Raw genomic sequence first — 461373 nt, forward strand, 5'->3', positions numbered from 1 at the left:
TCGACGTTGACGTACATCGGCGACAGCGTGCGCACGACCACCTCGGTGCCCAGCCCGCCGCGGAATTTGCCCGCGCCGCCCGAATCGGCACGCAGCGCATGCCGTTCGATCAGGATCGGATATTTGCTTTCAAGCTGTTCGCACGGGCTGTTGTGAGTGTCGCCGTCGTTCGAACAGACGACGCCGTTCATTCCGTCCTCATTATGTTTCGCGCCCCAACCGCCGCCCGTCGGTCCCACGAAGCCGATGAACAGTTCGCCGTCGCGCGGCGAGATGCCGTGCAGCAGCGACATGACCAAATCGGCGTGATGCGCCGCGATCGTCCGCTCGGGGATCGCATCGGACATCGCCTTGAAAATCGTATCGACCACTGTCATCGGAAAGGTCATCCACCAGCGCATGGCAGCGGGACGTACGGCGCTCACCACCGTCCCTTCGGGAACCTTTACCGACAGACCGCGGAAACTGCCCTCATTGATCGGATAATCGGTGGGCGAGGTCAGGCATTTGAAGGCCACCTGCCCGCATGAATAGCCGGTGCTCGGCCCCGAATTGAAATAGCCGCGAACCTGCGGGCTGACTTCGCTGAGGTCGATGGTCATCTCATCGCCTTCCTTGATGACGCGTACCTTGATGGGAATGCGCTTGCCCACCTCGATGCCGTCGTCATCCATATAGGATTCCGCTTCGTAGATGCCGTCGGGGATCGTCCGGGTACGAGCCCGCGCCGCGGCTTCGGACTGATCCATGATGTTGCGGATCGCGTCGAGCACCGGCTGGCGCCCATAGCGCTTGAGCAGTTCGCCGAAACGTTTGGCGCCGCTCTTGACCGCGACGATCTGCGCCCTGAGGTCGCCCAGCGCGCGTTCGGGCATCCGCACGTTCATCTTGATGATCTCGACCAGATCCTCGTTCACTTTGCCTTCCGACTGATATTTAAGGATCGGAATCTGGATGCCTTCGGCAAAGATGTCGGTCGTCACGCCGCCCAGCGACCCGCCTACATCGGCCCAGTGCGCCATGCAGCATGCCCAGCCGCTCAATTCGCCTTCGTGAAAGATCGGCAGGCTGAAGGTGAAATGATTGAGATGGCTGCCGGTGATAAAGGCGTCGTTGGTGACCAGAATGTCACCCGGCTTGATACCGTCCGGGCCGAAATGGTCGAGCTTCGCGCGTACCGTATTGGCCATGCCGCGAATGAAGCTCGGCAAGCCGAGCCCGATCGACACCGTGTCCCCCTCCGCAGTGAATAGTCCGACCGTGAAGTCGAGCGCTTCATAGATAATCATGTTGTACGCGGTCCGCATGAGATTGGTCTTCATCTCTTCGGTCACCGCGAGGACGCCGTTGCGGACGATTTCGGTCAGAATCGCGTCCGCCTGACGCCCTTGCGGCAGGACGAAGGGCGGTACGGCGTCGGCGAGGCATTGCTCGGTCATTTTCGGCCTCCAATGGCGATATCGAGATTGCCGAGGCGATCGACGCGCAGGACGTCGCCGGGCAGCAGGACGGTTGTCGAGGCATGTTCCTCGATCAGCGCGGGACCGGCGATGCGATTGCCCGCGAGCAATGCGTCGCGGGCATAGGTCGGCGTGTCGAGCCAGCCTTGCGGCGCGCCGAAATAGACGGGACGCAGCCCCGTGGACGCCGCGGCGGGCGGGGTATCGCCGCCCTTTCCGATTTCTTCGATAGCGGGCTTTTCCATGATTCCCGATACGCTGGCGCGCAGCGATACGATCTCGGCCGCCTCGTCGGGAGCGCAGGTGCCATAGCGTTGCTGATGGATCTCGTCGAAGCGCGCCTTGATGCCGGCAAGGTCGCGCGCGGCGATCAGGTCGCCAGGCAGGTCCACTGTCACCGGATGCTCCTGACCGACGTAGCGCATATCGACCGCAAACTGCACATCGACGGCGGCGACCGCGACGCGGCTTTCCGCAAGCGCCTTTTGCCCCGTTTCGGCGAGTTCCTGAAAGATGATTTCAAGGTCCGAAAAGGACACCCAGGCGAGTTCGCACGGCCAGGTGCGGACATTGTCGTAACGCAAATCCGAATGAAGCATCCCGAACGCACAGAAATGCCCCGGCGCTCGCGGCACGATCACGCGCGATATGCCGATTTCGCGCGCGATGCCCGATGCGTGGAGTGGGCCTGCACCGCCATAGGCTATCAGGGCGAATGCCGCTGCGTCGAGGCCGCGCTCGGTCGAGACGCCCTTCACCGCATAGGACATTTTGGTCGTCGCGATCTGAAGAATGCCGTGCGCCGCATCCTCGACCGACAGTCCGAGCGGCGCGGCGATGCTTTCGCCGATCGCCCGTCGCGCGGCGCCGACGTCGAGGTGCATCTCGCCCCCCAGAAAGCGGTCGGAGGCAAGCCGGCCCGTGGCCAGATTGGCGTCGGTTACCGTCGGGTCGGTACCGCCGCGACCATAGCAAGCGGGTCCGGGCATCGCGCCGGCGCTTTGCGGTCCAACTTTCAACGCCCCGCCGACGTCGAGCCCGGCGATACTTCCGCCCCCCGTTCCGACTTCGAAAATATCGACGAGCGGTATCTGGATCGGCAGCCCCTCATTATAGCCGCCGACCTGCGCGACACTTGTCGTGAGGACGTCATGTTCGAAGATCACGCCCGCCTTCGCGGTCGTTCCCCCCATGTCGAACGCGATCGCATCGGGAAGGCCGAGTTCGCGGCACAGCGCCTGCGCGCCGATCAGCCCTGCCGCGGGTCCCGATTCGAGCATCCGCACGCACTCGCGCTGCGCCTGATCGGATTCATACAGTCCGCCCGTCGACTGAACGACAAGGAAAGCTCCGTCGAAACCCGCACCCTGCAAATGCCCGTCGATGCCGCGCAGATAATGGCTCACCACCGGCCCGACATAGGCGTTGGCGACCGCGGTGGAGGAGCGTTCATATTCGCGATATTCCTGCGACAGTTCGTGCGAGGCGGTAACGAACGCGTGGGGAAGCCGCTGCTGGACGATCTGCTTGACGCGCAGTTCATGCGTCCGGTTGGCGTAACAGTGCAGAAGCACGATCGCGACGGCATCGATATCCAGCGCGGCCAGCCGGTCGCAAATCGCCTCGACACCCGGTTCGTCGAGCGGGACGTGCACGCTTCCGTCGGCGAGCAGCCGCTCGCGCACTTCGAAGCGAAGCGACCGCGGCACCAGCGGCACATGTTTGCGGAAAAAAAGATTATACGCATCGGGACGATTGATTCGCCCGATCTCATAGGCGTCGCGAAAGCCCTCGGTCGTCAGAAGCGCCGTTCGCGCGCCCTTGCGTTCAAGCAGCGTGTTGATCGCGACGGTCGAGCCGTGGAGGAAAAGATTGGCGTCGGCGAAGCGCGTCTCCGCCTTTTCGACTCCCGTCGCGATCCCTTCCACCATCTCGCTGGGCGTGCTCAACGTCTTGCCGAACAGAAGCCGCCCGCTTCCTTCCTCAAAGGCGACGACGTCGGTAAAAGTGCCTCCGATGTCGGCGGCAAGCCGGTTCCGGTTTGCTTGTTTCACGGTCATTTCGGGATTCCAGTCGAATGCGAATAGGGCCGGCAAACCTGCCGGGAGAGCGAGGCCAGGGTGCGGCGAAGGTCGCCGATCGCGCGGGGTGCCAGATCGCGGGCATCGGGCTGGCGCAGGGCGGCGATAACGTCAACGAGCGCCGCGTCGGCCCCTGCGCCGCCGAATAGAAGCGCGCCCCCTCCTTCCTCGCCGCGATAGCGTTCGAACAGAAATGCGACGATAGCCTGTTCGCAGTTCGCTACCGGAATCTGAACCATCGGCGATCCGCAACCGCAGCCGCCGGCGTGGCCGATTTGCCGGCCGCGCAAGGCATCCCACTTGCGGGCCAGCGCGTCGATCTGACCAAGCATATCGGCGGCGGCGTTGTCGGGGCGCGCCAAGAGCGAGACCGCGGTCACGCGCCGAGCGCCATGTTGATGACCCGGGCCTGGGTGAACTCGGCGAGGCCCTCCTGGCCCAGCGTCATCCCGACCCCCGACGCCTTTGCGCCGGACACCGCGATGTCGGGCGGCAGGTCCATGAATTTGTTTACCCACATCGTGCCGACATCGATCCGGCGCGCAAGGTCGAAGGCGGCAGGCGGATCGCTTGTCCAGATCGAGCCTCCGAGGCCATAGGGCCCGGCGTTGACGCGCGCTACCAGATCGTCGGCATTCGAATATGGCAGTACCGGGACGATCGGGCAGAACTGCTCCTCCTGGACGAGCGCGCTGTCGTCGCCGATGTCCGACACGATGGTTGGACGGATGAAATAGCCTGGCCGATCCACCGGCTTGCCGCCCGACCGAAGACGGCCGTCCGTGGCGGCGATTGCCCGATAATGCTGCGCCTTTTCCCATTGCGTGGCGTTCTGAACCGGCCCGATGTGCGTCGCGGGGTCGAGGCCGTCGCCAATGACCAGCGCGTCGGCGACGGCCGCGGCGGCATTGCAAAAATCTCCGTACAGCGACGAATGAACATAGATGCGCTTGACGCCGAGGCAGACCTGCCCGGCGTTCATCATCGCTGCGTGAACCAATGTGGGCGCTACGCGGTCGATCTGCGCATCGCCCAGCACGATCGCAGCGTCGTTTCCGCCAAGCTCGAGCCCCAGGCGCGTCAGGTTCGCTGCCGCGCTTGCCATGACCTTGCGGCCCGTTGCGGTCGAACCGGTAAAGGAAATGCGCGCGATGTCGGGGTGCCCGGTCAGGGCCGCGCCCAGATCGTTGCCGCCAACGAGAATGTTGAGCAAGCCGGCGGGAACGAGCGACGCGCAGAGCTCGCCGAAACGCAGCGTCGTCAGCGGCGTGGTGGGAGCGGGCTTTACTACCACGCTGTTGCCCACCAGGAGCGCCGGCGCGACCTTCAGCGCCATCAGCATCAGCGGGAAATTCCACGGCACAATCGCTGCGACGACGCCAAGCGGCGAACGTTCGCGCACGATCCGTTCCTGCGGCGTGTCGCGCAGCACTTCCAGCGGCAGATCGAGCATTGCCGTTGCGCGGAAGACTCCGGCCGTTCCGGCGACCTCATATTGCGCCTCGGCAATTGGCTTTCCCTGTTCCTGCGTCAGCAGGCGCGCCAGCGTATCGGCGTCCGCCTCGACGGCGTCGGCGATCGCGGCGAGCAGCGCGCGGCGGCGATCGATGTCGGCGCGAGCCCACTCCCCGAACGCCCGGCGGGCGCCGGCGATCGCGCGATCGATATCCGCCAGCGCGGCCAGCGGCGCCTCGCCCAGCGGTTCGAGCGTCGCCGGATTGATAACCGGGAGCGTCCGGTCGCAGTCCCGGAGGGCACCGTCGATCAGCGTCTGAAATGCCTGCGGCATAAGCTTCCTTCCATTCTGTTTTTTGCCGCCCGCGGCGTCCGGCTGGTTCGGACGCCGCGTTCGGTTGCGGCGAAAGCGACCGATTTCGCCGCGAAAATCGAATAGCTTCGGGGGCTTGGCTGCGACAAATATCGATTGGATATTGCAGCCATCTCGTTTCCGGCGAACGCGACGCGAACGTTCATCGCTCGTCGCCGACGAACATCTCCGCCGCCTTCGCACCGATCATTATCGCGGGGGCATTGGTGTTACCCGACGTGATGACGGGCATGATCGACGCATCCGCGACGCGCAGGCCTTCGACACCATGGACGCGGAGCCGATGATCGACGACGGCCATCGCGTCACCGCCCATCCGGCAGCTGCCCACGGGGTGAAAAAGCGAACCGCCGACCGCGCGCGCATAGCCAAGCAGATCATCCTCGGATCCCGCGAGCGATTCAGGAGCGACGAGGCGGGCACCGACGGCCTTCAGCGCCGGGTGGGCGGCAAGTCGACCAATCCAGCGCAGCCCGTCGACGATCGCCCGCCGGTCCTCCGCGGCGGCGAGGTACGCCGCGGTCATGCGCGGCGGGTCGCGGGGATCGGCGGAGGCTAGCCGCAAGGCGCCGCGCGACCAGGGTTGCAGGTGTGCCAGCGAGATCGTCATCCCGGGCTGGCGATCGACCGCAACGTCACCGCCAGCACCGACGGAATAGCTGAGCGGCATGAAATTGACCTGCAGATCGGGCAGTTCTTCGGCATCTGAGGACCGGATGAAGGCGCTCGCCTGCGACGCGCCGAGCGCCAGGATGCCGCCCCGCCGCGCGAAATACAGCGCCGCTTCGCGAAGCAGGCGAAGGCCGCGCAGCCGCGCGTTCATCGATCCATGGTCCGCCGTCCGGAAGGTCGTGCCGACGTAGAAATGATCGTGCAGATTGCGTCCCACCCCCGGAAGATCGTGCAGAACGGGAATGCCGAGCGAGCGGAGATGTGCGGCGGGGCCGATCCCCGAAAGCATCAGCAATTGCGGCGAATTGACAGCGCCCGCGGCGACGATGACCTGCGGTGCGCTTATCGTTTCGCCGGACCGGCACACGACCCCCGCGATCCGGCGTCCTTCGAACAGCAGCTTCGCAACGGCACAGTTCGGGCGAATATCGAGGTTGCGGCGCGTGCGCGCATCCGCAAGAAACGCATCGGCGGAGGAGACACGAGCGCCACGGCGGATCGTGAATTTCAGGAAGCCCGCCCCCTCCATGCGCTCGCCGAGCGGGTCGAAAGCGGCATAGGCACCGTTTTCACGGGCCGCGCGGATGAAGGCGTCCGACGACGGATGACGCAGCGCGGGATCGGTGATGGCAAGTCCAGCTTCATGCGGGCCGTTTTCGGGTCGCTCGAAGCGATGGAACAGCGGCTGGAGGTCGTCCCATCCCCAGCCGCTGTTCCCGAGCTCGAGCCAGCGATCATAGTCGCGTGCATGCCCTCTTGCATACACCATCGCGTTGATCGCGCTCGAGCCCCCGACGACGCGCCCGCGCGGCCAATAGACCCGCCGATTGTCCAGGCCGGGCTCGGGCTCCGTCATATATCCCCAGTTGAACCGGCCGGGCCCGAAAAGCTTGGCAAAGCCGCCCGGAATTCGGAGCCAGGGATGGCGGGTGTCCGGCCCTGCTTCCAGCAGCAATATCCTGCGGGCGCCATCCTGGCTCAGCCGGTCCGCCAGAATGCATCCGGCGGACCCGGCTCCCACGATGATGACGTCGTACATGATATGCTTCGCCAAGTGGGATGCGCACCGCCCTCGTCGCTAGAATTTATACCGAACCGACGCGCCATAGGTTCGCGGGTCGCCCGGCGTGCATGTCCCGGTGCCGGGGGCCGGGGTCGCCCACACAATGATGTTCGCACAATAATTCTTGCCCGCGAGGTTGCGGCCCCAAAGTCCAAAGGCCCAACGCCCGTTCGCCGTCTCATAATCGAGGCGGGCGTTGAAAATGCCGTAATCGTCCTGATAGGTCGACGGCTGGACCTTGTAGTTCGCGTCGTTGAAATAGATGCGCGTCTGGAAGAAATAATCGCCGTGCAGCGTCAGCTCGCCGCGTGCCATCGGCACGCGATAGTCAAGGCCGACCGATGAAGAGAAATCAGGCGATCGCAACTGACGATTGCCGGTGTTGTCGATCGGCCCTTCGAGCGGCGACACATAGCGATAGTCCCCGAAACGCGCCTTTTGCACCGTCGCCGCCCAATTGAGCGTCAGCCGGTCGGTGATCCGCCCGCGCAGTTCGATATCGAGGCCCTTCGCCGTGCTACGCGCCGCATTTTGCACCGACAGCGCCCCGGCTTCAAAGATCGAGACCTGCTGATCCTTGGTCTTCACATAAAATGCCGACAGGTTCAGCCGTAGCCGGCGGTCGAACAGTTCGCTGCGCACGCCAACCTCATAGGACAGGACTTTTTCCGGATCATAAGGCCGCTCGGCGAGCGCCCGTGTCGACGGCAGCAGTGTCTGGAAACCCCCGCTCTTGTATCCACTGCGCACCGATCCATAGAGCATGACGTCGGGATCGATTTCATATTGCAGCGACACGACCGGATTGAACGATTCCCAATTTTCCTTGGCGCTCGCCACATAGGAGCCCGTAGGAAAGAGGAAAAACGGACTGATGGCATCGACGTCGATGTCACGCTCCGACTGCTTCTTGTCATAGCTGTATCGCGCGCCGGCGGTCAGGCTCAACCGGTCGGTGATATCGTAACTCAGCTGTCCGAACACCGCATAGCTATCGGTAGTGAGCCAATGCTGGTCGGACACCGGCTGGCCGTTGCTTGGCGGATACAGCGCCATGTCGGGATAGATGAAATAGGACTGATTATTATACCCCTTGTCGTGGTAATAATAAACGCCGCCGATCCATTGCAGTGCACCGGCGTCGCCTGCGATCCGCAGCTCCTGAGTGAAGGTTTCGTGCTTCTCGATGAAGCGCGACACCATGGCGTCGGCAAAGGTTCCGTCGCGGTCGTCGGTGCCGTCATATTTGCTGTCGCGATAGGCCGTGATCGAGGTCAGCGTGCCGAGGCCGGTTTCGAACTCCAGGCGCAAATTGGCATCGAATACATCCTGCTTTTCGTAACCGTCCGGCCGATTGCGCCAGACGCGGAAAAATTTGTTCGGATGATCCGCCAGCGGCGCGGGATTGTCGATCAGTGCGCCCACGAAACCGTCGGTAAAGGTAAAGACGTCGGCGGGGCCGTTATCCTGGTTGAAATAGCCGACGGTGAGCAGCGCATCAAATGTGTCGCCCTTATACTGGACCTGTCCGCGCGTGCCGAACGTATCGACCCGCCCGGGATCCTTGCCGGCGAGATTATCGGTGACCGGGTTGCGGTGCCGGTACATTTGCGACAGGCGGAACCGAAGCTTGCCGTCGTCGGTCAGCGGGCCGGTGATCGACCCGCGTCCCTTGACCGCGCCGTAATTGCCAACCTCCAGATCGAAGCTGCCGGCGAACTGGTCCGACGGGCGCCGCGTCACGATGCTGATCGCGCCCGCCGCGGCGTTGCGGCCGAAAAGCGTGCCCTGCGGCCCCTTCAGCACTTCGATGCGCTCGATGTCCAGCAGGCCGAACTGCATACCGCTCGTGCCCGGCACATAGACCTCGTCGATGAACGTCGCGACGCTCGGATCCGCGGAGATGTCGATAAGATTGGTCCCGCCGCCGCGGATATAGGCAAAGGTCGCCGAATTGCCGCCCGTGGTCCCGATGGTCAGGCCCGGCGCCATCTGTGTCAGGTCCTGACTGCTCGACACGCCGCGCGCTTCGAGCTGCGCGCCGCTGACTGCCGTGATCGAAATCGGGACGTCCTGAAGATTCTGCTCGCGCTTTTGTGCGGTGACGATGATCTCTGCGTCGCGCGGGTCACCGGCCTGATCGCCCGCCTCCTGCGCCGCCGCCAATGGCGTTACGCTCAGCCCGATCGCCGAGCAGGCACCGAAAAGCGCGGTCCTGAAAATTCGATTCATGGTTTTTCCCCTCCCATATATATGATTGCGCCAGCCTCGTTCCGGACTCTCGCGGCCCGGAATGCGGGCCTTACGTCGCGACCGGATCTGCCCGTCGCGGCGCCACCACCGGAATTCTGAATTCACTCCAACGCATTGTGGATTCGAGCTGTGCTGCGAGCCGAAAAAGCGTCGCTTCGTCGCCAAAACGTCCGTTAATCACCACTCCGATCGGCAAGCCTTCACCGTTCCAATGCAGCGGCAGCGACATCGACGGCTGTCCGGTCGCGTTCGCAACGATGACGTGCGAGATGAAATCGCGGACGATCGCCTGCTGATCGGCATCTTGGCCGCCTAATGCTTCGAGGATGCCGAGCCGCAGCGGCGGGCGGTTCACCGTCGGAGTCATCCAGATGTCGTAGCGTTCCATAAACCGGCCCATCTGCCGCACCATCACCTGCACCGCCTCGATCGCTTCGATATAGTCGCCCGCCGAAACTTTCCTTCCGGCTTCATAGAGCGCCCAGACGCCGGGACCGATCAGGTCGGGTGTCGGTCGCTTGCCGGTCAAACGGCCATGCTCGTCGAGTTCATGCGCGACGAAAGCGGCGCCGATGACCATCGCCTTTTCGATCAGGCGCATATCGAGCGGCAGCGATGCCGGCTCGACCACATGCCCCAGCCGATCGAGTTCGCGCGCCGCGGCGTCGACCGCGTCCTGGCAATCGGCGTGTGCCGGTTCACCCGCCAGATTCGCGCTGGTTACTGCGATACGCAACCGGCCTGGGTCGCGCCCGACCTGATCGAGGAAGCTTCCATCGACTGCCGGAGCGACATGGCCGTCCCCGATTTCGGGTCCGTGCGTCACGTCGAGCACCGCGGCGCAGTCGCGGACGCTTCGCGTCAGGACATGTTCTTCGAGAAACCCGGCCATGCGCTGGTTCAGGTCGGGTCCGCAAGGGTTTCGGCCGCGCGTCGGCTTCAGCCCGATAACGCCGCAGCACGAAGCCGGCATGCGGATTGATCCTCCGGCATCGCCGCCATGCGCGACGGGAACCATACCGAGCGCGACCGCCGCCGCGCTGCCCCCGCTCGACCCGCCGGTCGAATAATCGGGGTTCCAGGGATTGCGCGCCGCGCCGTAATAGCTGCCTTCGGTGCTTGGCAGCATCCCCAGTTCGGGCACATTGGTCTTGCCCAGGAAGAGGAAACCCGCGTCGCGATAGCGCTGGACCAGCGTATGGTCGCGGCGCGCCGGAAACCCCGCCTTGAAGCGCGAACCGCTGCGCGTTTCCACGCCCTCGATGTCACCGAGCAGATCCTTGAGCAGCATCGGAACACCCCAAAAGGGCCCGCCGCCCGTCCGGATGGCCGCGCGGCGGGCAGGCTCCCGGAGGTGCGTGACGACGGCATTGTAAAGGGGATTGAGCCGATCGATCCGCTCGATCGCGGCATCGACGACTTCCAGCGCGCTGACGTCGCCCCGCCGGACAAGCTCGGCCAGACCGAGCGCGTCATATCGTTCATAATCCAGCATGCCTCTCAGCAAACCTCTCTCGTCGCGACGGTCGTGCGCCGTCTGTCCTGGCTTTCTGCCGCGCGTGCGAGCGGCGGAATTCCTTATTTTTTCCTGTCGGGACTATCGGCCAAACGGCTACGCGATAACAAATGCTATCTGCATATGGCGCCCATGCCAAAGCGGCATCCGGCGAAAAAATACCGCCCCCTTGGGCGCACGAACGGCTCTCCCCCGGCAGGTGGCCGGGCGATAATGTCGGGGCGAGGGGTGCGGGAAAGGGTCGCGGTTACGCTGCGATGCGCGACAGGAGGATTCCGACCAGCTTATCGGGCGCATCTTCCTGCACGAAATGGCCGGCGCCGGCGATTTCGTCGAAGGTCGCTTGCGGGACCAAAGATGCCCAGCGCCGCCCCCACGCGGGCGTGAAAGCGCCATCGTCCGCGCCGAAAATGAAATGCGCGGGCTTATTCCACTGTTTCAACGCTTCGAAACAGCGTGCTTGGTCCCGGGCATTGCCTTCGTCGGGCTGCGCGAACGGCAGGAGCCAAGGAAAGCGTCGCGGACCCGCCCGGCTTATGCCGCCGTCGGTGAACGGCGCTTCATAGGCGCGCTCGATCGGTGAAACCGCATCGCTGAAGCGCGCGCCGGCCGCGCCCGACGCCAGCGCCGCAAAGTCCATCGGCTTGCCAACCGCCATGTCCATCATCGGACCCGCCGGAAACTGGCCCTTCACCCAAAGGAGCCAGAGCGGATTGGTTGAAATCTCGCGCCACGCCTGCGTCGCGGGGGAATAGGCATAGTCATCATGGTGAAGCCATGTGTTGAGGATCACGAGGCGTGCGAACCGATCGGGCTGATCGACCGCCTGCCGCAGGCCGATGGGGCCGCCCCAGTCCTGAACTATCAGCATGATGTCGCTGAGATCGAGCGCGTCGATCAGATGGCGCATACTCTCGCAATGGCGCTCGATGACGTACCAGCTATCGTCGATCACCTTGTCGCTGCGCCCGAAGCCGACATAGTCGGGGGCGATGCAGCGAAACCCTGCGGCGGTCAGCCGGGGGATGATCTTGCGGTACAAATAGCTCCAGGTCGGCTCGCCATGCATCAGCAGAGCGACGGGGCCGTCGGCCGGCCCCTCGTCGAGATAGTGGATGCGCAGCCCCTTCCAATCGAGATAATGCGGAAGGAAGGGAAAGCCGGGGAGATCGGCAAAATTCGCATCGGGGGTCCGCACGAAGTCGGGAGTCATGGCCGTGATCCTCTTGTGATGGAGCTGTATCGGTGCGCGGCGGTCAGGCGTCGGCGCGAAGGTGCGACGCATCGCGTTCGGCATAGTCGGCGGCGAAATCGAGATACCAGTCGATCGCTGACGGATCCTGCATCGCATCGCGGCTGAACGAACGCTCGGGCGCCCACCCCATGAGAAGCTTGCGCACCGGCACTTCCATCTTCTTCCCCGACATCGTGTAGGGAATGGCTGGAACGAACAAAATCTCGTCGGGCACATGCCGGGGGCTTCGCTCGGTCCGAAGACGCGATCCGATCGTCGCGGCAACGGCGGCGTGATCGGCCCGCTCGTCGCGCAGGCGGACAAACAGCGGCATATAATAGCCGCCATCGGGGCGTTCGATGCAGACGACAAGACTGTCGAGGACTGCGTCGATACCTTCCATCGTGCGATATATTTCGGAGGAGCCGATGCGCACGCCGAACCGGTTGAGCGTCGAGTCGGATCGGCCGTAGACGTAACAACCGCCGCGCCCGTTCACTTTCATGAAATCGCCATGGCGCCATTTGCCGGGGTAAAGATCGAAATAGGATTCGCGATAGCGGGCATGGCCGCGGTCTCCCCACAGGAACAATGGCATCGACGGCATCGGCTGAACGATCACCATCTCGCCCACCTGATCGACGATCTCGCGCCCTTCATCATCATACACGCGCACATCGACCCCCAGCGCGCGCGCCTGAATCTCACCGGCGTACACCGGGACATTGGGCGCGGCGACGACGACGCCGCTGCAAAACTCCGTGCCTCCCGACTGCGACGTCACCCACAGATCGTCCTTCACATGATCGTAGAACCAGCGGAAGGTTTCGGGGGTCGACGGCGCGCCCGACAATAGGACTGCCTCGAGCGCGTCGAGGTCGAACGCCCCGCGCGGAGCGATGCCGTCCTTGCGCATCAATTCGATGAAGGCCGGGCTTGCCCCGAAAAGCGTTGTGCGCGTGTCGGCGGCGAGCTTCCAGAGCAGGTCAGCTCCGGGGTGAACCGGGCTGCCGTCGTAAAGCACCGCCGCGCCGCCCATCAACAGGCTCAGCATCAGCGAATTCCACATCATCCAGCCCGTGGTGGAATAGAAGAACATGACCGAGCCGGGTTTGAGGTTCAGGTGGAATGCCGCCATTTTATAATGTTCAACGACGATGCCGACGTGGCTGTGGACGATCGGCTTGGGCAGGCCGGTGGTCCCCGAGGAAAAGAGAATCCACAAGGGATGGTCGTGCGGAACGCGCTCGAAGCGAAACGCCGCGTCGGCGACCGATGTGTTGGTCATCGCGCCCCATGCCACAACCTCGGCGGGCGCCAGGTCGGGCAAGGGTCCGTAGGCCATATAGTCAAGCCAGACGACGGTTTTGATCGACGGAACCCCGCGAACGATCTCGTCCACCTGCGCCCGTCGATCGAATTTTTTGCCGGCGAAGCGATAGCCGTCGGCGGCGAAGAGCAGCTTGGGCTCGATCTGGGTGAAGCGGTCGAGTACCGTCCCGACGCCGAATTCGGGTGCGGCCGACGACCAGATCGCCCCGATGGCGGTCGTCGCGAGCATAGCGATAACCGTTTCGGGGATATTGGGCATATAGGATACGACGCGGTCGCCGCGCCCGATCCCGCGTTCGCGCAGCTTCGTCGCGAGGGCGCGAACCTTGGCTCCTAATTCGCGCCAACTGACCGTTTCGTTCGCGCGCACTTCCGACGCGGCATGGAGCACGACCGCGTCGGGATCCACTGCCTCGTGGCGAAGAACATGCTCGGCATAGTTGACCAAGCTGCCTTCGAACCAGCGCGTTCCCGGCATTTCGCTGCCCGAAATTGCCCGAACATAAGGCGTATCGCTTAGTATATCGAAATAGGACCAGACCGCGGACCAGAACCGCTCCGGCTCGGCGACCGACCACGCGCGCAACGCTTCATAATCGCCGAACGCCAGCCCCTCCTCGCGCTCCAGCCAGCGCATGAAGGCAACGACATTCGACTCGTCGATGAAGGCGTCGCTGCCGCGCCAGAGAAACTCACCCTCTTTGGTCATTTCCGAGTCCTTAAAGAAAATTTTGGCCTTGCCCGCCCGGCGGGCGCCCCCGACCGGTCAGGAAGAAATCGACAACCGCGGCGGAACGGCGAACAGTTCGTCGTCGCCCTGCGACGCTTCCAGCATCGTCGCGGTCAGCACGACATGGTCGTGATGCAGTTGCAGCGCGCGCTCCTCGTCGCGCGCCAGTACGGCATCGCGCAGCGCCCGGTGTTCACCGATCGGATCGCGTTCGCCGTGATCGTCGAACTTCAACGACAACACCTGATAGCGCCGCGCGGCCTCGAAACTATTGTCCCAATAGCGGAGGAACCAGTCGGACCCGCACGCCGAAAGCATTGCGGCGTGAAACGCCTTGTGCAGCGCGTGCAACTCGCCGTTATGCATATAAGCGGGCGACTGCGCCTCGCGCACCCCGCGCTCCCAGCGATGATAGGTCAGCAGGACGCGCTCTTCCCATGCCGCGTCACCATTGCGCAGCGATTCGCTAAGCGCGCGCTCGCCGAGCCAAGCGCGGGCGCGCGTCAGATCCGAAAGTTCCGACCGGGTCACGGGCGCTACACGAAAGCCGCGCTGGTCGATCTGCACCACCAACCCCTCGGCGACGAGCCGGTTGAGAGCCTCGCGGATCGGGCTCCCCCCTGCGCCATAAGCCGTGCGCAATTGATCGAGGCGGAGCCGCTGTCCGGGCGACCACACGCAGCAGAGAATGTCGCTGCGAAGCCGGTGAAACACCGTGCTTGCTTGCGTCGTCGCGAGCGATGCCGCGCGCTCTCTGTCCTGATCGGTCATGGCTGCTCCTATTTCGATATTGATTGCCATATCAGATAAAAATCGAATGTTAATTGACATAATAAAAAAAATCGAAATTTTAGGCATCAGACATTTGTGGAGGAGGAGAGGCAAAATGCGGCTGGTGAGCTATCGAATCGACGGACGGTCCCGATCGGGTGTGCGGATCGGCGAGCGCGTGTACGATCTTGACGATCTTGGCGCCGGAGATCGCTCGCTGATCGCGCTGCTGGCCGACGGCGGCGAGGCGCTGGGCGCGCTTGCGAGAAAGGCCGATGATGCGGACGTCACGTCTGCGCGCGCCCTTGCCGAGCTCGACCTGCTGCCCGCGGTCGCCGAACCCGGCAAGATCATCTGCCTCGGCCTCAACTATGTCGATCATGCCAGGGAGGGTAATCTGCCCATCCCCGAACATCCGGTGGTCTTTCTTCGAACCACCCGGTCGCTCGCTGCCGCCGGCCAGAAGGTGACGGTCCCGCGCCTTTCCGAACAACTCGACTATGAAGCCGAGCTGGCCGTCGTGATCGGCCGCGGCGGCAAAGACATCGCCGAAAGCGACGCGCTTTCGCACGTCGCCGGCTATGCGCTGTTCAACGACATTACCGTTCGTGACTATCAGTGGCGCGGTCCGCAGTGGACCATTGGCAAGAATTTCGACGGCACGGGAATTCTCGGCCCCGAAATCGTCACTCCCGACGAACTTCCCGCGGGCGGCGCGGGCTTGCGGATCCAGACGCGGATCAATGGCGAGACGCTGCAGGACGGCAATACGCGCGACATGATTTTCGATGTCGCCGCGACCATCGCCAGCCTCTCCGAAACGATGACGCTCGACCCCGGCGACGTCATCGCCACGGGGACGCCTGCGGGAGTCGGCGCCGCACGCAAACCGCCGCGCTGGCTGAGAGCCGGAGATATTTGCGAAGTAGAAATCGAGGGCCTGGGAATCCAGCGAACGGTCATAGCCGCGGCGTGACCCCCCGCCCTGCCAAGGCGAGTTGCGCATTGCCGCTGCCGTCCATTGTGCGGTATCGGGGCTGTTCAAGGGCAAGTCGGAACGGCGGCGCATGGATCTTCGGCAGCTAAGATATTTTGTTCAGATCGCGGAGTGCGGTGGATTTACGCGAGCGTCGGAGATGCTGCACGTTGCTCAGTCCGCGCTCAGCCGGCAAATGGGACATCTCGAAGCCGAACTGGGCGTCGCGCTTTTCGAACGAACGGCGCGGGGCGTCCGCCTGACGCCCGCGGGCGAACTGATGGTCGATCGCGCAACGGGGCTGCTGCGCCAGTTTCAGGAAATCAAAAGCGAGCTGCTTGCCCTCGCCGAGACGCCGCACGGCAAGGTATCGTTCGGCATCCCGGCGATCATGCGCGAAACGCTGGCGATCCCGCTGGTCCAGAAATTCAACGAGCTTTATCCGGACGTCGAAATCACCTTCGTGACCGGTCTTAGCCAGGAATTGCGCGAATGGCTGCTTGCGGGAAAGATCGATCTTGCCGTTTATGGCCTGCTCGAGCCCGAAACGGTGCTGGTCACCCAGACGCTCATGTTCGACGACATCGTCCTGGTGGGCCGCCCTCCCCTGCCGCTGCCTGCGGGCACGTCCGTCGCGATCGACGATATTGCCGAGCTTCCGCTTGCAGTTTCGACGCGCGAGCAGTTGCGACAACTTCTGCGCCGCACGGGTTCGCGCACCGCGTTCAATTTCGCGCGCATTCCCGAAATCAGCGATAGCGCGCTGCTGCTCGAAATCTTGCTGACGGGCCGTTATTACTCGATTCTTCCGCGCGGAATGGTGTCGAAGCATGTCGAGGCCGGCGATCTCGACGTCCGGCCGATCCCGGGCATTCGCTACGAATGGGTCGTCGCGCATTCGCGCGATCATGCGCCTTCGGCCGCCGAGCGGACGATCGGGCAAATGCTGCACGAAATCGTGTCCGCTGCCGACGATGGCGCATAGTCGGCGAGCTATGCTGTTTCGCGATTGCTCCCATATGGCTTCGATATTCCCCTGACGGACCGAAACGCGTCATAGGGTCGGGTCGATGGACCCGCTGCACCGGTGGGACGACGGAACGGAGAACGGCGCGGCGATGACGATGACCAAGGCCGAAGCGATGGGAAGCGGCGGAACGCGGCACGCATGGGGCGTCGTTGCGATCCTCAGTTTCCTCTATTTCATGTCGTTCGTCGACCGTGCGATCCTTGCGCTGGTGGTATCGCCGCTGATGGCCGAATTTGCCGTTTCCGAAGTCGAAATCGGGCTGCTCTTCGGCCCGGCCTTCGCGATTTTCTACGCCGCGCTCGGCCTGCCGTGCGCGCTCATCGCCGACCGGGGCAACCGCCGTCGACTTGTCGTCGTCGGAGTGCTTCTGTGGGCCCTGTGCACGATCGCGTCGGGTCTCGCCCATGCATTCTGGCTTCTGGTCGTGCTGCGGATCGGTCTCGCGATCGGCGAGGCCGCGCTGACGCCCGCCGCTTATTCGCTGATCGGCGACATGTTCTCTCCGGTGCGCCGCGTTCGCGCGGCGAGCTTTTACAGCGCCGTCGGCATCGCAGGCGCAGCGGGGGCATATCTGGTTGGCGCACTCGCGATCGACCTCGTCGAACGCGGCGCACTCGCGGCGTTCGGCGAGTTGGAGACCTGGCGCGCGGTCTTCTTCGTCGTCGGCGTGCCCGCGGTTCTCGGCGGGCTGCTGTTCGCGGCAATCGCCCGTGAACCGGACCGCACGGCGGTGCCAGCGAACCCCCATGCGCGAGCAAATGTCATCGACCACCTCGCCCAGCATCGCCTGATGTATGCGACGCTGTTTTGCGGCGCCGGGATATTGCAAGCGGTCACCTATGGCTATGCGGCTTGGGGACCAGAGATTGCGCGGCGCAGCTATGGGCTGCCCATTCAGCAGGCGGGGGCGATTTTCGGGATGGCGGGCCTCGTCGGCGCGGTGCTCGGCACGCTGATCGCCCCTGCGCTTGCTGCGATGTGGCAGGCGCGCGGCCGCCGGGACGCGATCGCGATCGTCGCCATCGCCGCTGCGACCGTCGGCGGCGCCGCCGCGGCGCTCGGCCCGCTGATGCCGACGGCGGGGCTCTACACGCTTTGTTATGCGCTCGCTTCGTTCGGATTGTTCGGGGCCTCGACAGGATTGCTCGTGGCGCTGCAGGTCATCGCGCCGCAAGCGCACAAAGGCACGTTGGTCGCGATCCTCCTGATGGCGATGACGTTGCTGGGGGGCGTTTTAGGACCGCCGTCGGTGGCGTTGTTCGCGCCCCGGCTCGGCGGCCTCGCCCCGTCATTATCGGCGCTTTCGATCGCCGCGACCATCGCCGGAATCAGCCTGTTGCTCGGCGCGCGGCGGCCGCTTGCCCACTACCTCGCATCGAAGGAAGATCAGACTTTTTAGACGTGCGAGCGCGCGGCGCGCGAATGGCCGGCACGACACGGAGCCCAGAACGGCGGTTGGCGTCGCGTCGATGGCTCGCCGGCGCGTCGCAACGATTATGCAATAAGGAGAAACGATATGCAGCCACTTGGCGCCGTGCGCCCCGACATGTCCGCCCCCTCCCCCGTCCGGACGAGGCCGCACGGTTTCTACAAATCCGAATTGCGCGCGCGGCTGCGGGATCTCGCGCCACGCTCGCTCGTTGATGTCGGATGCGGCGAAGGCACGCTTCTGGCGCATATGACGGAGGCGGGGTGTGAGCGCTGCATCGGACTCGATGTAGACGATGCTTTCCACGCGCGCCTCGCCGAACACGGGATCGAAGCGGTTACAGGGCGGGCCGAGGCGTTGCCCTTTCCCGATCGTTCGATCGATGTCGTCGTGATGGAATATAGCGCGCATCATGTCGCCGATCTCGGCACGGCGCTTGCCGAAGCGGCGCGCGTGGCGGCCAAGGCGGTCGTCATCCTCGATCCGTGGTACGACCTCTCGATCGCGTCGCAGGTCGTCGCGCGCGATTTCGACCTGTGGTGCAAGAAGATCGACGTCCGGCTCGGCCTGGTTCACAATCCCTGCCCCTCGCTCGGCGACCTTTGCGGGCCCTTTCTGGAAAACGGTGGCTTTTCGATCGAAGCGACCCACCGATTGATCCTCCACCACATGCCCTGCGCCGATGTCGAAGCCGACGCGGCGGCGCACCTTGCCCGACTGGCCGACGATCGCGCCGATTTCGAACCGGAGATCGCGGACATTCTGGAAGCAGCCTGGGCAAAGGGGATCAGCGACGACGGCGCCATTCAGTTCGTGGCGCTGCGGACCTGAGCAGGCCGCGTGTGCCGGCAACGGTCCGCCTCAAAACGTCGCCGTCAGCGCGCCGACGCGCCGCTGGCGTATCGCAGCGAAGACGTCGTCTGGACGGACAAGCTGATGGCTATGCCGGACGCCGGGCGCCGGGCTCGCCTGCAGAAAGGTGGCGATCTGGATCGCCGCCAGCTGCGCAGTCAACTCGCTCTCGACCTCGCCCGCAAAATGCGCGCTGGCGACGGCAGGTTGCCCCGCCCGCTGCCCCGCTGCATGGACACTGAGATTGCAGGTCTTGCGGCCGAAGCGCAGCGCGCCCACTGCATACAGCAAGGCCGAGCGTGCGCGCGCGGAGCCTGCAAACAGGCTTGCAAAACCGAACAGCAGCCGGGTCGCCAATCTGGATTCAAAGGCCAGGCGGGTCGTGACTTGATCGATGCCCAATGTGCGCCGCAGGCTGTGCTGGTCGGAAAAATTGACCTCAAAGGCGTTTCGACGCCCTTGCCCGAAACCGAACGCCAGCGGCACCCCCCGCCGGTTGCGCGCCGGGTCAAAAATACGGTCCGCGATCCATTCGAGTCCGGCGCGCCCGTGATGGTCGCCAAGGCCGGCGAGCAATCCGATATCGATCCGGTCGACGCGGTCGAGCTGCGCAGCGCACGCCGCGGCAAGGATATTCGTCAGCCCGGGCGCAAGCCCGACCGACAGCAGCGCGGCCGATCGGTTGGGCGCAAGCGCCTCGATCTCCCGGAAAAATTCATCGCTCGCGGTGATGTCGATATAGGTTATCCCGTGATCGAAGATATAACGAACAAAGGCCGTATCCTCCTGATCCATGCAGACGATGACACAATCGACGCCTTCGCACGCCATGTCCCAACTTGCCGCGACGCCAAGGTCGATCGCGCGCGCGGCCGTCCCGCACCGCGCCGCCACAGCCATGGCGGCGGCCGGACGCCGCCCCGCGGGAATCACCGTGAATCCGACGTCGGCCAGACAGGCGCAAAGGCGCGACCCCACCGCACCATATCCGCCGATCACGAGCAAGGTGACGCCCGCTTCATTCCGATCACCGGGTGGTTGCTTTGCAACCTCGCCTTCCGCCATGCCAAGGATCCTCCGCTGTTGAAGATCGCAGTGGCCTATCAGATAGTGGACGAATGTCCCGAAACTTTGGCGTACTAACTCCGGTTTCCGTCCGGAATTGCACAAGACAAGGGTAGAGTTCGAAAAGCCGCAAAGGCAGGAGCATGCCCCCCAACCAGTCGCGGTGGCCGCCACCGCTGATAAGGGGCGCCGGACAACCGGCGCGCATGAAACATGGATATTAAGTGCAACCCCGTTGTTGCCGCTGGATTTTCCCGGCAGATTGCTATGAGCGCCGAAGGCGATCAATCACGAGGGGAAAGAAGCTTGACGATACTCATCACCGGCGCGGCCGGCTTCATCGGAATGAGCGTTGCCAACGCCTTGCTCGCGCGCGGCGAGCGGGTGGTCGGGATCGACAATTTCACACCCTATTATTCGATCGAGCTCAAGCGCGCGCGCATCGCACGCCTCGCCGAAAGCCACGGCGAACTGTTCACATTCATGGATGTCGATTTCGGCGACGCCGACGCTCTGACGCGCGCGCTTGCCGACCAGAGTATCGACCGGATCGTTCATCTCGGGGCCCAAGCGGGCGTGCGCTATTCACTCGAAAATCCGGCGGCCTATATCCACTCGAACATTTCGGGGCATGTGAACATCCTCGAATTCGCGCGCCACCGATCGATCGCGCACCTTGTCTACGCGTCATCCTCATCGGTTTACGGGATGCGCGCCGACACCCCCTTTCGCGTCGCCGACCGGGCCGACGCGCCGATCTCGCTCTATGCGGCAACGAAGCGGGCCGACGAGCTTTTGAGCGAAACCTACGCCCATCTGTTCCGCATACCGCAGACCGGCCTGCGCTTCTTCACCGTTTACGGCCCGTGGGGGCGGCCGGACATGGCGGTGTGGAAGTTCACCGATGCGGTGCTGCAGGGGCGGCCAATCGACGTGTACAACCACGGCGACATGCTTCGCGATTTCACTTTTATCGACGACATTGTGAATGGCGTCGTCCTGACGCTGGACAGCCCGCCGGCCGACGATGGCCGCGAAAAGCCGGGCGGGTTTTCGACGCCCCACCGCCTGTACAATATCGGCAACAACCGCCCGGAACAGCTGACCGACCTGATCGCCGCGATCGAAACGGCGTGCGGTCGCAAGGCCGAGATCAACCTGCTGCCGATGCAGGATGGCGACGTCTATCAAACATATGCGGACATCGACGACATCAGCCGCGATCTCGGCTTCGCACCGACAACCCCGATGACGGTCGGAATACCGGCTTTCGTGGCCTGGTATCGCGACGTCTGGATGACGCGATAGGCATTCGCTGATAGCCCGATAATCCTTTCGGCTATGACATAACCAGCAGGCGCATACCCTTTATAGCTGTTTGATCTTTGGCGACCTTGGTCCATCATTCCGATGCTGCGGCGCGCCGTTGGTGACCCCCATCGGGCTGCTTCTTCAGCACCTACCGCGACGTATTCGGACGTAAGGCTTGGGGCCCCCCAGCATCAAGCATCGCGGACTAGGGCGCGCCGAAATAAGGCTTGCTATGCGGTCGATCTTGCCTTGGCGATTTGGAATAATCAGAACATCGGGCGGCCACAATTGTAAGCCGGCACGCGGCCCGTTCCAGATCCGATAAAACCCGCGTAACGTTCATAATCGCGGGCCACAAAATTCAGATATTCTTCGATGTTGGGATAACCGTCGCCATCGGCGTCATTGTTGGCGTCCCACACATTCGGATTGGTGTTGGTGAACTGGCTTTCCCAGCTGTCGGGCATTCCGTCATTGTCGCCGTCGGCTAACGCGCCGCCCGTCGCAACAATATTGGCATAACCTCCGGCATCAGACACGACCGAGGGAAAGCCGTTTTCGAACAGATAGGGCGCGCTGTCGCAGGAACGTATATCGTCGATATACATCTGATCGACATTGTCGCGGCACAGCCCGTCGCGGCACAGATCGGCCCCCGCAAACGCCAGTGCGTCGCGCATCGCCTGCTCCGGACCGGTGATGTGCCAAGCTTCATACTGCCGCGACGTAATGCCGACCACCATCGCATAGACAAGCGACTGGATGACGCCAAAACCCGTCACCGAACAATCGGCGACGCCCAGCGCGTTTACGCCGCAGGTATTGGTCTCGTCGGCTGCCGTGGGAAAGCCCGCTGCGGCTCGTTGCGGATCGCTGACCGTCTGGCCAAAGAAACCCTGCACGCGCGTGCGCTGGGTCACATTGTCCAACATGAAGATATTATAGCCATAGGGGTCGACCGTATCGCGCGAGAAAAAGGCCGCGAAAAAATTGTTCGTCGGTTTGTCGTTGGGTCCGCGGAAAGCCACGTTCGCGATATAGTTTACATAGGCACTGCCGTTCTGGTTCGAAATCACCCCCGTCTCGTCGGTGAAGTGATAGACGACATTGTTGAACAAGTCCGCCTGACCATATGTGCCGGCAACCCGCGGCTTGATCCCCAGCCCCAGGTTGATGCCGCGAAACTGACCGTGCTGCGAAATATTATGCGCGATCGTTATGTTGTTGCCGGGGTTAATGAAAAAGGTCTTGCAATGGAGCGACGAGGTATGGCCCGCGCCGATGCACATATTGGGACCGATAATCGACCACTGGATCGTACAGTCGCGGCAATTCGGGTTCAGGCTCTCGTCGGTTCCGAACATCGCCGACACATGATCGACGATCTGGTGGCTCGTGTCGTTCAGCCGGATCGAATCGCCGTTGTTCGACGTCCGGGTGGGATGTTCGCCAAGCCTCGCCCGCACATAGCGCAGGATCATGTGATCGCCGCCGCCTCTGGTATCGATCAGGGAATCGACGGGGTTATAGTTTGCCCCCAGCCTGAACTCGATACCGCCCGGCGATGTCTGCCCGGCGATATAGATTTTGGGTATCGTGATCGGCGCCGGTGACTGCATGACGATCGCGCCGGCGACGTCGAACAGGCAGTATCGTGGCCGACCTGCGGGAATATTATAAGGCGACGTGACCGACAGGGCCAAGGCACATTCGCGATAGGTGATCTTGCCGTCGCCAGCCACCGCCGTGTCGTCCAGCGAATTGATCTTGTACACGACGGCGTTTGCGCTTCGCACGCTGGCATTCCGGCCAAAGCCGATAGCGGTCGGGAAAGCGATCGGATGCTTCGCGCGATCGGGAATATTTCCATTATCCGGATTTGCGAACGCCGCCGCCGCGCCAGTGGGTGTAGGTGTTGGTGTCGGAGTAGGCGTCGGAGTGGGTGTTGGCGTCGGCGTGGGTGTTGGCGTCGGCGTGGGCGTGGGCGTCGGACTTGGGGTCGGTGTCACCACCACCGGCGGAGTGCCGCCAGAACCCGAATCGCCGCCGCAGGCAGCGAGCAAGGAACACGCCAAAGCTATAAAGGACGCCCGCACCATCATCGACTATGCCCCCCCGGTCGCTGCACCCCGGTCGGCTGCAAGGAACGCGGTCACCGTAGTTTAAAGAGGTAAGCAAACAACTAAGTCGTCAATCACTTTGACACAGGAACCATGCAGTTCGTCGAAAATTCGCCATTTCGCGCAAAACATCATCGTTGCGACCGACGGGGTCGGTGAGCGAAGCGGCCCCTCACCAGGCGTCCGGATCGGGGCACCAAGTTAAGCGGCAGACAATTTGTCGCGAAACTTGGACAGCCACCGCCTCACACGATTGGGGCGCAGATCGTCATTATCGTTGTAATAGGACGAATATTTGGAATAATGTTGCACCGCATCGCCATAACCGAACCGCGCGTGTTTCGTATAATTGACCCGCGTGATGATTACGCCGATCAGGACGTCGCCCAATATTTTGGTGACCGAACGAACCGTGTCGGGGGTGCTTGAACCCCACCGCGCCGTCATCACCGACGCATCCGAAAATTTGGCGAGCACCTTCGCATCGCGCAATGCCATGATCGGCGGTGTATCGATCACGATAAAGTCGAACCGCGATCGCAACGCCTCGAACAGCGTTGCCAGCTTTTCGGGCTCGAACAGGCTGGCCGGGTCGTCGGGAACCCCGGTAACCGGCATACTGGCAATTCCGCCGCCCTTGCCGGGATAACAGATTGAGTCCTCGAGCGAGGTCGCGCCCATAAGATAGGTGTCCAGCCCAGCCGGACTGTCCTGCAGGCCCAGCGTCTTGGTCATTCCCCTGCGCCGGAAATCGAAATCGAGGGCAATGGCGCTCATCCCCTGCGACAGCGCCGAAAATGCGATGCCCAGGGAAACGGTCGTCTTTCCTTCACCCGGCAAGGCAGAGGCAATCATGATGATGCGGGAATTTTCACCGCTCGTGCGCGACAGAATTTCCAGAAAGCCGCCTCGGAACGCTTCGGCAAAAATCGACTTGGGCGCCGCCATCGACCCATCGGGACCATCCAGCTGCTGAGGAATCGTGCCTCGCTGCGGAATCATCGTGAATGTCGGAAGCGAGGTCAGCCGTTCGATCTGATCGCCGCTACGCACCCGATTGTCGAAAGAATCGACGATCAGGGCCAGGAATATGCCAAGGATGACCGAAGCGACGAAAGCGACCGACAGTGATTGAAAAGGCTTGGGGTAGCTGGGGCTGACCGGAACGATCGCTTCCGACACGGGCAGTGCTTCGGGCGTCGGATTCGCGCCGCGGATCTGCAACTCTTTCACCCGCTCGAGCATCCCCAGATACAGGCTTTTCGACGTCTCCACTTCGCGTTCGAGGCTCGCGAGTTCCGGGCTGGCCAAGTCCTGACTCCGCGCCTTCGCACGCAGTCCGCCAAGTTCGGACGAAATATACCCCGCGCGCGCGCTTGCACCGTCGCTCGTCGACTGGACATTAGCGGCGGCCCTCGCTGCCTCGGCGGCCACGGCGTTCTGAACGATTCGAAGCTCGGCAGTCACGCTCATCACTTCGGGGTGACGCGCACCATATTGCGTCGAAAGATTGGCCAGCTTGGCTTTCAGTTCGGATTCCTGGCTGCGCAGACTGGTGAGCAGGCCCGATGTCGCGGAGCCCGCCATCCTTTGCCGCGCGGCAACGGCGGCTGCTTCGGCGCTCGCGCCGCGTGCGGAGGCGACTTCGGCTGCAGCGCCCTGAATCTGCGCCGCGCCTGCGCCGATAGCGAAACTGGAATCGATGCCCTTGTCCCGTTTGAAGCTCGCAACCTTATATTCGGCCGTCTTCAAACGCTCGCTCAATTCTTCCGTCCGCGCGCCAAGATCCTCGATCTGACGGCGGTTGTTATCGGCCAGGTCTTCGGTCCGCGTCGCGACATAGGCCTGGACGACCGCATTGGCGATCTTCGTTGCCATGTCCGGGTCGTTCGATTCGGCGGTTACGCGGATGAAACTCGTCGCTCCGGCTTGCTCGGCGCTGACCTTTTTCTGCAACGCATCGATCGTGTCTTCGATGACTGCGGGCGGAACCGCCGCGATCGGGTCGGGCGCCGGCACGGCGGTGACGTTTTCAACGGGGCCACCGCGTTCATCGCTTCCATCACCCATATCCGCTGGTGCGTTAGTGGCGACCGCCTTGGGAGCCAGCGGCTTATATCCTTCCGGATTGAACTCGGGCACATTATAAAGTTGCAAGTCCGCGACGACCCGCTCGGCTACCGAGCGCGATTTGAGCGCTTCGATCTGAACCCGAACCTCATAATCCAGCTGCTGTTCGATTTCGCGGATGGACGTCGGCGCGGCCTCGCTCTGCTCGGTGTTCACGGTCGTCTGGTCGATTTGCATCACCGCGGTGGCGCGATAAACGGGCGTGGTCAGCATCAACACGAGGGCCGTCGCCCCGATGACGATCGCCATTGTCAGCATGATCAGCGTGAGCCGGCGACGCAGGATCCACAGAAGGCCGGCAGGCGAGCTGTGCTCGGCATAGTCAGCGCGCGGCGATACCGGCACCGGCAGCGACCCGTCGGAAAAACCCTTTACGACTGCACTCATGACGTCCCCTATAGGTGCCGGAAATCTAAATCGGCCCTTTCAGTCCCAATCCTCCTGCAACGGCTGCAAGGGCACGGGAACGCGACCCGGTGTCGATCCTACATCAGTTCGGGGGACGCCGCGCTGATCAATCTGCTGTATCGCGTGGATGCATGGTATTACCACTTTAGAGGTATAACGCATCGAACATAGTAGCAGAGGCGGTCTGGCCGCGTTTCGAATAGCTTATGGTCGCCATTTTGGGCGTCGCTCCGACGCGGCCAAAGCCAATTTCAGGGGTGCTTTCCATCGTTATTTCACGATCCAGGGGTATGATCGATCGCCAACTGAAGCGGATCGCCGGCGACCAGTTTCTCCCCAAAGTTCTTAAAAATGTCAGCCAGCTGGTCTCTGGGAACGCCGCCGCGTTGCTGATCGGCGTGGTCACGATGGGGATTCTCGCGCGCGCCCTGGGTCCGACGGGTCTCGGGCTCATCGTGCTCATCGAATCCTACGGCAAACTCATCAACCAGCTCATAAAGCTCGAAAGCTGGCAATCGTTCATCCGCTACGGTGCAATTGCGCTGGAGGGCGGCGACACGCCGCGCTTCCTGCGGCTCGTCAAGTTCGGAACCGTGCTCGACTTCGGCGGATCGCTCGTCGCAGCCGTCATCTGCATCGGCTTTGCCGGCCTCGCTGGCCAGCTTTTCGGCTGGACAGACGAAGCGGTGATGATGGCGCGCCTCTATTCCATCGCGCTGGTCTTCGGCGTCGGTTCGACCCCGCTCGGTATCCTGCGGATCTTCGACAAGTTCGCGACCATCGCCTGGCTCGATCCGGTCGCCGCCGTTTTCCGCCTGATCTTTATCGCCGCCGCCGCGGCGATGGACGCGCCGCTCATGACATATCTGCTGATCCTTATCGTCGTTCAGGTCGGCCAACGCCTTGTGCTGGCGATGATTTCCTACCGCACGCTGCGCGCTAACGATTTCACCGGCTTCCTTCGCCAGCCCTTGCGATCGGTGGCACGGGAGAACCCCGGCATATGGCCCATGATCCTCTCCTCGAACGCCACAATCCTGTTGCGTAAAAGCACGCAGGAGGTCGACGTTCTGGCGGTTGGCGCGTTTATGGGGCCCGCTCCGGCCGGGATTTACCAGATTGCGCGAAAGCTGGGTTACGCGCTCACCAAAGCCGGTGGTACCTTGCAACAGGTGTCCTTTCCGCACCTCGCCCGTTTATGGGCCAGGGGCGAGGTCGAAAAGTTCAAGAAACTTGTCATGCAGATCGAAGTCATGACGCTGGCCGGGGCGGTGGCCTGCTCGCTCGGGCTCGTCGTTTTTGCCAAGCCGCTCATCTTGCTGATAGCGGGACCGCAATATCTGGGCGCGACCCTTCCGCTGATCGTCCACTCGATCGCAACTCTGATCCTGCTATGCGGGAGCGCGCTGAGACCCGCACTGGCGAATATGGGCCTGCAGATGAAGGTTCTCGGGATCGTTGCAGCGTCTGCGGCCGCATTTTATGCGACGTTGGCCATCACTATCCCGAACCTAGGGATAGTCGGTGCGAGCATCGCTCATCTTGTCGCGAACGCTATAACGCTGCCGGCAATTGCGGTCTTGTACTCACGTGGGCTGCGCGCCGATAATCGAACTCGGATTGCGCCGGCGCCCGACGGTCCCGTTGACCAAGGCCCCGGGTGATTGCCCAGATCGCGGCCTGGGTCCGGTTCGTAACGCGCATCTTTCGAAGCACTGCCTTCACATGAACTTTCACGGTCGCCTCTGAAATTTCCAGACGGCGGGCGATCACCTTGTTGCAATCGCCGTTCATCAAGCAACGCAGAATCTCGATCTCTCGGGCCGAGAGGTTGATATCGTTGTTGAATTTCCAATTGCTGGCGAGAAGTTTCCAGACCGACGCAGTCAGCATCGGTGCCATTTGCGACGGAAAAACTTTTTCACCCACCGCAGTCAATTGCAACACGCCGATCAAAGATTCGCATCCGATGCCGCTCACGATATAACCGTCGACACCTTCTCCGAAGGCGGCCGCGACATTGTCGAGCGTGAAATGATCGACCATCACCACGATGCGAGCGTTAGGCAGCGATTGCCGGAGATCCCGGATCGTCGATATCGTTTCGTCCTCGCCCGCGATCAGACACAATATGATGTGGGATTTGTCATCGTTTCGCGATTCCGTTTCGAACGGCAGACCGCCCTTAAATTCGGATACGCAACAAACTTCGACGCCGTCGTCGGACAGTATTCGACGAAGACCTTCTCGGGCGATTTCGTTACGCCCAAGGATCGAAACTCTGAAATCTACACGCATTATGGCCCACCCAATCAACAACTTCTGAAGCGCGCCAAGCGGTTGTTGAAAAAGCGAATTTTTCAACTTGAGCCTGCTCAGGCTATGGCTTCTTTAATTGACCCGTGCGACCACACGTAATTCGCTTTAAGCAGCGCCTTCCCCCCTCCAAGGACGGCACGGCATAAAAGCTGTATATAAACTAATCACTATTTTCCCTTGGTGTAAATCTCTTTTTTGACAAAAGCTTCCCATTTAGAGACAATTTCGCCCACCCCGTAATGCGCCACACTCGAAGGCCCCGCCGAGCTGAATTTATCCCTAAGACCCTTATTCTCCATCATTTTTCTTAAAGCCTGCGATAGGCTTTCGATGTTTTCAGCTTCCACGAGCAAGCCATTGGCTCCGTCATTAATGATTTCCTCAGGCCCGAATTGGCACCGGAAGGATACAGCCGGAATGGCGGCGGCCATCGCTTCGAGTAGCACGTTCGGGAAACCCTCGTAGCGCGATGAAAGGACGAACAGATCTGCCTTTTTTATCCAGTCAGCTGGACCGTGGCTTTTGCCTGCAAGTTCAATTTGATTGGCACATCCTGTCCGATCTGCCAGCGATTGAAGCTCGGCCTTTTCTTTGCCCTCCCCCCAAATGACCAGCTTCCATTCGGGGAAGCCCTTGGCCAGTATGGCAAAGGCCTTGATCAGCATGTCAAAACCCTTTTGCCAATCCAACCTGCCAACCGCGGTCAGAACCAGGCCGTCGTGCGGCTCAGGCTTCACCACGACGGGAACCACGGGGTTGGGAATGACCACGGCGCGCGACCGGATAGCAGCAGGGTAAAGTTCTTTGATCGCTTGCGTTTGCAATACGATACCCGCGGCGCGGCGGGCGGCAAGCTTCCACGCCATTGCCCACAATGGGTGGGCGCGCTGAGCGACCGGATTATTGCGTTCGGAAATTACCACTGGAATGCCCAGGCGGGTCGATGCGACGATCGAGAGCACATTGATCTTAGTCAGGAACGATATGACAACATCGGGTTGGCGCCGTTTGAAAAGGCCGCGCAACGCAGCCGTTCGGCGGCAAATGGCCGCGGCGCCGCGCAAAGGCGATCCTCCGCCCGCGGGAATTGCCAGTCGGACAATATCGACCTGCGGATCAAGCGAATGAAAGACCGGGTCGCCCGGCGCGTCGAAGCTGACCACCGATATGTCATGCCCGCGATGGATCATTTCTCCTGAAAGGAGCGACAGCACCCGTTCCGCACCCCCTGCCCCCAGCCCGGCAAGCACGAACATTATTTTCATGGGGTCAGCTTTCGCGCATGTGACCTTGCGCGATGCCCAGTGCATCGGACAATTGGTCGAAACTGGCGATCCGCATGGCCGGAGCGTGATCAGGGGTTGGCGGCCCGCTGTTATGCAGCCCGCCCTTTCTTGAGATCTGAACGGTAGTCCAGCCCAGTTGGTTGGGTGCCAGAAAATCCTTGGCGGCATTGTCAGCAATATAGACGAAGCGGCGGGGTTTGCCCTCGAAGGCGTCGGCGATCAAGCGGAAGGCGCGCGGGTGCGGCTTCCAATAATCGCGCCCCCACACGTCGGTCACGACGATCGGGTAAAATCCCAATTCGCCAAGCCGCAAGGCTGCGATCTTATTTTCCTGCGCTTCGCGAAAACCGTCGGTTACGAGCGCCAATCCGCCTAGCCCATGGGCACCATGCAGGAACTCCTGCACATCGTCGCGGATTGCAATCGCCGGTTTGTGGCCGCGGTAGACCGAGACCATTTGTTGGATCAGGTCGCTGTCCCCGGTCACGCCCAATTGCTGTAGCGCAACGTCAAAAATCCGTTCCCTGTGGCCCGTCTGAAACAATTGCCATGCGACACGTCCGAAGTCTGGCAGCGACAATTGTTTTTCGGCCCAGCCACCCACGGCTTCGAACCCGCTCGCGACATAGTCGCGCTCCAGATAGAGCGTATCGTCGAGGTCACAGACTAGGACGAAGGGGTGGCCCGCATTATCCATGGTTCATGTTTGGCTGAAAACGGCCGCATCATAGCGAAGCATCCGAATATCTTCGCGCCAATCGTCACTTGTAGTCGACTCGAGTCCAGCTGTTTCCTCGAGCAGCCAGCGCGCGAAAGGGGCACCGGCAGCGTGCGCAAGAGGATAGCCACCGCCAAATCGGGCGTTAATCTCAAAAACGAAGGGCCCGTCATCGGTAACGATCGCCTGAAAACAGATGACGCCTCTTACCCCTTCCAGCGAGCTGCCCAATTCCCAGCCGATACGGCAAAGCTCGCGATGTCGTTCGGTAACGCCTTTTTCCACCTCGCCCGCCCGCGTTCTCACCCGGCGATGCGGTATCACGGTCCGGACCTTGCCGTTCCGGTCGAAGAACATGTTGATCGTATATTCGGGGCCCGACAGCAATTGCTGAACGATCAAGGGCTCGGACTCGGCGGCCGGGAGGTCGTCTGCCGAAGTCGCAATCGAGATCAATCGGCTCGCGCTGCCATGGTTTGGTTTTACGATCATCGGCCATGAATGACGGGCGGGATCGTTCCGGACGACCGCGAGCGGAAATGTTGCAGGTGTCGCGATGTTAATGGCGCCGAGTGCTTGTGCCGTTGCCATCTTGTCGCGCGCCATCCGCACGAATGAAGGCTCCCCCACGCTGACCCAAATGCCCTCCGCGCGAAAACGATCGAGGCTCTCGCTCAGCGCCAGCAGTTCGGTGTCGATCGTGGGAACCAACAGATCGACGCCGTGGGCCGAGCATAGCGACAGCAGCGCGGGGACATAGTCTGCGCTGTCGGCGCGCGGAACAGCAAAGGAACGATTGGCCAACTGGCACGCCGCGCTCCACTCGGGCTCAAGGTCGCACGCAAGAATGGTCAGCGAAATACCGAGTTCGGCGGCGGATGCCCGAAAGCACTGCAACAACTCGCCGCGCCGCCCGGCGGAGCTGATCATCATCGTCAGCTTGCCGCGGCGCTCGACTTCTCCTCCGTTTGCCATCAGCCGTCGATCTCGCGCACCAGCACAAAGGCTTCGGCCGCCGGCACATGGACGCAGGCTCCCCGCAGTTCGGCGAGCGCCGTCAGCGCACGCACCGACCGCTCATTCGGAAATTCCTTGACCTGCGAGGCCACCCTTTCGAAAGCTGCGATCTTTTTTTCCAGATACCCGTCGATGGAAATGAAGATATTCGGGACGAAGGAGGGGCTGAGGTATGGCGCGTCCCAATTGGTTTCTGAAACGGTCTCATACGCCAGGATGCGGCACGGGCGAAACCCGCCCGTCGGCCGCGAAGCGACCATCGCGGCCGCGAATACGAGCTGATGGTCGACATGGATATCGCCGACAAATGGCACAAATATCGTGTCCGGTTGAACGTCGAGCATGACCTTGCGAACCGCCGCATTGAGTTCCGCCTGCGGTACCCGATCGAGCGCAGCGGCGGGCAGATCGAGGAAATGACTGTTCCGGACACCCAACAGGGCATGCGATGCCTTGGCTTCCGCCACGACCTGCTCCACCTGTTCGGGTGGGTAGGCGGGCGGCATTCCCCGCGTCACGATCGCCACATCGACCGGTTTGCCGCTGGCCGTCAGACGCGCAATCACCCCGCCGCACCCGAGCACCTCGTCATCGGGGTGCGGCGCCAGCACCAATGTCGTTTTGATACGATCGATCAAGCTCATGCCGGCCTTCCCAGAACCGCGTGCAACGGCGGCAGATTGCCGTCGGGCACAGATTCAAAGTCGTCGATGTCGATGATCATACCGTCGCCGCACATCACGGAAAATTTTCCATCCTCGCGCGCGACGATCTGTCCCGGCAACGCGTGCAAACCCGCACCATGTCTGATCTCCGATCTATGGATGATGATGCGACGATCTTTAAAACCGGTGAACGCGCCGGGATAAGGACGTCCCACCGCCCGGATCAAGCGATCGATCTCGCTTGCCGATCCCCGCCAGTCGATCCTGCCATCCTCCGGAACGCGTTTGGTCGCATAGGTAGCGCAGTCCGAATCCTGCTTCTGGCGAATCTCATCGCCGACGTGCAGCGCCGGCAGGGCGAGATCAAGAATGCCGCGCAACGCCCCCATATGCTTCTCGTACAACGTCGCCGCGGTCTCCCGCGGCGCAACATGGAAGAATTTTTGCGCCAGGATATCACCGGAATCGACACCGTCGTCGATCCAGAACAGGGTCGATGCGGTAATCTTCTCATCCAGCAGGATCGTCCACGGCAAGGCCGCCCGGCCACGCAGCCGGGGCAAGGCCGCCGGATGATAGCCGATGACGTTACCCCTTGCGGCGGCCCGGAACTCCGGGCCGCATATCTGCGACCAGCCGATGACGAAGGTATAGTCGGGGGCAAGTTCCTCGACCGCCCTGCATGTGTCTTCGCTATTGCTGTTACTGGCGTAGATGATCCGCGCCCCGACCTTCTCGGCGTCGGGACCGAGATCGACGAAATCGGAATGCCGTTCCGATTTGTCGCGGGGAAGCGTCACCAGCCCGCAAACGCTCCAGCCTGCGGCTGCCGCGATTGTCCGAATGGCGACCTGCGTACCTTCAACCGCGCCGACGATCAAAGCCCGCATGTCCCCTCCCCGCTTCCCGATTGTCCACCCGGTCATCGCGCACGATGACCATGAAAGTCCGCATCAGGATCGCCATATCGGTTTTCCAGCTGCGATTCATCACATACCAGTTGTCCAGCGCCAGCTTTTCCTTCTGGCCAAGCAGCGGGCCGCCACGAATTTGGGCCCATCCTGTCAGTCCGGGACGAATGGCGCAACGCGTCAATCCGTCGGCGCCGAAATCGCGAATGGTTTCGGGAAGCAGGGGCCGGGGGCCAAAAAGGCTCATCTCGCCGCGCAGCACGTTCCACAACTCAGGAAATTCATCGATCCGGAAGCGACGCAGGAACCTGCCGAAATCGGTGGTGCGTTCGCTATCCGACAGCAATTTTCCTTCGGCATCGCGCGCATCGGTCATGGTGCGGAATTTGACGAGGGTAAAAACCCGCCCCGTCAAGCCGACCCGTTGCTGGCGAAACAGAACCGGCCGCCCCAGCGCCACCGCGACCATCAGGCCAACGATCAACAGGAAAGGCGACAGCACCGCCAGTCCGAGCGCGGCAACGACTATATCGACGAACCGGCGCATCCTGGACCCATGGGACGATCCGGCGGAACCGGCATCGCCGTGCGAGAGGCCATGGCCGTCAGGCAGGGCCGCAGAATTTGGCGCGGAGCGATCAAGGCCCATGTTGCCAAGCAGGATCGCATTGACGCGGTGGACGTCGAAATACTCTTCGGCAATCTTCCGTGACGCAGCGCCGTAACGTTCACACAGTCCGGGATCCTCGGCCATTTTTTCCATCGCCGCCGCCAGAGCCGCGACGTCACGCGGCGGCACCAATATCCCATTGGTATCCTTGGTCACAGTTTCGCGGCATCCGGGCGTATCGGTGGTGATGATTGCCCTTCCCGTCGCCATCGCTTCGAGGATGGTACGCGGCAGGCCCTCACGATAATATGTGGGCAGCACGAAAACCGTGCAATCGGCGAGGAAAGGCTGCACATCGGATGTCGAGCCGAGATATTCGATCAACCCTTGCGACTGCCAGCTATCCAGCTCTTTTTGGGAAATATTGCTGGGGTTTGCGTCGAAGGGCCCGAGCAACAGAAACCGGGCTTCAGGAAATCTACGTCGCACGATCGCCGCAGCCGCGGCAAACTCGCCGGGCCCCTTGTCGCGAAGCAGCCGCGCAATCATCAGAAATCTGGGCGGCCCAGGCGGCAGCGGTTGATGCCGGAAACGCGACAGGTCGATGCCCGAACCCGGCACCTGGATCGCCCTCTGCTCCGGTGCCAGAATCCCGTTGTCGCGCATTTCGTCATTGTCGTCGCGATTAAAAACGAACACGCCCGACGCCTTAGCAACCGCGGCGCGATACAAAAGGCTGACAATCTTTTTAAGGACGCGCGACCGCACGCCGCCGTCGCCGGAAAATGCATGCCCCAGCCCGCTGCACATGGCGAAATAGCGGATGCCGCCCACGAGCCGGGCCGCGAGCCCGCCATAGATGATCGGCTTTTGCGTATAGGCGAGGACGACGTCGGGCCGTTCCTTGCGCATCAGTGAAACCATATCCCACAGCGTCACCGTATCGGCAAACGGGTTCATGCCTGCCCGCGCCATTCGCATCGTACGAAAGCCAATGCCCCGGTCCGCGAGCCAATCGCGCACCTGTGCGTTCTCATCCGGGGCGCTGGCGATGACCTGATGCCCGGCGTCGACCATCGCGGTCAGCAACGTGCCGCGAAAGTTCGTCAGGGAATACGCCAGGCTGGATAATACGAGTATCTTCATTGTCGCTGCGCACTCTTCCTGTCGTCTTTGGATAGCGGCATCATACCGGAATTGCCCTTCCTGCAGGCGAGATCGTGGTGCATCTCGTCATAGCGGCTGGCGATCTCCTTAAGGCTGTAATTCGCCTTGCCGCGATATCTTCCCGCCGATCCCAGCGACTTGCGCCCACCGGGGCCCAGCGAGGCGATTTCCGCCAATGCCATTGCAAACGCCTCGGCATCTCCCGGCGGCACGACAATGCCGCAGTCCGCAACGATCGAGGCGCTGTCCCCGACGTCGGTTGCGACAACGGGTACCTCGCAGGCCAGCGCCTCACCGATGACATTCGGGAACCCTTCTCCCCAGGCGGACGCGACGGCAAGTATATCGAGTCCCGGGAGCAGATCGGCAACATCCGCCCTTGCCCCGCAAACGCTGATCCGATCGGCGGGTAAAAGTCGGGCCATTTTGTCCCGCAGATCTTGGGGAGGCGTTGCCAGGCCCTCACCGATCATCAGCAGATGCAAATCATGACCCTGCGCCCGCGCCCGCGCGACCGCTTCGACCAGCATGGCATGGTCTTTCATCGGATGAAGACGGGCGATTTTTCCGACCAGCACCGCGTCCGGGTCGATCCCGAATTCGAGGTTGAGACGCTTTCGCGCCTCGCCGTTCGGCCTGAAGAGGTCAAAATCGAATCCGTTGGGCAACACCAAAGCATTGTCGGCCGAGTAGCCGACATTCTGGTGCTGGGTCGCCGCCACCGCGGAATTATAGACGATCGCCGAGGGGCGCCCGGAGATGGCGGCGCTCAGTTTCAAGAGCGCCCGCGTGCGCCAGTTCTCCCGCTTGGTATCGGCCAACGAATGCCGGACATTCCAGACAAGCGGCAGGTTGGACGCCAGCACGGCATGGGCAAAGCTGGCGGCGAGATTGCCGTGATACATCCATCCGTGGAGAAGGTCGGGGCGAATGAGGTTGACCAGCCGGACGAGACGGAGGGCGTCCAATGGCCCGGGAAGCCAGTGTTTCATGCCGAGCGTGTAGACCTGGACACCCAGCGCCTTGATCTGCGCCGCCTTGGGTCCCGGCCGCATCAGCGAGAGAACGACATGCTTCGTGCCGTCGGCACGGTGATTTTCGAGATATTTGCACAACATCGTCTCGGCGCCGCCGACGTTGAGGGCGGTTATGACGTGAAGCACGATCATCGCGCCATCCTCGCCACGTTGATCCGATCATAAATCGCTTCCACGCCGCGGACGTGCGTTTCAATCCCAAAACTCGCCAGGGCATGCTCCTTCGCATTCGAGCGAATCGACTGTGCGAGAGCCGGATCGTGCAGAAGGGAAAGCAAGGCGCGCGCCAGCGCCTCGGGATCGTCGGGGGTTGCCAGCAAACCTGTACGCCCGTCGTCGATCGCTTCGACATTTCCGCCCGATGCTGCCGCCACGATCGGAGTATCGACCAGCATCGCTTCGATCAGGGTTCGCCCGAAAGGTTCGTCGATCGCGGGGACCAGCAGAACATCGCAGCCAGCCAGCCAGGTTGCGCCCCGCTTGCGAAAGCCCATTAGGTGCACGCGTCCCTGCAAGCCAAGGCGCTCGATCGCTTCTTCCATCTGATGTTGCAGCCCGCGATCATGCTCCTCGCCGAACATTAGCCCATGGATCGGAATTTCGGGGTCGGCCTGTCTGACTGCGGCAATCGTCTCGATGAACTTCAGGGGCCGCTTGCGATCGCTGAAATGGCCGAAAAAACCGACGAGCATGGCCTCGTCCGCCAATGCCAGCTCCGCGAGTGCCCGCCGCCGTCCGTCGGTTCTGTTCGTGTCGGCGATCGCGAGGTCGAACGGACTATGAATAACCGTACAGCGGCGCGCGGCAGAATAGCCCGAACGAGATGGCGCGGCGAAGCGGGAGACCGATATGACTTGATTGGCCGTCAACGGGGCCAGAAAGCGCAGTCCGCGCGCATCGGGGTTGGCGCGATGGTGCCACACGTGCGCAACCCCGCAGAGTCTTGCAGCGGAGCCCCACAAGGCGTGCATATGCCCCTCGTTCGTATGAACGATATCATAGTTGCCGCTGGACAGCAGTCGGACCGCTTCGCGGAAGATGCGGACCGAACCCAAAAAGCTCGGATTTCCCGAAAGATCGGGCAGTATCCGCTCGGGCGACTGGCCTGCATTTCGGGCCAGCCAATCGACGCGTCCGGTCTCGCCGATCAATATGACCTTCGGGTCGAACCGGCGCCGGTCGAGATTCTGGATCAGCGTCATCGCGGAAATATGGCTACCACCGACTTCCCTGGCGCGATCTGCGATGGGAAAGCAAATTCGCAATGGTCGGCTTGCATTGCACGTCATCGGACCGTTTTTGACTCCACGATATCGGGTTGGACGGGGGCCCCGCGCCCATGGTGTTCCGGCTGCCGCTTTTTGACGATTGAGTCGAAGCCCCGCAATTTTCACAAATTAGCCATCGCCGGGAATTCGTGAAATGGAAACAAAGGGTCATGGAAGACGTGGGGACGTATTAGAATTCCGTGCCAATTGAACTACGCCACCCCGTCGCAGGGATGACTCTAATACCAAATGGGTAGGCAATAGCCATTTGGTACAGGCCGATTTCAACCAATTTTTGCAGACGGCGAATCTAGTTAAATGAGTGTAAACACCTTCAAGTGTGGGCGGGGAAGAACGGTTCTAAAGCGTTCTAAAAACTCGGTTCACGGGTGAAACAGTCGGTCGCGCGCTTATTTTAACAGGGGGCTTCATGAGCGGCGCCAATCGATCTTTTAATTTCCGAGTCCGTGACGTTGTTGTGCTGGCTCTGGACGTGGCCGTCGTAGCCGTATCGCTTCATCTGGCCGTCTGGTTGCGCGCGAGCGGAAGCCTGCCGCCCACCGCGATGTACAACTCGATCTGGGCCGTGACACCCTATATTGCGCTCGTCGGAGCTGTGGTGCACCGGCTCCTTGGCTTGCAGCGCCTGTCGTGGCGATACACATCGATCTATGAATTCAAAGCGATGATCGTCTTTGCGGCGATGATGACCGCTGCCATGGTGCTGTTGCTCAGCTTTCGTGAGCTAGGCAATTGGCGTCCGCGTACCTTGCCCTTCATCTTCTTCATGCTGACCTTGTACGGCTTCATGGGAACGCGCTTGGCGCGCCGCTTGCTTGGCGAATATATCAGGGGCAACATTTTCCCCCCCAAACCGGCCGACGGCCCGCAAGAGCCTGCGGAATATACCCTTTTCGCGGGCAAGGGCGATCATATCGAACTGATGCTTCGCGCGAACGAACGCCGTCAGATCGCGGGCGGAAAGCCGCTGGGAATCCTGCTCAGCGACCGCGTCACCATGTCGATGAGGATCCGCGGCGTGCCCGTGCTGGGGATTGTGACCGATCTGGCGAAAATCGTCGAACAACAGGCGCAGACGGGGAAGCATCCGACCCGCATCATTTTCGCCGAGACCCCCGAACGGCTGCGCGAGGCCCCCTTTCTCCAGATGGTCGCGAAAGCGGAAAGTCTGGGGCTGAGCATTTCCTGCCTGCCCGAACTGACCTCGCCTTTGCCGCAACGCCGCAACGATGGCAGTGACACGGCGCCGGCGGCTGTTCCCGCGCAAGCGCTCCGCCCTATCCAGTTGAGCGATCTGCTGGGCCGGTCGCAGAACATTCTGGACTATAAAGTGGTCGAGAACGCAATCACGGGTCGCTGCGTTCTGGTAACCGGCGCGGGGGGGACGATCGGCCGGGAGCTGGTGCGCCAGATCGCTTCTTTCGCACCGTCGCGAATCATCCTGCTCGAATCGTCTGAAATCGCGCTTTACGAAGTCGATAATGAGATGAAGGCGTCCTATCCCGACATCGAGCGGTCGGCCGTGCTTTGCTGCATTCGTCAGCGCAAGCAGGTGATGAATGCCTTCAAGCAGTTCCAACCCGAACTCGTGTTTCATGCAGCAGCGCTGAAACATGTGCCAATCGTCGAACTGCACCCGAGTGCCGGTGTCCAGACCAATGTGCTCGGCACGCGAAATGTTGCCGACGCAGCGAATCGATACGGAACGCGGATCATGGTCCAGGTATCGACCGACAAGGCGGTCAATCCGATCGGCATGATGGGCGCGACCAAACGGCTCGGCGAACTTTATTGCCAGGCCCTCGATCTGGCTGGGATCGGCAAGGCGCAGTCGCCGCGGTTTCTTACCGTCAGGTTCGGCAATGTTCTGGGCTCCAGCGGGTCGCTGATACCCCTGTTCGAAAAGCAGTTGCTGGCTGGTGGACCGCTCACGGTTACCCACCCCGAAATCGAACGCTTTTTCATGACGGTATCCGAAGCGGTGCAACTCGTGCTTCAAGCGTCGGCCCGATCCAAAAATGTCGAACGCGGCCGGATTTTCGTGCTCGATATGGGAGAGCCGATCAAAGTGCTCGACATCGCCCGCCGGATGATCCGGCTTTCTGGCGGTGTTCCGGACAAGGATGTGATGATCAAGTTCGTGGGCCTGCGGCCGGGCGAGAAGCTCTATGAAGAGCTTTTCAACGAGAGCGAACAGAAGCTCCCGTCGGTTCTCGACGGAATTTTCGAAGCCGAGCCGGCACCGCTCCCGCTCGACCTCCTTAACGACATATTCAATCGCCTGTCGGTGTTGACGGAACGCGCCGACGACGGAGCAACGAGGAAACTGGTTTTCCAACTGCTGTCTGAGGGCGAAGGCATTATGAGCGCGGACTCGCAGGTGAATTCCGGCGCCGATGTGGCCTCGCTGGACAGCGCGCCCGACAAGGTTGCGGCGGTTGTCGGCCGCCGGATTTCGATAGTTGGCGAACAGCGGCGTTATTCGGGGCAGGCATTGTGATGAATCGAATGGCGGCGGCCGTGCAGCATTCCGCGTCCGATGCGGTTGCGCTGAAACCGAACAGGTCGCGCTGGCCGGTTTTTGAGGCGGATGAAATCGAAGCCGCGACCGCCGTGCTCCGATCGGGCGCGGTCAACTCGCTCCATCACGGTACGCAATGCGCCGCTTTCGAACATGCAATGGCGCGCCTGTGCGACGTTCCCCATGCGATCGCGGTTGCGAACGGTACGCTCGCGCTCGAACTGGCCTTGCGCGCGCTGAATATCGGGCCGGGGGATGAAGTGATTGTTCCGGCGCGAAGTTTCATGGCGTCGGCCAGCTGCGTGGTCGCCTGCGGCGCGATGCCGGTATTTGCCGACGTCGATGCCGAAAGCCAGAATATCACCGCCAGCTCAATCGAAGCTGTCATGACGGCCAGGACCAAGGCCGCAATCGTCGTTCATCTTGCCGGCTGGCCTTGCGAGATGAACGACATCTTGGGTTTGGCCGAACGGCGCGGCTTGGCAATTATCGAAGATTGCGCGCAGGCGCATGGCGCGCGCGTCGATGGCCGACCGGTGGGTTCGTTCGGCGACGCCGCGGCCTTTTCCTTCTGTACCGACAAGATCATATCGACGGGCGGCGAAGGCGGGATGCTCGTGATGAAGGACCGCGAGGTCTGGCGGCGCGCGTGGGCCTACAAGGATCATGGCAAGGATCCGGACCATTATTCGACGATCGTGCCCGGTCCCGATTTTCTGTGGCTTCATTCTTCGCTGGGCAGCAATTTTCGCCTCACCGAATTCCAGGCCGCGATCGGCAACTGCCAGCTGGCAAAACTGGATGGCTGGCGCTTGCGCAGGCAACAGAACGCCTATGCGTTCGAAGAACAACTTGCGGGGCTCGATGCCGTCAGACTGGCACGCCCCCGCCACGGGATTACCCATGCGCGCTACAAGGCCTATGTGTTCATCAAGCCCGAGCAATTGAAAGAGGGATGGATCAGGCGCCGGATAATCGAAGAAGCGGGCAGCGCCGGGGTAGCCTGCTCAACAGGGTCATGCCCCGAAATCTATCGGGAAAAAGCATTTCGCGACTATGCGCAGCGCCCGGAACAGCCGCTGCCGGTCGCCCGCCAGCTTGGCGAAACCAGCCTGATGGTGCCGATCGACCATACGTTGTCGCCCGACGATCTGGATCTTGCCGGTGCGCTTCTTCGTCGCATCATCGAGAAAGCTTCACGATGACGCGATCGTCGAGGCTTCCGGATTTCGTGATCATCGGCGCGGCCAAGGCGGCGACGACTTGGGTCACCAATCAACTGCGCGTGCGCCCGGACGTGTTCATGCCCAGCCCCGAACCACATTATTTCAGCCGCGAATATGAACGAGGCGAAGAATGGTATGCGTCGTGGTTCAAGGATAGCCATGCCGACCAGCTCGTGGGCGAAAAGTCTGCCGATTATCTGGCCGATCCGCGCGCCGCGGAGCGCATGTCGCGGTTGCTGCCCGACGCGCAGATCGTCGTGCAGCTGCGCAACCCGGTCGATCGGGCTTATTCGGACTATTGTATGCTGTTCCGCCGGGGGACGGTGAATGGCGAGATCGGCAAATTTTTGGGGTCACAGGACAATCCGCAGCCGCGGTTTCTGAATGACGGGCTGTACAATCAGCATTTGAAACGTTTTCTCGATCATTTCCCGGCCGCCAACATCAAGACCATCCTGTACGAAGACATTCGCAAGACCCCCGAAGAGGTGGTCAGGAATGTGAACATGTTCCTCGGCCTGCCCGATCTGGGGCATGAAATTCAGTTGGTCGAACGCGCCAATGTGAAGGACGCCCCGCTGCTTCCGCTGGCGATGCGGCGCACGCTTGCCCCCGCCAAGCGTCTTGTCGCGCCATTGCGGTCCAAGCCCTGGTTCAAAGCCATCCATGGCACGCTGGCGCGCGAAGTGCCCTACCCGCAATTGTCGCACGACTTGAAACAATCGATGCGCGATTTTTATGCCAAGGATGTCGAAGGTCTCGGAACCCTGCTCCAGCGCGACCTTTCGCACTGGCTCAGTGATTGAGCGGACTGATGTCCAACGCCGTCACCCGATATGACCCGGCAGAGGAAAGCCCGGTACGCCACCGTCATTCGGTGTCCGAAACGATCATTCGGTACGCCCTGATAATCGGCGTCATGCTGACGCCCTTCATGATGTGGCGCTTTCATCCCGACGTTCAGTTTACGTTGAGCGACGGCTGTTTCCTGATGGCCGCAATTCTGGCCGCGGCGTCGGGGCGCCTCAATCTGAAACCCTTTGGTGATATGTCGCCGTGGTGGCTCATTTCCTTTTGCCTGATGCTGTTCGCACTGGGTGCCAGCAGTTTGATCAACGGCGACCCGATCCGGTTCACGATCACGGGATCGCAATATGTCTTTGCCTATCTCGCCCTGCCCTTTCTCCTCTTCGCCGGCACCTGGAAAGATGAAATCCTGCTCGCAAAGTTTTTCGTGGCCGCAGTGGTTGCGGCCGAAGCCTTCAGCGTCGCCCTCTTTTATTATTATGGCGAAAACCACGCGTCGGCCGCATGGATCAACCAAGATTTCATCACCGGCGCCGGGAGGCTCGGATCATTTACGGCCAGCGCCAACCGCAACGCGGCGCTTATTTCACTAACGCTGCCTTTCGTTCTTTATTTTGCAAAGATGCGCTTGCTGCCACTGTGGCTGTGCCTTGTTTACGCAGCAATTCTCATGCTGGCGCTGTTGCTTACCGCTTCGGTGACCGGATTTGTTTCGAGCATCGCGGCGATCCTGATCTTTGCCCTTGCCAGCTACGGCTGGCGTGCGTGGAAACCGATTGCGGCTGTCCTTGGCATTTTGACACTTGCCTTTTCCGCTGGTGTGCCAATTCCTGCCACGTTTGAAAAACGGGTATTAAGCGCTTTCGAAACCGGCGATATCTCGGAAGCGGGGACGTACGGGGGCAGAATGCAGCTGATCGAAGAGGCTTGGCAGCTTTCCGACAATACGCATTTGCTCGGGATCGGCGCCGACCAGTTTCGCTCGATAAGCGTCCAGGGGGCGCCGGTTCACAATATCATCCTGCTGATCTGGACCGAAGGCGGGATGTTCGCCCTGCTTGGCTGGACGCTGGCAATGGGCATATTGGCTTTGATCGCCGTTCGCACAATCAAATATGACAAGGCCGCCGCCGCGCTGGCGCTGTCGGTCGCCCTCAGCTTTTTCATCATCTCGAACGCGTCGACCCATGTCTATGCGCGCCTGTGGGTCGTACCGATCCTCATCGCCACCCGTTTCGCGGTCACAGCGACGCTCAGCGTGCAGGGGCGGACCCATGCTCTGCGGGCAGTTGCGCTACGATCCGAGGCCGCCGGCCGGATGCCACCGCTGCCTCCCCATAGCGATCTTCATTCCCTTTCCAACGCGAGGTTAAGACCATGATGCTGAGATCAATATTCGCGCTGCTGCTTTGCTTCGCATTGGCAGCCTGCGCCAACCCCACTGACAAGCTCACGTCCCTGCCCGCCAGTCCCGCCAGCAGCGAAGCTGGCTATAAGCTCGGCGCCGGCGACAAGGTGCGGCTTCTGGTGGGAGGATTCACCAATTTGAGCACCGATTATCGGGTCAATGATGTCGGCACGATTTCGCTGCCGATGCTGGGCGCGATAAAGGTTGCGGGCAAGACGACGACCGAGGTCGAGCAAGAGCTGGCGGCGCTCATGCGGCGTGAAGAGCTGGCCGTAAACGCTTCGGTCAACGTGCAGATCGAGGAATATCGGCCCTTCTTCATCATGGGCGAAGTCAAGCGCCCGGGTGCCTATCCCTATGTTCCCGGCATGACCGTTCTCACCGCGATCACGGTTGCCGGCGGACACACATTCCGCGCGAACACCAAGTCCTATGGCATCAACCGCACCGAAAATGGCGCGGTCATCAAGGGCAAGGGCACGGACGACACGCAAATTCTTCCCGGCGATACGGTGATCGTCCATGAAACCTGGTTCTGACGAGGAAATCAAATTGTTGAATCGCAAAGCTCGCGTCCGGACGCGCCGACTTAAGCTGGCCGCCTATGCCGCGGTGATGGCGGCCGGTTTCAGCTCGGCTGCAGCCGCGCAGGATTCGATCACCTCGCCTGCCAAGCTGCCCAGGCCCGGTTATGAATATGACGGCTTCGAAATCGGCGGGCTGGAAGTCGATGCCAAGGTCGATGCCAGCATCGATTACAGCAGCAATGTGTTTCGCACATCGGTCGACGAGGCCGATGACTTCCGGGTGCACATCAATCCCTCGCTAAGCCTGTCGAAACAGATCGGATCGGGCAGGATCACGGCCGAAGGCCATGCGGGCCTGCGTCGCCATTTCGATCTCGTGCGCGAAAACTCCACCACATACGGCGGCTCGTTGAATTACGTGCTGTCGGGGGAAAAAGCAGAGAATTTAAGTGCGACCGTCGGGTTCAACCGCAATATCGAGCGGCGCGCCGATCCCGAAACCCGCGCAGGGCCAACCGATCGCCCCCGCAAAATCAACGCCTTTCTGGCCGAGGCATCCTATTCGCGCGCCAGCGGAAATATCCGCACAACCTTTGCTGTCGGCACCGAAAAATATAATCAGCTCGATCCGGCCGAGGCTGATCGCGATATGGAAATCTATCGCGCGTCGGTGACCGTCGGCTACCGGTTCGCTTCGTCGCTCGACGTGTTCGCGCTCGCTTATGTAAATCGCCGCGACTTCCGGTTGGCGCGGGACTTCAGCGGGGTAAACCGCGATCAGAATACCTATGGTGTGATCGTCGGCGTGCAACGGGAAATCGGCAACCGGCTGCACGGTAATATAGGCGTCGGAATTTTCCGCACCGATCCGAAGGAGAGCGCAATTCTTCCCGCATACACCGGTTTGCGATTGGAGGGCGAGGTCACTTGGGCGCCGCGCGATCGCACCTCGCTGAACTTCGGCTTTTCCCGCGGCGACGTCGCGACGGTCCGGTCGGGCGCGTCGACGCGCGTCGATACGATCGCCCGGTTCAGGATCGATCAGGAAATCCGCCACAATCTCCTGGCCAGCCTCTCGGTCGGCTATGTCGATCTTCGCTATCGGGGCGAATCGCGCGACAATCTGAAAACCATTGGCGGCACCGCACGCGTCGAATATCTTTTCGATCGCCGCACGTCCTTCTTTGCCGCGGCGGAATATGACCGGCGCACCGCCCGCGATCCGATCGACAAATTTAAGGAGAAAATCCTGACGTTCGGCATAACGCGGCGGTTCTGATGCAGCGGCTTCGTGTCTTTCTGTCGAGCATAGTCGTCGGCGCGGCGACCGTCAGCTGTATGCCGCCAGCGACCGCGACCGACAACGGCCGCGCGGCGTTTATCGGCGCCGACGGCTACGGTCGCCAGGCGCTCGGCGGATTCAACGGCAAGATTATCAAGGTCACGACGCTCGCCGACAGCGGCCCCGGCTCGCTGCGCGAATGCATCGACGCGCATGGGCCGCGCGTCTGCGTGTTCACCGTCGCCGGAGTGATACGTTTTACGACCGAACGACCGCTTATTCGCAATGCCTATCTGACGATCGCTGGCGAAACGGCGCCCGGCGGGGGCATTACCCTGTCGCATATCGGCGGGCCGGGCGCCTACACGCCGCTGGCGATCAAGAATACGCACGACATCATCATCCGGCACCTGCGCGTGCGAACGGATTTGCCCGGCGAGGATCGGGGGGGAAATGACGCGATCAACATCGCGAGCAGCCATGACATAATCGTCGATCATGTCAGCGCATCATGGAGCCTTGACGAAAATATCGGCGCCTGGGGTCAGAACGACAATCTCACCATCTCGGGATCCATTTTCGCCGAAGGTGTGCCCAAACACGACAAATGCGCGCTTTTGGCCAGCGACCCGAAAGGGCCGCAGAATATCAGCTTCGTTCGAAACCTCTGCGCGCACAACGGCGACCGCAACCCCGACGTCAATGTCCCGCCGGGATCGTGCGTAGATGTCATCAACAACGTGTTTTACAACGCGCAATCACAGTTCACCGAAATTTGGGAGAGCTATGGCGGGTCGCCGGTCAACGTCGTCGGCAATGTCTATCGGCGCGGCCCGAATACCAACCTCCGGATGGCGGCGGCGATCGACCGGCCGCTCAGGGGTTCGCGCGGACAGGCACGGATCTACTTATCGGACAATGTTTCCGAGGGGGTACCGCCGCTCTCCGCCACCGTCGGCGACGCGGTCGTCGATTCCCCCGTCTGCCAGATGCAGAGCCGGCCGATGGCGGCGAACAAGGCTTATGAACGGGTTCTGATGGAGGCCGGCGCTTTCCCGCGCGACGAGGTCGACCGGCGCGTGGTTGGCGAAGTCCGCAAATCGGGCGGCAAAATCGGCAGGCCCGTTGGCCCCGTTCCAGCCATTGCTGTGGGGCGTCCCTATCGCGACGACGACAACGATGGGATGTCCGATGCATGGGAACGTGCCAATGGCGCCGACCCCCGAATATTCGATAGCTGGATGGGCAAGGACGGGGATGGCTGGACCCATTTTGACCGCTTCCTCAATTTCGCCCATTTGCAGCGCCTGGCGGGAAAAGAAGTTGATTAGGGTGCCGAAATCATTCGCGCCGTCCGGTCGCGACGCCGTTGAACACAGCTTCCGGTGGGTCATGCGAATTGGGATTAGTCCCGATGGCGCGGCCTATGCCACTCCCCGAATCTTGTCGTGCACGCCGGACGCCGACATGCTGGTTGCAGGGGGAATTTCGCGTGGAACGACCAATCAATCTCGTGCAGGATCAACTTGTCGACACGAACATCGTGATCGGTTTTGTTAGATGACGGCAGCCGTCGATAGCGCGAGCACTCACGCGGCCGGCGATCGGGATCGGACGTCGGTGGTCGGCCATTCCGAATTCAATACAGCAACGCACGGGCTGCGAGGTATTGCCTCGTTGATGGTGTTTTGGGCTCATCTGCTCGGCGGCGCGGCCGAGCATATCTATCCGCACAATGCACGCTATCTGGACCTGATTTTCGAACCCTGGAATGTCGGCATCTGGGGCGTCGAGCTGTTCTTCACCATCAGCGGCTTTGTCATTTTGCCGAGCATCATGCGCTATTCGCTTAAGGATTTCGGGGAGCGTCGATTTTTCCGGCTCTACCCGTTGTTCTTCACGCTGAGCGTCGTCTACGTCCTGCTCAACCTGTTCCTCAACGCCTACCCTAATTCGAACAATCTGCTTTCAGTGGTGTCGGGGTTCCTGTTCCTGAACCTGTTGACCCAGACCGAACAGCTGACTCCGAACGCATGGAGCCTGACCTATGAAGTGATGTTCTATGCGCTAGCCGCGTTTGGCTATCATTTTCTGTTTCGCAAACGCGCGCTTTTGCCGGCGATCTTGGTCCTTCTGCTCTCCGCGCTGTTCGTCATTCGCTACCCGGTCGCGCTTTTCTTCGTCGGCGGGATGCTGATCCGCATTGCCTACGATGCGAAAATCAGCCCGCCGGTCTATCTTATCCGGACCTGCGAAATTCTCCTCGCCGCGACGTGGATCTACCTCGCTGCCAATTTTCGGACGCATTTCGACCGGGAATTCATCACCACGCCGCAGGCTTGGGGGCTGCTGCTGAGCACGGTGCTCTACTTCTATTTTGCGGTACATCCGCACAGCATCTCGTCCGCGATTTCACGCTTCCGGGCGATCGCCTATCTGGGCACCGTGAGCTATTCGCTCTATCTCGTTCACCCCTATACCTATCTCGCCTTTCGCAAGATTTTTGTGCAGTTCGGCCTGTTCACCGACAATTGGCCGGTCTCGATGCTGCTCTTCTTCGCCGTAACCACGCCCGTCACCCTGGTGGTGACGCATTTCGTCCATCGCTATCTGGAAGTCGGCCCCTATCAGTGGTTCTTCAGGGAACGGATCTACCGCGCGAGCAGGGATGCTTCGCCGTCCAATTCCGATCCTCGCCCCGGCGGCGCAACCGGGGCCGATTAAACCGTGCGAACGGCCATCCCGGGTTTGAAACGCTATGAAAGACCTGCCCTTGTCGGCGCAGGCTTGCTGCTCATGCTCGCGCTGTTTGCGCGGATCATGTCCTATCCGCTGCGCCACGACGAACAATTCTATCTGCCCGCGGGGCAATATCTGAACCAGTGGTCCTTGTATCAGGACATCAACTTCACCCATTTGCCCAATCTGCCGTTACTGCTCAACGCGATTTTCGCGTTGACGGGAATCGAAAGCGAGCTTCTGGTCGGCCGACTGCTGGTTTTCGGGGTCTGGATGCTGGCCTGTTACGCGCTTTACGCGACGGCGCGTTTCGCGGGTTGCGCCAATGCAACGGCGGGACTGCTGGCCTCGATGCTGGCTCTCAATCCCTTGTTGCTCGGTCCAGCGGGCATGTTGGTGACCAACAATTTCATTCCTGTCCCCTTCGCTTTGCTCGGCTTGCTCCTGTTCCTGAAGGGCTGCGGCGCGTCGCCCCCGTCGATCCGGCTCAATTTCCTCTCGGGAATCTGCCTGTCGCTGGCGATCGGATTCAAGGCCAATTATGTCTTTTTGGTCCCACCGATCGCGATCGCTTCGTTGCTTGTGCCGCCCGGCATCGGTTTCAGGATGCGGATGATGCGGGTGACGTTGCCGGTTTTCCTCGGCGCCATGCTGGCCGGCCTGCCCGCCCTTCATTATTTCGCATCCGATCCGATGCATTTCCTCGCGCATGTCGTGTCGTTTCACCAGTCGGCGCATGTCGAATATTGGATGGCCAATAGCGCCGACGAAGGACCGGTCGCGCTGTCATGGGTCGGCAAGATGCTGCTCGCGCAAAATGTCTGGCTGGCGGGCGGCACGCTGCTGATCTTTCTGCTCGCGCTGACGCTGGCTATCACGGCTGTGACCGCTTCGCGCGAAGATGATGACGATACAAAATCCTGGTGGCCTGTCATTCTGGCCGCCGGTCTTGTTGTGGGCGCAGGCCTTGTCTCATTCCTGCCGACGCCGGCCTTTCCGCAATATTATGCTCCGCCGATCGCTTTTGGTCTCGTTCTTTGCGCGCTCCTCTACGGCCGCCTGATCGCTGCCGCGCGAAGCCGGGTTACGCCGGTGATGGCAGCGGTCTTCCTGCTCACCGCTGCAGGAGCGCTACCCATTCTGGCTCCCGACCTTCCCGCGCTCGCGCGTCCGTCGAAGTGGACGGGCAATTCGGTCGACCGGGCGGCCGATAATATCGGGTGGCTGATGGCGCGGCAGCCCGGAAACGGCCGCCTGCTCACACTCGCGCCCATCTATCCGGCCGAAGCCGGGCTGCCGCTGTACAAAGAATTGGCGCTGGGCCCCTTCATCTATCGTGCCGCCGACCATATCCCCGCCGAGAACCGTCCCTTTTTCCGGGACCTCGTATCTCCGCGGACGCTGGAACAGATGCTGGCGCGAACGCCGCCGAAGGCCATCCTTGTGGGATTGGAAGAGCGGTTGGACCAGCCGCTCGAAGTTTGGGCCATTCGCAACGCCTATCGTCCGGTGCCGGTCGCGCTGGGCGACAAGCGCAAGAAGTTCGGCAAGCTCTATCTAGCCCCGATCTCCGCTACCGGGCCTGCTCGTTAAGCTCGCAATAGGTTCGATACGCCGCCAGCATCAATTCCGCGTCATCGCCCACGGGTTCCCAGCCGAGTTCCTTTTTTGTCCGCGATATATCGAGGACATAATTTTCGTCGGCAATCTCGAACTGTTCGGGCACCAGCGGGCTGAGCGCCACCCGGTCAAGCATCCGCAGCAACGGCTTGAGGATGGGACTAGGCACGGGAACGACAATCGATTTGGACTCCACCTCGCGAATCAGCTTGCGCAGCATGATCTTGCTGGGATCTCCAGGCCTCGATCCGAGATTGAATACGCCACTGGCGGTCTCGGTCTGGATGCCGCGCACAATGGCGTCCGCGCAATCGAATACCGAGACCATCTGGTAGGTGTTTCGGCCCGAACCAACCATGGGAACCGGCATGTTGCTGCGGATCGCGGCGAACAGCTTTGCCATCAATCCGAAACGCCCGGGCCCCAGGATCAATCGCGGGCGGAAGATGACGGTACGAAATGGCAGGTCTTGCGATGTGAGCATGTCCTCTGCCGCAACTTTCGACGCGCCATAGGGGCCGAACGGAGCGCGCGGGTGATCGATGGCGACCGGCGATGCCTGCGGGCGACCATAGACCATGTCCGTGCTCACGAACAGGAAGGAGGTCGCGCCGAATGTCTTCGCCAGTTCGATGACGTTGCGCGTGCCTGTGACATTACCTTCGGCAAAGAAGCTCTCGCGGATCGACCGGCGGACGGCCGTGCCATATTGCCGCCCCGCGAGATGCACGAAGTCGGCACCGGCGGGCAAGGAAAGCCGTGATATGGCATTCCGGTCCGTAATATCGACGATGCTCGTCGTTAGCCGTTCATGTTCGGTCCTGGCAGGCATCAAGTCGAGGTTGTGCACCGAATGGCCTTCGCCGAGCAGTCGCTCGACGAGAACCGAGCCGAGGAAGCCGCTTCCCCCGGTTACGACAATATTCCGGCCCAAAGGTTCAGCTCCGCGCCAGAATGACGATGCCGGTTGCGACCGTCAGAATTCCGATGAGCTTTTGCGCGTTCAGCGGTTCCGACATGAATAGGTAGGAAATGATCGCCACAAAAACGAAGCCAAGGCCAAGGAAAGGGTATGCAAGCGAAACGTCGGCTTTCGACAGGACATACATCCAAAGCAGGACGCTCAGGCCATAGATGAAGAGCGCCAGAATGATGCCCGGATTAAACGCCAGCGTCATGGCAGACTTTAATGGCGCCGATGTATCGAACATCGTCGTTCCCTTGAGGGCGACGCTGAGCGCCAGTTGCGCAGCCGCGTTCATCAGAACGCTGAGAATTATGACGCCGAGCGTCAGCGGATTGAGGGCCATATTGGTCAGAAACTCACAATCGAAAGGACGAAGCCTGCCAACAATATCCCGGCGAGACCAAGGCTTACCGAATCCTTCAAGGCGAATATCACCGGATCATCGTCCAACTCGCCCCGATTGCTCAAGAGCCAAATCCGCATGAACCAGAAAAGGAGGACAACCGGCGTGACGAAAAGCGCTTCGGGCGCCGCATATACGCCTCGCGCGCTGGCCTCCAGCGTGATGAACAGCAGCATCACGACGATCGACGACATCGCTGCACCCAGCCCCAAGGCCAGCGTCAACGGCGAATCGGATCGCCGATAACCGCGCCCGGGGATGAAATCGCCGTTCGCCGGATCGGCCATGACCAGTTCCGCGTGACGCTTGGCCAGGGCGAGCGACAAGAAGAGCAGCATCGCAAAAGATGTCAGCCAAGGCGAATGCGGCAGGGCAAGCAGCAGCGAACCCGCCACAATCCTGCTCGTAAACAGCATGGCGATGATTCCCACGTCGAGAAGCGGGACGGTTTTGAGTTTGAACGAATAGGACAGCGTAACGACGAGATACCAAAGCAAGGCCATCCCAAAGCTGACCGATAGCCACATGGCCCCCGCCACACCCACACAAATCATGGCGGCCGCGATCACAAACGCGTTCGATACTCCGATCTTGCCGCTGGCAATCGGCCGATTGCATTTCGAGCGATGCTTTCGGTCGGCCTCCACGTCGAAAATATCGTTGACGATGTAGCTGCCTGAACCCGCGATGCTCCAAAAGAGAAACGCCATGATCGCCGCCGAAACCGCCTCCGGCTGCCCGTAGAGCTGACCGAGAAGCAGGGGCACAAAAATGAGGATATTTTTGGCCCATTGATGCAGGCGGAAGAGGCGCAGCCAATCCTTCACAGCGCCATTTCCGCCGCCAAAAATATCGACGATCGGGACGCCATTCTGTTGCAGCTTGCCGGCGTGGCGCTTTGCGCCACCGACGAGGATGGCTCCGGACGATGCCATCCAGACCGGAAGATCGGCGGCGCTGTCCCCCGCGTAGATGAAACCTTCGGGAAAACGTTCTTTCAGATAGGACGCCTTTTCAGGCCCTTTCAGATTGCGCGCGCCATCGCTTCCGGTGACGGAGTCGAAGATATTGACGGCCTTCCCCATGGCGTCGGCATGATATTGGTCCGATGCCGTGACGAGGTGAAGCGACTTGCCGGATTGCTTCATCAAGCTGAGGTGGCTGACGAGTTCAGCATGGAGCGGCGCACGACCGGTATCGCGCCCCGCCAGCTTCGCCAGGCTGCGTTTCATCGCGGCCTTGCTGCCCGAACCGAAAACGGCGCCCGCGGTTTCGCGCAGCGGATTTTTCCTCAGGCAGACGAAAAAATCCTCGTGGAGGGCATCGACGTGAGACAGCGTGCCATCCAGATCCACGACAATATCGCGATGATTGATGTTAATCGATCCCGGCATCAAAACAATCCGAACCCCATCGGCACGCCATTATGCCAATGTGCGGTTCTATCCGATTGCCCCGCCCGATGGGCCGACAATGCCGGGCTATTTTGCTATCCGAAAGGGGTAGTTAGAACGCATAGGCCACCACCCGAGAATCATGGAAACCCGGCAAATGGCTATTCAAAGCACGGGACAATTGGCAGCGCGCCGCCGATCGCTTAGGAGCGCAGGGCGGGTCGCAAAGCGGCCAGCAGAAGAAAAGGCAGGGAATGAACATCCTTCTTACCGGCGGCGCCGGATATATCGGCAGCCATGTCGCGGCGACGCTGGCGGCGGCGGGGCACCGCGTGGTCTGTTTCGACAATTTGTCGAACAGCGATGTGGCAGTGATGGACCGGCTGGAAGCGATCACCGGCGCGGCAATACCGCTGGTGGTCGGAGACATTCGCGATGGTGAAGCGTTGCGCCGTGCGATGCGCGACCACGCGATCGAGGCGGTGATCCATTTCGCGGGGCTGAAGGCGGTCGGCGAATCGGTGACCGAGCCGATCAAATATTATGACAATAACGTCCGCGGTACGCTGTCGCTGATCGAAGCGATGATCGATTGCGGCGCCAAGCGTCTGGTCTTTTCATCGAGCGCGACCGTCTATGGCCAGCCGCAATATCTGCCGCTGGACGAAGATCATCCGACATCGGCGACCAACCCCTATGGCCGCACCAAGCTGATGATCGAAGAGATGCTGGGCGACATAGCGACCGCCGATCCCGATTGGCGGATCGCGATCCTGCGCTATTTCAATCCCGTCGGCGCGCACGACAGCGGGCTGATCGGCGAAGACCCCAACGGCATTCCGAACAATCTGATGCCGTTCATCAGCCGCGTCGCGGCGGACAAGCTTCAAGAACTGTCGGTGTTTGGCGACGATTATGACACGCCCGACGGCACCGGGGTGCGCGATTATATCCATGTCGTCGATCTGGCGGCCGGGCACGCGGCGGCGTTGGACGCGATTGCCGGGACCGACCGGCCGCTGTCGATCTGGAACCTTGGAACCGGCCAGGGCTATTCGGTGCTCGACATGGTAAAGGCGTTCGAGCGCGTGAATGGCGTCGCCATCCCCTATCGCATCGCGCCGCGCCGCGCGGGCGATGTCGCGAGTTGTTTCGCCAGCCCCGACCGCGCCGCGCGCGAGCTGGGCTGGACCGCGGAGCGCGACCTTGACGCCATGTGCGCGTCGAGCTGGCGGTTCGAGCGGATGCTCGCGACACGTAACGCGGAGTAATTTTCTATCGTCATTGCGAGCGCAGCGAAGCAATCTCCAGCCATCGAACTGGAGATTGCTTCGCTGTGTTCGCAATGACGAGGAGGGATGCTTGCCTCTATCCTAGCCACCCGGCCGTCTGCGCGAGCACCCAAAGGCCGATTGCGAGGAAAAGCGCCGCAGCGACAAGCCGCACCTTGGCGAGATCGACGCGCTTCAGCAGTTCATTGCCAAGAAAGATCGCCAGCACGTTGGCGATCATCATGCCGAGCGTCGTGCCTGCAGTGACCGTCGCGACGGCCTTATATTGGGCGCCGAGTGCAATCGTCGCGACCTGCGTCTTGTCGCCCATTTCGACGAGGAAAAAGGCGACAAGCGTCGTCAGAAAGGCACCGAAGCGCGGCTTTGGCGCATCCTCATCCTCGAACTTGTCTGGCACCAGCGTCCACGCCGCCATGCCTATAAATGAAACGCCGATCGCGTAACGAAACACCGGGCTGTCGAGAAAGGCCGCCGCCTGAGCGCCCAGCAGCGCGGCGAGCGCGTGGTTCGCGAGCGTTGCGACCAGTATGCCGAGGATGATCGGCAGCGGACGGCCAAACCGCGCCGCGAGCAGTATCGCGAGCAGCTGCGTCTTGTCGCCGATTTCGGCGAGCGCGACGACGGCGGTTGAGGTGAAGAGGGCTTCCATGACAACTCCGGGGCCGGGCGGCGCGCGATTCCAACAGACATCGAACCCGCCGCCCGGCCCGGACGGAAGTTCGACGCCATTGGTCTCGCCCAAGCGGTATTCCGCTTCCACCGCACCACGACCTCTCGGCCGAGTATGTTGACGCGGCGGCCCGTCGCAAGCGACGGCTGGCTACTCCCCAGATGACGCGGCGGCGTTAGACGGCGGCGGCGCGTCTGGCAAGTGTGAAGCCGCGGCGGCCGCCTTTTCGGCTTCGGCGATGTCGGCGTCCATCGCCTTTGCGCGCGCCTCAATCTCCTTCGCCGCCTTGTCATAGCGGGCATCGAAATCGGGCTCGTCCTTGCAGGCGGCGAGGAGGAGCAGCGGTACAATGAAAGCGGCAGCGCGCATCAATAATCCTTGCGGTACCGGATCGAAAGGTTCGACTGGCCTGATCCGCCGGCCTGGCTGAGCAGCGAAAGCGCGCGCGTCAGGCTGATTTCCAGCTGCGTCGCGGTATATCCGCGCGCGTCGGTGATGACCTCCAGATAGATGTCCTTGGTGATATATTGCCCCGCGGCGAGCGCGGCGCCGCGGCCGATCGTGTCGTCGGGGCCGAGAACGCGGAGGCGGTCGATGCCTGCCGCCGACTGGAGCGCACCGAGCGGACTTAATCCCCCGCCACCGCTGCTGAGCGTATTGAGCGAGGAGGCGAGTTGCACCGCCTGCAGCGGCGACAGCGTCGTGATCGAATCGCCGAACAGGATCCGCGAGACGATCTCGTCCTGCGGCAGTCCGGGAACGCTCGAGAAGCTCACCTGCGGATTGCTGGCGCGCCCGCTGACGCTGACGGTCACCGTCACCGTTTCGATCGTGTCGCTGGCGATCAGGCGGATTGCGGGATCAAAAGCATCGCCGGTGGGGAAAGTCACGCGCCCCTCGTCAAGCGCGAACGATCGGCCGGCGAAGCCCAGCGTGCCGCGCACCAGTTCGATTTCACCCGTCACGCGCGGCGCCAGGGTCGTTCCGCGCAACGTGACGTCGGCCTGCCATTCGGATTCGAGCCCCATACCGCGGACGTAGATTTCGTCGGGTGCGCGAAGCCGGATGTCGAGACGGATGAGATCGAACAGGCTGCCGCCGACTGCAGCGAGCCCGTCGCCGCTGATCCGTGTGCGCCCCGATGCCTTGCGCCGCACGCCCGTCAACACCGGCACCTGCGCCGCGCCCTCGCGCACAATGCGATAGCGTGTTTCGGGGAGGCGCAGATCGCCCGACAGCAGCGCAGTTTCCCCCGCAGACTTTTGCAAGCGCAGATCGCCTGTCGCGCGCGCCGCGATATTCTCGCTGCGTGCGAGCCGCGCATTATCGAGCGTCGCGGCAAGGTCCATCGGATAACCATCGGCTTGCGACAGGCTGACATAACCTTTGGCGGCGACGGTACCGTCGCCCGCCTTGGCAGTGAGTTCGGCGATCTCCAACCGGTTGCCCGTGAAGCGGCCGTTTACCGTCATGCCGGTAAGGCGCGTACCATAGGTCTGATTCTCATAGACCATGTCACGCCCGCGCACGACGCCATTCAGGCACGGATCGGCGACGCGACACCCAAAATCGGCGGCGACGGCAACCGGCCCCGACACATTCTGGCTGGCAGGGCCAACGAAGGAATAGAGCGTGTCGGCGGGCCCGTTATAGCGGATACCGCCGCTGAGCGGCGCAGCACGCAGGCGCTCGGTCCACGTGCCTGCGGCGGGACCGAGCGGGCGTAGCGACGCCTGGATGCGTCCGACCACAGTGCCGCGCTTGCGCAGCACCGCGCGCGCTTCGCCACCATCGGCGAGCAGTTTGCCCGCGAAATTGACACCAACCGGCTGGCTGACCGACGCGGCGGTCGTGCGCGTGAAATCGGTGATCGTCAGCCGCGCATCGGCGCGCGGGAAGGCGTCGGCGTTGGCTTGTTCGAAATCGAGGCTGCCGCTCGCGCGGCCGCCGAGCCCCATGTCGGGATAAACGGCGTTGAGGATTGCCATGTTGACGCGATCGAGACGCGACTGGATCATGATCCCCTCGCCGAAGCGCCCGGCGACGCGCGCACTGCTGCGGCGGCCGAGGTCGATGTTGGCCGGCAGCAGTTCATAGCCGTCGGGGCCGGGAACGATCCGCGCGGGCGATGTGGTGCGAAAATTGATGCCCGCGGCGCGTCCCTGCACCGACGCGCGCCAAAGTTTGGGCGCAAGGTCGGCATTGGCGGCGACGCGAAACGGTACCCCGCTAACGCCCTCGACGAGCGCCTGCGCCTTTCCGCTGCCGCCGCGATAGTCGATCTTCACGCGCGCGACGGCGATGTCATAATCGCGGATCTGGGTGTCGGCGACCTGGATGTCGGCGACGACGTGCGGCGTATCGTACAGGATCACATCGGCATCAACGATGGCCGAGCCCAGCGCGAGCTGTGCCGGCCCGGGGAGCACAACATTGTTCGCGCGAATATTGATGGCGGCGGCCTGATGCCCGCCCGAGTCCGAAAGCCGCACGAGACCGCCAAGCCCCTGCCCCGACGCGTTGAGTTGGCCGGTAAACGGCCCCGCATCGCTTCGGACAAGGCGCCCGCTGAAGCCGATGCCAGAGAGATCGCCGCGCTCGACATCGATCGTAAGCGGGCCCGTAGCGGTGAGCAGCACTACATCGGCGGCAAGCGGGCCATAATCGGTGTCGCTCGTCGCGGCGAGGCGATAGCCGTTCGGCGCACCGGTCACGCGCGCGACAAGATTGGCCAAGCCGATGCCAAGCCCCGGCCGGTCGGCAGTCACCAGCGCGCGCGGATCGGTGATCGTGCCGGCCAGTTCGACGCCGAGAGGACCGTAATCGGCCGAGGTTGCGCGCGCGTTGAGGCGAATCTGACCGTTTGGCGCATAGCTCCCCTGCCCGCCGGTCACGCGCAGACGCGGCGCCGTGAGCCGGAGGCCCGCAAAGCGCACGATGCCGTCGGTGCCATAGCGAACCTCGCCCGAGGCCGTCGCATTGCCGCCGAGGAAGTCGCGCACGCCCGAATTGAATAGCCGCGTCGAGCGCGCGCGGACGCGGCCCACAATCTCAAACCCGCCGCGCGGCGCAGTCTTGAGGTCGGCGTCGGTGTCGATATCGAAAATGCCGACGCTTTCGATCCGGTAATCATTTACCCGCCCGTCGATCGCGCCCGTGTAGAAGCCCCGGTTGAGGTCGGCGATGACGATCGCCTTGGCATCGATGCGCGGCGAACGCAGGCGCAGATTGTCGCTGAGAATGCGTCCGTCGGCATAGGCGAGGTCACCATCGAGGCGGACGTCGGCCAATGTCCCGCCCGCGACGGTATCGAGCCCGCGGATACGCGCCGCCTGCCCTGCGACGGGAATGATGATCTGGTCGGCATCGACCCGCGCCTTGCCCGCAAGGCTCAGCCGATCGACGATGATGTCGTTAACAATCAGGCTGGCGGCATTAGCCCGATAATCGACCGTTGGCCGCGCAAAGTCGCCGTCCAATGTCGCCGCCGCGCGCAGGCCGGTTGCGCGCAACGCGGGGGCGATTGCGCCGGGGCGGAGGATATTGACTGCAAGCGCCAGCCCTTCGTAGCGATTGGCGCCGAGATCGACGCCGCCGCTGATACCGAGGTCGGCCGCGCTTGATGTCAACCGCCCGTCGAGCATCGCCTTGCGCTCGGCAAGACGCACCTTGAAATCGATGGCGGTTTCGGGCGCCAGCAGCTCCGCCACGGGGCCGCCGAGCAATCGCGACGGCTGCGCATTGCCTTTTGCGGCAAGGCTGCCGTCGCGCGCCGTCAGCGCGATGCGCGCGAGCGGCGCCGCGCCGAGGTTCGCGGTTAGATCGCCGTTCCACGCCTTCCAGTCGCCGCGTCCGTCGAGTTTTGCCGTCAGCGTCTCTTCGAATCCGCCCATCGCGGCGAGTACGCCGCCCGAAGGCGCCGTCAGGTCGAGCGTCATCGCCAGCCGGTTCGCCTCCGGCACCGCGTCGAGAACGAGCTTCAGCCTGTCTCCCTTGCCGCCCCCGCCGATGGTTTCGGCATTGGCGCTGATCTGGGCGCGGCGATCGGCGATCGCAACGCGGCCGTCCAACGTCGCGACCTGCCGCTCGCCTGCGACTGCCGGTTCGAAAACAAACCGATCGACACGTAATTGCCCGACGTCGATGTCAAGGTCGGGAAGCAGCGGTTCACCCGTGTCGGGCACGGGCTTGAACGCCGGCAGTTTTTCCATCACCAGAGTTTCGGCCGTCGCCGAGCGGATGTCGACATGGCCCACGAGATAACGCAGGGGGCGCCAGTCGATCCGCAGCTCGGGCGACCGCAGGAACACGCCCTTCGGATCGGACAGGGTGAAATCGCGGACGATCATGCGGCTGTAGAGCGAGCCGTCGAGCCGGCCGATGCCGATTTTCATCCCGTTTTCGAATTCATATTTTTCGATCTGGGTGACGACAAAGCGCCGGCCGGCATCGCTGTTCAGTCCGACGAGAAACAGCGCGAAGAGGAGAACAAGACCGAGCAGCGCGAGTCCGGTCCCACGCAGGATCGCGCGTGCCCAGCCCCGTCCCGGAGCGGCCGCGGCCTCGGTGGCGGGCAGATCGTCGGCCATCAGAAAGCCTGCCCGATCGAGACATAGACGCTGACGCGTGCCTCACCCGGCTTGCGCGCAATCGGCGTAGCGACGTCGACACGCATCGGCCCGAAATTGGTGTAATAGCGCGCGCCGATGCCGACGCCGAAGCGCAGATCCTGAAAGGTCGGTGCCGTGCTGCGATAGACCTGCCCCGCGTCGACGAAGCCGACGACGCCGAAATTGCCGAAACGATAGCGCGCCTCGACCGCGGCTTCGTTGACGCTGCGGCCTCCGATGGGATCGTTGTTCGGGTCTTTCGGGCCAAGTTCCTGATAGCCGAAACCGCGGACGGACCCGCCACCACCGGCATAGAAGCGCCGCGACGGCGCGAGCTTTTCCCGCGCCGCGCCGAGGATCGAGCCAAGACGCACGCGCCCCGCGAGTACGATATTATCGGTTACGGGATAATAGCCGCTGATGTCGGTGCGAAGCCGCGCATAGGGCGAAAAACTTCCGGCCAGCGATCCTTCGGGCTGAATCAGTGTCGTGATGCGAAAGCCCTTGGTTGGGTCGAGCAGGCTGTCGGTGCGGTCCATCCCGACCTGCCCAGTCAATCCGAAGATGGTATAAAAATCAAAGGCTCGGTCGCCGGTCGCGAAGTCATAATCATCCTCGCGCGTCGCGATGAGCTCCACGCCATAGGCATAGGTGAATTTCTTTTGCCAGATCGGCGTAGAATCGTAGCTGACGCGCGCGCCGACGCGGCCGGTCAGCGCTTCGAATGCGTCATAATTGCTGCGCGTCGCTTCGGCGACGAGTTCGAAGGTCCGGTCGCGGCGCCCCGCGTTCGATCGGCGCAGCGTCGCGCCGATACCCTGCTCCTGCGTGCCGAGCACGCCGCGGAAGGTCAGCGCGCCTTCGGGCGGGAACAGGTTGCGGTGGGTCCAGCTGCCTTCGACCCGTAGCCCCTCCCCCGTGCCATAACCCGCGCTCGCGGCGATCGTGCGCGGCGGCCCCGCCTGTTGCATGACCAGCATCGTCACATATTCGGTATCGTCGCCTGCGCTTTCGCCCGTCGGCTGCGGCTCGGCCGCAATGGTCGAGAACAGCCCGGTGGCGACGAGGGCCTGCCTGAGATCGTCGACCTTGCGGCTGTCGTAAAGGTCACCGCGCTTGAAGCGCGCGAGCACCGCGACATGCTCGGCATCGAACGCGAGGTCGCCTGTCGTCTCGATCCCGCCGAAACGCGATCGTTTGCCGGTATCGATCGGCAGCGTGTAGACGCCGTCGCCGGTTGCGGGGTCGAGCAATATGTCGCGCTGTCCGACCGCCGCGAAAGGATAGCCTTCTTGGGGCAGCTTGAGGGCGATTGCCGCCTCGGCGCCCTGAATCCGCTGCGCGACGATCGGTTCGCCGACGCTCAGCGGGAAATTGTCGGCGATGAGATTGGTGGGGACCGTCGGCGCCGCATCGACGATGATATCCGCCAGCGTGTAGCGCTGCCCCGGAGTAACATCGATGATCGCCGTGATCGGACGGCTGCGTTGATCCTGCCCCTCTTCGCGGGCCCCACGCTCGATGCGCGTCCGGACCACCGCATCATAATAGCCCTCCGACGCCAGCACGCGCTCCATCAGTTCGCCGTCGGCGGACAGACGCGCACGGATCATTGCTGCATTGTCGGCCTTGCCATCGCCGTCGTAGAGCGCCGACAAATCGCCAAAAAGGTCGGCAAGATCGACATCGGTACTCTCGTCCGCGGCATCTAGCCCATTGACCTGTACCTTATAGGCGAGCTCGCGGTTGCCTTCCTCGGCAGCGGCCTCGGCGAATTCGACCGGTTCGACGTCGAAACTTTCGAGCGGAGGCAGCGGCGCAGCCAGTTCGCTGTCGCCGATCGGCGCATCGCCAATCACCTCGACGGCATCACCGTCGGCGAGTGCCGGAACGGGAACACCATCGACCGCAGGGGTCGCCGCTTCCACGGTCTCGGCTGCCCCTTCGCCCGCGGCCCGGCGCGCCGCCGCTTCGGCGGCTTGTCGTTGTTCGAATTCGGCGATCGTTTCGAGCGGCCGATCGAGTTGGGGATCGTCCTCGGCGCTGATCGGCGGGATCGCCTTTTCAAATTCGTCGTCGCTGATGATCGGCTCGACCGGGGGAAACACGGCTTCGGGCGGTGGCGGCGATGGAACGGCGATGCGATCGGAGACCGTTTCAGCAGGCGCGGCCTCCGGCGGCGGCTGGTCTTGTTGAGCGGCTGCGGGATGTGCAGCGATCAGAACTGGAATTGCCGCCGCTCCGATCAGCAGCGATCGCATCCGCACGGGAGGGCGGAAGAAACATTCGCCTGAATTTTCAGAATTTTGCATCTTCTGGCCACCGACGAGCGCTTGTGGCTTCAGAGCTTCGGCTATGCAACCTGTTTCTCCCCTCGCCCGATGCCAACGCTCCGGCCCCGGGACAGTTCCCGGCGACGAGACAGCCGGCGCCGACAAGGAGGGATCAGCTATCGGCGCCGAACAGGTCGCGGCTGTACACCTTGTCCGCGACATCGGCGAGATCGTCGGTTACGCGGTTCGCGATGATGACGTCGGCTTCCGCCTTGAAGGCGGCGAGGTCGCGTATCACGCGCGAGTTGAAGAGCCGGTCTTCCTCGACCAGCGGTTCATAGACGATCACCTCGATCCCCTTGGCCTTGACCCGCTTCATGACGCCGAGAATGCTGCTGGCGCGGAAATTGTCCGACCCCGCCTTCATCGCAAGGCGATGGATACCGACGACGCGCGGGTTGTTTTTGATGACCTCCGAGGCCACGAAATCCTTGCGCGTCGTGTTCGACGAAACGATCGCCTGGATCAGGTTTTGCGGCACATCCTTGTAATTGGCGAGCATCTGTTTCGTATCTTTGGGCAGGCAATAGCCGCCATAGCCGAAGGATGGATTGTTATAGAAACTGCCGATCCGCGGGTCGAGGCACACGCCCTCGATCACCTGCCGCGAATCGACGCCGTGCGCGGCGGCATAGGTGTCGAGTTCGTTAAAAAAGGCGACGCGCATCGCGAGATAGGTGTTCGCGAACAGCTTGATCGCCTCGGCCTCCGTATTGCCGGTCTGTAAAATCGCCGCATCGGGTTTCAGCGATCCCTGAAGCAGCAGCCGCGCAAAATCGGCGGCGCGCGGGTGCGTATCGCCGACGATAATCCGCGAGGGGTAAAGATTGTCGTAGAGTGCGCGTCCTTCGCGCAGGAATTCAGGGGAAAAAACGATTGTGTCGCTTCCGTGCTCGGCGCGCATACGGTCGGTGAAGCCCACCGGGACGGTCGATTTGATGACGATCAGCGCGCCGGGTGCCAACTTGAGCGCGTCGGCGATCACACCTTCGACGCTGCGCGTATTGAAATAATTGGTCTCAGGATCATAGTCGGTCGGCGTTGCGACGATCACAAAGTCCGCTCCGTCATAGGCCGCCTCCTTGTCGGTCGTCGCGATGAGGTTCAGCGGCTTGTTCGCCAGATAATCCTCTATTTCGGGATCAACGATCGGCGATTGCCGCGCATTGATGAGCTCGACCTTGCGCGGATCGATGTCGAGCGCGACGACCTCATTATGCTGCGCCAGCAGGATGGCGTTCGAAATGCCGACATAGCCCGTGCCGACGACGGCGATCTTGGCGGACGGCACGGGGATTGTTGTCAATGCTTTATCCTTTGGAAGATGCAGCCCTGTCCGTAGCAAGAGCCCATGAATGGCTCAATGCTTCATGTGCCGCAGAAGGTCGTATAGGGTGGCGCATCGGCCGGCGCGGGCGCAGCAAAGCGCTCCAGCTCCGGCCGCGCGTCAAACGGAGCGCGCACAACCTCGAGCAGTTCGAGCCATGGCGCAAGATCCTCGTCTTCGGCCGCGTCGAGCGCCGCTTCGACCAGATGATTGCGCGGGATGTAGATCGGGTTCACCGCATCCATCGCGTCGGCAAGTTCCAGCGGATTGGCAGCCCCCTCTTCGATGCGCTGCCACCAGCCGGCAATCCACGGCGCCATCGCGTCGGGCACGGGCAGCAACGCCCGCATCGCCGCCCCCTCGCCGCGCAGCAGCATCGCGAGCGCGCGAAAAAAGGAGGTAAAATCGACGCTGTGTTTCTCGAGCTCGTCGAACAGGCCGTCGATCAGCTCGGCATCGTTGCCTCTCCCATCTGTAAGGCCGAGCTTGAGACGAACCTGCGCCTGCCACTGGGCGCGAAACCGGGCGGGGATCGCATCGACAAGCGCTTTCGCCGCCTCGACATCATCGGGCGCAACGCGGTGGATTGCGGGCAGCAGCGCCTCGGCAAAGCGCGCCATGTTCCAGTGCATGATCTGCGGCTGGCGGCCATAGGCATAGCGGCCGCCGGTATCGATCGAACTGAACACCGTGTTCACGGCGAAACGGTCCATGAAGGCACAGGGACCATAATCGATCGTCTCGCCACTGATCGCGACATTGTCGGTATTCATCACGCCATGAATGAATCCGACGCCCAGCCAGCGTGCGATGAGTGTGCATTGCAGGCCGATTACCCGGTCGAGCAGCGCAAGGTGGGGATTCGCGGCATCGGCAAGGTCGGGGAAATGGCGCCCGATGCTATAATCCGACAGCCGGATCACATGGTCTGCGCCGAAATGCGCGGCGAAGAATTGAAAGGTGCCCACGCGGATATGGCTGCTCGCGACGCGCGTGAGCACCGCGCCCGGATGCGCGCGCTCGCGCTGCACCTTGTCACCCGTCGCGACGGCCGCCAGCGCACGCGTCGTCGGAACGCGCATCGCCGCCATCGCTTCGGACACCAGGAATTCGCGCAACACGGGACCGATCGCCGCCTTGCCGTCGCCGTTGCGCGAAAAAGCAGTCGGCCCTGACCCCTTGAGCTGAATGTCGAAGCGTGCACCGTCGGGGGTGACGATTTCGCCGAGCAACAGCGCACGCCCGTCGCCGAGTTGGGGCGAGAAATGACCGAACTGGTGCCCGGCGTAGGCGAGCGCGATGGGGGCGGCGCCGTTGGGCATATCCCGACCCGAAAAGAGGTTTGCCAGTTCGTCTTTCCCAACCTCCGCGATTGCCAGCGCGATGCCATCGGCCAGTTTATGGTTGAAAGCCAGTAGCTTCGGCGCCGGAGGCTGCGCCGCTTCGGCGGGTGCGTAGAACCCCTGCATGTCGGCATGGAAGCTATTATCGAATGCGAATTGCATGTTTCATATGCCGATCCCGGTGCGGCGATTGAAGGTTCGGAAAGCGGCGGCGCTTCCGTAGGATCGTGCTTAAGTGAAACTTGATTTATGGCAAACAGGATTTCCGCTCTACGCGCGCCATAGGGGTCTGGAGAATGTCGTTGCTCGTCTTCCCATCCATGGCCCGAGGAGGTGAACCGCAAGGTCGCTGGTGCGGTCGCTGATCTGCATTTCGCGCCGACCGAGACTGCGGCCGCGGCGCTGCGGGCAGAAAATGTACCCGCCGACCGCATCCATGTCACCGGCAACACGGTGATCGACGCGCTGCTCGCGACCCGGGCGCGGATCGATGAGGAGCCGTCGCTGGCCGCCGGGCTCGATCCGCTAGTGGCGCGCTTCGCCGGCAAGCGGATCATCGCCGTCACCTCGCACCGCCGCGAAAATTTTGGCGACGGCATGAAGGCCATTGCCGAAGCCATCGCCGGCATCGCGGCGCGCCCCGACGTTGCCGTGATTTTCCCCGTCCATCCCAATCCGCATGTGCGCAGCGCGATGGAGCCGATCCTTGGCGGCCTTGCCAATGTCGCGCTGATCGACCCGCTCGACTATCCGCATTTCGTTCGGCTGCTCGCGCTGAGCACGCTGGTGCTCACCGACAGCGGCGGGGTGCAGGAAGAGGCGCCTTCGCTCGGCAAGCCGGTGCTCGTCATGCGCGAGACGACCGAGCGGCCCGAAGGCATCGCGGCGGGCACCGCGCGACTGGTCGGCACCGACAAAGATCGCATCGTTTCTGAAATATTCAGCCTTTTGGACGATGACGGCGCCTATAACGCCATGGCGCGCGCGCATAATCCCTTCGGAGACGGCAGCGCCGCGACACGAATTGCGGAGATTATTGCGCGTGCCCATTGACACCGACCAGAATGTTACCGTCCTCGGCTTGGGCTATATCGGCCTGCCGACAGCCGCGCTGATCGCGCGTTCGGGCAGCAAGGTGACCGGCGTCGACGTTAGCAAGCATGTCGTCGAAACGGTTAACAGCGGCAAGGTGCATATCGAGGAGGTCGACCTCGACGGTCTGGTTCAAGGTGTTGTTTCGCGCGGTACATTAATCGCCTCGACCGAGGTTGCCCCCGCCGATGTTTTCGTGATTGCGGTCCCGACCCCGCACGACGACGAGCATCGTCCCGACATCAGCCATGTCCTTTCAGCCGCTCGCGCAATCGCGCCGAAGCTCGCGGTGGGCAACCTCGTCATTCTCGAATCGACGTCTCCGGTCGGCACGACCGAAAAGGTCGCCGCGTTGCTCGCCGAACTTCGCCCCGACCTCAAGGTTCCCGGCGCCTGCACCGGCGCCGCCGACATCTTCGTCGCCTATTGCCCCGAGCGCGTGCTGCCAGGCCGCATCCTGGTCGAGCTGGTCGACAACGACCGTTGCATCGGGGGAATCACCCCGCGGTGCGCCCGCCGCGCGATGACCTTTTACCGCCAGTTCGTTCGCGGGGCGTGCGTTACCACATCGGCGCGCGCGGCTGAAATGGTGAAGCTGGTCGAGAACAGCTACCGCGACGTGAACATCGCCTTCGCCAACGAGCTGTCGATGATGGCCGAGCATATGGGCGTCGACGTGTGGGAGGTCATCCGCCTCGCCAATCGCCACCCGCGCGTCAACATCCTTCAGCCCGGGCCCGGGGTCGGCGGCCATTGCATCGCGGTGGATCCCTGGTTCCTCGTCCATGGCGCGCCCGAGCAGAGCCGGCTGATCCGCACCGCGCGCGAGGTCAATCTCGCCAAAACCGCGCATGTTATCGGCGCAGCCGAAATGTTGGTGTCGCAGCATCTCAAGGCGCGCGTCGCCTGCCTCGGCCTCGCCTTCAAACCTAATATCGACGATTTTCGGGAAAGCCCGGCGGTCGAGGTTGCCGCCGCGCTCGCGCGCCGCTTCGGCCAGCAGATCCGGATCGTCGAGCCTTATGCGCGGGGCCTGCCGATGGAATTTGCGGGCACCGGCGCCGAGCTGATCGATCTCGACAGCGCCTTGGCAAGCTGCGACCTGCTCATCGTCCTTGTCGACCATGACCTGTTCAAGTCGATCCCGCTCGAGGAGCGCGGCGACAAGATTGTGTATGACACCCGCGGGCTGTGGCTCGATCAACCAAGTATCGGAAACGGCACCCGTTTCAACCGCGCTGCGTGACCGATCGCCCTTGACGCATTATGGCTGGCCCAACATGGTGGCGCCATGCTGACTCGTCTTGAAACCATCGTCGTCGAGAAACCGTGGGGACGTACGGACATTCCCTCGGACTTCGGCGATTTGGGAGATCGCCGTGTCGGCGAGATCTGGTTTTCACACGCCGACGGCCGCGATTCGCCGATCATGGTCAAATTCCTGTTCACGTCCGAACGGCTGTCGATCCAGGTTCATCCCGACGATGAGGCCGCCGCCGCGGCGGGTTATCCGCGTGGGAAAGAGGAATGCTGGCTCGTGCTGGACGCAGATCCGGGCGCTGAACTGGGTGTAGGTCTCACCGAAACGACGACACGCGAGGCATTACGTGAGGCGGCACTCGACGGCTCGATCGTCGATATGATCGACTGGCGCACTGCCACGCCCGGCGATTTCGTCTATAACCGGGCGGGGACGATCCATGCGATCGGCGCGGGGTTGACTGTGGTCGAGGTACAGCAGAATGTGGACTGCACCTACCGCCTCTATGACTATGATCGGCCGCGCGAACTTCATCTCGACGCCGGCCTTGCCGTGTCCGCGACGGTGCCGCGCCCAGACAAACGCGATGGCCCGGTCACGGCATCGGACAATCGCCTGCTGGTCGACGGACCGCATTTCCGCCTTTTGCATCTGGCTGGTCCCGATGCAGTCGCGCATCTGCCGCCCGGCAACGCCGACTATATTTTCACACCGCTGTCCCCGGGCTGCACGATTGAGGGCGAGGTAATACAGCTGGGCGAATGCGTGGCGACCGACCGTGCCGACGGCATCGCTCTCGCCGCCGGCGCCCGCGCGCTGCTGAGTTGGCCCGCCTGATTTCACTCCTTAAAGGTCTTGTATGAGCATCATCGTTCCCGTCATCCTGTCCGGCGGTTCCGGCACGCGCCTCTGGCCTGTGTCGACGGGCGCCGCTCCGAAGCAGTTCCAGCCGCTCACGGGCAGCGACAGCATGTTCTTGCAGACCATTGGCCGCGCAAGCGATCGCGGCCGCTTCGCGGCGCCGCTGGTCGTATGCGGACCGGCGCATGTTGCGCATGTTGAGGCCGAGCTGGCTGCGGCCGGAATTGACGATGCGCGAATCATTGTCGAGCCCGCGGCGCGCAACACGGCCCCGGCGATCGCGCTGGCCGCCTTGGCGGCCCGTGCCGAGAATGTGAATGCGACAATCCTTGTCATGCCGGCAGATCATGTGATGACCGACGTGCGTGCCTTCCTTACGGCGATCGAGGCCGCGCGGCCAATGGTTGAAACGGGCGCGCTCGCCACCTTCGGCATTGCACCGTCGCATCCCGAAACCGGCTATGGCTATATTGCGGCGGGCGACCCGATGACGGACGCGCCCGGCGTCCACGCGGTGCGGCGCTTCGTCGAAAAGCCGCCGCGCGACAAAGCGGAGACGATGCTGTCCGAAGGTGGTCACTATTGGAATGCGGGCATCTTCCTGATGCGTGCCGACCGCTTTCTCGCCGAGTTGATGCGGCAACAGCCCGCCATGGCGTCCGCCTGCACCGCGGCGATGAACGGCGCGCGGGCGGACGGCTCAAAGCTCCATCCGGGCTCTGAGGCCTTCCTTTCCAGCCCGTCGGACTCCATCGATTATGCGGTGATGGAGGGCGCCGACCGGGTCGTCGTCGTCCCCGTCGATCCGGGCTGGTCCGACGTCGGCGGCTGGGCAGCGCTCCACGAGCTTGGCGAAAAGGACGCGGCGGGCAATGTCCGCATCGGTGAGGTTATCGCACTTGACGCGCACCACAATTACCTGCGCGCGAGCGGCAATAAGCGGATCGCGGTCGTCGGCGTTTCCGACCTCGTTGTCGTTGCGCACGGCGACGACATTCTCGTCATCCCCCGCGAACGCGCGCAGGAGGTCAAGGCGATCGTCGAGGCGATCGCCAAGCGCTAAGCGCACGCCCCCTCCCCTTGCAGCCCCGGCACCCATCGCCCATATCGCGCGGCATGACCAATCCCCACGCGCAAGGTGCCGCGCCCTGGCACGGCACCACCATTCTTTCGGCCCGCAACAAAGACAAGGTTGTCGTCATCGGTGACGGACAGGTCTCGATGGGTCAGACAGTGATGAAGCCCAACGCCCGCAAGGTGCGCCGCCTGCATGACGGCAGCGTGATCGGCGGCTTTGCAGGCGCGACCGCCGACGCTTTCACGCTGTTCGAGCGGCTTGAGGCCAAGCTCGAGCGCCACAACGGCCAATTGCTGCGCGCCGCCGTCGAACTGGCGAAGGATTGGCGCACCGACAAATATCTGCGCAATCTGGAAGCGATGATGATCGTCGCCGACAAGGAAGTCACGCTCGTCATCACCGGCAACGGCGATGTGCTCGAACCCACCGGAGGCATCGCCGCGATCGGTTCGGGGGGCAACTATGCGCTTTCGGCGGCGCGCGCGCTCGCCGACTACGAACAAGACCCCGAGCTACTGGCGAAAAAGGCGATGACCGTCGCCGCCGAAATCTGCGTCTACACCAACGACCAGTTCACGCTCGAAACCATCGAAATCCAGGCATAATCCATGAACAAAGATTTGACCCCGAAGGCGATCGTCGCCGCACTGGACACGCACATCATCGGCCAGAATGCGGCGAAGCGCGCGGTCGCGGTGGCGCTGCGCAATCGCTGGCGCCGCCAACAGCTTCCCGCCGAGCTGCGCGACGAGGTGACGCCGAAAAATATCCTGATGATCGGCCCCACCGGCTGCGGCAAGACCGAGATTTCCCGCCGTCTGGCCAAGCTCGCCGACGCGCCGTTCATCAAGGTCGAGGCGACAAAATTTACCGAGGTCGGCTACGTCGGGCGTGACGTCGAGCAGATTGCCCGCGACCTTGTCGAAGAGGCTGTTCGGCTGGAAAAGGAGCGCCGCCGCGATGCCGTGCGCGCCGCCGCCGAAGAAGCGGCGATGGAACGCCTGCTCGACGCGCTCACCGGCAAGGGAGCGAGCGAGGCGACGCGCCAGAGCTTTCGTCAGCGCATCCGCGAGGGCCATCTCGACGACAGCGAGGTCGAGGTCGAAGTCGCCGACGCGCCGGGGATGAATTTCGAACTGCCCGGCCAGCCGGGACAGATGAACATGATCAACCTGTCCGACATGCTCGGCAAGGCAATGGGGGGCCTCCCCAAGAAGCGCCGCAAGCTCAAGGTGATCGACGCCGCGACGCGGCTGATCGAGGAAGAGCAGGACAAGCGCCTCGACCAGGATGATGTCGCGCGCGTCGCACTCGCCGACGCTGAAGCCAATGGCATCGTGTTCCTCGACGAGATCGACAAGATCGCGGTCAGCGACGTGCGCGGCGGGTCGGTAAGCCGCGAAGGCGTGCAGCGCGACCTGTTGCCCCTGATCGAGGGCACGACCGTCGCGACCAAATATGGGCCGATGAAGACCGACCATATCCTGTTCATCGCCAGCGGCGCCTTTCATGTCGCTAAGCCCAGCGATCTGCTCCCCGAACTTCAGGGCCGCCTTCCGATCCGCGTTGAACTGGGCGCGCTGACCGAAGCGGATTTCGTCCGCATCCTGAGCGAGACCAAGGCGGGGCTGCCCGAACAATATGTCGCGCTGCTCGGCACCGAGGGCGTGACGGTGAACTTCACCCCCGACGCGATCGCGCGCGTCGCGAAACTTGCGGCCGATGTGAATGAGAAGGTCGAGAATATCGGCGCGCGCCGCCTTCAGACGATCATGGAGCGGCTCGTCGAGGAAATCAGCTTCACCGCCGAGGACGCGGGCGGCACGACGATCGACATCGACGCCGCCTATGTCGACCGGCAACTTGCCGACATTGTGGGCGACACCGACCTCAGCAAATATGTGTTGTAGGGTGTAAGGGCCGTTTCCGCCGATTTATCGCAAAGTCATCCCGACGTGAGGCTATTCCAACCCCCTCTCCCCTACGCAAACAACCCAACCCTCCGCCAACAAAGCCAAATCGGCAGCTGTTGACCCGTCCGTTTACCGAACTTCATTTGACTTTCGCGCGCTCGTAATGCGATGAACGGGTGACACGGCCGATCTGGGTCAAACGGCCGGCACGGAGACAGCAATGACGGATGACGACGTCGCCCCGGAACAGGGCGAGCTGGCGATCACGCGCACCGGCGATCGGCTTCGGCTGGCGCGCGAGGCAGCGGGATTGTCGCTGGCCGACGTCGCGACCCGCACGCGCATCACCCAGCGCCATCTTGCCGCGATCGAAAAGTCCGATTTTTCGGAGCTCCCCGGCCGCACCTATGTCACCGGCTTCGCGCGCGCCTATGCCCGCGCGGTCGACCTGCCGGAGGCCGAGGTCGGAGCCACGATCCGGCAGGAACTCGAAGAGGATGAATATGGTTCGCGGCCGCTTTACGAGGCCTATGAGCCGACCGACCCCGCGCGCCTGCCAACCGCGCGGCTGACCTGGACGCTCGTTATCGTGACGCTCGTGCTCGCGTCGGCCTATGGCGTGTGGCGCTTTCTGTCGGTCGAGCCCGACGAGGCGCTGATCGCCGCGCAAAACCGCGATGCCGAGGCATCGGAAGCGCCCGAGAGCGCGGCCGGCGCCGCGCCCGCTGCAAAGGTCGGCGCGGCATCGGCAGCGGTGACGGCGAATGCCCCTGTGGTGCTGACCGGCCTGTCCGAAGTGTGGATCGGTTTCGACGATGCCGAGGGCAAGACCGAAAACTGGCGCACGCTCGATGCCGGCGAAACATATCAGGTGCCGCCCGCCTATATCGAGCAGTTCACGTTGCGCACCAGCATCCCGCAAGCGCTGAAAGTAACCGTCGGCGGCCGCGACGTCGGCCCCGTCGGCCCCGCCGATACGCTGGTGAAGAATATCTCGCTGAAACCCGCGGACCTGATCGCGCGCACCGACGGCGCGGGCGCCGCAGGCGCCCAGCCGCGTCCACAGGGCTGATTCGCCGATCGTTCGGCCGATCGCCGCGGCAGCGCACCGAAATGGGTTTGCGCTACCGCGCATTCGGGCGTTATGGACGCCAAAACTGGTTAACGAGTGAGAACCGAAGAGTAGATGAAGATGCGTCAGATCTTTTTCCTTGGAACCGCAATGATCGGGCTTGCCGCGTCAATGCCCGCGGCCGCGCAGGACAATACGCTCGGCAAGCGTGTCGAGCGGCTCGAAAAGGAAATGCGCGCCGTCCAGCGGTCGGTCTTTCCCGGCGGAAGCCCGACCTTTTTCGAAGGCGAGATTGCACCCGACAATGTCCCTGGCGAACGCGCCCGCACCAGTGCCCCGGTGATCGACCTGACCGCGCGCGTCGACGCGCTTGAAACCCAGCTGCAAGCGCTGACCGGTCAGACCGAACAAAATGCCTTCCAGCTTCGCGAACTCGAAAAACAATTCGCAGCCTACAAGGCGGAAATGGACAAGCGCTTGGCCGATCCCGCATCGGCGCAAGACGCCCTCACACCCGCGGCCTTGGCGCGGACGGTCAAGGCGCCCGCCGCGACCACGACGGCCGCGACCCCTGCAACCAAGCCGGCAAGCAAGCCCGCGGCCAAGCCCGCGGGTCCCGATGCTGCCCGGCTCGCGCTCGTCAAGGCGGTCGAGGTGCCGGTAACGGGTGATGAGAGCAAGGACGCCTATGATTATGGCTATCGCTTGTGGGATGCCAAACTCTATCCGGAGGCACAGGCGCAATTGAAGAGCGTCGTCACCAAATGGCCCAAAAGCAACTACGCCAGCTTTGCGCAGAACCTGCTCGGGCGCGCCTATCTTGACGAGGGAAAACCAAGCCTCGCGGCGGTCGCTTTCTACAATAATTACAAGGATCGCCCCAGCGGCGCCCGCGCTCCGCACAGCCTGATGTACATGGGCGTCGCACTCGACAAGCTGGGTCGTAAGGCCGATGCCTGCAAGGCGTTCCGCGAACTCGATGAAGTTTATGGCGACAAGGCGCCGCAGGATGTCCGTACCGATGCTGCCGCCGCAAAAGCAAAAGCAGGCTGCTGAGCGCGATGTCGCCGGGCGGCTCGCCGGCGACCTCGCCGCGCTGCTCGGCCCTGACTGGCATCGGCTGCGCTATGGCATCGCCGTGTCGGGCGGACCTGACAGCATGGCACTGCTCTGGATGATGGCGTCGTTGCTGCCCGGCCAGGCCCGGGCGGCGACGGTTGACCATGGCCTTCGCAAGGGATCGGATGACGAAGCGCGCATGGTCGCGGCCTTCTGCGCGCGCGAACATATTCCCCATTCCACACTCACGCCGCCGACGCCGATCCGCGGGTCGTTGCAGGCCGCGGCGCGCGGCGAACGCTATCGCTTGCTCGAGCAATGGCGCGCGGCTCATGCGCTCGACCATATCGTCACCGCGCATCACGCCGACGACCAGCTCGAGACGATCGTCATGCGGCTCAACCGCGCGAGCGGGGTTGGCGGCCTCGCCGCGATCCGCGCCGCCAACGGCGCCATCCTTCGCCCGCTGCTCGGCTGGCGCCGCAACGAACTGGTCAATATCGCGCTCGACAACGATCTGCCCTTCATCGACGATCCCTCGAACAGCGACGACCGTTTCGACCGTGCGCGGCTCCGCCACGCGCTGAAATCGCAGACCGCGCTTGACCCGGTGGCGGCAGCGAAATCGGCCGCTTGGCTCGCCGAAGCCGACGAAGCACTCGACTGGGCGGTCGATCGGCTGATCGCGGGCTGGCCCGACGCGTCCGACATCGCGGTGATCCGTGACGAAGCCTATCCGCCCGAGCTGTTTCGGCGCGTCGTCGCGCAGCGGCTGCGCGCCAATGCACCCCAACTGGCACTGCGCGGCGCGGCGCTTGATGGGGTGATTGCGGCGATGCGCGCGGGGCGGCGCGCGATGGTCGGCGCGTTGCTGATCGATGCCGTGCCTGGGTTTGAAGGCGCGATCTGGCGCATTTCGGCGGCACCGCGACGGAAGTCGCCCAAAAAGACCTGATTGCCTCATTGTCATTTAACCCGATTATCCTATCTTGAGCGGATAGGAGCGCAGCGCTTGCGCCGTTGAGGAAGATTCCGAATGCAGGACGATAAGGAACCGCAGGGCAACCCCTGGATGAAGAGCGTGATGATCTGGAGCGGTATCTTGCTCGCCATGCTCCTCGTCGCCTCGATGTTCGGCGGCGCCACACAGCCTGCGGGCAATCCCCTCGCCTATTCGGAATTCCGTCAGAAGGTCGAGGAGGGCAGCGTCAAGGAGGTGATCCTGTCCGAGGACAAGGTGACCGGCACGCTTTCCAACGGCGACCGCTTCACCGCAAACGTCGTGCGCGATCCCGAACTTCTGAAAATGCTCAACGACAATGGCGTCAAATATGACGGCCAGCCGGTCGAAACACCGAATTTCTGGATGTATATGCTCATCCAGTCGCTGCCCTTTCTGCTGATTCTGGGCATTGCGTTCTTCGTCTTCCGCCAGGTGCAGAAAAACAACGGCTCGGGCGCGATGGGCTTTGGCAAGTCGCGCGCAAAGATGCTCACCGAAAAGCAGGGCCGCGTCACTTTCGACGATGTCGCGGGCATCGACGAAGCGCGCGAGGAGCTCGAGGAAATCGTCGAGTTCCTGAAAGATCCCACCAAATTTTCCAAGCTCGGCGGGCAGATTCCGAAGGGGGCGCTGCTCGTCGGTTCGCCCGGCACCGGCAAAACGCTGCTCGCGCGAGCGATTGCCGGCGAAGCGGGCGTCCCCTTCTTCACCATTTCGGGCTCGGACTTCGTTGAAATGTTTGTCGGCGTCGGCGCCTCGCGCGTTCGCGACATGTTCGAACAGGCGAAGCGCAATGCGCCGTGTATCGTGTTCATCGACGAAATTGACGCGGTCGGCCGCCACCGCGGCGCCGGGCTCGGCAATGGCAATGACGAACGCGAACAGACGTTAAACCAACTGCTTGTCGAGATGGATGGATTCGAGGCGAACGAGGGCATCATCATCGTCGCGGCGACGAACCGCCCTGACGTGCTCGACCCCGCGCTGCTGCGCCCGGGCCGCTTCGACCGACAGGTCGTCGTGCCGCGTCCCGACATCGAGGGACGCCAGAAGATTCTCGAAGTTCATACGCGCAAAAAGCCGCTCGCACCCGACGTCGATCTTCGCCGCATCGCGCGCGGGACGCCGGGCTTTTCGGGCGCCGACCTCGCCAATCTGGCGAACGAAGCCGCCCTGCTCGCGGCGCGCCGGGGCAAGCGCCTGATCGCGTCGAACGAGTTTGAGGAAGCCAAGGACAAGGTCATGATGGGCGCCGAGCGCCGCTCGATGGTGATGACCGAGGACGAGAAGAAGTCGACAGCCTATCATGAAGCGGGCCACGCGCTCGTGTCGCTGCACGTCGAGGGCTGCGACCCATTGCACAAGGTGACAATCATTCCGCGAGGTCGCGCGCTCGGGGTGACATGGAACCTGCCCGAACGTGACCGTTTTTCGATGAGCATGAAGCAGATGAAGGCGCGCCTCGCGCTCTGTTTCGGCGGCCGCATCGCCGAACAGCTTATCTATGGTGCAGACGAACTCAATACGGGTGCGTCGAACGACATCCAGCAGGCGACCGACATGGCACGTTCGATGGTCATGGAATATGGCATGTCCGAAAAGCTCGGCTGGCTGCGCTATCGCGACAATCAGGACGAGGTGTTCCTCGGCCACAGTGTTTCCCGCGCGCAGAACATGTCGGAGGAAACGGCAAAGCTGATCGATGCGGAAGTCCGGCGTCTTGTAGAAGAGGGCGAAGCCGTCGCGCGCAAGGTGCTGACCGAGCATATCGACGAGCTCCATCTGCTCGCGGGGGCACTGCTCGAATATGAAACGCTCTCGGGCGAGGAAGCGAAGCGCGCGATCAAGGGCGAGGACATCGGCCGCGAGGACGACGCCGACAAGCGCGGCACACCCGTCAAGGGCCATGCCGGCGGCATCCCGCGGATCAAGCGCAAGCCGCGGCCGTTCGGCGACGCAAATCCGCAGGGTGCCTAGCATCAGGGGTCATTCATTGGCGGGGGACAGATTGCGGCGCATGATCGGCGTAACTCATGCGCGACCCCTGTCCCTTATTCTCGCAGCTCCCCTGCTATGCGGCATGGCACCAAGCGATATGAGCATCGCCGCCTTCCTCGCCCGCGCGGGATCGCTCGAACGATTGGGGCCGCTCGCGCTCGCGACACCGCAGGGTCTCCAGCTTAGGAACGAAGTGATTGCCGCGGGCAAGCGATATAAGGCGCGCATCGACGCCGAGCGGCGCGCGGGGCGAAAGACGACGAGCTGCCCACCCGAATCGGGGAGCCTTACCCCCGAACAGTGGCTCGCGCACCTTCGCGGCTATCCGGCGCGCGTTCGCGATCGGGTCAGCCTCTATGCCGCCTTCGACGCGCTGATGAGGAAGCGCTATCCCTGCCCCGCCTGATTCGCCGGGCGTGCATTACCGGACAAAGGAGCGATGATGCGACCTCGTAAAGCATTGAGCGTGCCGTGGCTTGGGGTCCCGGTCTCAGGCGGCACTGCATGACGATATATTGCGACGAATCGGGCGGGCTCAACGCCGGCGCGATGACCTTCGCCGCTGTAATGCTGACGCCCGAAGTTGCGGATGGCATCCACGCGCGTTTTCGCAGCGTCACCGGGATGCGCGGCGAGCTTAAGGGCAGCCGGCTCAGCCTTGTCGAACGCGCCTATCTGCTCGAACTCTTTGATCGCGCGGGCGGCCGCGCATGGGTCGCGGTGGCCGAACGCGAGCGGCTCGCGCCGAGCCCCGCCGGCACGTTGCCGAGCGACCTTAATCTCTATGCTGCGTTGCTCGATCTTGCGATCGGCCGCTGGCTGCCCGAGACGGGCGGCGTGTGCACCGACGTCGTGATCGACGACGGGCGCTACGACCCCATTATCCTCGGTTGTGTCCGCGCGGAGATTCAGGCCGGCCTCGGCCAGTGGGGCCGCGCTTCGCTTGCCGACAGCCACCGCAGCAACGGTGTGCAGATCGCCGACGTCATCGCCAACAGCCTGTTCAACATCGCGGTGAAATCGCCTCGCGCGCGCCGTATCCGGACGATCGTCGAACCGATGTTGGCATCAAGGGCGATCCGCATCGCCGATCTCACGATAATGCCATGACAAAAGGGCCGCAGTTTCCTGCGGCCCCCTTGGTAATCGATTATCGGCAGCGCTTATTCGAAGTCGCCGCCACCGCCGGCGGGGCTGCGCGGCGGTGCCGCCGCAGTCAGGCGCAGCGCTTCGGCCGAGCGGCTGATCGAGCTGATTTCATCCGGCGTATCGTCATCGTCGACGACAACCTTCTGCATCGAACCGACGAGCGTTTCCTGCAGATCCTTGGGACGGATCGTCTGCTCGGCGATTTCGCGCAGCGCGACGACCGGATTCTTGTCGCGGTCGCGATCAACGGTCAGCTCCGAACCGCCGGAGATTTCGCGGGCGCGGTGCGCGGAGAGCAGGACCAGGTCGAAACGGTTGGGAACTTTGTCGACGCAATCCTCGACGGTAACGCGGGCCATGATATTTCCTTAAACGGGAGAGGCCAGCCCTTTCGTGGGCATGGCGGCAAGCGCTGCGCGCTAGCAGGCTCGCCCGCGCCTGTCAATGAAAGCGCCGCCCTTGCGGCGCGCTCTCCTGCCGTCCTATGAGCAGGCATGAGCGATGCCTGCCCCTCCGCCGACCTGCCGGGACGACTGGCGGCAGATGTAGCAGGCCACCGGATCGAGCTGGTCTTCGACGGCGGCGAACGGCTGGCGCGGCTGATCGCCCTGATCGATGGCGCCGAACGCAGCGTCGAGGTGATCATGTATATTTTCGACAGCGACGCGGCGGGCCTCAGCGTTCTGCGCGCGCTGGTCGCGGCCGCGCGCCGCGGCGTTCGCGTTCGCGCGCTGATCGACAGCTTTGGGTCGGGCGACACCCCCGATGCACTCTTCGTGCCCTTGCGCGAAGCAGGCGGCAGCGCGACGTTTTTCTCGCGCCGCTGGCGATCGACCTATCTGATCCGCAATCACCAGAAGCTGATCCTGATTGACGAAACGGTTGCCGTCACCGGCGGCTTCAATATCGCCGACGATTATCTGAGCCCGCCGCGCAGCGATTGCTGGCTCGACATCGGCATGGTGATCGAGGGACCCAGCGTGGCTCATGCGGCCGAATGGTTCGCCGGACTCTACGACTATACGGTCAACCACGATGGCAAGCTGCTTTTGCTGCGGCGGCTGATCCGCGAATGGCCCATGGACGGCGCCGCCGTCTCGTGGCTCGTCGGCGGTCCGACGCAGCGGCTGTCCCCGTGGGCGCGCGCGGTCCGCGCCGATTTGGAAGGTGCACGCCAGCTCGACATGGCGATGGCCTATTTTTCGCCTGGTCAGGGCCTGCTCCGCCGCCTCGGCCGCGTCGCCCAGTGCGGGCGCGCGCGCTTCGTCATGGCGGGCAAGTCGGACAATGCGGCGACCATCGGCGCCTCGCGCCTGCTGTACGGCTATCTGCTCCGCAAGCGCGCCGACGTCTGGGAATATCGGCCATGCAAACTGCACATGAAGCTGATCGTCGTCGATGATGTCGTCTATATCGGCTCGGCAAATTTTGACGTGCGCAGTCTGTTCGTGAATGTCGAACTGATGGTACGGATCGCCGACGCCGGCTTTGCGGCGCAGATGCGGCGCTTCGTCGCCGAACTGGAGCCCGATTGCGAAGTCATCACAGCCGAGGCGCACAGAGCGCGAGCGAGCTGGTGGACACGGCTCCGCTGGACGCTTGCCTGGTTCGTGGTGGGCGTCGCCGACTATACGGTGTCGCGCAAACTCAACTTCGGCCTGGGCGACCCCGACCCGGAGGTCTAACTCTTAATCCTTCCACGCCCAGAAGAGGAAACAGGGCGGAACATTCACCCATTCGAACGCATTGTCGATGCGGCTGAAATGCGCGGCGAGGAAATCGCGGGCGCGGGCGCGGAACTGATAGACGAGGAAGGCGCCGCCGGGGCGCAAAACGCGATGCGTCGACGCCGCGATCGCCGGGCCGACGCCGGCTGGGAGAGTTGAGAACGGCAGCCCGGAAAGCACATAATCGGCGTGATCGAACCCGTGCGCGCGAACGATGTCTTCGACGTCGGCCGCCGATCCATGGACGGCGATGAAGCGGCTGTCGCGGATGTCTTTCCGCAGATAGTCGATAAAATCCTCGTTCGTATCGATCGCGATCAACGTCGCGTCGCCCGCCATCCGCTCGAGCACCGGGCGGCAGAAAGTGCCGACCCCGGGTCCATATTCGACGAACAGCTTGGTATTTTTCCAATCCACGGGTTTCAGCATGTGGCGGATCAGCGTCGGCGATGACGGCACGATCGATCCGACCATCACCGGATGCTTGATGAACCCGCGCACGAACATGCCCCACGGTCCGAAAAAGCTCTTGAGGCCCTGCCGCAGCCGTCGGGCCAGCGGGGCTTTGGTTTGTTGGGCCTGCGCCCGCGGATTGGTCATATTGGCTTTCGCATTGTTGGGTCGATGAATTGCGTGGCAAAATCGGGAGCGTCGCGCAAGGAAAGAGTCTGCCTTGTCACTGGACAGCCGGGCTTCCGCGTGTAGGGAGAAGCGGCGTTATCGGTCGGAAAACAAAGGGGCGGACATGGCGAATATATCGCATTCCATTCCGCCCGACCGTATGGCGGTGCTGTTCGCGGTGATGCTCGTCGCGGCTGCCGGCAATACCGCGATGCAGTCGATTCTGCCTGCCATCGGGACCAAGCTCGCCATTCCCGACGTGTGGGTCAGCTTGGCATTCAGCTGGTCGGCGCTCCTCTGGGTGCTCACGGCACCGCACTGGGCGCGCCAGTCGGACAAGCGTGGGCGCAAGGCACTGATGGCGCTGGGCGTCATCGGTTTCCTCTCGTCCATGGCGCTGTGCGGCGTCGTCCTGTGGTCGGGGCTTCAAGGCTGGTTGGCGGCGGGTATGACTTTCATTCTCTTCGCGCTGTTCCGCAGCCTTTACGGCGGGTTGGGATCGGCCGCACCACCCGCGGTGCAGGCCTATGTTGCCGCGCGCACCGACCCCGAACAGCGCACGCAGGCATTGTCGCTCGTCTCCTCCTCTTTCGGCCTCGGCACCGTCATCGGTCCCGCGATCGCGCCCTTCTTCATTCTTCCCATCGTCGGCCTCGCCGGGCCACTGCTTGTCTTTGCCTTCATCGGGCTCGCGGTTCTCATAGCGCTGCGCTGGCGCCTTCCGAACGATGTGCCGCGCTTTGCCGCGCGCGGCTCGATCATATCCTATCCCACCACCGGCGCGTCGTCGCAGGCCGCTGCGGACGAGGAGGAGGAGGAGCAAATTCCGAACGGTCTTGGCGCAACTGCGCCGCTGCCGCTCCGCTGGGCCGACGCGCGCGTAAGGCCTTGGCTGCTGGCGGGCTTTCTCGGCGGGCAGGCACAGGCGATGATGCTGGGCGTGATCGGCTTCTTGATCCTCGACCGGCTGAACCTGCGTCCCCGCCCCGACGAAGGCGCCGCAATGACTGGCATCGTGCTGATGGCGGGCGCGTTCGCAACCCTGCTCGCGCAATGGGGGTTGATCCCGCTGCTCAAAATGTCGCCGCGAACCGCAGTCCTCGGCGGCGCGGCGCTTGGCGGTGTGGGCATCTTGCTGACGGGGCTGTCACAGGATTTTCACGGGATCATCATCGGCTTTGCCCTCGCCTCGCTCGGCTTCGGGCTGTTCCGGCCCGGGTTCACCGCCGGCGCATCGCTTGCAGTGCCACGCCGCGACCAGGGGAGCGTCGCGGGGATGACCGCGTCGATTAACGGATCGGCCTATATCGTCTCCCCGGCAGTCGGCGTGCTCGTCTACAACTGGCACCCTATTATGGCCTACGCACTGATGGCCAGCTTCTGCGCATGGCTGGTGCTTTGGGGCTGGGCGGCGCTGCGACTGGATCAGCCTGTCACATAACCGCCACCGCCTATATTTTCGTCATCCCAGCGAAGGCCGGGATCTCACCGTGGCGTCACAAAGCCATGGCGAGATCCCGGCCTTCGCCGGGATGACGTTAGGCTTCAATCGCGCGGCTCCTCATGCTTCTGGTCGCGGACGGGTTTCAGCATCCCTGGCGCAAAGAAGCCAATAGGATCGACGCTCATCGCCTTCTGCTTGATCTCGCCCTGGATCTTTTCATAATCCTTTTCCATCGCCTCGGTGACCGACGCGCGCGTGTCTTTCAACGCCGCCTCGAAATCGGCCATCGTTACCGTGTCGGCGCCGATCGATCGCTTGAGCGCCGCCAGCCCGGCGCGGCGCGACAGGTCTTCCAGATCCGCGCCGGTGAAGCGCGCCGTGCGCTCCGCCAGCACAGCCAGATCGACATCGTCCGCCAGCGGCATCTTGCCCGTCTGGATTTCCAGAATGCGACGCCGCCCCTCGCGATCGGGCACCGACACGTAGATCAGCTCGTCAAGCCGTCCCGGGCGCAGCAGCGCGGGATCGATCAGGTTCGGCCGGTTGGTCGCCCCGATGACGACGACCGACTGCATTTCCTCGATCCCATCCATTTCGGCCAGGATCGTGTTAACGACGCGCTCGGTCACCTGCGGCTCGCCCGACGTGCCGCTGCCGCGCGCGGGCACCAGGCTGTCGAGTTCGTCGATGAAGACGATCGTCGGCGCAACTGCGCGCGCCCGCGCAAACAGGCGCGCAATCTGCTGCTCGCTCTCGCCATACCATTTGGACAAAAGGTCCGACGATTTGATCGCGATGAAATTGGCGTCCGATTCGCGCGCTGCCGCCTTTGCGAGCAGGGTCTTGCCGGTGCCCGGCGGGCCGTAGAGCAGAAAACCCTTCGCCGGCCGGATGCCCAGTCGCCGAAACGCCTCGGGATGCTTCAGCGGCAGTTCGATGCCCTCGATCATCTTGTCGCGCGCGGCATCCAGCCCGCCGATGTCGCTCCAGCGCGTGTTCGGTGCCTGCACCATCACCTCGCGCATCGCCGACGGCTGAACGCGCTTCAGCGCGTTGTTGAAGTCGGCGCGCAGTACGCGCAGTTCATCGAGCACCTCGGGCGGGATTGTTCCCTCCTCCAGGTTCAGCTTGGGCATGATCCGTCGCACAGCCTCAATCGCCGCCTCGCGCGTCAGCGCCGCCATGTCGGCGCCGACGAAACCGAAGGTCGTGCGTGCCAGCTCATCCAGATCGACATCCTCGCCCAGCGGCATCCCGCGCGTGTGGATGCCCAATATCTCGCGTCGACCCTTCTCGTCGGGAACGCCGATCACGATCTCGCGGTCGAAGCGGCCCGGCCGCCGCAGCGCTTCGTCGATCGCGTCGGGGCGGTTGGTCGCCGCGATCACGACCAGGTTTGTGCGCGGTTCCAGCCCGTCCATCAGCGTCAGCAGCTGCGCAACGAGGCGCTTTTCCGCCTCGCCCTGCACCTGTCCGCGCTTCGGCGCGATCGAATCGATCTCGTCGATGAACAGGATCGACGGCGCGGCCTTTGCCGCCGCCTCGAAAATGTCGCGCAGCCGCTTTTCGGACTCGCCATAGGCACTGCCCATGATCTCGGGGCCGTTGATCAGGAAGAACTGCGCCTCGCTTTCGTTCGCGACCGCGCGCGCGAGCCGCGTCTTGCCCGTTCCCGGCGGCCCATGCAGCAACACGCCGCGCGGCGGATCGACGCCCAGGCGGCGGAACAATTCGGGATAACGCAGCGGCAGCTCGACCATCTCGCGCAGCTGGTCGATCGTTTCGCCCAGTCCGCCGAGATCGTCATAGGTGACGTCGGTGCGACGCGCGTCGTGCGGTTCCTGATATTCGGGGAGCAGCTCGACCTCGGTATTCTCGTCGATCGTGACAACTCCCTTGGGGCTCGCCGATACGACGATAAGCCGCACTTCGGCCAGCGCATAGGCCGGCGCGTTGAGCATCTGGCGCAGTTGCGGCGGCATGTCGCCCGCCGACACGCGCTGCTGTCCCGCGGTCGCGACCGTATCGCCCGCGACGAGCGGCCGACCGAAAAAGCTGCGTTTGAGCGCATTTGCCGAGCCTTGCAAACGCAGATTTTCCTGCGCGGGAGCAAAGACGACGCGCGTCGCGGCGCGTGTTTCGACGCGGCTCAGTACCACCATATCGCCCGCGCCCGCGCCCGCATTGGCGCGCTGCAGGCCGTCGAGACGGATAACATCCAGCCCCTCGTCCTCGGCATAGGGCGCGACGACGCGCGAGGCCGTGTCGCGCTTGCCGCTGATCTGGACAATATCGCCTTCGCTGAGGCCCAGTTCGGCCATCGCCGAGCGCGGGATGCGTGCGATCCCACCGCCGCTTTCCTCGGCGCGCGCATTCGCGACCTGCAATTTGACCTGTCGTTCTTTTACCGCTGCTTCGGCCAAGGCGTGTCTCCCGCAAAATGGTCAGAATGCCGAAGATAGGGGGCCGGTTCCCGATTTGCGACCCCCCGGCGCCTGCCATTCCATGCCGCAGCGCACAAAATTCTGGCATGTCCGCGATGCTCATGTCATCACCCTCGGCCATCATGCCCCGCCTCCCCCCCCTCAGCAGCATGGAAGCCTTTCTGGAGGTCGCGCGCCGCGGTACGGTGAAGGCTGCGGCGATCGAGCTTGGCCTGTCGATGCCTGCGCTGTCGCGCCGGATCCAGACGCTCGAACATGCCGTCGGGCGCCCGCTTTTCAACCGCCATCACCACGGGCTCAGCCTGACCGAGGCGGGACGCGCGTTGCAGGCACAACTGTCGCCGATCCTCGACGAACTGCGCACGGTCATCGCCCAGGCGGGGGCGCCCGACGCCTCGCTGCGTCTCCATCTCAATGTCCTGCCGCTTTTCGCGCAGCAGCGCCTCTTCCCGCGCCTGCCCGAACTTCGCCGCCAGCATCCCGAACTGCACATCGACATCGACACCATGTCGCATGCCGAGGCGCGGCTGGGCGACGGGATCGACGCGGCGATCGCGCTCGCGCGCTCGATCGATCCCGCGCTCTATGCGGCGCGGCTCGACCAGGACAAGGTGTTCCCCATCGCCTCCCGCACGCTGGCCGATGGCGACCGGCCCGTGACGGTGCCCGAACAATTGCAGCGGATGACCGTGCTTTTGCACCGCGAAATGCCCGAAACCTTTGCCGAATGGAAAAAGGCGATCGGCATGCCCTATCTCGAGCCTGCAGGGATTGACTATTTCGATTCGGGCCCGCTGATGCTCGAGGCCGCGGCGCAGGGTATCGGCATCGCCTTCATGCATGGCCATCATTTCGACGACGCGCACGACCCGCGGCTCGTTCGCCTGTTCGACTATGACGTGGACAGTCCCTACAGCTACTGGTTCGTCTGCCGCCCGCGCGCGCTGCGCCAGCCGGCGGTCAAGCTGTTCCACGACTGGCTGCTTGCGGCCCGAATCTGACGTCTATCAGGGAAAATGGTGCTGCTGGACAGGATTGAACTGTCGACCTCGTCATTACCAATGACGCGCTCTACCACTGAGCTACAGCAGCAACCGGGCCGCCGTGCAAACCGATGCGCACGGGGCAGGCGCGGCCTATGGCGGGGCGCCCTTCGCCTGTCAAGGTGCGAGGCTTGACGTTCGGGCGATTTCGCGGGCATGGCCGCACCCGTGAGCAAGACGCCCTCCCCTGCCGACCTCGAACGCGAACGTCGCCTCGCGGACGCGCTGCGCGAAAACCTGCGTAAGCGGAAGGCACAATCCCGCGAAGCAAAGGGCGAGACGCCACCTAAAGGCTGACAGTCACCGTCACATCGTCGCCTTCGGCCAGGCCCTCAGCCTTGCGCACCGCCGCCTTAACCGGCAGCAACCATCCGCCACTCTCCGTATGCGGAAAGACTGACGTCATCCAGCTGGTCTCGCCGATCACCGCGCGCACCTTGGCCGATCCGAACCCGCGCCGTCCGTCGAGCCATCGTCCGCTGATCGCCGCCAGCCGAATACCATCGCCCGCCTCGCCCGCGATCGTCACGAAGAACCATGCGGCGGGCGCCGTCGCCGATTGCCAGCGCCAAAGCGGGGTGGTGACGGTGAACGATTCCAAGCCGTTTTACTTCGCTCCGATCGGGCGCACCGGCACCGGAATATTGCAGATGTCGGCGCCGCCCGCGGGGCGGATAAAAAAGGGATCGCGGCGGTTAGCGCGTGCATCGGCATATTTCGCAAAGCTGCCGCTCTGCGCCGACAGATATTCGAACCGCGGCTGTTCGGCGGCGGGCAGATCGGTCGCGATGCGAATCGACACGATCGGCACCCGCTGCGAATCCTCCTCATAGAAGCCGAGCGCGTCCGTCCCGCGCGGCAGGCTCGACAGATGCTCGATCCCTTCAACGACGCGGCCGACAAGCGCGATGTTACGATCGAGATGCCGCGGCGCATGGCCGATCACCGTGTAAAGCTCAGCCCCGCTTCCCGTGTCGGGGGAAAGGTTGCGGCCGACGCCAACCATGCCGTAGCAATGGACAGGCCACACCGCGTCGGCGTTCCAAGCGACCGGCCAACCTGCCAGAACGCCATGATGTGGAGCATATGTGCCATTGGCGGACGCCAACCAGGTCGTTGTTTCGCGCTGACGCTCCGAAAGATACGCGCTCTCGGGCACCGTCACCAAACCGTCCGGCAAAGCCTTCTTTTCGGTCGCATCGCCCCATTGGACGACATAATTGTCCTGCACGCGGTTGATGCTGGTGCCGTCCCACCAGCGCGCCGCGGCGAGCTTGCGGATATTAGCGATCCATCCCTGACTGAAGGGTGCGGGCATCAGCTGGATGATGACGCGGCGCGCCTTGCCGGCTGCATACGGCGCCAAGTCCATCACGAGCAGATCCGACGGCGCGATCGCTACCCAGTCCGCCGCGGGCGCCGCATCTACGATTTCGCTAGGCGATGGTTGCGCAGGCGGGGCTTCCTGGGCAGCGATGGGATGGACGAAGGCGAAGGCCGCTGCGGCGGCGAGCAGGCGATGGATCATGCGTCTGTCTGCCACGCCCAACCGGCTTGCGAAAGCCCCGACAACCGACTAGGGCGCGCCTTCCAGTGCAAATGCGGAGCGGTGGCCGAGTGGTCGAAGGCGCTCGCCTGGAAAGTGAGTATACGTCAAAAGCGTATCGAGGGTTCGAATCCCTCCCGCTCCGCCACCCCTTTTTCCCTTACACACGCAACGACACAGCCGCGCGCCGTTAAGCGCAGAAAACGGGGAGTATATCGAGAAAACCCCCGACCGGCCCGGCGTCGTTACGGCTTGGGAGGGAAATGGCGCACCCGGAGCGATTCGAACGCCCGACCCTCAGATTCGTAGTCTGATGCTCTATCCAGCTGAGCTACGGGTGCGTGGAGCGGTGCCTTTAGGGGCCTGTGCGGAGTCGCGCAAGCCCCTTTGGCCGATTATTTGCGCAGCGCCGCCTGCGCCGCCGCGAGCCGCGCGATTGGCACGCGATAGGGCGAGGCGCTGACATAATCGAGGCCGGTTTTTTCGCAAAAATGGATGCTCGGCGCGTCGCCGCCATGCTCGCCGCAGATGCCAAGTTTTACCTCGGGACGCGTCGCCCGGCCGCGGTCGGCAGCAATCTCGATCAGCTGGCCCACGCCCTCGACATCCAGGCTGACGAACGGGTCGGTCAGGAAGATGCCCTTGTCGACATATTGCGTGAGGAAACGACCCGCATCGTCGCGGCTGATGCCGATCGTCGTTTGCGTCAAATCGTTGGTACCGAAGCTGAAAAATTCGGCCGTCTCGGCGATCTGCCCCGCCATCAGCGCGGCGCGCGGCAATTCGATCATCGTGCCGACGAGGTACGCGATCTCGCGGCCCTTTTTGGAAAACACCGCCTTCGCCTGGGCATCGACGACCGCCTTCATCAGGTCGAACTCGCGGCGCGTCGCCACCAAGGGGATCATCACCTCGGGGATCGGCGCGGCGCCGGTTTCGGCGGCGACGTCACATGCGGCCTCAAAGATCGCGCGTGCCTGCATTTCGTAGATTTCAGGATAGGTTACACCGAGACGGCACCCGCGATGGCCGAGCATCGGGTTGAATTCGTGGAGTTCGTTCGCCCGCGCTTTCAGCGCCTCGATTCCCACACCCGCCGCTGCGGCGACATCGGCGAAATCCTCCTCGCGCGTCGGCAAAAATTCGTGGAGCGGCGGGTCGAGCAGACGAATAGTTACCGGCAAACCCGCCATCACCTGAAAAATCCCGGCGAAATCCGCACGCTGCTCAGGAAGCAATTTGGCAAGCGCGGCGCGGCGGCCATCCTCGCTATCGGCGAGGATCATCTCGCGCACCGCAGTGATGCGCGCCGCGTCGAAGAACATATGTTCGGTACGGCAGAGCCCGATGCCCTCGGCGCCAAAGTCGCGCGCGACCTGGGCATCCTGCGGGGTTTCGGCGTTGGCGCGCACCCTCATGCGGCGCACCTTGTCGGCCCACACCATCAGCGTGCCGAAATCCCCGACCAGTTCGGGGAGCAGGGTTGGAACCTCGCCCGTCATCACTTCGCCGGTCGATCCGTCGAGGGTGATGATGTCGCCCTCGCGCAGTTCGCGGCCTGCGACGCGCAGCACGCGCGCGGCGCCGTCAATGCTCAGTCCGCCCGCACCCGACACGCACGGGCGCCCCATGCCGCGCGCAACGACCGCCGCGTGGCTGGTCATCCCGCCGCGCGCGGTCAGGATCCCCTTCGCGGCGTGCATGCCGTGGATGTCCTCGGGCGACGTCTCGACGCGAACGAGGATCACCGCTTCACCCATGCCCGCGGCCTTTTCGGCGCTGTCGGCATCGAACATGATCTTGCCCGACGCAGCGCCGGGACTCGCCGGAAGCCCCTTGGTCAGCACGTCGCGCGGCGCCTTCGGGTCGAGTGTGGGGTGGAGAAGCTGATCGAGCGCGCCCGGATCGACGCGACCGACGGCTTCCTCTTCCGAAATCAGCCCTTCCGCCGCCATTTCGACCGCGATGCGGAGCGCCGCCTTGGCGGTGCGCTTGCCCGAACGGGTCTGCAGCATCCACAGAGTGCCACGTTCGACGGTGAACTCGATGTCCTGCATATCGCGATAGTGCGTTTCGAGCGTGTCGAAGACGCGGCCCAGCTCCGCGAAAGTTTCGGGCATCGCCTCTTCCATCGACAGCGGCTTGGCGCCGGCAGCCTCGCGAGCGATCCTGGTCAGATATTGCGGGGTACGGATGCCCGCGACGACGTCTTCGCCCTGGGCATTGATGAGCCATTCGCCATACCAGGCACGCTCGCCGGTCGCCGGGTCGCGTGTGAACGCCACCCCCGTTGCCGAGGTGTCGCCCATATTGCCGAACACCATTGCCTGGACGTTGACCGCGGTGCCCCATTCGCCGGGGATCGAGTTCAGGCGGCGATAGACCTTTGCGCGGTCGCTTTCCCAGCTTGCGAAGACGGCGCCGATCGCGCCCCACAGCTGATCCTTCGGATCCTGCGGAAAAGGCGCGCCGGTTTCGCGCTCGACGATCGTCTGATAGGTCCTGACCAGCGCCTGCCAATCCTCGGCCGACATTTCAGTATCGAGATAAAAGCCCTTGTCTTCCTTCGCGATTTCCAGCGCTTCCTCGAACTCGGCATGGTCGAGGCCCATGACGACGTCGGCATACATCTGGACGAAGCGGCGGTAGCTGTCCCATGCGAAGCGCGGATCGCCCGACGCTTCGGAAAGTCCGACCACGGTCGCATCGTTGAGCCCGAGGTTGAGGACCGTGTCCATCATCCCCGGCATTGAAACGCGCGCGCCAGAGCGAACCGAAACAAGAAGCGGGTCGGCGGCGTCGCCGAACTTTTTTCCGGTGATGCCTTCAATATGGGCAATGCCTGCGGCAACCTCTTCGACGAGGCCCGCGGGGAATTGCTCACCATTGGCATAATATTGGGTGCAGACGTCGGTGGTGATTGTAAAGCCCGGCGGCACCGGCAGGCCGATCGAGGCCATTTCGGCAAGGTTCGACCCCTTGCCGCCCAGCAACTCTTTCGAACGCTCGGCGGTCGTGGCCGCGCCGCCGAACAAATGCACCATCTTCGTCATGTCTTACTCCTGCTGCCCCGGGGAGGAGGTTGCGGCTGGATAGGTATGCAATCGCAGTTGGTCGATTCAGTTTTGCTTCGGTCTTTCCAGACTTCCCTACTCCGTTCGCATCGAGCGAAATCGAGATGCCCATCATTCTTGTTCGCTTTCCCGGATGTCTCGACTTCGCTCGACATGAACGGGAATGGAAGGTCGATTTACCCCTCGATCTTCGAGAAATCGGCGACGCCGTGCACCGCGCCGGTAAATCGGGCGAGCAAGCCGAGGCGATAGGCGCGAACCGCTTCGTCGGGATCGTTGACCATCACGCCGTCGAAAAAGGCATCGATCGGCGCGCGAAGCGAGGCAAGCGCGGCCATGGCGTCGGTGAAGCGTTCTTCGGCAACGGCGGCGGAGGCCGCGGGTTCAGCGGCATCGAGCGCCGTGACGAGGGCGGCATCCACATCCGTCGCCCTCGCGAAGGCGGGAGCCGCTGTGTTCGGCGCACTACCCCCAGCGGCCCCCGCCTTCGCGGGGGCGACGTTTACATCCGCCTGCTTCAGGATATTCGCCGCGCGCTTGTAGCCCGCGAGCAGATTGGCGCCTTCCTCGGTCGCCATGAACGCCTGCAAAGCTTTGACGCGAGCGAGCAGGCGAACAAGATCATCCTCGCCGCCGAGCGCGAACACCGCGTCGATCAGGTCGTGGCGAACGCCGGCTTCGCGCTGCTGGACCTTGAGGCGGTCTGCGAGGAAAGAAAGTACGTCCCGCTTGACTTCAGCGAGAGACAATAGCTCCACTTTTCGAACAATGTCGTTTTCCAGAGCATCCTTCTTCGCGGGACGCACGATCGATAGACGACGATCTTCCACGAGAGATAGCTGCCCGGATCGCACTCGAGTGAATTCCGGCACTATTCCGCCGTCGGGAGTGCTATCCCAGCCTAAATAACGGTAATCATTGGGCCAGCTTGTGAGACCATCAAAGGCGGCATGTACAGCGGCCAAAATTCCAAAACGCAAATCGTTTTGGATCATTAGCCGAATGATACCCAAGGCCGCTCGCCTCAAAGCGAATGGGTCGCGTGATCCGGAGGGCTTCTCATCAATGGCGAAGAAGCCCGCTGCGATTGTATCCAATTTATCCGCCAGCGCCACGGCCACCGTCGCCGGAGCGGACGGGACATCATCGCCCTGCCCTACCGGCTTGTAATGGTCGCGGATCGCGTCGGCGACGGCATCGGGGAGGCCTTCGGCGCGGGCGTAATAGCCGCCCATCAGGCCTTGCAGTTCGGGGAATTCGCCGACCATTTCGGTGACGAGGTCGGCCTTCGCCAAGCGTGCCGCGAGTTCGGCCTGATCGGCCAATTCCTCGCGAGACACATCCGTGATCCCCCGCGAAGGCGGGGGTCCAGAGCGTTTATCCGCTGATGTGGGCGCATCTCCGCTCTGGGTTCCCGCCTGCGCGGGAACACTCGAAGGCATAATGATGCCTTCTTCGATTAGCCAGCGCGCGAGCTTCGCGACGCGTTCGACCTTGTCGGCGACGGTGCCCAGCTTTTCGTGGAAGGTGATGTTCGCGAGCTTTTCGGCGTGCTGCGCGAGCGTCTTCTTCTGGTCCTGCTCCCAAAAGAAACGCGCATCCGACAACCTCGCGGCCAGCACCTTGCGGTTGCCCGCGACGATCTCGGCGCCGCCATCCCTCGCGTCAATGTTTGCGGTGCAGACGAAGCCGTTGGCGAGCTTGCCGTCAGCGCCGTTCACTACGAAATATTTCTGGTTCACGCGTGTCGTGAGCTGGATGACCTCGGGCGGCACCTCCAGAAACGCTTCGTCGAAGCGGCCGAGCAACGGCACCGGCCATTCGGTGAGGCCCGCATTCTCGATCACCAGCCCCTCGTCCTCGACCAGGGTCATCCCGGCATCGGCCGCGGCCTTGGCAGCGCCGTCGCGGATGATCGCCTGGCGTTCTTCATGGTCGACGATGACGTGGCACGCGCGGAGCTTCTCGGCGTAGTCCGCCGCCGAGCCGATCGTGATCTCGCCCGGGCAGTGGAAGCGATGGCCGCGCGTCGCGAAACCGCTCGCGATGCCGCCGATCTCGCACGGCACCAGTTCCTCGCCGAAAATCGCGACGATACCCGACAGTGGGCGCACCCAGCGCAGGCTTTCGCTGCTCGCGCTTTCCTTGCCCCAGCGCATCGATTTCGGCCAGGCGAAGGCGCGGACGATCGCGGGGATCGCCTCGGCGAGCACCTCGGCGGTCGCGCGGCCGGGTTTGTCGATGACGGCGAAGTAGACGCCGTCGCGGTCTTCGAGTTGATCCTGCGTCAGGCCGGTCTTGCGGAGGAAGCCTTCGAGCGCCTGCGGCGGCGCGCTGGTGCGCGGGCCTTTAAGCTCTTCGCTGACCGCGGCGGTCGCTTGCGGAAGGCCCCTGGCGATCAGCGCGAGACGGCGCGGCGTCGACCAGATGGTGAGGTCGCCGACCTCTATCCCTGCGGCCGCCATCTGCGTGCGGAACAGCTTGTCGAGTTCGGCGCGCGCACCCGCCTGCATCCGCGCCGGGATTTCCTCGCTGCGCAGCTCGAGAAGGAAATCGGTCACAGCGTCCACCCCGGATATTTCGCGGTCCAGTTCTCCGACTGGCTGTCGATCCAAGCCTTGCAGCTGCCCTTCGCGAGGTCGCGGACGCGCGCCATGTAATTGGCGCGTTCCTGCACGCTGATCACCCCGCGCGCCTGGAGCAGGTTGAACAAATGGCTCGCCTCGATCGCCTGATCATAGGCTGCGAGCGGCACGTTCGCTTCAATCGCGCGGTTGCATTCAGCCTCGGCGGCCTTGAAGCCCGCGAACAGGCTGTCGGTGTCGGCAACCTCGAAATTCCATTTCGAGAACTGGCGTTCGTTTTCCAGAAAGACGTCGCCATAGCTCACCCCCGGCACGTCGCCGACGGGGTCGGAGAAGCGGAGGTCGTACACATTGTCGACATTCTGGATATACATGGCGAGGCGTTCGAGCCCGTAGGTGAGCTCGCCCGCGACGGGCTTGCAGTCGAAGCCGCCCATTTGCTGAAAGTAGGTGAACTGGGTAACTTCCATACCGTCGCACCAGACCTCCCAGCCCAGTCCCCACGCGCCGAGTGTCGGCGATTCCCAATCGTCCTCGACGAAGCGGATGTCGTGGAGCAGCGGGTCGATGCCGATCGCGGCGAGGCTGCCCAGATATTGTTCCTGCAGGTCGGCGGGCGAGGGCTTCAGGATCACCTGATACTGGTAATAATGCTGGAGGCGGTTCGGGTTCTCGCCATAGCGGCCGTCGGTCGGACGGCGGCTCGGCTGGACATAGGCGACGTTCCACGGCTCGGGACCGAGGCTGCGCAAGGTCGTCGCGGGGTGAAAGGTCCCTGCCCCGACGCGCATGTCATAGGGCTGCAAGATCGCACAGCCTCGCGCGCTCCAATAGGCGTGGAGCGTCAGGATCATGTCCTGAAAGCTTAAGGATTTCGTCTCCGCCGCGTCGGCCACAATTCCGCTCTTTCGCAGGTGCAACAAGTGTCGCCGCCCTTGGCGCAGCGGGGCGCGGGGGTCAAGGGTGGCGGGAGATTGGAAGTTGTCGAAAGTGCCGCGGAACGCGGTTTCGGCGACCATGTCAGGTTTTGTTGACATAGTCAGCGAATCATGTCATTTAGTCAACAAAACCTGACATTCGGTCAGGGTCGCATGACGGAATGGCGATGAACAACCAGCTGAAGGTGCTGCGCGCGATGCGAAACTGGAGCCAGGCGGAACTTGCCGACCGGCTGGATGTGTCGCGCCAGGCGGTGAATGCGATCGAAACGGGCAAATATGACCCCTCGCTCCCGCTCGCTTTCAAGCTGGCGCGGCTGTTCGACATGCCGATCGAGGAGATTTTCGACGATAGCCACAAAGGACATGACGATGGCGAATGATCCCGGAAAGGCGCGTGCGCCGTCGATAATGATCGTCGTCGCGATCGCCACAGGCACCGCGCTGCTCGCCGGCGGTTTCGCCGGTTTCAATCAGGCGCGGATCGACGCCGGCGACGCCGCGATTGCCCCTTGGGCGGCGCCGCTGATCGCCGTCGCGCTCGGCGTGGCCGCACTCAGCCTTTACGTCTGGCGCCACGCCGACGGGTTTCGCGCCTGGTCGCAGCGCAAGCGGCGCTATTGGGCGAGCCTGCTCATCTCGGGTGCGATCGGCATGGCCGCCGCGATGCTGTTGCAGGACGGACCCGGCAGCGCGCTGATGGGTAACGGCGCGCTGACGCCCAATGTCGCCGTCGGCCTGTCGCTGCTGTGGGTGGTCGGACTGGTGATCGCGCTCACCCTCTATCACCGCTCGGTCGACGACCATGAACGCCACGCCTATCATCAGGCATCGCTCGCGGGCTTTTACGCCTTTGTCTTTCCCTGCCCCGTCTGGTGGGTGCTGTGGCGCGCGGGCATGGCCCCGCCCGTCGATGCGATGGCGCTGTTCGGCCTGTCGCTGCTCGTCAACGCCGCCGTCTACTTCTGGTTCAAGTTCCGCTGACAGCTTTCCGCTTTCCCCTTCCCCTCGCTTCGGGCCATAAGCGCCCACAATGAAAGGCTATCCCATGAAAAACTGGTTCAAGACGCTCGCCACGACCTGCGCGATCATTCCGCTGGCGCAGTGCGCGCTGATCCCCGGCGGCAATATCGCCTCGGCCGCCGAGCCTGCCCCCACGGCCGCCGCCCCGGCCGCTGCGGCGCCCGCGACGACCGACGCCGACCCCGCGCTGTGGGTCGTCAAGGACGAGGACACGACCATCTATCTGTTCGGCACCGTCCATGTGCTGAAACCCGGCCTCAGCTGGTTCGACGAGGCGGTGAAGGAAGCGTTCGACAAGTCCGATCAGCTGATGCTCGAACTCGTCCTGCCCGACGACCAGGCCGAAGTCGCCCAGACGATGATGCCCCTCGCCATCGACCAAAGCGGCACGACATTGTCGTCGCGGCTCGATGCCGAGGAGCTGAAAGCCTATCAGGCGGCGATGGCCAGCGTCGGCCTGCCCCCCGCGCAGTTCGACATGTTCGAACCCTGGTTTCCCGCGATCACCCTGTCGGTCCTGCCGCTCACCAAATTGGGCTATGACCCCGAACAGGGCGCCGAAAAGCAGCTGACGCGCTTGGCCAAAGCGAGCGGCAAGCCCGTCGCGGGGTTTGAGACGCTGGGCGAACAGCTGGGATTCTTTGACGTGCTGCCCGAAACGCAGCAGATCGCCTTCCTCAATTCGGTGGTGAAGGATCTCGACAAGCTGGGGCCGATGCTCGACAAGATGGTTGTGCTGTGGGCGAAGGGCGATCCCGACGGGCTGGCGGTCGCGATGAACGAAAGCCTCGCCGCGACGCCCGAACTCGCGCAAACGCTGCTTTATGATCGCAACGCGCGCTGGGCGGACAAGCTGAAGGCGCGGATGGAACAGCCGGGCACGGTGTTCGTCGCGGTCGGCGCGGGGCATCTGGCGGGCGAAAAGAGCGTGCAGGATTATCTGAAAGACCGCGGCCTGACCGCCGAGCGGGTCGACTATTGAGGCAGGCATCGCTCTTACTCGGAAAAAAGGGTCGCCGCATCGCGGCGGCCCTTTTGCCGTTGGTGCTCGCGGCGTGCAGCCCCGCCCAACCGGAAACCAAGGCGCGCCCGGCGATGTGGCTGGCCGAGGATGCCGACACGCGCATCTATATATTGGGATCGATGCATGCGCTGCCGCGCGGCACCGACTGGGATGACGGCGCGGTCGGGGCTGCAATCGCAGCCGCCGACGCGCTGGTGATGGAATTGTCGCCCGCCGAGCTGGACGCGGCGGCCGAGGCGTTCCGTGACCTGGCGCCGCGCGAGACGCCGCTGGCGATCAACGCGCGGCTGACGGGCAAGGCGCTGATGGGATACCGCGCGCTGGAGGCGAGCGGACGGGGGCTGAACGGCGACGGGTTCGACGACTGGGCGGTGATGGTGCTGATCGGCCAGCGCGTCGCGCAAAATGCGGACCTGTCGCCCGACGCCGGCGTCGAGGCGCGGCTGACCGAGCGGTTCGCGGCGGCGGGCAAGCCGATCAGCGGGCTGGAACGCGCGCGCGAACAGCTGATGCTGTTCGAGAGGCTCGACCCGGCGACGCAGCGCATGTTGCTGGTCCGCGCGGCCGAGGAGGCCGATAAGGCGACGCGCGACGTGCTGGCGCTGACCGCGGCGTGGAGCCGCGGCGACGTCGCGGCGCTGGAAAAGGTGATCAACGAGGACATCGATACGGTCCCCGCCGCGCGCAAGGCGATCATCACCGACCGCAACCGCCGCTGGGCCGCCTGGGCGGCTCAGCGGATGGAGCGGCCGGGCACCGTGCTGATGGCGGTCGGCGCGGGGCATCTGGTCGGCGCCGAGGGGGTTCCGGCGCTGCTGGAAGCGCGAGGCGTGCGGATGCGGCGGGTGCAGTAGCAGGGTTGGCTGCTTTGGGGTGCGGAGCGGACTGACAGCTTCTAGATCAATCCGTGAAATCTGTTTTCATTCAGCTTCGGCAAAGCCATAATCGATCCAAATCGGCGAAGAGAGGCCGAAATTTAGCGGGAAGAGGACGCGCAAATTATAGATGCGAAGTTATTGTATATACCGATTCTCAGCGACACCCGGTTCAAATCCAACATACAAGGATCTAACTCCCCGGAGTGGTGAGCCTTGAGCATCCATAATTGGCAATGAAATCTTTGGGTCTTTTCCGGCTGAACAAGCTAATGCGTCAAGAGCTCCATTTTGAACGCTATCGATCACGAAACAATTGTTAATGTCGCCGGTTTTATCTACGACGACTAAGATCTCCGCTATCTTCCTAAATTGATTAGAAATCGCTGGCGTCGAGATTACGATGTCCGGACTCTTAAACCAGCTATTACTACCATATGCCTTGGGCCGCCACACGACACGGTCCCGGTAGACGAATGCCATTGCCGTACCATCAATATCTTTCGCCGGTTTGAAGCGTGCCCTTTTTATCAACGCAGCGCAAACTGCCGTGTCCAGCTGATCGTAGCCGCTCGCGATAATTACGGCGCAATGGACGGCGTGCCCTGCCTGATCAATTGTTAAATCAAAGGTCGTCGTCGCGGCCCGCCCATCAATTTTAGGAAGGTCTGCGGCCCGAACCCAATTTGCAGGACTGCCTTTAGGCTCGGCCTTAATCGGGTGCGACACTTCAACTACGGCTGCGGCTGCGAAGAAAAACCAAGAGAGCATTTTGTGACCTTCAAAAATGGATACGACCCTGTAAATCCCAAGCCTTTAGCCGATCGCATCTTAATCGAAATTGCAACGTCCGCAATCGATCGTTCGCTGCCATAGTAATCAAATCGGCAACTTATGACTGTAAGTGGGATAGAGAGGGGCTGCTCCAATAAAGAGCGCCCTATGCGGCCATCATCCGTTCGAACTCCGCACGCCCCTTCGACGAAAACAGGATTGCGCGCGAATTCGCGTCGCGTTCGGCCCAGCCGTGGTCGATGATCTGCGTCAGGATCGCGCGTCCCAGGCTGCCCGCCAGATGCGATCGGCGTTCGCTCCAGTCGAGGCATTCGCGGCAGAAACGTCCGCGCTTGCCCGACAATTCGCCAATGTCGATCCCGAGCGACCGGGCGAAGGATTCGCCAGCCGTCGTCAGCGCGAGCCCGCCCACCGAAAGCTTGAGATAGCCGCGCCCGATCATATGATCATAGAGGCGCGTCGCCATTTGCCCCGCCAGATGATTGTAGCAAACGCGCGCTTCGCGCAGCCGCGCGTCCCTGGGGCCGGTCCGGGTGCGGATATGACCGGTGCTTTGCGCAAGGTCCATCAGCGCTTCGAGCGATCGGGCAATGCGTTCGTCCGCCAGCGCGAAATAGCGGTGCCGCCCCTGCTTGCGCGGCGATATGAGCCGGCCTTCCTCCAGCTTGCGCAGGTGCGAGCTGGCGGTTTGCTGCGTCACCCCGGCTTCGTTGGCGAGTTCGCTCGCCGTCAGCGCTTTGCCCGCCATCAGCGCGGTCAGCATGTTGGCGCGTGCGGGGTCGCCGATCAGATTGGCGATACGCGCGATGTCGGGGCCGTCTTTCATACTTCGACCTATATCGAAGCATGACGGTGCTGCGAAGCGCTAAAGCGCGGCTCCGCTACCAAGGAGATCCCATGCTTACGTGCATCATCCGTTATCACATCGACCCGACCAAAAAAGATCAGTTCGTCCGCTATGCCGAAAATTGGGGGCAGGCGATCCCGCGCTGCGGCGCCGACCTGATCGGCTATTTCGCGCCGCACGAGGGGTCGAGCACGCTCGCCTATGGCATCTATAATATTCCGAGCCTTGCCGAATATGAGGCGTATCGCGCGCGGTTGGCCGACGATCCGCTGGGGCGCGAAAATTATGAATTCGCCCAGCGCGAGAAATTCCTGCTCCGCGAGGATCGAACCTTTTTGAAACTGGCGTCCGCGCCGCATGGGGTCCGGTCGTGATCGCGGTGATCTTTGAGGTCGAGCCAGCGCCCGGCCAGCAGGACCGCTATCTCGACACGGCGGCGGCGCTGCGCCCGTTGCTCGACGAGATCGACGGATTCGTCTCGGTCGAACGGTTCCAGAGTCTGTCGCACCCCGGCAAGCTGGTATCGCTGTCCTTCTTTGAGGACGAAGATGCCGTCCGGCGCTGGCGTGAAAACACCAGCCATCGCGCCGCACAAGCCGCGGCGCAGCAGGGCGTGTTTGCGCATTATCGCTTGCGGATCGCACATGTCCTGCGCGACTATTCGATGACCGATCGCGAGCAGGCGCCGATCGACAGCTTTCAGCGCGACCATTAAGGGCATTTCCGGCGTCACGTCCGCCATGCTTGCTTTTCCGGCCGTTCCCCGCTAAGCGCCCCGGCTTCCGTCATGGTCATCCCTGGAGGCGTGGCGGACTGTGTAACTGTTTCTCGGAGAAATATTATGAGCGATCAGCTGACGCTGACGGCCGAGACGCGCGAACGCGGAGGCAAGGGAGCCTCGCGTGAACTGCGTCGTGAAGGCCGCGTCCCCGCCGTCGTCTATGGCGGCAAAGAAGAACCCCTGATGATCCATGTCGAAGAAAAGCTGCTGATGAAGCAGCTGATGACGGGTCACTTCATGAACTCGGTCGTGATGATCGAGGTTGGCGGCAAGCAGATCCGCACGCTGCCCAAGGACGTCGCGTTCCACCCGGTCAAGGATCGTCCGATCCACGCCGACTTCCTGCGCATCGCCAAGGACGCCACCGTCCAGGTCGCCGTGCCGGTCGTGTTCCAGAACGAAGAAGCATCGCCCGGCCTGAAGCGCGGCGGCGTGCTGAACATCGTTCGTCACGAGCTGGAACTCGTCTGCGACGCGGACAAGATTCCCGACGAGATCGCGATCGACGTGACCGGTTTCGATGTCGGCGATTCGATCCACATCAGCAACGTCACCCTGCCGAAGGGCGTTGCGAGCGCGATCACCGACCGCGACTTCACGATCGCCACCATCGTCGCCCCGTCGGCGCTCAAGTCGAGCGACGGCGACACGACGAAGGATGACGGCGAGGACGCTGCCGAGGGCGGCGACGAAGCCTAAGCTTTCCGGAGCGCCCCTCCCCCATCGGGAGGGGCGTTTCCACCAGACCCCGGGAAAGGCAACGCCATGCAGCTCTGGGTCGGCCTTGGCAATCCGGGCCCCAAATATGCGATGCACCGCCACAATGTCGGCTTCATGGCCGCCGACGTCATCGCCGAAATCCATAATTTTCCGCCGCCTGTGAAGAAATTCCAGGGCTGGATTCAGGACGGGCGCATCGGCGCGGAACGCATCCTGCTGCTCAAACCCGGCACCTTCATGAACGAAAGCGGCCGCAGCGTGCGCGCGGCGCTCGATTTCTACAAATTGACCGCCGCCGACGTCACCGTCTTTTACGACGAGCTCGACCTTGCGCCGATGAAGGTGAAGGTGAAGCGCGGCGGCGGCGCGGCGGGGCATAATGGCATCCGGTCGATGATCCAGCATATCGGCGACGATTTCCGCCGCATCCGCATCGGCATCGGCCATCCGGGGCACAAGGACCGCGTGACCGGCCATGTGCTCGGCAATTATCACAAGAGCGAGATGGAGCCGCTGATCGACCTGCTCGGCGCGATCGCCGCGGAGGCGGAATGGCTGGCCAAGGGCGATGATGTGCGGTTCCAGAGCGATCTGGCGCTGCGCTTGCAGGGGTGATTGGGGGCGGCAAAAAATGTCCGGCTTCGACCGAGTCCGCTCCCGACCGCCCCACCACCGATTTGGCACGCGCCCCCAACTGAGGCATGATGATCCTCGAGAGGAGCCACCCATGACCAACCGCCACACCCCCAATCGCCGCGAGATGCTTGCCGGTGCCGCCGCGCTGTCCGCCGCCCCTGCCCTGCTGCACGCCGCGACGCCCGCCGCTGATCCGTCGCTGAAAGGCCGCACCGTGCTGATCACCGGCTGTTCGAGCGGGTTCGGACGCGTCGGCGCGCTGCATTATGCGCGGCTCGGCGCGAAGGTGATCGCAACGATGCGCGGATTGCCGCGGCCCGAAGCCGAAAGCCTGGCCGCCGAGGCGGCAAAGGAAAAGCTCGACCTGCATATCGTCGAGATCGACGTGACGAACGACGCGTCGGTCGCGAGCGGGACCGCCAAGGCGCTCGACATCGCGGGCGGGCGGATCGACACGCTGGTGAATAACGCCGGGGTCGGCATCACCGGGCCGGTCGAGGTGCAGGATATGGAGGCCACCGCGCTGATCTTCGACACCAATGTCTTTGGCATCCAGCGGATGCTGCGCGCGCTCCTGCCGCAGATGCGCGCCGCGAAGGGCGGGCAGATCTTCAACATCTCCTCGCAGCTCGGCCGCGTCATCGTGCCGGGCGGCGGCCATTATTCGGCGACGAAATTCGCGGTCGAGGCCTTGTCCGAGCAGATGGCCTATGAACTCGTCCCGCACGGCATCGACGTGACGGTGATCCAGCCGGGCGGCTATCCGACGAAAGTGTGGGTCAACCGCAACGCCTACACCGGCGCGCTGAAAGCGCGGAGCGACGCGGCGCTGCTCGATGCCTATGCGCCGTTCACGCGCGGCATGGGGACCGAAGACGGCAGCGGGCGCAGCGCCGACCCCGCCGACGTGCCGCGCGCGATTGCCGAGATCATGGCGATGCCCGCGGGCAAGCGCCCGCTGCGCCGCGCGGTGCATCCGGGGGCGAAGCCGCAGGAAGCGATCAACCGCGTGTCGGCCGAGGTGCAGGTCGCGTGGCTCGGCGGATCGCCGGCACTCGGCCCGCTGGTCAAGGCGGTGCACGACTGATCCTCGGGCGGCGCTGCGGCCGCAGCGGGCCGCTGTCATTTAGATGTCATTGAATTCATGCGCGTCTGACATGCAGATGCCATGCCGCTGCCATGCGCTTCTGCAATCGGTGAGATCCCGGCGGGGTCCGACGACTCCGGCCATCTCGACCGAAAACAGGGGTACTGCATGTCACATCTTACCGACGAAGCCCGCGCGCCCTATCGCCGCGACACCGCCGCCGTGGGCGGAGCCGACAGCCTGGAGGCGATCGTCGCCAAAAATCCGTCGCGCCGCTCGATCCTGCAGCGCGGCCTGATGGGCCTGTCGGTGATCCCGGTCGCCGCGCTCGCAGCGTGCGGCGATGACGACGGCACGCCGCCGGTCACGGTCACCCCGACGCCGTCGCCGACGCCAACCCCCACCCCGACCCCGCCGCCGAGCTTCGCGGTCACCTTTGCCGCCATCGCCGCAAATCAAAACGACACGGTGACCGTGCCGAGCGGCTACGGCGTCGATGTGCTGCTGAAAGCCGGCGACTCGATCGAAAGCGGCGCCGCTTATGCCGGCAGTTTCCCGACCCCGGCGGTCGCCGAAAAATGGGCCGGCGGCAACCATGACGGCATGGAATATTTCGCAATCCCGGGCGTCGACGCCAACCGCGGGGGGCTGCTCGCGATCAATTTCGAATATCCCGATTTCGGCATCCTGATGGCGGGCAGCTATGATGCCGCGACGGCCACGGCAGACCAGAAAGCGCTGGCGCTGTCGGCGGTCGGTATCGGCGTTGTCGAGGTTGCCAAGGGCAGCGACGGCAAATGGGCGGTGAAGGCCGGGTCGACCTATAACCGGCGTTATACCGGCAACAGCAGCTATCGCGCGGGCGGCCCCGCAGCGGGCCTTCTGTCGGGATCGATCAAGGGGATGCTCAATAATTGCGCGAGCGGCCGCACGCCCTGGAACACCTATCTGACGTGCGAGGAAACGACCGACAATTATCTCGACCCGACGCAGCCCGAGGCCGATTATGGCTGGGTGGTCGAAATCGACCCGCTGCGCGAGCTGGCGGCGCCGACCAAGCGCACTGCAATGGGCCGGTTCAGCCACGAAAATGTCGCGTTCATGGCGAGCACCGACAATCGCGTTGCCTTTTACATGGGCGACGATACGACCCCGGGCTGCATCTATAAATTCGTGCCCGACCGGGCGTTCAGCCCGTCGAACCGCGCCGCGAACACCGACCTGCTCGACTATGGCACGCTGTATGTCGCGCGTTTCAATCCCGACGGCATCGGCGAGTGGCGCGCGCTGGTCGTCGGGCAGAATGGCCTGACCGCGGGCGCGTCGGACCCCGGCAACGTCACCCAGAGCACAACGCCGCCAGCGCCGACGATCGTCAACTTCAACAACCAGGCCGATGTGCTGATCAACTGCCAGTCGGCGGCGCGCGTCGCCGGCGGCACGGTGATGGACCGCCCCGAATGGCTGACGGTCGCGCCCGACAACAGCGCAGTTTATTGCACGCTGACCAATAACAGCCGCCGCGCGGTCACCGACCCGTCCAACCCGCGCACCACCAACCTGCACGGCCATATCATCAAGTTCCGCGAAACCGGCGATTCGCCGCTCGCGACCAGCTTTACCTGGGAAATTTTCCTGCTGGCGGGCAGCCCCGCGCTGCCTGATCCCAATTTGCAGGGCAATATCAACGGCGATCCCTTTTCGAGCCCCGACGGCTTGCGGATCGATCCGAAAGGCCGGATGTGGGTGCAGACCGACGCCAGCACGAGCGCATCGGCCACCACGGTGTTCGGCAATAATGCGATGTATTATGTCGATCAGGCGAGCAAGGAATCGAAAAGGTTTCTGGTCGGGCCGCTGGGATGCGAAATAACCGGCCTGGCCTATACGCCTGACCTCACGACCTTCTTCGTCAATATCCAGCATCCGACAGGCAACTGGCCGGTTGCGGGCGAAGTGCCGCGATCCTCGACGATCGTGGTGCGGCGGACCGACAGCCAGCCGGTCGGCAACTGACCGCGCGCCGCCCGCCTGCGCCAACCGGCGACGGCGGGCGGCCGCACCCTTTAGACCCTGTTTCAGTAAGATTGACGCAACGAGATCGTCCAGCGAGCTGTGCTGGGGAGGAGCGTTGCGCAGTGCGGGCCGGTGGCCCGTGCAAGCGACGCGACGCGCCCAGCGCGGCTCGCTGGACGACCGCCTGCGGCGGCGGGCCGATTTTGCCGCGAGGACGTCGTTGCTCGTCGGTCACGATGGAAAACCATCGCTCCCTCCTCGCGCCTCGCCTCGCGGCAAAATCGGCTCCGTCTCGCGCTTCAATCTTACTGAAACAGGGTCTAAGGTCGGCGGGGCGGCGGCGGCGGCGAGCCGTCGGCGGTCTGCGACATCAGGGTGACGCACATTGTGCGGTGGACGGGGTGGCGGCCGCAGGCGACGCCGGCAAAGCGATGCGTCGGGCGCAGCAGGCTGAAGCGGTGGCCACGGTCGGGGACGCCGTCGTCGATCAGTAACTGGTCGACGACGCCCTCGGGCGTATGGTGGCCATAGGTGATGACTTCGTTGACATAAGGTCCGCCGCCGCGCGCGCGCATCCGCTCGCCCGGCCCCTGCCCGCGCGTATAATGGCCGACCGCGCCCGATCGCGACTGGACCGCGACATGATCGGCAGCGGCGCGCGCGAGGAGGTCGCTCCATTCCAGTTCGGGCAGCGGCTTTTCGCGTCGCAGCTCGCGGATCGCCTCGTCGACCGCGGCGACGCCCTCGCGCGTCAATATGTCGATCTCGCCATCCTCGGCGGCGCGGAGCCGCCGCCCCTCGAACCGCGGACGATAGTCGCTGAGGAAATCGGCATAGCCGGCGGGGTCGCTGCGAAAGCGGTTGAGTTCGGCGAACACGCCTTCCTCGAACCGGTCGGGCGCGGCGAGCGCAGCGGCGCTGCCGAAGGCAAGCAGGAGGGCGGCGGCGATGGGGCGCGACGGCTTCATAGCGCGGCGATAAAGCGCCAAGTCTTAACGCTGCGCAACGGCAAAGGCTGGCGCGGGGCGCCACTTGGCGCTAGGGGCGCTGCGACGCCGGCGCCGCGCCGGCCTGATGGAGTTTTTATGGGTTTCAAATGCGGGATCGTCGGTCTGCCCAATGTGGGCAAGTCCACCCTGTTCAACGCGCTGACCGAGACCGCGGCGGCGCAGGCGGCAAACTATCCTTTCTGCACGATCGAGCCGAATATCGGCAATGTCGCGGTGCCCGACGACCGGCTCGACAAGCTGGCGGCGATCGCCGGCAGCAAGAAGATCATCGCGACGCAGCTCGCCTTCGTCGACATCGCCGGCCTCGTGCGCGGCGCGTCGAAGGGCGAAGGGCTGGGTAACCAGTTCCTCGGCAATATCCGCGAAGTCGATGCGATCGTCCATGTGCTGCGCTGTTTCGAGGATGACGACATCCAGCATGTCGAGAACAGGGTCGACCCGGTTGCCGATGCCGAGACGGTCGAGACCGAGCTGCTGCTCGCCGACCTTGAAAGCCTGGAAAAGCGCGTCCCCGCCTTTGCCAAAAAGGCGGCGCAGGGCGACAAGGAAGCGAAGATCGCCGCGTCGGTGCTGGGCAGGGCGCTCGACCTGCTACGCGACGGCAAGCCCGCGCGGCTGGTCGAAACCGGCGACGACGAGGAAGCGCGCGTGCTGCGCACCGCGCAGCTGCTGACTTCGAAGCCGGTCCTCTACGTCTGCAACGTCGATGAAGGCAGCGCGGCGAACGGTAATGCCTTTTCGGAAAAGGTCTTCGCCAAGGCCGCGGCCGAGGGTGCGCAGGCGGTGGTCGTGTCGGCGGCGATCGAGAGCGAGCTGGTGACGATGGACATGGCCGACCGGATGGAGTTCCTGTCGGAGATGGGCCTGACCGAAACCGGCCTCTCGCGCGTTATCCGCGCAGGCTACGAGCTGCTTCACCTCATCACCTTCTTCACCGTCGGCCCGCAGGAAGCGCGCGCGTGGACCGTGCATCAGGGCGCGACCGCGCCCGAAGCCGCGGGCGAAATCCACAGCGATTTCCAGAAGGGCTTCATCCGCGCCGAAACGATCGCCTATGACGATTATGTCGCGCTGGGCGGCGAAGCCCGCGCGCGCGAAGCGGGCAAGCTGCGCGCCGAGGGCAAGGCGTATGTTCTGCATGATGGCGACGTGATGCATTTTTTGCATAGTTGATCGCGTGGCTGACCAAACTTCGTCATTGCGAGGAGCGTAGCGACGAAGCAATCTCCAGCGATGCGCCATGACACTCAACCCGCAGTTTACATCATGACCAACGGGAAGGACGGCGTGCTATACACCGGCGTCACGTCGAATCTTATCGGTCGTGTGTGGCAGCACCGGGAAAAGCGGAGCGGGTTTTCGGCGCGTTATCGATGTGACAAGCTGGTTTGGTTTGAAATGCACGGCGACATGCATTCCGCCATCAGCCGCGAGAAGCAGATCAAGGCGGGATCACGGGCAAGGAAAATTACTCTTATTGAAGCCGGAAATCCGGAGTGGCGAGACCTGTTTCCTGAACTAACCGGACAATAGGCCGATAGCTGGAGATTGCTTCGTCGCTCCGCTCCTCGCAATGACGAATGCCTCAGGGCTCGAACGCCGCCAATATCGGGCATGGCCCCGTCTCGCTCGCCGCGCATTGATCGGCGAGGCGCGCGAGGGCGGCGCGGGTTTGGGTCATTTGGGCGATCTTCGCGTCGAGCGCGTCGATGCGCTGGTGCGCGAGGGTGCGGACGCGGGCGCGGTCGTCGCTCTGGTCGAGCGCGAGCAATTCGCCGATCTCCTCGAGCGTGAAGCCCGCCGCCTGTGCCGCGCGGATGAATTTCAGTCGCCCGAGGTCATCCTCGTCGTAGCGGCGTATCCCGCCGCCCCAGCCGTCGCCGCCGCTGCGCGCGGGCGTGCCCATCAGGCCGCGGCGCTGATAATAGCGTATCGTTTCGACGCCGACGTCGCCCGCGGCGGCCAGTTTGCCGATCGTCATCTGCATCGCTTGACTCCGTACCATGGTACGGATGCTATATGGGAGGCATGACAAAACAGGCAATCCTTCATCGCATGGTCATGCCGGGGCACATCTGCCCCTATGGCCTGAAAGCCAAATATCTGCTCGAGCGCCGCGGCTTCACCGTCGATGACCGCTGGTTGACCACGCGTGAGGAAACCGATGCGTTCAAGGCGGCGCACGGCGTCCAGACGACGCCGCAGACCTTTATCGGCGGCGAGCGGATCGGCGGCTATGACGATTTGCGCCGCCATTTCGGGCTGAAGGTCGCCGACCCCGACGCGACGAGCTACACGCCCGTCATCGCGCTGTTCGCGATGACTGGGCTGATGGCGCTGGCGGCAAGTTTTGCCGCTTATGGCGATGCCTTCACCCTTCGCGCCGCCGAATGGTTCATTTCGTTCAGCATGATCGTGCTGGCGCTGCTGAAATTACAGGACGTCGATAAATTCGCGACGATGTTCCTGAATTACGACCTGCTCGCGCGGCGCTGGGTTCCCTATGCGAGCATCTATCCGTTCGCCGAAGGGCTGGCGGGCGTGCTGATGACCGCGCACGCGCTGCCCTGGCTGTCGATCCCGCTGGCGCTGTTCATCGGCGGCATCGGCGCGGTGTCGGTGTTCAAGGCGGTCTATATCGACAAGCGCGACATCAAATGCGCGTGCGTCGGCGGCAGCAGCAAGGTGCCGCTGGGGTTCGTGTCGCTGACCGAAAATCTGATGATGGTCGCGATGGCGCTGTGGATGGCGCGCATGTGGGTGTAAGGACGTCGCCGAACTGTCATTGATGAAACGCAGGGCTGGGCTATCGAGGGGCATTCGATTCGCCCCGACGGAGCCCAAGCCATGTATAACCGCCGCCATTTCCTTGCCGGAGCGACGATCGCCGGGCTTGCCGCGCCAGCGATCGTCCGCGCCCAGGGTATTTTGCGCGACTTTCCCTTTCAGCTGGGCGTCGCGGCGGGCGATCCGGCGAGCGACGGCTTCGTCATCTGGACGCGCCTTGCCCCCGAGCCGATGGAGCGCCACGGCGGGATGCCGCTGACCAACGTGCCCGTCGAATGGGAGGTCGCGAGCGACGGCGGTTTTCGCGACGTGGTGGCGAAGGGCACCGTGCTCGCGCGCCCCGAACTGGCGCACAGCGTCCATGTCGAGGTTGCGGGATTGCAGCCCGACCGGCCCTATTATTACCGCTTTACCGCCGCGGGCGAACGCAGCCTGCGCGGGCGCGCGCGCACGCTGCCTGCGCCGGGAGCAAAGGTCGATGCGCTGAAATTCGGCGTCGCGGGGTGCCAGCATTTCGAGGCGGGTTTTTATGGCGCCTATCGCCATCTGGCGCGCGAGGAACTGGCCTTCGTCTATCATTATGGCGACTTCATTTATGAATATCGCCACGACTATCTGTTCGACGACGGCCTGCCGTTCCGCCCGGTGCGCCAATATGCGCAGCGCGCGCTGTTCGACCTCACCGATTTCCGCAATGCCTATGCCCAGACGCTGCTCGACATCGACCAGCAAGCGGTGCGATCGGTCCACGCGCATCTGTCGAGCTTTGACGATCACGAGATTCGCAACGACTGGGTGTCGGACATCGACAACTGGAAATTGGGGCTCGACGGCAACGATCCCGATGCCGCGCCGCCCGAGATCTTTATGCTGAAGAAACAGGCGGCGATGCAGGCGTGGTACGAGCATATGCCCGTTCGCCGGTCGCTGCTGCCGCGCGGCGGCATGGTCGCGGCGCACCGCGAGTTTCGTTACGGCGACCTGATGGCGATGCAGCTGCTCGACACGCGGCAATATCGCGACGACCAGCCGTGCGGCGACGGTTTCAAGCCCGCCTGCCCCGACGTTTTCGCGAAGGACCGGCAGGTGCTGGGCAAGGTGCAGGACGAGTGGCTGGCGCGCAACCTGTCGCGCGGCGGCGCGACGTGGAATGCGCTGGCGCAGCAGGTGACGATGATGTCGCTCGACCGGCGACGGCGCCCGGAGGAAACCGAGAAGATCATGAACCTCGACAGCTGGGCGGGGTATGAAGCGCCGCGGACGCGGATACTGTCGCGCTTTGCGGGGCTGGACAATAATGTCGTGCTGACGGGCGACGAGCATCAGAATTTCTGCGGCGACCTGGCGCTGAAGGACAAGATTGTCGCAGCCGAATTCGTCGCCACCTCGATCTCAAGCGGCGGCGACGGCAGCGAAAAGCGGGTCGGCACCGACGAATGGCTGGCGCGCAATCCCGAACTCAAATTTGCGAACGACCAGCGCGGCTATCTGGTCTGCGAAGTCAATCGCGAGGCGTGGCAGACGCATTTCATGGTCGTCGACAAGGTGACGACGCCGGTGAACACATTGTCGAAACGCGCGACGGGCGTCGTCGAACGCGGCGTGGCGGGCGTGAAGATGGCTTAGAGCATCGAGCGTTAAATAACCATCATCCCCAAATCCGTTTGTGCTGAGCTTGTCGAAGCACCGTCCTTCTTCTTGCGGCGTTAAAAAAAAGAACGGCCCTTCGACAAGCTCAGGGCAAACGGTTCATATTTAAGGCTCCCCGCTCCAGCCCCTAGCGCGCGGCCGCCTTGAGCCGCGCGACGACATCTTCGTCGCGGATGCGGCGCCACTTCGCCTCGACAAAGCTGTGGACGCCGAACAGGAACAGCCCGGCGGCAACGAGCAGATAGAGTTCGGCATGTTCGGTGAGCGCCGACAGGGCATCGCCCAGCCCCTTGACCTCGCCGGCCGACCCGAACCAGCCCGCGCGGACCAGCGAGACGCCGATGACGGCGAAGACCACCGCGCGCGCCGCCAGCCCGGCGCGGCCGACGGGTACGGCCCACGCCGGCGCTTCGGCAGAAAGGCCCTGCATGAATTCGGTCGTCCAGGCTTTCATCGCCTGATGCGCAGCGGCCGCAAGAAAGCCGAGGCCGATGGCGCCCAGCAGCGTGCCGCCGAGCGGCATGTCAAGCAGCATCCCGGCGGCCGCCTGTTCCTGTTCGCCATTGCTTCCGGCGCTACTGCCCGTTGCGAGCCGCACCGCTGCCCACGCCAGGACGAAATGCGCGATGCCGCTGGCCGCATAGCCGATGCGGGTCGCGATACCCTTGGCATCGTCGCCCTTGCCGTCGCTGTCGAGCGCGGCGCCATAAAGGCGATAGGCGCCGTAGAGCGCCAGTCCAAGAGCGAGAAGCGCGAGCAGATAGGGTCCGCCCGCCATCTCTTTCACCGCGCGAAACACGCCCTGCGGACTCGCGTCGGACGCATTGCCGCTGGTCAGCGCAAAAAAGGCCAGCAGGCAATAAACGACGCCCCGCGCGCACCAGCCGGCGCGGGCGAAGGTTTCGAGGTGGCGAAGTCGGTTCATCGGGCTGCTCCCATCGGTGATGCGAGCCGAACGCTTCGCCGTCGCGGCGGTTCCGGCAGGCTAAGCCGCCGTCACCGCCGTAACCGTTTCAATCAGAAGGACGCGGATCAGGCACCGCAGACCCATTTGCCGTCAAAGCTCTGTTCGCCGCCGAACGTGCGGCGGGCGACCAGCGTTGCCGGATAGGCGGTCTGCTCATTGCCGGTCGGCGATGACGCCTCCGCCGTTCGCGTGATCGTCAGCTTCACGCCGGGGCCCGACAATTGCATACCCTTTTCCAGCGCCGCGAAACCGCCCGAGCCGGCGACGCGCTGGACGCGCCCGCCGATCTTGACCGCGCCCTGCGCCGTCGCCTCCGGCCCGACGTCGGCTTTGGCGACCAGCGCGGCGCCATCATGTCCCTCGACCGTGAAGCTGCAACCCAGTTCGCCGTCGAGCGCGAGCAATTCGCCCTTGCCGATAGCCGACAGTTCGATCGGGGCGTCGCCGCCGGTGTCGGGCAGCGTGCTTTCAGCGGCGGCGGTCTTGGTCTCGGGCGCTTTCGATTCGGCGGCGGGCTCGCCCGAACAACCGGCAAGCAAAAGCAGGGCGCCGAGCGGCGCCAGCAGAGGGGAGTGCATCGTTTTTTTCTCCTTTGGGTCGCGGGCGTAACGGGCGGCGTGCCCGCTTGTTCCCGGCGATCCTGAGCATTCTAACGATCGCCTGTCGGTCGTGCAACGGGCATCCCGGAAATGGGCGGCGGGTTATTTGCGGCCGAACAGCCGCTCGACGTCGCCCATCGCGAGCTTCACCCAGGTCGGGCGCCCGTGGTTGCACTGGCCCGAATGCGGCGTGACCTCCATCGTGCGGAGCAGCGCGTTCATTTCGGCGACGCTGAGGGTTCGCCCAGCACGCACCGAGCCGTGACACGCCATCGTCGCGGCGACGAGTTCGAGCCGTTCGCTAAGCCCGAGCGCGGCGTCGTAACCCGCCAGATCGTCGGCGATGTCGGTGACGAGCCTGTGGCAATCAATCGTCCCCAGCATCGCCGGGGTTGCGCGCACCATCACCGCGGCGGGACCGAAGCGTTCGAGTTCGACGCCGAGCGCGGCGAGCGTCGACGCCGCGGCCTCCAGCCGGTCGCACGCGGGTTCGTCGAGCTCGACGACTTCGGGGATCAGCAGGCCCTGCGCCAGGACCGCCTGCCCCGTCATGCCGCGTTTCAGCGTTTCGAGCACGAGGCGTTCGTGCGCGGCATGCTGATCGACGATGACCAGCCCGTCCTCCGCCTCGGCAACGATATAGGTTTTGGCGATCTGGCCGCGCGCGATGCCGAGCGGGTGCGCGTCGGCGGTCGGCGGCGGCGCCGCTGCGACCTCGGCGCGCCCGGCGGGCGGTGCGGGCGCGGCAAAGGGCATCAGCCGGTCGTAGACGCGCGCGACGTCGGCGTTGGGCAACGACACCTCGGCAGCGAAAGGATGCTCCGTGGTTTCGGCGCGCCGGTCGAAGAGGAAACCCGTCGCCGGCGGCGGCGCCACAGACTCCTGCTGCCACGCCGCGAGCGCCGCCTCGGCGGGGCGCTGAACGCTGCGAAAGCCATGTTCGTCGAGCGCGCGGCGAAGGCCCCCGACAATCATCCCGCGAATGAGCTGCGGATCGCGAAAGCGCACCTCGGTCTTGGCAGGGTGGACGTTCACATCGACCTCGCTGGTCGGCACGTCGAGGAACAGTGCGACAACCGGATGCCGGTCGCGCGCGAGCAGGTCGGCATAGGCACCGCGCAGCGCGCCGACCAGCAGCCGGTCCTTCACCGGGCGGCCGTTGACGAACAGATATTGATGGTCGGCTATACCGCGATTGTAGGTCGGCAGGCTGATGACGCCGCCCAGATGCACGTCGCCCCTATCGAGATCGACGCCGATGCTGTTTGCGGCCAGGTCGCGGCTGGTGAGCGCGGCGACGCGCGCGATGCGGTCCTGCCCCGCCTGCACGTCGAGCACACGGCGCCCGTCGTGCTCAACCGTGAAGCCCATGTCGGGGCGCGCCATCGCCAGCCGTCGCACGACGTCGAGGCAGGCGGCATATTCGCTGCGCGCGCTGCGCAGGAACTTGCGGCGGGCCGGGACGCGCGCGAACAGGTCGGCGACGATGACGCGGGTGCCGTTGGCGAGCGCTGCGGGCCCCTCCCCCGCGAGCGCGCCATTGTCGACGACACGCCGCCAGCCCTCGCCCCCCGGCGTCCGGCTTTCGAGCGTCAGCTGCGCGACGCTGGCGATCGAGGGCAGCGCCTCGCCCCGGAAACCCAGCGTCGTAACCGCCTCGATCGCATCATCCGGAAGCTTTGAGGTCGCATGGCGTTCGAGCGCGAGCGCCATGTCGGCGGCGGTCATGCCGCACCCGTCATCCTCGACCTCAAGCCGCGAAATGCCGCCCTCGGCGATTCGCACCGATATGCGAGTCGCCCCCGCGTCGATGGCATTTTCGACCAGTTCCTTGAGGGCAGCGGCTGGTCTTTCGACCACTTCACCGGCGGCGATCCGATTTACAAGCTTTTCCGGCAGGCGGCGTATTGACATGGGGCCTGTCCTAGCGCAGTCGGACGCAAATCGCGACCCACCCGCGCAGCCCTGATCATTTTGTCCAGCCACCCATATGGATGAGCCGGAATCTTCCCCTGATTGCAGCTGTGGCCGACCGGGGGCGCGGGTAAATCACGACAGGGGCGTGTCCGTCTGCGGCGCGGCTTCGATGACAGGAAGCAGTATCGATGTCCTTCTTTTCACGCTGGCTTAAATTCAACTCCCAAGACATGGCAATCGACCTCGGCACCGCGAACACAGTCGTTTATGTGCGCGGCAAGGGCATCGTGCTCAACGAACCGTCGGTCGTCGCGGTCGAGACGCTGAACGGGATCAAGCGGGTCAAGGCGGTCGGCGACGACGCCAAGCTGATGATGGGCAAGACCCCCGACAGCATCGAGGCGATCCGGCCGCTGCGCGACGGCGTCATCGCCGACATCGACGTCGCCGAACAGATGATCAAGCACTTCATCACCAAGGTGCACGGCGGCAAGCCCAATGCGTTCCGCAGCCCCGAAATCGTGATCTGCGTGCCCAGCGGCTCGACCAGCGTCGAGCGCCGCGCGATCCGCGATGCCGCGTCGAACGCCGGCGCGAGCGAAGTGTGGCTGATCGAGGAGCCGATGGCGGCCGCGATCGGCGCCGACATGCCCGTCACCGAACCGATCGGGTCGATGGTCGTCGACATCGGCGGCGGCACGACCGAAGTCGCGGTGCTCTCGCTCCGCGGCCTCGCCTATACCACCTCGGTCCGCGCGGGCGGCGACAAGATGGACGAGGCGATCGTGTCTTACGTCCGCCGCCATCATAATCTGCTGATCGGCGAATCGACCGCCGAGCGGATCAAAAAGGACTTCGGCATCGCACGCATCCCTGCCGACGGCGTAGGCCTGACGATCCACATCAAGGGCCGCGATCTGGTGAACGGCGTGCCCAAGGAAATTTCGATCAACCAGGCGCAGATCGCCGAAGCCCTGTCCGAGCCGATCGGAACGATCGTCGAGGGCGTGCGCATCGCGCTGGAAAACACCGCCCCCGAACTCGCGGCCGACATTGTCGATCAGGGCATTGTTCTCACCGGCGGCGGCGCGCTGATCGCCGAACTCGACGAGTTGCTGCGCGATGCGACCGGCCTGCCGGTCACGGTCGCCGAAGACCCGCTGACCTGCGTCGCGATCGGCACCGGCCGCGCGATGGAAGACCCCGCCTTCCGCGGCGTGCTCCAGCAAGCCTGATCGGGTAGCATCGCGTCATGGTCCGCCCGGCACATCGGCGTCCGGGGCAATCCCGAAAGGCCCAGTACAGCCTGTTCGTCGCCTACGTCATTGCGGTGACGGGGGCGGTGGCCGGGCTGCTGCTGGCGATATTGTCGGTTGCCGATCCGGTCGGTTTTGCCCAGTTGCGCATCGCGAGCCAGGAAGTCACCGCACCGATCGCGCGCGGAACGCGATCGGTGATCGGGTCGATTTCGGGCATCGACGACAGCGTCGGCGCCTATGTCGCCGCGGGAACGCAGAACCGGCGGCTGCGCAAGGAACTGGCGGACACGCGCCGCGAATTGGTTGCGACCAGTTCGCTGCAGGAAGAAAACCGGCAATTGAAGGCGCTGCTGAGGCTCCAGGAAACCGACAAGACGGCGCTGGCCAACGGCTATCTCCTCACCTCAACCTCGACCAGCAGCAAGCGCATCGCGCTGCTCAGCATCGGGCGTAACCTGGGCGTCGCGGCGGGCCAGCCGGTGCGCGGCGCCGACGGACTGATCGGCCGCGTGCTGACCGCGGGCCCATCGGTGTCGCAGGTGCTGCTGCTCACCGACGTCGACAACATCGTCCCCGTGCGCCGCGCGCGCGACGGGCTTCCCGCGCTCGCCAGCGGCCGCGGCAACGGCGACCTCGACATCCGCACGCTCAATATTGCGAACAATCCGTTCAAGCCCGGCGACATCCTCGTCACATCGGGCACCGGGGGGCTCTATCCGCCGAATATCCCCGTCGCGATCGTCGTACGGCGGCAGGACGACGGCGCGCTCGCGCGCCCGCTCGCCGACCCGGGCAAAGTCGATGCGGTATCGGTGCTGCGTCCCTACACCCCCGACAATATCGAAGCGGCGGGCCGACCGGGGCCCGCCGCGGCCCCCGCCCCCGCCGCCGCGCCGTGAATCGCAAGGGCCCACGCCTTGGCGAACCCGCCTCGCTGTGGCGGATGCGGATCGTGCCGATTGCGAGCGTGATGCTCGCCTCCGCGCTGCCGCTGATGCTGCCGCTGATCGCCAATTCGCCGGTGCTGCCACCGCTCGGCCTGCTCTTTTTTCTCTGCTGGCAATTGTTGCGCGCCGAAATGTGGCCGGTGTGGATCGGCCTGCCGCTCGGCCTGTGGGACGATCTGTTCAGCGGCGCGCCGATCGGCACCGCAGTCGGGCTGTGGACGCTGGCCAGCATCGCGATCGCCTATTCGTCGCAGCGCATCTATTGGCGGGGTTTTCTTCACGACTGGGCGATCGCCGCGCTGCTGGTCGCGGTTATTCAGCCGCTTGCCGCGCTCATCACCCATCCGGGGGCCGATGCCGCGCGCGTGCTGGGGCTGGTGGTGCCGCAGGTCGTCATTTCGGTGCTGCTGGTGCCGCTGTTCATGCGCCTGACCGGCATGTTTGACAATTTCCGCCTGAAACGCCGATAGTTCGCTGCCGATGTTCAACAAAAAGCACCCGCCGATCACCGAAGCGTGGAGGGGTCTTACCTTCACCCGCCGCGCGCTCGTCGTCGGCGGCGCGCAGGCGGCGGTGGGCGTCGCGCTGGCGGCGCGCATGACCTATATTTCGGTGGTCGACAACGACCGTTATGTGCTGGAATCCGAAAGCAACCGCGTCAACCTGACGCTGATTCCGCCGCGCCGCGGCTGGATCGTCGACCGCAACGGCAAAGCGCTGGCAAACAATCGCGTCAGCCTGCGCCTCGACATCATTCCGGACCGGCTGCACAAAAAAGATATTGTGCTCGGCCAGCTCCAGACGCTGCTGCAGCTCGACGGCGACACGATGGAGCGCATCAACCGCGACCTCAAGGCCGCGTCGGGGTTCCAGCCGGTCGCGATCAAGGAAGATATGACCGAGGCCGAATATAGCTCGATCCTCGTCCGCCTGCCCGAACTGCCCGGCATCGCGCCGCAGCGCGGCTTTGCGCGCAACTATCCGACCGGCGCCGCCGTCGGCCATCTGATCGGCTATGTCGGCGCGCCCAATGCCGAAGAATATGAAAAGGCCAAGGACCCGCTCTACATCACGCCGGGGTACAAGATCGGCAAGGACGGGCTGGAGAAATATTTCCAGGAGATGCTGAAGGGCAAGCCGGGGGCGCGGCGCGTCGAGGTGACCGCGCGCGGCAAGGTCGTGCGCGACCTCGACACCCAGCCCGATGTGCAAGGCAAGACCGTTCACCTGACGATCGACGCCGATCTGCAGGAATATGTCGCGCGGCGCATGGGGCGCGAATCGGGCGCGGCCGTGGTGATCGACTGCCGCAACGGCGACATATTGGCGTTCGTGTCGATGCCGAGTTTCGATCCCAACAGCTTTTCCGACGGGATCAGCAATTCGGAATATGCCTGGCTGCGCGCCGACGATCATCAGCCGCTGATCAACAAGGCGACGCGCGGGCTGTATCCGCCCGGTTCGACGCTGAAACCGATGGCAGCGATCGCGGCGATCGAACATGGCGTCGATCCGGGCGAGCGCCATACCTGTATAGGCGGCTACCGGCTCGGCAGCCGCTTTTTCCGGTGCCTCGGCACCCACGGCAGCGTCGATATGCCCACCGCGATCGAAAAAAGCTGCAACAGCTATTTCTACTGGCTCGCGCACCGGCTTGGCTATGACGCGATGGCGCCCACCGCGCGGCTGCTCGGTCTGGGCGAGGAGTTTCGACTCGCTGGAAGCAACCAGCGATACGGCACCATACCCGACAGCGCGTGGAAACTGCGCAAATATGACCAGCAATGGACGGCCTCGGACTCGCTGAACGCGGTGATCGGCCAGGGCTATGTCAGCGTCAATCCGCTCCAGCTTGCCGTGATGACCGCGCGCATCGCGTCGGGCCGCCGCCTTTACCCGCGCCTCGTCAACCGGCAGTTCGCGAACGAACCCCTGCCCTTTTCGGCCGAGGCTTTGGCGGTCGCGCGCGCGGGCATGGACCGCGTCGTCAACGCCGCCGGTACCGCGGTGCGCAGCCGCCTGTCGCTCGACGGCATCACCATGGCGGGCAAGACGGGCACGGCGCAAGTGCGCGGGCTCGGCACGGGCAATGGCAAGAGCGGTACGTGGAAATTCCGCGATCACGGCCTGTTTATCGGTTTCGCGCCGGTCGACAACCCCCGCTATGCCACCGGCATCGTCATCGAACATGGGATGGGCGGCAGCCGCGCCGCGGCGCCCGTCGCGCGCGATTTCATGACCTTTCTTTTCGACCGCGAAAAGGGGATGGAGGCGCTCGATACGCTCGAGGCTGGCTGGGGCGGGACGATCAAGGAGCGGATGGACCGCGATTATGCGGCGTGGAAGTCGGGCGCGTCGAGCGACCCCGACCCGGGGGTGCCGCAATGATCCCGGTCCCGCCCGCGATTCAGCGTATCCCGTGGAAGCTCATCGCCATCCTGGCCGGAATTGCGGGGTTCGGCGTGCTCGTGCTGTATTCGGCCGCCGGCGGCAACTGGTCGCCGTGGGCGTGGCAGCACGCCCTGCGCTTCCTCGTTTTCCTGGGCACCGCGCTCGTTCTCGGCCGCTTTCCGCTGAGGATCTTCGAGGATTTTGCCTATATCGCCTATATCGCCGTCCTCGTCCTGCTGTTCGCCGTGGAGCTTTTGGGATTTGTCGGTGGCGGCAGCCAGCGATGGCTCAACCTCGGCTTCATGAACCTTCAGCCGTCCGAGCTCATGAAGGTCGCGATCGTCGTCGCGCTGGCGCGCTTCTATTCGCAGTTGCCGCCGGGCAATACGCGCAGCTGGACCGCCCTTTGGCCGGCGCTGGTGATGATCGGCCTGCCCGCGGCGCTGGTAATGCTGCAACCCGATCTTGGCACCGCGCTGTCGATCTGCATCGGCGGGGTGATTGTGATGTTTGTCGCGGGCCTGCCCTTCTGGTGGTTCGGCGGCACGGCGCTCGCGGGGATTGCGGCGTTACCGATCCTCTTTTCCTTCCTTCACGACTATCAGCAAAAACGCGTGCTGATCTTCCTCGACCCCGAAAGCGACCCGCTCGGCGCGGGCTATCATATCAGCCAGTCCAAGATCGCGATCGGGTCGGGCGGCATCGGCGGCAAGGGGTTCCTGAACGGGTCGCAAAGCCACCTCGACTATCTGCCGGAGGGGCACACCGACTTCATCTTCGCGACAATGGCGGAGGAATGGGGGCTGATCGGCGGCCTCGCCCTGCTCCTCGGTTTTTTCCTGCTGCTGCGCTGGTCGACGCGCGTTGCGCTCAAGGCCCGGACCCGCTTCGGGCAGCTGGCCGCCGCGGGGCTAACCATGACGATCTTCTTCTATATCGCGGTCAACCTGATGATGGTGATGGGCCTTGCCCCCGTCGTCGGCATCCCGCTGCCGCTCTTTTCCTATGGCGGGTCGTCGATGCTGACGATCATGACGTGCGTCGGCATCATCCTGGCGATCGAAAACGACAGCAAGACAGGCACCCGCCGCCTCCACTGACAAAAAAGTTCCGCAAGGCCATTGCCAAGGGTGCACCGCCATGATAGCGGGCCGCTCTCTTCACGACGCAGGCGGATTTCCCCGGCGCCGCGAAAGCCGGAAACCGGCAGATGGACGCATAGCTCAGTTGGTAGAGCAGCTGACTCTTAATCAGCGGGTCCTAGGTTCGAGCCCTAGTGCGTCCACCATTTCTTCCATTCAGATCAAAGACTTACTGTCTTGTGACGCTAAAATCAGCCTGTTCCCTGTCGGGATGTAGGGGATTTTGTGCCATGAGCTTTCGCAGTTCCCTGCGCCTCTCCGGGGTTTCCCGTTTGTGACGAAAAATCAGCTGGTCTGCGTACGGCTAGAGATGCTTCGTCGACATGTGCGCGTAGTGGCGCACCATCGCTTTCGACTTCCAGCGCCCAAATCGGGGACGGCGGTCGCGTGGGGCGGCATCGTCGATGATCCAAATAGTAAATCGGATGCCCACCTTTTCCTCTGTTGGCCGTCGGCCCCATGAGCGCGAGGTCTGGCGTCGTCCCTAGAACGCGCAGACGCGAGGTCGCCAACCAGCGCCCTCCTCTCATTGCATAAGCGACTTAGCCGTTCTCCGGTGCCGTCATAGCAGCAGCCGCCGTCAGCAGGCCGCTGCTGAAACGTTGTGACAGCGGGGCATCGACAATCGCGTTGAATGCATGGATGGCGCCAGCGTAGCTATGGAGGTCGACCGGCACTCCGGCGGCGACCAGGCGGCGCGCATAGTCAAGATTCTCGTCGAAGAATAGGTCGAGACTGCCCGTCGCAATATAGGCCGGGGGAAGGCACGAAAGGTCGTCGGCGCGGCTTGGCGAGAACCAGCCGCGGCGTTCGTCATCGAGTCCGTAGTCACCCTGAAGTGCTGCCCAACCAAAGCGGTTAGCGGCCCGTGTCCAGATGAATTCGCCAGTTACAGGATTGGCATAGGGGCAATTGTCTCCGCCGGTGCGATGGTCGAGCATCGGATAGGTGAGCAATTGCCCCGCGATCGCCGGTCCGCCAAGATCGCGCGCCATGATTGCGAGTGCCGCTGCCAGGCCGCCGCCGGCGCTTTCACCCGCAACGATGATCCGGCTCGCATTGAATTCCATGGTTCGTGCCTGGTCAGCGAGCCAAATCAACGCCGAATGGCAGTCCTCTTGTGGCGCTGGAAATGGGTACTCGGGTGCAAGGCGATATTCGACGGAGGCGACGGGGACGCCCACGACCGCGGCGAGCGTTGCCGGACCCGCCGGCGTCAGTTTTGCAGATCCCATCACCATACCGCCGCCATGGATGTGCAGGACCGCACCGGCATCGCGCCTGACCGCATCGGGGCGGAAGAGATAGACGGCGATGCTTGGCCCGCCATGTACCGATGGGATGATGATTTCTTCCGGCACGATCACCGGTGGCGGCCTCATCGCGTAAGTCTCCGCCGCCGCAGCGCGGATGTCGGCGATCGGCGCCGAACCGAACTCGGCGCGTTGGACCAGTTCGATCAGCGGCGCGATATCGCGGTCGACGAGGTGGCGGCTGTTCATGGTGAAATCCCCCCGGAAGCATTACCAAGCCACGGCTATTGACTACATCGAAAATTGGCCATAGTGCGGACTATAGTCCATAATATGGAATAAACAAGCAAGCGGTTCAGGGTGGCTTCTTGCAAAGATGGAGAGGGCCATATGAAGATTTCGACTGTCCTGAAGCTAAGTGGTTCGACGCTGGCAGCAGCGCTCCTTGCCGGGCCGGTGTTTGCACAAGAAACAGGGCCGGGTGCCGATAACGAAATCATCGTCACCGGCACGCGGGCCAGTCTGCAAGATGCGCTCGACTACAAGCGCAGGTCCGATTCGATCGTCGACGTTATCACGGCCGAGGACATCGGCGAACTTCCGGACAACAATGTCGCAGAATCCCTCCAGCGCATAACCGGCGTTCAGATCGAGCGCGAGCAGGGCGCCGGCGCCCGCATCCGCGTTCGCGGCCTGTCCGCAAACACGCTGGTGAATGGGCGCGTTCTGGTCGGCGCGACCGACCGGCAGTTCAATTTTCGAAATCTGGCGTCCGACTTTTTTCAGACGCTCGAAGTCAGCAAGTCCATTCGCGCCGACCAGATCGAAGGCGCATTGGGGGGTGTCGTCAATCTCGTGACGCGCAAACCCACCGATCTGAAAGAGCGGCTTCTTTCGACCTCACTCCTTGGCAGCTACGGGGAGCGGGCCGAGGGTGCGGGCCTGACCGGCAGTTTGACCTATGCCGATAAATTCGCCGACGGGCGTATCGGTTTCATCGTCGCTCTTTCCTACGACAGGAGCAAGACGCGCGAAGATAACTTCATGGCGCGCGGCGGATTTACGCCGTTCGATGTCGGCACCGACACGGGCTTCAACTTCGATGCCGATCCCGCGACCAACGAGGCGTTGAAGCCGGTCGACCTCCGCTTCCTCACCGAGGAACAGTCGCTGGAACGCACCGGCATCAATGCCGCACTCAATTGGGAGGCCGCCGATAACCTTGATATCCGCGTTGACGGCCTTTTTCTGCGCCTTGACAATGACTGGCGGCGCTTCTTCTTCCGCACGCTTTTTGACCGAACATTTGTTCCCGGAAGCCTAGAAATCAGCGATGTCGGGGTCATTACGGCCGGTACATTTACCAATCAACGCGTGCAGCCCGATGGACGCAATTACCCTGAGCGGACACAGACATATCAGGGTGGCGTCAATTTCGATTGGCGTCCCGGAAACTTCACGGTCAACGCGGATATCAATTATTCGCGATCGGAGCGGCGGCGCATCGAGCAATTTCTCCGCTACCAGGGTTTCCAGAACGCCACCGTCCGATATGATCTGAACTCGGGGAACACGCTGCCCGATGTCATCCTTACGACCGCGAGCGGCCAGCCTTATGATCTTCATGATCCGTCGGGCTTCTTCACCGAGCTCCATTTCGACCGTCTCTTCGATGGCTACCAAAAGAAATGGGAAGCGAAGCTCGATGTTGCTTTGGCGGTCGAAAAAGGCCCCCTTCAGAATCTGAAAGCCGGCGTTCGCATTTCGCTCACGGACGCGAAGGACGCTCTGTATCAGTCGCTTCCCCAAAGCCCCGCTGCCGGCAATCCTGCTTTCTTCGAAAATGGCCAGCGACGTCCGATTACCAGCGCGCCGATTTCACAGTTTCTGGGGTCGCCTCACTCGCATCTCTTTGCGGGGTTCGGGGGTAATATTCCGCGCGGCTGGGTCGCAGGAAATATAACCGACGTCGGAATCAACGATTTTTCGGAGCGCTTTTCGAACGATCTCAATCTCAACCCGCGAGAGCTGCTTGCGGACTCCTTCCAGAATATTTCGGAAAACACCTATGCGGCGTACGGCATGGCGGATTTTGGAGGCGATGTTTTCGGCATCTCTTTTGCGGCCAATATCGGAGCACGCTGGGTGCGAACCAAGCTCCGCTCAACAGGCATCGTCGCCACGCCCACATATGCGTTTCTCACGATCGAGAACGAATATGACGACGTCCTGCCGGCGGCGAACATCAAGTTCGACTTGGCCGACAATCTCATTTTCAGGCTTGCCGGCGCAAAGTCTGTCGAGCGCGCGCCGCTGAACAAGCTGATCGCCGGATTCAACCTCGATCGCTCGTCGGGTTCGGCGTCTGGCGGCAATCCCCTGCTCGATCCATTCAGAGCCAATCAGTTCGACGCATCGCTTGAATTCTATCGGAGCAGGGACGGCGCCTACTCGGCCACTTTCTTCTACAAGGACGTGAAAAATTTCATCACCACGGCAACAGAGACGGGCGAAATACCCGGCTTCACGCTGCTCGACGGCAGCACGGAATTTCTCATCACACGTCCCGTCAACGGCGGTCCGGCACGGATCAAGGGCTTTGAATTGAGCGCTCAGGAGGCCCTCACCTTCCTCCCGGGATTCCTCGGCGGACTTGGGGTCGTGGCGAATTACACCTACACCGACATTAAGACGGCGACCGCAGAACCTTTCCCCGATCTTTCCAAGCATGCCTATAACCTCATCGGCTATTATAACCGGGGTCCGCTCGATATTCGGGCAGCGTACAGCTGGCGGAGCCGCTTCGCTAGTTCTGCCGAAGGGGGCAACGCTGCGCAGGGCTTGGGGCTCTACGAATATACCGCCGCGCAGGGATTCCTCGATGCTTCGGTAAGCTACGACATTAGTGAAGCAGTTCGCATCAGGTTCGAAATGTTCAACATCACCAACACCATGCAACGCCGCTATCTCGAGAAACCGGAGAATCTGCGAAATCTTCTGGTCCACGAAAGGCGTTTCGTCGTGGGTGCGCGTTTCGCCTTCTAGCCCAGACCGGCGCGATGGCCCGTCTCCAGGGGGAGCGACGGCGAACGGTGAGCGTTGGCCGAGTCATCAGAGCCGGTGCAGGCACCGCAGGTCGGGGCGCGATGGTCGGCGGAGGCGCGGTGCTGTCGCCGACCGCCCAGCGCCATGGGATCGACGGGACCGCGCTCTGCGATCCGCGGTGCCCGGCCGGCGCCCCCGGGGCGGGCGCCTTGTGCCAGCCGCCGGATGCCTGTTTCGCGCCGATCCTTTATGGTCCGCCGAACGTGGCGCCGCAGCGGCCTATAGTCCCAGCGCGCCAAGTCCAACTGCGACCGCGCCCAGAGGTCCCGTCTGTGCGCCTAGTCCCGGAGGCCCAATTCTCTCGCAATCATCGGCCATATAGGCTGGGTATGTGCCATAGCCGTTGAGGCTGGCGGAGAGCTTTTCCCGAAGGCGGGCGAAAAGAAAAGGTCGATCCGCGATCACGCCCCCGCCTATCGAAATCCGTTCAGGCGAAGCGACGGCAACGAGATTATGAAGAAAGGCCGCAAGATCTGCGACGAAAAGGTCCCACTCGGCGGCGCCGTCGGGCAATGCCTCGCCGGGCCGGCCGAAACGGCGCTTCAGGGCCGGACCCGAAAGAAGCCCTTCGATACAGTCACCATGAAAAGGGCACGCACCTTCGAAAGTGTCACCTTTAGCGCGGGCGACGCGCATATGTCCCGCCTCGCCATGAGCATAACCCTGCACCGGTTGCCCCCCGGAAATCAGGCCAACACCCACTCCGGTGCCGACGGTGATATAGCAGTGGCTCGAAAGCCCCTGTGCCTTCCCCCACCTGCTCTCCGCGAGGGCGGCGCCGACCACGTCGGTTTGGATCGCCAGGGGCTTCGCATATCGCTGGCTGAAACGATTGACGAGATCGGCGCCGGACCAGCCTGGCTTGGGCGTGCGGCACACCGAGCCGAAGTCCGCGCTCGATCGATCGAGGTCGAGCGGCCCGAAGCTCGCGATCCCGATCGCGTCAAAGGCCCAACCGTCCAGTATCGCTTCGAGACGGGCGAGGGTCTCCGCCGAATCCGTTGTCGGGATCGTCCGGCCGTCGCGGACCCCCTCCGGCCCGCTGGCGAGGATCGCCACGCATTTGGTGCCGCCGAGTTCCAGGCCGGCGATGCTGGGAGCGGTCATTCGATGCCTTTCGGTTCTTTTCAATGGGCCAGGAGCAAGGGTGCCTTGTAGCGCTTCGGCCCGCTGCTATCGTGCGTTATAATGCCTAATGGCGCCGTGCGCTCCTTCGCTCCAGATCAAGTCCAACGTGTCGCCGAACGCGCTGCGAAACATATTGTTGTCCGACAGATCGCCGTAGATGTGGCGCATCGCGATCCACCTGTCAGGGTTGCGCCTTGCGACCTTGGCGGTGCGTTGAAGTGCTGCCCAATCGGGGTCATTTGGGGCAATTTCGCAGCCGTTGTCGTCGGTGCCATAGCAATATCGACACCATAAGGCCGTCGCGAGGATGAGACCGTGCGGAACGCGGCCGGCCTCCAGATTGTCCCGCACGGAGGGAAGAATGAACTTCGGTTGCCGATTGCTTCCGTCGAAACAAAGACGCCTGGACGTGTCGGCAATGCGGTGGTTTCGAAAACGGTCGATCACCTGCGCTTTGTAACGGGCCAGATCATGTCCGGGAGGAGGCGGCACAATGGGCAGGATTTCTGTGGTCTGCACCCTCTCGACGAAGTGGGCGATTGTCGGGCTGGCCATGGCGTCGTGGATATGATCGATCCCGCAGAGAGCCGCGGCGTAGCCGATGATCGCATGGCCCCCATTAAGAATACGGATCTTCATCGTTTCGAACGCCTCGACCCTGTCGGTAAAAACGGCGCCGACAGTTTCAATGGACGGGCGACCGGACGGGAAACGGTCTTCGAGCACCCATTGCCGATAGGGCTCGCAGATTACCGGCACGCTGTCGCCGGCGATCCCGGCATCGATCGCCATCTGCCGCTCCCTGTCACCCGTCGCCGGAGCAATCCGATCGACCATGCTGTTGGGAAAGGCCACATTGGTCTCTATCCAATCGGCAAGGCCCGGTTGCGACAGGCGTGCGAGGCCAAGGGTAGCATCGCGCGCAGCATGGCCATTTCCAGGCAGATTGTCGCAAGAGAGAAGCGTGAAGGCTGGAATACCCGCGGCGCGGCGATTGCGCAACGCGGCAACTATTGCACCGAAAGCGGTGACGGGACGACCGGGAAAGCGGCTGCCCACCGCTATTCCCGGAGCGCATGGATCGAACCGACCTGTCGCCGGGTCGATGAAGTAGCCGCCTTCGGTCACAGTCAGCGACACGATGCGGATTTCCGGCCGGCTCATCGCCTCGATCAGCGGCGCATTAAAAGGATCGACGGCCACAAAATCGACCATGGCGCCGACGCGGCGAACCAAATTTTTGCCGGGTGAAAGCTCGATCACCGTCGAGAGATAATCCTGCTTTTCAAGCGCCTCGCGCATAGCTGCGTCGGCGGGGCGCACGCCAGCGCCGACGATGCCCCAATCGTGATCCACCTGCCGGGAAAAAAGCTCGTCGAGATAGACGGCCATATGAGCGCGATGGAAATTTCCCACGCCGATATGAACGATCCCTGGGGTCAAATCTTTGCGATTATAGGCCGGCCCGACTATTTCCACGTCGCGCCCCCACTTGCGACCATCCATCATCAGGCCGTGACTGCCGGATATTCGGTGAGCTCGATCGGCGCTGCGGGATTCACCACATTATCGAAGTCAACAACGGCACCCTGCGCGATCAGGACATCGCGCAGCTGCCGAAAATTCATGTCTGACATGCTGTAGCCGTGCCTGCTGGCAAGCGCCGCAGCCGTCCCCGCCCCTTGGCCCATCGCCATGCAGGTCGCCATCACACGCACTGAGCCGAAACCGGGTCCGTCCGCGCTGAGGCACCGACCGGCCGTGACAAGGTTGATGCTCCGTCGCGGCACCAGGCAGCGGAAAGGAACATTATATTCCTGCCGTGGTATGACGAGTCCATTCTGCTCATTGCTGTCTGAGGCGTGGATGTCGATGACGTGCGCGCCCTTGGCAATCGTATCCGGGAAGGCTTTGGGAACCAAAATGTCGTCTCGCGTTAACTTGTAGAGGCCGACAATATGATAGGATTCTCGCACGCCGGTCTGAATGCCCGATTTCGCCAGCCAGCAATCGCGAAATTCTGGAAATTCGCGCCGCAGAACCTCGATAATGAGCTGCAGATTTTCGCGCAGACTGCATTCGGTCTTGGTGAACCATTCGGGATCGCTGGCGTCCGTCGCTTCGCGCAGCACGTTTATGCTGACCATGCCATCACGGAAGAATTTATTGATCCAAGGACCGCCAAAAATCGGGATTTCACCCGCCTCGTTCAGAGCAAGGAGACGGCCCCGAATGACGTCCGACACTGGCAGCATTCCATCGACGGCATCGCGGAACAAATAAGAGAGACCGACGGTGTCGACGCCTCCGAGCTGAAACCATAAGGTCGCAGGCTGGAGAACATCGCCTTTGGTGGTGGCAAAGCCAGCTGCCCTGACAAGGTCGGCGTCTCCCGTGCAATCGACGAATGTCCTGGATGCGTAAGCGACCCGTCCTGCCTTGTTCTGCACGATCACATGCGTGACCCGGTCGCCGTCCATCACACAGTCCGAGAACCAGCTATGATAAAGAAGCGCGACTCCGCTCTCCAGCAGCAAGCGTTGCGCGGCAAGCTTCAGGATTTCGTCGTTGACCGGATAATTGCCGCTTTCGAGTGAAACATCCGCGCCGCCAAGCGCCGCCGCTTTCTGCAACAGTTCGAATGGAATGCCCCCGATATGCTGCTTGCCGAAATGCCGGAACTCGCTGATTGGCGTCACGAGGGCGCTGGTCGACATGCCGCCGACAAACCCGTAGCGTTCAATCAGCAGCGTCTTCGCGCCATTTCGTGCCGCCGCCACCGCAGCGATGAGGCCCGCGGGACCGCCGCCGCAAACGATGACATCATAGTGACCCTCAACCGGGACGTCCCTGCTGGGTTCTGTCACCGATAAAACTTCCGAATGCATCCCTGTCACAGTCAACCTTTCAGCTATAATCTAGCAGCCAGTTTCGCGTGAGCCGCAGGTTTGTCCGGCAGCCGATCGCTTGCGCCGCTCATTCCCTTCGTCTGGCAGAGCCATTGATCAGCGGCGTGGCGGTCGCCGCGCGGGCGGCGCCCAGCGCCTCAGCTCCCACGCCCCGAATAGCCTAGTTCATGAAAATATCAATAGCGCTAATGACAAACATCTAACCGGAGATCATCCCTGTTTATCCACTGTCAGATCATGATTTTTTCCGATTTTTTGCGCTTGGGAGGATAGCGATGACTGAGCGAGTCTCCAAAGGTAGAATAACGATAATGATACTGCATGCCGTCGAGCGGCTAGCTTGGCACATGCTGCGGTTTTCGCTAGAGGTCAGCTCTGGCTCGGAGATACGGAATGGCGGAAACAGGAACGGGGCGTCGTCCGCCGACGCTTCAGGATCTGGCGAAAATCGTTGGCCTGACAGCAAATACGGTGTCACGCGCATTGAACAACCGTTCGGGCGTCAGCGCCGCGACACGCGCGCTGATCAAGGCCGAGGCCGAGAAGCTTGGCTATGTCCCCAATATCCACGCGCGGTCGCTGGTACTCGGATCGCGCAGGACAATCGGGGTGATCGTGTCGAACATCTCCAATCCCTTCTTTGCGGATCTTGTTAGCGAGGTTGAGTTTCAAGCTCAGAAGGAGGGATATACGGTCCTTCTTCTGCTCTCGTCCGAATCCGCGGAACGCGAACGCGATGCGATCGAACGCGCCCTGCAGGCCGGGTTGGATGGGCTTATCTCGGCTCCCGTGCAGGAAAATCCGGCGGCCTGGGCCCCGATCATCAAGGCCGGCATACCATTGGTCCTGGTGAGCCGCGAACTTCCAGAACTCGGCGTTGATTTCTTCTCGGTCGACAATGAGGCAGGAATTTCGCTGACAACCGATTTTGTCGTTTCGCAAGGAGCAAAGGACATTGTCCTCCTCGACGAGGATATGCCCTTTTCCACCATCCGGATCAGGGCCGAGGGTTTTCGCCGATCGCTCGAACGCCATGGCTTGCCGTTCGATACGCGTCAAAATCTCGCGCTTGTCCCGCCTGCACGATCTTTCCGCGTTTCACAGTCGTGGCAGGCCGACGATGCGTACCGCGTTGCCAGCGATCTGCTCGATAGGGGCCGACGGCCGGATGCCTTCGTCGTTGGAGACGATTATTATGCACTCGGTCTCTATCGCGCCTTGGGGGAACGGGGCATTCGTGTCCCCGAAGAGGCGCTCGTGATGGGATGGGGCAATCATCCCTTCACCCGCTTTATGAGCCCGCCGCTCTCGACACTTCTTCTGCCTTTCCAAGATGTCGCAAGCCGCGCGACGCGACGTCTGCTGGACCGGATCAAGGGCGGCGCGGGCAACGACATAGTCGTCGATCGTATTGCGCCCGAGCTGGTGCTCCGGGGATCAACGCGCTGACCCGTTCGCCTTGGCCCCGGATTGCCCGGCCGATCGTGGCCGAGCAAGACGAGGCGCGATTATTTGCCGACGGTTTAGAGCTCGCAGAGAAAGACGCTGCCCGACAGCGGAGCCTTGAGTAGCTGCGCAGGGCTCAGGCGAACCGAGGCAGACGTGACGATCAGATCGCGGCCATTCTGCGCAAATCGCAGGCCCGAAGGGCGTGGCACCGGGAGGGCGATCCTGTCGAGCACCGCTCCCGAATTATCGAGTTCGACAAGTTCCCATCCGTCCCAGATCGCCGTCCACAGATGGCCTTCCGGCGACATGGCGAGTCCTGCCGGCCGGGGGTTGCCAGCAGGAAACTGATGAAGAACCACAAAATCACCGAACTGACCGCGCGCTTCGTCATAATCGTAAGCACGCAACTGGCGCATTGCGGAATCTATAAGGTAGACGCGGCTGCCGCAGTCCGACCACACAATTCCGTTGGGAAGGCCAAGGCCCGATAGTTCTGCCGCTATTTGTCCATCCTGGCCGATCTGAAGGAGCCTGCCGTGCGCGCCCGGTCTGGACGGATCGGCACAGCCGAGCCACAGCCGCCCGCGCCGGTCTGTCGCCCCGTCGTTAAAGCGATATCCGAAATTCACGCCTTCAACAGTCACGCGATTGCCAAGCTCGTTGGTTTCGGGGTCGAAGGTGGCAATGGAGTTGGAAAAGGCCGCAATCAGCTTTCCATCTGCTCTCGGAATCAGAGCTCCGATCACATCGGGCATTGCGAATTTGCGAACGCTTCCCTTGGCATCGAGGCGCAGGATCTCAGGCGCGAGAATGTCGATCCAGTATAAAACCGCAGGCTTGCCAAGCCAGATCGGAGAATCGCCAATCAGATTAGCATGGCGACTGATTGGACGAACGGTCGCGCTTCTACCATCCGAGCGTCGTTCGTCCGGGGAAATCGCGAAAGGATAACCGCCCGCGGCGCGCGACGTTTTGCGCGCTGCCTCGAGCACATGAGGCGCAAGCGCATGCAGCCTCTCATCGGCCAGCAGATGCGATGGGCCCGTCACGGCGATCGCGCCGCAAGGTTCGCCGCGTTCGTCGAAAACGGGGGCCGCGACCGACCGCCACCGGTTACCGGCGCCGCTGTCGATCGCGTAGTAGCGAGCCTTGGCAAGCGTTTCTTCTGGATTCGGATCGTGGACTTCGTTGTAGGAGAAGGCAGCCACGACAAGACCTGCCGCGGATCCGCGCATCGGCTCCATCGAACCGACATCCAGTTCGCGCACACGCTCCGCGGCATGGGCCGCCTCGACGCAAATCAACCGGTCTCCCGCACTGGTCAGCAGGCGCGCGGTGAACCCCGTCTGCTGCGCCAGACGAGCGAGCTCCGGCGCCGCCGCGCCGCGTATGTCGAACCTGCTCCAAACCGAATGGGCGAGTTCAAGGAATAGTGGCCCCAGACGCAAGCGCTGCGGCGATGATTCCGACTGGAGGAACTCTTCTTCCACAAGCGCGGCAACCAGACGGTGCACCGTCGGCTTCTTCAAATCCAGCCGCGCGGCCAGGTCGGCTACGGTAACCTCCGACCCGGCTTCCGCGACTGCGCGCAACACCGCGAGGCTACGACGAACCGCATTGGCTCCGCCCGTCAGCTTCTCATCTGTTTCTTCTGCCAACTCGATCAACCCAGACAGGACTTGAATATTTACCCGCTCCCTAGTTCAGGTGGAATGGCACAGGGTCAACATATTTTCTGCCGAAGATGAGCCATTGGTCGCACCTCCGCGACCAGCGCGCGCATCGTCAACCGCTAGCCGCGCCGCCCTCCGCCTGCTTGATCGCATCGGCCATGCGCTCTGCGATCATTATTACGGGAATATTGAGATTGGCGCGCGGGATGGTCGGCATGATCGAAGCGTCGATGACGCGGAGACCTTCCACACCGTGAACGCGTCCGTCGGTCGGTGAAACGACGGCGTATCGGTCCCTGGCGGCGCCCATCTGGCAGGTGCCGGCAGGGTGCCACTGTCCAAAGACTCCGGCGCGGGCGAAAGCCTCGATTTCATTCCGGTCAGCGATGAAATGCTCCAACGACCGGCCGCCGCCGATAAAGGTTTTCACGAAGCGGGGTTGCAGGCCGGGTATCGCATCGAGGAGCAGCGCGACGGGGGCCGTCATCAAATAATTTGGTAAACCTCGGCGTCCGAGCCGCTTCGCCCAGCCGCTATAGCTCGATGGCGAGGGTGCCACGATATGGGGTCGCATTTCGGGAGAAGCGGCGACCCCGGCCATCATGATGGTGGAATGCACCAAGCGGTCGAGATCGCGTTTGTCGGAGAACCAATTGAAGTTGGCGATCACGGCGCTTGAGTGATGCCTATCCTCCAGGTCGACAAATCCTCGCGAATAGGGCTTGTTAATCCAGTAGAGAAGCGTGCCGATTTGGTCGCCCAGGGGATGCCAGGCGGACTTTGCGGCGACCATCGCGAACATGTCGCCGTCATCGCATCCCTCCACCCGCGAGGAGTATCGGAAGCCGATATGGCTGTGGCGGCGCGTCTTGCCGCGAAGCCGAGCATGGGGCCGAATGAAAGCCGAAAGCGAAAGACCGGGATGCTCCTGAAGATTTTGTCCGACGCCGGGGCGATCCGCCACGAGGTTTATTCCCAGCATCTGCAGGCGCGGGGCTGCGCCTATCCCTGCCCGCATGAGGATCGCGGGCGATTGGAGAGCCCCGGCGGCCAAAATGACCTCGCGAGCGGCTATATCCCGTCGGTCGCTGCCTCCTCCGATCGAAACGCCCACTACTTTGCGATCGACAAGTGCGAGACCAGTTATCTCGGTGTCGGCCATAATAAGGAGGTTAGGCCGCCGGCGCACCGCCTCGGTCAGATAGCCACGCGCTGCGGAAACACGATGCGTGCCGTCGTTCGACAAGCTCAGCGGAAACACCCCGTCGTCGGCAGACCCATTCTGGTCTTCGAGCGCCGAATATCCGAGGTCGAGCAGCGCGCGTTCCGCGGCCAGGGTGAAGCCGGGCCACTGCTCCCTCGGAATGCGGTGAATAGCGATCGGGCCGTCGGACCCGTGGAGGGGACCCGAGAAATCGAGATCGCGCTCGAGCTTTCTGAAATAGGGCAGGACGGACTCCCAACGCCACCCCCTGGCCCCGCCGGCGTCCCATTCGTCATAATCCGCCGGCGTTCCGCGATTGGCAGCCTGGCCGTTGATGCTCGACCCGCCGCCGACGATCTTTGGTTGATCATAAGCCTTCGGCTCGGGGTGGGCAGAGGGGTCATTGCCGGTGAGCGGCAGGTTACGCGCGCGAGTCGTCGACCAATGGTTGGCCCGATCGAAGGCGACGACTCCCGGATACATGTCGAGGAATTCCGGCGGTTCCTGTCCTGGCGCCAGATCCCGGCCTGCTTCGATCAGCACGATATTCAGGCGGGGATCTTCGGAAAGCCGACTGGCGAGCACGCATCCCGCACTGCCGCCCCCGACGATGATATAGTCGATCCTCTCCATCAGCCGATCCAGAAACCGCCGTTTACGTTGAGGGTTGCGCCGGTGATGTAGGCCGCTTCGTCAGATGCGAGAAAAGCGACCGCGTGACCGATTTCTTCCGGCTCCGCAAGGCGGCCGAGCGGGATATCCTCGACGACGCGGTCTCGAACCTCGGCAGGCATATGGGTTCGGATCAGATCCGTGTCCACGACCCCGGGGGCAATTGCGTTGACCGTGATCCCGGTCCGCGCCATCTGACGCGCAAGCGTGCGGGCAAAACCAAGCATTCCTCCTTTCGTCGTACCATAATGGATGCCGCCGTTCATGGCGCCGCGATGTGCAACCACCGACGAGGTGCAGATTATGCGACCGTAGCGCCTCTCGATCATGGCTGGCAGAACGGCCTTCGAGAACAAGAAGGCGCTTTTCAGATTGACCGCAATGAGCCGGTCCCAATCTTCCTCACCCAGATCAAGAATGGAGACCGCCTGGTCCATCCCCGCGTTGTTGACGAGAATATCGATTGTCCCGAAACTCTCGAGGGTGCGAGCGACAATTGCGGCGACATCCGATGACGAAGACGCGTCCCCGGGGGCCGCCATGCCACGCTCTCCAATTTTTTCGGCCTGGCGATGAGCCCGCGCCGGGTCGATGTCGTTTACGACGACGTGGGCGCCGCGCCCCGCGAGTTCGCTGGCGATCGCGGCGCCGATGCCATTGCCCGCGCCCGACACAATCGCGACCCGGCCCGCGAGAGATGTGCGTGTCTCAACTTTCATAATCAGTGATTTCCTTAATTTTGTGAGGCTCTCGTTCGGCCCTCTTCAGCGCGCTTGCGCCGGGGCGCTGCGAGCCCGATTGCGTCCGATCACGACGATCAGAATGACCGCCGACAGCGGATGAAGGACCGCAAGGCCGGCAAAGAGGCCCGAATAATCGAACTGGGCCAAGATAAAACCTGCCGCCAAGTTGAGGATAAGCGACGTGGTCGCGCCAACGGCACCCAGCATTCCCACGGCCGAGGCATTGACCTTGACCGGGAAGAGCCCGGCCAAAAGGACGTTGAACCCGACGAACCAGGTTTGACAAACGGTGATCACGACCGTGATGATCAGGAGCGCGACGGCTGGGCTGGACGTCATGGTGATGAGGGCGCCGAGCGGCATGAGCGCCGCGGTAAAGCCGAAAAGGGCGAGCTGGACCCGGATCGGGTCCCTGCCCCGCACCACGAGACGGTCGACGGCTCGACCGAGAATGAGGCATGTCAGAATCGCGACGATATAGGGAAGTCCGCCGACAAGTCCCAGCTCGGAAAGCGACAGCCCGACCCTTTCCTGAAGATAGCCGGGAATCCAGAACAGGTAGAAATACCAGACGGGATCGCTGAGCATGCGAACTGCGATAATGGCCCAGTAGCGCTTATCGCGCAGCAGACCCTTTATCGGGGAGGATTCAGCATCGTCCGGCGATAGGGAATCTCTACGTATGCCGGCCTCCATTTCCTCCCGCGGCGCCTCGTGCCCGGTATCCGCGAACCACCATGCGATTGCGATCGCGATACCGATGACGCCAGGGATGATGAACGCGGCGCGCCAGCCGATGCCGGTGGTCATCAGGGCAACGAGCATCGGTGCAAGGACCGCTCCGACATTGCCGGCAGGGGTGACAATACTGAGCGCGAGCGTCCGTCGCTCGACGGGGACCCAATTGAGAATTGCGCGCTGCAGGATTGGGAAAACGCCCGGCTCCGCTGTACCAAGGGCGGCGCGCGAGGCGGCCAGTTGCGCAAAACTGTGGGACAGTCCGGATGCGATATTGGCCAGGGACCAGCCGATGGCGAAAATCGTCATGCAAATCCGCGTGCCATATCGTTCGACCAGCCGTCCACTCACGACATACATGACAATGTACGGCAGCATAAAAGCGAACGTCAGAAGCGAATATGCCGTGTCGTCGAAATCGAGTTCGGCCTTCACGATCGGTTTCAGAATGGAGAGCGTCTGGCGATCGAAATAGTTGAGGACGACGAGGCTCATGAGAAGCCCGAGGATCACCCATATCTTCAGCGGCAGTTTCTTGACCGTCGGCGCGCCTGCATTCTCTTCGCTGTTCATCAATCGGATCCATCCACGATATGAGCCCCAAAACGTGCAACGGCGCCGCGGGCAACGTCGGTATCCTCGTGGACACTTCCCGAACTGATGCCAATCGCCCCGACGACTTGACCGGCCACGCTGACCGGTTCGCCTCCGCCGAGTATCGCCACTTTGCTGCCAGCGATGCTGTCCAAGCCGAAGCCGCGCTGACCAGGCAGCGCGATCTCGGCAAGCTTTGTTGTAGCCACCCGCAATCCCGCGGCCGTCGCAGCCTTGGCGATCGCAAAATCGCCTGTGAACGGCTTCGCTCCGTCCATCCGGTGAAAGGCAAGGAGCGCGCCAGCTGCATCAACGACCGCGATATTCTGCGGAACGCCGATCGAGTTGGATATGGCCACCGCCGCCTCCACCAGAATTTTGGCGTCAGCCGCGTCGAGCGTCGGAACTTGCATCATAGCCGGGCCGATCAATGGCTGCGAACAGCGGGATTGACGGTTACGGCTCCTGCCGCGACGGCACGCGGTCCCGCTGCAACAATCGTCACTGCGCCGTCTCAAGCGCGGTGCGTGACGGGTCGGCCAAGGCTTCCTGAACGTCAGGCTCGTGGATTTCGCGGGCCCTTTCTGGGAGCGGCGCCCCCCCATGTCCGCTGCCGGAAGGAGGAAGAATACAGCCGCCGCTGTCGACGGTCAGAGCAATGCCAACATCGTCGCGCATCGGATTGATAAGATGATTGCGCTCGAAGAGCGTGAGCCGTTCGAGTCCGGCGCAGCAGTGGAGCGCAGTAGCGACACCGATGCTCGTTCCCACGCCATGCAATGCAACCTTGGCACCCGTGCGGTGCGCGAGCGCGTCGAGCCGCTGCATTCCGGTTACGCCGAGCGCTCGCGTGACATTGGGCTGAAGATATGTAATCCCAAGGTTACAAAGCCGTTCGAATGCGGTGAGCGTGAAGTCATTCTCGCCGCTGCCGATCGGACAGGGCGCTCGCTCACACAGCAACTGCAACGTGCCGAAATCCTCCGGTTCGACCGGTTCTTCCAACCAGGCGATATCATAAGGCGCAATTGCGTCGATAAGCGCAAGCGCGCCGTCCCGGTCGTAGCTGCAATTGGCATCGAGCATAAGGGGGGTGCCGGGAGGCATGGCTTCGCGAAGCGCGCGAATATGTTCGACGTCGGTATCGGCACCGCGCCCGATCTTCAATTTAACTGCCGTGTAGCCTTGAGCAAGGAAATCGAGCGCCTTGGCGGCACTGTCGGCCGGATCGGCAAGAAACTGGACCGGACTTGCGTAAACAGGGACCGGAGCGACCGTTTCACCAAGCATTGCTGCGAGCGGCTTTCCGGCGCGCTTCGAGAGCAAATCCCAAAGCGCGATATCGAGGCCGGCGAGTGCTTCCATGGCCGGGCCGCGACTGTTTCCCATGGCAAGAAAAAACTGGTGAAATTCCGCCATCGCCTCGTCGGGCGAGGCGAGACTGGCTCGCGTCAGCGCGGGCGCGATGATTTCCTCGATAATCGCCCTGCTCGGCCGGGGGCTGGGAAGTCCGAAACATTCTCCGAACCCTTTGACGCCGTCTTCGTCGGTCACAACGACGAGTGTGGCGGCCTGTCCGGTTCGTTTGATGCGCTGAAAATGTGCCGCGGGCGCGAGCAATTCCTTCGGAACCTGACCTTCTCCGTAAATTTTGGAGAAGGGATATCGCATCTCAACGGCAACGACGGAGGCGATCTTCAGCATGACGCGAGGTCTCCCAGTCGAGCCATCGTTACTCGGCTCCGCTCACGGAAGGCAAATCGGTCCGCGACGTCAAGCGCGGCACGTGCGTCGCCGAGGGAGATTCTGTTTGACATCGCGATCCTTTCGATAATATGTGGAATACAGTCCATATTATGGATTCTGTCAAGGATCGATTGAAATGTCAACGTGGAAATGGAGCTGAATTCGAGAGGCCTTAACCTAGCAAATTCATCGACAACGCCGCCCATTGCCTTAACATTAGCGTTATCGTAGAATGGCAATTCAGAATCGTCAATCGCAAGCGGACTGGGACAGAGAATATTTGGAAAATGCTTGAAATCCGACATTATAGCGTCATATTTGAAGAACAAAATGGCGCGGCCGAGTGATCATTATCGATATTGATTCGCTGTTTGGGAGGGTGAAATGAAATTCAAGGCGAAGCTGCTGGTGGCTGCATCCGCAATCCCCGTTCTGGTCGCGATTGCGGCTCCGGCCTTTGCTCAGGAACCAGCACCGGGGATGGTACGCGACGCGGGAGAGGCCAAAGGAGCTTTGTCCGGCCAGGTCCTCGACACTGCGTCGGGCACCTATTTGCGCGATGCGATTGTCGACATTGTGTCGGCCGATGGAAAGACGCGCACCGTTACGACCGGCGAGGCAGGTGCCTATCGCGCCCAGGACCTGCCCGCCGGTGTCGCAAGAGTGACCGTGAGCTTTGCAGGTTATGTCAGCCAAACGCTTGAAATCGAGATCCGCGGCCAAGAAACGGCGGGTCTTGATGTCGATCTGGTCCGCAGTGGACGCCACGGTCAGGCTGCCGCCGGCAACGATATCGTCGTCAGCGCCATCCGCAATGCCAACGCCGTCGAGCTTATGGCGCAGCGTCAGGAAGTGCAAATCGCCGATATGCTCAACACGGAAGCCTATGGGGACATCGCCGGGGGAAACCCGGCCGAGTTCATGAAATATATGCCGGGCGTCGATGTCGATGGCTCGAACGGCACGTCGGTCTACGCCTATCTTCGCGGCCTGCCAGCCGAGTTCACCCGGACGCAGTTGAACGGCATGGACATCGTCTCGGCCAACGCAGCCACGGCGACGGGCTATTCCAGTGCCGCCGCCGCTGCACGCATATTCAATTACGAGACGATCTCCATGTCCGCGATCGACTCGGTGACGACCTACAAAACGACTGCGGCAGATCAGAATGCGGATGCGCCTGCGGGGATCATAGACCTTCGAACCAAGAGGGCCTATGATCGCAAAAAGCCGCTCTTCATTGTGTCGGTCGAAGGCTTCACCCACGAGAATATGTGGGACAAATACAAGAATATCGGTCCCGATACCGGCGGCTGGGGCAACAAGCGCTTCCTTCCTAACGCCTCGCTCTTCTATTCGAACAGCTTCTTCGATCGTCGGCTCGGCGTGATGTTTTCGCTTGGCTATAACGATCAATATATCGAGCGCGAGCAGATCACGCTCGATCGGCAATATACCCAGTCGGCCAACGCGCCCTACCCACTCGAATTTTATCGCATGCAGGGGCAAACAGGCGCGCGGCGAACCATCCGTCGCACCGCCTCATTGGTGCTCGACTTTAAGGCGACCGATAATTTCAACCTGTCGCTCCTTGCCACAGGCTATCGCGGCAACATCCAGCTGCATAATCAGGTTACGACGGTGACAGCCGACACCGCCACCGGGACCTACGGGCTGCGGAACCTCAATGGCCAGCCAGCGACCGCCCAAGACGCCCTGTCGGCCTTTCGCAGCAACCTTCCCGGAACCGTGCAATCGATCAGTTCCGCTGCAAGCGACCAGTATAAATATAACAATGGCAACGTGCTTGCCGCCAATTTTGAGTGGACGCCCGGCAAGTTCACGATTGATGGCTATTTTGCTTATTCGGACAGCGAATCCTATTATGACTCTCCCAGTGCCGGACAGGTGACTTCCGGCCCGACGATCACGTCAACGGGCAACGCGTCGTTTGTGAAGAACAGCTCGGACCTGAACCTCGCTGACTGGACGATTACGCAGATTAGCGGGCCCGACTGGTCGAACCCTGCTTCCTATACATTCACAGGCCGCCCCGCGATCACGTTGACGACCGGCAGCTACGCCGAACTGTCAGCGCGATCGGGTGCGTTGAATGTGCGGTACGACACTGAGCTCGGTTCAGTTCCTGTTAGCTTCAAAGCGGGCGCGAAGATCACGGACATAAGCTACCTGTTCGGCAATAACGCGCTAACGAGCTATGCTTACAACGGGCCGCTGACCAACGCGCAGTTCCTTGCGCAGGCAGTCAACCTCTATACCAGCGGAATTACGAACAAGAGCAACTTCGTTATCCAGTCGCTCTCCGGATCGACTTATATCCCGTCGATCGACCTCGCCAAGCTCCTCCAGATGTATCAGGCGAATCCCGCTGAATGGACAAGCACGACAACCGCAGCGCAATATGCGACCGCAAACTACCGCAAAACCGATGTCGACGAGAATATAAAGTCGCTTTACGGAATGATTACCGCGTCGGTGACCCCGGAGCTTCAACTCAGGGCCGGATTGCGCGCCGAATGGACCGAAAATGTCGCTGACGTTTTTCAGTCGCGGCCGCTGGCCGAGGTGCGGGCATTCAGGCCTGTGGGCGCGAGCGCGAATTGCGCCGTGTCCGCAACTACAGGTGTCGCCACGACGATCCCGTGCGTCGACTATCAGTACGCAAATGGGGCATCGAAGGTAAAAGGCAGTTACTTCAACCTCTTCCCGAGCGCTTCGTTAAAATTTACCATCGGCGAGCGCAACGAGCTCCAGGCGGGGTATAGTCGGACGATCCTGCGCGCGGGTGTGGACGCTACAGGAAGCTCGCCGACAGAAAATCTGACCGGAAGCTCGACGGGCGGGCCGCTACTCGTCGTCCCCAATCCCGGTCTTACCCCCGCAATCTCAGACAATTATTCGGTCCGGCTTTCACGCTATCTGAAGGGGGTCGGCATGTTGAACGTCGGCCTTTATTACAACCGGATCGAAGGCCTTGCGGTCGTCAAGGAATATTCCGCCGCCGAAGCCGCCGCCATCCCGGCCCTCGCGGGCTACGCCGCCGATCCTGCCTACAATGGCTATTCGTTTTCCACTTTCACGCAGCAGGACGTGACCACGATCAAGGGCATCGAGGCTGCGTTGCAGCACAGCTTCACCTGGCTCCCGGCCCCGTTCGACGGTCTATCGCTTCGCGGCGCCTTCATGCACAATGAGCCGAACAGGAAAATTCCGCGGGTCGGCAACAATATCGGCTCGCTTGGGATCATATACGAGAATGGGCCGGTCCGCCTCTTTGCCAATCTGTTATGGAATGACGAGAAATTCCGTTCCGACACGCCGACCTCGTTCCAGCCGCGCACAGACCTTACCATTTCCGGCCGCATCAAGGTGACGAAGCATCTCGAAACCTATTTCACCGTCAACAATCTGCTCGGCCAGCCCTACAATGTAGTGACGCCGGGAAGCGCTTATCCCTCCACTGCCGCAGCCGGCATCGGCACGCATAGCGCGATCTATGTCCAGAATGGGCGTACCGGGACGATCGGCATACGCGCTCGCTTCTGAACCGCTTCCCCCGACATGAGGCAGGTCCGAAAAGCAGGTGATATAGAGATGGCAGGAATTGTCCCGGACAAGAGTGCGTTCGATCGTCTCCTTGACCGCCGTTCGGTGCTTATCGCGGCGGGACAAGGCGCCCTGCTCGCCGCGCTGACGAGTTCGACGGTGCTCGGCGCACCCCGTTTCTTAGAAGACCCATTTTCGCTCGGCGTGGCTTCGGGAGACCCGGCGCCGGATGGCTTTGTCATCTGGACTCGCCTCGCACCGAAACCACTCGACCCGCATGGCGGGATGCCAGCCGAAGCCATCGCGCTCGGCTGGGAAGTGGCGGAAGACAACATGTTTCGAAAAATTGTCAGGGCAGGAAGCTATATCGCCCGTCCGGAGCTGGCGCACTCGGTGCATGTCGAGGTGGACGGACTCGCAAGTCGGCGCCGCTACTGGTACCGCTTTATAGTTGATGGAATTCGGAGCGACATCGGCACCGCGCGAACCGCCCCGGAACCGGGAACCAACATTGAAAGTCTTCGTATCGCGGTCGCGGGCTGCCAGCATTATGAGCGCGGGCTCTTCACGGCTTGGCGCCATATCAGCCAGGAAAAGGACCTCGACCTCGTCTACCATTATGGTGATTATATTTACGAAGGAAAGGCGACGGCGTCGGCCGTCTCGTTAAAGGTGCCGCTCGTACGTCGTCACACGAGCGACGAGATTTACAGTCTCGACGATTACCGCCAGCGCTATGCACTTTACAAATCTGACCCCGACCTGAGGGCAGCCCACGCGGCCGCCCCTTTCCTCTCTTCGTTCGACGACCATGAGGTCGAGAACGACTGGGGAGGCGATTTGGACTCGAGCAGCACGCCGCCTGAAGTCTTCCTCCTGCGCCGCGCCGTCGCAATGCAGGCCTGGTACGAGCATATGCCCGTCCGAGCCGCGCAATTTCCCCACTTAGGTCTGGTTCACGCGTTTCGACGTCTCGACTTCGGTTCCCTGCTTCGGTTTCACATCCTTGACAAACGGAGCTACCGAAGCATCCGGCTTTGTGAAGAGCAGGGCGACGGAAATTGCGTCGACAGGCGCGATAAGCCCGACATGTTGCTCGGGGAAAACCAGGAGAACTGGCTCGAGAATGGGCTCAAGGGTGCGTCGACATGGAACATGCTCGGCCTAGGCGGGCTGGTAATGCCGTTCGACCGGTCGATGCAGAAAGTGCCGTCGAACGGATACGACAATTGGACGGGTTATCCGGATTCGCGCGAACGACTCGTGTCGATGATAGAGCGCCAAGGTCTCAAGAATGTAGTGATCGCCGGCGGTGACAGCCATATGTTCTTCATCGGACATCTGCCGTCACGGAGCGGTGACCTTGAAAGTGCCCCCGTAGCCGCAGAATTCCACGCGACCTCGATCAGCTCGAACAGTGGCAACGGCCTGCCGATCGGACCCGATCCGCGCGCTGCCACCAATCCGCACATGTCGATGGTGCATGATCAGCGCGGTTATCTTCTCTGCGATATTGATAACCGGCAATGGGTAACCAACGTCCGCGTGATCGATCAGGCCTTTACGCCGGGCGGCACAGTCAGCACGCTGGCCCGCTTTCTGACCGAGCCCGGCCGCCCTGGCGTGGCTCGGCTTTGAAGAAGAGAAGCATCCGGTCGGCGGTCGGCATCCCCTGTCTGCACACAAGGTAAATTAAATGGGTCATTTCGTGAGCTTTGGCGAGGCGCTGCTCCGCCTGTCTTCGCCGCGCCGAGAGCTCCTGCTACAGACGCCGCGCCTCGATATATGGGTTGGAGGCGCTGAAGCGAATGTCGCTGTCCAGCTCGCCCACCTCGGCCAACCAGCCCGTTTCGTGAGCGCGGTTCCGCAGAATGAGCTTGGTGCTGCAGTCGTCACATTTCTTCGGGGCTCCGGCGTCTGTACCGAACATGTCCAGCGCCGCGAAGGGCGCATGGGTCTCTATTTTTCTGCTGCCGGGGCGGGTTTCCGCGCACCAAATATTGTCTACGATCGCGAGCATTCGAGCTTTGCTCGCGCACCCGCCACGGCTTGGGATTGGGCCGCCATCCTTTCGGATGCCGACCGGTTCCATCTGTCCGGAATTACGCCGGCGCTTGGTCCCGATCCTGCGGAGAGTGCGATATGCGCCGCGCGCGCAGCGATCCGCCTCGGGGTTCCGCTTTCGTTTGACTGCAATTTCAGGAGTTCTCTCTGGGAAGCCTGGGACAGCGAGCCACGCCCCATTCTCAGTGAACTGATTGCTCATGCGGATATCCTTTTCGGCAATCACCGGGATGTCTCGCTGCTGCTTGGGACACGTTTTTCCAGCGACGGACCGACGCGGCGCCGCGAGGCGGCAGAGGCTGCATTTGACGCCTTCCCCCGCTTAAAAACGGTCGCTTCCACCGCGCGGCACGTCAGCAATGCTGATACTCACTTCCTCACTGCGCGCATCGATACGCGCGATGGCGGGTTCGAGACCGAGCCTTTCGCAATTGCGGGGATCGTCGATCGCATCGGAACCGGCGATGCCTTTGCGGCCGGCGTCCTCCACGCGCTGAAAGCGGGCGAAGCTCGGGATGATGCGGCGCGTACCGGATTGGCGCTGGCAGCGCTTAAACACTCGATTCCTGGGGATGCTTCGTTATTCTCAAACGAAGATGTCGCGCAGTTCTGGGATGGGGCCTCCGATATTCGCCGTTAGGCAATTTTAAGGCGTTTTGACGGCGCGGCCTCAGATCACCGTAGGTGGAGCAGACCGCAGTTCGGCGAGATTTCGCCCATCAGAAGACAAGAAAATATGCTTCGCGATCCACGGCGCGGCAGTCCTGACCGAACGCTTTGGTTGGACGGCGACGGCTGGTTCGATGCGCTCGCGCTGATGATCTTTCGGGGATCGGAGCGTGCAAAAGCTATTTGCGCTAACATGAGATAAGCCAAGCCGCGCAGAGCGCGATTTTTACAGACATCGATGCAACTTCCGGATCGCAGCAGCGTCGGTCTCCCGAGCAACGGCGAAGGATGGCAAATATGACAGGCGCAACGGCAAAACGTTCGGGGTTCGGGAAGCTCGTTGGAATCGCGACGCTGGGCGCGCTTTTCTGGATTACGCGCAAGACAGCACCTCAGGATGCAAAGAGCGACGATCACAGTGCGGCCTTCGCCGATGGCGAAACCCACGCCGAAAATTTCGACCAGACACGCTCCGCCGGCCCCGATGCGATGCGGGACGATTTGAAAAGGCCGTGGGAGAGCGTCGATCAGGCCTCTGACGAGTCCTTTCCGGCAAGCGATCCCCCGGCGACATATTGAGGGCTCGCCAATGACTGGGCCCTTACTACGCAGCTGTTACAGCCTGCGGTTCGAGGAAGATGGCGTCGGCCTGCCGAAACGCGTCGAATTCGACGCGGCAAGCGCGAGCATTGCTCTCGAGATCGCCGAACAAGAATGCAACGGCCGCTCGGCTATTCTTCTCTGCGAGGGAAAGGTGATTTGCCAGATTGGTCTTCATGCCGGAGCTTGGCAGTCCACACCCGCGCCGTCAGTTCCAACTTAAGTTAAACACGTCGGAAAATTCGCAACCTAGCGCCCGCCGCGCTGCAACCAGTGCAACCGCGCGGCGTTTGGCCAATCGATAACCATGACATCCGGGAGAGCGGCCGAAGCTTCGCGCAAGAGTGCGCGAGGCAGACTGCTTCTGCGTCACCGAACGAAATGAGGACATGCAATGAAATTCGATCGCGAGGAGCATTTCTTCACCGGCCATTTCGATGATGCGATTGGATCATTTGCCGAAGATGAAAAAGACCATCAGTCAAAGGGCGCCCTTCCTCGACGTATTGCGCTGATCGGATGCTTCCGGCCGCGCCAGTGCGGGATTGCTACCTTTACTGCCGACGTCTTTGACCATCTCTCCGCTCATGCACCCCACCTGCAGATCGACGTCTACGCGATGCATAACCAGCCCGGTCAGCGGCTCGACAAGGACGCGAAGCAAGCGATCGAAGAGTGTGATATCGCGAGCTATCGGGACGCGGCGGAGGCGATCAATGTCAGCGGTGCAGATGCCGTATGGCTGCAGCACGAGTTCGGTATTTTCGGCGGCGCGGCCGGCGATATGATCCTCGAGTTGGTCGATCGGGTTGCCGCCCCGCTTATTGTTACGTTGCACACCGTCCTCGCCGAGCCCAGCCCCGCCCAACGGGAGGTAATGGATCGCTTGGTCGCACGCGCCAGCAAGCTTGTGGTCATGAGCGACTTTGGACGCACCACCTTGATCGACGTTTACAAAGCCGCGCCCGATCAAATCGCCCTGATCGAGCACGGCACCCCCGACCGACCTTTCAAGGAAATCAGTTCCCTTCGTCAGGAAATGGAGCTTGCGCACCGGCCCATTCTTTCGACCTTCGGGCTCATCGGGCCTGGCAAAGGGCTTGAAACAGCCATTCGGGCGTTGCCCGCGATTATCGATCAATATCCCGACATCCTGTACCGAATCGTCGGCGCCACCCACCCCAACCTCGTCGCCGCCGAAGGCGAAGCCTATCGTAACAGCCTCGAAAGTCTTGCCGAAAGCCTCGGCGTCGCGGACAATATAGCCTGGGAAAATCGCTTTCTCGACAATGAGGAGCTGCTCGACCAGATCGAGCTTTGCGACATCTATCTCGCGCCCTATCCCAATCTTCAGCAGATCACATCGGGCACCCTGGCTTATGCTGTCGCGCTCGGCCGGGCCGTCGTATCCACGCCGTTCGTTCATGCGCGCGAGCTGCTTGCCGACGACGTTGGCATCTTATTGCCCGGTGCGCAAAGCGAGGCGATTAGTGAGGCCGTCCTCCTCTTGCTGGGTGTTCCCGAAGAACGTCGCAGCGTCCAGAAGCGTGCCTATGCACGCGGTCGACGGACGGCGTGGAATGTCATTGCCCGCCAGTTCGCATCGATGATCGACGAGGTCGCGGCAGCGTCCGCGATTGTTCCATCCCGCGCTTATCGCGGGCCCGCCCTCGCGGGTGTCTGGGCGATGTGCGACGATGTTGGCATGCTGCAGCACGCCGTTCACATGGTCCCCGACCGGTCGCACGGCTATTGCATCGACGACAATGCCCGCGCGCTCATGCTCGTGCACAGCCTGCCGCCGCGAGCGCAGGAGGAAGCTGCAGCTCGCGCCCGCGCTTTCGCCAGCTTCGTACAGCATGGCTGGAATGCGGACGCCAAAACATTTCGCAATTTCATGGGATATGACCGACGCTGGCTGGAAGATGCGGGCTCCGAGGACAGCAATGGGCGCACCCTGTGGGCGCTTGGTCACGCATCGACCCACGCAGCCGCCGCCGAAATGCGGCAATGGGCCGCCATGATGTTCGACCGCACCGCGGAAATAGCGGCTGGATTCAAGAGTCCGCGCGCGATTGCCTTTGCCATCCTCGGAGCCGACGAGCGGCTGGAGAGCGAGCCATCCCATCCCGGCGCCCGTAAATTAATCGAGCGCGGCGGCGCCTTCCTGTGCGCGCTATGGAAAGCGGCTCGCCGCCCCGGGTGGGACTGGTTCGAGCCCGGTCTGGCCTATGATAACGCCCGCTTGGCGGAGGCGCTCGTCCGCGCCGGACGACGGCTTCCTTCGCTTCCGCACGAAGAGGCCGGCCTCGCCGCGCTCGACTGGCTCGCGACCTTCCAGACATCGGCGATGGGATATTTCCGTTCCGTAGGATCGCAAAGCTTCACCCGCGAGGGCGAAGCGCTGCCCTTCGATCAGCAGCCCCTCGAAGCGTGGGCCACCGTTGCGGCCTGCGGGACGGCTTTCACGCTTACCGGCCAAGCCATTTGGCGCAAGCATGCGGAGACGGCCTTCGCCTGGTTCCTCGGACAAAATGATCGCGGCCTGCCTTTAGGCGACATAAAGTCCGGGCGCTGCTTCGACGGTCTTACGCCGCGAGGCGTCAACCTCAACAGCGGCGCAGAATCGATCCTTGCCTTCCATCTCGCTTATCGCACGATGGCCGATATTTTTTGGCATGAATCGGCGCCGGACCATGCCACCCTCACAAAATTGGTCCAGCTTCCCGTCTATGCTGATTGAGGCGGCTCGCCGTCATTGCATTTTACCGACCCGATCAGAGACCGAAATGCGCCTTTGGAATATGGGTGATGCGGCAAGCCAGGTCGGCTTCGCCCGACTCCTCCATACCCATCGTGAACACGACATCGCGCAAATAGATCTCGTTTCGAGCGGCCGGGTGAGGTCGGTCTCAGCGCTGGTCCGCCATGACGTGCCCGTCGATGTCGCGAAGCCAGTTGTGAAGCCGCGTGGCGGCCATTGCGCCCTGTCCGATGGCGACGCTGATCTGGTCGAGCCCGGCGACGACGTCGCCGGCGGCATAGAGGCCGGGGAGCAGGCCGTCCGAGAAGGCGCCGAACGGCAGGCAGCCGTGCTCGTCGGCCGCGGCGCCCAGCGCCGCCGCGAGCTCGCTGCGCGGGACCGAGCCGAAGGCCGGATATAATATGTCGAAATGGCGTGGATGCGGCTCGCCGCGCAAGTGAACGAAAATCTCCCTGGCGCCGGCGGCGAGACGATCGATCCGACCTTCGACAACGACAATGTCACTGTCGGCGAGCTCCGCGCGCTGTTTGTCGGTGAGCGACACCTGCCACTTCGGGATCAACGTGACGTGCCGGGAAAATTGTCGCAGGAACATTGCTTCGGCGGCGCCGTGCAAGTCCGACCCGAGAACGGCGATCCGTTCATCGCGATGCTCGAAGCCGTCACAGATCGGGCAATAGCGCAGCACACCGTCGCGCACCGCCGCCATATGATCGCCTTCGTCGAGTTCGGCCAGCCGTGTCTCGACCCCCGTTGCCAATATGACGCCGCGCGCATCGACGGTTGCGCCATCTTCAAGCGTCGCGCGGTAGAAGTCCCCCTCCCCGCAAAGCGACACCACGCGGCCGATGTCGATGGCCGCGCCATAACGCTGCGCGTGATCGGTCATTCGCGCGACCAGATCCTTCCCGACAATGCCATCTGGAAATCCCGGGACATTGCGCGTCCGCGGAACCCATAAAGCGCGTGATCGGCCGTCATGGACGACGCGGACGCGACGCTTGAATCGCGCCAGATACATGGCGGCGGTGAGCCCTGCCGGACCGGCGCCCACCACCAATATATCGACTGGCCGCGGCGCCATCAGTCGCCCGGCTGCCTCTTCAGCGCAGCTACAGGATCGGCCGAAAAGGCAACATATCCGCGCTCCACATGCGAGCCCAGATCCGTATGTCCAGCGCTGTCGGCGCTTCGCCTGCCCAGTGCGACCAGCCGCCGGTTGGTCCCGTCGGCGGTCATTGCATCGTAACAAGCTCCGCGGGCGGTAGTCCGCTGGTCTCGGCCTGCTGCTTCAGTTCCTTCTTGCGCGCGAGCATCCGTTCACCGAGCGCATCCAGATCAATATCGGCGGCGCGCGCCTGCTGGAACATATTGTCGTGCTGCTTTTCCTCTTCCTTCACATGATGCTTTATCTCTTCGGACAGGACCGTGACCTTGGCCTCGAAATATTCGTCATCGGGTCCGGAGGCGAGGATATCGTTGATCAGCACCTTGGCACCGTCATGCTCGACATAGGCTTCCTTCAGAAGGTCGTCGTCGATCTTGCCCTTGAGCGCCGGATAGAAGACTTCCTCCTCGATCTGTGCGTGGATCTTGAGCTCGGTGCAGATCGTCTCGGCGATCTTCGCCTTGCGGTCGACACCGCGGGCCTTTTCGAACTCTTCGAACAGTGCTTCGACCGCGCGGTGGTCGGCAGCGAGGATATGAGTGGCGTCGGTATCGTTCTGCATGATGCTCTCCGTCGAAAGGGATAATGTCCTCCTAAACGTGCCGCGACGTGCCTTAGTTGCGCAAAACCCCCGCCAGAGCCTGCGGTATGGCGCCCCTTCTTAACCTAGAGCAGTATGGCCAATGGACGCTCCCGCAGAGCGATGCCTACACCATCGACTGGAGCAGATCGGGCACGGTCGTTGTCGCAAAGCCGATGGCGCTGTCGGATATGCCGTAGGGAATGAAAAGCTCGTTCCCGATCGCGAGCGCGCCGCAGGTATAGACCACATTCGGGACATAGCCCTCCCGATCGCTCTCGGCAGCCGAGAGGATTGGACAGGCGGTCCGGCCCAGAATTTTCGACGGATCGTCCTTGTCGAGCAGAGCCGCGCCGAGACTATATTTGCGCATCGCCCCCACGCCGTGCGTAAGCAATATCCAGCCCTCGTCGCATTCGATCGGGCTGCCGCAATTGCCCATCTGAACAAATTCCCATGGGAAGGCGGGACTGAGCAGGGGCTGACCTTCGTCATCCCAGTTGGTCAGGCTTTCCGAGGCGAGCAGGGTGATATTCTTGCCATCCTGCCGCCCGACCATCAGGAAGCGGCCGTCGATCTTGCGGGGAAAAAGCGCCATCCCCTTGTTGCGCGCGGCGCGGCCCGAGAGGGGTTCGAGGCAAAAGGCAGAAAAATCGTTCGTGCGAAGCAGTTCGGAGCGGATCGCCCGACCCGAATAGGCTGTGTAGGTTCCCAGATATTCGACGCTGCCGTCGTCATGCGCGAACCGCACCAACCGCAAATCCTCAAGGCCGTTGCGCTGTGCTTCGGTGACCGGGAACAGCACGCTGTTGGAGATGGGACTGTCGGGCTGGCGATGGACGGTCACCGCGCCGTCGGGTTCGATGTGGTGCCGATCGTCGATCACCGCCGCCATTGCAGGCCCCGACTGCGGCCATAGTCGGAACTCGCCGTCCGAACCGACGATCCCCTCGCGAAAGGCGATCGAGCTGATATGCCCCTCGCCGACCGCGCGCATCGACATGACGAAACGGAACTGCTCGCGGTCAAGGCCGCTCTGGTCCGGGTGCAGGACAATGCTCGGATTCATGAGAGCCGCCGCGGCGTAGCTATATTCATGACAGAAATAGGCACCGATCAGCCGACGCTTGACCGGCGAAACGCTGTTCTCGTCCAGCTTCAAATCCTCGGCGATCTCGGCGAAGCGTTCATCGAAGATTCGTCCGATTTGCCAGTGCCGCTCCGAGAAGTCCTTCCAGACGAGGTCGAGCTCGAGTTCGGCCTGATCGTCATCGAGCCGCAAGATATCATGGACGAGTTGCCCCGATCGCGAAGGTTCGGAAACATTCGATTGCCATGCGAGGTGGAACGGCCGCAGCACAACACGCGACGGATCCGCCGTCAGCTTTTCATGAAGGATGCGGAGCGGCGTTTGATCGGGTCGGCAAATGAGCATGGGCGACTGTTATATCCTGTCTGATCCCCCTGCCCAGAATGTTTTGCAGCGAGCGGATAAGCAAGTCGAAACCGAACGGGGAGACAGAAGAATGCGGCAGGGCCCGCTATTTCACGCAGATGCAGCGGACGTATGACGGTGTGCAATGTCGCCGTCGCCAGCGCGGACCGTAGGCAGAAGTTTCCAGATATTTGCTCCGGACTTCGTCATTCGAGCGAGTAACGTCTCGTCCTGCCAGAGCTCTATATGGATGCCCTCTTCCTCGTTCCGCGCGATCTGAAATGCGTGATCGGGACTTTCGGCATGAAAATCTATGCGGCGCGGATCGCCCGAGTCATTCTGCGTGATGATGTAAAAACGGCGCATGACGCCACTCCTCCTGTCGGGAGCAGCGCTACCTGGCTCTCGGCATGTTGATGATCGGCTGGCCGTAACAACGGAGGGGCTGCGGATAATGCCGGAACCACGAAAAGCCAATCAGGGGGACCACAGCCTCATGGGCCAATATAGAGGCTTTTTCGCGAAAAGCACTAACCTAAGTGAGAGAGTCCGCAGAAATGCGAGAAATTCGCCGCGATGCGCTGAATTAATGCGCATCATTCTGAGCAAGCTCCGCGATTATCCGTTATCGGCCATTTACCGGAAGGCATGAGGTAACACGTACCGGCTCGCGGCCGATTTGTTCGGCCAGCGCCGCCGGGTTGAACAGCCTCACGCGCCCGGCGTTGAGTTCCAGAATGTCGGCGCGCCGCGCGTCCTGCAGCATCCGATTGACATGGACGGCGGTGAGGCCAAGCGCGTCGCCGATCATTTCCTGGGTGAGTGGCATTTCGAACCCCGTCTCGGTCGCCAGTCCGTTGCGCGAAAGGCGTTCGTGAAATTCGAGAAAGAGGCTGTAGATGCGTTCGAGCGCGCTCATCCGTCCAAGGCGGGTGATATGTTCCAGAAGATAAGCCTCATCGAGCGCGGCGCTGGTCGCATAGATGGTTTCGAGCGCGGCGCTTTGGGGAGCGGGGCAGATTTCGATCTCGGTCAGCGTGGTCACGGTCGATACGGCGAGCGGTTCCGGTTGGCGACAAAGACCGATCAGGTCGCCGGGCAGCAGAAAGCTCAGAAACTGACGGCGACCATCGGCGAAGATGCGCACGCGCGCAGCCCATCCGCTCACGATGAGCCGGGCGCCTGCCACCGGCTTGCCCTCAGCGAGGATATCCCTCCGTCGGCGAACCCTCTGGCGCTTCGCGAGCGCCGCCTCGATCGCGTCGAACGACCAGGTGTCGAGCGGACCGAGCGACGCAAGACGCCGCAACGCAGGCTCCGCGCCCGCCGGGGGGAGACGCTTGATCATGCCAGCGGTTCTTGCGCGATGGTATCGACAACGACGGCCGCCAATTGACGATAGGCTTCCGCGGCCCGCTCATCTTCACCCAGCCGACAGGGCAGCGCTTCCTTGACGAGTTTCATTCCGAAGCCTTCTCGCACCGGGTAAAGCGCGACAGCCGGCACCCCCTGTTCCAGCCATCTAAGATGAAGCCGCGGCTGGCCTCCATAATCCATGTTAATCGTGCAGCGGATGTCGAGCGTCGCATCGGTTGACCGGTCCGAAAGCCGTCCGATTGCTTCTCCGACGCAACCCGTTGCCCGATTATTGCGTTGGCGGACTATGACCCCGCGCTGGCCCTCGACGCTGTGGATCGTCCGCCACGGACAAAGCGCCGGCAATGTCGCGCGCGACGCTGCTGATGCGGCCGGCGATCATCGCATCGCGCTCGACCACCGCGACGTCGACGTCCCGCTTTCCGACCTTGGCAAGGAACAGGCGCATGCGCTTGGCGAATGGTTTGCCGAAGGACAGGAAGACGGCCGCCCCGAAGTTCTGCTCGCCTCACCCTATATTCGCGCGGTGCAGACCGCCGAACTCTTCCGCGCGGCCGGCGGCTGCGATCCGGCGGAGCGGATCTGCATCGACGAGCGCCTGCGCGAGAAGGAATTCGGCATCCTCGATGGCCTGACCCGCTTTGGCATCGAGGCTTCGCATCCCGAGCAGGCCGAGTTCCGCAAGCTGCTCGGCAAATTCTATCACCGCCCGCCGGGGGGCGAGAGCTGGTGCGACGTGATCCTCCGCCTCCGCTCGCTCCTCGACACGGTGTCGCTCCATTATGGGGGCCGCCGCGTCATGATCATCGCCCATCAGGTCGTCGTGCTGTGCCTGCGCACGATCATCGAGAATCTCGGCGAAGCGGAGATATTGGCGATCGATCGAGAAGGCGATGTCGCCAATTGCGCGATCACCGAATATCGATTCGATCCCGACGCGGGCCGCGACGGCAGCCTCGTCCTTGCGCGTTACAATGTCACTGCGCCGATGAAAGATGACGTCCCGGTTACCCGCGAGCCCGATGCGATGGTGGCCGCGCGTGGCTGAGCCGGTCTCGCTCGACACCGCCTGGCTCAAGGCGAACCCGCTTCCCGATCATCATGACAAAGTCGACAAGAATGGCCGCGGCCGCGTGCTGGTGATCGGCGGCTGCCGGCGCGTTCCCGGCGGGATGCTGCTGACCGCCGAAGCCGCGTTCCGCGCCGGCGCCGGCAAGGTGACGATCGCGACGATTGCGTCGGCCGCGATCCCGGTCGGGATCGCCTTCCCGGCGTGCGCCGTGCTTGCGCTCCCCGAAACGCCCGGCGGTGAGATTTCACCCGAAAGCGCCGACCTCATTCTGGACGAGATGGCCAACCATGATGCCATCGTGTTCGGTCCGGCGATGATCGACGAGGCGATCGTCCGGAAAATCCTCGACGTCCTGCTTTCCAAAATGCCCGAGGACATGTTCCTGCTGCTCGACGCTTTTGCGCTTCGCGCGGCGGCCGACCATGTCGGCGCCATCCGGGCGCGGCGCGACCATGTCGTGCTCACACCGCATGAAGGTGAGCTGGCCGCACTGCTGGGTATCGAGCGCGACGAGGTGTCCGGCGACCCCCTATCTGCACTCGCGACCGCGACCGAACGCTTCGACTGCACCGTCATGGTCAAGGGCGCGACGAGTCACCTGATGGCGGACGGCATCTGCCTGAGCTACGCGGGCGGCGGGCTCGGTCTCGCAGTAAGCGGTTCGGGCGACATCCTCGCGGGGCTGATCGCCTCGCTCGGCGCCCAGGGTTTGCCGCCGCTCCAGGCCGCCGCCTGGGGCATCTGGCTGCACGGCGAAGCAGGTCGCCGGCTGGGCGAGGCGATGGGACCGATCGGCTATCTCGCGCGCGAGCTGTCGCCGCTCGTGCCGGGCCTCATGCGCGGCGTTTAGGTCCGAAGCGGCGCTGGTCGGGATCGCGCTCAAAGCGAAAACGACCTTTGATATGCGCATTGAAAAACTGTCCGGCGGAGTCCGCCGCGCACAGCCCCTCGAACAGGCTTAGCGGCACGTCGAAATAGAAATAACAGCCGCTATCGACGAAGCGAAGGCAAAGAAGCCTGGCCTCTTCGTCGAAGCCGGCGCGGTCGATCGTCGACGAATTTTCGAAACGGCAAATGCGCATGTCCGGCAAGCGCAGCTCGCAGCGCGAAGTTCCCGCTATCGTTTCGCTAGCCGATCTTCGAGGTCGAGCGCATTGCCGAGCGCCGCAGACGACGCCGTATTGTCGAAGATGCACCAGCTCGCGTCGGCCGGGCCACTTGCGAGATGCGCGGCATATCGATCGAGCGCTTCGGCGCTGTAGCGCGAGCGATATATCTGCGGCGAGCCGTGCAGGCGCCAGTATTCCAGCCCCTGCCATCCCCCGGGAAGGCCGGCCGCGGAAACAGGGGATGGATCGGCCGCAACGCGGGCAATCTTCTTGCGAGCGAGCAGTTTGTCGGCCGCCGGTTCGAACCAGCTCCGATGTCTGGGCTCGCAGGCGATGCTCGCGGGCGTCGCAGCGCCAAGCGCATCGAAAAAGGACTCCGCCGTATCGGCGTCGTAGACAAGCGTCGGCGGCAGCTGAACGAGAAACACGGCCAGTTTTTCGCCAAGGCCAGCGGTTTCGTCGATGAGCCTGGCGATCGGTTCGCGGCAGTCCCGAAGCCTGCGTTCATGCGTGATCGAACGGGGAATCTTGACAGAAAAACGGAAATCGGCCGGCACGAGTTCGGCCCAGCGAGCCCATGTCGATGGCCGGTGCGAACGATAAAAGGAAGAATTGACCTCGGCACAGGAAAGGCGCGCCGCATAGCGTTCGATCCCCATGCCATCGTGCGGGAAATCACCCGCGTAGCGGGAGGCAATGCTCCATCCCGCCGTTCCGATCCTGATCCGCATGGGCCATAAACGCTTGAGGCATGGCGTCGGTGCCATGCGCCCCCTCATTACCTTTAGCGGCAGTAAAAAGCTGATCCATGTTGGTTAAAGGCTGACGAACGACAGGGCATAGTGCTGTCTTGCGGAACCCGATTACGCCAGTGACGTTTTGATTCGGTTCGAACCGAGGGGGCTGGATGCTGCGCGTAATACGAAAGACTGCGAGCGATACCGCATTCCTCGAGAACGGCGGCGAGATGGGCCGCCTGATTGCCGACCATAACTGGTCCGCGACGCCGATCGGCGCGATTGTCGATTGGCCACAAAGCCTGCGCGCTATCGTCGCTTTCATGATTCATTCCCCTGTCCCTCTCGTCCTTTTGTGGGGCGAGGAAGGGACGATGCTCTACAATGACGGCTATTCCGCCTTCGCCGCGCACAACCACCCTCGCCTGCTCGGATCGCCGGTGCGCCTTGGCTGGCCGGAGGTCGCCGATTTCAACGACAATGTGATGAAGGTCGGCCTCGCCGGCGGGACGCTGGCGTACAAGAATCATGTCCTTCGGCTCAATCGAACCGGCCGCTTCGAGGATGTGTGGCTCGACCTCGATTATTCGCCCGTCTATGACGATCATGGCGTCCCCGCGGGCGTGCTCGCGATCGTCATCGAGACGACGGAGGCGGTCAAGGCAACCAACGCGCTGCGCGCGAGCGAGGCGCGCCTGCGGTTCCTTGACGAGCTCGGCCGCGCGACAGCCGCCAGTCCCGACGCCGACGAAATTCTTCGCGTCACCACGCGCATGGTCGGCGAAGAATTGGGCGTTTCAATCTGTGCCTATGCCGGAATGGACGCCGATCAGGACGGCTTCACCATTCGGGGCGACTGGTTCGTGCCGGGCTCGCAATCGATCGTCGGCCATTATCGGCTCTCGGACTTCGGCGAGCTTGCCGTGACCAATTTGCGCGCCGGGCGGCCGCTCGTGATCAACGACAACCGCACCGAAATCCCGGCGGGGGCCGCGGCGACCTTCCGGGCGATGGGGATTGCGGCGACCATTTGCATGCCGCTTGTCAAGGACGGCCGCCTCACCGCGCTGATGGCGATCCACCATCGCGAGCCGCACCGCTGGACAAGCGAGGAACTGGCGACGATCCGTGAAGTCACCGACCGGAGTTGGGCGCACATCGAACGCGTCGGCATCGACGCCGAACTTCGCGCGACGGCCGAGCGGCTACGCGAGCTCAATGAAACGCTCGAGCATCGCGTCGAAGAACGCTCGGCAGCGCTCGAACGCAGCCAGACCCAGTTCCGCCTGCTCGTCCAGGGTGTGACCGATTATGCGATCTACATGCTCGACGACGTCGGCCGCGTCACCAGCTGGAACGCCGGCGCCGAGCGTATCAAGGGTTATACCCCCGACGAGATTATCGGCCATCATTTCTCCTCCTTTTACGAGGAACAGGATCGCGCGGCGGGCGAGCCGCAGCGGGCGCTTGAAACGGCGCGGCGGGAGGGACGCTTCGCCGCCGAGGGCTGGCGCGTTCGCAAGGATGGCACGCGCTTTCGTGCAAGCGTGGTGATCGACGCCATCCATGACGACGCCGGCAACCCCATCGGCTTTGCGAAGATTACGCGCGACGTTACCGAACGCGACGAAGCGCTGCAGGAACTTGAAATCGCGCGCGAAGCGCTGTTTCAGTCGCAAAAGATGGAAGCGATCGGCCAGCTGACCGGCGGCGTTGCGCACGACTTCAACAACCTGCTCGCGGCAATTCACGGCAGCCTCGAACTGCTGCGCAAGCGCACCGGCGCCGATCCGCAGGCGCAGCGGCTGCTCGACAACAGCCTGAAGGCCGCGGAAAGGGGTGCAGCGCTCACGCAGCGCATGCTGGCCTTCGCGCGCCGGCAGGAACTGACGACCGAACATGTCGCAATCGAACCGCTGGTTTCCGGCGTCATGGATCTGATCCAGCGCTCGCTTGGGCCAAGCTTCAATATCGCGACACGCTTTCCACCCGACCTTCCTGCGGTCGCAGCCGATATCCACCAACTCGAAATGGCGCTGCTCAATCTCGCGGTCAACGCCCGCGATGCGATGCCCGGCGGCGGGACGATCATGATCGAGGCCGAAGCCCATAACATCGCGCCGGGCGAGGGTCCCGAACTGCAGCCCGGTTCCTATGTACGGTTGTCGGTCACCGATCGGGGCAGCGGAATGGACGCGGAAACGCTCGGCCGTGCGGCCGATCCCTTTTTCACGACGAAAGGCGTGGGTAAGGGAACCGGCCTTGGCCTGTCGATGGTTCATGGCTTCACGCGCCAACTCGGCGGAGCGCTTCAGCTCGAAAGCGCGCCTGGCGAGGGAACGCGGGCGCATATATGGTTGCCGGTCAGCGCCGCCGCCTCCACCGTTGCTGCGGCCGAGGCAGATGCCGCGCCGGCCGATCTGGCGCGGCGACGCCGCATCCTGATCGTCGATGACGATGCAATCATCCTGATGAACACCGCGGCGCTGCTCGAAGACCTGGGCCATGACGTCATCGAAGCCGGATCGGGCGAGGAGGCCCTGAAACGTCTTGCCGACAATCCGGATGTCGACCTGGTCATCACCGACCAGGCGATGCCGGGCATGACCGGCAGCCAATTGATCGCCGCGATGCGCGCCGAACGCCCCGCACTGCCCATCATCCTCGCAACCGGCTATGGCGAGACGCCGGGCGAGGCCGGCCCTGCGGTGCAGCGGCTTGGCAAGCCGTTCGGACAGCAGGACCTTCAGCGCGCGGTCGCGGCGGCGGGGGGCTGATGCGCCGACCGAAGGCGCAAAATGGAGCTACTACGCGCCATCATCCTCGTTGCGATGCAGATATATGTCCGAATAGTGCGAGATATCCCGCAGCCGGGCAAGGTCGCTAATCCAAAGCTTGCGGCCGCTGCGTCCGATCGCCCCCTTCGTCTCGAGGAGCTTCAGCATCCGGTTGATATGGACCGGCGTCAGCCCGAGAAGATCGGCAAGCTGCTCCTGCGTCAGCGGCACGGTGAACTGGGCGACGGGCGGCCCGATCTCCCCCAGACGGTAAAAAAGCTCGCACAACAGGTGTGCGAGCCGGGCCTCGGCATTACGCCGACCGATGTTGAGCAACCATTCGCGCGCGATCGACCCTTCGAGTATGGTGTCGACCAGGATCGCGCGCGCGACGGCAGGACGCGCGATGGCCAAAGACTCAATTTGGCGGAGGGGAATGAGTGCCAGCGTGGCAGGGGTCAGCGCCCGGATATCGTGATCGGCGCGGTGGAGATAGACCGACTGGAAATCAAGTGCATCGCCGGGCACTTTGAGCGCGACGATCTGGCGGCCTCCATTGGCCGCGACCTTGTAGCGATAAACGAAACCGTCGAGGAGCACCGGACACACATCGGCCCGGTCGCCCTCGTGCAAAATTCGGGTATCCGCCTCGACGCGGCGAATCTTGTGCGCAAGTTCGGCAAGCGCCGTCTGATCGTGCGTCGACAGCCGGGTGCGAATGAGCAGCTTGCGCACGAAGATGCTGAGCGGACCCAGGTTCATCTTGCGGGCGTGATAGTCCATCCATCCGGTGTCAGAGGCACTGCTCATACGATTCTCCAAGGCCAACGCGTTGGAATAACAGCGTCGGCCGCCTATTGTTCCGTTTCGATGCGACCGGGCCATCAAGCTGAGCAACGGTGACGCATCCTGCGCGTTTGGTCTGCGGGGGAGGCATTAGTCAGGATTGCCGATGCCCCGAATTCTCTTGCTGCTGACGTCCCTCCTCGCGATAGCAACCGCGACGTTGATCCTCCAATCGTGCACGAAGGAGCCGCAGGCGCTTGCCGCGCCCGTGGGCGACAGCCGCGATATCGTCGTCCTCTCCGACGGTGGGACGATGGTTGCGCGTCCGGGCACGCAAGATCGCGCGATGGCGGAATGGATTGCAGACGCGAAGAACGGGGAAGCGGGATTTGCGGTCGGCGACAAAATGTTTGTTCGGGGCAGTAACCGAATGACGGCGGAAGGGCTTGGAGATGCCGCGACGCTCGCGACAATCTTGCGGGCGACGCCCGACGCGCGGATCGCCATCATCGGACTAAATGAAGATGCGAACCGAGAGGCGGGGACGAGCGGCCTCGCGGATAAGCGTGCGCGCGCGCTCGCCACCTTCCTGAACGAACGCGGGCTCCCTGACGATCGCTGGCATATCGCGCCGCAGGCCGGCGAGCCGGCGCAGCACGGACAGCTTCGGCTTTTCGCCAGGCGCGGCAGCGCGCTCGAGCCATTCGAAACCGCATCGCGATAAGCGCAGGAGCGAGCGCGCCGCACCTCCGATCATCGGCCGCCGCGTTAGACCGACATGTGTCCGGTCGAATAGCAGTGGTTGTGCGGCGCGATCATAATCGTCCTAACGCAGGTTAGGATTGCGGAAAATTCCGCAACTTCACGACTTTTCGCCGGTTGACCTTATGCCCCCTCGCCGCGGCGCTCGCCTCTCGCGCGCGCCGCGGCATCCTCTTGCCGGTGAGATAAAATGGCTCGAACTGCTCCTTCGAAAACTGCAAAATCGACCGCCAAGCGCGCCAAGCCGCTTAACCCCGCAGAAATGGCCGGCGCAGATATGTCCGGCGAAAGCCCGGCCAAGGCGCCCTCCATCCCGGGCGATGCACCTGTCAGCATGTCCTTCGGCGAGCCCCAGGGCGATGGCGGCGAAACACACCAGGCCGTTCAAGCCGGCGCCGAGACGCTCACGACTCAGCAGGGCATTCCCGTATCGGATGACCAGAACAGCCTAAAACAAGGCGCGCGTGGTCCGACCTTGCTCGAGGATTTCCACTTTCGCGAAAAAATCTTCCATTTCGATCACGAGCGCATTCCCGAGCGGGTGGTCCATGCGCGCGGTTATGGCGCGCACGGCTATTTCGAGCTGACCGACAGTCTCGCCGAATATAGCCGTGCCGACATCTTCCAGCGGGTCGGCGAGCGGACGCCGGCATTTGTTCGCTTCTCGACCGTCGCCGGATCAAAGGGCAGTTTCGACCTTGCGCGCGATGTGCGCGGCTTCGCGGTCAAACTTTATACGAAAGAAGGGAACTGGGATCTCGTCGGAAACAATATCCCGGTCTTCTTCATCCAGGATGCGATGAAATTTCCCGATCTCGTCCACTCGGTGAAGCCCGAGCCCGATCGTGCCTTCCCGCAGGCGGCCTCGGCGCACGACAATTTCTGGGATTTTATCAGCCTGATGCCCGAAAGTTTCCACATGATCATGTGGGCGATGTCCGACCGGGCCATTCCGCGCTCCTACCGGACGATGGAGGGCTTTGGCGTTCACACATTTCGTCTCGTCAATTCCGAGGGCAAATCGGTCTTCGTCAAATTCCACTGGAAGCCAAAGCAAGGGTTGCAGTCGGTGGTGTGGAACGAAGCGGTCAAGATCAATGGCGCCGATCCCGATTTCCACCGCCGCGACCTGTGGGACGCGATCAACGGCGGCGATTTTCCGGAGTGGGAGCTCGGCGTCCAGATTTTCGATGATGAATTCGCCGATGGGTTCGATTTCGACGTGCTCGATGCGACGAAGCTCATACCCGAAGAGCTCGTCCCGGTGCGCATCATCGGGAGGCTGGTACTCGACCGTGTCGTCGACAACTTCTTCGCGGAAACCGAACAGGTTGCCTTTTGCACCCAAAATGTTCCGCCGGGGATCGATTTTTCGAATGACCCGCTGCTGCAGGGGCGGAATTTCTCCTATCTCGACACCCAGATCAAAAGGCTTGGCGGTCCTAACTTCACCCATATTCCGATCAATGCGCCGAAATGCCCGATGGCGCATTTCCAGCAGGACGGACATATGGCGATGCGCAACCCCGTCGGCCGCGCAAATTACGAGCCGAACAGCTGGGGCCCGAGCGAAGGCGGACCGCGCGAGGATCCCGCCCGCGGTTTTACGAGCTTCGCCGAGACCGCCGAGGGCCCCAAAAGGCGCGTGCGATCCGAGAGTTTTGCCGATCATTACAGCCAGGCGCGCCAGTTTTTCGTCAGCCAGACGCCGATCGAGCAAAAGCATATCGCCGACGCGCTCGTCTTCGAACTATCGAAGGTCGAGCGCCCCGATATTCGGTCCCGAACCGTATCGCATCTTCGGAACATCGACGAGACCCTCGCGGCGACGGTTGCCGATGGTCTCGGTCTCGCCCTGCCCGAAGCCGCGCCCGCCGCGCGCGATCCGATCGCCGATCTGCCGCCCTCGGAAGCGCTTAGCATCGTCAAGAATGGCCCCGGGAATTTCAAAGGCCGCAAACTTGGCATATTGATGAGCGACGGCGCCGACGCAGCGCTGTTCAACGCGCTCGTCAAAGCCGTGCACAAGGAGGGGGCCGTTTATGAGGTGGTTTCACCGAAGATTGGCGGGGTGACGCTCACCGACGGGACCAAGGTTGCGGGTCGCCACAAGATCGACGGCGGTCCTTCCGTTCTGTTCGACGCGGTCGCGATCCTTGTTTCTGAAGAAGGAGCTGCCGAGCTGGCGGCCGACCCCGCGGCGAATGATTTCGCGACCGATGCTTTCGCACATTGCAAATTCATCGCCTATAATTCCGCGGCCGAGGCGATCTTCGAGGCGGCGGGGATAGCCGGGGATCTCGACGATGCCTGCATCCCCATTGCAAAGGCAGGCGATGCCGGATCGTTCATCGAAGCGTGCCGTGCATTGCGGCACTGGCCGCGCGAGCTGGCCCTTGACCTCGACGCAAAGCCGCGGACAGGGCGGAGGCCAAAATAACCTTCTTTCAAGCATTTATTAGAGACGGAGGAACCAAAGTTTAACCGTCTCAATATTTTCGGTCAGTCACCAGCCGGAACATTGCGCGGAGCGGTGGATTATCAGTTGATGGATATGCGCACAGGTCCGATGGCCGAAGCGGCCGTTTCCCCGCGACGGGTTTTTCTACCCGGTCGCTGGGGGCGCGCAGCATGGACACCGGAATGGCTTCGGAAACGGCCGCGTCCCGTCCGGATCGTGGTTCGCACGATCGCCATCATCCTGCTGACGCTGTTCACGATATGGCTGATTCTCTTCATCACCAAGGGCCGCTTCCTCAAAGGGCCATTCGAGAGGATCACGACCTCACAGCTTGAACGCCAGATCGATGTCGGCGGCGACTTCCAACTTTATTTTGCACCCTTCAACATAAAATTCCTTGCCGAGGATCTTCGCATTGCGAATCCGCGATGGGCGAAGGAGAGACAGTTTTTCGTCGCGAAGAAGATCGATACGCGGATCGCTACCTTCCCGCTGATTTTCGGCAAGCGCATTGTCCGGTTCGCCCATCTCGACGGCGCAAAGGTCGCGCTTGAATGGGATACGAACAACAAACGCAACAGCTGGACCTTCGGCGATCCCGACCGCCCGCCGCAGCCGCTCGAGCTTCCCGTTATCCGCCGCGCCGCGATCATGAACAGTGGCCTGTCCTACCGCGACCCTCGCCTCAAGCTGTTCGCCGATATCGACTTCGACACGGTGAAATCACGCAACACTACGATCGAAGATGCGATCCGTTTCGCAGGCGGCGGGACGATGCGCGGCCAGCGGTTCACGCTGTCGGGCGGCCTCACCTCGCCCAACGAGACGATTGCCGGCGGCAAGAATGCGCTGACGCTGCACGCCGTCGGCCTTGGCAACACGCTCGACATTTCGGGGACGCTGCCCGGCCCCACCGACATCGAAGGCGCCGACCTTCAGCTAAAGGCGCGCGGCGCCAATCTGTCGCGCCTCTTCGACTTCCTCGGTGTCGCCATCCCCGACACCCGTGCCTATCGCCTCTCCTCAGGGCTGACCTACGAAGACCAGGTCTGGAAGCTCACCGGACTCAAGGGGCTGTTCGGCGACAGCGACCTTGCCGGCTCGCTCGCGGTGAGCCAGCAGGGCGGGCGCCTTTACCTTGAAGCCGATCTCAAAACGAATTCGCTCAACATCATCGATGCGGGGCCGTTCGTCGGATACGATCCCCAACGCCTCGACAAGATGGGAACGTCGGGCACGGTCACGAGCGAAAGCGGACGGCCGCGGATCCTTCCCGACGCGCCGCTCCGCGTCGAGGCAATCAAGCGCTTCGATGCCGATGTGCGTTACCGCGTCGCCAGGGTGCGCGCCGAGAGTTTCCCGATCAGCAACGTCGATCTGACGCTCGCACTCGAGAAGGGGCTGATGGAGCTCAAGCCCTTCAACTTTGCTGTCGCCGGCGGCACCGTCAAAAGCGATATCTCGATTGACAGCCGCCCCGCCATCGTTCGCACCGAATATGACATTCGCTTGTCGCCGACCAAGCTCGGCACGTTGCTGGCACGCTTCGGGACCGAGAAGTCGGGGACGACCGGTACGGTCAGCGGCCGTATCCAAATGGTGGGATTCGGCGAGAGCGTGCGCGAAAGCCTTGCGACCTCGAACGGCCGGATCGCCTTCGTCCTGCCGCAGGGCACCTTCTGGACACGCAACATCCAACTGGCCGAACTCGATATCGGCACCTTCGTGCAGAAGATGTTTCAGGACAAATTGAAGAAGCCGGTCGAGATCAATTGCGGACTCATCGCTTTCACCGTCCGCGGCGGTATTGCGGCAGCCGACCCGATCCTCATCGATACCAAGAAGAATGTCATGCTCGGGCGCGGCGGCTTCTCGTTCCGCAGCGAGGCGATCGACATGGCGGTCCGCGCCGACGGCAAGACATTCAGCCTCTTCTCTGGCCAGTCGCCGGTGGGCGTCGGCGGCTATTTCGCATCGCCGAAGATTGATCCGATCAGCGACGAGCTTGTCGGACGCGCGGGCGCGGGCCTTGGCCTTGGCGTATTTGCGAGTCCGGTTGCCGCGATTATCCCGTTCATCGATCCCGGCGACGCGAAAGCCGCGCAATGCGGACCGGTACTCGCCGGGGCGACTGCCGCGGCACAGCGCACGACCAAGGGCAAACCGCGCGACGACGTCGGCAACGGTACGACCGCCAAGTCGGAGGACGGCAAGCAAAGCACCGAGGGCCAGAAAAAGCAGCGGAAGAAATTCCTCGGGATCTTCTGAACCGCCGCCTCGTGCTAGGTGGAGGCAACTTGTCCGATCGTCTGGCGTTGATGAACCTCATCCTCCTGAAAGGACAGACTATGCGCACGATCTTTCTGCTCACGTCGGCAGCCCTGTTGGTTTCCGCCTGTTCCGACGCAAGCGAGAAGGCTGAAGACAAGATGGAACGCGCCGCCGAAACCAGTGCGACGGTCGCAGGCCCCGTTCCCGCAGCGCTCGGCCTCACCGAAGCGCAGCTGCTCGATGCCGACATCGTCGATGCGCAGGGCAAAGAGCTCGGCGATGTGGCGCAGGTTCTGCGCGATGCGGACGACAAGGTTGATCGCCTGCTCGTCGAACTCGACGGAATCGGACCGGACCGCTATGTCCATGTTCCGATAACCGGCCTCAAAAAAGTGGTGCGCGGCGACGACACCGATCTTCAGACGAGCATGACCAAGTCGGACCTCGAGGCGCTTCCCGAGGTCAAACTGGCGGCGCCATGAAGGCGACAAAATTTTTCCAACGATGGGCTGCAATCAATGGAACAAAATCCGATCCCGCGTGTTTCATGAATCTGTCCAATCGAAAGAATGGCAGAATTTGATCGGCATCTTCGGATGCGATCTAGGGAAGCCCCGCTGCAGAGATGCAGCGGGGCTTACTTATTTGGGCGCAGCGGCCCTAGACCTCTTCATAAGTGGTAACCGATGGCAGCGAGGAAATCCGCCGCCTTGCCGCTATGCTTTAGCGCAGCGCGTCCGCGATCTCGCCAAGGCTATGGAAAGCTGCGTCATGCTGACCGGCGAGCCAACTTAGCAATCGCTCCAGCGCACCGATCCGATACGGCAGGCCCATCACATAGGGCGCCAGGTTCAACGGCAACATGCGACCGGAGCTAAACGCCGACGCTTCGCCTTGGAGCAGCGTGAATGCGTCCATCATCTGCTCGATATAAGAATCGGCGGACTGCTGCTGCACGGTTATGATCTGTCTGTCCGAAAGCTCGTGGTTGACCGGTACGTTGACGATGACGCCTGCGTCGGTTTGGAAGCGATAAGGCAATTCGTCGTTCACCCAATCGGCCATATAGGCCAACCCCGCCTCGGCGAGCAGGCGCGGGGTGTTGAACGATTGCGAGCGTGCAATCGACATCCACCCGCGCGGCCGCGTCCCCGAGACCTGTTCCAACGCGTCGAGCGCGGCGGCGATCAGCGCGCGTTCCTCGTCCTCGGGCAGCCCGGAAGCGATCGTGCCGTTCATGTCGGTCGAATGGGCGACGATCTCGTGACCCCCAGAGAGAATATCGGCGATGATCTGCGGATAGCGTTCGGCGATCGCGCCATTGGTCGCGACCGATACCCGCGCACCCACCTTCGCGAACGCATCGAGCATCCGGTAGAAGCCGACCCGCGTGCCATATTCGCGCGCGGTATAGTGGCGATAATCGGGATAGGGTGTGACCATATGGCCCGGCGCGCGAAACGGCTTGTCTGCGGGCAGGATTGGAAACCATTCGAGATTGACGACGATCGCCACCGCGACCGCCTTGCTCGACGGCCAGGCAATCGGCGGTCGTTCGAACAGGTTGGAATAGGGATAGTGGCCGTGATCCATGCCGCGCCTGCGCAGCGGATATTCAAGATAGGCGGGGTCGAGGCTCATGCCGTCACCTGCTGCATATAATGATCGGCGATGTCGCCGCTCCGCGTAATCCAGGCGCGACCGTCGGCGGCGATGTGCTTCAAAACTTCCTCGAACGGGCCGATGCGATGCGGTTGCCCGATCAGGTAGGCGTGGAGCGGGATGCACATCACCGTGCCGCCTTCGTCGGCAAGCCGCTGATATTGGCGGATCAGCGTGTCGGCATAGTCGCGCGGCGACATGTTGTAGACGAAGAAGCCGTAGTGATCGTTGACCTCCAGGCTGTAGGGCATCGAGATCAAGCGCCCCGATTTCACATGCACCTCGCCCGGCTGGTCATCGTGATAGAGGTCGCAGGTATAGGAGAGGCCATATTCGGCGATCAGGTCCAGCGTGCGCGGCGTGTGGGTCAGCGCGGGGGCGAGCCAGCCCTTGATCGTCTGGCCGGTCGCCTCGCGCACGGTGCGGATCGAATCCTCGATCAGCGCGCGTTCTTGCGCCTCGTCCATCCCGTAGCTGTAGCGGGTGTTGTAGATGCCGTGGCTGAAAAATTCCCAGCCGCGCGCAGCGGCGTCGGCCACCACCTCCGGCAGGTGCTGGCACATCGCCACCGACAGGCTGACCGACCCCGGAAAGCCGTGCCGCGACATTGCCTCCGCCAGCCGCCAATGGCCGACGCGGTTTCCGTAATCGCGGTGGCTGTAGCCGACGACGTCCGGGTGCGGCCTGGGCCAGCTCTTGCGGTGCGGATTGGCGGGCGGGTCGAGCTCGTAGAATTCGATATTGGGCGAGACCCAGACCGCAACCTGCTTGCCATCGGGCCAGGCCAGCTTCGGGCGCCCGCGATAAGGGCGGAAATCATAGAGGCCCGGATCCTTCTCGCCCTCACGCATCGGGCTGCGCCTCGAGCCAGTCGATCACGGTCTGCACCGGTTCGACATCGGCATATTTCAGCTGGAGGTCGGTCAGGTTGGCGAAATGATAGCTTTCATGCTTATCGGCGCAGGTCTCGATCGGCACGATCGTGCGATAACCACGGCTAAGGCTGTCCACCGCGGCGGCGCGGACGCAGCCAGAGGTGGAGCCGCCGGTGATGACGAGCGTGTCAACCTTATGCCACACCAAGAGACTCTGGAGGGGGGTCTCAAAGAATGGCGAAGGCATCCGCTTGGTGTAAATCGCGTCGCCGGGGGCGATGTCGCAGCGTTCGTCGAAGGCGTGGCGGTCGCTGTCATATTTGATGTTCTGCAGGCTGTCGGGCGTGTTGGTGCGCGTGCCCCATACGCCGGCGTCGCTGGCGTCCTCGGCATAGGCAACATGGGTCCAGATTACCGGCATTCCCTTGGCGCGCGCCAGAGCCGAAATCATATTGATATGTTCGATCTGGCGCGGATCGGTTTCGTAAGCGGTCTTGTAGCGATCGATCCGCGTATAGGCATTCTGGAGATCGACGTTGACGATAGCGAGCTTGCTGCCGAAGCCGAACTTGGCGCGGGCGGGATTGGCCATCACCTCTTCGAAGATTTGTCGCGCGGTCTTGCCGTCGCTGACCATCCGCGTTCCGACGATCTCGCTCATCCGACAGTCTCCAGGCTATGGGCCGGTTTGAAGCCCAGCGGCAGTTTCGCATCCGGAAGGAAGCCGTATATTTCCTCGTCCGGCAGCGCCGCGGTGACAATCTCGCGCACCGAGAGCAGCCGGTCGATGTCGATGCCGGTGCGCAGACCCATCGCCTCGAGCATGAATACCAGATCCTCGGTCACAATGTTGCCGCTCGCGCCGGGCGCGAACGGGCATCCGCCGAGGCCGCCCAGCGACGCATCGAGCGTGGTCAGTCCGCATTCGAGCGCCGCGAGCGCATTGGCGAGCCCCAGGCCGCGCGTGTTGTGCAGATGGATGCCGGTCAGCGCATCGTCGCCGACGACGCTGCGTACTAGCCGGATGAGATGCTTCACCGCGCGCGGATCGGCATAGCCCGTTGTGTCCGACAGCCCGACCTCGTCGCAGCCTGCATCCATCAGCGTCGCGGCGAGCCGGGCAATCTGGGCGTCGGGAATCGGCCCCTCCAGCGTGCAGCCGAACGCCGTCGACAGGCTTCCTTCAAAATGTGGTCGATCGGCGGCCGGCAGCGCGCGGATCAACTTGGCGATGGCGATCGCTTCGTCGATAACCTGCTCGTGCGAGCGGCGGAGGTTGGCGAAACTGTGCGTTTCGGAGACGGAAAGCGGGAGGGTGATCTTGTGCGCACCGGCCCGGATCGCCGCTTCGGCGCCCTTGGCGTTGGGCACCAATACGGCGACCGTCAGGCCGGGAATGGTGCGGGCATGGGCAACCAGTTCGGCGGTATCGGCAAGCTGCGGGAGCAGCTTGGCGGGGACGAAGCTGCCAACCTCGATCTCGCGGACGCCAGCGGCAGCCTCTGCGTCGATCCACGCCTTTTTCGCGTCCAGCGGCATTATGGTGGCAATGCTCTGGAGTCCGTCGCGCGGACCGACCTCGCTCACCAATATGTCGATATCGCCCATCGGATCGGCCACTGATGACGCTCCATATTTGTACTATCTATATAACAAATAACTGAAGCAGATGAAATGGCAAGAGTTCCCCGCCGATTTTTTGCGGTTCAGACTTCGGCGTGGAGCGTGCTCGATTGCAGGTCGAAGCGCATCTGGTACCGATCCGCGCGATAAAAGGCCTGGGTCAGCAGCATCGGCTCGCCATCCTTGTCGCGAAACGCGCGCGTGATCCGCAGCAACGGCGCCATTGAGTCGATCTTGAGCGCGGCCGCCATCGCCGGGTCGGCGGAAACTGCCGCGATCGTCTGCGCCGCATCCCCAAATTCGCGCCCCGATTGCTGAACGAGATTGAGTATCGGAGTTTGCTTCAGGCTCTTTTCGGTAATCGTGAGGCCGAGCGGTTCGGGCACATGGGCAATCGTCAACCCCAGCGGCTCGCCATCGAGCCAGCGCAGGCGCACCGCACGCAGGACACGCGTTCCCGGTGCGACGCCGAGCAGCGAAGCGACGGGATCCTGCACCTCCTCCCGCGTCAGTTCGAGCACGGTCACCCGGGTCTTACGACCAAAGGTGACGAGCGAATCAACGGCCTTGCCGATGTCCGCCTCGATCGGCCGCACCGGGAGGTCGTAAATGACGCGCGTGCCGACGCGGCGCTTGCGTTCGACGAAATGCTGCAGTGCCAGTTCGTCCAGCGCGCGGCGCGCGGTGATCCGCGATACGCCGAAGCTGTCCGATAATTCCTGTTCGGTTGGAACAAGCGAGCCGTGCGGGCGGCTGCCCGAAACTATTTCGTCGCGGAGCTGCACGAAAATCTGATGATAAAGGGGAACCGCGGTCTTGCGATCGACGCTGGATAATTCCCTGTTGCCGCTGATCATCCAATCCCTTTCGCGCGATTAAGGCACATATATCGCCGGGCGCCCGCCGGGCATTACCGCCGTCCCTATAACTTAGCAGTTCGGCACGTGGAAAGCCGTTTGCCAAGGCAAACACGAAATATGCTATAAAGTTATAAATCTATAACAAATAACTTGCCGCCCCGCCATCGCTGCGTAATATCCCATGCGGCAGCAGCAGGGGACATGGGAATGGCGGCAACCGGCACGACAGGCGACCTTCAAGCAGCACCGGTCGGCGCTGCCGGTTGGGCTCCCATCCAGATCATGGTGGTCGCAATCTGCACCGTGATCAACATGCTTGACGGCATGGACGTGCTCATAATCTCCTACATCGCGCCCGCCATGGCGGAGGACTGGGGGGTCAGTTTCGAGGTGCTGGGGGTGATCTTCAGCGCCGGACTGGTCGGCATGATGTTGGGCTCGATCCTGATCGCCCCACTCGCCGACGGAATCGGGCGGCGCCCCGTCGTGCTCGGCGCGCTGATTGTCATCACGGTCGGCGCGTTCGGCACGGGTCTGGTGCAGACGGTCCCTGCCTTTATCGGGTTCCGCTTTCTGACCGGGCTCGGGATCGGCACTTTGCTCGCCAGCGTTGCTGCTTTGGCGAGTGAATATGCGCCGCCGGGCAAGCGCAGCGTTGCGATCGGCTTTTTCCAGGCAGGCTATCCGATCGGCGCGGTGCTGACCGGCCTCGTATCGATCTGGTCTATCCCCCAATTCGGTTGGCAAGCGACGTTACTGGGCACCGCGGTGGTCAGCGCGGTGGTGCTGCCCTTCGCTTTCATCTTTCTGCCTGAATCGCTGGACTTTCTTCAGAACCGACAGCCCGCCGGCGCGCTGGCGAAGATCAATGCCCTGCGCCTCCGCCTCCGCTTGCCGCAGCTCGACAGCCTGCCGCCGCCGCGCAGCCGCAGCGCGGTTCCCAAGCTGGGGCATCTGTTCGCGGGCGAACGGTGGAAATCGACGCTCACCCTGTGGCTGTCGATCTTTCTGGGCTATCTGGTGCTCTATTTCGTAACGAGCTGGATCCCGCGCCTGGCGTCGGAGGCCGGGCTCAGCGCAGCCAATTCGCTGTGGGCTGGATCGATCTTCAATGTCGGCGGGATTATCGGGACGACCAGCATCGGCTGGCTGGCAACCAAACGCGACATCGGCTGGCTGATCCGAAGCTATATGATGGTCGGTGCGGTGTTGCTGGTGGTGTTCAGCCAGCCGATGCCGCTGGTCGCGGTGCTGGGTGTCGCGGTCGGCATGGGCCTCGCGGTGCAGGGCGGTTTCAGCGGTTTCTATTCGCTGGCGGCGCAGATCTATCCCACCGAAATTCGCAGTTCGGGGATCGGCTGGGCGATCGGTATCGGTCGCGGCGGATCGGTTATCGGGCCGCTGCTCGGCGGTTTCCTGCTTGGACAGCAGCTGCCGCTATGGATCGTCTTCCTGTGCTTCGCCATCCCGCTCGCGCTGTCGGGCGTGCTCGCCGCGCTTGTCAATCGGCGTGCTGATCTGGCCTGAACCCGCCCTTCGCCGCATTCGAATCTTGCCGCTCAAGTCCCGGAAATGACAGGTTCAATCACTCAATCATCATAAATCTATAACAAATTACTTGCCGAGCGGGCCGACTCGTGATTTGATATGAATGCATAACAAATGAGGCCGGGCATCTCCCACGAGTCGGAACCGGACCTTGAACCAGGAACGATGCTCCGCGCGCAGAGCCAGGAACAATTGGCCGATTGGGTCACATGGATAATCAGGGGGTTTAATCATGACGCATCCGTCCCAGCCTACAACGCGAGCATTCCTGCTCGCCGCGCTTCTGGCTTCCGCTGCAATGGCCGGTCCCGCCTGGGCTCAGGAGGCCCCGGACAGCGAGGCCACCGAACCGACGACCGCGGACGATACGCAGAATGCCGACGAGGGGGAAATCGTCGTCACCGCCGAGCGTTATGGCGGTACCGTGCGGACCACGCCCATCTCGGTGACGGCGCTGGGCGAGGGCGTGCTCGAAGAGCGGCAGGTTCGCGACGTTCGCGATATCGCCAATCAGGTTCCGGGCATCACGCTGTCGCAGGCAACGGCGGGGTCGTCGCAGATGAAGATCGTCGTGCGCGGCGCCGGGACCGAAACGGGTGGTATTCGCGCGAACGGCACGGTCGGCGTGTATATCGACAACGTCATTCAGCCCCGGCCCAACGGCTCCTTCTTCGATTTCTTCGATGTCGAGCGAGTTGAATTCTTGCGCGGTCCGCAAGGAACGCTCTATGGGCGCAACACGTCGGGCGGCGCGATCAAGCTGGTGACCAAGCGGCCATCCTATGACTGGACCGGCGCCGCGCAGATTGCGGTTGGCAACTACAAGGCGATCGAAGCCAAGGGCTATATCAGCGGGCCGATCATCGAAGACGTACTGTCATTCTCCGCCAGCGGACTTTTGCGCAAGCGCGACGGATTCGTCTATGGCATCGAATATGATGATCGGATCGGCGATCTCGACCGTTCGGCTCAGCGTTTGAAGTTGCTGTTCGAACCGACCCCCGAGCTGACGTTCGAACTTTCCGGCTATGCGATGCAGGATCGGTCGGATGCAAACATTCCGATTCCGCTGATCGCGCCGATCGGCGTGACCGACCCCTATGCCACTCCCGACCGCGATCTGACGGTCAACGAAGTATTCGCCAACCTCTATCAGCGCATCTATCAGCGCGGTGCCAGTCTCAACGCGACCTATGCCATCACCGACGATCTCGAGATCGGCTCGATCACCGGCTACGGCCGACTGAATCAGGAAAGCCTGGGGAACGACACCTTCCTGTCCCCTGCCCGCATCGCTGCCAACGGCGGACGACTGGTCGTCGCCAACCCGAGCCGCGTGCAGTTCGACAGCGAATGGTTCACGCAGGAGGTCAACCTTATCTACACGGGCGACAGGCTGAAGGCTGTTGCCGGCGTCTACTATTTTACCGAGAAGGGCACGCAACAGGGTGCGGCGGGCACCGCGCAGACTGACGATGCGGCGAACAAGGTCGAGGCGCCTGCGGTCTTCGCTCAGGCGACCTATACGATCGGCGGCGGCGTCAGCGTGTTGGGCGGCCTGCGCTACACGCGCGAGACGACCAACTATTATGCGCTGACGATCGGGTCGGCGGCAGGCGAGCAGAAGGGGCGCTCCACCTTTTCCTCGGTCACGCCCAAGCTGGGCGTGAACTGGGAGATCAACGACAATCTCTTCACCTACGCCTCCTGGACGAAGGGTACGCGCAGCGGGGGCTTCAACTCGCGCGATCCGATCACTGCCCAGCTGGTCCCGACCCCCTATGGTGCCGAGTTTGTCGACAGTTACGAACTGGGTGCCAAGATGAACTTCCCCAGCATCGGGTTCAGGCTGAATGCAACGGGCTATGTGGCGGATTACAGCGATCTGCAGTTGAGCACGATCATTCCCGGCGCCGCTTTCATCGTGACGCTCAACGCCGGTGCAGCACGCGTCTGGGGCCTTGAGCTCGAACCCAACTTGCGGGTGACCGACGATCTTGAACTCTATGGCAACATGGCGTTCAACGACGGCAAATATACCAAGAGCTTCAGCTGTGCGAACCAGTTCGGCGTCTGGGTGGATTGTACGGGGAACGAAATCAAGGGTTTGCCGAAGGCGAAGATCAGCCTTGGTTTCCGATACTCGCCGACGCTGGCCGATGGTTGGGGCTCGCTGTCGATCGGCGCCAACTGGGATCACACGTCCAAAGTATATAACACGATCTCCAACCAGACCGACTTGGTTCAAACCGCGCCGCTGGACCTTTTCAACGCCTCGGTCGGATGGCGCAGCGACGATGATCACTGGAGCTTGTCGGTCGAGGGACGCAACCTTGCCAACAAGCGCTATCTGGTCGCCGGACTGCTGAGCGCCAACCCGGTGCAGCCGGCGGTGACCGGTTATCCCGGCGAACCGCGGCAAGTCATGTTCCGCGTCGGATATTCCTTCTGATGCGGGCGGCGGGCCGAGCGGGAGCGACCGGCGGCGCGGCATCGCGTGGTGCCGCATTGTGGACGATCCTGCCGGCCTGCTGCGCCGCGATGGCGTTGGTGCCCGCAGCGGCGCAGACCGAGGGACCGCCGTCCACCGATCAGAGGCCGCCCTTTCCAGTGCCCGACGACGGCTATGCGGTTGAGGGTCGCCCCGGCCCGCCCGGCTCGGGATTCGTCCTCCATTACGATACCACCAAGCTGGCATGGCAGCCCTTTGCCGCGCCGGGCTTTCCGAAAGGGTTGCTGCGCCGCCACCTGAGCGAGTCGCCCAGCATGGGCGCCGTCGCGCAGATCACCTATGTCCCCGCGGGGTGGACCCAGCCGAGGGGATATGACGAGGTCGACAACGAAATCCTCGTGCTCGACGGCGATCTGGCGATCGGCGACGAGAAGCTGGGCAAATATTCCTACAGCTATGTTCCCGCGGGCGTGGTGCGCGGACCGGTGCGGTCGCGGCAGGGCGCGGTGCTGCTGCAATGGTTCAAGGGAGCGCCCAAATTCGTTGCCGCGACCAAGAGCAAGAAGGGCGCCCGCGAACACGCCCGCGTTCGCGACTGGCGGCACTTCGCGGCCCCCTGGTATATCGACGAGCCGTTCCCGGCCTATCGCACCGGCGGCAACTTTCCCGGCGCGCTCCACAAGCTGATGCGTCAGGACCCGGATTCGGGCGAGATGACCTGGATGAGCTTTGGCGCGAGCGTCCCCGCGGCCGCGAGCGGCAGGCCGGGCAATTTCGGCGGCGGCTATGAAGTGCATCCGAGCTTTGAGGAATATTATTTCCTCGAAAAAACCCATGACACCGTGATCGGCGAGTGCCTCGAACAGGGCGAGACGCCGGTCACCTATGGCAACGGAACCTATTGGTGGCGCCCCGGCGGCGTCGCGCATGGAGGCTCGCACGGTACGTCGCCAGTCACGCCTGGCTATTCGGTATCGCTCGTACGGACGGGAACGTCGCTGTGGGCCACCTATGTCACCGACTGCAGCTACAAAACGGGGCTCGAATACACCCGAAAGGGCTGGGAAAAATATGATTACAACGTGCCGCGATACCGGGTGAAGCCGTAGCGCAGGGCCAAGATACTGATCATCCGATGACATCGAAACAAGGGGAGCTGACAATGCCGACAAGCAAAAGACTGCGAAGAGGGCTGTTACTGTGCGGCGCGTTGCTGCTGGGGACCGGCGCACTGGCTCAGGACATCCGCATCCCCCAGTCGCGCGATCGCTCGAGTGAATTTGTCGGCTTCGTCGCGCCGCGCAACCTGCACCTGCGCCCGCTGATCTTCACGGGCCTGCCGCCGGTCGAATTCAAGCAGCTGAGCTTCGACGATAAGACCGGCGCGCGGACGCTCCTCGTCACCCTGCCCGCCGGTTGGACGCAACCCTCCGGCTATCATAGCGCCGATCTGGAGATGTTCGTGGTCGACGGCGGGATCAGCATCGGCGACAAGCCGATGGGCCGTTATGCCTATGCCTATTACCCCGCCGGCACCGCGCACAGCTTTGGCACCAAAGAAGGCGCGACCGTCCTGTTCTTCTGGAGCGGAGCGCCCGATTATACCGCGAGCGCGACGTCGCGCCCCGGTACCAAGTCCGGCGCGATCGACGGGATTGGCTATCACGACGTCCCCACCACGACGCCGAGCGTGCTGCCCAAGTTCCGCGACGAACCGATCATGACGAACTCGCCGGTGCATGTAAAAATGCTCCGGTCCGATCCGGCGACCGGCGAGGTGACCTGGATCGCGACCGCACCCGGTGGTTACCCGGTGATGAGCGGCGAAGGCGACCTGCCGCTGTGGGCCACCAGCAAGGGCTGGGAAGAAGGCTATATGCTGGCCGGCGACATGACGATCGCCGAATGCCTCCCTCAGGGACAGGTGGCCGGAACCTACGCCCCGGACGGCTATTTCTTTCGCCCCGCGGGCATCGCCCACGGCGGGCTCAGCCAATATTCCGACAGCTATTCGGTGTGGCTTTACCGCAGGGGGCCTGGATCGTGGAAAAGCTATAGCGATTCCTGCGCCGAGCCTTCGGCGCAGGCCAAGTGAGAGGGAGGATGAACATGTCACGCCAATCCTGCCTGATCCTGGCCGTGTCGGCCGGCCTCACCGCCCTCGCCGCCCCTGTGCTCGCCCAATCCTACGGCCCGCCCACAGTCAGTCAGGCGCCGCCCTTTCCGGTGCCCGACAAAGGTTATGAGGTCGAAGGCCGTCCAGGCCTGATGCACAACATCCCCAATATCGAGTTTGTGGGCTGGGAACCTTTTGTCGCGCCGGGTTTCGCGCCGGGCCTGTATCGCCGATTGCTGAGCCAATCGCCCAGCATGGATGCGGTGGCGCAGATCACCTATGTCCCCGCGGGCTGGCGCCTTCCCCCCGGATATGACGAGGTCGATAACGAGATCGTCGTGCTCGATGGCGATATGACCATCGGCGACGAAAAGCTGAGCAAATATTCCTACAGCTATATCCCCGCAGGCATGTTTCGCGGTCAGGTGACGTCGCGGCAGGGTGCGGTGCTGCTGCAATGGTTCAAGGGACCGCCGAAATTCGTTGCTGCGTCGAAAGGCAAGCGCGGCGCGCGCACCCACGCGCGGGTCCGCGACTGGAACCGATACAAAGAGGCCTGGTATATCGACGAGCCGTTCCCGGCCTATCGCACCGGCGGCAACTTCCCCGGCTATCTGCACAATCTGATGCGCAAGGATCCGGACACCGGCGAGATGACCTGGATGACCTTTGTGTCCAGCATTCCGGCTCCGCCGAGTTCGAAGCCCGGCAATTTCGGCGGCGGCGCCGAGGTCCATCCGAGCTTTGAGGAATATTATATTCCCGAAGGTACCCGCGTCGCCACGAGCGACGAACGCGGCCCCACTCGCGCCGTCTATGGCGGAGAATGCGTCGAGCAAGGCGTTTCCAGCTACAAGCGCGGGACGCGCGGCTATTTCTGGCGCGCGGCCGGGGTTGGGCACGGTACCGTCGCGCAGGCGCCTCCGGGCGAGCGCGATGGCGATGGCAACCTGAAAAACGGCAATGGCACGGCCAATTGGGGCTGGACGCTGGTGCGTACCGGAACGCGGCTGTGGGCGACCTATGTCACCGATTGCAGCTACAAGACGGGCATCGAATATATCAACGGCGAGTGGCGCAAATATGATTATGACGTGCCACGATACGAGCCGCACGAATAGGCTCGCAAGAGCCCATCACTCCTGGCGCGACACTGCGGGCCGCTTCGGCGGCCCGCCTTCTTCTAAAGATAGGCCCAGGGACGCCGGGCGCGGTCGGCGTCACGAAAGCGCGCAATCTCGGCAGCACGCGCGAGGGTCATGTCGATCGCATCCAACCCGCCGATCAGCATCGCCTTGGCCTCCGCGTCGATCGCAAAGGCGATATGCTGTCCCGAGGCGCTCGTCAGCGTCTGGTGCGGCAGGTCGATCGTGATCGGCCCGTCGGCGTCGATCTGCGTCGCGTCGATTTCGACCGGGACGATGCCGTTGCGCACGCAGTTGCCGCGAAAGATCGGATTGAAGGACGCCGCGACGATCGCCCGGAAACCATATTCGGCGAGTGCCCAGGCGGCATGTTCGCGGCTGGAGCCGCAACCGAAATTGGCTCCGGCGAGCAATATCTGCGCCCCGGCATAGCGGGGATCGTTGAGAACGAACGACGGGTCGGGTTCGCGCGAGCTGATCCCGATATAGCGCCATCCGGCAAACAGCCCGTCGGCAAGCCCGGTCTTGCCCACCGATTTCATCTCGCGTGAGGGGATAATCGCGTCAGTATCGATATTGTCGCGGATCAGCGGCGCGGCAATTGCGGTAAGGGTGGTGAACGGAGTCATGCGCCGATCCTGCGCGGATCGGCGATACGGCCTGCAACTGCCGACGCCGCGACGGTTTCGGGCGAGGCAAGATGGGTGCGCGTACCGGGGCCCTGGCGGCTTTCGAAATTGCGGTTGGTCGAACTGATGACGCGTTCCTGCGCGCCAAAGCTTTCGCCGCCCGCGAAGAAACACATCGAACAGCCGGACTCGCGCCATTCGAACCCCGCATCGCGGAATATGCGGTCGAGCCCCTCGGCCTCCGCGGCGGTCTTGACCATCGTCGATCCCGGAACGCAGATCGCCTTCACGCCATCGGCGACACGGCGGCCCTTCAAGATCGCCGCGGCACGGCGCAGGTCGGACAGGCGGCTGTTGGTGCACGATCCGATAAACGCTGCGTCGATCGCCAGCCCCTCGATCGGCTGGCCAGCCGACAGCCCCATATAGTCCAGTGCGCGGTCATAAGCCTCGCGCGTGTCGCGGGCCGCGACCGCGTCGTGATGCGGCACCGGGCGGCCCAGCGGTACCGCTTGTTGCGGGCTCGTGCCCCAGCTCACCATCGGCGCAACATCGGCGGCCTCGACCGTCAGTTCCGCGTCGAACACCGCGCCCGGGTCGGTAACGAGGTCGCGCCAGTTCTCGACGGCGCGATCCCATTCCGCGCCGTCCGGCGCGTAGGCGCGGCCCTTCAGATAGTCGAACGCCACCTCGTCGGGGGCGATGAAGGCGCTGAATGCCGAGAATTCGGTTGCCATGTTGCACAGGGTCAGCCGCGCCTCGACATCGAGCGCGCGGACCGCTTCGCCGGCATATTCGACGATGTGGCCTTTCGCGCCCGACGAACCGAACCGATCCAGCAGGTGCAGCGCCAGATCCTTGGCCGTGACCCCCCTGCCCAGCCGGCCGGTGACAGTGACCCGCATCGTCCGGGGCTTGCCGACGCGCAGCGTATTGGTCGCCAGCGCATGTTCGGCTTCGGTCGAGCCGATCCCCCACGCAAGCGCGCCGAGCGCGCCCTGACTGCAGGTGTGGCTGTCGGGACAGACCAAGGTGAGGCCGGGCAGAACGATTGCCAGTTCGGGCGAGATGACATGGACGATCCCCTGACGCGGGTCGTCCAGATCGAACAGCGTCAGCCCGGCGGCGCGGGCGGCGGCGCGGGTTGCCGCAATGAACCGGGTTCCCGTGGGCATCAGCGTGGCGTCGTTGCGGCCGGGCCGCGTGTCGACGACATGATCCATCGTCGCGAAGACCTGCCCCGGCGCCGTCACGGTGCGGCCTGCGTCGGCGAGGCCGTTCAAGGCGACGCCGCCGGTGCGTTCGTGCAGCAGAATGCGGTCGATCAGCAGCAGCCCGGTGCCGTCGCCGAGATCCGCCACGAGATGATCGGCCCAGATTTTTTCGAAAGCGGTTCGCGGTGTCATCCGGCAACCGCGGCGCTTGTCAGTTCGGCGATGTCGGCTTCATCAAAGCCGATTTCGCGCAAAATGTCGGCCCCATCCTGATCGACCGACGGGATGTCGTGACGGAGCGCCGGGCGCTGGTCGTCGAATGCGATCGGTAGCGCCGGAAGGCGCGTCGCTTCGCCTCCCGGAATGGTGACATCGACCAGGCCGTTGCCGGCGACCAGATGCGGATCGTTGAACAGGTCTTCGGGCCGCACGATCGCGGCGAACGGCAAGCCGATTGTTTCAAGCTTTGCCACCAGATCCGACCGCGACATCGATTTGAACCGCGCGCGGACCAGCGGCAGCAGCGTGTCGCGTGCCATTACGCGCTGGTTGTTGGTCGCATAGGCGGGGTCGGCCGCGAGCGCATCGAACCCGAATGCGCGGCAAAAGGCCTGCCACTGGCTGTCGCTGACCACGCCGACGAAAAGCTGTTCGTCGGGGTTGGCGGTTTCGAACACGTCGTAAATCGCCCACGCCGAAATCCGCACCGGCATCGGTGCCGCCGCCTTTCCGGTCACCGCCTTTTGCGCCATATGCTGGCCGACGAGGAAAGCCGTGGTTTCGTAGAGCGAGCATTTGACCTCGCCCCCCTGCCCCGTGCGGTGGCGGCGCTCGAGCGCGGCGAGGATGCCGATCACCCCGAACATTCCGCCAGTGATGTCGATGACCGACGATCCGGCGCGCAGCGGCCGGCCCGGCGGCCCGGTCATGTAAGCGAGGCCACCCATCATCTGCGTAACCTCGTCGAGCGCGGTGCGATGTTCATAGGGGCCGGGAAGAAAGCCCTTCGCCGAACAGTAGATCAGCCGTTCGTTGACCGCGCGCAGCGCCTGATAACCCAGACCGAGCCGGTCGAGTGTGCCGGGGCGGAAATTTTCGATCACAATGTCCGCATTCCCGGCCAGGCGGCGCGCGGCGTCGAGCCCCTTGGCGCTTTTCAGGTCCAGGCAGATGCTGCGCTTGTTGCGGTTGAACATCGGGAAATAGCCCGCGCCCGATCCCAGCAGGCGCCGCGTCTGATCGCCGCCGATCGGTTCGACCTTGATAACGTCTGCGCCCAGATCGGCCAGTACAACACCGACCGCCGGCCCCATCACCATGTGCGAGAATTCAACGATCCTGATGCCGGCAAGTGGCAGTGCCTGTTCATCCATATATCCCCGAATCCCGCATCTTCCTGAAATATGGTTATTTGATATAGATATATAACAAAAATGCCAAGAAGTTTTGCGCGGACGGGAAAGCCGGAGCGTGATCGCGTCGTCAAAATGTCACATCAGGTTTCAATAAAATCCATGTGGCAGCGTGCACAAGGCACTGTTTATTATTGAATTTATGGCGGCTGGCATTATGCGTGCGGATGAGATTCGGAACGCTCAATCGCGTCCATCTTCCCGCTGAGGCAGACGGCCGGTTTCCACTCGCCCGGCGCCGCTGCCACCCGATGACATACGCCTTTTTGGAGATTTCCGATGCAATCCCGCCCCGAACCTGCGCTCAGCGCCGATGACATCGCGCTTTTCATACGCGACGGCTTTGTCCGTATCGACGAGGCATTTAGCACTGAGACCGCGGAGCAAGCGCGTGCAATCCTGTGGAAGGCCACTGGATGCGACCCGGATGATCGTTCGACATGGACCCGGCCAGTGGTGCGTCTGGACCAGTTTAGCCAGACCCCGTTTCGGGAGGCAGCCAACACACCGAAACTGCGGGAGGCTTTCGATCAGCTCGTCGGCCCTGGCCGCTGGGTCCCTCGCGACGGCCTGGGCACTTTTCCCGTCCGCTTCCCGTCCCCCGATGCCCCCGGTGACGATGGATGGCACATCGATGTAAGCTTCGGATATGAGCATCCGGACTTCATGGAGTGGCGTGCCAATGTGCGCAGCAAGGGACGAGCGCTGTTGATGCTCTTTCTGTTCTCCGATGTTGGCGCTGATGACGCGCCCACCCGCATTCGTGTCGGTTCGCACATGGATGTGGCGCGGCTACTCGCTCCCGCAGGAGAGGAGGGCCTGACGTTGCGTGAGCTGGTCGCCGAAGACTTCGGGGGAACAGCGCACAGGACGGAAGCATTGGCAGTGGGAAGGGCTGGCACAGTGTATCTCTGCCATCCGTTTCTGGTGCACGCCGCCCAACGGCATGAGGGAACGGCGCCACGCTTCATGGCTCAGCCTCCCCTGATGCCGCGTGAACCCATCTCACTCGAGCGGCCGGACGGAGACTATTCACCCGTTGAGCAGGCAATCCTGAACGCGATCTCGCCTGACGAAAAGCAATAGCCAACGAAGCACGAAAGGCCGATTGCGGCCTCCGCCTTCGCGGGGGCGACGGTCTGAGGCAATGCCCGCTGCTGGCACAAGGCGGCGGGAGCGTCAGGACGGATCTACGACGCCAGCAGCCGCCGCTTCATGTCCATAGCCAGCCCGGCCAAGCACTGCCATCGATGTGATGAACCACCCGACAGCGACGACGGCAAACAGCATCAGCATTTGCGACGCGAAGCCGGCCACGACACAGATGGCCGCAGCCGCAGCGTAGAAATCGCGCATGGTCAGCCATGTGAGCCACTGCTTCAACCTTGAGGGATTGGCGCCGAAGCGCTCCTTGACCGCGTCGAACGTAAACGCGCGCCCCGAAACATGCGCTCGTCGGCCGATCAGGAACAGGCCGACGGCCAGAAGCACCAAGCCTGCGGCTCCGGCCGCTGCTCCGTACACTTGTCCCTGCTGCCAGAGATTGAAGCAGAGGCCGGCGAAGAACGACAGGTTCGTTGCCGCGTCGGTCATGCTGTCGAGCATCGCGCCGCGAGGCGAAGAGCGATAGGTGGCGCGTGCGATCTCGCCGTCGACACCGTCCACGATCGATGCGAGCTGGAACAGCACCGCTCCGATCACCAGTCCGATCTCGCCACCCGCAAACAAGCATAAAGCCATTACCAGGCCGAGCATCGCGGCCACGATGGTCGCATGGATAGGCTTCACCCCCGATGCCCGGAGCCATGCGCGACTGATCAGGCGCGAAACCGGGCGGTTGATATAGCGCGAGACGATCCCGTCGCCGGGCTTGGCGGTGGCGGCGATGATCGCGTCGCCCTTGTCCCGCAGTTCGCGCAGCATATCATCGAGCATCATTTTCTGAGCAGGGAAAACCGTCCGCGCGCCCGTGGTCGCGCGAGACAGATCCAGGATCGTGCGCGCGGGAAGTAAATCTTCTCCGCGAAAATGCCGCACGTCGGCGGCGGCACTCAAGGCATCGCTGTCGGTCCATTCGACTCTCAACGACGGTGCGAGCCGCGCGAGTTCCGCCCGGCACCACGGGCTCGGCACCCATCCCCCGGCGACCGCAACGACACAGCAATCGATCGCCGCCCCTTCCTGTGCCGCCAGTGCAACCTGATGGACGGCGCGCGCCGCCGCAGGAATGCCTGCGACCAGGCAATTTGCCGTGGCCTCGTGCGCGAAATGAAGTGCGATCAATGTCATACTGGTTTGATCTCGTCATTGGTGCGAGCCTCCCGCCGCTGTACGGCGGAAGGCGAAGAGGGGCTGCAATGCAGCGAGCAGGCCGAAGGATGATATTGGATACCCGATCGAACCGTCGCCCGCCGACCGCGTCGGCTTTGAACGTGAAAGCCGGACGTCCGCGCGAATTGCAGGATGCCCTGAATTTCCATGTCTTTCATCCGCTGGCGCGGCGTCTGGCACTGCTGCTCGCGCGCACGCCAGTCACGCCGAATATGGTGTCGGTTGCGGGCGGGATGATCGTCGTCGCCGCGGGGCTCGCCTATGCGCAGCCCGGCTTGGCTCTGGCAGGCCTGGCTCTTCATCTGGCCTGGCATGTGATCGACGGCGCCGATGGCGATCTCGCGCGGCTGACCGATCGCGCCAGCCCCCGAGGCGAGTTGGTCGACGGAATCTGCGATTATGCCAGCCACATCATTCTTTACCTGATCCTCGGCTGGCTTCTTCAGGACGACATCGGACCGATCGCCTGGCTGCCCGTGGTCGGTGCCGGGATGAGCCGGATCGTGCAGGCCAACCATTACGAAGTTCAGCGTCGGCAATATCAATGGTGGCGCTATGGAACGCCCTGGCTCCGATCCATCCAGGGCGAAGGCGTCGGCACGGCGGCGGGCATGAGGTTTGGCGCCGCTTATCTGCTGCTGGCGCAGAAAATTGCACCCCATGCCGCCACCGCCGACAAGGCGGTCGCCGAAGCGAGCGGAAATCCCCAGCAACTGGTGCGAACCCAAGAAATTGTCGGGCGAATTTCGAAACCCATGCTGGCCGCGCTCGCGCCGCTCGGTGCCAACTACCGCACCATCGCGCTCGGCCTTTCGATGCTGGCAGGATCGCCGCTCTATTTCTTTCTGTATGAAGCGACGGTCCTGAACCTCGCGCTTCTGCGCTCGATCCGCGTCGCCAACCGATCGACTTCGCGCCTGATCGCCGAATTGCATCATGCGGCAGCCAGCACACGGCGATAGATCGCAAGCGTATCGGCCGCGAACGTGCGCCAGCTCAGCTGGGCCGCGCGCGCCAGCCCCGCCCCGCGCATCGTTTCTGCCTGCTTCGGGTCCGTGACGGCCTTGCGCAAGGAAGCAGCGATTGCATGCGGATCGTCGGGGGGCGCCAACAGCGCAGCGCCGCCGGTCACTTCGGGCATCGCAGAAAGGTTGCTGGTGACGACGGGGCACCCGCAAGCCATCGCCTCTGCCAGCGGATTGCCAAACCCTTCGCAGAAAGAAGGGTGCAGCAAGGCAGCTGCCGCCGAATAGAGTTGCACGAGATCTTGCCGGCTCACCGAACGCAACAAGCGCACGCGGCGTCCGATCCCGAGCGCTTCGGCGAGCCGCAGCAAACGATGCGCGCGCCTGCCCATCCGCTGGACGAGGATCAGGTCGATGTCGGGTCGATCGGCAAAGGCGATGGCGAAAGCGCGCACAGCGCCTTCGTGGTTCTTATAGGGGGCATATTGTCCGACCGTCAGCACGAATGGCCTGCCGGTCCGGACGCCAAGTTGACCGAGCTGCGCCGCATCGCGCCGCGCCGGGCGAAAGTCGGAGGAAACCCCTGACAGCGTGACGAAGGTACGGCCCGCAGCCGCCGGGAAACGAGATACAATCTCGGCCCGGCTCGCTTCGCTGACCGTGGCGATCGCCGCGGCACTGCGCAGCGCCCGCTTGATGCCATGGGCGTGAAACAACGCCTGCGGCCGGCCGTGGGGACGCGCATTGCACCAGTGCGGATGGGTAAGCCACATGAGATCGTGCACCGTCGTGACACAGGGCATACCGAGCCCCGCTGGCATGATATTGAAGGTGGCGTGAAACAGGTTCACGCCCGATAAATCGACCACGCGCGGCAGCCACCACATCGTCGCGGGGCCGTTGGCCGCCGCAGGCACCGCAATTTCCCGCACGTTGGCGGCGTCGCTCAGTCGGCGGTCGTGGGCGGGGGATCGCAGGAAAAGAAAATCAAGGTCGGGCGCGAGATCCGGGACAAAGTCCACGAGCGCGCGGACGGTTTCCGCGATGCCGCTGGGACGCGGGCCGAGATAGCGGCAATCGATGCAGATGGTGGCCCGGTCGTGATCGTTTCGCTGGCTCACTTCAACTCCGCTCCAACTGCGAAAAAACCACCGTCCGGGCGGCGACGCTGCCCTGAAAAGTCGCGACTCTTTGTAAGACGGAGCGGCAAGCTACTGCCCGTAAAAATTTTCACGCGGCGGTGCCAAGGCTGTTGGCGGGCGACTCCGTTAAGTCGGAGAGATCAGTAACCGCGAACGGAGGCAGGGATATCATCTTTGGCCGATGAAAGCAGTGAGCTGGCCAAGATGTCTGTCGAAAAAGAGAGAATATTGATGGAAGCAATCAAAGTTGCGGTGGTAGGAATCGGCAACTGCGCCAGCTCGCTGGTGCAAGGCGCATCATTCTATGCAAGCACCAGCTCGACGCGCGGACTGATTCAGCCGAAAATCGGCGGCTACGGGGCCGGCGATGTCGATTTTGTGCTCGGCATCGACGTGGACGCGCGCAAGGTCGGCCTCGATCTTGCCGACGCGATCTTTGCTGCTCCCAATAATACCACCGTCTTCCACGCGGACGTCAAGCGAACGGGGGCGAAGGTCATCCGCGGCTGTGTCCTCGACGGCGTGGCTGCGCACATGACGGGCGCCGGACCGCGCGGTTTTATTGTTGCCGATGGCCCAGAGGCAACGCACGAGGATATTGTGGCGGCGTTGCGGGAATCGGGCGCGCATATATTGCTGAACTTTCTGCCCGTGGGTTCGCAGGAGGCGACCGAATTCTATATGGAGTGCGCTCTCGAAGCGGGCGTCGGCGTGGTGAACTGCATGCCGGTGTTCATCGCGAGCAATCCGCAGTGGGAAGCCCGCTTTCGTGATCGCGGACTTGCGATCATTGGCGACGACATCAAGGCGCAGGTTGGCGCCACCGTCGTACATCGCACCCTGTCGAGCCTGTTCACCGCCCGCGGCGTGACGGTCGAACGCACGTATCAGCTCAACACCGGCGGCAATACCGATTTCATGAACATGCTCGACCGCGAACGGCTGACAAGCAAAAAAACCTCCAAGACCGAAGCGGTGCAGGCGGCGCTCGCCGAACGGCTGGAGGACGAGAATATCCTGATCGGCCCGTCCGAATATGTTCCTTGGCAAAAGGATAACAAGCTTTGCTTCCTCCGGCTTGAAGGCGCGCAATGGGGCGGCGTGCCGCTCAATCTGGAACTGCGGCTGTCGGTCGAGGACAGCCCGAATGCGGCGGCCTGCGTGATGGATGCGATCCGTTTCTGCAAGACGGCCATAGATCGCGGCGAAAGCGGCGTTCTGACCGTTCCGTCGGCCTATTATTGCAAGCACCCACCGCAGCAAATGAACGAGGAAGCCGCCAGCCGGATGCTGGACGCCTATCTGATCGAAGACGCGATCGCGGCCGAGTAAGCGGCGTGATCGCCATTTTTCGCCATTCAGCATCGGGAGCGCCGTCGGCATGGACGCGCTGATCATCGCCGCCGGCGCCGGCAGCAGGCTTCGCTCGGTTGCCGATGCGAAGCCGCTCGCGCCGATCCATGGCATGACGCTCATCGAGATCGGTGTCCTTCAGGCTGCGCGCGCGGGTGTGCGGCGCGCCGTCGTGACGACCGGATACCACGCCGACGCCGTCGAAGCGGCCTTGCCGGCGATTTCGGCCAGGGCGGGCATTCCGGTCGTGCCGCAGCGGGTCGACGACTGGCGGCTGCCCAACGGTTATTCGGTGATGGCCGGGGCGTCGCAGATCGGCGGAAATTATCTGTTGTTGATGGCCGATCACATTTTTGCCGACCCCATTTTGCTTGACCTGCTTGCAAACGGCGCGCCGAGCGACGGGGTCACGCTGGCGATCGACCGGCGGACCGACGGAAGCCTGATCGATCCAGGCGACGCCACCTGGGTCGATCTGGACGATCGCGGCGGCATCGTGGCTATCGGCAAGGAGATCACGTCCTATTGCGCCGTCGACTGCGGCGCCTTCGTTGCCACGCCCGCGCTTGCTCGCGCGATTGCGGAGGCGATAGCCGACGGCCGCCCCGGCTCGCTGTCCGACGGAATGCAGCGGCTGGCCGATCAGGGGCGCGCGGCGACGATGGATATTGGCGCAAGCTGGTGGATCGATGTCGATGATCCGCGGGCCTATGCGCTGGCACAAACCGAAGTCCCGACCCGGCTGCCCCAGCTGTTCGACGCCGATGTCGTCCCCGCCGCCGCGTGCGAACAAAGGCTGGTCGGATGATCGAGAGGCCGTTTCTATTCGAAACGACACGCATGATCGCGACGCGCTGGGCCGGCAAATCCCCGACCGGGATCGACCGCGTGTGCGACGCATATCTCCGCCATTTCGGCCCACGCGCGCAGGCCGTGGTCCAGCACCGCGGCGTGTTTCGTATCCTAAGCGTCCGGCACTCGGACGAGCTGTTTGCGATGCTCGCCGATACGGGCGGAGCATCGCGTCAAAAGATCGCCGCCTTTGCGGTGCGGGCATGGCTCGCGGGGCAGGCGCAGAAGAACGGCAGCGGCGCGATTTACCTCAATGTCAGCCACACCGATTTCGATTTGCCCGGCCACAGCCGGTGGGTGCGCGAATGCCGCCTGCGGGCGGTCTATTTCATTCACGACCTGATCCCCATCACCCATGCGCAATATTGTCGTCCCCGCGCGGTCGCGCGGCATCGCGGCCGGGTGGTGAACGCCCTGAAAACGGCCAGCGGGATCGTGGTGAACTCGAAATCGACGGCCCATGACCTTCGGGCCTTTGCGCACACCGAAGCCTTGCCGCTTCCGCCGCTGACCATCGCTCCGCTTGCAATCAGCGCGTTCGGCAAGCGCGACAACCCCCAAGCCCGCAGCCAACCCTATTTTCTTTGCCTCGGCACCATCGAAGAACGCAAGAATCACCGTCTTCTGCTCGACGTGTGGCTTCGTCTGATCGCCGATTTGGGTGCCACCGCGCCGAGGCTCGTCATTATCGGGCAGTGGGGGGCCGGATCGTCCGCCGTGCGCACGATGTTGAAGCGGAATCCCGCCTTGCGTCGATATGTCACGTTGCTCACGCGTTGCGACGATGACCAAGTCGGCGACTGGATCGCCGGTGCGCAGGCTTTACTGATGCCGACGCTCGCCGAAGGATTTGGTCTGCCCATGGTCGAAGGGTTGACGATGGGAACGCCGGTCATTGCCAGCGACCTGTTCTGCTTTCACGAAATCGGGCAAGGAATCCCCTGTCTGCTCGACCCCGCCGATCCCGCCGCGTGGGTCCGCGCGATCGCCGGCTTCGCCGACCCCGGGGGCGAGCGGCAGCGGCAGCGGCGTTTGCTGGATCATTATCGCGCGCCGGTCTGGGACGATCATTTCGCTGCGGTCGAAACCTGGCTCGCCGCCTTACGCGAAAGGCGCGATCCGGCCGGCGGAGGGGCGAAGCTGGCGCTTGCGCATCGACCGTCAAACGGTGCGTCGACAGCCATGATGGAGAAACAGTCTCTGGGCGCCGGTTCCGGCCAACCTCAACAGCCCTTTGAAGCGATGGAAAATTACCCGTGATCGAGCGTCTCAAATCCGTGAACCGACTGTTCGTGGGGGTCGTCATTGTGCCGACGATCATCGCTTTCTTCTACTTCGGATTCCTTGCGAACGACGTCTATACGTCCGAAGCGCGCTTCGTGGTGCGCGGCGCCAACAAGGGCGAGGCTTCGCCGCTCAGCCTTGTCCTGACCGGAGGTAGCCTCGGCACGGGCGGCAGCGACGAGAGCAATGCGGTTGTCGAATATCTTCAATCGCGCCGCGCGCTTGCCGAAGTTGACCGCGACGGACTGGTCACGCGCGCATACGGCAGCCCTGCCATCTTCTGGCTCGACCGCTTCGGCGGCGTTTTTGGCGATACCCGCGAACAGCTCTACCGCTATTTCCAGGGTAAGCTGGGGGTTGCGGAGGGCACGAACAGCAAGGTCATCCAGCTCACCGTCACCGCTTTCACCCCGCGCGAGGCGCGGCAGATCAACGCGCGGCTGCTCGACCGCGCCGAAGATCTGGTCAACAGCCTGTCGAAGCGCGCCCAGGCCGACGCGATCGCCATCGCAAGGGAGGAAGTCGCGCAAGCCGAAACGTCGGCCCGCAGCGCGGCATTGGTCCTGTCCCGGTTCCGCAATGAACAGGGCATCATCGACCCCGAACTTCAGGCTGAAACCGACCTTCAGATGATCGCCAAGGTTCAGGACGAACTGATCGCGGCGCGCACGCAGCTGCTTCAGTTCGAAACCTATACCCCCAAGGCATCCCAGCTTCCGTTCCTGCGCGCACAGGTCCGTTCGCTGGAGCGCGAAATAGACCGGCAGAAACGCGACATCGCGGGCGGCAGCCGCTCGCTCTCGACCGTGGCGGCGCGCTATCAGGAGCTGCAATTCGATGCGGAGGCCGCAAACAAGCTGCTCACGACCGCCCTGGCCTCGCTTCAGGAAGCGCAGGCGGAAAGCAGGCGCAAGCGCGCCTATATCGAACGGATCGCCGACCCCAGCCTGCCCGACTACGCCACCCGGCCACGCAGGGTGTGGAATATCATCGCCACCTTCGTCCTCGGTTTGCTCGCCTGGGGTGTGCTGTCGATGCTGATCGTTGGCATTCGCGAGCATCGCGACTGATGGCGACGATCCTGAACCCCTCCTCGCTCCGCCAAAGCGGGAGCGTTCAGCTGCGTGTGCTTGGCGCGCTGCTGATCCGGGAAATGCTCACACGCTACGGCCGCCACAATATCGGCTTCCTGTGGCTGTTTGTGGAGCCGATGCTTTTTACGCTTGGGGTCGCGGCGCTGTGGACGGCGACCAAATCCGTGCATGGCAGCGATCTGCCGATCGTCGCCTTCGCGCTCACCGGCTATTCCAGCGTCCTTCTATGGCGCAACATGCCCGGCCGCTGCATCGGCGCGCTCTGGGCCAATCTGGCGCTGATGTATCACCGCAACATCAAGGTGCTCGACATCTACATCGCACGCCTGTTGCTGGAGTTCGGCGGGGCGACGATTTCCTTCACCGTATTGAGCATCGCATTTATCAGCATCGGCTGGCTGGCTCCGCCCGAAGATTTTTTGAAAGTGGCGGGCGGATGGTTGCTCATCGCCTGGTTTGGCGCGGCATTGGCAATCGCTCTTGGGGCGTTGTCACACGAGAGCGAGCTGGTCGACAAGTTGTGGCACCCGGCTTCCTATCTCATCTTTCCGCTGTCCGGCTCGGCATTCATGGTCGACGCCCTGCCGCCTTTTGCACAGCAAATCGTCCTTTATATTCCGATGGTCCACGGCGTCGAACTGGTCCGTGATGGGTATTTCGGCTCTGCGGCGCGGGCGCATTACGACCTTGGCTATCTGATACCGGTAACGCTCGTCCTCAGCTTCATCGCGCTGCTGCTGGTGCGCCGCGTGGCGCAACGGGTGGTCCCCGAATGATCGAGGTTCGCGATCTTCGCAAATTTTACCGGACACGCTTTGGCGAGAAGCTGGTGCTCGACAAGGTGAATTTCGATCTGCGCAAGGGCGAACGGCTCGGCGTGCTCGGTCGGAACGGTGCGGGGAAATCGACGATGATCCGGCTGGTAAGCGGCGCCGAGCGCCCGACGTCCGGGACCATCGAACGGCGGATGTCGGTATCGTGGCCGCTTGCCTTCGGCGGCGCCTTTCAGCCCATGCTCACCGGCGTCGACAATATCCGATTCATCAGCCGGATTTACGAGCAGGACTTTGAAAGCAACCTCGCCTTCGTCGAGGAGTTTGCGGAGCTTGGCCCTTATTTACGCGAGCCTGTTCGCACCTATTCTTCGGGGATGCGGGCCCGGTTGGCGTTCGCGATTTCGATGATCATCGAATTCGACTGCTTCCTGATCGACGAGATCGGTGCTGTGGGCGACGCCCGCTTCCACGACCGATGCAATTATGAACTGTTCGAGAAGCGCGGCGACCGGGCGATGATCATCATCTCGCACGACGCCGGTTACATCCGCGATCATTGCAACCGGTGGGCAGTGCTGCACGACGGCAGGCTGGGACTGCATGACGCGTTCGACGCTGCCTATACCTCCTATAAGGAAGTGATCGGCGCCACGTTGGGCGCCGCGAAACCCGTGGTAAGCCATGTCAATCGCGCCCTGATGATCGAATCCTCGCAGCGCGCGGCGTTGGCGGACGAACGGTTCCGCATCCATGTGCAGCAGGGGGACTGGGCGCGTGACAGCAAGGACTGGGCCCGTGCCGAGCAGGAATATGGCGCCGCCTTGTCGCTCTATCCCTATCAGCGCAGCTACTGGGTTCAGCACGGCCATGTCACAAAGGAACAGGGCGCGTTCGCGCGCGCCGAAATCTCCTATCGTACCGCCGCGGCGTTCGGGGTGCCCGAAGACGAAGTGGCGGAATTTATCCATTTCGTCGCAGCACGCCAGAATGACGACGAACCCGCGCGCGACATCCACGGCCTTCGGCCGGCCCCGGCGGGCAGCCAGCCGCCCGGCGCGCCCGACGTCGACACTTTCGCACAGCTTTTGTGGCCGACCGGCGACGTCGACGAACGAGACGTTCTCGATTTATTGCGAACATGCGCGACGTGCGACGCGTTGGTCGTGGCGATGATCGCGGACGAACGCTTTGTTGCCGCCTACGCCGCGGTGCGGCATCGCGGCGAAACCCCCAGCGCCCCGGTGCGGCCCAATGATCGTGCGGCGCTCGACCGGGACGTGATACGGCGCATCTGCTGCTTGTTCACCGCCGAACTCGGCGCATATGCCGACGAGATCAAGCGTCCGGAGCAAATCCTGTGCCGGCTGATCGCAAGCGAAACGCTCGCCGAGTGGCCCCTCACAACACAGGCGCTGCGTGCGCGACTAGCGCCCGACAAAGGGGCTTGCGTTTCCGCATGACCGCGAACAGGACAATATTGATCGACGGCTACAACCTCGCGCTTGAAAAGGGGACGGGGGTTGCAACCTATGCCCGGAACCTCAGCTATGAGGTGCATAATCTCGGCCACTCGGTTTCGGTGCTCTACGGCAATCCTGCGGCAATGTCCCGAGATCCGCTGCTGCGCGAGATTTCCTTCTTCGACGGCGCGTCGCCCTGTCGGGGCGGGATGCTCGATATCGCAGGACAGGCCTTCCACGGGCTTCGCGCTCCGTTGGGTTACAGTGCCGTCGAAGTGCCGATCACGGGCCAGGTCATTTCGCGAACGTTCGACGCGCGCCTCCCGCGCTACAATATGATCGTCAATGCGGCTGACGTGTTCAGACGGTCGCAGGCGGGCTTCAAGATATGGGGGCGGCTCAGCCATGTCGATCTGCCTCAAAAGCCCGATCTGGCGCACTGGACCTACCCGCTGCCGATCCGGGTGAAGGGGGTGCCGAACATTTACACCTTTCATGACATCGTGCCTTTGCGGCTGCCCTATACGACGCTCGACCACAAGCGGCATTATCTCGCACTGCTACGCAAGCTGGAACGCACCGCCGATCACATCGTCACCGTATCCGAAAGTTCGAAACGCGATTTGATCGAGATTCTCGGCATCGTTCCCGACCGGATCACCAACACCTATCAGTCGGTCGAAATCCCCGCCGCCTTGCGAGACAAGTCCGACGAACAAGTGGCGCGCGAAGTCGAGGGTCTGGTCCCGGTCGATTACAAAAACTATTATCTGTTCTGGGGCTCCATCGAACCCAAGAAAAATATCGGCCGGATGATTGAAGCCTATCTGGTCAGCAAGGTCGACGGTCCGCTGGTCATCGTCGGTGCACAGGCGTGGAAATCCGAAGGCGAACTGCGACTGCTGAACGGAATCACCGAAGCGCGCGGCCGTAATCGCGGGGCGAATTCGGGCAAGCGGGTGATCCAATTGCCCTACGCCCCGTTCCCCCTGCTCGTCAGCCTGATCCGCGGTGCGCGGGCGGCCCTGTTTCCATCGCTTTACGAGGGGTTCGGGCTTCCCGTGCTGGAAGCGATGATGCTCGGCACGCCGGTCATCTGCTCGAACACCGCCTCACTGCCCGAGATTGCCGGCGATGCGGCGCTGATGATCGACCCGTATGACACGGCCGCGCTGACCAATGCCATCCGCCGCATCGATGCCGACGCCGACCTGCGCGCCGAGCTGACCCGGCAGGGGTTGGCGCAGGCCGCCCGCTTCTCGACTGCGGCGTACCGCGATCGGCTGCGCGCGCTGTATCAGCGCTTTTGATCGAACATCTCGATGGATATTTTGACATGACGAATGAAAAATCCCCGCTGACGACGCTCCGGTGTCTGGTCGGCGCGGTGCTCCTTGCGGCGCCGTTGGCTGCCTGTTCCTCGCTCGGTAACGTCGGCCCGTCCACATCTGCCGTTCGCAACGCGGGAGGCAACGACTATGCCGGCAGCGGGATCGTCGTCGTCGATCTGGACGATCAGGCGGTCAAGCGCGCGAGCAGTTTCGCGCGGTCGCAAAGTCTGGCGGGCGTTTTTGGCGACCGCCCGCCTGTCGGCACGGTGATCGGCCGCGGCGACGTCCTCGACGTCACAATATGGGAAGCGCCGCCCGCCGTCCTGTTCGGCAATAGCGCTCCGCCGGGCACACTTGCCACGACGCCTGCGCAAGGCGTGACCATTCCGCAGCAGATGGTCGGCGACGCGGGCACGATCAACATTCCATTCGCCGGCACGATCGAGGTTGCCGGCCGGACGACGGCAGACGTGGAGCGCGCGATCGTCGCCCGGCTGGCCGGACGCGCGCATCAGCCGCAGGCCGTCGCCCGGTTGGTCCAAAACGAAGCGCGCAACGCAACGATCGTCGGCGAAGTCGGGGCGAGCCGACGCGTTCCCATCACCGCAAAGGGCGAACGGCTGCTCGACATTCTGGCGTCGGCAGGCGGCCCGCGCCAGCCGGTCAGCAAGACGACGATCCAGCTTTCGCGTGGCGGCGTGGTCACATCGATGGCGCTCGACGCGATCATTCGCGATCCCGCGCAGAATATCCGCGTTCAGCCGGATGACATCGTCACCGTCACGTTCCAGCCGTACAGTTTCGTTGCGCTGGGAGCGGTTTCGCAGAACGCCGAAGTTCCCTTCGAGGGGGCCGGATTGACTTTGGCGCAGGCGCTGGGCCGCATCGGCGGGCTGCGCGTGGACATGGCGGATATCGGCGGCGTATTCGTCTTTCGTCTGGAAGATCCGGCCGCCCTCGACCCCGCGCTCGCGCAGGATGCCCGACGCCTGGAGGACGGACGGATTCCGGTGATCTACCGGCTGAATTTGCGCGATCCCGCCAGCTTTTTTGCGGCCCAGGACTTCGCGATCCGCGACGACGATCTCCTCTATGTATCGACCGCGCTGGGAGCCGATTTGCAGCGCCTCCTTTCTACGCTCTCGAGTGTCGCCTTCTCTACGATCGCGATCGGCGATGCGGTCAAATGAGAATGCTCGGCGGGATGCATGCGAGTTGACCTGGATTGTTTCAGCCTACCGTTAGCCGATCGTACGCGAATGCAGCCCCGCAACGTTACACTCTGTTTCGTTCTGGCATGTCGCCGTCGAAGACGGGTTACAATTATGCGCAAGGTGCAGCGGGTCGATAACAGAAAGGCTCCCGCCAATGCCGAAGTGCCCTGCGTTCGCTCGCTATCCGCTGGCGCGACGGACAAGCCCCGACAGTCCTGGAAACGCGCGGGCGAAGGCTGGATCCGGTGCGTGTCTGTACAGCGCCCGGTTTGTCGCGGCCGCGCTTGCCGCCGTGTGGCTTTCTTCGTCGATGGCCGCCGTGGCGCAAGGCCCGGTTCCCGAACCGGCGTCAGAAGTCGGCACGTGTGCATGGAACTCGCAAATGTCAGTAACGGGCGGCGGTCTCAACCTGCTTTTCATCGATTCCGCCGCCGCCTATTGGTCGAGCGATATTATGGTTCCGGCGGGAGCCGGCCTTCGTTTGCGCGGCACATTCCCCCATGCGCGTTACATGTCGATCGTCACCTATGACGCGCGGCGCCGGACCATCGACCATCTGACCGATGTCGATATTCAGCCCGATGCCGGATCCACGAACCCGTTTATCGCGGGGGCGCGCAGGGACGCGGCGCAGCGCGGCTTCACGGTGTCAGTGATCCACGACGTCAAGCCGCAAAGAAAGCCGACAGCCAACACTCTTTACGCCCGCCCCACCGGCGCGGGTGCGTCCGACGAACCCGTGCGCATCACGCTCCGCGTCTATCAGCCGGACGAAGGCGTCGCATGGTCGGATATCGCGCTGCCGGCGATCGAACTCGTCGAGCGCGACGGACGCAGCCGGATCATCCAGCCTTGCAGCCAGCGCACGGCGACGCCCGCAGCCGACCGCCTGGAACGCCTTTTCAGCCTGTTCCTTGCGCGAAGGTTCGCGGACATGCCGCCGCTCACCTGGTCCATTTTCACCCCCGATGGATTGGGCGAGAATATCGACAACGCCTATATCTACACCGCATTTGATCCGAAGCAGGGAGCGGTTCTGGCATTCGATGGGCGGGCCCCTTCGGCGCCGCGAAGCTTTTCCGGGCAATCGGTGATGGCAAGCGGAGAGCTGCGTTACTGGTCCTTTTGCTCGAGCCGGATGACCACGGCGGTGATTGACTGCGCTGTCGATGAGTTTGTGCCGCTCGACAACCGCGGCCATTTCCGGATCGTCATGACGCGGCCCGACGACCGGCCCGCGAATGCGGTCGCTTCCTGCGGCATTACATGGCTTCCCGCGCCCTCGTCCGGACCCGGCGCGCTGATTTATCGCCACATGCTGCCGGCGCCAGGTTTCACCCTATCGATCCAGTCGCTCGGCGCCTCGGGCGATCCGCTGCAACTGGGCGATTATTTGCCGCAGGGTCGCTATTACACAAAACAGGCGTTCGAAGCTTTGGGTTGCCCTGTGGCGCCCGCCTCGCCGCCATTGCCGAGCAAAGGTTGATTTCAGCCCGAAACTACCTCGTAAATAACCTCCCCTTGCTCAGATCCGGCGATCGGATCGGCATATTCGGCATATTCGGTTCTTATGTAGCGCATACCGATCTTTTCCATGGCGCGGCGCGAAGCCTGGTTCACGGCCATCGTCTGCGCAGTAATCCGCCCATATCCGGCGCGTTCCAACCCCCAGGCGACGAGCGCGCCAGCGCTTTCAGTCGCCAGCCCCTGCCCCCACGCGCTTTTGCAAAGCCGATAACCGAGCTCCGCCTGCCCGTTGTCGACAGGCCGAAGTGACAGCCATCCCACGAAGGCGCCACTATGGCGGAGACGGATCGACCAGACGTCCGGCTCGCCACCCCTGAGCATAAGAAACGGAGCCTCTAAGGGGTCGGTGACGGAATGATCCACGGCGCCGCCGTTGAGGTAGCGCATCACGTCGGCGTCGCGTTCCAGCGCGATGAAATCGTCACGGTCCTCCGGAACAGAAGGCGCAACCACGAGCCGGCGCGTGTAAAGGACGGGCCGGTCACCGCTCATCGCGCCGGTCTGCCCACGGATATTTTCTTCATTGCGTTACCATCCACCTGCTTCATCCCCATTCCCGCTGTCATTTGCGGGCCGGGAAAAATGTCCTTCCCGGGCAACCAGGCCGTGCTGGGGCAACATGCTACGCCGCAATGCCTCCGAACCAAAAGCCCATTGCATCGCGCAGCCGCTCGTCATCGAGGCTCCCCGCCCACGCAACGTAGCCGTCCGGACGTAGCAGGACCGCGTCGGGCGTCGGCACGCGGCCGATCACCGGCAGATCCCACGGTGCATCGCAGAGCGCCGAGACCCGCTGAACGCGGTCGCTGCCCGGCACCAGGACGGGGTCCGCCCCGCCAGCAAAGGAGAAAAGGACCGGTCGCGCGCGGTGGAGATAATCGTAGATCCGTCGCTTCTCGCCCCCGACCACAATATCAAGATCGGGAATACGGCGTCCGACCAGCGGATGATCATTTTCAAGGTCATATTTTATCGCGAGGCCAGACCGATCCGCGACAAGAAATTTGCGTGGCGCCTCCATTACTGCCAGTTCCGCCATTCTTTCCCCAAGCGCCACGCTGCGCGGATCGCGCCGCTGCAGCGCGACATCGGCCATCGCATTGCGCAGCACGCGATCGGCGACCGGATGACGTTCGGCCTGATAGGTGTCGAGCAGCGTGTCGGGCGATACGCCCTGCAGGACTTGCGCCAGCTTCCATCCCAGATTGATCGCATCCTGCACACCCATATTGAGGCCCTGACCGCCCATCGGCGGGTGGATGTGCGCCGCGTCGCCAGCGAGGAGGACGCGGCCTTGCCGATAGGCGACGGCCTGTCGGCACCGGTCGTTAAAGCGTGAAATCCAGGTCGCGTCGTGGATTCCGAAGTCGGTGCCGTAGACTTCGACGAGACGCGTTTTCACTTCATCCAGCGCAGGTTCGTCGCCGCGATTGAGCGCGCGCTCGACGAGCACGATACGGACCTTGCCGGCTTCGTCCATCTGGCCGAGCGCGTGCGTGCCGTGAGCGTCGTGCGCGAGACCCCATTTGGGTTCCTCGCGCCATTGGGCCTCGGCAATCAGCCAGCTCTTCGTGGGCTCCCACCCCGCAAACTCGATGCCGGCCAGCTTGCGCACGGCACTCCGCGCGCCGTCGCATCCGACGAGATATGTCGATCGCAACTGCCTGCCGTCGGCAAGTCTTGTCTCGACCGCCTCCTCGCTCTGCGAAAAATCGCTCAGCTCGCAGCCGCGATAAAACGGCACCCCCAGCTCGGCAACGCGATCGGCCAGCATCGCCTCGAACCGCTTCTGCGGTAAAGCCAGGAAATAATTTCGCCGCGTCGGCGTGTCACTCACATCAAGCATTACGTCATGAAAGGGCGCCATCTGGAAACGCTCTCCCTCAGCAACGAAGCGGTCCCCTAGGCCGCGCTGGTCGAGCACCTCAAGCGTCCGCATGTGGAGGCCGCCCGCGCGCATGCCGATGAGCTCCTGTGTTTCGCGCCGCTCGACGATCGCGGCATCAACACCAGCCAGAGCCAGTTCATATGCCAGCATAAGCCCGGTCGGGCCGCCGCCGACGATAGCGACTTGGTATAGCCGGGCGTCCTCATCGGACGAACGGATTGGCGCGCCGGTCGAAGTCTTCTGGATCAAAATTTTTCTCCATGGCAAATAAGCCATTGAAAAATATCACGAAGTTTTTTCTCGCCAATCCTTGAATTCAACTCTTTCGCGGCCATTTAGGTACCGAGAGAGACGTGCATCTTTCCGCACGCTCGGTGAGCTTCGCGCATCGCCTCTCAACCTTCTGTCTTCCCATGCAAAATCGTTGCGCGGATGCCTTCAGCTTTTGGCGGAAGCGCGGCCCCGTTTGCGTCGCCGAGCGACGTATTTCGCGATGGCCGAACGACGCCAGGAAATTTTCCTGCTGCTGGCGGGTAACCAGACCCGACCGATTCGCCGTCGTATATCATCGTCCGGTGGATCGCCCCGATCTCATCGGATTGGGATAGCAAGGCAACGCACAAACCGACGCGACCTATATCACTTTGGCCGGACTGCAGTATATTGAACGACAGCAATGCGCCATGTGCCCGCCGCGCGGCGCAGCGTATATGTTACTCTGAGCCGCCGCTCTCCAGTGGCCCCCTTCAACACCAGCGATGCGATAATTGTGCAGCCGGCATCCAAAGCGCGTTGCGTGTCGACCTCGAGCGCTATGTCTTGGCGCGATGCGTTTGGATCGCTGTAAAATCCCAGTACAGCCGAACGGTCGTCCAGCGCGCCGAGCGGCGAAATCTCCACATAGTCAGGATCCATCAAACGCGCCATTCGACTCGTGTCGAGACGGTTTTGCGCTTCGACATAGTCCTCGACGACGCGAGCCGCTTCAGCGGCGCATTCAGTTGTTGGCGGCAAATGCTCCGGAGCGGTCGGGGACGTGCCCGCGGCGGCGACGGGCAGCGCCAGAGCTCCCAATGCCAGAAACAGGCCTTGGCCCCAGCCCCGCGAGTATCGAATCCTGTCGGCACACAAATGTGTCTTTGGAGCATTCAAGGGCGCAGTCACGATGAAATGTCTCCTAAAAAAGACGCTGGCTACGCACCTATTGTACTTCTGCTGAAGTACTATAGTCGCCGAACGATCAATTGATCCTGCCCAACGGCCCGGCAAAACCTCTCCTGTTCGGGCGCGGCCTCAATGGAGCGCATATCGGCGCGAGGCAGCGGCCTGCGAAGGTCGCACCTCCAAACGACTTGGGCGATAAGGCAAATCCGCAAAGCGCCATTTGGTGCTGGACATTCAAACAGGCTGCAAATACCAATAAGATACCAATTATTGCAAGACGACGACGGCGATTCCATCCAAAGGGTCGCCCGGCTATGCCCAAGCAAAGGACGGCCCTATGACATTCTACCTTGGCGTGGACGCCGGCGGAACGGCGAGCAAGTCGAGGCTGGTCGACCAAGATGGCCGCGTTTTGGGGTCCGGCAAGGCCGGACCGGCGAATGCACGCGTCGGGCTCGACAAGCTGCACGACACGCTGCTCGACGTCTGTTTTCAAGCGCTTCGCGAAGGCGGCGTCGATGAAAGCCTTTACGGCACGGTGCGCGTCGGCATGGGCATTGCGGGCATCAACCGTATGGGGATGAAGCAGCAGCTCCAGCTGCTCGAATTTCCCTTCGCCCATGTCCAGCTCACAAGCGATTCGATGATCGCCAATCTGGGGGCCCATCGCGGCGCCGACGGCGCCATCCTGATCATCGGCACCGGCAGCGTCGGCCTCGTCAAGCGCGGCGAGGACAGTTTCAGCATCGGCGGCTATGGATTTCCCATTTCGGACGAGGGGAGCGGCGCGGCCTTGGGGCTCAGCGCGATCCGCCATGCGCTTCGCGCACTCGACGGGCGGACGCGCCCGACGCCGCTCAGCCAGGCGGTAACCCAGCAATTCGACCATGCCATCCCCAAGGTCATCGCGTGGATGGACGATGCAGCCCCGGGCGATTACGCCAGCTTCGCCCCGCTCGTGATGGATTATGCCGAAACCGGAGACGAAATTGCGCTGTCGATCGTTCGCGATGCGGCGCAGCATGTCGAACGCTTCATCGAGACGATCCTTGCCAAGGGCGCAACGCGCTGCGTGCTGATGGGGGGACTTGCCGAACGCATCAAGCCGTGGCTGCGCGCGCGCATCGTCGAAAAGCTCGATGAGCCGCTGGGCGATGCGCTCGACGGGGCGCTCCTCTTTGCAGGCTTGCCGATCGCGACCTCCGCGCGCGGCTGATACCAAAACAGAGAGGACTAATCCGCCGCGCCGCCGATCCAGCAGCGCAGCGGCGCAAGGTCGCGGTCGAGCAGCACCAGGTCGGCGCGCAGCCCCGGAGAGATACGCCCGCGCTGCGCCTCCAGCCCGAGGAATTCGGCCGGGGTCGCGCTCGCCATTCGTGAGGCGTCGGCAAGGTCGAGCTGCATCAGCGCGACCGCGCCGCGCACCGCCGCCGCCATGTCGAGCGCCGACCCTGCCAACGTTCCGTTGGCTGCGCGCAGAGCGCCGTCCTGCTCGCGGATCAGCGTCGATCCGAGCATGAAATTGTCGCGGCGAGTACCCACGGTTGCCATCGCATCGGTCACAAGCATCAGTTCGCCCGCGCCCTTCGCGCGAAAAGCGGCGCGGAGCGACGCCGGATGGACGTGGTGCCCGTCGACGATCAGCCCGCAGACAAGATCGCTCGCGAGCGCCGCGCCGACGACGCCGGGGGCGCGGCTGTCGAGTCCCGTCATCGCGTTGAACAAATGGGTCACGCCGCGCATCCCCTCGTCGCGCGCGCGCATCATTTCGTCATAGCTCGCGAGCGTATGCCCCGCCGCGACGATGACGCCCGCATCGACGAGGCGGCGGATCAGCCCCGCGGGTGCCAGCTCGGGCGCCAGCGTGACGAGCGTGCGTCCGCCGCGGAGCGACGACAGCAAAATTACCGCCGCTTCGTCGAGCCGACGGAACTTGGTCGCGTCGTGGATGCCGCGCTTGCCCTCGTTGAGAAACGGTCCCTCGACATGAATTCCCGCAACGCCCGGAACTCCCACGGCGATTGCCACCTCGACCGCCGCGATCCCGCGCTCGATGATGGCTATGTCGTCGCTGATCAGCGTGGGGAGCAACGTGGTCGTCCCGAACCGGCGGTGGGCGGCCGCGATCGTCGCTATCGCCTCGACCGTTGGCGCATCGTTGAACAACACCCCGCCGCCGCCATTGACCTGGGTGTCGATAAAGCCGGGGAGCAGCTCACCCTCAGAATAGCGTTCGACGTCCATGTCGCCGGGGAGCGCCTCGACCGGCAGCACCGCCTCGATTGCCGCGTCGCGCACGACAACGGCATGATCGCGCCGCCACCCGTCGGCGGCGAGGATCCGCGGCGCGGCGATGGCGAAGCGCGCGCTCATCGCGTCTTCGTCACCTTCGCAAGGCTCGGCGGGCGGTCGGGATCGAGCCCGCGCAACAGCGACAGGCGGTTAGCGAAACGATAGAAAGACTGAATCATCGCAATCGGTGCGGTGACGGGATGTAGCCCGGCGACGACGGGTAGCGCATGAGTCGATGCAAAGCCTTCGCCGGCGACGGCAATGTCGGCCCCGCGCGCAGCAAAATCGGCAAGCAACGCGTCGGCGCCCGCACGCGCTTCGTCGAGCGGCGGAAAAACGAGCAGCGGAAAACCCGGCCCGACGAGCGCCATCGGCCCGTGCGCGACTTCGGCGAGGCTGAACGCTTCGCCATGGATCGCACAGCATTCCTTGAACTTGAGCGCCGCCTCGGCCGCAACGCCGAGCGTGAGCCCGCGCCCGAGCACGAAGAGGTTTCGCGCCGACACAAAAGCCTGCGGTATCTCCCACTCGGCCTGCCACGCCGCTTCGAGGTCGTGGGGAAGCCGTTCGAGCGCGGCGAGCAGGTCGCGCTGATTCGCCCAGGCAGCGACGAGATCGACGAGCGCGGCCAGCGTCGCGATGTAGCTTTTCGTTGCGGCCACGCTGGTTTCGGGGCCGGCGTGGAGCGGGACGACCGCATCGACCGCGGCCGCAAGCGGAGAGGCGGCGTCGTTGACGAGTGCGACGGTAAGGGCGCCCGCGCGCCGGGCGGCCTCGGCGGAGAGAAGAAGGTCGGGACTGCGGCCCGACTGCGAGATGAGCAACAGCACCTGTCCCGCCAACCCCCGCATCGGCGTCTGGTAAAGCGAGGCGAGCGACGGCGCATAAGAGGCAACGGGGATGCCGAGCCGCGTTTCGATCAAATATTTGGCAAAGGTCGCTGCATGATCCGAACTTCCGCGCGCGCAGGTGAGCAACAGCGAGGGCTTGCGCGCCGCAAGCGTGCGGGCAAGCCCCGCCATCGCCTCGCGGTTTTCCGCGCGCTGGCGGCGCACCGCCGCTCCCGCTTCGGCGGCTTCGCGGAACATCAATGTGTTCTGCACGTCGGCAATGTCGGCTTGGCGCGATTCATAATACCTTTATAATACCAATTTACCGCGTCCTGCAAGGCTGCTATACAGGGTCATGATCGACGCCAGCCCTATTGCCGAGCGTTTCGGACCGCGGCTTCTGACCCGCCCGGCGGCGCTCGCCGCCTATGCGCAGAGCGAGGGGCATCATCGATATCCGCCGCCCGCGCTCGCCGCACAGCCCGAAAGCATCGAAGAGGTGCAGGAACTCGTCCGCTTTGCCGGAACCCATGGCCTTTCGGTCATCGGCTATGGCGCGGGAACCTCGCTCGAAGGCAATGCAGCGCCGGTGGGGGCGAATTGCCTGATCGTCGATTTCGCGCGCATGAACCGGATTGTCGCGGTGCATCCCGAAGACCTGCTGTGCGTCGTCGAACCCGGCGTGACGCGCGAGCAGCTCAACACCGACCTTCGCGCGACGGGGCTGTTCTTCCCGGTCGATCCCGGCGCGAACGCGTCGATCGGCGGGATGATCTCGACCCGCGCCTCGGGGACGACGACCGTCCGCTATGGCAGCGTGCGCGACAATGTCCTGGCGCTGAAGGTCGTCGGCGCCGACGGCGAGCTGATTACTACCGGGAGTCATGCGCGCAAATCGGCCGCAGGCTACGACCTTACGCACCTGTTCACGGGGGCCGAGGGCACGCTTGGCCTCGTTGTCGAAGCAAGCCTCCGGCTCCACGGTCAGCCCGAGCATATTGTCGCCGCCACCTGGGATTTCGAGAGCGTCCGCGGCGCGGTCGATACGGTGATCGCAACGATCCAGTCGGGCATCCCGATCGCGCGGATGGAATTGCTCGACGAGGTCGCGATCCGCGCGTGCAACGCGCAAAGCGCGCTCGGCCTCGTCGAACGGCCGACCCTGTTCCTCGAATTTCACGGGTCCGAAACCGGGGTGCGCGACCAGCTCGACCTCGTGCGCGCCATCGGATCTTCGTGCGGCGGCGGAACGCTCGATTTCGCATCGGACTCCGACAGCCGCAACCGGCTGTGGCGCGCGCGCCACCAGATGTTGTGGGCGACACGCGCGATGGTCGCAGGCGGCATGACCTGGACAACCGACGTTTGCGTCCCGATTTCGCGTCTCGCCGATGCAATCGGGCGCACAAAGACCGCTATTAAGGACGCGCGTTTGTTTGCGCCTGTCCTCGGCCATGTCGGCGACGGCAATTTCCACGTCATCTTTGCCCTGCATCCCGACGATACCGAAAGCTGGGACAAGGCGCGGCGCGTCAATGCGGCGATGGTCGCCCACGCGCTTTCGGTCGGGGGCACCTGCACCGGCGAACATGGCATCGGGCTTGGCAAGCGTGAGGCGCTGCTCCGCGAACATGGCGAGCCGGCAATTGCGGCGATGCGGCGTATCAAACAGGCGCTCGACCCGCATGGCCTGTTCAATCCCGGGAAAATCTTCCTCGACGACGCGGCGATCGCCGGCACGCCCAGTCTAAGGTAGCCGCAGCTCGCTGACGAAATCAAAGCGGTCGCCGCGATAGGCCGAACGGGTCAGCTCGACCGGGCGCCCGTCTGCGCGGCGCGTGATCCGTTCGATGCGCAATATCTCGCTATCCTCGGCAATCGTCAAAAGCCCGGCTTCGGTCGGACCGGCCAGCGCGGCGCGGATGCGCTGGCGCCCGCCGACGGGCCGGTTTCCATTACTTTCAAGAGCGCGGTACAGCGAGCTACCCACCGCATCGAGCGCAGGGAGCATGTCGGCGGGTACGATGGCATTTTCGACCGCAAGCGGTTCGCCGCCCGCCAGGCGGACGCGGCTAAGGCGAATGACCGGTGCGCCCGTGGCAATTTCGAGCAGTTGCGCCTCTTCCGCCGACGCCTGCCCGCGCGACTTCATGATCCAGATCGTATCGCTCTCGGCACCGCGCGCTTCGGCATCCGCGCTGAAGCTGCTGAGCTGTGACCCCGGCGCTTCGATGCGCTCGGTGACGAAGGTGCCCGACCCCTGGCGCCGCGTGAGCAGGCCTTCGTCGGTGAGCATCTCGATCGCCTTGCGCACCGTAACGCGCGATGCGCCAAGAATGTCGCACAGATCGCGTTCCGACGGCAGCGCCTCGCCCGGCCCGATCTCGCGTTCGACAATCTTGCGGCGCAGCGTCGCGGCGAGCTGGAGATAGAGCGGCGTGCTCGCAAAGCGGGTGTCGGATTCCGCCGCTTCGCTCATTCGGCCTCGCCCCCCGAAGCCGCGATCGCGCGCGCAAGGATGCCGTCATGTTCGGCGAGCAGGGCCGCGGCCTCCCCCGGCGACAACCCGCGGGCAACCAGCACGGCGCGCTTGATGTCGCGCCCCGCGCGATCGAGTGCATCGGCCGCCCTGTCGGCATCGCACGCCGCTAGCGTCGCAACGATCCCGCGCGCGCGCTGGAGCAGCTTGTCGTTCGAAATGACCATATCGACCATCAACCCGCGATAGACGCGCCCCAGGCGGAGCATGATCGCGGTCGACAAGAGGTTCGCGATTGTCTTCTGTGCCGTCCCCGCCTTCATGCGCGTCGACCCGGCGACAAGCTCGGCGCCTGTCGCGGCGAGGATTGGAAATTCCGCCGCGTCGAGCAAGAGGGTGTCCGGGTTGTTGGCGACGCCGATGGTCAGCGCGCCCGCGGCGCGCGCGGCTTCGACGACCGCGACGGTGAAGGGGGTGCGCCCGCTGGCGGCAATCGCGATGACTACATCGTCGCGCCCGATCGCGGCATCGTGCACGCGGGCCCGCGCATCCTCCGCATCGTCCTCGGCGCCCTCGGCGCTGTCGGCGAGCGCGTTCATTCCGCCTGCCATCAGATAGACGAGCCGGTCGGGTGGCCAGTTGAAGGTCGGGCCCAGTTCGACGCCGTCCTGCACCGCGATCCGCCCCGAGGTGCCTGCGCCAGCATAGACGAGGCGTCCCGAGTGCCCAAGCCGCGCCGCCGCCGCGTCGGCCGCTGCGGCAATCGCCGCCGTTTGCCCCCGGATCGCCTCGACCGCGGCAATCTGTCCGTCGAGCATCGCTTCGACCGCATGCTCGGTGGGCCAGCGGTCGATATCGATAAACTCGGGATTGCGTGTTTCGGTGTCGGTCATTCGAATCCCCGCCTCGACCAGTGGCGCATAACGCACTCCCGTTTGTGGGTCGCCGGCGGTCGTCCACCGCCCAACTATACGGCGCAGCGCCGGCGCCAGCTCTTTCTGGGTCTACCCCGCGCCATAACCAATTACAATACCAACCTAATACCATTCAGTCAAAAGAAAGGGCGGAGCGCATGGGAACGCTCCGCCCGGTAATTTCAGCAATCGAAAATACTTACCGCATCTTGAACCGGACGCCGATACGGAAGCTGCGGCCGAGAAGGTCCGAATAGGTGCTGTTCGCGGCAAGCCCTGTTTCGGGAAGCAGCAGCGGATCGGCGTCGAACAAGTTGGTGACGTTGAAGAACAGTTCCGCCTCTGAGCCGCTGTTGACACTGACCTTTTGCGTCAGGTTGAGATCGACGTAGAAGGTCCCATCGACATGATTATCGTCATAGGTCGGATTCTGGCTGGTCGAGGTCGGACAGCCGGTGGTGCATTCGATCGCATTCGCGAGATATTTGCCCGAGCTGACTCCGCGCCCGGTGAGGGTGCCGGAGAAGGTCGGCGTCGTATAATTGAGGTTGGCGCGGAAAATCCATTTCGGCGTGCTGGATTGGCCGCCGTTGGCGCCGACGGTGTTCACCGGGGTAGTTCCGGCGATGCCGGTATCCGCCAGATTTTCAATATAGCGCGTGGCGGTACCCTTTATGGTGATCGAGCTTGCCTCTCCCACCGGCAGGCGATACGCGGCGTCGAAGTCGATACCGCGCACCAGACGGCTTACATAGTTGAATGGCTGGGTGCGGATCAGCAGATAGGGAACGGTTGGCGTCGAGCGCGTGGGATCGGTGGTGATCGCGTCGCAGAACTGCTGAATGCCTTCGTCGCAACGATTGACCACTTCCTGCGCGCTGATCGTGTCGATCGCATCTTTCAAATCGATGCGGAAATAATCGACCGACGCGCTGAAGCCCGGAAGGAAACGCGGCGTGATCACGCCCCCGATGTTCCACGAATCCGCCTTTTCCGGCTGGAGCGCCAGGTTGCCCGTCGTCAGGCCGGAATAGGGGAAAAATTGCGGGCCGTTCGCCGGGTTGTTGGCGTCGAAATTGGGATTTCGCACCGAATCGCTATTTGCGGTGCCGGCCTGGAACAGCTCGTTCAGGTTGGGGGCCCGAATATCGCGCGATCGCGTCACGCGAAACCGAATATCCTCGATCGGCGCCCATGTCGCGCCCAGTTTCCAGGTGGTGACATAACCCGAGGTCGAATAGTCGGTCGCGCGTACCGCCCCGTTGAACTCGAGCCCAAAGCCGAGCGGTACCAAAGTCTCGAGATAGGCTTCCTTCACATTGTAGCTGCCCTTGAACGGCAGGTAATTGCCGACCGACCAGGCGTTGCGGAATCCGGGCCGGCCATTGGCATCCACCGTTGCAATCGGCTGGAATTCGGTCGGCACGCTGCCGCGGATTTTTTCTTCGCGATACTCGGCGCCGATCGCGACGCTGACGTCGCCGGCCCAGGTGGCGAAGGGGGTCAACGACAGGTTCGCGCCCGCGACATATTGTTCGAGCACCTGTTTGCGGAAAGGATCGCCGAGCACATAATCGATCGCCGCCGGATCGGCCACACCGAGGCCTAGACGGTTGAGCGGTACGCAGCTCGGATCATTGTTGGTCGCATCGGTATCGACGTTGATAAGACACTGAATCGAACCGTCGGGCGCAAAGGCCGCGTTGGTTGCGTTGGTCATGCGCGTGACATGCATGATGTTGCGCAGCTGTTCGCGGACATCCGACCGGCTATATTGACCAAAGATGTCCCAGCGCGCCGATTTGCCGAAGGCGTCGAACTGCCCCTCGGCACCCACGACATAGCGTTGAACCTGACGCTTGTTGTTGATCCCGCGGAACGGCAGGTCGGCCGCGGTGGTCGTAATGCTGACGCTGGTGACCCCCGCAAGCCGCGCTGCGCCCAACGTCTGCAGGGCAAACGCATTACAGGTGGTGGGGACCGGGATGGTCGTGCAGCCCGTCGTGTTGAGCGTGGCCGAACCCAGGTTGGGACCTGCGTTGAAGAAGACTTCCTGCTTGTTGAACGACCCTTCGGCGAACAGCGTCACGCCGTCCGACACGTCGAAGCTGAGACGGCCATAAAAGCCGTAGCGGTCGTCCTTCGGGGCGAGACCGATACGACGCCCCGAATCGTTGACCCGCCAGTCGCCGCCCACCGTTCGGGTAACCGCGGCGGAGCCGCCCAGCGCCGGCGAGTTGAAAGACCCATATTGGAACGGGATGACCTCGCCGTTCTGGCCGAAATACAAACCCCGTAGCGCGTTCGGGGTGGTTCCCGTGGAACCGGTGATGAAGCCGCCCGGCGCCTGGTTGGTCTGGCCCGCATTTTCGTAAAAGGTGATGAAGGCCGGCTGGCCGTTGGTCGCCGTATAGGTGGGGTTGGCAATAGCCAGATAGCCCTTGTGGTTCCACGGCCGGTCGTTCGGGTCGATTTCGAATATACCGTCCTGATGCGCGATTTCGGCATTGAACACGGCATGACCGCGGCCATCGGCGAACGACGTGCCGCCCGCGACGCTGCCCGAATAGTTGAATCCGTCGCCCTTGTCGGTGATACCGATGTCGCCGGTGATCCGCAGCCCTTCCATCTTCTTGTTGAGGATGAAGTTGACGACGCCGGAAACGGCATCAGAGCCATAGGCGGAGGAGGCGCCGCCCGTCACGACTTCGACACGGTCGATCAGCGCTTGCGGGATCGTGTTGATGTCGACCCAGCCGTAGATCGTCGAGCCGACCGAACGGCGACCATCGACAAGGATCAGTACCCGGTTCTCTCCCAGGTTACGCAGGTTGAGCGCGTTGACGCCCGCAGAGCCGTTCGAGATGTTGAGGCGAGAGTTGGCGGGTTTGGTCGATCCGGCGAGCTGCGGCAACTGGTTCACGAAGTCGGCGATATTGTTCGACGGCGACGTATTCTGAATATCTTCCTGAGTCAGTACGACAACCGGGGTCGGTGCCTGAAAACCGTCGCGCGCGATGCGCGAGCCGGTGACGATGATCTGGTCGGATGCCGCGGATTCCACCGTTTCGGCGGGCTCCGCCGTCGCCTGCGCCAGCGCCGGAGCGTTGTGAACGAGAGCGAGCGCCGTCATCGCCGCGCCAAGGTTGCGTTTGCCGACCAGCGGCAGGCGAATTCGTTCAAGATCACGCATGTTAACCGTCCCCTTTTTTTTTGCCCGAGGGCCAAGCTGTTCATCGTTCGATGCTGTCCCGGCGCCGATGCCCCGGGCTGGCTTGGCCTCCTGTGTCCCGCCTGACGCCTGGCGGGCTCGCGGCGCCGCCATGTTATTTCTCGAATACTCCTCGCGCTGGCCCGACGGTCGCGGCGCTAAATGCGTCCGGACGGCCGGTTGCGTGACAGGGAGGTTACAGGGTGGCGGAGGCGGGTCAACCGATATGGTATTAACTTGGTTATATGGAGGTATAGCCAACCGGCATGGGATGCGGCCCGTTATGGCAGGAGTCTGTGCGCCTGATAACTTGGGGCTATAGGAGGCGGGCGCTTTAATATTGGGGACGCCTATGCCGCACCGATAGGCTTTAAGCATTCCTCACCATCACAAGGGGACCCCCGTGATCCAACGCCGCACCTTCCTTCTCGCCTCCGTTGCCACGCTCTTCTTTCCCGCGCAATCCTGGAGCCGGTCGCCGGGCGCAAAGGCACGGACGCGCCGCGTGGTCGAGGGTGCGCGCGCGCCAATCGAAATCGTCGAGGATGAACTCGGTATTCCCCATGTCCGCGCGGCGTCGCTCCACGACGCCTATTTCGGCCAGGGCTATCTCGTCGCGCGCGATCGGCTGTTCCAGATCGACATGGATTATCGGCGCGAAGCAGGCCGGATGGCCGAGGTGTTTGGCTCGCGCTTCGTCGCCGCCGACCGCGCGGCGCGGCTGTTCCACTATCGCGGCGACATCGACGCCGAGCTTGCCGCGCTGCCGCCCGAGGTACTCGAATGCGCGCGCGGATATGTCGCCGGCGTCAACGCCCGCATCGCGGAGCTTGAGGCGGATCCCGATCAGCTCCCGCTCGAATATGGCATCCTTGGCGTTGCACCACTGCGCTGGGACGTGCGAAACCTCGTGCGTCACCGCGGCATCGGAATGGGCGACGCCGACGACGAGGTGCGCCGCGCGCAGCTTCAGGCGCGCGGGCTGATCGAGGCCGAGCGGCTGATGGCGCCGCTGCGCCTCGATTGGGAGTTTACCGTGCCCGAAGGGCTCGACGCGGCGGCGGTGTCCGAAGCCGACCTCGGTGTCCTCTTGCCATCGGCGCGGCCCCTGCCCTTCGATACGTTACAGGAAGCACAGGCGGATCCCGCGCTGCGCAATGAAGACCGTTTTTCGCAAGGGAGCAACGCCTGGACGATCGCGCCGTCACGCAGCGCGACGGGTCGCCCGATCCTTTCGAACGACCCGCACCTCGGCATCGGCGGCGCAAGTCCGCGGCACATGGTCCATATGACGGCGCCCGGGCTCGACGTGATCGGCGCGGGCGCGCCCGGATTGCCCGGAATCATGCAGGGGCATACCGACCGTTTCGCCTTTGGCCGCACGAATTTCCACATTGATCAGACCGACCTGTTCGTTCTCAAGACGCACGAAAGCGACCCCGACCGATATTGGCACCGGGGCGAGTGGAAGGCGTTCGAGCGCCATGAGGAAGAGATACGGGTGAAGGACGCGCCCGCCGAGCGCGTCATTCTGCGCTATGCCGAGGGGCGTCCGATCATTTCGGAAGATCCGGCGCGCCGCCGCGCGGTCGCCTTTGCGACCGTGACGATGCTGCCGGGCGCGAACATGCGGTTCGCGATCATCGCGATCAACCTGTCGAAGGATTGGGAATCGCTCCAGCGCGCGTTCAAGCTGCACGTGTCGCCGACCAACCTCCATTATGCCGACGTCGACGGCAACACCGGCTGGCAGACGATTGGCTTCACCCCGCGCCGTCGGAAACACGACGGACTCTTTCCGGCGCCCGGTGATGGCGACTATGACTGGACCGGGATATTGCCCGTGTCGCAGATGCCGCATGTCTTTAACCCGAGCGAAGGCTGGTTTGCATCGGCGAACCAGCTCAACCTGCCCAAAGACTATCCCTACCGCGACCGCATCATCAGTTTCACCTGGAGCGACCCCTATCGTTATAACCGCATCGCCGAAGTGTTGGGTGCGCAGCCGAAGCACCGGATCGAGGATAGCGTCGCGTTGCTCCACGACGTCCAGTCGCTGCCAGCGCGCGCGCTGCAGGCGATGCTCCCTGCCGCGCCGCCGCCCGGGACGGTCGCCGACGCCGCCGCGATGCTGCGGTCCTGGGACCGCGAGGTGGGCGTCGACAGCGGCGCCGCGTTGCTCTTTGAAATGGTGATGCAGGCGCTTTCGAACGATTTCCGCGAGCGCGTCGTGCCCGCCGGCGCGCGCGACCTCATCCCCACGGTCAACCTGTCGGAGATGCTGCGCATCCTGTCCGACCTCGACGCGCAGCTCGGCCCTGACCCGCGCGCTGCGCGCGATGCGATGATCGCACGCGCGCTCGAGGCCGGATGGAACAAGGCGGTCGAACTCGCCGGGTCCGATCCCAAGGCGTGGAAATGGGGCGACCTCCACCGCGTTACCATCGCACACCCGCTCGCATCCTCGATCCCCGCGATCGCCGCGGCCTTTCCGCCGATCGAGGGTGGACGGTCGGGCGGCGACGGGACGACGCCGATGGCGCGCGGGTATAATTCGCGGCGCGGCTTCAACGTCTCGCACGGCGCGAGTTACCTTTTCGTCGCCGATGTCGGCGCGTGGGACAACAGCCGCTTCCTGCTGCTCCCCGGCCAGTCGGCCGACCCGCGCTCAGCGCGCTATCGCGATTTCTACCCCTACTGGCTCGCCGGCGCGATGCAGCCCCTGTGGTTCAGCCGCGCAGCGGTCGATCGCCACGCCGCCGCACGGTTGACTTTGGCGCCGGCAAAGGGCTGAAGCGCCCGATTACAGCGCGTCGGCGAGCGCGACGAGTGCGCGGTCGACCGCCGCGCTCGCCGCCGCGTCGGTGTCCTCGGGCATGTCGTTGGCGAGGGTCGAGAAAATAAGCGTACGACCGCTTTTGGTGAGCAGATAGCCCGACAGCGCGCGCGATGCGTTGAGCGTTCCAGTCTTGGCGAACAGCCGGCCTTCGAGGCTCGTTCCCTTGAAACGGTTGCGCAGCGTGCCATCGACCCCGGCGATGGGCAGCGTGGCGCGCCACGCATCGCCCCACGGCTGGCGCGCGACCCATGACAGCAAGGTCACCGTCGCCCGCGGGGTGATCCGGTTATAGCTCGACATCCCCGACCCGTCGGCGAGCCCATAGCCTTCGGGCGCCACGCCCGCGGCCGTCATCGTCGCGCGGAGTGCCGCCTGACCGTCGGCAATCGATCCGCTCCCGCCGAGCCGTGCCAGCCGGCGGAGCATCAGGTCGGCGTAGAGGTTCTGGCTGTCCTTGTTGATCAGCCGCACATCGTCCGCGAGCGGCGGCGGCTGCAGCTCCGCCAGCATCGGCACCTCGGGCGCGCGCATGGGCGGCGCATCGCCACGACGCTTGGGGTCGTCGGACGGTAGCAGCGGGCGATGCCGCGCGGTCGCGTCGCCGTCGACCTGCATGCCGCGCTCAATCAGCATGTCGCGCATCCGCCACGCGGTGTAATGCGCGGGATCGTCGATGCCGAACCGCAGCCGGACGGGGGCTGCGTCTGCGCCGACGGTGCCGGTGATCAGGATGGTTCGGCTGCCCGGTGCGCGCTCGGCAACGATGGCCTCTTCCTTGCCCTCGACCGTGGCGACGCGATTGTCGACGGTGAAATAGGGTGAAGCAGCGATGGCGGGAGATGCGCCGACCTTGCCGGGGGTCAGCATCAGCGACCATTCATTGTCGTCGACCGTGAGCGCAGAAATCCCGGTGCCATAGCGCGACTGGATATTGTTCCAGCTCATCCCCGGTCCCCAGCGTTCGTCGGGAAGCCAGCTGTCGTCGCCGACGACATGGCGCACGCGGCGCGTCTTCGTCGTGACCGCGTCGGCGAGCGTGCGAAGACAGTCGACGGTGCAATCCGCTGCGCTGGACATGCGGGCGTCGCCGCGGCCGTAAAGCACCACATCGACCGTGCCATCGGCCACCGGCTCGATCCGCACTCCGGTTCCTTTCGCGGTCCGTTGGAGCTCGGGCAGCACCGCATAGGCCGCCGCAGACGTATAGATTTTGGTGTTCGACGCCGGGATAAAACGCTGATCGGGAGCGATCGCCACCAGCGTCTCGCCCTCCATCGTCGTGACAAGAAAACCGATGCGCGTGCCCTGCGGCGCGTCGGCGAGCGCGCCTTCGACCGCCGCCTGGACGGGAGACCGTTCGGCCGTTGCGCACGGCTGTTCCGCAAGCGCCTGCGCAGGGACCGGGGCAAGGAGGAGCGCCGCCGCCAGTCTATATCGAGCCTGTACCATCGTCATTCCTTTCGTGCGTCCCATGCCGCAATCACCGCATCGCCGGTTGCCGGGCGAAGCTCAAAAATACCGCTGTCGGCGTGCCGCGTCGGATGGACGCGGTTGGTCAGCAGGGTCCAGGCGATGCCACGGTCGAAATCGATCCACAGCCCCGTTCCGGTAAAGCCCGTATGACCGATCGTTTCGGCCGAGCAGGCGCCGCCGCCGGACCAGCCCGGAAACGCGCGTTCCCAGCCGCAGGTGCGATGGCCTTCCTGCGCGCGGCGCGCCTCGTCGAGCATCGCCGCCGACAGGATCGAGCCGTCGAGCATCGCGCGCGCGAAACCGAGCACCCCGTCGACCGTGCCGAACAAGCCCGCATGGCCGGGGGCACCGCCGAGTGCGAAGGCGTTTTCGTCATGTACCTCCCCCTTGAGTACGCGTCCGCGCCAGCTGCACATCTCGGTTGCGACGGCAGGTCCGGGGGGCGGACCGAAACACAAGCCCTCGCCGAGCGGCCAGTCGGCGAGCGATGCGCCCGTCAGCCGCTCGATGGCGATGCCGAGCAGGATGAAGTTAATATCGGAATAGACGGGCGGCCCATGACGCCACTCGCGCTGGAGGACAAAGGCGCGGAGCCGCGCGGGGTCGTCGCCATATGTGTAAATCGGCTCGACCGCAGGGAAAAAGGTTCGATGGACCAGACAGTCGCGGAAGGTCAGCCGTCGCTCGGCGGCGCCCGCCACATCATATTGGCGCAAATCGGGTATTGCGTCGGTGAGCGGGCGGTCAAGGTCGATGCGCCCCGCTTCCGCGAGCTTGAGGATCATCGTCGTCGTCGCGACGACCTTGCTGACCGAGGCGAGATCGAACCAGTGCGCGGGCGTTAGCTGCTCGGGCTCGGGGAGGAGCGCCGCCATGCCGGCAAGCTCGACGGCGACGGCCCCGTCGCGGGTCACGATACCCAGGGCCGCACCCGGAATGCGTCCGCTTTCAACGGCGGCGCGCGCGGGCGCGAACGCATCGCGGCAGACCGACACGATACTCATTCTGCAATGCGTCCCTTGGCGCGTGCGACGAGCGGCAACAGGAAGATCGCCGCAAAGCTAAGCGCGCCCGAGAGCAGGAAAAAGCCGTCATATCCGATCTGCGTCTGCATCGAGCCCGATGCCCCCGCGAGCAGGCGCGGCAAGAGGAAGGCGAAGCCCGACAGAAACGCATATTGCGCTCCCGCGAAACGCGGGCTGACGAGCATGGAGAGATAAACGACGAACACCGCCCCTGCAAAGCCGTTGCCGAACTGGTCGACCGCCACCGAGGTATAGAGGATGAAGGACGAGGGTTCAGTGTGCGCGAGCCAGACATAGATCCAGTTGCCGAGCGCCGCGGCGATGGCGCCGAGCGCCAAAGTCCAAGGCAGCGGCAGCCGCATCGTCAGCCACCCGCCGAGCGCGACCCCGACCATGCTCGACGACAGGGCGACGACGCCGTCGGCAACGCCGATCTGTTCGAGGCTGTATCCCATGTCGTTCCACAGCGGATGCGACAGCGTTAGCGCCAAAACGTCCCCCATGCGATAGAGCGACACGAAGGCCAGAACCGCGAGCACCGCGTAGCCATAGCGCCAGAAAATCTCGACATAAGGCGCGACAAAGGCGTGCATTCTCTCGGGTGCATCGGGCGGCAACCGCCGGATGCGTGGCAGCGCGGCGGCGAGGAGGACAAAGGGCAACAGCGCGACAGCGAGTACGAAAGACGTGACGTTGGTCTTCGCCGAAACCCCCGCGCCCTGCACCGCCGACAACAGCACCCAGCTGACCGCCGTCGTCGCGATTGCGGTCACGATCAGGATGGCAAGGCTGGCCATGATCCCCACCAACAGCGCGCTCCAGCGCCCCTTCGCCCCCTCGGTTTCGGGACGCATCGCCGCGAGAACGGGGAAAGGCGCAAAGGCCGCAACCGCAATCACCAGATAGGCCCAGGTCCAGTCGGCCCACGCCGCGACGAGCACGGCGCCGCTCCCCGCCGCGACCATCGCGCTGCGATAACCCCAAAGGTTCGCCGCGACGATCGGCCCTTGTTCGGCTTGTGTCGGCGCGAGTTCGATGCGCCAGCCGTCGGCGGCGACTTCGAGCGTCGTGGTCCAGAAAGCAAGAAGGATCGCAAAGAGCGCTGTAAGCGGCAAGCTTTCGTCGTTCGACGTCGCCGCCATCGCGACCATCGACAGGAAAATGCCAAGCTGCGACAGCATGATCCAGCTCCGCCGCCGCCCCCAAAATCGCCCGAACCCCGGGATGCTGAAGCGTTCGACAAGCGGCGCCCAGGCAAATTTGAAGGTCGGAAGCAGCGCGATCCAGGCGAAGAAGCCGATGATGACGATATCGACGCCGTGCCGCGAAAGGCGCAGCGTCAACACCGCGTTGAACATGTAAAAGGGTAGCCCGGCTGCAAAGCCGAGCAGCAGATAGAGACCGAGCAGCCGCCACCGCTTCACCTGCGGCGGGTCGGCCAACGCAGCGGTCCCCCCGGCTGCCAACACACTCATGCCCGCGTCTCCCTCGTCGCGACGAAAAGGATCGGGTCGATACGCATCCCGATGAGACGCCCGAACAGTCCGCCCACCATCCTTTGCCGTAATGGAACCGCGAACCAGCGGCGAAGGAGTGCGGTCATCGGCGGTCAGGCTCCGTTCATCCTAAAAATCGCCCCAGAATCCGGGTTGAGGAGGGGTGAGGAGCCCGTTGCTGCCCTGCACGCCCCCCTCGCGATCCTTGGCGAGCCACAAGGGCCCGTCAAGATCGACGAAGTCGGACCCTTCGGCAATTGTCCACGCTGGCGCGATAGACAGCGACGAACTTATCATGCATCCCGTCATTACTCCCAGCCCGCGCGCCCGCGCCGCTTCGGCGAGCGCCAGCGCCGCGGTGCGGCCCCCGGTCTTGTCGAGCTTGATATTGACCACCGAATAGCCGTCAGGAAGCGTCTCAATATCCTCGGCGACATGGATCGACTCATCGGCAGCAATCGGGATCGCTGAGCGATAGCCCGCCAGATCACCGTCGGCGTCGGCAGGCAGCGGCTGTTCGAGCAAATCGACGCGCAGATCGGTCATCAGGCCCTGTAGCGCATCCACTTCGGCGATGGTCCAGCTTTCGTTGGGATCGACGATCAGGCGCGGATTGGGCGCGGCGTTGCGCACGGCACGCAGCGCATCCGCCGGATTTTCGCGGTCGACCTTAACCTTGACCAGCGGCGCATCGGCCAGCAGGGTCGCAGCTTCCGCCATGCGCTCGGGCGTGTCGAGGCTGACCGTCATGGCTGTTGCCACGGGGCGCGCCTGCACAGCCGTGCGGCCCTTCCGAAGTTCAAGATCCCACAGGGCGCAATCGACGGCATTGCGTGCCGCTCCCGCCGGCAGCAGGGACAACAACTCTTGTCGCGTTGCCCCGCGCTGGATTTCATCGCGTACCGCTTCGATCGCAGCGGTGGTGCTCGAAAGGCTCTCGCCATAGCGGGCGTATGGCACACATTCGCCGCGACCGGCGACACCATCGCGAACCATGACGACGCGCAGCACCTCCGCGATCGTCTTCACCCCGCGCGAGATACGAAATGGGGCATTGAGCGGAAAAAGGTCGGTCACGACGACCAGCTCGGCAAGCGTTGCAGCCATTACGCGGGTTGCACAATCGTCGAAGAGGCCCCGGCCGTGGCGAGCAGGCGATCGAGGATCGGCTCCACACCCATGCGATAGGGATCGGTGCAGGGAAGACCGAGGGCTTCTTCGGTACGGGTGCAAAGCTCGAGCGCTTCCGCTTCGGGGAGCGCCGACGTGTTGAGGGCAATCCCGACCGCCTGCACAGCAGGATTGGTCAGCCGCGCGGCTTGCAGATTGGCTTTGAGGCATTCGTCGAGCGCGGGCAGCTGATAATGCGGAAGGCCGCGCATGTGCGGGCGGGTGGGATCGTGGCAGAGCACAAGCGCATCGGGCTGTGCGCCGTGCAGCAGCCCCATCGATACGCCAGCGAACGAGGGGTGAAACAGCGAGCCTTGTCCTTCGATCAGATCCCAGCCGCCGTCGGTGCGCGGCGGCGAGATTTGTTCGATTGCGCCCGAGATGAAATCGGCGACCACCGCGTCGAGCGGCACGCCCGACCCGGCGATGAGAATGCCGGTTTGGCCGGTCGCGCGGAAATCGGCCGCGACTCCACGCTTTTCCAGCGCGCGCGCGAGGCACAACGTCGTGTACATCTTTCCGACCGAACAGTCGGTTCCGACGGTAAGCAGCCGCTTTCCTTCGCGCGGCAGACCGGTGCCGATCGGAATGTCCGGGCGCGGCTTGCGCACGTCGTGGAGCTGGCGGCCCAGCCGCGCCGCCGCTTCGACCAGCCGCGGCTCGTCGTTGAGCCGGTGGTGAAGCCCCGAGGCGATGTCGAAGCCCGCCTCAAGCGCCGCGAGGGCGTCCTCGATCAGGTCTGCGCCCAGCTTGCCTCCCGCGTTCGCAATTCCGAGCACCAGCGTTTTCGCGCCCGCTGCACGCGCCGTCGCGAAATCCATTCGCGGCAGGTTCAGCGTCAAACCGCAATCGTCGTGGCGAAACTCGCCGACGCAAATCTCGGGACGGAATACCGCCAGTCCGCGGGCGGTCTTGATCCCGACATCATCGTTCGAATGGCCGAGGTAGAGAAGATAGGGGGTGGCGATCATATTGTTCAAACCTGCGTGGCGTGGAATGCGAATGTTTATCGCTGCCGCTCGCCCGCCCCAAATATCTTGCGCCGCGCTTCCTATAGCCTCGTTCTATAGTTCCTCGATCACCTGCGAGATCGTCTCGAGAAATTCGGCAGCGGTCTTCGAGGGTGGCCAGTCCTGCAGATAGACGGCGTTGATGTCGAATGCGATGGCAGGCTGTAGCGGACGGGACGCGAGTCCCGGAGGGAGCGCCGCATGCGCGGTGAAATTGTCGACGATCGCCATGCCGACCCCGGCATGGACGAGCGCCGCTGCGACATAATAGGTCCGCGCGGACACGACTTCGTCGAGCGTAACATCGAGCCGGTCGAGTTCGGTCGACAGCATCCTGCCGATCGGCCCGCTTTGCACCGGGCTGATGAACTTGTGCCCGCGCAGTTCGTCGAGCCGGATGCGCGGCGGTGGGTCGGGCAGATCCTGTTCGCGAAAGATCACGACCAGCTCGCCCTCGCCGATTACCTGGTGCGCAACGGGCGCGGCGAGCGGCACTTCATAACTGATCGCTATATCGGTTTCGCGCTCGTACAGTTTGCGCACCATTTCATCATGATGGACGGTTTGCAGATCGAACATCACATCGGAATGACTCGTCATGAAGCGCGCGACCGCTTCCGGTATCGCACCGAGGCCCAGCGACGGCAGCGCCGATATGCGCAGCAGGCCGCCGCGGCCGTGGCGCAGATTCTGGCACGCCTGCCGCAGCGAGCGGACGCGATCCTGAATGTCGGAAACCTCGGCGAACAGGATGCGCGCGTCCTGCGTCGGGATGAGCCGTCCTTTCGAGCGTTCGAACAACGGGAGGCCGATCGAACGTTCGGCGTGGCGGAGCACCTTCGTGACCGAAGGCTGCGATACGTTGAGCGCGCGCGCCGCGGCGCTGACCGTGCCATGCAGGAACACCGCGTGAAAAACCTCAATCTGGCGCAGATTCATGATCTTGTCCCTCGACGGACAGCACGGGATGTCCGCTCGCTGACGCGGGGACTTTGCGGCGACTTTGACCCACTATGCCAGCGGGTTATAGGTGACGCAACAACCCTCTCTGGACGGAGCGCGGCTCTTTGCCGACAACTTCGCCCCTAACGGACCGCCGCGTGCCTCTGCGGTGCAGGTCCGCAGCTAAGGATGCCGCCGATGTCCCTGCTTTCCGCCTCCACTGGCTTTCGTCGCGCCACCGCGTTCACCGTTATCGCGCTCATGCTCTCCGCCTGCGCAACCACCGCCCCGGCCGAGGCTGAGGTGGACGTGCTGATCCGCGGCGGGACGATCTATGATGGCGGTGATGGAAAGCCTTTCGTCGGCGATGTCGCCATCCGCGGCGACACCATTGTTCAGGTCGGCGATTTGCGCCGCCTTTCCGCAGCGCGCGTGGTCGATGCGCAAGGAATGATCGTCGCGCCCGGATTTATTGACCCGCACACGCACGCCGACGGATTCCTTCGATCGTCCGACCCGGCGCAGCGCGTCAATCCGGCATGGCTCAATCAGGCGGTGACAACGGTCGTCATCGGCGTCGACGGGTCGGGCACCCCCGATGTCGCGAGCGACGCGCGCCGGATCGAAACCTCGGGCGTCGGCACGAATTTCGTCTCGCTCATCGGCTTTGGCGCGGTGCGCCAGCGCGTGCTCGGACAAGCCGCGCGCGCGCCTGAACCTGCCGAACTCGCCGCCATGCAAAAGCTTGTCGCGCGCGGCATGTGCGAAGGCGCCGCTGGCTTTTCGACAGGCCTTTTCTACGCGCCCCAAAGCTTCGCGACAACCGACGAGGTTGTTGCGGTCGCGCGCGAAGCCGCTGTGCGCGGGGGGCTTTACGACACGCACCAGCGCGATGAATCGAGCTATACGATCGGCCTTCTCGGATCGGTGCGCGAAGCGATCGCCATCGGCCGCGCGGCCGGTATGCCCGTCCATTTTGCGCATCTGAAGGCGCTGGGGGTTGACGTTCATGGACAGGCGGGTGCCGTGATCGCCGAAATCGACGCCGCGCGCCGTGCCGGAATGCAGGTCACCGCCGATCAATATCCGTGGCTCGCCTCGGGGTCGGGCCTCGACGCGGCGCTGCTGCCGCGCTGGGCGCTTGACGGCGGTGCGCCCGCACTCCTCGCCCGCCTCGACGATGCTGCCACCCGCGCACAGATTCGCGACGAAATGGCAGAAAATCTGCGGCGGCGCGGCGGCGCGGCGTCGCTGCTACTCATTGCGCAGGGCTTTCCGTGGACCGGACAGACGCTCGCGGCGGTGGCCGAAGGATGGGGGGTCGATCCCCGCGATGCTGCGCTGCGCATCATCCGCCACGGCCTCGACGCCACCAATGGAAAGCAAAGGGGGCGCGGAGCCGCGGTCGCATCGTTCAATATGGCGCAAGCCGACGTCGATCTTCTGATGCAGCAGCCGTGGATGGTCACCTCGTCGGACGGATCGGACGGCCACCCGCGCATGTACGCAAGCTTTCCCGAAAAATATCAGCGCTATGTGCGCGAACGCAAGGTTGTGAGTCTCGCCACCTTCATTCGCCAGTCCACCGGCCGCACGGCCGACATCTACCGCCTCGACCGGCGCGGCTATCTGCGGCCCGGCTATTTCGCCGACGTCGCGGTGCTCGATCCCGACGGCTTCGCGCCGCGCGCCGACTATATAAACCCGCGCGAACTCAGCGTCGGGGTGCGCAAATTATATGTCAACGGCGCCCTTGCGGTCGACGACAGCCGGGCCACCGGCGCCACTGCCGGCCGCGCGCTGCTGCGTCCCACCCCCGCCGCGGGCTGCCCGGCAGGAGACTGATCGCTTCAGCGCAGCCCGCGGCCTGCTTGACCTGCGGAGCAGGGGCTTGGGCATCGCCCGCTCCTTGCGCCGCGGAATCGCGGCAGTACAATCCCGCGTCCCCCTTCACACGAAAGATCATCCATGACCGAGATTATCGCGCCGCGAAGCGGCACGGCCTTCCCCCTGCTCCGCGGCGAAACGCTGCGCGTGATCGATCCCGAGGGTGGACAGGTCAGCGACATGCTTGCCTTTATGCGCGGCGACGTTCGCGAGGTCGTCTCGAACGGGCGGACGTTCGATTATGAAGAGACCATCCGCCTTACCGCCGGCAACCGATTGTGGTCGAATCGATCCAATCCGATGCTGAAAATTGTCGAGGACTGCGTGGGCACACACGATTTCCTGCTGACTCCGTGCAGCGAAGCGACCTTTCGTCATTTCTACAAGGACAAGCCCGTGCATCGTGGTTGTTTCGGCAATCTGGCCGAAGCGCTGGCGCCCTATGGTATTGCGTCAGACGATATTCCTGTGGCGTTCAATATTTTCATGAACGTCCCGGTGGATGAAGTTGGCAAGGTCAAGGTCCTGCCGCCGCCGACCGCACCGGGGGATTTCATCCGATTCCGTGCGCTTGACGATCTCATTATAGGGCTCACCGCCTGTTCGGCCTATGATAGTTGCGGCGGGACATTCAAACCGATCCACTATGCAATCGAACGCTAGCCGCAGTTCGCGCAGCCGACGGCCGTAGCTTTCGCATCCTTTCGCCGGCGCAAACGTTGGACAGGCTCTCCAACCGAGAGGACCGCACTTGAAAATTCCAACCTGTCTGGCCGGGGCACTCCTGCTCGCCGGATGTAACGCTTCACCCGATAAGGATACAGACGAGACGCGCGTCGAAACGCAGGCGGCCGATGATAGTCTGATATTCGCCAACGCCGGGCCGGAACAGCGTCCTTTCGCCGAAACCCCCATTTTGCGCGCACAGGTTCTGCTCGATCACCTCGGCTTTTCGCCGGGCGTCATCGACGGCAAGGAAGGCGCGTCCTACGCCTCGGCGCTGCGCGGCTTTCAGCAGGCCAATGAGCTTCCCGACACGGGCAAGCTCGATGCCGCGACCGAACGGGCGTTACAGCGATGGCGAAAGGTACCTGCAACGCGGGTCGTCGTCATTCCGGCCGGGTTCGCCAAAGGTCCCTTCGTCCCCGCCTTTCCCAAGGACGCGGCTGCGCAGGCCAAGTTACCTGCGCTCGGCTATCGTAACCTGACCGAGGCGCTGGCCGAGCGGTTCCACACGACGCCCGAAACGCTCGTCGCGCTGAACGGCGCGTCGGCGCTGGTCGGCGCAGGGCGGCCGTTCCGTGTGCCCAATATCGCCAATATCGACCGATCGACGCTGGGTGAGGATGCACGCGGCTGGAACGCGACACTCGAACGCCTTGGCGTTGCGCCCGATCAACCAGCCGCTGCGAAGGTCGTGGTCGATAAATCCGAAGGCGTGCTGAAAGTGTTTGGTGCCGGCGAAAAGCTCATCGCCCAATTCCCTGCGACAATGGGAAGCAGTCACGACCCCCTGCCCATTGGCACATGGAAAATTCAAGGGGTCAGCCGCAACCCCGAATTTCACTATAATCCCAAGCTTTTCTGGGATGTCGGCGACAACAAGGAAGCGGTCCTGCTCCAGCCGGGGCCGAACAGTCCCGTCGGCGTCGCGTGGATCGACATCAACAAGCCGCATTACGGGATTCACGGCACCAGCGAACCGCACACGATCGGACGCGCCGAAAGCCACGGATGTGTCCGATTGACCAATTGGGACGCGGCTCGGCTGGCGCAGATGGTAAAACCCGGCACTCCTGCCATTTTCCAGAACTGACCGCGCGCGGCATTCGGCCGTGCGGTACAGGTGCCAGGCGATGATCCGGACCTTGCACTGGCGGCGGTTTAGTTCGCCTTGGCACCCAACAATTCGGCAAGCATCTTGTCTCCCCTTCCGTCGGGTGCGAACGCGCCGGTGCGGCCCACAAACGGACAGATCCACTCGGCCCCTACCGCACGGCCCGAATATTGCCGCGCTTCGGAAATGCTGCCGTGCCGCGCAAGCATCGGGTTGGCGTCGCCCGCCAGCGCCACGTCACGCGCTATGATCTTGCTGCGCATCTTGTCATAGACGCCGCTTTCCCGCAGTCGTTCGAACTGGTCGTGCAGGTTGAAGATCAGCGCCGGTCGTTCGAAGCGCCGCGCCGGTCGACTGGCCTGCGGGTGAAGGCCGACAACAAAAAACGCCTCACCACCAAAGCTCAGAGAGAAATGCGGATCGTCGGGCTCCGCGCTGACACGCGGATCGGCAGGCTGACCGTGAAAATCATCTTTGTCGGTCAGCGACTGCAGACGCGCCCACATCCATTGCTCAAACGCCTCTTCGTCAAGATCATTGTCGGTTTCGAACAATACCGCGAGCGAGTGGAACAGCGTGGGTTTGCGGGCATAGCTGGAGGCGAGGTCAAGTAGATTGGGATATATGCGCAGATCGTCCCATGCCGAACACATGTCGCGACCGACTACAATCCGCATCTGACCTTTCGCCAAGGCGGACTTGGCGCCGACGCACGGAAAGTCGGGATTGGCGACGAAGGCACGGAAGCGCTGGGCCAAGGGGTGACGGGAGTCATCGACGGGATAAAACATGGCTCACCAACCGTCGGCAGCGCCGCTGGTTGCGCCCGATTAACCTGGGTTACATCGATTTGTCCGTGTTGCCGAATATCTTCATATTCGGTCGGCGGCCGCCCCCCCAGCAACCGGAACGGACATAGTGCGTTACGATTGGGTGACATCCCCCATTCTCTTCCGCCGCGTTGCTCGCGGCGTCCATTCCAAGCGCTCGACCAACAGGACCTTGTAGTTGGAACTGCTCGATCCCGACCTGCTATGGCCGATTGTCGGCGCGATTGTGGCCAGCGCCATTATCGGCGCGGAACGCGAATACCGCGCGAGTCCGGCCGGGTTGCGCACTCATATTCTCGTAAGCCTGTCCTGCTGCCTGCTGATGCTGTCGGCGGTGCACCAGATGGAATGGCTCAACGACGCCCCCGTCGAGGTGGTGCGCATCGATCCCGTACGCATGGCCCATGGTATCCTGACCGGGATCGGCTTTCTGTGCGGCGGGGTCATCTTTCGGGAAGGCTTCAACGTTCGCGGGCTCACCACGGCCGCTTCGCTTTGGACGACGGCGACCTTGGGCATATTGTTCGGTATTGGATTTTACGAGCTGGCGATCTTTGCCGCGACGGCGACGGTGCTCGTCCTGGCCGCCGTCACGATCACCGACAGGCGCGCGCCGCAGCAGCGTATCGTGCATCTGAAGGCCCGCTATCGCCGGTCGAAGGCCATCGGGCTTAGCGACTTCGGCACACTTCTGTCCGACCACAAGCTCCCATCGATCACCATCGACCAGTCGATGCACGACGATGTCCTGGAATATGGCGCCATCGCCCAAGGCTACAGCGAAGACCGTGCCGAAAAGCTCGCTGCCAGCCTCGCGGCCGATCCCAACATCACCGGTTTCGAAATTCGTCCCCAACAGGCTTGACCTTGGACGAACAATGCCCTGCGTTGAGCCAGCGATGTGCAATGCCGATCCCTGCATCGCCTATGCGCTTATAGCTGGCTTTCCCCGGATCCGGTCGAATTGCGATGCGACGTGACGCGCATAGGGGCGAGCGCAATCAGGAATGACAAGATGCTCGTCTTCCCAGCGGATTAGGCCCCGGTCTTCAAACTTGGCGGTCGCACTCTGCGCCGCCGCCTTCATCGCTGCGCCGATCCGCGCCCGCCCGCTGCAAAGCAAGTCACGAATAATCGCGCCGCGTTCGCATTCGTTCGCATCGATTATTGCCCCGCGCGCCGCAGCCAGGCGTCCGCCGCCGATGAGATCGCGATAAGGACCCGCGCGTTTCTCGTTCTGAACGATCAGGTCGGGGAATTTGCTGATCGCGCTGGCTCCGAAGCCGAGCAGGATGGGCGCGTTATCGTCGGTGAAGCCCTGGAAGTTCCGGTTCACCTGCCCCTGCTTCGCCGCGATCGCCAGCGGATCGTCGGGCAGCGCAAAATGATCGAAGCCGACGGGAATATAGCCCGCCCGCGTCAGGCGTTCGAAGCCCAGCGCTGCCTGTTCGAAGCGCAGCTTGTGATCGGGCAGATCGCGGGCGTCGATCCGCCGCTGGCGCGGAATCATCGCGGGCAGATGCGCATAGCCGAACAGCGCGACGCGGCTGGGCGCGAGGCGCATCGTTTCGTCGAGCGTTGTTTCGAGATCGGCGAGGCTCTGACCGGGCAGGCCGTACATCAGGTCGAAATTGATCGCGTCGATGCCTCGCAGGCGCAAACTGGCCACCGCATTTTCAATGTCGGTGAGCGGCTGGATGCGCCCGATCGCCTTCTGGATTTGCGGCGAAAAGGTCTGCACCCCGAGGCTGACGCGCTTGACCGACGAAGCCGCGAGGACGCGCGCCCAATCGGCGGAAAAACCGCGCGGGTCGATCTCGATCGAAATTTCGGGATCACTGACGTCAAAGACGGTAAGGATGCGGTCGAGCAGGCGCACGAAGTCGATCGGCGCGATCGCGTTGGGGCTGCCGCCGCCGAAAGCGATGCGCTGAACCCGCGCACGGCCGCCAACGCGCCGCGCGACCATGGCAATTTCGGACCGCAGCGCCGTCAGATAGTCGGCCAAGCGCTGCGTGCGATTGGCTGCGCCGGTATTGCATCCGCAATACCAGCAAATCTGCTCGCAGAACGGAATATGGACATAAAGCGAGACCGGGGTCGCCGACGCGATCCGGTCGAGTGCCGCCGCATAATCCTCGGCGCCGACATGGTCGCCGAATTCGACCGCGGTGGGGTAGCTGGTGTAGCGCGGCACGGGCGTCGCCAGCAGGTCGGGGTGATAGCTCCACATGGGTCGGGATTAAGCGGCGGCTGGCGCCTCCGCATTGACGCAGATCAAGGCCGCGATCAGCAGCAGGCTTTCCGGGTGCCCGGCGTTTTGCCGCGGCGTTCGGTCATGGCATGGCACGCCTTCGCGCACGCGCCGCCGCCGCGATCGTCGGGTCCGCCCGGCACGATCAGCATGTGGCGGCCGCCGCCGCAATCGGGAACGATCATGACGCGGGCATCGACCGCCAGCGGAGCCAGCGCGAGGGCCGCAACCGCGGCAAGCGACGCAGAGATCCGGCTGGTCACGGCGCCCTCTCCTCTTCATCCTCGACAAAGATGCGCAGCGCGGCGCCGTCGAGATCGTCGAACTGCCCGCGGCGAAGCGACCAGAAAAAAGCCGCAAGGCCGAGCAGGCCCAGCCCCAGCGCAATCGGGATCAGAAACACCAGCCCGTTCACCGCGCCGCCCTTTTCAGCCGCATCGCGTTGCCGACGACGATCAGCGACGAACCCGACATCGCGAGCGCCGCGACGAGCGGCGTTACATAGCCCATGAAGGCGAGCGGAACGGCGATGATATTATAGCCTATCGCCAGCGCGAAATTCTGTCGGACGATCGCCTGCGTCCGTCGCGCCATGCGAAGCGCCTGCACCACGGGCATCAGGCGGTCGCCCAGAAAAATGCAGTCGGCGGCGTTCTTGCCGGCGTCGCTCGCCGAGCCCGGCGCCATCGACGCATGGCCCGCCGCAAGCGCCGGGCCGTCGTTCAGCCCGTCGCCGATCATCAGCACCTTGCGCCCCAGCGCCGCCTGCCGCGCAATCGCCGCGAGCTTGTCCTGCGGGCTCATCCCGGTCTGCGCGGTCAGGCCCAGCGTTCGCGCGACCGGCGCAGCGGCCTCGGCGCGGTCGCCCGACAGGATCATCGTATCGAGCCCTTCAGCCCGCAGCGCGTCGATCGCGCTGCGGGCATCGGGACGAAGCTGGTCGGCGAAGTGGACCGTCGCTACCTTTTCTCCGTCGATGGAAAGCTGAGTGGCGAGCGCGCTGTCCCCAAGGTCCCGGTCGGGGCGGCCGAGCGCCACGGCGCGACCCCTCCAGCTCGCCTCGACGCCAAAGCCCAGAATTTCACGCACATTCGCCACCGGTTCGGGCTTAATGTCGCGCGCAGCCAGGTCGCGGCGCAATGCTTCGCTCAAAGGGTGGCGGCTGACCTGCGCCAGCGCCAACATCAGGGCCTTCGTCTGATGATCGAGCTCGTCGATGTCGAGCGCGACGGGACGGCCGAGCGTGAGCGTGCCGGTCTTGTCGACCAAGGCCGTATCGACTTCGGCCAGCCGTTCGAGCGCCGATCCGTCCTTGATGAGCACCCCGGTGCGCATCAACTCGCCCGCCGCCACGATCTGCGCCGCGGGAACCGCGAGGCCGAGTGCGCACGGACAGGTGATGATGAGCACCGCGACCGCGATCAGCAGGCTGTGATGCCACCCCGCGCCCGCGATCATCCACCCGGCAAAGGCGATGAGCGCGAGCGCATGGACCGCGGGCGCATAGAGGCGCGCCGCGCGGTCGGCGATGCGCACATAGCGCGACTTGCCCTGCGCCGCTTCGCCCATCAACCGGGCGATGTCGGCGATGGCGGTATCGGCGCCCGCGGCCGTCACCCGGACCCGGATCGGCGCATCGAGGTTGAGCGTTCCGGCATGGACGCGGTCTTCGACATGCGCCGCGACCGGCGCGCTTTCCCCGGTCAGCAGCGACAGGTCGCACCGGCTTTCGCCCGCCACGACCACCCCGTCGGCGGCGAGACGCTCGCCCGCGGCGACGAGCATGACCATGCCCGGATCGAGCGCCGTCGCATCGACCCACCGGCTGCCCCCGTCCGCGCCCACCACCATCGCCCCCGTGCCCATGTTGCGCAGCAACGCGGTCACGCCGCCGCGCGCCCGGTCGCGCATCACGCTGTCGAGCCAGCGCCCGCAGAGCAGGAAAAAGAGCAGCATGACCGCGCCGTCGAAATAGGCGTGCGGGCCGTGCGTCGCGGTCTCAAAGAGACTGAGCGCGCTCGCGAGCAGCACGCCGATGCTGATCGGCACGTCCATATTCGTCTGGCGATGCCGAAGCGCGCGCCACGCCGAGCGAAAGAAGGGCCGGCCTGCATAAGCGATCGTCGGCAGCGCGATCATCGCCGACAACCAGTGGAACAGGTCGCGCGTCGCCCCCGCCGCACCCGACCATACCGACACCGACAGCAGCATGATATTCATCATCGCAAAGCCCGCGACGGCCACGGCGCGCAGCAGCTCGCGGGTGTCGGCCGCGCCGGGATCGGCCTCGCCCGGTGCGTTGCCCACCGGATGCGCCTCGAACCCCAGCGATGCGAAGGCGCCGACGAGGTCGGGCATATCGGCTTCGGGCAGGCACGACAGGTGGACGCGCTTTTCGGTGAAATTGACGCGCGCCGCAGCGATGCGGCGGTCGCGGACCAGACCCTGCTCAAGCTTGGCAATGCATCCGGCGCAGCGAATGTCGGGGACCGCGAAGTCGCGTTCGATGAGGGCGGCAGCGGTCATTGGAGGTCGATCCGGTAACGCGCCTCGTCGGTCCCCTTGGCAATGATGATGTCGAGCCGCTGGCGCCCCTCCGCCAGCGGCTCGACCGAGCGCCACGCACCTTCCTCTGTCGCCACGAAACGAAGCGCGAGAGGGGCGGAGCGCCCGAGCGGATGGCTGGCCGTTGCGCCGACGCTGAGGCCTGCGAGCGGCGCGCCATCCTTGCGAATGTCGATGCGAACGCGCCGGTCGCGGTCGAGCGTGACCGCTGGCGTCCAGCCCAGCCGGTCTTGCGCCGCTGCGCGCGCGAGCAACTTGTTATACTGCTGGCTCGCGACATAGCTGTTTTCGACGACCTTGCCGCCAAAGGTCGCCATGGCGAGCCGCGCCATCGTGAAATTGACCGCGACGACAGTGGCAAAAAAGGCCACAAGAATGGCCGTCATGTGCCAGCCGGTGAAAGCCTTGCGCGCCCGTTTTTCGGTCATTGTCCTGCCTCCGGCCGGTCGAACTGGATGATGTCGCTGTCGCCGCGCGGATCGCCGTCGAGGCCGCGCGTCGCGATGGTGAAGTCCTGCCGCGCCGGGCCGTCGCCGGGCGCTGCGACGAACAATTTGACGCGGGTCACACTATCCGGCGCGAGCGCGATCTCGACACGCCGGCCGGCGGTTTCGCGCGATCCGCTTTCGGTCCATACCGCCGCGCCTGCCAATCCATCGACCGTGACGGAGACGCGGCGCGGGCGCGTTTCCATATTGCGCAGCTTCAGCGTGTAATTGTTGCGCACATGCCCGTCGGACAGCTGGACATAGAGCGGGCTGCGCTCGTGCTGGACCGCAAGGTCGAGCCGCGTCCGCTGGCCCAGCGAAAACAGCATCGCGGCCCCGATCGCGCTCCATATGCCGAAATAAATCAGCGTGCGTGGGCGCAGCAGCGTTTTCATCACCGGCTTGCCGACCCCGCCCGCCTTTTCGGTCGCGGCATCGTCGAGCGTGCAATAATCGATCAGCCCGCGCGGGCGCCCGACCTGTTTCATCACGCCGTCGCAGGCGTCGATGCACAAGGCGCAGGTGATGCAGCCGATCTGCGGACCTTCGCGAATATCGATGCCCGTTGGACAGACGGCGACGCATTGATTGCAGTCGATGCAGTCGCCGAACGCACCCGGATGCGCCTCGGCCTTCTTGACGCTGCCCCGCGGTTCGCCGCGCCAGTCCTTGTACGTCACGAGCAGCGATTTTTCGTCCATCATTGCGGTCTGGATGCGCGGCCAGGGACACATATAGATGCACACCTGTTCGCGCATGAAACCGCCGAGGACGAAGGTCGTCGCCGTCAGCACCGCGACGGTGGCATAGGCGATCGGCGCCGCCTGCCCCGTCCAGAAATCGGCGGTCAGCGTCGGCGCGTCGGCGAAATACATGATCCACGCGCCGCCGGTCCAGAAAGCGATCGTCAGATAGATCAGATATTTGATCGCCCGCTTTGAAATTTTTTCGAAAGTCCACGGACCATTGGCTAGGCGGACCTGCGCATTCCTGTCGCCATCGACCAGCCGGTCGACATGCTGGAACAGATCGGTCCACACCGTCTGCGGACAGGCATAGCCGCACCAGGCACGGCCGACCGCGCTGGTAACGAGGAACAGGCCGATGCCCGCCATGATGAGCAGGCCCGCGACATAATAAAATTCATGCGGCCAGATCTCGATCTGGAACATGTAGAAGCGCCGGTTCGCGAGGTCGACGAGCACCGCCTGATCGGGTGCATAGGGTCCGCGGTCCCAACGGATCCACGGCGTGCCGTAATAGATCGCCAGCGTGATCCCCATGATCGCCCATTTGAAGCGGCGAAACGGACCATCGACCTTTTTGGGGTAAACGCCCTTTCGCTTTTCATACAGCGGTGCGGCGGGACCGGTCAGGTCGTCAGGGCTGGCCATCGGCTCCCTGCCCTTCGGATATTGGCGCGGGCGCCGGTGCTTTCTCGCCGCCGCCCAGCGAATAGACATAGGTCGCGAGCATCTTGACCGTCACCGGGTCGAGCCGGTGGCCCCAGCGCGGCATCACGCCGTTGCGCGGCTGCACGATCGTCGCGGTCAGGCTGCCGCGATCGCCGCCATAGAGCCAGACGGCGTCGGTCAGTTTCGGCGCGCCGACGGTGCGGTTCCCTGCGCCCGTGGCACCGTGGCAGACCGCGCAATTGGCCTGAAACAGCGCCTCGCCGCGAGCCGCAGCCGCGCTCGGTTTTTCCTGCCCGCTGATCACGCGAACATGGCTGACGACGTCGGCGATCTGCGCGGCGTCAAGGATGCCGTCGCGTCCGAAGGCGGGCATCTGGCTGACGCGCGTGGCCTTATGGTCGGGGTTCCGGATGCCGTGCGCGATCGTATATTCGATGCTCGCAAGATCGCCGCCCCACAGCCAGTCGTCATCGGTCAGGCTGGGATAGAGCTTCTTCACCCCCGCGCCGCCCGCGCCGTGGCACTGGACGCAATGGACCCGAAACGCCGCGGCGCCGCCCTGCACCGCCGCCTGCATCAGTTCGGGCTTGGCAGGAAGATCGGTCAGTGGCGTCGCCGCAATGGCGTTGGTGATAGGCGCGCGGCGTTCCGCGTGCGCCTGCATTGCCTGCTCCAGCTCGCCGCGGCTGCTCCACCCCAGCACGCCTTGCGTGGCGCTGTTGAGCATCGGCCAGGCAGGGTAGAGGACGACATAGCCGGCCGCCCAGACGATGCTGGCGTAGAAGGTCCACAGCCACCAGCGCGGCATCGGCGTGTCGAGTTCCTCGATCCCGTCCCATTCATGCCCAACCGTGCTCGTGCCCGTGGCTTCGTCGATGCGTTTCCCATCGGCGGAAGCCGGGCTATTCTTCGCTTCAGCCATGCTCGTCGTCCTTGAAGATCATCGTTGCAGCCTCTTCGTTGCGGTGGCGCGCCCCCTTGCCGAACGGCCAGGCGACGAGGCCCAGAAACAGGATCGTCATTGCGAGCAACCCCCAGCTGTCGGCGAAATGGCGCAGATCGTTGTAGGTCACCGCTTTGGCTCCTGCGGCGCGGCGCCCTGTTCCTGCGGCGCGGCTTTTTCGACGTCGACGAGTGTGCCGAGCATCTGGAGATAGGCGATCAGCGCATCCATTTCGGACAGGCGATCGGGATTGCCGTCGAAATCGCGCACCTGCGCCTTGGGATAGCGTTTTTGCAGATCGATGCCCGCCGCCGGATCGACCTGAGCCTTCACATCCTCATTCGCCGCGGCGATCGCTTCCTTGCTGTACGGCACGCCGACGCGCGACAGCGCGGTCAGATCGTTGCGCATATCGCCGACATAAAGGTCGCGTTCGGCGAGGAACGCGTAAGGCGGCATGATCGACTCCGGCACGACGCTGCGCGGGTCGATCAGATGCGCCTTGTGCCATTCATCCGAATAGCGACCCCCGACGCGCGCCAGGTCGGGGCCGGTGCGCTTTGATCCCCATTGGAACGGATGATCGTACATGCTCTCGGCCGCAAGGCTGTAATGGCCATAGCGTTCGACCTCGTCGCGAAACGGGCGGATCATCTGGCTGTGGCAGGTATAGCAGCCCTCGCGCATATAGATGTTGCGGCCCGCGAGCTCGAGCGGGGTATAGGGGCGCATCCCGTCGACCTTTTCGATCGTGTTGTCGATCCAGAACAGCGGCGCGATTTCGACGATGCCGCCGATGGTGACGGCGATCAGCGAGAAGACGCCGAGCAGCGTCACATTGCGCTCCAGCTTCTTGTGGCTCAGGCGCTTTTCGGTGGGGTGGGTGGCCATTGTCCGGGCTCCTTATTCGGCGGGCACGGGCGCGAGCGGACGATCCGCCGCAGCGCTGTAGGGGGTTTCGGTCATCGGCTTTTCGGTGCGGACCTTGCCCGCCAGCGTTGCCCAGACGTTGACGATCATGATCAGGAAGCCGGCAAGATACATCGCCCCGCCCGCGGCGCGGATCAGGTACATCGGGTGCATCGCCGCGACGCTTTCGGCAAAGCTGTAGACGAGGTAGCCGTCGGCGCCATATTCGCGCCACATCAGGCCCTGCATGATCCCCGCGACCCACATCGACGCGGCGTAAAAAACGATGCCGACGGTCGCGAGCCAGAAGTGCCAGTTGACCATGCGCAGGCTGTAGAGGCGCGGACGACCCCACAGGCGCGGCACCAGATAATAGACGCAGGCAAAGGTGATCATGCCGTTCCAGCCCAGCGCACCGCTATGCACATGGCCAATCGTCCAGTCGGTGTAGTGCGACATGGAGTTGACCCATTTGATCGACATCATCGGGCCTTCGAAGGTGCTCATCCCGTAAAAGGCGAGCGCCATCACCATCATGCGGATGATCGGGTCGGTGCGGATCTTGTCCCACGCGCCGTTCAGCGTCATCAGCCCGTTGATCATTCCGCCCCAGCTCGGCATCCACAGCATGATCGAAAACACCATGCCGAGCGTCTGCGCCCAGTCGGGCAGCGCGGTGTAGTGAAGATGATGCGGACCCGCCCAGATGTAGAGGAAGATCAACGACCAGAAGTGGATGATCGACAGGCGATAGGAATAAACCGGCCGCTCGGCCTGCTTTGGCACGAAATAATACATCATCGCGAGGAAGCCCGCGGTCAGAAAGAAACCGACCGCATTATGCCCGTACCACCACTGCGTCAGCGCATCCTGTACCCCGGCGAAGGCGGCGTAGCTCTTGGATCCGAAGAGACTGGCCGGCATCGACAGATTGTTGACGATGTGAAGCATCGCGATGGTGATGATGAAGCTGAGGTAAAACCAGTTCGCGACATAGATATGCGGCTCGCGGCGCCGGACGATCGTGCCGACAAACACCGCGAGATAGGCGACCCAGACGATCGTCAGCCACAGGTCGACATACCATTCGGGCTCGGCATATTCTTTCGCTTCGGTGACGCCCATCAGATAGCCGGTCGCCGCGAGCACGATAAACAGCTGGTATCCCCAGAAGACGAAGCGCGCGAGGTTCGGAAAGGCGAGCCGCGCGCGGCAGGTGCGCTGGACGACGTAAAAGCTCGTCGCGATCAGCGCATTGCCGCCGAACGCAAAGATCACTGCCGAGGTGTGGAGCGGGCGCAGCCGCCCGAAGGTCGTATATTCGAGGTTGAGGTTGAGCACCGGGAAGGCGAGCTGGAGCGCGATGAACAGCCCCACCGCCATCCCCGCGATGCCCCAGAACAGCGTCGCGATGACGCCCCAGCGCACCGGATCGTCGTCATAGACGCCCTGATCGGCGGGGATCTTCAATATGCCCCGCGCGATAGCGCCATAATCCGCCCGCGAAATCGTCGCCCACAGAACGGTGAGGCAGGCGACCGCAACGATCATCATATGCACCGCAAACGGCGCATCGACCGCCAGCGCCGCCATGACGAGCGCAAGGAGGGTCAGCGCCAGCCAGCCGCCCGCTTTCATCACCAGACCGTCCATATATTTGTCCCCGCTTCCAGCGGCTTCGCGCCGCGCTTCGGATCGCTCTTGGACGCGCGCGGGCGGCGAAACATTGACCGGGATCAACGAATTGCTTGCGCTCCATCAATGCGGCGCGTGGCCGGGCGGCGCAGGGACGGCCTGGTCAACAACAGGAGCCAAATCCCATGAAGTGCCGATATTTCTCCCTCGCCGCCCTCGCCGCCGCGCTGGCGGTGCCGGGGCAGGCCGCCGCGAAGAGCGGCGACATCCAGTTCAAGCTGCTCGCAACCTATGTCGCGCCCGACGGCAAAATTGACGATGTGCAGCTCGACCTGATCGGCCTGCCCGCGGACACGCAGACCAGGGCCGACGACAATGTCGTCCCGACCGTGGCGATCGAATATTTCGTCGCCGACAATATCTCGGTCGAAACGATCGCGGGCGTGACCCAGCATGACGTCGTCGGGCGCGGCGGGCTCGCCGGGGCGGGGCTGGTATCCGATGCGAACATCGTCCCCGCGACGCTCACGCTCAAATATCATTTCGGCAAGGACGGCGGCGTCCGGCCCTATCTGGGCGCGGGGCCGAGCTATTTCATCTTCATCGACGAAAAGCCCGGCGCGACCGCGGTCGCCCTCGGCGCAACGCGGCAGAAGATGGACGATACGCTGGGCGTCGCGCTGCAGGCAGGCGTCGATGTCCCGGTGAATGCCAAGGGAATGGCCGTCACCTTCGATGCAAAGCGTTATTTCCTGCGCCCGGCCGCGCATTGGTTCGCCGGATCGACCGAAGTTCTGCGCACCGAGCACAAGCTCGATCCCTGGGTGATCAGCGCAGGCGTCGCCTTCCGCTTCTGACGTCCCCCACTGGCGCCGACGGTCAGCCCGCCATGTCCTCCATCGCCGCGCGATCGTTGATAACGATCTCGCGGCGCGAGGGAAGGTCGAGCACCCCGTCGGCGCGCATTTTTGTGAGCTGGCGGCTCGTCGTCTCGATCGTCAGCCCCAATATGTCAGCGATCTGCTGGCGCCCAAAGGGCAGTTCAAACACGCCGCGGTTCGCGCCGGCGTCGCATCCCTGCCCCTCCAGCCGCTCGGACATTTCGAGCAGGAAGGACGCGACCTTCTCCGATGCCGACTTGCGCCCGAGCAACATCATCCAGTGGCGCGCACGATCGAGCTCGTCGAGCGTGCGGCGAAGCAATTTCTGCTGAAGATCGGGATGCGAGCCGGCGAACTCATCAAAATTGTTGCGGTTGAAGATGCAGACTTCGGCGTCGGTCATCGCGGTGACGCTGTACGGGCTTTCCTTGCCGAACGGGCGGCCGATGAAATCTGACGGGAAGACGATGCCGACAATCTGCTCGCGGCCATCGGCGGTCGACACCACCAGCTTCAGCACGCCGGCAAGAACATTGGCAACGACGGGGGCGCCGTCGCCCTCCCACAGCAGCGTCTGCCCCTGTCGAACCTTCTGCTTGCGCCCCATCTTGCCAAGCGCTTCAAGCTCGGCCGTGTTCAGGCTCGCGCAAATTGCGCGGTTGCGGACGACACAGGCGGCACAATCGGTCACGGCGCCGCGGTACAGCAGACGTCGGCAATTGCAAAGCGCGACGGCGGATCAGTGCATCACCAGCAAGGGGACCGGTGCCGATTCCAGCATGTAGCGCGTTACGCCGCCGAAAATCGTCTCGCGCAGGCGGGTATGCCCGAACGCGCCCATCACGATCATGCCCACGCCAAGATCGCGCGCACTGCGTTCCAGCGTTTCCTCGACCGTCCCCGCGCCGCACGCAACCTCGCGCAGTTCGGCATGAATGTCGTGGCGCGACAGGTAGCGCAGCGCGTCGTCGGCGGCGACCTGCCCATCCGCCTCACCAACGGACACGAGCAAGACGTTGCGCGCATCGGCCATCAACGGCACCGCAGCGCGTATCGCGTGCGCCGCCTGCGGGCTGCCGTTCCACGCGACCATAACCGGCGCGTCGAGATCGAGCGGGCCGCATGGTTCGGGAATGGCGAGAACCGGGACGGGGACGGCCATGGCAATATCGCCCGCCATCATCGGCGGCGTAAAACTGCGACGCCGATCCGCGGTCCCCAGCGAAACGATGGCGAGATCGGCCAGCGCCGCGGCCAGTGCCAGCGTCGAGACGACGTCGCCGTCGGACACGCTGACGTCCCACGGCACATCCTCGCGCTCCAGCTCGGCGCGCAGGCGGACTGCGAGTGCGTCGTCGGCTTGCTGCGCCTTGCTCAACTGTTCGGCCGCGAGATACATGCCGCCAAACGGATCCGTCGCAATGAATTGCTGAAAGGGCGAACTGATCACCAAATTCACGTGCGACCGCTGCCGCCTGCCGATCGCCAGCGCGCTCTCCAAACGGACCGTCATTCCGGGGCCGTCGTCGGCATGAACCAAGATATTGCGCATATTGCTTCTCCTGCGGTTGCAGGCATTTGGACTCAATGGGCGGGGAGGGTCATTGATCGGCGTCAATGTCGACGACTTGGGGCATCTGCGATGTTCCCGATTACGAGAGGCCGAAAATCTCTGACTTTCGCCGCTCCGTCTCTATACTGGATTGTCCGACATTTGAGAGATTGCTCGATATGACCGACCTTCACCGCGACGCGGCCGCTGCCATGATCGAAACCGCGCACCGCACGGGAAAGGCGCCCGTCGTAAGGACCTTCTTCGACGAGGCGACCTTCACCGCAACGCATGTCGTCCACGATCCCGCGACGCTGCGGGCGGCGATCATCGACAGCGTGCTCGATTTCGATCAGCCGTCGGGTCGCACCAGCCATGCATCGGCCGACGCGATCATCGACTATGTTCGCGCTGAACATCTTACTGTCGAATGGCAGATCGAAACGCACGCGCATGCCGACCATCTCTCGGCGGCGCCCTATCTGCAGGAAAAGCTCGGCGGCCCGATCGTGATCGGTCGACATATCCAGACGGTGCAGACCGTGTTTGGTGAGATATTCAACGAAGACGACCGTTTTGCCCGCGACGGATCGCAGTTCGATCGTCTGATGGAGGATGGCGAGACCTTCCAGCTCGGCGAAATCGAGGGGATGGTGCTGCACACGCCGGGGCATACGCCCGCGTGCATGGTGTGGATCATCGGCGACGCGCTGTTCACCGGCGACACCTTGTTCATGCCCGATTATGGCACCGCGCGCGCCGATTTTCCGGGCGGCGACGCGCGCACGCTCTATCGCTCGATCCACAGGCTGCTCGCGCTCCCCGATGTAACGCGGGTCTTCCTGTGCCACGATTATAAGGCACCGGGGCGCGACACTTATGTGTGGGAAACGACGATCGCCGCCGAACGCACCGCGAATGTCCATGTGCACGAAGGCGTAAGCGAGGAGGCCTTCGTTGCGATGCGCGAGGCGCGCGACAAGACGCTGTCGATGCCGCGGCTGATCCTGCCCTCAATCCAGGTCAATATGCGCGCGGGGCACTTGCCTGACCCCGAGAGCAACGGGACACGCTATCTAAAACTGCCGATAAATTTATTCTGACGGCCTTCGACGGAAGGCGACGTCAGGCTTTGGCGACGGTCAACCGGCGGACCGTATCCACCAGCGCATGTTCGCGAAGCGGTTTGTCGAAAACCGCCGCGAATCCGGCCGCGCGGGCGCGGCCCGCCAGCTCATTCGATCCGAAAGCGGAAATCAGCACCGCAGGGCCACTCCAGCCCCCCGCCCGCATCGCCGAATGCAACGCAATCCCATCCTGACCATCGAGCCGAAAATCGGTGACGAGGCAGGCGGGAGGCGATGCCGCCGCGTCGGCAAGCGCCTGCGCCGCGGCCGGATAGGCGACGGCATCGAAGCCGCGGCCTTTCAGCAACAATAACAACGAGCGACGGACCGCCGGGTCATCCTCGACGATCAGAATTCGCGGATGATCCGGCCCCCGATTGCCACCTTGGTCCGGCATTATCATCCGGCCATCATTTCCACCGCGCGGCGATCGTGGATCACTACTTCGCGGCGGGACGGAAGGTCGACGAGTCCGTCTGCGCGCATTCGCGTCAACTGCCGGCACGTCGTTTCGATCGTCAGCCCCAATATGTCGGCGATCTGCTGGCGGCCGAAGGGCAGCTCGAAACCGTCGTCCTGTTGCGCCGATCCGGCATCACCCGACAGACGATCCGACATTTCGAGAAGGAAGGACGCCACTTTTTCGGCAGCGGATTTTCGGCCCAGCAGCATCATCCAATAGCGGGCCCGATCGAGTTCATCGAGCGTCCGGCGGAGCAATTTCTGCTGCAGATGGGGATGCTTGTCGGCAAAGGCGTCAAAGTCGTTGCGGTTATATATGCACACCTCGGCGTCGGTCATCGCAGTCACCCGATAGGGGCTTTCCTTGCCGAACGGACGGCCGATAAAGTCGGAAGCGAAGACGATCCCGACGATCTGTTCGCGCCCATCGGAGGCTGCGACGACCAGCTTGAGCACGCCTTTCAGGACATTGGCAACCAGCGGCGCGTCATCGCCTTCCCATATCAGCGTATGACCCGATTTGACGCTTTGGCGGCGCCCCATCCGGCCGAGCTCGGCAAGTTCGCCAACGTCGAGGCTCGCGCAGATCGCGCGGCCCCGCACGGCGCAGGACGCACAGTCGCTCACCGGTTGAGTTCCGGCATCAAGGGGTGGATGGGCGACCTATGCGTCATGCCCCGCCTTCTATGCGCGGCGCTCCACGAAAGAAGTAAGGGAGTGTACGTATTTGGTCCGACGACGCTTCGGTACAGATGGGCGGCATAGATGTGCCAAAGAAGGGACAAATGATGTTGGACGCCGCAACCGTTCGCGCGCAGCTCGAAGCGCGCCTCTTGGCATTGGGCGCGCGCGTCGACGACATAGAGACGACGCAGCGCGAACCGCTCGGCGACGATTTCGCCGACCAGGCCGTCGCACGTCAGGACGACGAGTCGCTGGATGCGATCGAAAGCGCTGCGCTCGAAGAAGCTGCACTGACCCGTCAGGCGCTCGCGCGGCTGGACGCCGGAACTTATGGAATCTGCGTTGGCTGCGGCAAACCAATTTCTGCGGAGCGACTGCGGGCGCTTCCGATCGCTTCGCACTGTATTGCCTGCGCACGCGGCACTGAACGCTGAGCGGTATCGCCGGCACACCGATGACGGAGATTTTGCAAAGGGGTGGAATGTTCGCGCTCGCCACCGTTGAAGATCTGGGGCGATGGCCGCTGTTGTATGGCATCGCGCTATCGCTGAGCTTGGGCTTTTTGATCGGCATACAACGCGGGTGGACGCTGCGAAACGAGGCGGAAGGCAGCCGTTTCGCCGGGATTCGCACCTTTGGGCTGATCGGCCTGGCGGGCGGCATTGCCGGGGCGCTTGAACCCATTGATCGTGCAGCCGCAATCCTGTTGCTGATGGCTAGTTCGCTGCTGGTTCTGCTCGGCTATGCATACACGGCCCGGCGCCGCGTGAGCGGGACCGCTAGCCTTGCTTCGCTGATCGCACTCGCCTGCGGCTTTCTCGCGACATCGGGCCAGCCCCAGCTCGCGTCGATCGTGGCCGTCGCCACGACGCTGCTGCTGACGCTACGGCCGCAGCTGCACCGCTGGATCGCGACGATGACCGAGACCGAAGTCAGCGCGATCGCCCGCTTTGCACTGATCGGGGTCGTCATCCTGCCGCTGCTGCCCGACAAGGCAATGGGCCCCTATAACGCCTGGAATCCGCGGCAACTCTGGCTCGTCGTCGTCCTCGTCTCCGGTTTTTCCTTCGTCGGCTATGCCGCAGCCAAGCGTTTCGGCGCGACGCGCGGGACGCTGGTAGTCGCTGCAGCGGGCGCGATGGTCTCTTCCACCGCCGTTACGGCCGCCTTGGCAACGCGGCTGCGCGAAAAGGCCGAAAACGCGCCCGCACTGATAGGCGGGATCGCCGCGGCCTCGGCCGTCATGCTCGCCCGCGTCGTCATTCTGGTCGCCATTCTTGCACCTGTTGCGCTGGGCACGGCGGCGATGCTCATCGGTCCCGCCGCCCTCGTCAGCCTCGCGGCGACCATGTGGTGCCTGCTCCTCGCCCGCCGCGCTCCGCCGACGCCGACCGAAGCGGTAAAGCTTCGCAACCCGCTCAACTTTGCGCCGGCGCTCGGCTTGACGGCGCTGGTAATGGCAATGGCGCTCGTCGCGCGATGGCTGATGGAACAGGTCGGCGAAGACCGAACGGCGGCCATTCTGGCGCTGTCGGGTATCGCCGATGTCGATGCGGCGATCATCACGATCGGCGGGCTGCCCCCAGGAGTTCTGGATGGCGGAACCGCGGGACTGGTCCTCGGAGCGGCGGTTATGGCCAATACGCTGTTCAAGGCGGCGATCCCTCCGGTTGTGGTTCGTTCGCGCCGCGGCTGGATCGCCGCGCTGCCGCTCGTTGCAAGCGTGGTGGCCGGACTGGCAATGCTGCCCTGGCTGCTTTAGCGATCCGCCGCGCGGCCTTTAGAGAAACCGAATAGCTACGTCTCGTTTCCGACATTGCCCATGCCGGCCGCAAAGGCGAGGCGCAGCGCGTCGGACAGGCTTCGCACGTCGAGCTTTGCCATCAGATTGGCCCGGTGGACTTCGACGGTCCGCGGCGAGATGCCGAGGTCATAGGCAATCGTTTTATTGGGCAGGCCCTGGGCCAGACCGTCGAGCACTTCGCGTTCGCGCGGGGTCAGGGCCGCCAGCACGACATTGGCTTCGGCGGCGCGCGCGGCCGAGCTGTCCGCCGCGGTGATCCGGTCGAATGCCGCGTCTATTGCCGCGATCAGCACCGCTTTTTCGAATGGCTTTTCAAGGAAATCGACGGCGCCCGCTTTCATCGCCCGGACCGCGATTGACACATCGGCATGGCCGGTCAGCACGATCACCGGCATCGTGACGCCGCGGTCGAGCAGCGCCTGCTGTACTTCGAGCCCGTCCATCTCGGGCATTCGAACATCGAGCAGGACACAGCCCACGGGCGCATGGCGCACCTCTTTCAGAAACGCAATGCCGCTCACCCAGGTCTGGACGGCATAACCCGACGTTTTGAGCATGAAGCTCGCCGACCGTCTGATCGCATCCTCATCATCAACGATATGAACCAGCTTCCTATCCGTCATCCCGTTCCTCCGCTTTCGCGCTGACCAGCGTGAAATGAAATTCGGTGCCGCCGCCTGCCCGCGGTTCCATCCAGATCCGCCCGCCGTGCGCCTCGACGATGGTACGACAGATCGAAAGGCCCAGCCCCATTCCTTCGGACTTCGTGCTCGTAAAGGCCGTGAACAATTGTTCAGCGATACGGGTATCGACCCCCGGCCCGGTATCGGCAACGATCACGCGCACGAAACCGCGCGCGTCGGGACGGCTGGTAACGCTGAGTTCGCGCACCGGACTCGCCGCCATGGCCTCACAAGCATTGCGGATCAGGTTGATGAGCACCTGCTGGATCTGGATCTTGTCGACGAGCACCGGCGAAGCATAGGGGTCGAGATCGAAGCGCGGCTCAATCCCCTTTTCGCGCGCGCCCATCAGGCCGAGTACCGCCGCTTCGTTGATCAGCAGGGGAAGCTTTTCGATCGTCTTCTCAACCTCCCCGCGCGCTACGAAATCGCGCAGGCGCCGGACGATATGCCCTGCCCGCAGCGCCTCTTTCGCGGTGTCGTCCAGCGCCTCGCGGATCATTGGGAGATCGTCGGGATCGGGCCGGGCGAGCATGTCGCGGATCGCCTCGACATAATTGGCGACTGCGGTCAGCGGCTGGTTGAGTTCATGCGCAAGGGTCGATGCCATCGTTCCCATCGCGCTCACGCGCGCAACATGGACGAGTTCGGATTGGAGTGATTCGAGCTGCGCCTCGGTCTTCTGACGCTCGGTAAGATCCCGAATGAAGCCAGTGAACAGCGGATGCGCTTCGCCGGTCGCCTCGCCGATCGAAAGCTCCATCGGAAAGGTTGATCCATCCTTGCGCTGCGCAAAGACCACACGGCCGATACCGATGATCCGCTTTTCCCCCGTTTCCAGATAGCGGCGAATATAGCCGTCGTGGCGTTCGCGATCGGGTGAGGGCATCAGGCGGCTGACATTGACGCCGAGCAGCTCGGCCTCGCTATAGCCGAATAATTGCTCGGCGGCGGCGCTGAACGACAGGATCAGGCCCTGGTCGTCGATGACGACCATCGCATCGGGTACGGTCGATAGGATCGAGCGAAGATGGCTTTCCTGCGACCGCAGTGCCTCTTCCGATGCGCGGCGTCCGGTGATGTCCGAAACGACCGTGGCAAACCCTCGCACGCCGCCATCGGGATGGCGAAGGGCGGTGATCGACACGTCGGCCAGGAATTCGGAGCCGTCCTTGCGAACCAGCCAATCCTCGGTGTCGAAACGGCCATCGCTCGCCGCGCGCACGAGATCGTCGGCGGATTTTCGCCCCGCAATCGCGTCGGGCGGATAGAAGGCGGACGCGTCGATTCCGATTACATCTTCCTCGCGCCAGCCCATCAGGCGCTCGGCCCCGCTGTTCCAGATCGTCACCCGTCCCTCGGGGTCGAGAAGATAGATGGCATGGCCCTTGGCACCGTCGATAAGCAAGCCGAGTTCCTCGGCCAGCACATCGGCTTCCGCTTTACGGCGGGCCGCGTTTTCCTCGCACGCGCGAAGGCGTCCCTGCACGCGGTGGACCGAGCGCGCGAGTAGGACGATCCCGGCGGCGGTCAGCAAGAAAAGCCCGGCTTCGGCAAAAGCGACGGCGCCCCCCTCTCGAAACCCTGCGAAGTAAATGCCGAGCAGCAGCGAGGGGAAAACAGCGATCGCCCCGGCGAACGGCCCGGCAAAAAATGACGCAGCCATTATGGCGAGCGTGAACAGGAGAAAAACTGCATGTCCGTCGATCCGGGAATCGCGCGTATCGAGCATATAATGCGCAAGCACCGCAGCCGCGACGAACGCCAGAGCGGCCAGCGCACGGGTCGTTAAAGATCGTTCGGCCAATGGCATCGGCGCAGTCACTCCCTTCGCGCAGGGTGCCGACGTACCGCGAATGCCCTGCCCATTGCGGGCGAGCATATCGGCAATTGAGTGCGCACGAAACCCGGACGCGCCTTGAGGACGCGCAGCATCCGTAGAATCCCCAACTGCGGCGAACGCATTCCCCGCCTATTGTCCTTCCCACAGTCAGCGAGGGACGGAGATGGCCGGTTTCATGGCGAGAGCAGCGAGTCGGCAAAGCGACTACGCCAATCTGTTCTGGGCTGCCGGGCTGGGCATCGGCGCGAGCGCCGTTTTCCTGTTCCTGCAATTTTCGCCGCGCCCCTTCCTTACAACGATCGCGGCGATCCTTTGGCTCGTCGCGCTCATGGGCGTCGCGGCGCTCGTTCAGCTTCGCCAGGCACGGGTGTCGCTGCGCCGCAGCGAACGGATTGCTTGGCGGATGGCGTCAGTGCCTTATCTGCTCGCGGTGGCGATCCTCATCGCCGATCCGCTCCTCGGGAGAGCCGGGCTCGCCTATGCGCTGGCTGGCGGCCTCGGCGTGGCCGGGGGCGCGCGCGTAATCGCCGCGTTCGAAACCAGGCGCCGGGGCGGCGGATGGCTTTATATCTCGGGCGCCATGACCATGGCCGTGGCAATAGTGATTGGCTTCGGCTGGCCCTTCGCGGTCGTTGCGCCCGTCATCGCGGCCCTCGCACTCGATCTTCTTGTGCTCGGCATCATATTCATTCTCTCGCTGGCAGGAGGCAGGTCATGATGCAATGGATCGACAGCGCGGACGATGTCATCGCACTCAAGCTGGGTGACAAGATCAGCGGCGCCGACCTCGACGCCATCATGGACCGCCTCGACACGGCGATGGCCCGACATGACAAGGTGCATGTGTTCGTCGAAACCTGTTCGATTGACGCAATCGAACTTTCCGGACTCGGTTCCTATGTCGTCAGGGCGTTGCCGCTGTTCGGCAAGCTCGGCCGTTTCGGCCGCGTGGCCGTCGTCGCCGATCAAGCGTGGATCCGGGCGGGCACGCGGCTCGAAAGCGCGCTGCTGCCCGGCATCAGCTATCGCACCTTCACACCCGAGAAACGCAATGAAGTCTTCGACTGGGTTGTCGGCACAACCATTGATGCCTGAAGATCGATTTCTCAAGCAAGGATAACGGAAATGACCGAACAGTCGCTGGATTTGACGCTCTGCGAGGCCGAGGACACGAGCATCGTAACGCGCGATGGCACCGAGCTTCGCCTGCGGCCGGTCACTGCCGATGATGCGCCACTGCTCGATCGCTTTTTCGATGGTTTGGCGCCCGACGACATGCGGTTTCGCTTTCTGAGCGCCCAGCCGCACCTGTCGAGCGCGCAGCTTGCCGCGATGATCGATGTCGACCATCGCCACCGCGAGCATCTGCTGGCCTTCGAACGCAACAGCGAGGAACTTGTCGCGAGCCTCCTGATCGCCGCCGACGACAAATTTGAGGTCGCCGAAGTCGCGATCGCCATCATCCCGGCATATAAGGGCCGCGGAGTGGGATGGAGCCTGCTGAAACACGCCGTCGACCTTGCAAAGAAGCGCGGTGTCAAACGGCTACGCTCGATCGAAAGCCGCGGCAATCGCGAAGCCATCGGCGTCGAACGGACGCTTGGCTTTACATCGACCGTTTATGAAGGCGACGCGACGCTCGCGCTTCTCGAGATCGATCTTCACTGATCTCCTGCGCGATCGGGGGCGCGCGGTCATATAAGATATGGTGCCTGGGGACGGAATCTAATACGCTCACAAGCTGTTGTAATAAAATATATTTTCATATCTCCTCGACGAAGATACCTCAATGAGGAGCAAAATAACGGCGGTTTGATCCCACTTTGCGACGAGTTGGTAGATGCCTGCGACGGACTGAAGCTTTGGACGTTGGCGGATACAGCTTAACCAGTGTTCACGCGGGTTCCGACATAAACACTTGATCGCGCACATCTTTTTCAGAACCGAGAATCCACGAAATACTCAAATTAGCGCTTTTTGCCGGGCGGCCATCTGAGGGCAGTCGAAGATAGCCGAAATTGGGCAGCCTCCCCAAAAAGCGACCTAAAGCGACAACCAGTGGCACTTGCACTGGGAACATGAACTTATACGATGGAGCGGCATGCGCGCGTCTTCGTTCTTGGCTGCTCCGCTCGTTGCGCTCGCCTGCTGCAGCGCGCCGCTGCCGCCGCCCTTACCAACAGGTGCAAAAGCTGATCGGATTGTTGTGGTAAAACACCAGGGCTGGCTTACTGCGTATTCGGGCGGAGAGGAACTGGTCACCTATTTCAATATTGATCTTGGCGGTGCAGCTGTCGGGCGCAAACGGTTCAAAGGCGACGGCCTAGTTCCTGAAGGTGAGTATATCATTATTCGAGAGAAGCCGGATTCACGCGACGGCCCCTCACTCAAGATTTCTTATCCCAATGCCGCCGACCGTGCATATGCTGCGGAGCGAGGGCGGTCCGCTGGTGGCGACATCAAGATTTACGGCGTACCGGTTCCGATGCCGCGCTACGTCTGGGACAAACGCACGACCGATGGCGATATTGGCCTGCGCCATGCGGAAATGAGACAGTTGCACGACATCACCCCTGACGGCACACCAGTTCTGATCTTGCGTTAATCTTGTATGGGCAACTCAGCGGCCGCCTAATCGCATTCGGTAGCCTTTCATCAACGGAGACATTTTCGTCCAACTCTCCCTCGACGGAAAGTAAAAGTCCGATCTTTGGCCGCTTGCGGAACGTCCTCTTTCATCCTTGGAGTTTTGAAAGTCGACGTTCCGGACACCGAGAAAAAGCCTATGCGAAGAAAGTCACCACTTGAAACGAAGTGACCCCACAACCGTGAGTGACGCACCTACATAGCATTTGTTGGGAACGGACGGCCGAAGCGCCAAGGGACAATCAGCGCCGAAGGATGAGAGATCCCGCCGTGTTATAACCACGCACCCAGTTCCGATCGGTCCAGTATGTCCCTTCGAGACGAAGCTCGTCCGCTTCGTCGATTATCGTCAACCGGGCCGCTCCGTAGAAGCGATCGACGTCGCTGCTGTCGGGGTCGCCGACGAACGCATCATAAACGTAATGGACGATGTCGCGGTCTGTGTGCGAGCAGCGCATGATGCTGAACGCCGTAGAGTCCGATCGCATATAATCAGGCTTCGGCAAAAGACTGACAGCATGGATGCGCACCTTGAACAGGCGCGCCTTAATAACGAACTTCGCAACGATTTCCTGCCCCCCCGCCGGCTCTTCGAGACCGAACGCCTTTGCGATAACGGGATAATTAGAACGGAAGGTGCCCCGCCATTCACCATCGATCGGCGGAAAAATGGTTCTGACTATCCAAAGTTTGCAAATTTTGGGAAAGACGGCGGTTTGGCCGACGACCACGACAAAGGCTGTTGCTATAGTAACCGAACTCGAAGCGAGACGCCAGAGCTGGGTCCATTCATCGATGGGCCACAAGAAAAACTGGGCAAGAGCGATAAGCGCGGCAAGCGTTGCAACCACTCCGGCGACCTTCAGCGGGCCGACTAGCTGATACATTTCGTTCGCCCCTTGTTCCTCTTGTCCGTCGTTCCTACATTACGCTCACGCGGAAAAAAAGGGACAGGATCATGGGTGTAAACGCACACAGGGCATTCGAGAATAGCGGCTCGGAAAGTTATCGCAAAAATCTCAACCCCTATCCCGAGCATATCGAGGAATTGCGCGATGCCCGCAATAAGATCAGGGCCACTTTGACATCGGCTTTCGCAAATTGGGAGAAACGGATCGACGCCGGCATCCTGTTTGAGGATGTGGCGGTAGCATCCTTTGCCGAGGGCTTCGCCAAGCCGAGACTTTCCCCGAAATTCCGCGGACAGGGCAGCTATGTCTATCACACGCTGAACCGGCCGACGCATAATCCGCCGCAGGAAATGGATTTCGACGACGGCATGTTCCTGCCGTCGTCCTTCATCACCCTCAACGGCCATGCGCATCCGATCGTTGCGAGCGAAGGCTATTTTCAGCTCGTCGAGGAAGCGCTCGTCCCGCTCTGTCGCAGCGAAGGATGGACGCTGAACCCTGACCGCCCTCGTCCCTCCTGCGTACGGGTATCGCTGAACAACAAGCGTTCGCACATCGATATCGCCCTCTATGCAATCCCGGACGATGAGTTCGAGGTTCTCGTGGAGAAAGCCGCCCGATCGGCGCACAGCTCGTTCGGCGATTCCGCCCAGGCCAGCGCAATCCTGTTTGACGAGATCTACAAAACGATAACGCTCGACCGGATCATGCTCGCGCACCGTGACGAAGGCTGGAAAATTTCCGATCCGCGCAAACTTGAAGACTGGTTCCTCGCGGCCGTCAAAAGGCACGGTGAGCAGGTCCGCCGCCTGTCGCGCTATCTTAAGGGGTGGCGCGATCATCGGTGGGAGAAATGTCGCCTGAGCTCGATCGCGCTCATGGCCTGCGTCGTTCGCTACTTCGAGGAGGCGGGAGCCTCCGTGCCATCCCGCGACGACGCCAGCCTTGCCGAACTCACGCGCAAATTGCCGCAGTATCTGCGTGGCGAAATCCGCAATCCCGTCGTGGAAGGTCGTCTCGACGAAGGGTGGGACGATGACAACGCGCCGCTGCGCAGCGGGTTCGTGCAGTGCGCCGAACAGCTTCGTGACGATGTCGCCGCTGCGCTCGCTGCGACCGACAGAACCAGTGCGAAGGACCGGCTCTGCCGCATTTTCGGCATGCATTTCCCTGACGATCTGGCATTGATCGAGATCGAGGGCGGAAGTTCGGCCGCAATCCTTTCGTCGGGGGTCCTGGGTTCGCTCGGAGCTGCAAGCGACGCCCAGTCTGCGGTCAAGATCGGCGGCGATGAGCGCTTCGGATAGGTCTGCAAGGCTCACTTCACCACGATTTGAGGGCGCTAGCAGCGCAGTGGAGCAATTCCTTGCGGAGTCGCTCGGCGTAGATGCCATATCGGCGGTCGCCGACGACGTTATCGAAACCTATCGTGACGTTGGTCATCCCTTCGTCAAAGGGTGGGAATTTTCCTGTGATTTCGACGGCGCTATAGTTGGCCTGCGCGTCCTCCTCGGCGAAGATTTCCCCTTCGGCGCACCGCGCATCGGTATTGCCGAACCCCATGAAGTCAGGGGCGCGCATATCGAGCGCGCATCCTTGCTTTGCCTGCCGCCCGGGCAAATCGTAGCATGGGATCGACCGGCCGATGCGCTCGGCGAACTTCTGGCACAGGCCGAAGCCGTGGTTGCGAGCGCGCTCGCGGGCGATGGCGGTGCTGACGAAACGCGCCGCGAGATCATCGCCTACTGGGCGCGCGATCGGACGCAGGGCATCGCCCGGGGCTTCCTCGATCCCGCGGGCGGGTCGCGGCGGATTTTCCGGTTCGACGATGGCAAGCGGATTCGGCTTTTCGACAATCGCGGCAGCGCCAAAGACTATATCGAAAACAACGGCGGCAGACTCAAGCCGACCCAATTCGGAAAGTCCGCCTATCTGGTGCGGCTCGCGCGCCCTCCGCGCGTTACCGAACTTCCCAATGACGTCGGCGACCTGGCGCGATTGCTGCTCGATCAAGGGGGTGCCGACCTCGACGAACTTGCCCGGCTCCTAGCCAAAGAGAAGGCGACCGTCGTTCTCGCCTTCGCCGACGATAACGGTCACGGTTTCATCGGGGTCGAGGTTCCCAAGCTCGGCTATCAGCGGGATGCGCCTCTTCAACTCGCTTTCATAACCGCACGCGACAAGGCGCAGCCTGTCGGGCGCCTCCGCATCCTCCGCGGAGATCCAGACTGGATATTCGGACGCGATGGCAATCCCGATGTCGCGGCCCTCCAGACCAAAAGCGTGGTCATGATCGGGGCGGGTTCTCTCGGCTCCTATATCGCGCAGCAACTTGCCTCGTCGGGGGTCGGCACCATCCGGATTCTCGATCCGGAAATCCTCATGTTCGAGAATATATCGCGCCATATCCTCGGCACCGAGGCGGTCGGCACCTTCAAGGCGGAAGCGCTGGCGCTTCGCCTGCAGTGCCAGTTTCGCACTTCGGACATCAAGGGCCAAGCGATCAGATGGCAAGAATGGATCGAGCGGGACAAGGATGCGTTGAAAGACGCCGATCTTGTCATCACGACGATCGGCGACTGGGCACAGGAAGTGCATCTTGCAGACTATCTCCAGAATAATCCCGGCGATGCCGCCGCGATGTTCGCGTGGCTCGAGCCCCATGCGATCGCCGCGCACGCCATCATGCTGCGCGGACCGCAGCCTTGCTTTTGCTGCGGGTTCGATACCCAAGCCGAGCTGGACCGACGGATGTCCGACTGGCCACGGCCTACGCGTCGCGAAATCCCGCTCTGCGGGGGTCATTTCCAGCCTTATGGCGCGACAGCACTCGGCGGCCACGCCGCCGCGATCGCGGAAACCGCGATCAAATTTCTGCTGGAACGGGTCGAGGCGCCGGCGCATCTCCTGCGCAGCGCAGGCGATCCAGCCGCGTTCGATGGAAGCTGGCGCGACTGGTGGACGGACGCCTGTGGCGGACAGGACGCGGATCACCGCCAGATGCTCCTTCCATGGCCGCAGAAGGACGGGTGCCCGATGTGTGCAGCGCCGCCATGCTGACCTATGAGATCGGGACATCGGGTCAGAGCCTGCGCTTTACCGAGGCGGTGCTCGACCATTTCGACGCCTATCGCCAGCTGTTACCAGGTAGCCGCGAGGCCGGGGGCCATCTTTTCGCGCGCGTCGAAGGCAACCTCATCGAGATTGTTCATGCCTCGGGTCCCGAGCCCAAGGATCTGCGTAGCAGGCTTCTATTCGCGTTCCGCAAAAAGGCGGCCCAGCGGATCATCGACGCGCGTTTTGAGAAGGGCGAACATTATGTCGGTGACTGGCATACCCATCCAGAAGATATCCCCAGCCCCTCCGGCATCGATCAGACTACGATGGCTAGCCGCTTCAAACGCTCAGACCACGGGCTGCGAAGCATGATCTTCTGCATCGTTGGCCGCAGACCCTTCCCCGAGGGCCTTGCTGTTCTCGTTCATAATGGTGTTTTGGGGGTGCGCTTGGCGTCCGCTTCTGGCTGATGCCGTCCTTCCTTCAAACGTCGGTGTCCGGGCGCGAAGCCGACACTTCACATCCCTATTCCGATCCCCCGGGTGCGCCCGGAGCCGACTATGTCGGCAAGGCTCTGCCCGACGCTCTTCTTGAGAACGTCCGGCAGATTTAGTGCGGCCTTGCGGTTTCTGAGGATGCTCTCGACCTGGGGATCGCGCTCGAGACCTTTCGCCATGCCGATCATGCGATCGGCGACCTTGTTTGCCCTGTTGTCTTCATAGTTCCGGATGAGCTGGCGCCGCTGCCGATCAAGCACCTGCCAGCGTTCGACGAACCGGTCGGCGCGCATGGCCGGGCTCTTTGCCATCTCAGATTCCAGCTGCATCGCGCGGATGGCGTTCTGCGTTTTCCCGTTCGCGGACTGTTCGATCAGCTGCCGATCGGCCGCGAACGCCGATTCCAGATGGAGCGCGCCGTTCGGGATGCGCTCATTGAGAGCAGCACGGCTGCCAGTCAGTTCTGAGGCGTGCTCGGCTGCACGTGGCTCGCCGACCGACCGAAGAAACAGCAGGGTCCGCACGATCCTGCCGTGACGCGCGACCGCGGCGCCGAGCTTGGCGTCGAGCGGGTCGAGTTCAGGAGTCGGCGCCGCAATTTGCTTCACCGGCTTGGCCGCGGATTCGATCGCGGGCGCCGGCCGCATCGGCGCATTGCCGGCCCCATCCAGATCAATCGGCCGCGTCAATTTCACGCCGTGGAAAATGCTGCGCTTAGGCGTCGCGGTTGGCGCCGTTGGCGCTACCCGATAATCGCTCGCCATATCCTTGCCGCGTTCGCGTGACGCGACACGAACAAGCTTGTTCTGGCTCGCAAAATCGTCGCGGCCATAATATAGATCCATGCGCTCGCGGTGCCTGGACAGCGCGACGTAAGTCGAGTGGCTGTCTACCTCCGGCGTCGCGAGCACCTGCACCCGATCGACGGTCATCCCCTGCGCCTTGTGGATCGTCGCGGCATAGCCATGATCGACATGGGCATAGTCCTTCAGATCGAATGCAACGGCCCGCCCGTCGTCGAGCATCACCGCCATGCGGAACTGGTTGACGTTCTGTACCGTGCCCAGCGAGCCGTTCTTCACACCAAGCTCGCGCTCATTCTTCAGGAACATGACCCGGTCGCCGATCGCGAAGCGGCGCCCGCCCCGTTCGACGCGAAGCGCAATCTCATTCGCTAGCGCCCCGCTCGTCCGCAACCGCTCGCGCACCGCCTCGTTGAGCAGGCCGACTTCGTCGTTGGTGTGGGTAAGAATGATCCGGTTTGCCGCCGGATGCACCTGCCGATCACGCTCCCAAGCATCGACGAGCTCGGTGCGCGCCGCTTCGCGGGTGTCGGCGGCGTGGAGATGCCCCGCCTCGGCGTAACGCCCGATCGCCTCGCCGGTTTTCCCGGTGGCGAGCTCGCGCGTCGCCTCGCGCTGCCACTCCTCCTGCTGGCGGCGGATGTCCATGATCTCGACAGCGCCGTGGCGCTCGGCAGTCGCGCGGAACGCCGCGCCCGCTTCTATCGCCTGCAACTGCTGCGTATCGCCGACGAGGACGACCTTTGCACCCTGCCGTTCCGCCTCCGATATGACGCGTTCGAGCTGGCGCGTGCCGACCATTCCTGCCTCGTCGATAATGAGGACATGCTTGTCCGTCAGTCGATCGCGATCCTTAGCCCATTGAAGTTCGAGGCTGGCGAGCGTGCGCGACGCAATGCCTGAACCCTGTTCGAGACCCTCGGCGGCTATGCCTGATAGGGCGGCACCCTGCACCTGATAGCCCGCTACCCCCCACGCTTCTCGCGCGACGCCGAGCATCGCACTTTTGCCCGTCCCGGCGTAGCCAATGACATTGCTGATACCGCGCGCACTGGTGACATGCTCAAGTGCACCACGCTGCTCGGCCGATAGGTCGAGCCCACGCGCCGAAGCGTTCGCAACCGCTCGTTCGCGATGGCGCTCGGCAACACCATGGTTGCGGCGTGCGTCGAGCGTCGCGGTCGCGCGTTCGAGCCGCCGCTCGGTCTCGATCATCGACCGCGACGTGAACCGGTTTTCCCCCCGCCCATCCTTGCCGAGCGCGACAAGCTCGGGCGACGACTTCACCGCCGCCATCACCGCATCGAACTGCGCCTTGCCGTCGCTGTGCCGATGCGCGAACATGGCGAGGTCGCGCGTCGTGAACGTCGCCTGCCGGTGAATGATCGCGTCGAGCGCGATCGATGGGTCAGCGATGATTTTGTCGCCGTTCGAGCGGGCGATCTCGATATGCTCGCCGTATCGATCGGCCTCCAGCCCTTCGGCCACCATGCGCGAGGCAGCAGGGCCGATCTTGTGCTGCGGTTCAAGGTCAATGCCCTGCGTTTCCAGGGTGCGATGATCGACGCGTGCGTCGATATCATGCGTCGCCAGGCGTTCATTCACATGATTGGCCCAGGCCTCGCGCCAATGGGTCAAAAGCTCGGTGCGGTTCCAGTCGCGCACCTTCGCCCCAAAGCTTGCTTCGCCGTCATCGCCGATCCTGATCTCGCGCATCGTCAGCATGACGTGCGCGTGGGGTTTGGCGAGCCCGTCGGCGCCAATGTCCCAATGGACATTGAGGTCGGCGATCATGCCGCGCGCAATGAACTCACGGGCCACGAAGTCGCGGGCAAGCTCGATCCCCTGCCCCTCCGTCATCTCCCTGGGAATCGCGAACTCGATCTCGCGGGCAAGCTGCGCGTCCTTGCGAACTTCCGCGGCCTCCACATCGTTCCAGAGCTTTTCGCGATCCTGCCAGCGTTCGGGTGCTCCGTCGGGCAGCAGAACTTCGCTGTGGACGACGCCGGCCTTATTGGAGAAATCATGGCTGCGACCGAGGCGTTCGTCGTGCAGCCGATCGGCCGAACGATAGGCAGCCGCGGCGACCGCGCTGCTGCCAACCGCGCGCGAAATGACTTTTGCGGAGAAATGATAGATCGCCATAGCGGCAATCCATTTACAGCAAAACGAGCACGTCGGCACGACGTATAAGCGCGCCCTCGCACGATTTCATCGCGCTCGGGATCACAAAGTCGCAAGAGATTTCAGCGCCTTGCCGGGCTTTGAGACTCGGCATAGCTGGATCGTCCGATCCTCACAAACGGAAGGACAGACGATGCGCAAACCGAGAGATTTCGATGCCGAACTCCAGGCGCTCACCGACAAGGCCAAGGCGCTCAAAACCAGAAAGCAAAGCCAGCTTGGCGAGCTGGTAATCGCAACAGGCGCCGATGCGCTGTCGATCGAGCAACTCGCGGGCGCGCTGATCGAAGCCGCTGGATCGGACGCCGCGCGAAAGGAGGTGTGGCGCAAAAGCGGTGCGGCCTTCTTTCGCGGAGATGGCGCCCGCGCTCGCAAAGGCGCTGGCCGGAGCGCGGGCTGCGCTTCGGCGAGCGGTGCAGGCGCGCAACCGCCTTCAAGCGAAGCGGGCGCGGCATGACACGCGGGCGTGGCAGGTGAAGCGCCGCGAGCGCACGCGCCAGCTGATCGAGCTGGGTGGGCTCGTTGCCAAGGCCGATCTGATCGAGCTCACCGGCGACGATCGCGCGGTCATTCTCGGGCTGCTGGTCGAAGCCGCCGGCACGCTGCGCGGCGAACGACGCGAGGACCAATTGTTGCTCTGGCGGCGGCGGGGGCGGCGCGCCTTCGGTGTTGCCGATCCCGCCTAGGGCTCACACCGGATATTTACCTCGCCTCGCTACCGGGTTTCCATGGCGAGGCGCTGGAACAATCGCGGACGAAAGCACCGCCGCGTGTCGGGTGCGCATATCCTGCTCGGCGCCGGTTTGGCGGGCGCGCTTGTCGGCGTCGGCTCGATCGGCGCGACGTCCGTGGGGCGCGATCAACTTCTCGCGGTTGCAAGCGATGTCAGCGTGGCCGCGGGTCTTGCGCGCGAGCGCGCCCCGCAATCAGGCGACCATTGGCGCCGATGCGATGATGCCCGCGCTGCCGGAACGGCGCCGATCTACCGCGGCGAACCTGGCTACCGCGAAGGCCTCGATGCCGACAACGACGGCATCGCTTGCGAACCTTATCGCGGGCGATAGCCGACGGGCTATTTGGCCTTCGCTTTAGTCCGCGGCGCAGGCTTGCGGCCGCCACCACGGCCCTTGCTGCCGAGGCCGATTTCCTTGGCGAGTACGCGCCGGCGTTCCGAATAGTTCGGCGCGACCATCGGATAGTCCTTCGGCAGGTTCCATTTCGCGCGATAGTCTTCCGGCGTCATGCCATAGTGCGTCATCAAATGACGGCGCAGCATCTTGAGCTTTTTGCCGTCTTCGAGGCAGACGATATGGTCGGGTTTCACCGACGAGCGCACCGACACGGCGGGCTGCTGCGGTTCGGGTTCGGGCTCGGCCTTGGACCACAGACTGGCGAGCGCTTCGTGCACCGAGCGGATGACCAGCGGGATATCCGATATGGCAACGCTGTTGTTGCTGACGTGGGCCGCGACAATATCGGCGGTCAGCGTGACCAGCATTTCACTATCTTCCATGGGTGTCCTTTCCCTATCCCGCCGCGCGGGCGGTTTTTTCCAGTTCGGCGATGCGTTCGTTACAGATGGTTTCGACGATGACGGCGAGCTGCTCGACGCGCTCGCCAAGCCATGCGAGTTCCTCTTCGGTGATCTTGTAATGCTTCGAGTAGCGCGCCTTCACATAGGCATCCTTGAGCTTCTCGAAGCGCGCGCGATCTTTGCGATCTTCGCGGGGCCAAGCATCAATTAATCGCGGATCAATTCGTTCGGCCTGCGTACGCAAGAAGCCGAGATTGTGAACGTGGGGGGTGTAGAATCTGCATACCAACAAAACGCAGTGATAATATCTCTCCGCCGCCTGATGAAGCTGAAAGGCCGCATTGTTTAGCCAGCCTTCCGCCGAAGCGCTGCGATAATGATGGAGAAACTGCGCGCCGCTCGGAAACCACTCGTCAAAATACTCCCGCGCCATATCGAGCGCGGCGTGCGGCGTCATCGGCTTCGGCTCGGCAAGCTCGCTGTCATGGTCCTGATAAAGCGCGATGCCGTCGCGCGCGACGTCCATGAAGAAATAGCGCCCGTGACTGAGGCCCGCGTTCACCTCGTCGAGACTGTGGACGATGAAGTTGACCGGCGTGCGCAGCGTCTTGGTGACCCCAAATTCGCGGATCAGCCGGTCGTCGAGCTTCGCCCAATATTCGACGCGATCGGTAAGCCGCTTGTCGCTAACGATGATGAGCAGATCATAGTCCGACTGATAGCCCTTGGCGGTGTGCGGCTCGTCGACCCAGCCGCCGCGCGCATAGCTGCCGTAGAGGATGATCTTGGATATGCGGCCCTTCTTCTTCCATCCCTGGGTGGCGAACGCCAGCGCATCCTCGAACTCCTCGAAGATGATCTGCACGATGCGCTCAAGCTCGCGCTGCTTGTGCGGGGGAAGGTGATCGATGTCGCTGCGCATATCCGGTTCAACCTTAGAAAGCCGTTCGACCGAATGGCAAGCGCCATCCGGTCGAACCCAAATTAAAGCCACGGCCAGACAAGATGCGGGAACCGCGCATTGAGGCAGCGCGACCACATACGCAGCGCGCGGGCAAAGTCGGCGGTGACCTCATCGACGGTGATACCGTGCCGGGCTGCAAGTTTCTCATATGGCGCTTCGTCGAAGCGGACGCCCATGAAGATGTCGGCCTGCCGCGCACTCGTCTTGCCAAGCGCGATCCGGAGCCGCCGCTCGATGTCCGCACTGGTGAACCCGGCGCAGAGGTCCTGCCGTTCGACTTTCTCCTGTGTCATATCCTTTCTCCTTCCAACCGCGGCCCGGCCCGGAAGGGGCGCAGGGGGGCGGCAGGAAGGAGCCGACAGACCCGTGTCATCGGGCGGGCTGCATCCGCAGGATCGCAACGGAGTGGAGAACCCGCAACGCGGGTTGCGGCCCGACCGGGCGGGGCTAAGGCGCGTGACGCCCGCCTCCGCCCCCGCCGTGCCGAGGCAACAAGCGCCGCCGCGTAGCGGCGACCCCGTGCGCGCCAGCGGCGCCCCCGCCTTACCGAATCGGATGACGCCCCCGCCGGTCACGGCGCGGCAATTGGGGAGCGACCGTCTCAGACGGTCTCAACCACCAGGTGTGAGACTGAAAAGCGCATTACCAGCAAGTTTATTTAGCCTGCCCCGGAGGACGTTTAATCACGTTTGGCAACAACGAACAACAACAAGCAACAATAGCGCAGTCTGCGTCAGAAAGTGAGGAATCCCAACGGGTTGACGACAGACCAGGATAGACCATTCTTTCCATCGAGCCCTCATTTGACACCAGCCGATGAAGGGTAAGACCATGATCGACGACATCCGTTCCGACCGCTTTCTTCGCCTCCCCGCCGTCCTCAGCCGCACCGGCCTCAGCCGCGCTACACTCTACCGTAAGATCGCAGCCGGAACCTTCCCGCCGCAGCACAAGCTCGCAGAGCGCTGCTGCGGCTGGCGCGAGTCCGAAGTCGATGTCTGGCTCCGCAACCCGATGACCTTCACCGTCGCCGATCTCGAGCGCGAACTCGCCTGATCGAGTAACCCGCCTGATCGAAACAGACGAAGACCCCGCGCCCCAGATGCGGCGCGGGGTGGAAGCCCCGGCTCAGTTGTCGGGGTTCCAGATGATCGCATAGGCGTCGTCGCTGTCCTGGCCGGCAGCGCGTCCGAGGTTGGCGTAAATGCGCCGCGGCCCGAACTCGGGGGCTGCCAGGGTCAGCGACACAAAGGGCTTGCCCGATGCCTCGCCGATGCGGACCCAGCCGGCACCGATCTCGACGCCTTCGGAATAGACCCGGTAGTCGGGCTGAACGTCGCCGTTCTTCGAGGGATTGGTGCGGATCTCGATCGCCGCGCGGATCGAGAGGGTTTTCAGCTGGCCCACGAAGCCTTTGTCGATGGTGCCGTTCACAAAGCCGATAGCTGCCATTGGTCGTCTCCTTCACTGTGCCGCGGGACCATCCCTGCGGCATGGGCGGACCCAAGGCCCGGCGCATAAGGCGCCGCGCGAACCCACAAGGGCCGAAGCGCAAGCGGAGGAGTGCGGCGGCGCGATTATTTGAAGCGAAGCGGCCGCGAGGAGCGTGTGGCACACGCGAGGGGAAATAATCGCGCCGCCACACTTTCGGGGGGCGCCGCGCCGGGACAGGTCATCTCGCCCGTCGACGGGGATGGTCCTGCCGCACAGCGAGACGGTCCGTCTGCCACCGAGCTGAACGGCCAACCAAAAGATGGCAGAGATTGAAGCGAACAAGGACTGCCGCCGCGCAGCGACCAGTTGGACTAGCCGCTAACTGGACAAGCAAACCGCACCTGGCCCCGGACGGCGGGGCGGGCGGCCAGGAAAGGCGACGGGAGCGCGCCAAATGACCGGGCGCAGCCGAGAGGGCCGCAACGCAATGGAGGAGCCGGCCCCGAGCGCAGCGAAGACCGGCTTGCGCACCGGCCGAGCGGTCCCACAGCCATGCGCCGACTGCCACGCTGTCTCTGGCCGGCCCCAAAACAACGCCGCCGGGCGATCAGCGCGGTGTCATCATCGGAGAATAGACGCGCCCTTGTCGCAGCGGCCGGCGCCGCGGCGTGTACGGACCCGCGGCGGGCCGAGTGCGGCAACGCCACGCCCGGAGCAGCGCCGCGCGCTGCGTCCTGCCGCAAGGGCCGCACGCCCGCGGGGCCAAGAAGCGAGACAAGAGCGCTGCGCGGCCAACCGTGCAGGCGCGCGACCTCTGGCGGCGCTCGCCGCCGCCAGTGTGCGGTCATTTGAGGCCGCGCTCGATCTGGATTCCTCGGTGAATATGCCCGTTGTCGAAAAGTTCGAACTGCGCACAGTGATCGCGAACGGTTAATAGCGCGACACCGACCGCGAACCATGTTCAAATTGTTGGCGATACGAGCAGAATTATCGAAAGAGGATTGCTCGCGAGATGAATATGTACCGTTAGTACGCAAAGCAGATCGATACTGCCAATTTGGATCAAATAATTCTGACCGATTTCCGGGTTTTTCTATGATCGTCAGATTGACGTTCGTTTTCAAACCGATAGCTTCGACCAATATCTGCGAGCGGAGATAGTCCCGCTTGCCCGTGCAGGATGACGTATCGATGCGTTGTGCTTTGCTTTGCGTAGCGTTGGTGGGCGCAGCTTCCACGCTGAATGCCACAGAAACTATCACCTATACTTACGATGCTAAGGGTCGACTGGTGAAAGTGGTTCGGACCGGCACGGTGAACAACAATGTCACCGTCGATTACGAGCATGACAAGGCCGATAACCGCACCCGGCTGAAGACAACGAATTCGCCAAATCCGCCCCCTTGATCGCGTCCCTCGATCGCTTGTTTCGGGAAAAGGGGATTGGCAGTGGCGAAGATTAAAACGAGACGTCAAGGCGCATTAGAAGGCCGCGAACCTGATCAAGCGACATCCCCTTTTCGCAGAAGGCTCCTCTTCTACGCGTTGGTGAAGCTGGCGACTTTGGTGGCCCTTTTAACCGCGCCTGTGTTCGCGCAAGATTTTAGGCCCGCCAATCAGCCGGTGCTTAAGGCGGAAACCGACTTGAATGGCGTGGATATGATAGGAGGCGGTTACGTCACGGTGTCTCCATTCAGCTTTAACGCACCAGGTGCAGGACATCTCAACCTGCGAACGACCTTCAATGGTCGGCGGCTTACGACCTCCCTCAACATCTATATCGATGACCAAACCTATACCCGTTGGGATATCGGGGATCCGAATGAACGACACCTGCGGGTTCATTTAGGCGGGCTGGACCGACTGTTTACCTGCTACACTAGCGGCCCCTGCACGCCGGTGGCCGAGACCGACGGATCTTCGCTCACGCGAACTGGCACTTACACCTATGTGTTCCGCGACCGCGAGGGCGCAACCTTCACCTTCTTTAGCATGATCCAACAGCCGCTTCCGCCTTGCTACGATGTCGAGTCCGGTTGTAACAATGCGGGCTATGCCGGATATGCCTATGTCTCGACAATCGTCTATGCTTCGGGCGAGAAGCTGACCTACCAGCCGTTTGCGACAATCACGGGAAGCAGCGGCAATTATACCGTCACCGATACGATCACGAGCAATCTTGGCTACAAGGTGACGTTCGCGCGTACGCAAGCGACGTCGCCCATAACGAGCATAGCCGGATTGAATTGGCTTACCTATCGGCCCGGCGGGCAGGTCAATGCTGCGATCACATTGTTCAACGGAACGACGAGCATCGGCTCGTTAAATTCAAGTCTCGTTTACACAAACCCCTATTCGGATGCGGTTGTCACGCAGCAGGATGCCCTTTCCCGCATCTATCGGCTTAATCTTCATGCTGATCCTGCACTTATGTGCGGTCCGACGCTCGACTCGACGCAACTCTTGCCAAAAACCGTCACTACACCTGGTGGAGTCGTCACGAATATAAGCTATCACAATCTCGCGACGTCTAATCCAGGCTTTAACAATATCCCGGTCCAGTCCGTCATTCGTGGCGGCCAAACTTGGCAATATGATAAGCGCGTGTCGGGCAGAACGGCCACGAAACCGACAGGTAGCACCTATGCGGTCAATACTTATTGGATCGATTCGGGGTATGATTATGGAGAATCTCTCAATTGCGGCCAGTCCGGAGTGTCGCAGAAGATAACCCAGGCGACCGACGGATTGAGCCGACAAACCGCTTACGAGTACGATCCGTACAATTATAATCAGCCGAAAAAGGTTACGCCCCCGGAGTCCAACAATCTGTCGTACGAGCATGATTCTCGTGGCAACTTGACTAAGGTGACCCAGGTCGCCAAGCCCGGCTCAGGCCTCGCCAATCTTGTCATCTATCAGGCGGGTTATGATACAACCTGCGCGAACCCAGTGAAATGCAACAAGCCGAACTGGACCAGGGACGCGAACGGACATCAGTCTGACTTCACCTATGACGCAACGCATGGCGAAATCCTGACCGCGACGCTCCCCGCCCAACCGAGCGGCGTGAGGCCTCAGATGCGCTACACCTACGCCTCGCACAATACGGGCGATGGCCTGATCTACAGGCTTTCCCAAACTTCGATGTGCATTACATTGAGCAGTTGCGCAGGAACCTCTGACGAATTGCTGACGAGCACGAGTTATTGGAACAACACCTTCCTTCCCGCGGCAATTTTGCAGGGTCTTGGAAGCGGTGGGACGACAGTTTCTACGCAATACAGCTATGACCTCGCCGGGAGGCAGACCCAGGTCACTGATCCGCGCGGAAATGTCAGCGTCGTCATTTATGACGCCGCTGGCCGAAAGATCGGAGAAATTTCATCCGATCCCGATGGCAGCGGACCTCTGCCTCGGTTGGCAAAACGCATTACTTTGAATGGTGACGATCAACCAACGCGTGTTGAAGAGGGATCGGTCGCTGGAACGTCCGCCGGCGACCTCGCGGCCATTGCTGTCGACCGGCACGTAGATACGGTTTACGATACGTCAGGTCGTAAGGTAAGCGAAAAACGCGTCGCCGGCGGGATCACCTACACCGTGACACAGTTCAGCTACAAAGCGGATGACAAGCTCGAATGCACGGCGCAGCGGATGAACCCGGCGGTTTACGGCAGCCTGCCGGCGAGCGCCTGCACGCTGGGGACGGAAGGGAGCTTCGGTCCCGACCGGATCACGAAGAATGTCTATGATGCGGCGGGGCAGCTACTCAAGGTCCAGAGGGCCTATGGCACGCCGCTGCAGGAAGATTACGCGACCTACACCTATAGTCCAAACGGCAAGCGGACGAGCCTGACCGACGCGCGCGGTTACAAGGCGTCGATGACCTATGACGGCCATGACCGGCAGGTGATGTGGAACTTCCCGTCGCCGACCACCCCTGGCGTGGTGTCGACGACTGATTATGAAGAATATGGCTATGATGCGAACGGCAATCGCACGAGCCTGAGGAAGCGTGACGGCAGCGTCATCACCTATCAATATGATGCGCTGAACCGCAACACCGTGAAGATCGTTCCCGAGCGCAGCGGCCTCGCGGCGACGCACACGCGCGACGTCCATTATGGCTACGACCTTCGCGGGCTTCAGCTCTATGCGCGGTTCGACAGCAGTGCATCGGCATCGGACGGGGTGACGACATCCTACGACGGCTTTGGGCGCATGACCTCGTCGGCGCTCAAGATGGACGGGATCACGCGAACGCTGGGCTATGCGCACGACAAAAACGGGAACCGCACCAGGGTAACATATCCTGACCTGGTGTTCTTTGACACCTCCTACGACGGACTTGATCGCGAGAAGGACCTCGTCGAATATGATCTTACGGTCCTGCGGACGACCAGCTACGGCAATCGTGGGCGTATTAGCTCGGACACTTTGTACTCCACGCCGCTGACGCAATATGGTTATGATCCTGTGGGGCGCCTCAATGCGCTGTCGCATGATGCGACGGGCGCCGCGCAGGACGTGGCGTTCACCTATGGCTATAACCCCGCGTCGCAGATCGCGCAGCAGACCCGCGACAACGACACCTACGCCTGGACCGGCCACTTCAACGTCGATCGCAACTACGCGGCGAACGGGCTCAACCAATATACCGCGGCGGGCCCGGCGGCGTTCGCCTATGACGCAAACGGCAACCTGACGTCGGACGGATCGACGACTTACGTCTATGACATCGAAAACCGGCTGGTGAGCGCGAGCGGTGCGACGAATGCGACGATGCGCTATGATCCGCTGGGGCGGCTTTACGAGACGGTCGGCGGCGGAAACACCACGCGGTTCCTGTATGATGGCGACGAAGTGGTCGCTGAATATGATAGCGCGGGCAACCTGCTGCGCCGCTATGTGCACGGCCGGGGGGTAGACGATCCGGTCGTATGGTATGAAAGCGGTCAAGGGTGGCCGAACGCAGTTCGCCGCCTGCTGCGCGATCACCAGGGAAGCGTCATCGGCGTCCTTGATGGCCATGGCAATGCAATCGCGATCAACGCCTATGACGAATATGGCATCCCCAAAGCGGGTAACCTCGGGCGGTTCCAGTACACCGGCCAGGCCTGGATCCCCGAGCTCGGCATGTTCCACTACAAGGCCCGCATCTACTCGCCGACGCTCGGACGGTTCCTTCAGACCGACCCCATCGGGTATGACGATCAGGTCAACCTCTATGCCTACGTCGGGAACGATCCCGTGAATAAGGTGGATCCGACCGGTGAACAGAAAGACGAAATCGTCGTAACCGGTCAACGGACAGTGATCGTTCCGCTCATTTTCCCCAACATTCCACCGCCACCAACGATGAGACCGCCAACATTACCTGACATTCGATTTAGTCCCTCCACGCCGTTAAGAAACCTGAGGCGCAACGCGTGTGCTGCTCTAGGAGTACTCTGTAGTGAGGCAGATGAGGCGGATGCGGCCTGGGACGAAATAACAGACGGCGCAGAAAAAGACGAAGATGGGCAGCTTGTGAAACCAGGGGGAGAGAGCGCGCGCGATGAGGATTTTAATAAGGCGCGACGCAATGCTCCTGTCAAAACCTCTCAGGACGGAGAGGTGAAGGTTGCCATTATGCCCGATGGTCGGCGGTTGGTGGCGCGACCATCGACGGTAGATGGACGTCCAACATTACAGCGCCAGACTCCTAAAGGAAACACTGGAACGAAAATACGATATGATTAGAGGCTTATATGGTTTTTATCGAAATATATGAAAATGAAGAAGAATCTCTTATCGAGATGGAGTTTCCTTCTATGATTAGAGTTGGAGAGCAAATTTCTATCCTCGAAGAAGACTACTACAAATACTATATCGTAAAGAAAATTTGGTATAGAATAGAGAAGGATATAGGAAAATGCGTGGCTTGTGCCGAGGTTGTTATTGTTGATTGATGAGGCATCGATATACTTTAGGCTGTGCACCCAAAAAGCTGGCGGCTTGAGCTTCGCTCTGCGAAGCTCTGGTTATGAACGACAAGGTGAAGCAAGGTCTGGCGGGTATGCCGGTCAACGAGCGGCTATCGCTAGTTTGGATCATTGATCGGTGGGACGAAGCGGTCCGCCAGCGAGATCGTAAGATGATGATGGCCCTGTTGGAGCAGGTCGAGGTTTCCGATCCGCATCTTATAGTTGATGCCGTGCTTACCGTCCCTAAAAATTATGGCTTTTGACGCGGCAAGACTTCCCCTTCCGGCGATTGCCTGATTCAGGGGCCGCGTGAGACAATATGATACCGACTTCGAATGGCGCGTGATTGAACCGCTGCTATTCAACAAGCCGAGAGGTGTTCCGCGCGTCCATGACCGCCGAGTGCTGAACGGTATCTTCTGAGTGCTGCGCTCCGGCGCGCACCACCTGCTACAACCGCTATGTGCGATGGCGCAAGGCGGACGTCTGGGACGCCATTGCCGCCGCTCACAACGGTGAGCGTCTTAAACCAGATATTCATGGGACAGCCTTTACTAGGGGCGCTATTGCCCGAAGCGAGGGGAAGAGAAAGCGGAATACTGTCATCCAGATGATCGACAGCACTTCGGCTCGCGCGCGCCAGGAGGCCGCGACTGCAATAAGGGGGATCTAGATCATAACATGATCGAGCGCTTCTTTTCCAAGCTCAAACACTTCCGCAGGGTGGCTACCCGCTAAGACAAGCTCGCCTAGAACTCCCTCACCATGGTCCAGCTCGCCTCAATGCATCTGTGGCTCAGCGTTTACGGGTCTCCGCCACCCTCAGCGGCGAACGCGGCGGAGCACGCGAGAAAGCCCGACGGAGACCGCACCAAGACCCACGAGCTCCGGCAGGACCGCAACGAAGTGAAAAAGCTGGGGCAGATCCCAGCGAAGACCGACTTGCGCACGGACGGTGCGCAATTGTCAGCTGCATTGGCGGCAATGGTGTATGCCCCGAGCATGCTTGTCATCGGATCTGTCTGATAAAAATCGAACTCCACACTGGCGATCGATAACGAACAGTGTCGACGGTCTGCACATCACCCGCGCCCAGTTCTTGCGAACCTTCGCCGAATGACAGCGCCGCCGGCCTCCAACTCACCAAGCCGTCCGGACCAATAGTTCATCATTCGGACGCGCTCGTCCCAATGTTCGCCGCGGACATAGGCGCGGCGGACATCATTGCCCTCAACATGACCGAGTTGTCGCTCGATGGCATCGGGATGCCACTGACCGCACTCATTGAGAAGGGTCGCGGCCATGGCGCGGAAGCCGTGCGCGGTCATTTCATCCTGCCCATATCCAAGTCTACTGAGCGCAGCGTTAAGCGTGTTGTCGGACATGGCGCGGTCGGCGGAGCGTACGCTTGGGAACAAGAGACGGCCGTCGCCTGTAATGGCCTCGAGCTCCTCGAACAGCGAAATGGCCTGATCACTCAAAGGCACCTTGTGGGGCCTCCGCATCTTGGTTCGTTCGCCGGGAATGCTCCAGACCCCGATCTCGAAATCGAATTCAGACCACTCAGCCAGGCGCAACTCGCCGGGACGCGTGAACAGGTGAGCGGAGAGCTGGAGCGCGATACGAACGATGGCGCTCCCCTCATATCCGGCTATGGCGCGGAGCAGCCCCCCCACCGCCTTGGGTTCGGTGATTGCAGCTCGATGCTTGACCCTTGGAACGATGAGCGCGCCCCGAAGATCTGCGGCGGGATCGCGGTCGGCCCGCCCGCTCGCGATAGCGTAGCGAAACAGCGAGCTCAGTGTGCCGCGCAATCGGTTGGCCGTTTCATAGCGACCGCTAGCTTCAACTTTTTGCAGTACTTTCAGCAGGTCGGGCGCACTGATCTCTGACATTAGCCGCCGCCCAAGATCGGGCCTGACATGATCAAGCAGCCACTCGTTCTTACCGACCGTCGACGTGCTCCGCCCCTTGATGCGCAGACGCTCTATATATTCGTCGGCCACGCGGTCGAGGCTGCCCTGCTGCCGGACCTGCAGCGCGACGGCGCTGCGACGCCTAGCTGCACAGGGATCTTCACCTTGCGCGACGAGCTTTCGAGCCTCCTCGCGCTTGTCGCGGGCAACGGCGAGACCGACATCGGGAAATACGCCAAGGGAGATGGTCTTCGCCTTGCCGGCGAACCGATAGTTGAGACGCCAGTAGCGCCGGCCGTTCGGCATGACGAGGAGGTAGAGACCGCGCTCGTCCCATAGCTTATATTGTTGGGCTTTAGGGCGGGCCTGAGCGACTGCGGCGGCGCTGAGCATATTGGGGTATCTCCATTCGCTCTATTGGATAGTTACCCCAAAAGTGTGCGAAAAGAGGCTGGGATGCAAAGCGACGCCGCGAGACGAAGCTGGCCATCAAGTGTTTGAAATTATTGAATATCAGTGATTTTCAGAGACATTTTGAAACGCCCTGAAAAGGCCAATGGTGCCTGGGGACGGGATCGAACCGCCGACACTGCGATTTTCAGTCGCATGCTCTACCAACTGAGCTACCCAGGCGAAGCGCTTGCGGCCGGGCGGCCGCGCTGGCGAGCGGCGGCTATAGGCAGGGCTTTGCGTCCTGTCCAGCACCTTTATTGGTGAATTATCCTTCGTCGAAACGGTCGTCGTCGGCGGTGCCGGCGGGCACTTGAACGGCGGGCACGCGGTAATCCTCGCCGAACCAATTGAGCAGGTCGCGGTCGCGGCAACCGCGGCTGCAAAAGGGCTTGAACGCGGCGTCGCGCGGCTTGCCGCACAGCGGACATCGCGGGCTTTTACTGAGCATGGCCTGCTCCCTGGGCAGCGGCGTCGGCGATCAGCCGGACCGGGCGGCCGCTGCGTTCCTGCAACATTTGGGTCCAGTGCGGACGCGCCATAATATGGTCGATCACGGCCTGCCGCGCGGTCAGCGTCAAAACGCCTGCCCCGACCGCGCGTTCCGCCTGCCGCAGCAGCAGCAGCGCGTCGGTCTGCACCGGAGCGAACCGCACTTGTTCGATCAGCGAGGGCCGCTCGCGGCGCCGGACGATCTGCATGAAGCCGAATCCGTTGACCGCCGTGCGCTCGAACGGCAGCGGCAGCGCGGCATCGATCTCAGCATCGATCGCCAGCCGCTCGGCGCGGCCGGGCAGCGAGGGAAAGTCGATCCCGATCGACCCGCCAATGTCGCAGCGGCGGACGACCGCTGCGGCTTCGACAGCGCCCGCCTGCGCCAGCGCCAGCGGATCGCCCTCGCCGTCGATGTCGATCAGCACCATCGCAGGGGTAGCATCGACCCACAGCGCCCCGCCCGCAAAGGCCCAGTGCCCCCGGCGCACGCAATCGACAACCTCGCTCCATCCCGCCTCTTCGAGCCGGTCGGTACCGGTAGGATGCAGCGTCGTGACGGGCACGCCGCTCGCCGCAATGCGCGCGCGAAGGTCGGGGCCGTCGGCAATCACCGCGCCGGGATCGGCCATGCGCGCACGTGCGGGCTTGTCGCGCCCGCGTTCGCTGAGCGCCATGCGCGCGATCTGGACAACGACTCGCGCACCGGTCGATGTCGCGGGCGGCAGGCCGGTCAGCGTCGCAAGCGGTTCACCGGGCCAGTCGAGCGCGACCAGCGCGCCCTTGCCGCCGCGTCCGGCTTCGATCAGCTTCGCGCCGACGATCGCGCCGACGCGCGGCCCTTCGCCCTCGCGCTCGATCCGCGCCTCGACGATCCGGCCGTCTTCGACCAGTGCGGCGCGCGCTTCGCCGATCCCCGCTTCATAAAGCCACTCAGCCAAGCGGGATTCCCGCGCTGGTCAGCAGGCTGCGCGTTTCGAAGAGCGGCAGGCCGACGACGTTCGAATGGCTGCCCGACAGGAAGCGCACAAAAGCTTCGGCGCGGCCCTGGATCGCATAGCCGCCCGCCTTGCCCATCCCTTCTCCGCTTGCAACATAGGCGTCGATCTCGGCGGCGGAGAGCGCCTTGAAGGCGACGATCGTATCGACGACGCGCACGCGCGGACGATCGTCGGCGCCAATGACGCACACACCGGACCAGACATGGTGCCGCCGCCCCGACAGCAACCCCAGCATTCGCCTGAGATCGCCCTCGTCGGCCGGTTTTTCCAGGATGCGGCGCCCGACGGCTACCGTCGTGTCGCCCGCCAGCACCACTTCGTCCAGCGCCCGCGCGACCGCAAGCGCCTTGCCGCGCGCGAGCCGGGCGACATAGTCGCGCGGCAGCTCGCCCTTCAGAGGCGTTTCGTCGATTTCGGGGGCCGCGACGCGCGTCGGCGTAACGCCAATGCGCGCCAGAAGCTCAAGACGCCGCGGCGAGGTGGAAGCGAGAACCAGCATCACGCGGGTCGCGCCCGCGTCGGTCAGGACGGCCCTGGGCCGCCGCGACCCGGCATGAAGCGATAGGTGATCCGGCCCTTGGTCAGGTCATAAGGCGTGAGTTCGACGAGCACTTCGTCGCCAACGAGAACGCGGATGCGGTTCTTGCGCATCTTGCCGGCCGTGTGACCCAGAATCTCGTGGTCATTTTCCAGTCGGACGCGAAACATCGCGTTGGGCAGCAGTTCGACCACTTGGCCGCGCATTTCCAGAAGTTCTTCTTTCGCCATCGATCCTCTATGGGCTCAAAATATCAGGATGGGCGCCCATAACCGCAATCGCCGCCAATTGAAAGCAATCTGTCACACGCCCGTTCGGGCGGCATCAAAGACCGCGGACGCGGTTTTTGTTCACGCGGAGACGCGGAGGCGCGAAGACGTTGGTCGGGAACGACAGGTCCCTTTCTCTATCTACGGTACGCCCCGTCGCAACGTGGAAGAGAGGAATCGCTTTCGCGGTCGTCGCAATCGCTCCGCGCCTCCGCGTCTCCGCGTGAACTAGACTATCAGGAAAAAAGTTTGAGCTTGCGCGCGATCCGCCAGCCAAGGCTCCGCACCCGCGCATGATCGGGCCAGCGCGGCGGCATGGCGGCATCGACGCCGAACCGGCGCAGCGCGGCGTTGGCGGCGTGCGCCTCGGCCTCGCGATAACTCCACTCGCTGCGCCAGGTGATCGACAGCGAGATCGACGGCGCATCGCCATTGGCGACGAAATGCGGGGCCATCACCGGCATCAGCACGGCGTCGCCGGGACCGAGCGGCACCTGCTGTTCGCCGCCGCGATAGCGCTCGTCCCACGGCAGGTTGCGGTGGCCGCCGGTATGATAGCGTTCATGTTCGATGCGGTGCGCAAAGCGCTCGTCGCCCGCGGGCCAGACATTCATCACCTTCGTGCCGCGCAGCTGGAGCAGGATATTATGCTCGGGGTCGAAGTGGAACGGCGTAATCGACCCCGGCGACGAGATGAAGATAAAGCCCTGCGGCGTCAGCATCGCCCCCGTGCGCGGCACGACGACCGATTCCAGCTCGCCGAGCAGATCCATCAGCAGCGCGCGATAGTCGGGCATCGTCTCGATATTCTTGAGCACCGCCCAGCTGCCATTGGTATCGATCGTGCGGATCGTCTCGCCGATCGACAGGCCGTTCGCCGGAATATCCTCCGGCCGGATGCCGACGGGCAGGTCGCCGGGATTATATTCGACCGCGCTCGCGGGCAGCGTCTCGCCAAGCTGCGCCAGCGCCTCGATCGACAGCAGCGGATGGTCGGGCAGATGATGATGAAGCAGCCCAGCCTGCGTGGGATACATCTCGGCCACGCGCGCCAGCGTTTCCGCAGGAAAGACGGGGCGAGAGATGGTCTGATGCACGGTCATGTCGGGCTTTCTTCGTCGATTTGCGGGTTCGGGTCACGCTTCCAGCGCCGCCACGCCCGCTCCGCGCGCGTCAGCCACGCGAAGCGCCACCGGTCGGCTGCGCCCGACAGCGGAACATTGACCCAGACGAGCGCGCGGCGTTCGCGCCAGACGCTGTCGATCATCGGGTGGCCGGGCGCCGCGCAGCTGTCGACCCACATAATGCGCGGGTCGTCCAGCAGATCGAGATTCGCCTGTTGCAGCAACACGCCCGGCGAAAAGCGCGCATAATCCTCGTCAAACGCGGTTTTGAACGAAAAGCCGCCCGGCGGGCACAGGAAGTTGACGAGCATCGCGAGCGGCCGTCCGTTCAAATCGAGCGCGCGCATGTCGAGGCGCCCCGCCGCAGCAGCGGCGGGCACGATGGCGCGGAACCAGGCCTCGGTATCGCTGTGGCTCGCGAGCGCCGACGCTGCGCGCCCTTTCCAGCCGCGCGCCTCCAGATCGAGAAAAGCATCAATCCACGGCCCCGGTGCTTCGTCCGCCTGCCAGCGGCGAAATTGCACCGCCCCCTCTTCGGCGAGCCGATTCGCCTGTCGCCGAAGTTCCTTGCGTTTCTTCGCGCGCACCGCGGCGTCCCAATAGGCGGCGGGCGACAGGTCGCTTTCGAGCAGCGCGCGCTCCTCGCGATGGACGACTTCCGCCGCGCCGCCGCGCTGGCGCGCGACTTCGGCGAGCGCGCGGTGAAGCGGTCCTTCCTCGGTCAATCGCGGGACATGCAACAGCGTCCGTGCCCACGGCGCGGCATCGCACCAGCCGAGCAGAATCGACCAGAAAAGGGTTTCGAACCCGGCGCGCACCAAAGGGGCGCCGTGGAAATGATTGGGGTGCGTCCATCCCGTCGCATGACGCAGCGGCAGGCGGCCGTACCGCGCCGCGGGTGCGAGCGGCATAACGCCGATCAGCGGTCCGTCGGCGGCATCCTGCACAACGATCAGCCGCGCGTGCCGTTCGGGATCGAGCAAATGGAGCGCCGATTGCAGGCACCAGCGTTCGGCAAAGGGATTGGGCTCACTCGCCTCGCCCGCCAGCCCGTCCCACGCCGCCGCCAGCCCCGCCGACAGTGCGAGCGGATCGACGACGCGCACCGTTAGCGGCGCGGCGTGGATGCTGCTGACCGGAAAGGCAGGATGGACCGTCATCGGCAAGAGTTTGGCAGCAAAGCGTTAAAATGGGGTGGCGATTCGATGGAGGGGATCGTCGGTTTTCGACCGGAAGCGGACATAAAATCCTCCCTGTGGCCGAAGGCCATGGGGAGGGGGACCGCGCCCGAAGGGCGTGGTGGAGGGGCCGCGACGGTAGCGCCAAAGCCCCTCCGTCAGCGCTTCGCGCTGCCACCTCCCCATCGCTGCGCGACAGGGAGGATTATCATCATCGTCATCCCGGACTTGATCCGGGATCCATAGCAGCGCCGAAGTCATGGATCCCGGATCGAGTCCGGGATGACGAAACTGGACAATGATTGTCCGCTCCCCACTCAAACCGCACATCCGCCGCGCAAAAAAAACGCTGTCCTACATGACCCGGCTGTGCCAGCCTTCATCCCGGCTCTTTCAATATGTGAACGAAAGCGATCGCCGATCCGTCAGCGGGCGTGTGCAGAATAGGGACGCGCATATCCGACAAGCCCGGCAAAGCGGCCAGCGCACAAGGCTGACCTTTACTGACCTTTGAAAGAACGCTCATATAGCGCCCAGTGGGTGATGAAGGACCCGGCTATGGTAAGCATTTCGCACGAAAGCATCGAAGAAACCGAACGGCGCCTGAAACAAGTGATTCAGAGCGCGAAGCTGGTGGTATATGATCAGGAATATGCTTTCGCCGAATTTGCACTTTCTGAATTTCCCAACGCCATAAATGCTGAGGCTCTTGCATTGGTGCGCGACGACAATGTGTGGAGCCAGCTCCTGCCCTGCACAGATCCCGACGAGGAACGCTTCGCGCTTTTTCGATTTCACTTCCCGGCGGGTGCGGACAACAGCGGTTTTGTCGGATGGCTTGCCGGCCACCTGAAGCGCCGGTTCGGGACCGGCGTTTTCGTCATCTGCGGGCAGAACAGAAACGACGGCGGCATATTCGACTATTGGGGCGTTCCCTCAACGGTCGCGCACGAGGCAATATCCGAAGTCAGAAATCTCGTTCGGGGCTAAGGCTTGGACCCGATAAGCGGGCTTTTTCAGACGAGGACTTTTCTGATTCAGGCGCGGAATGAGACCAAGCGACGCGACCGCTGCCGAACTGTAAGCAGGCGCAGCCGGGCGAGCGCGGCGGATTAAATTCCGAACAACTTTGCCAGCGATTTTTCCAGCATGAAAAATTGCCAGATCAACCGCCCGTGATCGCGGCGACCCGACTGGTGCGCAGCGACGATGCGTTCGATCTCGGCCATGTCGAACCACCCTGCGCGCGCGAGCGTCGAAGAGGTCGCGAGCGCCTTCGCTTGCGGTGCCAGCGCGCCGCGGAACCACGCCGATACCGGCGTCACAAACCCCATCTTGGGTCGATAGAGGATGTCGTTCGGCAGATAGCGTTCCATCGCCTGCTTCAAAATCGCCTTGCCGGTCCCGCCCTTGACGCGCATCGCCGCGGGCAGGCTCGCGGCGAATTCGACGAGCCGGTAATCGAGCAAAGGCTCGCGCGCCTCAAGGCTGACGGCCATGCTCATCCGATCGGTCTTGGTCAGAATGTCGCCAGGCAGCCAAATCCGTAGGTCGGCATATTGCGCACGGTCGAGCGGTTCGCGCGCGGGCGCCTCGGCCATCGCTTTCCAGTATCGCGCCTCGGCGACATGATCGCCCAGCCCGTGAAGCGCGGAGTCGTTGAACAGCCGCGCGCGCTGCGTCGGCCCCGTCACGCCGACCGCCTCGGCATAACCTTCTGCGCCGCTCTTCGACAGGCTGGCGAGCGTCGCACGCGCGCGCAGCGGCCGCGGCGCCCAGTCCATCTGCGGCCAGACCTTCGCCAACGGCCCAAGCACGCCCCGGCGCAGAAAAGCGGGGATCAGCCCGCGCAGCCGCTCCTCCTGATGCTGAAAGACCAGGCGGCGATACCCCGCGAACGCCTCGTCGGCGCCGTCGCCCGACAGCGCGACCGTCACCGCTTCGCGCGCCAGTTCGCACACGCGGTACGTCGGCAGCGCGCTCGCGTCGGCAAAAGGTTCGTCGAACATGTCGGCGATCGTGTCGATCAACGCGAAATCGCCCGCCGCGACGGTGCGCGTGCGGTGATCGGTGGCAAAGCGCTCGGCGATTTGCTGCGCATAGGCCGTTTCGTCGAGCGCGGCCTGGTCGAAGCCGATGGTGCAGGTCTTGACCGCCTTCGCGCTCGCTTCGGCCATCAGCGCGACGACCGCGCTCGAATCGACCCCGCCCGACAGAAAGGCGCCGAGCGGAACGTCGGCGACCATCCGGTCGCGCACCGCAGCGCGCATCAGGTGGATCAGATGTTCGGCCGCCTCGCCTTCGCTCGCCTTGATCCGCCGCGAAAAATCGGGCGACCACCAGCAGGTCGGCGCGGGCACGGCCTTGCCGCGTTCGAGCATCAGATAATGGCCGGCGGGTAGCTTCTCGACCCCCGCGACGATGCAATTGTCGTCGGGGACATAACCGAGCGCGAAGAAATCCTCGACCGCGGTAAAATTGGCTTCCTGCCGCAGCAGCGGGTGGCGCAGCAGCCCTTTCAGTTCCGACGCGAACGCCACCGACCCGTCGGACAGCCGCGCATAGTGCAGCGGCTTAACCCCCAGCCGGTCGCGCGCGAGGAACAGGCAGCCGCGCACATGGTCGTGAATCGCAAAGGCGAACATGCCGTTCAGCCGCGACAGGCACTCGGGCCCCCATTGCCGCCAGGCCGAGATGATGACCTCGGTATCGCCGCTGGTGCGAAAGCGGTGCCCGCGATCCTCAAGCTCGGCGCGCAATTCGCGGAAATTATAGATTTCGCCATTATAGGTGAGCGTCACCGCCTCATCGTCGCTCGCCATCGGTTGCGGGCTGCCCGCAATGTCGATAATCGAAAGGCGGAGATGCCCCAGCCCAACGCCCGGCGCGGTCCATTCACCCGACCCATCGGGGCCGCGATGCTGCATCGGCTGGAGCATCGCGCGCAGCCGCGCAGGATCGACCGGCTTCGCGGTCTCAAGATGATAGATGCCCGCGATGCCGCACATAAGCGGTCCCTAGCGGCTTTTGAGCGCGCGGTCAGCCATCGCTTTGGCTCCGCCCGACGCGGAAACGAAGGCGCTGATCGCATCGCGCCCGCCCTGTCCCTCCTCGCTCGTCACGATCAGCGCCATCGCGCGGGGGTCGCCGCCGGTCAGCCGCGCCTTCAGTTCGGCGAGTTTCGCCGTCCGCGAACTGCCCGTCACCGCGCCGCCGACGACATACCAGGTCGCGGCGTCGCGCAGCACCGGGCCGGGGTGCAGCAACCGTTCGGTCTTGCCGCCATCGACGGCGGGCAGCGCCGCACTCCACGCCCATTTGCTGTCGGGGTCGACCGCCCCCTGCCCGAAGGCGACGACTTCGCGCCCCTCTGCCTGACGTTCATATCCGCCGACTGCAACGGTCACGACCTGTCCGCCCGCGTTCGCAAAGTGGCGCAGCAGCCGCTGATCGGCACCGTCGAAGCGTGGCACCCAGGGCCTGCCCGCCACGCGGGCGTCGCGCCAGCCCGGCGGCGCCTCGACCGTCAAGGTCGGCGGCAACGGCGCGCTGCGCCCGGCAACGAGCAGGCCCCATGCAGCGAACAGCAGCGGCAGCGCAAATGCGAGCGGAAGCACTGCGCGCCCAGCCCCGGCAAAACGGTTCGGCCCGTCCAGCCCGAGCATATCGACCGCAACGTCGTTCGCGGGCCGGTCGAACCAGCGCCGCGCGACGAGCATCACGATCAGGATGACGACGCCGAAAAAGATCCAGCCATAGAATATATGGTCGATCCCGCCCGCCGCCTCGATCCCCCAGATCTCGGCCGCGAGCATCGTCCCATAGGCGCGCAGCGCATTGGCAAGGATCGTGCTGGCAAGCGCCGCGGCGACGAACAGGATCCGCCGCGTCCAGCTTTTGAAACACAGATGTGCCGCAAACACCGCATAGGCGAGCATCGCGATCAGGAAATTGACCCCCGAACATTCCTCGGCCACCTCGAAGAACCCCGCACGCGTGGTGATGAACACGCCCTGCATCTCGGCGGCGAGGCCCGACAGGCGAAGCAGCGCGACGCTGATGTGCGCGGTAAAGGTCTGGAGCAGCGGCACGAGTTCCTCGCCGAACGGCACGAGCAACAGCGCATAGGCGAGCGGAAAGAGCAGCCCGCGCACGAGCTTTTCGCCGAGCGCGCCCCCCACCGCGCCTTGCAGCATCAGCACCAGGCCCAGCTGGCGGAACAGCGCGACCCCCGCGGCCTCGCCGACGATCCAGACGAACCCCGCCCCCGCCATCCAGACAAGCGGGGGCCACCAAAATGCGGGAGTCAGCGGGCGCAGCAGCGCGATGCGCTGCGAGACCAGCCAGCCGATCATCGGCACCATCAGCAGGCAATGGGTAAAGGTCGAGCTGTTCCACCAGATGCCGGCCATGTCGGCGGCGTCGCGCCAGAACAAAGCCAGGATCGCCGCCGACAGCAGCGCCAGCGCGGCCAGATGGCGCTGCCACAAGGTCATGCGGAGAGCCCCAGCAGTTCGCCGAGCGGCGCCATGCGCGCATCCCAGCCATAGCGCGCGATCATCCGCGCGCGCGCCGCCTGTCCCATGCGCTCCCCTGCAGCGCGATCGTCGAAAAGCGCCCCTGCTGCCTCCGCCATCGCTTCGGTTCCCTCGGCGACGAGCAAATGTTCGTCCGGCACCGCGTCGATCCCCGTCGCGGCCGCGGCGCTTGCGACTATGGGCCGCGCCATCGCCATCGCCTCGAGCAGCTTGTTCTGCACCCCGCGCGCGAGCAGCAGCGGCGCTACCACCGCGTCGGCGGCGGCGAGCCATGGCCGGACGTCGGGCACTTCGCCGGTCACGGTGACGCCCGGCAGCTTGGCCAGCGCGCGCACCTCGTCGGTCGGCGCCCGCCCGACGATCGCGAAACGCGCCGCCGCGTTCCGCCGCCGGATCAGCGGCAGGATGTCGGCAGCAAACCAGCGCACCGCGTCGATATTGGGGCGATAGTCCATCTGCCCGGTGAACACCGCAAGCGGCCCCTCGCCATCATCAACCGGGTCGAAGGTCAGCGCCGGGTCGAAGCGATCGGCATCAATCCCGTTCTCAACCGCCAGCACCTTGTCGCGTCCCAGCCCGCTCCGCTGCCGGAACAGCGCTGCCTCGGCCTCGCTGACGAACAGGCTGGCGGTGGCGCGCCGCGCGACCTCTGCCTCGTAGGCACCGAGCATTCGCGCCTCGCGCTTGTGCACCCAATGCAGCGGCTGGCGTTTGTCCTGTTCGGCATAGGTCGCGAATTTGGCCGAATCGACGTCGACGAAATCCATCAGCACCGGCCCGTCGAACCGGGCGGGCAGATATTGCGCCATCTGCCCCGAAAAGGCGACAATATGGCTGATGCGGCCCTGCCCGATCAGCGCGTCGACATGGCCCGCCAGCGCCTTGCTCCGAAACAGATGGTTCGAGACCGGCTCGCCGCGCAGCACTGCCTCTGCCAGCGCGCGCGGCCGCGACACCTTGCGCACTTCGATCATCAGGCTTTTGCAAAACGGGGCCATTTTAGCGCGGGCGCTTTCGACATCGGCATCATTGTCCGCCAGCGCCGCGACATGCACCGGCGCCAGCTTCGCCAGCGCCTCGAACATATGCCAGCTGCGGATACGGTCGCCGCGGTCGGGCGGCCACGGCGCGCGGTGAACGAGGAACAGGATTTCGGGCATTACCCGCGTCTACCCCAATCCGCGCGCGATCAGCGGCCCGATGCGGTTCGCCGCCCACAGCGGCAGCCGTTTCCACAGGTCGACCTGCATTCGGTATTTGGCGCTGTTCGGATTGGTGTCGCGCGGAGCCTCGCCCGGCGCGAGCCAGCGCGCATAGACGAGCGGCTGCGGTGCGAAACCCCAGTTTTTCTTGTAGGCGAACGGCCCCGTACCGAGCTTCGACCGCCCGAAGTCGAAGCGCGTGCAACCGCGCGCGCGCGCATGGCGCATCAGCGCGAAATACATGAGCTCGTTCGCGCGCAGCCGCCGCGCCTCGGCAAGTCCGCCGCCCCAGTAAGGCATCACCGTGCCGCGCCAGTAAAGGCTGAGCACGCTCGCCACCGGACGGCCGCCCTCGCGCACTGTCAAAATGTCGGCATCCTCGCCAAAGGCATCGAGCACCGCGTCGAACAGGCTTTTCGGAAAGACCGGCGTGCCGAGATTGCGGACGCTCGTCGCATAAATGCGGTAATGATCGCGCCGTTCGGCGGTATCGCGCCCCGTGGTTACCGTCAGCGCGCTGTCGAGTACCTTGCGCACCTCGGCGCGCTGCTTGCGCGGGATCGCGAGCAGTTCGGCGTCGTCGTCGTGGGCAAGATCGCGCGCGAACCCAGCGTAAACGCCCTCCTCGCGCGCCCAGCTCTCGCCGTCGGGGAGCGGGCCGCCACGAAGCTCAACCGACGATACGCCCAGCGCCTGCGCCATCTCCGCCGCGCCCTGCGCCAGCGTTGCGGCAACCCCCGGATCGTCCGCCAAAATGCCGCCGCCGACGGCAAAGCCGCTGCCGACCAGCGCCTGCCCAAACAGCGGCGAGCGAATGTGATGAAGCGGCACCAGGCCGGTCAGCGCGCCGCTTGCGTCGCGCGCGGTGACGAGGTGGCAGCGATGCCCCGTCGCCCGCGTAACCGCCTCGCACCAGGCGCGGCTGTGAAAGGGCGTCGCATCATCGTGCGCCGCGACATAGGCGTCCCATTCGGCCGCGTCGGACAGCGGCGCGCCAGAAAACGCGCGCATCTTCGGATCGGCGGGCGCGTTCACGCCGCGGCTTGCCATGGCGCCGCGCGCCGCTGCTGCGCGGGAAGCAGCGCGTCGGCGCGCGTCCATTCGAAATCGGCGAGAAGCTTTTGAAGTTTGCCAGCCATCGCTGACAAGCCGCTGTAATGGCGGATTTTCGATTTGATGGGTGCATGGGCAACGCGCGGCTGGCCGGGATCGATTTCCCATGGATGAAAATAAAGGATCGCCGGATGCCCTTCGGCATTCATTCCCGCGATTGCCCAGCGCGTGAAGCCATAGGGCAATAGGCGCATGAAACCGCCGCCGCCCGCCGCCAAGGTCCGCCCGGCAAAGCGCGCGGTCGTCACCGGCCATTCGACCAGTTCGCTGTCGGGGAGCGGTCGCCACGCATGGCGCGGACTTTGCGGCCAGCCATAATGATCGTGCACCACCGGCGCGACGCTCGACGAATAGGCGTAGCCCTGTTCGGCGAGCACCATATGCGCCCACGGGGTGCGTGCATCGACCGAAAAGCTCGGCGCGCGATAGCCGCGGACCGCGACGCCGCCGGTGTCTTCAAGGATCGCGCGCGTTTTCAGGAGGTCGGCGACAAATTCGTCGGCGGTCATGTTGAACACGCGCTGGTGGTCATAACCGTGGCTGGCAAGCTCGTGTCCCGCCGCGACGATGCGCCGTATCAAGGCAGGATAGCGTTCAGCAACCCAGCCGAGTGTGAAGAAGGTGCCCTTCGCACCTGCCTCATCGAAAATCTGCAGCACCGCGTCGCAATTCGCCTCGACGCGGCATTCGAGCGTCGGCCAGTCGGCGCGGTCGATCGTGCGCTCAAAGGCGCCGACCTGGAACCAATCCTCGACATCGACCGACAGGCCGTTCTGCATCTTCCCTCACCTTCGTGGGATCCGAATAGCCGGTTTTGGCCTGGCTGTCAGGCGGCCCAGGTCTGCGACTTCGCCGGATTGGGCGCATTTTCGGGATCGCGCTCGACCCATTCGATGAGCAGGTCGAGCACACGGCGCAGCGCCTCATCCTGTTCGACGAGCCGCGCTTCGAGCGAGGCGATCTGCTGTTCCAACGCCGCGAGATGTTCGGGATCGACCGCCGGAGCCGCGGGCGCGGCAACGGGCGCAACCGCTTCGGCCGCGCGGCGCGGCCATTCAGGGGCAGCTTCGTTCGCGGCGGGCTGAGCAAAGGGCGCCGGCGTCGGTGCAGCGACCGTAGCGGCGGCCGCGACGACTTCCTCGACCGGCAGCGGCGCCAGCGTCGCGGCGTCGATGCCGCGATCGGCCTCGATCTCGGCGACGACCGAGCGGACATTCTGCGCGGTGATGCGGGTCATCTGTTCGACCGCGCCGTAGAGCAGCAGGCGGCTGACGAGAACGTTGAGCTTGCGCGGAACGCCCTCGCTGTAATCAAAGATTTCCTCGAAGGCGTCGGGGCTAAAGCTGGGGTTGCCGGTCCAGCCAACCTTGCCGAGGCGGTGGAGGATATAGGGCTCGACCTCCTCGGGCTCCATCGGATCAAGGTGGTGCGTCGCAATCACACGCTGGCGCAATTGCTCCAGCGTCGGCGAGTGAAACAGGGTCTGACGGAACTCGGGCTGGCCGAGCAGGAAGATTTGCAGCAGCGAATGGCCCCCGAGCTGGAAGTTCGACAGCATCCGCAGCTCTTCGAGCGCCGAGATTGCAAGGTTCTGCCCCTCGTCGACAATCAGGAGGGTGCGTTTGCCCGCGCGCGCCTGTTCGCGCAGATATTGCTCCATCGACCGCAACAGCTCGGCCTTGCTTTCGCCTTCCCACTCGATGCCGAATTGTTCGGCGACGAGGCGCAGCAGATCGTCACCCTCGACCTGCGTCGACACCAGCTTGACCGCGGTCAGCCGGCTGGGGTCGATCGTGTTCATCAGATGGCCAACCAGCGTCGTCTTGCCTGCGCCGACGTCGCCCGTAATGACGATGAAGCCCTCGCCCTGCGCCAGCCCATAGCCCAGATAGGACATCGCCTTGCGGTGCGTCCCGCTCTCGAAATAGAAATGCGGGTCGGGTGTCAGCTGAAACGGACGTCCGGTGAAACCGTAAAATTGATCGTACATCGCAAAAATCCCATTGCCCAAAAGGGTCCACACGTCAGAAGTTGTAACGCAGTCCCACCAAAGCTGAACCTATGAGCTGGCTGTTGAAACCGTCCTGATCGAAGGCGTTGAGGCTGGCCGCCGCCGTTCCCGTCAGCCCGCGCCAGAAGCGCCGCGAATAGGCCGCCGACAACCCCGCCGACTGAACATCGCTGGCACCCGGCGCGCCATTGTCGAAATAATTGACATAGCCCGACAGGCTGAGGTCGGAATCGGCATCGAGCTGGCGCCCCGCCGAAACGAAGAGATACCAGCTTTCGTCCTTGATCCCGTCGAGGTCGGCGATCGGCGACAGCTGCGGCGCGAGCAGCCTGCGCTGGTCATATCCGATGCCGACGCCATAGGCCCAGCGGCCATAGCGCGACGACATCGTCGCCTGCACCCCGCGGCTGCGATATTGCGCCGCGGTGGCGTTGCCGAGCTGGTTGTTCAAACAGCCGCCGCCCTGCCCGCCGAACACGCAGGGATTGATGTCGCCGTCGATCGGATTGCGCGTCGGGTCGAACTGCGTCGGCAGCGCCGCCAGCCCGCCCGACAGCCCGCGGCCCAGGCTCGACAGCCCGTCATAGACGCCGACCTGCACCGTCGTCGCATGATCGGCGCGATAGGCAAAGCTGCCCGTATAGATGGCGTCGCCATAGCGGCGCCCAACGCGGGCGGTGAGCGAGGTGCGGCGGCTCGGCCGCCACATCACCCCGGCGTCCCAGATCAGCCCGTCGGTATCGAACGACAGGCGGCGCGGAGACGATTTGTCGGTGACGAAACGGCCGTTCGCATCGCGCACGGGAACGCCATTGGCGTCGAGTACGGGGTCGCGCTGGCCGATTTCGATGTCCTCATAACCGACACCGCCCAGCAGTGCGACCGTCGGCCCGATCGGCACGGTCACGTCGGCGCGCGCATATTTGCCCTCGAACCTTTGGTCGAGCTGGCTTGCATCCTCGCGCTCATAACCGCCCGACACCTGCCAGCCGAACGGCAGGTCGCCCGGCCGCGCGCCCACGCTCGCCCAGGCGATGTGGTTGGTCGAGCTCTCGAAAATATCCTGCGGCTGGCTGCCAGGCGACAGGATCGCGGGCGTATCAACATCGACCTTGGTGTAGCCGAAGCGATAGCCGGCACCGACGTCGAGCCCGGCGATCCGCCGCGCAAACGTCGGCCCGGCGTAAATCGAATAAAGGTTCGCGACATTGCTGGCATCGCCGATGAACAGCCCGCTGTCGGCGCCCTGTCCGTCGGCGCGCGTGCGCGTCGCAAGCGCGCCGGCTTCGAGGTTCAGGCCACGCGCGGCCTCGATCCGGCCGCGGGCAAGGCCGCTGATCGTGTCCGAATCGCCCAGGTCGCCGTTCCAGCCGAAGCGGTGTTCATAGCGCAGCGTCGCCGCGACTTCGGCGCGGCGCGAGACGATCGCGGCATCGATTCCCGCGGCGACGGTCGTATAAGTGAGCACGTCGCCGCCGTTTTTCAGGTCGGCGGTGAGCACCTGCCCGATTTCGAGATAGGGGCTGACGTCGACGGTTTTCTGTGTCCGGCGGCCCTCGGCGCGCGATGCGGCGCGGCCGGATTCGGCCTGGGGTGCGCTCGTCGGCGCATCGCTGGCGCCGGGATCGCCCGAAAACTGCGCGTGCGCGCCGGTCGCGGTTCCCGCGAGCAGCAGCGCCGCCAGCGTCCCCGCGCCACGCAAGGCAAGACGCGATTCCATCACGCGCCTCCCTGCCCATAATAGGTGCCGAAGCGGCGTCCGCCGGGCGAGAATTTGGTCCCGTTGAGCAAGAGCTGGATCTGCGGGCAGGCGCCCATCAGCCCGATCGCGTCGCGTAGCGCGCTTTCCAGCGTCTGGTCGGCGCGCACGACCATGATCGTCTGCCCGACATGCCCGGCGAGCACCGCGGCGGGCGACGCCGCCAGCACCGGCGGCGAATCGAGGATCAGGATGCGTCCCGGCGCCCCCGCTTCGAGCTGCGCCAGCAGCGCCTCGGTCCGCGCCGAAGCGAGCAGTTCGGTGTCGTGCATATGGTGCGCGCCCGCGGGCATGACTTTCAGCCCCGGAATGTCGGTCTGGATCAGGCAGTCGCCAACCGCCAGATGCGGGTCGGCTAGCGCGTCCATCAGCCCCGGACCATTTTCCAGCCCCAGCGTGTCCAGCACGCTCGGCTTGGCGATGTCGGCATCAATCAGCAGCACGTCGTGATCGGCCTCGACCGCCAGGCTCAGCGCCAGATTCACAGCCGAAAAGGTCTTGCCCTCGCCCGGATTGGCCGATGCGATCAGCACGCGATGGCCGCGCGGCAGCACCGGGCGATTGCCCGCGCCGCCGAAGTTGCGGATCAGTTCGCGCTTCACGATGCGATATTCTTCAGAAATGCCCGTGACTGGCGTGCCCGGTACGATCATGCCGCGCGCCGCAAGGCGGTCGCGGTCGATGGTCCCTTGCCGCGTCGGCACGATTGCGGGCGCAGCCTTGGCGATCTCCTTGCGCGGCGCAGGCCGCGGCGACGGTGCAGTTTCGACGACGGGTTCGGCGCTTTCGGCGACCGGCGCCTCGGCGACAGGCTCCGCCTTGGCCTTCTTCGCCTTTTTTGCAGGCTCGGGCGGCAGGCTCGATACATCGATCGTCGGCGCGTTTCCGGCCGGATCGAGCCCGAACATGTCGGCGGCGCGTTCGAGCAGCGAGGGCGGACGCTTGACTTTGCGTTGGTCGTTCATGTCATCGCCCTCCGTCACGCAACCATGCCGCGCTGGATGAATTCGGCGACCAGCAGCAATGCATAGAGGCCGACGAGCGCGCCCCCTCCTCCCGCCAGCCAGACGAGCTTCTTGCGCCGGTCGAGCTGGCGCTCGGGCGTCACGACTTCGGTGATCGACCCGATGACCGGCAGCCCGCTCGCGCGCTCGAGCCGCGCTGCGGTTGCATAGCTGGTGCGCACCTGCGACAGGCCAAACGCCGCCCCGACGCCGCCACCAATGCCCGCGAGCAGGACCAGTGTCAGAAACAGCGGCCGGTTGGGCGCCGCAGGGCTCGTCGGCTTCGAGGGCGGGTCGAGCAGTTCGATGCGGATGGCGTCGGTCTCGGTCTGCACCTCGCCGCGCATCCGCACCTGTTCGCGCTGCGCGAGCAGCTTGTCATATTGCGCCTTGAACGCCGTATATTCGCCGTTGATCCGGTCATATTCGGCGGCAATGCCGGGGTTCTGGATCTGCTGCGCGGTGATCCGCGCGATGTCGCCCATCAGCTGGCTCTTGCGCGCCGTTAGCGCGCTCACCGTCGCCTGCCGCTCGGCGCGCATCGCCGCGAGCGAGGCATAGGCGGGGTTCTGCATCCCGCCGCCGCCGCCCGACCCTTCACGATCGGCTTGGGCTTTCAAGGAGGCGATCTGGCTCTTCAGGGCAATCACATCGGGATGTGCGTCGGTCAACCCGCGCGATCGCATCGCCGACAGTTCGTTCTGCGCGCCCGCCAGCTGCTGCCGCGCAACGCCGCCGCCGACACCGCCGACGCCGGGGATGGTCGCCGGAGTCGAGGCAAGCTGGCCGTTCGCCGCCGCCAGCTGCGCCTGTGCGGCGACAAGCTGCGAATCGATCTGGCCAAGCTCGGCGCGTGCCGCCTCGACGCGCTGCGCGGGCGACCCCGCGCCACCGGGGACCAGCCCGATATTCTGTGCCTCGAACGCCGCGCGCCGCGCTTCGACCTCGCGCAGCGCCTTTTCGCGGTCGGCGATCTGCGCGTCGAGGAATTTCAGCCCCTCGCGCGCATTCATCCGCCCGCCGCGCAGCTGATCGTCGCGAAATACGGTGATCAGACTGTCGAGGACGCCCGAAGCCAGCTTCGCATTGTCGGCGTCCGACAGGCTGCCGACGGCGATGCTGGAAGTGATTTCAAAGATATTGTCCTGCTGCGGCACGACCTTGATATTTTTCTGCAGCATCGCGACGACGTTCGCCTTGTCGCGCTCGCTGGCGCCCGCGGGCAGCAGGCCCGTCGTCGCGGCGACCTTTTCCATGTTGCGCGCGCTGGTCAGCGTCTCGCGAATCTGGTCGATCTGCGCCCGGCTGCCGCCCATCTGCGCCTCGTCGGGCAGGATTTCGTTGACGTCGACGAGCAGGCGCGCGCGGCTGTCATAGCGGTTGGGGATCGACGCGATTGCCAGCCAGCCGAGGATGCAGATTCCCCACGCGACCGCAAGGACAAGCCACCGGCGCGTCCAGACGCTGTGCAGCGCCACCCGGAATTCGTCGTAAAGGCTGTTCATCGCGGTAAGTCGATCCTTGGATGAGGTTGGTGCGTCGCGCCCGCGTCAGAACATGCTTTCGGGGATGATGATGACGTCACCCGGCTGCAACCGCACATTCGCCTTGATGTCGCCGCGCTTGATCAAATCGTTCAAACGCAGCGCAAATTCCTGCTGCTTGCCCGTTCCCTTGTCGAAGCGGACGAGGCGCGCCTTGTTGCCGGCCGCATATTCGCCGAGCCCGCCCACCGCAATCATCGCGTCGAGCACGGTCATGTTCGCGCGGAACGGGATCGACGCTGGCTTTTCGGTCGCACCGACGACGCGCACCTGCTGCGAAAAGGTGCTGTTGAAGGTGGTGACGATGACGCTGACGATCGGATCGGTGATATATTGGCTGAGCTGAAGCTTGATGTCCTGTTGCAGCATCGTCGGCGTCTTGCCGACCGCGGGCATGTCGGTGATCAGCGGGGTCGTGATCCGGCCGTCGGGGCGCACCTGCACCTTGCCGCCGAGTTCGGGGTTGCGCCACACGAAGATCTGCAATTCGTCGAGCGGGCCGATGATATATTCCTCGCCCGGCCCTTCCTGGTTCTGGACGAAGTTCGCGCTGGGAAGCTGCGGCGCGCTGCCGCCTGCACCCATGCACCCCGTCAAAGCCGTCGCGGCGATGCCCGATACGAGCGCGGCGCGCATGACATGGAGCGAGGGGAACGCAGTCATAATCATCAACCTTTCACGCCGTCGGGGGGAGCCGCGGTCCGAAAGGCGCGGCGACAGCCATTGAGTCAGCCTCCGCCATTGCGCGAAAAGGGTGAACATAATGTTAGTATTGGCATAAGTTTGGCCCGCGGGCTTTCGGATTTGTCCCGATAGGGGACAGATTGGGGGCCTACACAAGCATCTCGCGCGCTGGCCCCTGCCCCAGAAACGCCGCCGGGCTCGCGCTCGCGCCATAGGCCCCGGCCTGAAAGATCGCGATGAGGTCGCCGACGTCCGCACGCGGCAAAGCGACCTGGTCGCCCAGCCGGTCGAGCGGGGTACAGAGGCAGCCGACCACCGAGACGGTCTCGACGGCTTCGCGGCCGAACGCGCTGGCCACCGCGATCGGATAATTGCGGCGGATAACGGTGCCGAAATTGCCGCTCGCGGCCAGCTGGTGATGCAGCCCACCATCGGTGACAAGGAAGGTTTCGCCATGACTGACCTTCCGGTCGACGATGCGCGTCAGATAGACGCCCGCCTCGGCGACGAGCCAACGGCCAAGCTCCATCGCGAACCGGCTGTCCGCCAACGCGGCGCCGCGCGCGGCGAGCGTTTCGCCCAGCGCGTCGCCTACCGCCGCCGCATCGACCGCCGTGTCGCCGGGGAAATAGGGCACCCCCATCCCTCCGCCCAGATTGACGAGCGGCGGCATCGCGCCGATCGCGTCCGCCAGCCGCGCCGCGAGCGCGACCGTCTGCGCCTGCGTATCGGCGATGGCGGGGGCATCAAGTGCCTGCGATCCCGCGAAAATATGAAAGCCCCGCCAGTCGGCACCCGCGTCGATCAGCCGGCGGACAAGCGCCGGAACCGCGGCGGCATCGACCCCGAAAGGCTTGGCACCGCCGCCCATCTTCATTCCCGATCCCTTGAGGTCGAAATCGGGATTGACGCGCACCGCCAGCCGCGGGGTCACGCCGAGATGGTCGGCGATCGCCAGCGCGCGCTCGGTCTCGCCCGCCGATTCAAGGTTCAGCGTCGCGCCCGCGGCGATCGCGGCTTCCAGCTCGCGGTCGCGCTTGCCCGGCCCGGCAAAGCTGATGTGCGCCGCCGCCATCCCGCTCGCCAGCGCCGCCTTGAGCTCGCCGCCCGATGCCACGTCGAACCCGTCGACCAGCCCCGCCATGAAGGCGAGGAGTGGCGGATAGGGATTGGCTTTCATCGCGTAATGAAGCTGGACCTCAGCGGGCATCGCCGCGCGCCATTCGGCGGCGCGCGCGGACAGCATCGCGCTGTCATAGACGAAAAGCGGCGTGTCACCCGCCGCGTCGGCAAGCGATTCGACGCGGTCGCCGCCGATCAGCAGCATCCCGTCGGGATCGGCCCGGAAACCGGGCGGGATCGGGCCGTGCGGCTTCATGCCGCCACCTTCGATGTTGGTAGCAAAATTCGCTCCCCCAATCCGTTCGTGTCGAGCGAAGTCGAGACACCCATCGGGGCAGTGCCCGGTCGATGGGCATCTCGACTTCGCTCGATGCGAACGGAGAGTTTAAACATCGCGCCGCTCATGCGCCCCATCGGCGGCAATCGCCACGCGGTCGAGCTTGCCGTTGGGATTGCGCGGCAGTTCCGAACGCCATTCAATCGCCTGTGGCTGCATGAAATTGGGCAGGGTCTGGCGAAGATGGGCGGCGAGCGCATCCCTGTCGACGTGGTCATTCTTGCCGCGCACGATCAGCACAATCGCCGCGCCCAGCCGCGCATCGGGAATACCGAACGCCACCGCTTCGTAAATCAGCCCCGATGCGACCGCGGAATCCTCGATCTCGGTCGGACTGACCCGATTGCCCGCGGTCTTGATCATCGCATCGTCGCGGCCGACGAAATAGAGAAGGCCGTTCGCGTCGCGCCGCACCGTATCGCCCGACCAGACCGCGGTGCCGCCATAATGCGACGCCGGGGGTGCCGGGCGGAACCGCTCGGCCGTGCGCGCTGCATCGCGCCAATAGCCCCTGGCGACGAGCGGCCCGCAATGCACCAGCTCGCCCGGTTCCTCGTCGGCGGTGATCGTGCCGTCGCCGCGGCAGACGAGGATTTCGGCGTGCGGGATTGCGCGCCCCATCGAGGTCGGATGGTCGGCAACGAATTTGGGGTCGAGCCAGGTCGAGCGGAACGCTTCGGTCAGCCCGTACATCGGATAGATGTCGGCGGCGGGAAAGACATTCCGCATCGCGTCGATCAGCGACGGGGTCAGCGCGCCACCGCTGTTGGTGAGGCGTTTCAGCGAAGCGGCGGTTTCGAGGGGCCAGTCGGCTTCGACGAGTTGCACCCACAAGGGCGGCACCCCGGCGAGGGTCGTGATCGCGTGCCGCGCGACCGCTTTCACGACGTCACGCGCAGTGAGGTAGTCGAGCGGCGCGACCGCAGCGCCCGCATACCAGCTCGACAGCAGCTGGTTCTGTCCATAGTCGAAACTCAAGGGCAGCACGCCGAGTATGCGGTCTGTAGACGCCAGTTTCAGATAGGTGGCGACGCTTTCGGCGCCAAGCCACAGATTGGCATGACTCAGCATCACGCCCTTGGGCCGTCCGGTCGATCCGCTGGTGTAGAGAATAGCGGCAAGATCTTCGGAATCAGCCTTAGAGGGCGGCAACGCCTCGCTTTCCGAATCAATGGCTTCCTCGGCGATCTTCAGATCGTGCAGCGCGCAGTTGGCGGGCAGCCCTTCTCCCAGCGCCGCCGCGCGTGCGGCGTTGGTGACGAGCAGCTTCGCCCCGCTGTCGGACAGGATATGCTCGGCCTGCGGCCCTTTGAGCAGCGGATTGATCGGCACATGGATCAGCCCCGCGCGCGCCGCCGCGAGCGGCATCAGGCATGCGAGCCGCGTCTTGGCGCTCCAGCTCGCGACGCGCTCGCCGGGACCACCCGCCACTTCAAGCAGCCACGCCGCGAGCCGCCCGACCCCGGCGTCGAACTCGCCATAGGTGATGACCCGCTCACCGATCAGCAGCGCAGGCGCATCCGCGGCGCCGCGGCGGGCGAGATGATCGATCGGGTGCGACACAGGATTTTCGGCTTTGGTCATCGGCTGTTAGGAGTGAGATGATAGAGGGCGACACCATGCAAGGGAACGGTGAAGATCAGGCTAACGATAACGCGGCGCGCACCGCCGCCTTTGCCTCGCCCTTTGACCGCACCGAATGGTTCGACCTTCTCGAAGCGCATGGTTTTGCAGGACTGGGCCGCGTCGATGCGCAGGGATCAAGCGCCACCGCCGCGGCCCTGCTGCCGCTGCGACGCGAATCGGGCGGACATCTCGCTGCCCTTACCAACTGGTACAGCTTTGCAATCCGGCCGATTTTCAGCGGGGCGCAGGGCCGTTCGGCGGCGCTCCGCGATCTATTCAAGCGCCTGCGCGGACAGGCCGCCAGCCTGTCGCTCTATCCGGTGCTCGATGAGGAGCAGGGCGCAATAGCGTCCGCGTTGCGCGCCGCGGGCTGGTGGATACGCGCCATCCCCGCCGGCGATCGCCACTGGCTCGACCTTGGCGACATGGACCACGAACGCTGGTGGGCGAGCCGCCCCGGCGCGCTGCGCTCCACCGTTCAGCGCAAGGCCAGGAAGGGCATCGTTGATATTCAGCTGCTGACCGAATTCGATCCGGGAAGCTGGGCAGCCTACGAACAAATCTATGCCGCCAGCTGGAAACCCGAAGAGGGGCATCCCGCCCTGCTTCGCGCCTTTGCCGAAATGGAGGGCGCGCGCGGCACATTCCGCATGGGGATTGCGCGCATCGACCATAATCCCGTTGCCGCGCAGTTCTGGACGGTCGAGGGCGGCACCGCCTTCATCCACAAGCTCGCACATGTCGAGGACAGTTTGAAAGCATCGCCCGGCACCTTGCTGTCGGCCGCCTTGTTCCGCCATGTCATCGAAGTCGATGGCGTCCGGCGCGTCGATTTCGGCACCGGTAACGACGCCTACAAGCGCGATTGGATGAACCGCCACGATCCCTTGTGGCGCATCGAGGCTTTCAATCCGACGCGCGCCGCGGCATGGGGACCGGCGTTGCAGGCTTTTGCCCGTTCGCTGCTGAGGAAAAACAAGTGACCAATTCCGCCTCCGAAACATCGGGCGTCGACGCCGCCCTCCGCGCCCTGCTCGCCGACGTGCTCGGTCTCGGCGCCGACCGCGCGGCCGCGCTGACCGAAGATAGCGGACTGTTCGGCGCGCTGCCCGAATTTGATTCGATGGCGGTCGCGACGGTGCTGACTGAGATGGAAGACCGGCTTGGCATCCTCATCGATGATGACGAGATCGATGGCGAAATTTTTGAAACCTATGGAAATTTGCTCGCCTTCGCGACGCGCAAGGTGACGGGTTGATAGAGTCAGGTCCGTCCCTCCACCGTCATCCCGGCGAAGGCCGGGATCTCGCCGTAGCTGAGAAAGCAACGGCGCGATCCCGGCCTTCGCCGGGATGATGATCGGAGTGAGGACGATGGCACGGCACGCCCCCGAACATCAGTTCCGCATCGACCCCGTCGGTCCGCCGCGCGCCACCATCGTCGTTGTCCCGCCACTATTCGAGGAATCCAATCGCACCCGCCGCACGCTGGTGCTGGCGATGCGCGCGCTTGCGGCGGACGGTTTCGTGGCGCTGCTCCCCGACCTGCCCGGACAGAATGAAAGCCTTGTCCCGCTCGCCAACGTAGATCTCGACCAGTGGCAGGCAGCGCTCGCCGCGGTTACCGCGGCGATCGATGGCCCCGCCATGGTGGCGTCGGTTCGCGGCGGCGCGCTCATCGACCATCGCGCAAAAGCCGCCGCCTGGTGGCGTCTTGCCCCCGTCGGCGGCGCCTCCCTGCTCCGCACCCTGATGCGCGCACGGGTCAGTGCCGACCGCGAGGCCGGTATCGCCTCTTCGCTCGAAAGCCTCCAAGCGGAGGCACAATCGGCACCACTTCTGCTGGCAGGCAACGCCCTCTCGCCCGCGATGATCGCCGGGCTCGGCGCGGCCGAGGTGCAACCCGTCGAACCGGTGCGCAGCAATCCGCTCGGCGGAGGCGGGATCGTCGGAACCCCGCTCTGGCTGCGCGCCGAGCCGGGCGAAGACGCCGCAATGGCCCGCGCGATCGCCGCCGACATCGTCGCATGGAGCAAGACATGCGGCATCAGCTGAACTTTATCTGTGAAGGCGCCGCGCTCGCCGCCACGCTCGACGAGGCGCCCGGAGCCACCGGCCTGCTGATCGTCTCGGGCGGCAACGAAATCCGCTGCGGCGCGCATCGCGGCATGGCCAATCTCGCCGCGCGCATCGCCGCTGCGGGGCACCCGGTGTTCCGCTTCGACCGCCGCGGCATCGGCGACAGCGAGGGTGAAAATTCGGGCTTTACCGGCAGCGCGCCCGACATCGCCGCCGCGATCGACGCCTTCCGCGCCGCCGCCCCGCACGTTGAGCGCATCGCCGCTTTCGGCAATTGTGACGCAGCAAGCGCGCTTTTGCTCCACCAGCCGCTGCCGATCGACACGCTCATCCTCGCCAATCCCTGGACCTATGAGGCCGAGGCGGAGACCGACAACGAACCCGCGCTGCCCCCCGCCGCGGCAATCCGCGCGCGTTACCTGTCGCGTCTCACCGATCCTAAAAGCCTGCTGCGCCTCGTGCGCGGCGAGGTTGACCTTGCGAAGCTGCGCCGTGGCCTGTCGGCGCTTCGCCATCGAACCGCCGCCGCGTCGCCAGGCAGCCTCGCCGCGCGCATCGAGGACGCAATTGCCCGGCTGACCACGCCAGCAACCATCCTGCTCGCCACCGGCGACCGCACCGCGCAGGCCTTTGCCGCTAATTGCCCCGCCGCGCTGGATCGCCTGCACGTCCTGCGCCTCGCCAGCGGGTCGCATAGCTTCGCCGGTGCCGATGCGGATTGGCTGGTGGAACGGATATTGGTGATTCTGGAACGCTGATGCGCGTCTCGGCCACCCTCGAAGCGGATCGCGCCTCTGGCATCAGCCCGACCTACTCCTAACCCCGGCGCGCAAACCAGATGACGTGCTGCGCGCCCTTCCCGCCTGCGCGCGCGCGAACCCGCACCTCGTCCACCGCGAACCCCGCCGCCGCCAGTCGCCGTGCAAAGCGCGCGTCGGGCGCCGCCGACCAGATCGCCAGAATGCCGCCGGGTCGCAGCGCCACCTTCGCAGCGGCAAGACCCGCGGCCGAATAAAGGCCGTCGTTCGCCGCGCGCGTAAGCCCGTCGGGTCCGTTGTCGACGTCGAGCAGGATCGCGTCATAGCGGCCGCGTCCATCGGCAATCGCGGCGCCCACGTCCCCTATGACCAGCGAAACGCGCGGATCGTCGAGACATTCTGCCGTCAGTGCCGCCATCGGCCCGCGCGCCCAGTCGATGATCGCGGGAACCAGTTCGGCCACCGTAACCTTGGCATTCGGTCCCAGCTCGGCCAGCGCGGCGCGCAGCGTAAAGCCCATGCCATAACCGCCGACCAGCAGATGCGCCTGCTCGGCGCCACGCAGACGTTCGCAGCTCATCACCGCCAGCGCTTCTTCGGACCCGCTCATCCGGCTGCTCATCAGCTCATTGCCACCGATTGCGATGATAAATTCGTCGCCGCGCCGGAACAGGCGAAGCTCCTCGCCGCCCGGCACCTCTGCCGTGTCGATCAGCTCACGTATCTGCAAGCGACGTCAGCCAAGCTCGCCAAGGTCGAGCGCGTCGAGTAACGCCGCGCGCGCCTTGCGCACATCGGCAACCAGCGTGGGTGACGCGAGATCGGCGGGCGCAATTACCTCTGGCCAATGCGCCGCGACCACCGCGGTGACCCGGTCGAGCTTCGCCTCGTCGGCCAAGAAGCGCGGATCGACCGTCGCGGGATCGGCGACAACGCGCAGTCGCAGGCACGCCGGACCGCCGCCGTTGGCCATCGATTGCCGCACGTCGACCGGCAGGAGGCGGCGGATCGGGCCGTTGCCGGCAACCATATCCTCCAGCCAGCTCCACACTGCCGGCGTTTCGCGCGCCTCGGTCGGTAACACCAGCCCCATGCCCCCTTCGGGCAGGCTGACGAGCTGCGCGTTGAACAGATAGGATTTGATGGCATCGGGCAGGCTTACCGCGCCCGCGGGCACCTCGACGATCTCGACCATCGGGAACGCCCCGCGAATTTCGGCGTGCGCGCCTTCGCGATCCTCGAACGCGGTTTCATGGGTGAACAGCACATGCTCGTTCGCGACCGCTACGACATCGTTGTGAAAGGCGCCGCCCTGGATCGCCGTGTCCGACTGGCGGATGAAGAGCGTGCGCGCCGGATCGAGCCGGTGATGCCGCGCAATGGCTTTCGACGCGTCGAGATGCTGACGTGCGGGAAAGCGACCGCCGCCTAACCCATAGACGAATATTTCGACCCCCGCGTCCGAATGGCCGCTGCACAGCCGCATATGGTTCGCCGCGCCTTCGTCGCCGAAGGGTGCGGGCACCGGCACGTGCACGGCAAAGGCGGGGTGCGCAAAGGCGAGGCGGAGCTGCGCGAGCGTCCCCGGCCATTCGTGGCTGCGATGCGGCATGGTAACAAGGTTGGCGACCGTCAGATGGCATTTGCCGTCGGCGCTGTCGGGTGCGGGCGAAACGGTTGCGGCGTTCGCAGCCCACATCGACGAAGCGGACCAGGCCTGCGCGCACAAATGCCCCTCGGCAGTTTCGACCGTCGTGCCAAGCGCCGCAAGCCACGGCGCATCCGGCCGGTCGAGCGGCACAAAAAAGCCCTGCGGCAGGCCGAGCGCGAGATTGTGGCGCATCTTCTCGACGCCCTGCAACGCCGCGGCGCGCGGCTGCGACACGTCGCCCGCGTGGCTTGCCGAGGCGATATTGCCGCGGCTGAGTCCCGCATAATTATGCGTCGGGCCGATGATCCCGTCGAAATTGATCTCGGTAAGCATCCTATCGCCCGATCCAGCTGATCGCATCGCCCTTGCCGACATTCAATATCCGAGCAGCGTCGGCGTCGATCCGTCCCTCGGCATCGACCTTTCCGAAACAGCAGCGGAAATCCGCCAGCCGTCCCGTTGCAATCAAAGCGTCCTCGCCACCTTCGGCGATTCCGGACACCTCGACATGCTTTGCGTCGCGAACGCTCGCCACCTGATCGGTGCGCGCGGTCATCGTCGGGCCGCCATCGAAAATGTCGATGTAATTTTCAAAGGCAAAACCCTCATTCTCCAGCATCCGCATCGCGGCGCGCCCCGTGGGGTGCGGAACGCCAATCACTGCGCGCGCGGTTTCGGGCAGCATCGCGATATAGACGGGATGTTTGGGCATCAGGTCGGCGATGAACTGGTTGCCGTGGACCGCGTTGAACTGGTCGGCTTCCTGAAAACTCATCCCGAAAAACTTTCCCGCGACGCCGTCCCAGAAGGGTGAGCCGCCGGCCTCGTCGATCACCCCTCGCAATTCGGCCAGGATACGGTCGGCGAAGCGCGCCCGGTGGCGGGCGATGAACAGATAGCGCGAGCGTGCGAGCAGCAGCCCCAGCCCGCCCGCGCGGGCCGCGGGGTGGAGGAAAAGCCCGCCAACCTCGCTCGCGCCGTTGAGGTCGTTGCTCAGCATCAGCACCTGCGCATGAAAGGTGCGGCCCAGCTGTTCGCTGTGCTTGCTGTCGGTGCCGATGCGGTAGCTATAAAAGGGCCAGCGCTGGCCGACCTGCCCGAAAATCTGGCAGGTGCCGCGCACCTCGCCGCTATCGAGATCCTCGAGCACCATCAGATACAGCTCGTCGGCGGGATATTCCTTTTCCGATGCAAAGCCCGCTTCGGCGCGATCCAGCTTGGCGCGCAGCGCCTTTTTGTCGGGAGGCAGGTTGGTAAAGCCGCCGCCCGTCAATTTTGCCATTTCGTAAATGCTTTGCAGATCGCCCGGTTTGGCCGCCCGGATCACATAATTCACACCGTCCCCCGTTCCGCTATTCTCATCATGATCAGTGCCGACAGTTGTGCACGTTCGGCAAGGCTGTCGGTAATCAGAAATTCGTCCGCCGAATGGATCGCGCCGCCGCGCGGCCCCATGGTGTCGACCACGGGGATGCCGCACGCAGCGATATTGTTGCCGTCGCACACGCCGCCCGTGGCGTTCCAGGCGATCGGCGGCAGTCCCAGCGCGGCGCCGCAGTCACGGACCAGCTCGAACAGCCGCGTCGCGGCGGAGTCGAGCGGTTTGGGCGGGCGGTTGAAACCGCCATGAATGTGGCAATGCACATCATGCTCGCGCGATACCGCGGCAACCGCCGCGCGAAGCGCGGTTTCGGCTTCAACCATCGCCTCCGGGGTCGATGGCCGCATGTTGACGCGCAGGATCGCGCTGTCGGGGACGACATTATTGGGACCACCGCCGTCAATCTTCGCGGGGTTGACCTTGAGCGACGGCGATTTGAGCTTCGCGAGCCGCAGCGCGAGATCGGCCGCCGCCAGCAGCGCATTGCGGCCGTCGTCGGGATTGCGACCGGCGTGCGCCGCAAGGCCGTGGACGATCACCGAAAAATTGCCGCTGCCGGGCCGCGCGCCGGCAAGCGTGCCATCGGGAAGCGCGGGTTCGTAGGTGAGCGCGGCGGTCTTCCCGCGGGCAAGTTCGGCGATCAGCGCCGCCGAAGCGTGGCTGCCCGTTTCCTCGTCGCTGTTGATCATCACGTCGTACCCGACGCGAGCGGCGAGCGGCGAGCTTTCGAGCGCCGTCAGCGCCGCGAGAATCACCGCGATCCCGCCCTTCATGTCGGCGGTGCCGGGCCCGTTCAGCACCCCATCCTCCAGCCAGGTCAGCGTCTGGAACGGATGATCGGCGGCGAACACGGTGTCCATATGGCCGGTCAGCAGCAATTGCACCGGCGCATCGGGCCGTACGCGAAGGTGGAGGTGATCGCCGCGCTGGATGATGTTGACCCGCCCCGCGGCATCGACGCTCTCGACCGGATCGGGCGCAACCAGCCGCACCTCGCCGGGCAAGGCGGCAAAGGCATCCGCTAGCTGGCCGGCGATCTCCTTCAAGCCCGCGAGATTACCGGTGCCACTGTTGGTCGCTGCCCATTGTTCGACCTGCGCGAGCATCGGCGCATCGGCCGCGCGATCAAGCGTCGCCTGTTCGGTTGCGGTTACACTGGTCATTATGCGGCTATAGCGAGCGACACTCTGCTTTGGCACCCCCACGCACCATTTTGTCGTCATGATACGGTAAGTCACTGATTTCCGATGAGCACGGCCTTACAGCGGCGCGCGTAAACTATGCAGATTCGCCGCACGTTAACCGAACCTTGGGAGGCGACAGTTAGCTTGGCCTGAAACCTTCTGAGTGAGTCCATGTCCACCGTTTTCGTCCTTGGCATCAACATGTCCGTTGCGGGCATTTTTGCGCTTGCCTTCGCTATCATCGCGGCGACGAACCGTATGGCGCGGGGCGCTTGGTGGCTGGCGCTGGGTTATGGCATGGGTATTATCTATGTTGGGCTTGAGTTCCTGCTGACGAAGCAGGTCGATCCAACTCCGGTCGGGATCGGTATTTTTCTGGTCTTCCTGATGGCGTTGAGCTTCGCGCTGGTCGGCGGTGTGTTGCATTACCGCGTTGCGCCACCGTGGATCGCGATGGCGGCAATCTGGGTGCTGACGATCCTGGCCGTGCCGGTGATCTTCAGCCTGCCCTATGGATCGCCATTACGGCTGACGCTGTATCAGATGCCTTATTTCGCGATGCAGGCGCTCTTTGCCCTTGTCATCGTGCGATCCGGGCGGCGGCAGGCCCTCGACCTGCTGCTGATTGCGCTGCAAATCGTCGCGGCGCTGATCTACCTCGCGAAACCACTCATCGCGGCGGCGGTCGGCACCGCCAGCGCACCGCAAGGCTATATGGCGACAACCTATGCCGCCATTTCACAAAGCGGCAGCGTTGTCGCGCTGATGGCGATCGCGCTCGTCCTGCTGCTGGTGATGATGCGCGACACGACCGCCGAAATCGTCGCGCGGTCCGAAACCGATCCGCTGTCTAGCGTGCTCAACCGGCGCGGCTTCGAGCAGCACGCCGGGATGGCGCTGCTGCGCGGCGACCAGACGGCCGTGCTGGTCGCCGCCGATCTCGATAATTTCAAGGCGATCAACGACAGTTTCGGCCATGCCGCGGGCGACGGTGTCATCGCGCATTTCGCGGCGATGATGGTCGAAGCCGCGCCCGCCGACGCCATCGTTGGCCGAATCGGCGGTGAGGAATTTGCGGTGCTGCTGCCCGACGCGATGCTGTCCGACGGTCGCATCTATGCCGAAGCGGTGCGCACTGCCTTTGCTGCGGCGCGTTTGCCAGTGCTGGGAATCGACCGCGGCTTTACCGCCTCGTTCGGCGTCGCGCAGCGCGGACCGAAGGATTCGCTGTTCGATCTGCTGCGCCGCGCCGATGCCGCGCTCTATCGGGCGAAGGCGGGGGGGCGGAACCAGGTTCGCGTCGCGCTGGGCGAAATGCCGGCGTCGGCTTCGGCAGCTGGCGCAGCGTAGCGGCAAATCCGGCAGGGGCGCTGGCCGCCGCTAAACCCCCAGTAGCGGCGTGTCGGCCTCGTGCGGCGGCGCGGCGTCGAAGCCGGGCAGCGGATCGAAGCCGTCCTCGCTCAGCGCGATTTCCGCCAGCCCGCCAAGCTTGAAATGGCCGAGCCGCGGTTCTTCGTCGGACCGCCAGCTCTTGTTCAGATTGAGCGCACTGATGAACAGGTCGCCGCGCCGCTCGAACAACAGGTGCGGTGCCAGCGTCAGCGTCTGGCCATTATATTGGGCCGTCACCAGTTTTTTGCGGGCGATGGCTTCCATCAATTTCAGTCGTGTGTCGTCCATGATTCCGGTCGTTTGGGGAGATGTCTTTTTCGTTGTGCAGTGCAACCTAACCTACGCCGTCGGGCTTGAAAAGCGCCCATTGCCAATCGAAACCAATCGCGGCATAGGGCGCTGGCCCTTTCCTCCCCGGGTCCACGGGCGCAGCCGCGCCGACCAAAGGGTGTTTGCATGACCGAATTTCTCGACCGCTCCGGCCTGTCAGTCGATTCGCGGCTGGTCGATTTTATCGAGCAGCGCGCGCTGCCGGGAACCGGGCTGGACGCTGCGCGCTTCTGGGCCGATTTCGCCGCTCTGCTCGCCAAATTCGCGCCCGAGAATGCGGCCTTGCTGGCAAAGCGCGAGGATTTGCAGGCGCAGATCGACGCTTGGCACCGGACCCGAGAGGGCCAGTCGCACAATGCCGCGGACTATCAGGCGTTCCTGACCGAGATCGGCTATCTCGTCCCCGAACCCGCGCCCTTTCAGGTCGGCACGGTGAATGTCGATCCCGAAATCGCAACGATGGCGGGGCCGCAGCTGGTCGTCCCCGCACTCAACGCGCGCTTCGCGCTGAATGCCGCCAATGCGCGCTGGGGCAGCCTGTATGACGCGCTTTACGGCACCGACGCGCTCGATGCGCCGTCGGCACGGCCCGGTGGCTACGATCCCGAACGCGGCGCCGCGGTGATCGCGCGCGCCAAGGCGTTCCTCGACGAAGCGGTGCCGCTGGCGTCGGGCAGCTGGGCCGACTGGCAGGGCGGGCCGCTGACGCTCGCCGATCCGGCCCAATGGGTCGGCAGCAAGCCCAGCGGCATATTGCTCCGTCAAAACGGCCTGCACATCGAACTCGTGATCGATCCCGACAGCGCGATAGGTGGCGACGATCCGGCGGGGATCGCCGATGTCGTCCTCGAAGCCGCGCTGACGACGATCATCGACCTCGAGGACAGCGTCGCAGCGGTCGATGGCGAGGACAAGACGCTCGGCTACACCAATTGGCTGGGACTGATGCGCGGCGACCTGACCGAAAGCTTCGACAAGGGCGGCAAGACCGTCACCCGCGCGATGGCCGCCGATCGCGACTGGACGTCGCCGTCGGGCGAGGCCTTCACGCTCCACGGCCGCAGCGTGATGTTCGTGCGCAATGTCGGCCATCTGATGACGACGCCGATGATCCGGCTGCCCGGTGGCGCCGAAGCGCCCGAGGGGCTGTGCGACGCGGTCATCACCAGCCTGTGCTCGCTCCACGATCTCAAAGGTCTCGGCACCCTCAGGAACAGCCGCGCGGGCAGCATCTATATCGTCAAGCCCAAGCAGCACGGGCCCGAGGAATGCGCCTTCACCGACCGGCTGTTGGACGCGGTCGAGGATATGCTGGGTCTCGCGAGCCACACGATCAAGGTCGGCGTGATGGACGAGGAGCGGCGGACGTCGGCCAATCTCGCCGCGTGCATTCACGCGGTGAAGGACCGTATCGTCTTCATCAACACCGGATTTCTCGACCGCACCGGCGACGAGATCCACACGTCGATGCGCGCGGGGCCGATGATCCCGAAAGGCGAGATGAAGGCGTCGGACTGGATCGCCGCCTATGAGGACCGCAACGTCCGCATCGGCCTTGCGTGCGGGCTGTCGGGCAAGGCGCAGATCGGCAAGGGCATGTGGGCAATGCCCGACCTGATGCGCGCGATGCTTGACGCCAAGATCGGCCATCCCAAATCGGGCGCGAACACCGCATGGGTGCCATCGCCCACCGCCGCGACGCTGCACGCGCTACATTATCATATGGTCGATGTGTTCGCGCGGCAACGCGAGATCGCGGGCGAAGCGGTGCCGTCGCTGGACCGCTTGCTGAACATTCCCGTCGCGTCGGGACGCAACTGGAGCGAGGCCGAAATCGCGCGCGAGCTCGACAATAATTGCCAGGGCATATTGGGCTATGTCGTGCGCTGGATCGATCAGGGCGTCGGCTGTTCCAAGGTTCCCGACATCGACGACGTCGGCTTGATGGAAGACCGCGCGACCCTGCGCATTTCCAGCCAGGCGCTCGCCAACTGGCTGCTCCACGGCGTGTGCACGCCCGAACAGGTCGACGCCGCGCTGGCGCGGATGGCGGCAAAGGTCGATGCGCAGAACGCGGGCGATCCGCTATATGAAAAGCTGACCCCCGACGGCATCGCCTGGGCGGCGGCGCGCGCGCTGATCTTCGAAGGCGTGACGCAGCCCTCGGGCTATACCGAACCCCTGCTGCACAAATATCGCCAGATGAAGAAGGCGGGCTGAACAAGGGGCGGGTTTCGGCCGAAAGCAGTCGCTGCCTAGACCATCCCGTTCGCATCGAGCGAAGTCGAGATGCCCCTCAGGTTCGACTTGACGCCGATGGGTGTCTCGACTTCGCTCGACACAAACGGAAAGAAGGGGTCGGCTCCCGCTCTCCGAAACCACTCTCCCCTTGCCCCGACTGTCGGGTTAATTTACAATTTACCATATGCCCGACACCGAAAATCCCGCATTCGCGCCACTGGCACGGCGTTTGCTTTGACATTGATGATGTTGAAGAAAATCGGTCGCCTGTTCATCATCAAGACCCGGCTCGAGGCGTGTCTCATCATTTATGCGCTCGCCGTCGGGGCAATGGCGCGGGGTTCCGCCTACATCCACGAATATCCCGGGGTTGGCGGCAAGCTGCTGTTGCTCGCCTGCACCGGCTCGGTTTTCCTCGCGGGCGCCAAGATTTTCGATTGCCTGCGCTACGAACAGGCGGCGGCTGCCGTAGCGGAGGACCGCGCCTGACTTTCCTGCGTCGCCGACTTATGCCAAGACACATTGCATGAGCAGGATCAGCGGCCGCCCGGTCATCAGCACCCAGCATGTCTATGGCCTGACGCTGCGCATCGCGCGCTGGCGCGAGGGGGCGCCGGCGACGCCGCTGGTATTTCTGAACGGCATCGGTGCCGACATCGCCGCTGCCGCGCCGCTGCTCGCGCAGATTCACGGGCGCGAAGTGTGGACGCTCGACATGCCGGGTGTCGGCGGATCGCCTGACGCGATGCTGCCCTATGCCGCGCCGACGATGGCGGCAGTGGTGATGGAGATTGCCAAGCGACTGGGCCACAACACGCTCGACGTCGCCGGATTCAGCTGGGGCGGCGCGCTGGCGCAGCAGGTCGCGATCCAGTTTCCGGGGCGCGTCCGCCGGCTGGTGTTGATGGCGACGACGCCCAGCGTCGGCGCGCCGGGGATCGGCTGGGCCGCGTTGCTCGACGACGACATGCTGGCCAGCGGGCTCAAGCTGCCCACGGCGACCCCGCTCGGCCTCGCCTATCAGTCGATGGCGATGGCGGGATGGACGAGCGCGCCAATGCTGCCGCGGCTGAAGGATGTGCCGGTGCTGGTGCTGATGGGCGAGCGCGACGGCGTCGTGCCCGCCTGCCACGGCCAGGTGATCGCCGACCTGATCGACGGCGCGGTGCTGGAAGTGGTGCCGGGCTCGCACCTGTTCCCCTTCACCCACGCCGCGGCGATTGCGTCGCGGATCACCGCGTTTCTGGATCAGCCGCCCGCACTGCAAGCCGTCGCTTGAGGAAATCGGTGATCGCCGCGGCGACCTGATCGGGCGCCTCCTCCATCGGCAAATGACCGATGCCGGGAAACAATACGACCTCTGACCCCGAAATGCGTTCGTTGAAGGTCTTGGCCGCGCTCGGGTTGATGATCCGGTCCCGGTCGCCGAACAGGATCAGCGTCGGCGCCCTAATCTCCCCCAGCCGCGCCGCCGTTTCGGGTTCGCGGCTGGTCCGCGTGCGCAACACCGTCGCCTCGCGATTGCCGGGGAAACGCAGCAATTCCCAATAGCGGTCGATCATCGCCTCATCGACGACCTCCTGCTTCTCCACCGAACCGCGCAGCGACTGTTCGACAAGCATTCGCGGCGTGATGCGCATCATGAGCCAGCGTCCGAACGGATATTGGAGCAGGCGAAAGCCAACGTTTGATTCGGGCGATTTCTCGCCCCTGCGGATCGGCATCCCGGCGGCGTCGATCAACAGCAACCCATCGACGCGCGCCGGACGTTCGAGCGCATAGCGCCACGCGACCCAGCCGCCCATCGAGTTGCCGCCAAGGACAAAATGGTCAAGCCCCAGCTTTGCCGCGACGACATCGACCGCCTCGATCATCGCCGACGCGCTATAGTCGCGGCTGGGGATCGCGCCGGTCAGCCCGTGCCCCGGCAGGTCGAGTGTGACGATCCGGTAATCGGCGCCGAGCCTTTCAACCAGCGGCTCCCACGTATGCAGGCTGGCGTTCGATCCGTGGAGCAGCACGATCGCGGGACCGTCGCGGCGCCCCTGATCGCGATAGTGAATACGCTGCCCCGCCGGTCCAGCGGCGAAGGCGGCGTCCGGCCCGCCATATTTGGCGATCATCGCCGCGCGATTGGTGTCGGGCGTCAGAAGCAGCAAGAAGCCGACAACGAGCGCCGCCAGCACGGCAAGCGTAATCAGGACGCGCTTGCGCCGGAAAAAGGGTCGCCGCGGCGGTGGCGGCGGATCGAAATCCAGATCGTCGTCGGCTATCATCGCGCCCCCCTCAAGGCCAAGCCAACCTAGCGCGCAGGCGCCCGGCGTCAATGCGCGCTATGGATGGATCGATCGGCGAAAGGTTTCAGGCATGAAGCCGCCGAACCAGCCGTTGCCGATAAGACGAGACAGCGGCGAGCGCGATCGACCGACCCAATCAGGACAGCATGGCCATCCCACCGTTTACATGCAATGTCTGTCCGGTGACATAGCCCGCTTCCTTCGAGGCAAGATAGACGACCGCGGCGGCGATGTCGCTGCCCTCACCCATCCGGCCCGCAGGGATACGCTGGTTCAGCGCTTCTTTTTGGGCATCGGGCAGGTCGTCGGTCATCGCCGTGGCGATAAAGCCCGGCGCGACGCAATTGGCGGTCACGCCGCGGCTCGCCAGTTCTTGCGCCAGCGCCTTGGTCATGCCGGTCACGCCCGCCTTCGACGCGGCGTAATTCGCCTGCCCCGGGTTGCCGGTGGCACCGACGACGCTGGTTATCGAGATGATCCGCCCGAAGCGCGCCTTCATCATCGGCTTTGCAGCGGCGCGGCACAGGCGGAAATTCGCCTCCAGATTGATGCGGATGACATCCATCCACTCCTCATCCTTCATCCGCATGATCAAATTGTCGCGCGTCACGCCGGCATTGTTGACAAGAATGTCGAGCTTGCCTCCCAACGCTTCAACCGCCGCCGGAACGAGCGCATCGACCGCCGCCGCATCGCCGAGATTGCACGGCAAGGCGACATGATCGCCGCCCAGCGTATCGCAGAAGGCATTGAGCTTGTCGGCATTGGAGCCCGACACCGCCAGCCGCGCCCCCTGCGCGCTAAGCGCCTGCGCAATCGCCGAACCGATGCCGCCCGAAGCGCCCGTAACAAGCGCCGTCATGCCGGTGAGATCGAACATTCTTATGCTCCTGAAATTACCGGTTCACGCGGAGACGCGGAGACGCGGAGGGTTTATGATCGTTAACAATGCGACGGACGCCCTCCTTGAGCGTCGCTCCGCCGAAATTGATGAGCAGTCCGACGGATTGGCCGGTCAAGCGAAGATAGGTCAACAGCTGTTTGCCATGTGCCGGGTTCAGCTGTTCGACCGATTTGATCTCCACCAGCAAACGGTTATCGACGAGCAAATCGATACGAAAGGCCGCGTCGAAGCGAGACCCTTCGAAACATATATCGATCGGCATTTGCCGATCGACCCGATATCCGAGCGCAACCAGTTTTCCGGCAAGCACGGTCTCGTATACGCTTTCCAGCAGGCCCGGTCCCAAATCGCGGTGCAAGCGGAGGGACAAATCAAGCACATCGCCGCTTATGACATCTATGTCCCGCACAATCCCTCCGCGTCTCCGCGTGAACTTCTTCGTCGCTGCCCCTGCGCCCCGCGTCTATTCTTCAGAAGGTTTTCAGCAGTGCTTCGATGTCGTCCATCGAAATGACGCTCGCCGTTTCGACCTCGCCCAACGCGCTACGTTTTACCATCGGCGACAACACTTTGCCGCCGAATTCGACGAACTGCGTCACCCCGATGCCTTCCATCGCCCCGACGCTCTCGCGCCAGCGAACGCGGCCTGTGACTTGCTGGACCAGCACATCGCGGATCGTGTCGGCGTCGCTGACCGGGCTGGCGGTGACATTGGCCACAACAGGCACTAGCGGCGCCGCGGGTGCATTCACGCCCAGCGCCTCGGCCATCGCGTCGGCGGCGGGCTGCATCAGCGGGCAATGGAAGGGCGCCGAGACGGGCAGCAGCACGCCGCGCTTGATCCCATAATCCTTGACCAGCGCCACCGCGCGTTCCACCGCGCCCTTGTGGCCCGAAATCACAACCTGCGACGGATCATTGTCGTTCGCGACGGTGCAGACCTCGCCCTCGGCCGCCGCATCGGCCAGCTTCTGCGCGGTATCGATGTCTGCACCGAGCAGCGCCGCCATCGCGCCGACCCCGACGGGCACCGCCGCCTGCATCGCCTGTCCGCGTGTCTTCAAAAGCCGCGCCGTCGTTGCGAGGTCGAACGCCCCCGCGGCACAGAGCGCGCTATATTCGCCAAGGCTGTGCCCCGCGACATAAGCGGCCTTGGCCGACAGCGTCACCCCGCCTTCCTTTTCGAGCACGCGCAAGGTCGCGATCGCATTCGCCATGATCGCGGGCTGCGCGTTTTCGGTGAGGGTCAGCTGATCCTCGGGGCCTTCGGTCATCAACTGGAACAGCTTCTGCCCCAGCGCGTCGTCGACCTCCTGAAACACTTCACGCGCCGCAGGTGACGCGTCTGCAAGCGCCTTGCCCATGCCAACCGACTGGCTGCCCTGACCCGGAAAAATGAATGCGCGCATGAAAATTCCTACTCGTCATCCCAGCGAAAGCTGGGATCGGTTGCATTTTTACTCCAGCGATCCCAGCTTTCGCTGGGATGACGGAAAGGCCTCGCGCCTATTCCTTCACCCCGCGCGATGCAAGCCGAAGGGGACGACCCTGTTCGCCGCATCATGGCCAATGTCGGCGCGGCCCAGCCAAGGGATGCCGGCGCGCGCGCACCAGCCTTGCGCAATTTCCTCGGCCTCCATGCCGAACGGCCGGTCGTTGTCGGGAATGTCGCTGACCCGCCCCAGCCGCAGCCCGGCAAGCCCCCGCGGAGCCAGATAGCTCGTCACATGAAACAGCGCGCGGTCGAAGGCATAGAGATATTCGCTCACCTCCTCGACCAGCAGGACATGTCCCGTCAGATCGGGCTCGAGCGGGGTGCCAAGCAGCATCGAAAGCGTCATCAGGTTGAATGCCGCGTGGCGCGCCCCATGCTCCAGCCCAGGCTCGCACGCCGCGGGATCGCGCGCCACGAGCCAGTCGAGCGCGCGCAGCACCGCCGCTTCGCCATCCTCGCGGCGAATGTCGGCGACCATCGGCCCATGCGCGACATGGTCGAACCCGTCGCGATAGAGCGCCGCCAGCAGATTGCCTTGGTCCGAGTAACCGAGGAACGCCTTGCCCCGCGCCGCGTCGGTCATCGCCGCAACCGCCTCCTCGGCGATGCGGCATGCGCCATAGCCACCCCGCGCGAACCATACCGCATCGATGTCGGCACGGTTCGCCATCTCCACCAGCGCGGCAAAGCGGTGCCCGTCCTCGCCCGCAAAATGGCCGTGAGTGGCGAAACATTGCGGATCGAACACCAGTTCGACCTCCGGATAACCGAGGCTGGCAATCGCGCGCACCGCCTCGGCATCGTCGGGCAAAATGGGGGTCGAGGGGGCGACGATGCCAATGCGCATGAACCGGCCTTTATTTCCGTTCGTGTCGAGCGAAGTCGAGACACCCCGAAGGCAAACGCCAAGCCGAGGGGCATCTCGACTTCGCTCGATGCGAACGGGAAAGGGCACGCCGCTCTGGTTGCAAACCCTCCACCAAAGCCATAACGCCGCGCCATGGCCGAAAACAAATCCTATTTCTTCTGCGGCATCGGCGGGTCGGGCATGTTGCCGCTGGCGATGATCGTCGCGGCGCGCGGCGCCAAGGTTTCGGGGTCGGACCGCAGCCGCGATCAGGGCCGGTCGCCGGACAAGTTCGGCTGGATCGAAAGCCGCGACATCGCTCTCTTCCCGCAGGACGGCAGCGGCGTCGCCGCGGGTCAGACGCTCGTCGCCTCGGCGGCGGTGGAGGACAGTGTGCCCGACGTCGCCGCCGCCAATGCGCTCGGCCTTCCCCGGATGACGCGCGCCGACCTCAACGCCGCGCTGTTCAACGCCGCGGACAAGGGCGTCGGCGTCGGCGGCACCAGCGGCAAGTCGACCGTCACCGGGATGATCGGCTGGATACTCGACCGCGCGGGCCGCAAGCCCACCGTGATGAACGGCGCGGTGATGCGCAATTTTGCGTCGCGTGACACGCCCTTCGCCAGCGCGCTGGTCGGCGGCGACGCCATCTATGTCAGCGAAGTCGATGAAAGCGACGGGTCGATCGCGCTCTACGACCCCGATGTCGCGGTGGTTACCAACATCAGCCTCGACCACAAAAGCCTCGACGAACTGCACCGTCTGTTCGGCGATTTCGCCGCAAAGGCGCGCATCGCGGTCGTCAATGCCGACGACCCCGAATCTACGCCGCTGCTTGCGGGCGCGAATGGCCTGCGCTTCGGTTTTGGTGACGATGCCGCGATCCGCGGCAGCAATTTTCAGCCGCTGCCCGACGGCTGCCGCTTCACGGTCCATGCCGCCGCCGACAGCCATGATGTGCGCTTGAAGATGCCCGGCCGCCATAATGCCGCCAACGCCCTCGCCGCCATCGCCGCAGCGCACGCGCTCGACATTCCCGTCGCCGCCTCGGTCGCGGCACTCGCCGATTTTGCCGGCCTCGCGCGGCGCTACGAGGTGCTTGGGCAGGTCGGCGGAGTCACCGCCATCGACGACTTCGCGCACAACCCCGATAAAGTCGCCGCGACGCTGGCCGCCGTCGCCGAACTGCCCGGCCGCGCGCTGCTGTTCTTCCAGCCGCACGGCTATGGCCCCCTGCGCCAGATGGGCCAGGAACTGGCGGCAAGCTTCGCGGCGGGAATGCGCCACGGCGATAAGCTTTATGTCTGCGATCCCGTTTATTTCGGCGGCACCGTCGACCGCAGCATCGGCAGCGAGGCGCTGGTTGCGGGTATCGTTGCAGGCGGCGCCGACGCCGTCCATCTGACGACACGCGCGAAATGCGGCGCGGCGATCCTCGACGAAGCGAAGCCGGGTGACCGCATCCTGATCCTCGGCGCGCGCGACGACACCCTCACCGAATTCGGGCGAGAACTCTTGGAAAAGCTCGACCGCCACGCTTGATTCTTTCGGGCGAATCTGTATAGGCGCGCTCATTCGGGGCGAGGCCACGTTGCCATCGCCCCGTTTGCTTTGCACGAATACGCAAGGCCGGACGACAGCCGGAGGGGTTTTGCGATTGGCGCGAAACCAGCGATCGGCCAAATCGAAGGAAGCGCATCATGCCGTTTTACGAGCATGTTTTTATCGCGCGTCAGGATCTGAGCCAGGCTCAGGTCGACGCGCTGGCGGAAACCGTCACCAACGTCATCGGCGAATATAAGGGCACGGTCCACAAGACCGAGACCTGGGGCCTGAAGCAGCTCGCCTACAAGATCCAGAAGAACCGCAAGGGTCATTATGTGATGCTGTCGGCCGAAGTGTCGGGCGAAGCCATCGCCGAGATCGAGCGTCAGGCTGCGATCAACGAAGACATCATTCGCTGGATGACCATCAAAGTCGATGAACTCGAAAAGGGTCCGTCGGTGATGATGCGCAAGCAGGAACGCGGCGGCCGTGGCCGCGGCCGTGACCGCGACGGCGAAGAATAAGGAACAGCAATATGGCACGACCCTTTTTCCGCCGCCGCAAGACCTGCCCCTTCAGCGCGAAGGACGCACCGGTCATCGATTACAAGGACGTCCGCCTGCTCCAGGGTTACCTGTCGGAGCGCGGCAAGATCGTCCCGTCGCGGATCACCGCGGTGTCCACCAAGAAGCAGCGCGAGCTGGCCAAGGCGATCAAGCGCGCCCGCCACATCGGCCTGCTCCCCTACATTGTGAAGTAAGGAGGGCAGCGTCATGGAAATCATCCTGCTCGAACGTATCGAGAAACTGGGCGGCATCGGCGACGTCGTTACCGTCAAGAATGGCTTTGCGCGCAACTATCTGCTCCCGAACAACAAGGCGCTTCGTGCGAACGACGCCAACCGCAAGCTGTTCGAAGCCAACCGCTCGAAGATCGAGGCCGACAACGCCGAACGTCGCACCGACGCCGAAGGCCGCGCCAAGGACATCGACGGCAAGCAGATCGTCCTGATCCGCCAGGCGTCCAACACCGGACAGCTTTATGGTTCGGTCGCGGTCCGCGACATCGTCGACGCGCTTGCCGAAGACGGCGTCCAGGGCGTGACCAAGTCGATGGTCGAGCTTGAACGCCCGATCAAGTCGCTCGGTCTCGTCGACGTCAAGGTCAAGCTGCACCCCGAAGTCATCGTGACCGTCGCCGTCAACGTCGCGCGTTCGCCCGACGAAGCCGAAATGCAGAAGCAGGGCATCGACGTCATCGCCGCGATGTTCGAAGAAGAACAGGCCGAAGCCGCCGCTGCGGCGCTCGAGCCCGACAGCGAAGACGAGTTCGAAGACGCCACACCGCCTTCGGAACGCGCTGCCGACGAAGACACGGCTACGGACGAAGCCGAAGAAGCCTGAGCTTCTTCTGCCTGAGCCTTTTGAAAAGGGCCGCGTTTCCGATGGAAGCGCGGCCCTTTTTCTGTGCGGAGCGCTCGTCGGGAAGGTCTGGAAGCGACTGATTTTGGCCATAAAATCCCCCCTGCCGCGAAGCGGTGGGGAGGGGGACCGCGCCCGCAGGGCGTGGTGGAGGGGCCGCGACGGTAGCGCCAAAGCCCCTCCGTCAGCGCTTGGCGCTGCCACCTCCCCATGGCTTCGCCACAGGGAGGATCGTAACTGGCAAAGCTTGGAGACGACCGAAACTGCCGTCGCCCCCCGCGAAGGCGGGGGCCGCTGTCGGTTTACGCAGCGACGCGGGGAAAGGCCGACGGCGGCCCCCGCCTTCGCGGGGGCGACGGTCAATTGAAACGCCCGCTCACCACCCCATACCGGACACCAAAAAACCGCTGTCCTACATGCGTCGGCTGTGTCAGCGTCACCCCCAGCTCTTTCACATGTAAACAACACAGCCGCTTCCCGACCCACCGGAACGGGGCGCTACAAATGGAACGCGCGCAAGGCTGACCTTTCTTGACCTTTGGAAGAATCAGGCGGTAATCGCCACACTCCATCCTATTCTCACGAAGTCACGCGTCGCGCGCGCCTTCGGCGAGCAGCCACGCGCGAAAGCTCTGCATCGCATCGTTTTCGGGCCGCGACATCAGGCGGGTGAGCCAGTAACGGCCGGCATCGATCGCCATCTCGAACGGCTGGACGAGCAGCTCGGCCGCGAGTTCGCGCGCGAACATCGATGGCGGCGCGAGCGCGACCCCCTGCCCTGCCGCCGCCGCGCTGGCCATCAGCGCCGAGCTGTCGAACATCGGGCCGCGAAGGACCGGGACGGGCACACCCGCGGCACCGAACCAGGCCGCCCACTCGTCGGCACGATACGACCGCAGCAGGCGCTCGGACACCAGATCGGCCGGTTCGCGGAGGCGCGCGGCGATCACGGGGGCACAGATCGGTGCCAATGGTGCGGCGAGCAATGGCTCGGCATGGGTGCCGTGCCAGGCGCCATCACCAAAACGGATCGCATAATCGATCGCCTCGCCTGCCAGATCGACGCGATTGTTGTTCGTCGCGATGCGCAGGTCGATCGACGGATGCGCGCGGGCGAAACGGTCGAGCCGCGGCAACAGCCAACCGGTCGCAAAGGTGCCGACCACCCCGACCTTCAACGCTTCGCGAAACCGTCCGTCGGCATATTGGTCAAGCGTCGCCGCAACGCGGTCGAACGCCTCCGACACCACGGGTACGAGCGCATGACCTTCGTCGGTCAAGGCCAGCCCGCGCGGCAGCCGATGGAACAGGCGCGTGCCGAGACGCTTTTCGAGTTCGGCGACCTGATGGCTCACCGCCCCTTGGCTCACGCACAGTTCAAGCCCCGCGCGCGTGAAGTTCAGGTGGCGTGCTGCGGCCTCGAAGGCGCGGAGGGCGTTGAGGGGAAGCTGGGCGCGGTCCATGCCGTACCATCAAATATTCTCATGTCTTTGTCGAGAAATCATGCTTTGCCGCCCGCACGCACGCTTGGCATTTTCGGTTGCGAAGGGAGAATAGAATGATCGAAACAATCGGAATATTGGCCTGGCTCGCGAGCGCAGTCGGCGCCCCCGCCCCGGCGATCGATCCGCTGACGCAACCGATCGTCACGTCCCGAACGGCGGCATGGCTCGCCCCCGCGGAACCGACGAAAATCGCCGACAACACCTATCTCGTCGGCTTTGCGGGGCTTAGCGTCGCGCTGATCGATACCGGCGAAGGACTGGTGCTGGTCGACGGCGCGCTGCCGCAAGCCGCACCCGCGATCCTCGCCAATGTCCGCAAGCTCGGTTTCGACCCCAAAGACATCAAATTTATTCTGAGCACCGAACCGCATTTCGATCATGCCGGCGGCATCGCCGCACTTGCGCGCGACACCGGCGCGACGGTGGTCGCAAGCGAGCGCGGTGCCGAGGGGCTGCGCACCGGCCGCCACGCCGCCGACGACCCGCAGCTCGCCTATGGCGGCAGCTGGCCTGCGGTGGCGAACGTCCGCACGATGCAGGACGGCGAAGTGCTGTGGCTGGGCAAGACCGCGATCACCGCGGTCGCGACGCCGGGGCACACGATGGGCAGCATGAGCTGGACCTGGCAGGCGTGCGAGGGCGGCAACTGCAAGGCGGTCGTCTTTGCATCGAGCCTCAATCCCGTGTCGGCCGACGATTATCGCTACACGGCGAGCGCAAGCGCGCCGATCGTCAAGGGATTCGAGCAAAGCTATCGCAGGATGGACGCACTCGCGTGCGACATATTAATCTCGGCGCATCCCGACAATGCGGGCGACGGGCGCTATAGCGCCAAACCCCGCGCCTGCCGTGCCTATGCGGATCGTTCGCGTCAAACGCTGGCAAGGCGGCTGGCCCGGGAGCGCGCCGAATCGCCGAAATAGCGGGCCAGGTTTTCCTTTCAGGAGCAGCGCCGCAAAGACGGCCTATTTGTCGACCACCAAGCAGGCCTGACCATCCTTGCGGAGCGACGTGCAGAAGCTCTCGGCCTCGCTCTTGTTAGCAAAACCACCGGCCTGCAGGCGGGTAAGCTTGCCGCTCTTGACCAGATGCCGCTGGCGCCCCGCGACAGCAGGGTTCTTCTTGGCGAGCGCGGCCCACAGGCCGCGAGCATTGGCTTCGACCCCGAAAGCACCGAGCTGCGCGCGCCAAGGGCTTGCGATTGCATTTTGGACGGCGGCCGGTGCGGGAACGGCCTTGCCCGGAACGGGCGTGGCGGACGTCGGCACTTTGTTTTCGGGCGGCGGCGTATAGGTCGTGCCCGGCTGCCGCGTCGCGGCTACTGCCGCAGCGGTCGCTTCGGCGGCAGCGGCTGCGGCCGCTGTAGCTACAGGCCAGGACGTCGTGGCAGGCTTGTCGGCTGCGAGGGCGGGCGTTGGTTTCGGCGCAGGAATGACCGGCGGCGCCGAATAGCTGGTACCTGGCGCCGAAGCGGGCAGGCTCGCGGCCTTGATCGGCGAGGATCGCGCAGGTTCCGGTGCGGACGGTGCCCCCGCGCTGACCGCGGCCAGCCGCTCACGTTGTTCGCTGCGCTCCATGTCGGGGATCATTGCAAGACCACGCTGCCGCTGGTCGAGCGGGATCAGACTGTCGAGCTGGACAAGCCGCGCCGAGGCGACCGAAAGCCCGGCGTCACTCGCGCGCTTGGTCAGCGCATAGGCGCGCGACCAGTCGCGCTCTGCCAAGTCGCCGTTGAAATGCGCGGTGCCGAGGACATATTGCGCGCGCGGCTCGCCCCGCGCCGCCGACTTGACGATATGGGGCATCGCTTCTTCGCGCCGGTTCGCGGTGAACAGCACGAGGCCGAGATTATCCTCCGCCTGCAAATGCCCCTGCTTCGCGGCACGGCGATACCAAGCCTCGGCCTGCGCCAGATCGGCGGGGACGCCGCGGCCGAGCTTGTACGCCTGCCCCAAGTTGAACTGCGCATCGGCGTCGCCCGCAATCGCCAGCGGGCGCCATTCGGCCACGGCCGCCGGATAATTGCCCGCCTGCCACGCATCGACCCCCGCCTTGACGTCGGCGCGCGCGGGAACCGCAAATGTCGACAGCGCGAGCAGCGGCAAGGCAAGCAAGGCGGCGGAGCGGAATAAACGCATCTTATTCTCCAATGACTTGCGTCGCATTCGGGCGACCTAAGTCCACGAGCATCGTCATAGCGCAAAATGGCTAACACGGCGTTAGCGGTAAATGGCAGCGCGACGAAGTCGGACCATATTGGGATAAGTCCAGCTTAGAGCCTTCTTTACCACGATTGCGAACCCCTCGTTCACCCTCTTTTTGTCATCGTTAACTCAATTTTAGCGCCCCGCATGGCATCCCTTCGCCGATTATTGGATTTCCGAGGGGGTAACGCAGTGCGCGTATTGGCATTGGCTTCACAGAAGGGCGGGTCGGGCAAGACGACGCTTTCGGGACACCTCGCGGTGCAGGCGCAGCTTGCCGGCGCCGGTCCCGTCGTGCTCATCGACATCGATCCGCAGGGTTCGCTCGCCGACTGGTGGAACGAACGCGAAACCGACCTTCCCGCCTTTGCGCAGACCACCGTCGCGCGGCTCGCTTCCGATCTTGAAATCCTGCGCCAGCAGGGTTTCAAGCTCGCGGTCATCGACACCCCGCCCGCGATCACCATGGCAATCCAGAGCGTCATCTCGGTAGCAGAACTGATCGTCGTGCCGACGCGCCCCAGCCCGCACGACCTGCGCGCCGTCGGCGCCACCGTCGATCTTTGCGAACGCGCGGGCAAACCGCTGGTGTTCGTCGTCAACGCCGCGACGCCTAAGGCCAAGATCACCAGCGAAGCCGCGGTTGCACTGTCGCAGCACGGCACCGTCGCCCCCGTCACGCTGCACCACCGCACCGACTATGCCGCGTCGATGATCGACGGCCGCACGGTGATGGAGGTCGATCCCAACGGCCGCTCGGCCGACGAGATCCGCCAGTTGTGGACCTATATGAACGATCGCCTCGAAAAGAATTTCCGCCGGACTGTCTTCGCAGCGCCATTGCCGACGCAGGGCAATTATGGCGCGGTCCGCCCGATGGGTGGTGGCTTCGGCCGCCGCGTCGCTGGTCAGTGACGGAAGGAACGGGAACCATGGGCGAACCGAAACCCCTCGCATCGCTGAGCGCCGGCCTCCTGGCTCGCAAGGGCGGCGCGCGTCCCGCGATGCGCCGCCAGCCGCTCGGCAGCGGCCCCGCGCCGATGAACAGCATGGGTTATGATGACCTTGGCTGGAACGACATGGGCTATGACGTCGATCCCGACCAGTCGGGCGAACCCGCGCGGATGCTCGACCTGAAGCCGCTGCTGACCGGTTCGGTGCTTGCGCACAATGTCGAAGCCGAACATGCGGTCGACGCGAGCGAAGGCCACGAACTCATCGCCGGATCGCTCGATGTCGATCATGGCGCAGAGCCCCTTGCGGACCACCAACCGGAGGTGCCCGAAGTCGTGCGTCAGCAGGAATCGCTAATCGAACGCGTCGCCGCGGTGGCGCGCAAGGTCGAGGCGCGTCCCGAACCGGCGCCGAAGAAGGAAAAGGCCCCGCGTGCGCTGCGTGCTCGCGAGAAGGCGGCCTTTACCCTGCGCCTCGATGCCGAGCGCCACCTTCGCCTGCGCCTCGCCAGTGCCGTCACGAACCGGTCGTCGCAGGTTATCCTGACCGACCTGCTCGACGAATATCTCGCCTCGCTGCCCGAAATCGACGCGATGGCGAGCCGCCTGCCCGCGGCACGCCCGGTGCGCGGCCAGCGCTGACGATCTGAAGGGGATCCCGACCATGAACCGCAAGATGCTGATGAACCTCGCTGTTTCGGGCTTCGTGCTCGGCGTGGCGACAGGGTGCAGCGGCATGGGCGCGATGGCCGATGCGCCGTCGCGTGCCGCCGGTACGCCCGCGGTTGCCGCCAAATCGGCCGACAAGGCGCGCGTCGCACTCGAATCCGGCAAGGCCGGCAAGGCTGTCGGCCTTGCCGAAGCAGCGGTCGCGGGAAGCCCGCGCGACGCAGGCTATCGCACCCTGCTGGGTCAGGCCTATCTGGGCGACGGCCGCTTCGCTTCAGCTGCTACTGCGCTGACCGAAGCGATGGAACTCGGCGCGCGGGACAGCAACACGATCCTCTCGCTCGCGCTCGCCGAAATTGCACAGGACCGCAACGGCGAAGCCGTCGCGCTGCTCACCCGCCACCGCGACGCTGTGCCGGCGTCCGACCTCGGCCTCGCCCTTGCGCTCGCCGGTGATAGCGAAGGCTCGCTCTATGTGCTCGGCGAAGCCGCGCGCGCCGAAGGCGCTGACGCGCGGACGCGCCAGAACCTGGCTCTTGCGCTAGCCCTTTCGGGCCGCTGGGCCCAGGCGCGCATCGTCGCGTCGCAGGATCTCTCGCTCGCCAAGCTCGAAGGGCGGATGGCTGAATGGTCGAAGCTTGCCGAGCAGCCAAACGCGCAAGTGCGCGTCGCCAGCCTGATCGGCACCAGCGCGCAGCCCGACGCCGGGATGCCCGTGCGCCTTGCACTCAGCAATTTCGCCGATACCCAAATGGCCGTTGCCGAACCCGCGAGCGAAACGCCGGTCCAGCTCGCCAGTGCAGATCCGGCGCCGGTCGCTGATTATGCACCGCCGCCGCCCGCACTTGCCGGCGCCGGAAGCACGATTCGCAGCGTCGAACTGCCGATGCCCGAACGCACCGCCGATGGCGTCGTGCCGGTCACCGAACTGCCGCAGCCTGCGGCCGCCGCCGAAATCATCCTCGCTGATGCCAATTCGTATCGCCGCGCGCCGCGCACCGCGGGTGAAGGCCATATCCGCCCCGCACAGCAACAGGCGCTCGAACTCGCGACCGTCATGGTGCCCAAAGCGATGGGTTTCGACGCCAAAAAGCCCAACGGCTGGGCCGTGCAACTCGGCGCCTATGACAGCCTGGCCATTGCCAAGGAAAAATGGGGCACGCTCAAGAAGCGTAATGGCGTTCTCGGTCGTTTCCCTGCGTCCAGCCATGCCGCCGCCGTCAACGGCCGCACCTTCTACCGCCTGACAGTCAACGGCCTCGCCTCGCGCGCCGATGCCTCCAGCCTTTGCAATCAGCTCAAGGCACAGGGCCAGACCTGTTTCATCCGCGCAATGGGCGGCAGCGAAAACATCCAGTGGGCCGCCAATGCCAGCCCGATGCGGCTCGCCTCGCGCTAAAATCGGTTTCCCGGCTAAGGGGGGAGGGGCGTGGCCGCGAGGCCGCGCCTCTCTGTTGTTCGGGCCAGCGAAGGATCAATAGCCCATCAGGCCCAGCACTTCCTTGCGGCTGCGCTGATCCTCGAGGAAACAGCCGAGCAGGCGGCTCGTCACCATGCCGACGCCAGGGGTACGGACGCCGCGGCCGGTCATGCAGCCATGCTGCGCATCGATCACGACCGCGACGCCGTGCGGCTGCAAATTGTCCCAAATGCACTGCGCGACCTCGGCGGTCAGCCGCTCCTGCACCTGCAGCCGCCGCGCATAGCCGTTGAGTACGCGCGCGAGCTTGGAAATGCCGACGACGCGATCCTTGGGCAGATAGGCGATCGACGCCTTCCCCGTGATCGGTGCCATATGATGTTCACAATGCGACTGGAACGGAATGTCGCGCAGCAGCACGACCTCGTCATAGCCGCCGACCTCTTCGAAGGTGCGCGACAGGTGGACCGAGGGATCCTCGCCATAGCCCGAGCAATATTCCCTCCACGCGCGCGCAACGCGGCGCGGCGTGTCGCGCAGCCCTTCGCGCGCAGGATCGTCGCCGGCCCATTCGATCAGCGTGCGAACCGCGTCCGCAACATGCTGCGGAACGACCACCTTGCCGTCTGGCCCCAACTCCTGTCCCAAATTGCTCATTGCCCCGCTTTCACTGTTGCCATCATGTCGCACATTTCGGCGCGACCGGGCCGATAAGCAAGGCCTGCGCGCCAAGATTTTATGGCCCGCGGGCAAGTTGACGTTGCGGAATCTTAGCTTTTTATGGATTTCAACAGGCGCAGTTTCGCGTCCTTTTTTGGGCCAAACAAGCCACTTGACGCTTTCGTCAAGTGAGCGCACCCTTAGGCAATACAGAACTCGCTCAAGCGGGTCGTATTCCGGAGAGGCCGTGCGTTTTCCCCGACGCCGGCGGGAGAGGACGATGACCAGCACAGCTGGCAGGTGGGAATTTCAAGGGCACATGGCCACATTGGCCGGGTGCCCTTTGCCATGTCTGGTCGTTTCCCCTCCCCTTACCACAATTTGATGTTGGGCGGCCCCGCACCTCGCGGGGTTGAAAAAGGGAGGCTGTAAATGAAGTTCAAGGCACTGATCGGAACGTCGATCCTTGCGATGGCGGTGGCGACACCGGCCTATGCGCAGGATGCGGAGGAAGAAGTCGCGCGCGATGCCTTCGGCGGCGAAATCGTCGTCACGGCGCAGCGACAGTCGGAACGACTGCAGGACGTGCCGATCGCAGTCAGCGCCTTTTCGACCGAGGCGCTGGAGGCACAGCAGATCAAGACACCGTCGGATCTGCAGCTGACGCTGCCCAACGTGACGTTCACTAAGACCAATTTCACGGGCGCCAGTTTTACGATCCGCGGCATCGGCGACCTTTGCGTCGGTACCACCTGCGACAGCGCGACCGCGATCCACCTGAACGGCGATCCGCTGTTTTCGACGCGCCTGTTCGAAACCGAATTTTTCGACCTTGAGCGCATCGAGGTGCTGCGCGGCCCGCAGGGCACGCTTTTCGGGCGTAACGCCACCTCCGGCGTGGTTAACGTGATCACGGCCAAGCCCAAGCTCGGCGCCTTCGAGGCCGCTGCCGAAGCCGAATATGGCAATTATAATTCGATCAAGGGCAAGGCGATGGTCAACATCCCCCTTGGCGACACCATGGGACTGCGCGTCGCAGGTATCTACCTCAACCGCGACGGCTACACGAAAAACGAGTTCCTCGACACGCGCATTGACGACCGCGACCTTTATTCGGTCCGCGGTTCTTTCCGCTGGGAGCCGACGCCCGACACGACGATCGATCTGCTCGCCTCCTATTTCCGCGAAAAGGACAAGCGCACCCGCATCCAGAAACAGCTTTGCCAGCGCGACCCGACCGGCATCCTCGGCTGCTTGAACAGCCGCCTCGACAATTCGCCCTTCAACGGCAACGCGACCTTCACCGCGGCGCTGACCTCGCGCGAATTCCTGGCAATCCGCGGTATTCCGCAGGCCTTCGCACTCGGCAGCCTCTATGGCCCCGACGTGTACGCCAATACCACGATCCCGTCGGATCCGCGGACCGTGAACACTGCCTATACGCCGAGCTATTTTACCAGCGAACTGACGCTACAGGGCCAGATCGAACATAATTTCGGTCCGGTGTCGTTGCAGGTGTCGGGCCAGTATCAGAAGGTCAAGCTCGACGCATCGCAGGATTATAACAGCAACGTCGGCAACCGTGCACTCTACGCGACCGGCCTGGCCACGCTCCAGGCGGCAGCGAACGGCGCGTTTGGCCCAGCGCTTACACCTTATTTCGCGCCCGTCGCTGCAGCGATTATTCCGAACGGCCCGAACGGCCAGCTTTGCACGTCACTGGCCGAAGAAAGCGGTTACGGCGCCTATGGTGGCAACAAAATCTGCAGCGACCAGTCACTCCAGTTCGACCGGTCGAACCAGTATAACAGCAGCTGGTCGGTCGAGGGTATCTTGTCGAGCGACCTCGACGGACCGTTCAACTTCCTCATCGGCGGCATTTACGCAGATTATCACCTGACCGAGAACAGCTACTATGTGAATGCCTTCCCGATCGACTATCTGACCGGCGTGCTAGGCGCCTTCACGGCGGCGACCAACCCGCCGGCCGCGGGCGGTCCGCTCCCACCCTCGTTCCTCGCGACGCCGTTCTTCCGGAACAACACCGACGATCTGAAGATCACATCCTACGGACTGTTTGGCGAAGCATATTTCGAATTCAACGATCGGGTGAAACTGACGGTCGGTCTGCGGTACAACAATGACAAGAAGGAGGTCAGGGCGCGCTCGACGCTCGCAAGCTTCCTTGCCCCGCATGGCGGCACCGGCAACGCATTCGATTCGCCCTTCGTCGGATCGTTCGATGCCGATCCGGGCACGCCGGGCAACCAGATCATTCAGGAGCGCGACGTCAAGTTCAACAAGCTCACTGGCCGTGCGGTGATCGATTTTAAGATCACCGACGACAATCTGCTCTATGCCTCCTATTCCCGTGGCTACAAGTCGGGTGGTATCAACCCGCCATTACAGCCCATTTTCGCAGTGCCCGAAAGCTTCCGCCCAGAGCAGGTTGATGCCTTTGAGATCGGGTCGAAAAATACCTTCGACAATGGCGCGCTGCAATTGAACCTCACCGCATTCTATTATAAATATAAGGATCTTCAACTCAGCAAGATCGTCGCCCGCACCGCGGTCAACGACAATGTCAGCGCCGATATCTACGGGTTCGAGGCCGAGGGCATCGTGCGTCCTGACCCCGACTGGGTTATCAATCTGGGCTTCAGCTACCTGCACACCAAGGTAACCGACGACAAGTTCACCAGCAATCCGCGGGATTTTGGCGGCGGCCGCGCAGATGCGGTGATTATCAAGGACATCACCAACGCCGCCAACTGCGCCGTCGCATCGACGTCGGGCAACGTGGCGGGGGTTAACGCCTTCGTTAACGGTGTGCAGCAAGTCATCAACGGCGGATTTGTTCCTGGAGTACAAGCCGGCGCGGGTCTGCAACCGACCACATCGTTCCCCGCGGATGGCGGAATCGCATCGACCGGGGCTTTCAGCATTTGCGGTGTGATGGAAGCTGCGGCGGCTGGCGCTTTCGCGGCCGCAGGCCTGAATCCAGCAACCTTTGGCGGGATCGAGTATTTCTCAGCGGGCGTCCCGGTTAACATCAAGGGCAACCAGCTGCCGCAGGCGCCGAACTACAAGTTCAGTGCGGGCGTCCAATACACGGCGCGGTTGGGCGACGGCGGCATGACGCTCGTTCCACGCTTTGATCTTGCCTATACGGGTGAAAGCTATGGCAGCATTTTCAACGGCAACGTCAACAAGATCAAAGGCTATGCCCAGGTCAACGCCCAGCTGCAGCTGAACGGCCCTGACGACAAATGGTATGTGAAGGGCTTCATCCAGAACCTCTTCGATTCCAACAGCGTCACCGGCCTGTACATCACCGACCAATCGTCGGGTAACTACACCAACATCTTCACGCTCGAACCGCGCCGCTACGGCATCGCAGCGGGCGTCAAATTCTAACGTCATCTGCAGTCAAGCAGGAAACCCCGGCCTCTCAATCGAGCGGCCGGGGTTATTTTTCAGTGCCGGTAAAAGAAAAGGGCCGGGCCATCACACGATGGCCCGGCCCGTTCTTTGATCCCGAAGGATCAGCACGTCACATCAGAACTTCGCGCGCAGCTTCACTCCATAGAGACGCGGCGGGGCCGGATAGACGGCGAAGCTCGCGCTCTGTTCGGGGATCGGGAAGGACGTGATGTTGTAATATTTATTGAATAGGTTCTCGACATAGAATTCGACCGCATAATTCTGGTCGGGTCCGAAATTCAGCCCCGCCCGCGCGTTGACGATCGAATAGCCGTCGTTGGTCGTGAACGGCACCGCGATCGGATCGTTGATCGTGTTCGCGTCGCTGTTCATGCGCCAGTCGACATGCACCAGCCCGCCGACATTGCTGCTGATCTGCGGCGTCCAGGTGACGGCCCCCGTGACGACATGCTTGGGCGAGTTGGTGAGCGGCAGGCCATTGTCGGTGCCGGCCGCGACGTCCTTCACCTCGGTATCGACATAGGAATAGCCGAGCATAATGTTGAGGTTCGGCGCCGGACGGATGACCGATTCCAGCTCGACACCCTGCGCCACGACCTTGTCGAAATTCTGGACGACGAAGTTGTTCCCCTCGAACGCCAGGTTCTGATAGCCCTTCAGCTCGGTGTAAAAGACGTTGGCGTTGAACTGAAACGCGTTGCTGAAATCGGTTTTCACGCCGAATTCAAACGAATCGACATCCTCGTTCCCGAATTCGAGATCCGATGCCTGCGCGCCGTTGCCGCCGAGGAACGCGGTGTCGAAGGAACCGCGATCGAGGTTGTAGCCGCCCGACTTGTAGCCGCGGTCATAGCCGCCATAGATCATTACGCGCTCGTCGAGCTTGATCGAAAGCTTCGCGGTACCCGTCAGCTTGCTCTCGCTGCGCTTATCGCGATAGATGCCGTTGAATTCCGGGTTGACCACCGGGTTGCAGACGAGGTTGAAGATCGCGCTGCCAAGACCCGACGGCAGCCCCTGCAGCGCCTGGCGATAGAGCGCGTAACGGGGGCCCTGCAACGTCGCGCAGCCCGGCAAGTTCGACTGCAGGTCAGCATTCAGCTTCTTCGATTCATGATTGTAGCGCAGACCAAGGGTCAGCGAGATATTGTCGTTGAAGTCGATGATATTATGCGTGAACAAAGCAAAGGCTTCGGTATCGACGCGATAGCTGTCGGCGATCTGGCCCTGGCCCGCCTGCGGCGCGGGAAGCGGCGTCAGGAAGGTGTCGAGCACGCCCGCCTGCGCGGCCGCGGCTGCCAGCTGCGGGTTCGATGCCAGCAGCACCTGACCGACCAGCGGCGCGTTCGGGATCGACTGGAAAATCTGGAAACCGGTCGGTCCGGGCACCGATGCGTCGGTCAGCGCATTGATAAACGCGTCGACATATTGCGCGCCCTGCGTCCCGAAGCGGGTACGCTCGGTGTATTTCAGCTTTTCGTTGAGATAGAAGCCGCCGATCAGCCAGTCGACATGATCGTCGAACGCCGTGCCCTTCAGGCGAATTTCCTGCGTGAAATCGCGCATCCCGATCGGCATGTTTTCGCGATAGGCGCGGTCGATGCCGGAGAAGTCGACATCCATGCCGCGGGTCGCTTTCCAGTCGCGCCACGCAGTGATCGACGTCAGCTCGACGCCGCCCAGATCCCAGTCGAGCTGACCCGAAACGCCCCATTCGCGCATCTTTTCGGTGAGGTCACGGTCGGGCGAATAGGCGACTTCGCGATCCTTGGGATTAAAGGGCGTCACGATGCCCGTCAGGCCGTTGGCGGCGGCCAGCTGCTGAATGACTGCGCTCGCGGCAAAGGCCGGCGTGCCCGGCTGCGCAAAGCCCGAGTTGGTGTTGAGCGCACCGCAGCATTGCTCGTCGGTCTTCGCGTAATCGGCGATCAGGCGGAACGACACATCGTCCTTTTCGAACAGGGCCTGCCCGCGTACCGACCAGCGATCGAGATTGTTGAAACGGCGGTCGCTGTTGACGTCTTTGATATAGCCGTCGCGCTTGTGATAGCCGCCATCGAGCCGCACCGCGAGCGTTTCGGACACCGGCCCCGTCACCCCGGCCTTCAGTTCGATCTCGTCCAGATTGCCATAGCTCGCCTCGGCATAGCCGCCGAGGTTGAAGCTGGGCTTTTGCGTGACGATGTTTAGCGCGCCGGCGGAGGTGTTGCGGCCGAACAGCGTGCCCTGCGGCCCGCGCAGCACTTCGACGCGATCGATCGGCGGCAGGTCGGCCAGCGCAAGGCCGGCACGCGCGCGGAAAACGCCGTCGACAAAAACGCCGACCGACGGTTCGAAGCCGGGGTTGTCACCCGCGGTACCAATGCCGCGGATACGCAGGACGACGCCCGTCGCCGTCGACTGGCCGGTCGTCGCCTGGAAGCTGGGCGCGATCTGGCGGAGCCCGCGAATATCGCTGATGCCGGCGTTTTCGAGCTGCTCGCCGCCGACCACATTGACCGCGATCGGAATATCTTGCGAACGCTGCGCGCGGCCGGTGGCGGTGACGATGATGTCGTTGCCATAATCGGTATCGTCGAACGTCTCCGCGCTTTCATCGGTGGCCGCCGGCGCAGCAGGTGCCGCGTCCTGGGCAAAAGCGATGGCGGGGCTGGTCGCGGCGCACAACATGGTGGCGCCCAACAAAATGTTGCGCAAAGTCATGATTAGGTCTCTCTCTCCAAACCACCGTGGCGCAGCCAAAGGCTTATCGGGAGATGCCCGGCGGTAATCTGCTGATCTAGCACCCCTTCCGCGGGCGTCAACGCGCTGCGCGCGAGCGACGTCGGCTTTTCTGTCGATTAGTGACACAATGGCAACAGTTTACGCTACGGAAGCGAAAACTTACATATGTTCGGTGCGAAACGCTTTTGATCTTTGGGTTTGCCAAATCGAACAAGCAACGAATGCGCGGGTCGGTAACGCTGCCTCCGTCCCATCCGACCGGGTTCTCACTCGCTACGCAATGCTTCGATCGGCGAAAGCCGCGAGGCGCGGATGGCAGGCCAGCCTCCAAAAGCGAGGCCGATGACGGCAGAAAACAGGATCGCCCCCACCGCGACCCCGACGCCGATCGGCGCGGGAAAGTCGGCGTAGGCAACGAACGCCAGCGCCGCAACCTTTGCCAGCACCAGCCCGATGCCGCCGCCAATAACGCACAGAACTGCCGCTTCGACCAGAAATTGATTGCGGATGTCGGCGCGCCTGGCGCCGAGCGCCATGCGGAGGCCGATCTCCCGGGTGCGTTCGGTCACGCTGACCAGCATGATATTCATGATGCCGATGCCGCCGACAAGCAATGAGATGGAAGCAATTGCAACCAGCAGTGCCTGAAATATCTCTGTTGCCTGCCCGGTCACCTCCGCAATTTCGGTGGTCGTCCGCACCGTGAACGGATTGATCTTGCCCTCCGCCACACGGTATCGCTCGCGCAGCATCTTCTTGATCGCCCGTTGACCGGCCTCGAGCGACTGTTCATCCTCAAACCCGACGAACGCGATATGAATGTCGTCCGGTCCTTGCGCCCGCGTATCGAGCAGGCGCTGGCGCAGCGTTCCCAGCGGGACGATAACCAGATCGTCATTGTCGTTGCCGAAGCTGCTACCCTTGCTTTCAAGCAGGCCAACCACTTTGAACGGGACACGGTTGATACGCACCATCTCGCCTATCGGGCTATAAATACCGAACAATTTGGTCGCGACAGTCTGACCGATGACCGCCACGCGCGAGGAGGCATTGAGGTCGCTCTGCTCGATAAAACGGCCCTCGTCGGTATTGACGTTGCTGACCACCGCATAGTCCGGCGTCACGCCGATAACCTCGGTCGTGGCATTTCGACCGGCCGCCACCAGCTGCACCCTGGTGCGAAGTTGCGGTGCGGTGGCGACGACACCCGGGACCTGCTTGGCAATCGCCTTAATATCGCGCTCGGTGAGGCGGCCGCGATCGGTCGTCTGGCGGGGGCCGTCGCTGTCGGGCTGCGGCACCACGATGGCCATGTTTGCGCCGAGCGCGCCGATCGATTCGGTTACCGACTCTTGCGCGCCTGCACCAATGGCGACTGCCAATATGACCGAAAACACGCCGATCATGACGCCGAGCGTCGTCAGGATCGAGCGCATGAGATTGACGCGCAGCGCGGTCAGCGCGATCGCGACATTGATGCCCCAGCCCGCGAGATTTCGCCAGACGCGCTCAATCACGGCGCGGCGCTCCGTCGCTTTGCCACCGGTGCATCTTCGATCACTTTTCCGTCACGAAACAGAATCCGGCGTTTGGCATATTCGGCAATATCGGGTTCGTGCGTCACCAAAATGATCGTGATTCCCTGGCCGTTGAGCGCCTGAAAAATTCCCATGATATCGTTCGACGTCTGGGTATCCAGTGCACCGGTGGGCTCGTCGGCCAGCAGCATCAGCGGCTCCGTGACGAGCGCGCGCGCGATCGCAACGCGCTGTTGCTGCCCGCCCGACAACTTGGCAGGACTGTTTGTCAGCCGATCGCCAAGCCCCATCGCATCGAGCTTCGCCTTCGCCCGCCGTCCGCGTTCGGCCCGGTCGAGACCGGCATAGATCAGCGGCACGGCGACATTGTCTAGCGCGCTGGTGCGCGGTAGCAGATTGAACTGCTGAAAAACGAACCCAATTTTACGGTTGCGGATCTCGGCCAGCTCGTCGCTCGACAGGCTCTTGGTGTCGATACCGTCGAGCAGCAGGGTTCCCGATGTCGGCGTGTCGAGGCAGCCGATCATGTTCATGAAGGTCGATTTGCCACTGCCGCTCGCCCCCATGATCGCGACAAATTCACCGCGCTGGATCGTAAGCGACACTCCGTTGACGGCGTGGAGCACCTCGCCGCCGATGACGTAATCCTTGATCAGCGCATGCGTCTCAATAAGCGGAGTCATCAGCGCCGTCCTCATCCCCGGACTCTTCCTGATCCTCTTTTGGCTTCAGCGACTTGCTGCGAACGAGTATCTTCTCACCGGGTCTGAGGCCGCTGAGAATCTCAGTATAGTCGTCCCCTTCGACGCCGATGGCGACCTTGCGTAACGCTGGACGATAGGGATTATCCGTGGCGATAAAGATCGTGTGCCCGCGCTCGGCCTTCTTGTCGGATGCCCTTTTCTCGCTGTCGCGCGCCTCATTCGGCAAGTCAGCAGTTCGCGGACGGAAGCGGAGCGCGCTTGACGGAACCCGAATAACCCTCGGCCGTGAACCGGTAATGATATCCACGTTGGCGGTCATGCCGGGGAGCAGCTTGCCGTGGGGATTGGGAACGTCGGCGATAACGAGATAGCTTACGACATTCTGGTTCTCGACCGCCGCCTGCCGCACCTGCCGCACCGCGGCCCGGAAGATCGTGTCGGGATAGCTGTCGACCGAGAAATTCACGGGCTGGCCCACCTTGACCTGGCCGATGTCAGCTTCATCGACCGAAGCCTCGATCTGCATCTGGGTGATGTCGGTCGCAATCTCGAACAGATTGGGCGTCTGGAAACCCGCGGTGACGGTCGATCCGGGCTCGACCAGCTTGTTGATGATCACGCCGCTCGAGGGGGCGATGATGCGCGTGCGCGACAGATCGAGCTGCGCCGACGACAATTCTGCGCTCGCCTGGCTGATCTGCGCGCGCGCACTCGACACCTGAGCCCGGTTAACGCTCGCCGCCGCCAGCGCGGCGCTAAGCTGCGCGTCGGCAGCCTCAAGATCAGCCTTCGATACAAAGCCTTTGCCAGCAAGAGACTTGCGCCGCGCATAATTGCGCTGCTGGATCAGCAAGTCATTATCCGCCTTGGCTACATTGGCTTGGGCCTGCAGCAGTCCAGCGCGCGCAAGCGCCAGCTGCGCCTGACTTTGCTGCACGCGCGCTTCAACACGCGTCGGGTCGATCAGCGCGAGCAGTTGCCCCTTTTTCACCAGCGAGTTGAAATCGACAAAGACCTGCGTGACCTGGCCCGACACTTCGGCGCCCACGTTGATCGTGTTGAGCGCGCGAACCTTACCGCTCGCTGACACCACACGGTTCACATCACCGCGTTCGACCGTCTCGAGGATATATTCATAGTCATGGGAGGCGGGGGACAGAATTTTATAGAGCAGGAAACTTGCCGCCAGGGCAATCGCGATCGACCAGAACCGATGCCGGCCAATCCAACTCCGCGCTCGTTGCAGCATATGCTCTACTCTCTCAGTTCGTTCGAATCGCCGTTCCTCAACGAAAACAACGTCCTTGGCTGCGCACCAATGGCATGCCCGTCCGATTTTGCGAACGGGCAATAACTGGCGTTTTGGCACTTATCGCCGCGTGCCGAAATCTACGGAAGCCGAACGCAGAACGCCTTCCGGCCCGGCAGTTCCGCCGTGCGCGGTGGCGAAGCATATTCTGAGCTAGCCTCGGTTTGCCTTGGCCGTGCGGAATTATTGGAAAGTGCGATCCATCATCCGGCATACCAATATTCGCCTGGATGGCGCCCGGTACCGCGGAATCAGATTCTGCGCGACGATGCTTGTCTTCACCCAGACACGCTGATAGAGGCGCCCATCGTTGCCGCTTTAGCTCAGTTGGTAGAGCACATCATTCGTAATGATGGGGTCACAGGTTCGAGTCCTGTAAGCGGCACCATCGACCCCATAATTCAATGACTTAGGCCGGATACATCTTTCCGGGAGCCGTAGTTTGCGGTCGTTTGGCGCCGTCTGACTCAGGACGATGCCCTCCTCGTCTCCACATAGGAGAGTAGCTCGCTCAAGCCGCGTTCTGTCCGGATAAGATCGATCGGCCGTCCTCCCAGATCCATATTCTCTGTTTGAAGCCAGGCCATGACGGACCGGTCATCGCCAATCAGTACAGCCAGTTTCTGAAACAGCCGCACGAGATATTGACCGGCCCGGAAGGCTGGGTCTGGTCGAGCAAGTCGGAATGTCCCGTTACGCAGATCCGCTGCGCGATTGCCCGCGATGCCGAGTATCTCTCCAAGCATGTCGTCACCGATGCTCCAGAGCGCAGCAACGCGCGCCACAGCCTCGGACAGCACGCGGCTCTGCGCTTCAGACGATGTCTCCATCATCTCGTCTTTCCCTACCACGGTCAGTCCTCCAGCAAGGCAGAGATCGCAGCTTCGTCATCGCTGCGCAGCGCATCCAGATAGTCACTCCACCATTGGTGCATCCGTACCCGCTCATCCCAATAGGGCGTCCGGTTATAGATGCGGCGGATCTGATTGTTGTCGGCGTGCGCGAGCGACCGTTCGATCGCATCGGGGTTCCACTTGCCGCACTGGTTGAGAAGCGATGAGGCGGTCGCGCGAAATCCGTGGGACGTCAAATCCCGCGGCCCATAGCCCATGCGGCGGTAGGCGGCGTTCATCGTATTCTCGCTGAGCGGTCGCTTCCACGTGTGGAACGCGGGAAAGACATAATCCTCGCCGCCAACATAAGGCCGAAGCTCTTCCAACAGAGCGATCACCTGCCGCGACAACGGGACATAATGGGGCCGCCGCATCTTCATGCGCTCCGGGGGGACCGTCCAGACGGCCTTCTCGAAATCGAACTCGGCCCAGCGCGCAAGCCGCAACTCGCCCGGTCTCGCCATGACGTGCGGCAATATCTTGCAGGCGAGCAAGGTGATCGGATAGCCCGAGTATCCGTCCAGCGCGCGCAGGAACCCACCGACCTCTTCCGGCTCGACGAGCGCAGCGTGGTGCTTCGGCCTCGGCGCAATCAGCGCGCCGCGCAGAAGCGTTGTCGGATCGGCGTCCGCGCGCCCCGACGCCGCAGCATAGCGAAACACACGGCTCGCAAAGGAACGGCAGCGACGCGCCGTCTCGAAATGCCCTTGCGCCTCGATCTTCTTGAGCACAGCGAAGAGATCGACGGCCTGCAGGTCCGCAATGGGCGTGCCGGCGATAGGCCGAAGCTTTTCGAGAAGCCACTTCGTCTTCTCAATCGTCGCTTCGCTCCGGCCTTCCTTGGTGACCATCTCGATATATTCCTCGGCGAGATCGCCGAAACAATTCGAGGCCTTGAACTTGCTGACGAGCTTATGACGCTTCCGCTCCGCGAGCGGATCGGTGCCCTCATGGATTTTCAGCTTGGCCTCGTCGCGCTTGCGCCGGGCTTCGGCGAGGCCGACATCTGGATAGGCGCCAAGCGCAATGCGCTTCTGCTTTCCATGCATGGTGTATTTGAACCGCCACAGGCGCGCACCGGTCGGATGCACCTCGATGTAGAGGCTGTGGGCATCGGAGACTTTGTAGACGCGATCCCGAGGCTTGAGGGACCTGATTTGAACATCGCTAAGAGGCACGGCTCAACTCCTTTAAAAGGGTTAGGACCGGCACCAATCACATCGCTCGAGGCGGACGGGCCATCGAGCAAAACTCACTCAAAAAAAGACGGGCCATTATGGCTTTTCTGATGGCCCGTTTCGAGGTGAGATTTTGTGAGACACCCTCGGACAATTCGGAACAAAACCCACGGAAAAGTAACAGATTTCCGGGATTTTGTCGATTGCCCTGAGAAGGGTAAATGGTGCCCAGAAGAGGACTCGAACCTCCACGACCTTGCGATCGCCAGCACCTGAAGCTGGTGCGTCTACCAATTCCGCCATCTGGGCACGGGGTAGGAGCGGGCGCTTAGCGGGGCGGCCATCGGCTTGTCAACCGCGCTCCCGCCGCGGCCGCGCTTTTTATTGCAAAGCGGGCCGATTTGCGTTGCAAAGCGGCCTTCTCCCTTGCCCGCTTCGCCGCTTCGCGGCATGGGGATAGCCATTCGGCGCGCCCCGCGTCCTTTGAGAGAATCGATACAGGCGGACCCCATGCAGACTTTCGACGGGCAATTGATCACGGTGCTGGGCGGTGGCGGCTTCCTCGGCCGCTATGTCGTGCAGCGGCTCCTGGCGCGCGGCGCGCGCGTTCGCGTTGCGCAGCGCGACCCGCGCGCCGCAACCTTCCTGAAGCCGCTCGGCGGGCTTGGCCAGACGCAGTTTGTCGCCGCCGACGTTCGCGATGCGGCGAGCGTCGCGCGCGCGGCGCACGGCAGCGATGCGGTGATCAACCTGGTCGGCGCGTTCGACGACATGCACGCCGTGCAAGCCGATGGCGCGGGCCATGTCGCGGCGGCAGCGAAGGCGGCGGGCGCCGGCGTGCTGGTGCATGTCTCGGCGATCGGCGCCGACCGCGAAAGCGCGTCGGCCTATGGCCGCAGCAAGGGCGACGGCGAAGCCGCGGTGCGCGCGGCCTTTGCCGAGGCCGTCATCCTGCGCCCCTCGATCATCTTTGGCCGCGAAGATCAGTTCATCAATCGTTTTGCGGGAATGATGCGCGCCCTGCCCGTCATCCCAGTGATCGCGCCGCAAGCGAAGTTTCAGCCCGTCTATGTCGGCGATGTCGCCGATGCGGTCGTCGCCGCGCTGGATCGCAAGGCCGCGGGCCAGCTGTTCGAGCTTGGCGGGCCGCAGGTGCTGACGATGCGCGAACTGCTGCGCTGGATCGCCGATGCGACCGGACGCTCGCCGCTGTTCGTCGAGGTGCCCGATTTTGTCGCCGCGGCGCTCGCGTCCGGCTTGGGCTGGGCGCCCGGCGCACCGATCACCAAGGACCAGTGGCTGATGCTGCAAAGTGACAATGTCGTGGCGGGCGGCGCCGCGGGCCTCGCCGATCTTGGCATCACGCCCACGTCGCTGGCATCGGTTGCCGACGGCTGGCTGGTGCAATATCGCCGCCATGGCCGCTTCGCAGTCGAAACCCCCGCCTGACGGCGCTCCGCCCCGGCGGTCGCGCGATGATTGCCGGGGTGTTTCCCAGGACATTTCATGCACGATCTTGCCACCATCATCCTGCTCGGCATCATCGAGGGGCTGACCGAGTTCCTTCCGGTCTCTTCGACGGGGCATCTGATCTTGGCGAGCGAGTTGCTGGGCTTTACCGGCGAAGGATCGGCGGCGTTCAAGATCGCGATCCAGCTCGGCGCGATCCTCGCGGTGCTCGTCGCCTATCGCGCGCGCTTCTGGGCGGTCGGCATGGGCCTGTTGCGCGCCGAGCCTTCCGCGGTTGCCTTCACGCGCAACATATTGATCGGCTTTCTGCCCGCCATGCTCGTCGGCGCCGTCGCTTATGAAGGGATTCGCGCGCTGCTCGAATCGCCTGCGACGGTCGCGGCCGCGCTGCTCGTCGGCGGCGTCGCGATTCTCGCGATCGAGCGGATGGTCAAGGAAGTGAAGGTCGAAAGCGTCGAGGCGATGCCGGTGCGCACCGCGATCGCGATCGGCGTGATGCAGTGCATCGCGATGATCCCCGGCGTCAGCCGGTCGGGCGCGACGATCATGGGCGCGCTGCTGATGGGCGTCGAGCGCAAGACGGCGGCCGAGTTCAGCTTTTTCCTCGCGGTGCCTACAATGATGGGCGCGACGGCCTATTCATTGTGGAAGGATCGCGCGATCCTGACCTTCGACGATATGAACGCAATTGCGATCGGCCTCTTCGTCGCCTTTCTGGTCGCGCTGGTCGTAGTGAAGGCGTTTGTCGCGATCGTCGGCCGCTTTGGTTTTGCACCCTTCGCCTGGTACCGGATCGTCGTCGGTGCAGGGGCGCTGATTTGGCTCGCATTGAGATAGGCCCAAAGTGGTACTAATTTGCGAAACATTATTGCGTGGCCTTCAAACTGAAAAAATCTTTGCCGATTTTGGGGTAGTAATGCTGTCTTAAATAGCATTTCCGCCGTGACAGTGCACGTCGGCTTATGCAACTCCCCCACAACGAAGGGGATATTGCATGGCTTCCGATCACATGCTCCAGTTTGTGGAGCGTGAACAATCCTATCCGGACAAGCGCTCACCCGCGGAGCGCGCGCGCGACTTTCGCGAGATCGCCGAACGTTACGCGGCGCCCGACGCCGACGCACAGGCCGCGCGCTGCTCGCAATGCGGCGTCCCGTATTGTTCGGTCCATTGTCCGCTGCACAATCATATCCCCGACTGGCTGCGCCTGACCGCCGAGGGGCGGCTGCGCGAGGCCTATGAGTTGAGCAACGCGACCTCGACGATGCCAGAGATATGCGGGCGCATCTGCCCGCAGGATCGCCTGTGCGAAGGCAATTGCGTGATCGAATTTTCGGGCCACGGCGCGGTGACGATCGGCAGCGTCGAAAAGTACATCACCGATACCGCCTGGGCCGAGGGCTGGGTCGAGCCGCTGCACGTTGGCGCCGCGACCGGCCAGTCGGTCGGGGTGATCGGTGCGGGGCCCGCGGGGCTGACCGCAGCCGAATATCTGCGCGCCGCGGGGCATGAGGTCCATGTCTATGACCGCCACGACCGCGCGGGCGGACTGCTCACCTATGGCATCCCCGGCTTCAAGCTGGAGAAGGATGTGGTGATGCGCCGCATCGACAGGCTCGAACAAGGCGGCATCCACTTCCACCTCGGCTTTGCGGTCGGCGAAGACGCGACGTTGGACCAGCTCCGCCAGAAGCATGACGCGATCCTGATCGCCACTGGCGTTTACAAGGCGCGCGAGATCAACGTCCCTGGCAATGCGGCCGACGGCGTGATCGCCGCGCTCGACTATCTGATTGCGTCGAACCGCAAGAGCTTTGGCGACCCGGTGCCCGCGTTCGACGACGGCCGCCTCGACGCCAGGGGCAAGCATGTCGTCGTCATCGGCGGCGGCGACACCGCGATGGATTGCGTTCGCACCGCGGTACGGCAGGGCGCCAAGTCGGTAAAATGCCTCTATCGCCGCGACCGCGAAAATATGCCGGGGTCGCAGCGCGAGGTCGCCAATGCCGAGGAGGAAGGCGTCGAGTTCGTCTGGCTGTCGGCCCCGGAAAGCTTCACTGCCGACAAGCATGTGAAAGAAGTCGCGGTCGCGGGAATGCGCCTCGGTGCCCCCGATGCGAGCGGCCGCCGCAGCCCCGAAGTCGATCCGGGCCGCAAGTTCGACGTCCCCGCCGACATGGTCATCAAGGCGCTGGGCTTCGATCCCGAGGAATTGCCGCACCTGTTCGGCGCCCCGGACCTCAGCGTCACGCGCTGGGGCACGCTGCGCGTCGATCACCAGACGATGATGACCAGCCTGCCCGGCGTGTTCGCGGCCGGAGACATCGTGCGCGGCGCCAGCCTGGTCGTATGGGGTATCCGCGACGGCCGCGACGTCAGCGACCAGATGGCAAAATGGTTGAAGGCGAAGGCGAAAAGCGAAAAGAAGGCGGCATGACCAACAGGGGGAGGAAGTTCACGATGTCGACCTGGAAATATATGCTGCTCGCGGGTGCTGCGGCGCTGGCGCCGCCCGCCGCCCTGGCCGCGCCGACCGAAGCGCCGTTGGCGGAACTCGTCGCCGTGCCGGCAGAAGATGAGGAGGCGGCTCCGTTTGACAGCGAAGCCGCGGCCGAAGAGGCCAAGGCGAAGATGCAAAAGGAAATGGACGAGGCGATCGCCCTCGTCGAAAAAATGTTCGACACGAAAAGCCTGCCGCCGATCGACCCCGCGCGGCTGGCGAGTGCCGAACAGACGACGGCCGCGCTGATCCCCGCCGGAAGCATCGAAAAGATGCTCGACAATATGTACGGCCGGATGTTCCGCACGTTGATGGGCGAGTTCAGCGGCCAGTCGGACCTGATGCTGTCGATCAAGACCGGCGTCGAAAGCGATCAGATCGCCGCGCTCGACGACGCCACCAAGGCGCAGATTGCCGACCTGTTCGACCCCCATCGCAAGGAGCGCGGCGATCAGATCGAGCGCATCGCAATGCCGCTGATCCGCGAGGCGCTCGCCGATATGGAACCGCCGATGCGCGCGGGGCTGGCGAAGGCCTATGCGCGCAAGTTCAGCGGCGCGCAGCTGGCCGACGTCAACGCCTTCCTCGCGACGCCGACCGGCCAGCTCTACGCCAGCGAATGGATGGCGTTGCAGGCCGACCCCGAGGTCATGGTCGCGGTGGTCAGGGCCGTGCCCCCGCTGCTGACCAAATTCATGGACCGCGCGCCAGAAATCGAAAAGGATTTCAAGGAACTGCCGAAGGAAAGGCAGCTCGCCGATTTCGACGACAAGGAGCTGGCGAAGCTCGCCAAGCTGATGAAAGTCGATGTGAGCGTGCTCAAGGAGCAGCGCGACATGTGGAATGCCGATAGCATGGAGGCGACCGAAGCCGCGGCCTCTGATGATTATGCCGCCGATGCAGCCGCCGACGCTGCGGATGCCGCCGCGATGGCGGTGGAAAACAGCGAATATGACCGCAGCAACTGGTCCGATGCCGACCGCCAGCGCGTCGCGGAACTCGAGGCCGCCTATATGGAAGCCGAAGCCGCGGCGGTCGAAAAGGCGCGCGAACGGCTCGGCCGAACCCCTTCAGACTAGGCGCTCGCCTATCCCGTCAGGACGACAATGATGACCCACTACCCCACCCCCGACCATGCGCGCCTCGCGGCCGAAGGCATGTATCGCCCCGACCTCGAATCCGATGCCTGCGGCGTCGGCATGGTCGCGGCGACCGATGGCAAGCCGTCGCGCCGCGTCGTCGAGGCGGCGATCGAGGCGCTGCGCGCCGTCTGGCACCGCGGCGCCGTCGATGCCGACGGCATGACCGGGGATGGGGCGGGCATTCACGTCGACCTGCCCGAACGCTTTTTCGACGATGCGATTGCGGCGTCGGGGCACAAGGTGCGCCCGAACCGCCTCGCCGTCGGCATGGTTTTCCTGCCGCGCACCGACCTCGGCGCGCAGGAGGAATGCCGCACGATCGTCGAGGCCGAGATCATCGACGCGGGATTCACCATCTACGGCTGGCGACAGGTGCCCGTCGATGTGTCGGTGATCGGCGACAAGGCGCAGCGCACGCGCCCCGAGATCGAACAGATCATGATCGCGGGCCCGCTGCCCGAAGAGCAATCGATCGACGAGTTCGAAAAGCAGCTCTACCTCGTCCGCCGCCGCATCGAGAAAAAGGTGATCGCAGCGCAGATTGCCGATTTCTACATCTGCAGCCTGTCGGCGCGCTCGATCATCTACAAGGGATTGTTCCTCGCCGAGAGCCTGGCCGATTTCTATCCCGACCTCACCAGCAAGCTGTTCGAAAGCCGCGTCGCGATCTTTCACCAGCGCTATTCGACCAACACTTTCCCTCAATGGTGGCTGGCTCAGCCGTTCCGTACGCTCGCGCATAATGGCGAGATCAACACGATCCGCGGCAACAAGAACTGGATGAAGAGCCACGAGATCAAGATGGCGAGTCTCGCATTCGGCGAGCATTCGGAGGACATCAAGCCGGTGATCCCGGCGGGCGCGAGCGATACCGCCGCGCTCGACGCGGTGTTCGAGACTTTGTGCCGCGCCGGCCGCGACGCGCCGACCGCCAAGCTGATCCTGGTGCCCGAGGCGTGGGTCAACGAGCCTGAAATGCCCGACGCCCACCGCGCGATGTATAATTATCTCGCCAGCGTGATGGAGCCGTGGGACGGTCCTGCCGCGCTGGCGATGACCGACGGCCGCTGGGCGGTCGCGGGGATGGACCGCAACGCGCTGCGCCCGCTGCGCTATACGCTCACCGCCGACAATCTGCTCGTCGTCGGCTCCGAAAGCGGCATGGTGCTGCTGCCCGAGGCGAGCGTGCGCAAGAAGGGTCGGCTCGGCCCGGGCCAGATGATCGCCGTCGATCTCGACAAGGGCACGCTTTACGAAGACCGCGCGATCAAGGACAAGATCGCGGGCGGCGCCGACTATGCCGCGCGCGTCAAGGGTTTCCGCACGATGGCCGACCTGCCCAGAGGCGGCCGGGCGAGCCTTGCGGCATGGGACCGCAGCGAACTGCTCCGCCGTCAGGTCGCCGCGGGACTCACGATGGAGGATATGGAGCTGATCCTCGCGCCGATGGTCGAGGATGCGAAGGAAGCCGTGGGGTCGATGGGCGACGACACGCCGCTCGCGGTGATTTCGGACAAGCCGCGCCACGTCGCGCAGTTTTTCCGCCAGAATTTCAGCCAGGTCACGAACCCGCCGATCGACAGTCTGCGCGAACGCCATGTGATGAGCCTGAAAACCCGCTTTGCCAACCTCGCCAACATCCTCGACGAGAAAGGCCAGAGCGACCATGTCCTTGTCATCGACTCGCCCGTGCTCGTCGGCGACGACTGGGATCGGTTGCGCGCCTATTTCGGCGATGCGGTCGCCGACATCGACTGCACCTTCCCCGTCGGCGGCGACGCCTCGACGCTGCGCGATGCGATCGCGCGGGTGCGGCGCGAGGCCGAGGATGCGGTGCGCGCCGGGCGCAGCGAGCTGTTCCTGACCGACCAGAGCATCGGCGAAAATCGCGTCGGCATGGCGATGGTGCTCGCCGCCGCGGCGGTCCACACGCATCTCGTGCGCAAAGGTCTGCGCAGCTATGCCTCGATCAACGTCCGCTCGGCCGAAGTGCTCGACACCCACGCCTTTGCCGTGCTGATCGGCGTCGGCGCGACGACGGTCCACGCCTATCTGGCCGAAGCGACGATCGCCGACCGCCACGCGCGCGGGCTGTTCGGCAGCGAACTGACGCTCGACGACTGCCGCCTTCGGTTCCGCAAGGCGATTGACGACGGGCTATTGAAAATCCTCGCCAAGATGGGGATCGCAGTGATCTCCTCCTATCGCGGCGGCTATAATTTCGAAGCGGTGGGATTGAGCCGCGCGCTCGTCAAGGACCTGTTCCCCGGGATGCCCGCGAAGATTTCGGGCGAAGGCTATCAGTCGCTGTTCATCAACGCGACTGAGAAGCACACGGCGGCTTTCGATCGGCGCGTCACCACGCTGCCCATCGGCGGCTTCTATCGGCAGCGCGCAGGGGGCGAGGCGCACGCCTATTCGGCGCAGTTGATGCACCTGCTCCAGACCGCGGTCGCAACCGACAGCTATTCGACCTATCTGCAATTTTCGCGCGGGGTCGCCGACCTGCCGCCGATTTACCTCCGCGATCTGATGGAGTTCAACTATCCCGCGCAGGGTGTCGCGCTCGACAGCGTCGAGGCGATCACCGAAATCCGCAAGCGCTTCGTCACCCCCGGCATGTCGCTCGGCGCGCTGTCGCCCGAAGCGCACGAGACGCTGGCGATCGCCATGAACCGCATCGGTGCCAAGGCGGTGTCGGGCGAAGGCGGCGAGGCGAGCGAACGCTACAGACCCTATGCCAACGGCGACAACGCGAACAGCAACATCAAACAGATCGCGAGCGGACGTTTCGGCGTTACCGCCGAATATCTGGGCGCGTGCGACGAAATAGAGATCAAGGTGGCGCAGGGCGCCAAGCCTGGCGAGGGCGGCCAGCTTCCGGGCTTCAAGGTCACCGAATTCATCGCGCGCCTGCGCCATGCGACGCCGGGGGTGACGCTGATTTCGCCGCCACCGCACCATGACATTTATTCGATCGAGGATCTGGCGCAGCTCATCTACGACCTGAAGCAGATCAATCCGAAAGCGCGCGTCTGCGTGAAGCTCGTCAGTTCGGCGGGCATCGGCACCGTCGCTGCGGGGGTCGCGAAAGCCCATGCGGATGTCATCCTCGTCGCAGGCAACACTGGCGGCACCGGCGCCAGCCCGCAGACCAGCGTCAAATATGCCGGCACGCCCTGGGAAATGGGCCTGTCCGAAGTCAATCAGGTGCTCACGCTCAACGGCCTGCGCCACCGCATCCGCCTGCGCACCGACGGCGGGCTCAAGACCGGCCGCGACATTGTGATCGCCGCGATCCTCGGCGCCGAGGAGTTCGGCATCGGCACGCTCAGCCTCGTCGCGATGGGTTGCATCATGGTGCGTCAGTGCCATTCGAACACCTGCCCGGTCGGCGTCTGCACACAGGACGAGAAGCTCCGTCAGAAGTTCACGGGGTCGCCCGAGAAAGTCATCAATTTGATGACCTTCATCGCCGAGGAAGTGCGCGAAATCCTCGCCAAACTGGGCTGCCGCAGCCTCGACGAGGTGATCGGCCGCACCGAGCTGTTGCGTCAGGTCAGCCGCGGCGCCGAACATCTCGACGACCTCGACCTCAACCCTATTCTGGCCAAAGTCGACGCCCCCGACGAGCAGCGCCGCTCACAGGGGCCACACTTCCGCAATCCGGTGCCCGACAGCCTCGACGCGCAGATCTTGAACGATGCGAAGCCGCTGTTCGATCGCGGCGAGCGGATGCAGCTGACCTATAATGTCCGCAACACGCACCGCGCTGTCGGCACGCGCCTGTCGGCCGAGGTCACGGCACGCTTCGGCATGAAGGGGCTCGCCGACAATCATGTGCAGGTACGGCTGCGCGGCACCGCGGGGCAATCGCTCGGCGCTTTTCTGTGCCAGGGCATCACGCTCGAAGTGTTCGGCGACGCCAATGACTATGTCGGCAAGGGACTGTCGGGCGGCCGCATCATCGTGCGTCCGACCGTTTCGAGCCCGCTCGTCAGCCAGCACAACAGCATCGTCGGCAACACCGTGCTTTACGGCGCAACCGCGGGCACCCTGCTCGCCGCGGGTCAGGCGGGCGAGCGCTTCGCGGTGCGTAACTCGGGCGCGAACGTCGTGATCGAGGGCTGCGGCGCGAATGGCTGTGAATATATGACCGGCGGCACCGCCGTCATCCTCGGCCCCGTCGGGTCGAATTTCGGCGCGGGGATGACCGGCGGCATGGCGTTTGTGCTCGACACCGACGACCGGTTCGAACGCCGCGCCAACGGCGAATCGATCGTCTGGCAGCGGCTTGCGAGCAGCCACTGGGAAGGCGTGCTCAAGGAACTGGTCGAGGATCACGCCAAGGCCACGGGCAGCAAATGGTCGGCCGAAATCCTCGCCGACTGGGACCGCTGGCGCCAGCGTTTCTGGCAGGTGTGCCCGAAGGAGATGCTGAGCCGCCTGACGCATTCGCTGAACGAGGAAGCGGTCGAGGTTGTGGCGGCGGAGTAAGTGAATCCTCCCTGTGGCGAAGCCATGGGGAGAGGACGCGCGCGAAGGGCGTGGTGGAGGGGCGGCGACGCTGGCGCCATGGCCCCTCCGTCAGCGCTTCGCGCTGCCACCTCCCCATCGCTGCGCGACAGGGAGGATTGGTGATCGCAGCGGTGGTGCAATCCGTCGCATCGTCCCCGGCGTTCACCTGAGCGAAAGCGTCTTTCCTTTATGGACGCCCAACGCTGACTCCCTCGTCCCCCGAAAGGATCGAGCCATGACCCGCCTCGCCGTACTTGCCGTCCCCCTCGCCGCGCTCATGGCGCCGCTCCCTGCGGCTGCCGGCGAAACGAACGACACCGTTGCCGTTCTCAACGATCCCGCGATGCAGGATCGGATGGCTGATACGATCAGCGCGATCGTCGGCGCGCTGATGCAGATGCCCGTCGGCCCGCTCGCCGAAGCGGTCGCGCGCGTCGATCCCGAATCCGACGCCGCCTATCTTCCCCCCGACGCAACGCTCGGCGAGCTGGCGGGGCGCGATCCCGATTATGCCGACCGCATGGGCGACGACGTCCGCGCCAGCGCCCGGATGGCCGGACACGCCGCGTCGGCAATGGCGGCTTATGCCCCCGTCCTCAAGGACATGGCACGCGACCTCGCTGCGCAATGGGAACGCGAGCGCGGCGCTTCGCGTCGGTAAGCAGCCCTTTCCCCTCACCGTTCGCCCTGAGCTTGTCGAAGCGCCGTTCTTCCTCTTCGCACCGTCGAAAAAAGAACGGTGCTTCGACAAGCTCAGCACGAGCGCTTTAGAAATCGCCCACGGCATAGTCTCGGCGCGCCATAGCCGTTGCACCCCCTGCCCCGCTGCCGCTATGCCGGGATCATGTGGCAACTCTATCAATTCCCGCTCTGTCCCTTTTCGCGCAAGGTCCGGCTGCTGCTCGGCGAAAAGGGCGTTGGTTACGAGCTGGTGCGCGAGTCGCCGTGGGAGCGCCGCGACGAATTCATCGACCTCAATCCCGCCGGCCGCACCCCGGTGATGGTCGATCAGGCGCGCGGACAGGTGCTGATCGACAGCATGGCGATCACCGAATATTTCGAGGAAACGGTCGAGGGCAAGGCGATGATCAACGGCACCGCCGCCAACCGCGCCGAAATCCGCCGCCTGACCGCATGGTTCGACCAGGATTTCTATTATGAAGTCACCGGACCTTTGCTGTTCGAACGGATGCAGAAGCGTATCGTCCACCGCCAGCCGCCCGACAGCGGTGCGCTGCGCGAGGCGATGAAGGCCGCGAACAACCATCTCGATTATGTCGATTATCTGATCGATCACCGCACCTGGCTCGCCGGCGCGACGATGAGCCTCGCGGACCTGGCCGCTGCGGCGCATATTTCGGTCGCCGACTATCTGGGCGGCATCGATTGGACCGGGCACGAACAGACGAAGGGCTGGTATTCGGGACTGAAGTCGCGGCCGAGCTTCCGGCCGCTGCTGGCCGAGCGGATGGAGATTGTGACGCCGCCAAAATATTATGAGGATGTCGATTTCTAGAGCGATGAGCCATAAATAGACCGCTTGCCCTGAGCTTGTCGAAGGGCCGTTCTTTCTTTCGGGCGCCGTAAGAAGAAGGTCGGTGCTTCGACAAGCTCAGCACGAACGGATTTTGGGGTGATGCTGACTAAACGCGCGCCGCTCTAACCGGGGGCGACGGTGGCTTTATCTATCCGCCCAGCTCGCGGTCATCAGATAGTTAAGCGCCTCGCTCCCGCCGAGCTTGAAACCCCGCGCCGCCGACGGTGCCAGCCCGGTGCGATCGACAACCTCCAGCCCGGTGCCCTCTAGCAGTCCGGCCAGTTCATCGGGTTTCAGAAACTGATCCCAATCGTGCGTCCCGCGCGGCACCGCGCCGACGCGTTCGGCAGCCTCGACGAGCAGCAGCTTCGAGGCGATCGTGCGGTTCGGGGTCGAGAGGATCATCAGGCCGCCGGGCGCAAGACGCGCCGCGAGTTCGGCAACGAACGCCGCGGGATCGGCGACATGTTCGATGACCTCCATCGACGTCACCAGATCGAAGGTCGCCGGCGGCAGCGCGGCCAGTTCACCGGCATGATAGGTAATCGCCAGCCCCTGCCCCGTCGCGTGATCCTTCGCCACGGCAATATTCTCCGCCGCCGCATCGACGCCGGTGACGGCGGCGCCCATCCGCGCGAGAGGTTCGCACAGCAATCCCGCACCGCAGCCGACGTCGAGCGCGCGCTTACCCGCGAGTGGATGGCGTTCGCGCGCATCGACGTGCCAATGCCCATCGATCTGTTCGCGAATATATGCGAGCCGCACCGGGTTCAGTCGATGCAGCATCGCCGACGATCCGCGCGGATCCCACCAGTCGGCGGCCAGCGCCCCGAAATGCGCGGCTTCGTGCGGATTGATCGTTGCGGCGTTCATGTATCGCGATGTGGCATCACTGCCCTGCGCACGCAAGAAAATTACCGCTCTGGATCAAAGATCGACCCAAAACCTTGTTTAGGTTGCCTGTCACCAAGAAAATATATCCTGACCGGATAATCGCTGCCTTGCCATCGCCCTTTGCCTTCCGTAACGACGCGAGCGCCGCAGAAATGCTTGGAAAGTTGCGGCCGAAACCATATCAGAAAGCGGGGCGAGATGGCGCGGATCGTGATGAAATTCGGGGGCACGTCGATGGCGGGCACCGAGCGGATTCGCACCGTGGCGAAGCTCGTCGCGCGCGAAGTCGCCAATGGCAACGAGGTCGCCGTCATCGTCTCCGCAATGGCGGGCGAAACCGACCGGCTCGTCAATTTCTGCCGCGAGGCCAACCCGCGCTTCGATCCCGCCGAATATGACGTCGTCGTCGCCAGCGGCGAACAGGTAACATCGGGCCTGCTCGCTCTCACGCTTCAGGCGATGGGCGTCCCCGCGCGCAGCTGGCTCGGCTGGCAACTGCCGATCCGTACCGAGGAAGCGCACGCCCGCGCGCGGATCATCGACATTGACACGGGCGCGCTGACCGCCGCGATGGCAAGGGGCGAGGTCGCGGTAATTCCCGGATTCCAGGGCATGATGGACGACGGCCGCATCGCCACGCTGGGCCGCGGCGGATCGGACACCAGCGCCGTCGCCGTCGCCGCGGCGGTCAAGGCCGACCGCTGCGACATCTATACCGACGTCGACGGCGTCTACACCACCGATCCGCGCATCGTCGCGCGCGCGCGCAAGCTCGACTATGTCACCTATGAGGAAATGCTCGAACTCGCGAGCGTCGGCGCCAAGGTACTCCAGACGCGCTCGGTCGGGCTCGCGATGAAGATGGGCGTGCGCGTGCAGGTCCTGTCCAGCTTTGTCGAGGGCGACGAAGCTCCCAAAAAAGGCACGATGATCGTCAGCGACGAGGAAATAGAGGAACATCAGATGGAACGGCAGCTGATCACCGGCATCGCCCACGACAAGAATGAAGCGAAGATCATCGTCACGCGCGTGCCCGACAAGCCCGGCGGCGTCGCCAACATTTTTGGCCCGCTCGCCGCCGCGGGGATCAACGTCGACATGATCATCCAGAATGTCGGCCGCGAAAAGGGCGAGACCGACGTGACCTTCACCGTGCCGGGCACCGACCTCCTCCGCTCGATCGACCTGCTCGACGACGCGAAGGACAAGATCGGTTTCAACCGCATCATCAGCGACGACAAGGTTGCCAAGATCAGCGTCGTCGGCGTCGGCATGAAAAGCCATGCGGGCGTCGCAAGCACGATGTTCCGCGCACTGGCCGACCGCGGCATCAACATCCAGGCGATCTCGACCAGCGAGATCAAGGTCAGCGTGCTGATCGACGAGGATGAGACCGAACTCGCGGTGCGCGTGCTGCACACCGCTTACGGGCTCGACGCCGAGTAGACACCGTCATTGCGAGCGCAGCGAAGCAATCTCCAGTTCGATGGCTGGCGATGCTTCGCTGCGCTCGCAATGACGAAAGCGTTACTCGGCAATCACCACACCGCGCCGCAGCCGCGCCTGCATCACGAAATGCACCACCGCGATGTGGACCGCAAACAGGCCGAATTTCGACGCGAGCGGAAAGATGCCGATGAACAGCGGCCACCAGGCGGTGAAGAAAAGCGCGACGATCAGATTGAGCGCGGCGCTCGCGAACATCATCGCCGACCAGATCATGCCGAACCGGTCCATCACGTCGCCCACAATCGCCATCTGCTCAGGCGGGATATAGCGGCTGAGCCAGCCTTTGCGCAGCATCACCGTCCCGACGATCAGATAGACGATCGTCGGTTTCGCCATCACGAAACGCGGATCGCCGGTAAACAGTGTCGCCGCGGCCGTGAGCAGGACCGACGCCAGGCTGATCCATTGCAGCGCCGCGACCTTGTTGCCGCGTGCCAGCTCATATCCCACCACCGCAATCGCAACCACGGTGCCCGCCACCGTCGCTGGCACGATCTCCGCCCCCGCCGCCAACAGGATCGCAAAGACGATAATACCGAGCGAATCGAACAGCATCGGTCCGACGGCATAAAGCAGCGCACGCATAGAGTGTCCTCTCGCAGCTAAATGTTTTCGCTGTCAACATTGCAATTTGTCCGAGTGAGGTCAAGTCAAAAATTTACGTTGTTAACATTGGCGGCTGCGAGTGGGGCGCGATTGAAGTCATGGATCCCGGATCAAGTCCGCGATGACGAAGGTCTGGAAGCGACCGATTGCCGCCATAAGTCGAATATGGCATTCGGCGTCCGTGGATGCACATGACCAATGGCTAGATTCCGAACGTCAACAGAAGCGTCGCAGCGCAAACTTTTCGCTAGCGATGCTTCTATCGCCGCCATTGCTAGCCCTCATTGTCCTTAGCCCCGCAGTTTTGGTGCGGCTGGATGGGACATCAAATACAACGCGAACTTTTTACGCAGTTTATCTGACATTGGCCCTTATCGGCGCGTTTCGGTTCGCCCGCAAGCGGTTCGCGGTCGGATCGATCGGCCGGTATACTGTCAATTTCATTGCGATTGCTCTTGGGATTTTTGCGCCGCTGATGGTGATCGCCGCGCTGCGTAGCGTGATTTAAACCAAATCGAATGTCCGCTTCCCACCCCAAAGCGATCATTAAAAGGCCTTTCCTACTTCACCCCGCCATGCTTCAAACTGGCCGATGGAACACACCGCCCCACCCGCTCCGCTTCTCGCGGACACCTGCCTCGCCTTCACCGCCGTCCCGCTGGAACGCCGCCGCGCCGACGGCTGGACAGCCGAAACGCAGGGCAATTTCATTCGCGCGCTCGAAGCGATGGGGTCGGTTGGGAAAGCGGCGCGCGCGGTCGGCATGGGCCGCGCCTCGGCCTACCGCCTGCGCGATCGGCCGGACGCCGCCAGCTTCGCTGCCGCATGGGACCGGGCGATCGCGACGGGGCGCACGCATCAGTTCAGCATCGCGATGGACCGGGCGCTCAACGGCGTCACGATCGTCCGCGTATTGAAGGGCGGCGCGATTGACGTCAGCGGCGGTCCCGACATGACCGTGGTGAATGCCGTGCTGCGCGACGACGGCTTCGCTAAAGCGACAAAGGAGACAATATGAACGCGTTCATGCGAATCTTTTGTCGCTTTAAGGCCCTGAACCCAAGCCCCAAAAAGAAGACCCGCCCCCGGGCCCATGTCCCCGGGGGCGGGTCGCGACGCGTCGTCCTGACCCCGCTTTCGGTCCCGCGGCATGATGCGGGACCGGGTGCGGCGATCAGGCGAGGTCGAAACGGTCGGCGTTCATCACCTTGGTCCAGGCCTTGACGAAATCCTTGACGAACTTTTCTTCATGACCGCTTTCGGCATAGACTTCGGCAACCGCGCGCAGTTCCGAGTTCGAACCGAAGACCAGGTCGGCGCGGGTCGCGCGCCAGGTTTCGTGGCCGCCCTTGCGGTCGGTCGCGATAAACTCCTGATCCTCCGATCCATCGACCGCCTTCCAGACATTCGTCATGCCCAGCAGGTTGACGAAGAAGTCGTTGGTGAGTTGCCCCGACCGTTTGGTGAAATGACCATGACCGCGCTCGCCATGATTGGCGCCGAGCACGCGCAGGCCACCGATCAGCACCGTCATTTCGGGCACCGACAGGCCAAGCAGCGACGCGCGGTCGAGCATCATTTCCTCGACCTTCAACGCCAGCTTCTTCTTCCCGACATAGTTGCGGAAGGCATCAGCCTCCGGCTCCATCACCTCGAAACTTTCGACATCGGTCTGATCCTGCGTCGCGTCGCCGCGGCCACCGGTAAACGGCACCACCACGTTGAAGCCCGCATCCTTGATCGCCTTCTCCAGCCCGACCACGCCGCCGAGCACGATCGCGTCGGCCATCGACAGGTTGCCGCGCAGCCCGTCGAGCGTGTCCAGCACTTTCGCGAGCATCGCCGGTTCGTTGACCTCCCAGTCCTTTTGCGGCGCAAGGCGCACGCGTGCGCCATTGGCGCCGCCGCGGAAATCGGACTTGCGGAAGGTGCTCGCCGACGCCCAGGCGGTCTTGATCAGCTGGCTGACGGTCAGGCCGCTCGCGGCGATCTTGTCCTTCACCGCCTGCACCTCGGCATCCGACGGCATGGTGCCGGCGGGAATCGGATCCTGCCAGATCAGGTCTTCGGCCGGGACTTCGGGGCCGAGGTAGCGGATCTTGGGTCCCATGTCGCGGTGCGTCAGTTTGAACCAGGCGCGCGCAAAGGCATCCTTGAATGCCTCATGGTCTTTGCGGAACCGTTCGCTGATTGCGCGGTAGGCGGGATCGCGTTTCAACGCCATGTCGGCGGTGGTCATCATCGTTGGAACCTTGATGTTCGGATCCCACGCCGCCGGGGCCATATCCTCCTCTTTCTGATTGATCGGCTGCCACTGGTTCGCGCCCGCGGGCGACTTCACCAGTTCATAGTCATAGTCGAACAGCAGGCGGAAATAATTCTCCGTCCATTCGCGCGGGGTGTTGGTCCATGCGCCTTCGATGCCGCTGGTGACGGTATGTTCACCGATGCCGCCGCTCTCATGGCTGCTGACCCAGCCGAAGCCCAGCGCAGCCAGGTCGCCGCCCGCGGGCGCGGCGCCCAGCAGCGAAGGATCGCCATTGCCATGCGCCTTGCCGAAGGTATGCCCGCCGGCGGTGAGTGCGACGGTTTCCTCGTCGTTCATCGCCATCCGCTTGAAGGTTTCCTTCATGTCGCGCGCCATGCCTTCGTCGTCGTGCGGATTACCGCCGGGGCCTTCGGGATTGACGTAGATCAGGCCCATCTGGATCGCGGCGAGCGGTCCTTCGATCGTTTCCATTCCCTTGGCGGGGTCGATGCGCGTCTGGACGCCCTGATTGACCCACTTGTCTTCGCTGCCCCAATAGATGTCGCGTTCGGGTTCATAGACGTCGACGCGGCCGCCGCCGAAGCCGAACACCGGCCCGCCCATGCTTTCAATGGCGACATTGCCGGCGAGGATGAACAGGTCGGCCCAGCTGATCTTATTGCCATATTTCTGCTTGATCGGCCAAAGCAGGCGACGCGCCTTGTCGAGGTTGCCATTGTCGGGCCAGCTGTCGAGCGGCGCGAAACGCTGCTGCCCGCTGTTGGCACCGCCGCGGCCGTCGACGGTGCGATAGGTGCCCGCCGCGTGCCACGCCATGCGGATGAAGAAGGGGCCGTAATGTCCATAGTCGGCGGGCCACCACGGCTGGCTGTCGGTCATCAGCGCGGTGAGGTCGTCCTTGAGCGCCTGATAGTCGAGCGATTTGAACGCCTCGGCATAATCGAAATCCTCGCCCATCGGGTTCGACGGACCATTGGGATTGAGGATCTCGGTCGCCAGCATGTCGGGCCACCAATCCTTGTTGGTGCGGCCGAGAAGCGCGCGAACGCCGCCGGGCTGATGGACCGGGCAACCGCTTCCGATGGGGGTCTGGTCGTTCATACAGTCTCTCCTCTCAAGGTTTTTATGATGATGGTCGGCCCCCATGACGCGGGCATGACGCGGACAGCCGCTTGGCGGCGAGGCACAGAAAAGCGTGGATGGGCGTCGAGTTGATAGCGGCATCCTTTCGATCTGGAGCGCACGATAGGCGCCGCCCTTAAATCGACCTAACCGAATAAGCTGAATTCAGTCATCGATTGAACCGATCAATAAATTTGCGGTTGCTGCGACAACGGGCATCCGTCGTGCCGCGGCCACGCCCCGGCGCCTCGGGGGAACATCCTGCATCGACCGATGGTTCATCCACTGCCCGCCATGACGGCATGGCGCGGCAAAGAGGAGAAGGAAAATGGCTAACAACCCCAACGAGCAGAACCAGAAAAATCCGCAGGCGGACCGCGACGAAGAACAGCGCCGCCAGCAGCAGCAGCAGCAGGACGGCCAGAACCGCCAGCAGGGCGGGCAGCGCTCCGACCAGGATCAGAATAAGAACCCTCAGCAGCGCTGATTATCGGCTGGAGGAGAAAGGGACCGCCCCGCCGGGCGGTCCCTTTTCCATGAACGGGGTCCGTCAGAAGCCAGCCTTGATCGTCGCACCCCATGTACGCGGGTCGCCCGGCAGCCCGACGATCAGCCCGGTGTTGCCCGGCCCGACGCTCAGCTGATCGATATAATCTCGGTCGAATGCGTTGCGGACCCATGCGAAAATGTCGAGACCGTCATTGGCGCGAAAACCCGCCCGGAAATTCGACAAGGCATAGCCCTTGACCCATGTATAGGCCGAAGGCGACGGATTCGACGACCAGTTAGACCGATAATTGCCGTCATAACCGAGGTAGAATTGTCCTTCCTTGCCGACGAGGCGGGATTCGGCGTTGGCCTCCGCGCCGAAGGAAAAGGCCCATTTCGAAACGCCCGGCAGGCGCTGCCCCGAAATGTCGCAATTCGGCGGGCTGCTGGCTCCTCCCGACAATTCGGGCGGGCAAGGAGCATCGACAAACCGCTTATATTTGGCATCGGTGTAGGCACCGTTGGCATAAGCGCGAAACCGCTCGCTCGGCCGAACCGATACGTCGAATTCGGCGCCCTGCGTGCGCACCTTATCGGCATTGGCCAGATAGCCGCGCAGCACCCCGAACTGCCCGTTGTTCACATTGGCCTGGAAATTCCCGATGTCAGTGCGAAAGGCCGTGAGGTTCAGGGTGATGCGCCGATCCCAGAATTCGGCCTTCACCCCGGCTTCATAATGATCGACCGATTCAGGTTTCACCGTCGCGGCAGCGAGGATCGGGTTACCGTCGGCGCCGTTGGGCACACCATTCTGATTGATTCCGCCCGATTTGAACGTCTTGGCATAGGTCGCATAGAAAAGCAGGTCGGTCGCCGCCTTCCACGTCGCGGTGAGGTCATAGCTGAAGTTCCAGTCGCTGAACGAGGGCGCATATTCCTGCGGTGTGAACACGCCGAGCCGCGCGACGGATACCGGATCGGTCAGGCCCGCCGTCACCGCCGAGCCGTCGCCGGCAAAGACGAGGCGGCGATAATAGCCGTCCTTCTTGTCGTAGTTCAACCGGACGCCGGGCTGGATCGTGACCTGGTCGGTGACCTTCCAGCTCAGCTGACCGAACAGGGCGGCGCTGGTGTTTTTGAGATACTGGGTGTTGATGGCGGTCAGGCCGTCGAGCACCGAGGGATCGTTCGACAAGGCGCTCGCCGGATTGAGCGTCCAGCGGCTTGACGCCGGGCCGTGGGCTTCGGTGCCCTGCGTGTCGATACGCTGGTAATAATAAAAGCCGCCGACGACAAAATCGAAACGGTTACCGGTGTAGTTGTATCGAAGCTCCTGCGTGTACTGATCCTGCTGCGACGGGTTCTGCGACTTGGTGACGATCGGCAGGCCGGTAAAGTCGCGATCGTTTTCGGGCTGCCAGTCCCAATAGCGCCACGCCGTAACCGACGTCAGCGTGCCCGGCCCGACGTCCCATTTGATGCGCAGCGACGCCCCGCCGATCTCGTTGCCCGCATTCAGGGTGGCGTCGAGATCGGTGAGCCGGTCATAGGGATTGTCGCTGGGAAAAGCATAGCCCTGTGCCGCAGCTAGCGCGGCGAACTGGCGATTGAGCGGCCGCTGCGTTGCCCCGGTGCGAACGAATACCGAGCCGCAGCACACCGCCTCCTGCCGGTTCCAGTCGCCGGCGAGCGTGATGTCGAGAGCGTCGGTAGGGCGCCAGAGCAATTGCCCGCGAATGCCGATATTGTCCTGACTCTGGATATGACGGTCGGTCGTGACATTGTAGATCGTGCCGCGGCGGCTGGTCGACGAGACGGCAACGCGCGCCGCGAGCGTGTCCGACAACGGCCCGGAAATCGCGGCTTTCGCCTGCTTGAAATTCAGGTTGCCGATGCTGACCTCGGCCTTGCCTTCGAAATCGAAACCGGGCTGATTGGTGGTGATGTTGATCGCGCCGGCCGTCGTATTCTTGCCATAGAGCGTTCCTTGCGGACCGCGCAGCACTTCGATCTGCGCAACATCGAGGAAGTCGAAGGTCGAAGAGGCGACACGCGAATAATAGACATCGTCGACATAAATCCCCACGCCCTGCTCGATGCCGTCGTTGGTGAGGCCGAAGGGCGCGCCGATGCCGCGGATATTGACCGCGGTGTTGCGCGGGTTCGACGAATAGAATTGCAATGTCGGCGTAAGCTGCGTGAGCCGCCCGACGTTGAAGCTGCCGGTATTGTCGATCTGTTCGCCCGCGACGACCGAAATGGCGATCGGTACGTCTTGTGCAGTTTCGCTGCGGCGGCGTGCGGTTACGACGATATCGCCGCCGTAGCTGCCGCCCTCGACCTGTGCGGCGGCGTCATCGGCAGTGAGTTCGCCGGTGATTTCCTCGGCGGCGGCGGGAGTCGCCAACAGCAAGGAGAGCGTGAGGAGGCTGGCCGGTACGCGCCGGTGGGCGGACGGATATTTTGCGGTCATGACAATTTCCTGTTGCAAGAAAATTGCCACATCCGGCGGTCCGGTCTGCGGCATCAGGTCGGGGATTATCCCCGGCGGGAGCAGTTTGAGTTGGGTGTATCAGTTCGGGTAGCGGTGGCGTTCGGTCACATCGACCTGCACCAACTTTCCTTCATGAACCGTGAGCTGGATCGCGCCGAACTTGAGCTTGTCGAGCGCGTCGAGCACGGTCTGGATGGCCCGGCGCGCCGGCTCCGGACGATCTTTCACGATATGGTCCGCGGAGGTCATCGATATTCCTTTCCCATTGTGGATTCGAGGGATCATCATATGCCAAGTGATTTAGTTGACAATGATCGATTTGCTTTTTGCGCCGAAAGGTTGGGTTGCTGCGCTCAACGGATTCCGGTCTGCGGCGGGTTGATCTGCTCCGCGACGCCAGGGATTGCGCGCGAGTCCGAGTGCTGGCAAAGGCGGCTTTAATGAGCAAAATTCATGAACTGATGGCCCGCGGAACCGAGCTTCTCGGCAGCGACTATGCCATCCTCTGCGGCGCGATGAGCTGGGTTTCCGAGCGCCATCTGGTCAGCGCGATCAGCAATGCCGGCGGTTTCGGCGTGATCGCATGCGGCGCGATGACGCCCGACCTTCTGGACGCAGAAATTGCCGCAACCAAAGCACTTGCGACGCGCAATTTCGGCGTCAACCTGATCACCATGCATCCCCAGCTTTTCGAGCTGATCGACGTGTGCGCCAGGCACGACGTTGGCCATGTCGTGCTCGCCGGCGGCCTGCCGCCCAAGGGCAGCCTGGAGGCGATCAAGGCATCGGGCGCGAAAGTGATCTGCTTTGCGCCCACCCTCGCGCTTGCCAAGAAGCTCGTCCGCTCCGGCGTCGATGCGCTGGTGATCGAGGGGATGGAGGCCGGCGGTCATATCGGTCCCGTCTCGACCAGCGTGCTGGCGCAGGAAATCCTGCCCTCGCTCGCCGACGAGCTTCCGGTCTTCGTCGCCGGCGGCATCGGCCGCGGCGAAGCGATCGCTGCCTATCTGGAAATGGGCGCGTCGGGGGTTCAGCTCGGCACGCGTTTCGTCTGCGCGACCGAGAGCATTGCACATCCCAATTTCAAAAAGGCCTTCCTCCGCGCTTCGGCGCGCGAAGCGGTCGCGAGCGTCCAGATCGACCCGCGCTTGCCGGTCATCCCGGTCCGCGCGCTCAAAAATGCGGGCACCGAAGCCTTTACCGCCAAGCAGCGCGAAGTCGCGAACAAGCTCGACAAGGGCGAGGTCGACATGATGGAAGCGCAGCTGGAGATCGAACATTATTGGGCGGGCGCGCTGCGCCGCGCGGTCATCGACGGCGATGCCGAGAACGGGTCGTTAATGGCAGGGCAATCTGTCGGTATGGTATCTGAAGAAGAAAGTGCGGCCGAAATCGTCGCATCGCTGGTGCAACAGGCCGAAGCGGCCTTGCACGCTCGGGGTTGATACCGCACGTTATTATGCGGTTGGGGAGTGGATCATGAATTTGTCGCGTAAGATCGTTCTGGCTGGTCTGCTGGCGAGTGTTGCCGCCTGTGCGCCCAAGCCTCCCCCGCCACCTCCGCCGCCTCCCCCGGCGCCGCCGGTCGTCATCATCCCGCCACGGCCGCTGCCGCCGGGCAATGCGTCGCTGACGCAAATCCTGCCCGGCCGCGGAATCGACGGCAAGTTCGTGACGGCGAACAGCGGCGTGACCGGCGATCGCGCCTTCTGGCAGCTCAAGATCGGGCTCAACGTCGCTGCGATCGGGTGCCGCGGCTTAGAAGAAGCGACGCTGGTCGCCGCCTACAACAATATCATCAAGGCGCATGGCAAGACGATCCGCTCGACCGAAAAAACGGTGATCCGCGACCTTGGCAAGGAAACGAAAACCAACGGCACTGCCGCACGCGACCGCCTGTCGACGCAGCTGTTCAACTATTTTGCCCAGCCCCCGGCACAGCGCGCCTTCTGCACCCGCGCGAACGAGATCGCCCAGCTCGTGTCCTCGGCACCAAGCGCGCAGGTCGTCGAACAGGCGCCTGCGCATCTGCTTCGCCTCGACGAACCCTTCACCGAGTTCTACGAGGCCTATGCGAAATATCAGGCGGACGTCGCGGCATGGGACGCCAAATATGCGCCGCGGCCAGCGATTATGGCCGCGCCTGCACCCGTAGCGTCGACAGCCCCGCTTGGCCCGGTCGGCCCGGCTTCGGCATCGATCAGCGGGCCCGTGGAGCCGCCGTCGAACAAGTGACGCTGGCGGCGACCGCGCAGGATTAGATTGGGCAATCGCGCGCGGGGTATTGGCGCGCGCCGTATCCTTCTGATAGCAGGATGGCGATGACCAACGCCCCGCCCCCACCCTCGTCGGCCGCCCAGTCGGCGCGCACCATCCTGACCCGGCTGCACGAGGTGATGGCATCGCGCGTCAACGCGCAGGGCAAGTTAAACCAGGTCGTCGGCATTATCGGCGAATGTCTCGATAGCGAGGTCTGCTCGATCTATCTGCTCCGCGACGGCGCGCTCGAGCTTTATGCGACGCGCGGGCTGAAGCAGGAGGCGGTGCACGTCACGCGCCTGGGCCTTGGCGAAGGGTTGGTCGGGATGATCGCCGACCAGATCGAGACGCTGAACCTCGACGAAGCCGCGGCGCACCCCGATTTTTCCTATCGCCCCGAAACCGGCGAGGAGTTGTTCCACAGTTTTGCCGGAGTACCGATCATCCGTCGCGAGCGCGCGGTCGGCGTGCTCTGCGTCCAGCACGCCGAACCGCGCCGCTATGACGACATCGAGATCGAGACGCTGCAGACGGTCGCCATGGTGCTTTCCGAGCTGATCGCCAACGCCGACCTTGTCGATACCGCCGCGCGCACCGACGCCGCGACCGCCGACCAGTCGGCGCAGCGCCTGTCGGGGCAAAAGCTGGTCGACGGCATGGGCGCAGGGGTCGCGGTGTTCCACCAGCCGCGCATCACCATCGAGCATACGGTCGCCGACGACACCGAAGCCGAGCGTCATCGCGTCTATGCCGCGTTCGACAAGATGCGCGAACAGATCGACCGCATGGCGAGCCAGGCCGAATTCGGCGTCGGCGGCGAGCATGAGGAGGTGCTCGAAACCTACAAGATGTTCGCCTATGACGAGGGTTGGTCGCGGCGGATCAACGAGGCGATCGACAGCGGTCTGACCGCCGAGGCGGCGATCGAGCGCGTCCAGCAGCGCACCCGGATGCGGATGCGCCAGATCGACGACCCGTTGCTGCGCGACCGGATGCACGACCTCGAGGATTTGTCGAACCGGCTGATCCGCATCGTATCGGGACAGATAGGAACCGCGGCGCAGATGGGCCTGCGCCATGACTCGATCCTTATCGCGCGCAACCTCGGCCCGGCCGAATTGCTCGAATATGACCGCCGCCGACTGAAGGGCGTCGTGCTCGAAGAGGGCTCGCTCACCGCCCACGTCATCATCGTCGCACGCGCGATGGGCGTACCCGTCATCGGCCGCGTCCGCGATGTGCGCAGCTCGATCCGCGAGGGCGACCTGCTGCTGCTCGACGCCAGCACCGGGTCGGTGCATGTCCGCCCGACGCCCGCGGTGCAGGAAGCGTTCGACGCCAAGCTCGAAATCTCGCAAAAACGCCGCGCCACGCTGGCGGCGCTGCGCGACCTGCCCGCGGTCACCAAGGACGGCGTTGCGATCGAGCTGATGATCAACGCGGGTCTGCGCGAGGATGTCGCCGCGCTCGACCTGACCGGTGCAAGCGGCATCGGGTTGTTCCGCACCGAGTTCCAGTTTCTCGTCTCGGCAACGCTGCCCGCCCGCGAGCGGCAGCAGCGGCTTTACCGCGACGTGCTCGACGCCGCGGGCAACCGGCCGGTGATTTTCCGCACCGTTGACATCGGCGGCGACAAGGCGCTGCCCTATATGAATATGGACGACAGCGCGCAGGAAGAAAATCCCGCAATGGGCTGGCGCGCGCTGCGCCTCGCGCTCGAACGCGAGGGGCTATTGAAGGTACAGGCGCGCGCATTGATGGAGGCCGCCGCCGGACGCACGCTCAATGTCATGTTCCCGATGGTGTCTGAACCTTGGGAATATGAAGCCGCGCGCGCACTTTTTGTCGCGCAGCGCGCCTGGCTTGCGAGCCGCAACAAAAAGCTTCCGGTAGCGATCCGCTATGGCGCGATGCTCGAAGTGCCGGGGCTCGTCGAAACGCTCGACCTGATGCTGCCGCACCTCGATTTCCTGTCGATCGGCACCAATGACCTTACGCAGTTCCTGTTCGCCGCCGACCGCGCACACCCGCGGCTCGCAGAGCGTTACGACTGGCTGTCGCCGACGGTGATGCGCTACCTCGCGCGCGTGGTAAAGATCGTGTCGGGGTCAAAGGTCCAGCTCGGCGTCTGCGGCGAAATGGGCGGGCGCCCCCTCGAAGCCATGGCGCTGCTCGGCGTCGGGATCGAGCGCCTGTCGATCACGCCAGCTGGCGTCGGCCCGGTAAAAGCGATGATCCGCTCGCTCGACCTTGGCGCGCTGCGCGCCGACATGCCGGCAATCCTGGCGCAGCCGGCGGCGAGTCCGCGCGAACAATATCGAAGCTGGGCCGAACGGCATCAGGTCGATCTCGGCGACTGATCGCGACCGGTCAGGAATTAACCTTTCCACAGGAATATTTTGGTTAATACACTCTTGCACCCACCCGCGGGAGGCTGGAGAATATGATGCAGTTGGTCAAACGGTCCTACGCCGGTGTCATGCACGCGATTGCCGGACTTGGCCCGATGAAAAAGCTGACCCTCGAAGCGCGGCAGAGCGACGAATATGGCTGGCTGCGCTGGGCGGCATCATTGCTCGCCATCCATGACATCGAACGCATGATAGCGTTGGGCTTGCCTTGGTGGAATGTTGCCGCAACGCGCGAGGTCGCCGAATTTCTGCGCGCGCGGCCGAATGCGCGCGTGTTCGAATATGGCGCGGGCGCCAGCACCGTCTGGCTCGCCCGCCACGCCGCCAGCGTCGCATCGGTCGAACATCATGCCGAATGGCATCAACGGCTGATCAGAGAGGTCGCCCGCTTTCCCCATATCCAGCTTAATCATCGCGAAATTGACGGCGACGCTTATATCGGTGCGATTGATGAGGTGGGCGGCGTGTTCGACCTGATCGTCATCGACGGCCGCCGCCGCACCGAATGCCTCGCGCGCGCAATCCCGCATCTAGCGGCGGGCGGCATCATCCTGCTCGATGACAGCGGCCGCGGCCGCTATCGCAGCGCGATCCGGAATTGCGGACTGAAGGAGCGCCGCTATTTCGGCCGCTCCTATTGCGTCCCCTACCCCGATTTCACCAGCATTCTTTATGGCTGACACCGGCGCGGCGCCACGCCGACGGCCCTTCGACCGGTACGGCCGATGGCTCGGCGGCGCGGCGCTGGCGGTCAGTATCGCCTTCATCGGCGAGCGGCTGTGGCGGCTCGACTGGTCGACGCTTGCGCCGCACGCTTCGTGGGCGCTCGCCGGTTCGATGGCTGCGGCCGCGCTGCTCTTTGCCGCCGCCGATCGAGCGCTGGCACGCGCATGGAGCATCGTCGTCGATCCAGACGGTCGCCAGTCGCGGCGCGACATGGCGCGCATCTATGCCCGCGGCGTGTTGATGAAATATCTCCCGGGGTCGGTGTTCCAATATGTCAGTCGGCAACTTGAAGGCGCGCGAAGCGGGATTGAGCATAAGCTGCTCGCCAAATCGATCGGCGTCGAAGTTGGGCTGCACCTCGTCAGCAGCATGTCGGTTGCGGCCGCCTGTCTTGCCTTTGATCGCCAGCCGATAGCGGCCCTCCTCGCCGCAGGTCTGGTCGTCGGCGTATCGCTGGCGGCGCGCCGCTCGTTGCTGACCGCACTGGCGTTTCAGATCGTTGCGTTCGGCGCTTTTGCGCTGGCCGCGGCACTCGTCGGCGCATCCGTGCTGCCAGCCGGCACCAGCCTTGCCCATTTCGCCGCGCTGTTCCTCTTCGCCTGGCTCGCAGGCTTCGTAGTGCCGGTGTCGCCGGGCGGGATCGGCGTGCGTGAAGCCGCCCTGCTCGCGCTCGCGGGCGCCGGCATGCCCGCGGCCGGGCTGATGGCGGCAACGCTGGCGCTGCGCGGGTCTTCGATTGCGGGCGACTTGGGGTATGGGCTTGCGACGATGAAACAGGAGCTATGGAAATCGAAAACCAAAACCTAGCAGCGGAGGCGCCAGAACGGCGATGTCTTTAGGTCGCCGCCCGATGCCGAGTTCAATATGCGGACAAAATAGGGCCGTTCGGCCAAGCAAAATTCGGGCGGCGCAATTTATCGCCCCAGCGTAGCGTAACGTCCGTCGATCGGGTTCCGGATGCCTTGTGCAATCCCCTGTGCAATTCGATCAAGCTGCCAACGGGATAATGCGTGCCATCGACAATAATAGCGCCGCCTTCAACGGTGTAAACGCCCGGGATCGCTACCTCGAAACCGGTAGTTTGATCACCCGCCGGAATAATCTTTCCAGCAACGAAAACCGCGCCCCAATGGCGCACATAATTTTCACGCAGAATTTTTTCATCGTCAGGCAAAAACCCTGCGTCATTGTCGGCGTCACCGAATAGCTGCTGCAGCACCACATTGTTGGCCAAAAGGAACGGAACCGACTCCATCTCGATGGCCTTCTTGTAAATTGGCTCACCCGACCGGAAATAAATGTCCAGCCCCCAACCGCTGGCGAAATGATTTACGGCCCTTGGAAAATCGCCGACCATGCCGCTGTTGTCGATATATGTGACCGGGACGGGAAATATCATATGGATACCCGTTTGGATCGCGCGCTGCCGCGAAAGAATATTCCGATCTTCGACGACGAACAACACAAGCGCACCAGCGAGCGGGAGAAGGGCCACCGTGATCGTGCCATAGCGTCGACGAAACCAGTCGACCACAGGCCACGACGCAACGACTGCGGGCGGCAGGATGAAGGCAAAATGATATGGAAAGGCGTTGCGATAGATCGCCACGGTCGCCAGCGGTGCAAGGAACGACAGCGAGAGGATACGCTCCATGCTGTCGCGGCCGGGCCAGCAGGCATAGAGCGCCGCGCCCAGAATCGCGATCGACAACAGCGGTGCAAAGGCGATTTGCCGGACAAGCCACGCGCCTTGCGGAAAGATGCCGCCGGAAAACATGCGGTAGATCGACGCGCGGCCCAGATCACCTATGTCGCGCACAATTCCTAAAAAGCCGTCCGTCGGCAAATAGGGCGCCGACCAGAGCAGCGTTGCGCCCGCCAGCACGGACAGCATCACCGCGCCCGCCACGGCCCAGCGGTGACCGGGCCCTTCCAGCCGGTATAGTGCGACGCCGAGAAATGCAGGTAGGTAGAGGACAGTTTTTATCGTCGAAACAAAGGCGAGGCCGATCAAAAGAATTATCGCTGCTATTTCGATGCTCCGTAGCGGGCGGCACGTGCCTATCCACAACGCCACCATCAGCAGGGCTGCCGCGATCATGTCGGCGCGCAGTGCAAATGCATGCAGGAACACGTAGCCGCCGGTCGCATAGAGCAGCCCGCAGAGTACCGCTGTTTCGCGGTTCGAGAAGCGATGCACTATTGCGGCAATGGAAGCAACGGCGGCCACCTCGAACGACAGCGTAAGCAACCGGATCAGCTGAATATGATCGATATTGTCCCCCGGAAGCGAGGGAACCCACCAAAATAGCGCTACAAAGGGCGCCTGCAGCCACGGTGCCGGGCGGCCAAGCAGATGCTGGTGAATCTGGCTGAAGTGAAAAAATTCGTCCCAGTTGACGCTTTTGGAAAAGACGAGCTCGATCTGAAGCAAAACGACGAACGCCAGCATTCCGTACAAAAGCTGGACCGCGGTCGGGCGGCGCAGCCGAGCCGCATAACCCTTCCATCGTAAAGCAGAAACCGACGTCAACGCGCGGTCCTTTGCTTGCGCCCGATGCCATCGTTCACCGGATCGGTTGCCCGGCGGTCCCTGGCATCGAGACGCTCCTCGATCCGACGCAGGCGAACGAGGCTTGCCTCGATCAATTTGCGGTTTGCCGCGATCAGGTCGGCGAGCACTCCCATCACCGCCACCATCGCGCCAAGAACAAGCAGCGCGCCGCCGATGACGAGCGACTGGACATGCCCATCACCGCTCCCCTGAAAATAGAAGATCAGGAAACGAACGATCGGTATCACGCCAATAAACGCAATCGCCAGCCCAAGCCCGACAAAGGCGCGCAGCGGGTTATAGGTCGTATAGGCGCGCGCCATTGTGATGCCGGTGTTGACGATGAAGCGCGGGATCGATTTGAACAGACGCGACGGGCGCAACGTTGCGTTGGTCCGGATCGGCACGCTGACGATCGACAGGCGCTTGCGCCCGGCCTGGATCAACATGTCAGTCGTATAGCTGAATTCGGTCGTGATGTTGATCCGCAGCGCCGCTTCGCGGCTGATCGCGCGAAAGCCGCTGACCGCATCCGACACCTGCACCTTGGCGAGGCGCTGGACGATCGCGCTGCCCAGTCCCTGCAACCGGCGCTTGACGGGGCCGAAATGTTCATTGTCGCCAACGCCGCGGTCGCCAATTACGATGTCTGCGCGCCCGTCGAGGATCGGTGCGACGATCCGTGCTATATCCTCGCCGACATACTGCCCATCGGCATCGGTATTAACGATGATGTCGGCTCCGGCCGCAAGTGCCGCGTCGATACCTGAACGGAAGGCTGCAGCTAGTCCGCGGTTGGTGCGGTGACGCACGATATGGTGGACGCCCCACATCCGGGCGACCTGTGCGGTATTGTCGGTGCTTCCGTCATCGATGACCAGAATTTCGATCGTGTCGACGCCCTCGATCTGGCGCGGCAGCGCCGTGAGCGTCGCCGGAAGATCCTCGGCCTCGTTCAGGCAGGGGATTTGGATGACAAGCTTCATCGACGCCCGCTCCCGCTCCACGGCCGCTTGTGCCACCTGCGATGATCCATGGAAACTCCGAAAAATCCGTGTTCCCACGAACTACGCGCTCGTGGTTAACATCATGCTAATGTTCAACTGTCGTTGGATTGCCACGACACATTTGTTTATGATATGTTCTCACAAGATTCGTGAGGAGATTGAAATGACGGAACACCCCCCTCGCGCCAGTGGCCAGTGTCACTGCGGCGCGATCCGCTATTCGATGAGTACTGCCGTGCAGCACCATGCGCTTTGCCACTGCGTCGACTGCCGCCGTCATGCGGGCGCGCCGATGGTGGGTTGGGGGATGGTTAGTACAGATGAGATCGAGATCAGCGGCACGCCGAAAATCTACGCGTCGTCCGAACATGGCCGCCGCCATTTCTGCGGAGATTGCGGCACCGGCCTCTTTTACACCAACGATCAGATTTTCCCCGGTCTGATCGACGTGCAGACTGCGACGCTCGACGACCCCGACCTCATCCCGGCGCAAGCGCAAATTCAGACCGCCGAACGTATCGGCTGGATGGAAAATCTGGGCGACCTGCCCTCGTTCGAGCGTTATCCACCCTTCGAATAAGGCGGATCGCCGTTGGCAGGGCCGCCGCGACTTCACGATGCCAAGGTTCGCTCTGCCGGCATAATCCGACGGAGGATCACGCGGGCGCGCGGCGGAGCCTTTGCGACGCGCTAACCACCGCTTCGCTCGCCCCGCCGCTCGTCCCACCAGGCCATGCGCTCGGCGATCCGCTTTTCAAAGCCGCGGTCGACGGGACGGTAATAATCGCCCGGCGCCATACCGTCGGGCCAGTAATTGTCGCCCGAAAAGCCGTCGGGGGCATCATGGTCATAGCTGTAGCCCGCGCCATAACCCAGATCCTTCATCAGCTTCGTCGAGGCATTGAGGATGTTCGCGGGCGGCGCGAGGCTGCCGGTGTCGCGCGCCGCCGTCCATGCCGCCTTTTGCGCAGCATAGGCAGCGTTCGATTTGGGCGCCGTGGCGAGGTAGAGGCACGCTTGCACGATCGCGAGCTCGCCCTCGGGCGAGCCGAGAAACTGGTAGGCGTCCTTGGCGGCGAGGCACTGCACCAGCGCCTGCGGGTCGGCGAGGCCGATGTCCTCGCTGGCGAAACGCACCAGCCGCCGTAGCACGTAGAGCGGCTCCTCGCCCGCGACGAGCATCCGCGCGAGCCAGTAAAGCGCCGCCTGCGGGTCGGACCCGCGCAATGCTTTATGCAGCGCCGAGATGAGATTGTAATGACCGTCGCCGCCCTTGTCGTAGACCGGCATCCGGCGATGAAGGAAGGCGGCGAGTTCGGCCGGATCGAGCGGCGCGTCGATCGCCACGGAAAATAGTGTTTCGACCTGATTGAGCAGAAAGCGCCCGTCGCCGTCGGCGCTCGCGACCAGCGCAGCGCGCGCCTCCGCCGTCACCGGCAGCGGGCGGCCGACCTCGGTCTCGGCGCGATCGATCAGCGCATCGAGCGCCGCGTCGTCGAGCCGGTTCAGCACCAGCACCTGCGCGCGGCTGAGCAGCGCGGCGTTCAACGCGAAGCTGGGGTTTTCGGTCGTCGCGCCGACGAGAACGACGGTGCCGCGCTCGACATAGGGCAGGAAACCGTCCTGCTGGGCGCGATTGAAACGATGGATTTCGTCGACGAAGAGCAAGGTCCGCTTGCCCGCCGCAGCCATTTTTTCAGCATCGGCAAAGGCCTGGCGCAGATCGGCGACGCCCGAAAACACCGCCGAGAGCGGCGCGAAGCGCATCGCCACTGCCTCGGCAAGCAGGCGCGCGATCGTCGTCTTGCCCGTGCCCGGCGGACCCCACAGGATGATCGACGATAATTGGCCCGCCGCGACCATGCGCCCGATCGCGCCGTCGGCGCCGGTCAGATGCTCCTGCCCGACAACGTCGGCGAGGCTGCGCGGGCGCAACCGTTCGGCGAGCGGCGCGGGGCCGGCCCCGGCGTCACGCTTCGCCGCTGGCATTTCCTCGCCGAAGAGATCGCCCGCCATCGCGAACTCAACCGCCGCGCCGCTGTTTCTGGCGGATGAGGCGCAAATAGGTATCCGCAACCGCCTGGTTGATCGCATCCCACTGGTAAGCACCGCTTTCGCGCACCGCCGCAGCGCCATGGTCGGCGCGCAGCGCGGTATCGCTGCAATAGCGCTGGAGATGGTCGGCGAAGCCCGAGATCGATCCCGGCGCGACGAGATAGCCCGTGTGGCCATGCTTGACGATGCTCGCGCTGCCCGTCGCTCGCGCCGCGACCACGGGCAGGCCGCAGGCCATGGCCTCGAGTGTCACATTGCCAAAGGTTTCGGTGACCGACGGGTTGAAGAAGATGTCGCACGATGCAAGCGCATGAGCGAGGTCGGCACCGCCCTGGAATCCCACAAAATGTGCAGTCGGCAGGCGCGATTCAAACCAGTCACCCGCGGGCCCCTCACCGATCACAACCACCCGATGCGGAACGCCGCGGCGCGTCAACACGTCGATGGCATCGGCAAAGACGTCGAGCCCCTTTTCCATCACCAACCGGCCGAGGAAGGCGATGGCGGGCGTGTCGTCGGCAATGCCGAGCGTCTGGCGCCAGCCCATGTCGCGGCGCGCGGGGTTGAAAATCCCCTGCTCGACGCCGCGCGTCCAGATGCCGATGTCATAGTTCATCCGCTGGTCGCGGAGCACCTGCGCAAAGCTTTCGGAAGGTGCGATCAGCGCGTCGCAGCGGCGATAGAGTTTGCGAAGCCAGGCGACGACGAGCGGTTCAAGAAACGAAAGGTTGTAATAGCGGAAATAGGTTTCGAAGCGCGTGTGGACCGAACAGGCAACAGGAATTCTGCGCCGCCGCGCCCACGCCGCCGCCTGCCGCGACACGCGGTCGGGGCTGGAGATATGGAGGATATTGGGGGCAAAGGCGGCGACATCTTCGCGCACCCTCGACGAAAAGCTCAACGGCATACGATATTCGCTGCGTCCGGGGATCGCCATCGACGGTACACTGACGAGGTCGCCCGTCGGCTCGAAATCGGGATGGGCGACGGTCGGCGAATAGACGCGCACCGCCGCGCCCTTAGACAATAAATAGCCGACCAGGCGATTGAGCGCCTTGTTCGCGCCATCGGTCGTCATGTTGTAATTGCCGCTGAACAGGGCGATGCGAAGATCGGAAACTTCCATCTCGCCTCGCCTAGTCGCTCGGAAAGGCAAAGGCAATTGCGTCAAAACCCCTCGCGGCGCTCCGACGGTGCTTCCAGATCGACCTCGATGGGTGGGTGCAACCGCAGGTGATGGACGCGGCGTTCGTCGGCGTCGGTCACCTCGATCCGCCAGCCGCTCGGGTGGACGAGCACTTCGCCAACCTGGGGCACATGGCCCGCGAGCACAGCGGCGAGCCCGCCGAGCGTGTCGACATCCTCCTCGATTTCGCCCAGCCGCGCATCGACCGCTTCGCCCAGGTCGTCGAGTTCGGCACGCGCGTCGACTTCCCAGCAGCCACCCTCGCCCGCGACGATCAGCGGTTCGGGTTCGTCGTCATGCTCATCCTCGATCTCGCCGACGATCTCCTCGACCAGATCCTCGATCGTCAGCAGCCCTTCGGTGCCCGAATATTCGTCGATCACGATCGCCAGATGCGTGCGCTTGGCGCGCATTTCGGCGAGCAGGTCGAGCACGCCCATCGATTGCGGCACATAAAGCGGCTGGCGGAGCAGGTCGAGCATAGGCGGCGGCGGCCGCTTTTCGGCGAGCACGGCAAACACGTCCTTGACGTGGATCATGCCGATCACCTCGTCCAGGTTTTCGCGATACACCGGCAGGCGGCTGTGGCCCGCGTCGGCAAAGATCGCCAGCACGTCCTCGAACGTCGCGGTTTCGGGAATCGCGATGATCTCGCCGCGCGGCACCGCGACATCGTCGACCGTCTGTTCGCCGAAATGGAGGAGGTTGCGCAGCATCTTGCGCTCGATGGGCGAAAGGTCGCCGACGATGTTGCTGCCGCGGCGATCGTCGCCCTCTTCCTCGGCTTCGTCGATAACCTCTTCGATCTGTTCGCGCAGCGACGGTTCCTTGTCGCCGCCGAACAGCAGATTTCTGAGCCCGGACAGCAGTCCGGGTCTGCTACTGTCCTCTTCCGATCGGTTCGAAGACCCCTGGTCGTCGGGCATGTTGGCGGCGTTTCCCTTGTTAATCCTGATCCGCATATGGATTGGCGATGCCCAAGGATGCAAGGGCTTTCACTTCCAAAGCCTCCATCGCCCCCGCCGACGCATCGTCCATATGGTCATAGCCGACGAGGTGCAGCGCGCCGTGAACGATCAAGTGCGTCGCATGATCGGCGAGCGAAACCTCTTTCTCAGCCGCTTCGCGCGCGCAGGTTTCGCGCGCGAGGACGATGTCGCCGAGCAGGATTTCGCCGTCGTCGCTGTTCGCGAGGCTTTCGAGCAGATCGGCCTGAACCTGCGGAAAGGAGAGCACGTTAGTTGGCTTGTCCTTCCCCCGAAAATCGCGGTTGAGCGCATGAACCTCGGCATCGTCGGTCAGGCGCACCGCGACCTCGACGAGCGGCGCCGCATCGGCGAGCGAGGCAAAGGGAGTGATCGCAAGCGCTGCCGTCACCGCTTCGGCGGCGCGCGCCTCCCAATCGAGCGTGTCGGGCCACGGCGTTGCGGCGTAGGTTTCGACGCTCAGCACGAAAAAAACTGCGCAGACATAATGGCGGAAAACTGCGCAACTTCACTCGCAAATCGCGTTTTTGGCGTTGAGCTTGCACATGCGGAGGCGTCGTTCGGCATCATGCCCATCCGCTACCGCGCCGCGGCGCAGTAGGACAGTTTTTTTTGGCGGATCGCCTGTGATGACTGAGGGGTGGCGACCGGATATTCCCCTATCTGTCATCCCGGCGAAGGCCGGGATCTCGCCGGTGCGGTAAACCGATAGGGTGAGATCCCGGCCTTCGCCGGGATGACGATGAAATAAAGGCCGGCTTCAATCGAAACCGCCCTCCCCTCAATGCATATGCCGCAGCTTGTCCGGGTTGCGCATCACATAGATGCCGGTGACCTTGCCATCCTCAATCTCCAGCGCCGTCGTCTGAAGCTCGCCATCGGACTCACGCGTGACGAAACCCGGCAGACCGTTGATCAGGCCCATTTGGATGAGCGTCGAGCCATATTTGCGCAGCAACACGGCGACGCTGCGATGCACCTTCATCACCAGCGCCTTGCCGAGGATCGGAATCGCGGCCGCCGGACGTTTGCCGCCGCCGTCGGCCCACATGCCGACGTCGGCGGCGAGGAGCGCGCCGAGCGCCGCCATATCGCCGCTGCGCGACGCCTCGAAAAAGGCGTGCGCAATTTCCAGTCCGCGCTCCTTTTCAAGCTTGTAGCGCGGGCGCGCGCCGCGAACATGCGCGCGGGCACGCGCGGCGAGCTGGCGCGCCGCGGCGGCGTCGCGGTCGATCGTTTTGGCGACCTCGTCGAACCCGACGCCGAACACATCGTGGAGGAGGAAGGCCGCGCGCTCGAGAGGAGAGAGCCGCTCGAGCGCGAGCATCAGCGGCAGAGTGACGTCGTCGTCGGCTGCTTCCTCCCCGACAAGTGGGTCGGGAAGCCAGGGGCCGATGTAGGTTTCGCGCTGCACCCGCGCCGATTTGAGCTGGTCAAGGCAGAGCCGCGTCACCGTGCGGCGCAGGAAGGCGGCGGGCTCGCGCACCGCGCCGCGGTCGGTGCCGAGCCAGCGGATGAAGGCATCCTGCACGACATCCTCGGCATCGGCGACCGAGCCCAGCATCCGGTATGCGACGCGCGTAAGCATCGGACGCAGCGGATCAAAAAGACCCGCTGCATCCGTCGCATCGTCCGGGCGCGTCGCTGTCATCAGGCCGCCCTGGCCGCCGGGGTCTCAAGCCACAGGTCGAAACCGACGGCAATCCGGTTCCAGCCGTTGATGATGTTGATCATCAGGGTCAGCTTCACCTGTTCCTCCGGCGTGAAATGCGCTTCGAGCGCCTCTTTCGGAGCATTCTGTGTGTGCCCTTGCGACAGCGTGGTCAAGGCATCGGTCCAGGCAAGCGCGGCGCGTTCGCGCGGCGTATAAACGGGGGCTTCGCGCCAAGCAGCGAGCAGGTAGATGCGCTGTTCGGTTTCGCCCTTGGCGCGCGCCTCGGCGGTGTGCATGTTGATGCAATTGGCACAGCCGTTGAGGATCGACGCCCGGATTTTCACCAGCTCGATCAGGCTCGGCTCAAGGCTGTCCTGCACCGCAAGGCTGACGCCCATCCACTGTTTCATCAGCTGCGGCGCGGCGGCGAAGGGGTCGGTTACGCGGGTCATATCGTGTCTCCTTGAGGGGTTGCACAGACATGACGAGGCAGAAATGGCAGGTGTGACATGGCGCGCCGAAAAAATTTCGCGTGCGCCCGAAAATCAATTATCTTCGGCGCTTCATCAACATGGGAGGGGCATGTCATGAAGTTTCTCGATGGATATGGCGAACAGGCTTATGCGCTGCTGCGGATCGTTGCGGGGCTGTTGTTCCTGGCGCATGGTGTGCAGAAATTCTTCAATTTCCCAGCGGCCTTTCCCTATCCGCTCAATCCGATGCTCTATGCGGCCGGAACGATCGAGCTCGTCGCCGGCGCGCTGATCGCCATCGGCCTGTTCACCCGCCCCGCGGCCTTTGTCGCCAGCGGGATGTCGGCAGTCGGCTATTGGGTCGCGCACGGAACGCAAGGACCCTTCCCGATTGCCAATGGCGGCGAGACGATCGCGCTTTACTGCTTCATCTTCCTGTTCATCGCGACGCGCGGCGCGGGGGTGTGGAGCGTCGAAGGCGGGAGGAAGTAGGAGCCGGTCCGGGGCCGATGTCGGTTTGCGACCGAACCTAGCCGTCGCCCCCGCGAAGGCGGGGGCCGCTGTCGGTTTACACAGCGACGCAGGAAAAGGCCGATGGCGGCCCCCGCCTTCGCGGGGGCGACGGTAAATCGAAACGTCCGCTTTCCACCCCAAAGCTGCCATCGCATCCCATCAGCACAAAACGGGGCATCCGTTCCGCCCCCCGGTGCGCGCTTCACATGATGACGGCCGTCAAATCTTGCGCGTATTCGCCTCGATCAGCTTCGTCGCCTCGGCAATCGCGTTCGCGGTGGTCAGCTTGCCGTCCTGAACCTCGTCGGCGATTTCGAGGAGGCGGCCGCTGATGACGGTGCCGGTGTCGGCCTTTTCGTCGATCGCGATTCCGCCCTTGGCCGCGGCGACGCGGTCCCATGCCGCGCGCACCGCGGCCCAATAATCCGTCGTCGCCGCCCAATATTCGTCGGCGGCCTTCACATCATATTGGTCGTATTTAATATAGGTGTTGAGGACATATTCCTGGACGATCGGCACCAGCTTGCCGTCCTTCGTTCCCATTTTGGTGTTGTCCTGCCAGTGGATCCAGCCGTCGGGGGTCGGCTGATGGCGGTTGATCGCATAATAGCGGTCGTAGACGGGATTACGGACGGCGTCGCGGCGCGCGAGCGGGCGCCACGTCCAGTTCGAGCGCCAGCGGCGGATGCCGCCCTGCGTCTCGAACTGGCCCCAGCCACCGTAGCGGGGGCTGTCGTCGACCTGATAGACCGTCTGCGACCAGCGGCCGGTGCGCATTCGTTCGGGGACATCTTCCCACACCCACTCATTGCGGTCCGAATAGACGAGCACGCGCGCGGGTTCATATTCCCAGTCCTGGCGCCAATGCTTGATGATGTGCGTCTTGCCCTCATGCTCGATGACGAGCAGGTGCTGGAGCATGATCTTGCGCCCGCTATCCTCGATGACGCGGACAACCTCGTGCCCGCCCGACGTCTTCGCGGCAAGCGGGGTGTAGCCCGCGTCCCAGCGCGTCGATTCCTGCATGTCGAACCGCACCTTGTAATTGCCCGCCATCGCGAGGATGTCGGCGCGGTCCTGTTCGAAATTCGCTGCGGCGGCATCGGCCGCGATCGGCGGGTGCGCCGCCGCGGCGACCGGCAGCATGGCCGAGAGCGACAGCGCGGCCGCGAGCGTTCGAATATGGTTCATGATAATCCCTTTCCTGTCGTTATTTTCATCCGTCATCCCGGCGAAGGCCGGGATCGCACCCTCTCGTCCTGACGCACCGACGAGATCCCGGCCTTCGCCGGGATGACGGACGTGATGGAGGTGGCCGATTCAGAAACGATAGCTCAGCGAGGCCGAGGCGTTGCGGCCGGGCTGGGTATAGGCGTCGGTGATGGTCGAGGTGGACGCGACCCCGCGGACGTCGCTCCACCAGCTGTATTTCGTGTCGAGGATATTGAAGACCCCGGCGCGCAGGCTCAGCCCCTGCGCAATCCGCACAAAGGTGGTCGCATCAAGGATCGTGAACGCATCGGGGCGGAAACAGGCGGGGGTACAAAGCCCCTCGGTCCGCGACGCTTCCTTGCGCGCGCTGTGCGTCATGACGATCTGGCCGCCGAAACGGCCGCTTTGCGGCTCGCGCCAGCCGACGCCGACGACGAGCTTGAGCGGGTCGATCGTCGATAGCGGCACGCGCGTGCCATCGGGATCGATCGAATTGCCGGTCGCATAGGAAAGGGCGAGCGTCGCATAGAGGCCGGACGACGCCCGCCCCTCGAACCGCGCTTCGGCACCCTTGACGCGGGCACGGTCGAGATTGACGAACTGATAGACGGCGGGATCGGCCGGCGTAAAACTGCCGCTCACGACTTCCTGACTGATGAAATCCTTGTAGCGCGCCGAAAAGGCCGTGACGTCGAGGCTGACATGATCGCTGGAAAAGCGCACCCCGCCCTCGAAGCTTTCGCTGCGCTCCGGCCCCAGATCGGGATTGGGGGCGGAGGTATAGCCGAACGCCAGATTTTCGAAGAACTGGTTGACCTGCCCCGGTTCGGGCGCCTTGAAGCCCGTCGCATAATTGGCGAAAATCCGAACCGTATCGGTCAGCTTGAACAGCGCGCCGAACTTGGGCGAGACGCGCGAACCATCCTGCCCCGCACCCGAAAAAGCGGGAAGCAGCGGGTCGTCCTGCGGCGACAGATCGTACCAGTCGAAGCGCAGCGCCGGATAGAGGATCAGCCGGCCGTCGGCGACGCTGATCTCGTCGCCCACGAACAGCCCGCCGCGCGTGAAGTCGGTTTCGGGAAAGGCGCGCGTCGGAAATACTTCGCCAACCGGCGGCACGGTCCCGTCGCGCAGCCCGCGCTGGCGCGTCTTGCTGACGTCGCCGCCGAACACGAGCCGGTGGGCGATCGCCCCCGTCGCAAAGTCGGCGCGCGCGTCGGCCGAAGCGCCGATGACGCGGTTTTCGAAGGTGTTGAGGCGGATGCGGTCGGGAAGCGTGGTGCGGTCTTCCTCGGTATATTGGCTGTCCTCGCCGTCTTGCCAGTAAAGCGCGACGCGTGCGAAATCGACGATGCCCTCGCCCTCCCAGCTCCAGTCGAGCGAGACGCGCTTGCGCTCCCCCGTATCCCAGCCTTCGAGGCGGTCGACCGAAGCACTGAGCCCCGTCAGGCCGTTGGTGTAGAGCCGCGTGTCGAGATATTCGCCGGTCAGGCGCAGCTTGTGGCCGCTGGCGGGGTCATAGACGATGCGCGCGAGCGCGGCGTCGGAACGGCCGTCCTGCGGATTGGGCTCGGTCCGCGCCCCGCCCACGCCGCCGACATCGCCCTTGTTGTCGAGTTCCTGATAATCGCGGCGGGTATAGGCAGCCATTGCGGACCGGTCGCCGCTCTGCCCCGCGAGGATCGCGGTTTCGCTGAACTCCTCATCGGCGCTGCTATAGGCGGCGCGGACGAGGCCGCCGACGCTTTTGCCGCCCGTCAGGAAGTCGGCCGGATCGGCGGTAATGAAGCTGACCGCGCCCGCGAGCCCGTCGCTGCCGTACAGCGCCGACGAGGGGCCGCGCAAAATCTCGACCGACTTGATGAGGCCCAGATCGACATAATCGCCCCGCCCCGACGCCTGCGCGCCAAAGCTGAAGCCGTCGGGGACGCGCACGCCGTCGACCTGAATCAGCACGCGGTTGCCGCCAATGCCGCGGATATTGAAACTGTCGTTGCCCGCGCGGCCCGTCGCGCCGAGCGCAGCACCGAAGCGCGCGGGCTGGCGCTGGACGCTGACCCCGGGTTCGAAGCGGACGAGGTCGCGGATGTCGGTGACGAGCTCGTCGGCAATCTGCTCGGCGCTCTTGACCGTGACGGTCACGGGCAGGTCTTCGGCGCGCACCTCGGAGCGCGTCGCGGTAACGACGATCTGGTTCTTGCGCGCGAGCCAGTAAGCGCCGTCGTCATCCTGCGCCATCGCGGGCTGCGCGGTGGCGGCGAGCGCGAGCCCCAGCGCGGTGCCGATAGAAAAGCGGGTCAGGCGCGGCGAACGATAACTTGTCAATTTAATTCCCCCTGTGATTGCGAGTGATTCGCAATAGCGTTTCTCTAGGAGCGCCAAATCTCAGGGTCAAGACGCTATTGCGACTCGTTTGCGAAAAAACATTCGGACACAAATAGCATTGCAGATCATCATGTCGGATCGGTCGCGGGTGTATGGGGCATCGGAGTTCGGCGCGACCGAGATTGGCTATCGTGGGACGAATGTCTACTACCGATCAATAGCTGCCGTTGCCGCGCTCCCCAACCCGTTCGCATCGAGCGAAGTCGAGATGCCCCTCGGGCTAGGCTTGGCGTCGATGGGTGTCTCGACTTCGCTCGACACGAACGGAATGAGGAGACGGTCCGCTTCCCACCCCAAATCATCGGACGCAATAAACCGCTGTCCTACATGATCCGGCTGTGCCAGCCTTCACCCAGGCTATTTCGATATGTGGACAAAAGCGACTGCTTCCCCGGCTGTAAACGGAGGCAGGAGCTCGGCGCGTGTGCCCGGCCGAAGCGGCAGATCAAGGGCCGCACAAGGCTGACCTTTACTGACCTTTGGAATGATTCCCCGATCCCAGCCCGAATCGGACCGCGGGCTCCGCCCGGCATGACCGAAACGACCGGCGGTTCCCAACCCCAAGGCGTAGTTCGTCGGGCCTTAGCTACCCGGCCCCTCATAGGCTTCGACGATACGCCCGACGATCGGGTGGCGGACGACGTCGGCGCTGGTGAAGCGGCTGACGTTGATGCCCTCGAGCCCCTCGAGCCGCGCGACCGCGTCGGCAAGGCCGGAGGTTGCGGGCACCGGCAAGTCGACCTGTTTGGGGTCGCCGCAGATCACCATGCGGCTGTTCATGCCGAAGCGTGTCAGGAACATCTTCATCTGCGGAATCGTCGTATTCTGTGCTTCGTCGAGGATGATGAAGGCGTCGGCAAGTGTGCGGCCGCGCATGAAGGCGAGCGGCGCAATCTCGATCTCGCCCGACGCAATCCGGCGCTCGACCTGCTCGGCGGGCAGGCAGTCGTGGAGCGCGTCGTAGAGCGGGCGCAGATAGGGATCGACCTTTTCCTTCATATCGCCGGGCAGGAAGCCCAGCTTCTCGCCCGCTTCGACCGCGGGGCGCGACAGGATCAGGCGCTGGACGCTGCCGGTGATCAGCTGCGCGACCGCCTGCGCGACGGCGAGATAGGTCTTGCCCGTGCCCGCGGGGCCGAGCGCGAAAATCACATCGTCGCGCGCGAGCGCTTGCATATAGGGAACCTGCGACGGCGCGCGCGGGACGATCGTTTTCTTGCGCGTGCGGATCATCACCGTGGGGGCTTCGTTGACGTCGTGGCGGATGATGCCGTCGAGCGTCGGCTGCGCCGACATCGCGATCACCCCGTCGACCATGCCGGCATCAACCTCCTGCCCCTTTTCGATGCGGTCATAGAGGTTGGTGAGCACGTCGCGCGCGCGCGCGGCGGCTTCGGCCTCTCCCTCGATCTGCACACGGTTGCCGCGCGCGGAGATATAGACGCCGAGGCGGTTTTCGATCGCGACAAGATTGCGGTCGAACTCGCCGAAGAGGATGCCCAGCAATTGTGTCCGTTCAAATTCGGCCGTCAGTCGAACGCGATCGCCGGGTTCGGCGGGGGATGCGGCGGTCATCGGGCGTTTGGACACGTGGGCAAGGCTCCTTAAATCAACACTGGCGACATAAAGCCGCTCGTCCCGAGCTTGTCGAAGGACCGTTCTTTCTTGCAGCGGCGCAAAAAAGGACGGTGCTTCGACAAGCTCAGCACGAACGGACGAAAGGTGCAAGATCGCACTAAGCTACCGCTTCCATAAGCGGTTCGGCGCCAAGGCTGTTGGGGCCCGCCGAGGTGATGCGCACGTCGATCATATCGCCGATCTTCAATCCCGGCGCGATGACGTGCACCGACTGGAGCCACGGCGACTTGCCGATCAGTTGGCCGTCGCGCTTGCCGTTACGTTCAAGGAGCAGGCGGGTGGTGCGCCCGACTGTCGCTTCGTTGAACACCTGTTGCTGCTCGTTGAGCAGAGCTTGCAGCCGCTGGAGCCGGTCGTTCATCACTGCTTCGTCGACCTGATCGGCCATCGTCGCCGCGGGCGTGCCTGGGCGGCGCGAATATTTGAAGCTGTACGCCATCGCATAGTTGGTGGCGCGGACGATCGCGAGCGTCGCCGCAAAATCCTCCTCGCTTTCGCCGGGGAAGCCGACGATGAAGTCGCCCGAAATCGCGACGTCAGGGCGCGCTTCGCGAACGCGCTCGATGACCTTCAGATAGGATTCGACGCTGTGGCTGCGGTTCATCGCCGCGAGGATGCGATCGCTGCCCGCCTGCACGGGAAGGTGGAGGAAGGGCATCAGCTTGTCGACCTCGCCATGCGCAGCGATCAGCCCGTCGGTCATGTCGTTGGGGTGGCTGGTGGTGTAGCGGATGCGTTCCAGCCCATCCTCTTTCGCCAGTTCGCGGATCAGCCCGTCGAGCCCGATCGCCCGGCCCCGGTCGTCCTCGCCGTCCCAGGCATTGACGTTCTGCCCCAGCAGCGTGATTTCGCGCACGCCGCCCGCGACGAGCGCCCGCGCCTCGGCGATCAAATCGGCGAAGGGCCGGCTGATCTCGGCGCCGCGTGTATAGGGGACGACGCAATAGGTGCAGAATTTGTCGCAACCTTCTTGCACCGTCAGGAAGGCCGTCGGGCGCTGATTTCCGCCGCGTTTCGGCAGCGCGCCGAACTTGCTTTCGAGCGGCATGTCGAGGTCGACCGCCTTCTCTCCGCGTTCGGCGCGCGCGATCAGCTCGGGCAGGCGGTGATAGGCTTGCGGGCCGACGACGACATCAACCGACGGCGCGCGGCGGGCGATTTCGGCGCCCTCGGCCTGCGCGACGCAGCCGGCGACTGCGATCGTCGGCGTGCTACCGTCCGCGCGCTTCAGGCGCCCGATGTCCGAATAGACTTTCTCGGCCGCTTTTTCGCGGATGTGGCAGGTATTGAGCACGACCAGGTCGGCGTCGGCGCCATCGGCGGCGGGAACATAGCCCTCGGCGCCGAGCATCTCGGCCATGCGCTCGCCGTCATAGACGTTCATCTGGCAACCGAAGGATTTGACGTGAAAGGTTTTGGGGGAGTCGGATTTCATCGGCGCGCTATAGGCGATGCGGCGCCGCGGCGGAAGGGCGCGCGATTTCCGCCGCGATCGCGGCGCGCGCAGCCTCGGCGAGCAGCTTGCGGTCGGCCTCAACCGCATCGGGCAGCGGCTCGAGATAATTGATCGTCAGATGCACCGGCCGCTTGCGCGCGAGCAGCCGCTTGAAATTGTCGAGCCCCGATTCGGGATCGAGCCAGGCGATGTCGCTCGCCTCCGCTCCATAATCGAGGAACACCGGCTGGACGCGCAGCCGCGGCGGCGTCGGGATCACCGCCTGAAACAAGGATGCGCGGAACGGCAGCAGGCCGTCGCCGGGGCCAGTCGTGCCTTCGGGAAACAGCGTCACCGGGCGCCCGCGCGCCAGTGCGTTCCGCAGGTCGTTGGCCTGGTTGTGGATCTCGCGCCGCGCCTCGCGCTGGACATAGACGGTGTGGTTCTGGTCGGCGAGCCAGCCGACGAGCGGCGTCGTCCCGACCTCCGCCTTCGACACAAAGGCCGAACGCGCGGCGCCGCCGAGCGCCAATATATCGAGCCAGCTGACATGGTTCGACACGAACAATACGTCGCGCCGCAGCCGCGTTCCCGTGGTGCGGATGCGCAATCCGGCGATCCAGCCGACGGCGTTGAGGAAGGCCATGACCATCGGCGAGGGACGCCCGACGGCGCGATAGAAAAGGTGCGGGACGATCAGAAAAAGGAGCGTCAGCACCATCAGGACGAGGCGAACGACCGTCCGCCAGGTGATCGAGGAGCGATCAGTCGCGCTTGCGATCGATGGCGACACCGTAAAGCTCCATGCGGTGATCGACGAGGCGGAACCCCAGCCGTTCGGCGATCACCTTTTGCAACGCTTCCAGCTCGGGATCGACGAATTCGATCACCTTGCCCGTTTCGACATCGATCAGATGATCGTGATGCGCCTCCGGCGCTGCTTCGTAGCGCGAGCGGCCATCACCAAAATCGTGACGGTCTAGGATGCCCGCTTCTTCGAACAGCCGCACGGTGCGGTAAACGGTAGCGATCGAAATGCCGCTGTCGATCTTTGACGCGCGATCATAGAGCGTCTCGACATCGGGGTGATCCTCCGAATCCGAGATAACACGCGCGATGATGCGGCGCTGTTCGGTGATGCGCAGGCCCTTTTCGTGGCACAGAGCCTCAAGATCGATATTGCCGGGCATGCTCGCCTTTCCTGCCGTTGCAGCGGTGTTTGTCGTTATAGCGTGTATAGGCACGCGCCGCGGATAGAACAAGGGCGGCACCCCTACGATGCCGCCCTTCCCTGCCCCGCGGGGCGATAATGTGTCAGGCCTTATCCCTTCGTCTTGCGGCGACGCCCGCCGCCACGCCCCTTGGTCCCAAGGCCGATTTCCTTCGCCAGCGCGCGGCGCTTTTCGGCGTAGTTGGGGGCGACCATCGGATAGTCGGCGGGGAGGCCCCATTTCGTGCGATAGTCGTCGGGGGTCATGCCATAATGCGTCATCAGGTGACGGCGGAGCATCTTCAGCTTTTTCCCGTCTTCGAGGCAGACGATATAGTCGGGCTTCACCGACGCGCGGATCGAAACCGCCGGTACCGGCTTTTCTTCGATCACGGGTGCGCCGCCGAGGCCCGAGAGCGCCGCGTGGACATTGTTGATGAGCAGCGAAAGATCGGAAATGGCGACGCTGTTGTTGCTGACATGCGCAGCAACAATATCGGCAGTCAGTGTGACGAGCATTTCATTGGTGTCGGTTGGGTCGGACATGAGACTTTCCTTGTTTTTGGCTTTCCCGAAGAACGGGAGGGCGAATATCGTTTATTCTTTCGCCTGTCGATTTAGTGCCACTTTGGATGCAACCGCGCAATGTGCGATCAACGCGCATTGCCATTACCTCGACGCATGGTAATCGCATCGCGCATCACGCCGTCCTGCCCGCGATAATAAGCTGCACGGCGTCCGCATTCCGAAAAACCTGCGCGCTCATACAGATGAACCGCGTCATTATCGGCCCGCATTTCAAGGAAATAGTCTTGGGCGCCCTGTTCGCTTGCCCACGTCTGCCAATCGTCCATCAATTGCTTGCCGATTCCGCGCCCGCGGTCCGCGGGGTCGACCGCGAGGAGCAGCAGCTCGCTTTCGGGGCCGGCCATCCGCGCGGCGGAAAAGCCGCAGGCGCGTTCGCCATCCCAGGCAATCGCAACCCGCGCGGACGGCAGCGCGAACAAGGTCAGAAGCTGCGCGGTGCTCCACGCCTCGCCATAAACGGGGTCAAAGGCCGCCTCCATTACACGCATTGCGGCGGCGACGTCACCGATCCGTGCGGTGGCAATGCGGATCGATCCCGTCACGCGCGGCTCATTGGCTTGGCATCGGGCGCACGGCCATAAATCGGGCTCGGCCGGTCGATCAGCGCGGCGCGCGGCAGGCGCAGGAACGCGCGTGCATCGGGCAGGACCGCCACCGCCCGGCCCGTCCCGCGGCGCGCGACAAACGCCTCCGCCCGGTTGCCGACCACCAGCGCAACGTCCAGCATCGCCGCAGCGTCGGGCAGGAGCGAGCGAACTTCGGCGCGCGGCGACAGATCGGCAGCAAAGGGCTGAACGAACCATTGCCCATGGCCGCCCTCCATCACGACAAGCGCGCCGCCCGATTGGGCAATCGCATCGGCAGCCGCGGCGGCGACAAGTGAAAGGGTCGAAAAGCCGTTTGCGGGCACCTGCCAGCCGAGCGCGAGCGCGAGCGCCGCCGCGACGCCGATCCGCACCCCGGCAAAGCTGCCGGGGCCGCAGCCGACCGCGATCATATCGGCGCGGCCGCCGCCCACCAACTCCGCGATCAGCGGCACAAGGCGCTCGGCGTGGCCGCGGCCGATCAGTTCATGGCGAAAATCGATGAGGCGCCCGCTCGCCACCAGCGCAACCGAGCAGGCCTCGCTGGCGCAATCGATGACGAGCGTTCGCTCGTCAGACAAGGCGGTTGAAGCGTTCGAAGCCCGGACGCGGGCTGCGGTCGAAGATCGTCGCGGGGTCGCCATAGCCGAGCGTCGAGATGAAATTGCTCTTCACCCTGGGCTGATCGGCAAAGAAAGCCTTATCGACCGCATCATTGTCGAAACCCGACATCGGCCCCGTGTCGAGTCCGATCGCGCGCGCGGCGAGCAGGAAATAGGCGCCCTGCAGGCTCGAATTGCGAAAAGCCGTCGTCTCGGCGAGCGCCTCATTGCCGACAAACCAGCTACGCGCATCGGTGTGCGGGAAAAATTCGGGCAGATATTCGTAAAATTCAAGGTCCATGCCGATGATCGCGGTGACCGGCGCGGCGAGAATCTTGTCCTTGTTGCCAGGAATGGCGAGCGCCGCCAGCTTGGCCTTCGCCGCGTCCGACACGCACCAGATAATCCGCGCCGGCAGGCTGTTCGCGCTCGTCGGCCCGAACTTTATCAAGTCCCAGACCGCGTGCAATTGCGCCTCCGACACCGGCTTGTCGAGATAGCCATTATAGGTGCGCGCGGTACGAAACAGCTGGTCAAGAGCGCTGTCGGAAAGCGGCTCGCTCATGCGTCGGTCTCCTGAAACTGGGCGGTCAGACGGCGTAAACCGCCGTTACCTCGGGCACATAATGTTTCAAGAGCGATTCGATGCCATTTTTCAGCGTCGCGGTCGAGGACGGGCATCCGGCGCACGCGCCCTGCATCTTCAGATACACATTACCCTTGTCGAAGCCGCGATAGACGATGTCGCCGCCGTCGTTGGCGACCGCGGGGCGCACGCGCGTTTCGATGAGTTCCTTGATCTGTTCGATGATGTCGGCGTCGGCCGGATCGTCGGCAAAGCCCGCATCCTCCGCGGGCACCGAAAAACCGGCGCTCGCCGCGTTGAACAGCGGTACCTCGGCCAGAAAATGATCCATGACGATGCTGAGGATGTCGGGCTTCACGTCGGCCCATTCGGCGCCGGGGCCGATCGTGACGGACACGAAATCGCGGCCGAAGAACACGCCCGTAACATCGCCCAGCGAAAAGAGCGCGCTCGCGAGCGGCGACGCCTCGGCCTCTTCAGGGCTGGCAAAATCGCGGGTTCCCGCTTCCATCACCGCCCGACCGGGCAGGAATTTGAGCGTCGCGGGATTGGGCGTCGATTCGGTTTCGATCAGCATGAGGGGCATGTGGGATGCCATCGCCCTTTGTGCAAGCGCCATCGGGGCGCTAGATCGCGGCGATGCGCCGCTTTACTCATTTTGCCGCCCTCGACTGGTCGGGCGCGCGCGGCGAACGCCAGCGCGGCATCGCACTCGCCGTCGCCAGCGGCCGCGATGCCCCGGCGCTGGTGCGCCCCGGTCATATCTGGTCGCGTGCCGAGATATTGGCGTGGCTGGAAGACATCGCAGAAAGCGGTGCCGACATGTTGATCGGCTTCGATTTTTCGGCGGCCTTCGCCTTTGCCGACCGCGACGGCTATTTTCCCGAATGGGCAGAAAGTCCGCCGAACATGCCCGCGCTCTGGTCGCTCGTCGAACGGCTTGCAGCCGCCGATCTCCATTATGAAGCGGGCGCTTTCCTGCGCCACACCGAGGCGCGGCGCCATTTCCGCCACGGCCGCGGCGATGTCGGCGACCTCTTCGTGCCCGGCGCGGGGCGGCTGCGCGTCGTCGAGCAGCATCAGCGCGCGACGCGGCAGGCGGCCAGCGTCAGCAATTTCAACCTTGTCGGCGCGGCACAGGTCGGCAAGGCGAGCCTTTCGGGAATGCGGCTGCTGCACCGGCTGCGCGGCCGCATCCCGCTGTGGCCGCTCGATCCCGTCCCGGCGACCGGCCCACTGCTCGCCGAAATCTATAGCAGCCTTGCTGCGCGCGCGGCGGGGCTTGCGCCGGGACGCAGCAAGATTCGCGACGGAGCCGCGCTCGACACCGCCCTCGCTGTGCTGGAATCGCCGCCCGTCGGCATCGCCGGACCCGTCAGCGACCACGCCGCCGACGCGTTGCTCACCGCCGCGTGGCTGCGCCGCATTGCCGACGAGCCTAACCGCTGGTCCCCCGCCCCGCTCTCGGACGCGCTCGCCCGAACCGAAGGCTGGACCTTTGGCATCATTTGAGATGTTTCCATTGGACCGAAAAATGCTTAGGGGGAGCGCAACGCCGGCTTAGCTCAGTTGGTAGAGCACCTGATTTGTAATCAGGGGGCCACGGGTTCGAATCCTGTAGCCGGCACCACCGCCATATTTGATCGCAAGAAGCGGATATTGCGTTCCAGCTTCACCTGCCAAGCGGCGCCCTCCAAACGGAGGGTAATCAAATGCGCCAAGTTTTCGCCGCCATGATCCTGTGTGTCGCACCCGGCACCGCGTGGGCACAGGCCGATGCCAACCCGGTAAAATCGGCGGGCGATGCCTTCGGACACAAACGCGGCGACGAGGCGATCGGTCTCTATGACGAACGCTCCGTCCGGGGTTTCAGCCTGGAAGCCGCCGGGAATTACCGGTTGAACGGCACGTATTTCGTGAAGAACTCCGGCGTCAGCAATTTCTTCATCGACAGCAGCACCGTTCGTATCGGGTACAACACGATCGGCACGCTGTTGCCCGGCCCGTCGGGGGTGGTCGATTACCGCCTGCGCGATCCACTCCCGGGTGAGAAAAGTCACGTCACTCTGACCTATGACGTCTATGGCCAGCCGATCGCCGAACTCAACCTGCGTTACGGGGCCCCTTCCGGCCAGTCGAGCTACTCAATCGGCGTGTCGCGCAATTTTGACGTCCGCAACGCGCAGGGCGGCAAAGGGGGCGAGGATATGCTTGTCGGAGGCATCGCGCGCATTTCGAGCGGCGGAACGCGAGCACAGTTATTTGCCGGCGAATATCAGTATCGGCGGCGCGGAGAATTTCGCGTCATTCCCACCGACGACATGCTTCCTCCGCGTATCGAGCGGGGCAAGTATCTGGGTCAGCGGTGGGCGTTCGACGAGGGGCAACGGCGAACCGGCGGCCTTCTTCTTGACCATGAACTGACGCCGCGTAGCGGAATCGGCGCGACGCTATCGTTCGGCCAGGAAGATCCGACCCGATCGTTTGCCCAGTTTTTTCAAAGCGACCATGATGGGAACGCGACGGGGTATCTTGTCGCAGTGCCGCAGCAACGATCGACAGCCTTGTCCTCCGAACTTCGCTCCTATCTCGAAGTGCCGCGCGCCGACGCGACGCATCGGTTCGACGCCACGGTCCGTTACCGTCGCTCGACGGCACGATTCGGCGGCGCGCAATCGCTGCTTCTCGATCCATCGTCCCTGGGCGAACGCCCCGCGGACATTGCCGAACCCGATATGGGCCTGCTTGCTGCCGATCAGCGTGTCGGCGTGACCCAGATTGGCTTGGGGATCGGCTATCGCGGATCGATCGGAAAGCGCCTGCGAATTAACGCCGGCCTCTTGAAGTCATTTTACTCGAAGCGCTTCAGCGGGTCCGCCAGCACCGACAAGGTTTCCGAAGCCCCGTTTCTGTACAATCTCGGCGGCAGTTTTGCGATCGCGCCCGATTTCGAGGTTTTCGGCAGCTATTCGCGCGGGCTCGAAGAGGCGGGCGTCGCGCCGAATTCGGCGACGAACCGCAACGAGATTTTGAGCGCCATCATGGTGGAGCAGGCCGAAATCGGCTTGCGCTGGTCCATCCGGAAAGATCTCAGCCTGTTTCTCGCGGCCTTCGACAGCCGCAAGCCGTATGCCGGCGTCGATGCGCGGGACAATGTCTATCGCTTCATCGGCGACGTTCGGCATCGCGGCATGGAATTCTCGCTCGCCGGGCGTGTCGTGCCCGGCTTGCAGATCGTGGCGGGCGCCGTACTCCTCGATCCTGAGCTTACGAGCGCCGACGACGAGGCGACAGGCCCGCTCCGGCCGGTCGCCGTCCCGCGTGTCCGCGGGATATTGAATGCCGACTTCGCCATCCCGGGGGTTAAGGGCCTCAGCGTCGATGCCGGGCTCCTGCATGTCGGCGCCCGCGCGGCGCGAAGTCGCGCTTCGCTCGATGGAACGCAGCTTAAGGTAAAGCAACAGACGACGGTAAACGCCGGCTTTCGGTTCGGTTTCAAACTCGGACAAAATGATGCGGTCGTTCGCGCGCAGATATTGAACGTCTTTAATCGCTTTGCGTGGGACGTGAACGGCTCCGAAGCGCTCGCTTATAACGAACCCCGGCGCGCGCGCCTGCTCGTCACACTCCGTTATTGAGCAGCAGCGGCAGGACCAGCGATCCGGTGGCAATAGATTTCGGCGCCTAATATCCCGCCTCGACCGCCAGCCGGATCGCGTCTGCGGTCGTTTCGAGCCCGAGCGAGCGGAGCAGCGCCGAACGGTGCATCTTGATCGTGCGTTCCGACAAGCCGAGCGTCCACGCGATCTGTTTGTTGAGAAGCCCTTCGGCCATCAACAGCAGCACCTCGCGCTGGCGCGGCGACAGTGCAGCGATACGCGCCCGCGCCGCCTCGCGGCGAGCGTCGGTGCGGCCATCGTCGTTCTCGACCTCCATCTGCGAACCCAGAAAATATTCGAGCTCGCCATCGGGTCCGAACAGCGGTGCGACCAGCACCGCGTTGCGAAACGGCGTGCCGTCCTTTTTGTAATTCAATATCTCGACCAGCGCGGCACGGCGGTCGCGGATGGCACTGCGCAGCGTATCGCTCAATTCGGCTTCGGTGCCGGGGCCGGTCAGAAAGCGGCAGTTGCGGCCGATGATCTCGTCCGGACGGTATCCGGTGAGCGCGGCAAAGGCGTCGTTGCATTCGACGATGGGATTGTCGGGCAGGTGGGGATTGCTGATTACTGCCGCGATCGGACTCGTCGCGATCATCGCCTTTAACGTCATTCCGCTTCGACCCCGATCCTGCCAGTGTCATGGACCTGCCCCATGGGACATCTTGTTGCAAGGCGCCAGCGCCGGGCAGAGCGTGCCGATGCCCCTATCCAAGACGTCGCGCGCGACAGAGCGTTCCCCGGTCACCCTCTTCTCTCCCCCCTCCTCCATCGCTCGGCAGTCGAGCCGGGACGTCGCCTGATGCGCGCCGCTATCATCGGAGCGGGTATCGCAGGGCTCGCTTGCGCCGACGCGCTGCGGTCGGCGGGAGTCCGGGTGACGCTGTTCGACAAGGCGCGCGGTATCGGCGGACGCATGTCGACGCGCCGCGCCGTCACCCCGCGCGGCGAGATTGCGTTCGACCATGGCGCGACGCATTTCACCGTGCGATCGGCGGCGTTCCGCGAGCGCGTCGCGCAGTGGCAGGCGGATGGGTGCGCACTCCCCTGGCCCGACGCGGGGCAGGATGCGTGGATCGGCGCCCCGACGATGAACGCACCCTTGAAAAATATGGCGGACAGCCATGAGGTCCAGCTGAGCGCCGCGATCACCGCGCTGTCGCGCGCCGATGGACAATGGTTTCTCCACCGCGAGAAAGAGCGCTGCGGCCCGTTCGACATCGCCGTGGTGGCCATTCCGGGCGAGCAGGCGGCGCCGCTGCTCTCGCTCCATGATTTCGGCATGGCACGCGCGGCGATGGCGGCGCATTCGCGTCCTATCTGGAGCGCCATGTTCGCGTTCCCGCAGTCGCTGGGCACCGGCTCCGATTTCATCCGCGGCCCGGCCCCCATCGTCTATGCCGTCCGCGGCAACGCGCGTCCGGGACGCGCCGAGCCCGAACATTGGGTCGTCCAGGCCGACTGGAGCTGGAGCGAGGCCCATCTTGCCGACGATCAGGCGACGGTCTGCGACCTGCTTCTGTCCGAACTGGGCGCGCTGATCGGGCACGCCGTTCCCAAACCCTGTTTTGCCGCGGCGCAGCGCTGGATGTTCGGTCAGCCTTCGGGCAGCGATTTGGGGCATCTGTGGAACGACGAGATCGCGCTCGGCGCGTGCGGCGACTGGCTGTCGCACGGTTTCGTCGAACATGCGTGGAGCGGCGGCACCGCACTGGGTACGGCAATCGCCGCCGCCCGCGCCTTGAAGGCAGATTATAGATGACCCCGTCGCTGCTTTGGCTGCGCCAGGACCTGCGGGTCCACCATCACCCTGCCCTGCTGGCGGCGATCGCTGATGGCGCGGTGATACCGGTCTTCATCCTCGACGATGAAACGCCGGGATTATGGAAAATGGGCGCGGCGCAGCGCTGGTGGCTGTATCACAGCCTGAGCGCGCTCGGCGCCAGCCTCGCCAAACGCGGCAGCAAGCTGATCCTGCGGCGCGGTGCCGCCGACGAGGAACTGGCCCGGCTCGCCCGCGAAACCGGCAGCCGGCGCATCCACGCAACCTACGCTTACGAACCGTGGTGGAAGGAGAGCGAGGAGCGCCTGCCCGCGGGTATCGAACTGATCCTGCATGATGGCAATTACCTTGCCGCACCCGACAGCATCACGAACGCGCAGGGCGCCCGCTATCGCGTCTTCACGCCTTGGTATCGCCGTTTGCTCGAACGGATGCCGCCTGCGTTACCCGGCGGCGCGCCCGACGCAATCCCCGCGCCCGCAGAATGGCCGCGATCCGAGGTGCTGTCCGAATGGGGCTTGCTGCCGACGCAGCCGAACTGGGCGACGGGTTTCGGCGAATGGCAGCCGGGCGAAAAGGGCGCGTGGAGCACCGTGCGCGATTGGCTGGACGACATCGACGATTACAAGGACCGGCGCGACCACCCAACGCAACGCGGCACGTCGCGCCTGTCGCCGCACCTGCATTTCGGCGAAATCTCGCCGCGCGCCCTGTGGCATGCGATCGGCGAGCGCGACGATGCGGGGGCGGAAAGCTATCGCTCCGAGCTCGGCTGGCGCGAGCATGGGATTAACCTGGTCGACCAGATGCCCGATTATGCCGACCGCAACGGCCGAGACCTGTTCGACCGTTTCGCCTGGCGGACAGGCGCCGACGCCGATCGCGACTTTGCCGCGTGGACGCGCGGCCGCACGGGCTATCCCGTCGTCGATGCCGGGATGCGCGAGCTGTGGCAGACGGGATGGATGCACAACCGGGTGCGGATGGTCACCGCCTCTTTCCTCGTCAAGCATCTGCTGATCGACTGGCGCCACGGCGAACGCTGGTTCTGGGACACGTTGCTCGACGCCGACCTGGGCTCCAATGCGATGAACTGGCAATATGTCGCGGGCACGGGCGTCGATGCCCCGGTCTTTTCGCGGATCATGTCGCCGACGCTGCAATGCGAGCGCTTCGCCATGGCCGATTATGTCCGCGCCTACGTGCCCGAGATTGCGCATCTGTCCGATGCCGAGATTGCGGCGAGCCATGGGCGGGATAGCGGGGTGCAGGGTTATCCCGCGCCGCTGATCGGTCATGACGCCGCGCGCGCCCGCGCGCTTGCCGCGTGGCAAGCCGCGCGCGGCTGACATACCGTCCAAAGGACAGGTCGTCGTCCCCTCCCGCACGCCCTAGCTTTCATCCTGCCCCATCCCCCGGGGTACGACATTTGGAAGGATGTAAAATGGCTATTTCCCGTATCGCGCTCGCGATCGCCGCGGCCACCATGGCGGCCGGCGGCGGCGCAGCTCTCGCCAAGAACCCGATGGTCGGCGGCGCGGCGATGTATGAAACCAAAAATATCGTCGAAAATGCCTCCAATTCAAAGGACCACACGACGCTGGTCGCCGCGGTGAAGGCCGCAGGGTTGGTCGACACGCTCGCCTCGCCCGGCCCGTTCACCGTGTTCGCGCCGACCAACGACGCCTTCGCCAAGCTGCCCGCCGGCACGGTCGACACGCTGCTGAAACCCGAAAGCAAGGCCGCGCTGACCGGCGTGCTCACCTATCATGTCGTGCCTGGCCGACTGACCGCGGCCGACATCGCCGCGCAGGCAAAAGCAAACGGCGGCAAGGCCGTGCTGACCACCGTTCAGGGCGCGACGCTCACCGTCTGGGAAAAGGACGGCGCCTGGTATGTCACCGACGCCAAGGGCGGCAAGGCCAAGATCGGCACCGCCGATGTCATCCAGTCGAACGGCGTAATCCATGTGATCGACGGCGTTCTGCTGCCCGCCTGATGGGTCACATCGTCAGGGTGGGGTTTTGTCCACAGCCTCGTCCCAGGCGATAAAGGCGATGTCGCCGAGGATCGCTTCCGTTGCACCGCAAATGCGCAGCATCGTGCGGAGCGGCAGAAACGGTTCTCGGCGGCGTCAAGCGTCAACGCCGCTTCGAATACACGCGTGCTTTCGACAACGAGCTAATTGGGCGCAGCTTCAGTAACAGCGGCAGTAAAGCGGCCGCTGGCAGCCGCTCGATCCACCTTACCGCTCAAGGTACGCTCTTGCTCGCCATCGTCTGCGAAGCGGGAGCAGCCGCGAACGGCGCGGCGCTCGCCGCAACGACCGTGCATTGGCCCGCCCCAAAAAGCAGGGCGAGCGCCGCCACGCCCTCCCTAAAGAACTTTCCCCTCGTCATGCCCCACCCCTCTATGTCGCGAACAGCTGGTCGATGTCGCGGAAGGCCTTGAACTCAAGCGCGTTGCCCGACGGATCGTAAAAGAACATCGTCGATTGCTCACCGGGCTCGCCCGCAAAGCGTGTATAGGGTTCGATTACAAACTCAACCCCTGCCGCGCGGAGCCGCTCGGCGAGCGCGCGCCATTCGGCGGGCGGCAGGACGACGCCGAAATGTGGAACGGGCACCGAATGACCGTCGACCGGATTATGCCCCGCGACCGCATCACGCCTTGCGCCGACACAATGCGCGACGATCTGGTGACCATAAAGGTTGAAGTCGATCCAGTCGGTGTCGCTCCGCCCTTCGGCGCAGCCCATCACCTGTCCATAAAAATGGCGCGCGGCGTCGAGATCGTGGACAGGAAAAGCGATGTGAAAGGGCGGAAGTCCGGTCATGGCGTCACTCCTGGAATTGCGTCGTCGAGCGGATGATCGCTGGCCATAAGCTCATTCGTCGTTGGGCGCACGATAGACGCCGACATCCATCTCCCCCTCCCACCGCGCGACCGCAGTGGCGATCGACAGGTCGGAGGTGACGTTGGGAACGGTGCGGATCATGTCGAGAATGCGGTCGAACGGCAGGATGAAGCCGACGACGATGGCGGTCTGTTCGGGCGTAATGCCGATCGCGTGGAGCACCGCGGCGAGCACGAAGAGCGACCCCGACGGCACCGGCGCGACACCCATTGCGACGATCGTCGTCGTCCCGGCAATCACCAGATAGTCGGCCAGCGTCAGCTGCACGCCAAACGCCTGCGCCGCAAACAGGGTCAGCATCGCGACATACATGGCCGCGCCGTCCATGCCGATCGTCGCGCCCAGCGGCAGCACGGTCGATGCAACGGGCGGCGAAACGCCGAGGTTGCGCTCGGCAACGCGGATCGCGACAGGCAGGGTTGCGCTCGACGAGGAGGTCGAAAAACCGACCATGATCGCGTCGGCGATCCCCCGGAAAAAGGGCAAGGGCGGCAACCAGGCAAGCAGGCGTACGACGATTCCGCCATGGATGACGAGCGTGACGATGATCGACCCGGTGAGCACGCAGACCGCGAGCTTGAGTACCGCCAGGAAGCTCGACGGGCCGCTGGTTCCCATCACCACCGCGATCAACGCAAAGACGCCGAGCGGCGCGGTTTCCATCACGAAACCCACGATGCGCAGCATCACCTCGGAGCCGCTGGCGAGCAGGCGCTGGACAGGTTCGCCGTCCTTCCCCGCCGCGATCACCCCGGCGCCGACAAGGATCGCGAAAAAGATGACCGACAGCGTTGCGCCGCTCGCCATCGCGCCGATCGGGTTGTCGGGGATGATTTCGATAAACATGCGCGCGGGATCCTGAGGCTCAGCGACCGCCTTGGGTATTGCTCCCGCAAAACTCGCGCCTTCGCCCGGCGCGATCAGCGTCGCGACGATCAGACCGGTTGTCACCGCAAGCGCGGTGGTGAAGACATACATCGCCAGAGTCTTGACCCCGATGCTGCCGAGCCGCTTCGGATCGGCGAGCGCCGCCACCCCCGATGCAATGGTCAGGAAAACGAGCGGGATGACGAGCATCCGGATCAGCCGCACGAACAGCTCGCCAATCCAGCCGATCGTCGTTGCCCCTTCGCCCCACGCCATGCCGACCGCCGCCCCGACGACGAGCGCGCCGAGGATGCGTTTCCACAGGGCAATGCCAAACCAAAACCGCAGCGCACGGCGCAGCGGGCCGGGACGCGGTTCGGGGACAGTGGTCGGCAGGCTCGTATCGGTCATTCAGGACAACTCCAGTTCGCTTGACGCTGATAACGCAGCAGCCGCCCGGCAAGCACGCCGGTCCGCGCGCCTTTTCGACGGCAGGACGCCCGTTGGCCAGCCCATCGTGAGAGCGGCCGCGACGGCCCCCGCGCTCACTGCAACCACCTGCTACGGACACGCCACTCTCTTTGCCAGGGCGAACCTCTGCTCATCTGCGCCCATCGATTTCCCGCGCGGCGCCGATTGTTACGCCCACGGTCGGGACATATGATTATCGCATGGGAGCCTCACGCAAAGCGGCAACATTTACGCGCCGCATAGACCAGGGTTATGGCCCGGTCGTCGCGTCAGGTCGTCGATACGGCAAGCTCGCCGCGTGCCTGGCGGAACACCTCGATGCTGCCCCAGATTGCAAGCGCGGCCATGATCGCGGCGACGGCAAGGTCAGGCCAGCTTTGCCCGGTGCCGAACACGCCGAGCGCCGCCGCCATCACCGCCAGATTGCCGATCGCATCGTTGCGCGAGCAGATCCAGACCGATCGCATGTTCGCGTCGCCCGTGCGATAGCGATAGAGCATCAGCGCCACGACGACATTGGCCACCAGCGCCAGCGCGCCGATGATCCCCATCGTCTCGGCGTGCGGCGCGGTGCCCGTAACAAACCCCCAGAGCGCCGAGCCGAACACCCACAGGCCGAACGCCAGCATCGTCACTGCCTTGAATAAGGCGGCCCGCGCGCGCCACGCGAGCGCCATGCCGGCCACGCCCAGGCTGATCGCGTAATTGGCGCTGTCGCCCAGAAAATCGAGCGCATCGGCCTGAAGCGCACGGGAATCCGCAGCGACGCCCGCAACGATCTCGACCCCGAACATCGCGGCGTTGATGACCAGCGCGATCCACAAGATGCGGCGCCAGCGCGGATCGCTCAGCGCCGTCGTCCCGCTTTTGCTGCCGCAGCAATGATCAGCCATCGTCCGGGCTCCTTGGTGTTTCCGAGTCGGTATCCTATATGCACCCTGTATCAACTACAGGGTCAAGCCATGAAAATCGGCGAGCTGTCGCGTGCCACCGGCACCAACATCGAAACCATCCGCTATTACGAGCGCATCGGCCTGCTGCCCGCGCCCGCGCGCACCGCGGCCAATTACCGCAGCTATGGCGAGCCGCACCGCACGCGGCTGACCTTCGTGCGCCATTCGCGCGAACTCGGCTTCACGATCGAGGAGATCCGCTCGCTGCTCGACCTGTCGGACGATCCGGCGCGCGACTGCGGCGAGGCCGACCGGATTGCGACGGCGCATCTGGAACAGGTCGAGGCGAAGATTGCGCAGCTTACTCTCTTGCGCGACGAACTGACGCGCATCGTCGGCCGCTGCCGCGGTGGCCTGTCGGGCGATTGCCGGGTGATCGAGGCGCTCGGCGATCATCGCCACTGCGAAAGCGCGCATGTCTGAAGGATAAACGGCACCGGCCCGCTCCCCCACCCGACCTCCCTGACGATAGTAGCCTATGGGAGGTCGGGTGGGGAGCGGGCCGTGGTCAGCCGGACAGATAAGGTGGGACGATTCTGTTGCCCGGCTCGTCCCCAGCCGCTGGTATCCGATTCTGTTGCCCGGTTCGGTCCGAACCGCGTTCTATTTGTCTAACCTTAGGCCGTGAGGCTTATCGGTTAGGCAGCAAGAGCGAGTGCTTCGTTATCGTTAGCACTTATTGGTTTTGAGCCTTGAACGGGTTACTCAGCCCGGAAGAAAATATCGTCTTTGAACACACGTCGATCCTGGTTCGGCCCCGTCAGAAACCCGCGCGCCCATCGAAGAAACGCGGGTTTGTGGTGGAGCCGCCGGGTACTGCCCCCGGGTCCGCTGTGTCTATTCCACGACACCATTTATCCTCATAGTCGGCCGAAACCGACACGACCTATATAGGAAACCCGCCCGCGCTTGGAAAGAGCGCAGGCGGGCCATTCGTCCCGCAAACGGCTCAACTCCCTTATTTCCTTCGCAATTCGTCGCGGATTTCGGTGAGCAGATCGACCTCGCTCGGTCCCGCAGGCGCATCGGGAGCCTTGCGCACGACCCGGTTCACCGCGCGCACCAAAAGGAAGATGATCCACGCAAGGATCAGGAAATTGATCGTCGCTGTGATGAAGGCGCCATAGCCGATCATCGCAACCCCCGCCTCCTTCAGCGCGGCATAATCGGTTGCCGAAACGCCCTGCGGAACCGGGCCAAGGCGGATGAACATGTTGGAAAAATCGACCCCACCAAAGATCGCGCCTACGACGGGCATGATAATGTCCTCGGTCAGCGATTTGGTGATCGTGGCGAACGCGCCGCCGATGATGACGCCGACGGCAAGGTCGATAACATTGCCGCGCGCGATAAATTGCCTGAATTCATTCAGCATCTTGTCAAACCCCGATGATGGCGTGTTGGCGCAAAGGGTGCCGCGGCGATTGCACAAAGGCAAGCGGCTTCCTATTATGTGTATTGTTGCGGCAAAACGCCGCCGGAGGGAGCCTGATGACCATGACCTATCGCAACGCCCGCTGGTTGATCCTGCCTGTCGCCGCGATGAGCCTGTCCGCATGCGGCATCAACAGCGTGCCGACCAAGGAAGAGGCCGCCAAGGCCAAATGGGCGAATGTCGAGGCCGCCTATCAGCGGCGCGCCGACCTGATCCCCAACCTCGTCGAAACCGCCAAGGGCGCAGCGAACATTGAGCAATCGACGCTTGAAGGCGTGATCCAGGCGCGCGCGTCGGCGACGCAGGTCAAGCTTGGCACCGACGACCTTGACGATCCCGCAAAGGTGCAGGCGTTCCAGCAGGCGCAGGGCAATGTATCGAGCGCGCTGGGCCGCCTGCTCGTGACCGTCGAAGCCTATCCCGACCTCAAGAGCCAGGCGCGCTTTGCTGACCTGATGACGCAGCTTGAAGGCACCGAAAACCGTATCAACGTGTCGGTGCAGGATTATAACGCGGCGGTGCAGGATTATAATACGACGATCCGCACCTTCCCCGATATCATCGGCGCCAAGATCGTCCATGGCGCACAGCCGATGACGCCGTACCGCGCGGTGACTCCCAACGCCAACCAGGCGCCGAAGGTCGATTTCGGACAGTAAGGTGGGCGCCATCGCCCCGCTCCGTTCGCTGGCAGCAGCGGCCCTTTCAGGGCTGCTGCTGCTTGCCGCCCCTGTAGCCGCGCAAACCTTCCCCAAGCTCGCGGGCAATCCCGTCGTCGATCAGGCGGACATCATCCCCGCGGCCCAAGAAGCCGCGCTCAACACGCAGCTGCTCGACCTTGAAAAACGCACCGGGCACCAGCTTGTCGTCGCGACGGTCAGCGACCTCGAGGGCCGCGATGTTGCCGATTATGGCTACCGCCTTGGCCGCGAATGGGGGATCGGCGATGCCGAGCGCGACGATGGCGTCGTGTTCCTGGTCGCGCCGAACGAGCGGCGGATGCACATTGCGGTCGGGCTGGGGCTCGAACCCGTGCTGACCGACGCGATGTCGGGGCGGATCATCCGCGATACGATCACCCCGCGTTTCAAGGACGGCGACTATCCCGGCGGCATCCAGGCCGGGGTGAACGCCATTGCCGAACAGATCGAACTGCCGCCCGAGGAAGCTGCCGCGCGCGCGCAGGCCGCCGCTGCCGCCGAACGCGACCGCGCCGACGACGGCAATTTCGGCGGGCTGTTTTTCCTTGGCTTCATCGTCCTCATCTTCTTCATCATCCCGTGGTTCGCGAGCCGCGGACGCGGCAACAAACGCCGCGGGCGGCGCGGCAGCCCATGGGGCGCCGCGCCGATCATCATCTGGGGCGATAATGACGATTGGGGCGGCGGCGGTGGATCGTCGTGGGGCGGTGGCGGCGGCTTTGGCGGTGGCGGCTTCGGCGGCTTTTCGGGCGGCGGCGGCAGCTTCGGCGGCGGCGGCGCGTCGGGCGGCTGGTAGGAAACGGGAAACATGCCACGCAAAGTCAATCATGTGAGTGAAGCCGATCACCGCATCGTCACCGATGCGGTCGCGGCCGCCGAGCTCCACACCGACGGCGAGATCGTCACGATCATCGCCGCGCAGTCGAGCGATTATGACGATGTCGCGCTCGTCTGGGCGAGCGTCGGCGCCTTCCTCGCCATGTCGCTCGTCGCGCTGTTCCCCGATTTCTATCGCAGCCTTTACGATGCCTTGCGCGGCGGCTGGGGGCACGAACCGACCGCAAACGAGTGGCTCGGCACGGTCATCGCCGTGGGCGTCGTCAAATGGATCGGTATATGGCTGATCTTGCTCTGGCGCCCGCTGCGGCTCGCGCTGACGCCGCGGTCGATCAAGGCCGGACGCGCCCGCGCGCGCGCAATCGACCTGTTCAAGGTCGGCACGGAGGCAAAGACGGTCGGCCGCACCGGCGTCGTCCTCTACGTCAGCCTGGCCGAGCATCGCGCCGACATCGTCGCCGACGCGGCGATCGCGTCGAAGGTGTCGCCCGATATCTGGGGCGACGCGATGGCCGCGCTGATCGAACGCATCCGCGCAGGCCAGCCCGGCGAGGGCATGGCGGAAGCGGTGCGGCAGGTCGGGGCGGTGCTTGCCACGCATTTCCCGAAAAGCGACGGCAATCCGAACGAGCTGTGCGACCGGCTGATCGAAATCTGACATGACCCGCCCTGCCCCCGACACGCCCATCGAGACGCGCTGGGAAGGCCGCTTCGTCACCGTCAAGCAACAGGGCAATTGGGAATATGTCGCGCGCTCGCGCGGTATCCATGCCGCGGTGATCCTCGCGATCGACGAGGACGCGGCAGGGCGCCACGTCATCCTGGTCGAGCAATATCGCGTGCCCTTGAAACGAAGCTGCCTCGAACTGCCCGCGGGGCTTGTCGGCGATGACAGCGCGGGCGAAGCCGCCGAGGTCGCCGCGGCGCGCGAGCTGGAAGAGGAAACGGGCTATCGCGCCGCGACTTGGCGCACCGTCGGCGAATTCTGCAGCTCGCCGGGCATGGTCAGCGAAAGCTTCACGCTGCTAGTGGCGTCGGGGTTGACCAAGGTCGGCGACGGCGGCGGCGTCGATGGCGAGGACATCATCGTCCACCGCGTCGCACTGGACGGGATCGAGGATTTCGTTGCGGCGAAACGCGCCGAAGGCTGCGGTATTGACGTGCGCGTTGCGATGCTGCTCGCGGGCGGGTTGCTGGCCGGCACCTAAATCCGTTCGTGTCGAGCGAAGTCGAGACACCTTCGAGGTGGAGCATGGTCGAAAGGCATCTCGACTTCGCTCGATGCGAACGGGACGTGAGCCCTACCGCGCCCCGAAACGCCAGCGCAGCAGCGGCCGAGCCAGGAGCAGGCCCGCAAGAAATCCCCCGACATGCGCCCAGATCGCAATCGCGCCGAACCCGGCGCCGCCCGCGAAGCCCAGCAGGATCTGCACGCCGATCCACGCCGCCGCGAGCCAGATGGCGCGCACCCAGTGGCTGGGGATCGGCCCGATCGCGGGCGCTTCCGAGCGGCTGAAGATCAGCGCGAACACCGCGATCAGTGCCGAAATCGCTCCACTCGCGCCGATCATCGGCACGGCTGAGGAGGGATCGGCAAGATATTGGGCGAGCGCACCGCCATAGGCGCCCGCGAGCAGCAACACCGCCATCGCCTTCGCGCCTAAGGGTGCTTCCAACTGGCGGCCGATGAACAACAACACGACCATGTTGAAGGCGATGTGCAGCACCCCGCCGTGCAGGAAGGCCGACGTCAGCGGCGTCAGCACAAAGGGCACGATCGTTCCCGGCGGCAGGATTAATTCATGGCCGAAACGCGCCGGAATGAAACCCGCGCGCACGATCGCATTGATCTGGAACCCGGTGATCCAGAGCAGGACGAACAGGATGACGCAGGCCAGCGCATAGCCCGTGACCAGCGGCGCGTCCTGCGGCTTCATCGCCCGCGACCCATCAGATGAATTCGATCTTGGTCACCAGATAATATTTGTCGCCCGACGGCACCGTGACCTCGACCTCGTCATCGACGCGGCGGCCGATCAGCGCGCGACCGAGCGGCGAATTATAACTGATCTTACCGTCCTTCGCGTCGGCCTCGGCCTGGCCGACGATCTGATATTTCACCGGCTTGTTGTCTTCGTCGGCGAGCGTGACCGTCGCGCCGAACACGATGCGGTCGCCCGACAGCGTCGTCGGGTCGATCACCTGCGCGCGCGACAATTTGTCCTCCAGGTCGCCGATCGTCGCTTCGACCTGGCCCTGGCGTTCCTTGGCGGCGTGATATTCGGCATTTTCCGAAAGGTCGCCGTGCGCGCGCGCTTCCTCGATCGCATCGACGATCAGCGGTCGCTCGGCCTTGAGCGCCGCGAGTTGCGCGGTCAGCTTCTCATAGCCTTCCTGCAGCATCGGTACCTTTTCAACGCTTGCCATTATCCTGTTGTCCTTCGTCAATAATCCACCGCCAGCGAAACTTCGCCGGGGCGGCTGTGCCGCTTTTCCGTGATGTCGGGGAGGTGGAGCGGTCCTTCAATAATAGTCTTGAAGCGGCTTTACTTCAAGACTGTGCGCGCGCAGCGCGCCGATCGCCTGCGCCGCGGCATCGCTGGCCGCGGCGGTGGTGTAGTAGGCGATGTCGGCGCCAAGCGCCGAGGCGCGGATCGACTGCGAATCCTGCAAGCTTTGCCAGCCCTCGGTGGTGTTGAAGATCAGCTGCACATCGCCGTCCTTGATCCGATCGACGATATGCGGGCGGCCTTCGGCGACCTTGTTCACGCGCTCAACGTCAATCCCCTGCTCGGCAAGATAGTCGGCGGTGCCGCCGGTCGCGATCACCTTCCACCCCCAGGCGCGCAGCTGTTTGACCGGGCCGACGATGCGCGACTTGTCGCTGTCCTTCACCGACACGAACAGGCGGCCCTCGGTCGGCAGGCGGTCGCCCGCGCCGAGCTGTGCCTTCGCAAAGGCCAGGTTGAAATCGCGATCGATTCCCATGACTTCGCCGGTGGACTTCATCTCGGGCGACAGCACGGGGTCGGTGCCGGGGAAACGCGCGAAGGGGAACACCGCTTCCTTCACCGCGACATGTTTGATGTCGCGGTTGATCTTCGGCAGGTCGGCGAGCTTTTCGCCCGCCATCACGCGCGCGGCGATCTTGGCGATCGGCGAACCCACCGCTTTGGCTACGAACGGCACGGTGCGGCTGGCGCGCGGGTTGACCTCGATCAGATAGACCTCGTCATCCTTGACCGCGAACTGGATGTTCATCAGGCCGCGGACTTCCAATGCCCGCGCAAGCGCGTCGGCCTGCCGCTCGATCTCGGCGACGATCTTGGCGGACAGACTGTAGGGCGGGATCGAGCAGGCGCTGTCGCCCGAATGGACCCCGGCTTCCTCGATATGCTGGAGCACGCCCGCAACGACGACATCGGTGCCGTCGCACAAGGCATCGACATCGACTTCGATCGCGTCGCGCAGATAGCGGTCGATCAGCACCGGCGAGTCGCCCGACACCTGCACCGCGGTCTCGATATAATTTTCGAGCTGCGCCTGATCGTCGACGATCTCCATCGCGCGGCCGCCAAGCACATAGGACGGGCGCGTCAACACCGGATAGCCGATGCGCGTCGCGACCGCGATCGCCTCTTCGCGGCTGCGCGCGATACCGTTTTCGGGTTGCTTCAGCTTCAGCTTGTTGACCAGCGCCGCAAAGCGTTCGCGGTCTTCGGCGAGGTCGATCGCGTCGGGCGAGGTGCCGAGGATCGGGATGCCGGCCTCCGCCAGCGCCTGCGCCAGCTTGAGCGGGGTCTGGCCGCCGAACTGGACGATGACACCGACCAGCTCGCCCTTCGACTGCTCGACGTGCAGGATTTCGAGCACGTCCTCGGCCGTCAGCGGCTCGAAATAGAGGCGGTCCGACGTGTCATAATCGGTGCTCACCGTCTCCGGGTTGCAGTTGATCATGATCGTCTCATACCCCGCTTCCTCCAGGGCGAAGCAGGCGTGGCAGCAGCAATAGTCGAACTCGATCCCCTGCCCGATCCGGTTCGGACCGCCGCCAAGGATGACGATCTTCTGGCGCTCGCTCGGGTTCGCCTCATTCTCGGGCTCGCCAAAGGTCGGCGCCTCATAGGTCGAATAGAGATAGGGCGTCTTCGCCTGAAACTCCGCGGCGCAGGTGTCGATCGTCTTGAACACCGGCCGCACGCCGAGCTTGTGGCGCAGCGCGCGCACCTCGCCCTCGGTGACGCCGCCCGTCATCGCCTTCACCGCCTCGTGGATCAGCCCGCTGCCGCGCGCGGTGGCGCGGCGGGTACCGGGTTGCAGGTTTGCCGACTGGAGCGCGAGGTACGCGAGGCGCTTGTCTGAAAAGCCCATTGCTTTGAGCTTGCGCAGTCCTTCGGCATCGCGCGGCAGTCCGTCGCGGCACACCCGCTGCTCGGCCTCGACAATCTCGGCGATGCGTTCGAGGAACCACATGTCGTAACCCGCGATGCGGTTGATTTCCGACAGCGGCAGTCCTTCGCGGATCGCCTGCGCCGCATTGAGCAGCCGGTCGGGAGTCGCCTTGGCCAGCTCGCTGCGCAGCTGGTCGTGGGTCGCGCCCTTCAACCGATCGACGAAATTGAAGCCCGAGAGCCCCGTCTCCAGCCCGCGCAGCGCTTTTTGCATCGATTCATGGATGGTGCGGCCGATCGCCATCACCTCGCCGACCGACTTCATCGCAGTCGACAGCACCGCCTCGGCGCCCTTGAATTTTTCAAAGGCAAAGCGCGGGATCTTGGTGACGACATAGTCGATCGTCGGCTCGAACGACGCCGGGGTGACGCCGGTGATGTCGTTCATGATCTCGTCGAGCGTGTATCCGACCGCCAGCTTTGCCGCGACCTTGGCGATCGGGAAACCCGTCGCCTTCGACGCGAGCGCCGATGAGCGCGACACGCGCGGGTTCATCTCGATCACGATCAGGCGGCCGTCCTTCGGATTGACCGCGAACTGGACGTTCGACCCGCCGGTTTCGACGCCGATCTCGCGCAGCACCGCGATGCTCGCGTTGCGCATGATCTGATATTCCTTGTCGGTCAGCGTCAGCGCGGGGGCGACGGTGATGCTGTCGCCGGTATGCACGCCCATCGGATCGACATTTTCGATCGAACAGATGATGATGCAATTGTCCTTGCGGTCGCGCACCACCTCCATCTCATATTCTTTCCAGCCGAGGAGCGATTCCTCGATCAGGACTTCGGTGGTCGGCGATGCGGTCAGGCCGCCGCGGACGATCTGCTCGAACTCCTCGCGGTTATACGCAATGCCGCCGCCGGTGCCGCCCAGCGTGAACGACGGGCGGATGATCGACGGCAGCCCGGTGCGTTCGAGCACCGCGAAGGCCTCGTCGAGCGTGTGCGCGACGCCGCTTCGCGCGCTTTCCAGCCCGATCTTGTCCATCGCGTCGCGGAATTTCTGCCGATCCTCGGCCTTGTCGATTGCCTCGGCATCGGCGCCGATCATCTCGACGCCATATTTCGCCAGCGTCCCGTCGTTGAACAGCGCCAGCGCGGTGTTGAGCGCGGTCTGCCCACCCATGGTCGGCAGCACCGCGTCGGGGCGCTCCTTGGCGATGATCTTTGCGACGATCTCGGGCGTGATCGGCTCCACATAAGTGGCGTCGGCGAGGTCGGGATCGGTCATGATCGTCGCCGGATTGGAGTTGACGAGGACGATGCGATAGCCCTCCTCCTTGAGCGCCTTGATCGCCTGCGTCCCCGAATAATCGAACTCGCACGCCTGACCGATAACGATCGGGCCGGCGCCGATGACGAGGATGGATTGGATGTCGGTTCTTTTGGGCATTATTGGACCTTATCGGCAGGCATTTAGAGGCGAGAACTAGAACTCCCGGAAGGGGAGATTATTTTCGCGGAGAGTCCTTTGGCGTTGTGAACACGGAAAAATGGGACGGTACGGAGCGCGTCACGCATGAAACGATTTCAGGGTCGCGTGCCGTGCTCGAAGCCAGAATTAGCCGACGATGCGAAATCTCCACATCCGAGTATCTAGCATCGGTTGCGCCACATTTTCGGATTTGTTCCAGCAGAAAGTGGGGACCCGCAAAGTCAGGCCGCGACCCCGTTCCTTGGATATTCCCATATCCTCCCCGAACGCCGTCAGGGAACTCGAAAACGAGCGTCGATGGAGGAGAGGCCGGATCGATTGGGGCAGCCTGCCCCACCACCGCCAACGCAAGATATATATAACCAGCGGCTGTGATCACTTCAGCCCACCCACAAACTTCTCGAACAGATAGAAGCTGTCCTGCGGCCCCGGGCTCGCCTCGGGGTGATATTGCACGCTGAACGCCTTCTTGCCGGTGATCGCGATACCGCAGTTCGATCCGTCGAACAGGCTCTTGTGCGTCTCGACCACGCCGCCAGGCAGCGTCAATGCGTCGACCGCAAAGCCATGGTTCATGCTGGTGATCTCGACCACGCCGTCGGCGAAATCCCCGCCGACGCGCTGGACCGGATGGTTCGCGCCGCGGTGACCCTGATGCATCTTCACCGTCCGTGCCCCTGCGGCGAGCGCGAGCAGCTGGTGGCCGAGGCAGATGCCAAAGATCGGGACATTGCGGTCGAGCAGCCCCTTGATCACCGGCACGGCATATTCGCCCGTCGCCGCCGGATCGCCGGGGCCGTTCGACAGGAACACGCCCGCGGGCTCCAGCGCCAGCACCTCGTCGAGGGTCGCCGTCGCGGGCACCACGGTGACGCGCGCGCCGGCCTTTACCAGATTGCGGAAGATATTGTCCTTCGCGCCATAGTCGATCGCGACGACATGGGGTCTGCTGTCCCCCTCCCGCTTGCGGGAGGGGTTAGGGGTGGGCGAAGTCTCGGATGTCGGTGCAGAAGTCGGCCCACCCCCGACCCCTCCCGCAGGCGGGAGGGGAGAGACATAGCCCTTGCCCAGCACCCACGTTCCCGCATCCCACGCCCCCGTATCCGTCCGGCTGACCGTCTTCGCCAGGTCCATGCCCTCCAGCCCCGACCAGCTCCGCGCCATCGCCAGCAGCTCGTCCACGTCGAACTTGCCGTCTGCACGATGCGCAATCACCCCGTTCGGCGCGCCCGCATCGCGGATGCGGCGCGTCAGCGCGCGCGTGTCGATACCCGCAAGGCCGATGACGCCCTGTTCCGCCATCCATTCGGGCAGCGTCTGGACGCTGCGGAAATTGCTGGGCTGCGTGGGCAGCTCGCGCGTGATGCATCCAAGCGCACCATGCACGCCGCGCTCCATATCTTCCGGGTTCGCGCCGACATTACCGATGTGGGGAAAGGTGAAGGTGATGACCTGGCCCGCGTAGCTCGGGTCGGTCAGTATCTCCTGATAACCGGTCATCGACGTATTGAAACAAATCTCGCCTACTGCCGCACCCTCAGCGCCATAACCCACGCCCCACAGGATCGTGCCGTCGGCAAGGACGAGGACGCCGGTCGCGCCAGATGGCTGGCTTTGCGAGGCGGCTTTGGGCGCGACTGGGGGGTTGGCTGATGCCATTTAACATGCTCCGGACGGGGGGCTAAACGGCCGACCAATTAGGCGCCAAAAAAGTGATTCACAAGCTATCGGATTTGGAATCTTCCCGCTAGAGAGGGCCTTTCCGAAATTTGAGAGCCATGGGGACACGCATGATTCGCGATGACATCAAGGCTGCGCAGGTTGCCGCGATGAAGAGCGGCGACAAGGCGCGCCTGGGCACGATCCGGCTGATGCTGGCCAAGATCAAGGACAAGGACATCGAACTGCGCACCGGCACCGCGCCGGCCGACGACGATGTGCTGGTGACTGACGTTTTGCAGAAAATGGTCAAGCAGCGCCGCGAATCGATCACCATGTACGAACAGGGCGGGCGGCAGGAACTGGCCGACATCGAGGCGGCCGAAGTCGCGGTGATCGAGGATTTCCTGCCCGCGCAGCTGAGCGATGATGAGGCGGTTGCGGCGATCAAGGCGATCGTCGTGGAGCTGGGCGCGGAAAGCCTGAAGGATATGGGCAAGGTGATGGCCGCGGTGAAGGACCGGCTGGGCTCGCAGCTCGATATGAGCAAGGCGAGCGGGTGGGTGAAGGCGGCGTTGTCCTAAGGGGCGGCCACTCACCCCGTCTCCGTTCGTCCCGAGCGAAGTCGAGGGACGTGAGGCCGGGCGCCAACGTGTCTCGACTTCGCTCGACACGAACGGGTAGAGAGTTAGGATGGCGTTCTGGACCTACATCCTGCTCTGTTCCGACGGTCGCTATTACACGGGACACACGGACCATCTGGAACGCCGCATCGCCCAGCATCAGCACGGCGGATTTTGCGATTTCACCTCGCGGCGGAGGCCGGTGACTTTGGTCTGGTCGCAGTATTTCGCAACCCGGATCGAAGCGCTGGAAGCGGAGCGCCGGATCAAGCCTTGGTCGCGCGCGAAAAAGGAGGCGCTGATCCGTGGTGACTGGGAAATGGTGAGCCATTTCGCGAAACCCCCTCACGAACGCCCCGATCTCTCCTGCGCTCCAAAAGAACGCCCTCCCTCCCCGTTCGTCCCGAGCGAAGTCGAGGGACGTGAGGCCGGGAGCCAACGTGTCTCGACTGCGCTCGACACGAACGGGGGTGGGGGTCAGGCCGACCCGGAGGGCAACCCATGACCCTCACCCCCCAATGGCTCGACGAACTGCGCTCGCGCATCACATTGTCGACCCTCATCGGCCGCACGGTAAAGGTCACCCGCGCCGGCCGCGAGTATAAAGCCTGCTGCCCATTCCATAACGAAAAGACGCCCAGCTTCACGATCAACGACGAAAAGGGATTCTATCACTGCTTTGGTTGCTCGGCCCACGGCGATGCGATCCGCTGGATGACCGACCAGCGCGGCCTGTCGTTCATGGATGCGGTCAAGGAACTCGCGGCCGAAGCCGGGATGGACGTCCCCGCCCCCGACCCGCGCGCCGCGAAAAAGGCCGAGGAGCAGGCGAGCCTGCGCGATGTGACGCAGGCCGCGGCCGACTGGTTCACCCAGCAGCTCGGCAGCAGCAACGGCGCCCCGGCGCGCGACTATCTCGCCAAGCGCGGCATTTCGGAGGCGACTCGCAAGGCCTTCGGCTTCGGCCTCGCCCCCGATAGCCGCAGCGCACTGAAAGAAGCGCTCAAGAAATTCCCGACCGCGATGCTCGTCGAATCGGGCATGCTCATCGCGGTCGAGGACAAGGAGCCCTACGACCGCTTCCGCGGCCGCCTGATGATCCCGATCCGCGATGCGCGCGGGCGGGTGATCGCCTTCGGCGGGCGTATATTGGGCGACGGCGAGCCCAAATATCTGAACTCGCCCGACACGCCTTTGTTCGACAAGGGGCGCACGCTCTACAATCTCGACAAGGCCTCGCCCGCCTCGCGCCAGACGAACCGGATCATCGTCGTCGAGGGCTATATGGACGTCATCGCGCTCGCCGAGGCGGGGATCGCCGACGCCGTCGCGCCGCTGGGGACTGCACTCACCGAGAACCAGCTCGCGATGCTGTGGCGCATGGTGCCGGTGCCCATCCTCTGCCTCGACGGCGACAGCGCGGGGCAGAAGGCGGCGATGCGCGCCGCGACGCGCGCGCTGCCGCTGCTTCGCCCCGGTTTCAGCCTCGCCTTTGCGACGCTGCCCCCCGGGCAGGACCCCGACGATCTGGTGCGCTCCAAGGGCGCCGACGGCTTCGCGGCGGTCCTGGCCGACGCGCAGCCGCTCGTCGAACGCTTGTGGGCGCACGAGGTCGCCGCAGGCCCGCTTGCGACGCCGGAGGAGCGCGCGGCGCTCAAGACCCGGCTGCTCGCGCACGCCGACGCGATCGAGGATGCCGATGTGCGCCATCATTATCGCGAGGCGTTCCGCGAAAAAATCGACGCCCTGTTCGCGAGGGCGCGCCCCGAGCGCGGCCCGCGCGTTCCGTGGGCGCCGGGGCCGGGACGCGGCGGCCGCCGTTTTCAACCCGACCCGCGACTCCAGCCGCCCGGCGAGGAAACGCGCGCGCTCGGCCAGACGGGCATCGCGGGGCCGCTCGCCGCGGCTTTGCTCGCCGGATTGCTCCGCTATCCGGAGGCAATCCGGCGCAACGAAGAGGCGCTGATCCGCCTCGCGATCCCCGATTCCGGCGACGCCGAACTGCTCGGGCTGATGCTTGACATCGCAAATGCCCGCGAAGGGCTTGATTGCGAGGGGTTGCTTGCCATATTGGAGCCGATGAAAGTGTATAATAGGGCGATGACATTGCTCAGAGCCGATGGAATGCACTTCTCGTTCAATCGACGGCTCGAAGGCGAAGAGGTTGATGCAGCACGCGAAAACGCGCTGCGCGACCTTGACGAATATATCGGCGTGCTCGTGACGCAGCCCGAAATCCGTGCCCGGCTAGCCGAGGCGACTGCGGATTATATGCGCACGATGGACGACGAAGGCCATGCGCGGCAGCAAAAGCTGCGCGCGATGGACGAGGATCTGACCCGCCGCCTGGCCGCGCTGTCCGACAGCCGCAGCCAGTAACGACCCGTAAATGCCCCTTCAGGCAGGATGAATAAATGGCCACCAAAAACACCGAAGCCGACACCGACGCCCCGCTGATCGACCTTAACGAGGCCGACGTCAAAAAGCTGATCGCGCGCGGCAAGAAGCGCGGTTATCTGACCTATGACGAGCTCAATGCGGCGCTGCCGCAGGACGAAATGTCGTCCGAGCAGATCGAGGACATCATGTCGGCGATTTCCGACATGGGCATCAACATCGTCGAAAGCGACGAGGATGTGCAGGAAGAGGCCGAGCAGGAAACCGACGACGAAGTCGATGTTTCGGCCGGCACGGGGTCGGTGTCGAACCCCGCGATCGAAAAGAAGAAGGAAACGGTCGATCGCACGGACGACCCCGTTCGCATGTATCTTCGCGAAATGGGCGCGGTCGAGCTTCTCAGCCGCGAGGGCGAAATCGCGATCGCAAAGCGCATCGAGGCGGGCCGCGATACGATGATCCTCGGGCTCTGCGAAAGCCCGCTGACCTTCAACGCGATCATCGAATGGTCGAACGCGCTCAACAACGGCGACATGCAGCTGCGCGAGATCGTCGACCTCGAAGCGATGCTGTCGAAAGATCCCGCGCCCGAAAACCTCGATGACGAAGGCGCCGAGGATGACGGCGAGATCAGCGAAAAGACCGCCGGCGTCTCGTTCAAGGACGAGGATGAGGTCGAGGAAGAGCCTTCGGCCGATTCGGACGACGAGGATGGCGAGGGCACATCGGGCAAGCGCGAAAGCTTCGAGGAAGACGAGGAAGACAACACCCTCAGCCTCGCGGCGATGGAAGAGCTGTTGAAACCCGACGCGCTCGAGAAATTCGCCAACATCACCAAGAGCTTCAAGGCGTTCCAGAAGCTTCAGGAATCGCGGCTCGAGGCCTTGTCGTCGGGCGAGGAATTCCCCGCGGCGTCGGAGAAGAAATATCACAAGCTGCGCGAGGAACTGACCGCGCAGGTCGAAAGCGTGCAGTTCCACGGCACGAAGATCGAATATCTCGTCGACCAGCTCTACAGCTACAACCGCCGTCTGACCGCGCTGGGCGGGCAGATGCTGCGTCTTGCCGAGCGCCACAAGGTGCCGCGCAAGTCGTTCCTCGACAATTATGTCGGGCGCGAGCTGGAAGAAAACTGGCTCGATCAGGTGTCGGGTCTCGACAAGAAATGGGCCGCCTTCGCTGAAAACGAGGCCGGTGCAGTCGACCGCATCCGCATCGAGATTTCGGAAATCGCGCAGGCCGCGGGCATGAGCCTCACCGAATTCCGCCGCGTCGTGAACATGGTCCAGAAAGGCGAGCGTGAAGCGCGCATCGCCAAGAAGGAAATGGTCGAGGCGAACCTGCGCCTCGTCATCTCGATCGCCAAGAAATATACGAACCGCGGCCTCCAGTTCCTCGACCTGATTCAGGAAGGGAATATTGGTTTGATGAAGGCGGTCGATAAATTCGAGTACCGCCGCGGCTATAAATTCTCGACCTATGCGACCTGGTGGATCCGCCAGGCGATCACCCGCTCGATCGCCGACCAGGCGCGCACGATCCGCATCCCGGTCCATATGATTGAGACGATCAACAAGCTGGTCCGGTGCAGCCGCCAGTTCCTCCACGAAAGCGGCCGCGAGCCGACGCCCGAGGAAATGGCCGAGCGTCTGTCGATGCCGCTCGAAAAGGTTCGCAAGGTGATGAAGATCGCCAAGGAGCCGATCAGCCTCGAAACGCCGATCGGCGACGAGGAAGACAGCCACCTCGGCGATTTCATCGAGGACAAGAATGCGGTGATCCCGGTCGATGCCGCGGTGCAGTCGAACCTGAAAGAGACCGTCACTCGCGTCCTGGCGTCGCTAACCCCGCGCGAGGAACGCGTGCTGCGGATGCGTTTTGGCATCGGCATGAACACCGACCATACGCTGGAGGAAGTCGGCCAGCAGTTCAGCGTGACCCGCGAACGTATCCGCCAGATTGAGGCCAAGGCGCTCCGCAAGCTGAAGCACCCATCGCGCAGCCGCAAGATGCGGAGCTTCCTCGATCAGTAGGCACCGTCTGTAACTCTCTGACGACGTTCATCGAATTTTCACGGCGGCCGGTCTAACCGGTCGCCGTTTTTTCATGCACCTCTTGTAGGAAGCGTGCTGCCGCCCATATCGGCGGCGCTCTCCCCCGAGTTCATGCCATGAAAAAAGATACAGACTGATGGCGGCATTTCCCGACTGATGGGACATTTTCCCGGACCACGTGCCGCCTCTTGGACGGCGCGGCGGTCAAATTGGCCGGAAATCCACACATCCGCATAATTGGCACGCTGCTTGCGAAGATTGCGGCATGAGCGCGGGGCTGAGCCCGCAGCCAGACGAAAGACGAGAAAATGCAGAACGAAACCACCAATCTCTTCCGCCGCCGCGACACCTTCTTCGGTATCTGCGAGGCCGTGGGCCAGGATTTCGGCTTCAACCCGCTGTATCTGCGCCTGGCATTCATCGCTCCGCTCTTCTTCTTCCCGGTGCAAAGCTTCGCCGCCTATTTCGGGCTGGGCCTTCTCGTGCTTGCCTCGCGCTTGCTCTTCCCCGCCAAAGCCTCCGCGTCCATCGCACCGGCATCGAGCGTGACCGAGAGCGGCGCCCCGCAGGCGCAGAAGGCCGAGGAACTCGCACTCGCAGCTTGAGTGGAAGCGGCCGGGTTCTCCCTCTCCCCGAGTCCGCCGCTTCGCTCCGATGGCGCCGCCCGGCGTCATGAAAGGGACCGACGAGCTTCCACTGGGCTCGCCGGTCCCTTTGCCTTTCGGTCCGCGTCTGCGTTGGCCGCTGTCCCTGACTGAAACACTCGATCTACAATTCCCTTCTTCTCGTTTAAACGCGTCGTTTACGACGTTCACCTATGACTGTTCGCCAGCCATTCCACCGGCTTGGGTTCCGGCCCATGCTCCTGAGAGGATTCTGCGTTGAGCCAGTCGCCCCAACCCCGGACAACGACGCGCGGCGCCGCCGAACTGCTCGACGCGATCGTTGCGAGCGACGGGACCGGCGCGCATCCGCACGTCCGTTCGGGCGCGCTGTCGAGCGGCGCCGATGCGATGCGCAACCTCGCCGACGCGGTCCATTTCCTGTGCCTGCTGCACGGCCGCTACCCCGGCGTCATCGACAATGCTGCGCGCAAGGCGATCGATCCGGCGTCGCGCGCATGGATGGATCAGGCCGCGGCAGCCTTTGCCGACGAGCGCGCTTTTCTGTCGAAGATCGCCTCGGCGGTCGGCCCGGTGCCGAGCACGCAGGGCCAGGCACAATGCGAAGCCGCGGTTGCGGCGCAGCGCAAGGCGCTCGACATGCTCGCCGAATCGGACCGTCAAGGCTGCGCGCTCGGCGCCGCGATCGCACTAACGCTCGACTGGCGGACGATCCGCGTGCTGCTCGACATCAGCGCGCAGCGGCTTGACCTTGCGCCACCCGCCTGTTCGCTTCCCGATCTGCCGGGGACCGCACGGCTCGCTGCCAGCATCGGCGATACGCCTCCAGTCGAACGCGCGATGCTGTTTGGCGCGCAGCAACTGATCGCGCAGCACAGCGGGCTGTGGGATCTGATGTCGGCGCGCGCCGCCAGCCGCGCGCATCCTTGAAAACGTCGCCCCCGCAAAGGCGGGGGCCGCTGGCAGTTTACGCCGCGCCGCCGAGCAGAGCCGCTGACGGGCCCCGCCTTCGCGGGGGCGACGATTCTTCTGCATCGCTTGCACCCTCCCCCCGCCCCCGCTATGCCTTCTTGACGTTCACGTTAAGGGAAAGGCAGCCTGCCCATGCGCTTTGAAGGAACCAGCGCCTATATCGCCACCGACGACCTCAAGGTCGCCGTCAATGCCGCGACGCTGCTCCGCCGTCCCTTGCTCGTGAAGGGCGAACCCGGCACCGGCAAGACCGTGCTGGCCGAGGAAATTGCCAAGGCCTTCGACGCGCCGCTGATCACCTGGAACATCAAATCGACGACCAAGGCGCAGCAGGGCCTTTACGAATATGACGCGGTGGCGCGCCTGCGCGATGGCCAGCTCGGCGAAGAGCGCGTCCACGACATCCGCAATTACATCAAGCGCGGCAAATTGTGGGAGGCCTTCACCTCGCCCAAACTGCCCGTCCTGCTGATCGACGAGATCGACAAGGCCGACATCGAATTCCCGAACGACCTACTTCAGGAACTCGATCGCATGGCGTTCCACGTTTATGAAACCGATGAGACGATCACCGCCAGGGAACGCCCGATCGTCGTCATTACGTCGAACAATGAAAAGGAACTGCCCGACGCCTTCCTGCGCCGCTGTTTCTTCCACTACATCAAATTTCCCGACCGCGACACGATGGCCGAAATCGTCGAGGTCCATTTTCCCGGCATCCAGAAGACGCTGGTCAGCCGCGCGATGGACATTTTCTACGACGTGCGCGAGGTGCCGGGGCTCAAGAAAAAACCCTCGACGAGCGAATTGATCGACTGGCTGAAACTGCTGCTGGCCGAGGACATGCCCCTCGAGGTGCTCCAGAACCGCGACGTGGGCAAGGCGATCCCGCCGCTCCACGGAGCATTGCTCAAGAATGAGCAGGACGTGATGCTGTTTGAAAAGCTTGCCTTCATGGCGCGGCGCCAAGGGGGCTGACGCGATGGCCTATGGCGGTCGCTGCGCCTGCAACGCGGTTTCCATTCGTATCGACGGCGAACCGATGGTTGTGCGGCAATGCTGGTGCGCCAATTGCCAAAAGCTCGCCGGGGGCGGGCCGTCGCACAATGGTATTTTCCTGACTGCCGATATTGCGGTGACCGGCGAGGTCGCATCGAACCGCCGAATGGCGGCGAGCGGCCGCGAGATCATCTGGTCCTTTTGCCCGGCGTGCGGCACGCAGCTTTATGCTGCGTCTTCTGCAGGTCCGCACATCCGCGCCGTCCGGCTTGGCTTGCTCGACGATCACGGGCTTAAACCGACCGTCGCGATCTGGACCGACGAAGCCCCCCCGGGTGCGATTATCGATCCAGCGATGGAGCAATATCCGCGGCAGCCTCCGCCGCCGGGGACGCAGCGTTAAAGCTGGTATGCCACTTCAACATCGCCCCAGCGGCGACCGTTGATCGTCACCGGCATATAGACGTTGCGCACGGTGACATAGTTGGTGCCGTCGCCTTCCTGCCGATATACCGCCATGAAAAAGGGCGCCGTACTGCTCTTTGCCGCCGCGTCGGTCGCGTCGAGAAGGATGCGGCCGTTGCGGCAATGCGCCGTGTCATGCTCGATATCGCCGGTCGGCGCGCGCGAACAATCGGTGATGTGCGTGGGGAGAAAGCCGTTCATGTCTCCGGCGGACGACATTTTTACCTCGGGATGCTGGGCGACGACGCGATCGAACAGCGGGCGCCAGTTGGCGTCGGCCCAATCGCACAGGCTGGTGCGAAAGCGTTCGGGGTTCGACCCCGGCACGCGCACATAATCTGTATCGAACAGCTGCTCCATCGTCAGCGTGCCATTTGCGATCGCACGCTCTGCGATTGCCGTAAATTCGTCGCGCACCTTTGCCGCAAGCGCGACGACCGCCGAATCCTGCGGGCTGACGCCGGCGGAGATCACCGCGTTGAACATGCGGTTGGACACCTGCTCCATCGACAGGATCGAATCGCGCGTGCCCGCCAGCGTCGAACTATTGTCGCGCACCGACGTGACGACGCGGTCAAGCGCTTCGCGCACCTTGGCGCCGTTGGCATGAACCATCGCGCTCGACTGCGCGATTCGGTCGCTCTGGTCGTCGAGCAGCGCCACGAGGTGCGTCGCATCGTGAAGCGCATCGGTGATCGTTTCGAACTGCGCCTCGGCGCGGCTCGACTGTTCGACCCCCGACTGAATCTCGGTGACGAGCCCGCTCGCCTCGGCGGCAAGGCTGCCGATCGAGCGGCGGATTTCGTCGGTGGCGCCGCGCGTGTTCTGCGCCAGTTTCTTCACCTCGGCCGCGACGACGGCAAAGGTGCGCCCGGCGTCGCCGGCGCGCTCGGCCTCGATCGCGGCATTGAGCGCGAGCATGTTGGTGGTCTTGGCGATCGATTCGATCGACTGGCTGACCTGCTGCACCTGCTCCATCACCGCGGCGAAATTGGTGACGTGCGTGCCCAGCCGTGCAACCAGATCGATCACCGACCGGAATTCGCTGACTGCCGTATTGACGCGCTCGGCACCGGCATCGAGCTGTTCGCACGCCCGCGCCGACAGCAGCTTGGCTTCGTCGGTTGAATCGGCGATCTGGCGCTGATCGGCCTCCAGGCTGACGACATAATCCTCCAGCCGACCGAGTTCGGCGACCTGACGGTCCATCTGGTCGGTCGCGCGCTTGATCCGTCCGGCCGCATCGCTGCACCCGACCGCCAGCGCGCCGCAGTCGCTTGCGACCGACTCGTCGAGGATCGGCGCCGCCGAATTGATCGGATCGAATTTCATTGCGTACCCACGTCCCTGAATGATCGCGAAGCTATGGCGGATATTGGTTAATGAGGGGTCAATGGGCGGCTGGCAGGAACGGCGCTGGAGGGTGAAAAATAAGCCGTCGCCCACCCCTCAGGGATAGCTGACCGTCTTCGGCACTTCGGGAATGGGTATGAATTCTTCGCTATCACCCGGAACGAGCGGAAATTTGCCTTCTTTCCAGTCGTGCTTCGCCTCGTTGATCCGGTCACGCGACGAGCTCACGAAATTCCACCACACATGCCGCGGCGTCGCAAAAGCCTCCCCGCCCAGCAGCATCACCCGCGTGTCGCTGGTCGCGCGCAGCACCATCGCCTCGCCCGGCTTCAATATATAGAGGCTATGGCGTTCGAGCGGCTCGTCATCGAGCGTCGCATCACCCAGCGCCACAAGCACCGCGCGCTCGTCGGCGTCGGCATCGATCGGGATCGTCGCGCCGGGGTTCATCAATATATCGGCATAGATGGTGGCGCTGTGCTGCGTGATCGGCGACGTCGCACCCCACAGGCTGCCCATGATGATGCGCGCCGACACCCCATTATCCTCGACCAGCGGCAGGTCGTTCTTCGCAACATGCTCGAACGCCGGATCGATTTCTTCCTTGCCGTCGGGCAGCGCAAGCCAGGTTTGCATCCCCGAAATCGCCGACCCGGTCGCGCGCTCGGCCTCGGGCGTACGCTCCGAATGCACGATGCCGCGCCCGGCGGTCATCAGGTTGCACGCGCCCGGGCGGATCGTCGCATAGGTGCCGAGGCTGTCGCGATGATCGATTGCGCCTTCGAACAAATAAGTGACGGTGGCGAGGTTGATGTGCGGGTGCGGCCGCACATCCATCCCCTTGCCGATGTCGAAATGTGCCGGGCCGAACTGGTCGACAAAGATGAAGGGCCCCACCATCGTGCGCGCCTTGTTCGGCAGCGATCGCCGCACCTCGAACGCGCCGATGTCGTGGGTCGAAGGGGTGATGACGGTAACCATGCCTTATCCTTTCGCAGGGCTCAGCGTTCGGCGGGCCCGGGGGCACGCAAGATTTTTTCCATCGCCTTGCCTTTCGCCAGCTCGTCGATCAGCTTGTCGAGATAGCGGATCTCGCGCATCAGCGGTTCTTCGATATTTTCGACGCGGATACCGCAGACGACGCCCTTGATCTGATCGCGCGCCTGATTCATCGCGGGCGCCTCACCAAAAAAGCCCTTAATGTCGGTCTGGGCTGCAATCTGCCCCTCCAACGCCTTTTGGCTATAGCCGGTCAGCCAGCGAATGACCTCGTCGACCTCCTCCCTCGTGCGCCCCTTGCGCTCGGCCTTGGCCACATAATGCAGATAGACGCTGGCAAAGCTCATGCCATAGATGCGATGTTCTGCCATTCGCGCCGCTATTCGCCCGGCGCCGTTGCGCGGATCGCGAGCGCGTGGACCCGCTGCCCCGGCAGGTCGCCGAGCGCCCGGTTAACGGCGCGCTGCCGCATAACGCGGTTCATGCCGGCAAAGCCTGCCCATTCAATGGCCAGGCTGAAATGCGATTCGCCGCTGCCATCGTCGCCGGCGTGGCCATGATGCTTGGCGCTGTCGTTGCTGACGGTGAAATTGGCGTCGGGAAAGGCTGCGGCGAGCAGGCTTTCCATCTCTTGCTGTACGGGACCTTTGCTGCTCATAGGGTTGACCATAAGCGCTTCGTCGCCAAATTATAAGACCTCCCTATCCCCGAAAGCCTCTCTTGCCGTCCTCCACCCGCCCCTCCCGCTTTCATGGCCGCGTCCCGCGCGCGGAACCCTGCGCCGTGCCCGGTTGCCGCGAGCCCGGCGAATTTCGCGCGCCCGCATCGGCGCATCGCTCGCCCGACGGTCCGCCCCCCTATCGCTGGCTGTGCCTCGACCATGTCCGCGAATTCAACGCGGGTTATAATTTCTTCGAAGGGATGAGCGCCGATCAGATCATGGCGGCACAGTCCCCCACCGCCGGCTGGGAAACCGAAAGCCGTGCCTTTCGCGCGGCGGGCAGCGCCGACCTGCCACCGCGCTGGGCGGATTTCAGGGATCCGATGGACGCGCTCGGCGCGCGGTTCCGGCAGCGGATGGACGAAGCGCATCGTGAGGCGGCCAACCCCGCCCTCTCGCGCGAAGAACATGCCGCGATGCAGTTGATGGGCCTTGCCGCCGATGCCGACCGCGCCGCGCTGCGCCGCCGCTACAGCGAGCTCGTGCGCAAATATCATCCGGACCGGAATGGTGGAAATCGCAGTTTCGAAACCCGGCTGAGTCAGGTAGTAGAAGCCTATCAATTGCTGAGAAAGAGTAGGGTGTTTGCATAGGGGAGAGGGGCGATGACCGATCTTAACGAAGCACGGATTGAGGCGGTGCGCCTTCATATGGCGCTGGAGATCACGCACGATTGGGACGGTGTCATCGCGACCTTTGATCATCCGCGCTACGAATTGATGGGCCCCGGCACCGTTTTTGACGGCGAGGCCGCGGTGCGGTCCTATTTTGCTTCGTCGCGCGAACCCTTTCCCGATCAGGCCAACGACGTCATCGCGATCGCCGCCGACGCTGAAAGCGATACGGTGCTTGTCGAATTCTGGCTGACCGGCACGCATCTCGGGCCGCTGAAGCTGGGCCCGCGCACGATCGAACCGACAGGCAAGGCGTTTCGTATCCGCATGGCCGCAAGCTTCGAATTTGCCCCCGGCAGCGACAAGATCATCTGCGAGCGTCCCTATTACGATCAGTCGGCAGTGATGAAGGCGCTCGGCCTCCTCTGAAAAGGCGTTGCAAGCTGAAACGGACAGCGATACCGCGGCAGCCCGACCCTCCCTCTCCCCTTGAGGGAGAGGGTTGCGAAGACTTGCCAGCTTGCTGGCTAGTCGTAGCTGGGTGAGGGGTATGCGAGCCGCAGGCTCGCGCGGCGCGGCGCGCCGCTCACCCTCATCCAACTGCGCCTAGCCGCTCCGCGGCAAGGCTCCGTATCCTTCTCCCCTCAAGGGAGAAGGGGCATGATTTTAAGGCGACAGACAACATGACCGATATTCCGAACAGCCTCCCCGACCATCACGGATCGACGCTGCTGGCCGCGCCCGATACGGAGGTCGACGCGCGCGAGATGTTCGGCGTCGACATCGACATGAAGGTGCCGGCATTCAGCGAGGCCGACGCGCGCGTGCCCGACCTCGACCCCGCCTATGTCTTCGACGGCGACACGACGCTCGCGATCCTGGCCGGATTCAAATATAACCGCCGCGTGATGGTGCAGGGCTATCACGGCACCGGCAAATCGACGCATATCGAACAGGTTGCCGCGCGACTCAAATGGCCGTGCATCCGCGTCAACCTCGACGCGCATATCAGCCGCATAGATCTTGTCGGTCGCGACGCGATCGTCCTGCGCGACGGCCAGCAGGTCACCGAGTTCCGCGAAGGCCTGCTTCCTTGGGCGCTGCAAACCCCGACCGCGCTGGTTTTCGACGAATATGACGCGGGCCGCCCCGACGTGATGTTCGTGATCCAGCGCGTGCTCGAGACCGAGGGCAAGCTGACCCTGCTCGACCAGAATCGCGTGATCCGCCCCAATCCGTATTTCCGCCTTTTCTCGACCGCGAACACCGTTGGCCTCGGCGACACGAGCGGCCTCTATCACGGCACGCAGCAGATCAACCAGGGCCAGATGGACCGCTGGAACATCGTCGTCACGCTCAACTATCTGCCCGCCGCCACCGAAAGCGCGATCGTCCTCGCCAAGGTGCCCGACACAGACGACACGACCGTCGCCAATATGGTCAAGGTCGCCGATCTGACGCGGCAGGGTTTCATCAATGGCGACATCTCGACCGTCATGTCGCCGCGCACGGTGATCAGCTGGGCGCAGAATACTGCGATCTTCCACAATATCGGTTTCGCCTTCCGCCTGTCTTTCCTCAACAAATGCGACGAAGCCGAACGGATGATCGTCGCCGAATATTATCAGCGCGTATTCGGCGAGGATTTGCCTGAAAGCGTCGTCGGAAAATAGAGAGGCCGTTCAAAGCCCTGCCGACTATTTCAGCATGGCTTCGGCGTCGACCAGGTTGATGTCGTGCATCATGTGCAGATAGGCTTCGTAATAGCCCTTGTGCGATGCGCCCACGATCGCGAGCATCCGCGTGCCGGGCTGGCGTGCCATGGCGCGGCGGATATTGGCGACCATCCGCAGGTTGCGTGTTTCCCACCATCCCGAATAGCGCCGTGTATGATTTTTGGGTGACACGCCAGCGACGGCGGCACCGAAATCGCTTTCAAAAATGAGCCGCATCGAGTGCTCGCTATTATAGTCACGGTAGATGGCAAGCACGCCTTCGCCATCGAGCCGCTTCATCAATTCATCATCGATCGCCCTGCGCTTTGCGGTGGCAGGATTGTCCCATGCGCGCTGCACCGCGGTACCATAAGCGGCTTCATCCTCCGACGATTCAGACGAAAAGTCGGCGCTGTGGTCGTCGACCGAATGGACACGCTGGAGCCCGAGCCGTGCGGCAAGCGCCGCGCCGATCAGATAATTTTCGTTCCGCCGACTCACGAGTTCGTTCAGTCGTTCGACAAGCAAGTCATTGAGTCCCTCGCCCGGCTGGCGCTCGGCAATTGGCAGTTGCAACCATTGCACAACCGCAGACGCCTGTTCGCCGCCGGCCAGAAATACCGCAGCCAGGCGCCGCCGCTGGGCGGCGGTGGGATTTTCGGGCCAAGTTGCAAGCAATTTTTCGGCCTCGGCGGTAGCAGCCGGAACATCGAGCCCCGTCGCCTCGCGCGCGGGTTCGGGATTCCAGCAATAACTTTTGTAAGCATCGGGATAAACCGACGCATAGCGCAGCAGCATTTCGCATTGCGCTCCCGATACGGCCTCAATGGCGATCATCTGCGGCCGCCAGGCGGCGAGGCGATCGAGCAGCGGACCCAGGTTTTCCGCCTGAAAATTCTTTGGAAAGCTAGAAAGATGCGGCGTTCCGAGGACCAGCACCTCGCCCGGCGGGCCGCCGACATTATCCTTTAGCCCGCTCGGATCAAAGCTCGGTACATAGGTCGACGACGCTGCAGGAGTGCCGGTCGGCGCGGTGGCGGCGAGCATCAGCGCGGCAATCAGGGTCAAGGGCGCCTCCCGTTTTATGGCACTCAAACATAAGCCGTGATCTGCATAACAACGTGTGTTATTCAGTCAATACAGATAGAGCATTCCTTTTTCCGGCTTCCAATGCCGGAAATCGTCTGCCAGCATCGCCGCCATGCTCTGCCTCCATCAGCGCGTTTTTGCTGTATCCCTAACCCGTCGCCTCCTTGCCGCGGTTGCCTTCGTCCCGCTTGCCGGGTGCAGCATTGCGGCGGTCGATTACGGCAAGATCCGCCACGCCGACTATGTTGCCGACCCGCGCTGCAATGCCCAGCCCGGCGCAGTCGTCGATGGCGGGGCGCTCCCCCATTTTTTTGCGACGAGCCGCCTGCCCGACTGCCGCACGAGCGAGATCGAGCTGCTGCATCACCGCAGCGACAGCGTGCGTTACGGCCGCTTCAACGCGCCGCGCGAGGTCGTGGTGGGCAAGAAAAAGCGCTTCCTGCCCCCGCTCGCGTTTCAGGCGGCGCCCGACTGGTGGCGCGCGCTGCAGGCCGAGACCGACCGGCGGCAGGGCCGCGTGCTGCTCTATGTCCACGGTTATCGCGAGAATTTCTCGACCACGTCGAAGGACGCGGCGCAGATCGCGCGAATGACGGGGTTCGACGGGCCGATCATCGAATATAGCTGGCCGTCGCAGGGCAAGCTGCTGAGCTATGTCGTCGATGAAACGAACATGTATCACGACGTCCGCAACTTCCGCGACTTCCTGAAAGCACTCGCTGAACAGCGCTGGGTGAAGGAGATCGTGATCGTCTCGCACTCCCTCGGCGCACGGCTCGTCATCCCCGCGGTCGCCTACGTCGATCGTGCATCGAGCGATGCCGACAGCAGCAATATCTCGAACATCATCCTCGCTTCGCCCGACATCGACCGCGAAACGTTCGAACGCGACATCGAGGAAGAGGTGCTGTCGGCGCGGCGCGTCGCGAAAGACCGGCGGATCACCATCTACACGTCGCGCGCCGACAAGGCGCTCGCGGCTTCGCGCGCGATCCACGGCTATCCGCGACTGGGCTCGCCTTATTGTTTCAATCCGTTCGAGGCTGCCGACCTCAAGGCGAAGGGCTTCCCCGAACGCTGCTATCCGGCACCGCGTGCCGGACTGACGGTGATCGACACAACCGACGTGTCGCGCGGCTCGACGGGCCACAGCAATTTCCTGCTGAGCGCGCCCGCCTGCCGCGATTTCATTGATGTTGTCGCAGGCAAGCAGATACGGCCCGAACGTGTAGCGACGCCGTGGGCCCATGTGTTCCGGCTGCAGCCCGACCCGGCGCTGACCAAAGAAGAGCATGAAGCGATCTGCCATCGGACCGCCGAGGCGGACGACGACCGCTGAGCCGTCAAAAACCGCACATCACCGCAAAATCGGCGAGCCATACGGCCGGCCCCTCGCCGGTCCACAGCCACAGGCCACCGACCGCGATCGCGGCGAACAGCGCCAGCGCAGCCGCATCCTGCCGCGCCACTTTCATGCCGCCTGCAACCGTTTGACCGGCGTGTCGGCGATCGGGAGGTGGACAAGCCCCGCGAACAGCCCGAGCGCGATCGCAAAGCCCCACGCGATGTTATAGCTGCCCGTCGCATCGAAGATCAGCCCCGCCATCCACGCACCAAAGAAGCTGCCGATCTGATGGCTGAGAAAGACGATGCCATACAGCATCGACAGGTGTCGGACGCCGAAGATGCGCCCGACGATCCCGCTGGTGAGCGGGATCGTGCCGAGCCACAGGAAACCCATCGCGCCGGCGAAGGCGAGCGCGCTCGCATGGGTCAGCGGCAGGAACAGAAAAAGCGCGATCACCGCCGCGCGCGCGGTGTAAAGCGCCGACAGCACATATTTCTGGCGCATCACATCACCCGCGCGGCCAAACACATAGGAACCGAGGATGTTGAACAGCCCGACAAGCGCCAGCACCTGCGCGCCGATCTCGATCCCCAGCCCCTTGTCGTCGAGATAGGCGGGCAGGTGCGTCGCGATGAAAGCGATGTGAAAGCCGCAGACGAAAAAGCCCGCGTTGAGCAGCCAGTACCCGCGGTGAACCGCCGCCTCGCGCAGCGCCTCGCGCGCGCTTTGCTCGACCTCCAGGGTCAGGCTTGCGCCGCCGTCGGCGCGCCCCGCAACCCCGATCGCCAGCAGGCCGCACAGTGCAACCAGCCCCGCCATGATCCACAGCGTCTGGTGATAGCCGATGTCGCCGAGCAGCATCGACGCCAACGGCACGACTAGGAATTGCCCGAGGGAACCGCCCGCGGTGACGATGCCGAACGCGGTGCCGCGCTTTTCAGCACTGACGACGCGGCCGACCGCGCCCAATACGATGACGAAGGTCGTTGCCGACTGCGCCATGCCGATCAGAAGGCCGAAGCTCAGATGCAGCCCGATCGCGTCGGTCGCGAACGCCGCGCCGATCAACCCGAGTGCATAGAGAAGCGCCCCGAAAAAGACGATCCGTCCCGCGCCATGCTTGTCGGCGAGCGCGCCGACAAACGGCTGGACGAGCCCGAACAGCAGGTTCTGAAGCGCCAGCGCAAGCCCGAAATCCGAGCGACTGATGCCGATGTCGACGCTCATCTGCGGCAGGAACAGGCCGAACGACTGGCGCACGCCCATCGCCAGCGTGACGATGAAAGCGGCACAGGCGATGACGACCCACGGGCGTTTCATGGGGGAGAGTGCGGGGGAGCTCATATCGCGCCGATGCGCCTGTGCATGCACGACGTCAAGCGAGCTTAGCTACGCCGCCACCTACATCCACTTTCGTCACCCCGGACTTGATCCGGGGTCCATTCGGCGAGCGAAGGCATGGACCCCGGATCAAGTCCGGGGTGACGATGGGGAGGGACATGATCCGACACTCTTCCTTCCCGCATCAAAGCTGTTTAGAGCCGACTCGAAATGTCCACCCAATCTCCCCTCGACGATTTCAAGGCCGCGCTGTCGAGCGTCGCGCGCGCGGTCACCCGCGATGCCGAGGTCGAGGTGGGCTTCACCGCCGATGCCCCCGCGCAGGTCGGCAAGGCGATCAAGGTGCCGACCCCGTCGCGCACGCTCCCCGCCGATCAGGTCGCCGAGGCACGCGGTTTCGCCGATGGCTATGCGCTGCGGATGAAGCATCATAGCGACAAGATTCACAATGCGGCGCGTCCCGCCGAGCCGATCGCCGCCGCGGCCTTCGATGCGATGGAACGCGCACGGGTCGAGGCGCTGGGCGCGCGGCATATGGCGGGGATGCGCGGCAATCTCGCGGCCAGCCTTGCGATGCGGATGCGGTCGGACCCGATCAGCCGCGCGCAGGACCGGGCCGACGTGCCGATGTCGAGCGCGCTCGAGTTGATGCTGCGCGAGGCGCTGACCGGCGAACGCGCGCCGCAGGGGACCGAGACCGGCCTGTCCTTGGTGCGCGAATGGATCAGCAAGGAGGCGGGCGGCGATTTGACCGCGCTGTCGATGCTGCTCGACGATCAGGCGGCGTTCGCTGAAACCGCGAAAATCGCGCTCCGCCACCTCGACCTCATCCAGAGCGACGAGCCGCTGGAGGAAGGCGCCGAGGATGGCGGCGAAGAGGATCAGACCGAAGCTGAGGAGAGTCAGGAAGAACAGGAAAGCGAAGACGGCGGCTCCGGTGAAAGCCAGGTCGACGCCCGCGCCGAAATGGCAGGCGATCAGGCCGACGACGGCGACAGCGACCCCGACGCGCAGGAAATGGAGGCCGACGGCGAACCCGAAATGGGCGGCGAAGGTGACGAAGGGATGCTGCCCGTCCGCCCCAACCGTCTGCCGAGCGACATTCCCGACTTCAACTACCTCCGCTTTACCGAAAAGCATGACGAGATCATCGCCGCGACCGAGCTTTGCGACGCCGACGAACTCACCCGCCTGCGCGCCTATCTCGACCAGCAGATGCAGCATCTGCAGGGCGCGGTGACCAAGCTCGCGAACCGGCTCCAGCGCCGCCTGATGGCGCAGCAGAACCGCGCATGGGATTTCGATCAGGAGGAGGGGCAGCTCGACGCCGCACGGCTCGCGCGCGTCATCGTCTCCCCCGGCCAGTCGCTGTCCTACAAGATCGAGCGCGACACCGACTTCCGCGACACCGTCGTCTCGCTGCTCATCGACAATAGCGGATCGATGCGCGGACGCCCAATCAGCATCGCCGCGATCAGCGCCGACATCCTCGCGCGAACGCTCGAACGCTGCGGCGTCAAGACCGAAATCCTCGGCTTCACCACGCGTACATGGAAGGGCGGACAGAGCCGCGAGGACTGGCTCACCGCGGGCCGCCCCGCACACCCCGGCCGCCTCAACGACCTCCGCCACATCATCTACAAGCCCGCCGACGAACCCTATCGCCGCGCGCGCAAGTCGCTGGGGCTGATGATGCGTGAAGGGCTGCTCAAGGAAAATATCGACGGCGAAGCGCTGATGTGGGCGCACCAGCGGATTATCAGCCGGCCAGAGGAACGCCGCATCCTGATGGTGATTTCGGACGGAGCACCGGTCGACGACAGCACGCTGTCGGTCAACCACGGCGCCTATCTCGACCAGCATCTGCGCCAGGTCATCGAATGGATCGAAAACCGCTCCCCCGTCGAACTCTGCGCAATCGGCATCGGCCACGATGTAACGCGCTACTACAGCCGCGCGGTGACGATCATGGATGCCGAGCAGCTGGGTGGCACTATGGTGGAGCAATTGGCGGGATTGTTCGACGTCGATTGACCTCCACATATTATGTATATACAATAACCCCCAATGATCCTCTGGGACGAATCGAAGCGTCAGATCAATCTCGCCAAGCACGGTTTCGATTTCGCCGACCTGTCGGAAGAGTTTTTCCGGTCGGCTCAGGTGATCCCGGCGAAGGGTGGTCGGCATATGGCGATCGGGCGACTCGACGATGGAACGATTGCGGTGGTGTTCGCCCTTCTTGGCACCGAAGGGGTGTCGGTGATCTCGATGCGCCACGCCAGCAAAAAGGAAAGAGGCCTGTTATGACAACGACCGGACGCCCGAGCGAAAAGGAAATTCAGCGGATGATCGCCAGTGATCCCGACGCGCCGGAAGCGACCGATGAGCAGTTGGCGCAGGCGCGCCCTTTTGCCGAAGCCTTCCCCGCGCTGGCGGACAAGATGCGCCGGAATGTCAGCGGACGGCCGAAAGCCGACAAGACTAAAGTCGCCGTCTCGATCCGGCTCGACTCCGAAGTGCTCGAAGCCTTCAAGGCTGGCGGCCCCGGCTGGCAGTCGCGTATGAACAAGGCGCTACGCAAGGTCGCGGGAATATGACGTTATGAAATTACAGCGACGGCTCGCTTAACCCCTGAATTCAACACCAAGTTCGAAACAAAGCAAATCTATCCCTCTCCGCCGTGATGGCTCAAGCCGCGATCAGCCGCTTCACGACGAGGTCGGCTTCATGCTCTCTCGCCTTGGCGAGTTCGTAGCGCGACTGCATCCGCAGCAGCGTCTCGGCCTTCACGCCGAACGCCTTCTCAAAGCGGATGGCCATATCGGCGGTCAGCGCCGCGCGGCCATTCAGAACGGCACTCACCGACTGGCGGCTGACGCCGAACGCCTCCGCCACGTCATTGATCGATACGCCATGCGCTTCGACGATCTCGGTCTTCAACCACTCGCCGGCGTGAATCGCGAAAGAGGGGTGAACCTTGATAGCCATCAGTGATAATCCTCCAAGTCCAGGTTGATAATCGCCCCCTGGTCGTCGATCGAGAATGTCATCCGCCAATTGCGCGTGACGGTCATCGCCCATGTCCCGGCCCGGTCCCCCGTCAGGGGGTGCAGGCCATAGTTGGGCGGCGTTCCGAGTTCGTCGATCGTCTCTGCCGCGATGATGAAGTTCACCATTTTGGACAGACGATCGATCAGATCGCCCGACAGGCCCTTCGGCTTGCCCGTCTCGACGAACCGCCGCAGCGCTTTATGACTGATGCTCTCGATCTCCACGAATGGAAAGTATTACTTTACATGCAAAATGTCAAGCGCTGCTTTACATGGAACTGAATTACTGAATTGCGGTGAAGGCTTGCTCAACCCCAAACTCGCCCCGCCGCCGAAAATCTCTGTCCTACACTATAGTCCCGCACTAGCTTCTGCCCATGCGCCATGCCACGCCCCGCCCCCATGACCAGACACCCGCGGCAACGGCGCCGCACGCGATTTCGCTCAAAGCCACAAAGGAGACATTTTCGGCGCGCCCATGCGTATCTTTTGTCGCTTTAAGCGCGGCCGCGCACCCAAAGAAAGTCGCTCTCAACAGAGATTCCGAATGAAGTTGCGCAGTTTTCCGCGCCTTTGGAAAATTTGCTTCCCTCAGCGATCTCTGCGGCCTCTGCGCGAATCTCCATGAGTGCAAGCAAAGACACCCCGCGTGACAACCCCCGCCCCCCTCGTTACAAATCCTGTGTGAAGCAGCAGGGACTCGCGGGCTTACGACGGGCGCCGCTGCGACGATAGGATGCCGAGAGGTCGCCGGCATGATCTGGGGCCGCACCAGCACGGTGCGCGGCTTGAGGGGGCGACACGCATGAAGAAAGCATCCGACCTGTTCATCGAATGCCTTGAGGAAGAAGGCGTCGAATATATTTTCGGCGTGCCGGGCGAGGAAAATCTCGACTTCCTCGACAGCCTGTCGCGATCGAAGAAGATCAAGCTGATCCTGACTCGCCACGAACAGGGCGCGGGCTTTATGGCCGCAACCTATGGTCGCCACACGGGCAAGACCGGCGTCTGCCTCGCGACGCTCGGCCCCGGCGCGACCAACTTTGTCACCGCCGCGGCCTATGCGCAGCTCGGCGGGATGCCGATGATGATGATTACCGGCCAAAAGCCAATCAAGAAGTCCAAACAGGGGCGCTTCCAGATCCTCGACGTCGTCGCGATGATGTTGCCGATCACCAAATTCACCCACCAGATGGCCTCGTCGGACAATATCCCCAGCCGCGTGCGCGAGGCCTTCCGCCTCGCCGAAGAAGAAAAGCCCGGCGCGGTGCATATCGAGCTTCCCGAGGACATCGCCGACGAACATACCGACAGCTTGCCGCTGAAGCGCAGCCATGTCCGCCGGCCCACGGCGGACGTCAAATCGATCCGCGAAGCCGTGAAGGCGCTCGAAAAGGCGAAGTCGCCCGTGCTCGTCATCGGCGCGGGCGCAAACCGCACGATGACCAGCCGGATGCTGCTGCAATTCATCGAAAAGACGGGCATCCCCTTTCTGACCACCCAGCTCGGCAAGGGCGTGATCGACGAGCGGCATCCGAAATTCCTCGGCTGCGCGGCCTTGTCGGCGGGCGATTTCGTCCACCGCGCGGTCGAGGCGTCGGACTGCATCGTCAACCTGGGGCACGATGTGATCGAAAAGCCGCCCTTCTTCATGCAGCGCGGCGGGCCGACGGTGATCCATGTGTCGACCAAGACCGCCGAGGTCGATCCCGTCTATTTCCCCCACATCGAGGTGATCGGCGACATCGCCAACGCGGTGTGGCAGATGAAGGAGGACATCGTTCCCAATGGCGGCTGGAAATTCGACCATCTGCTCGCCTATCGCCAGGCCGAGGTCGAGCATACCGCGCCGCTCGCCAAGGACGACCGCTTCCCGATCTTTCCGCCGCATCTGGTGCAGTCGGTCCGCGACGCGATGCCCGACGACGGCATCATCTGCCTCGACAATGGCGTCTATAAAATCTGGTTCGCGCGGGGCTATACAGCGTGCAAGCCGAACACCGTGCTGCTCGACAATGCGCTCGCGACGATGGGTGCGGGGCTGCCGAGCGCAATGATGTCGGCAATGCTCTATCCCGACCGCAAGGTGATGGCGATCTGCGGCGACGGCGGCTTCATGATGAACAGTCAAGAAATGGAGACCGCGGTGCGCCTCGGCCTCAATCTCACCGTGCTGATCCTCAACGACAACAGCTACGGGATGATCCGCTGGAAACAGGCGAACATGGGCTTCAAGGATTGGGGGCTGACCTATGGCAACCCCGATTTCGTCAAATATGCCGAAAGCTATGGCGCGAACGGCCACCGCGTGGAGAGCGCCGCGCATCTCAAAGCCTTGCTCGCAAATTGCCTCGACACGCCGGGCGTGCATCTGATCGACTGCCCGGTCGATTATTCGGAGAATGACCAGATTTTGAATAATGACATCAAGAGGCTTTCAAAGGAGCTTTGACCTTTCGCCTCCTGCACCCCGGCGAAAGCCGGGGTCCAGAGCGTCCTTGCCCGGCCGTCGCGCGTTCCAGCCCTGGACCCCGGCTTTCGCCGGGGTACGGAGATTTGTAAAATGAAGTTGAAAGACGTCTACCCGCTCTATCTCAACAACAAGGCCGCGCAGCCGAACAGCGACCTCGTCGTCACCGACAAGTTCACCGGCGAGGTCGCCTTTCGCACCGCGCTCGCGACCCCCGACGTCATCGATGAAGCGATCGCCGGCGCCGTGCGCGCCGCAGAGCCGATGGCGCGGCTCGCGAGTTACGAGAAACGCGACGTGCTCGCCCACTGTGTTGCACGCTTTCAGGAGCGGTTTGACGAACTGGCCTATGCGCTCTGCGTCGAGGCGGGCAAGCCTATCGCCGACAGCGAGGGCGAGGTGACCCGCCTGATCGACACCTTCCGCATCGCCGCCGAGGAAGCGACGCGCAATTATGGCGAGGTGCAGCCCCTCGACATTTCGCCGCGCGCCAAGGGCTATATCGGGATGTGGAAGCGTGTGCCGATCGGGCCGTGCAGCTTCATCTCGCCGTTCAACTTCCCGCTCAACCTCGCCGCGCACAAGATTGCGCCCGCGATCGCGATGGGGTGTCCCTTTGTGATGAAGCCCGCATCGCTGACTCCGCTTGGCGCGATCATCATGGGCGAGGTGCTCGCCGAATGCGACGTGCTGCCTGAAGGCGCGTTCAGCATCTTGCCCGCAAGCCGCGACGGCGCCGACCTGTTCACCACCGACGAGCGGTTGAAGCTGCTCAGCTTCACCGGCTCGCCCGGCGTCGGCTGGGAATTGAAGGTCAAGGCGGGGAAGAAAAAGGTAGTGCTCGAACTCGGCGGCAACGCCGCGGTGGTTGTCGACAGCGACGCCGACCTCGATCATGCGCTCGAACGCATCATCTTCGGCGGCTATTACCAATCGGGGCAAAGCTGCATCCATGTGCAGCGCGCGATCATCCACGCCGACGTTTACGACAAATTCCGCGACATGCTCACCGCGCGGGTCAAGTCTCTGAAATCGGGCGATCCCAAGCATCGCAACACCTTCATCGGCCCGATGATCTCCGCCAAGGAAGCGCAGCGGCTGAAGGGCTGGATCGACGACGCGGTCGCGGCGGGCGCAACGCTGCTCGCGGGCGGCGGTTGCGACGGCAATATGCTTGAAGCGACCTTGCTCGAAAATGTTCCCGCCGATACCGACGTCGTGCGCGAGGAAGCCTTTGGCCCCGTGGTCATCCTGTCGAAATTCACCGACTGGAAGGCGGCGCTCGCCGACGTGAACGATAGCAAATTCGGCCTGCAAGCCGGCATCTTCACACGCGACATCCACAAGATACTGGAAGCGTGGGACGATCTCGACGTAGGCGGCATCGTCGTCAACGATGTCTCCTCCTACCGCGTCGACAATATGCCCTATGGCGGGGTGAAGGACAGCGGCCTCGGCCGCGAAGGTGTGCGCTTTGCAATGGAAGATATGAGCGAAATCAGGAATTTGGTCATCCGGCGAACGTGATCCTAAACGGCGTCATTGCGAGCGAAGCGAAGCAATCCAGAGCGGTTTACGCCTACTCTGGATTGCCGCGTCGCCTCCGGCTCCTCGCAATGACGGCGATAAAATCGTCCCCCTGTCACCAAACCGCCTTCGAACCGTCCCCGAACCGACGCGGTTCTGAATCGCACAGTGTAACAAAACTCCTGTCTAGGCCGGGGGCAGCCAAAGGCTGCTTACGGAGTGAGACATGGCATCGATTTCGACCCTGCCGATACCCGCCCGATTTGCCGACCCTTTTTCGACCGAACCGCATATCCCCGAGCGCGTGATCGGCGAACGGCGGAGCTATCGCACGGTGTGGGTCAGCGACATCCATCTTGGTACGCGGGGGTGCAATGCGCCGCTGCTGATCGACTTTTTCGACCATGTCGATTGCGAAACGCTGTACCTGGTCGGCGACATCATCGACGGCTGGCGGCTCAAGAAACGCCATTTTTGGCCGCCCGAGCATAATGACGTGGTCTGGCGCGTGCTGAAGCGGGCGAAGCGCGGTACCCGCGTCGTCTATGTCCCCGGCAACCATGACGAGATGGTGCGCCCTTTCGACGGCTTCGATTTCGGCGGGGTCGAAATCCGCCGCGAGGCGATCCACGAGACCGCTGACGGCCGCAAGCTGCTGATCGTCCACGGCGACGAATTCGACGCGGTGATGCTGGCGCACCGCTGGCTCGCCTTCGTCGGCGACGCCGCCTACACCACGCTGATGAAGTGCAATGTCGTGGTCAACTGGTTCCGCGGCAAGCTCGGCCTGCCCTATTGGTCACTGTCGATGGTCGCCAAGCACAAGGTCAAGAATGCGGTGCAATTCATCGGCCGCTACGAGGAAGTCGTTGCCCATGCGGCGCGCTCGCGCGGGGTCGACGGGGTCGTCTGCGGCCACATCCACAGCGCCGAGATGCGCGAGATCGAAGGCACCGAATATTATAATGACGGTGACTGGGTCGAGGGTTGCACCGCGCTGGTGGAGCATCATGACGGACGGATGGATATCCTCCATTGGGCAAAAGAAGTCGCCGCGCGGAGCGCGCCGACGCAGCTCGCACTGCCCGCCGCCGCATGAGGATATTGATCGTCACCGACGCGTGGGAGCCGCAGGTCAACGGCGTCGTCCGCACGCTCCAGGCGACAATCGGCGAGCTTCACGCCGCGGGGCATGATGTGGAAATCATCTCGCCCGAGCTGTTTCGATCGATCCCCTGCCCCTCCTATGCCGAAATTCGCCTCGCCTTTGCCGGTCGGCGCGCGGTCGGCCGCCGCATCCGTGCCTTTGCCCCGCAGGCGATTCATATTTCGACCGAAGGGCCGCTCGGGCTTGCGGCACGACGCTGGTGTCTCGACAACAGCTTTCCCTTCACCACCGCCTACCACACGCGCTTTCCCGAATATGTCGCGGCGCGATTGCCCGTGTCACCCGCCGTCGTCTGGCGCTTCATCCGCTGGTTCCACCGTCCCGCGCGGCACGTCATGGTTGCGACGCGCAGCTTGGCGGACGAACTGGCCGATCAAGGCCTTACCCAAACGATGATGTGGGAACGCGGCGTCGACCACGGCCTGTTCCACCCCGACCGCGCGCCGCATCCCGCCTATGTCGCCCTCGCGCGTCCGATCCAGCTTTATGTCGGCCGCGTTGCGGTCGAGAAAAATATCGGCGCCTTCCTCGAGTGCGACCAGCCCGGCACGAAAGTCATCGTCGGCGACGGCCCCGCACTCGCCGACCTCAAGGCCCGCCATCCCGGCGCGCTGTTCCTTGGAAAACTCGACGGTGAGGTGCTTGCTTCGGCCTATGCGGGCGCCGACGTCTTCGTCTTTCCCAGCCGCACCGACACCTTCGGCCTCGTCGTGATTGAGGCGCTTAGCTGCGGCACGCCGGTCGCTGCCTACCCGGTGCCCGGACCAGGTGACATCGTGTCGGAGGATGCCGGCGCGCTCGACGAAAATCTTGACCGTGCGATCGACCGCGCGCTTGCGTGCGACCGCCGCGACGCCGCGGCGCTCGGCGCGCGTTACAGCTGGACAAGCTGCACCGCGCAGTTCGCGCGCGCGCTGTCCTTCGTTCCTGTCGACCCTGCCTCCGGCGCCGAATTGGGAACCGCAGGCCTTACCACCTAAAAGGTCTTGCGCCACTCGAGCTCGATATAGCGGCCCAGCGGATCGATATATCCCGGCTGATAGTTCAGCGGCACCACACCGTTCGCATCGGTGATCTTGCGCTGCGCATCGAACAGATTGTCAATCGACAGCCGCAGGCGCGAGCCTTTGAGGAAGGGCAGTTTTTCGGTCAGCTTGGGTTGCTGGTCGAAGCCGACGAAGAAGCGCAGATTGAAAGTCGCGAGGTCACCAAAGTCAAGGTCGCCTGCGTTCCCGCCGGTTACTGAACTGCCGCTGTCATATTTCGCGCTCAAACGCATGCCCATGCCCTTGTAAAAGACACCGCCGTCGAGTTCGAGCAGGTGGCGGTTCGACCCGCCGCCGCTGCCCGTCGCCGATCCGCCGAGCAGATCGAGTTCGGGCACGCCGGGGCGGATCAGCACCGTGTCGGTGAGCTTGAGCGTATGATAGAGCGACACCTGCCAGCGGCCACCCTGCGGCCCGCCGCCCAACATGCGCCCCATACCGCCGCGACCGCGCCCGCCGGCGCGTTCCCCGCCCTGGCCGCGCGGACCGGCACGCTGTTCGGACTGCCCAAAGCTCTTGCCGAAGTTAAGGCCCCAGCGGATCTGCGAATTTTCGCTACGGTCGAAATTGACCGGCCGCTGATCGATCGCGACGAGCACGCCGTTCGCATCGCGCGTCACGCGGTCGGGAAATGCCGCCTCGATTTCCGGCGTCAGCAAGGGGAAGCTGTTTGCCGTGTCATAGCTTTTGTTGCGGTTGTAGTTGACCGACAAGCTCAGCCCGTCGACCATCGGTGGAGACCAGTTCAGCCCCAGCTTGAGGTCGCGGCGCTGTTCGGCAAGCAGGAATGGATTGCCGCCGGTCGTCGTCGTGATCTGCACTGTGCGCCCGGTGGCGAAGTCGTAATAGGTCACCGCCGGCGTCACCAGCGGCGCCGCGCCGAGTTGCTGGATGCCCGGTGCGGCCTCGTCGCTGTTATAGCTCGCGATCAGCGACAGGCTGTCGGTAACGCCCCAGTTCAAATTCGCGCCCCAGCTTTTGAGCGCTGCGAAATCGCTTGGATTCTGGACCTGTCCGCTGAGTGTCAGCGACAGCGTACCGACCTTGCCGACCTCGTAATCGGGATCAAGCAGCGGCACGGTCAACGATCCGAACACGCCGGGAAGATCGCGCGACAGATTGGTGGTCGTCACTCCATCGGCGCGCTCCGACCGGCTGTTGAAGCGCAGTCCCGAATAGCTGCCGGTCATCGACAGGCGGATCGGCCCCGCCCACCCTTCGGTCACAGTGCCCGACAGGTTGGCGTTGCCGCCAAAAGTCTGCTGGCTGCTGTCGAAGCGGTCGACCGAACCGTCGATGCGGTCGGTAAAGGTCCGCTGGTCGGCGTCGGCATAATTACCCGTGACCGACCAGCGCCAGTCCCCGAGCATCCCGTTGACACTGGCGGTGGACGTCAGGTTGCGCGCGCGGCTGTCGCGTTCCAGCGGATCGCCGACGCCGCCCGGACCGGGTCCGAGCAGCGACAGCGTGTCGGTCTGGTCGAGCCGCAGGTTGATCGACGCGTCGGTGACCTTGTTCAGGCTGCGCTGGATGGTGGCGTCGATGCGATATTCGTCGGATGCGCCAATCAGACTGCGCGCGGGAGCTTCGGCCGCCTGCGCCGGATCGTCATATTCGAGGTCGCGCTCGCTTTCGCGCAGCATCGACTTGCTTTCCCAGCCGGCGTTGATGTTGACACGGCCGCGGTCGGTAATCACGAGAAAGCTAGGCTCGATTTCATTCTGAAAAGAGCCGCCCTGCGTCGGAATGCCTCCTTCGGCTTCGACCGAAACCTGCCGGAAATTGGGTTTAAGAACCAGATTGACGACGCGCTCGTCGGCCGAATAGCCATATTGCAGCGCAACTTCTTCGGGAAAGATTTCGACCTTGGCGATCGCTTCGGGGGGCAGGTTGCGGACCTCTCCGAAGCCGCCGATGCGCCGCCCGTTGACGAGAATGATCGGCCGCCCGCCACCACGCCCGCGCCCCGATCGCGTCTGCGGCGCCAGCGCTGCGAGCAATTCGGCGACGTTCGACACGCCATAGCTGGCGATCGCGGCTTCATCGAGTTCGGCTTCGGCCTTGATGTCGGTGTCGAGCTGGCCCGCAAGGCGCGGCGCGGTGACGACGATCTCGTCCTCGGCATAATCATCATAGCCGTCGTCGATCGTTTCCGCCGCCGCGGGCACCTGATCGGCGGGTTGGTCGGCTACCGCGGCGGCCACCGGCTGGCCAATCGGCGCCTGCGCCACAACGGGCAGCGCAAAGGACCCGCCAGCCGCCAGCAGAGCAGCACGCACAGAAATCGAAAGACGGGCATTATTCATGGGGGAGAGCCTTGTTCTTTTCTGTCTTGGTTTTTCATTTGCAGGTCGCGAGCTTAACACCCGCTGACGCCATTCTTTGTTGGGCGTTCACTTATGTCGCAATTGTCGCAACAATATGTCGGGGCGATGCTTGTTCGACGGACGGCCCGTATCGACGGCTGGACAGCATGGCCCGGCTTCCTTATCGGCCAGCCATGCCGACTCCCGACTCCTCTGCCGCCCCTGAATCGATCCTGATCATCGACTTCGGATCGCAAGTCACCCAGCTCATCGCCCGCCGCGTCCGCGAGGCCGGCGTCTATAGCGAGATCGTTCCATTCAGCGCCGCCGAAGCCGCACTCGAACGGCTGCAACCCAAGGGCGTGATCCTGTCGGGCTCCCCTGCTTCGGTTCCCGCCGACGGCAGCCCGCGCGCGCCGCAGTCGGTATTCGACAGCGGCCTGCCCATCCTCGGCATCTGTTACGGCCAGCAGGTGATGAGCCAGCAGCTTGGCGGGCGGGTCGAGCCCGGCGGCGCCGACGGCGAACGCGACGGCGAATTCGGCCGCGCTTTCCTGACCGTCACCGAACCTTGCGTGCTGTTCGACGGATTATGGGAAGTCGGCGAGCGGCATCAGGTGTGGATGAGCCACGGCGATCGCGTCACGAAATTCGCCCCCGGTTTCCGCATCGTCGCGATCAGCGATGGCGCACCTTTTGCGCTGATCGCCGACGACGAGCGCCGCTATTATGGCACGCAATTCCACCCCGAAGTTGTCCACACGCCCGACGGCGCGAAGCTGATCGCCAATTTCGTCCGCCACGTCTGCTGCTGTTCGGGCGACTGGACGATGGCCGAGTTCCGCGCCACGAAAATCGCCGAAATCCGCGCCCAGGTCGGCGACCAGCGTGTACTGTGCGGCCTGTCGGGCGGGGTCGACAGCGCGGTCGCCGCGGTGCTGATCCACGAAGCGGTCGGCGAACAGCTGACCTGCGTCTTCGTCGACCACGGCCTTCTGCGCATGAACGAACGCGAACAGGTCGAGCGCCTGTTCCGCGATCATTACAACATCCCGCTCGTCGTGGTGGACGCCGAGGAGCGCTTCATGGCGGGCCTTGCGGGCGTCACCGACCCCGAAAAGAAGCGCAAGTTCATCGGCGCCGAGTTCATCAACGTCTTCGAGGAGGAAGCGAAGAAGATCGGCGGCGCCGATTTCCTGGCGCAAGGAACGCTCTATCCCGACGTGATTGAATCGGTGAGCTTCACCGGCGGGCCGAGCGTCACGATCAAGAGCCACCACAATGTCGGCGGCCTGCCCGAGCGGATGAACATGCAGCTGGTCGAGCCGCTGCGCGAGCTGTTCAAGGACGAGGTCCGCCTGCTCGGCAAGGAGCTGGGCCTGCCCGACATTTTCGTCGGTCGCCACCCCTTCCCCGGCCCCGGCCTCGCGATCCGTATTCCGGGCGAAGTCAGCAAGGAACGCTGCGACATCCTGCGCAAGGCCGACGCCGTGTATCTTGAAGAAATCCGCAATGTCGGGTTGTATGATGCGATCTGGCAGGCGTTCGCCGTGCTGCTCCCCGTGAAGACCGTCGGGGTGATGGGTGACGGGCGGACGTACGACCATGTCTGCGCGCTCCGCGCCGTCACCTCGACCGATGGCATGACCGCCGACATCTACCCCTTCGACGCCAGTTTCTTGAGCCGCTGCGCGACGCGCATCATCAACGAGGTGCAGGGCATCAACCGCGTCGTGTATGACTATACGTCGAAGCCGCCCGGCACGATCGAGTGGGAGTGACGGCGCGTCGTCACATCATCCGTGGCAGCGCCGCCGCCAGCGCGTCGATCGCCGCGCGGATTCGGGCAGGCAGAGGCGTGGTGCGCAGCCAGAGGGCGTGGACCGGATAGGGGAAACGCCCGGCTTCGGGTAAAAGCTCGACCAGCGCGCCGCTATCCAACCGTTCGCGCACGAGCCACGAGGGCACCCACGCCAGCCCCAGCCCTGCCTCGGCGGTGGCGGCGAGCGCCTCCAGATCGCTGAAGCGCCACTGCGCCTTGGGCACATAGCGGATTGCCACTTCGCCGGGCCCCGGGAAAAGCCAGGGTGGAAGGGCGCCCGACCGGCGATAGGCGAGCGTCGCATGATGATCGAGATCCGCCAGATCGCGCGGCGTTCCGCGCTCGTTCAAATAGGCGGGAGCACCCACCACAACCATCTGCTGCGTCGCCAGCCGCCGCGTCAGATAGTCGGTCCCCCCAGCAAGTTCGCCGGTACGGATCGCCAGATCGAAGCCATCATCGATCAGATCGCCCAGATGGTCGCTGAACGCGAGGTCGAGTTCGAGCCTTGGAAAACGCCGCGCGAGATCGACGAGAACCGGCGCGACGCAAACGCGCCCGAAATGCACCGGCATCGTCACGCGCAGCCGCCCGGCGAGATCGGCTACCTCGCTTTCGGCGAGCGCGTCGGCGGCGGCCATGTCGGCAAGAATCGCCTTTGCGCGTTCATAATAAGCGGCGCCGAAATCGGTGAGCGCCTGCCGCCGCGTCGTGCGGTGAATCAGTCGCGCGCCAAGCCGGCGTTCAAGCAACTGGATATGTTTGCCGACCATCGGACCGGAAATCTCCAATGCCTGTGCGGCAGCCGTGAACGAGCCCGTTTCGACGACTTTCACGAAGGCAGTGAGGCTGGCAAAGCGATCCATTGCGAACCTGTAGTTTTTACTGTTGGCTGATTGCGACGATATATCAACATAATGACCGCCGGTATCGAACATTTCTCACCAGAAGAAAGGAATGAAGATGCCGCGCGCTGTGATATTCGACCAATTCGGAGGACCCGAGGTTCTGCGTATCGGCGAGATTGCCGCTGCCGCCCCGCGCGACGGCGAGGTCCGCATCCGCGTCCGCGCGCTCGGGCTGAACCGCGCCGAGGCGCTGATGCGGCGCGGGCAGTATATCGAGCACCCGACCCTTCCCGCGCGCCTCGGTCTTGAAGCCGCCGGGATCGTCGATGCCATCGGGCCGGGGGTGAGCGGGCTGGCGGTAGGCGACGCAGTCGGCGTCATTCCGCCAATTTCGATGATCGCGCATCCGACGCATGGCGAACTTGCGGCGCTGCCTGCAAGGCACGTCGTCAAGAACCCGGCCGGGCTGGATTGGGAAAGTGCCGCGGCGCTGTGGATGGCTTATCTGACCGCCTATGGCGCGCTGGTCGAGGTGGCGCAGATCAAGGCGGGCGATTTCGTCGTCGTCACCGCGGCGTCGAGCAGCGTCGGCATAGCAGCGATCCAGATCGCCAACATGGTGGGCGCCCGACCCATTGCGGTGACGCGCACGTCGGCGAAACGCGCGGCGCTGGTCGCCGCGGGCGCCGCACATGTCGTCGCGTTCGAGGAGGAAGCGGTCGCCGAACGGCTGATCGCCATTGTCGGATCGACCGGGGTGCGTGCTACGCTCGACGCCGTCGGCGGTCCGATCGTCGAAGCGCTGGCCGCGGCGATGGCGCCGAACGGAATCGTGATCGAATATGGCGGGCTTGGCGCACAGCCGACGCCCTTTCCAATGCCCGCCGCGCTCGCCAAACGACTGACCCTTCGCGGCTATCTGGTCCACGAGGTGATCGAGGATAACCATCGCCTCGATGCGGCCAAAGCCTTCATTCTTGGCGGCCTGGCAACCGGCGCGTTGAAACCGGTGATCGACAGGGTTTTTGCCTTCGGCGATATTGCCGAAGCTTACCGCCATCTGGAATCGAACGCGCAGTTCGGCAAAGTGGTGGTTACGGTTTAGCGCGCCGCCGGCCGGATCAGGTCGTCCGCACAGCAACGACATCGCGCCGAGCGACCCAGTCGCTCGCTTCGACCCACCATTCACCGAGCGCGTCGATCAGCGGGACGAGGCGCAGCCCCGCGGGCGTCAGATCATATTCGACGCGGCGCGGATAGCCGTCGAATTCGGTGCGCTGGACAATGCCCGCGTCCTCGAGCTTGCGCAGTTCAAGCGTCAGCATCTTGTGCGAGATCGTCGGATTGTCGCGCTGCAAGTCGCTGAATCTCTTGGTCCCGTCGCTGAGATAATAGAGGAGCAGGGTCGGCCAGCGCCCGCTCAGCACCTGCATCACTTCCTCGATCGGACAGCGCGTCACCAACTCTTTCATCATCATCCCCATGGTTACAAAAAGGTGCGTAATTTACGCGCGCGACGGACACCCTATATCCGAAATGGCTGCGCAGCTCCCCCTCTTTTTACAAGACGATGGAGCAATATCTTGGAACCGATCCTTATCTATGGCTTCCCGCTGGGAAGTTCCATGGGGCTTGTCGCCGCGCTCGAATGGCTGGGCAAACCCTATCGCCTGTGCCGCGTCGACATGCTCGGCGAGATGCGCGAGCCTGCCTATGCCCGCATCAATCCACGGCACGAGACGCCCGCGCTGATTACCGACCAGGGCCGCGCGCTGACCGAAACGATGGCCATCGCGAACTGGTTTGCAGTGCGCGACGATGACAGGCGGATCAGCCCCGATCCGCTGTCGCCTGAGGCCGACCGGATGCGGCAGCTGATGGCGTTCATCAACACCGGCTTCACTGGTGCCTTCAGCCCGCTGTGGGCGGCAATGGAAATGACCCCGCCGCGCCCGGCGCTCCAGGATTCGCTGCGCGAATGGGGCAAGGAAGCCGTGATCCAACGCCACGACAAGCTGGAAGCCATGGCGGGTGATGGCCCCTACATGGTCGGCGACCAGCTGACGCTGGCCGACGCGCTGTTCGTCGGGGTGGCGCGCTGGCTGGACTTTCACGAGGTCGCGCCGCCGACACGCTGGCCAAAGCTTGCGGCGCTGCGCGCGCGGTTGGAGTCCGACCCTGCGGTCGTTTATGCCACCGCGCTCGAAAGCGGCGAAAGCGCCGCGGGGAGCGGGCTGTGCCTTGGCCATGTGCCGCTGGCCGAGGTAATCGAGCGCTACGGCGCCTGACCGACACGGCGGCGCGGTTGCGAGGCCGCGCCGCCGCTGTTACCTACCGGCGATGGATCGGATCGAAACCCAGGCATCGGGTGGATGCCAGTGCGGCGCGGTGCGCTATCAGGTCACCGCGGTGCGCGACAGCTCGCACATCTGCCATTGCCGCATGTGCCAGAAGGCGGCGGGCAATTTCTTCATCGCGCTGATCGGCGTGCCGCGCGATGCGATCACATGGACACGCGGCGCGCCCGCGACCTTCAACAGTTCGGACAAGGCGGCGCGCGGCTTCTGCCGCGAGTGCGGAACGCCGCTTACCTATGACTATGCCGAAAGCGGGCACATCAACCTGACCACGGGGTCGTTCGACGATCCGTCGCAATTCCCGCCGCGCGTGCAGTTCGGCGTAGAGGGGCGGTTGGCGGTGTTCGAATCGCTGCCGATCCCCGCCGAGGGGACGACCGAGGAAACAATGGCCGCCTATGTCGGCGCGATCAAGGCGAGCAATCACCAGCACCCCGACCATGACACCGAGGTCTGGCCGGAGAGCTGATGGACCGCCAGCGCGGCGTCAGGCGCCCGAACGGATCAGATGGTCGAAAGCCGACAGCGACGCCTTTGACCCCTCACCCATCGCGATGACGATCTGTTTGTAGGGCACGGTCGTCACGTCGCCCGCGGCGAAGATGCCGGGCTGGCTGGTCGCGCCGCGCGCATCGACCTCGATCTCGCCGCGATCGCTGAGCGCCACTGCATTGCCGAGCCATTCGGTGTTCGGGATCAGGCCGATCTGCACGAAAATGCCTTCAAGCTCGACGAGATGCTCCTCATCCTTATTGCGGTCGCGATACCGCAGCCCGACGACCTTTTCGCCATTGCCCAGCACTTCGGTGGTGAGCGCCGAGGTAATGACGGTGACGTTGGGCAGGCTGTGAAGCTTCGTCTGAAGCACCGCGTCGGCGCGAAGCTGGCTGTCAAATTCGATCAGCGTCACATGCGCGACGATCCCGGCCAGGTCGATCGCCGCCTCGACGCCCGAATTGCCGCCGCCGATCACCGCGACGCGCTTCCCCTTGAACAGCGGGCCATCGCAGTGCGGGCAATAGGCAACGCCCTTGTTGCGATATTGTTCTTCGCCCGGGACGCCCATCTGGCGCCAGCGCGCGCCGGTCGACAGGATGACGGTCTTGCCCTTGACGCTCGCGCCGCTCTTGAGTTTTACCTCGTGCAGGCCGGTCGCGCCGCCGGGAATGAGTTCGGCCGCTTCCTGCACATTCATGACGTCGACGTCATAATCCTTCACATGCGCTTCGAGTTGCGCCGCAAGCTTCGGGCCTTCGGTGTGCTGGACCGAGACGAAATTCTCGATCCCCAGCGTGTCGAGCACCTGCCCGCCGAAACGTTCGGCGACGATGCCGGTGCGGATGCCCTTGCGAGCCGCGTAAATCGCCGCCGCGGCGCCGCCGGGCCCGCCGCCGACGACGAGCACGTCGAAGGGCTCCTTCGCGGCGATCTTTTCGGCTGCGCGCGCCACGGCGCCCGTGTCGAGCTTGGCAACGATCTGTGCCAGATCCATGCGGCCCTGCCCAAAAGGTTCGCCATTCAGGAATACGGCGGGCACCGCCATCACCTGACGCCGCTCGACCTCGTCCTGAAACAGCGCGCCGTCGATCGCGGTGTGGCGGATGTTCGGATTGAGCGCCGCCATGATGTTCAGCGCCTGCACGACATCGGGGCAATTCTGGCACGAAAGCGAAAAGAAGGTCTCGAAGGTGAAGTCGCCTTCGAGTGCGCGCACGGCATCGAGCAGCTCGGCATCTTCCTTCGGCGGGTGACCGCCCACGTGGAGCAAGGCGAGGATCAGCGAGGTGAATTCATGCCCCATCGGCAGGCCGGCGAACATAGCTTCGGCGCTGCCTTCGTCGCCGCGGATCGCAAAGGACGGGCGGCGCGCATCGTCGCCATCGAAGCGCGCGGTGACGAGGTCCGACTGGGCTGCGACCTCTTCGACAAGGCTGCGCATCTCCGCCGCCTTGGGTGATGCGTCGAGGCTCGCGACGAGCTCGATCGGACGGCGGAGATTGCCGAGATAGGTTTTGAGCTGGGCGGTGGTATTGGCGTCGAGCATCGGCATGGGGAGAGCCTTTCGGACAGGAGCAAGGGTTCGCCGCGCGGGGGATACGACGTTATTGGTTTTCTGAGGGTGCAAGGACCGGGCGAGCGCCGCCCGCCCGGTCCTGCCAATCGGTCGGCTTAGATCTTGCCGACGAGTTCGATCGAGGGCGCGAGCGTTTCGGCGCCTTCTTCCCACTTCGCCGGGCAGACCTGGCCGGGGTTGGCGCGGACATAGACCGCGGCCTTGATCTTGCGGACCAGTTCCTCGGCATTCCGGCCGACGCCTTCGCAGGTGATTTCCATCACCTGGATCACGCCGTCGGGATCGACGACAAAGGTCGCGCGGTCGGCAAGGCCCGAATCTTCACGTAGCACGCCAAAATTGTTGGCGAGGACGTGGTTCTGGTCGCCCAGCATGTGATAGTTGATCTTGCCGATCGCCGGCGAACTGTCGTGCCACGCCTTGTGGCTGAAATGCGTGTCGGTCGACACGGCATAGACTTCGACGCCGAGGCCCTGGAGCGTTTCATACTGGTCGGCGAGGTCTTCGAGCTCGGTCGGGCACACGAAGGTGAAATCGGCAGGATAGAAGAAGAACACCGCCCACTTGCCCTTGGTGTCGGCGTCCGTCACGGGGACGAACTTGCCCTGGTGGTACGAGGTGGCGTTGAACGGCTTGATCGAGCTTCCGATGATACCCATGGGAGAGTGTTTCCTTTTGTTGCTGCGGATTGCTGCACTGCAAAATGAATTGCAGGGGCCAGCTATGCCGAGCGGCCGCAGCACTCAACCCCAAATTTCCGGGCACACTTATCGGCTGAATCGATCAAAGAGCCGGATTGGCGCAAAATGGCGATTAACGACCCACCTGTCCGGCGTCGGCCATCAGATCGATCACTTCGGTATCGAAATCGTCGGGCGCACCGGGGGTGATCTTGCGAAAGCGCCGCGCGCAATAGGCGGCGCGCGGGCCGAGGTCGGGCACATCGCGGAAATTGAGCGCGGTCCCCGCCTGCCCACCATTAACGTCGGGCATGTCAGCGATCACCGCGCGAACCGTAAAAACCGCGCCGGGGCGCACCGCAGCCGGATAGCGCGCGTGCCGGCTGATGCACAGCGCCAGGTCATCCACTCGCCAATCATCCGTCATTATCGACCCTCCCGCAGCATTCACCAGGGCGGTTGAACGAAGGCTATCACATAAAAGCACGGCTCGAAAGCACCCCGCGACCCGTGGGGAGAGGCGCGAGAGCGAGCCCAGCGATGCCCTCGCTGGGCGTCAGGCCAAAGACGTGGCGGAACACGCGCGACAGATGCGCTGTATCGGCAAAGCCCGCGTCCATCGCGGCGGTGCGGACCAGCGCGCCGCCGGCCATCGCGACCGTCGCATGTTGCAGCGCCGACCAAAGCTTGAACTCGCGAAAACCCTGCCCCGTCGATCGGGTGAAATATCGCAGCGCCTGCGTCCGCTCCATGCCGAGCCGGCTCGCGAGCTCGCTTTGCGACATCCGCCACATCGGTTCGCCGTCAATCGCGCGAACGACTGCCGCGATGCCGTGGGGGAGCCCGCCTTCGCGCGGAGTCGCAAGCCGGTCGCGCAACTCGGCAACAGCCGACGCATTGCCTCCCCGCGCCGCGCGTGCGACATGCGCCAGTGCGCCTTCGAGCGCCACCGCGAGCGGTGCATCGAACGGAAAGGCCAAACCGTTGAGGTAGAGGACGTCCGCCCCCTGCCCGGCGAGCGCGACGCCATGAACGACGCCCGGCCGGACGAGCAGCAAATCCCCCTCGACGCAAAGGCCATCGCGCCGGAGTCGCAGCGGGCCGGAGCGGCCCGCGAGCACCGCCGTCACCAGATTGGCGTGCGGCGCAAGCGCCCGTGCGCCGACCGGAAAGCAGCTGGTGCGAAAGGGCGTCACCGGATCAGGCATGGCGGCGGTTATTCACCCGGCGCACCCCGCGCGCAAGACGCGCGGCCCTGCCACCTATCGCGCGATGCCCGCGCGGGCGAAGGCCGCCTCCATCTGTGCGATGTCAGGATAGACATGCTTGCTCACCACCTCGCCTTCGGGGTTGACGCGGATCACGTCGAGCATCCCGACATGCGCGACAAAGGCAGTGCCGTCGGCCATCGCGAGCGTCAGCACCATCGTCCAGTCGAACGTCCAGTAATCGCGGCCGAAAATCCTTTTGCCCATCAGCATGGAGAAATCATAGGTCGCGAAAAGCTGGCGGCAATGCTGGCGCAGCGCCTCGCGTCCCTCAACCGGCGGCGATCCGTCGTGAAGCTGGAACAGCGTGTCGGCCGAATGCAGCGACGCGATCAGGTCAGCATCCCTCGTCTCCCACCCGACATGATAACGGTCGAACAATGCCTCGGTCGGCAGCGGGGTTTCAAGCTCGGCGATCGCCTGCATCGTCTTTCTCCTTTTGTAATCAGCCCGCATCCTAGTCCCCTGCCCTCGCGTGCGCGTTGAAGAAACGTGCATTGCGCGGGCGCGCGATATGGGCTGTGGAGGCGCAACAGATTCGAAAGGCGCGCGCATGACCCCCACGGCAAAAATCCTCCTCCTCGGCTCGGGCGAGCTGGGGCGCGAGTTCGTGATTTCGGCCAAGCGGCTCGGCTGCCATGTCGTCGCGTGCGACAGTTACGCGGCGGCACCCGCGATGCAGGTCGCCGACGAATATGAGGTTTTCTCGATGCTCGACGGCGACGCGCTGCGCGCCGCGATCGCAAAACATCGCCCCGACCATATCGTGCCCGAAGTCGAGGCGATCCGCACCGAAATCCTGGCCGAAGTCGAAGCCGAAGGCTTTCACGTCGTCCCCTCGGCGCGCGCGGCGCAGCTGACGATGAACCGCGATGCGATCCGCGACCTTGCGGCGCGCGAGCTGGGCCTAAAAACATCGACCTTCGAATATGCCGAGACGCGCGAGGAACTGGCCGCCGCGGCGGGCCGCATCGGCTTTCCGCTGGTGGTGAAGCCGGTGATGTCGTCGTCGGGCAAGGGGCAGAGCACGGTGAAGAACGCCGGCGGCATCGACGCAGCGTGGGATTATGCCGCCGCCGGGATGCGCGGCGATCGCCTGCGCGTCATTGCCGAGGCGTTCATCGATTTCGATTATGAGATCACGCTGCTGACCGTGCGGCACAAGGATGGCGTGACTTTCTGCCCGCCGATCGGGCACCGGCAGGAACGCGGCGACTATCGCGAAAGCTGGCAGCCGGCGGCGATGTCGGAAACCGCGATCGCATCAGCGCAAGATATGGCGACCAACGTCGTCGATGCGCTGGGCGGTCACGGCATTTTCGGCGTCGAATTTTTCGTGAAAGGCGACCAGGTCATTTTCTCCGAACTGTCGCCGCGCCCGCACGACACGGGCATGGTGACGCTGATCTCGCAAGACTTGTCGGAGTTCGACCTGCACGCACGCGCCATCCTGGGCCTTCCCGTTCCGGCGATCGACGTTTCGCATTCGAGCGCGAGCGCGGTGTTGCTCGCCGACCGCGACGCGAGTGACTTCGCGATCACCGGCCTTGCCGACGCGCTTATGCCGCCCGATGCCGCGACTTCGGTCGACGCGCGCATCTTCGGCAAGCCGGTGACGCGGCCATACCGCCGCATGGGCGTGACGCTGGCGACGGTTGCGGGCGGCACGACCGACGACGCCCGCGCCGTGGCCGTGACGGCGGCGGGGAAGCTGGCGATCGATTATCGCGGCTGAGCCGTTCGGCAAGACGATGGCCGCGCGGGCCGCCGCGGGGCCGGCCGATCGTCGCTACGGTGCGTCGGCCGCCGTCGGACGCGGCAACCGGACGTAGACGATAAAACCCTTGTCCGGGCGCCGGAAACCGATCTCGCCCGCATGGCTGCGCACGATATCGCGGCTGATCGCGAGGCCCAGCCCCGACCCGCCGGTTTCCCGGCTTCGCGATGCTTCAAGGCGTTCGAAGGGCTGGAAGGCCTTTTCCTCGAACTCGGGCGGGATCCCCGCGCCCTCATCGTGAATATCGACGGTGAACGCGTCCGCTGTGGCCGCAAGCCGGACCGCGACGGCGCCGCCATATTTGCAGCCGTTGGCGATCAGGTTGGAAAAGGCGCGTTTCAACGCTACAGGACGGCACGGAAGGTCGGCATGTTCGGGACCGCTGTAGGAAACGCGATGCCCGAAATCGCCATATTCGTCGGTCAGGCTGATCAGTAACGCCGCCAGGTCGACGACTTCAACCTTCTCGCTCAACGCTTCCGACCGCATGAACGCCAGCGCGTCGCCGACCATCGTCTCCATCTCGGTCACGTTGAGCAACAGCTGGTCGCGCTGCTCCATATTATTGATATATTCGGCCATCAAGCGAAGCCGGGTGAGCGGCGTGCGCAGGTCGTGCGAAATCGCCGCAAGCATCCCCATGCGCTCGTCGATAAAGCGTTTCAGCCGCAGCTGCATCGTGTTGAAAGCGTCGGCGATGGCGGCATATTCGGGCAATCGCATCTCGGCGAGCAGCGCCGGTTCGCGGTTGCGCCCCAACGATTCGATCGCGGCCGAAAGACGGGTGAGCGGAACCACGATGCTCCGTGCTATCCAGATCGAGAACAGCGCCACGATCAGCAGGTTGCCGACCACACTGAATGCAATCCGAGCATAGTGGCGCCACGACGCGGTGAGGTTGCGCTGCGTCACCGTCAGCCAGCGGCCGTCGTCGAGCTTTACCGAAATGAACAGATCGCCGAGCACGCTGCTTTCGTTGCTCGCGAGTGTTTCGGAGGTCAGTACCGCCGGCAGTTCGGGGATGATGACGATAGCGTTGCGCGCGGTTCGCTCCATATTATTTTCGTCATAGACGCCCGTCGTCACCGCAACCCGATCCGCCGCGACGCCCAGCCCGGTCGCGATCGATTTCCGCAGCCCCTGCGCGAGCTGCGAGCCCGATCCGCTCATTGGCGGCGGCGCGGTGCGGGTCAGCGAAAAATCCAGATATTGCGACGCAGCCATCGCCCCCAGCGCACCGTGGCGGTGCGCACCCTCGCTGCTCCCGGCGCGGCGGGCGCCATCGACGACCGATTCGACCAGCCATGCCCGCTGCACCATCACGAACGGCGGCGGCGGGATCAAATATTGCAGGCTCTGATTGAGGAGATAGGCCGAACCCACCGTCAATACGATCGCCAGGCCGATCCGCGGCGCGAGTTTCAGCCGCGACAGGCGCAGGCCAAATCTACCCATTGGCAGGAACGCCGCTTTCGACATCGGCCGCAAAGAAATAGCCGCCGTTGCGGACGGTGCGGATCAGGCCCGGATCCTGGGGGTCTTCCTCGATCTTTCGGCGAAGGCGGCTGACCTGCACGTCAATGCTGCGGTCGATATTGAGGTTGCTGCGCCCATGAACCAAATCGAGCAGCTGGTCGCGGCTCAGCACATGTTGCGGATGCTGGACCAGCGCCGTCAGCAGGTCGAACTCGCCGGTCGTCAGATCGACACGCGTTCCGCGTGGCGAGGTCAGCGTGCGCCGGGCCAGATCGAGCATCCAGCCCGCAAAGTGAAAGCGCGTGCTTTTCGCCATCGCCGCGTCGGAAACCATCGAAGCCCGGCGTAGCATGGCGCGGATGCGGGCGAGCAATTCACGCGGACTGAAAGGTTTGGGGACATAATCGTCGGCGCCCAGTTCCAGCCCGATGACCCGATCTGTATCGCTGTCGCGCGCGGTCAGCAGGATGATCGGCACCGTGCTGCGCGCGCGAAGGCGCTGGCAGAGCGTGAAACCATCATCGCCGGGCATCATCACGTCGAGCACCACAACATCGAACGGATGCGCGGCGAGCAATTCCATCATTGCCTCGCCGCCTTCGGCCATCATGACCCGCAGGCCATGATCGCCCAGATAGCGAGCGAGCATCGTGCGAATCTGTCGATCGTCGTCGACCACGAGAATTTGGGGTAGCCGCGTCGTCGCCATGCCCGGACGATAGCCGCGCGCCCATCGCGAGTCTTTAGCCGACATATTCTGTAACAAATTGACATCGCGACGTAATCGGGCGGGTTGGGCGAAGGCCTAGAAGCCGGGGGGCTTTCTTTCCCCTCGGAGGTTTCATGCGCGATTCCGATTATCCAGCCCGCCCCTCGGTCCGGCCTCCCGAGCTCCCAACCTTGAAACAGTCGGCCGCGATTGCGCTCGTCGGCGCCGCTATGGCCATTGCCGCGATGTTCGGCGCGCCCGGCGCGCAGGCGCGCGAGCCCGCGACCGACAGGGACGACTGGACCGTGATGGCCGGCGCCGGCGCAGTTTATGCGCCCGACTATGAAGGATCGAAGGATTATGAGGTCCTGCCCTTTCCGTTCATTTCGGTCGATTACAAGGATCTCGTCTATATCCGCGGGCCCGAAATCGGCGCGAACCTGCTGCGCGTTAGCCCCTCCGACGATGTGAAGATCAGCATCGGGCCGGTCGCCCGCTATCGCCGCGATCGCCCTGAAAAGCGCAATGCCGCGCTTGCCGGGCTTGGAAAGGTCGGTACGGCCATCGAATTGGGCGGTCGCATCCGAACGGATGTGGGTCCTGCCTGGATTGAACTGTCGGCGGGGAAGGACGTCGCGGACGGGCACGACGGGGTGGTCGGGGCAGCAGCGGGCGGGGTCGATTTCGGCCTTTCGCCCTCGCTTACGCTGTCACTCGGCGCATCAGCAAGCTGGGCCGACGCCAAATATATGCAAAGCTATTTCGGCGTTACCGAAGCACAGGCAGCGGCCAGCGGCCTGCCGGTTTACGCCGCCGACGAGGGCATCAAGGATGTCGGCGCGTCGGTCGGCGTGCGATACTGGCTGGGCGATCGCTGGATGATTTCGGCAACCGGCGGCTACACCCGACTGTTGAACGACGCAAAGGACGCTCCGCTCGTTCGCCTGCGCGGTTCGCCCGGTCAGTGGCAAGGCGGTATCTTCCTCGCCTATCGCTTCTAGGGTCATCCCGGCTCCCTTCTATCGAGACCCGCGACCGCGCTGCCCCCTCCCCTCCCCGGCGCGCCTCGCGGGCGCCGGCCTTCGCTACCGCGAAGGCCGGCGATTCATCAGGAGGGAGCAATGGGCATTGGAGTACGATCCGTCGCAACGGCCCCGGTAGCATCGCCGCGATCCGCTCGCTGAACGGCGTTTAGAGCGCCGCCTTCGACGATCCGGAACCCTATCGTTCCGAACGGCCCCCGCGGCCGCGCGGCGGATAGGAAGAAAGCAGGAACATCGCCCTAGGCCGCCCGCATCGCCGCTGCTACACCCCGCGCCATGTCGGAAAAGAATCACCTCTATCTGGTCGATGGCTCCAGCTATATCTTCCGCGCCTATCACCGCCTCCCGCCGCTCACGAACCCCAAGGGCGTGCCGGTCGGTGCGGTCTATGGCTATACGACGATGCTGTGGAAGCTGGCGAAGGACCTGCACGACGCCGATGGGCCGACGCATCTGGCGGTCATCCTCGACCATTCGAGCCAGTCGTTCCGCAACGATATTTACGACCAGTATAAGGCGAACCGTCCGGAGCCGCCCGAGGACCTGGTCCCGCAGTTCCCGCTGATCCGCGACGCGACGCGGGCTTTTTCGCTGCCGTGCATCGAGATGGAGGGCTTCGAGGCCGACGATCTGATCGCATCCTATGCCGAAGCCGCAGTGCGCGAAGGCTGGGACGTCACGATCGTGTCGTCGGACAAGGATCTGATGCAACTGATCCGCGAGCCAGCGGACGGCCCGCATGTCGATATGCTCGACACGATGAAGAATGTGCGGATGGGGATCGACGCGGTGACTGAAAAGTTCGGCGTGACCCCCGATCTGGTCGGCGACGTCCTCGCGCTGATGGGCGACAGCGTCGACAATGTCCCCGGCGTGCGCGGTGTCGGGCCGAAGACCGCGACCAAGCTGATCCAGGAATATGGCAATCTGACCGCCGCGCTCGATGGCGCGGAAACGATGAAGCCCAGCAAGCTGCGCGAAAATCTGATCGAACATCGCGCAATGGCCGAACTGTCGCGAATTCTGGTCGATCTGAAGCGCGACTGTCCGCTGCCCGATCCGCTTGAGGCGCTAAAGCTTGGCGCGATCCCGCCCGAACCGCTCAAGCTGTTCCTCGACGAACATGGGTTCCGTTCGCTGTCGGCCAAGCTCGATCTTGGCGCCACGCCCGCGGGTCCGCCGACGCTGCCGCGCGCGGGCGCGGCGCCCGCTGCGCCTGCCGCCGCGCCCTCGACGCCAACTCTGCCCGCGATGCCGCCAATCGACCGCACGCTCTATGAAACGGTGACGACGATCGAGGCGCTCGACCGCTGGATAGCCGAGGCGCGCGCGGCGCATGTTGTCGCGGTCGATACCGAAACCGCGAGCCTCGACAGCGTCACCGGCACGCTCGTTGGGGTCAGCCTGTCGACGGGGGCGGGCAAGGCCTGTTACATCCCGCTCGGCCATGGCGGCACCGACATGTTTGCCGAAAAGCCCGAACAAGTGCCGCTGGCCGACGCGATCGGGCGGCTGCACGCGCTGTTTTCCGACGAGGCGGTGCTAAAGGTCGGGCACAACCTTAAATATGACATCGGCGTGCTCGCACAGCATGGGATCACCATCGCGCCCTATGACGACACGCTGGTGATGAGCTTTGCGCTCGACGCGGGCAAGCACCAGCACGGGCTCGACGAGCTGGCCAAGCTGCACCTCGATCACGTCTGCCTGACCTTCAAGGAGATGTGCGGCACGGGAAAATCGCAGATCAGCTTTGCCGAGGTGCCGCTCGACCGCGCAACGCACTATGCGGCGGAGGATGCCGAGGTCGCGTGGCGGCTGTGGAAACTGCTCAAGCTCCGCCTGCCGCTCGAAGGCGGGACGCGCGTTTACGAGATGGTCGACCGGCCGCTGGCCGCCGTCGTCGAGGGTATGGAACGCGCGGGCATCATGGTTGACCGCGAATATCTGGCAAAGCTGTCGGGCGAGTTTGCGAACGAGATGCTGCGCATCGAGGGCGAGATCCATGGCCTCGCGGGACAACCCTTCGCGATCGGCAGCCCCAAACAGCTTGGCGAGATTCTGTTCGACAAGCTGGGTCTTAAAGGCGGGCGCAAGGGCAAGTCGGGCGACTGGTCGACCGATCAGAACGAGCTCGAACGGCTCGAACGCGACGGCGTGCCGATCGCGCGCAAAATCCTCGAATGGCGCCAGCTCGCCAAGCTGAAGTCGACCTATACCGACGCGTTGCAGCAACAGATCAACCCGGTGACCGGCCGCGTCCACACGAGCTACAGCCTTGTCGGCGCGCAGACGGGGCGACTGTCGTCGACCGACCCGAATCTGCAGAACATCCCGATCCGCACCGAGACCGGCCGCCAGATCCGCGACGCCTTTATCGCCGCGCCCGGCCATGTGCTGATCGCCGCCGACTATAGCCAGATCGAGCTGCGGCTCGCGGCGCATATGGCCGACGTGCCCGAGCTCAAAGAGGCCTTTGCCCGTGGCGACGACATTCACGCCGCCACAGCGATCGAGCTGTTCGGCGAGGTCAACCGCGACACGCGCGGCAAGGCCAAGACGGTCAATTTCTCGATCCTCTATGGCATTTCGCGCTGGGGCCTCGCCGGCCGCCTCGAAATCACGCCCGACGAGGCGCAGGCGCTGATCGCGCGCTATTTCGAGCGTTTCCCCGGCATTTCGGACTATATCACCGACACGCTCGAAGCGGCGCGGGCGCGCGGCTATACCGAGACGCTGTTCGGCCGAAAGACATGGTTTCCGCGCATCAAGGCAGCGAACCAGAATGAACGCGCGGGCAGCGAGCGCGCGGCGATCAACGCACCGATCCAGGGCACGAGCGCCGACCTGATCAAACGCGCAATGGCACGAATGCCGCGCGCGCTGGCGGGTGCAGGGCTGTCCGACGTCAAAATGCTGCTCCAGGTCCACGACGAACTGGTGTTCGAGGCGCCCGAGGACAATGCCGCGGCGGCGGGCGAGGTCATCCGCGCGGTGATGATGGGCGCCGCCGAGCCGGTGCTCAAACTGTCGGTCCCGCTGGAAGTCGAGATCGGTACCGGCAAGAGCTGGGGCGACGCGCATTAGGAGTGAAAGATGACCTATCGTGAGCAGCTGCAAACTTGGGTTTGGGAAGCGCTGGATAAGCTTGGAGGGCGTGGGTCGGTGATTGATGTCGCCAAGCGAATCTGGTCAGACCATGAAACCGACCTGAAGGCATACGGGGATCATTATTATTCATGGCAATATGACATGCGCTGGGCTGCGCAGCAGTTAAGAGAAAAAGGGAAGCTAGGATTTCGCAAGGCGGGCAGGTTAAACGAGTGGTTCATAAGGTAAACTTGGCTAGGATATTGGCGTTCGGCCTCTGCTCGATGAGCTTGATTTCGACAGGTTCCCACGCAGACGAAGTCGCAAGAGCGGCTGCGACTTCCACAGCCGATACCGATTTGCGCGAATTTGCGGCTATCGCTGGGCGCAAGGTCGTCGGGCGGTCTGTCGGCGGCCCCTGGCCCACCGCCGACAAGGTGCTGCTGATCCGGCGCGACGACAAGGGGTATCCGGTGGTCGCGGCCAGCCTCGGCTTTCCGGCGCGTCAGTCGCTTCCTGCGCCGCCCGAAGGAACGCTCGCCGTCGTCCGCCTGCACCAGCGATCCGAGACGATCGTTCCGGGCCCGACCGCCGACGACCTCGCCTTTGTTGCCGCCAACAAGCTGCCCCTGTTCGTGATCGGCGAATGGACGCGACCCGCGCCGATGTGGGAAGTGGCGTGGATCGACGACGCCGTCCGGTTCCGCACGATAGGCGAAGTCGGCGAAATCGGCCCCTGGCGCGACTGAACGCCGCGCATATGCGGCGCGGCGACCGCGCTGCCCTTTCGCAATCCCGACTTTCGCTCTATGACGACCCGATGACATCCGGCTGGCGCTTTTGTGACAGTCGGCAACAAAGGGCCCGCATGAGCAAGTTCGAACCCGTCGCCAAGGCGCCGGTCCGTATCCAGCAGAATATCCTCGCACGCAGCGAACGCCGCGTGCTCAACTGGCTGTGCGCGCGCTTGCCTGCGTGGGTCACCCCCGACCAGCTGACCGCGCTCGGCTTTGTGGGCGCGGTACTCGTCGCCGCGGGTTATCTGCTCAGCTGGATCGACAGCGAATGGCTGGGGCTGTCGCTCGCCGGTTACATCATCAACTGGTTCGGCGATTCGCTTGACGGCAGCGTCGCGCGCTGGCGCGGGATCGAGCGGCCGAATTACGGCTATTTCGTCGACCACAGCGTCGATGCGATCGCGACCTTCCTGATGATCAGCGCGATCGGCATGAGCCCCTATATGCGGCTCGACGTCGCGCTGATGGGGGTGATCGGATATTTCCTCCTGTCGATCCACACCTTTATTTCTGCCAAAATCCTTGGCGAATTTCGCCTGTCCTATATGGCGGGCGGGCCGACCGAGCTGCGGCTGATGCTGATGGCGATGACCGCGCTAATGCCGGTGGTCGGCGGCGCCGACATACGCGGCACCAACTTTTCGCCTTTCGATCTATTCGCGCTGGTCGTGTCGAGCATCCTCGTCACGCTGTTCATCGTCCACACCTCGGCGACAGCGCGGATGCTGCGCCGCCGGGGTAATTAGGGCCGACTCTCAGGGCCGCGGGCGCGCCTGCGCATAGGTGCCGAGCAGGCGCAGCGACTTGGTCTGGAAATCAAGCTCCTCGAGCGCGCGATCAACGCGCTCGTCGCCCGGCGCGCCGACGATGTCGGCGTAAAATTTCGTCGCGGCAAAGCTCCCGCCGGTCTGATAGCTTTCGAGCTTGGTCATGTTGACGCCATTGGTCGCAAAGCCGCCGAGCGCCTTGTAGAGCGCGGCCGGAATATTCTTCACCTCGAACATGAAGGTCGTCATCACCGGCCCTTCGATCGCCGAAAAATCGGGCAAGGGTTCGCGCGCAAGCACGACGAAGCGTGTCATATTATGGTCGGCGTCCTCCATCCCCGTGCCGTGCAGCGTTAGTCCATAAAGTTCGGCCGCATGCGGCGGCGCCAGCGCGGCGAGCCCGACCTCATCGCTGTCGGCGACCCATGCCGCGGCGCCCGCGGTGTCGCTGTGCGCGACGGGCGCGATATTGTTCGCACGCAGCCACTGGCGGCATTGGCCCAGCGCCTGCTCATGGCTCATCGCGCGCGTCACGGGGCCAAGATTGCGGCTCATCAGCCCATAGCGGATCGGCAGGAAATACTCGCCGACGATCGACAGGCCGGATTCGGGCAGCAGGAAATGAATGTCGGCGACGCGGCCGTGCAGGCTGTTTTCAATGGGGATGATAGCGCGGTCGACGCGGCCTTCGCGCACGGCGTCGATCGCATCCTCGAACGCATAGCAGGGCAGCGGCAGCGAATTCGGGTCATATTCGCGCGCGGCAAGGTCGCTGTTCGCCCCGGGCGCGCCCTGGAACGCCAGTCCGCGCGCAGGTTCGGCGAGCGCGAGCGCGCGCATTTTGTCGACCAGATGCTGCGCCGAAGCCGAATAACTGCCCATGACTGCCTTCCCACGCTGGAACCGCGGCGCATAGCCGCACCGCCGGAACCGCGCAAGGCGACCCACCGGCCAATTTCATCCCCTTGCGCCGCCGTCCCCGCACCAGTAAGGGAGCCTCCAAATCACACATGCGTCCGGCTATGGGCGCCAGCTAACGGGGCTGTTAGAGCATGGACAATCGCAACAATACTATTGCCGGATGGGTGCTGTTTGCCGGCATTTGCGCGCTGGGCCTGACCATCGGGTCGAGCATGTTGTTCGCGACGCACGCCCCCGAAAAGCCCGGCTTCCCGATCGAGGATGCCGACGCTGGCGCGGGTGGTGGCGAATCGGCGGTGCCGCTTGCCAACCTGCTCGCCGCCGCCGATCCGGCGAAGGGCGAGGCGGTGTTCGCGAAATGCGCGGCGTGCCACACGATCAACGCGGGCGGCGCCAATGGCATTGGGCCCAACCTCTATGGCGCGCTGGGCAAGGCGCACGGCCATGTCCCCGGCTTCGCCTATTCGGAGGCGCTGAAGAGCGTTCCGGGCAACTGGGATTTCGCCGGTATGGACGAATGGCTGAAAAGCCCGCGCAAATATGCCCCCGGCACCAAGATGTCGTTCGCTGGGCTGGGCAGCGCGGAAGATCGCGCGAACCTGATCGTTTACCTGAACTCGCAGGGATCGAACCTGCCGCTGCCGCCGGTTGAAGCAGCTCCCGCCGCCGAGGGCGCGGCGGATGGTGCAGCCGAAGGTGCGGCGCCTGCCGATGGAGCGACCGCCCCGGCCGCCGATGCCGCCGCGCCGGTCGCGGCACCGGCCGAAGCCACGAAATAATGCGCATCGCGCCCGTCCTGCTGGCGGGCGCGCTGCTCGCCGGCTGCGGCAAGAGCGAACCGCCCCCCGCTGACACGGCGACGGGCGAACCCGCGGCCGAAGCCCCCGCGGTCGAACCGACTGCGGCGATGGGCGAACAAATCTTCCGGCGCTGCGTCGCCTGTCACACGATCGACAAGGGCGGCCGTCATGGCATCGGCCCGAACCTGCACGGCGTCGTCGGTGCTCCCGTCGCGGCAAAGCCGGGCTTCTCCTATTCGGGTGCGATGAAGGCGAAGGGCGGGGTCTGGGACGAAGCCACGCTCGACGCCTATCTGAAAGCGCCGATGAAGGACGTTCCCGGCACGCGCATGGCCTTTGCCGGGGTCATCGAGGCCGCCGACCGCAAGGCGCTGATCCTGTATCTGGAAGCGCAGAAATAAAGCGTTAGCTGAGACTCCATCCTCCCCGTGGCGAAGCCATGGGGAGGGGGACCGCGCCCGAAGGGCGTGGTGGAGGGGCCGCGGCGGTAGCGCCAAAGCCCCTCCGTCAGCGCTTCGCGCTGCCACCTCCCCATGCCTGCGGCACAGGGAGGATTTTCGTCTATCAATGCCGCTCGTCGATATTCGCGTAGAAATCGGTAACGATCTTCCACGCCTCGTCCGCCGACTCGACGAACTGGAACAGGTCCAGATCGCGCGCGCTGACCACGCCCTCTTCCACCAGTGCGTCGAAATTGACGACGCGTTGCCAGAATTCCCTGCCGAACAGGACAATCGGGATCGGCTTGATCTTGCCGGTCTGGATCAGCGTCAAAAGTTCGAACATCTCGTCGAACGTGCCGAAGCCGCCCGGAAAGACGCAGACGGCGCGCGCGCGCAGCAGGAAGTGCATCTTGCGCAGCGCGAAATAGTGAAACTGGAAACTCAATGACGGCGTCACATAGCGGTTCGGTGCCTGTTCGTGCGGAAGCACGATGTTGAGCCCGATCGATTCGCGTCCCTCGTCGGCGGCACCGCGGTTCGCCGCCTCCATGATCGACGGCCCGCCGCCTGAGCAGACGACGAAGTGGCGGCAGCCCTTGTCGTCGCACGGATATTGACTGGCAAGCCGCGCGAGCGCGCGCGCTTCGTCATAATATTTCGCCTTCGCCTTCAGGCGGCGGGCAATATTGCGCGTGGCGTCGTCGGTTGCCGCGGCCTCGAGCGCATCGGCCTGTCCGGGTTCGGGAATACGCGCCGAGCCATAGACGACGAGCGTTGATTCGATCCCCGCCTCGTCGAGCAGCAATTCGGGTTTCAGCAATTCGAGCTGGAACCGGACGGGGCGCAAATCTTCGCGCAGCAGGAAATCATTATCCTGGAACGCCAGCTTGTACGCGGGGTGCGCCGTCTGCGGGGTGGTGGTCGCCTGTTTGGCGAACTGCGCGTCGTCCTTGGCCTTGTGGAAACGCGAACGATGGGGTTGTTTATCTTCTGCCATTAGCCAGCGGCTATACGCTTCGCGTGACTTTGCCAAGTCAGCGGCAGTAACCGTTGCCGCTCATGTCAAAGTGGAAATGGTTGTAATGCGCCGCATTGTAATCGGGGCCGAGCGCCGTCCCGAAACGACGGCAGCCCGATTTGTGGAGCGTGCGCAGGAAATCGCGCGACGCGGCATCGCCCGTCCACCCGCCGTCGAGCAGGATGCGGCGCCCGTCGGCGAGGACAAAGCCCGACACGTCGATCGCGTTCGAATAGGCGTGCTGCGACAACCGCCCCGAGCGGCCGCCATAGATGTTGCGGCAGCTATAGGTGCCGAAGGTTTCGATCTTGACGACCTCGGTCCCGAAATATTTCCGCGCCGCGGGCTTCACCGCATATTGCGCCCAAGCTGCAAAATTGCGCGCGAGCGGACAGGTCATCGCGCCGAGACCCGATACCGGAACGCCCACATCGAGCAGCTTGATCGAATCGATCGAGGTGCAGCCGCCGCCATGATCCTGGTTGGGCAGCGGGGTGAAGCGAACGCCCGCCTGTTTGAGATCGAACGCGCATTGCTGCGCCTCGGCACTGGTGAAGGAAGGCGTGCCGACAGGCTGCGGGCGCGTCGGCGTGCTTGCTGTGGTTCCCGTCGCCCGGCTATCGCTGCCGCGCTTCATCACGTCGGGAGAGCCGAAACAGGCGGATAGCGCCAGCGCGGCGGTGGCGGCGATCAGGGCGCGGGGCTTAAAGAACGGCGCAAGGATCATGGCCGTCAAATTACCGATAAAATGGTTAACAAGCCGTATACCTTTGTCTCCGCTCGTCGAAAATTTGGCGCGGCCCGTGCAATTAATTTGACAGACCCCGCCCGGCCCTTAAACGCGGCGACGGGCCACGCGGTCCCAACGCCGCGCGAGCTCTCTGCAAGGAGAGACTATGATGAGTGAAGTGCCGACGCCACAGGTGCGCCCGAAGCGCCCCTATTTTTCTTCCGGACCCTGCGCGAAGCCGCCGGGCTGGGACGCCTCCAAAATCGCAACCGAATCGCTGGGCCGCTCGCATCGCGCCAAGATCGGCAAGACGCGCCTCCAATATTGCCTCGACCTGATGCGCGAGATGCTCCAGCTCCCCGATACGCACCGCATCGGCATCGTGCCGGGCAGCGATACCGGCGCCTTCGAAATGGCGATGTGGACGATGCTGGGCTCGCGGCCGGTGACGACGCTGGCGTGGGAAAGCTTTGGCGAGGGCTGGGTTACCGATGCGGCCAAACAACTCAAGCTAGACCCCACAATCATCCGCGCCGATTACGGGCAGCTACCTGATCTGACCCAAGTCGACTGGTCGAACGACGTCCTCTTCACCTGGAACGGCACCACCAGCGGTGTGCGCGTTCCCGATGGCGACTGGATCGCCGACGACCGCGCAGGTCTCAGCTTCGCCGACGCGACCTCGGCCGTGTTCGCCTACGACCTGCCGTGGGACAAGATCGACGTTGCGACCTTCAGCTGGCAGAAAGTGCTCGGCGGCGAAGGCGGACACGGGGTGCTGATCCTCGGCCCGCGCGCGGTCGAGCGCCTCGAAACCCACACCCCCACCTGGCCGCTGCCCAAGGTGTTCCGCCTTGTGTCGAAAGGCGCGCTGGCCGAAGGCGTGTTCAAGGGCGAGACGATCAACACCCCGTCGATGCTCGCGGTCGAGGACGCGATCTTCGCGCTCGAATGGGCGAAGTCCTTGGGCGGTCTCGACGGTCTGAAAGCGCGCAGCGACGCCAATGCCGCGGCGCTCGACACGATCGTCGAGGAACGCGACTGGCTCTCCCACCTCGCCGCCGATCCCGCCAGCCGGTCGAAGACTTCGGTCTGCCTGTCGGTCGCGGGCGCCGACGAGGGCTTCATCAAGAAGTTCGCCGGACTGCTTGAGAAGGAAGGCGCCGCCTACGACATCGCGGGGTATCGCGACGCGCCGCCGGGATTGCGCATCTGGTGCGGCGCGACCGTCGACACCGCCGACATCGAAGCGCTCGGACCCTGGCTCGACTGGGCCTACGCCAACCTTTCGGCCTGATCGTCATCCCAGCGAAAGCTGGGATCGCCAGCGCACATACCCATTCCCAACGATCCCAGCTTCCGCTGGGATGACGGAGAAAATCAATGACCCAACCCAAAGTCCTCATCAGCGACAAGATGGACCCCAAGGCCGCCGCAATCTTCAAGGAACGCGGAATCGACGTCGACGTCATCACCGGCAAAACGAAGGACGAGCTGATCGCGATGATCGGCACCTATGACGGCCTTGCCATCCGCTCAGCCACCAAGGTCACCGCCGACGTCCTCGCCGCCGCAACCAATTTGAAGGTCGTCGGCCGCGCCGGGATCGGCGTCGACAATGTCGACATTCCCGAGGCATCGAAAAAGGGCGTCATCGTGATGAACACCCCGTTCGGCAACAGCATCACCACCGCCGAACATGCGATCGCGATGATGTTTGCGCTCGCACGCCAGATTCCCGAAGCCAATGCCGGGACACAGGCGGGCAAATGGCCGAAGAACGACTTCATGGGGGCCGAGCTGACGTCGAAGACGCTCGGACTGATCGGCTGCGGCAATATCGGCAGCATCGTCGCCGAGCGCGCGCTGGGCCTGCGCATGAAGGTCGTCGCTTTCGATCCCTTCCTGACCCCCGAACGCGCGATCGAGCTGGGCGTCGAAAAGGCCGATCTCGACACGCTGCTGGCGCGCGCCGATTTCATCACGCTGCACACGCCGCTGACCGACCAGACGCGGAATGTGCTGTCGGAGGAAAATCTTGCCAAGACCAAGAAAGGCGTGCGGATCATCAACTGCGCGCGCGGCGGGCTGATCGACGAAGCGGCGCTGAAGGACGCGCTCGACAGCGGCCATGTCGCGGGCGCGGCGCTCGACGTGTTCGCGGTCGAACCGCCGCCTCCCGACCACCCGCTGTTCGGCACCCCGAACTTCATCTGCACGCCGCACCTCGGCGCCTCGACCGACGAGGCGCAGGTCAATGTCGCGATCCAGGTCGCCGAGCAGATCAGCGATTATCTGCTGACCGGCGGCATCACCAACGCGCTCAACGTGCCCAGTTTGTCGGCCGAGGAAGCGCCGAAGCTGCGCCCCTATATGAGCCTCGCCGAAAAGCTCGGCAGCCTCGTCGGCCAGCTTGCGCACGACAATCTCACGCACATCGCGGTCGAGGTCGAAGGTGCGGCGGCCGAGCTCAACCTGAAGCCGATCACCGCCGCAGTGCTCACCGGGCTGATGCGCCGCTATTCGGACAGCGTGAACATGGTCAACGCCCCGCACCTCGCGCGCGAACGCGGGCTCGACGTGCGCGAAGTGCGTCACGACCGCGAGGGCGATTATCACACACTCGTCCGCGTCACCGTCGCGACCGAAGCAGGCGACCGATCGGTCGCGGGCACGCTGTTCGGCAACAATGAACCGCGCCTCGTCGAAATGTTCGGGATCAAGGTCGAGGCCGACCTCGACGGCGACATGCTCTATATCGTCAACGAGGATGCGCCGGGCTTCATCGGCCGCATCGGCAGCACGCTGGGTGACGCCGGGCTGAACATCGGCACCTTCCACCTCGGCCGCCGCGCCGCGGGCGGCGAAGCGGTGCTGCTGCTCAGCCTCGATTCGCCGATGCCCGAGCCGCTCTTGTGGCAGGTCTGCCAGCTTCCCGGAGTGAAGATGGTGAAGGGGTTGAAGTTCTAGAAGCCAAGCTAAAAATTCCGTTCGTGTCGAGCGAAGTCGAGACACCCGTCGTTGGGGAATGCCCTCACGGCATCTCGACTTCGCTCGATGCGAACGGAATTCGGGATTGTTGACTCTCTTGGACCATCCTAAGGCCGCCCCATGACCAAGGCCCCCGCCCTGCTGCCCGAAGGCCTCCGCGACCGCCTGCCCGCGCAGGCCGAGGCTGCGTCACGCGTCACCCGCGCGCTCGTCGATGCGATGCGCGCGCACGGCTATGGCCGCGTGTCGCCGCCGCTCGCCGAGTTTCGCGAGACGCTGGGCAGCGACGACGACAGGTCAGGCCGCGACCTCCTCCGCTTCACCGATCCGGTGTCGCAGCGCACGCTCGCGCTGCGCCCCGACATCACGCGGCAGGTCGGGCGGATCGCGACCTCGCTGCTCGCCGCATCGCCGCGGCCGCTGCGCCTCTGCTATGCCGGACAGGTGGTCAAGCTGCGCGCGAGCCAGCTCCGCCCCGCGCGCGAGATGCTGCAGGTCGGCGCCGAACTGATCGGCAGCGACAGTGTGGCGGCGGCGCGCGAGATCGTCACCGTCGCGATCGACGCGCTCGAAGCCGCGGGCATCGGTCCCGTCACCATCGACTTCACTCTGCCCGATGTCGTCGATCTGCTCGCATCCGGGCCGCTGCCGGTCGCGGCAGACCTCCAGCAGCTGCGCGACGAGCTCGACGCCAAGGACGCCGGCGCGCTGACGCAGCTCGGCGCCGACGCCTATCTGCCGCTGCTTCGCGCGACCGGGCCTTTCGACCGGGCGATCGCCGACCTTCGCGCCTTCGATGCAAGCGGCGTGCTCGGCGCGCGCATCGACGCGCTGGAAGCGATTGCTGCGCCGATCCGCGACCGCGTCACGCTGACGCTCGATCCGACCGAGCGCCACGGCTTCGCCTATCAAAGCTGGTTTGGTTTCCAGATCTTCGTGCCCGGCCAGGGCGACGCGGTCGGCCGCGGCGGCGCCTATGCGATCCCGGTCGGCGAGGCGGAGGAGGCCGCAGTCGGCTTTTCGCTCTATCCCGATCCGCTGATCGACGCCGGGCTGGGTGCCGAAGACATGGGCGACCGCTGCATCTTCCTGCCGCTCGGCCATGATCCAGCCGTCGCGGCGAGCCTGCGCGCCGACGGCTGGCGCACCATTGCCGCGCTTACCGAAGCCGACGACGCAAGGCGCCTCGGCTGCGCCTATGTTCTGGGTGCTAGCGGTCCCGTCGAGGCTTAGAACGGCGCGCGCTAAATCGGCAACGCTTCAATTCCGTTCGTGTCGAGCGAAGTCGAGACACAAATCGACCTTGCGCCACGCCGAGGGGTGTCTCGACTTCGCTCGACACGAACGGAAAGATAGCTCAGATTAAACGCTCGCCGCTCTAAAAGTCCTTCACACCGAAGCGCGCGATTCCCTGATTGGCCCCCGGCGGGTCGAGCACACTGAGGTCGAGGTCGACCGGCGTACCGATCCAATGCGCGAGCGTCGTATGATCGGCCAGATCGTCGTCGGTCAGCGGATGGACGAGCGCGCGGAGCCCCGTAGCCTCGATTGCAGCCACGACCGCGCCGCGCGAACGCGCGAAGAATTGCACCTCATATTGCGCGATCGGTCATCGATCCGACGCGGAGAATCGCCGGGTCGCGGGAAAAGGCCTCACGCAGCGTGGCAGCGGCGGGTCGCTCGTCGGCGTCGTAATAGATATGCGCATGATAGGGCGCGTCGGGGCTGGTCATAATCGAATCGCTTTCCGGTTCAGGGGGCGCAGCCGATAGGCCAGCGCCGCGCCCTGTGCCAGATCAAAAATCGACCTGCGTCCGCAGCCCGAAGGTGTCCGCGGTATAATCGCGGTCCCCCGTCGCCGTCGCCACGCGCGCATCGTCGATCCACAATTTGCCGTAGTTGGCGGTGATGCGGACATAGTCGATCGGTGCCCACACCAGGCCGATCAGCGCCGCCTGCTGGCGCCCGCCGACGATCCCGCCATCGTTGAGGTCGAGATGATCGTAGCGGGTGTTGACTTCGAACGCGCCGATACCGCCCTCGGTGATCGGCTTCGACGGCTTCAGCCGATCGAAGGCGCCGTCCTTGTATCCGCGGCGGTCGCCGCCCGTCAGCACCATCCCCAGCTCGGCATATCCGCCGAAGAAGGTCGGATCGGCCGATCCGGTGCGGCCCACGCGGTGCCAATAGCCCTCGGCCGCCGCGTGGAACGGCCCGGCGATCACTGCGCCTTCCAGACCGATGCCGCGCTCGCTCGCAACGTCGATCAGCCCGGTATCGACCAAACGGACATCGGTGGTGTGGGCAAAGGGCCGCGCGCGATAACGGCCGAGCGCCGCCGGATCATTGGGGTCGCGCCAGTGGCCCGATGCGGCGAGGTGGAGCTGCGTATCGCCAAGCTTCGGCATCCACACGACGCGTCCGTCGATACTGACGGCATTGTTGCTGTCATCGAGCAGATCGTCCGCATTCGCGCCGAACACGCCCCCCTGGAGCAGAAGGTCGCCGCCCTTATACTGCGCCGACAGGCCGACGCGGCGCTCGAAGCCGAACGCCTGCGCAAAGGCCGCGCGTTCCATAAAGCTGGTGAACAGATCGCTCGTCATCTCGTCGAGCGACCAGAAAGGCTTGATCTGGCCCGCAGTCACCGACAGCGGCCCGGTGCCATAGGTCAGGTAGACGTCGGTCAATTCGACCGCATTGTTCGCAAGATCGGCCTCGACGCGATAGGCGAAGCCGCCGGGAATCTTGCCATCGACGCCCAGATAGACGCGGCGGAATTCGGTTTTCAGACCGCCGCGCGCGCCCGTCACCCCGGCGGGCGTATCGACCGACGCCAGATCCATTTGCATTCGCCCGCGCGGTTTGAAGCTCCAGCCGTCGGCGGTCTTGATCTCGGGCGCGCCCTTCCAACTGATTTCGCTCGCGGGCTTGGCGGTAACCGACGCCGGGGTCGGCGCGGGCATGGGGGCCGGCGCCGGCTGTACGGTCGCGGCGTCGAGGCGCGATTCGAGCGTCTGGACCTGCGCCTTCAGCGCCGCAAGGTCGGCACGGAGCGCGGCGGCTTCCTCGGCCGTCATCGCCTGCGCGCGCGCCGCAGTCGGCAGGCAGAGGATCGAGGTCGCCAGCAGGGCGGCGGTCAGCGGGTGGCGCATGGTCGAGAAAGCTCCGTGACGAAAGGATTACAGACTGGCGGCGCTGTTATGACGCATAAGTGACATTCGCACGTCATTTACGTGACATTTTTATTGCATCGTCCATTTTTCCTGCCCCCTTGCCAGCGGGGCGCGAGCGGCTAAGGACGTTCCAGCTTTTCAGGCCAGTTTTTTCGGGCAACCTTTCGTGCAAAGGGCCCTTTGCGGGAGACCATCATGACGATCAAATTTGACGGCCGCGTTGCCATTGTCACCGGCGCGGGCGGCGGACTGGGCCGCGCCTATGCGCTCGAACTCGCGCGCCGCGGCGCGAAGGTCGTGGTCAACGACCTCGGCGGCGCGCGCGACGGCACCGGCCATTCGGATGCCGCCCTTGCAGTCGTCGAGGAAATCCGTGCCGCGGGCGGCACCGCGATGTCGAACGGCGGCAGCGTCACCGAATATGAACAGATGGTCGAAATGGTCGCCAAGGCGAAAGAGGAATGGGGCGGCGTCCATATTCTGATCAACAACGCCGGCATCCTGCGCGACAAGAGCTTTGCCAAGATGGAACCCGCCGATTTCGACCTGGTGCTCAAGGTCCATGTGTCGGGCAGCGCCAATGTCACCAAGGCGTGCTGGGAAACGATGCGCGAACAGGCCTATGGCCGCATCCTGATGACCGCGTCGTCGACCGGCCTCTACGGCAATTTCGGACAGGCCAATTATGGCGCCGCAAAGCTCGGTCTTGCGGGGCTCACCAAGACCCTCCACCTCGAAGGTGCGAAATATAACATCCGCTGCAACACGATCGCACCTGTCGCGGGGACGCGGATGACCGAGGACATCTTCCCCGCCGAACTGTTCGAAAAATTCACGCCTGAAAATGTCGTGCCCGCCGCGCTCTACCTCGTCAGCGAGGATGCGCCGACGAACATGATCATCGGCGCGGGCGCGGGGGCGTTCCACGCGGCCTATGTCACGATGACCCCCGGCGTCGCGCTGACCGAGGGCGAGCGCACCCCCGAAGGTGTCGCCGCAGCCTGGGATAAGATCATCGACCGCACCGGCGAGACCGTCCCGCAGTCGGGCAGCGAGCAATCGATGAACGTGATGAAGGCGTTGATGGCGCTGGGGTGAGGCATTTCAATCCTCCCTGTGGCGAAGCCATGGGAGGTGGCAGCGGCGCAGCCGTGACGGAGGGGCCATGGCGCGACGTCGCTGGCCCCTTCACCTCGCTTCGCAAGCGGTCCCCCTCCCCATCGCTGCGCGACAGGGAGGATCACGGCGCCATACCGTATTGACACAGCAACACAGTTCTGCAATTATCGTCGCGGGGCAAGGGGATCGGTCTAAGAAGGACGACCCCGATGTATAGTGAAAGCGACCTGCAAGCCGCGGTCGATGCGAAAGTTCTGACGCCGGAGGCCGCCGCGGCATTCCGGAGCCATATCGCATCGGTACGCGCCGCCCCCGGAGCGGATGAAGAATCCTTCCGCCTCATCACCGGCTTCAACGATATTTTCGTCAGCATCGCGGCGGTCATCCTGCTCGTCGCGGTCGCGTGGATCGGCCAGTCGATCCATACCGCGCTCGGCGGCGCGTTCGTTGCGCTGTCGGCGTGGTTCCTCGCCGAATATTTCACCCGCAAACGCCGCATGGCCTTGCCCAGCATCGTGCTGGTTCTTGCTTTTGCCGGCGGCGTATTTGCGACGATGGTTGGTTTCATGGTCGAACATGGCGAGGCCATTTTTGGCCGCGACCCCGGCGAAACCGTCGGTGCGATCATTGTCGGCGTGATGGCACTCATCACCGCGGCAGCAAGCTGGGCGCATTGGCGCCGCTTCATGGTGCCGATTACCGTCGCGGCGGGCACCGCCGCCCTGGCCGCGACCGCGGTCGCGCTGGTCCTGTCGCTCGTCGGATTTTCGACCTCGCCCGACATCGTCATGGCGCTGGTGCTGGTCGCCGGGCTCGGCGTCTTCACCCTCGCCATGTGGTGGGACCGCAGCGACCGGGTGCGCCAGACACGGCGCAGCGACGTCGCCTTTTGGCTTCACCTGCTCGCCGCGCCGATGATTGCGCACCCAATCTTTCATCTGCTTGGTGTTACCGACGGCAGTGACATCGGCAGCGGCGCAGCGATGCTGGTGATCGGCGTCTATATCCTGTTCGGGCTGATCGCGCTCGCGATCGATCGCCGCGCGCTGCTCGTCTCGGCACTCGCCTATGTGCTGTTCGCGATGACGCAGCTGTTCAACCAGTTCGGCGCGGTCGAACTCAACGTCGCGCTGACCGCCTTCGTGATCGGCTCGGCGCTGCTGCTGCTGTCGGCCTTCTGGCAGAATGCGCGGGTCGTCGTCGTGGGAATGCTGCCCGACAATCTGGCGAACCAGCTGCCGACGACGACACGCATCGCACAAGCCTGATCCTGTCGTCATCCCGGTGAAAGCCGGGATGACGACGTGGGCGCCGTCAGTCGCCGACCAGCTTCATGAGCTTGCGTTCGACGGGGGCGAGCACATTGGACAGCTCGTCCCCCCGCTTCAAGATCGCCCCGGCTTCGGAGACCAAGGCCCACATGCCTTGGCGACTCCGCAAGGCGGGGCGTTTTTCAATGCGGTATTCGGGGCGCTCGGCGGCGCGGCGAAACGCCGAAAAAATCGCGGCGTCGCGATGGAAATCCATCGCATAGTCGCGCCAATGACCCGCCGCGACCATGCGGCCGTAAAGGTCGAGGATCCGGGTCAGTTCAGCGCGGTCGAAACCCGTCTGGAGCGGCGTTGCCCTGTTCGCGAACGGCAGCGGCGTCACAGTTCCCATCAGGCGCTTTTCCGGCTCCCTTTGCGCCGCGGCGCTTCGCTCTCCGTCGCCGTCGCATCGCGTTCGGCGATCAGCGCGGCGAGTTGCTTCTGCATAAGCTCCAGCTGGCATTGCAGCAATTCGACCTTTTGCGTCGCCGGATCGAAGGTTTCGGTGCACGTGCCATAAGGCACGAATTCGCGCGCATATTCGGCGGCATCGACCAATGTCGAGCGCGCCGGGATGCCCACCATCACCGCCCCTTCGGGTACGTCCTTGGTCACCACCGCATTGGCGCCAACGCGCGCGCGCGCATTGACAGTGATCGGCCCCAATATCTGTGCGCCGGAACCGACGATGACGTCGTCGGCCAGCGTCGGGTGGCGCTTGCCCCCGACACCGTTGGCGGGATCGGTACCGCCCAGCGTCACGCATTGATAAATCGTGACATTGTCGCCGATCTCGGCGGTTTCACCGATGACGGTAAAGCCATGGTCGATAAACAGGTGGCGGCCGATCTTCGCCCCCGGATGGATGTCGATCGCGGTCAGGAAGCGCGTGAGGTGATTGACGAAACGCGCGAGGAAGAACAATCGCGCCTCGAACAGCCAGTGCGCGATGCGGTGCATGCCGACCGCGACCAGCCCCGGATAAAGCAGGATTTCCCAACGCGACCGCGGCGCAGGGTCGCGCGCCTTGATCGAATCGAGATAGGCGATCAGCCCGTTGAACATAAACGTCCCCTGCGACCCTATTTCTGTACCGGGCAAGATAGATGTTCACCGGCGGCTTTTCCACCCCCGGCGCGATTTTATCGTCAGCGGCCGAAAAGCCCGATGCGCAAAAGCAGCAATCCCTCGCTGCGCAGGCTGCGCTCGCCAGCGCGCGCCGCAATCACCGCCGCCCAGCGATCGAGCATCAGCAACGCACGGTTTCCGGCGAAATCGCCGCGCGCTGGCGCCTCGGCGTTTTTGGCGTCGGCCAGAAGGCGGCGCGCCGCATCCTCCGCCTCGACGACGCCAGCGCCCCAAAGCAGGCCCCAGCGTGTCCCGGCCGCTTCGCCGCCACCCGACAGCGCGAAGAGCGCTGCGCCGAAGCTTGCGGCCGCCGCGCGCTGCGCGGCATCGCCCTCGGCCAGCAGCATCGCTTCGGCCGCATCGACCAGCGCATCGAGCCCGCCCTGCCCGGCCCAGCTTGCCGCGAGGTCGGCGAGCAGCGGTTCACCCTTGGGCAGTGCGGCAGGATCGCTCGCAAGCATCGCCATCATGTCGCGCCACCACGCAAGCTTGATCTGCCCGATCAGCGGCTCGCGCGCATCGAGCAGCAATTTGGTCAGCCGCGCGGCGAGCCCCCACAGCACCGCCATCGCCCCGCGCCGCGCCCGCGGCACCGCGACGATGACGCGCGGATCGCGCATGTCAGGGTAGGCGCTGGGTTCAGCCGTCGCCCCCGCGAAGGCGGGGGCCGATGTCGGTTTATTTGGCATGGAAGGGCAAGGCCGATGACGGCCCCCGCCTTCGCGGGGGCGACGGATTAACGATTGAGAACCGCCTTCACTGCCTTAACCACCCGCGGCGTGTCGATCAGCGCCGCCTTTTCGAGATTGTTGGCATAGGGCAGCGGAACATCCTCGTTGCACACGCGCATCACAGGCGCGTCGAGATCGTCGAAACCCTGCTCCATTGCGACCATCGCAAGCTCACTGGCGATCGAGCACACCGGCCAGCCTTCCTCGACAATGACCAGGCGGTTCGTCTTTTTCAGGCTGGCGAGCACCGTCGCGGTGTCGAGCGGGCGCAAGGTGCGCAGGTCGATCACCTCGGCGTCGATGCCTTCGCCGGCCAGTTGGTCGGCGGCTTCGAGCGCAATCCCGACGCCGATCGAATAGCTGACGACTGTGACGTCGCTGCCCTCGCGCATGGTGCGCGCCTTGCCGATCGGCAGCACGAAATCTTCGACCTCGGGCACGTCGAAGCTGCGGCCATAGAGCAGCTCGTTTTCGAGGAACACGACGGGGTCTTCGGTGCGGATCGCCGCCTTGAGCAGTCCCTTGGCGTCGGCGGCGTCATAGGGCGCAATGACGATCAAGCCGGGGACGCTGGCGTACCAGGGCGCGTAATTCTGGCTGTGCTGCGCGCCGACGCGCGCCGCGGCGCCGTTGGGCCCGCGGAACACGATCGGGCAGCGCATCTGCCCGCCCGACATATAGTTGGTCTTCGCCGCCGAGTTGATGATGTGGTCGATCGCCTGCATCGCGAAGTTGAACGTCATGAACTCGATGATCGGGCGAAGGCCGCCCATCGCCGCGCCCGCGCCGAGTCCGGCAAATCCATATTCGGTGATCGGCGTGTCGATGACGCGGCGCGCGCCGAATTCGTCGAGCAGGCCCTGCGTTACCTTGTACGCGCCCTGATATTCGGCGACTTCCTCACCCATCACGAAAACCCGGTCGTCGGCGCGCATCTCTTCGGCCATCGCATCGCGCAGCGCTTCGCGGACGGTGAGCTTGACCATCGCGGTGCCCTCGGGGATCGCGGGGTCGGAGGCGCGTTCGGTCGCGGCGGGTTTTGCCGCAACGGGAGCAGGTGCGGGCTCATCCGTCGCCCCCGCGGAGGCGGGGGCCGTTGTGTTGGGCGCACTACTGCCAGCGGCCCCCGCCTTCGCGGGGGCGACGTCCTTTTCGTCAGCGGCAGCAGGCGCCGGAGAGGACGCCTCCTCCCCCTCACCCGTAATCGTCGCGATCACGGTGCCGACCTTCACATTGTCGGTGCCTTCGGGAACGAGGATCTGGCCGATTATGCCCTCATCGATCGCTTCGAATTCCATCGTCGCCTTGTCGGTTTCGATCTCGGCCAGGATGTCGCCCGACTTCACCGTGTCGCCTTCCTTGACGAGCCATTTGGCGAGCGTGCCTTCTTCCATCGTCGGCGACAGCGCCGGCATCTTCAATTCGATGGCCATCTCAATATTGCTCCACCAGCACGTCGGTATAAAGTTCGGAAAGGTCGGGTTCGGGCGCGCTTTCGGCAAAGTCGGCCGAGTCGGCCACGATCGCGCGGATCTCCTTGTCGATCTCCTTGAACTTGTCCTCGCCGATGCCCGCCTCGGTCATCAATTTCTTGAGGTGCTCGATCGCGTCGCTCTTGTCGCGCACCGCCTGCACCTCTTCGCGGCTGCGATATTTGGCGGGGTCGGACATCGAATGGCCGCGGTAGCGATAGGTTTTGAGTTCCATCAGCACCGGCCCTTTGCCCGCACGCACCCATTCGAGCGCTGCCTCGGCCGCGCCGCGCACCGCGAGCACGTCCATGCCGTCGACCTGCATCCCCGGAATGCGGAAGCTTTCGCCGCGGCGATACAGCTGATCCTCGGCCGACGAGCGATTGACGCTGGTGCCCATCGCATATTGGTTGTTCTCGATCACGAAGATGATCGGCAGCTTCCACAGCTCGGCCATGTTGAAGCTCTCGTAAACCTGTCCCTGGTTCGCGGCGCCGTCGCCGAAATAGGCCATCGCCACGCCGCCGTCGCCGCGATATTTGTGCGCGAAGGCAAGGCCGGTGCCGAGCGACACCTGCGCGCCGACGATGCCGTGACCGCCGTAAAATTTATGCTCGACGCTGAACATGTGCATCGATCCGCCCTTGCCCTTCGAGATGCCGGCCTGGCGCCCCGTCAGTTCGGCCATGATGACCTTGGGGTCGATACCATAAGCGAGCATATGGCCATGGTCGCGGTAACCGGTGATCACGCTGTCCTTGTCGCCGTCGAGCGCCGATTGCAGGCCCACTGCCACGGCTTCCTGGCCGATATACAGGTGACAAAAACCGCCGATCAGCCCCAGCCCGTAAAGCTGCCCTGCTTTCTCCTCGAAACGGCGGATCAGCAGCATTTCGCGATAGAATTTTTCTAGCTCTTCGGGCGTCGCGTCATAGGGAACGGGATCGCGCGGCTGCTCGCGATTGGACGAGGGAGCTGGGGTCGAAGCGACTTTTTTTGGCGCGGCAGTCTTACGCGCGGGTGCTTTGGCCAAGGGAGGTTTCCTTTGCATTTAGCCGTTACGGCAAGGCTCCCTATAGGAGCGGCGCGACGGGTTTGGCAACGCCTGCCATGGCGGCAGTCAGGGCCGCCTTACGTATGCAGCAAAGAGACTCTTGACCCGTCATTGCGAGCGAAGCGAAGCAATCTCCAGCTATCGACATTGCCCGCGCGATCGCTGGAGATTGCTTCGTCGCCTCCGGCTCCTCGCAATGACGCTCAATTAGGAGACGCTACTTCGCCTCGGGCTCCATGGGAATGATCACCTCGTCGGGGTGATAGGCGCCCAGCTTCTCGCGCACATATTCCTCGGCCAGATCGGGATCGACGCGCCGCTGGTCGAGCAGGTTGACGCGGTTCTGAAGCTCGCGCTCTTTCTTCACGAGTTCGTTAAGCACGACGCGCTTCTTTTCGACCGACTGGCCATATTCGCCCCAGGCATAAAGCCCCGTCGGCCCGAAAATCGCATAGCCGAGCATCGCCAGCACCGCGATCACCGCGACCGCAGGACCGACGGCTCGGTTCATCGATTTGCGGAATTTGTGGCGCTGCGTCATCGCCGCCCTTGAATCACAGGCGATTCCTGGCGTCAAGGCTCGCCCCTGCTCTTTTCATCTTTATGTTACTATTTCCGATCAACCCATGGCCCATTCCGGCAGAAAGGATAGTCGATGCGCGAGGCCGTGGATTTGGGGGTGGCGATCTGCCTGTCTTGCACGCTGACCGTAATGGCTCCTCTACCGGTCATGGCCGCCCAATCGGTTACGGCGACGGCCGATACGACCGTCTATCGCTGCAAGGTCACCCATGGCCGGTCAATCGGCGCCGGTATCACTGCCACGGTGGATGTGCGTGCCGACGGGACGCGGGTGAAGGAAGAACAGATCCTCGGCTTTGGCCGCGGCACGCCGGGCAATATGACGGGCTCCCTCAGCATGGAGTTTCGCTCGAATTTGATCGGCAATATCGGCACGGACAACGCGCTGACTATCCGCTTCGGATCAAAAGACATTTCTGATCCTGTCAGCGGCCAGTATATGGTGCTGCGACTTCTCGATGTCGAAGGCAGGCAAGTTGACCTGCTGTCCAGTCGCATCGCAAAGAACAAGCAGTTCATTTTCGCGGCGCCCAAGCTGCTCGAAGTTTCTGGTGGTTCTGGCCAACGGCTAACTGAAGCCCGGCTTTATGAAAGCGACGGCACCCTCCGTACGACTTTCCTGACCGCGCCTCTCGATGTCGGCGGACTGAAGCGAGCCCTCGCCTTTATCGAGCCCGTCAAAAATGCCGTCGATCATATTGTGGCCACCAGCATTGCGGCTGGAAGCCTGGCCGAAAACTGTTCGCCGATCGACAGCAAGACGGGATATTACCGCCACGGTTACTGGTGCCGAGCCTCTTTGCTGGACGGCAAAGACAAAATCCGTGTCGATGAAAGCTCCGGGATGCTCGATCGCGCCCTCGGCAACCACGTCCGATTTACTGCCGAGTTCATTCATCGTGATCCCGAACAGTTTCTGGACACATCGCTTCTGGCCATCGCACATTTCGGCGAACTGCGGATCATGGGGCAATATAACGGCCCTGATCGCGGCATCATGGACCGATCAGAGCGGTCGGATCACAAGCAATATTACCCGCCGATTGTCGCGATGGAATTCACGTCGCCCGAGCGGACCTATCGCGAGTGGGGTCAAAACAATGTGAATTTTCGGGGAGGCCTTGCCAGCACGTCAATTTGGGACGTTCATTATGGACCGCCTGACGTCACCCGCTATATTCCGACGAAAATCGCAGCCTACCGGCCCAGCGGTCAATGGCTTGCCCAAGAAGAGATAGACTGGGCAAGCATTGAGGCAACGCAAAAGCGGCTGTTGCGCGACGTTCTGGCGCGGGAAAAACAGCCCGTCGGTGCCTGCGAATTTTCCAAGACTTTGATGAACAATCCCGACGAGATCGTCGTCATCAACTGACGACCCCGTCGGTCATCGACCACCTTATCAGCCGAAGATCGACGCGCCCGGATAGCGTGCCATGTCGCCCAGCTCTTCTTCGATACGGATCAACTGGTTGTATTTGGCGAGCCGGTCCGAACGCGCGAGGCTGCCGGTCTTGATCTGGCCGCAGTTGGTCGCGACGGCAAGGTCGGCGATCGTCGAGTCTTCGGTTTCGCCCGAACGATGCGACATCACCGCAGTGTAGCGCGCGCGGTGTGCCATATCGACCGCGTCCAATGTTTCGGACAGCGTGCCGATCTGGTTGACCTTGACGAGCAGCGAGTTGGCAAGACCGTCCTCGATCCCCTGCTCCAGCCGCGCCGGGTTGGTAACGAACAAATCGTCGCCGACGAGTTGGCACTTGTCGCCGACCAGGTCGGTCAGCGCCTTCCAACCGGTGAAGTCGTCCTCGCTCATCCCGTCCTCGATCGACAGAATCGGATAGTCGTTCACCAGCGCGGCGAGATAGTCGGCCATCTGCTCGGGGCTGAGCGACAGCCCCTCACCGCTGATCTCATATTTCCCGTTCTTGAAAAATTCGGTCGCGGCGCAATCGAGCGCGAGCATAACGTCGGTGCCGAGCTTGAAGCCCGCCTGATCGACCGAGGCGGCGATGAAGTCGAGCGCGGCGCGCGTCGAGGCGAGGTTCGGCGCGAAGCCGCCTTCGTCGCCGACCGCGGTCGCAAGGCCCTTCGCCGACAGGCCTTTCTTCAGCGTGTGGAAAATCTCGCTGCCCCAGCGCACCGCTTCGGCGATGCTGCCCGCGCCGACGGGCATGATCATGAATTCCTGCACATCGATCGGGTTGTCGGCATGTTCGCCGCCGTTGATGATATTCATCATCGGCACCGGCAAGGTGCGCGCCGACACGCCGCCGACATAACGATAGAGCGGCAGACCGCGCGCATCCGCCGCGGCCTTCGCGGCGGCAAGGCTGACGCCGAGGATCGCGTTGGCGCCAAGGCGGCTCTTGTTCGGCGTGCCGTCGAGGTCGATCATCGCCATGTCGATCTCGCGCTGGTCCTCGGCATCGAGGCCGACGAGCGCTTCGGCGATGTCGCCGTTCACCGCCGCGACCGCCTTGGTCACGCCCTTGCCCAGATACCGCGCCTTGTCGCCGTCGCGCAGCTCGACCGCTTCGTGTGCGCCGGTCGACGCGCCCGAGGGCACCGCGGCGCGGCCGAAGCTGCCATCCTCCAGCAGCACATCGACTTCGACGGTCGGATTGCCGCGGCTGTCGAGGATTTCGCGGCCGTGGATGTCGATAATGGCGGTCATGGATGTCGTCCCTGATGACGGCCGCAGGCGGCCGGATGGATGAGGCGCCCGCCTGTTATCGACGCCTTTCCGCTAGTGCAACTGCTGCATAGGAATTTTGCGTGGGGATGGAACCAATGGGCGCGCCTTGCTATATATTGGTACAGGATGAAAAAGGATGCCCGCCCGCGCGGTGCCTGAACGACAGAAGAGGATATGATGATGGCAAAAGCCGCTACTCCCGCGACCAAGAAGCCCGCGGCGCCCCGTCCCCGGGCCCCCGCCAAGCCCGCCGCCATCAAGGCGGCGCCCGCGCCCAAGCCCGCGTCGGTGAAGGCCGCGAAGGAGCATCCGATCCGTGACCAGCTCGCCGCCACGCGCAACACGATCAAGTCCGAAGCGTCGAAGAAGGCCGCCTCGCTGAAGGAAGAAGCCGCCGCGCTGAAAAAGCAGGCATCGACCACCGCGCGCGACGCCGCGACGAAGGGCAAGGGCAAGGCGGCCGAGGCCGTCGGCAGCCTCGCCAAGATGCTCGAGGACAGCGCAGGCACAGTCGATACAAAGTTCGGCAAGCAATATGGCGACTATGCCCGCTCGGCTGCCGCTACCGTCGCCGGGCTCGCGACCAGCCTCGACAAGAAGGATCTCGACGAACTCGCCGCCTCGACGCGCGACATGGTCAAGAAGAACCCCGCAATCGCGGTTGGCGCCGCGACGGTGATCGGCTTCGTGCTCGCCCGGATGCTCAAGGGCGGCTCGAACGATTGATCGGTCCTTGGCATCCCCCGATCCCGAATCCCCCGCGCCCGCCGGGCGCAGCTTTGACGGCATAAGCCACGGCTATGCACCCGACAGCCGTCCCGCGACCAGCGAACCCGTGCCGCTCGACAAGATTGTCGGCGATGTCGTCGACAATCTGTCGGAAACCGCGAAGGCGGAACTGGCGCTAATCGAGGCGCGCGGCGAACTTGCGCTGCACGGCGCGACATGGAGCGCCGCGTGGGGCACGCTCGCCGCCTGCGCGCTCGGCGTCGCGATGCTCGCGCTGGCCTTCGGCGGGATTCTCGTGCTCGCACCACATGTCGGGCCCCTGCTCGCCACGATCATCGTCGTGGCGGTGCTGCTGCTCATCGCGGCGCTCGCCGGGTGGCGCGCGCGCCGGGCGTATGAGGATATCCGCACCGCGCTGCGGCGCGATCTGGTGAACGAAGGGATCGACGACTGATGCCGCGCACGCGCAACCGCCTGATCGCCGCCGCGCGCCGTTCGATGCTGCAACGCGCCGAACTTTATCGGCGGCTCGGCATCGCCAAGGCGGCGCTCCGTCCCGCGGCGCTGGTCGATCGCGGCAAATATCGCGCACGCACCAAGATCGACGATGCCGCGCACGTGGTGCAGCAGGAGTTTCGCGATAATCGCTGGCCCATCGCGATCGCCGCCGCGGCCGGGATCACTTGGCTCCTGCGCGAACCGATCAAGGAACATGCACCCAAAGTGGCGCGCAAGATGCAAGATATGGCGACGGGGATCGCCGATCATTTTCGCGCCGATACGGCGTCAGAAGATGATGAACCAATGGAGGAAGATGATGAAGCCGCTCAGTGAAACGGCGCGTGACGCGCGTACGAAAGCGAGTGAACTTGCGGAGAAAACCGCCGAAAACGCCCGCCTCACCGCCGAAGCGGCAAAGGCGCGCATCCAGGACGGCTATGGCCGCGCGCGCGCCGCGACGGAAGACCTCGCCGCGCGCGCGGGCGAACAGGCCGGTGCGGCGCGCGAGGCCGCCGGCGAAGCCTATGCCAAGGGCAAGGTTCAGGCCAAGCGCGCGAACAGCAAGCTCAAGGACGTCGCCGAAAAGCAGCCGCTGGCCCTTGTTGCAGGCGCTGCGGCCATCGGCGCGCTGCTTGGATCGCTGTTGCCCAAGGGGCGTTCGGGGGAGGAATGAGCCCGCTTGCTCCGAACGAAAACCGCTGTTAGGGGCCGCCGCTTCTCCCCATCAGCGGTACTCCGCAAGGAAAACAGCCATGAGCAAATTGCACCTCGTGTTCGGCGGACGGGTCAGCGATCCGCAGGGTCTCGACTTCGTCGACCTTGCCAATCTCGATGTCGTCGGCCTCTATCCCGACTATAAATCCGCCGAAAAGGCGTGGCGCAGCGCGGCGCAGCGCACCGTCGACGATGCCGAAATGAAATATGTCGTCGTTCACCTGCACAAACTGTTGCAGCCCGACGCGAAATAATGATCGTCGCCCCCGCGGAGGCGGGGGCCGCTGTCGGGATTAAGCGACCATGCTGGATAAGGGTTCCTGCGGCCCCCGCCTTCGCGGGGGCGACGTTTAATTAACGAAAATTATCGGCGTAGGCCTGGATCTTCAGCTTGCGCACCGGTGCCGGCATCACCTCCGCATCGATGCCATATTTTTCGGCATAGGCGACCGCGTCGTCGCGGCTCGCAAAGCCCAGGCGCAGCTGGCGCTGCGTATCCCCGCTCCCCGCCCAGCCCATCAGCGGATCGGGCTTGCGCGCTTCGGCGGGCGCGAATTCCAGGATCCAGCGATCGGTGCCGGCGCGACCCGACTGCATCGCATTCTTGGGCTTCTGGAAGATACGCGCTTTCATCGGGTCGTCCTGTTACTGGTGCCGGTGTGGCCGCCTTAGCCGCAAGCCCCGCCCGCGAAAAGAGGTCTATTGCGCATCGCGCCGCGCCTGCGCCGCCTTGGTCATCAGCGTGGGGTGCGCATTCGCCGGATCGTCGGGCCAGCTATGCTTGGGATAGCGGCCGCGCATCTCGCGCGCGACATCGTGCCAGCTGCCCGCCCAGAAGGACGCCAGATCGCGCGTCGTCTGGATCGGCCGGTGCGCGGGCGAGGTGAGCGCAAGAATCAGTGGCACCGGCGGATCGCCAACGGTCGGATGGCGCGACTGCCCGAACATCTCCTGCACCCGCACGGTGACCGTCGGACCGCCGTCGGCGCCATAGTCGATCGGATGCCTGCTGCCCGCCGGCGTCGTATAGTCGCCGGGCGCATGTTTTTCGAGCAGTTGCCGCGCCGGCCAGTCGAGCATCGCCATCAGCGCATCGGCAAGCCTGCGGTCGCCGATGTCGCGCAGCCCCCGGCAATGCCCGAGCAACGGTTCGAGCCAGATTTCGAGACTGTCGCCGAGCGCGCTGGTCGACAGCGCATCGATCCCCGCGAAGGAGGCGCGCTGGCGCAGCGCCTGCGCCGCCGGCCCCCAGCCGATCAGGCTCAGCCCCTTGTCGCGCACCGCCGCCATGCGCACCGCTATGTCGCTCTCCGCATGGTCGCCGCGCGGCACCTGCCCGCTCGTCAGCGCGATCGCGCCAAGCCGCCGCTCGCGGCGATGATCGACGCGGTCGGCCGCGCTGTCATAGCGGCTCGCCGAATGGGACAGAATGCGGTCAGCGAACAACGTTTCGACCTCGGCCGCTGCGATCGGCGCCGTGGCGAGGATGCGCACGCCCGCCGCATGACCCTGTGCATCGGCGATCGCGAGCCATTCATGGTTGCTCAGCGGATCGACCGGATCGATGCGATAGGCGCGCCCGCCAACGCTCAGATACTCGCCGCGCTGACCCGCGCGCCGACGCGCGACGCGCTCGGGCCAGGCGCTTGCGATCCAGCCGCCGATCGAACGCGGTGCGGTATCGCCCGCGTCCGCCGCGAGCCTCTCGGCAATGCCCGACAGCCGCCGCGCCAGGCGAAACGCCCCTTCGGACCGCGCGTCGCGCTGTCCGCGCCAGCGCGCCAACCGCGCCTCGACATCGACGCCGCGCCCGCCGAGGCCCGGTTCGGTAAGCAGCACCGCGAGGCGTCCCGCCAGCTCACCCTCCCCCGCTCGCGCCGCGTCGAGAAGCATGTGTGCGAGCGGCACCGGAAGCGGGATCGCCGCGAGCGCCTTGCCATGCGCGGTGATCCGCCCATCTTCGCCAAGGGCACCGATCCCCTGCAGCCGCGTCTTCGCTTCGGCGACCGCGGCGGGCGACGGCGGATCGAGCCAGCCCAATTGGCGCGGGTCAATGATACCCCAGCTCGCGCAATCGAGCACGACGGGCATCAGGTCGCTTTCGTGGATTTCGGGCGGGTCGAAGGGCGGCATTCCCGCGGTCGCCGCCGCTTCCCACAGCCGATAGGCCACTCCCGGCCCCTGCCGCGCCGCGCGCCCCGCGCGCTGCGTCGCCGACGCCTGGCTCGCGCGTTCGGTGACGAGGCGCGATATGCCCGCCGCCTTGTCGAAGCGCGGCCGGCGCGACAGGCCCGCGTCGATGACGATGCGCACGCCGTCGATCGTCAGGCTGGTTTCGGCGATGCTCGTTGCGAGGATCAGCTTGCGCCGTCCCTCGGGGTCGCGGACAAGCGCCTTGCGCTGTAGCGCCGGGTCGATCTGCCCGTGCAGCCGGTGGACGGCGAGCGGCAGGCGCGCCTCCTCCACCGCATTCGCCGCGCGGTCGATGTCGGCGGCGCCGGGCAGGAACGTGAGCATGTCGCCCTCTGTCTCATCCGCCATCGCCTGCCTCACCGCCGCCAGCACCGACGCTTCCAGCCGGTCTTCGGCACGGCGGCCGATGTGGCGGAGGTCGAGCGGGAAAATCTTGCCCTCACTCCTCACCACCGGCGCATCGCCGAGCAGCGCACCGAAGCGCGCCCCATCGAGCGTTGCCGACATGGCGATCAGGCGCAGATCGTCGCGCAGCCCCTGCTGCGCGTCGATTGCCAATGCGAGCGCGAAATCACCGTCGAGGCTGCGCTCGTGCACCTCGTCGAACAGCACCGCCGACACGCCGGACAGTTCGGGGTCCGCAAGAATGCGGTTGCGAAACAGGCCCGGCGTCATGACTAGCAGCCGCGTCGCCCCGGATTGCTTGCTGTCGAGCCGCGTCGCATAACCGACCGTACCGCCGACCGCCTCGCCCATCTCCTCGGATATGCGTTCCGCCGCGCCGCGCGCCGCGAGCCGCCGCGGAGAGAGCAGCCACACCGCGCCCTTGCACCACGGCTGGCCCAGGATCGCCGGCGCGACGCGCGTCGTCTTGCCCGCGCCCGGCGGCGCCACGACGACCGCGTTGGGCTTCAACGTCAGTGCCGCCATGATGTCGGGCAGCACCGCGTCGATCGGCAGCGCTGGCCTCATCGGCTCAATAAGCGCGCGCGACTGCGAAGGCGACCGCTTCGGTCAGCGCCGATTTCGCCTGGCTGGCGCGGAAGCCGCCGATCGCGTCGACCGCGCGCTGGCCGTAATGCCGCGCGCGGGCCAGCGTGTCCGCGATCGTGTCATGCTTGCGCAGCAGGCTGGTGGCATGGACGAGGTCCTCGTCCGAAATCTTGTGGCCGGTGATCGCCTGTTTCCAGAACTCGCGCTCCTCGGCCGACCCGCGCGCATAGGCGAGGATGACAGGCAGCGTGACCTTGCCATCGCGGAAATCGTCGCCGACGCCTTTGCCCATGGTTTCGGCGTCGGAGACATAGTCGATGGCGTCGTCGACGAGCTGGAAGGCGATACCCAGATTTCGGCCATAGGCGTCGAGCGCGGCTTCGGTCGCTTCATCGCGTTCGGCGACGACCGCGGCGATCTTGCACGCGGCGGCGAACAGTTCGGCGGTCTTCGCATTGATGATCGCGAGATACTGGTCTTCGCTCGTTTCGATGCGGCGCTGCGCCGACAGCTGGTTGACCTCGCCCTCGGCGATCACCGCCGACGCGCGGCTGAGGATCTTCAGCACTTTCAGCGATCCGTCCTCGACCATCACCTCGAACGCACGGCTGAACAGGAAATCGCCGACGAGCACCGAGGCGCTGTTGCCCCAGATGACGTTGGCGGTCTTGCGGCCGCGGCGGAGGTCCGATTTGTCGACGACATCGTCGTGGAGCAGCGTCGCGGTGTGGATGAACTCGACCGCGGCCGCGAGCTTGCAATGGCGGCGCCCCGGATAGTCGAGCAGGCGGCCGCACGCGAGCGTCAGCATCGGGCGCATCCGTTTGCCGCCGCCCGCGATCAGATGGCCCGCCAGTTCGGGGATCAGCGGCACTTCGGACTGCATCCGGTCGAGGATGACCGCATTCACCTCATTCATGTCGGCGGCGACGAGCGCCATCATCGGGTCGAGCGAGGGCGGCGCGTCCCCGCGAAGCTGATGGATTTCGGCAGTCATATCGCCGCGACCCTTGGCGGCGCGGCCGCGATTTTGCAACGACTTTCGGCTTGCCACCGCCCCCTTGCCGGTGCCAAGCGGGCCATGAGAGACAGGAGCCCCGCGCATGGACGACCAGCTGAGCCGATACC

413 protein-coding genes, 8 tRNA genes, 1 other RNA gene, 3 pseudogenes and 1 riboswitch (2 of these 426 only partly in view) are annotated in these 461373 nt (G+C 63.7%); of the genes and pseudogenes, 200 read left to right on the forward strand and 225 right to left on the reverse strand.

Annotated elements, in window-relative coordinates; all coding sequences use genetic code 11:
* From VSX77_RS00905 to VSX77_RS00950, 10 genes are all read right to left on the reverse strand, one after another.
* Window positions 1-1439: the 5' portion of a hydantoinase B/oxoprolinase family protein gene (locus VSX77_RS00905; protein WP_338425799.1), read on the reverse strand. The gene continues 361 nt to the left of window position 1, outside the view; only the first 1439 of its 1800 coding nucleotides appear in the window; the start codon lies at window positions 1437-1439; its stop codon lies off the left edge, out of view.
* Window positions 1436-3520, reverse strand: coding sequence for a hydantoinase/oxoprolinase family protein (locus VSX77_RS00910; RefSeq protein ID WP_338425800.1), 2085 nt, complete (start codon window positions 3518-3520; stop codon window positions 1436-1438). The genes VSX77_RS00905 and VSX77_RS00910 overlap by 4 nt, the downstream gene beginning before the upstream one ends.
* Window positions 3517-3921, reverse strand: coding sequence for a hypothetical protein (locus tag VSX77_RS00915; RefSeq protein ID WP_338425801.1), 405 nt, complete (start codon window positions 3919-3921; stop codon window positions 3517-3519). Before VSX77_RS00915 ends, VSX77_RS00910 begins: the two co-directional genes overlap by 4 nt.
* The gene (locus tag VSX77_RS00920; protein WP_338425802.1) at window positions 3918-5330 is read right to left on the reverse strand and encodes an aldehyde dehydrogenase family protein; all 1413 of its coding nucleotides are present in this window, start codon (window positions 5328-5330) and stop codon (window positions 3918-3920) included. Before VSX77_RS00920 ends, VSX77_RS00915 begins: the two co-directional genes overlap by 4 nt.
* 181 nt (window positions 5331-5511) lie before the next feature.
* Window positions 5512-7080, reverse strand: coding sequence for a GMC family oxidoreductase (locus tag VSX77_RS00925; protein ID WP_338425803.1), 1569 nt, complete (start codon window positions 7078-7080; stop codon window positions 5512-5514).
* Between the two features lie 39 nt (window positions 7081-7119).
* Entirely contained in the window at window positions 7120-9336 is a 2217-nt protein-coding gene (locus VSX77_RS00930; RefSeq protein WP_338425804.1) for a TonB-dependent receptor, read from the reverse strand.
* A 70-nt stretch (window positions 9337-9406) separates the two neighbouring features.
* A complete protein-coding gene (locus tag VSX77_RS00935) occupies window positions 9407-10852 on the reverse strand; it encodes an amidase (protein WP_338425805.1) in 1446 nt (481 codons plus the stop codon).
* 268 nt (window positions 10853-11120) lie between these two features.
* The gene (locus VSX77_RS00940; protein WP_338425806.1) at window positions 11121-12086 is read right to left on the reverse strand and encodes an alpha/beta fold hydrolase; all 966 of its coding nucleotides are present in this window, start codon (window positions 12084-12086) and stop codon (window positions 11121-11123) included.
* A gap of 43 nt (window positions 12087-12129) precedes the next feature.
* Window positions 12130-14148, reverse strand: a complete 2019-nt coding sequence (locus tag VSX77_RS00945; protein ID WP_338425807.1) for an acetoacetate--CoA ligase — start codon at window positions 14146-14148, stop codon at window positions 12130-12132.
* Between the two features lie 57 nt (window positions 14149-14205).
* Entirely contained in the window at window positions 14206-14940 is a 735-nt protein-coding gene (locus VSX77_RS00950; RefSeq protein ID WP_338425808.1) for a GntR family transcriptional regulator, read from the reverse strand.
* Between the two features lie 115 nt (window positions 14941-15055).
* Here VSX77_RS00950 and VSX77_RS00955 point away from each other — a divergent pair, with 115 nt between their 5' ends.
* The 4 genes from VSX77_RS00955 to VSX77_RS00970 all read left to right on the forward strand — a co-directional run bounded on the left by VSX77_RS00955 (window position 15056) and on the right by VSX77_RS00970 (window position 19206).
* Window positions 15056-15916: a fumarylacetoacetate hydrolase family protein gene (locus tag VSX77_RS00955; RefSeq protein ID WP_338425809.1), complete on the forward strand. Its 861-nt coding sequence runs from the start codon at window positions 15056-15058 to the stop codon at window positions 15914-15916.
* Between the two features lie 91 nt (window positions 15917-16007).
* Window positions 16008-16901 (forward strand): LysR family transcriptional regulator, encoded by an 894-nt coding sequence (locus VSX77_RS00960; RefSeq protein ID WP_338427182.1) that lies wholly within the window; start codon window positions 16008-16010, stop codon window positions 16899-16901.
* Between the two features lie 85 nt (window positions 16902-16986).
* The gene (locus VSX77_RS00965; RefSeq protein WP_338425810.1) at window positions 16987-18345 is read left to right on the forward strand and encodes an MFS transporter; all 1359 of its coding nucleotides are present in this window, start codon (window positions 16987-16989) and stop codon (window positions 18343-18345) included.
* 117 nt (window positions 18346-18462) lie between these two features.
* Window positions 18463-19206: a class I SAM-dependent methyltransferase gene (locus tag VSX77_RS00970; RefSeq protein ID WP_338425811.1), complete on the forward strand. Its 744-nt coding sequence runs from the start codon at window positions 18463-18465 to the stop codon at window positions 19204-19206.
* 30 nt (window positions 19207-19236) lie between these two features.
* Here VSX77_RS00970 and VSX77_RS00975 read toward each other — a convergent pair whose 3' ends face one another.
* Window positions 19237-20292, reverse strand: coding sequence for a hypothetical protein (locus VSX77_RS00975; RefSeq protein ID WP_338425812.1), 1056 nt, complete (start codon window positions 20290-20292; stop codon window positions 19237-19239).
* 306 nt (window positions 20293-20598) lie between these two features.
* Between VSX77_RS00975 and VSX77_RS00980 the strand changes: the two genes are divergently transcribed.
* Window positions 20599-21600 (forward strand): NAD-dependent epimerase/dehydratase family protein, encoded by a 1002-nt coding sequence (locus VSX77_RS00980; protein WP_338425813.1) that lies wholly within the window; start codon window positions 20599-20601, stop codon window positions 21598-21600.
* Between the two features lie 269 nt (window positions 21601-21869).
* Here VSX77_RS00980 and VSX77_RS00985 read toward each other — a convergent pair whose 3' ends face one another.
* From VSX77_RS00985 to VSX77_RS00995, 3 genes are all read right to left on the reverse strand, one after another.
* Window positions 21870-23399 carry a hypothetical protein gene (locus VSX77_RS00985; protein ID WP_338425814.1) on the reverse strand — a complete coding sequence of 510 codons (1530 nt, stop codon included), beginning with the start codon at window positions 23397-23399 and terminating at the stop codon, window positions 21870-21872.
* Window positions 23400-23472: 73 nt separating this feature from the next.
* Complete coding sequence (locus tag VSX77_RS00990) at window positions 23473-23673, reverse strand: hypothetical protein (protein WP_338425815.1); 201 nt, start codon at window positions 23671-23673, stop codon at window positions 23473-23475.
* Between the two features lie 251 nt (window positions 23674-23924).
* Window positions 23925-26240: a GumC family protein gene (locus VSX77_RS00995; protein ID WP_338425816.1), complete on the reverse strand. Its 2316-nt coding sequence runs from the start codon at window positions 26238-26240 to the stop codon at window positions 23925-23927.
* 311 nt (window positions 26241-26551) lie between these two features.
* Between VSX77_RS00995 and VSX77_RS01000 the strand changes: the two genes are divergently transcribed.
* A complete protein-coding gene (locus VSX77_RS01000) occupies window positions 26552-27925 on the forward strand; it encodes a lipopolysaccharide biosynthesis protein (RefSeq protein ID WP_338425817.1) in 1374 nt (457 codons plus the stop codon).
* On the opposite strand, the gene VSX77_RS01005 is transcribed toward VSX77_RS01000, so the two are convergent.
* The 9 genes from VSX77_RS01005 to VSX77_RS01045 form a co-directional block, all read right to left on the reverse strand.
* Window positions 27816-28625: a response regulator transcription factor gene (locus VSX77_RS01005; RefSeq protein ID WP_338425818.1), complete on the reverse strand. Its 810-nt coding sequence runs from the start codon at window positions 28623-28625 to the stop codon at window positions 27816-27818. The genes VSX77_RS01000 and VSX77_RS01005 overlap by 110 nt on opposite strands.
* A 122-nt stretch (window positions 28626-28747) precedes the next feature.
* Window positions 28748-29845: a glycosyltransferase family 4 protein gene (locus VSX77_RS01010; protein WP_338425819.1), complete on the reverse strand. Its 1098-nt coding sequence runs from the start codon at window positions 29843-29845 to the stop codon at window positions 28748-28750.
* Between the two features lie 4 nt (window positions 29846-29849).
* Window positions 29850-30563, reverse strand: a complete 714-nt coding sequence (locus tag VSX77_RS01015; protein WP_338425820.1) for an HAD family hydrolase — start codon at window positions 30561-30563, stop codon at window positions 29850-29852.
* Window positions 30564-30566: 3 nt separating this feature from the next.
* Window positions 30567-31559, reverse strand: coding sequence for an ATP-grasp domain-containing protein (locus tag VSX77_RS01020; protein WP_338425821.1), 993 nt, complete (start codon window positions 31557-31559; stop codon window positions 30567-30569).
* Complete coding sequence (locus VSX77_RS01025; protein ID WP_338425822.1) at window positions 31559-32212, reverse strand: PIG-L deacetylase family protein; 654 nt, start codon at window positions 32210-32212, stop codon at window positions 31559-31561. The genes VSX77_RS01020 and VSX77_RS01025 overlap by 1 nt, the downstream gene beginning before the upstream one ends.
* A 29-nt stretch (window positions 32213-32241) precedes the next feature.
* Entirely contained in the window at window positions 32242-33156 is a 915-nt protein-coding gene (locus tag VSX77_RS01030; protein WP_338425823.1) for a formyltransferase family protein, read from the reverse strand.
* On the reverse strand, window positions 33128-34933 hold the full coding sequence (locus VSX77_RS01035; RefSeq protein WP_338425824.1) for a sugar transferase: 1806 nt from the start codon (window positions 34931-34933) through the stop codon (window positions 33128-33130). Before VSX77_RS01035 ends, VSX77_RS01030 begins: the two co-directional genes overlap by 29 nt.
* Window positions 34930-36123 carry a glycosyltransferase gene (locus tag VSX77_RS01040; RefSeq protein ID WP_338425825.1) on the reverse strand — a complete coding sequence of 398 codons (1194 nt, stop codon included), beginning with the start codon at window positions 36121-36123 and terminating at the stop codon, window positions 34930-34932. Before VSX77_RS01040 ends, VSX77_RS01035 begins: the two co-directional genes overlap by 4 nt.
* Window positions 36120-37280, reverse strand: coding sequence for a glycosyltransferase (locus VSX77_RS01045; RefSeq protein ID WP_422397259.1), 1161 nt, complete (start codon window positions 37278-37280; stop codon window positions 36120-36122). The genes VSX77_RS01040 and VSX77_RS01045 overlap by 4 nt, the downstream gene beginning before the upstream one ends.
* 472 nt (window positions 37281-37752) lie before the next feature.
* Between VSX77_RS01045 and VSX77_RS01050 the strand changes: the two genes are divergently transcribed.
* From VSX77_RS01050 to VSX77_RS01090, 9 genes are all read left to right on the forward strand, one after another.
* Window positions 37753-39780, forward strand: coding sequence for a polysaccharide biosynthesis protein (locus tag VSX77_RS01050; RefSeq protein WP_338425827.1), 2028 nt, complete (start codon window positions 37753-37755; stop codon window positions 39778-39780).
* 20 nt (window positions 39781-39800) lie between these two features.
* On the forward strand, window positions 39801-41006 hold the full coding sequence (locus tag VSX77_RS01055) for a DegT/DnrJ/EryC1/StrS family aminotransferase (protein ID WP_338425828.1): 1206 nt from the start codon (window positions 39801-39803) through the stop codon (window positions 41004-41006).
* Complete coding sequence (locus tag VSX77_RS01060; protein ID WP_338425829.1) at window positions 41003-41833, forward strand: sulfotransferase; 831 nt, start codon at window positions 41003-41005, stop codon at window positions 41831-41833. The genes VSX77_RS01055 and VSX77_RS01060 overlap by 4 nt, the downstream gene beginning before the upstream one ends.
* Before the next feature lie 8 nt (window positions 41834-41841).
* Complete coding sequence (locus tag VSX77_RS01065) at window positions 41842-43215, forward strand: O-antigen ligase family protein (RefSeq protein WP_338425830.1); 1374 nt, start codon at window positions 41842-41844, stop codon at window positions 43213-43215.
* A 38-nt stretch (window positions 43216-43253) separates the two neighbouring features.
* Window positions 43254-43781, forward strand: a complete 528-nt coding sequence (locus VSX77_RS01070; RefSeq protein WP_338425831.1) for a polysaccharide biosynthesis/export family protein — start codon at window positions 43254-43256, stop codon at window positions 43779-43781.
* Window positions 43782-43797: 16 nt separating this feature from the next.
* Window positions 43798-45048 (forward strand): outer membrane beta-barrel protein, encoded by a 1251-nt coding sequence (locus tag VSX77_RS01075; RefSeq protein ID WP_338425832.1) that lies wholly within the window; start codon window positions 43798-43800, stop codon window positions 45046-45048.
* The gene (locus tag VSX77_RS01080; RefSeq protein WP_338425833.1) at window positions 45048-46382 is read left to right on the forward strand and encodes a pectate lyase; all 1335 of its coding nucleotides are present in this window, start codon (window positions 45048-45050) and stop codon (window positions 46380-46382) included. Before VSX77_RS01075 ends, VSX77_RS01080 begins: the two co-directional genes overlap by 1 nt.
* Before the next feature lie 229 nt (window positions 46383-46611).
* Entirely contained in the window at window positions 46612-47775 is a 1164-nt protein-coding gene (locus tag VSX77_RS01085) for an acyltransferase family protein (RefSeq protein ID WP_422397260.1), read from the forward strand.
* 72 nt (window positions 47776-47847) lie between these two features.
* A complete protein-coding gene (locus tag VSX77_RS01090; RefSeq protein WP_338425835.1) occupies window positions 47848-49383 on the forward strand; it encodes a hypothetical protein in 1536 nt (511 codons plus the stop codon).
* Here VSX77_RS01090 and VSX77_RS01095 read toward each other — a convergent pair.
* Genes VSX77_RS01095 through VSX77_RS01105 form a run of 3 tightly spaced genes read right to left on the reverse strand, consistent with a single transcriptional unit; the run spans window position 49364 to window position 52174 of the window.
* Entirely contained in the window at window positions 49364-50344 is a 981-nt protein-coding gene (locus VSX77_RS01095) for an NAD-dependent epimerase/dehydratase family protein (protein WP_338425836.1), read from the reverse strand. The genes VSX77_RS01090 and VSX77_RS01095 overlap by 20 nt on opposite strands.
* Window positions 50345-50348: 4 nt before the next feature.
* Window positions 50349-50720, reverse strand: coding sequence for a DMT family transporter (locus tag VSX77_RS01100; RefSeq protein WP_338425837.1), 372 nt, complete (start codon window positions 50718-50720; stop codon window positions 50349-50351).
* A gap of 5 nt (window positions 50721-50725) precedes the next feature.
* Window positions 50726-52174, reverse strand: a complete 1449-nt coding sequence (locus VSX77_RS01105; RefSeq protein WP_338425838.1) for a UbiA family prenyltransferase — start codon at window positions 52172-52174, stop codon at window positions 50726-50728.
* Window positions 52175-52428: 254 nt separating this feature from the next.
* Between VSX77_RS01105 and galE the strand changes: the two genes are divergently transcribed.
* Complete coding sequence (gene galE / locus VSX77_RS01110; RefSeq protein WP_338425839.1) at window positions 52429-53445, forward strand: UDP-glucose 4-epimerase GalE; 1017 nt, start codon at window positions 52429-52431, stop codon at window positions 53443-53445.
* A 97-nt stretch (window positions 53446-53542) separates the two neighbouring features.
* Here galE and VSX77_RS01115 read toward each other — a convergent pair whose 3' ends face one another.
* From VSX77_RS01115 to VSX77_RS01140, 6 genes are all read right to left on the reverse strand, one after another.
* Window positions 53543-54115: a TMEM165/GDT1 family protein gene (locus VSX77_RS01115; protein WP_338425840.1), complete on the reverse strand. Its 573-nt coding sequence runs from the start codon at window positions 54113-54115 to the stop codon at window positions 53543-53545.
* A 17-nt stretch (window positions 54116-54132) separates the two neighbouring features.
* Window positions 54133-54309, reverse strand: a riboswitch (yybP-ykoY riboswitch).
* Complete coding sequence (locus VSX77_RS01120) at window positions 54287-54505, reverse strand: hypothetical protein (RefSeq protein ID WP_338425841.1); 219 nt, start codon at window positions 54503-54505, stop codon at window positions 54287-54289. It overlaps the preceding riboswitch by 23 nt.
* Window positions 54505-58725: a translocation/assembly module TamB domain-containing protein gene (locus VSX77_RS01125; RefSeq protein WP_338425842.1), complete on the reverse strand. Its 4221-nt coding sequence runs from the start codon at window positions 58723-58725 to the stop codon at window positions 54505-54507. Before VSX77_RS01125 ends, VSX77_RS01120 begins: the two co-directional genes overlap by 1 nt.
* A complete protein-coding gene (locus tag VSX77_RS01130; protein ID WP_338425843.1) occupies window positions 58725-61058 on the reverse strand; it encodes an autotransporter assembly complex protein TamA in 2334 nt (777 codons plus the stop codon). The genes VSX77_RS01125 and VSX77_RS01130 overlap by 1 nt, the downstream gene beginning before the upstream one ends.
* Window positions 61059-61191: 133 nt before the next feature.
* Window positions 61192-62385 carry a nucleotide sugar dehydrogenase gene (locus tag VSX77_RS01135; RefSeq protein WP_422397261.1) on the reverse strand — a complete coding sequence of 398 codons (1194 nt, stop codon included), beginning with the start codon at window positions 62383-62385 and terminating at the stop codon, window positions 61192-61194.
* A 62-nt stretch (window positions 62386-62447) separates the two neighbouring features.
* Window positions 62448-63911, reverse strand: a complete 1464-nt coding sequence (locus tag VSX77_RS01140) for a protein adenylyltransferase SelO (RefSeq protein WP_338425844.1) — start codon at window positions 63909-63911, stop codon at window positions 62448-62450.
* 153 nt (window positions 63912-64064) lie between these two features.
* Between VSX77_RS01140 and wecB the strand changes: the two are divergent.
* From wecB to VSX77_RS01200, 12 genes and pseudogenes are all read left to right on the forward strand, one after another.
* A pseudogene (wecB, locus tag VSX77_RS01145) lies at window positions 64065-64802 on the forward strand (non-hydrolyzing UDP-N-acetylglucosamine 2-epimerase); the annotation flags it as partial.
* A complete protein-coding gene (gene wecC, locus VSX77_RS01150; RefSeq protein WP_338425845.1) occupies window positions 64792-66087 on the forward strand; it encodes a UDP-N-acetyl-D-mannosamine dehydrogenase in 1296 nt (431 codons plus the stop codon). The pseudogene wecB and the gene wecC, both read left to right, overlap by 11 nt.
* Before the next feature lie 45 nt (window positions 66088-66132).
* Window positions 66133-66939, forward strand: coding sequence for a class I mannose-6-phosphate isomerase (locus VSX77_RS01155; protein WP_338425846.1), 807 nt, complete (start codon window positions 66133-66135; stop codon window positions 66937-66939).
* Window positions 66940-66961: 22 nt separating this feature from the next.
* A complete protein-coding gene (locus VSX77_RS01160) occupies window positions 66962-68026 on the forward strand; it encodes a mannose-1-phosphate guanylyltransferase/mannose-6-phosphate isomerase (RefSeq protein WP_338425847.1) in 1065 nt (354 codons plus the stop codon).
* A gap of 53 nt (window positions 68027-68079) precedes the next feature.
* A complete protein-coding gene (hslV, locus tag VSX77_RS01165) occupies window positions 68080-68646 on the forward strand; it encodes an ATP-dependent protease subunit HslV (protein ID WP_338425848.1) in 567 nt (188 codons plus the stop codon).
* A 3-nt stretch (window positions 68647-68649) separates the two neighbouring features.
* Window positions 68650-69951: an ATP-dependent protease ATPase subunit HslU gene (hslU, locus tag VSX77_RS01170; protein WP_338425849.1), complete on the forward strand. Its 1302-nt coding sequence runs from the start codon at window positions 68650-68652 to the stop codon at window positions 69949-69951.
* Window positions 69952-70174: 223 nt separating this feature from the next.
* Entirely contained in the window at window positions 70175-71026 is an 852-nt protein-coding gene (locus tag VSX77_RS01175) for a helix-turn-helix domain-containing protein (protein WP_338425850.1), read from the forward strand.
* Window positions 71027-71140: 114 nt separating this feature from the next.
* Window positions 71141-72082, forward strand: a complete 942-nt coding sequence (locus VSX77_RS01180; RefSeq protein ID WP_338425851.1) for a tetratricopeptide repeat protein — start codon at window positions 71141-71143, stop codon at window positions 72080-72082.
* Window positions 72036-73040, forward strand: coding sequence for a tRNA lysidine(34) synthetase TilS (tilS, locus tag VSX77_RS01185; RefSeq protein WP_338425852.1), 1005 nt, complete (start codon window positions 72036-72038; stop codon window positions 73038-73040). Before VSX77_RS01180 ends, tilS begins: the two co-directional genes overlap by 47 nt.
* 81 nt (window positions 73041-73121) lie before the next feature.
* Entirely contained in the window at window positions 73122-75065 is a 1944-nt protein-coding gene (gene ftsH / locus VSX77_RS01190; RefSeq protein WP_338425853.1) for an ATP-dependent zinc metalloprotease FtsH, read from the forward strand.
* Between the two features lie 118 nt (window positions 75066-75183).
* Window positions 75184-75492, forward strand: a complete 309-nt coding sequence (locus VSX77_RS01195; protein ID WP_338425854.1) for a hypothetical protein — start codon at window positions 75184-75186, stop codon at window positions 75490-75492.
* A gap of 98 nt (window positions 75493-75590) precedes the next feature.
* On the forward strand, window positions 75591-76196 hold the full coding sequence (locus VSX77_RS01200) for a DUF3800 domain-containing protein (RefSeq protein ID WP_338425856.1): 606 nt from the start codon (window positions 75591-75593) through the stop codon (window positions 76194-76196).
* A gap of 53 nt (window positions 76197-76249) precedes the next feature.
* On the opposite strand, the gene rpoZ is transcribed toward VSX77_RS01200, so the two are convergent.
* Window positions 76250-76594: a DNA-directed RNA polymerase subunit omega gene (gene rpoZ / locus VSX77_RS01205; protein WP_338425857.1), complete on the reverse strand. Its 345-nt coding sequence runs from the start codon at window positions 76592-76594 to the stop codon at window positions 76250-76252.
* Between the two features lie 135 nt (window positions 76595-76729).
* On the opposite strand from rpoZ, the gene VSX77_RS01210 reads away from it, so the two are divergent.
* Entirely contained in the window at window positions 76730-77920 is a 1191-nt protein-coding gene (locus VSX77_RS01210; RefSeq protein ID WP_338425858.1) for a phospholipase D-like domain-containing protein, read from the forward strand.
* Window positions 77921-77923: 3 nt separating this feature from the next.
* Here VSX77_RS01210 and VSX77_RS01215 read toward each other — a convergent pair whose 3' ends face one another.
* Window positions 77924-78562: a class I SAM-dependent methyltransferase gene (locus tag VSX77_RS01215; protein WP_338425859.1), complete on the reverse strand. Its 639-nt coding sequence runs from the start codon at window positions 78560-78562 to the stop codon at window positions 77924-77926.
* Window positions 78563-78707: 145 nt separating this feature from the next.
* On the opposite strand from VSX77_RS01215, the gene VSX77_RS01220 reads away from it, so the two are divergent.
* Complete coding sequence (locus VSX77_RS01220) at window positions 78708-80024, forward strand: MFS transporter (RefSeq protein WP_338425860.1); 1317 nt, start codon at window positions 78708-78710, stop codon at window positions 80022-80024.
* 104 nt (window positions 80025-80128) lie between these two features.
* Here the strand turns inward: VSX77_RS01220 and VSX77_RS01225 are convergent, their stop codons facing one another.
* On the reverse strand, window positions 80129-82450 hold the full coding sequence (locus VSX77_RS01225; protein WP_338425861.1) for a CDC48 family AAA ATPase: 2322 nt from the start codon (window positions 82448-82450) through the stop codon (window positions 80129-80131).
* Between the two features lie 143 nt (window positions 82451-82593).
* On the opposite strand from VSX77_RS01225, the gene VSX77_RS01230 reads away from it, so the two are divergent.
* On the forward strand, window positions 82594-83472 hold the full coding sequence (locus tag VSX77_RS01230) for a LysR substrate-binding domain-containing protein (protein ID WP_338425862.1): 879 nt from the start codon (window positions 82594-82596) through the stop codon (window positions 83470-83472).
* Window positions 83473-83488: 16 nt separating this feature from the next.
* Here the strand turns inward: VSX77_RS01230 and VSX77_RS01235 are convergent.
* The 3 genes from VSX77_RS01235 to VSX77_RS01245 form a co-directional block, all read right to left on the reverse strand.
* Window positions 83489-83563: transfer RNA gene (locus VSX77_RS01235), tRNA-Thr, on the reverse strand.
* 237 nt (window positions 83564-83800) lie between these two features.
* Entirely contained in the window at window positions 83801-84115 is a 315-nt protein-coding gene (locus VSX77_RS01240) for a DUF1905 domain-containing protein (RefSeq protein WP_338425863.1), read from the reverse strand.
* 6 nt (window positions 84116-84121) lie between these two features.
* Window positions 84122-85042 (reverse strand): peptidylprolyl isomerase, encoded by a 921-nt coding sequence (locus VSX77_RS01245; RefSeq protein WP_338427184.1) that lies wholly within the window; start codon window positions 85040-85042, stop codon window positions 84122-84124.
* Window positions 85043-85117: 75 nt separating this feature from the next.
* On the opposite strand from VSX77_RS01245, the gene VSX77_RS01250 reads away from it, so the two are divergent.
* Window positions 85118-85208: transfer RNA gene (locus VSX77_RS01250), tRNA-Ser, on the forward strand.
* A gap of 116 nt (window positions 85209-85324) precedes the next feature.
* Here the strand turns inward: VSX77_RS01250 and VSX77_RS01255 are convergent.
* The 4 genes from VSX77_RS01255 to VSX77_RS01270 form a co-directional block, all read right to left on the reverse strand.
* Window positions 85325-85401 (reverse strand) — tRNA-Arg (locus VSX77_RS01255).
* Between the two features lie 54 nt (window positions 85402-85455).
* Entirely contained in the window at window positions 85456-88113 is a 2658-nt protein-coding gene (ppdK, locus tag VSX77_RS01260) for a pyruvate, phosphate dikinase (protein WP_338425864.1), read from the reverse strand.
* 197 nt (window positions 88114-88310) lie between these two features.
* Complete coding sequence (gene glyS / locus VSX77_RS01265) at window positions 88311-90695, reverse strand: glycine--tRNA ligase subunit beta (RefSeq protein ID WP_338425865.1); 2385 nt, start codon at window positions 90693-90695, stop codon at window positions 88311-88313.
* Entirely contained in the window at window positions 90692-91573 is an 882-nt protein-coding gene (locus tag VSX77_RS01270; protein WP_338427185.1) for a glycine--tRNA ligase subunit alpha, read from the reverse strand. Before VSX77_RS01270 ends, glyS begins: the two co-directional genes overlap by 4 nt.
* A gap of 251 nt (window positions 91574-91824) precedes the next feature.
* Between VSX77_RS01270 and VSX77_RS01275 the strand changes: the two genes are divergently transcribed.
* The 4 genes from VSX77_RS01275 (at window position 91825) to VSX77_RS01290 (ending at window position 94558) form a co-directional block, all read left to right on the forward strand.
* On the forward strand, window positions 91825-92040 hold the full coding sequence (locus VSX77_RS01275; protein WP_338425866.1) for a helix-turn-helix transcriptional regulator: 216 nt from the start codon (window positions 91825-91827) through the stop codon (window positions 92038-92040).
* The gene (locus VSX77_RS01280; RefSeq protein ID WP_338425867.1) at window positions 92030-92641 is read left to right on the forward strand and encodes a hypothetical protein; all 612 of its coding nucleotides are present in this window, start codon (window positions 92030-92032) and stop codon (window positions 92639-92641) included. The genes VSX77_RS01275 and VSX77_RS01280 overlap by 11 nt, the downstream gene beginning before the upstream one ends.
* 64 nt (window positions 92642-92705) lie before the next feature.
* Complete coding sequence (locus VSX77_RS01285) at window positions 92706-93662, forward strand: TraB/GumN family protein (RefSeq protein WP_338425868.1); 957 nt, start codon at window positions 92706-92708, stop codon at window positions 93660-93662.
* 62 nt (window positions 93663-93724) lie between these two features.
* Window positions 93725-94558 (forward strand): TraB/GumN family protein, encoded by an 834-nt coding sequence (locus VSX77_RS01290; protein ID WP_338427186.1) that lies wholly within the window; start codon window positions 93725-93727, stop codon window positions 94556-94558.
* Between the two features lie 159 nt (window positions 94559-94717).
* Here VSX77_RS01290 and VSX77_RS01295 read toward each other — a convergent pair whose 3' ends face one another.
* Both VSX77_RS01295 and VSX77_RS01300 read right to left on the reverse strand, forming a co-directional pair.
* On the reverse strand, window positions 94718-95350 hold the full coding sequence (locus tag VSX77_RS01295) for an energy transducer TonB (RefSeq protein WP_338425869.1): 633 nt from the start codon (window positions 95348-95350) through the stop codon (window positions 94718-94720).
* A 169-nt stretch (window positions 95351-95519) separates the two neighbouring features.
* Window positions 95520-96200 carry an ArsR/SmtB family transcription factor gene (locus VSX77_RS01300; RefSeq protein WP_338425870.1) on the reverse strand — a complete coding sequence of 227 codons (681 nt, stop codon included), beginning with the start codon at window positions 96198-96200 and terminating at the stop codon, window positions 95520-95522.
* A gap of 71 nt (window positions 96201-96271) precedes the next feature.
* On the opposite strand from VSX77_RS01300, the gene VSX77_RS01305 reads away from it, so the two are divergent.
* The 6 genes from VSX77_RS01305 (at window position 96272) to VSX77_RS01330 (ending at window position 101461) form a co-directional block, all read left to right on the forward strand.
* Complete coding sequence (locus VSX77_RS01305) at window positions 96272-96595, forward strand: NIPSNAP family protein (RefSeq protein WP_338425871.1); 324 nt, start codon at window positions 96272-96274, stop codon at window positions 96593-96595.
* A complete protein-coding gene (locus VSX77_RS01310; protein WP_338425872.1) occupies window positions 96592-96936 on the forward strand; it encodes an antibiotic biosynthesis monooxygenase family protein in 345 nt (114 codons plus the stop codon). Before VSX77_RS01305 ends, VSX77_RS01310 begins: the two co-directional genes overlap by 4 nt.
* A 126-nt stretch (window positions 96937-97062) precedes the next feature.
* Window positions 97063-97701: a 50S ribosomal protein L25/general stress protein Ctc gene (locus VSX77_RS01315; RefSeq protein ID WP_338425873.1), complete on the forward strand. Its 639-nt coding sequence runs from the start codon at window positions 97063-97065 to the stop codon at window positions 97699-97701.
* Window positions 97702-97767: 66 nt separating this feature from the next.
* Window positions 97768-98337, forward strand: coding sequence for an aminoacyl-tRNA hydrolase (gene pth / locus VSX77_RS01320; RefSeq protein ID WP_338425874.1), 570 nt, complete (start codon window positions 97768-97770; stop codon window positions 98335-98337).
* Window positions 98338-98449: 112 nt separating this feature from the next.
* Window positions 98450-99445 carry an SDR family oxidoreductase gene (locus VSX77_RS01325; protein WP_338425875.1) on the forward strand — a complete coding sequence of 332 codons (996 nt, stop codon included), beginning with the start codon at window positions 98450-98452 and terminating at the stop codon, window positions 99443-99445.
* Between the two features lie 168 nt (window positions 99446-99613).
* Window positions 99614-101461, forward strand: a complete 1848-nt coding sequence (locus VSX77_RS01330) for a PhoX family protein (RefSeq protein ID WP_338425876.1) — start codon at window positions 99614-99616, stop codon at window positions 101459-101461.
* A gap of 320 nt (window positions 101462-101781) precedes the next feature.
* On the opposite strand, the gene VSX77_RS01335 is transcribed toward VSX77_RS01330, so the two are convergent.
* The gene (locus VSX77_RS01335; protein WP_338425877.1) at window positions 101782-102429 is read right to left on the reverse strand and encodes a CAP domain-containing protein; all 648 of its coding nucleotides are present in this window, start codon (window positions 102427-102429) and stop codon (window positions 101782-101784) included.
* A 117-nt stretch (window positions 102430-102546) separates the two neighbouring features.
* Between VSX77_RS01335 and ychF the strand changes: the two genes are divergently transcribed.
* A complete protein-coding gene (ychF, locus tag VSX77_RS01340; RefSeq protein ID WP_338425878.1) occupies window positions 102547-103644 on the forward strand; it encodes a redox-regulated ATPase YchF in 1098 nt (365 codons plus the stop codon).
* 60 nt (window positions 103645-103704) lie between these two features.
* Window positions 103705-104004, forward strand: coding sequence for a GIY-YIG nuclease family protein (locus VSX77_RS01345; RefSeq protein WP_338425879.1), 300 nt, complete (start codon window positions 103705-103707; stop codon window positions 104002-104004).
* Window positions 104005-104056: 52 nt separating this feature from the next.
* Here the strand turns inward: VSX77_RS01345 and VSX77_RS01350 are convergent, their stop codons facing one another.
* Window positions 104057-104458 carry a MerR family transcriptional regulator gene (locus VSX77_RS01350; protein WP_338425880.1) on the reverse strand — a complete coding sequence of 134 codons (402 nt, stop codon included), beginning with the start codon at window positions 104456-104458 and terminating at the stop codon, window positions 104057-104059.
* A 32-nt stretch (window positions 104459-104490) separates the two neighbouring features.
* On the opposite strand from VSX77_RS01350, the gene VSX77_RS01355 reads away from it, so the two are divergent.
* Complete coding sequence (locus VSX77_RS01355; RefSeq protein ID WP_422397262.1) at window positions 104491-105237, forward strand: MauE/DoxX family redox-associated membrane protein; 747 nt, start codon at window positions 104491-104493, stop codon at window positions 105235-105237.
* An 81-nt stretch (window positions 105238-105318) separates the two neighbouring features.
* Window positions 105319-106884 carry an alkaline phosphatase D family protein gene (locus tag VSX77_RS01360; protein WP_338425882.1) on the forward strand — a complete coding sequence of 522 codons (1566 nt, stop codon included), beginning with the start codon at window positions 105319-105321 and terminating at the stop codon, window positions 106882-106884.
* 151 nt (window positions 106885-107035) lie between these two features.
* On the opposite strand, the gene VSX77_RS01365 is transcribed toward VSX77_RS01360, so the two are convergent.
* The 3 genes from VSX77_RS01365 to mutL all read right to left on the reverse strand — a co-directional run bounded on the left by VSX77_RS01365 (window position 107036) and on the right by mutL (window position 110388).
* The gene (locus VSX77_RS01365; protein WP_338425883.1) at window positions 107036-107833 is read right to left on the reverse strand and encodes a DUF1206 domain-containing protein; all 798 of its coding nucleotides are present in this window, start codon (window positions 107831-107833) and stop codon (window positions 107036-107038) included.
* Between the two features lie 107 nt (window positions 107834-107940).
* Window positions 107941-108453: a hypothetical protein gene (locus tag VSX77_RS01370; RefSeq protein WP_338425884.1), complete on the reverse strand. Its 513-nt coding sequence runs from the start codon at window positions 108451-108453 to the stop codon at window positions 107941-107943.
* Between the two features lie 123 nt (window positions 108454-108576).
* On the reverse strand, window positions 108577-110388 hold the full coding sequence (gene mutL / locus VSX77_RS01375; protein ID WP_338425885.1) for a DNA mismatch repair endonuclease MutL: 1812 nt from the start codon (window positions 110386-110388) through the stop codon (window positions 108577-108579).
* 191 nt (window positions 110389-110579) lie between these two features.
* Between mutL and VSX77_RS01380 the strand changes: the two genes are divergently transcribed.
* The 6 genes from VSX77_RS01380 (at window position 110580) to VSX77_RS01405 (ending at window position 116276) form a co-directional block, all read left to right on the forward strand.
* Window positions 110580-111626 carry a rod shape-determining protein gene (locus VSX77_RS01380; protein ID WP_058815272.1) on the forward strand — a complete coding sequence of 349 codons (1047 nt, stop codon included), beginning with the start codon at window positions 110580-110582 and terminating at the stop codon, window positions 111624-111626.
* A gap of 17 nt (window positions 111627-111643) precedes the next feature.
* Window positions 111644-112549, forward strand: coding sequence for a rod shape-determining protein MreC (gene mreC, locus VSX77_RS01385; RefSeq protein WP_338425886.1), 906 nt, complete (start codon window positions 111644-111646; stop codon window positions 112547-112549).
* Window positions 112546-113067, forward strand: a complete 522-nt coding sequence (locus VSX77_RS01390) for a rod shape-determining protein MreD (RefSeq protein ID WP_338425887.1) — start codon at window positions 112546-112548, stop codon at window positions 113065-113067. The genes mreC and VSX77_RS01390 overlap by 4 nt, the downstream gene beginning before the upstream one ends.
* 10 nt (window positions 113068-113077) lie before the next feature.
* On the forward strand, window positions 113078-114985 hold the full coding sequence (mrdA, locus tag VSX77_RS01395) for a penicillin-binding protein 2 (RefSeq protein WP_338425888.1): 1908 nt from the start codon (window positions 113078-113080) through the stop codon (window positions 114983-114985).
* On the forward strand, window positions 114982-116088 hold the full coding sequence (gene rodA, locus VSX77_RS01400; protein ID WP_338425889.1) for a rod shape-determining protein RodA: 1107 nt from the start codon (window positions 114982-114984) through the stop codon (window positions 116086-116088). The genes mrdA and rodA overlap by 4 nt, the downstream gene beginning before the upstream one ends.
* A gap of 112 nt (window positions 116089-116200) precedes the next feature.
* Window positions 116201-116276 (forward strand) — tRNA-Lys (locus tag VSX77_RS01405).
* 396 nt (window positions 116277-116672) lie between these two features.
* Here VSX77_RS01405 and VSX77_RS01410 read toward each other — a convergent pair.
* A complete protein-coding gene (locus VSX77_RS01410) occupies window positions 116673-117632 on the reverse strand; it encodes an alpha/beta hydrolase (protein ID WP_338425890.1) in 960 nt (319 codons plus the stop codon).
* A gap of 141 nt (window positions 117633-117773) precedes the next feature.
* Between VSX77_RS01410 and VSX77_RS01415 the strand changes: the two genes are divergently transcribed.
* Complete coding sequence (locus VSX77_RS01415; RefSeq protein ID WP_338425891.1) at window positions 117774-120428, forward strand: TonB-dependent receptor; 2655 nt, start codon at window positions 117774-117776, stop codon at window positions 120426-120428.
* 279 nt (window positions 120429-120707) lie between these two features.
* Here VSX77_RS01415 and VSX77_RS01420 read toward each other — a convergent pair whose 3' ends face one another.
* From VSX77_RS01420 to VSX77_RS01430, 3 genes are all read right to left on the reverse strand, one after another.
* Window positions 120708-121595: an ROK family protein gene (locus tag VSX77_RS01420; RefSeq protein WP_338425892.1), complete on the reverse strand. Its 888-nt coding sequence runs from the start codon at window positions 121593-121595 to the stop codon at window positions 120708-120710.
* 66 nt (window positions 121596-121661) lie between these two features.
* Entirely contained in the window at window positions 121662-123122 is a 1461-nt protein-coding gene (locus VSX77_RS01425) for a mannitol dehydrogenase family protein (protein WP_338425893.1), read from the reverse strand.
* Between the two features lie 2 nt (window positions 123123-123124).
* Window positions 123125-124483 carry an FAD-dependent oxidoreductase gene (locus tag VSX77_RS01430; protein ID WP_338425894.1) on the reverse strand — a complete coding sequence of 453 codons (1359 nt, stop codon included), beginning with the start codon at window positions 124481-124483 and terminating at the stop codon, window positions 123125-123127.
* Between the two features lie 435 nt (window positions 124484-124918).
* Here VSX77_RS01430 and VSX77_RS16415 point away from each other — a divergent pair.
* Window positions 124919-125077 (forward strand): annotated as a pseudogene (locus VSX77_RS16415) (LacI family DNA-binding transcriptional regulator); the annotation flags it as partial.
* 57 nt (window positions 125078-125134) lie between these two features.
* Window positions 125135-125974, forward strand: a complete 840-nt coding sequence (locus tag VSX77_RS01435; protein WP_338425895.1) for a LacI family DNA-binding transcriptional regulator — start codon at window positions 125135-125137, stop codon at window positions 125972-125974.
* A 74-nt stretch (window positions 125975-126048) separates the two neighbouring features.
* On the opposite strand, the gene VSX77_RS01440 is transcribed toward VSX77_RS01435, so the two are convergent.
* The 6 genes from VSX77_RS01440 to VSX77_RS01465 all read right to left on the reverse strand — a co-directional run bounded on the left by VSX77_RS01440 (window position 126049) and on the right by VSX77_RS01465 (window position 133302).
* Entirely contained in the window at window positions 126049-127641 is a 1593-nt protein-coding gene (locus tag VSX77_RS01440; RefSeq protein ID WP_338425896.1) for an SMP-30/gluconolactonase/LRE family protein, read from the reverse strand.
* A 118-nt stretch (window positions 127642-127759) separates the two neighbouring features.
* Window positions 127760-129484 (reverse strand): GMC family oxidoreductase, encoded by a 1725-nt coding sequence (locus tag VSX77_RS01445; protein ID WP_338425897.1) that lies wholly within the window; start codon window positions 129482-129484, stop codon window positions 127760-127762.
* Complete coding sequence (locus VSX77_RS01450; protein WP_422397263.1) at window positions 129484-130242, reverse strand: SDR family NAD(P)-dependent oxidoreductase; 759 nt, start codon at window positions 130240-130242, stop codon at window positions 129484-129486. The genes VSX77_RS01445 and VSX77_RS01450 overlap by 1 nt, the downstream gene beginning before the upstream one ends.
* Window positions 130243-130287: 45 nt before the next feature.
* On the reverse strand, window positions 130288-131577 hold the full coding sequence (locus tag VSX77_RS01455) for an MFS transporter (protein ID WP_338425899.1): 1290 nt from the start codon (window positions 131575-131577) through the stop codon (window positions 130288-130290).
* Complete coding sequence (locus tag VSX77_RS01460; RefSeq protein ID WP_338425900.1) at window positions 131577-132014, reverse strand: GlcG/HbpS family heme-binding protein; 438 nt, start codon at window positions 132012-132014, stop codon at window positions 131577-131579. The genes VSX77_RS01455 and VSX77_RS01460 overlap by 1 nt, the downstream gene beginning before the upstream one ends.
* An 85-nt stretch (window positions 132015-132099) precedes the next feature.
* Window positions 132100-133302: a mandelate racemase/muconate lactonizing enzyme family protein gene (locus VSX77_RS01465; protein ID WP_338425901.1), complete on the reverse strand. Its 1203-nt coding sequence runs from the start codon at window positions 133300-133302 to the stop codon at window positions 132100-132102.
* A gap of 426 nt (window positions 133303-133728) precedes the next feature.
* On the opposite strand from VSX77_RS01465, the gene VSX77_RS01470 reads away from it, so the two are divergent.
* The 4 genes from VSX77_RS01470 to VSX77_RS01485 all read left to right on the forward strand — a co-directional run bounded on the left by VSX77_RS01470 (window position 133729) and on the right by VSX77_RS01485 (window position 140223).
* A complete protein-coding gene (locus VSX77_RS01470; RefSeq protein ID WP_338425902.1) occupies window positions 133729-136911 on the forward strand; it encodes a TonB-dependent receptor in 3183 nt (1060 codons plus the stop codon).
* Window positions 136912-136959: 48 nt separating this feature from the next.
* Window positions 136960-138549 carry an alkaline phosphatase D family protein gene (locus tag VSX77_RS01475; RefSeq protein ID WP_338425903.1) on the forward strand — a complete coding sequence of 530 codons (1590 nt, stop codon included), beginning with the start codon at window positions 136960-136962 and terminating at the stop codon, window positions 138547-138549.
* 58 nt (window positions 138550-138607) lie between these two features.
* Window positions 138608-139615 (forward strand): sugar kinase, encoded by a 1008-nt coding sequence (locus tag VSX77_RS01480; RefSeq protein ID WP_338425904.1) that lies wholly within the window; start codon window positions 138608-138610, stop codon window positions 139613-139615.
* Window positions 139616-139941: 326 nt separating this feature from the next.
* Complete coding sequence (locus VSX77_RS01485; RefSeq protein ID WP_338425905.1) at window positions 139942-140223, forward strand: hypothetical protein; 282 nt, start codon at window positions 139942-139944, stop codon at window positions 140221-140223.
* 25 nt (window positions 140224-140248) lie between these two features.
* Here the strand turns inward: VSX77_RS01485 and VSX77_RS01490 are convergent, their stop codons facing one another.
* Complete coding sequence (locus VSX77_RS01490; RefSeq protein ID WP_338425906.1) at window positions 140249-140422, reverse strand: hypothetical protein; 174 nt, start codon at window positions 140420-140422, stop codon at window positions 140249-140251.
* A 216-nt stretch (window positions 140423-140638) separates the two neighbouring features.
* On the opposite strand from VSX77_RS01490, the gene VSX77_RS01495 reads away from it, so the two are divergent.
* Window positions 140639-142987, forward strand: coding sequence for a glycosyltransferase family 4 protein (locus VSX77_RS01495; RefSeq protein WP_338425907.1), 2349 nt, complete (start codon window positions 140639-140641; stop codon window positions 142985-142987).
* Between the two features lie 169 nt (window positions 142988-143156).
* Here VSX77_RS01495 and VSX77_RS01500 read toward each other — a convergent pair whose 3' ends face one another.
* From VSX77_RS01500 to VSX77_RS01520, 5 genes are all read right to left on the reverse strand, one after another.
* A complete protein-coding gene (locus VSX77_RS01500) occupies window positions 143157-144092 on the reverse strand; it encodes an NAD(P)/FAD-dependent oxidoreductase (RefSeq protein ID WP_338425908.1) in 936 nt (311 codons plus the stop codon).
* Between the two features lie 151 nt (window positions 144093-144243).
* Window positions 144244-144738, reverse strand: coding sequence for a hemerythrin domain-containing protein (locus VSX77_RS01505; RefSeq protein ID WP_338425909.1), 495 nt, complete (start codon window positions 144736-144738; stop codon window positions 144244-144246).
* 145 nt (window positions 144739-144883) lie between these two features.
* Window positions 144884-146191 (reverse strand): glycoside hydrolase family 130 protein, encoded by a 1308-nt coding sequence (locus VSX77_RS01510; protein ID WP_338425910.1) that lies wholly within the window; start codon window positions 146189-146191, stop codon window positions 144884-144886.
* Between the two features lie 111 nt (window positions 146192-146302).
* A complete protein-coding gene (locus VSX77_RS01515; RefSeq protein ID WP_338425911.1) occupies window positions 146303-146557 on the reverse strand; it encodes a hypothetical protein in 255 nt (84 codons plus the stop codon).
* A gap of 259 nt (window positions 146558-146816) precedes the next feature.
* A complete protein-coding gene (locus VSX77_RS01520; protein ID WP_338425912.1) occupies window positions 146817-147539 on the reverse strand; it encodes a Crp/Fnr family transcriptional regulator in 723 nt (240 codons plus the stop codon).
* Between the two features lie 315 nt (window positions 147540-147854).
* Between VSX77_RS01520 and VSX77_RS01525 the strand changes: the two genes are divergently transcribed.
* Both VSX77_RS01525 and VSX77_RS01530 read left to right on the forward strand, forming a co-directional pair.
* A complete protein-coding gene (locus tag VSX77_RS01525; RefSeq protein WP_338425913.1) occupies window positions 147855-148616 on the forward strand; it encodes a histidine phosphatase family protein in 762 nt (253 codons plus the stop codon).
* A complete protein-coding gene (locus tag VSX77_RS01530) occupies window positions 148609-149490 on the forward strand; it encodes an NAD(P)H-hydrate dehydratase (RefSeq protein WP_338425914.1) in 882 nt (293 codons plus the stop codon). The genes VSX77_RS01525 and VSX77_RS01530 overlap by 8 nt, the downstream gene beginning before the upstream one ends.
* Here VSX77_RS01530 and VSX77_RS01535 read toward each other — a convergent pair.
* The gene (locus tag VSX77_RS01535) at window positions 149474-149722 is read right to left on the reverse strand and encodes a KTSC domain-containing protein (protein ID WP_338425915.1); all 249 of its coding nucleotides are present in this window, start codon (window positions 149720-149722) and stop codon (window positions 149474-149476) included. The two genes, VSX77_RS01530 and VSX77_RS01535, sit on opposite strands and share 17 nt — an antisense overlap.
* 35 nt (window positions 149723-149757) lie before the next feature.
* Window positions 149758-150480: a DUF72 domain-containing protein gene (locus VSX77_RS01540; RefSeq protein WP_338425916.1), complete on the reverse strand. Its 723-nt coding sequence runs from the start codon at window positions 150478-150480 to the stop codon at window positions 149758-149760.
* A gap of 176 nt (window positions 150481-150656) precedes the next feature.
* Between VSX77_RS01540 and VSX77_RS01545 the strand changes: the two genes are divergently transcribed.
* Window positions 150657-153263, forward strand: a complete 2607-nt coding sequence (locus VSX77_RS01545) for a GAF domain-containing hybrid sensor histidine kinase/response regulator (protein WP_338425917.1) — start codon at window positions 150657-150659, stop codon at window positions 153261-153263.
* Window positions 153264-153293: 30 nt separating this feature from the next.
* Here VSX77_RS01545 and VSX77_RS01550 read toward each other — a convergent pair whose 3' ends face one another.
* On the reverse strand, window positions 153294-154160 hold the full coding sequence (locus VSX77_RS01550; RefSeq protein ID WP_338425918.1) for a Crp/Fnr family transcriptional regulator: 867 nt from the start codon (window positions 154158-154160) through the stop codon (window positions 153294-153296).
* Between the two features lie 55 nt (window positions 154161-154215).
* Between VSX77_RS01550 and VSX77_RS01555 the strand changes: the two genes are divergently transcribed.
* The 4 genes from VSX77_RS01555 (at window position 154216) to VSX77_RS01570 (ending at window position 160025) form a co-directional block, all read left to right on the forward strand.
* A complete protein-coding gene (locus VSX77_RS01555; protein WP_338425919.1) occupies window positions 154216-154773 on the forward strand; it encodes a hypothetical protein in 558 nt (185 codons plus the stop codon).
* A gap of 372 nt (window positions 154774-155145) precedes the next feature.
* On the forward strand, window positions 155146-157251 hold the full coding sequence (locus VSX77_RS01560) for a catalase (RefSeq protein ID WP_422397299.1): 2106 nt from the start codon (window positions 155146-155148) through the stop codon (window positions 157249-157251).
* 129 nt (window positions 157252-157380) lie between these two features.
* Window positions 157381-159540 carry an AsmA family protein gene (locus VSX77_RS01565; protein WP_422397300.1) on the forward strand — a complete coding sequence of 720 codons (2160 nt, stop codon included), beginning with the start codon at window positions 157381-157383 and terminating at the stop codon, window positions 159538-159540.
* Window positions 159541-159569: 29 nt separating this feature from the next.
* Window positions 159570-160025: a PRC-barrel domain-containing protein gene (locus tag VSX77_RS01570; protein ID WP_338425922.1), complete on the forward strand. Its 456-nt coding sequence runs from the start codon at window positions 159570-159572 to the stop codon at window positions 160023-160025.
* Between the two features lie 241 nt (window positions 160026-160266).
* Here VSX77_RS01570 and VSX77_RS01575 read toward each other — a convergent pair whose 3' ends face one another.
* The 5 genes from VSX77_RS01575 to VSX77_RS01595 all read right to left on the reverse strand — a co-directional run bounded on the left by VSX77_RS01575 (window position 160267) and on the right by VSX77_RS01595 (window position 164560).
* Window positions 160267-161184, reverse strand: coding sequence for a polysaccharide deacetylase family protein (locus VSX77_RS01575; protein ID WP_338425923.1), 918 nt, complete (start codon window positions 161182-161184; stop codon window positions 160267-160269).
* A complete protein-coding gene (locus VSX77_RS01580; protein WP_338425924.1) occupies window positions 161181-162056 on the reverse strand; it encodes a polysaccharide deacetylase family protein in 876 nt (291 codons plus the stop codon). Before VSX77_RS01580 ends, VSX77_RS01575 begins: the two co-directional genes overlap by 4 nt.
* Window positions 162049-162741 (reverse strand): isochorismatase family protein, encoded by a 693-nt coding sequence (locus VSX77_RS01585; protein WP_338425925.1) that lies wholly within the window; start codon window positions 162739-162741, stop codon window positions 162049-162051. The genes VSX77_RS01580 and VSX77_RS01585 overlap by 8 nt, the downstream gene beginning before the upstream one ends.
* Window positions 162738-163700: a hydroxymethylglutaryl-CoA lyase gene (locus VSX77_RS01590; protein ID WP_338425926.1), complete on the reverse strand. Its 963-nt coding sequence runs from the start codon at window positions 163698-163700 to the stop codon at window positions 162738-162740. Before VSX77_RS01590 ends, VSX77_RS01585 begins: the two co-directional genes overlap by 4 nt.
* 86 nt (window positions 163701-163786) lie before the next feature.
* Entirely contained in the window at window positions 163787-164560 is a 774-nt protein-coding gene (locus tag VSX77_RS01595; protein WP_338425927.1) for a GntR family transcriptional regulator, read from the reverse strand.
* Between the two features lie 204 nt (window positions 164561-164764).
* Here VSX77_RS01595 and VSX77_RS01600 point away from each other — a divergent pair, with 204 nt between their 5' ends.
* From VSX77_RS01600 to VSX77_RS01620, 5 genes are all read left to right on the forward strand, one after another.
* Window positions 164765-166090, forward strand: coding sequence for an MFS transporter (locus VSX77_RS01600; RefSeq protein WP_338425928.1), 1326 nt, complete (start codon window positions 164765-164767; stop codon window positions 166088-166090).
* Between the two features lie 253 nt (window positions 166091-166343).
* Entirely contained in the window at window positions 166344-168563 is a 2220-nt protein-coding gene (locus VSX77_RS01605; RefSeq protein WP_338425929.1) for a TonB-dependent receptor, read from the forward strand.
* Complete coding sequence (locus VSX77_RS01610; RefSeq protein ID WP_338425930.1) at window positions 168563-169672, forward strand: hypothetical protein; 1110 nt, start codon at window positions 168563-168565, stop codon at window positions 169670-169672. Before VSX77_RS01605 ends, VSX77_RS01610 begins: the two co-directional genes overlap by 1 nt.
* A 53-nt stretch (window positions 169673-169725) precedes the next feature.
* The gene (locus VSX77_RS01615) at window positions 169726-170658 is read left to right on the forward strand and encodes a DUF4437 domain-containing protein (RefSeq protein WP_338425931.1); all 933 of its coding nucleotides are present in this window, start codon (window positions 169726-169728) and stop codon (window positions 170656-170658) included.
* 14 nt (window positions 170659-170672) lie between these two features.
* Window positions 170673-171800 (forward strand): DUF4437 domain-containing protein, encoded by a 1128-nt coding sequence (locus VSX77_RS01620; RefSeq protein ID WP_338425932.1) that lies wholly within the window; start codon window positions 170673-170675, stop codon window positions 171798-171800.
* 62 nt (window positions 171801-171862) lie between these two features.
* On the opposite strand, the gene leuD is transcribed toward VSX77_RS01620, so the two are convergent.
* The 3 genes from leuD to VSX77_RS01635 are packed head-to-tail and all read right to left on the reverse strand — an operon-like array spanning window position 171863 to window position 175040.
* Complete coding sequence (gene leuD, locus VSX77_RS01625) at window positions 171863-172453, reverse strand: 3-isopropylmalate dehydratase small subunit (RefSeq protein ID WP_338425933.1); 591 nt, start codon at window positions 172451-172453, stop codon at window positions 171863-171865.
* On the reverse strand, window positions 172450-173859 hold the full coding sequence (locus tag VSX77_RS01630) for a 3-isopropylmalate dehydratase large subunit (RefSeq protein ID WP_338425934.1): 1410 nt from the start codon (window positions 173857-173859) through the stop codon (window positions 172450-172452). Before VSX77_RS01630 ends, leuD begins: the two co-directional genes overlap by 4 nt.
* Window positions 173856-175040: a CaiB/BaiF CoA transferase family protein gene (locus tag VSX77_RS01635; protein ID WP_338425935.1), complete on the reverse strand. Its 1185-nt coding sequence runs from the start codon at window positions 175038-175040 to the stop codon at window positions 173856-173858. The genes VSX77_RS01630 and VSX77_RS01635 overlap by 4 nt, the downstream gene beginning before the upstream one ends.
* A gap of 318 nt (window positions 175041-175358) precedes the next feature.
* On the opposite strand from VSX77_RS01635, the gene VSX77_RS01640 reads away from it, so the two are divergent.
* A complete protein-coding gene (locus tag VSX77_RS01640) occupies window positions 175359-176165 on the forward strand; it encodes a phytanoyl-CoA dioxygenase family protein (protein WP_338425936.1) in 807 nt (268 codons plus the stop codon).
* Between the two features lie 93 nt (window positions 176166-176258).
* On the opposite strand, the gene VSX77_RS01645 is transcribed toward VSX77_RS01640, so the two are convergent.
* A complete protein-coding gene (locus VSX77_RS01645) occupies window positions 176259-177368 on the reverse strand; it encodes a CDP-alcohol phosphatidyltransferase family protein (protein WP_338425937.1) in 1110 nt (369 codons plus the stop codon).
* A 143-nt stretch (window positions 177369-177511) separates the two neighbouring features.
* On the opposite strand from VSX77_RS01645, the gene VSX77_RS01650 reads away from it, so the two are divergent.
* Window positions 177512-178372, forward strand: a complete 861-nt coding sequence (locus tag VSX77_RS01650; protein ID WP_422397301.1) for a CDP-alcohol phosphatidyltransferase family protein — start codon at window positions 177512-177514, stop codon at window positions 178370-178372.
* Here VSX77_RS01650 and VSX77_RS01655 read toward each other — a convergent pair.
* Complete coding sequence (locus VSX77_RS01655) at window positions 178345-179496, reverse strand: glycosyltransferase family 4 protein (protein ID WP_338425939.1); 1152 nt, start codon at window positions 179494-179496, stop codon at window positions 178345-178347. The genes VSX77_RS01650 and VSX77_RS01655 overlap by 28 nt on opposite strands.
* A 252-nt stretch (window positions 179497-179748) precedes the next feature.
* On the opposite strand from VSX77_RS01655, the gene VSX77_RS01660 reads away from it, so the two are divergent.
* The 9 genes from VSX77_RS01660 (at window position 179749) to VSX77_RS01700 (ending at window position 190367) form a co-directional block, all read left to right on the forward strand.
* Window positions 179749-180849 carry an inositol-3-phosphate synthase gene (locus VSX77_RS01660; RefSeq protein WP_338425940.1) on the forward strand — a complete coding sequence of 367 codons (1101 nt, stop codon included), beginning with the start codon at window positions 179749-179751 and terminating at the stop codon, window positions 180847-180849.
* A gap of 49 nt (window positions 180850-180898) precedes the next feature.
* Window positions 180899-181678 carry an NTP transferase domain-containing protein gene (locus VSX77_RS01665; protein WP_338425941.1) on the forward strand — a complete coding sequence of 260 codons (780 nt, stop codon included), beginning with the start codon at window positions 180899-180901 and terminating at the stop codon, window positions 181676-181678.
* A 320-nt stretch (window positions 181679-181998) separates the two neighbouring features.
* Window positions 181999-182982, forward strand: coding sequence for a glycosyltransferase family 4 protein (locus VSX77_RS01670; RefSeq protein WP_338425942.1), 984 nt, complete (start codon window positions 181999-182001; stop codon window positions 182980-182982).
* Window positions 182979-184076: a Wzz/FepE/Etk N-terminal domain-containing protein gene (locus VSX77_RS01675; RefSeq protein WP_338425943.1), complete on the forward strand. Its 1098-nt coding sequence runs from the start codon at window positions 182979-182981 to the stop codon at window positions 184074-184076. Before VSX77_RS01670 ends, VSX77_RS01675 begins: the two co-directional genes overlap by 4 nt.
* Window positions 184076-184876 carry an ABC transporter permease gene (locus VSX77_RS01680; RefSeq protein WP_338425944.1) on the forward strand — a complete coding sequence of 267 codons (801 nt, stop codon included), beginning with the start codon at window positions 184076-184078 and terminating at the stop codon, window positions 184874-184876. Before VSX77_RS01675 ends, VSX77_RS01680 begins: the two co-directional genes overlap by 1 nt.
* A complete protein-coding gene (locus tag VSX77_RS01685) occupies window positions 184873-186336 on the forward strand; it encodes an ABC transporter ATP-binding protein (protein WP_338425945.1) in 1464 nt (487 codons plus the stop codon). The genes VSX77_RS01680 and VSX77_RS01685 overlap by 4 nt, the downstream gene beginning before the upstream one ends.
* The gene (locus VSX77_RS01690) at window positions 186333-187646 is read left to right on the forward strand and encodes a glycosyltransferase family 4 protein (RefSeq protein WP_338425946.1); all 1314 of its coding nucleotides are present in this window, start codon (window positions 186333-186335) and stop codon (window positions 187644-187646) included. Before VSX77_RS01685 ends, VSX77_RS01690 begins: the two co-directional genes overlap by 4 nt.
* A 26-nt stretch (window positions 187647-187672) precedes the next feature.
* Window positions 187673-188857: a polysaccharide biosynthesis/export family protein gene (locus tag VSX77_RS01695; RefSeq protein ID WP_338425947.1), complete on the forward strand. Its 1185-nt coding sequence runs from the start codon at window positions 187673-187675 to the stop codon at window positions 188855-188857.
* 406 nt (window positions 188858-189263) lie between these two features.
* Complete coding sequence (locus VSX77_RS01700; protein WP_338425948.1) at window positions 189264-190367, forward strand: hypothetical protein; 1104 nt, start codon at window positions 189264-189266, stop codon at window positions 190365-190367.
* Window positions 190368-190369: 2 nt separating this feature from the next.
* Here the strand turns inward: VSX77_RS01700 and VSX77_RS01705 are convergent, their stop codons facing one another.
* The 3 genes from VSX77_RS01705 to VSX77_RS01715 all read right to left on the reverse strand — a co-directional run bounded on the left by VSX77_RS01705 (window position 190370) and on the right by VSX77_RS01715 (window position 193460).
* Complete coding sequence (locus VSX77_RS01705; protein WP_338425949.1) at window positions 190370-190900, reverse strand: GNAT family N-acetyltransferase; 531 nt, start codon at window positions 190898-190900, stop codon at window positions 190370-190372.
* A gap of 130 nt (window positions 190901-191030) precedes the next feature.
* Window positions 191031-192545: an FAD-dependent monooxygenase gene (locus VSX77_RS01710; RefSeq protein ID WP_338425950.1), complete on the reverse strand. Its 1515-nt coding sequence runs from the start codon at window positions 192543-192545 to the stop codon at window positions 191031-191033.
* Window positions 192546-192935: 390 nt separating this feature from the next.
* The gene (locus VSX77_RS01715; protein WP_338425951.1) at window positions 192936-193460 is read right to left on the reverse strand and encodes a nuclear transport factor 2 family protein; all 525 of its coding nucleotides are present in this window, start codon (window positions 193458-193460) and stop codon (window positions 192936-192938) included.
* A 337-nt stretch (window positions 193461-193797) separates the two neighbouring features.
* Here VSX77_RS01715 and VSX77_RS01720 point away from each other — a divergent pair, with 337 nt between their 5' ends.
* On the forward strand, window positions 193798-194676 hold the full coding sequence (locus VSX77_RS01720; RefSeq protein WP_338425952.1) for a BadF/BadG/BcrA/BcrD ATPase family protein: 879 nt from the start codon (window positions 193798-193800) through the stop codon (window positions 194674-194676).
* Between the two features lie 17 nt (window positions 194677-194693).
* Here VSX77_RS01720 and nagA read toward each other — a convergent pair whose 3' ends face one another.
* Together nagA and VSX77_RS01730 are read right to left on the reverse strand one after the other, a co-directional pair.
* A complete protein-coding gene (gene nagA, locus VSX77_RS01725) occupies window positions 194694-195833 on the reverse strand; it encodes an N-acetylglucosamine-6-phosphate deacetylase (protein WP_338425953.1) in 1140 nt (379 codons plus the stop codon).
* On the reverse strand, window positions 195830-196840 hold the full coding sequence (locus tag VSX77_RS01730; protein WP_338425954.1) for an SIS domain-containing protein: 1011 nt from the start codon (window positions 196838-196840) through the stop codon (window positions 195830-195832). The genes nagA and VSX77_RS01730 overlap by 4 nt, the downstream gene beginning before the upstream one ends.
* A gap of 97 nt (window positions 196841-196937) precedes the next feature.
* On the opposite strand from VSX77_RS01730, the gene VSX77_RS01735 reads away from it, so the two are divergent.
* The gene (locus VSX77_RS01735) at window positions 196938-198338 is read left to right on the forward strand and encodes an FAD-binding oxidoreductase (RefSeq protein ID WP_338425955.1); all 1401 of its coding nucleotides are present in this window, start codon (window positions 196938-196940) and stop codon (window positions 198336-198338) included.
* Here the strand turns inward: VSX77_RS01735 and VSX77_RS01740 are convergent.
* The 3 genes from VSX77_RS01740 to VSX77_RS01750 all read right to left on the reverse strand — a co-directional run bounded on the left by VSX77_RS01740 (window position 198330) and on the right by VSX77_RS01750 (window position 203168).
* Entirely contained in the window at window positions 198330-199061 is a 732-nt protein-coding gene (locus tag VSX77_RS01740; protein WP_338425956.1) for a GntR family transcriptional regulator, read from the reverse strand. The two genes, VSX77_RS01735 and VSX77_RS01740, sit on opposite strands and share 9 nt — an antisense overlap.
* On the reverse strand, window positions 199058-199954 hold the full coding sequence (locus tag VSX77_RS01745) for an N-acetylmuramic acid 6-phosphate etherase (RefSeq protein WP_338425957.1): 897 nt from the start codon (window positions 199952-199954) through the stop codon (window positions 199058-199060). The genes VSX77_RS01740 and VSX77_RS01745 overlap by 4 nt, the downstream gene beginning before the upstream one ends.
* Before the next feature lie 220 nt (window positions 199955-200174).
* On the reverse strand, window positions 200175-203168 hold the full coding sequence (locus VSX77_RS01750; RefSeq protein ID WP_338425958.1) for a TonB-dependent receptor domain-containing protein: 2994 nt from the start codon (window positions 203166-203168) through the stop codon (window positions 200175-200177).
* Between the two features lie 421 nt (window positions 203169-203589).
* Between VSX77_RS01750 and VSX77_RS01755 the strand changes: the two genes are divergently transcribed.
* Window positions 203590-205980 (forward strand): penicillin acylase family protein, encoded by a 2391-nt coding sequence (locus tag VSX77_RS01755; RefSeq protein ID WP_338425959.1) that lies wholly within the window; start codon window positions 203590-203592, stop codon window positions 205978-205980.
* A 9-nt stretch (window positions 205981-205989) separates the two neighbouring features.
* Here the strand turns inward: VSX77_RS01755 and dacB are convergent, their stop codons facing one another.
* From dacB to VSX77_RS01790, 7 genes are all read right to left on the reverse strand, one after another.
* Window positions 205990-207474, reverse strand: coding sequence for a D-alanyl-D-alanine carboxypeptidase/D-alanyl-D-alanine endopeptidase (gene dacB / locus VSX77_RS01760; protein WP_338425960.1), 1485 nt, complete (start codon window positions 207472-207474; stop codon window positions 205990-205992).
* A 2-nt stretch (window positions 207475-207476) separates the two neighbouring features.
* Entirely contained in the window at window positions 207477-208502 is a 1026-nt protein-coding gene (locus VSX77_RS01765) for a serine hydrolase domain-containing protein (protein ID WP_338425961.1), read from the reverse strand.
* A complete protein-coding gene (locus tag VSX77_RS01770) occupies window positions 208499-209998 on the reverse strand; it encodes a permease (RefSeq protein ID WP_338425962.1) in 1500 nt (499 codons plus the stop codon). The genes VSX77_RS01765 and VSX77_RS01770 overlap by 4 nt, the downstream gene beginning before the upstream one ends.
* Complete coding sequence (locus tag VSX77_RS01775; protein WP_338425963.1) at window positions 209995-210126, reverse strand: hypothetical protein; 132 nt, start codon at window positions 210124-210126, stop codon at window positions 209995-209997. Before VSX77_RS01775 ends, VSX77_RS01770 begins: the two co-directional genes overlap by 4 nt.
* A gap of 22 nt (window positions 210127-210148) precedes the next feature.
* The gene (gene dgcA, locus VSX77_RS01780; RefSeq protein ID WP_338425964.1) at window positions 210149-211126 is read right to left on the reverse strand and encodes an N-acetyl-D-Glu racemase DgcA; all 978 of its coding nucleotides are present in this window, start codon (window positions 211124-211126) and stop codon (window positions 210149-210151) included.
* Window positions 211126-212160, reverse strand: a complete 1035-nt coding sequence (gene dgcN, locus VSX77_RS01785) for an N-acetyltransferase DgcN (protein WP_338425965.1) — start codon at window positions 212158-212160, stop codon at window positions 211126-211128. The genes dgcA and dgcN overlap by 1 nt, the downstream gene beginning before the upstream one ends.
* Before the next feature lie 93 nt (window positions 212161-212253).
* Window positions 212254-213138, reverse strand: coding sequence for a LysR family transcriptional regulator (locus VSX77_RS01790; protein ID WP_338425966.1), 885 nt, complete (start codon window positions 213136-213138; stop codon window positions 212254-212256).
* 201 nt (window positions 213139-213339) lie between these two features.
* Here VSX77_RS01790 and VSX77_RS01795 point away from each other — a divergent pair, with 201 nt between their 5' ends.
* From VSX77_RS01795 to VSX77_RS01805, 3 genes are all read left to right on the forward strand, one after another.
* On the forward strand, window positions 213340-214986 hold the full coding sequence (locus VSX77_RS01795; RefSeq protein WP_422397264.1) for an N-acyl-D-amino-acid deacylase family protein: 1647 nt from the start codon (window positions 213340-213342) through the stop codon (window positions 214984-214986).
* Between the two features lie 123 nt (window positions 214987-215109).
* Entirely contained in the window at window positions 215110-215691 is a 582-nt protein-coding gene (locus VSX77_RS01800) for an urea carboxylase-associated family protein (protein ID WP_338425967.1), read from the forward strand.
* 88 nt (window positions 215692-215779) lie between these two features.
* Window positions 215780-216844, forward strand: coding sequence for a L,D-transpeptidase family protein (locus VSX77_RS01805; protein WP_338425968.1), 1065 nt, complete (start codon window positions 215780-215782; stop codon window positions 216842-216844).
* A gap of 68 nt (window positions 216845-216912) precedes the next feature.
* Here the strand turns inward: VSX77_RS01805 and gntA are convergent, their stop codons facing one another.
* Window positions 216913-217656 carry a guanitoxin biosynthesis heme-dependent pre-guanitoxin N-hydroxylase GntA gene (gene gntA, locus VSX77_RS01810; RefSeq protein ID WP_338425969.1) on the reverse strand — a complete coding sequence of 248 codons (744 nt, stop codon included), beginning with the start codon at window positions 217654-217656 and terminating at the stop codon, window positions 216913-216915.
* A gap of 217 nt (window positions 217657-217873) precedes the next feature.
* On the opposite strand from gntA, the gene VSX77_RS01815 reads away from it, so the two are divergent.
* The gene (locus VSX77_RS01815) at window positions 217874-218560 is read left to right on the forward strand and encodes an MgtC/SapB family protein (protein WP_338425970.1); all 687 of its coding nucleotides are present in this window, start codon (window positions 217874-217876) and stop codon (window positions 218558-218560) included.
* Between the two features lie 60 nt (window positions 218561-218620).
* On the opposite strand, the gene hemN is transcribed toward VSX77_RS01815, so the two are convergent.
* From hemN to ccoN, 10 genes are read right to left on the reverse strand one after another with little or no spacing between them, the layout of a single operon-like run.
* On the reverse strand, window positions 218621-219928 hold the full coding sequence (gene hemN / locus VSX77_RS01820) for an oxygen-independent coproporphyrinogen III oxidase (protein ID WP_338425971.1): 1308 nt from the start codon (window positions 219926-219928) through the stop codon (window positions 218621-218623).
* A gap of 56 nt (window positions 219929-219984) precedes the next feature.
* On the reverse strand, window positions 219985-220212 hold the full coding sequence (locus VSX77_RS01825) for a hypothetical protein (RefSeq protein WP_338425972.1): 228 nt from the start codon (window positions 220210-220212) through the stop codon (window positions 219985-219987).
* Entirely contained in the window at window positions 220209-220364 is a 156-nt protein-coding gene (gene ccoS / locus VSX77_RS01830) for a cbb3-type cytochrome oxidase assembly protein CcoS (protein WP_338425973.1), read from the reverse strand. The genes VSX77_RS01825 and ccoS overlap by 4 nt, the downstream gene beginning before the upstream one ends.
* Window positions 220361-222475: a heavy metal translocating P-type ATPase gene (locus VSX77_RS01835; protein ID WP_338425974.1), complete on the reverse strand. Its 2115-nt coding sequence runs from the start codon at window positions 222473-222475 to the stop codon at window positions 220361-220363. The genes ccoS and VSX77_RS01835 overlap by 4 nt, the downstream gene beginning before the upstream one ends.
* Window positions 222472-222942, reverse strand: coding sequence for a FixH family protein (locus VSX77_RS01840; protein ID WP_338425975.1), 471 nt, complete (start codon window positions 222940-222942; stop codon window positions 222472-222474). Before VSX77_RS01840 ends, VSX77_RS01835 begins: the two co-directional genes overlap by 4 nt.
* A complete protein-coding gene (gene ccoG / locus VSX77_RS01845) occupies window positions 222939-224396 on the reverse strand; it encodes a cytochrome c oxidase accessory protein CcoG (protein WP_338425976.1) in 1458 nt (485 codons plus the stop codon). The genes VSX77_RS01840 and ccoG overlap by 4 nt, the downstream gene beginning before the upstream one ends.
* On the reverse strand, window positions 224383-225339 hold the full coding sequence (gene ccoP / locus VSX77_RS01850) for a cytochrome-c oxidase, cbb3-type subunit III (protein WP_338425977.1): 957 nt from the start codon (window positions 225337-225339) through the stop codon (window positions 224383-224385). Before ccoP ends, ccoG begins: the two co-directional genes overlap by 14 nt.
* Window positions 225332-225490 (reverse strand): cbb3-type cytochrome oxidase subunit 3, encoded by a 159-nt coding sequence (locus VSX77_RS01855; RefSeq protein WP_338425978.1) that lies wholly within the window; start codon window positions 225488-225490, stop codon window positions 225332-225334. The genes ccoP and VSX77_RS01855 overlap by 8 nt, the downstream gene beginning before the upstream one ends.
* Window positions 225487-226251: a cytochrome-c oxidase, cbb3-type subunit II gene (ccoO, locus tag VSX77_RS01860; protein WP_338425979.1), complete on the reverse strand. Its 765-nt coding sequence runs from the start codon at window positions 226249-226251 to the stop codon at window positions 225487-225489. Before ccoO ends, VSX77_RS01855 begins: the two co-directional genes overlap by 4 nt.
* 12 nt (window positions 226252-226263) lie before the next feature.
* The gene (ccoN, locus tag VSX77_RS01865; RefSeq protein WP_338427188.1) at window positions 226264-227922 is read right to left on the reverse strand and encodes a cytochrome-c oxidase, cbb3-type subunit I; all 1659 of its coding nucleotides are present in this window, start codon (window positions 227920-227922) and stop codon (window positions 226264-226266) included.
* Between the two features lie 167 nt (window positions 227923-228089).
* On the opposite strand from ccoN, the gene VSX77_RS01870 reads away from it, so the two are divergent.
* On the forward strand, window positions 228090-228761 hold the full coding sequence (locus VSX77_RS01870) for an OmpW/AlkL family protein (protein WP_338425980.1): 672 nt from the start codon (window positions 228090-228092) through the stop codon (window positions 228759-228761).
* Window positions 228762-228783: 22 nt separating this feature from the next.
* Here VSX77_RS01870 and VSX77_RS01875 read toward each other — a convergent pair whose 3' ends face one another.
* Window positions 228784-229476, reverse strand: a complete 693-nt coding sequence (locus VSX77_RS01875; protein ID WP_338425981.1) for a Crp/Fnr family transcriptional regulator — start codon at window positions 229474-229476, stop codon at window positions 228784-228786.
* Window positions 229477-229524: 48 nt separating this feature from the next.
* Complete coding sequence (locus VSX77_RS01880; protein ID WP_338425982.1) at window positions 229525-230337, reverse strand: universal stress protein; 813 nt, start codon at window positions 230335-230337, stop codon at window positions 229525-229527.
* A gap of 179 nt (window positions 230338-230516) precedes the next feature.
* Here VSX77_RS01880 and VSX77_RS01885 point away from each other — a divergent pair, with 179 nt between their 5' ends.
* Window positions 230517-231440: an MBL fold metallo-hydrolase gene (locus VSX77_RS01885; RefSeq protein ID WP_338425983.1), complete on the forward strand. Its 924-nt coding sequence runs from the start codon at window positions 230517-230519 to the stop codon at window positions 231438-231440.
* Window positions 231441-231462: 22 nt separating this feature from the next.
* On the opposite strand, the gene VSX77_RS01890 is transcribed toward VSX77_RS01885, so the two are convergent.
* Both VSX77_RS01890 and VSX77_RS01895 read right to left on the reverse strand, forming a co-directional pair.
* Entirely contained in the window at window positions 231463-231861 is a 399-nt protein-coding gene (locus tag VSX77_RS01890) for a response regulator (RefSeq protein ID WP_338425984.1), read from the reverse strand.
* A 2-nt stretch (window positions 231862-231863) separates the two neighbouring features.
* Window positions 231864-232553, reverse strand: coding sequence for a Crp/Fnr family transcriptional regulator (locus VSX77_RS01895; protein ID WP_338425985.1), 690 nt, complete (start codon window positions 232551-232553; stop codon window positions 231864-231866).
* A gap of 164 nt (window positions 232554-232717) precedes the next feature.
* Between VSX77_RS01895 and VSX77_RS01900 the strand changes: the two genes are divergently transcribed.
* Together VSX77_RS01900 and VSX77_RS01905 are read left to right on the forward strand one after the other, a co-directional pair.
* The gene (locus VSX77_RS01900; RefSeq protein ID WP_338425986.1) at window positions 232718-233044 is read left to right on the forward strand and encodes a TraR/DksA family transcriptional regulator; all 327 of its coding nucleotides are present in this window, start codon (window positions 232718-232720) and stop codon (window positions 233042-233044) included.
* Between the two features lie 47 nt (window positions 233045-233091).
* On the forward strand, window positions 233092-234372 hold the full coding sequence (locus VSX77_RS01905; RefSeq protein ID WP_338425987.1) for an MgtC/SapB family protein: 1281 nt from the start codon (window positions 233092-233094) through the stop codon (window positions 234370-234372).
* 35 nt (window positions 234373-234407) lie between these two features.
* On the opposite strand, the gene VSX77_RS01910 is transcribed toward VSX77_RS01905, so the two are convergent.
* Both VSX77_RS01910 and VSX77_RS01915 read right to left on the reverse strand, forming a co-directional pair.
* On the reverse strand, window positions 234408-235037 hold the full coding sequence (locus VSX77_RS01910) for a response regulator transcription factor (RefSeq protein ID WP_338425988.1): 630 nt from the start codon (window positions 235035-235037) through the stop codon (window positions 234408-234410).
* Window positions 235027-236910, reverse strand: coding sequence for a PAS domain-containing sensor histidine kinase (locus VSX77_RS01915; protein ID WP_338425989.1), 1884 nt, complete (start codon window positions 236908-236910; stop codon window positions 235027-235029). Before VSX77_RS01915 ends, VSX77_RS01910 begins: the two co-directional genes overlap by 11 nt.
* A gap of 205 nt (window positions 236911-237115) precedes the next feature.
* Here VSX77_RS01915 and VSX77_RS01920 point away from each other — a divergent pair, with 205 nt between their 5' ends.
* The 4 genes from VSX77_RS01920 to VSX77_RS01935 all read left to right on the forward strand — a co-directional run bounded on the left by VSX77_RS01920 (window position 237116) and on the right by VSX77_RS01935 (window position 239545).
* Window positions 237116-237658 (forward strand): hypothetical protein, encoded by a 543-nt coding sequence (locus VSX77_RS01920; RefSeq protein WP_338425990.1) that lies wholly within the window; start codon window positions 237116-237118, stop codon window positions 237656-237658.
* Window positions 237655-238035: an STAS/SEC14 domain-containing protein gene (locus tag VSX77_RS01925; RefSeq protein WP_338425991.1), complete on the forward strand. Its 381-nt coding sequence runs from the start codon at window positions 237655-237657 to the stop codon at window positions 238033-238035. The genes VSX77_RS01920 and VSX77_RS01925 overlap by 4 nt, the downstream gene beginning before the upstream one ends.
* 30 nt (window positions 238036-238065) lie before the next feature.
* Window positions 238066-238608, forward strand: coding sequence for a GNAT family N-acetyltransferase (locus tag VSX77_RS01930; RefSeq protein ID WP_338425992.1), 543 nt, complete (start codon window positions 238066-238068; stop codon window positions 238606-238608).
* Between the two features lie 433 nt (window positions 238609-239041).
* Entirely contained in the window at window positions 239042-239545 is a 504-nt protein-coding gene (locus VSX77_RS01935) for a L,D-transpeptidase family protein (RefSeq protein WP_338425993.1), read from the forward strand.
* Between the two features lie 283 nt (window positions 239546-239828).
* Here VSX77_RS01935 and VSX77_RS01940 read toward each other — a convergent pair whose 3' ends face one another.
* Window positions 239829-240473, reverse strand: a complete 645-nt coding sequence (locus VSX77_RS01940; protein ID WP_338425994.1) for a hypothetical protein — start codon at window positions 240471-240473, stop codon at window positions 239829-239831.
* A 71-nt stretch (window positions 240474-240544) separates the two neighbouring features.
* Between VSX77_RS01940 and VSX77_RS01945 the strand changes: the two genes are divergently transcribed.
* Genes VSX77_RS01945 through VSX77_RS01955 form a run of 3 tightly spaced genes read left to right on the forward strand, consistent with a single transcriptional unit; the run spans window position 240545 to window position 244024 of the window.
* A complete protein-coding gene (locus tag VSX77_RS01945; protein ID WP_338427189.1) occupies window positions 240545-241804 on the forward strand; it encodes a CBASS cGAMP synthase in 1260 nt (419 codons plus the stop codon).
* Between the two features lie 46 nt (window positions 241805-241850).
* Window positions 241851-243557, forward strand: a complete 1707-nt coding sequence (locus VSX77_RS01950) for a ThiF family adenylyltransferase (protein WP_338425995.1) — start codon at window positions 241851-241853, stop codon at window positions 243555-243557.
* Window positions 243551-244024, forward strand: a complete 474-nt coding sequence (locus tag VSX77_RS01955; RefSeq protein ID WP_338425996.1) for a Mov34/MPN/PAD-1 family protein — start codon at window positions 243551-243553, stop codon at window positions 244022-244024. The genes VSX77_RS01950 and VSX77_RS01955 overlap by 7 nt, the downstream gene beginning before the upstream one ends.
* A gap of 47 nt (window positions 244025-244071) precedes the next feature.
* Here the strand turns inward: VSX77_RS01955 and traA are convergent, their stop codons facing one another.
* The gene (gene traA, locus VSX77_RS01960; RefSeq protein ID WP_338425997.1) at window positions 244072-246999 is read right to left on the reverse strand and encodes a Ti-type conjugative transfer relaxase TraA; all 2928 of its coding nucleotides are present in this window, start codon (window positions 246997-246999) and stop codon (window positions 244072-244074) included.
* Between the two features lie 172 nt (window positions 247000-247171).
* Here traA and VSX77_RS01965 point away from each other — a divergent pair, with 172 nt between their 5' ends.
* From VSX77_RS01965 to VSX77_RS01975, 3 genes are read left to right on the forward strand one after another with little or no spacing between them, the layout of a single operon-like run.
* Complete coding sequence (locus VSX77_RS01965) at window positions 247172-247495, forward strand: conjugal transfer protein TraD (protein WP_338425998.1); 324 nt, start codon at window positions 247172-247174, stop codon at window positions 247493-247495.
* A 16-nt stretch (window positions 247496-247511) separates the two neighbouring features.
* Window positions 247512-247724: a conjugal transfer protein TraD gene (locus tag VSX77_RS01970; RefSeq protein ID WP_338425999.1), complete on the forward strand. Its 213-nt coding sequence runs from the start codon at window positions 247512-247514 to the stop codon at window positions 247722-247724.
* A gap of 42 nt (window positions 247725-247766) precedes the next feature.
* Complete coding sequence (locus VSX77_RS01975) at window positions 247767-248102, forward strand: excalibur calcium-binding domain-containing protein (protein ID WP_338426000.1); 336 nt, start codon at window positions 247767-247769, stop codon at window positions 248100-248102.
* Window positions 248103-248110: 8 nt separating this feature from the next.
* Here VSX77_RS01975 and VSX77_RS01980 read toward each other — a convergent pair whose 3' ends face one another.
* From VSX77_RS01980 to VSX77_RS01990, 3 genes are all read right to left on the reverse strand, one after another.
* Complete coding sequence (locus VSX77_RS01980; RefSeq protein ID WP_338426001.1) at window positions 248111-248551, reverse strand: MucR family transcriptional regulator; 441 nt, start codon at window positions 248549-248551, stop codon at window positions 248111-248113.
* 13 nt (window positions 248552-248564) lie between these two features.
* Window positions 248565-249494, reverse strand: a complete 930-nt coding sequence (locus tag VSX77_RS01985; protein ID WP_338426002.1) for a HEPN domain-containing protein — start codon at window positions 249492-249494, stop codon at window positions 248565-248567.
* 62 nt (window positions 249495-249556) lie between these two features.
* Window positions 249557-249829 carry an iron dicitrate transport regulator FecR gene (locus tag VSX77_RS01990; protein ID WP_338426003.1) on the reverse strand — a complete coding sequence of 91 codons (273 nt, stop codon included), beginning with the start codon at window positions 249827-249829 and terminating at the stop codon, window positions 249557-249559.
* A 538-nt stretch (window positions 249830-250367) separates the two neighbouring features.
* Here VSX77_RS01990 and VSX77_RS01995 point away from each other — a divergent pair.
* Window positions 250368-250592, forward strand: coding sequence for a helix-turn-helix transcriptional regulator (locus VSX77_RS01995; RefSeq protein WP_338426004.1), 225 nt, complete (start codon window positions 250368-250370; stop codon window positions 250590-250592).
* Between the two features lie 72 nt (window positions 250593-250664).
* Here the strand turns inward: VSX77_RS01995 and VSX77_RS02000 are convergent, their stop codons facing one another.
* Entirely contained in the window at window positions 250665-250988 is a 324-nt protein-coding gene (locus tag VSX77_RS02000) for a DUF736 domain-containing protein (RefSeq protein WP_338426005.1), read from the reverse strand.
* A 1431-nt stretch (window positions 250989-252419) separates the two neighbouring features.
* Between VSX77_RS02000 and VSX77_RS02010 the strand changes: the two genes are divergently transcribed.
* From VSX77_RS02010 to VSX77_RS16420, 4 genes and pseudogenes are all read left to right on the forward strand, one after another.
* Window positions 252420-256715: an RHS repeat domain-containing protein gene (locus VSX77_RS02010; RefSeq protein WP_338426006.1), complete on the forward strand. Its 4296-nt coding sequence runs from the start codon at window positions 252420-252422 to the stop codon at window positions 256713-256715.
* A gap of 8 nt (window positions 256716-256723) precedes the next feature.
* Window positions 256724-256924, forward strand: a complete 201-nt coding sequence (locus VSX77_RS02015; RefSeq protein ID WP_338426007.1) for a hypothetical protein — start codon at window positions 256724-256726, stop codon at window positions 256922-256924.
* A 74-nt stretch (window positions 256925-256998) separates the two neighbouring features.
* Window positions 256999-257202 carry a hypothetical protein gene (locus VSX77_RS02020; RefSeq protein ID WP_338426008.1) on the forward strand — a complete coding sequence of 68 codons (204 nt, stop codon included), beginning with the start codon at window positions 256999-257001 and terminating at the stop codon, window positions 257200-257202.
* 46 nt (window positions 257203-257248) lie between these two features.
* Window positions 257249-257758 (forward strand): annotated as a pseudogene (locus tag VSX77_RS16420) (transposase); the annotation flags it as partial.
* A gap of 263 nt (window positions 257759-258021) precedes the next feature.
* Here the strand turns inward: VSX77_RS16420 and VSX77_RS02030 are convergent.
* The 8 genes from VSX77_RS02030 to VSX77_RS02065 form a co-directional block, all read right to left on the reverse strand.
* Entirely contained in the window at window positions 258022-259248 is a 1227-nt protein-coding gene (locus VSX77_RS02030) for a tyrosine-type recombinase/integrase (RefSeq protein ID WP_338426009.1), read from the reverse strand.
* A 164-nt stretch (window positions 259249-259412) separates the two neighbouring features.
* A tRNA-Phe gene (locus tag VSX77_RS02035) sits at window positions 259413-259488 on the reverse strand.
* An 85-nt stretch (window positions 259489-259573) separates the two neighbouring features.
* Window positions 259574-259756, reverse strand: a complete 183-nt coding sequence (locus VSX77_RS02040; RefSeq protein WP_338426010.1) for a DNA gyrase inhibitor YacG — start codon at window positions 259754-259756, stop codon at window positions 259574-259576.
* Window positions 259746-260738: a ribonuclease gene (locus tag VSX77_RS02045; protein ID WP_338426011.1), complete on the reverse strand. Its 993-nt coding sequence runs from the start codon at window positions 260736-260738 to the stop codon at window positions 259746-259748. The genes VSX77_RS02040 and VSX77_RS02045 overlap by 11 nt, the downstream gene beginning before the upstream one ends.
* On the reverse strand, window positions 260731-261300 hold the full coding sequence (locus VSX77_RS02050; RefSeq protein WP_338426012.1) for a Maf family protein: 570 nt from the start codon (window positions 261298-261300) through the stop codon (window positions 260731-260733). Before VSX77_RS02050 ends, VSX77_RS02045 begins: the two co-directional genes overlap by 8 nt.
* 20 nt (window positions 261301-261320) lie before the next feature.
* Window positions 261321-261566 (reverse strand): translation initiation factor IF-1, encoded by a 246-nt coding sequence (infA, locus tag VSX77_RS02055; RefSeq protein WP_022685627.1) that lies wholly within the window; start codon window positions 261564-261566, stop codon window positions 261321-261323.
* Window positions 261567-261841: 275 nt separating this feature from the next.
* Entirely contained in the window at window positions 261842-262708 is an 867-nt protein-coding gene (locus VSX77_RS02060) for a transcriptional regulator (protein ID WP_338426013.1), read from the reverse strand.
* Entirely contained in the window at window positions 262705-263889 is a 1185-nt protein-coding gene (locus tag VSX77_RS02065) for a GNAT family N-acetyltransferase (protein WP_338426014.1), read from the reverse strand. Before VSX77_RS02065 ends, VSX77_RS02060 begins: the two co-directional genes overlap by 4 nt.
* Before the next feature lie 576 nt (window positions 263890-264465).
* Between VSX77_RS02065 and VSX77_RS02070 the strand changes: the two genes are divergently transcribed.
* Window positions 264466-264897 carry a DUF6196 family protein gene (locus VSX77_RS02070; RefSeq protein ID WP_338426015.1) on the forward strand — a complete coding sequence of 144 codons (432 nt, stop codon included), beginning with the start codon at window positions 264466-264468 and terminating at the stop codon, window positions 264895-264897.
* A gap of 122 nt (window positions 264898-265019) precedes the next feature.
* Here the strand turns inward: VSX77_RS02070 and VSX77_RS02075 are convergent, their stop codons facing one another.
* The 12 genes from VSX77_RS02075 to VSX77_RS02130 all read right to left on the reverse strand — a co-directional run bounded on the left by VSX77_RS02075 (window position 265020) and on the right by VSX77_RS02130 (window position 280805).
* Entirely contained in the window at window positions 265020-266915 is a 1896-nt protein-coding gene (locus tag VSX77_RS02075) for an XrtA/PEP-CTERM system amidotransferase (RefSeq protein ID WP_338426016.1), read from the reverse strand.
* A gap of 9 nt (window positions 266916-266924) precedes the next feature.
* Window positions 266925-268403: an exosortase A gene (xrtA, locus tag VSX77_RS02080; protein ID WP_338426017.1), complete on the reverse strand. Its 1479-nt coding sequence runs from the start codon at window positions 268401-268403 to the stop codon at window positions 266925-266927.
* Entirely contained in the window at window positions 268400-269605 is a 1206-nt protein-coding gene (locus tag VSX77_RS02085; protein WP_338426018.1) for a TIGR03087 family PEP-CTERM/XrtA system glycosyltransferase, read from the reverse strand. The genes xrtA and VSX77_RS02085 overlap by 4 nt, the downstream gene beginning before the upstream one ends.
* Before the next feature lie 9 nt (window positions 269606-269614).
* Entirely contained in the window at window positions 269615-270697 is a 1083-nt protein-coding gene (locus VSX77_RS02090; RefSeq protein WP_422397265.1) for a FemAB family XrtA/PEP-CTERM system-associated protein, read from the reverse strand.
* Window positions 270679-271539 carry an XrtA system polysaccharide deacetylase gene (locus VSX77_RS02095; RefSeq protein ID WP_338426019.1) on the reverse strand — a complete coding sequence of 287 codons (861 nt, stop codon included), beginning with the start codon at window positions 271537-271539 and terminating at the stop codon, window positions 270679-270681. Before VSX77_RS02095 ends, VSX77_RS02090 begins: the two co-directional genes overlap by 19 nt.
* A gap of 47 nt (window positions 271540-271586) precedes the next feature.
* Complete coding sequence (locus tag VSX77_RS02100) at window positions 271587-272750, reverse strand: XrtA/PEP-CTERM system-associated ATPase (protein ID WP_338426020.1); 1164 nt, start codon at window positions 272748-272750, stop codon at window positions 271587-271589.
* Window positions 272751-272784: 34 nt separating this feature from the next.
* Window positions 272785-274491, reverse strand: coding sequence for a hypothetical protein (locus VSX77_RS02105; RefSeq protein ID WP_338426021.1), 1707 nt, complete (start codon window positions 274489-274491; stop codon window positions 272785-272787).
* A complete protein-coding gene (locus VSX77_RS02110; protein ID WP_338426022.1) occupies window positions 274491-275495 on the reverse strand; it encodes a P-loop NTPase in 1005 nt (334 codons plus the stop codon). The genes VSX77_RS02105 and VSX77_RS02110 overlap by 1 nt, the downstream gene beginning before the upstream one ends.
* 14 nt (window positions 275496-275509) lie before the next feature.
* Entirely contained in the window at window positions 275510-277039 is a 1530-nt protein-coding gene (locus VSX77_RS02115; RefSeq protein WP_338426023.1) for an XrtA system polysaccharide chain length determinant, read from the reverse strand.
* Window positions 277040-277084: 45 nt separating this feature from the next.
* A complete protein-coding gene (locus VSX77_RS02120; RefSeq protein WP_338426024.1) occupies window positions 277085-277741 on the reverse strand; it encodes an XrtA/PEP-CTERM system exopolysaccharide export protein in 657 nt (218 codons plus the stop codon).
* A 169-nt stretch (window positions 277742-277910) separates the two neighbouring features.
* Window positions 277911-279140, reverse strand: a complete 1230-nt coding sequence (locus VSX77_RS02125) for a pyridoxal-dependent decarboxylase, exosortase A system-associated (protein WP_338426025.1) — start codon at window positions 279138-279140, stop codon at window positions 277911-277913.
* A 129-nt stretch (window positions 279141-279269) separates the two neighbouring features.
* Window positions 279270-280805 carry an acyl-CoA ligase (AMP-forming), exosortase A system-associated gene (locus tag VSX77_RS02130; RefSeq protein ID WP_338426026.1) on the reverse strand — a complete coding sequence of 512 codons (1536 nt, stop codon included), beginning with the start codon at window positions 280803-280805 and terminating at the stop codon, window positions 279270-279272.
* 35 nt (window positions 280806-280840) lie between these two features.
* Between VSX77_RS02130 and VSX77_RS02135 the strand changes: the two genes are divergently transcribed.
* The 4 genes from VSX77_RS02135 (at window position 280841) to VSX77_RS02150 (ending at window position 283683) form a co-directional block, all read left to right on the forward strand.
* On the forward strand, window positions 280841-281830 hold the full coding sequence (locus VSX77_RS02135; RefSeq protein ID WP_338426027.1) for a GNAT family N-acetyltransferase: 990 nt from the start codon (window positions 280841-280843) through the stop codon (window positions 281828-281830).
* Complete coding sequence (locus VSX77_RS02140; RefSeq protein ID WP_338426028.1) at window positions 281827-282105, forward strand: acyl carrier protein; 279 nt, start codon at window positions 281827-281829, stop codon at window positions 282103-282105. The genes VSX77_RS02135 and VSX77_RS02140 overlap by 4 nt, the downstream gene beginning before the upstream one ends.
* A gap of 115 nt (window positions 282106-282220) precedes the next feature.
* Entirely contained in the window at window positions 282221-282901 is a 681-nt protein-coding gene (locus VSX77_RS02145) for a hypothetical protein (protein WP_338426029.1), read from the forward strand.
* Entirely contained in the window at window positions 282886-283683 is a 798-nt protein-coding gene (locus VSX77_RS02150; protein WP_338426030.1) for a hydrolase 1, exosortase A system-associated, read from the forward strand. Before VSX77_RS02145 ends, VSX77_RS02150 begins: the two co-directional genes overlap by 16 nt.
* Before the next feature lie 58 nt (window positions 283684-283741).
* On the opposite strand, the gene VSX77_RS02155 is transcribed toward VSX77_RS02150, so the two are convergent.
* Genes VSX77_RS02155 through VSX77_RS02170 form a run of 4 tightly spaced genes read right to left on the reverse strand, consistent with a single transcriptional unit; the run spans window position 283742 to window position 287878 of the window.
* On the reverse strand, window positions 283742-284413 hold the full coding sequence (locus VSX77_RS02155; protein ID WP_338426031.1) for a spermidine synthase: 672 nt from the start codon (window positions 284411-284413) through the stop codon (window positions 283742-283744).
* Between the two features lie 6 nt (window positions 284414-284419).
* Window positions 284420-285667 (reverse strand): N-succinylarginine dihydrolase, encoded by a 1248-nt coding sequence (locus tag VSX77_RS02160; protein WP_338426032.1) that lies wholly within the window; start codon window positions 285665-285667, stop codon window positions 284420-284422.
* A 1-nt stretch (window position 285668) separates the two neighbouring features.
* The gene (locus VSX77_RS02165; RefSeq protein ID WP_338426033.1) at window positions 285669-286670 is read right to left on the reverse strand and encodes an arginine N-succinyltransferase; all 1002 of its coding nucleotides are present in this window, start codon (window positions 286668-286670) and stop codon (window positions 285669-285671) included.
* Window positions 286667-287878: a hydrolase gene (locus VSX77_RS02170; RefSeq protein ID WP_338426034.1), complete on the reverse strand. Its 1212-nt coding sequence runs from the start codon at window positions 287876-287878 to the stop codon at window positions 286667-286669. The genes VSX77_RS02165 and VSX77_RS02170 overlap by 4 nt, the downstream gene beginning before the upstream one ends.
* Window positions 287879-288070: 192 nt before the next feature.
* Between VSX77_RS02170 and VSX77_RS02175 the strand changes: the two genes are divergently transcribed.
* Window positions 288071-289249, forward strand: a complete 1179-nt coding sequence (locus VSX77_RS02175) for a GGDEF domain-containing protein (protein ID WP_338426035.1) — start codon at window positions 288071-288073, stop codon at window positions 289247-289249.
* Window positions 289250-289279: 30 nt separating this feature from the next.
* On the opposite strand, the gene VSX77_RS02180 is transcribed toward VSX77_RS02175, so the two are convergent.
* On the reverse strand, window positions 289280-289579 hold the full coding sequence (locus VSX77_RS02180) for a hypothetical protein (protein WP_338426036.1): 300 nt from the start codon (window positions 289577-289579) through the stop codon (window positions 289280-289282).
* Window positions 289580-289747: 168 nt separating this feature from the next.
* Between VSX77_RS02180 and VSX77_RS02185 the strand changes: the two genes are divergently transcribed.
* The 3 genes from VSX77_RS02185 (at window position 289748) to VSX77_RS02195 (ending at window position 293141) form a co-directional block, all read left to right on the forward strand.
* Window positions 289748-291841 (forward strand): malate synthase G, encoded by a 2094-nt coding sequence (locus VSX77_RS02185; protein ID WP_338426037.1) that lies wholly within the window; start codon window positions 289748-289750, stop codon window positions 291839-291841.
* Window positions 291842-292108: 267 nt separating this feature from the next.
* Complete coding sequence (locus VSX77_RS02190) at window positions 292109-292351, forward strand: hypothetical protein (protein ID WP_338426038.1); 243 nt, start codon at window positions 292109-292111, stop codon at window positions 292349-292351.
* Window positions 292352-292388: 37 nt separating this feature from the next.
* Window positions 292389-293141: an alpha/beta fold hydrolase gene (locus VSX77_RS02195; protein WP_338426039.1), complete on the forward strand. Its 753-nt coding sequence runs from the start codon at window positions 292389-292391 to the stop codon at window positions 293139-293141.
* On the opposite strand, the gene VSX77_RS02200 is transcribed toward VSX77_RS02195, so the two are convergent.
* The 5 genes from VSX77_RS02200 to VSX77_RS02220 form a co-directional block, all read right to left on the reverse strand.
* Complete coding sequence (locus tag VSX77_RS02200; RefSeq protein WP_338426040.1) at window positions 293095-294138, reverse strand: alpha/beta fold hydrolase; 1044 nt, start codon at window positions 294136-294138, stop codon at window positions 293095-293097. The two genes, VSX77_RS02195 and VSX77_RS02200, sit on opposite strands and share 47 nt — an antisense overlap.
* Window positions 294139-294295: 157 nt before the next feature.
* A complete protein-coding gene (gene fabG / locus VSX77_RS02205; RefSeq protein ID WP_338426041.1) occupies window positions 294296-295039 on the reverse strand; it encodes a 3-oxoacyl-[acyl-carrier-protein] reductase in 744 nt (247 codons plus the stop codon).
* A 16-nt stretch (window positions 295040-295055) separates the two neighbouring features.
* Window positions 295056-295472 (reverse strand): GxxExxY protein, encoded by a 417-nt coding sequence (locus VSX77_RS02210; RefSeq protein ID WP_338426042.1) that lies wholly within the window; start codon window positions 295470-295472, stop codon window positions 295056-295058.
* A 61-nt stretch (window positions 295473-295533) separates the two neighbouring features.
* Window positions 295534-296472, reverse strand: a complete 939-nt coding sequence (gene fabD / locus VSX77_RS02215) for an ACP S-malonyltransferase (RefSeq protein ID WP_338426043.1) — start codon at window positions 296470-296472, stop codon at window positions 295534-295536.
* 105 nt (window positions 296473-296577) lie between these two features.
* Entirely contained in the window at window positions 296578-297405 is an 828-nt protein-coding gene (locus VSX77_RS02220; protein ID WP_338426044.1) for an LD-carboxypeptidase, read from the reverse strand.
* 153 nt (window positions 297406-297558) lie between these two features.
* Here VSX77_RS02220 and VSX77_RS02225 point away from each other — a divergent pair, with 153 nt between their 5' ends.
* The 4 genes from VSX77_RS02225 to rplI all read left to right on the forward strand — a co-directional run bounded on the left by VSX77_RS02225 (window position 297559) and on the right by rplI (window position 300353).
* A complete protein-coding gene (locus VSX77_RS02225) occupies window positions 297559-298947 on the forward strand; it encodes a Mur ligase family protein (RefSeq protein WP_338426045.1) in 1389 nt (462 codons plus the stop codon).
* Between the two features lie 158 nt (window positions 298948-299105).
* A complete protein-coding gene (gene rpsF, locus VSX77_RS02230; protein WP_338426046.1) occupies window positions 299106-299474 on the forward strand; it encodes a 30S ribosomal protein S6 in 369 nt (122 codons plus the stop codon).
* Window positions 299475-299485: 11 nt separating this feature from the next.
* On the forward strand, window positions 299486-299710 hold the full coding sequence (gene rpsR / locus VSX77_RS02235; RefSeq protein ID WP_003040094.1) for a 30S ribosomal protein S18: 225 nt from the start codon (window positions 299486-299488) through the stop codon (window positions 299708-299710).
* 13 nt (window positions 299711-299723) lie between these two features.
* Window positions 299724-300353, forward strand: a complete 630-nt coding sequence (rplI, locus tag VSX77_RS02240) for a 50S ribosomal protein L9 (protein WP_338426047.1) — start codon at window positions 299724-299726, stop codon at window positions 300351-300353.
* 605 nt (window positions 300354-300958) lie between these two features.
* Here the strand turns inward: rplI and VSX77_RS02245 are convergent.
* Window positions 300959-301834, reverse strand: coding sequence for a LysR family transcriptional regulator (locus tag VSX77_RS02245; RefSeq protein WP_338426048.1), 876 nt, complete (start codon window positions 301832-301834; stop codon window positions 300959-300961).
* Between the two features lie 95 nt (window positions 301835-301929).
* Here VSX77_RS02245 and bla point away from each other — a divergent pair, with 95 nt between their 5' ends.
* Complete coding sequence (bla, locus tag VSX77_RS02250; protein WP_338426049.1) at window positions 301930-302799, forward strand: subclass B3 metallo-beta-lactamase; 870 nt, start codon at window positions 301930-301932, stop codon at window positions 302797-302799.
* 42 nt (window positions 302800-302841) lie between these two features.
* Here bla and VSX77_RS02255 read toward each other — a convergent pair whose 3' ends face one another.
* Window positions 302842-304014 carry an SPOR domain-containing protein gene (locus tag VSX77_RS02255; protein WP_338426050.1) on the reverse strand — a complete coding sequence of 391 codons (1173 nt, stop codon included), beginning with the start codon at window positions 304012-304014 and terminating at the stop codon, window positions 302842-302844.
* Window positions 304015-304272: 258 nt separating this feature from the next.
* Between VSX77_RS02255 and VSX77_RS02260 the strand changes: the two genes are divergently transcribed.
* The 3 genes from VSX77_RS02260 to VSX77_RS02270 are packed head-to-tail and all read left to right on the forward strand — an operon-like array spanning window position 304273 to window position 307101.
* Window positions 304273-304995 (forward strand): ParA family protein, encoded by a 723-nt coding sequence (locus VSX77_RS02260; RefSeq protein WP_338426051.1) that lies wholly within the window; start codon window positions 304273-304275, stop codon window positions 304993-304995.
* A 17-nt stretch (window positions 304996-305012) separates the two neighbouring features.
* Complete coding sequence (locus VSX77_RS02265) at window positions 305013-305675, forward strand: hypothetical protein (RefSeq protein WP_338426052.1); 663 nt, start codon at window positions 305013-305015, stop codon at window positions 305673-305675.
* Window positions 305676-305697: 22 nt separating this feature from the next.
* Window positions 305698-307101, forward strand: a complete 1404-nt coding sequence (locus tag VSX77_RS02270) for an SPOR domain-containing protein (RefSeq protein WP_338426053.1) — start codon at window positions 305698-305700, stop codon at window positions 307099-307101.
* Between the two features lie 75 nt (window positions 307102-307176).
* Here the strand turns inward: VSX77_RS02270 and folE are convergent, their stop codons facing one another.
* Window positions 307177-307779: a GTP cyclohydrolase I FolE gene (folE, locus tag VSX77_RS02275; protein ID WP_338426054.1), complete on the reverse strand. Its 603-nt coding sequence runs from the start codon at window positions 307777-307779 to the stop codon at window positions 307177-307179.
* A gap of 435 nt (window positions 307780-308214) precedes the next feature.
* On the opposite strand from folE, the gene VSX77_RS02280 reads away from it, so the two are divergent.
* Complete coding sequence (locus tag VSX77_RS02280; protein WP_338426055.1) at window positions 308215-311199, forward strand: TonB-dependent receptor; 2985 nt, start codon at window positions 308215-308217, stop codon at window positions 311197-311199.
* A 141-nt stretch (window positions 311200-311340) separates the two neighbouring features.
* Here the strand turns inward: VSX77_RS02280 and VSX77_RS02285 are convergent, their stop codons facing one another.
* From VSX77_RS02285 to VSX77_RS02300, 4 genes are all read right to left on the reverse strand, one after another.
* Complete coding sequence (locus tag VSX77_RS02285; protein ID WP_338426056.1) at window positions 311341-313929, reverse strand: TonB-dependent receptor; 2589 nt, start codon at window positions 313927-313929, stop codon at window positions 311341-311343.
* Window positions 313930-314216: 287 nt separating this feature from the next.
* The gene (locus VSX77_RS02290; RefSeq protein WP_422397302.1) at window positions 314217-315386 is read right to left on the reverse strand and encodes an ABC transporter permease; all 1170 of its coding nucleotides are present in this window, start codon (window positions 315384-315386) and stop codon (window positions 314217-314219) included.
* Between the two features lie 77 nt (window positions 315387-315463).
* A complete protein-coding gene (locus tag VSX77_RS02295) occupies window positions 315464-316171 on the reverse strand; it encodes an ABC transporter ATP-binding protein (protein ID WP_338426058.1) in 708 nt (235 codons plus the stop codon).
* Window positions 316155-317561: an efflux RND transporter periplasmic adaptor subunit gene (locus VSX77_RS02300; RefSeq protein WP_338426059.1), complete on the reverse strand. Its 1407-nt coding sequence runs from the start codon at window positions 317559-317561 to the stop codon at window positions 316155-316157. The genes VSX77_RS02295 and VSX77_RS02300 overlap by 17 nt, the downstream gene beginning before the upstream one ends.
* Window positions 317562-317813: 252 nt before the next feature.
* Between VSX77_RS02300 and VSX77_RS02305 the strand changes: the two genes are divergently transcribed.
* Window positions 317814-317889 (forward strand) — tRNA-Thr (locus VSX77_RS02305).
* Between the two features lie 79 nt (window positions 317890-317968).
* On the opposite strand, the gene VSX77_RS02310 is transcribed toward VSX77_RS02305, so the two are convergent.
* The 3 genes from VSX77_RS02310 to VSX77_RS02325 form a co-directional block, all read right to left on the reverse strand.
* Window positions 317969-318334: an MbcA/ParS/Xre antitoxin family protein gene (locus VSX77_RS02310; RefSeq protein WP_338426060.1), complete on the reverse strand. Its 366-nt coding sequence runs from the start codon at window positions 318332-318334 to the stop codon at window positions 317969-317971.
* Window positions 318335-318354: 20 nt separating this feature from the next.
* Window positions 318355-319572 (reverse strand): tyrosine-type recombinase/integrase, encoded by a 1218-nt coding sequence (locus VSX77_RS16425; RefSeq protein ID WP_422397266.1) that lies wholly within the window; start codon window positions 319570-319572, stop codon window positions 318355-318357.
* Window positions 319573-319794: 222 nt separating this feature from the next.
* Window positions 319795-319881 (reverse strand) — tRNA-Leu (locus VSX77_RS02325).
* A 201-nt stretch (window positions 319882-320082) separates the two neighbouring features.
* Between VSX77_RS02325 and VSX77_RS02330 the strand changes: the two genes are divergently transcribed.
* The 7 genes from VSX77_RS02330 to VSX77_RS02360 all read left to right on the forward strand — a co-directional run bounded on the left by VSX77_RS02330 (window position 320083) and on the right by VSX77_RS02360 (window position 330718).
* Complete coding sequence (locus VSX77_RS02330) at window positions 320083-321021, forward strand: complex I NDUFA9 subunit family protein (RefSeq protein WP_338426061.1); 939 nt, start codon at window positions 320083-320085, stop codon at window positions 321019-321021.
* 57 nt (window positions 321022-321078) lie between these two features.
* Window positions 321079-321879: an undecaprenyl-diphosphate phosphatase gene (locus VSX77_RS02335; RefSeq protein ID WP_338426062.1), complete on the forward strand. Its 801-nt coding sequence runs from the start codon at window positions 321079-321081 to the stop codon at window positions 321877-321879.
* 157 nt (window positions 321880-322036) lie between these two features.
* On the forward strand, window positions 322037-323479 hold the full coding sequence (locus VSX77_RS02340) for an NAD(P)-dependent oxidoreductase (protein WP_338426063.1): 1443 nt from the start codon (window positions 322037-322039) through the stop codon (window positions 323477-323479).
* Window positions 323480-323502: 23 nt separating this feature from the next.
* Window positions 323503-324621, forward strand: coding sequence for a DUF2059 domain-containing protein (locus tag VSX77_RS02345; protein ID WP_338426064.1), 1119 nt, complete (start codon window positions 323503-323505; stop codon window positions 324619-324621).
* Between the two features lie 27 nt (window positions 324622-324648).
* Window positions 324649-329181 (forward strand): glutamate synthase large subunit, encoded by a 4533-nt coding sequence (gene gltB, locus VSX77_RS02350; protein WP_338426065.1) that lies wholly within the window; start codon window positions 324649-324651, stop codon window positions 329179-329181.
* Window positions 329182-329437: 256 nt separating this feature from the next.
* Window positions 329438-329863 carry a hypothetical protein gene (locus VSX77_RS02355; protein ID WP_338426066.1) on the forward strand — a complete coding sequence of 142 codons (426 nt, stop codon included), beginning with the start codon at window positions 329438-329440 and terminating at the stop codon, window positions 329861-329863.
* 183 nt (window positions 329864-330046) lie between these two features.
* On the forward strand, window positions 330047-330718 hold the full coding sequence (locus VSX77_RS02360; protein WP_338426067.1) for a glutathione S-transferase family protein: 672 nt from the start codon (window positions 330047-330049) through the stop codon (window positions 330716-330718).
* Between the two features lie 165 nt (window positions 330719-330883).
* Here the strand turns inward: VSX77_RS02360 and ubiG are convergent, their stop codons facing one another.
* The gene (gene ubiG, locus VSX77_RS02365; protein ID WP_338426068.1) at window positions 330884-331612 is read right to left on the reverse strand and encodes a bifunctional 2-polyprenyl-6-hydroxyphenol methylase/3-demethylubiquinol 3-O-methyltransferase UbiG; all 729 of its coding nucleotides are present in this window, start codon (window positions 331610-331612) and stop codon (window positions 330884-330886) included.
* 219 nt (window positions 331613-331831) lie between these two features.
* On the opposite strand from ubiG, the gene VSX77_RS02370 reads away from it, so the two are divergent.
* On the forward strand, window positions 331832-333079 hold the full coding sequence (locus VSX77_RS02370) for an aspartate kinase (protein WP_338426069.1): 1248 nt from the start codon (window positions 331832-331834) through the stop codon (window positions 333077-333079).
* Window positions 333080-333160: 81 nt separating this feature from the next.
* Here the strand turns inward: VSX77_RS02370 and VSX77_RS02375 are convergent, their stop codons facing one another.
* The gene (locus VSX77_RS02375; protein WP_338426070.1) at window positions 333161-333727 is read right to left on the reverse strand and encodes an inner membrane-spanning protein YciB; all 567 of its coding nucleotides are present in this window, start codon (window positions 333725-333727) and stop codon (window positions 333161-333163) included.
* Window positions 333728-333869: 142 nt separating this feature from the next.
* Between VSX77_RS02375 and VSX77_RS02380 the strand changes: the two genes are divergently transcribed.
* Window positions 333870-334256, forward strand: a complete 387-nt coding sequence (locus VSX77_RS02380; RefSeq protein WP_338426071.1) for a hypothetical protein — start codon at window positions 333870-333872, stop codon at window positions 334254-334256.
* 84 nt (window positions 334257-334340) lie between these two features.
* Window positions 334341-334766 (forward strand): hypothetical protein, encoded by a 426-nt coding sequence (locus tag VSX77_RS02385; RefSeq protein ID WP_338426072.1) that lies wholly within the window; start codon window positions 334341-334343, stop codon window positions 334764-334766.
* A gap of 156 nt (window positions 334767-334922) precedes the next feature.
* Here VSX77_RS02385 and katG read toward each other — a convergent pair whose 3' ends face one another.
* Window positions 334923-337118: a catalase/peroxidase HPI gene (gene katG, locus VSX77_RS02390; protein ID WP_338426073.1), complete on the reverse strand. Its 2196-nt coding sequence runs from the start codon at window positions 337116-337118 to the stop codon at window positions 334923-334925.
* A 349-nt stretch (window positions 337119-337467) separates the two neighbouring features.
* Here katG and VSX77_RS02395 point away from each other — a divergent pair, with 349 nt between their 5' ends.
* On the forward strand, window positions 337468-337626 hold the full coding sequence (locus tag VSX77_RS02395) for a hypothetical protein (RefSeq protein WP_338426074.1): 159 nt from the start codon (window positions 337468-337470) through the stop codon (window positions 337624-337626).
* 63 nt (window positions 337627-337689) lie between these two features.
* On the opposite strand, the gene VSX77_RS02400 is transcribed toward VSX77_RS02395, so the two are convergent.
* Both VSX77_RS02400 and VSX77_RS02405 read right to left on the reverse strand, forming a co-directional pair.
* Window positions 337690-340101 (reverse strand): TonB-dependent receptor, encoded by a 2412-nt coding sequence (locus VSX77_RS02400; RefSeq protein WP_338426075.1) that lies wholly within the window; start codon window positions 340099-340101, stop codon window positions 337690-337692.
* 99 nt (window positions 340102-340200) lie between these two features.
* Entirely contained in the window at window positions 340201-340371 is a 171-nt protein-coding gene (locus tag VSX77_RS02405) for a YezD family protein (RefSeq protein WP_338426076.1), read from the reverse strand.
* 191 nt (window positions 340372-340562) lie between these two features.
* On the opposite strand from VSX77_RS02405, the gene VSX77_RS02410 reads away from it, so the two are divergent.
* The 5 genes from VSX77_RS02410 (at window position 340563) to VSX77_RS02430 (ending at window position 346325) form a co-directional block, all read left to right on the forward strand.
* On the forward strand, window positions 340563-341567 hold the full coding sequence (locus tag VSX77_RS02410) for an NAD(P)H-dependent flavin oxidoreductase (RefSeq protein ID WP_338426077.1): 1005 nt from the start codon (window positions 340563-340565) through the stop codon (window positions 341565-341567).
* A 34-nt stretch (window positions 341568-341601) separates the two neighbouring features.
* On the forward strand, window positions 341602-342357 hold the full coding sequence (locus VSX77_RS02415) for a hypothetical protein (protein WP_338426078.1): 756 nt from the start codon (window positions 341602-341604) through the stop codon (window positions 342355-342357).
* An 86-nt stretch (window positions 342358-342443) separates the two neighbouring features.
* The gene (ptsP, locus tag VSX77_RS02420; protein WP_338426079.1) at window positions 342444-344741 is read left to right on the forward strand and encodes a phosphoenolpyruvate--protein phosphotransferase; all 2298 of its coding nucleotides are present in this window, start codon (window positions 342444-342446) and stop codon (window positions 344739-344741) included.
* Window positions 344742-344827: 86 nt separating this feature from the next.
* Window positions 344828-345472 carry a class I SAM-dependent methyltransferase gene (locus tag VSX77_RS02425; RefSeq protein WP_338426080.1) on the forward strand — a complete coding sequence of 215 codons (645 nt, stop codon included), beginning with the start codon at window positions 344828-344830 and terminating at the stop codon, window positions 345470-345472.
* Window positions 345465-346325, forward strand: a complete 861-nt coding sequence (locus tag VSX77_RS02430) for a hypothetical protein (RefSeq protein ID WP_338426081.1) — start codon at window positions 345465-345467, stop codon at window positions 346323-346325. The genes VSX77_RS02425 and VSX77_RS02430 overlap by 8 nt, the downstream gene beginning before the upstream one ends.
* Window positions 346326-346377: 52 nt before the next feature.
* Here the strand turns inward: VSX77_RS02430 and VSX77_RS02435 are convergent, their stop codons facing one another.
* Both VSX77_RS02435 and VSX77_RS02440 read right to left on the reverse strand, forming a co-directional pair.
* The gene (locus tag VSX77_RS02435) at window positions 346378-348051 is read right to left on the reverse strand and encodes a hypothetical protein (RefSeq protein WP_338426082.1); all 1674 of its coding nucleotides are present in this window, start codon (window positions 348049-348051) and stop codon (window positions 346378-346380) included.
* Window positions 348048-349058, reverse strand: a complete 1011-nt coding sequence (locus VSX77_RS02440; protein WP_338426083.1) for a glycosyltransferase family 2 protein — start codon at window positions 349056-349058, stop codon at window positions 348048-348050. Before VSX77_RS02440 ends, VSX77_RS02435 begins: the two co-directional genes overlap by 4 nt.
* Window positions 349059-349242: 184 nt before the next feature.
* On the opposite strand from VSX77_RS02440, the gene VSX77_RS02445 reads away from it, so the two are divergent.
* Complete coding sequence (locus VSX77_RS02445; protein WP_338426084.1) at window positions 349243-349659, forward strand: GFA family protein; 417 nt, start codon at window positions 349243-349245, stop codon at window positions 349657-349659.
* A 110-nt stretch (window positions 349660-349769) separates the two neighbouring features.
* Here the strand turns inward: VSX77_RS02445 and VSX77_RS02450 are convergent, their stop codons facing one another.
* From VSX77_RS02450 to VSX77_RS02475, 6 genes are all read right to left on the reverse strand, one after another.
* On the reverse strand, window positions 349770-351095 hold the full coding sequence (locus tag VSX77_RS02450) for a replication-associated recombination protein A (protein WP_422397267.1): 1326 nt from the start codon (window positions 351093-351095) through the stop codon (window positions 349770-349772).
* A 7-nt stretch (window positions 351096-351102) separates the two neighbouring features.
* The gene (locus VSX77_RS02455; protein ID WP_338426085.1) at window positions 351103-352260 is read right to left on the reverse strand and encodes a glycosyltransferase family 4 protein; all 1158 of its coding nucleotides are present in this window, start codon (window positions 352258-352260) and stop codon (window positions 351103-351105) included.
* Window positions 352261-352301: 41 nt separating this feature from the next.
* Window positions 352302-353246, reverse strand: coding sequence for a hemolysin family protein (locus VSX77_RS02460; protein WP_338426086.1), 945 nt, complete (start codon window positions 353244-353246; stop codon window positions 352302-352304).
* A 19-nt stretch (window positions 353247-353265) separates the two neighbouring features.
* A complete protein-coding gene (gene ybeY / locus VSX77_RS02465) occupies window positions 353266-353772 on the reverse strand; it encodes an rRNA maturation RNase YbeY (RefSeq protein ID WP_338426087.1) in 507 nt (168 codons plus the stop codon).
* 315 nt (window positions 353773-354087) lie between these two features.
* Window positions 354088-354957 carry a sigma-70 family RNA polymerase sigma factor gene (locus VSX77_RS02470; protein ID WP_338426088.1) on the reverse strand — a complete coding sequence of 290 codons (870 nt, stop codon included), beginning with the start codon at window positions 354955-354957 and terminating at the stop codon, window positions 354088-354090.
* Entirely contained in the window at window positions 354957-355412 is a 456-nt protein-coding gene (locus VSX77_RS02475; RefSeq protein ID WP_338426089.1) for a carboxymuconolactone decarboxylase family protein, read from the reverse strand. Before VSX77_RS02475 ends, VSX77_RS02470 begins: the two co-directional genes overlap by 1 nt.
* Window positions 355413-355547: 135 nt before the next feature.
* On the opposite strand from VSX77_RS02475, the gene VSX77_RS02480 reads away from it, so the two are divergent.
* On the forward strand, window positions 355548-355925 hold the full coding sequence (locus tag VSX77_RS02480; RefSeq protein WP_338426090.1) for a DoxX family protein: 378 nt from the start codon (window positions 355548-355550) through the stop codon (window positions 355923-355925).
* A 240-nt stretch (window positions 355926-356165) separates the two neighbouring features.
* Here the strand turns inward: VSX77_RS02480 and VSX77_RS02485 are convergent, their stop codons facing one another.
* The 11 genes from VSX77_RS02485 to VSX77_RS02535 all read right to left on the reverse strand — a co-directional run bounded on the left by VSX77_RS02485 (window position 356166) and on the right by VSX77_RS02535 (window position 366763).
* Complete coding sequence (locus tag VSX77_RS02485) at window positions 356166-357137, reverse strand: DUF6607 family protein (protein ID WP_338426091.1); 972 nt, start codon at window positions 357135-357137, stop codon at window positions 356166-356168.
* A gap of 129 nt (window positions 357138-357266) precedes the next feature.
* A complete protein-coding gene (locus VSX77_RS02490) occupies window positions 357267-359483 on the reverse strand; it encodes a TonB-dependent hemoglobin/transferrin/lactoferrin family receptor (protein ID WP_422397268.1) in 2217 nt (738 codons plus the stop codon).
* A gap of 642 nt (window positions 359484-360125) precedes the next feature.
* Window positions 360126-361118: a PhoH family protein gene (locus tag VSX77_RS02495; protein WP_338427195.1), complete on the reverse strand. Its 993-nt coding sequence runs from the start codon at window positions 361116-361118 to the stop codon at window positions 360126-360128.
* Window positions 361119-361278: 160 nt separating this feature from the next.
* Entirely contained in the window at window positions 361279-362616 is a 1338-nt protein-coding gene (miaB, locus tag VSX77_RS02500) for a tRNA (N6-isopentenyl adenosine(37)-C2)-methylthiotransferase MiaB (protein WP_338426092.1), read from the reverse strand.
* Between the two features lie 7 nt (window positions 362617-362623).
* The gene (locus VSX77_RS02505; protein WP_338426093.1) at window positions 362624-363409 is read right to left on the reverse strand and encodes a lysophospholipid acyltransferase family protein; all 786 of its coding nucleotides are present in this window, start codon (window positions 363407-363409) and stop codon (window positions 362624-362626) included.
* Window positions 363381-363806 carry a Fur family transcriptional regulator gene (locus VSX77_RS02510; protein ID WP_338426094.1) on the reverse strand — a complete coding sequence of 142 codons (426 nt, stop codon included), beginning with the start codon at window positions 363804-363806 and terminating at the stop codon, window positions 363381-363383. The genes VSX77_RS02505 and VSX77_RS02510 overlap by 29 nt, the downstream gene beginning before the upstream one ends.
* Window positions 363807-363937: 131 nt before the next feature.
* Window positions 363938-364372 carry a MucR family transcriptional regulator gene (locus tag VSX77_RS02515; protein ID WP_338426095.1) on the reverse strand — a complete coding sequence of 145 codons (435 nt, stop codon included), beginning with the start codon at window positions 364370-364372 and terminating at the stop codon, window positions 363938-363940.
* A gap of 107 nt (window positions 364373-364479) precedes the next feature.
* The gene (locus tag VSX77_RS02520) at window positions 364480-364956 is read right to left on the reverse strand and encodes a GNAT family N-acetyltransferase (RefSeq protein WP_338426096.1); all 477 of its coding nucleotides are present in this window, start codon (window positions 364954-364956) and stop codon (window positions 364480-364482) included.
* Complete coding sequence (tsaB, locus tag VSX77_RS02525; protein WP_338426097.1) at window positions 364953-365579, reverse strand: tRNA (adenosine(37)-N6)-threonylcarbamoyltransferase complex dimerization subunit type 1 TsaB; 627 nt, start codon at window positions 365577-365579, stop codon at window positions 364953-364955. The genes VSX77_RS02520 and tsaB overlap by 4 nt, the downstream gene beginning before the upstream one ends.
* Window positions 365572-366165 carry a malonic semialdehyde reductase gene (locus tag VSX77_RS02530; RefSeq protein ID WP_338426098.1) on the reverse strand — a complete coding sequence of 198 codons (594 nt, stop codon included), beginning with the start codon at window positions 366163-366165 and terminating at the stop codon, window positions 365572-365574. Before VSX77_RS02530 ends, tsaB begins: the two co-directional genes overlap by 8 nt.
* A gap of 25 nt (window positions 366166-366190) precedes the next feature.
* Window positions 366191-366763: a NifU family protein gene (locus VSX77_RS02535; protein ID WP_338427196.1), complete on the reverse strand. Its 573-nt coding sequence runs from the start codon at window positions 366761-366763 to the stop codon at window positions 366191-366193.
* A 62-nt stretch (window positions 366764-366825) separates the two neighbouring features.
* On the opposite strand from VSX77_RS02535, the gene VSX77_RS02540 reads away from it, so the two are divergent.
* The 3 genes from VSX77_RS02540 (at window position 366826) to VSX77_RS02550 (ending at window position 369824) form a co-directional block, all read left to right on the forward strand.
* Complete coding sequence (locus VSX77_RS02540; RefSeq protein ID WP_338426099.1) at window positions 366826-367698, forward strand: hypothetical protein; 873 nt, start codon at window positions 366826-366828, stop codon at window positions 367696-367698.
* 42 nt (window positions 367699-367740) lie between these two features.
* A tRNA-Thr gene (locus VSX77_RS02545) sits at window positions 367741-367816 on the forward strand.
* Window positions 367817-367898: 82 nt separating this feature from the next.
* Window positions 367899-369824, forward strand: a complete 1926-nt coding sequence (locus tag VSX77_RS02550) for a TonB-dependent receptor domain-containing protein (protein ID WP_338426100.1) — start codon at window positions 367899-367901, stop codon at window positions 369822-369824.
* 46 nt (window positions 369825-369870) lie between these two features.
* On the opposite strand, the gene VSX77_RS02555 is transcribed toward VSX77_RS02550, so the two are convergent.
* Window positions 369871-370458, reverse strand: coding sequence for a PAS domain-containing protein (locus VSX77_RS02555; protein ID WP_338426101.1), 588 nt, complete (start codon window positions 370456-370458; stop codon window positions 369871-369873).
* 189 nt (window positions 370459-370647) lie between these two features.
* Between VSX77_RS02555 and VSX77_RS02560 the strand changes: the two genes are divergently transcribed.
* The 3 genes from VSX77_RS02560 to VSX77_RS02570 all read left to right on the forward strand — a co-directional run bounded on the left by VSX77_RS02560 (window position 370648) and on the right by VSX77_RS02570 (window position 373627).
* The gene (locus VSX77_RS02560; protein WP_338426102.1) at window positions 370648-371607 is read left to right on the forward strand and encodes an NAD(P)/FAD-dependent oxidoreductase; all 960 of its coding nucleotides are present in this window, start codon (window positions 370648-370650) and stop codon (window positions 371605-371607) included.
* Window positions 371604-372977 (forward strand): cryptochrome/photolyase family protein, encoded by a 1374-nt coding sequence (locus VSX77_RS02565; protein ID WP_338426103.1) that lies wholly within the window; start codon window positions 371604-371606, stop codon window positions 372975-372977. The genes VSX77_RS02560 and VSX77_RS02565 overlap by 4 nt, the downstream gene beginning before the upstream one ends.
* 95 nt (window positions 372978-373072) lie before the next feature.
* Window positions 373073-373627, forward strand: coding sequence for a fasciclin domain-containing protein (locus VSX77_RS02570; RefSeq protein WP_338426104.1), 555 nt, complete (start codon window positions 373073-373075; stop codon window positions 373625-373627).
* A 411-nt stretch (window positions 373628-374038) separates the two neighbouring features.
* Here VSX77_RS02570 and VSX77_RS02575 read toward each other — a convergent pair whose 3' ends face one another.
* From VSX77_RS02575 to VSX77_RS02585, 3 genes are all read right to left on the reverse strand, one after another.
* Window positions 374039-374464, reverse strand: a complete 426-nt coding sequence (locus tag VSX77_RS02575; protein WP_338426105.1) for a VOC family protein — start codon at window positions 374462-374464, stop codon at window positions 374039-374041.
* 51 nt (window positions 374465-374515) lie between these two features.
* The gene (locus VSX77_RS02580; RefSeq protein ID WP_338426106.1) at window positions 374516-375823 is read right to left on the reverse strand and encodes a dicarboxylate/amino acid:cation symporter; all 1308 of its coding nucleotides are present in this window, start codon (window positions 375821-375823) and stop codon (window positions 374516-374518) included.
* A 329-nt stretch (window positions 375824-376152) separates the two neighbouring features.
* Window positions 376153-376776: a cation transporter gene (locus VSX77_RS02585; RefSeq protein WP_338426107.1), complete on the reverse strand. Its 624-nt coding sequence runs from the start codon at window positions 376774-376776 to the stop codon at window positions 376153-376155.
* Between the two features lie 69 nt (window positions 376777-376845).
* On the opposite strand from VSX77_RS02585, the gene VSX77_RS02590 reads away from it, so the two are divergent.
* Window positions 376846-377259, forward strand: a complete 414-nt coding sequence (locus tag VSX77_RS02590; RefSeq protein ID WP_338426108.1) for a MerR family transcriptional regulator — start codon at window positions 376846-376848, stop codon at window positions 377257-377259.
* Between the two features lie 140 nt (window positions 377260-377399).
* On the opposite strand, the gene ssrA is transcribed toward VSX77_RS02590, so the two are convergent.
* Both ssrA and mscL read right to left on the reverse strand, forming a co-directional pair.
* Window positions 377400-377756, reverse strand: a transfer-messenger RNA (tmRNA) gene (gene ssrA, locus VSX77_RS02595).
* Window positions 377757-377794: 38 nt separating this feature from the next.
* Window positions 377795-378211, reverse strand: a complete 417-nt coding sequence (mscL, locus tag VSX77_RS02600) for a large conductance mechanosensitive channel protein MscL (RefSeq protein ID WP_338426109.1) — start codon at window positions 378209-378211, stop codon at window positions 377795-377797.
* A gap of 116 nt (window positions 378212-378327) precedes the next feature.
* Between mscL and VSX77_RS02605 the strand changes: the two genes are divergently transcribed.
* From VSX77_RS02605 to VSX77_RS02620, 4 genes are read left to right on the forward strand one after another with little or no spacing between them, the layout of a single operon-like run.
* A complete protein-coding gene (locus VSX77_RS02605; RefSeq protein WP_338426110.1) occupies window positions 378328-378930 on the forward strand; it encodes a LemA family protein in 603 nt (200 codons plus the stop codon).
* A gap of 1 nt (window position 378931) precedes the next feature.
* Window positions 378932-379768: a TPM domain-containing protein gene (locus tag VSX77_RS02610; protein ID WP_338426111.1), complete on the forward strand. Its 837-nt coding sequence runs from the start codon at window positions 378932-378934 to the stop codon at window positions 379766-379768.
* Between the two features lie 12 nt (window positions 379769-379780).
* A complete protein-coding gene (locus VSX77_RS02615; protein WP_338426112.1) occupies window positions 379781-380467 on the forward strand; it encodes a TPM domain-containing protein in 687 nt (228 codons plus the stop codon).
* Between the two features lies 1 nt (window position 380468).
* The gene (locus tag VSX77_RS02620; protein ID WP_338426113.1) at window positions 380469-381017 is read left to right on the forward strand and encodes an NUDIX hydrolase; all 549 of its coding nucleotides are present in this window, start codon (window positions 380469-380471) and stop codon (window positions 381015-381017) included.
* Between the two features lie 93 nt (window positions 381018-381110).
* Here VSX77_RS02620 and VSX77_RS02625 read toward each other — a convergent pair whose 3' ends face one another.
* The 4 genes from VSX77_RS02625 to carA form a co-directional block, all read right to left on the reverse strand.
* A complete protein-coding gene (locus VSX77_RS02625; RefSeq protein WP_338426114.1) occupies window positions 381111-381746 on the reverse strand; it encodes a rhomboid family intramembrane serine protease in 636 nt (211 codons plus the stop codon).
* Window positions 381747-381759: 13 nt separating this feature from the next.
* On the reverse strand, window positions 381760-382236 hold the full coding sequence (gene greA / locus VSX77_RS02630; protein WP_338426115.1) for a transcription elongation factor GreA: 477 nt from the start codon (window positions 382234-382236) through the stop codon (window positions 381760-381762).
* A gap of 96 nt (window positions 382237-382332) precedes the next feature.
* Window positions 382333-385653, reverse strand: coding sequence for a carbamoyl-phosphate synthase large subunit (gene carB, locus VSX77_RS02635; RefSeq protein ID WP_338426116.1), 3321 nt, complete (start codon window positions 385651-385653; stop codon window positions 382333-382335).
* Between the two features lie 417 nt (window positions 385654-386070).
* Window positions 386071-387354: a glutamine-hydrolyzing carbamoyl-phosphate synthase small subunit gene (gene carA, locus VSX77_RS02640; protein WP_338426117.1), complete on the reverse strand. Its 1284-nt coding sequence runs from the start codon at window positions 387352-387354 to the stop codon at window positions 386071-386073.
* A gap of 131 nt (window positions 387355-387485) precedes the next feature.
* Between carA and VSX77_RS02645 the strand changes: the two genes are divergently transcribed.
* The 8 genes from VSX77_RS02645 (at window position 387486) to VSX77_RS02680 (ending at window position 395425) form a co-directional block, all read left to right on the forward strand.
* Window positions 387486-387938 carry a GatB/YqeY domain-containing protein gene (locus tag VSX77_RS02645; protein WP_338426118.1) on the forward strand — a complete coding sequence of 151 codons (453 nt, stop codon included), beginning with the start codon at window positions 387486-387488 and terminating at the stop codon, window positions 387936-387938.
* A gap of 109 nt (window positions 387939-388047) precedes the next feature.
* Window positions 388048-388482: a GIY-YIG nuclease family protein gene (locus VSX77_RS02650; protein WP_338426120.1), complete on the forward strand. Its 435-nt coding sequence runs from the start codon at window positions 388048-388050 to the stop codon at window positions 388480-388482.
* Window positions 388479-390356 carry a DNA primase gene (dnaG, locus tag VSX77_RS02655; protein WP_338426121.1) on the forward strand — a complete coding sequence of 626 codons (1878 nt, stop codon included), beginning with the start codon at window positions 388479-388481 and terminating at the stop codon, window positions 390354-390356. The genes VSX77_RS02650 and dnaG overlap by 4 nt, the downstream gene beginning before the upstream one ends.
* A 35-nt stretch (window positions 390357-390391) precedes the next feature.
* Window positions 390392-392407 carry an RNA polymerase sigma factor RpoD gene (rpoD, locus tag VSX77_RS02660; protein WP_338426122.1) on the forward strand — a complete coding sequence of 672 codons (2016 nt, stop codon included), beginning with the start codon at window positions 390392-390394 and terminating at the stop codon, window positions 392405-392407.
* Window positions 392408-392736: 329 nt separating this feature from the next.
* A complete protein-coding gene (locus VSX77_RS02665) occupies window positions 392737-393033 on the forward strand; it encodes a PspC domain-containing protein (protein ID WP_338426123.1) in 297 nt (98 codons plus the stop codon).
* Between the two features lie 276 nt (window positions 393034-393309).
* Entirely contained in the window at window positions 393310-393981 is a 672-nt protein-coding gene (locus VSX77_RS02670; protein ID WP_338426124.1) for a DUF6975 family protein, read from the forward strand.
* Window positions 393982-394155: 174 nt separating this feature from the next.
* Window positions 394156-395001 carry an AAA family ATPase gene (locus VSX77_RS02675; protein WP_338426125.1) on the forward strand — a complete coding sequence of 282 codons (846 nt, stop codon included), beginning with the start codon at window positions 394156-394158 and terminating at the stop codon, window positions 394999-395001.
* Window positions 395002-395005: 4 nt separating this feature from the next.
* Window positions 395006-395425 (forward strand): GFA family protein, encoded by a 420-nt coding sequence (locus VSX77_RS02680; protein ID WP_338426126.1) that lies wholly within the window; start codon window positions 395006-395008, stop codon window positions 395423-395425.
* On the opposite strand, the gene VSX77_RS02685 is transcribed toward VSX77_RS02680, so the two are convergent.
* The 4 genes from VSX77_RS02685 to VSX77_RS02700 all read right to left on the reverse strand — a co-directional run bounded on the left by VSX77_RS02685 (window position 395422) and on the right by VSX77_RS02700 (window position 398497).
* Window positions 395422-396819, reverse strand: a complete 1398-nt coding sequence (locus VSX77_RS02685; RefSeq protein WP_338426127.1) for a methyl-accepting chemotaxis protein — start codon at window positions 396817-396819, stop codon at window positions 395422-395424. The genes VSX77_RS02680 and VSX77_RS02685 overlap by 4 nt on opposite strands.
* Window positions 396820-396936: 117 nt before the next feature.
* Window positions 396937-397821 carry a pirin family protein gene (locus VSX77_RS02690; protein WP_338426128.1) on the reverse strand — a complete coding sequence of 295 codons (885 nt, stop codon included), beginning with the start codon at window positions 397819-397821 and terminating at the stop codon, window positions 396937-396939.
* Window positions 397822-397841: 20 nt separating this feature from the next.
* Window positions 397842-398210, reverse strand: a complete 369-nt coding sequence (locus VSX77_RS02695) for a DUF2200 domain-containing protein (protein WP_338426129.1) — start codon at window positions 398208-398210, stop codon at window positions 397842-397844.
* Between the two features lie 8 nt (window positions 398211-398218).
* On the reverse strand, window positions 398219-398497 hold the full coding sequence (locus VSX77_RS02700) for a BolA family protein (RefSeq protein ID WP_422397269.1): 279 nt from the start codon (window positions 398495-398497) through the stop codon (window positions 398219-398221).
* A gap of 125 nt (window positions 398498-398622) precedes the next feature.
* Here VSX77_RS02700 and VSX77_RS02705 point away from each other — a divergent pair, with 125 nt between their 5' ends.
* The 3 genes from VSX77_RS02705 (at window position 398623) to cobS (ending at window position 400847) form a co-directional block, all read left to right on the forward strand.
* Window positions 398623-399153 carry a DnaJ domain-containing protein gene (locus VSX77_RS02705; RefSeq protein WP_338426130.1) on the forward strand — a complete coding sequence of 177 codons (531 nt, stop codon included), beginning with the start codon at window positions 398623-398625 and terminating at the stop codon, window positions 399151-399153.
* 12 nt (window positions 399154-399165) lie between these two features.
* Window positions 399166-399603 (forward strand): ester cyclase, encoded by a 438-nt coding sequence (locus tag VSX77_RS02710; RefSeq protein ID WP_338426131.1) that lies wholly within the window; start codon window positions 399166-399168, stop codon window positions 399601-399603.
* A 254-nt stretch (window positions 399604-399857) separates the two neighbouring features.
* Window positions 399858-400847 (forward strand): cobaltochelatase subunit CobS, encoded by a 990-nt coding sequence (gene cobS / locus VSX77_RS02715; RefSeq protein ID WP_338426132.1) that lies wholly within the window; start codon window positions 399858-399860, stop codon window positions 400845-400847.
* A 24-nt stretch (window positions 400848-400871) separates the two neighbouring features.
* On the opposite strand, the gene VSX77_RS02720 is transcribed toward cobS, so the two are convergent.
* Window positions 400872-401957, reverse strand: a complete 1086-nt coding sequence (locus VSX77_RS02720; protein WP_338426133.1) for a DUF5694 domain-containing protein — start codon at window positions 401955-401957, stop codon at window positions 400872-400874.
* A 133-nt stretch (window positions 401958-402090) separates the two neighbouring features.
* Between VSX77_RS02720 and VSX77_RS02725 the strand changes: the two genes are divergently transcribed.
* Window positions 402091-403317 carry an alpha/beta hydrolase gene (locus VSX77_RS02725; RefSeq protein ID WP_338426134.1) on the forward strand — a complete coding sequence of 409 codons (1227 nt, stop codon included), beginning with the start codon at window positions 402091-402093 and terminating at the stop codon, window positions 403315-403317.
* 4 nt (window positions 403318-403321) lie between these two features.
* Here the strand turns inward: VSX77_RS02725 and VSX77_RS02730 are convergent, their stop codons facing one another.
* Entirely contained in the window at window positions 403322-403453 is a 132-nt protein-coding gene (locus tag VSX77_RS02730) for a hypothetical protein (protein ID WP_338426135.1), read from the reverse strand.
* Entirely contained in the window at window positions 403450-404646 is a 1197-nt protein-coding gene (locus tag VSX77_RS02735) for an MFS transporter (protein WP_338426136.1), read from the reverse strand. Before VSX77_RS02735 ends, VSX77_RS02730 begins: the two co-directional genes overlap by 4 nt.
* A 231-nt stretch (window positions 404647-404877) precedes the next feature.
* On the opposite strand from VSX77_RS02735, the gene cobT reads away from it, so the two are divergent.
* From cobT to VSX77_RS02750, 3 genes are read left to right on the forward strand one after another with little or no spacing between them, the layout of a single operon-like run.
* Window positions 404878-406701, forward strand: a complete 1824-nt coding sequence (gene cobT / locus VSX77_RS02740; protein WP_338426137.1) for a cobaltochelatase subunit CobT — start codon at window positions 404878-404880, stop codon at window positions 406699-406701.
* 33 nt (window positions 406702-406734) lie between these two features.
* A complete protein-coding gene (locus tag VSX77_RS02745) occupies window positions 406735-406977 on the forward strand; it encodes a BrnT family toxin (RefSeq protein WP_338426138.1) in 243 nt (80 codons plus the stop codon).
* The gene (locus VSX77_RS02750; RefSeq protein ID WP_338426139.1) at window positions 406974-407267 is read left to right on the forward strand and encodes a BrnA antitoxin family protein; all 294 of its coding nucleotides are present in this window, start codon (window positions 406974-406976) and stop codon (window positions 407265-407267) included. The genes VSX77_RS02745 and VSX77_RS02750 overlap by 4 nt, the downstream gene beginning before the upstream one ends.
* Window positions 407268-407358: 91 nt before the next feature.
* On the opposite strand, the gene VSX77_RS02755 is transcribed toward VSX77_RS02750, so the two are convergent.
* Window positions 407359-407658, reverse strand: a complete 300-nt coding sequence (locus VSX77_RS02755; protein WP_338426140.1) for a HigA family addiction module antitoxin — start codon at window positions 407656-407658, stop codon at window positions 407359-407361.
* Window positions 407658-407945, reverse strand: coding sequence for a type II toxin-antitoxin system RelE/ParE family toxin (locus VSX77_RS02760; RefSeq protein WP_338426141.1), 288 nt, complete (start codon window positions 407943-407945; stop codon window positions 407658-407660). Before VSX77_RS02760 ends, VSX77_RS02755 begins: the two co-directional genes overlap by 1 nt.
* Window positions 407946-408525: 580 nt before the next feature.
* Between VSX77_RS02760 and VSX77_RS02765 the strand changes: the two genes are divergently transcribed.
* The 4 genes from VSX77_RS02765 (at window position 408526) to VSX77_RS02780 (ending at window position 413865) form a co-directional block, all read left to right on the forward strand.
* The gene (locus VSX77_RS02765; RefSeq protein WP_338426142.1) at window positions 408526-410172 is read left to right on the forward strand and encodes an acetolactate synthase large subunit; all 1647 of its coding nucleotides are present in this window, start codon (window positions 408526-408528) and stop codon (window positions 410170-410172) included.
* Between the two features lie 111 nt (window positions 410173-410283).
* Complete coding sequence (locus VSX77_RS02770; RefSeq protein WP_338426143.1) at window positions 410284-411717, forward strand: aldehyde dehydrogenase family protein; 1434 nt, start codon at window positions 410284-410286, stop codon at window positions 411715-411717.
* Window positions 411718-411943: 226 nt separating this feature from the next.
* Window positions 411944-412816 (forward strand): UDP-2,3-diacylglucosamine diphosphatase, encoded by an 873-nt coding sequence (locus tag VSX77_RS02775; RefSeq protein ID WP_338426144.1) that lies wholly within the window; start codon window positions 411944-411946, stop codon window positions 412814-412816.
* On the forward strand, window positions 412813-413865 hold the full coding sequence (locus VSX77_RS02780; protein WP_338426145.1) for a glycosyltransferase family 4 protein: 1053 nt from the start codon (window positions 412813-412815) through the stop codon (window positions 413863-413865). The genes VSX77_RS02775 and VSX77_RS02780 overlap by 4 nt, the downstream gene beginning before the upstream one ends.
* Here the strand turns inward: VSX77_RS02780 and VSX77_RS02785 are convergent.
* Complete coding sequence (locus VSX77_RS02785) at window positions 413862-416237, reverse strand: TonB-dependent receptor plug domain-containing protein (RefSeq protein ID WP_338426146.1); 2376 nt, start codon at window positions 416235-416237, stop codon at window positions 413862-413864. The genes VSX77_RS02780 and VSX77_RS02785 overlap by 4 nt on opposite strands.
* A 167-nt stretch (window positions 416238-416404) precedes the next feature.
* Here VSX77_RS02785 and guaA point away from each other — a divergent pair, with 167 nt between their 5' ends.
* Window positions 416405-418018 carry a glutamine-hydrolyzing GMP synthase gene (guaA, locus tag VSX77_RS02790; RefSeq protein ID WP_338426147.1) on the forward strand — a complete coding sequence of 538 codons (1614 nt, stop codon included), beginning with the start codon at window positions 416405-416407 and terminating at the stop codon, window positions 418016-418018.
* A gap of 10 nt (window positions 418019-418028) precedes the next feature.
* On the opposite strand, the gene VSX77_RS02795 is transcribed toward guaA, so the two are convergent.
* Window positions 418029-418925 carry a LysR family transcriptional regulator gene (locus VSX77_RS02795; RefSeq protein ID WP_338426148.1) on the reverse strand — a complete coding sequence of 299 codons (897 nt, stop codon included), beginning with the start codon at window positions 418923-418925 and terminating at the stop codon, window positions 418029-418031.
* Window positions 418926-419022: 97 nt separating this feature from the next.
* Between VSX77_RS02795 and VSX77_RS02800 the strand changes: the two genes are divergently transcribed.
* Window positions 419023-420012 carry a zinc-dependent alcohol dehydrogenase family protein gene (locus tag VSX77_RS02800; protein ID WP_338426149.1) on the forward strand — a complete coding sequence of 330 codons (990 nt, stop codon included), beginning with the start codon at window positions 419023-419025 and terminating at the stop codon, window positions 420010-420012.
* Window positions 420013-420028: 16 nt separating this feature from the next.
* Here VSX77_RS02800 and VSX77_RS02805 read toward each other — a convergent pair whose 3' ends face one another.
* A complete protein-coding gene (locus VSX77_RS02805; protein ID WP_338426150.1) occupies window positions 420029-420379 on the reverse strand; it encodes a winged helix-turn-helix transcriptional regulator in 351 nt (116 codons plus the stop codon).
* A gap of 111 nt (window positions 420380-420490) precedes the next feature.
* Between VSX77_RS02805 and VSX77_RS02810 the strand changes: the two genes are divergently transcribed.
* Together VSX77_RS02810 and VSX77_RS02815 are read left to right on the forward strand one after the other, a co-directional pair.
* Entirely contained in the window at window positions 420491-421195 is a 705-nt protein-coding gene (locus tag VSX77_RS02810) for a glutathione S-transferase family protein (RefSeq protein ID WP_338426151.1), read from the forward strand.
* A 52-nt stretch (window positions 421196-421247) separates the two neighbouring features.
* Window positions 421248-421733, forward strand: coding sequence for a GFA family protein (locus VSX77_RS02815; protein WP_338426152.1), 486 nt, complete (start codon window positions 421248-421250; stop codon window positions 421731-421733).
* A gap of 18 nt (window positions 421734-421751) precedes the next feature.
* Here the strand turns inward: VSX77_RS02815 and ahpF are convergent, their stop codons facing one another.
* The 5 genes from ahpF to VSX77_RS02840 form a co-directional block, all read right to left on the reverse strand.
* On the reverse strand, window positions 421752-423308 hold the full coding sequence (gene ahpF, locus VSX77_RS02820; protein WP_338427198.1) for an alkyl hydroperoxide reductase subunit F: 1557 nt from the start codon (window positions 423306-423308) through the stop codon (window positions 421752-421754).
* A gap of 125 nt (window positions 423309-423433) precedes the next feature.
* On the reverse strand, window positions 423434-423997 hold the full coding sequence (gene ahpC, locus VSX77_RS02825) for an alkyl hydroperoxide reductase subunit C (RefSeq protein ID WP_338426153.1): 564 nt from the start codon (window positions 423995-423997) through the stop codon (window positions 423434-423436).
* Between the two features lie 154 nt (window positions 423998-424151).
* Window positions 424152-424445 (reverse strand): hypothetical protein, encoded by a 294-nt coding sequence (locus VSX77_RS02830; protein ID WP_338426154.1) that lies wholly within the window; start codon window positions 424443-424445, stop codon window positions 424152-424154.
* Between the two features lie 46 nt (window positions 424446-424491).
* The gene (locus tag VSX77_RS02835; protein ID WP_338426155.1) at window positions 424492-425226 is read right to left on the reverse strand and encodes an AraC family transcriptional regulator; all 735 of its coding nucleotides are present in this window, start codon (window positions 425224-425226) and stop codon (window positions 424492-424494) included.
* 54 nt (window positions 425227-425280) lie between these two features.
* Window positions 425281-425712, reverse strand: a complete 432-nt coding sequence (locus VSX77_RS02840; RefSeq protein WP_338426156.1) for a nuclear transport factor 2 family protein — start codon at window positions 425710-425712, stop codon at window positions 425281-425283.
* 127 nt (window positions 425713-425839) lie between these two features.
* Between VSX77_RS02840 and purT the strand changes: the two genes are divergently transcribed.
* Entirely contained in the window at window positions 425840-427021 is a 1182-nt protein-coding gene (purT, locus tag VSX77_RS02845; RefSeq protein ID WP_338426157.1) for a formate-dependent phosphoribosylglycinamide formyltransferase, read from the forward strand.
* A 54-nt stretch (window positions 427022-427075) separates the two neighbouring features.
* Here the strand turns inward: purT and VSX77_RS02850 are convergent, their stop codons facing one another.
* Together VSX77_RS02850 and VSX77_RS02855 are read right to left on the reverse strand one after the other, a co-directional pair.
* A complete protein-coding gene (locus VSX77_RS02850) occupies window positions 427076-428518 on the reverse strand; it encodes a sensor histidine kinase (RefSeq protein WP_338426158.1) in 1443 nt (480 codons plus the stop codon).
* Window positions 428511-429293, reverse strand: coding sequence for a response regulator (locus VSX77_RS02855; RefSeq protein ID WP_422397270.1), 783 nt, complete (start codon window positions 429291-429293; stop codon window positions 428511-428513). The genes VSX77_RS02850 and VSX77_RS02855 overlap by 8 nt, the downstream gene beginning before the upstream one ends.
* Before the next feature lie 146 nt (window positions 429294-429439).
* On the opposite strand from VSX77_RS02855, the gene VSX77_RS02860 reads away from it, so the two are divergent.
* From VSX77_RS02860 to VSX77_RS02880, 5 genes are all read left to right on the forward strand, one after another.
* Window positions 429440-430249 carry a MipA/OmpV family protein gene (locus VSX77_RS02860; RefSeq protein ID WP_338426159.1) on the forward strand — a complete coding sequence of 270 codons (810 nt, stop codon included), beginning with the start codon at window positions 429440-429442 and terminating at the stop codon, window positions 430247-430249.
* Between the two features lie 318 nt (window positions 430250-430567).
* Window positions 430568-433378, forward strand: coding sequence for a DNA polymerase I (gene polA / locus VSX77_RS02865; protein WP_338426160.1), 2811 nt, complete (start codon window positions 430568-430570; stop codon window positions 433376-433378).
* A 9-nt stretch (window positions 433379-433387) separates the two neighbouring features.
* Window positions 433388-433630: a hypothetical protein gene (locus VSX77_RS02870; RefSeq protein WP_338426161.1), complete on the forward strand. Its 243-nt coding sequence runs from the start codon at window positions 433388-433390 to the stop codon at window positions 433628-433630.
* A gap of 110 nt (window positions 433631-433740) precedes the next feature.
* Entirely contained in the window at window positions 433741-434130 is a 390-nt protein-coding gene (locus VSX77_RS02875; RefSeq protein WP_338426162.1) for a hypothetical protein, read from the forward strand.
* A 119-nt stretch (window positions 434131-434249) separates the two neighbouring features.
* Window positions 434250-434924 (forward strand): CDP-alcohol phosphatidyltransferase family protein, encoded by a 675-nt coding sequence (locus VSX77_RS02880; RefSeq protein WP_338426163.1) that lies wholly within the window; start codon window positions 434250-434252, stop codon window positions 434922-434924.
* A gap of 9 nt (window positions 434925-434933) precedes the next feature.
* Here VSX77_RS02880 and VSX77_RS02885 read toward each other — a convergent pair whose 3' ends face one another.
* The gene (locus tag VSX77_RS02885; RefSeq protein ID WP_338426164.1) at window positions 434934-435827 is read right to left on the reverse strand and encodes a prephenate dehydratase; all 894 of its coding nucleotides are present in this window, start codon (window positions 435825-435827) and stop codon (window positions 434934-434936) included.
* A gap of 170 nt (window positions 435828-435997) precedes the next feature.
* On the opposite strand from VSX77_RS02885, the gene VSX77_RS02890 reads away from it, so the two are divergent.
* Window positions 435998-436645 carry a c-type cytochrome gene (locus tag VSX77_RS02890; protein WP_338426165.1) on the forward strand — a complete coding sequence of 216 codons (648 nt, stop codon included), beginning with the start codon at window positions 435998-436000 and terminating at the stop codon, window positions 436643-436645.
* Window positions 436645-437067: a c-type cytochrome gene (locus VSX77_RS02895; RefSeq protein ID WP_338426166.1), complete on the forward strand. Its 423-nt coding sequence runs from the start codon at window positions 436645-436647 to the stop codon at window positions 437065-437067. The genes VSX77_RS02890 and VSX77_RS02895 overlap by 1 nt, the downstream gene beginning before the upstream one ends.
* 163 nt (window positions 437068-437230) lie before the next feature.
* Here the strand turns inward: VSX77_RS02895 and VSX77_RS02900 are convergent, their stop codons facing one another.
* Both VSX77_RS02900 and VSX77_RS02905 read right to left on the reverse strand, forming a co-directional pair.
* Window positions 437231-438106: an LOG family protein gene (locus tag VSX77_RS02900; protein WP_338426167.1), complete on the reverse strand. Its 876-nt coding sequence runs from the start codon at window positions 438104-438106 to the stop codon at window positions 437231-437233.
* 37 nt (window positions 438107-438143) lie between these two features.
* Window positions 438144-438854, reverse strand: coding sequence for an extensin family protein (locus VSX77_RS02905; RefSeq protein ID WP_338426168.1), 711 nt, complete (start codon window positions 438852-438854; stop codon window positions 438144-438146).
* A gap of 169 nt (window positions 438855-439023) precedes the next feature.
* Between VSX77_RS02905 and VSX77_RS02910 the strand changes: the two genes are divergently transcribed.
* From VSX77_RS02910 to VSX77_RS02920, 3 genes are all read left to right on the forward strand, one after another.
* The gene (locus tag VSX77_RS02910) at window positions 439024-440154 is read left to right on the forward strand and encodes a phosphoserine transaminase (RefSeq protein WP_338426169.1); all 1131 of its coding nucleotides are present in this window, start codon (window positions 439024-439026) and stop codon (window positions 440152-440154) included.
* Between the two features lie 86 nt (window positions 440155-440240).
* Entirely contained in the window at window positions 440241-441827 is a 1587-nt protein-coding gene (gene serA, locus VSX77_RS02915; RefSeq protein WP_338426170.1) for a phosphoglycerate dehydrogenase, read from the forward strand.
* 141 nt (window positions 441828-441968) lie between these two features.
* Window positions 441969-443081, forward strand: a complete 1113-nt coding sequence (locus tag VSX77_RS02920) for an ATP phosphoribosyltransferase regulatory subunit (RefSeq protein ID WP_338426171.1) — start codon at window positions 441969-441971, stop codon at window positions 443079-443081.
* A gap of 145 nt (window positions 443082-443226) precedes the next feature.
* Here the strand turns inward: VSX77_RS02920 and VSX77_RS02925 are convergent, their stop codons facing one another.
* The 3 genes from VSX77_RS02925 to VSX77_RS02935 form a co-directional block, all read right to left on the reverse strand.
* Complete coding sequence (locus VSX77_RS02925; protein WP_338426172.1) at window positions 443227-443406, reverse strand: DOPA 4,5-dioxygenase family protein; 180 nt, start codon at window positions 443404-443406, stop codon at window positions 443227-443229.
* A gap of 34 nt (window positions 443407-443440) precedes the next feature.
* Window positions 443441-443581, reverse strand: a complete 141-nt coding sequence (locus tag VSX77_RS02930; protein WP_338426173.1) for a hypothetical protein — start codon at window positions 443579-443581, stop codon at window positions 443441-443443.
* Between the two features lie 63 nt (window positions 443582-443644).
* Complete coding sequence (locus VSX77_RS02935; RefSeq protein WP_338426174.1) at window positions 443645-445003, reverse strand: OprO/OprP family phosphate-selective porin; 1359 nt, start codon at window positions 445001-445003, stop codon at window positions 443645-443647.
* A gap of 216 nt (window positions 445004-445219) precedes the next feature.
* Here VSX77_RS02935 and VSX77_RS02940 point away from each other — a divergent pair, with 216 nt between their 5' ends.
* On the forward strand, window positions 445220-446122 hold the full coding sequence (locus VSX77_RS02940; protein WP_338426175.1) for an SDR family oxidoreductase: 903 nt from the start codon (window positions 445220-445222) through the stop codon (window positions 446120-446122).
* A gap of 230 nt (window positions 446123-446352) precedes the next feature.
* Window positions 446353-447411, forward strand: a complete 1059-nt coding sequence (locus VSX77_RS02945; RefSeq protein WP_338426176.1) for a hypothetical protein — start codon at window positions 446353-446355, stop codon at window positions 447409-447411.
* A 46-nt stretch (window positions 447412-447457) separates the two neighbouring features.
* Here the strand turns inward: VSX77_RS02945 and VSX77_RS02950 are convergent, their stop codons facing one another.
* From VSX77_RS02950 to VSX77_RS02975, 6 genes are all read right to left on the reverse strand, one after another.
* Window positions 447458-447805 carry a DUF2794 domain-containing protein gene (locus VSX77_RS02950; protein ID WP_338426177.1) on the reverse strand — a complete coding sequence of 116 codons (348 nt, stop codon included), beginning with the start codon at window positions 447803-447805 and terminating at the stop codon, window positions 447458-447460.
* Window positions 447805-448518 carry a serine O-acetyltransferase EpsC gene (epsC, locus tag VSX77_RS02955; protein WP_338426178.1) on the reverse strand — a complete coding sequence of 238 codons (714 nt, stop codon included), beginning with the start codon at window positions 448516-448518 and terminating at the stop codon, window positions 447805-447807. The genes VSX77_RS02950 and epsC overlap by 1 nt, the downstream gene beginning before the upstream one ends.
* An 83-nt stretch (window positions 448519-448601) precedes the next feature.
* Window positions 448602-449201: a hypothetical protein gene (locus tag VSX77_RS02960; RefSeq protein ID WP_338426179.1), complete on the reverse strand. Its 600-nt coding sequence runs from the start codon at window positions 449199-449201 to the stop codon at window positions 448602-448604.
* Window positions 449202-449317: 116 nt separating this feature from the next.
* Window positions 449318-450745 (reverse strand): pyruvate dehydrogenase complex E1 component subunit beta, encoded by a 1428-nt coding sequence (locus VSX77_RS02965; RefSeq protein ID WP_338426180.1) that lies wholly within the window; start codon window positions 450743-450745, stop codon window positions 449318-449320.
* 1 nt (window position 450746) lies between these two features.
* The gene (gene pdhA / locus VSX77_RS02970; protein ID WP_338426181.1) at window positions 450747-451817 is read right to left on the reverse strand and encodes a pyruvate dehydrogenase (acetyl-transferring) E1 component subunit alpha; all 1071 of its coding nucleotides are present in this window, start codon (window positions 451815-451817) and stop codon (window positions 450747-450749) included.
* Window positions 451818-452055: 238 nt separating this feature from the next.
* Window positions 452056-452379 (reverse strand): FtsB family cell division protein, encoded by a 324-nt coding sequence (locus VSX77_RS02975; protein WP_338426182.1) that lies wholly within the window; start codon window positions 452377-452379, stop codon window positions 452056-452058.
* Between the two features lie 114 nt (window positions 452380-452493).
* Between VSX77_RS02975 and VSX77_RS02980 the strand changes: the two genes are divergently transcribed.
* Window positions 452494-453792, forward strand: a complete 1299-nt coding sequence (locus VSX77_RS02980; RefSeq protein WP_338426183.1) for a hypothetical protein — start codon at window positions 452494-452496, stop codon at window positions 453790-453792.
* Between the two features lie 27 nt (window positions 453793-453819).
* On the opposite strand, the gene eno is transcribed toward VSX77_RS02980, so the two are convergent.
* Window positions 453820-455094 (reverse strand): phosphopyruvate hydratase, encoded by a 1275-nt coding sequence (gene eno, locus VSX77_RS02985; protein ID WP_338426184.1) that lies wholly within the window; start codon window positions 455092-455094, stop codon window positions 453820-453822.
* A 201-nt stretch (window positions 455095-455295) separates the two neighbouring features.
* Between eno and VSX77_RS02990 the strand changes: the two genes are divergently transcribed.
* The 5 genes from VSX77_RS02990 to VSX77_RS03010 all read left to right on the forward strand — a co-directional run bounded on the left by VSX77_RS02990 (window position 455296) and on the right by VSX77_RS03010 (window position 457313).
* Window positions 455296-455841, forward strand: a complete 546-nt coding sequence (locus tag VSX77_RS02990) for a hypothetical protein (RefSeq protein ID WP_338426185.1) — start codon at window positions 455296-455298, stop codon at window positions 455839-455841.
* 7 nt (window positions 455842-455848) lie between these two features.
* The gene (locus VSX77_RS02995; RefSeq protein WP_338426186.1) at window positions 455849-456298 is read left to right on the forward strand and encodes a phage holin family protein; all 450 of its coding nucleotides are present in this window, start codon (window positions 455849-455851) and stop codon (window positions 456296-456298) included.
* Window positions 456298-456678, forward strand: a complete 381-nt coding sequence (locus VSX77_RS03000) for a hypothetical protein (protein ID WP_338426187.1) — start codon at window positions 456298-456300, stop codon at window positions 456676-456678. The genes VSX77_RS02995 and VSX77_RS03000 overlap by 1 nt, the downstream gene beginning before the upstream one ends.
* Window positions 456662-457018 (forward strand): hypothetical protein, encoded by a 357-nt coding sequence (locus tag VSX77_RS03005; protein ID WP_338426188.1) that lies wholly within the window; start codon window positions 456662-456664, stop codon window positions 457016-457018. The genes VSX77_RS03000 and VSX77_RS03005 overlap by 17 nt, the downstream gene beginning before the upstream one ends.
* A 79-nt stretch (window positions 457019-457097) precedes the next feature.
* On the forward strand, window positions 457098-457313 hold the full coding sequence (locus VSX77_RS03010; RefSeq protein WP_338426189.1) for a DUF4170 domain-containing protein: 216 nt from the start codon (window positions 457098-457100) through the stop codon (window positions 457311-457313).
* A gap of 100 nt (window positions 457314-457413) precedes the next feature.
* Here VSX77_RS03010 and VSX77_RS03015 read toward each other — a convergent pair whose 3' ends face one another.
* The 3 genes from VSX77_RS03015 to VSX77_RS03025 form a co-directional block, all read right to left on the reverse strand.
* Window positions 457414-457692: an ETC complex I subunit gene (locus tag VSX77_RS03015; protein ID WP_338426190.1), complete on the reverse strand. Its 279-nt coding sequence runs from the start codon at window positions 457690-457692 to the stop codon at window positions 457414-457416.
* 66 nt (window positions 457693-457758) lie between these two features.
* The gene (hrpB, locus tag VSX77_RS03020; RefSeq protein ID WP_338426191.1) at window positions 457759-460224 is read right to left on the reverse strand and encodes an ATP-dependent helicase HrpB; all 2466 of its coding nucleotides are present in this window, start codon (window positions 460222-460224) and stop codon (window positions 457759-457761) included.
* 4 nt (window positions 460225-460228) lie between these two features.
* Window positions 460229-461242: a polyprenyl synthetase family protein gene (locus VSX77_RS03025; RefSeq protein WP_338426192.1), complete on the reverse strand. Its 1014-nt coding sequence runs from the start codon at window positions 461240-461242 to the stop codon at window positions 460229-460231.
* A gap of 106 nt (window positions 461243-461348) precedes the next feature.
* Here VSX77_RS03025 and VSX77_RS03030 point away from each other — a divergent pair, with 106 nt between their 5' ends.
* Window positions 461349-461373: the 5' portion of a chorismate mutase gene (locus tag VSX77_RS03030; protein WP_011540825.1), read on the forward strand. Its footprint extends 263 nt past the window's final position; 25 of the gene's 288 nt are visible here — the first part of the coding sequence; its start codon is at window positions 461349-461351; its stop codon lies off the right edge, out of view.

The sequence above is a fragment of the Sphingopyxis sp. TUF1 genome, assembly GCF_036687315.1.
GTDB classification, from domain to species: domain Bacteria; phylum Pseudomonadota; class Alphaproteobacteria; order Sphingomonadales; family Sphingomonadaceae; genus Sphingopyxis; species Sphingopyxis kveilinensis.

Bases quoted from the DNA above. Each gene is read 5' to 3' on its own strand.
- VSX77_RS02450 (WP_422397267.1), bottom strand. From the start codon at position 351,095: ATGGCGGGCGATCTCTTCGGCGAGGAAATGCCAGCGGCGAAGCGTGAC.
- VSX77_RS01120 (WP_338425841.1), bottom strand. From the start codon at position 54,505: ATGCGCGCTGCCGCTTTCATTGTACCGCTGCTCCTCCTCGCCGCCTGC.
- VSX77_RS02645 (WP_338426118.1), top strand. From the start codon at position 387,486: ATGATTCGCGATGACATCAAGGCTGCGCAGGTTGCCGCGATGAAGAGC.
- VSX77_RS02755 (WP_338426140.1), bottom strand. From the start codon at position 407,658: ATGGCTATCAAGGTTCACCCCTCTTTCGCGATTCACGCCGGCGAGTGG.
- VSX77_RS01620 (WP_338425932.1), top strand. From the start codon at position 170,673: ATGTCACGCCAATCCTGCCTGATCCTGGCCGTGTCGGCCGGCCTCACC.
- VSX77_RS01280 (WP_338425867.1), top strand. From the start codon at position 92,030: ATGGCGAATGATCCCGGAAAGGCGCGTGCGCCGTCGATAATGATCGTC.
- VSX77_RS02815 (WP_338426152.1), top strand. From the start codon at position 421,248: ATGGATCGGATCGAAACCCAGGCATCGGGTGGATGCCAGTGCGGCGCG.
- VSX77_RS02555 (WP_338426101.1), bottom strand. From the start codon at position 370,458: ATGACGTTAAAGGCGATGATCGCGACGAGTCCGATCGCGGCAGTAATC.
- VSX77_RS02270 (WP_338426053.1), top strand. From the start codon at position 305,698: ATGAACCGCAAGATGCTGATGAACCTCGCTGTTTCGGGCTTCGTGCTC.
- VSX77_RS01335 (WP_338425877.1), bottom strand. From the start codon at position 102,429: ATGAAGCCGTCGCGCCCCATCGCCGCCGCCCTCCTGCTTGCCTTCGGC.
- VSX77_RS03000 (WP_338426187.1), top strand. From the start codon at position 456,298: ATGCCGCGCACGCGCAACCGCCTGATCGCCGCCGCGCGCCGTTCGATG.
- VSX77_RS01065 (WP_338425830.1), top strand. From the start codon at position 41,842: ATGTCCAACGCCGTCACCCGATATGACCCGGCAGAGGAAAGCCCGGTA.
- VSX77_RS01685 (WP_338425945.1), top strand. From the start codon at position 184,873: ATGATCGAGGTTCGCGATCTTCGCAAATTTTACCGGACACGCTTTGGC.
- VSX77_RS02965 (WP_338426180.1), bottom strand. From the start codon at position 450,745: ATGGCCATCGAATTGAAGATGCCGGCGCTGTCGCCGACGATGGAAGAA.
- VSX77_RS01740 (WP_338425956.1), bottom strand. From the start codon at position 199,061: ATGAGCGAAGCGGCGGAATCCGACACCCGCTTTGCGAGCACGCCGCTC.
- hslV (WP_338425848.1), top strand. From the start codon at position 68,080: ATGACCAATCCCCACGCGCAAGGTGCCGCGCCCTGGCACGGCACCACC.
- hemN (WP_338425971.1), bottom strand. From the start codon at position 219,928: ATGTGGAGCTATCACCCCGACCTGCTGGCGACGCCCGTGCCGCGCTAC.
- gntA (WP_338425969.1), bottom strand. From the start codon at position 217,656: ATGTTTTATCCCGTCGATGACTCCCGTCACCCCTTGGCCCAGCGCTTC.
- VSX77_RS01370 (WP_338425884.1), bottom strand. From the start codon at position 108,453: ATGCACTCCCCTCTGCTGGCGCCGCTCGGCGCCCTGCTTTTGCTTGCC.
- ychF (WP_338425878.1), top strand. From the start codon at position 102,547: ATGGGTTTCAAATGCGGGATCGTCGGTCTGCCCAATGTGGGCAAGTCC.
- serA (WP_338426170.1), top strand. From the start codon at position 440,241: ATGACCCAACCCAAAGTCCTCATCAGCGACAAGATGGACCCCAAGGCC.
- fabD (WP_338426043.1), bottom strand. From the start codon at position 296,472: ATGCGCGCATTCATTTTTCCGGGTCAGGGCAGCCAGTCGGTTGGCATG.
- mutL (WP_338425885.1), bottom strand. From the start codon at position 110,388: ATGTCAATACGCCGCCTGCCGGAAAAGCTTGTAAATCGGATCGCCGCC.
- VSX77_RS02405 (WP_338426076.1), bottom strand. From the start codon at position 340,371: ATGACCTCCGCGGACCATATCGTGAAAGATCGTCCGGAGCCGGCGCGC.
- ccoP (WP_338425977.1), bottom strand. From the start codon at position 225,339: ATGGCTGAAGCGAAGAATAGCCCGGCTTCCGCCGATGGGAAACGCATC.
- VSX77_RS03010 (WP_338426189.1), top strand. From the start codon at position 457,098: ATGAGCAAATTGCACCTCGTGTTCGGCGGACGGGTCAGCGATCCGCAG.
- VSX77_RS01765 (WP_338425961.1), bottom strand. From the start codon at position 208,502: ATGAGTATCGTGTCGGTCTGCCGCGATGCGTTCGCGCCCGCGCGCGCC.
- VSX77_RS01140 (WP_338425844.1), bottom strand. From the start codon at position 63,911: ATGCAATTCGCATTCGATAATAGCTTCCATGCCGACATGCAGGGGTTC.
- VSX77_RS01045 (WP_422397259.1), bottom strand. From the start codon at position 37,280: ATGACGTGCAATGCAAGCCGACCATTGCGAATTTGCTTTCCCATCGCA.
- VSX77_RS01160 (WP_338425847.1), top strand. From the start codon at position 66,962: ATGAGCATCATCGTTCCCGTCATCCTGTCCGGCGGTTCCGGCACGCGC.
- VSX77_RS03005 (WP_338426188.1), top strand. From the start codon at position 456,662: ATGAAGCCGCTCAGTGAAACGGCGCGTGACGCGCGTACGAAAGCGAGT.
- VSX77_RS01680 (WP_338425944.1), top strand. From the start codon at position 184,076: ATGGCGACGATCCTGAACCCCTCCTCGCTCCGCCAAAGCGGGAGCGTT.
- VSX77_RS01450 (WP_422397263.1), bottom strand. From the start codon at position 130,242: ATGAAAGTTGAGACACGCACATCTCTCGCGGGCCGGGTCGCGATTGTG.
- VSX77_RS01885 (WP_338425983.1), top strand. From the start codon at position 230,517: ATGACCGACCTTCACCGCGACGCGGCCGCTGCCATGATCGAAACCGCG.
- dacB (WP_338425960.1), bottom strand. From the start codon at position 207,474: ATGGTACAGGCTCGATATAGACTGGCGGCGGCGCTCCTCCTTGCCCCG.
- VSX77_RS02180 (WP_338426036.1), bottom strand. From the start codon at position 289,579: ATGGACGACACACGACTGAAATTGATGGAAGCCATCGCCCGCAAAAAA.
- VSX77_RS02650 (WP_338426120.1), top strand. From the start codon at position 388,048: ATGGCGTTCTGGACCTACATCCTGCTCTGTTCCGACGGTCGCTATTAC.
- ppdK (WP_338425864.1), bottom strand. From the start codon at position 88,113: ATGACGAAGATGGTGCATTTGTTCGGCGGCGCGGCCACGACCGCCGAG.
- VSX77_RS02485 (WP_338426091.1), bottom strand. From the start codon at position 357,137: ATGAACCATATTCGAACGCTCGCGGCCGCGCTGTCGCTCTCGGCCATG.
- dnaG (WP_338426121.1), top strand. From the start codon at position 388,479: ATGACCCTCACCCCCCAATGGCTCGACGAACTGCGCTCGCGCATCACA.
- VSX77_RS01410 (WP_338425890.1), bottom strand. From the start codon at position 117,632: ATGAACAGCCGCCACCTCGTCGACCGCGATATCGCGCCGCTGATCGAA.
- VSX77_RS03015 (WP_338426190.1), bottom strand. From the start codon at position 457,692: ATGAAAGCGCGTATCTTCCAGAAGCCCAAGAATGCGATGCAGTCGGGT.
- VSX77_RS02105 (WP_338426021.1), bottom strand. From the start codon at position 274,491: ATGGAATCGCGTCTTGCCTTGCGTGGCGCGGGGACGCTGGCGGCGCTG.
- VSX77_RS02990 (WP_338426185.1), top strand. From the start codon at position 455,296: ATGGCAAAAGCCGCTACTCCCGCGACCAAGAAGCCCGCGGCGCCCCGT.
- VSX77_RS02135 (WP_338426027.1), top strand. From the start codon at position 280,841: ATGCAAGGGAACGGTGAAGATCAGGCTAACGATAACGCGGCGCGCACC.
- VSX77_RS02785 (WP_338426146.1), bottom strand. From the start codon at position 416,237: ATGAATAATGCCCGTCTTTCGATTTCTGTGCGTGCTGCTCTGCTGGCG.
- VSX77_RS02330 (WP_338426061.1), top strand. From the start codon at position 320,083: ATGCAGACTTTCGACGGGCAATTGATCACGGTGCTGGGCGGTGGCGGC.
- VSX77_RS01125 (WP_338425842.1), bottom strand. From the start codon at position 58,725: ATGGCCGACGATCTGCCCGCCACCGAGGCCGCGGCCGCTCCGGGACGG.
- VSX77_RS01630 (WP_338425934.1), bottom strand. From the start codon at position 173,859: ATGACACCGCGAACCGCTTTCGAAAAAATCTGGGCCGATCATCTCGTG.
- VSX77_RS02510 (WP_338426094.1), bottom strand. From the start codon at position 363,806: ATGCCCGGCAATATCGATCTTGAGGCTCTGTGCCACGAAAAGGGCCTG.
- VSX77_RS03025 (WP_338426192.1), bottom strand. From the start codon at position 461,242: ATGACTGCCGAAATCCATCAGCTTCGCGGGGACGCGCCGCCCTCGCTC.
- VSX77_RS02040 (WP_338426010.1), bottom strand. From the start codon at position 259,756: ATGCTCAGTAAAAGCCCGCGATGTCCGCTGTGCGGCAAGCCGCGCGAC.
- VSX77_RS01180 (WP_338425851.1), top strand. From the start codon at position 71,141: ATGAAGATGCGTCAGATCTTTTTCCTTGGAACCGCAATGATCGGGCTT.
- VSX77_RS02940 (WP_338426175.1), top strand. From the start codon at position 445,220: ATGACGATCAAATTTGACGGCCGCGTTGCCATTGTCACCGGCGCGGGC.
- VSX77_RS01920 (WP_338425990.1), top strand. From the start codon at position 237,116: ATGGCGAGAGCAGCGAGTCGGCAAAGCGACTACGCCAATCTGTTCTGG.
- VSX77_RS02015 (WP_338426007.1), top strand. From the start codon at position 256,724: ATGGTTTTTATCGAAATATATGAAAATGAAGAAGAATCTCTTATCGAG.
- VSX77_RS01795 (WP_422397264.1), top strand. From the start codon at position 213,340: ATGTCCCTGCTTTCCGCCTCCACTGGCTTTCGTCGCGCCACCGCGTTC.
- VSX77_RS01460 (WP_338425900.1), bottom strand. From the start codon at position 132,014: ATGATGCAAGTTCCGACGCTCGACGCGGCTGACGCCAAAATTCTGGTG.
- VSX77_RS00940 (WP_338425806.1), bottom strand. From the start codon at position 12,086: ATGACTCCCGACTTCGTGCGGACCCCCGATGCGAATTTTGCCGATCTC.
- VSX77_RS01975 (WP_338426000.1), top strand. From the start codon at position 247,767: ATGGCGAGGCGCTGGAACAATCGCGGACGAAAGCACCGCCGCGTGTCG.
- VSX77_RS01315 (WP_338425873.1), top strand. From the start codon at position 97,063: ATGAGCGATCAGCTGACGCTGACGGCCGAGACGCGCGAACGCGGAGGC.
- VSX77_RS01910 (WP_338425988.1), bottom strand. From the start codon at position 235,037: ATGACGGATAGGAAGCTGGTTCATATCGTTGATGATGAGGATGCGATC.
- VSX77_RS02835 (WP_338426155.1), bottom strand. From the start codon at position 425,226: ATGCCTGATCCGGTGACGCCCTTTCGCACCAGCTGCTTTCCGGTCGGC.
- VSX77_RS02765 (WP_338426142.1), top strand. From the start codon at position 408,526: ATGAAGAAAGCATCCGACCTGTTCATCGAATGCCTTGAGGAAGAAGGC.
- VSX77_RS02900 (WP_338426167.1), bottom strand. From the start codon at position 438,106: ATGGCAGAAGATAAACAACCCCATCGTTCGCGTTTCCACAAGGCCAAG.
- VSX77_RS01540 (WP_338425916.1), bottom strand. From the start codon at position 150,480: ATGCGGATCAGGATCGGAACGGCGGGATGGAGCATTGCCTCCCGCTAC.
- VSX77_RS01940 (WP_338425994.1), bottom strand. From the start codon at position 240,473: ATGTATCAGCTAGTCGGCCCGCTGAAGGTCGCCGGAGTGGTTGCAACG.
- VSX77_RS02380 (WP_338426071.1), top strand. From the start codon at position 333,870: ATGACGAAGGTCTGGAAGCGACCGATTGCCGCCATAAGTCGAATATGG.
- VSX77_RS02700 (WP_422397269.1), bottom strand. From the start codon at position 398,497: ATGAGCAGCAAAGGTCCCGTACAGCAAGAGATGGAAAGCCTGCTCGCC.
- VSX77_RS00910 (WP_338425800.1), bottom strand. From the start codon at position 3,520: ATGACCGTGAAACAAGCAAACCGGAACCGGCTTGCCGCCGACATCGGA.
- VSX77_RS01915 (WP_338425989.1), bottom strand. From the start codon at position 236,910: ATGCCATTGGCCGAACGATCTTTAACGACCCGTGCGCTGGCCGCTCTG.
- VSX77_RS01195 (WP_338425854.1), top strand. From the start codon at position 75,184: ATGAGCATCGCCGCCTTCCTCGCCCGCGCGGGATCGCTCGAACGATTG.
- VSX77_RS02775 (WP_338426144.1), top strand. From the start codon at position 411,944: ATGGCATCGATTTCGACCCTGCCGATACCCGCCCGATTTGCCGACCCT.
- VSX77_RS02540 (WP_338426099.1), top strand. From the start codon at position 366,826: ATGCGCCGCTTTACTCATTTTGCCGCCCTCGACTGGTCGGGCGCGCGC.
- VSX77_RS02185 (WP_338426037.1), top strand. From the start codon at position 289,748: ATGACCGAATTTCTCGACCGCTCCGGCCTGTCAGTCGATTCGCGGCTG.
- VSX77_RS02560 (WP_338426102.1), top strand. From the start codon at position 370,648: ATGCGCGCCGCTATCATCGGAGCGGGTATCGCAGGGCTCGCTTGCGCC.
- VSX77_RS01295 (WP_338425869.1), bottom strand. From the start codon at position 95,350: ATGCTCTCTTGGTTTTTCTTCGCAGCCGCAGCCGTAGTTGAAGTGTCG.
- VSX77_RS02960 (WP_338426179.1), bottom strand. From the start codon at position 449,201: ATGCGCGATCCGCGCGTCATCGTCGCGGTGCCGCGGGCGCGGCGCGGG.
- rpoZ (WP_338425857.1), bottom strand. From the start codon at position 76,594: ATGGCCCGCGTTACCGTCGAGGATTGCGTCGACAAAGTTCCCAACCGT.
- VSX77_RS02935 (WP_338426174.1), bottom strand. From the start codon at position 445,003: ATGCGCCACCCGCTGACCGCCGCCCTGCTGGCGACCTCGATCCTCTGC.
- VSX77_RS01500 (WP_338425908.1), bottom strand. From the start codon at position 144,092: ATGGCGCCGCGGCCAGTCGATATATTGGTGGTGGGCGCCGGTCCGGCA.
- VSX77_RS01835 (WP_338425974.1), bottom strand. From the start codon at position 222,475: ATGACCGCTGCCGCCCTCATCGAACGCGACTTCGCGGTCCCCGACATT.
- VSX77_RS02160 (WP_338426032.1), bottom strand. From the start codon at position 285,667: ATGCTTACCGAGATCAATTTCGACGGGATCATCGGCCCGACGCATAAT.
- VSX77_RS02375 (WP_338426070.1), bottom strand. From the start codon at position 333,727: ATGCGTGCGCTGCTTTATGCCGTCGGACCGATGCTGTTCGATTCGCTC.
- VSX77_RS01465 (WP_338425901.1), bottom strand. From the start codon at position 133,302: ATGCTGAAGATCGCCTCCGTCGTTGCCGTTGAGATGCGATATCCCTTC.
- VSX77_RS02800 (WP_338426149.1), top strand. From the start codon at position 419,023: ATGCCGCGCGCTGTGATATTCGACCAATTCGGAGGACCCGAGGTTCTG.
- VSX77_RS02945 (WP_338426176.1), top strand. From the start codon at position 446,353: ATGTATAGTGAAAGCGACCTGCAAGCCGCGGTCGATGCGAAAGTTCTG.
- VSX77_RS01545 (WP_338425917.1), top strand. From the start codon at position 150,657: ATGCTGCGCGTAATACGAAAGACTGCGAGCGATACCGCATTCCTCGAG.
- VSX77_RS02090 (WP_422397265.1), bottom strand. From the start codon at position 270,697: ATGGCAAGCCGCGGCGTGAACGCGCCCGCCGATCCGAAGATGCGCGCG.
- VSX77_RS02415 (WP_338426078.1), top strand. From the start codon at position 341,602: ATGAATTTGTCGCGTAAGATCGTTCTGGCTGGTCTGCTGGCGAGTGTT.
- VSX77_RS01905 (WP_338425987.1), top strand. From the start codon at position 233,092: ATGTTCGCGCTCGCCACCGTTGAAGATCTGGGGCGATGGCCGCTGTTG.
- VSX77_RS01155 (WP_338425846.1), top strand. From the start codon at position 66,133: ATGCTGACTCGTCTTGAAACCATCGTCGTCGAGAAACCGTGGGGACGT.
- cobT (WP_338426137.1), top strand. From the start codon at position 404,878: ATGTCCACCCAATCTCCCCTCGACGATTTCAAGGCCGCGCTGTCGAGC.
- VSX77_RS01210 (WP_338425858.1), top strand. From the start codon at position 76,730: ATGAGCGATGCCTGCCCCTCCGCCGACCTGCCGGGACGACTGGCGGCA.
- folE (WP_338426054.1), bottom strand. From the start codon at position 307,779: ATGAGCAATTTGGGACAGGAGTTGGGGCCAGACGGCAAGGTGGTCGTT.
- ccoO (WP_338425979.1), bottom strand. From the start codon at position 226,251: ATGGCCACCCACCCCACCGAAAAGCGCCTGAGCCACAAGAAGCTGGAG.
- VSX77_RS01220 (WP_338425860.1), top strand. From the start codon at position 78,708: ATGGCGAATATATCGCATTCCATTCCGCCCGACCGTATGGCGGTGCTG.
- VSX77_RS01595 (WP_338425927.1), bottom strand. From the start codon at position 164,560: ATGATCAGCGGCAACAGGGAATTATCCAGCGTCGATCGCAAGACCGCG.
- VSX77_RS01425 (WP_338425893.1), bottom strand. From the start codon at position 123,122: ATGGATGGTCGCAAGTGGGGGCGCGACGTGGAAATAGTCGGGCCGGCC.
- VSX77_RS02480 (WP_338426090.1), top strand. From the start codon at position 355,548: ATGAAGTTTCTCGATGGATATGGCGAACAGGCTTATGCGCTGCTGCGG.
- VSX77_RS02225 (WP_338426045.1), top strand. From the start codon at position 297,559: ATGGCCGAAAACAAATCCTATTTCTTCTGCGGCATCGGCGGGTCGGGC.
- VSX77_RS02530 (WP_338426098.1), bottom strand. From the start codon at position 366,165: ATGAGCGAGCCGCTTTCCGACAGCGCTCTTGACCAGCTGTTTCGTACC.
- miaB (WP_338426092.1), bottom strand. From the start codon at position 362,616: ATGAAATCCGACTCCCCCAAAACCTTTCACGTCAAATCCTTCGGTTGC.
- ahpC (WP_338426153.1), bottom strand. From the start codon at position 423,997: ATGGGTATCATCGGAAGCTCGATCAAGCCGTTCAACGCCACCTCGTAC.
- VSX77_RS01360 (WP_338425882.1), top strand. From the start codon at position 105,319: ATGTATAACCGCCGCCATTTCCTTGCCGGAGCGACGATCGCCGGGCTT.
- VSX77_RS02905 (WP_338426168.1), bottom strand. From the start codon at position 438,854: ATGATCCTTGCGCCGTTCTTTAAGCCCCGCGCCCTGATCGCCGCCACC.
- VSX77_RS02735 (WP_338426136.1), bottom strand. From the start codon at position 404,646: ATGAAACGCCCGTGGGTCGTCATCGCCTGTGCCGCTTTCATCGTCACG.
- cobS (WP_338426132.1), top strand. From the start codon at position 399,858: ATGACCGATATTCCGAACAGCCTCCCCGACCATCACGGATCGACGCTG.
- katG (WP_338426073.1), bottom strand. From the start codon at position 337,118: ATGAACGACCAGACCCCCATCGGAAGCGGTTGCCCGGTCCATCAGCCC.
- VSX77_RS01660 (WP_338425940.1), top strand. From the start codon at position 179,749: ATGGAAGCAATCAAAGTTGCGGTGGTAGGAATCGGCAACTGCGCCAGC.
- VSX77_RS01275 (WP_338425866.1), top strand. From the start codon at position 91,825: ATGAACAACCAGCTGAAGGTGCTGCGCGCGATGCGAAACTGGAGCCAG.
- VSX77_RS01535 (WP_338425915.1), bottom strand. From the start codon at position 149,722: ATGCGCATTTGCCGTTTCGAAAATTCGTCGACGATCGACCGCGCCGGC.
- VSX77_RS02830 (WP_338426154.1), bottom strand. From the start codon at position 424,445: ATGACGGATGATTGGCGAGTGGATGACCTGGCGCTGTGCATCAGCCGG.
- VSX77_RS02445 (WP_338426084.1), top strand. From the start codon at position 349,243: ATGACGGAACACCCCCCTCGCGCCAGTGGCCAGTGTCACTGCGGCGCG.
- VSX77_RS02895 (WP_338426166.1), top strand. From the start codon at position 436,645: ATGCGCATCGCGCCCGTCCTGCTGGCGGGCGCGCTGCTCGCCGGCTGC.
- VSX77_RS01355 (WP_422397262.1), top strand. From the start codon at position 104,491: ATGGGAGGCATGACAAAACAGGCAATCCTTCATCGCATGGTCATGCCG.
- VSX77_RS02120 (WP_338426024.1), bottom strand. From the start codon at position 277,741: ATGACTGCGTTCCCCTCGCTCCATGTCATGCGCGCCGCGCTCGTATCG.
- tilS (WP_338425852.1), top strand. From the start codon at position 72,036: ATGTCCGTACCGATGCTGCCGCCGCAAAAGCAAAAGCAGGCTGCTGAG.
- VSX77_RS01735 (WP_338425955.1), top strand. From the start codon at position 196,938: ATGATCGACGCCAGCCCTATTGCCGAGCGTTTCGGACCGCGGCTTCTG.
- VSX77_RS01965 (WP_338425998.1), top strand. From the start codon at position 247,172: ATGCGCAAACCGAGAGATTTCGATGCCGAACTCCAGGCGCTCACCGAC.
- VSX77_RS01580 (WP_338425924.1), bottom strand. From the start codon at position 162,056: ATGCGTGAGGGCGAGAAGGATCCGGGCCTCTATGATTTCCGCCCTTAT.
- VSX77_RS01555 (WP_338425919.1), top strand. From the start codon at position 154,216: ATGCCCCGAATTCTCTTGCTGCTGACGTCCCTCCTCGCGATAGCAACC.
- fabG (WP_338426041.1), bottom strand. From the start codon at position 295,039: ATGTTCGATCTCACCGGCATGACGGCGCTTGTTACGGGCGCTTCGGGC.
- VSX77_RS02095 (WP_338426019.1), bottom strand. From the start codon at position 271,539: ATGCAGAACGGCCTGTCGGTCGATGTCGAGGATTGGTTCCAGGTCGGC.
- galE (WP_338425839.1), top strand. From the start codon at position 52,429: ATGAACATCCTTCTTACCGGCGGCGCCGGATATATCGGCAGCCATGTC.
- VSX77_RS02620 (WP_338426113.1), top strand. From the start codon at position 380,469: ATGACCCGCCCTGCCCCCGACACGCCCATCGAGACGCGCTGGGAAGGC.
- VSX77_RS00930 (WP_338425804.1), bottom strand. From the start codon at position 9,336: ATGAATCGAATTTTCAGGACCGCGCTTTTCGGTGCCTGCTCGGCGATC.
- VSX77_RS02310 (WP_338426060.1), bottom strand. From the start codon at position 318,334: ATGATGGAGACATCGTCTGAAGCGCAGAGCCGCGTGCTGTCCGAGGCT.
- eno (WP_338426184.1), bottom strand. From the start codon at position 455,094: ATGACCGCCATTATCGACATCCACGGCCGCGAAATCCTCGACAGCCGC.
- mscL (WP_338426109.1), bottom strand. From the start codon at position 378,211: ATGCTGAATGAATTCAGGCAATTTATCGCGCGCGGCAATGTTATCGAC.
- VSX77_RS01880 (WP_338425982.1), bottom strand. From the start codon at position 230,337: ATGCGCAATATCTTGGTTCATGCCGACGACGGCCCCGGAATGACGGTC.
- VSX77_RS02430 (WP_338426081.1), top strand. From the start codon at position 345,465: ATGGCTGACACCGGCGCGGCGCCACGCCGACGGCCCTTCGACCGGTAC.
- dgcN (WP_338425965.1), bottom strand. From the start codon at position 212,160: ATGATCGCCACCCCCTATCTTCTCTACCTCGGCCATTCGAACGATGAT.
- VSX77_RS02690 (WP_338426128.1), bottom strand. From the start codon at position 397,821: ATGGTTACCGTCATCACCCCTTCGACCCACGACATCGGCGCGTTCGAG.
- VSX77_RS00925 (WP_338425803.1), bottom strand. From the start codon at position 7,080: ATGTACGACGTCATCATCGTGGGAGCCGGGTCCGCCGGATGCATTCTG.
- ccoN (WP_338427188.1), bottom strand. From the start codon at position 227,922: ATGGACGGTCTGGTGATGAAAGCGGGCGGCTGGCTGGCGCTGACCCTC.
- VSX77_RS02615 (WP_338426112.1), top strand. From the start codon at position 379,781: ATGCCACGCAAAGTCAATCATGTGAGTGAAGCCGATCACCGCATCGTC.
- VSX77_RS02360 (WP_338426067.1), top strand. From the start codon at position 330,047: ATGTGGCAACTCTATCAATTCCCGCTCTGTCCCTTTTCGCGCAAGGTC.
- VSX77_RS02335 (WP_338426062.1), top strand. From the start codon at position 321,079: ATGCACGATCTTGCCACCATCATCCTGCTCGGCATCATCGAGGGGCTG.
- VSX77_RS01520 (WP_338425912.1), bottom strand. From the start codon at position 147,539: ATGATCAAGCGTCTCCCCCCGGCGGGCGCGGAGCCTGCGTTGCGGCGT.
- VSX77_RS01980 (WP_338426001.1), bottom strand. From the start codon at position 248,551: ATGGAAGATAGTGAAATGCTGGTCACGCTGACCGCCGATATTGTCGCG.
- VSX77_RS01510 (WP_338425910.1), bottom strand. From the start codon at position 146,191: ATGCTCATTTGCCGACCCGATCAAACGCCGCTCCGCATCCTTCATGAA.
- pth (WP_338425874.1), top strand. From the start codon at position 97,768: ATGCAGCTCTGGGTCGGCCTTGGCAATCCGGGCCCCAAATATGCGATG.
- VSX77_RS01840 (WP_338425975.1), bottom strand. From the start codon at position 222,942: ATGACCGAAAAACGGGCGCGCAAGGCTTTCACCGGCTGGCACATGACG.
- rpsF (WP_338426046.1), top strand. From the start codon at position 299,106: ATGCCGTTTTACGAGCATGTTTTTATCGCGCGTCAGGATCTGAGCCAG.
- VSX77_RS02710 (WP_338426131.1), top strand. From the start codon at position 399,166: ATGACCGATCTTAACGAAGCACGGATTGAGGCGGTGCGCCTTCATATG.
- VSX77_RS02030 (WP_338426009.1), bottom strand. From the start codon at position 259,248: ATGCTCAGCGCCGCCGCAGTCGCTCAGGCCCGCCCTAAAGCCCAACAA.
- VSX77_RS02060 (WP_338426013.1), bottom strand. From the start codon at position 262,708: ATGACCGTGCATCAGACCATCTCTCGCCCCGTCTTTCCTGCGGAAACG.
- VSX77_RS00920 (WP_338425802.1), bottom strand. From the start codon at position 5,330: ATGCCGCAGGCATTTCAGACGCTGATCGACGGTGCCCTCCGGGACTGC.
- hslU (WP_338425849.1), top strand. From the start codon at position 68,650: ATGAACAAAGATTTGACCCCGAAGGCGATCGTCGCCGCACTGGACACG.
- VSX77_RS01420 (WP_338425892.1), bottom strand. From the start codon at position 121,595: ATGACCGCTCCCAGCATCGCCGGCCTGGAACTCGGCGGCACCAAATGC.
- VSX77_RS01525 (WP_338425913.1), top strand. From the start codon at position 147,855: ATGACCCCGCGCTGGCCCTCGACGCTGTGGATCGTCCGCCACGGACAA.
- VSX77_RS02495 (WP_338427195.1), bottom strand. From the start codon at position 361,118: ATGACCGCCGCATCCCCCGCCGAACCCGGCGATCGCGTTCGACTGACG.
- mrdA (WP_338425888.1), top strand. From the start codon at position 113,078: ATGTTCAACAAAAAGCACCCGCCGATCACCGAAGCGTGGAGGGGTCTT.
- ptsP (WP_338426079.1), top strand. From the start codon at position 342,444: ATGACCAACGCCCCGCCCCCACCCTCGTCGGCCGCCCAGTCGGCGCGC.
- VSX77_RS02565 (WP_338426103.1), top strand. From the start codon at position 371,604: ATGACCCCGTCGCTGCTTTGGCTGCGCCAGGACCTGCGGGTCCACCAT.
- VSX77_RS02850 (WP_338426158.1), bottom strand. From the start codon at position 428,518: ATGGGTAGATTTGGCCTGCGCCTGTCGCGGCTGAAACTCGCGCCGCGG.
- traA (WP_338425997.1), bottom strand. From the start codon at position 246,999: ATGGCGATCTATCATTTCTCCGCAAAAGTCATTTCGCGCGCGGTTGGC.
- VSX77_RS02590 (WP_338426108.1), top strand. From the start codon at position 376,846: ATGAAAATCGGCGAGCTGTCGCGTGCCACCGGCACCAACATCGAAACC.
- VSX77_RS01640 (WP_338425936.1), top strand. From the start codon at position 175,359: ATGCAATCCCGCCCCGAACCTGCGCTCAGCGCCGATGACATCGCGCTT.
- VSX77_RS01800 (WP_338425967.1), top strand. From the start codon at position 215,110: ATGACCGAGATTATCGCGCCGCGAAGCGGCACGGCCTTCCCCCTGCTC.
- VSX77_RS01175 (WP_338425850.1), top strand. From the start codon at position 70,175: ATGACGGATGACGACGTCGCCCCGGAACAGGGCGAGCTGGCGATCACG.
- guaA (WP_338426147.1), top strand. From the start codon at position 416,405: ATGGCCCGGCTTCCTTATCGGCCAGCCATGCCGACTCCCGACTCCTCT.
- VSX77_RS01575 (WP_338425923.1), bottom strand. From the start codon at position 161,184: ATGAGCCTCGACCCCGCCTATCTTGAATATCCGCTGCGCAGGCGCGGC.
- VSX77_RS01930 (WP_338425992.1), top strand. From the start codon at position 238,066: ATGACCGAACAGTCGCTGGATTTGACGCTCTGCGAGGCCGAGGACACG.
- VSX77_RS01645 (WP_338425937.1), bottom strand. From the start codon at position 177,368: ATGACATTGATCGCACTTCATTTCGCGCACGAGGCCACGGCAAATTGC.
- VSX77_RS02470 (WP_338426088.1), bottom strand. From the start codon at position 354,957: ATGACAGCGACGCGCCCGGACGATGCGACGGATGCAGCGGGTCTTTTT.
- VSX77_RS00975 (WP_338425812.1), bottom strand. From the start codon at position 20,292: ATGGCGGAAGGCGAGGTTGCAAAGCAACCACCCGGTGATCGGAATGAA.
- VSX77_RS02265 (WP_338426052.1), top strand. From the start codon at position 305,013: ATGGGCGAACCGAAACCCCTCGCATCGCTGAGCGCCGGCCTCCTGGCT.
- VSX77_RS02070 (WP_338426015.1), top strand. From the start codon at position 264,466: ATGGTAAGCATTTCGCACGAAAGCATCGAAGAAACCGAACGGCGCCTG.
- VSX77_RS00960 (WP_338427182.1), top strand. From the start codon at position 16,008: ATGGATCTTCGGCAGCTAAGATATTTTGTTCAGATCGCGGAGTGCGGT.
- VSX77_RS01080 (WP_338425833.1), top strand. From the start codon at position 45,048: ATGCAGCGGCTTCGTGTCTTTCTGTCGAGCATAGTCGTCGGCGCGGCG.
- dgcA (WP_338425964.1), bottom strand. From the start codon at position 211,126: ATGGCTGCAACGCTTGCCGAGCTGGTCGTCGTGACCGACCTTTTTCCG.
- VSX77_RS01325 (WP_338425875.1), top strand. From the start codon at position 98,450: ATGACCAACCGCCACACCCCCAATCGCCGCGAGATGCTTGCCGGTGCC.
- VSX77_RS01745 (WP_338425957.1), bottom strand. From the start codon at position 199,954: ATGACCGACACCGAAACACGCAATCCCGAGTTTATCGATATCGACCGC.
- carA (WP_338426117.1), bottom strand. From the start codon at position 387,354: ATGGCATCAGCCAACCCCCCAGTCGCGCCCAAAGCCGCCTCGCAAAGC.
- VSX77_RS02200 (WP_338426040.1), bottom strand. From the start codon at position 294,138: ATGATAGCCGACGACGATCTGGATTTCGATCCGCCGCCACCGCCGCGG.
- VSX77_RS01945 (WP_338427189.1), top strand. From the start codon at position 240,545: ATGGGTGTAAACGCACACAGGGCATTCGAGAATAGCGGCTCGGAAAGT.
- VSX77_RS01060 (WP_338425829.1), top strand. From the start codon at position 41,003: ATGACGCGATCGTCGAGGCTTCCGGATTTCGTGATCATCGGCGCGGCC.
- VSX77_RS02425 (WP_338426080.1), top strand. From the start codon at position 344,828: ATGCAGTTGGTCAAACGGTCCTACGCCGGTGTCATGCACGCGATTGCC.
- VSX77_RS01090 (WP_338425835.1), top strand. From the start codon at position 47,848: ATGCTCGCGCTGTTTGCGCGGATCATGTCCTATCCGCTGCGCCACGAC.
- VSX77_RS02920 (WP_338426171.1), top strand. From the start codon at position 441,969: ATGACCAAGGCCCCCGCCCTGCTGCCCGAAGGCCTCCGCGACCGCCTG.
- carB (WP_338426116.1), bottom strand. From the start codon at position 385,653: ATGCCCAAAAGAACCGACATCCAATCCATCCTCGTCATCGGCGCCGGC.
- VSX77_RS02460 (WP_338426086.1), bottom strand. From the start codon at position 353,246: ATGCCCGACGACCAGGGGTCTTCGAACCGATCGGAAGAGGACAGTAGC.
- VSX77_RS02410 (WP_338426077.1), top strand. From the start codon at position 340,563: ATGAGCAAAATTCATGAACTGATGGCCCGCGGAACCGAGCTTCTCGGC.
- VSX77_RS02750 (WP_338426139.1), top strand. From the start codon at position 406,974: ATGACAACGACCGGACGCCCGAGCGAAAAGGAAATTCAGCGGATGATC.
- VSX77_RS02780 (WP_338426145.1), top strand. From the start codon at position 412,813: ATGAGGATATTGATCGTCACCGACGCGTGGGAGCCGCAGGTCAACGGC.
- VSX77_RS02000 (WP_338426005.1), bottom strand. From the start codon at position 250,988: ATGGCAGCTATCGGCTTTGTGAACGGCACCATCGACAAAGGCTTCGTG.
- VSX77_RS01515 (WP_338425911.1), bottom strand. From the start codon at position 146,557: ATGCGCCGTTTTTACATCATCACGCAGAATGACTCGGGCGATCCGCGC.
- VSX77_RS02440 (WP_338426083.1), bottom strand. From the start codon at position 349,058: ATGAAGCTTGTCATCCAAATCCCCTGCCTGAACGAGGCCGAGGATCTT.
- VSX77_RS02075 (WP_338426016.1), bottom strand. From the start codon at position 266,915: ATGTGCGGCATCGCGGGCATCTATCATCTTGAGACCGCGAAGCCGGTC.
- VSX77_RS01130 (WP_338425843.1), bottom strand. From the start codon at position 61,058: ATGCAAAATTCTGAAAATTCAGGCGAATGTTTCTTCCGCCCTCCCGTG.
- VSX77_RS02370 (WP_338426069.1), top strand. From the start codon at position 331,832: ATGGCGCGGATCGTGATGAAATTCGGGGGCACGTCGATGGCGGGCACC.
- purT (WP_338426157.1), top strand. From the start codon at position 425,840: ATGACCCCCACGGCAAAAATCCTCCTCCTCGGCTCGGGCGAGCTGGGG.
- VSX77_RS01105 (WP_338425838.1), bottom strand. From the start codon at position 52,174: ATGCCGGGATCGATTAACATCAATCATCGCGATATTGTCGTGGATCTG.
- VSX77_RS01470 (WP_338425902.1), top strand. From the start codon at position 133,729: ATGAAATTCAAGGCGAAGCTGCTGGTGGCTGCATCCGCAATCCCCGTT.
- VSX77_RS01560 (WP_422397299.1), top strand. From the start codon at position 155,146: ATGTCCTTCGGCGAGCCCCAGGGCGATGGCGGCGAAACACACCAGGCC.
- VSX77_RS02115 (WP_338426023.1), bottom strand. From the start codon at position 277,039: ATGAACAGCCTTTACGACGAATTCCGGGTGGCGCTGCACAGCGTCTGG.
- VSX77_RS01445 (WP_338425897.1), bottom strand. From the start codon at position 129,484: ATGGAGAGGATCGACTATATCATCGTCGGGGGCGGCAGTGCGGGATGC.
- VSX77_RS02625 (WP_338426114.1), bottom strand. From the start codon at position 381,746: ATGAAGCCGCAGGACGCGCCGCTGGTCACGGGCTATGCGCTGGCCTGC.
- VSX77_RS02950 (WP_338426177.1), bottom strand. From the start codon at position 447,805: ATGGGAACTGTGACGCCGCTGCCGTTCGCGAACAGGGCAACGCCGCTC.
- ahpF (WP_338427198.1), bottom strand. From the start codon at position 423,308: ATGCTCGACGCCAATACCACCGCCCAGCTCAAAACCTATCTCGGCAAT.
- VSX77_RS01365 (WP_338425883.1), bottom strand. From the start codon at position 107,833: ATGAACCGACTTCGCCACCTCGAAACCTTCGCCCGCGCCGGCTGGTGC.
- VSX77_RS01020 (WP_338425821.1), bottom strand. From the start codon at position 31,559: ATGGCAAACGGAGGAGAAGTCGAGCGCCGCGGCAAGCTGACGATGATG.
- VSX77_RS02190 (WP_338426038.1), top strand. From the start codon at position 292,109: ATGTTGAAGAAAATCGGTCGCCTGTTCATCATCAAGACCCGGCTCGAG.
- VSX77_RS01000 (WP_338425817.1), top strand. From the start codon at position 26,552: ATGATCGATCGCCAACTGAAGCGGATCGCCGGCGACCAGTTTCTCCCC.
- VSX77_RS01330 (WP_338425876.1), top strand. From the start codon at position 99,614: ATGTCACATCTTACCGACGAAGCCCGCGCGCCCTATCGCCGCGACACC.
- VSX77_RS01035 (WP_338425824.1), bottom strand. From the start codon at position 34,933: ATGAAGATACTCGTATTATCCAGCCTGGCGTATTCCCTGACGAACTTT.
- VSX77_RS02745 (WP_338426138.1), top strand. From the start codon at position 406,735: ATGATCCTCTGGGACGAATCGAAGCGTCAGATCAATCTCGCCAAGCAC.
- rodA (WP_338425889.1), top strand. From the start codon at position 114,982: ATGATCCCGGTCCCGCCCGCGATTCAGCGTATCCCGTGGAAGCTCATC.
- VSX77_RS02290 (WP_422397302.1), bottom strand. From the start codon at position 315,386: ATGCGCTCGATCCTGACGACGCTCGGCGTCATGATCGGCGTGTTTTCG.
- VSX77_RS01505 (WP_338425909.1), bottom strand. From the start codon at position 144,738: ATGCAGAACGATACCGACGCCACTCATATCCTCGCTGCCGACCACCGC.
- VSX77_RS02870 (WP_338426161.1), top strand. From the start codon at position 433,388: ATGACCTATCGTGAGCAGCTGCAAACTTGGGTTTGGGAAGCGCTGGAT.
- mreC (WP_338425886.1), top strand. From the start codon at position 111,644: ATGGTCCGCCCGGCACATCGGCGTCCGGGGCAATCCCGAAAGGCCCAG.
- VSX77_RS02975 (WP_338426182.1), bottom strand. From the start codon at position 452,379: ATGACGCAGCGCCACAAATTCCGCAAATCGATGAACCGAGCCGTCGGT.
- VSX77_RS02580 (WP_338426106.1), bottom strand. From the start codon at position 375,823: ATGACCGATACGAGCCTGCCGACCACTGTCCCCGAACCGCGTCCCGGC.
- VSX77_RS01720 (WP_338425952.1), top strand. From the start codon at position 193,798: ATGACATTCTACCTTGGCGTGGACGCCGGCGGAACGGCGAGCAAGTCG.
- ftsH (WP_338425853.1), top strand. From the start codon at position 73,122: ATGCAGGACGATAAGGAACCGCAGGGCAACCCCTGGATGAAGAGCGTG.
- VSX77_RS01040 (WP_338425825.1), bottom strand. From the start codon at position 36,123: ATGATCGTGCTTCACGTCATAACCGCCCTCAACGTCGGCGGCGCCGAG.
- VSX77_RS02680 (WP_338426126.1), top strand. From the start codon at position 395,006: ATGGCCTATGGCGGTCGCTGCGCCTGCAACGCGGTTTCCATTCGTATC.
- VSX77_RS01600 (WP_338425928.1), top strand. From the start codon at position 164,765: ATGGGAATGGCGGCAACCGGCACGACAGGCGACCTTCAAGCAGCACCG.
- VSX77_RS02255 (WP_338426050.1), bottom strand. From the start codon at position 304,014: ATGCGTTTATTCCGCTCCGCCGCCTTGCTTGCCTTGCCGCTGCTCGCG.
- VSX77_RS02150 (WP_338426030.1), top strand. From the start codon at position 282,886: ATGCGGCATCAGCTGAACTTTATCTGTGAAGGCGCCGCGCTCGCCGCC.
- VSX77_RS02910 (WP_338426169.1), top strand. From the start codon at position 439,024: ATGATGAGTGAAGTGCCGACGCCACAGGTGCGCCCGAAGCGCCCCTAT.
- VSX77_RS01305 (WP_338425871.1), top strand. From the start codon at position 96,272: ATGCTTACGTGCATCATCCGTTATCACATCGACCCGACCAAAAAAGAT.
- greA (WP_338426115.1), bottom strand. From the start codon at position 382,236: ATGGCAAGCGTTGAAAAGGTACCGATGCTGCAGGAAGGCTATGAGAAG.
- VSX77_RS01215 (WP_338425859.1), bottom strand. From the start codon at position 78,562: ATGACCAATCCGCGGGCGCAGGCCCAACAAACCAAAGCCCCGCTGGCC.
- VSX77_RS01985 (WP_338426002.1), bottom strand. From the start codon at position 249,494: ATGCGCAGCGACATCGATCACCTTCCCCCGCACAAGCAGCGCGAGCTT.
- VSX77_RS01870 (WP_338425980.1), top strand. From the start codon at position 228,090: ATGAAGTGCCGATATTTCTCCCTCGCCGCCCTCGCCGCCGCGCTGGCG.
- VSX77_RS01690 (WP_338425946.1), top strand. From the start codon at position 186,333: ATGACCGCGAACAGGACAATATTGATCGACGGCTACAACCTCGCGCTT.
- VSX77_RS02550 (WP_338426100.1), top strand. From the start codon at position 367,899: ATGCGCCAAGTTTTCGCCGCCATGATCCTGTGTGTCGCACCCGGCACC.
- nagA (WP_338425953.1), bottom strand. From the start codon at position 195,833: ATGAGCGCGCGCTTCGCCATCGCCGCGCCGCGGATCCTCGCCGCCGAC.
- VSX77_RS02840 (WP_338426156.1), bottom strand. From the start codon at position 425,712: ATGCAGGCGATCGCCGAGCTTGAAACCCCGCTGCCGACCGAGGCATTG.
- VSX77_RS02535 (WP_338427196.1), bottom strand. From the start codon at position 366,763: ATGCTGATCGAAACCGAATCGACGCCCAATCCCGCGACGCTCAAATTC.
- VSX77_RS02195 (WP_338426039.1), top strand. From the start codon at position 292,389: ATGAGCAGGATCAGCGGCCGCCCGGTCATCAGCACCCAGCATGTCTAT.
- VSX77_RS00935 (WP_338425805.1), bottom strand. From the start codon at position 10,852: ATGCTGGATTATGAACGATATGACGCGCTCGGTCTGGCCGAGCTTGTC.
- VSX77_RS01935 (WP_338425993.1), top strand. From the start codon at position 239,042: ATGCGCGCGTCTTCGTTCTTGGCTGCTCCGCTCGTTGCGCTCGCCTGC.
- VSX77_RS01085 (WP_422397260.1), top strand. From the start codon at position 46,612: ATGACGGCAGCCGTCGATAGCGCGAGCACTCACGCGGCCGGCGATCGG.
- VSX77_RS01270 (WP_338427185.1), bottom strand. From the start codon at position 91,573: ATGATCCTGACGCTCCACGCCTATTGGAGCGCGCGAGGCTGTGCGATC.
- VSX77_RS01200 (WP_338425856.1), top strand. From the start codon at position 75,591: ATGACGATATATTGCGACGAATCGGGCGGGCTCAACGCCGGCGCGATG.
- VSX77_RS01345 (WP_338425879.1), top strand. From the start codon at position 103,705: ATGCGCCATGACACTCAACCCGCAGTTTACATCATGACCAACGGGAAG.
- VSX77_RS01480 (WP_338425904.1), top strand. From the start codon at position 138,608: ATGGGTCATTTCGTGAGCTTTGGCGAGGCGCTGCTCCGCCTGTCTTCG.
- VSX77_RS01955 (WP_338425996.1), top strand. From the start codon at position 243,551: ATGCTGACCTATGAGATCGGGACATCGGGTCAGAGCCTGCGCTTTACC.
- VSX77_RS01475 (WP_338425903.1), top strand. From the start codon at position 136,960: ATGGCAGGAATTGTCCCGGACAAGAGTGCGTTCGATCGTCTCCTTGAC.
- VSX77_RS02885 (WP_338426164.1), bottom strand. From the start codon at position 435,827: ATGGGCAGTTATTCGGCTTCGGCGCAGCATCTGGTCGACAAAATGCGC.
- VSX77_RS02515 (WP_338426095.1), bottom strand. From the start codon at position 364,372: ATGTCCGACCCAACCGACACCAATGAAATGCTCGTCACACTGACTGCC.
- VSX77_RS01115 (WP_338425840.1), bottom strand. From the start codon at position 54,115: ATGGAAGCCCTCTTCACCTCAACCGCCGTCGTCGCGCTCGCCGAAATC.
- VSX77_RS02125 (WP_338426025.1), bottom strand. From the start codon at position 279,140: ATGAAGCCGCACGGCCCGATCCCGCCCGGTTTCCGGGCCGATCCCGAC.
- VSX77_RS01790 (WP_338425966.1), bottom strand. From the start codon at position 213,138: ATGAATCTGCGCCAGATTGAGGTTTTTCACGCGGTGTTCCTGCATGGC.
- VSX77_RS02475 (WP_338426089.1), bottom strand. From the start codon at position 355,412: ATGACCCGCGTAACCGACCCCTTCGCCGCCGCGCCGCAGCTGATGAAA.
- VSX77_RS02880 (WP_338426163.1), top strand. From the start codon at position 434,250: ATGAGCAAGTTCGAACCCGTCGCCAAGGCGCCGGTCCGTATCCAGCAG.
- VSX77_RS02295 (WP_338426058.1), bottom strand. From the start codon at position 316,171: ATGACTCCGCTTATTGAGACGCATGCGCTGATCAAGGATTACGTCATC.
- VSX77_RS02245 (WP_338426048.1), bottom strand. From the start codon at position 301,834: ATGGACCGCGCCCAGCTTCCCCTCAACGCCCTCCGCGCCTTCGAGGCC.
- VSX77_RS00965 (WP_338425810.1), top strand. From the start codon at position 16,987: ATGGACCCGCTGCACCGGTGGGACGACGGAACGGAGAACGGCGCGGCG.
- VSX77_RS01635 (WP_338425935.1), bottom strand. From the start codon at position 175,040: ATGGATGAACAGGCACTGCCACTTGCCGGCATCAGGATCGTTGAATTC.
- VSX77_RS02020 (WP_338426008.1), top strand. From the start codon at position 256,999: ATGAACGACAAGGTGAAGCAAGGTCTGGCGGGTATGCCGGTCAACGAG.
- VSX77_RS01490 (WP_338425906.1), bottom strand. From the start codon at position 140,422: ATGAAGACCAATCTGGCAAATCACCTTTCCCTCGCAGAGAAGAATAGC.
- VSX77_RS02930 (WP_338426173.1), bottom strand. From the start codon at position 443,581: ATGACCAGCCCCGACGCGCCCTATCATGCGCATATCTATTACGACGCC.
- VSX77_RS02665 (WP_338426123.1), top strand. From the start codon at position 392,737: ATGCAGAACGAAACCACCAATCTCTTCCGCCGCCGCGACACCTTCTTC.
- VSX77_RS01495 (WP_338425907.1), top strand. From the start codon at position 140,639: ATGAAATTCGATCGCGAGGAGCATTTCTTCACCGGCCATTTCGATGAT.
- VSX77_RS01665 (WP_338425941.1), top strand. From the start codon at position 180,899: ATGGACGCGCTGATCATCGCCGCCGGCGCCGGCAGCAGGCTTCGCTCG.
- VSX77_RS02110 (WP_338426022.1), bottom strand. From the start codon at position 275,495: ATGAACGACCAACGCAAAGTCAAGCGTCCGCCCTCGCTGCTCGAACGC.
- VSX77_RS01100 (WP_338425837.1), bottom strand. From the start codon at position 50,720: ATGGCCCTCAATCCGCTGACGCTCGGCGTCATAATTCTCAGCGTTCTG.
- VSX77_RS01700 (WP_338425948.1), top strand. From the start codon at position 189,264: ATGTCAGTAACGGGCGGCGGTCTCAACCTGCTTTTCATCGATTCCGCC.
- VSX77_RS01750 (WP_338425958.1), bottom strand. From the start codon at position 203,168: ATGCGTGATCTTGAACGAATTCGCCTGCCGCTGGTCGGCAAACGCAAC.
- infA (WP_022685627.1), bottom strand. From the start codon at position 261,566: ATGGCGAAAGAAGAACTTCTGGAAATGCGCGGCCAAGTGGTCGAACTG.
- VSX77_RS02685 (WP_338426127.1), bottom strand. From the start codon at position 396,819: ATGAAATTCGATCCGATCAATTCGGCGGCGCCGATCCTCGACGAGTCG.
- VSX77_RS01350 (WP_338425880.1), bottom strand. From the start codon at position 104,458: ATGCAGATGACGATCGGCAAACTGGCCGCCGCGGGCGACGTCGGCGTC.
- VSX77_RS01565 (WP_422397300.1), top strand. From the start codon at position 157,381: ATGGCCGAAGCGGCCGTTTCCCCGCGACGGGTTTTTCTACCCGGTCGC.
- rpsR (WP_003040094.1), top strand. From the start codon at position 299,486: ATGGCACGACCCTTTTTCCGCCGCCGCAAGACCTGCCCCTTCAGCGCG.
- VSX77_RS02805 (WP_338426150.1), bottom strand. From the start codon at position 420,379: ATGAAAGAGTTGGTGACGCGCTGTCCGATCGAGGAAGTGATGCAGGTG.
- VSX77_RS02220 (WP_338426044.1), bottom strand. From the start codon at position 297,405: ATGCGCATTGGCATCGTCGCCCCCTCGACCCCCATTTTGCCCGACGAT.
- VSX77_RS02085 (WP_338426018.1), bottom strand. From the start codon at position 269,605: ATGCCCGAAATCCTGTTCCTCGTTCACCGCGCGCCGTGGCCGCCCGAC.
- VSX77_RS02175 (WP_338426035.1), top strand. From the start codon at position 288,071: ATGTCCACCGTTTTCGTCCTTGGCATCAACATGTCCGTTGCGGGCATT.
- VSX77_RS01300 (WP_338425870.1), bottom strand. From the start codon at position 96,200: ATGAAAGACGGCCCCGACATCGCGCGTATCGCCAATCTGATCGGCGAC.
- VSX77_RS02100 (WP_338426020.1), bottom strand. From the start codon at position 272,750: ATGTACGATCAATTTTACGGTTTCACCGGACGTCCGTTTCAGCTGACA.
- VSX77_RS00955 (WP_338425809.1), top strand. From the start codon at position 15,056: ATGCGGCTGGTGAGCTATCGAATCGACGGACGGTCCCGATCGGGTGTG.
- VSX77_RS00995 (WP_338425816.1), bottom strand. From the start codon at position 26,240: ATGAGTGCAGTCGTAAAGGGTTTTTCCGACGGGTCGCTGCCGGTGCCG.
- VSX77_RS01585 (WP_338425925.1), bottom strand. From the start codon at position 162,741: ATGAGCGAGATCGTCGGAACGCGGATGGTCAGCGACGGCAAGACCGCG.
- xrtA (WP_338426017.1), bottom strand. From the start codon at position 268,403: ATGACCTTGTGGCAGCGCCATCTGGCCGCGCTGGCGCTGCTGTCGGCG.
- leuD (WP_338425933.1), bottom strand. From the start codon at position 172,453: ATGACTCCGTTCACCACCCTTACCGCAATTGCCGCGCCGCTGATCCGC.
- rpoD (WP_338426122.1), top strand. From the start codon at position 390,392: ATGGCCACCAAAAACACCGAAGCCGACACCGACGCCCCGCTGATCGAC.
- VSX77_RS00950 (WP_338425808.1), bottom strand. From the start codon at position 14,940: ATGACCGATCAGGACAGAGAGCGCGCGGCATCGCTCGCGACGACGCAA.
- ubiG (WP_338426068.1), bottom strand. From the start codon at position 331,612: ATGAACGCCGCAACGATCAATCCGCACGAAGCCGCGCATTTCGGGGCG.
- hrpB (WP_338426191.1), bottom strand. From the start codon at position 460,224: ATGAGGCCAGCGCTGCCGATCGACGCGGTGCTGCCCGACATCATGGCG.
- VSX77_RS02285 (WP_338426056.1), bottom strand. From the start codon at position 313,929: ATGACTTTGCGCAACATTTTGTTGGGCGCCACCATGTTGTGCGCCGCG.
- VSX77_RS01890 (WP_338425984.1), bottom strand. From the start codon at position 231,861: ATGCCGGACCAAGGTGGCAATCGGGGGCCGGATCATCCGCGAATTCTG.
- VSX77_RS01245 (WP_338427184.1), bottom strand. From the start codon at position 85,042: ATGATCCATCGCCTGCTCGCCGCCGCAGCGGCCTTCGCCTTCGTCCAT.
- VSX77_RS02065 (WP_338426014.1), bottom strand. From the start codon at position 263,889: ATGACGGTCCATCCTGCCTTTCCGGTCAGCAGCATCCACGCCGCGCCG.
- VSX77_RS02725 (WP_338426134.1), top strand. From the start codon at position 402,091: ATGCTCTGCCTCCATCAGCGCGTTTTTGCTGTATCCCTAACCCGTCGC.
- VSX77_RS01010 (WP_338425819.1), bottom strand. From the start codon at position 29,845: ATGAAAATAATGTTCGTGCTTGCCGGGCTGGGGGCAGGGGGTGCGGAA.
- VSX77_RS01990 (WP_338426003.1), bottom strand. From the start codon at position 249,829: ATGACACAGGAGAAAGTCGAACGGCAGGACCTCTGCGCCGGGTTCACC.
- polA (WP_338426160.1), top strand. From the start codon at position 430,568: ATGTCGGAAAAGAATCACCTCTATCTGGTCGATGGCTCCAGCTATATC.
- VSX77_RS02400 (WP_338426075.1), bottom strand. From the start codon at position 340,101: ATGACCGCAAAATATCCGTCCGCCCACCGGCGCGTACCGGCCAGCCTC.
- VSX77_RS01605 (WP_338425929.1), top strand. From the start codon at position 166,344: ATGACGCATCCGTCCCAGCCTACAACGCGAGCATTCCTGCTCGCCGCG.
- VSX77_RS02890 (WP_338426165.1), top strand. From the start codon at position 435,998: ATGGACAATCGCAACAATACTATTGCCGGATGGGTGCTGTTTGCCGGC.
- VSX77_RS02455 (WP_338426085.1), bottom strand. From the start codon at position 352,260: ATGGAAGTTTCCGATCTTCGCATCGCCCTGTTCAGCGGCAATTACAAC.
- VSX77_RS02280 (WP_338426055.1), top strand. From the start codon at position 308,215: ATGAAGTTCAAGGCACTGATCGGAACGTCGATCCTTGCGATGGCGGTG.
- VSX77_RS01030 (WP_338425823.1), bottom strand. From the start codon at position 33,156: ATGCGGGCTTTGATCGTCGGCGCGGTTGAAGGTACGCAGGTCGCCATT.
- VSX77_RS01455 (WP_338425899.1), bottom strand. From the start codon at position 131,577: ATGAACAGCGAAGAGAATGCAGGCGCGCCGACGGTCAAGAAACTGCCG.
- VSX77_RS02170 (WP_338426034.1), bottom strand. From the start codon at position 287,878: ATGACCAGTGTAACCGCAACCGAACAGGCGACGCTTGATCGCGCGGCC.
- VSX77_RS01995 (WP_338426004.1), top strand. From the start codon at position 250,368: ATGATCGACGACATCCGTTCCGACCGCTTTCTTCGCCTCCCCGCCGTC.
- VSX77_RS01770 (WP_338425962.1), bottom strand. From the start codon at position 209,998: ATGAGTGTGTTGGCAGCCGGGGGGACCGCTGCGTTGGCCGACCCGCCG.
- VSX77_RS01415 (WP_338425891.1), top strand. From the start codon at position 117,774: ATGAAGATTTCGACTGTCCTGAAGCTAAGTGGTTCGACGCTGGCAGCA.
- VSX77_RS02345 (WP_338426064.1), top strand. From the start codon at position 323,503: ATGTCGACCTGGAAATATATGCTGCTCGCGGGTGCTGCGGCGCTGGCG.
- VSX77_RS02145 (WP_338426029.1), top strand. From the start codon at position 282,221: ATGGCACGGCACGCCCCCGAACATCAGTTCCGCATCGACCCCGTCGGT.
- VSX77_RS00945 (WP_338425807.1), bottom strand. From the start codon at position 14,148: ATGACCAAAGAGGGTGAGTTTCTCTGGCGCGGCAGCGACGCCTTCATC.
- VSX77_RS02855 (WP_422397270.1), bottom strand. From the start codon at position 429,293: ATGTCGGCTAAAGACTCGCGATGGGCGCGCGGCTATCGTCCGGGCATG.
- VSX77_RS01730 (WP_338425954.1), bottom strand. From the start codon at position 196,840: ATGTTCCGCGAAGCCGCCGAAGCGGGAGCGGCGGTGCGCCGCCAGCGC.
- gltB (WP_338426065.1), top strand. From the start codon at position 324,649: ATGATGACCCACTACCCCACCCCCGACCATGCGCGCCTCGCGGCCGAA.
- VSX77_RS01230 (WP_338425862.1), top strand. From the start codon at position 82,594: ATGCCCCGCCTCCCCCCCCTCAGCAGCATGGAAGCCTTTCTGGAGGTC.
- VSX77_RS01285 (WP_338425868.1), top strand. From the start codon at position 92,706: ATGAAAAACTGGTTCAAGACGCTCGCCACGACCTGCGCGATCATTCCG.
- VSX77_RS02340 (WP_338426063.1), top strand. From the start codon at position 322,037: ATGGCTTCCGATCACATGCTCCAGTTTGTGGAGCGTGAACAATCCTAT.
- VSX77_RS02130 (WP_338426026.1), bottom strand. From the start codon at position 280,805: ATGACCAAAGCCGAAAATCCTGTGTCGCACCCGATCGATCATCTCGCC.
- VSX77_RS02395 (WP_338426074.1), top strand. From the start codon at position 337,468: ATGGCTAACAACCCCAACGAGCAGAACCAGAAAAATCCGCAGGCGGAC.
- VSX77_RS02795 (WP_338426148.1), bottom strand. From the start codon at position 418,925: ATGGATCGCTTTGCCAGCCTCACTGCCTTCGTGAAAGTCGTCGAAACG.
- VSX77_RS02585 (WP_338426107.1), bottom strand. From the start codon at position 376,776: ATGGCTGATCATTGCTGCGGCAGCAAAAGCGGGACGACGGCGCTGAGC.
- VSX77_RS02570 (WP_338426104.1), top strand. From the start codon at position 373,073: ATGGCTATTTCCCGTATCGCGCTCGCGATCGCCGCGGCCACCATGGCG.
- VSX77_RS01925 (WP_338425991.1), top strand. From the start codon at position 237,655: ATGATGCAATGGATCGACAGCGCGGACGATGTCATCGCACTCAAGCTG.
- VSX77_RS02770 (WP_338426143.1), top strand. From the start codon at position 410,284: ATGAAGTTGAAAGACGTCTACCCGCTCTATCTCAACAACAAGGCCGCG.
- VSX77_RS01015 (WP_338425820.1), bottom strand. From the start codon at position 30,563: ATGGATAATGCGGGCCACCCCTTCGTCCTAGTCTGTGACCTCGACGAT.
- rplI (WP_338426047.1), top strand. From the start codon at position 299,724: ATGGAAATCATCCTGCTCGAACGTATCGAGAAACTGGGCGGCATCGGC.
- VSX77_RS01705 (WP_338425949.1), bottom strand. From the start codon at position 190,900: ATGAGCGGTGACCGGCCCGTCCTTTACACGCGCCGGCTCGTGGTTGCG.
- VSX77_RS02355 (WP_338426066.1), top strand. From the start codon at position 329,438: ATGACCCGCCTCGCCGTACTTGCCGTCCCCCTCGCCGCGCTCATGGCG.
- VSX77_RS01610 (WP_338425930.1), top strand. From the start codon at position 168,563: ATGCGGGCGGCGGGCCGAGCGGGAGCGACCGGCGGCGCGGCATCGCGT.
- VSX77_RS01775 (WP_338425963.1), bottom strand. From the start codon at position 210,126: ATGACCGCACTCCTTCGCCGCTGGTTCGCGGTTCCATTACGGCAAAGG.
- VSX77_RS02980 (WP_338426183.1), top strand. From the start codon at position 452,494: ATGCGCGAGGCCGTGGATTTGGGGGTGGCGATCTGCCTGTCTTGCACG.
- VSX77_RS02730 (WP_338426135.1), bottom strand. From the start codon at position 403,453: ATGAAAGTGGCGCGGCAGGATGCGGCTGCGCTGGCGCTGTTCGCCGCG.
- VSX77_RS02675 (WP_338426125.1), top strand. From the start codon at position 394,156: ATGCGCTTTGAAGGAACCAGCGCCTATATCGCCACCGACGACCTCAAG.
- epsC (WP_338426178.1), bottom strand. From the start codon at position 448,518: ATGTTCAACGGGCTGATCGCCTATCTCGATTCGATCAAGGCGCGCGAC.
- VSX77_RS02385 (WP_338426072.1), top strand. From the start codon at position 334,341: ATGGAACACACCGCCCCACCCGCTCCGCTTCTCGCGGACACCTGCCTC.
- VSX77_RS01380 (WP_058815272.1), top strand. From the start codon at position 110,580: ATGTCCTTCTTTTCACGCTGGCTTAAATTCAACTCCCAAGACATGGCA.
- bla (WP_338426049.1), top strand. From the start codon at position 301,930: ATGATCGAAACAATCGGAATATTGGCCTGGCTCGCGAGCGCAGTCGGC.
- VSX77_RS02575 (WP_338426105.1), bottom strand. From the start codon at position 374,464: ATGACCGGACTTCCGCCCTTTCACATCGCTTTTCCTGTCCACGATCTC.
- VSX77_RS01695 (WP_338425947.1), top strand. From the start codon at position 187,673: ATGACGAATGAAAAATCCCCGCTGACGACGCTCCGGTGTCTGGTCGGC.
- VSX77_RS01485 (WP_338425905.1), top strand. From the start codon at position 139,942: ATGACAGGCGCAACGGCAAAACGTTCGGGGTTCGGGAAGCTCGTTGGA.
- VSX77_RS00970 (WP_338425811.1), top strand. From the start codon at position 18,463: ATGCAGCCACTTGGCGCCGTGCGCCCCGACATGTCCGCCCCCTCCCCC.
- VSX77_RS02695 (WP_338426129.1), bottom strand. From the start codon at position 398,210: ATGGCAGAACATCGCATCTATGGCATGAGCTTTGCCAGCGTCTATCTG.
- VSX77_RS01615 (WP_338425931.1), top strand. From the start codon at position 169,726: ATGCCGACAAGCAAAAGACTGCGAAGAGGGCTGTTACTGTGCGGCGCG.
- VSX77_RS02605 (WP_338426110.1), top strand. From the start codon at position 378,328: ATGACCATGACCTATCGCAACGCCCGCTGGTTGATCCTGCCTGTCGCC.
- ccoG (WP_338425976.1), bottom strand. From the start codon at position 224,396: ATGGCCAGCCCTGACGACCTGACCGGTCCCGCCGCACCGCTGTATGAA.